This window comes from Nonomuraea dietziae, assembly GCF_014195505.1.
GTDB lineage: Bacteria > Actinomycetota > Actinomycetes > Streptosporangiales > Streptosporangiaceae > Nonomuraea > Nonomuraea roseola.
Genome location: NZ_JACIBV010000001.1, coordinates 1049049 through 1510421 on the forward strand (window position 1 = coordinate 1049049; position 461373 = coordinate 1510421).

Annotated in this window: 397 protein-coding genes, 1 tRNA gene and 9 pseudogenes (2 of these 407 running past the window's edge); 185 read left to right on the forward strand and 222 right to left on the reverse strand. The window is 71.6% G+C overall.

The features are described 5' to 3' along the window. The 4 genes and pseudogenes from FHR33_RS05350 to FHR33_RS05365 all read left to right on the forward strand — a co-directional run. On the forward strand, positions 1-362 hold the end of the coding sequence (locus FHR33_RS05350) for a type I polyketide synthase (RefSeq protein ID WP_183644324.1). 4342 nt of this gene lie to the left of the window's left edge; only the last 362 of its 4704 coding nucleotides appear in the window; its start codon lies off the left edge, out of view; its stop codon occupies positions 360-362. Next, positions 359-1078: pseudogene (locus tag FHR33_RS49820) on the forward strand (beta-ketoacyl synthase N-terminal-like domain-containing protein); the annotation flags it as partial. The gene FHR33_RS05350 and the pseudogene FHR33_RS49820, both read left to right, overlap by 4 nt. A 37-nt stretch (positions 1079-1115) precedes the next feature. Then, entirely contained in the window at positions 1116-4235 is a 3120-nt protein-coding gene (locus FHR33_RS48970; RefSeq protein WP_221240947.1) for an SDR family NAD(P)-dependent oxidoreductase, read from the forward strand. 7 nt (positions 4236-4242) lie between these two features. After that, positions 4243-5403 (forward strand): acyl-CoA dehydrogenase family protein, encoded by a 1161-nt coding sequence (locus tag FHR33_RS05365; protein WP_183644327.1) that lies wholly within the window; start codon positions 4243-4245, stop codon positions 5401-5403. Here FHR33_RS05365 and FHR33_RS52445 read toward each other — a convergent pair. From FHR33_RS52445 to FHR33_RS49865, 11 genes are read right to left on the reverse strand one after another with little or no spacing between them, the layout of a single operon-like run. Then, positions 5366-6121, reverse strand: a complete 756-nt coding sequence (locus FHR33_RS52445) for a 4'-phosphopantetheinyl transferase family protein (RefSeq protein WP_183644330.1) — start codon at positions 6119-6121, stop codon at positions 5366-5368. The two genes, FHR33_RS05365 and FHR33_RS52445, sit on opposite strands and share 38 nt — an antisense overlap. After that, on the reverse strand, positions 6112-6906 hold the full coding sequence (locus tag FHR33_RS05375; protein WP_183644332.1) for a thioesterase II family protein: 795 nt from the start codon (positions 6904-6906) through the stop codon (positions 6112-6114). Before FHR33_RS05375 ends, FHR33_RS52445 begins: the two co-directional genes overlap by 10 nt. Positions 6907-6916: 10 nt before the next feature. Continuing rightward, a complete protein-coding gene (locus tag FHR33_RS05380; RefSeq protein ID WP_183644335.1) occupies positions 6917-7990 on the reverse strand; it encodes an HAD-IIIC family phosphatase in 1074 nt (357 codons plus the stop codon). Beyond that, positions 7987-9147, reverse strand: coding sequence for an acyl-CoA dehydrogenase family protein (locus tag FHR33_RS52450; RefSeq protein ID WP_312895374.1), 1161 nt, complete (start codon positions 9145-9147; stop codon positions 7987-7989). The genes FHR33_RS05380 and FHR33_RS52450 overlap by 4 nt, the downstream gene beginning before the upstream one ends. Next, on the reverse strand, positions 9144-9398 hold the full coding sequence (locus tag FHR33_RS05390; protein ID WP_183644338.1) for an acyl carrier protein: 255 nt from the start codon (positions 9396-9398) through the stop codon (positions 9144-9146). Before FHR33_RS05390 ends, FHR33_RS52450 begins: the two co-directional genes overlap by 4 nt. An 11-nt stretch (positions 9399-9409) precedes the next feature. Next, entirely contained in the window at positions 9410-10261 is an 852-nt protein-coding gene (locus FHR33_RS05395) for a 3-hydroxyacyl-CoA dehydrogenase family protein (protein ID WP_183644341.1), read from the reverse strand. Between the two features lie 45 nt (positions 10262-10306). Further along, positions 10307-19657 (reverse strand): type I polyketide synthase, encoded by a 9351-nt coding sequence (locus FHR33_RS05400; protein ID WP_183644344.1) that lies wholly within the window; start codon positions 19655-19657, stop codon positions 10307-10309. 8 nt (positions 19658-19665) lie between these two features. Further along, a complete protein-coding gene (locus FHR33_RS05405) occupies positions 19666-24435 on the reverse strand; it encodes a type I polyketide synthase (protein ID WP_183644347.1) in 4770 nt (1589 codons plus the stop codon). A 4-nt stretch (positions 24436-24439) separates the two neighbouring features. After that, positions 24440-29743 carry a type I polyketide synthase gene (locus FHR33_RS05410; protein ID WP_183644350.1) on the reverse strand — a complete coding sequence of 1768 codons (5304 nt, stop codon included), beginning with the start codon at positions 29741-29743 and terminating at the stop codon, positions 24440-24442. A gap of 31 nt (positions 29744-29774) precedes the next feature. After that, a complete protein-coding gene (locus FHR33_RS51575) occupies positions 29775-35198 on the reverse strand; it encodes a type I polyketide synthase (RefSeq protein ID WP_183644353.1) in 5424 nt (1807 codons plus the stop codon). After that, entirely contained in the window at positions 35188-43797 is an 8610-nt protein-coding gene (locus FHR33_RS49865) for a type I polyketide synthase (protein ID WP_281388145.1), read from the reverse strand. Before FHR33_RS49865 ends, FHR33_RS51575 begins: the two co-directional genes overlap by 11 nt. Positions 43798-44060: 263 nt before the next feature. Here FHR33_RS49865 and FHR33_RS05425 point away from each other — a divergent pair, with 263 nt between their 5' ends. Beyond that, positions 44061-45419 carry a condensation domain-containing protein gene (locus FHR33_RS05425; RefSeq protein ID WP_183644359.1) on the forward strand — a complete coding sequence of 453 codons (1359 nt, stop codon included), beginning with the start codon at positions 44061-44063 and terminating at the stop codon, positions 45417-45419. A gap of 27 nt (positions 45420-45446) precedes the next feature. After that, positions 45447-47114, forward strand: coding sequence for an amino acid adenylation domain-containing protein (locus FHR33_RS05430; RefSeq protein ID WP_183644361.1), 1668 nt, complete (start codon positions 45447-45449; stop codon positions 47112-47114). On the opposite strand, the pseudogene FHR33_RS52455 reads toward FHR33_RS05430, so the two are convergent. Further along, positions 47111-47263 (reverse strand): annotated as a pseudogene (locus tag FHR33_RS52455) (phosphopantetheine-binding protein); the annotation flags it as partial. The gene FHR33_RS05430 and the pseudogene FHR33_RS52455 overlap by 4 nt on opposite strands. 206 nt (positions 47264-47469) lie before the next feature. Between FHR33_RS52455 and FHR33_RS05435 the strand changes: the two are divergent. Genes FHR33_RS05435 through FHR33_RS05445 form a run of 3 tightly spaced genes read left to right on the forward strand, consistent with a single transcriptional unit; the run spans position 47470 to position 51189 of the window. After that, positions 47470-49116 carry a condensation domain-containing protein gene (locus tag FHR33_RS05435; protein WP_183644364.1) on the forward strand — a complete coding sequence of 549 codons (1647 nt, stop codon included), beginning with the start codon at positions 47470-47472 and terminating at the stop codon, positions 49114-49116. After that, on the forward strand, positions 49113-50003 hold the full coding sequence (locus FHR33_RS05440; RefSeq protein ID WP_183644367.1) for an LPD16 domain-containing protein: 891 nt from the start codon (positions 49113-49115) through the stop codon (positions 50001-50003). The genes FHR33_RS05435 and FHR33_RS05440 overlap by 4 nt, the downstream gene beginning before the upstream one ends. Before the next feature lie 4 nt (positions 50004-50007). After that, positions 50008-51189, forward strand: a complete 1182-nt coding sequence (locus FHR33_RS05445) for a cysteine desulfurase family protein (protein WP_183644370.1) — start codon at positions 50008-50010, stop codon at positions 51187-51189. On the opposite strand, the gene FHR33_RS05450 is transcribed toward FHR33_RS05445, so the two are convergent. From FHR33_RS05450 to fabG, 19 genes are read right to left on the reverse strand one after another with little or no spacing between them, the layout of a single operon-like run. Then, on the reverse strand, positions 51176-52177 hold the full coding sequence (locus FHR33_RS05450; protein WP_183644372.1) for a helix-turn-helix domain-containing protein: 1002 nt from the start codon (positions 52175-52177) through the stop codon (positions 51176-51178). The two genes, FHR33_RS05445 and FHR33_RS05450, sit on opposite strands and share 14 nt — an antisense overlap. 16 nt (positions 52178-52193) lie before the next feature. Then, positions 52194-53072 (reverse strand): glucose-1-phosphate thymidylyltransferase RfbA, encoded by an 879-nt coding sequence (gene rfbA / locus FHR33_RS05455; protein ID WP_183644375.1) that lies wholly within the window; start codon positions 53070-53072, stop codon positions 52194-52196. Positions 53073-53098: 26 nt separating this feature from the next. Beyond that, a complete protein-coding gene (locus tag FHR33_RS05460) occupies positions 53099-54250 on the reverse strand; it encodes an ABC transporter permease (RefSeq protein ID WP_183644378.1) in 1152 nt (383 codons plus the stop codon). Next, positions 54247-55413: an ABC transporter permease gene (locus FHR33_RS05465; protein ID WP_183644381.1), complete on the reverse strand. Its 1167-nt coding sequence runs from the start codon at positions 55411-55413 to the stop codon at positions 54247-54249. The genes FHR33_RS05460 and FHR33_RS05465 overlap by 4 nt, the downstream gene beginning before the upstream one ends. 14 nt (positions 55414-55427) lie before the next feature. Then, complete coding sequence (locus FHR33_RS05470) at positions 55428-56366, reverse strand: ABC transporter ATP-binding protein (protein ID WP_183644384.1); 939 nt, start codon at positions 56364-56366, stop codon at positions 55428-55430. Beyond that, positions 56363-57379, reverse strand: a complete 1017-nt coding sequence (locus tag FHR33_RS05475) for a right-handed parallel beta-helix repeat-containing protein (RefSeq protein ID WP_183644387.1) — start codon at positions 57377-57379, stop codon at positions 56363-56365. Before FHR33_RS05475 ends, FHR33_RS05470 begins: the two co-directional genes overlap by 4 nt. Continuing rightward, positions 57379-57858, reverse strand: coding sequence for a 4'-phosphopantetheinyl transferase superfamily protein (locus tag FHR33_RS05480; RefSeq protein WP_183644390.1), 480 nt, complete (start codon positions 57856-57858; stop codon positions 57379-57381). Before FHR33_RS05480 ends, FHR33_RS05475 begins: the two co-directional genes overlap by 1 nt. After that, positions 57855-58634: an alpha/beta fold hydrolase gene (locus tag FHR33_RS05485; protein ID WP_183644393.1), complete on the reverse strand. Its 780-nt coding sequence runs from the start codon at positions 58632-58634 to the stop codon at positions 57855-57857. The genes FHR33_RS05480 and FHR33_RS05485 overlap by 4 nt, the downstream gene beginning before the upstream one ends. 19 nt (positions 58635-58653) lie before the next feature. After that, complete coding sequence (locus FHR33_RS05490) at positions 58654-59496, reverse strand: ester cyclase (RefSeq protein ID WP_183644396.1); 843 nt, start codon at positions 59494-59496, stop codon at positions 58654-58656. Further along, entirely contained in the window at positions 59496-59948 is a 453-nt protein-coding gene (locus FHR33_RS05495; RefSeq protein ID WP_183644398.1) for a holo-ACP synthase, read from the reverse strand. The genes FHR33_RS05490 and FHR33_RS05495 overlap by 1 nt, the downstream gene beginning before the upstream one ends. Further along, entirely contained in the window at positions 59945-60886 is a 942-nt protein-coding gene (locus FHR33_RS05500) for an ACP S-malonyltransferase (protein WP_183644401.1), read from the reverse strand. The genes FHR33_RS05495 and FHR33_RS05500 overlap by 4 nt, the downstream gene beginning before the upstream one ends. Before the next feature lie 18 nt (positions 60887-60904). Further along, complete coding sequence (locus FHR33_RS05505) at positions 60905-61774, reverse strand: alpha/beta fold hydrolase (RefSeq protein ID WP_183644404.1); 870 nt, start codon at positions 61772-61774, stop codon at positions 60905-60907. Beyond that, positions 61771-63015 (reverse strand): FAD-dependent oxidoreductase, encoded by a 1245-nt coding sequence (locus FHR33_RS05510; protein ID WP_312895375.1) that lies wholly within the window; start codon positions 63013-63015, stop codon positions 61771-61773. Before FHR33_RS05510 ends, FHR33_RS05505 begins: the two co-directional genes overlap by 4 nt. Beyond that, entirely contained in the window at positions 63012-63731 is a 720-nt protein-coding gene (locus tag FHR33_RS05515) for a nitroreductase family protein (RefSeq protein ID WP_183659889.1), read from the reverse strand. The genes FHR33_RS05510 and FHR33_RS05515 overlap by 4 nt, the downstream gene beginning before the upstream one ends. A 5-nt stretch (positions 63732-63736) precedes the next feature. Next, positions 63737-66028 carry a beta-ketoacyl-[acyl-carrier-protein] synthase family protein gene (locus tag FHR33_RS05520; RefSeq protein ID WP_183644410.1) on the reverse strand — a complete coding sequence of 764 codons (2292 nt, stop codon included), beginning with the start codon at positions 66026-66028 and terminating at the stop codon, positions 63737-63739. A 31-nt stretch (positions 66029-66059) separates the two neighbouring features. Further along, positions 66060-67124, reverse strand: coding sequence for an aminomethyl transferase family protein (locus tag FHR33_RS05525; RefSeq protein ID WP_183644414.1), 1065 nt, complete (start codon positions 67122-67124; stop codon positions 66060-66062). Between the two features lie 3 nt (positions 67125-67127). Beyond that, positions 67128-67604, reverse strand: coding sequence for a 3-hydroxyacyl-ACP dehydratase FabZ (gene fabZ / locus FHR33_RS05530; RefSeq protein ID WP_183644416.1), 477 nt, complete (start codon positions 67602-67604; stop codon positions 67128-67130). After that, positions 67601-67891 (reverse strand): acyl carrier protein, encoded by a 291-nt coding sequence (locus FHR33_RS05535; protein WP_183644419.1) that lies wholly within the window; start codon positions 67889-67891, stop codon positions 67601-67603. Before FHR33_RS05535 ends, fabZ begins: the two co-directional genes overlap by 4 nt. A gap of 38 nt (positions 67892-67929) precedes the next feature. Beyond that, entirely contained in the window at positions 67930-68682 is a 753-nt protein-coding gene (gene fabG / locus FHR33_RS05540) for a 3-oxoacyl-ACP reductase FabG (RefSeq protein WP_246451681.1), read from the reverse strand. 137 nt (positions 68683-68819) lie between these two features. On the opposite strand from fabG, the gene FHR33_RS05545 reads away from it, so the two are divergent. Continuing rightward, positions 68820-70514 carry an FAD-dependent oxidoreductase gene (locus FHR33_RS05545; RefSeq protein WP_183644422.1) on the forward strand — a complete coding sequence of 565 codons (1695 nt, stop codon included), beginning with the start codon at positions 68820-68822 and terminating at the stop codon, positions 70512-70514. A 51-nt stretch (positions 70515-70565) separates the two neighbouring features. Here the strand turns inward: FHR33_RS05545 and FHR33_RS05550 are convergent, their stop codons facing one another. Together FHR33_RS05550 and FHR33_RS05555 are read right to left on the reverse strand one after the other, a co-directional pair. Continuing rightward, positions 70566-72002 carry an AfsR/SARP family transcriptional regulator gene (locus FHR33_RS05550; protein ID WP_183644423.1) on the reverse strand — a complete coding sequence of 479 codons (1437 nt, stop codon included), beginning with the start codon at positions 72000-72002 and terminating at the stop codon, positions 70566-70568. Beyond that, positions 72002-73183, reverse strand: coding sequence for a macrolide family glycosyltransferase (locus tag FHR33_RS05555; RefSeq protein WP_183644426.1), 1182 nt, complete (start codon positions 73181-73183; stop codon positions 72002-72004). The genes FHR33_RS05550 and FHR33_RS05555 overlap by 1 nt, the downstream gene beginning before the upstream one ends. Positions 73184-73352: 169 nt before the next feature. On the opposite strand from FHR33_RS05555, the gene FHR33_RS05560 reads away from it, so the two are divergent. After that, positions 73353-74453 carry a DegT/DnrJ/EryC1/StrS family aminotransferase gene (locus FHR33_RS05560; RefSeq protein WP_183644429.1) on the forward strand — a complete coding sequence of 367 codons (1101 nt, stop codon included), beginning with the start codon at positions 73353-73355 and terminating at the stop codon, positions 74451-74453. Here the strand turns inward: FHR33_RS05560 and FHR33_RS05565 are convergent. Genes FHR33_RS05565 through FHR33_RS05575 form a run of 3 tightly spaced genes read right to left on the reverse strand, consistent with a single transcriptional unit; the run spans position 74428 to position 76856 of the window. Next, positions 74428-75024 (reverse strand): dTDP-4-dehydrorhamnose 3,5-epimerase family protein, encoded by a 597-nt coding sequence (locus FHR33_RS05565; protein WP_183644431.1) that lies wholly within the window; start codon positions 75022-75024, stop codon positions 74428-74430. The two genes, FHR33_RS05560 and FHR33_RS05565, sit on opposite strands and share 26 nt — an antisense overlap. A gap of 4 nt (positions 75025-75028) precedes the next feature. Beyond that, entirely contained in the window at positions 75029-76249 is a 1221-nt protein-coding gene (locus FHR33_RS05570) for a class I SAM-dependent methyltransferase (protein WP_183644434.1), read from the reverse strand. 10 nt (positions 76250-76259) lie between these two features. Next, entirely contained in the window at positions 76260-76856 is a 597-nt protein-coding gene (locus FHR33_RS05575) for a DUF1707 SHOCT-like domain-containing protein (protein WP_183644437.1), read from the reverse strand. Positions 76857-77016: 160 nt separating this feature from the next. On the opposite strand from FHR33_RS05575, the gene FHR33_RS52460 reads away from it, so the two are divergent. Then, a complete protein-coding gene (locus FHR33_RS52460) occupies positions 77017-78372 on the forward strand; it encodes an NDP-hexose 2,3-dehydratase family protein (protein ID WP_312895998.1) in 1356 nt (451 codons plus the stop codon). Here the strand turns inward: FHR33_RS52460 and FHR33_RS05585 are convergent. Further along, positions 78353-79192 (reverse strand): TIGR03621 family F420-dependent LLM class oxidoreductase, encoded by an 840-nt coding sequence (locus tag FHR33_RS05585; protein ID WP_183644442.1) that lies wholly within the window; start codon positions 79190-79192, stop codon positions 78353-78355. The genes FHR33_RS52460 and FHR33_RS05585 overlap by 20 nt on opposite strands. After that, positions 79189-79887: a 4'-phosphopantetheinyl transferase family protein gene (locus FHR33_RS05590; RefSeq protein ID WP_183644445.1), complete on the reverse strand. Its 699-nt coding sequence runs from the start codon at positions 79885-79887 to the stop codon at positions 79189-79191. The genes FHR33_RS05585 and FHR33_RS05590 overlap by 4 nt, the downstream gene beginning before the upstream one ends. A gap of 277 nt (positions 79888-80164) precedes the next feature. Between FHR33_RS05590 and FHR33_RS05595 the strand changes: the two genes are divergently transcribed. After that, on the forward strand, positions 80165-81127 hold the full coding sequence (locus FHR33_RS05595; protein WP_183644448.1) for an aldo/keto reductase: 963 nt from the start codon (positions 80165-80167) through the stop codon (positions 81125-81127). On the opposite strand, the gene FHR33_RS52465 is transcribed toward FHR33_RS05595, so the two are convergent. The 3 genes from FHR33_RS52465 to FHR33_RS05610 form a co-directional block, all read right to left on the reverse strand. Continuing rightward, on the reverse strand, positions 81103-81771 hold the full coding sequence (locus tag FHR33_RS52465) for a response regulator transcription factor (RefSeq protein WP_183644451.1): 669 nt from the start codon (positions 81769-81771) through the stop codon (positions 81103-81105). The genes FHR33_RS05595 and FHR33_RS52465 overlap by 25 nt on opposite strands. Beyond that, positions 81761-82588, reverse strand: coding sequence for a sensor histidine kinase (locus FHR33_RS05605; RefSeq protein WP_183644454.1), 828 nt, complete (start codon positions 82586-82588; stop codon positions 81761-81763). Before FHR33_RS05605 ends, FHR33_RS52465 begins: the two co-directional genes overlap by 11 nt. A 339-nt stretch (positions 82589-82927) precedes the next feature. Beyond that, positions 82928-83830 carry a UbiA family prenyltransferase gene (locus FHR33_RS05610; protein WP_183644457.1) on the reverse strand — a complete coding sequence of 301 codons (903 nt, stop codon included), beginning with the start codon at positions 83828-83830 and terminating at the stop codon, positions 82928-82930. A gap of 283 nt (positions 83831-84113) precedes the next feature. Here FHR33_RS05610 and FHR33_RS05615 point away from each other — a divergent pair, with 283 nt between their 5' ends. Beyond that, positions 84114-85862 carry a 2-isopropylmalate synthase gene (locus FHR33_RS05615; protein ID WP_183644460.1) on the forward strand — a complete coding sequence of 583 codons (1749 nt, stop codon included), beginning with the start codon at positions 84114-84116 and terminating at the stop codon, positions 85860-85862. 131 nt (positions 85863-85993) lie between these two features. After that, entirely contained in the window at positions 85994-88705 is a 2712-nt protein-coding gene (locus FHR33_RS05620; protein ID WP_183644463.1) for an AAA family ATPase, read from the forward strand. 72 nt (positions 88706-88777) lie between these two features. Here FHR33_RS05620 and FHR33_RS05625 read toward each other — a convergent pair whose 3' ends face one another. After that, positions 88778-90208, reverse strand: a complete 1431-nt coding sequence (locus FHR33_RS05625) for an acyl-CoA carboxylase subunit beta (RefSeq protein WP_183644465.1) — start codon at positions 90206-90208, stop codon at positions 88778-88780. A gap of 184 nt (positions 90209-90392) precedes the next feature. Between FHR33_RS05625 and FHR33_RS05630 the strand changes: the two genes are divergently transcribed. Next, positions 90393-93584: a GH92 family glycosyl hydrolase gene (locus tag FHR33_RS05630; protein ID WP_312895376.1), complete on the forward strand. Its 3192-nt coding sequence runs from the start codon at positions 90393-90395 to the stop codon at positions 93582-93584. Here the strand turns inward: FHR33_RS05630 and FHR33_RS05635 are convergent. Together FHR33_RS05635 and FHR33_RS05640 are read right to left on the reverse strand one after the other, a co-directional pair. Further along, a complete protein-coding gene (locus FHR33_RS05635) occupies positions 93581-94489 on the reverse strand; it encodes an SMP-30/gluconolactonase/LRE family protein (RefSeq protein WP_183644468.1) in 909 nt (302 codons plus the stop codon). The genes FHR33_RS05630 and FHR33_RS05635 overlap by 4 nt on opposite strands. Before the next feature lie 111 nt (positions 94490-94600). After that, complete coding sequence (locus FHR33_RS05640) at positions 94601-97945, reverse strand: serine/threonine-protein kinase (RefSeq protein WP_183644471.1); 3345 nt, start codon at positions 97943-97945, stop codon at positions 94601-94603. Between the two features lie 164 nt (positions 97946-98109). Here FHR33_RS05640 and FHR33_RS05645 point away from each other — a divergent pair, with 164 nt between their 5' ends. Both FHR33_RS05645 and FHR33_RS05650 read left to right on the forward strand, forming a co-directional pair. Further along, positions 98110-98451, forward strand: a complete 342-nt coding sequence (locus FHR33_RS05645; RefSeq protein ID WP_183644474.1) for a DUF5713 family protein — start codon at positions 98110-98112, stop codon at positions 98449-98451. Positions 98452-98518: 67 nt separating this feature from the next. After that, positions 98519-99163, forward strand: a complete 645-nt coding sequence (locus FHR33_RS05650; RefSeq protein ID WP_183644477.1) for a hypothetical protein — start codon at positions 98519-98521, stop codon at positions 99161-99163. Between the two features lie 59 nt (positions 99164-99222). Here FHR33_RS05650 and FHR33_RS05655 read toward each other — a convergent pair whose 3' ends face one another. The 4 genes from FHR33_RS05655 to FHR33_RS05670 all read right to left on the reverse strand — a co-directional run bounded on the left by FHR33_RS05655 (position 99223) and on the right by FHR33_RS05670 (position 103608). Continuing rightward, positions 99223-99744, reverse strand: a complete 522-nt coding sequence (locus tag FHR33_RS05655) for a snapalysin family zinc-dependent metalloprotease (RefSeq protein WP_183644480.1) — start codon at positions 99742-99744, stop codon at positions 99223-99225. A 103-nt stretch (positions 99745-99847) separates the two neighbouring features. Further along, positions 99848-99985 (reverse strand): hypothetical protein, encoded by a 138-nt coding sequence (locus tag FHR33_RS05660; protein ID WP_183644483.1) that lies wholly within the window; start codon positions 99983-99985, stop codon positions 99848-99850. 116 nt (positions 99986-100101) lie between these two features. Further along, positions 100102-102864, reverse strand: coding sequence for a glycoside hydrolase family 2 TIM barrel-domain containing protein (locus FHR33_RS05665; RefSeq protein WP_312895377.1), 2763 nt, complete (start codon positions 102862-102864; stop codon positions 100102-100104). Positions 102865-102963: 99 nt separating this feature from the next. Further along, positions 102964-103608, reverse strand: a complete 645-nt coding sequence (locus tag FHR33_RS05670) for a Type 1 glutamine amidotransferase-like domain-containing protein (RefSeq protein ID WP_246452503.1) — start codon at positions 103606-103608, stop codon at positions 102964-102966. A 151-nt stretch (positions 103609-103759) separates the two neighbouring features. Between FHR33_RS05670 and FHR33_RS05675 the strand changes: the two genes are divergently transcribed. Continuing rightward, positions 103760-104521 (forward strand): class I SAM-dependent methyltransferase, encoded by a 762-nt coding sequence (locus FHR33_RS05675; RefSeq protein ID WP_183644489.1) that lies wholly within the window; start codon positions 103760-103762, stop codon positions 104519-104521. Between the two features lie 109 nt (positions 104522-104630). On the opposite strand, the gene FHR33_RS05680 is transcribed toward FHR33_RS05675, so the two are convergent. Further along, the gene (locus tag FHR33_RS05680; protein ID WP_183644492.1) at positions 104631-106043 is read right to left on the reverse strand and encodes an aminotransferase-like domain-containing protein; all 1413 of its coding nucleotides are present in this window, start codon (positions 106041-106043) and stop codon (positions 104631-104633) included. On the opposite strand from FHR33_RS05680, the gene FHR33_RS05685 reads away from it, so the two are divergent. Both FHR33_RS05685 and FHR33_RS05690 read left to right on the forward strand, forming a co-directional pair. Continuing rightward, on the forward strand, positions 106042-107289 hold the full coding sequence (locus tag FHR33_RS05685) for an aminotransferase class V-fold PLP-dependent enzyme (RefSeq protein ID WP_183644495.1): 1248 nt from the start codon (positions 106042-106044) through the stop codon (positions 107287-107289). The genes FHR33_RS05680 and FHR33_RS05685 overlap by 2 nt on opposite strands. Next, the gene (locus FHR33_RS05690) at positions 107276-108577 is read left to right on the forward strand and encodes an MFS transporter (RefSeq protein WP_183644497.1); all 1302 of its coding nucleotides are present in this window, start codon (positions 107276-107278) and stop codon (positions 108575-108577) included. Before FHR33_RS05685 ends, FHR33_RS05690 begins: the two co-directional genes overlap by 14 nt. A gap of 34 nt (positions 108578-108611) precedes the next feature. Here FHR33_RS05690 and FHR33_RS05695 read toward each other — a convergent pair whose 3' ends face one another. Beyond that, positions 108612-109211 carry a hypothetical protein gene (locus FHR33_RS05695; RefSeq protein WP_183644500.1) on the reverse strand — a complete coding sequence of 200 codons (600 nt, stop codon included), beginning with the start codon at positions 109209-109211 and terminating at the stop codon, positions 108612-108614. A 347-nt stretch (positions 109212-109558) separates the two neighbouring features. Between FHR33_RS05695 and FHR33_RS05700 the strand changes: the two genes are divergently transcribed. Continuing rightward, on the forward strand, positions 109559-109834 hold the full coding sequence (locus FHR33_RS05700) for a hypothetical protein (protein ID WP_183644503.1): 276 nt from the start codon (positions 109559-109561) through the stop codon (positions 109832-109834). A 26-nt stretch (positions 109835-109860) separates the two neighbouring features. Further along, entirely contained in the window at positions 109861-110358 is a 498-nt protein-coding gene (locus tag FHR33_RS05705) for a hypothetical protein (RefSeq protein ID WP_183644505.1), read from the forward strand. A gap of 108 nt (positions 110359-110466) precedes the next feature. On the opposite strand, the gene FHR33_RS05710 is transcribed toward FHR33_RS05705, so the two are convergent. Beyond that, on the reverse strand, positions 110467-111993 hold the full coding sequence (locus tag FHR33_RS05710) for a DUF1349 domain-containing protein (protein ID WP_183644508.1): 1527 nt from the start codon (positions 111991-111993) through the stop codon (positions 110467-110469). A 151-nt stretch (positions 111994-112144) separates the two neighbouring features. On the opposite strand from FHR33_RS05710, the gene FHR33_RS05715 reads away from it, so the two are divergent. Together FHR33_RS05715 and FHR33_RS05720 are read left to right on the forward strand one after the other, a co-directional pair. Next, positions 112145-112807 (forward strand): response regulator transcription factor, encoded by a 663-nt coding sequence (locus tag FHR33_RS05715; RefSeq protein WP_183644511.1) that lies wholly within the window; start codon positions 112145-112147, stop codon positions 112805-112807. Next, positions 112804-113916: a sensor histidine kinase gene (locus FHR33_RS05720; RefSeq protein WP_183644514.1), complete on the forward strand. Its 1113-nt coding sequence runs from the start codon at positions 112804-112806 to the stop codon at positions 113914-113916. The genes FHR33_RS05715 and FHR33_RS05720 overlap by 4 nt, the downstream gene beginning before the upstream one ends. Positions 113917-114080: 164 nt before the next feature. Here FHR33_RS05720 and FHR33_RS05725 read toward each other — a convergent pair whose 3' ends face one another. The 3 genes from FHR33_RS05725 to FHR33_RS51600 all read right to left on the reverse strand — a co-directional run bounded on the left by FHR33_RS05725 (position 114081) and on the right by FHR33_RS51600 (position 115938). Then, the gene (locus FHR33_RS05725) at positions 114081-114986 is read right to left on the reverse strand and encodes a DnaJ C-terminal domain-containing protein (RefSeq protein ID WP_183644517.1); all 906 of its coding nucleotides are present in this window, start codon (positions 114984-114986) and stop codon (positions 114081-114083) included. A 276-nt stretch (positions 114987-115262) separates the two neighbouring features. Continuing rightward, positions 115263-115697, reverse strand: coding sequence for an Hsp20/alpha crystallin family protein (locus tag FHR33_RS05730; RefSeq protein ID WP_183644520.1), 435 nt, complete (start codon positions 115695-115697; stop codon positions 115263-115265). 106 nt (positions 115698-115803) lie between these two features. Next, positions 115804-115938, reverse strand: coding sequence for a hypothetical protein (locus FHR33_RS51600; RefSeq protein ID WP_281388146.1), 135 nt, complete (start codon positions 115936-115938; stop codon positions 115804-115806). A gap of 136 nt (positions 115939-116074) precedes the next feature. On the opposite strand from FHR33_RS51600, the gene FHR33_RS05735 reads away from it, so the two are divergent. Then, positions 116075-116350, forward strand: coding sequence for a hypothetical protein (locus FHR33_RS05735; protein WP_183644523.1), 276 nt, complete (start codon positions 116075-116077; stop codon positions 116348-116350). 267 nt (positions 116351-116617) lie between these two features. Here FHR33_RS05735 and FHR33_RS05740 read toward each other — a convergent pair whose 3' ends face one another. The 3 genes from FHR33_RS05740 to FHR33_RS05750 all read right to left on the reverse strand — a co-directional run bounded on the left by FHR33_RS05740 (position 116618) and on the right by FHR33_RS05750 (position 118555). Further along, the gene (locus FHR33_RS05740; RefSeq protein WP_183644526.1) at positions 116618-116809 is read right to left on the reverse strand and encodes a hypothetical protein; all 192 of its coding nucleotides are present in this window, start codon (positions 116807-116809) and stop codon (positions 116618-116620) included. A gap of 230 nt (positions 116810-117039) precedes the next feature. Beyond that, positions 117040-117336, reverse strand: a complete 297-nt coding sequence (locus FHR33_RS05745; protein WP_183644528.1) for a hypothetical protein — start codon at positions 117334-117336, stop codon at positions 117040-117042. Positions 117337-118015: 679 nt separating this feature from the next. Continuing rightward, complete coding sequence (locus FHR33_RS05750; protein WP_221240948.1) at positions 118016-118555, reverse strand: Lrp/AsnC family transcriptional regulator; 540 nt, start codon at positions 118553-118555, stop codon at positions 118016-118018. An 86-nt stretch (positions 118556-118641) separates the two neighbouring features. Here FHR33_RS05750 and FHR33_RS05755 point away from each other — a divergent pair, with 86 nt between their 5' ends. Then, positions 118642-119421: an aspartate/glutamate racemase family protein gene (locus FHR33_RS05755; protein WP_183644531.1), complete on the forward strand. Its 780-nt coding sequence runs from the start codon at positions 118642-118644 to the stop codon at positions 119419-119421. 157 nt (positions 119422-119578) lie between these two features. Here the strand turns inward: FHR33_RS05755 and qcrB are convergent, their stop codons facing one another. Both qcrB and FHR33_RS05765 read right to left on the reverse strand, forming a co-directional pair. Further along, positions 119579-121279: a cytochrome bc1 complex cytochrome b subunit gene (gene qcrB, locus FHR33_RS05760; RefSeq protein ID WP_183644534.1), complete on the reverse strand. Its 1701-nt coding sequence runs from the start codon at positions 121277-121279 to the stop codon at positions 119579-119581. Continuing rightward, entirely contained in the window at positions 121276-121827 is a 552-nt protein-coding gene (locus FHR33_RS05765) for a hypothetical protein (RefSeq protein WP_183644537.1), read from the reverse strand. The genes qcrB and FHR33_RS05765 overlap by 4 nt, the downstream gene beginning before the upstream one ends. A 222-nt stretch (positions 121828-122049) precedes the next feature. Here FHR33_RS05765 and FHR33_RS05770 point away from each other — a divergent pair, with 222 nt between their 5' ends. The 3 genes from FHR33_RS05770 to FHR33_RS05780 are packed head-to-tail and all read left to right on the forward strand — an operon-like array spanning position 122050 to position 125344. Then, positions 122050-122790: a carotenoid biosynthesis protein gene (locus tag FHR33_RS05770; protein WP_312895378.1), complete on the forward strand. Its 741-nt coding sequence runs from the start codon at positions 122050-122052 to the stop codon at positions 122788-122790. After that, the gene (locus FHR33_RS05775) at positions 122778-124223 is read left to right on the forward strand and encodes a phytoene desaturase family protein (protein ID WP_183644540.1); all 1446 of its coding nucleotides are present in this window, start codon (positions 122778-122780) and stop codon (positions 124221-124223) included. The genes FHR33_RS05770 and FHR33_RS05775 overlap by 13 nt, the downstream gene beginning before the upstream one ends. After that, entirely contained in the window at positions 124220-125344 is a 1125-nt protein-coding gene (locus FHR33_RS05780; RefSeq protein WP_183644543.1) for a glycosyltransferase family 2 protein, read from the forward strand. The genes FHR33_RS05775 and FHR33_RS05780 overlap by 4 nt, the downstream gene beginning before the upstream one ends. Here the strand turns inward: FHR33_RS05780 and FHR33_RS05785 are convergent. After that, a complete protein-coding gene (locus FHR33_RS05785) occupies positions 125295-125870 on the reverse strand; it encodes a glycerol-3-phosphate acyltransferase (RefSeq protein ID WP_183644546.1) in 576 nt (191 codons plus the stop codon). The two genes, FHR33_RS05780 and FHR33_RS05785, sit on opposite strands and share 50 nt — an antisense overlap. A gap of 49 nt (positions 125871-125919) precedes the next feature. On the opposite strand from FHR33_RS05785, the gene FHR33_RS05790 reads away from it, so the two are divergent. Further along, positions 125920-126552 (forward strand): spheroidene monooxygenase, encoded by a 633-nt coding sequence (locus FHR33_RS05790; RefSeq protein ID WP_246451684.1) that lies wholly within the window; start codon positions 125920-125922, stop codon positions 126550-126552. A 5-nt stretch (positions 126553-126557) separates the two neighbouring features. On the opposite strand, the gene plsX is transcribed toward FHR33_RS05790, so the two are convergent. From plsX to FHR33_RS05825, 7 genes are all read right to left on the reverse strand, one after another. Continuing rightward, positions 126558-127499, reverse strand: a complete 942-nt coding sequence (gene plsX / locus FHR33_RS05795; RefSeq protein ID WP_183644548.1) for a phosphate acyltransferase PlsX — start codon at positions 127497-127499, stop codon at positions 126558-126560. Continuing rightward, positions 127496-128398, reverse strand: coding sequence for a phytoene/squalene synthase family protein (locus FHR33_RS05800; protein ID WP_183644551.1), 903 nt, complete (start codon positions 128396-128398; stop codon positions 127496-127498). The genes plsX and FHR33_RS05800 overlap by 4 nt, the downstream gene beginning before the upstream one ends. Continuing rightward, positions 128395-129807 (reverse strand): phytoene desaturase family protein, encoded by a 1413-nt coding sequence (locus tag FHR33_RS05805; protein ID WP_183644554.1) that lies wholly within the window; start codon positions 129805-129807, stop codon positions 128395-128397. The genes FHR33_RS05800 and FHR33_RS05805 overlap by 4 nt, the downstream gene beginning before the upstream one ends. Continuing rightward, complete coding sequence (locus tag FHR33_RS05810) at positions 129807-130853, reverse strand: polyprenyl synthetase family protein (RefSeq protein WP_221240950.1); 1047 nt, start codon at positions 130851-130853, stop codon at positions 129807-129809. The genes FHR33_RS05805 and FHR33_RS05810 overlap by 1 nt, the downstream gene beginning before the upstream one ends. A 183-nt stretch (positions 130854-131036) precedes the next feature. After that, a complete protein-coding gene (locus FHR33_RS05815; protein ID WP_183644555.1) occupies positions 131037-131921 on the reverse strand; it encodes a DUF2382 domain-containing protein in 885 nt (294 codons plus the stop codon). 263 nt (positions 131922-132184) lie between these two features. Continuing rightward, positions 132185-134347, reverse strand: coding sequence for an MMPL family transporter (locus FHR33_RS05820; protein WP_183644558.1), 2163 nt, complete (start codon positions 134345-134347; stop codon positions 132185-132187). Positions 134348-134372: 25 nt separating this feature from the next. Next, on the reverse strand, positions 134373-134921 hold the full coding sequence (locus tag FHR33_RS05825; RefSeq protein WP_183644560.1) for a TetR/AcrR family transcriptional regulator: 549 nt from the start codon (positions 134919-134921) through the stop codon (positions 134373-134375). Between the two features lie 99 nt (positions 134922-135020). On the opposite strand from FHR33_RS05825, the gene FHR33_RS05830 reads away from it, so the two are divergent. The 3 genes from FHR33_RS05830 to FHR33_RS05840 all read left to right on the forward strand — a co-directional run bounded on the left by FHR33_RS05830 (position 135021) and on the right by FHR33_RS05840 (position 137392). Then, on the forward strand, positions 135021-135815 hold the full coding sequence (locus FHR33_RS05830) for an SDR family NAD(P)-dependent oxidoreductase (RefSeq protein WP_183644562.1): 795 nt from the start codon (positions 135021-135023) through the stop codon (positions 135813-135815). Next, positions 135812-136390: a TetR/AcrR family transcriptional regulator gene (locus FHR33_RS05835; RefSeq protein WP_312895379.1), complete on the forward strand. Its 579-nt coding sequence runs from the start codon at positions 135812-135814 to the stop codon at positions 136388-136390. Before FHR33_RS05830 ends, FHR33_RS05835 begins: the two co-directional genes overlap by 4 nt. A 141-nt stretch (positions 136391-136531) precedes the next feature. Next, on the forward strand, positions 136532-137392 hold the full coding sequence (locus FHR33_RS05840) for an aminoglycoside adenylyltransferase family protein (protein WP_183644565.1): 861 nt from the start codon (positions 136532-136534) through the stop codon (positions 137390-137392). 192 nt (positions 137393-137584) lie between these two features. Here the strand turns inward: FHR33_RS05840 and FHR33_RS05845 are convergent, their stop codons facing one another. The 10 genes from FHR33_RS05845 to FHR33_RS05895 all read right to left on the reverse strand — a co-directional run bounded on the left by FHR33_RS05845 (position 137585) and on the right by FHR33_RS05895 (position 147649). After that, complete coding sequence (locus FHR33_RS05845; protein WP_183644567.1) at positions 137585-138088, reverse strand: SRPBCC family protein; 504 nt, start codon at positions 138086-138088, stop codon at positions 137585-137587. After that, entirely contained in the window at positions 138085-138447 is a 363-nt protein-coding gene (locus tag FHR33_RS05850; protein WP_183644569.1) for an ArsR/SmtB family transcription factor, read from the reverse strand. The genes FHR33_RS05845 and FHR33_RS05850 overlap by 4 nt, the downstream gene beginning before the upstream one ends. A 52-nt stretch (positions 138448-138499) precedes the next feature. Further along, entirely contained in the window at positions 138500-139954 is a 1455-nt protein-coding gene (locus FHR33_RS05855; RefSeq protein ID WP_183644573.1) for a serine hydrolase domain-containing protein, read from the reverse strand. A 564-nt stretch (positions 139955-140518) separates the two neighbouring features. Beyond that, positions 140519-141523 (reverse strand): aldo/keto reductase, encoded by a 1005-nt coding sequence (locus tag FHR33_RS05865; protein WP_312895380.1) that lies wholly within the window; start codon positions 141521-141523, stop codon positions 140519-140521. Next, complete coding sequence (gene solA / locus FHR33_RS05870; protein WP_183644575.1) at positions 141520-142674, reverse strand: N-methyl-L-tryptophan oxidase; 1155 nt, start codon at positions 142672-142674, stop codon at positions 141520-141522. The genes FHR33_RS05865 and solA overlap by 4 nt, the downstream gene beginning before the upstream one ends. An 18-nt stretch (positions 142675-142692) precedes the next feature. Then, positions 142693-143454 carry an amino acid ABC transporter ATP-binding protein gene (locus FHR33_RS05875; RefSeq protein ID WP_221240952.1) on the reverse strand — a complete coding sequence of 254 codons (762 nt, stop codon included), beginning with the start codon at positions 143452-143454 and terminating at the stop codon, positions 142693-142695. Beyond that, positions 143454-144386, reverse strand: a complete 933-nt coding sequence (locus FHR33_RS05880; protein ID WP_183644578.1) for an amino acid ABC transporter permease — start codon at positions 144384-144386, stop codon at positions 143454-143456. Before FHR33_RS05880 ends, FHR33_RS05875 begins: the two co-directional genes overlap by 1 nt. A gap of 2 nt (positions 144387-144388) precedes the next feature. Further along, the gene (locus FHR33_RS05885; protein ID WP_221240953.1) at positions 144389-145363 is read right to left on the reverse strand and encodes an ABC transporter substrate-binding protein; all 975 of its coding nucleotides are present in this window, start codon (positions 145361-145363) and stop codon (positions 144389-144391) included. A 25-nt stretch (positions 145364-145388) separates the two neighbouring features. Then, a complete protein-coding gene (locus FHR33_RS05890; RefSeq protein WP_183644581.1) occupies positions 145389-146357 on the reverse strand; it encodes a glycoside hydrolase family protein in 969 nt (322 codons plus the stop codon). Further along, positions 146354-147649, reverse strand: coding sequence for a lyase family protein (locus tag FHR33_RS05895; protein WP_183644584.1), 1296 nt, complete (start codon positions 147647-147649; stop codon positions 146354-146356). The genes FHR33_RS05890 and FHR33_RS05895 overlap by 4 nt, the downstream gene beginning before the upstream one ends. Positions 147650-148059: 410 nt before the next feature. On the opposite strand from FHR33_RS05895, the gene FHR33_RS05900 reads away from it, so the two are divergent. Continuing rightward, a complete protein-coding gene (locus tag FHR33_RS05900; protein WP_183644587.1) occupies positions 148060-148947 on the forward strand; it encodes an aminotransferase class I/II-fold pyridoxal phosphate-dependent enzyme in 888 nt (295 codons plus the stop codon). After that, positions 148947-149330: an ACT domain-containing protein gene (locus FHR33_RS05905; protein ID WP_183644589.1), complete on the forward strand. Its 384-nt coding sequence runs from the start codon at positions 148947-148949 to the stop codon at positions 149328-149330. Before FHR33_RS05900 ends, FHR33_RS05905 begins: the two co-directional genes overlap by 1 nt. An 8-nt stretch (positions 149331-149338) precedes the next feature. Here the strand turns inward: FHR33_RS05905 and FHR33_RS05910 are convergent, their stop codons facing one another. The 3 genes from FHR33_RS05910 to FHR33_RS05920 are packed head-to-tail and all read right to left on the reverse strand — an operon-like array spanning position 149339 to position 151154. Further along, complete coding sequence (locus FHR33_RS05910; RefSeq protein ID WP_221240954.1) at positions 149339-150088, reverse strand: FadR/GntR family transcriptional regulator; 750 nt, start codon at positions 150086-150088, stop codon at positions 149339-149341. 38 nt (positions 150089-150126) lie between these two features. Further along, positions 150127-150573, reverse strand: a complete 447-nt coding sequence (locus FHR33_RS05915; RefSeq protein ID WP_183644592.1) for a phosphatase domain-containing protein — start codon at positions 150571-150573, stop codon at positions 150127-150129. After that, positions 150570-151154, reverse strand: coding sequence for a CGNR zinc finger domain-containing protein (locus FHR33_RS05920; protein ID WP_183644595.1), 585 nt, complete (start codon positions 151152-151154; stop codon positions 150570-150572). The genes FHR33_RS05915 and FHR33_RS05920 overlap by 4 nt, the downstream gene beginning before the upstream one ends. 152 nt (positions 151155-151306) lie before the next feature. Between FHR33_RS05920 and FHR33_RS05925 the strand changes: the two genes are divergently transcribed. Together FHR33_RS05925 and FHR33_RS05930 are read left to right on the forward strand one after the other, a co-directional pair. Beyond that, the gene (locus tag FHR33_RS05925) at positions 151307-151462 is read left to right on the forward strand and encodes a hypothetical protein (protein WP_183644598.1); all 156 of its coding nucleotides are present in this window, start codon (positions 151307-151309) and stop codon (positions 151460-151462) included. A gap of 129 nt (positions 151463-151591) precedes the next feature. Next, complete coding sequence (locus FHR33_RS05930; RefSeq protein WP_183644601.1) at positions 151592-152611, forward strand: fatty acid desaturase family protein; 1020 nt, start codon at positions 151592-151594, stop codon at positions 152609-152611. Positions 152612-152670: 59 nt separating this feature from the next. Here the strand turns inward: FHR33_RS05930 and FHR33_RS05935 are convergent, their stop codons facing one another. From FHR33_RS05935 to FHR33_RS05955, 5 genes are all read right to left on the reverse strand, one after another. Continuing rightward, positions 152671-154758 carry a xanthine dehydrogenase family protein molybdopterin-binding subunit gene (locus FHR33_RS05935; RefSeq protein ID WP_183644604.1) on the reverse strand — a complete coding sequence of 696 codons (2088 nt, stop codon included), beginning with the start codon at positions 154756-154758 and terminating at the stop codon, positions 152671-152673. After that, positions 154755-155735, reverse strand: coding sequence for an FAD binding domain-containing protein (locus tag FHR33_RS05940; RefSeq protein ID WP_183644607.1), 981 nt, complete (start codon positions 155733-155735; stop codon positions 154755-154757). The genes FHR33_RS05935 and FHR33_RS05940 overlap by 4 nt, the downstream gene beginning before the upstream one ends. Continuing rightward, entirely contained in the window at positions 155732-156232 is a 501-nt protein-coding gene (locus FHR33_RS05945; RefSeq protein ID WP_183644610.1) for a (2Fe-2S)-binding protein, read from the reverse strand. The genes FHR33_RS05940 and FHR33_RS05945 overlap by 4 nt, the downstream gene beginning before the upstream one ends. A 160-nt stretch (positions 156233-156392) precedes the next feature. Further along, positions 156393-156818, reverse strand: a complete 426-nt coding sequence (locus FHR33_RS05950; RefSeq protein WP_183644613.1) for a nucleoside deaminase — start codon at positions 156816-156818, stop codon at positions 156393-156395. Next, entirely contained in the window at positions 156815-157669 is an 855-nt protein-coding gene (locus FHR33_RS05955; RefSeq protein WP_183644616.1) for an LLM class flavin-dependent oxidoreductase, read from the reverse strand. The genes FHR33_RS05950 and FHR33_RS05955 overlap by 4 nt, the downstream gene beginning before the upstream one ends. A 93-nt stretch (positions 157670-157762) precedes the next feature. Here FHR33_RS05955 and FHR33_RS05960 point away from each other — a divergent pair, with 93 nt between their 5' ends. Then, positions 157763-158218, forward strand: a complete 456-nt coding sequence (locus FHR33_RS05960) for an Lrp/AsnC family transcriptional regulator (RefSeq protein ID WP_183644619.1) — start codon at positions 157763-157765, stop codon at positions 158216-158218. Positions 158219-158300: 82 nt separating this feature from the next. Here the strand turns inward: FHR33_RS05960 and FHR33_RS05965 are convergent, their stop codons facing one another. The 12 genes from FHR33_RS05965 to FHR33_RS06020 form a co-directional block, all read right to left on the reverse strand. Further along, complete coding sequence (locus FHR33_RS05965) at positions 158301-159581, reverse strand: hypothetical protein (protein ID WP_183644621.1); 1281 nt, start codon at positions 159579-159581, stop codon at positions 158301-158303. A gap of 13 nt (positions 159582-159594) precedes the next feature. Next, positions 159595-160560 (reverse strand): LacI family DNA-binding transcriptional regulator, encoded by a 966-nt coding sequence (locus FHR33_RS05970; protein ID WP_221240955.1) that lies wholly within the window; start codon positions 160558-160560, stop codon positions 159595-159597. A gap of 64 nt (positions 160561-160624) precedes the next feature. Further along, positions 160625-162331: a glycoside hydrolase family 36 protein gene (locus tag FHR33_RS05975; RefSeq protein WP_183644624.1), complete on the reverse strand. Its 1707-nt coding sequence runs from the start codon at positions 162329-162331 to the stop codon at positions 160625-160627. A 2-nt stretch (positions 162332-162333) separates the two neighbouring features. Further along, entirely contained in the window at positions 162334-163143 is an 810-nt protein-coding gene (locus FHR33_RS05980; protein ID WP_183644628.1) for a carbohydrate ABC transporter permease, read from the reverse strand. Then, positions 163140-164042 (reverse strand): carbohydrate ABC transporter permease, encoded by a 903-nt coding sequence (locus FHR33_RS05985; RefSeq protein WP_183644631.1) that lies wholly within the window; start codon positions 164040-164042, stop codon positions 163140-163142. Before FHR33_RS05985 ends, FHR33_RS05980 begins: the two co-directional genes overlap by 4 nt. Next, positions 164039-165343, reverse strand: a complete 1305-nt coding sequence (locus FHR33_RS05990) for an ABC transporter substrate-binding protein (RefSeq protein ID WP_183644634.1) — start codon at positions 165341-165343, stop codon at positions 164039-164041. Before FHR33_RS05990 ends, FHR33_RS05985 begins: the two co-directional genes overlap by 4 nt. Before the next feature lie 18 nt (positions 165344-165361). Beyond that, positions 165362-166489: an aminotransferase class V-fold PLP-dependent enzyme gene (locus FHR33_RS05995; protein WP_246451691.1), complete on the reverse strand. Its 1128-nt coding sequence runs from the start codon at positions 166487-166489 to the stop codon at positions 165362-165364. A 109-nt stretch (positions 166490-166598) separates the two neighbouring features. Continuing rightward, on the reverse strand, positions 166599-169028 hold the full coding sequence (locus FHR33_RS06000; protein ID WP_221240956.1) for a M9 family metallopeptidase: 2430 nt from the start codon (positions 169026-169028) through the stop codon (positions 166599-166601). 188 nt (positions 169029-169216) lie between these two features. Continuing rightward, positions 169217-169639: a VOC family protein gene (locus FHR33_RS06005; protein WP_183644641.1), complete on the reverse strand. Its 423-nt coding sequence runs from the start codon at positions 169637-169639 to the stop codon at positions 169217-169219. Further along, on the reverse strand, positions 169636-170406 hold the full coding sequence (locus tag FHR33_RS06010; RefSeq protein ID WP_312895382.1) for an arsenate reductase/protein-tyrosine-phosphatase family protein: 771 nt from the start codon (positions 170404-170406) through the stop codon (positions 169636-169638). Before FHR33_RS06010 ends, FHR33_RS06005 begins: the two co-directional genes overlap by 4 nt. Before the next feature lie 54 nt (positions 170407-170460). Next, the gene (locus tag FHR33_RS06015) at positions 170461-171123 is read right to left on the reverse strand and encodes a response regulator (RefSeq protein WP_183644647.1); all 663 of its coding nucleotides are present in this window, start codon (positions 171121-171123) and stop codon (positions 170461-170463) included. Next, complete coding sequence (locus tag FHR33_RS06020) at positions 171120-172247, reverse strand: sensor histidine kinase (RefSeq protein WP_183644649.1); 1128 nt, start codon at positions 172245-172247, stop codon at positions 171120-171122. Before FHR33_RS06020 ends, FHR33_RS06015 begins: the two co-directional genes overlap by 4 nt. 215 nt (positions 172248-172462) lie before the next feature. Between FHR33_RS06020 and FHR33_RS06025 the strand changes: the two genes are divergently transcribed. Next, a complete protein-coding gene (locus tag FHR33_RS06025; RefSeq protein WP_183644652.1) occupies positions 172463-172885 on the forward strand; it encodes a DUF6223 family protein in 423 nt (140 codons plus the stop codon). A 130-nt stretch (positions 172886-173015) separates the two neighbouring features. Here FHR33_RS06025 and FHR33_RS06030 read toward each other — a convergent pair whose 3' ends face one another. Continuing rightward, positions 173016-173954, reverse strand: a complete 939-nt coding sequence (locus FHR33_RS06030) for a helix-turn-helix domain-containing protein (protein ID WP_246452517.1) — start codon at positions 173952-173954, stop codon at positions 173016-173018. Positions 173955-174036: 82 nt separating this feature from the next. On the opposite strand from FHR33_RS06030, the gene FHR33_RS06035 reads away from it, so the two are divergent. The 3 genes from FHR33_RS06035 to FHR33_RS06045 all read left to right on the forward strand — a co-directional run bounded on the left by FHR33_RS06035 (position 174037) and on the right by FHR33_RS06045 (position 177110). Further along, on the forward strand, positions 174037-174450 hold the full coding sequence (locus FHR33_RS06035) for a cupin domain-containing protein (RefSeq protein WP_183644658.1): 414 nt from the start codon (positions 174037-174039) through the stop codon (positions 174448-174450). A gap of 1029 nt (positions 174451-175479) precedes the next feature. Continuing rightward, positions 175480-176064 (forward strand): RNA polymerase sigma factor, encoded by a 585-nt coding sequence (locus tag FHR33_RS06040; RefSeq protein ID WP_183644661.1) that lies wholly within the window; start codon positions 175480-175482, stop codon positions 176062-176064. Further along, positions 176061-177110 carry a CU044_5270 family protein gene (locus FHR33_RS06045; RefSeq protein WP_183644664.1) on the forward strand — a complete coding sequence of 350 codons (1050 nt, stop codon included), beginning with the start codon at positions 176061-176063 and terminating at the stop codon, positions 177108-177110. Before FHR33_RS06040 ends, FHR33_RS06045 begins: the two co-directional genes overlap by 4 nt. 411 nt (positions 177111-177521) lie before the next feature. Here FHR33_RS06045 and FHR33_RS06050 read toward each other — a convergent pair whose 3' ends face one another. Continuing rightward, on the reverse strand, positions 177522-177698 hold the full coding sequence (locus tag FHR33_RS06050) for a hypothetical protein (protein ID WP_183644667.1): 177 nt from the start codon (positions 177696-177698) through the stop codon (positions 177522-177524). 51 nt (positions 177699-177749) lie between these two features. After that, positions 177750-178391 (reverse strand): hypothetical protein, encoded by a 642-nt coding sequence (locus FHR33_RS06055; protein WP_183644670.1) that lies wholly within the window; start codon positions 178389-178391, stop codon positions 177750-177752. A 142-nt stretch (positions 178392-178533) separates the two neighbouring features. On the opposite strand from FHR33_RS06055, the gene FHR33_RS06060 reads away from it, so the two are divergent. Continuing rightward, entirely contained in the window at positions 178534-178935 is a 402-nt protein-coding gene (locus FHR33_RS06060) for a DUF2975 domain-containing protein (RefSeq protein ID WP_183644673.1), read from the forward strand. Further along, entirely contained in the window at positions 178935-179156 is a 222-nt protein-coding gene (locus FHR33_RS06065) for a helix-turn-helix domain-containing protein (protein ID WP_183644675.1), read from the forward strand. The genes FHR33_RS06060 and FHR33_RS06065 overlap by 1 nt, the downstream gene beginning before the upstream one ends. A gap of 22 nt (positions 179157-179178) precedes the next feature. On the opposite strand, the pseudogene FHR33_RS06070 reads toward FHR33_RS06065, so the two are convergent. Beyond that, positions 179179-179558: pseudogene (locus tag FHR33_RS06070) on the reverse strand (AIR carboxylase family protein). A 149-nt stretch (positions 179559-179707) separates the two neighbouring features. Here FHR33_RS06070 and FHR33_RS06075 point away from each other — a divergent pair. After that, entirely contained in the window at positions 179708-181102 is a 1395-nt protein-coding gene (locus tag FHR33_RS06075) for a hypothetical protein (protein WP_183644678.1), read from the forward strand. A gap of 153 nt (positions 181103-181255) precedes the next feature. Here the strand turns inward: FHR33_RS06075 and FHR33_RS06080 are convergent, their stop codons facing one another. Next, positions 181256-182308, reverse strand: a complete 1053-nt coding sequence (locus tag FHR33_RS06080) for a LacI family DNA-binding transcriptional regulator (protein WP_183644680.1) — start codon at positions 182306-182308, stop codon at positions 181256-181258. Positions 182309-182549: 241 nt separating this feature from the next. Here FHR33_RS06080 and FHR33_RS51605 point away from each other — a divergent pair, with 241 nt between their 5' ends. The 4 genes from FHR33_RS51605 to FHR33_RS06100 all read left to right on the forward strand — a co-directional run bounded on the left by FHR33_RS51605 (position 182550) and on the right by FHR33_RS06100 (position 186936). Further along, positions 182550-183434 carry a carbohydrate ABC transporter permease gene (locus tag FHR33_RS51605; RefSeq protein WP_221240957.1) on the forward strand — a complete coding sequence of 295 codons (885 nt, stop codon included), beginning with the start codon at positions 182550-182552 and terminating at the stop codon, positions 183432-183434. After that, complete coding sequence (locus tag FHR33_RS06090; protein WP_183644686.1) at positions 183434-184258, forward strand: carbohydrate ABC transporter permease; 825 nt, start codon at positions 183434-183436, stop codon at positions 184256-184258. The genes FHR33_RS51605 and FHR33_RS06090 overlap by 1 nt, the downstream gene beginning before the upstream one ends. Positions 184259-184280: 22 nt before the next feature. Continuing rightward, positions 184281-185543, forward strand: a complete 1263-nt coding sequence (locus FHR33_RS06095) for an ABC transporter substrate-binding protein (protein WP_183644690.1) — start codon at positions 184281-184283, stop codon at positions 185541-185543. Between the two features lie 163 nt (positions 185544-185706). Then, a complete protein-coding gene (locus FHR33_RS06100) occupies positions 185707-186936 on the forward strand; it encodes a hypothetical protein (protein WP_183644693.1) in 1230 nt (409 codons plus the stop codon). 57 nt (positions 186937-186993) lie between these two features. Here the strand turns inward: FHR33_RS06100 and FHR33_RS06105 are convergent, their stop codons facing one another. After that, on the reverse strand, positions 186994-187428 hold the full coding sequence (locus FHR33_RS06105) for a hypothetical protein (protein WP_183644696.1): 435 nt from the start codon (positions 187426-187428) through the stop codon (positions 186994-186996). Positions 187429-187484: 56 nt separating this feature from the next. Between FHR33_RS06105 and FHR33_RS06110 the strand changes: the two genes are divergently transcribed. After that, positions 187485-188105, forward strand: a complete 621-nt coding sequence (locus tag FHR33_RS06110; protein ID WP_183644699.1) for a TetR/AcrR family transcriptional regulator — start codon at positions 187485-187487, stop codon at positions 188103-188105. A gap of 46 nt (positions 188106-188151) precedes the next feature. Here the strand turns inward: FHR33_RS06110 and FHR33_RS06115 are convergent, their stop codons facing one another. Continuing rightward, positions 188152-189399: a PP2C family protein-serine/threonine phosphatase gene (locus FHR33_RS06115; protein WP_312895383.1), complete on the reverse strand. Its 1248-nt coding sequence runs from the start codon at positions 189397-189399 to the stop codon at positions 188152-188154. Between the two features lie 48 nt (positions 189400-189447). Then, on the reverse strand, positions 189448-190236 hold the full coding sequence (locus FHR33_RS06120; protein ID WP_183644702.1) for a helix-turn-helix transcriptional regulator: 789 nt from the start codon (positions 190234-190236) through the stop codon (positions 189448-189450). A gap of 54 nt (positions 190237-190290) precedes the next feature. Here FHR33_RS06120 and FHR33_RS06125 point away from each other — a divergent pair, with 54 nt between their 5' ends. Then, positions 190291-191508 carry an MFS transporter gene (locus tag FHR33_RS06125; protein ID WP_312895384.1) on the forward strand — a complete coding sequence of 406 codons (1218 nt, stop codon included), beginning with the start codon at positions 190291-190293 and terminating at the stop codon, positions 191506-191508. 121 nt (positions 191509-191629) lie between these two features. Here the strand turns inward: FHR33_RS06125 and FHR33_RS06130 are convergent, their stop codons facing one another. Continuing rightward, the gene (locus FHR33_RS06130; RefSeq protein WP_183644705.1) at positions 191630-192133 is read right to left on the reverse strand and encodes a MarR family winged helix-turn-helix transcriptional regulator; all 504 of its coding nucleotides are present in this window, start codon (positions 192131-192133) and stop codon (positions 191630-191632) included. 109 nt (positions 192134-192242) lie between these two features. Here FHR33_RS06130 and FHR33_RS06135 point away from each other — a divergent pair, with 109 nt between their 5' ends. Together FHR33_RS06135 and FHR33_RS06140 are read left to right on the forward strand one after the other, a co-directional pair. Next, positions 192243-193040, forward strand: a complete 798-nt coding sequence (locus FHR33_RS06135; RefSeq protein WP_183644708.1) for an alpha/beta fold hydrolase — start codon at positions 192243-192245, stop codon at positions 193038-193040. A gap of 21 nt (positions 193041-193061) precedes the next feature. Next, positions 193062-193571, forward strand: a complete 510-nt coding sequence (locus FHR33_RS06140) for a cupin domain-containing protein (RefSeq protein WP_183644711.1) — start codon at positions 193062-193064, stop codon at positions 193569-193571. Positions 193572-193632: 61 nt separating this feature from the next. On the opposite strand, the gene FHR33_RS06145 is transcribed toward FHR33_RS06140, so the two are convergent. Both FHR33_RS06145 and FHR33_RS06150 read right to left on the reverse strand, forming a co-directional pair. Further along, positions 193633-195255 (reverse strand): amidohydrolase, encoded by a 1623-nt coding sequence (locus tag FHR33_RS06145; protein ID WP_183644714.1) that lies wholly within the window; start codon positions 195253-195255, stop codon positions 193633-193635. A 30-nt stretch (positions 195256-195285) separates the two neighbouring features. Then, on the reverse strand, positions 195286-195918 hold the full coding sequence (locus FHR33_RS06150) for a TetR/AcrR family transcriptional regulator (RefSeq protein WP_183644717.1): 633 nt from the start codon (positions 195916-195918) through the stop codon (positions 195286-195288). Between the two features lie 68 nt (positions 195919-195986). Here FHR33_RS06150 and FHR33_RS06155 point away from each other — a divergent pair, with 68 nt between their 5' ends. The 4 genes from FHR33_RS06155 to FHR33_RS06170 all read left to right on the forward strand — a co-directional run bounded on the left by FHR33_RS06155 (position 195987) and on the right by FHR33_RS06170 (position 200293). Continuing rightward, positions 195987-197441: a purine-cytosine permease family protein gene (locus FHR33_RS06155; RefSeq protein WP_183644719.1), complete on the forward strand. Its 1455-nt coding sequence runs from the start codon at positions 195987-195989 to the stop codon at positions 197439-197441. Then, positions 197438-198520: a C45 family autoproteolytic acyltransferase/hydrolase gene (locus tag FHR33_RS06160; protein ID WP_183644722.1), complete on the forward strand. Its 1083-nt coding sequence runs from the start codon at positions 197438-197440 to the stop codon at positions 198518-198520. Before FHR33_RS06155 ends, FHR33_RS06160 begins: the two co-directional genes overlap by 4 nt. A gap of 59 nt (positions 198521-198579) precedes the next feature. Then, entirely contained in the window at positions 198580-199077 is a 498-nt protein-coding gene (locus tag FHR33_RS06165) for a MarR family winged helix-turn-helix transcriptional regulator (RefSeq protein WP_183644724.1), read from the forward strand. A gap of 145 nt (positions 199078-199222) precedes the next feature. Beyond that, the gene (locus tag FHR33_RS06170) at positions 199223-200293 is read left to right on the forward strand and encodes a glycerophosphodiester phosphodiesterase (protein WP_183644727.1); all 1071 of its coding nucleotides are present in this window, start codon (positions 199223-199225) and stop codon (positions 200291-200293) included. Positions 200294-200455: 162 nt separating this feature from the next. Here FHR33_RS06170 and FHR33_RS06175 read toward each other — a convergent pair whose 3' ends face one another. After that, complete coding sequence (locus tag FHR33_RS06175) at positions 200456-201346, reverse strand: diacylglycerol/lipid kinase family protein (RefSeq protein ID WP_183644730.1); 891 nt, start codon at positions 201344-201346, stop codon at positions 200456-200458. Positions 201347-201444: 98 nt separating this feature from the next. On the opposite strand from FHR33_RS06175, the gene FHR33_RS06180 reads away from it, so the two are divergent. Together FHR33_RS06180 and FHR33_RS06185 are read left to right on the forward strand one after the other, a co-directional pair. Further along, positions 201445-202191, forward strand: a complete 747-nt coding sequence (locus tag FHR33_RS06180; RefSeq protein ID WP_312895385.1) for a phosphatase PAP2 family protein — start codon at positions 201445-201447, stop codon at positions 202189-202191. Positions 202192-202228: 37 nt separating this feature from the next. Further along, entirely contained in the window at positions 202229-202855 is a 627-nt protein-coding gene (locus FHR33_RS06185) for a phosphatase PAP2 family protein (protein WP_183644733.1), read from the forward strand. 46 nt (positions 202856-202901) lie between these two features. Here FHR33_RS06185 and FHR33_RS06190 read toward each other — a convergent pair whose 3' ends face one another. Further along, the gene (locus tag FHR33_RS06190) at positions 202902-203693 is read right to left on the reverse strand and encodes a DUF1206 domain-containing protein (RefSeq protein ID WP_183644736.1); all 792 of its coding nucleotides are present in this window, start codon (positions 203691-203693) and stop codon (positions 202902-202904) included. A gap of 183 nt (positions 203694-203876) precedes the next feature. On the opposite strand from FHR33_RS06190, the gene FHR33_RS06195 reads away from it, so the two are divergent. After that, positions 203877-204764 (forward strand): IS5 family transposase, encoded by an 888-nt coding sequence (locus FHR33_RS06195; protein WP_312895991.1) that lies wholly within the window; start codon positions 203877-203879, stop codon positions 204762-204764. Positions 204765-204783: 19 nt separating this feature from the next. On the opposite strand, the gene FHR33_RS06200 is transcribed toward FHR33_RS06195, so the two are convergent. From FHR33_RS06200 to FHR33_RS51610, 4 genes are all read right to left on the reverse strand, one after another. Next, the gene (locus tag FHR33_RS06200) at positions 204784-205683 is read right to left on the reverse strand and encodes a DNA-3-methyladenine glycosylase family protein (protein ID WP_183644739.1); all 900 of its coding nucleotides are present in this window, start codon (positions 205681-205683) and stop codon (positions 204784-204786) included. A gap of 39 nt (positions 205684-205722) precedes the next feature. After that, the gene (locus tag FHR33_RS06205; RefSeq protein WP_221240958.1) at positions 205723-206046 is read right to left on the reverse strand and encodes a hypothetical protein; all 324 of its coding nucleotides are present in this window, start codon (positions 206044-206046) and stop codon (positions 205723-205725) included. A gap of 62 nt (positions 206047-206108) precedes the next feature. Then, a complete protein-coding gene (locus FHR33_RS06210; RefSeq protein ID WP_183644742.1) occupies positions 206109-206768 on the reverse strand; it encodes a TetR/AcrR family transcriptional regulator in 660 nt (219 codons plus the stop codon). Continuing rightward, complete coding sequence (locus tag FHR33_RS51610; protein WP_183644745.1) at positions 206765-208300, reverse strand: N-acyl homoserine lactonase family protein; 1536 nt, start codon at positions 208298-208300, stop codon at positions 206765-206767. Before FHR33_RS51610 ends, FHR33_RS06210 begins: the two co-directional genes overlap by 4 nt. Before the next feature lie 111 nt (positions 208301-208411). On the opposite strand from FHR33_RS51610, the gene FHR33_RS06220 reads away from it, so the two are divergent. Next, positions 208412-209731, forward strand: coding sequence for an acyltransferase family protein (locus FHR33_RS06220; protein ID WP_183644747.1), 1320 nt, complete (start codon positions 208412-208414; stop codon positions 209729-209731). 40 nt (positions 209732-209771) lie between these two features. Here FHR33_RS06220 and FHR33_RS06225 read toward each other — a convergent pair whose 3' ends face one another. Next, on the reverse strand, positions 209772-210626 hold the full coding sequence (locus FHR33_RS06225) for a TIGR03619 family F420-dependent LLM class oxidoreductase (RefSeq protein ID WP_183644751.1): 855 nt from the start codon (positions 210624-210626) through the stop codon (positions 209772-209774). A 199-nt stretch (positions 210627-210825) separates the two neighbouring features. On the opposite strand from FHR33_RS06225, the gene FHR33_RS06230 reads away from it, so the two are divergent. Together FHR33_RS06230 and FHR33_RS06235 are read left to right on the forward strand one after the other, a co-directional pair. Beyond that, complete coding sequence (locus FHR33_RS06230; protein ID WP_246451693.1) at positions 210826-212202, forward strand: YibE/F family protein; 1377 nt, start codon at positions 210826-210828, stop codon at positions 212200-212202. Between the two features lie 155 nt (positions 212203-212357). Then, a complete protein-coding gene (locus tag FHR33_RS06235) occupies positions 212358-213197 on the forward strand; it encodes an alpha/beta fold hydrolase (RefSeq protein WP_183644754.1) in 840 nt (279 codons plus the stop codon). 25 nt (positions 213198-213222) lie between these two features. Here FHR33_RS06235 and FHR33_RS06240 read toward each other — a convergent pair whose 3' ends face one another. Together FHR33_RS06240 and FHR33_RS06245 are read right to left on the reverse strand one after the other, a co-directional pair. Then, positions 213223-213432, reverse strand: a complete 210-nt coding sequence (locus FHR33_RS06240; protein ID WP_183644756.1) for a heavy-metal-associated domain-containing protein — start codon at positions 213430-213432, stop codon at positions 213223-213225. Beyond that, positions 213429-213863 (reverse strand): nuclear transport factor 2 family protein, encoded by a 435-nt coding sequence (locus FHR33_RS06245; protein ID WP_183644759.1) that lies wholly within the window; start codon positions 213861-213863, stop codon positions 213429-213431. Before FHR33_RS06245 ends, FHR33_RS06240 begins: the two co-directional genes overlap by 4 nt. 83 nt (positions 213864-213946) lie before the next feature. Here FHR33_RS06245 and FHR33_RS06250 point away from each other — a divergent pair, with 83 nt between their 5' ends. After that, positions 213947-214540, forward strand: coding sequence for a TetR/AcrR family transcriptional regulator (locus FHR33_RS06250; RefSeq protein WP_246451695.1), 594 nt, complete (start codon positions 213947-213949; stop codon positions 214538-214540). A gap of 81 nt (positions 214541-214621) precedes the next feature. Next, on the forward strand, positions 214622-214963 hold the full coding sequence (locus tag FHR33_RS06255; RefSeq protein WP_183644765.1) for an ArsR/SmtB family transcription factor: 342 nt from the start codon (positions 214622-214624) through the stop codon (positions 214961-214963). 102 nt (positions 214964-215065) lie between these two features. Here FHR33_RS06255 and FHR33_RS06260 read toward each other — a convergent pair whose 3' ends face one another. Next, positions 215066-215698 (reverse strand): TetR/AcrR family transcriptional regulator, encoded by a 633-nt coding sequence (locus FHR33_RS06260; protein ID WP_183644768.1) that lies wholly within the window; start codon positions 215696-215698, stop codon positions 215066-215068. A 73-nt stretch (positions 215699-215771) separates the two neighbouring features. On the opposite strand from FHR33_RS06260, the gene FHR33_RS06265 reads away from it, so the two are divergent. Continuing rightward, the gene (locus tag FHR33_RS06265; RefSeq protein ID WP_183644771.1) at positions 215772-216179 is read left to right on the forward strand and encodes a RidA family protein; all 408 of its coding nucleotides are present in this window, start codon (positions 215772-215774) and stop codon (positions 216177-216179) included. Here FHR33_RS06265 and FHR33_RS06270 read toward each other — a convergent pair whose 3' ends face one another. Next, positions 216180-216902: an NIPSNAP family protein gene (locus FHR33_RS06270; RefSeq protein ID WP_312895386.1), complete on the reverse strand. Its 723-nt coding sequence runs from the start codon at positions 216900-216902 to the stop codon at positions 216180-216182. Between the two features lie 122 nt (positions 216903-217024). On the opposite strand from FHR33_RS06270, the gene FHR33_RS06275 reads away from it, so the two are divergent. After that, entirely contained in the window at positions 217025-217972 is a 948-nt protein-coding gene (locus FHR33_RS06275; protein WP_183659908.1) for a helix-turn-helix domain-containing protein, read from the forward strand. Between the two features lie 82 nt (positions 217973-218054). Here FHR33_RS06275 and FHR33_RS06280 read toward each other — a convergent pair whose 3' ends face one another. Both FHR33_RS06280 and FHR33_RS06285 read right to left on the reverse strand, forming a co-directional pair. After that, a complete protein-coding gene (locus FHR33_RS06280) occupies positions 218055-218699 on the reverse strand; it encodes a LysE family translocator (RefSeq protein WP_183644773.1) in 645 nt (214 codons plus the stop codon). A 40-nt stretch (positions 218700-218739) separates the two neighbouring features. Beyond that, positions 218740-218940: a hypothetical protein gene (locus tag FHR33_RS06285; RefSeq protein ID WP_183644775.1), complete on the reverse strand. Its 201-nt coding sequence runs from the start codon at positions 218938-218940 to the stop codon at positions 218740-218742. Between the two features lie 61 nt (positions 218941-219001). Here FHR33_RS06285 and FHR33_RS06290 point away from each other — a divergent pair, with 61 nt between their 5' ends. The 4 genes from FHR33_RS06290 to FHR33_RS06305 all read left to right on the forward strand — a co-directional run bounded on the left by FHR33_RS06290 (position 219002) and on the right by FHR33_RS06305 (position 223198). Further along, a complete protein-coding gene (locus FHR33_RS06290) occupies positions 219002-220060 on the forward strand; it encodes a LacI family DNA-binding transcriptional regulator (RefSeq protein WP_183644778.1) in 1059 nt (352 codons plus the stop codon). Between the two features lie 178 nt (positions 220061-220238). After that, entirely contained in the window at positions 220239-220967 is a 729-nt protein-coding gene (locus FHR33_RS06295) for a DUF3558 domain-containing protein (RefSeq protein ID WP_183644781.1), read from the forward strand. Positions 220968-221132: 165 nt separating this feature from the next. Further along, on the forward strand, positions 221133-221723 hold the full coding sequence (locus FHR33_RS06300; protein ID WP_312895388.1) for a TetR/AcrR family transcriptional regulator: 591 nt from the start codon (positions 221133-221135) through the stop codon (positions 221721-221723). A gap of 194 nt (positions 221724-221917) precedes the next feature. Then, the gene (locus FHR33_RS06305) at positions 221918-223198 is read left to right on the forward strand and encodes an MFS transporter (protein WP_183644784.1); all 1281 of its coding nucleotides are present in this window, start codon (positions 221918-221920) and stop codon (positions 223196-223198) included. A gap of 115 nt (positions 223199-223313) precedes the next feature. On the opposite strand, the gene FHR33_RS06310 is transcribed toward FHR33_RS06305, so the two are convergent. Continuing rightward, on the reverse strand, positions 223314-224279 hold the full coding sequence (locus FHR33_RS06310; RefSeq protein WP_183644787.1) for a helix-turn-helix transcriptional regulator: 966 nt from the start codon (positions 224277-224279) through the stop codon (positions 223314-223316). Between the two features lie 78 nt (positions 224280-224357). On the opposite strand from FHR33_RS06310, the gene FHR33_RS06315 reads away from it, so the two are divergent. After that, positions 224358-225731 carry an FAD-binding oxidoreductase gene (locus FHR33_RS06315; RefSeq protein WP_312895389.1) on the forward strand — a complete coding sequence of 458 codons (1374 nt, stop codon included), beginning with the start codon at positions 224358-224360 and terminating at the stop codon, positions 225729-225731. Here the strand turns inward: FHR33_RS06315 and FHR33_RS06320 are convergent. The 3 genes from FHR33_RS06320 to FHR33_RS06330 form a co-directional block, all read right to left on the reverse strand. Continuing rightward, complete coding sequence (locus FHR33_RS06320; RefSeq protein ID WP_221240960.1) at positions 225707-227086, reverse strand: MFS transporter; 1380 nt, start codon at positions 227084-227086, stop codon at positions 225707-225709. The genes FHR33_RS06315 and FHR33_RS06320 overlap by 25 nt on opposite strands. After that, a complete protein-coding gene (locus FHR33_RS06325) occupies positions 227083-227622 on the reverse strand; it encodes an ArsR/SmtB family transcription factor (protein WP_183644792.1) in 540 nt (179 codons plus the stop codon). The genes FHR33_RS06320 and FHR33_RS06325 overlap by 4 nt, the downstream gene beginning before the upstream one ends. Positions 227623-227854: 232 nt before the next feature. Continuing rightward, the gene (locus FHR33_RS06330) at positions 227855-228127 is read right to left on the reverse strand and encodes a DUF2795 domain-containing protein (RefSeq protein ID WP_183644795.1); all 273 of its coding nucleotides are present in this window, start codon (positions 228125-228127) and stop codon (positions 227855-227857) included. A 370-nt stretch (positions 228128-228497) separates the two neighbouring features. Here FHR33_RS06330 and FHR33_RS06335 point away from each other — a divergent pair, with 370 nt between their 5' ends. Both FHR33_RS06335 and FHR33_RS06340 read left to right on the forward strand, forming a co-directional pair. After that, a complete protein-coding gene (locus FHR33_RS06335; protein WP_246451696.1) occupies positions 228498-229532 on the forward strand; it encodes a TerC family protein in 1035 nt (344 codons plus the stop codon). Positions 229533-229720: 188 nt separating this feature from the next. Beyond that, positions 229721-230959, forward strand: coding sequence for an NAD(P)/FAD-dependent oxidoreductase (locus FHR33_RS06340; protein WP_183644798.1), 1239 nt, complete (start codon positions 229721-229723; stop codon positions 230957-230959). A 134-nt stretch (positions 230960-231093) separates the two neighbouring features. On the opposite strand, the gene FHR33_RS06345 is transcribed toward FHR33_RS06340, so the two are convergent. Further along, entirely contained in the window at positions 231094-231576 is a 483-nt protein-coding gene (locus FHR33_RS06345; protein WP_183644801.1) for a hypothetical protein, read from the reverse strand. A gap of 264 nt (positions 231577-231840) precedes the next feature. On the opposite strand from FHR33_RS06345, the gene FHR33_RS06350 reads away from it, so the two are divergent. Continuing rightward, positions 231841-232389, forward strand: a complete 549-nt coding sequence (locus FHR33_RS06350) for a DUF4142 domain-containing protein (protein ID WP_183644803.1) — start codon at positions 231841-231843, stop codon at positions 232387-232389. Positions 232390-232413: 24 nt separating this feature from the next. Here the strand turns inward: FHR33_RS06350 and FHR33_RS06355 are convergent, their stop codons facing one another. Together FHR33_RS06355 and FHR33_RS06360 are read right to left on the reverse strand one after the other, a co-directional pair. Then, complete coding sequence (locus tag FHR33_RS06355) at positions 232414-233061, reverse strand: response regulator (RefSeq protein WP_376773280.1); 648 nt, start codon at positions 233059-233061, stop codon at positions 232414-232416. A 124-nt stretch (positions 233062-233185) separates the two neighbouring features. After that, positions 233186-234289: a sensor histidine kinase gene (locus tag FHR33_RS06360; protein ID WP_183644806.1), complete on the reverse strand. Its 1104-nt coding sequence runs from the start codon at positions 234287-234289 to the stop codon at positions 233186-233188. Between the two features lie 86 nt (positions 234290-234375). Here FHR33_RS06360 and FHR33_RS06365 point away from each other — a divergent pair. Beyond that, positions 234376-235020 (forward strand): annotated as a pseudogene (locus FHR33_RS06365) (ABC transporter ATP-binding protein); the annotation flags it as partial. A 408-nt stretch (positions 235021-235428) separates the two neighbouring features. After that, entirely contained in the window at positions 235429-235824 is a 396-nt protein-coding gene (locus FHR33_RS06370) for a hypothetical protein (protein WP_183644812.1), read from the forward strand. Here the strand turns inward: FHR33_RS06370 and FHR33_RS06375 are convergent. Continuing rightward, positions 235811-236449, reverse strand: coding sequence for a TetR/AcrR family transcriptional regulator (locus FHR33_RS06375; protein WP_183644815.1), 639 nt, complete (start codon positions 236447-236449; stop codon positions 235811-235813). The genes FHR33_RS06370 and FHR33_RS06375 overlap by 14 nt on opposite strands. 74 nt (positions 236450-236523) lie before the next feature. Between FHR33_RS06375 and FHR33_RS06380 the strand changes: the two genes are divergently transcribed. After that, positions 236524-237372, forward strand: coding sequence for an alpha/beta fold hydrolase (locus tag FHR33_RS06380; protein ID WP_221240961.1), 849 nt, complete (start codon positions 236524-236526; stop codon positions 237370-237372). Between the two features lie 192 nt (positions 237373-237564). Continuing rightward, the gene (locus FHR33_RS06385) at positions 237565-238149 is read left to right on the forward strand and encodes a hypothetical protein (protein WP_183644821.1); all 585 of its coding nucleotides are present in this window, start codon (positions 237565-237567) and stop codon (positions 238147-238149) included. A gap of 44 nt (positions 238150-238193) precedes the next feature. Here the strand turns inward: FHR33_RS06385 and FHR33_RS06390 are convergent, their stop codons facing one another. Both FHR33_RS06390 and FHR33_RS06395 read right to left on the reverse strand, forming a co-directional pair. After that, positions 238194-239240 carry a hypothetical protein gene (locus tag FHR33_RS06390; protein WP_183644824.1) on the reverse strand — a complete coding sequence of 349 codons (1047 nt, stop codon included), beginning with the start codon at positions 239238-239240 and terminating at the stop codon, positions 238194-238196. A gap of 32 nt (positions 239241-239272) precedes the next feature. Further along, positions 239273-239737, reverse strand: a complete 465-nt coding sequence (locus FHR33_RS06395; protein ID WP_183644827.1) for a MarR family winged helix-turn-helix transcriptional regulator — start codon at positions 239735-239737, stop codon at positions 239273-239275. An 87-nt stretch (positions 239738-239824) separates the two neighbouring features. Between FHR33_RS06395 and FHR33_RS06400 the strand changes: the two genes are divergently transcribed. The 3 genes from FHR33_RS06400 to FHR33_RS06410 all read left to right on the forward strand — a co-directional run bounded on the left by FHR33_RS06400 (position 239825) and on the right by FHR33_RS06410 (position 241915). Continuing rightward, positions 239825-240391 carry an NADPH-dependent FMN reductase gene (locus FHR33_RS06400; protein ID WP_183644830.1) on the forward strand — a complete coding sequence of 189 codons (567 nt, stop codon included), beginning with the start codon at positions 239825-239827 and terminating at the stop codon, positions 240389-240391. A 69-nt stretch (positions 240392-240460) separates the two neighbouring features. Next, positions 240461-241051: a redoxin domain-containing protein gene (locus FHR33_RS06405; protein ID WP_183644833.1), complete on the forward strand. Its 591-nt coding sequence runs from the start codon at positions 240461-240463 to the stop codon at positions 241049-241051. 9 nt (positions 241052-241060) lie between these two features. Further along, positions 241061-241915, forward strand: coding sequence for a cytochrome c biogenesis CcdA family protein (locus tag FHR33_RS06410; RefSeq protein WP_183644836.1), 855 nt, complete (start codon positions 241061-241063; stop codon positions 241913-241915). Between the two features lie 30 nt (positions 241916-241945). Here the strand turns inward: FHR33_RS06410 and FHR33_RS06415 are convergent, their stop codons facing one another. Continuing rightward, positions 241946-242812 carry an exodeoxyribonuclease III gene (locus FHR33_RS06415; RefSeq protein WP_183644839.1) on the reverse strand — a complete coding sequence of 289 codons (867 nt, stop codon included), beginning with the start codon at positions 242810-242812 and terminating at the stop codon, positions 241946-241948. A 167-nt stretch (positions 242813-242979) separates the two neighbouring features. Here FHR33_RS06415 and FHR33_RS06420 point away from each other — a divergent pair, with 167 nt between their 5' ends. Continuing rightward, positions 242980-243546 carry a hypothetical protein gene (locus FHR33_RS06420; protein ID WP_183644842.1) on the forward strand — a complete coding sequence of 189 codons (567 nt, stop codon included), beginning with the start codon at positions 242980-242982 and terminating at the stop codon, positions 243544-243546. Positions 243547-243640: 94 nt separating this feature from the next. On the opposite strand, the gene FHR33_RS06425 is transcribed toward FHR33_RS06420, so the two are convergent. Then, positions 243641-244243, reverse strand: coding sequence for a CGNR zinc finger domain-containing protein (locus tag FHR33_RS06425; RefSeq protein WP_183644845.1), 603 nt, complete (start codon positions 244241-244243; stop codon positions 243641-243643). Positions 244244-244309: 66 nt separating this feature from the next. Here FHR33_RS06425 and FHR33_RS06430 point away from each other — a divergent pair, with 66 nt between their 5' ends. The 6 genes and pseudogenes from FHR33_RS06430 (at position 244310) to FHR33_RS51615 (ending at position 247936) form a co-directional block, all read left to right on the forward strand. Then, positions 244310-244702 carry a RidA family protein gene (locus FHR33_RS06430; RefSeq protein ID WP_183644848.1) on the forward strand — a complete coding sequence of 131 codons (393 nt, stop codon included), beginning with the start codon at positions 244310-244312 and terminating at the stop codon, positions 244700-244702. A gap of 154 nt (positions 244703-244856) precedes the next feature. Beyond that, positions 244857-245216, forward strand: a complete 360-nt coding sequence (locus FHR33_RS06435; protein ID WP_183644851.1) for a 5-carboxymethyl-2-hydroxymuconate Delta-isomerase — start codon at positions 244857-244859, stop codon at positions 245214-245216. An 86-nt stretch (positions 245217-245302) separates the two neighbouring features. Then, on the forward strand, positions 245303-245902 hold the full coding sequence (locus tag FHR33_RS06440) for an RNA polymerase sigma factor (protein ID WP_183644854.1): 600 nt from the start codon (positions 245303-245305) through the stop codon (positions 245900-245902). Beyond that, entirely contained in the window at positions 245895-246926 is a 1032-nt protein-coding gene (locus tag FHR33_RS06445) for a CU044_5270 family protein (protein ID WP_246451697.1), read from the forward strand. The genes FHR33_RS06440 and FHR33_RS06445 overlap by 8 nt, the downstream gene beginning before the upstream one ends. 211 nt (positions 246927-247137) lie before the next feature. After that, positions 247138-247392: pseudogene (locus FHR33_RS53190) on the forward strand (alpha/beta hydrolase); the annotation flags it as partial. 82 nt (positions 247393-247474) lie between these two features. Then, positions 247475-247936: an alpha/beta hydrolase fold domain-containing protein gene (locus FHR33_RS51615; RefSeq protein ID WP_312895391.1), complete on the forward strand. Its 462-nt coding sequence runs from the start codon at positions 247475-247477 to the stop codon at positions 247934-247936. Positions 247937-248119: 183 nt separating this feature from the next. On the opposite strand, the gene FHR33_RS06455 is transcribed toward FHR33_RS51615, so the two are convergent. Beyond that, positions 248120-249718 carry an AbfB domain-containing protein gene (locus FHR33_RS06455; RefSeq protein ID WP_183644857.1) on the reverse strand — a complete coding sequence of 533 codons (1599 nt, stop codon included), beginning with the start codon at positions 249716-249718 and terminating at the stop codon, positions 248120-248122. Between the two features lie 73 nt (positions 249719-249791). Continuing rightward, positions 249792-251486, reverse strand: coding sequence for an RNA polymerase sigma factor (locus tag FHR33_RS06460; protein WP_183644859.1), 1695 nt, complete (start codon positions 251484-251486; stop codon positions 249792-249794). Between the two features lie 206 nt (positions 251487-251692). Between FHR33_RS06460 and FHR33_RS06465 the strand changes: the two genes are divergently transcribed. After that, complete coding sequence (locus FHR33_RS06465; RefSeq protein ID WP_221240962.1) at positions 251693-251983, forward strand: hypothetical protein; 291 nt, start codon at positions 251693-251695, stop codon at positions 251981-251983. Between the two features lie 238 nt (positions 251984-252221). Then, positions 252222-252644, forward strand: coding sequence for a hypothetical protein (locus tag FHR33_RS06470; RefSeq protein ID WP_183644862.1), 423 nt, complete (start codon positions 252222-252224; stop codon positions 252642-252644). Between the two features lie 144 nt (positions 252645-252788). Here the strand turns inward: FHR33_RS06470 and FHR33_RS06475 are convergent, their stop codons facing one another. The 4 genes from FHR33_RS06475 to FHR33_RS06490 all read right to left on the reverse strand — a co-directional run bounded on the left by FHR33_RS06475 (position 252789) and on the right by FHR33_RS06490 (position 256276). Further along, complete coding sequence (locus FHR33_RS06475) at positions 252789-254573, reverse strand: ABC transporter permease (protein WP_183644865.1); 1785 nt, start codon at positions 254571-254573, stop codon at positions 252789-252791. Positions 254574-254578: 5 nt separating this feature from the next. Next, positions 254579-255340, reverse strand: coding sequence for an ABC transporter ATP-binding protein (locus FHR33_RS06480; RefSeq protein WP_183644868.1), 762 nt, complete (start codon positions 255338-255340; stop codon positions 254579-254581). After that, complete coding sequence (locus FHR33_RS06485; protein ID WP_183644872.1) at positions 255337-255870, reverse strand: PadR family transcriptional regulator; 534 nt, start codon at positions 255868-255870, stop codon at positions 255337-255339. The genes FHR33_RS06480 and FHR33_RS06485 overlap by 4 nt, the downstream gene beginning before the upstream one ends. Positions 255871-256090: 220 nt before the next feature. Beyond that, entirely contained in the window at positions 256091-256276 is a 186-nt protein-coding gene (locus tag FHR33_RS06490) for a hypothetical protein (protein ID WP_183644875.1), read from the reverse strand. 127 nt (positions 256277-256403) lie between these two features. Here FHR33_RS06490 and FHR33_RS06495 point away from each other — a divergent pair, with 127 nt between their 5' ends. Next, positions 256404-257171, forward strand: coding sequence for a phosphotransferase (locus FHR33_RS06495; RefSeq protein ID WP_183644878.1), 768 nt, complete (start codon positions 256404-256406; stop codon positions 257169-257171). A 9-nt stretch (positions 257172-257180) separates the two neighbouring features. On the opposite strand, the gene FHR33_RS06500 is transcribed toward FHR33_RS06495, so the two are convergent. Further along, on the reverse strand, positions 257181-257366 hold the full coding sequence (locus tag FHR33_RS06500) for a hypothetical protein (RefSeq protein WP_183644881.1): 186 nt from the start codon (positions 257364-257366) through the stop codon (positions 257181-257183). Between the two features lie 83 nt (positions 257367-257449). Continuing rightward, a complete protein-coding gene (locus FHR33_RS06505; RefSeq protein ID WP_183644884.1) occupies positions 257450-258274 on the reverse strand; it encodes a helix-turn-helix domain-containing protein in 825 nt (274 codons plus the stop codon). 80 nt (positions 258275-258354) lie between these two features. Between FHR33_RS06505 and FHR33_RS06510 the strand changes: the two genes are divergently transcribed. Further along, positions 258355-258771 carry a VOC family protein gene (locus tag FHR33_RS06510; protein ID WP_221240963.1) on the forward strand — a complete coding sequence of 139 codons (417 nt, stop codon included), beginning with the start codon at positions 258355-258357 and terminating at the stop codon, positions 258769-258771. A gap of 290 nt (positions 258772-259061) precedes the next feature. On the opposite strand, the gene FHR33_RS06515 is transcribed toward FHR33_RS06510, so the two are convergent. Next, complete coding sequence (locus tag FHR33_RS06515) at positions 259062-259583, reverse strand: hypothetical protein (protein WP_183644890.1); 522 nt, start codon at positions 259581-259583, stop codon at positions 259062-259064. After that, entirely contained in the window at positions 259580-259942 is a 363-nt protein-coding gene (locus FHR33_RS06520) for a PadR family transcriptional regulator (protein WP_183644892.1), read from the reverse strand. The genes FHR33_RS06515 and FHR33_RS06520 overlap by 4 nt, the downstream gene beginning before the upstream one ends. 457 nt (positions 259943-260399) lie before the next feature. Here FHR33_RS06520 and FHR33_RS06525 point away from each other — a divergent pair, with 457 nt between their 5' ends. Continuing rightward, on the forward strand, positions 260400-260960 hold the full coding sequence (locus tag FHR33_RS06525) for an RNA polymerase sigma factor (protein ID WP_183644894.1): 561 nt from the start codon (positions 260400-260402) through the stop codon (positions 260958-260960). Beyond that, positions 260953-261228, forward strand: a complete 276-nt coding sequence (locus FHR33_RS06530; RefSeq protein ID WP_183644895.1) for a hypothetical protein — start codon at positions 260953-260955, stop codon at positions 261226-261228. Before FHR33_RS06525 ends, FHR33_RS06530 begins: the two co-directional genes overlap by 8 nt. Positions 261229-261233: 5 nt before the next feature. On the opposite strand, the gene FHR33_RS06535 is transcribed toward FHR33_RS06530, so the two are convergent. The 3 genes from FHR33_RS06535 to FHR33_RS06545 form a co-directional block, all read right to left on the reverse strand. After that, a complete protein-coding gene (locus tag FHR33_RS06535; protein WP_183644897.1) occupies positions 261234-262907 on the reverse strand; it encodes a hypothetical protein in 1674 nt (557 codons plus the stop codon). 250 nt (positions 262908-263157) lie between these two features. Beyond that, a complete protein-coding gene (locus tag FHR33_RS06540; RefSeq protein WP_183644899.1) occupies positions 263158-263466 on the reverse strand; it encodes a hypothetical protein in 309 nt (102 codons plus the stop codon). Positions 263467-264123: 657 nt separating this feature from the next. Continuing rightward, entirely contained in the window at positions 264124-267330 is a 3207-nt protein-coding gene (locus tag FHR33_RS06545; protein ID WP_183644902.1) for an AfsR/SARP family transcriptional regulator, read from the reverse strand. A gap of 125 nt (positions 267331-267455) precedes the next feature. Here FHR33_RS06545 and FHR33_RS06550 point away from each other — a divergent pair, with 125 nt between their 5' ends. Next, positions 267456-269003, forward strand: coding sequence for an MFS transporter (locus FHR33_RS06550; RefSeq protein WP_183644905.1), 1548 nt, complete (start codon positions 267456-267458; stop codon positions 269001-269003). Here the strand turns inward: FHR33_RS06550 and FHR33_RS06555 are convergent. Next, a complete protein-coding gene (locus FHR33_RS06555; protein ID WP_183644907.1) occupies positions 268981-271587 on the reverse strand; it encodes an ATP-binding protein in 2607 nt (868 codons plus the stop codon). The genes FHR33_RS06550 and FHR33_RS06555 overlap by 23 nt on opposite strands. 74 nt (positions 271588-271661) lie before the next feature. Between FHR33_RS06555 and FHR33_RS06560 the strand changes: the two genes are divergently transcribed. The 4 genes and pseudogenes from FHR33_RS06560 (at position 271662) to FHR33_RS06575 (ending at position 275765) form a co-directional block, all read left to right on the forward strand. Continuing rightward, positions 271662-272738 (forward strand): alkene reductase, encoded by a 1077-nt coding sequence (locus FHR33_RS06560; RefSeq protein WP_183644910.1) that lies wholly within the window; start codon positions 271662-271664, stop codon positions 272736-272738. Next, entirely contained in the window at positions 272735-273916 is a 1182-nt protein-coding gene (locus tag FHR33_RS06565) for an MFS transporter (RefSeq protein WP_183644913.1), read from the forward strand. Before FHR33_RS06560 ends, FHR33_RS06565 begins: the two co-directional genes overlap by 4 nt. A gap of 17 nt (positions 273917-273933) precedes the next feature. Beyond that, positions 273934-275014 (forward strand): annotated as a pseudogene (locus FHR33_RS06570) (LLM class flavin-dependent oxidoreductase). A gap of 232 nt (positions 275015-275246) precedes the next feature. Next, complete coding sequence (locus FHR33_RS06575) at positions 275247-275765, forward strand: hypothetical protein (protein ID WP_183644916.1); 519 nt, start codon at positions 275247-275249, stop codon at positions 275763-275765. 170 nt (positions 275766-275935) lie between these two features. Here the strand turns inward: FHR33_RS06575 and FHR33_RS06580 are convergent, their stop codons facing one another. Further along, positions 275936-277498: a DUF1349 domain-containing protein gene (locus tag FHR33_RS06580; RefSeq protein ID WP_183644920.1), complete on the reverse strand. Its 1563-nt coding sequence runs from the start codon at positions 277496-277498 to the stop codon at positions 275936-275938. Positions 277499-277610: 112 nt separating this feature from the next. On the opposite strand from FHR33_RS06580, the gene FHR33_RS06585 reads away from it, so the two are divergent. Both FHR33_RS06585 and FHR33_RS06590 read left to right on the forward strand, forming a co-directional pair. Next, a complete protein-coding gene (locus FHR33_RS06585) occupies positions 277611-278795 on the forward strand; it encodes a HAMP domain-containing sensor histidine kinase (protein WP_183644923.1) in 1185 nt (394 codons plus the stop codon). Continuing rightward, a complete protein-coding gene (locus tag FHR33_RS06590) occupies positions 278792-279460 on the forward strand; it encodes a response regulator transcription factor (protein WP_183644925.1) in 669 nt (222 codons plus the stop codon). The genes FHR33_RS06585 and FHR33_RS06590 overlap by 4 nt, the downstream gene beginning before the upstream one ends. 93 nt (positions 279461-279553) lie before the next feature. Here FHR33_RS06590 and FHR33_RS06595 read toward each other — a convergent pair whose 3' ends face one another. From FHR33_RS06595 to FHR33_RS06605, 3 genes and pseudogenes are all read right to left on the reverse strand, one after another. Continuing rightward, positions 279554-280000 (reverse strand): hypothetical protein, encoded by a 447-nt coding sequence (locus tag FHR33_RS06595; RefSeq protein WP_221240966.1) that lies wholly within the window; start codon positions 279998-280000, stop codon positions 279554-279556. Beyond that, positions 279991-280161: pseudogene (locus tag FHR33_RS06600) on the reverse strand (IS5/IS1182 family transposase); the annotation flags it as partial. The pseudogene FHR33_RS06600 and the gene FHR33_RS06595, both read right to left, overlap by 10 nt. 158 nt (positions 280162-280319) lie before the next feature. Then, positions 280320-280934 carry a TetR/AcrR family transcriptional regulator C-terminal domain-containing protein gene (locus FHR33_RS06605; protein ID WP_312895392.1) on the reverse strand — a complete coding sequence of 205 codons (615 nt, stop codon included), beginning with the start codon at positions 280932-280934 and terminating at the stop codon, positions 280320-280322. Positions 280935-281372: 438 nt separating this feature from the next. On the opposite strand from FHR33_RS06605, the gene FHR33_RS06610 reads away from it, so the two are divergent. The 3 genes and pseudogenes from FHR33_RS06610 to FHR33_RS06620 all read left to right on the forward strand — a co-directional run bounded on the left by FHR33_RS06610 (position 281373) and on the right by FHR33_RS06620 (position 283927). Next, positions 281373-281861 (forward strand): DUF6326 family protein, encoded by a 489-nt coding sequence (locus FHR33_RS06610; protein WP_183644931.1) that lies wholly within the window; start codon positions 281373-281375, stop codon positions 281859-281861. A 313-nt stretch (positions 281862-282174) separates the two neighbouring features. Next, positions 282175-282877, forward strand: a pseudogene (locus FHR33_RS49890) (IS5 family transposase); the annotation flags it as partial. A 369-nt stretch (positions 282878-283246) separates the two neighbouring features. Further along, on the forward strand, positions 283247-283927 hold the full coding sequence (locus FHR33_RS06620; RefSeq protein WP_183644934.1) for a hypothetical protein: 681 nt from the start codon (positions 283247-283249) through the stop codon (positions 283925-283927). 256 nt (positions 283928-284183) lie between these two features. Here FHR33_RS06620 and FHR33_RS06625 read toward each other — a convergent pair whose 3' ends face one another. Both FHR33_RS06625 and FHR33_RS06630 read right to left on the reverse strand, forming a co-directional pair. Next, positions 284184-285296 carry a hypothetical protein gene (locus tag FHR33_RS06625; RefSeq protein ID WP_221240968.1) on the reverse strand — a complete coding sequence of 371 codons (1113 nt, stop codon included), beginning with the start codon at positions 285294-285296 and terminating at the stop codon, positions 284184-284186. Positions 285297-285490: 194 nt separating this feature from the next. After that, positions 285491-285958: a winged helix-turn-helix transcriptional regulator gene (locus tag FHR33_RS06630; RefSeq protein WP_183644937.1), complete on the reverse strand. Its 468-nt coding sequence runs from the start codon at positions 285956-285958 to the stop codon at positions 285491-285493. 62 nt (positions 285959-286020) lie between these two features. On the opposite strand from FHR33_RS06630, the gene FHR33_RS06635 reads away from it, so the two are divergent. Next, on the forward strand, positions 286021-286929 hold the full coding sequence (locus tag FHR33_RS06635; RefSeq protein ID WP_312895393.1) for a diacylglycerol/lipid kinase family protein: 909 nt from the start codon (positions 286021-286023) through the stop codon (positions 286927-286929). Here FHR33_RS06635 and FHR33_RS06640 read toward each other — a convergent pair. Beyond that, positions 286919-287269, reverse strand: a complete 351-nt coding sequence (locus FHR33_RS06640) for an ArsR/SmtB family transcription factor (RefSeq protein WP_183644940.1) — start codon at positions 287267-287269, stop codon at positions 286919-286921. The genes FHR33_RS06635 and FHR33_RS06640 overlap by 11 nt on opposite strands. A gap of 106 nt (positions 287270-287375) precedes the next feature. Between FHR33_RS06640 and FHR33_RS06645 the strand changes: the two genes are divergently transcribed. From FHR33_RS06645 to FHR33_RS06655, 3 genes are all read left to right on the forward strand, one after another. Continuing rightward, the gene (locus FHR33_RS06645; RefSeq protein WP_246451698.1) at positions 287376-288842 is read left to right on the forward strand and encodes an MFS transporter; all 1467 of its coding nucleotides are present in this window, start codon (positions 287376-287378) and stop codon (positions 288840-288842) included. Between the two features lie 259 nt (positions 288843-289101). Continuing rightward, complete coding sequence (locus tag FHR33_RS06650; protein WP_183644947.1) at positions 289102-289395, forward strand: hypothetical protein; 294 nt, start codon at positions 289102-289104, stop codon at positions 289393-289395. Positions 289396-289532: 137 nt separating this feature from the next. Further along, positions 289533-289847, forward strand: coding sequence for a TraR/DksA family transcriptional regulator (locus FHR33_RS06655; protein WP_183644950.1), 315 nt, complete (start codon positions 289533-289535; stop codon positions 289845-289847). A gap of 104 nt (positions 289848-289951) precedes the next feature. Here FHR33_RS06655 and FHR33_RS06660 read toward each other — a convergent pair whose 3' ends face one another. Then, positions 289952-290785 (reverse strand): PhzF family protein, encoded by an 834-nt coding sequence (locus FHR33_RS06660; protein WP_183644953.1) that lies wholly within the window; start codon positions 290783-290785, stop codon positions 289952-289954. 504 nt (positions 290786-291289) lie between these two features. On the opposite strand from FHR33_RS06660, the gene FHR33_RS06670 reads away from it, so the two are divergent. Next, complete coding sequence (locus FHR33_RS06670) at positions 291290-292960, forward strand: glycosyl hydrolase family 18 protein (protein ID WP_221240969.1); 1671 nt, start codon at positions 291290-291292, stop codon at positions 292958-292960. Between the two features lie 53 nt (positions 292961-293013). Here FHR33_RS06670 and FHR33_RS06675 read toward each other — a convergent pair whose 3' ends face one another. From FHR33_RS06675 to FHR33_RS06685, 3 genes are all read right to left on the reverse strand, one after another. Continuing rightward, a complete protein-coding gene (locus tag FHR33_RS06675; protein WP_183644956.1) occupies positions 293014-293943 on the reverse strand; it encodes a discoidin domain-containing protein in 930 nt (309 codons plus the stop codon). Positions 293944-293958: 15 nt separating this feature from the next. Continuing rightward, positions 293959-295524 carry an alkaline phosphatase D family protein gene (locus FHR33_RS06680; RefSeq protein WP_221240970.1) on the reverse strand — a complete coding sequence of 522 codons (1566 nt, stop codon included), beginning with the start codon at positions 295522-295524 and terminating at the stop codon, positions 293959-293961. An 89-nt stretch (positions 295525-295613) separates the two neighbouring features. Then, positions 295614-296399 (reverse strand): DeoR/GlpR family DNA-binding transcription regulator, encoded by a 786-nt coding sequence (locus FHR33_RS06685; protein ID WP_312895394.1) that lies wholly within the window; start codon positions 296397-296399, stop codon positions 295614-295616. A 166-nt stretch (positions 296400-296565) separates the two neighbouring features. On the opposite strand from FHR33_RS06685, the gene FHR33_RS06690 reads away from it, so the two are divergent. From FHR33_RS06690 to FHR33_RS06715, 6 genes are read left to right on the forward strand one after another with little or no spacing between them, the layout of a single operon-like run. After that, positions 296566-299094, forward strand: a complete 2529-nt coding sequence (locus tag FHR33_RS06690; protein ID WP_183644962.1) for a glycoside hydrolase family 78 protein — start codon at positions 296566-296568, stop codon at positions 299092-299094. Then, entirely contained in the window at positions 299091-300401 is a 1311-nt protein-coding gene (locus FHR33_RS06695) for an extracellular solute-binding protein (protein WP_183644967.1), read from the forward strand. Before FHR33_RS06690 ends, FHR33_RS06695 begins: the two co-directional genes overlap by 4 nt. After that, the gene (locus tag FHR33_RS06700; RefSeq protein ID WP_183644970.1) at positions 300398-301267 is read left to right on the forward strand and encodes a carbohydrate ABC transporter permease; all 870 of its coding nucleotides are present in this window, start codon (positions 300398-300400) and stop codon (positions 301265-301267) included. The genes FHR33_RS06695 and FHR33_RS06700 overlap by 4 nt, the downstream gene beginning before the upstream one ends. Further along, positions 301264-302076, forward strand: a complete 813-nt coding sequence (locus FHR33_RS06705; RefSeq protein ID WP_312895395.1) for a carbohydrate ABC transporter permease — start codon at positions 301264-301266, stop codon at positions 302074-302076. Before FHR33_RS06700 ends, FHR33_RS06705 begins: the two co-directional genes overlap by 4 nt. Further along, positions 302073-305621 carry a type 1 glutamine amidotransferase family protein gene (locus tag FHR33_RS06710; protein WP_183644973.1) on the forward strand — a complete coding sequence of 1183 codons (3549 nt, stop codon included), beginning with the start codon at positions 302073-302075 and terminating at the stop codon, positions 305619-305621. The genes FHR33_RS06705 and FHR33_RS06710 overlap by 4 nt, the downstream gene beginning before the upstream one ends. Beyond that, entirely contained in the window at positions 305618-307009 is a 1392-nt protein-coding gene (locus FHR33_RS06715; protein ID WP_183644976.1) for an L-fucose/L-arabinose isomerase family protein, read from the forward strand. The genes FHR33_RS06710 and FHR33_RS06715 overlap by 4 nt, the downstream gene beginning before the upstream one ends. Before the next feature lie 60 nt (positions 307010-307069). Here FHR33_RS06715 and FHR33_RS06720 read toward each other — a convergent pair whose 3' ends face one another. Next, positions 307070-310081, reverse strand: coding sequence for a phosphodiester glycosidase family protein (locus FHR33_RS06720; protein WP_312895396.1), 3012 nt, complete (start codon positions 310079-310081; stop codon positions 307070-307072). 74 nt (positions 310082-310155) lie between these two features. On the opposite strand from FHR33_RS06720, the gene FHR33_RS49895 reads away from it, so the two are divergent. Together FHR33_RS49895 and FHR33_RS06725 are read left to right on the forward strand one after the other, a co-directional pair. After that, a complete protein-coding gene (locus FHR33_RS49895; protein WP_246451699.1) occupies positions 310156-310329 on the forward strand; it encodes a hypothetical protein in 174 nt (57 codons plus the stop codon). A 283-nt stretch (positions 310330-310612) separates the two neighbouring features. Beyond that, on the forward strand, positions 310613-311305 hold the full coding sequence (locus FHR33_RS06725; protein WP_183644979.1) for a hypothetical protein: 693 nt from the start codon (positions 310613-310615) through the stop codon (positions 311303-311305). A 37-nt stretch (positions 311306-311342) separates the two neighbouring features. On the opposite strand, the gene FHR33_RS06730 is transcribed toward FHR33_RS06725, so the two are convergent. Genes FHR33_RS06730 through FHR33_RS06740 form a run of 3 tightly spaced genes read right to left on the reverse strand, consistent with a single transcriptional unit; the run spans position 311343 to position 314426 of the window. After that, a complete protein-coding gene (locus tag FHR33_RS06730; RefSeq protein ID WP_221240971.1) occupies positions 311343-311975 on the reverse strand; it encodes a LysE family translocator in 633 nt (210 codons plus the stop codon). Then, a complete protein-coding gene (locus tag FHR33_RS06735) occupies positions 311972-312322 on the reverse strand; it encodes a spore germination protein GerW family protein (protein WP_183644983.1) in 351 nt (116 codons plus the stop codon). The genes FHR33_RS06730 and FHR33_RS06735 overlap by 4 nt, the downstream gene beginning before the upstream one ends. Before the next feature lie 10 nt (positions 312323-312332). After that, a complete protein-coding gene (locus FHR33_RS06740) occupies positions 312333-314426 on the reverse strand; it encodes an alpha-galactosidase (RefSeq protein ID WP_221240972.1) in 2094 nt (697 codons plus the stop codon). A gap of 81 nt (positions 314427-314507) precedes the next feature. Here FHR33_RS06740 and FHR33_RS06745 point away from each other — a divergent pair, with 81 nt between their 5' ends. Further along, complete coding sequence (locus FHR33_RS06745) at positions 314508-315626, forward strand: ROK family transcriptional regulator (RefSeq protein ID WP_183644986.1); 1119 nt, start codon at positions 314508-314510, stop codon at positions 315624-315626. A gap of 7 nt (positions 315627-315633) precedes the next feature. Here the strand turns inward: FHR33_RS06745 and FHR33_RS06750 are convergent, their stop codons facing one another. Beyond that, positions 315634-316803, reverse strand: a complete 1170-nt coding sequence (locus tag FHR33_RS06750; RefSeq protein ID WP_183644989.1) for an MFS transporter — start codon at positions 316801-316803, stop codon at positions 315634-315636. Between the two features lie 72 nt (positions 316804-316875). Between FHR33_RS06750 and FHR33_RS06755 the strand changes: the two genes are divergently transcribed. Together FHR33_RS06755 and FHR33_RS06760 are read left to right on the forward strand one after the other, a co-directional pair. Then, the gene (locus FHR33_RS06755) at positions 316876-317907 is read left to right on the forward strand and encodes an ROK family transcriptional regulator (protein ID WP_221240973.1); all 1032 of its coding nucleotides are present in this window, start codon (positions 316876-316878) and stop codon (positions 317905-317907) included. 3 nt (positions 317908-317910) lie between these two features. After that, positions 317911-318597: a phosphotransferase gene (locus tag FHR33_RS06760; protein ID WP_183644992.1), complete on the forward strand. Its 687-nt coding sequence runs from the start codon at positions 317911-317913 to the stop codon at positions 318595-318597. Positions 318598-318610: 13 nt separating this feature from the next. Here FHR33_RS06760 and zwf read toward each other — a convergent pair whose 3' ends face one another. From zwf to FHR33_RS06785, 5 genes are all read right to left on the reverse strand, one after another. Further along, on the reverse strand, positions 318611-319945 hold the full coding sequence (gene zwf, locus FHR33_RS06765; protein ID WP_183644995.1) for a glucose-6-phosphate dehydrogenase: 1335 nt from the start codon (positions 319943-319945) through the stop codon (positions 318611-318613). Between the two features lie 3 nt (positions 319946-319948). Continuing rightward, complete coding sequence (pgi, locus tag FHR33_RS06770; protein WP_183644998.1) at positions 319949-321574, reverse strand: glucose-6-phosphate isomerase; 1626 nt, start codon at positions 321572-321574, stop codon at positions 319949-319951. 69 nt (positions 321575-321643) lie between these two features. Beyond that, complete coding sequence (locus FHR33_RS06775; RefSeq protein ID WP_221240974.1) at positions 321644-322600, reverse strand: acetylxylan esterase; 957 nt, start codon at positions 322598-322600, stop codon at positions 321644-321646. 24 nt (positions 322601-322624) lie between these two features. Further along, positions 322625-323344 (reverse strand): PDC sensor domain-containing protein, encoded by a 720-nt coding sequence (locus tag FHR33_RS06780; RefSeq protein WP_183645001.1) that lies wholly within the window; start codon positions 323342-323344, stop codon positions 322625-322627. Further along, entirely contained in the window at positions 323341-324096 is a 756-nt protein-coding gene (locus FHR33_RS06785) for an FCD domain-containing protein (RefSeq protein ID WP_183645004.1), read from the reverse strand. The genes FHR33_RS06780 and FHR33_RS06785 overlap by 4 nt, the downstream gene beginning before the upstream one ends. A 73-nt stretch (positions 324097-324169) precedes the next feature. On the opposite strand from FHR33_RS06785, the gene FHR33_RS06790 reads away from it, so the two are divergent. From FHR33_RS06790 to FHR33_RS06815, 6 genes are all read left to right on the forward strand, one after another. After that, complete coding sequence (locus tag FHR33_RS06790) at positions 324170-325354, forward strand: (Fe-S)-binding protein (protein ID WP_183645007.1); 1185 nt, start codon at positions 324170-324172, stop codon at positions 325352-325354. Then, a complete protein-coding gene (locus FHR33_RS06795) occupies positions 325351-326859 on the forward strand; it encodes an FAD-binding oxidoreductase (protein ID WP_183645010.1) in 1509 nt (502 codons plus the stop codon). The genes FHR33_RS06790 and FHR33_RS06795 overlap by 4 nt, the downstream gene beginning before the upstream one ends. 85 nt (positions 326860-326944) lie before the next feature. Then, complete coding sequence (locus tag FHR33_RS06800) at positions 326945-327199, forward strand: hypothetical protein (protein ID WP_312895397.1); 255 nt, start codon at positions 326945-326947, stop codon at positions 327197-327199. Then, entirely contained in the window at positions 327183-328637 is a 1455-nt protein-coding gene (locus tag FHR33_RS06805; protein ID WP_183645013.1) for an APC family permease, read from the forward strand. The genes FHR33_RS06800 and FHR33_RS06805 overlap by 17 nt, the downstream gene beginning before the upstream one ends. Then, the gene (locus tag FHR33_RS06810) at positions 328634-329683 is read left to right on the forward strand and encodes an LLM class flavin-dependent oxidoreductase (protein WP_183645016.1); all 1050 of its coding nucleotides are present in this window, start codon (positions 328634-328636) and stop codon (positions 329681-329683) included. Before FHR33_RS06805 ends, FHR33_RS06810 begins: the two co-directional genes overlap by 4 nt. A gap of 295 nt (positions 329684-329978) precedes the next feature. Then, positions 329979-330254, forward strand: coding sequence for an iron-sulfur cluster biosynthesis family protein (locus tag FHR33_RS06815; RefSeq protein ID WP_183645019.1), 276 nt, complete (start codon positions 329979-329981; stop codon positions 330252-330254). Between the two features lie 190 nt (positions 330255-330444). On the opposite strand, the gene FHR33_RS06820 is transcribed toward FHR33_RS06815, so the two are convergent. Then, the gene (locus FHR33_RS06820) at positions 330445-331410 is read right to left on the reverse strand and encodes a sugar kinase (RefSeq protein ID WP_183645022.1); all 966 of its coding nucleotides are present in this window, start codon (positions 331408-331410) and stop codon (positions 330445-330447) included. Positions 331411-331534: 124 nt separating this feature from the next. Here FHR33_RS06820 and FHR33_RS06825 point away from each other — a divergent pair, with 124 nt between their 5' ends. Continuing rightward, positions 331535-332152, forward strand: a complete 618-nt coding sequence (locus FHR33_RS06825) for a bifunctional 4-hydroxy-2-oxoglutarate aldolase/2-dehydro-3-deoxy-phosphogluconate aldolase (protein WP_221240975.1) — start codon at positions 331535-331537, stop codon at positions 332150-332152. 154 nt (positions 332153-332306) lie between these two features. On the opposite strand, the gene FHR33_RS06830 is transcribed toward FHR33_RS06825, so the two are convergent. From FHR33_RS06830 to FHR33_RS06840, 3 genes are all read right to left on the reverse strand, one after another. Continuing rightward, positions 332307-333281: an acetylxylan esterase gene (locus tag FHR33_RS06830; protein ID WP_183645028.1), complete on the reverse strand. Its 975-nt coding sequence runs from the start codon at positions 333279-333281 to the stop codon at positions 332307-332309. A 196-nt stretch (positions 333282-333477) separates the two neighbouring features. Continuing rightward, a complete protein-coding gene (locus FHR33_RS06835) occupies positions 333478-334296 on the reverse strand; it encodes an SAM-dependent methyltransferase (RefSeq protein ID WP_312895398.1) in 819 nt (272 codons plus the stop codon). Between the two features lie 83 nt (positions 334297-334379). Further along, on the reverse strand, positions 334380-335228 hold the full coding sequence (locus tag FHR33_RS06840; protein ID WP_183645034.1) for a LysR family transcriptional regulator: 849 nt from the start codon (positions 335226-335228) through the stop codon (positions 334380-334382). Positions 335229-335290: 62 nt separating this feature from the next. On the opposite strand from FHR33_RS06840, the gene FHR33_RS06845 reads away from it, so the two are divergent. Beyond that, on the forward strand, positions 335291-336265 hold the full coding sequence (locus tag FHR33_RS06845; RefSeq protein WP_183645037.1) for an aldo/keto reductase: 975 nt from the start codon (positions 335291-335293) through the stop codon (positions 336263-336265). A 126-nt stretch (positions 336266-336391) separates the two neighbouring features. Further along, the gene (locus FHR33_RS06850; protein WP_183645040.1) at positions 336392-337684 is read left to right on the forward strand and encodes an alpha/beta fold hydrolase; all 1293 of its coding nucleotides are present in this window, start codon (positions 336392-336394) and stop codon (positions 337682-337684) included. A 152-nt stretch (positions 337685-337836) separates the two neighbouring features. Here the strand turns inward: FHR33_RS06850 and FHR33_RS06855 are convergent, their stop codons facing one another. Then, complete coding sequence (locus FHR33_RS06855; RefSeq protein ID WP_183645043.1) at positions 337837-338193, reverse strand: hypothetical protein; 357 nt, start codon at positions 338191-338193, stop codon at positions 337837-337839. 239 nt (positions 338194-338432) lie between these two features. Here FHR33_RS06855 and FHR33_RS06860 point away from each other — a divergent pair, with 239 nt between their 5' ends. The 9 genes from FHR33_RS06860 (at position 338433) to menC (ending at position 350044) form a co-directional block, all read left to right on the forward strand. Next, positions 338433-339905, forward strand: coding sequence for a serine hydrolase domain-containing protein (locus FHR33_RS06860; RefSeq protein ID WP_183645046.1), 1473 nt, complete (start codon positions 338433-338435; stop codon positions 339903-339905). 115 nt (positions 339906-340020) lie between these two features. Then, positions 340021-341568 (forward strand): ABC transporter substrate-binding protein, encoded by a 1548-nt coding sequence (locus FHR33_RS06865; protein ID WP_183645049.1) that lies wholly within the window; start codon positions 340021-340023, stop codon positions 341566-341568. A gap of 1 nt (position 341569) precedes the next feature. Beyond that, complete coding sequence (locus FHR33_RS06870) at positions 341570-342514, forward strand: ABC transporter permease (RefSeq protein ID WP_183645052.1); 945 nt, start codon at positions 341570-341572, stop codon at positions 342512-342514. After that, positions 342511-343305, forward strand: coding sequence for an ABC transporter permease (locus FHR33_RS06875; protein WP_183645055.1), 795 nt, complete (start codon positions 342511-342513; stop codon positions 343303-343305). Before FHR33_RS06870 ends, FHR33_RS06875 begins: the two co-directional genes overlap by 4 nt. Next, positions 343302-344966 carry an ABC transporter ATP-binding protein gene (locus tag FHR33_RS06880; protein WP_183645059.1) on the forward strand — a complete coding sequence of 555 codons (1665 nt, stop codon included), beginning with the start codon at positions 343302-343304 and terminating at the stop codon, positions 344964-344966. Before FHR33_RS06875 ends, FHR33_RS06880 begins: the two co-directional genes overlap by 4 nt. 55 nt (positions 344967-345021) lie before the next feature. Next, complete coding sequence (locus tag FHR33_RS06885; protein ID WP_183645061.1) at positions 345022-346557, forward strand: N-acyl-D-amino-acid deacylase family protein; 1536 nt, start codon at positions 345022-345024, stop codon at positions 346555-346557. Then, on the forward strand, positions 346554-348122 hold the full coding sequence (locus FHR33_RS06890; protein WP_183645064.1) for a PucR family transcriptional regulator: 1569 nt from the start codon (positions 346554-346556) through the stop codon (positions 348120-348122). Before FHR33_RS06885 ends, FHR33_RS06890 begins: the two co-directional genes overlap by 4 nt. A gap of 54 nt (positions 348123-348176) precedes the next feature. Continuing rightward, the gene (locus tag FHR33_RS06895; protein ID WP_246451700.1) at positions 348177-348938 is read left to right on the forward strand and encodes a GNAT family N-acetyltransferase; all 762 of its coding nucleotides are present in this window, start codon (positions 348177-348179) and stop codon (positions 348936-348938) included. Continuing rightward, positions 348935-350044, forward strand: a complete 1110-nt coding sequence (menC, locus tag FHR33_RS06900) for an o-succinylbenzoate synthase (protein ID WP_183645071.1) — start codon at positions 348935-348937, stop codon at positions 350042-350044. The genes FHR33_RS06895 and menC overlap by 4 nt, the downstream gene beginning before the upstream one ends. A gap of 93 nt (positions 350045-350137) precedes the next feature. On the opposite strand, the gene FHR33_RS06905 is transcribed toward menC, so the two are convergent. The 3 genes from FHR33_RS06905 to FHR33_RS06915 all read right to left on the reverse strand — a co-directional run bounded on the left by FHR33_RS06905 (position 350138) and on the right by FHR33_RS06915 (position 353125). Continuing rightward, positions 350138-351022 (reverse strand): M55 family metallopeptidase, encoded by an 885-nt coding sequence (locus FHR33_RS06905; protein ID WP_312895399.1) that lies wholly within the window; start codon positions 351020-351022, stop codon positions 350138-350140. Continuing rightward, the gene (locus FHR33_RS06910) at positions 351019-352452 is read right to left on the reverse strand and encodes an MFS transporter (protein ID WP_183645073.1); all 1434 of its coding nucleotides are present in this window, start codon (positions 352450-352452) and stop codon (positions 351019-351021) included. Before FHR33_RS06910 ends, FHR33_RS06905 begins: the two co-directional genes overlap by 4 nt. Positions 352453-352513: 61 nt before the next feature. Continuing rightward, on the reverse strand, positions 352514-353125 hold the full coding sequence (locus tag FHR33_RS06915) for a TetR/AcrR family transcriptional regulator (RefSeq protein ID WP_221240977.1): 612 nt from the start codon (positions 353123-353125) through the stop codon (positions 352514-352516). A 78-nt stretch (positions 353126-353203) separates the two neighbouring features. Between FHR33_RS06915 and FHR33_RS06920 the strand changes: the two genes are divergently transcribed. From FHR33_RS06920 to FHR33_RS06930, 3 genes are all read left to right on the forward strand, one after another. Further along, a complete protein-coding gene (locus FHR33_RS06920; RefSeq protein WP_183645076.1) occupies positions 353204-354613 on the forward strand; it encodes a M14 family zinc carboxypeptidase in 1410 nt (469 codons plus the stop codon). 198 nt (positions 354614-354811) lie between these two features. After that, positions 354812-355687 carry an MEDS and STAS domain-containing protein gene (locus FHR33_RS06925; RefSeq protein WP_183645080.1) on the forward strand — a complete coding sequence of 292 codons (876 nt, stop codon included), beginning with the start codon at positions 354812-354814 and terminating at the stop codon, positions 355685-355687. Next, complete coding sequence (locus FHR33_RS06930) at positions 355684-356646, forward strand: anti-sigma factor RsbA family regulatory protein (protein ID WP_183645083.1); 963 nt, start codon at positions 355684-355686, stop codon at positions 356644-356646. Before FHR33_RS06925 ends, FHR33_RS06930 begins: the two co-directional genes overlap by 4 nt. 146 nt (positions 356647-356792) lie before the next feature. Here the strand turns inward: FHR33_RS06930 and FHR33_RS06935 are convergent, their stop codons facing one another. Beyond that, positions 356793-357254 carry a MarR family winged helix-turn-helix transcriptional regulator gene (locus tag FHR33_RS06935; RefSeq protein ID WP_183645086.1) on the reverse strand — a complete coding sequence of 154 codons (462 nt, stop codon included), beginning with the start codon at positions 357252-357254 and terminating at the stop codon, positions 356793-356795. A gap of 84 nt (positions 357255-357338) precedes the next feature. Here FHR33_RS06935 and FHR33_RS06940 point away from each other — a divergent pair, with 84 nt between their 5' ends. Further along, entirely contained in the window at positions 357339-357710 is a 372-nt protein-coding gene (locus FHR33_RS06940) for a VOC family protein (RefSeq protein WP_183645089.1), read from the forward strand. Between the two features lie 76 nt (positions 357711-357786). On the opposite strand, the gene FHR33_RS06945 is transcribed toward FHR33_RS06940, so the two are convergent. The 3 genes from FHR33_RS06945 to FHR33_RS06955 all read right to left on the reverse strand — a co-directional run bounded on the left by FHR33_RS06945 (position 357787) and on the right by FHR33_RS06955 (position 360194). Next, positions 357787-358932 (reverse strand): Dyp-type peroxidase, encoded by a 1146-nt coding sequence (locus FHR33_RS06945; protein WP_183645092.1) that lies wholly within the window; start codon positions 358930-358932, stop codon positions 357787-357789. Beyond that, complete coding sequence (locus FHR33_RS06950) at positions 358932-359483, reverse strand: copper chaperone PCu(A)C (protein ID WP_183645095.1); 552 nt, start codon at positions 359481-359483, stop codon at positions 358932-358934. The genes FHR33_RS06945 and FHR33_RS06950 overlap by 1 nt, the downstream gene beginning before the upstream one ends. A gap of 156 nt (positions 359484-359639) precedes the next feature. Further along, complete coding sequence (locus FHR33_RS06955) at positions 359640-360194, reverse strand: MFS transporter (RefSeq protein ID WP_183645098.1); 555 nt, start codon at positions 360192-360194, stop codon at positions 359640-359642. Between the two features lie 225 nt (positions 360195-360419). Between FHR33_RS06955 and FHR33_RS06960 the strand changes: the two genes are divergently transcribed. Further along, on the forward strand, positions 360420-361178 hold the full coding sequence (locus FHR33_RS06960) for a dienelactone hydrolase family protein (RefSeq protein ID WP_183645101.1): 759 nt from the start codon (positions 360420-360422) through the stop codon (positions 361176-361178). Positions 361179-361512: 334 nt separating this feature from the next. Further along, positions 361513-363558, forward strand: a complete 2046-nt coding sequence (locus FHR33_RS06965; protein ID WP_183645103.1) for a serine hydrolase — start codon at positions 361513-361515, stop codon at positions 363556-363558. A gap of 61 nt (positions 363559-363619) precedes the next feature. Here FHR33_RS06965 and FHR33_RS06970 read toward each other — a convergent pair whose 3' ends face one another. Together FHR33_RS06970 and FHR33_RS06975 are read right to left on the reverse strand one after the other, a co-directional pair. Then, positions 363620-364426, reverse strand: coding sequence for an SGNH/GDSL hydrolase family protein (locus FHR33_RS06970; RefSeq protein ID WP_183645106.1), 807 nt, complete (start codon positions 364424-364426; stop codon positions 363620-363622). After that, entirely contained in the window at positions 364423-364998 is a 576-nt protein-coding gene (locus FHR33_RS06975; RefSeq protein WP_183645109.1) for a PadR family transcriptional regulator, read from the reverse strand. Before FHR33_RS06975 ends, FHR33_RS06970 begins: the two co-directional genes overlap by 4 nt. A 179-nt stretch (positions 364999-365177) precedes the next feature. Between FHR33_RS06975 and FHR33_RS06980 the strand changes: the two genes are divergently transcribed. From FHR33_RS06980 to FHR33_RS06995, 4 genes are all read left to right on the forward strand, one after another. Further along, entirely contained in the window at positions 365178-368024 is a 2847-nt protein-coding gene (locus tag FHR33_RS06980; RefSeq protein ID WP_183645112.1) for a DUF11 domain-containing protein, read from the forward strand. Positions 368025-368230: 206 nt separating this feature from the next. Next, positions 368231-369334 (forward strand): glycerophosphodiester phosphodiesterase, encoded by a 1104-nt coding sequence (locus tag FHR33_RS06985; protein ID WP_183645114.1) that lies wholly within the window; start codon positions 368231-368233, stop codon positions 369332-369334. A gap of 251 nt (positions 369335-369585) precedes the next feature. Then, positions 369586-372849, forward strand: a complete 3264-nt coding sequence (locus FHR33_RS06990; protein ID WP_183645117.1) for a LamG-like jellyroll fold domain-containing protein — start codon at positions 369586-369588, stop codon at positions 372847-372849. A 33-nt stretch (positions 372850-372882) separates the two neighbouring features. Then, complete coding sequence (locus FHR33_RS06995; protein ID WP_183645120.1) at positions 372883-379134, forward strand: RHS repeat-associated core domain-containing protein; 6252 nt, start codon at positions 372883-372885, stop codon at positions 379132-379134. Between the two features lie 201 nt (positions 379135-379335). On the opposite strand, the gene FHR33_RS07000 is transcribed toward FHR33_RS06995, so the two are convergent. After that, on the reverse strand, positions 379336-380895 hold the full coding sequence (locus FHR33_RS07000) for a hypothetical protein (RefSeq protein ID WP_183645123.1): 1560 nt from the start codon (positions 380893-380895) through the stop codon (positions 379336-379338). Between the two features lie 310 nt (positions 380896-381205). On the opposite strand from FHR33_RS07000, the gene FHR33_RS49905 reads away from it, so the two are divergent. Together FHR33_RS49905 and FHR33_RS07010 are read left to right on the forward strand one after the other, a co-directional pair. After that, the gene (locus tag FHR33_RS49905; RefSeq protein WP_312895400.1) at positions 381206-381730 is read left to right on the forward strand and encodes an anthrone oxygenase family protein; all 525 of its coding nucleotides are present in this window, start codon (positions 381206-381208) and stop codon (positions 381728-381730) included. A 34-nt stretch (positions 381731-381764) separates the two neighbouring features. Further along, a complete protein-coding gene (locus FHR33_RS07010; RefSeq protein WP_183645129.1) occupies positions 381765-383036 on the forward strand; it encodes an SGNH/GDSL hydrolase family protein in 1272 nt (423 codons plus the stop codon). Here the strand turns inward: FHR33_RS07010 and FHR33_RS51625 are convergent. After that, positions 383033-383167 (reverse strand): hypothetical protein, encoded by a 135-nt coding sequence (locus tag FHR33_RS51625; protein ID WP_281388148.1) that lies wholly within the window; start codon positions 383165-383167, stop codon positions 383033-383035. The genes FHR33_RS07010 and FHR33_RS51625 overlap by 4 nt on opposite strands. A gap of 27 nt (positions 383168-383194) precedes the next feature. Then, on the reverse strand, positions 383195-384301 hold the full coding sequence (locus FHR33_RS07015; RefSeq protein WP_221240978.1) for a S1 family peptidase: 1107 nt from the start codon (positions 384299-384301) through the stop codon (positions 383195-383197). Positions 384302-384593: 292 nt separating this feature from the next. Here FHR33_RS07015 and FHR33_RS49910 point away from each other — a divergent pair. Both FHR33_RS49910 and FHR33_RS49915 read left to right on the forward strand, forming a co-directional pair. Beyond that, positions 384594-385040 (forward strand): annotated as a pseudogene (locus FHR33_RS49910) (MBL fold metallo-hydrolase); the annotation flags it as partial. 646 nt (positions 385041-385686) lie between these two features. Then, complete coding sequence (locus FHR33_RS49915; RefSeq protein WP_246451701.1) at positions 385687-385968, forward strand: rhodanese-like domain-containing protein; 282 nt, start codon at positions 385687-385689, stop codon at positions 385966-385968. A 41-nt stretch (positions 385969-386009) separates the two neighbouring features. On the opposite strand, the gene FHR33_RS07025 is transcribed toward FHR33_RS49915, so the two are convergent. From FHR33_RS07025 to FHR33_RS07040, 4 genes are read right to left on the reverse strand one after another with little or no spacing between them, the layout of a single operon-like run. After that, a complete protein-coding gene (locus FHR33_RS07025; protein ID WP_183645131.1) occupies positions 386010-387239 on the reverse strand; it encodes an alpha-L-fucosidase in 1230 nt (409 codons plus the stop codon). Between the two features lie 6 nt (positions 387240-387245). After that, a complete protein-coding gene (locus FHR33_RS07030; RefSeq protein ID WP_183645133.1) occupies positions 387246-388112 on the reverse strand; it encodes a carbohydrate ABC transporter permease in 867 nt (288 codons plus the stop codon). Further along, positions 388109-389041: a carbohydrate ABC transporter permease gene (locus FHR33_RS07035; protein ID WP_183645134.1), complete on the reverse strand. Its 933-nt coding sequence runs from the start codon at positions 389039-389041 to the stop codon at positions 388109-388111. Before FHR33_RS07035 ends, FHR33_RS07030 begins: the two co-directional genes overlap by 4 nt. Then, positions 389038-390336: a sugar ABC transporter substrate-binding protein gene (locus FHR33_RS07040; protein ID WP_221240979.1), complete on the reverse strand. Its 1299-nt coding sequence runs from the start codon at positions 390334-390336 to the stop codon at positions 389038-389040. The genes FHR33_RS07035 and FHR33_RS07040 overlap by 4 nt, the downstream gene beginning before the upstream one ends. A 197-nt stretch (positions 390337-390533) precedes the next feature. Here FHR33_RS07040 and FHR33_RS07045 point away from each other — a divergent pair, with 197 nt between their 5' ends. The 3 genes from FHR33_RS07045 (at position 390534) to FHR33_RS07055 (ending at position 393811) form a co-directional block, all read left to right on the forward strand. Further along, on the forward strand, positions 390534-391526 hold the full coding sequence (locus FHR33_RS07045; protein WP_183645136.1) for a hydroxyacid dehydrogenase: 993 nt from the start codon (positions 390534-390536) through the stop codon (positions 391524-391526). A gap of 4 nt (positions 391527-391530) precedes the next feature. Next, positions 391531-392343: a helix-turn-helix domain-containing protein gene (locus tag FHR33_RS07050; RefSeq protein ID WP_183645137.1), complete on the forward strand. Its 813-nt coding sequence runs from the start codon at positions 391531-391533 to the stop codon at positions 392341-392343. Positions 392344-392410: 67 nt separating this feature from the next. Continuing rightward, positions 392411-393811 (forward strand): polysaccharide lyase 6 family protein, encoded by a 1401-nt coding sequence (locus FHR33_RS07055; RefSeq protein WP_183645138.1) that lies wholly within the window; start codon positions 392411-392413, stop codon positions 393809-393811. Between the two features lie 80 nt (positions 393812-393891). On the opposite strand, the gene FHR33_RS07060 is transcribed toward FHR33_RS07055, so the two are convergent. After that, positions 393892-394644 carry a class I SAM-dependent methyltransferase gene (locus FHR33_RS07060; protein ID WP_221241635.1) on the reverse strand — a complete coding sequence of 251 codons (753 nt, stop codon included), beginning with the start codon at positions 394642-394644 and terminating at the stop codon, positions 393892-393894. Between the two features lie 203 nt (positions 394645-394847). Here FHR33_RS07060 and FHR33_RS49010 point away from each other — a divergent pair, with 203 nt between their 5' ends. After that, positions 394848-395030 carry a hypothetical protein gene (locus FHR33_RS49010; protein ID WP_221240980.1) on the forward strand — a complete coding sequence of 61 codons (183 nt, stop codon included), beginning with the start codon at positions 394848-394850 and terminating at the stop codon, positions 395028-395030. Between the two features lie 21 nt (positions 395031-395051). On the opposite strand, the gene FHR33_RS07070 is transcribed toward FHR33_RS49010, so the two are convergent. Beyond that, positions 395052-395852, reverse strand: coding sequence for a dihydrofolate reductase family protein (locus tag FHR33_RS07070; protein WP_246451702.1), 801 nt, complete (start codon positions 395850-395852; stop codon positions 395052-395054). Positions 395853-396145: 293 nt separating this feature from the next. Between FHR33_RS07070 and FHR33_RS07075 the strand changes: the two genes are divergently transcribed. After that, positions 396146-396583: a hypothetical protein gene (locus FHR33_RS07075; protein ID WP_183645139.1), complete on the forward strand. Its 438-nt coding sequence runs from the start codon at positions 396146-396148 to the stop codon at positions 396581-396583. Here the strand turns inward: FHR33_RS07075 and FHR33_RS49015 are convergent. Then, positions 396531-396776: a hypothetical protein gene (locus FHR33_RS49015; RefSeq protein WP_221240981.1), complete on the reverse strand. Its 246-nt coding sequence runs from the start codon at positions 396774-396776 to the stop codon at positions 396531-396533. The two genes, FHR33_RS07075 and FHR33_RS49015, sit on opposite strands and share 53 nt — an antisense overlap. Positions 396777-396893: 117 nt before the next feature. Here FHR33_RS49015 and FHR33_RS49020 point away from each other — a divergent pair, with 117 nt between their 5' ends. After that, positions 396894-397319, forward strand: a complete 426-nt coding sequence (locus FHR33_RS49020; protein ID WP_221240982.1) for an FtsX-like permease family protein — start codon at positions 396894-396896, stop codon at positions 397317-397319. A 104-nt stretch (positions 397320-397423) separates the two neighbouring features. Here FHR33_RS49020 and FHR33_RS07090 read toward each other — a convergent pair whose 3' ends face one another. Together FHR33_RS07090 and FHR33_RS07095 are read right to left on the reverse strand one after the other, a co-directional pair. Next, positions 397424-397681, reverse strand: coding sequence for a hypothetical protein (locus tag FHR33_RS07090; protein WP_183645144.1), 258 nt, complete (start codon positions 397679-397681; stop codon positions 397424-397426). A 298-nt stretch (positions 397682-397979) separates the two neighbouring features. Next, positions 397980-398675, reverse strand: coding sequence for a TetR/AcrR family transcriptional regulator (locus FHR33_RS07095; protein ID WP_183645146.1), 696 nt, complete (start codon positions 398673-398675; stop codon positions 397980-397982). A 99-nt stretch (positions 398676-398774) separates the two neighbouring features. Between FHR33_RS07095 and FHR33_RS07100 the strand changes: the two genes are divergently transcribed. Then, positions 398775-399512 carry an SDR family oxidoreductase gene (locus FHR33_RS07100; RefSeq protein ID WP_183645148.1) on the forward strand — a complete coding sequence of 246 codons (738 nt, stop codon included), beginning with the start codon at positions 398775-398777 and terminating at the stop codon, positions 399510-399512. 223 nt (positions 399513-399735) lie between these two features. Further along, the gene (locus FHR33_RS07110; RefSeq protein ID WP_183645150.1) at positions 399736-400311 is read left to right on the forward strand and encodes a hypothetical protein; all 576 of its coding nucleotides are present in this window, start codon (positions 399736-399738) and stop codon (positions 400309-400311) included. A gap of 192 nt (positions 400312-400503) precedes the next feature. On the opposite strand, the gene FHR33_RS07115 is transcribed toward FHR33_RS07110, so the two are convergent. The 3 genes from FHR33_RS07115 to FHR33_RS07125 all read right to left on the reverse strand — a co-directional run bounded on the left by FHR33_RS07115 (position 400504) and on the right by FHR33_RS07125 (position 403512). Then, positions 400504-401184 carry a hypothetical protein gene (locus FHR33_RS07115; protein WP_183645152.1) on the reverse strand — a complete coding sequence of 227 codons (681 nt, stop codon included), beginning with the start codon at positions 401182-401184 and terminating at the stop codon, positions 400504-400506. After that, complete coding sequence (locus FHR33_RS07120) at positions 401184-401693, reverse strand: SigE family RNA polymerase sigma factor (protein ID WP_183645154.1); 510 nt, start codon at positions 401691-401693, stop codon at positions 401184-401186. Before FHR33_RS07120 ends, FHR33_RS07115 begins: the two co-directional genes overlap by 1 nt. Positions 401694-402600: 907 nt before the next feature. Next, entirely contained in the window at positions 402601-403512 is a 912-nt protein-coding gene (locus FHR33_RS07125; RefSeq protein ID WP_183645156.1) for an SGNH/GDSL hydrolase family protein, read from the reverse strand. Between the two features lie 530 nt (positions 403513-404042). Here FHR33_RS07125 and FHR33_RS07130 point away from each other — a divergent pair. The 4 genes from FHR33_RS07130 to FHR33_RS07145 all read left to right on the forward strand — a co-directional run bounded on the left by FHR33_RS07130 (position 404043) and on the right by FHR33_RS07145 (position 407203). Beyond that, on the forward strand, positions 404043-404318 hold the full coding sequence (locus FHR33_RS07130) for an FmdB family zinc ribbon protein (protein WP_183645157.1): 276 nt from the start codon (positions 404043-404045) through the stop codon (positions 404316-404318). A 145-nt stretch (positions 404319-404463) separates the two neighbouring features. After that, positions 404464-405129: an AmiS/UreI family transporter gene (locus FHR33_RS07135; RefSeq protein ID WP_183645159.1), complete on the forward strand. Its 666-nt coding sequence runs from the start codon at positions 404464-404466 to the stop codon at positions 405127-405129. 84 nt (positions 405130-405213) lie between these two features. Continuing rightward, positions 405214-406461, forward strand: coding sequence for a formamidase (gene fmdA, locus FHR33_RS07140; RefSeq protein ID WP_183645161.1), 1248 nt, complete (start codon positions 405214-405216; stop codon positions 406459-406461). A gap of 313 nt (positions 406462-406774) precedes the next feature. Then, a complete protein-coding gene (locus tag FHR33_RS07145) occupies positions 406775-407203 on the forward strand; it encodes a hypothetical protein (protein WP_183645163.1) in 429 nt (142 codons plus the stop codon). A 63-nt stretch (positions 407204-407266) separates the two neighbouring features. Here FHR33_RS07145 and FHR33_RS07150 read toward each other — a convergent pair whose 3' ends face one another. From FHR33_RS07150 to FHR33_RS07160, 3 genes are all read right to left on the reverse strand, one after another. Beyond that, on the reverse strand, positions 407267-409090 hold the full coding sequence (locus FHR33_RS07150) for a selenocysteine-specific translation elongation factor (protein ID WP_183645165.1): 1824 nt from the start codon (positions 409088-409090) through the stop codon (positions 407267-407269). Further along, positions 409090-410361 carry an L-seryl-tRNA(Sec) selenium transferase gene (gene selA / locus FHR33_RS07155; protein ID WP_312895401.1) on the reverse strand — a complete coding sequence of 424 codons (1272 nt, stop codon included), beginning with the start codon at positions 410359-410361 and terminating at the stop codon, positions 409090-409092. Before selA ends, FHR33_RS07150 begins: the two co-directional genes overlap by 1 nt. Positions 410362-410394: 33 nt before the next feature. After that, a tRNA-Sec gene (locus FHR33_RS07160) sits at positions 410395-410487 on the reverse strand. A gap of 71 nt (positions 410488-410558) precedes the next feature. Here FHR33_RS07160 and selD point away from each other — a divergent pair. Then, on the forward strand, positions 410559-411578 hold the full coding sequence (selD, locus tag FHR33_RS07165) for a selenide, water dikinase SelD (RefSeq protein ID WP_183645169.1): 1020 nt from the start codon (positions 410559-410561) through the stop codon (positions 411576-411578). Positions 411579-411595: 17 nt separating this feature from the next. Here the strand turns inward: selD and nrfD are convergent, their stop codons facing one another. Genes nrfD through FHR33_RS07185 form a run of 4 tightly spaced genes read right to left on the reverse strand, consistent with a single transcriptional unit; the run spans position 411596 to position 417180 of the window. Beyond that, the gene (gene nrfD, locus FHR33_RS07170) at positions 411596-412495 is read right to left on the reverse strand and encodes an NrfD/PsrC family molybdoenzyme membrane anchor subunit (RefSeq protein WP_183659927.1); all 900 of its coding nucleotides are present in this window, start codon (positions 412493-412495) and stop codon (positions 411596-411598) included. Between the two features lie 14 nt (positions 412496-412509). Beyond that, on the reverse strand, positions 412510-413325 hold the full coding sequence (locus tag FHR33_RS07175; protein ID WP_183645171.1) for a 4Fe-4S dicluster domain-containing protein: 816 nt from the start codon (positions 413323-413325) through the stop codon (positions 412510-412512). Further along, the gene (gene fdh, locus FHR33_RS07180) at positions 413318-416506 is read right to left on the reverse strand and encodes a formate dehydrogenase (protein ID WP_183645173.1); all 3189 of its coding nucleotides are present in this window, start codon (positions 416504-416506) and stop codon (positions 413318-413320) included. The genes FHR33_RS07175 and fdh overlap by 8 nt, the downstream gene beginning before the upstream one ends. 53 nt (positions 416507-416559) lie before the next feature. Continuing rightward, entirely contained in the window at positions 416560-417180 is a 621-nt protein-coding gene (locus FHR33_RS07185) for a CGNR zinc finger domain-containing protein (protein WP_183645175.1), read from the reverse strand. A 316-nt stretch (positions 417181-417496) separates the two neighbouring features. On the opposite strand from FHR33_RS07185, the gene FHR33_RS07190 reads away from it, so the two are divergent. Next, the gene (locus tag FHR33_RS07190) at positions 417497-418792 is read left to right on the forward strand and encodes a GlnX family signal transduction membrane protein (protein ID WP_183645177.1); all 1296 of its coding nucleotides are present in this window, start codon (positions 417497-417499) and stop codon (positions 418790-418792) included. Next, positions 418789-419589 (forward strand): substrate-binding periplasmic protein, encoded by an 801-nt coding sequence (locus FHR33_RS07195; protein ID WP_183645179.1) that lies wholly within the window; start codon positions 418789-418791, stop codon positions 419587-419589. The genes FHR33_RS07190 and FHR33_RS07195 overlap by 4 nt, the downstream gene beginning before the upstream one ends. On the opposite strand, the gene FHR33_RS07200 is transcribed toward FHR33_RS07195, so the two are convergent. The 7 genes from FHR33_RS07200 to FHR33_RS07230 form a co-directional block, all read right to left on the reverse strand. Beyond that, positions 419586-420596 (reverse strand): ABC transporter substrate-binding protein, encoded by a 1011-nt coding sequence (locus tag FHR33_RS07200; RefSeq protein WP_183645181.1) that lies wholly within the window; start codon positions 420594-420596, stop codon positions 419586-419588. The two genes, FHR33_RS07195 and FHR33_RS07200, sit on opposite strands and share 4 nt — an antisense overlap. A gap of 239 nt (positions 420597-420835) precedes the next feature. Beyond that, positions 420836-422539, reverse strand: coding sequence for a virginiamycin B lyase family protein (locus FHR33_RS52470; protein ID WP_312895402.1), 1704 nt, complete (start codon positions 422537-422539; stop codon positions 420836-420838). A 62-nt stretch (positions 422540-422601) separates the two neighbouring features. Continuing rightward, positions 422602-423198, reverse strand: a complete 597-nt coding sequence (locus FHR33_RS07210; RefSeq protein ID WP_183659928.1) for a GNAT family N-acetyltransferase — start codon at positions 423196-423198, stop codon at positions 422602-422604. 148 nt (positions 423199-423346) lie between these two features. After that, on the reverse strand, positions 423347-426046 hold the full coding sequence (locus FHR33_RS07215) for an ATP-binding protein (protein ID WP_183645185.1): 2700 nt from the start codon (positions 426044-426046) through the stop codon (positions 423347-423349). Positions 426047-426086: 40 nt separating this feature from the next. Next, the gene (locus FHR33_RS07220) at positions 426087-426890 is read right to left on the reverse strand and encodes a hypothetical protein (protein ID WP_183645187.1); all 804 of its coding nucleotides are present in this window, start codon (positions 426888-426890) and stop codon (positions 426087-426089) included. A gap of 112 nt (positions 426891-427002) precedes the next feature. Then, on the reverse strand, positions 427003-427734 hold the full coding sequence (locus FHR33_RS07225) for a hypothetical protein (RefSeq protein ID WP_183645189.1): 732 nt from the start codon (positions 427732-427734) through the stop codon (positions 427003-427005). A gap of 6 nt (positions 427735-427740) precedes the next feature. Continuing rightward, entirely contained in the window at positions 427741-429963 is a 2223-nt protein-coding gene (locus tag FHR33_RS07230) for a hypothetical protein (protein WP_183645191.1), read from the reverse strand. Between the two features lie 234 nt (positions 429964-430197). Here FHR33_RS07230 and FHR33_RS07235 point away from each other — a divergent pair, with 234 nt between their 5' ends. Both FHR33_RS07235 and FHR33_RS07240 read left to right on the forward strand, forming a co-directional pair. Further along, positions 430198-434055, forward strand: coding sequence for an nSTAND1 domain-containing NTPase (locus tag FHR33_RS07235; protein ID WP_183645193.1), 3858 nt, complete (start codon positions 430198-430200; stop codon positions 434053-434055). 111 nt (positions 434056-434166) lie between these two features. After that, positions 434167-434574: a hypothetical protein gene (locus FHR33_RS07240; protein ID WP_183645195.1), complete on the forward strand. Its 408-nt coding sequence runs from the start codon at positions 434167-434169 to the stop codon at positions 434572-434574. A 201-nt stretch (positions 434575-434775) separates the two neighbouring features. On the opposite strand, the gene FHR33_RS07245 is transcribed toward FHR33_RS07240, so the two are convergent. Together FHR33_RS07245 and FHR33_RS07250 are read right to left on the reverse strand one after the other, a co-directional pair. Further along, on the reverse strand, positions 434776-436707 hold the full coding sequence (locus tag FHR33_RS07245; protein WP_183645197.1) for a S9 family peptidase: 1932 nt from the start codon (positions 436705-436707) through the stop codon (positions 434776-434778). Positions 436708-436809: 102 nt separating this feature from the next. After that, the gene (locus FHR33_RS07250; RefSeq protein ID WP_183645199.1) at positions 436810-437748 is read right to left on the reverse strand and encodes an RNA polymerase sigma-70 factor; all 939 of its coding nucleotides are present in this window, start codon (positions 437746-437748) and stop codon (positions 436810-436812) included. A 214-nt stretch (positions 437749-437962) separates the two neighbouring features. Between FHR33_RS07250 and FHR33_RS07255 the strand changes: the two genes are divergently transcribed. The 5 genes from FHR33_RS07255 to FHR33_RS07275 all read left to right on the forward strand — a co-directional run bounded on the left by FHR33_RS07255 (position 437963) and on the right by FHR33_RS07275 (position 441208). After that, positions 437963-438460 (forward strand): carboxymuconolactone decarboxylase family protein, encoded by a 498-nt coding sequence (locus tag FHR33_RS07255; protein ID WP_183645201.1) that lies wholly within the window; start codon positions 437963-437965, stop codon positions 438458-438460. Positions 438461-438636: 176 nt separating this feature from the next. Next, the gene (locus FHR33_RS07260) at positions 438637-439404 is read left to right on the forward strand and encodes an SDR family oxidoreductase (protein ID WP_183645203.1); all 768 of its coding nucleotides are present in this window, start codon (positions 438637-438639) and stop codon (positions 439402-439404) included. 134 nt (positions 439405-439538) lie between these two features. Continuing rightward, complete coding sequence (locus FHR33_RS07265) at positions 439539-439703, forward strand: hypothetical protein (protein ID WP_183645205.1); 165 nt, start codon at positions 439539-439541, stop codon at positions 439701-439703. 89 nt (positions 439704-439792) lie between these two features. Then, positions 439793-440281 carry a hypothetical protein gene (locus FHR33_RS07270; RefSeq protein WP_246451704.1) on the forward strand — a complete coding sequence of 163 codons (489 nt, stop codon included), beginning with the start codon at positions 439793-439795 and terminating at the stop codon, positions 440279-440281. Between the two features lie 606 nt (positions 440282-440887). Further along, positions 440888-441208, forward strand: coding sequence for a hypothetical protein (locus tag FHR33_RS07275; protein WP_183645207.1), 321 nt, complete (start codon positions 440888-440890; stop codon positions 441206-441208). Positions 441209-441213: 5 nt separating this feature from the next. On the opposite strand, the gene FHR33_RS07280 is transcribed toward FHR33_RS07275, so the two are convergent. The 6 genes from FHR33_RS07280 to FHR33_RS07305 all read right to left on the reverse strand — a co-directional run bounded on the left by FHR33_RS07280 (position 441214) and on the right by FHR33_RS07305 (position 446973). Next, positions 441214-442116, reverse strand: coding sequence for an aminoglycoside phosphotransferase family protein (locus FHR33_RS07280; protein WP_183645209.1), 903 nt, complete (start codon positions 442114-442116; stop codon positions 441214-441216). Positions 442117-442705: 589 nt separating this feature from the next. Continuing rightward, a complete protein-coding gene (locus tag FHR33_RS07285) occupies positions 442706-442882 on the reverse strand; it encodes a hypothetical protein (RefSeq protein ID WP_183645211.1) in 177 nt (58 codons plus the stop codon). Positions 442883-443161: 279 nt separating this feature from the next. Continuing rightward, positions 443162-444178: a LacI family DNA-binding transcriptional regulator gene (locus FHR33_RS07290; protein WP_183645213.1), complete on the reverse strand. Its 1017-nt coding sequence runs from the start codon at positions 444176-444178 to the stop codon at positions 443162-443164. Between the two features lie 35 nt (positions 444179-444213). Then, the gene (locus tag FHR33_RS07295; RefSeq protein WP_183645215.1) at positions 444214-445026 is read right to left on the reverse strand and encodes an ATP-binding cassette domain-containing protein; all 813 of its coding nucleotides are present in this window, start codon (positions 445024-445026) and stop codon (positions 444214-444216) included. Continuing rightward, the gene (locus FHR33_RS07300) at positions 445023-445988 is read right to left on the reverse strand and encodes an ABC transporter permease (RefSeq protein ID WP_183645217.1); all 966 of its coding nucleotides are present in this window, start codon (positions 445986-445988) and stop codon (positions 445023-445025) included. Before FHR33_RS07300 ends, FHR33_RS07295 begins: the two co-directional genes overlap by 4 nt. Position 445989: 1 nt before the next feature. Next, positions 445990-446973 carry a sugar ABC transporter substrate-binding protein gene (locus FHR33_RS07305; RefSeq protein ID WP_183645219.1) on the reverse strand — a complete coding sequence of 328 codons (984 nt, stop codon included), beginning with the start codon at positions 446971-446973 and terminating at the stop codon, positions 445990-445992. Between the two features lie 153 nt (positions 446974-447126). Between FHR33_RS07305 and FHR33_RS07310 the strand changes: the two genes are divergently transcribed. Then, positions 447127-448056 carry a carbohydrate kinase family protein gene (locus FHR33_RS07310; protein ID WP_183645220.1) on the forward strand — a complete coding sequence of 310 codons (930 nt, stop codon included), beginning with the start codon at positions 447127-447129 and terminating at the stop codon, positions 448054-448056. Between the two features lie 454 nt (positions 448057-448510). Here FHR33_RS07310 and FHR33_RS07315 read toward each other — a convergent pair whose 3' ends face one another. Further along, positions 448511-449080 (reverse strand): hypothetical protein, encoded by a 570-nt coding sequence (locus FHR33_RS07315; RefSeq protein ID WP_183645222.1) that lies wholly within the window; start codon positions 449078-449080, stop codon positions 448511-448513. 236 nt (positions 449081-449316) lie between these two features. Between FHR33_RS07315 and FHR33_RS07320 the strand changes: the two genes are divergently transcribed. Further along, a complete protein-coding gene (locus FHR33_RS07320; RefSeq protein WP_183645224.1) occupies positions 449317-449634 on the forward strand; it encodes a hypothetical protein in 318 nt (105 codons plus the stop codon). Positions 449635-449867: 233 nt separating this feature from the next. Here FHR33_RS07320 and FHR33_RS07325 read toward each other — a convergent pair whose 3' ends face one another. Beyond that, a complete protein-coding gene (locus tag FHR33_RS07325) occupies positions 449868-450551 on the reverse strand; it encodes a TetR/AcrR family transcriptional regulator (protein WP_183645225.1) in 684 nt (227 codons plus the stop codon). A gap of 82 nt (positions 450552-450633) precedes the next feature. On the opposite strand from FHR33_RS07325, the gene FHR33_RS07330 reads away from it, so the two are divergent. The 6 genes from FHR33_RS07330 to helR all read left to right on the forward strand — a co-directional run bounded on the left by FHR33_RS07330 (position 450634) and on the right by helR (position 459065). Continuing rightward, a complete protein-coding gene (locus FHR33_RS07330; RefSeq protein ID WP_183645226.1) occupies positions 450634-451617 on the forward strand; it encodes a zinc-binding dehydrogenase in 984 nt (327 codons plus the stop codon). Next, positions 451604-453142, forward strand: a complete 1539-nt coding sequence (locus FHR33_RS07335) for an MFS transporter (RefSeq protein WP_183645227.1) — start codon at positions 451604-451606, stop codon at positions 453140-453142. Before FHR33_RS07330 ends, FHR33_RS07335 begins: the two co-directional genes overlap by 14 nt. Positions 453143-453182: 40 nt before the next feature. After that, entirely contained in the window at positions 453183-453995 is an 813-nt protein-coding gene (locus tag FHR33_RS49920) for a low affinity iron permease family protein (protein ID WP_312895403.1), read from the forward strand. Positions 453996-454185: 190 nt separating this feature from the next. Then, the gene (locus FHR33_RS07350) at positions 454186-454716 is read left to right on the forward strand and encodes a pyridoxamine 5'-phosphate oxidase family protein (protein ID WP_183645228.1); all 531 of its coding nucleotides are present in this window, start codon (positions 454186-454188) and stop codon (positions 454714-454716) included. Between the two features lie 787 nt (positions 454717-455503). After that, positions 455504-456736 (forward strand): glycosyltransferase, encoded by a 1233-nt coding sequence (locus tag FHR33_RS07355; protein ID WP_312896000.1) that lies wholly within the window; start codon positions 455504-455506, stop codon positions 456734-456736. A gap of 172 nt (positions 456737-456908) precedes the next feature. Then, a complete protein-coding gene (gene helR / locus FHR33_RS07360) occupies positions 456909-459065 on the forward strand; it encodes an RNA polymerase recycling motor ATPase HelR (protein WP_221240985.1) in 2157 nt (718 codons plus the stop codon). 192 nt (positions 459066-459257) lie between these two features. Here helR and FHR33_RS07365 read toward each other — a convergent pair whose 3' ends face one another. Next, positions 459258-460817, reverse strand: coding sequence for an FAD-dependent monooxygenase (locus tag FHR33_RS07365; protein ID WP_221240986.1), 1560 nt, complete (start codon positions 460815-460817; stop codon positions 459258-459260). Positions 460818-460901: 84 nt separating this feature from the next. On the opposite strand from FHR33_RS07365, the gene FHR33_RS07370 reads away from it, so the two are divergent. Next, positions 460902-461373: the 5' portion of a TetR/AcrR family transcriptional regulator gene (locus FHR33_RS07370; RefSeq protein ID WP_183645231.1), read on the forward strand. It continues 104 nt past the right edge of the window; only the first 472 of its 576 coding nucleotides appear in the window; it begins with the start codon at positions 460902-460904; its stop codon lies off the right edge, out of view.

Here is a 461373-nt window from a genome sequence, read left to right on the forward strand (position 1 = left end):
GCAGGCACCCGAGACCCGAGCTGTCGACCGCCTACGTCGAGCCGCAGTCACCCGCCGAGGAGGCCATCGCCGGGGTGTGGACCGAGGCGCTCGGCCTGGAGCAGGTCGGCGTGCACGACAACTTCTTCGAACTCGGCGGCAACTCGCTGCTCGGCATGGAGATCATCGCCGAGGTCAGGAAGGCGCTGGAGCTGTCCTACCTGCCGCCGCACATCCTCTACCAGGCCCCGACCATCGCCTCGCTGGCCGAGGCGGCCAAGGCGGGCCAGGAGGCGGGCGAACAGCCTGCCGAGGCCCGCGAGCAGCAGCGGTCCAGGATCGCGCAGCGGCGCAACATGCTCAGGAGCGGAAGGACGTCATGACCGGAACCGACTACGAGTCCGCGGTCGCGCTGATCGGCATGTCCGGGCGATTCCCGGGCGCCGCCGGCGTCGCTGAGCTGTGGGACAACCTGCTGGCGGGTGTCAAGGGCCTGCGTACGATCACCGAGGAGGAGCTGCGCGAGGCCGGGGTGAACCCCGGTGAGCTGGCCGATCCGCGCTACGTCCGCGTCGGCGGCCCGCTGGACGGTCTCGACCGGTTCGACGCCGGCGTGTTCGGCATCAATCCGCGCGAGGCCGAGACGATGGACCCGCAGCACCGGCTGTTCCTGGAGTGCTCGTGGGAGGCGCTGGAGGGCGCCGGCTACTGCCCGACGGACGTGCCCGGCCAGGTCGCCGTGTTCGGCGGCTGCGGCTTCCCCGACTACGTCGTGCAGAACATCCAGCACCTCACCTCCCAGCCGGGCGGCGCCATGCTGATGGCCATCGGCAACGAGCGCGACTCCCTGGCCTCCCTGGTCTCCTACAAGCTCGGGCTGCGCGGTCCCGCCGTCTCGGTGCAGACCTTCTGCTCGACCTCGCTGGTCGCCGTCCACCTGGCCTGCCAGAGCCTGCTCACCTACGAGTGCGACCTGGCCGTGGCCGGCGGCGCCTTCACCCCGCTCCCCCAGCCGTCCGGCTACCTGTACGAGCAGGGCGGCATCATGTCGCCGGACGGACGGGTGCGCAGCTTCGACGCCGAGGCGGGCGGCACGGTGATGGGCAGCGGGGGCCGGCGCGGTGGCGCTCAAGCGCATGTCCGACGCGATCGCCGACGGGGACGTCATCCACGCGGTCATCCTGGGATCGGCGGCCAACAACGACGGCCGCCTGCGCGCCGGCTACACCGCGCCCGGTGTCGACGGTCAGGCCGAGGTGATCGAGTCGGCGCTGGGCGTGGCCGGGGTCAAGCCCGAGACCGTCGGCTACGTCGAATGCCACGCGACCGGCACCATGCTGGGAGACTCGATCGAGCTGGCGGCGATGAGCCGGGTGTTCACCCAGGCCACGGAGACGCCGTGCGTGCTGGGATCGGTCAAGCCGAGCCTCGGGCACCTCGACCGCGCCTCCGGCGTCACGGGGCTGATGCGCGCCGCGCTCGTCCTCAAGCACGAGCTGCTGCCGGGCACGCCCGGCTACGCGACGCCCAACCCGGCGCTGGCGACGGCGCGTGACCGGTTCACCGTGCTGAGCGAGGACCGGCCGTGGCCTGCGGGCCCGCACCCGCGGCGGGCCGGGGTGAGCTCCTTCGGGCTCGGCGGCACCAACGCGCACGTGGTGATGGAGCAGGCGCCGCCCCGGCCGGTGCGGCCCGCCAGGCCCGGCCCGCACCTGCTGGTGTTCTCGGCAGCCGACGAGCAGGCCCTGTCCGACCTCACCGAGCGGCTCCGCCGGCACCTGGAGGAGGAGCGAGGCGCCGATCTCGCTGACGTGGCGTTCACCCTGCAGATGTCGCGGGGCGCCTTCGCGCTGCGCCGCGCGGTCGTCTGCAGGGACCGCGACGACGCGGTGGCCGCGCTGGCCGACCCGTCGCGCTGGATCGACGGCAAGACCCAGCGGCGCAACCCCAAGGTACGGCTGGCCGTGCCGGCGAACCTCCCGCCCGCCGGCGAGACCCGCGCTGACGGAGTGGCCGCCGCTGGTCCGCCGGACTCCTGGTGGGCGGAGCTGCACGCGGCGGTCGAGGCGGTGCTGCGTCCCGGCACGGCGACGGCTGGGGGTGCGGGCAGGGAGCAGGCGCTGAGCGCGCTGGCCGAGGGCCTGGCCGGGCTGGGCGTCCACCTGGTGGGCGAGGGTGACGCCGCGCAGGCCGAGGAGGTGCCGGTCGCGCCCGAGGAGGGCGCCGACGCCGCCACATGGCTGCTGTCCACCCTGGCCAGGCTCTGGCTGGCGGGCAGCGTCCTGGACTGGGCGAAGCTGCACGGCGGCGCGGGACTCCGCGTCGAGCTGCCGACCTACCCGTTCCAGCGGCGCAGGTTCTGGGTCAAGGCCACCGCCGGCCAGGCGCGCCCGCCGGCCGGGGAGGGCAAGAACTTCGACCGGTCGCAGTGGACCCACCTGCCGTCCTGGAGGCAGCGCCCGCTGCCCCTCGCCGACCTGGACGAGCGGCTGCGCGAGGCCGGCCCCTGGCTGGTGTTCACCGCGGACGAACGCGGCGAGGCGCTGGTCGAGCGGCTGAACCTGGCCGGCGCCGAGGTGACCGCGGTACGGGACGGTGACCGGTTCGAGCAGCACGACGACGGAGACTTCACCATCCGCTCGGGCAAGCCGGGCGACCTGGCCGAGCTGCTCTACTCGCTGGTGGTCAGCCCGCGCGCGATCGTGCACGGCTTCAGCCTCGCATCCGCCGAGCCGGCGCCCGGCGGCGACCCGGTGGCGCACTTCGCCGCGGAACAGGACCGCGGCTTCTACTCGGCGCTCGAGCTGGCCCGCGAGCTGGTCGACAACACCGGCTCGGCGCCCAGGGCCGAGCTGGTCCTGCTCACCTCCCTCGCGGTGAACGTCGCGGGGGCCGAGCTGCGCCACCCCGAGCACGCCACGCTGGCGGCGCTCGCGCCCAGCCTCCAGCAGGAGAACCCGCGGCTGCGCTGCCGCCACGTCGACCTCGACGCCACGGGCGCCACGGGCCCCGGCATGGCGGCGCTGGCGGAGGCGGTGCTGGCCGCGTCGGTCTGCGCGCACGAGGGCCCGATGGCCGTCCGCGCGGGTGAGACGTGGCTGCGCCGCTACGAGCCGTACCCCGTGGCCGAGCCTGACCCCGAGCGGCGGCCGTTCCGCGACGGCGACACGGTCCTCATCACCGGCGGGCTCGGCGACGTCGGGCTGGTGCTGGCACGCCACCTGGCCGACGCGTACGGCTGCCGCCTGGTGCTGACCGGCCGCTCCCCCCTGCCGCCCAGGGAGGGATGGGAGGCCTACCTGGCCGACGTGCCGCCCGGCGGGGAGCGGACCGCCCGGCACATCCGCAACATCCTCGACCTGGAGCGCCGGGGCGCCACCGTGCTCGCCCTGTCGGCCGACGTGGCCGACGAGGAGCGGATGCGCGCCGTCGTGTCGGAGGCGGTGGCCCGCTTCGGCGACATCGACGTGGTGGTGCACGGAGCGGGCGTGCAGGACGGCGCCTACTTCAACTTCGCCCACCTGATGGACCGGCCCCAGTGCGACGCCCACCTGGCCGCCAAGGTGACCGGCTTCCACGTCCTGCAGAAGGTGCTCGGCGACCGCTGCCCGGACCGCCGCATCACGCTGTCGTCCATCGCGGCCGTGCTCGGCGGCATGACGCTGGGGCCGTACGCGGCCGCCAACGCCGCCCTGGACGCCTACGTCCGCGTCGCCCGCACGCGCGGCGCCGGGCGGTGGGTCACGGTGGACTGGGACACCTGGAACATCGACCCTGACCGGGTCGCCGGCCACAGCGGCGCCGTCGTCGACTTCGCGATGACCCCGGGCGAGGGCGTGGACGTGTTCGAGCGGGCGCTGTCGGCCGCCGACCGCGCCGGCCACCTCGTCATCTCGACGGGCTCGCTCGACGCCCGGATCGCGCAGTGGGTCACCGGCGACATCCACGAGGCCGGCGACGACGATGACGACCGGGAGCGGCACCCTCGTCCCGAGCTGAACAACGCCTACGTGGAGCCGCGCGAAGGCACCGAGGCGACGCTGGCCGCGATCTGGTCCCGGGTGCTCGGCATCGATCCGATCGGCGCCCTGGACAACTTCTTCGAGCTCGGCGGCCACTCGCTGCTCGCGATCGAGCTCACCACCCGGATCCGCAGGGCGCTGGACGCGTCGGTGCCGGTGACCGGCCTGCTGGAGTGCCCGACGGTCCGCCAGCTCGCCGAGTTGCTCGACGTCCGCGACGACGAGGAGGAGTGAACCGCCGATGAAGCAGCCCGCGTACCTGAGGGCCGTGCAGGGGTTCGCCCGCCGCGAGCTGGCGGGCAAGGACGCCTATCTCGACTCGCTCGCCGACGCGCCGCTCCCCCTCTACGAGCGCTTCGCCGCCACCGGTCTGGCCAACTGGTGGCTGCCCAAGGAGATCGGCGGGCTCGGCCTCGGGCTCGAGGAGAGCGTGCGCATCACCGCCGAGCTGGCCTACGCCGACGCCGGGGTGGCGTTCACCCTGTTCATCCCGGTGCTGACCACGAGCATGGTGACGTGGTACGGCAGCGACGAGCTCAAGGAGCGCCACCTGGGCGAGCTCGTGTCCGGCAACGGCTTCTGCGCCACGCTGGGCAGCGAGCACGCCGCCGGCAGCGAGCTGGCCAGGATCACGACCACCGCCCGTCATGAGGGCGACACGATCGTCCTCGACGGGCAGAAGGCCTTCTCCACCAACACCGACTTCGCCCGCTTCCTCGTGGTGGTGGCCCGGGCGCAGGACGACCCGTCCGGGTACCTGGCCGTGCTGGTGCCGCGCGACACGCCGGGCGTCACCGTGGACAAGCGGTGGGACGTCATCGGGCTGCGCTCGTCGGCGACCTACCAGGTGTCGCTGTCCGGCGTGCGCGTCCCGAAGGGCAACGTGCTGCGCGGCAACGGGCTGCGCCTGCTGGAGGTGGGGCTGAACGCCAGCCGCATCCTCATCGCCGCCACGGCGCTCGGCGTCGCCCGCCGCGTGCGCGACGTGTGCATGGAGTACGGCGCGACCAAGACGGTGAAGGGCGCCCCGCTGACCGGCAACGCGGTGTTCGCCGGCCGGCTCGGCCAGTTCGAGATGGAGATCGAGGTCATGGCCAACCAGTGCACGGCCGCGGCGCGCGCCTACGACGCGATCGCCGCCCGGCCGGACGCGGGCGAGGAGTTCCTGCGCGTGGGGACGCTGAAGCAGGCGCTGACGGCCAAGATGTTCTGCGGCCAGACGGGGTGGCGCATCGCCTCGGCGGCCTCGGAGATGTTCGGCGGGCTCGGCTACACGCACGAGTCCGTCATCGGCAAGCTGCTGCGCGACATGCGCTACGTCTCGATCGTCGAGGGCGGTGACGACGTGCTGCGCGAGCTGGTGTTCAGCCGGTACGTGGTGCCGGTGTCGAAGCGGTCGTGACCAGGGCGGTCATGACCAGGGCAGTCGTGACCAGGGCGGCGGCGTAGCCGGGCGCGACGTCCAGCCAGCGGACGCGGCACTCGGGGAAGCGCGCGGAGCGCGACAGCACGGTGGCGTGCGTCGCGCTCCCTTCGCGTACGAGGACGTCACTCATCCCGGCCAGGCCCACGCCTGACGCCTTGACGTAGGCCTCCTTGGCGGTCCAGAGCCGGAAGAACCCCTCCGGTCCCGTGGCCCGCAGCCGGGCGACCTCCTCGGGCTGGTAGAAGCGCCGGGCCAGCGCCAGGTGGTCGAAGCGGGCGCGGACCTGCTCGACGTCCACCCCCACGCGGGCGCCCGGCGGCGCGGTCGCCACCAGGGCCCACGCACCGGAGTGCGACAGGTTGAAATCGGGCACCGGCCGCCGGCCCAGGGGCAGCAGGCACGGACGGCCTGAGCCGTCGCGGCCGAAGCCGAGCCGGTCCGCGGGCACGCCGCACAGCCCGCCGAGCACCGTGCGCAGGGCGGCGTGCGCCACCACGTAGCGGCGCCGTTCGACCGGGTCGGCGAAGGCCAGCGCCCGCTCGCGCTCGGCGCAGGACAGCAGGCGCCACCCGCGGCGGGCGCCCGCCCTGTCCAGGTCCACCCGCCACACCCGCACACCCGCGGCGTCCGCCGGATCCGGCCGGACGCGTGAGACCCGCGACGCGAAGAGCGCCCGCCGGTGCCTCACACCCACGGGAGCAGCGCCTGGGCGAGCAGCCGCTGGGTGCGCGCCGCCTGCTCGAACACCGCGAAGTGCCCGCCGTCGAACGGGTGCAGCGCGAAGGGTGCCGTGGTCTGGTCACGCCAGCGGGCCACCTTCGCGGGCGCGACGCGCGGGTCCGAGGCGCTCGGGAGCGCGGAGATCGGCACGTCGAGCGGCGGCTCCTCCCGGTAGAGGTAGGTCTCCTTGACGGTGAAGTCGGCCTGCACGGCGGGCAGGATCATCTCCAGCGCGTCCGGATCGGCCAGCAGCCACTCGGGGGTGCCGCCGAGCCGCCGCAGCAGGGCGACCACCTCCGCCCTGGTCATACCCGACACCGGCGGTCCAGGCTCGTAGGTGACGTGCGGGGCGTCGGCTCCCGAGACGAACAGGTGCACAGGCTCGGGCCCGCCCCGCCGCCGGACCTCCCGGACCAGCTCGAAGGCCACCAGCGCGCCCAGGCTGTGCCCGTACAGGGCGTAGCGGCGGCCGGCCGACGACAGCTCCACGTCGGCGAGCACCACGTCGGCCAGGTCCGAGGCCAGCTCGGACATGTGCAGGTAGGGCGGTTCCTTGTGCCGGCCCTCCCTGCCGGGCGGCTGCACGGGCTGGACGGCGACGCCCGGTAGCTTGCGCTGCCACATGCGGAACGCGGAGGCGGCGCCGCCGGCGTGCGGCAGGCAGTAGAGCGGCAGCGCCCCCGGCTCGGCGCCGGTCAGGGTCCTGAACGGCAGCCACCGGACGAGGACGTCGTCGTCGGTCAGGTCATGGACGGTCATGGTCGGTCCCTCATTCGGCGATGTCGAGCTTCACGTAGGAGGGCGGCGGCTGGACGGCGCTCAGGTCGGCCTCCAGCACCACGTGGGCGCCGTCCCTGCTCACCTCCCTGAACCCGGCGAAGGCGTAGGTGATCTGCATCATGCGGTTGCGGCCCGTCTCCACGAAGTCGGCCCGCACGGCGACGCCCGCCTCGGCGGCCAGCCGCATGATGTGGTTGAGCAGCACCATCCCCACGCCGCGCGACATCACCCTGCACGACATCAGCATCATGCACAGCCGCCAGGCGTCCTCGCCCTTCTCCACCAGCGCCAGCCCGATCTTGCCGTAGCTGCCGAACATGTCGGTGAGGGAGGCGACGAGAAGCAGGTGATCGGGCGACTCGCGCAGCGCGTCGAGCTCGTCGTAGGAGTAGGTGCGGCCGGTGGAGTTGAGCTGGTTGGTGCGGACCGTGAGCTCCTCGGCCCGCTGCAGGTCCTCCCTGCGGGCGGGCGCGATGGTGAAGGTCATGCCGAGGCCGGCCAGGAACTCCTCGTTGGTGCCGACGAACTCCTGCTCCAGCTCCTCCCTGGCGATCTGGCCGCGGTACATGGCGCGCCGCTGCGCCGACTCGTCGGTGACGAACCTGGGCCGGAACTCGGGCCTGGTCAGCGCCTCCTCCAGCTCCAGGATGTCGACGCAGGTCACCTCCGGAGCCTGGTGGGCCACCTCGGCCCGCTCGAACTCCTGGTCGTCGACGAAGGCTAAGGCGTCCAGGCCGAGGTTGAGCGCCTTGGCGATGGTCCTGATCGAGTCGGACTTGGCGTTCCAGTTGATCTGCGGGTGCAGGAACATCTCCTCCAGCCCGAGCTCGCGCAGCTTCTCCATGGCCGCGTCGCGATCGTTCTTGCTGGCGATGGAGTGGAGCACGCCCTTGCGGTCCAGCTCGTGGATGCGCTCCACGACGTCGGGCCGCACGCTGACCTCGCCGTCCTCCAGCAGCACCCCGTTCCACAGCGTGTTGTCGAGGTCCCACACGATGCACTTGATGCGGCCGCGCGCGGGCTTGGCGGGAAGCGCGTCGGGCCGCTCGGTGGTCACGGTCATCTGGTCGTCTCCCGTTCTGCCTGGCCCGCGATGGTGATCCGCTGGACCTCGTTGCTGCCTTCGATGATCTCCATCACCTTGGCGTCGCGGTAGAAGCGCGCCACCGGGGAGCCCGGCGCGCAGCCGTTCGCGCCGTGGATCTGAACAGCCTCGGAGGCGTGCCTGGCCGCCGCGGTGGAGGCGAAGTACTTCGCCACCCAGGTCGCCATGATCGTGGCGGACTCCCCTGCGTCCTTGAGCCGGCCCGCCTGCGCGACCAGCAGCCGGGCCGCGCGCGCGTCGGTCACCATGTCGGAGAGCTTGGCCTGGATCAGCGGCAGCTCCGCCAGCGGGCGGCCGCCCACCTCCCGGCGAGCGGCGTAGCTCGCGGACGCCTCCAGGCACGCCTGGAGGATGCCGAGGGAGCCGGCCGCCACGCTGTAGCGGCCGAGGTCGAGGGTGCCGGTCAGGACCATGCCGGCGGTGAAGCCGCTCGGTCCGAGCAGCGCGTCGGGGCCGAGGGCCACGTCCGTGAAGGAGATCTCCGCCAGCATGGAGGCGCGGGTGCCGAGCATGTCGTCGATCGGCAGGACCTCCACCCCGGGAGTGTCCTTCGGCACGAGGAACGCGCCGATGCTGGTGGGGGTACGGGCGAAGACGAGGAACACGTCGGCCCGCTGGCCGCCGGTCGTCCACTTCTTCACGCCGTTGATCACCCAGCCGGCGCCCGTCGGGGTGGCGGTGGTGGTGATGCCTGCGGCGTCGCTGCCGGCGCCGGGCTCCGACAGGCAGAACGCGCCGAGCGTGTCTCCTCGCCCGAGCGCCGCCGTCCATCGCTCGCGCTGCTCGGGGGTGCCCCAGCGCTGCACGGTCCACGAGACCATGGTGTGCACGGTGAGCAGGCTGCGCAGCGACGAGCAGCCGCGGCCCACCTCCTCGTGGATCTCGCCGAGGGTGACCATGTCCATCCCCGCGCCGCCCGAGTCCGGCGGCAGGAACGGCGCCCACAGCCCGGCCTCGGCGACCCGCCGCAGCAGTTCCTCGGGAACGCGGCCGCTCCTGTCGTAGGCGTCGGCGTACGGCACGACGTGGGTGTCGACGAAGGCGCGGGCCGAGCGCCGGTCGGTGACGGGTCCGGTGCCCGCCGCGGTGGCGGGCACCGTGCCGGTGAGGGTCACGCGACGGCCAGGTCGGGCGCGAGCCTGGACACCAGCCCGGACATGGCGTCGGCGGTGCGGAAGTTGTCGATGCGCAGCTCCTCGTTGGGGATGGTGACCTCGAACGTCTTCTCGACGAACATCACCAGCTCCATGGCGAACAGCGAGTTGACGAAGCCGAGCGCGAAGATGTCCTGCGACTCGTCGATCTCAGCCTGCGGGTACCTGCCGCGGATGAAGTCGAGGATCTGGCCCTTGGCGGTGGTGGACATGCGTGACTCCTTCAGTTCTGCGTGTCGTAGGTGTAGAAGCCGCGCCCGGACTTGCGTCCGTGCAGCCCTGCGTCGGTCATCTGCTTCAGCAGCGGGCAGGGGCGGTACTTGCTGTCGGCGTAGTGCTCGTAGAGCACCTCGACGCTGTAGAGGATGGTGTCGACACCGATCAGGTCGGCGGTCTCCAGCGGGCCCATCGGATGGCCGAAGCAGCTGCGGAAGACCTCGTCCACCGACTCGGCGTCGGCCACGCCCTCGTGCACCAGGTAGGCGGCCTCGTTGACGGTCAGCATCAGCACCCGGTTGGAGACGAAGCCGCACGAGTCCTTGACGTCGATGGCCTTCTTGCCCATGGCGGCCAGCAGGTCCCTGGTGCGCTGGACGGTGTCCTGTGAGGTGTGGAAGCCGGGGATCAGCTCCACGGCGGGCTTGGCGGGGACGGGGTTCATGAAGTGCACGCCGATCACCTTGTCGGGCCGCCGGGTGACGGCCGCGACCTTGGTGATGGGGATGGCGGAGGTGTTGACGACGAAGACGGTGCCGGGGCCGCACTCGGCGTCGAGCGTCTCGTACACCTCCCGCTTGACGTCCCAGTTCTCCGTCACGTTCTCGATGACGAGGTCGGCCTTGGCCGCGCCGGCGGCGCCGACCGCGGTGGTGATCCTGGACAGCACCTCGTCGGGGTCCAGGGCCGGGCCGCCCATGAGGCGGCTCATCCTGGCGTTGCGGCCGATCGTGGCCAGCGCCTCCCGCAGGACACGCTCGTCCTTGTCGACCAGGACCACGTCGTGGCCGGTCTGGGCGAGGTTCTGGGCAACGCCGACGCCCATCACGCCGGCGCCGATTACGCCGATCACGGTCATGTGCGCTCCGTTCCGCTCATCGTGGTTCCTTCTGTGGATGTGGTGTCACCGGCCGCGTCTGCGGGCGGCGGAGGCTTCGAGCCCGGATCTGCGCAGCTGGGCGCGTACCTGGCTGCCGCCTGGGTCGGCGGCCGCGGGCGTCGCGCCGGAGGCGAGCGCCTCGGCGGTGCGGGCGAGCGCGGCCACGGTCGGGGCCTCGTAGAGGATGTGCGGCGGCAGCTCGTCCAGCTCGAACGCGCGGCGCACCGCGGCCACGATCGTGACGCCGAGCAGGGAGTTGCCGCCGAGTTCGAAGAAGTTGTCGAGCACGCCGACGCGCTCAAGGCGCAGCGACTCCCCCCAGATCGCGGCGATGGCCTCCTCGGTGGGGCCGGCCGGTTCCTGGTAGGGGGTGAGCAGTTCGGGACGGGGGTGCCGCTCGCCGCCGCCGCCTCCCAGCCCCGGCGAGGTCACCGCCTCCAGCGTGAACCGGGCGCTGCCGGCCACCAGGGTGGGGAAGTCCTGGGTGGAGACGACGACGCGCGGCTCTCCGGTGGCCAGGGCGCGCAGCAGAGAGCGCCAGCCGTCGTCGAACCCGATGCCGATGCGAGCCCGGTTGTCGCGGAAGAAGTCGCGCAGCGCCTCCTCGTACCCCTCGAGCCCGGCCTCCCAGGCGTTCCAGGTCCACTCGCCCCAGCCGACGGCGACCACGCGGCGGCCGGTGGCCGCGAGCCGGCAGGCGTAGGCGTCGAGGTAGGCGTTGGCGGCGCAGTAGTCGACCTGGCCTGGGCCGCCGCCGGTGGCGGAGGTGATCGAGGAGAACAGGGCGAGGAAGTCGAGCTCGATCTCGTCGGGGCGGCCGAGGCGCAGCGCCTCGGCGATCGCGAGCGTGCCGCCGACCTTGGGGGCGAGCACCTCGTCGAGCTCCTCGGCACGCTTGAACTGCATGAGCCCCATGGCGGGCACCCCGGCGGCGTGCAGGACGCCGTGCAGCGCGCCGAAGCGGTCCAGGGCCGCCTCCACGGCGCGGCGCACGTCCGCGGCCCGTGCCGTGTCGCCGGTGACGATCTCGACCTCGGCGCCCAGCTCGATCAGTCCTGCGACCTGGGCCACGCGCCGCCTGGTCGTCTCCGTGGCCGCCTGCCGGCCGTCCAGGATGGCGGCCCACTCCGCGCGGGGCGGCAGGCCGTTCCTGGCCAGCAGCACGAGCCGGGCACGGCGCTCGCGCGCCAGATGCTCGGCCAGGCCGAGGGCGATGCCGCCGAGCCCGCCGGTGATCAGATACACGCCGCCGTCCCGCAGCGGCTCCGGGGTGGCGGGGACGGGCATCGGGTCGTAGCCGGGCAGCCAGCGCCGGCCGCGGCGCAGCGCCACCGTGCGGTCGCCATGCGGACGGGCCAGCTCGGCGGCCAGCGCGTCCAGGTCCGCGGCGGCCGGCTCGCCCGGCAGGTCGATGAGGCGGGTGGTCACACCCGGGTACTCCAGCGGGATCACCAGGCAGGGGCCGGTCAGTGTGGCACCGGAGGGGTCGGTCACCTCCTCGCCCAGCACCTGCTGGGTGCCGGAGACGGCCACGTCGAGCGACCAGCCGCCGATGCCCGACTCGCCGGCGGCGCGGGCGAGCGCGACGAGCGTGTGCAGGCCGCGGGCGACGGTGAGGTCGTGCGGCCCAGGCTCCAGCGTCCACAGGTGGACGACCCGCTCCAGGGGGCGGCCGGCGGCGCGCAGGTCGCGCAGCAGGGCGAGCGCGTCGGCGACGCTGCCCGGCCTGATGGTGTGGCCGTGGGGGGTGACGGTGTAGGCGTCGCCCGGCCGTACCAGGGTGACGGCGGCACCGGTGGCGCTCAGCCGCCGCGCGGCCTCGTCGGCGAGGCCGTCGCGGGTGAGGACCAGCCAGGAGCCGGGCTGCCCCGCGGCGGGCGCGGGGGCCGCGGTCTGCCGCCACACGGGCAGGTAGAGCCACTCGTCCTCGGGCAGCTTGGGCAGGCCGGCGACGGCCTCGAACAGGTCCTCGGGCTCGGCTGCGGCCTGCGCGCGGCGGGCGGGCGGGTCGATCCAGTGGCGCTGTCGCTGGAAGGGGTAGGTGGGCAGCGGGATGCGGCCGGGCAGCCCGCCGGCGGCGGCGTCCGGGGCCCTGCCGTGGTAGGCGTCCCAGTCGAGGGTGACGCCGGACAGCCAGAGCCGCGCCAGGCAGCCGGCCAGCGCCTCGTCCCCGGGGGTGGCGTCGCTCGCGGCGGGCATCGTGTGCGTGATCAGCGGCCACCGCTCCGGCGGGCAGCCGGCGCCGCGCACCAGCGCGCCGAGCGACTGGCCCGGCCCGATCTCCACGACGGCCAGCTCGGGGTCGGTCAGCAGCCGGTCGGCGCCGTCGGCGAACCGCACGGTCGCGCACATGTGCCGGGCCCAGTAGCCGGGGTCGCACACCAGCTCGGCGTCCGCGACGCCGCCGGTGACGTTGGAGATGTACGGCATGGCGGGCGGGTTGAGCGTGACGTTGGCCTTGATCCACTGGGTGAGGTCGTGGGCCGCGGGCTCCAGCATGCGGGAGTGGAAGGCGTGGGTGGTCTCCAGGGGCCGGCAGGGGATCTCGGCGGCGCGCAGCTCGGCGGCCAGGGCGGCGACGGGCTCGGCGGGACCGGCGACGACGGTGATCTGGGGGCCGTTGACCGCGGCGACGTCGAGGCCGCGCTCCTCCAGCCGGAAGCGGCGGCTCAGCGCGGCGGCGGGCATCGAGACGGCGAGCATCGACCCTGCGGGCAGGCCCGCGATGAGCCGCGCCCGGTAGGCGACCAGGGCGACGGCGTCCTCGAGGGAGAGCACGCCCGCCAGGCAGGCCGCGACGTACTCGCCGAGGCTGTACCCGAGCATGATCTCCGGCCGCGCGCCCCACGCCATGAGGGTGCGTGCCAGCGCGTACTCCACGGCGAACATCGCGGGCTGCGCGACCTCGGTCCGCGCCAGGGCCGCGGCCCGCTCGTCGCGGGTGCCGTCGCGGCCCAGCAGGGCGGCCAGGCCGGGGCCGGCGGCGCGGGCTCTGGTCAGCAGGGCGGCGACGTCCTCGAGGTCCACGACCTCCTCCAGCAGGTGCAGGCATTCATCGAGCGCCTGGCGGAAGGCCGGTTCGTGCCGGTGCAGGTCGGCGGCGAGCCCGGGGTACTGCTCGCCGACCCCGGCGAGCAGGAAGGCGACCTTGCGGCCCTGGACGGTGTCCACCCGGCTGAGCAGGCCGGTGCCGCCGTCCAGCGCGGCGGCGGCTGCGCCGGTGTCGGCGGCAACCAGCGCGCGCCGGTGCTCGAACGTCTTCCGTCCGGCCTGCAGGGTGTAGGCCACGTCCGCGAGCCGCGTGTCCGGCTCGGCGGCCAGGTGGCGGCCGAGGCGGCGGCACGCCTCGTCCGCGGCGGCGGCGCCGCGGGCCGAGATCGGCAGCACCTGGTGGCGGCGGACGGGTGGCGGCGCGTCGGGGCGGGCGGGCGGCTCCTCGATCACCATGTGCACGTTGGTGCCGCCCATGCCGAGCGAGTTGAGTCCCGCGATGCGCGGACGGCCGTCGCGGGTCCGCCACGGCGACAGCTCGGTGTTGACGTAGAAGGGGCCGGACTCGAAGTCGATCTCCGGGTTGGGGCTGGTGTAGTGCAGGCTGGCCGGGATCACGCCCTCGCGCAGCGCGAACGCGGTCTTGATCAGGCCGCTCGCCCCCGCCGCGCGGTCGAGGTGGCCGACGTTGGTCTTGACCGAGCCGATCGCGCAGTACCGGTTGTCGCGGGTGGGCCCGAAGGCGCGGGTGAGCGCCGCCACCTCGATCGGGTCGCCCAGCTCGGTGGCGGTGCCGTGCGCCTCGACGTAGCTGATGTCCTCGCCGGTGACGCCGGCGTCGGCCATCGCGTCGGCGATCACCCGGGACTGGCCGACGACGCTCGGCGCGGTGTAGCCGACCTTCATGGCGCCGTCGTTGTTCATGGCCGAGCCGCGGATCACCCCCCAGATGTGGTCGCCGTCGCGCAGCGCGTCGGGCAGGCGCTTGAGCAGGACGGCGGCGGCGCCGTCGCCGAACATGCTGCCCTTGGCCCGGGCGTCGAAGGTGCGCACGTGCCCGTCGGGCGACTCCTGCCCGCCCGGCCCGTACAGGTGGCCCACGCGGTCAGGCACGCGGATGGAGACGCCGCCGGCCAGGGCGAGCTCGCACTCCCCGTTGCGCAGGCTCTGCACCGCCAGGTGCGCGGCGACCAGCGAGGTGGAGCAGAACGTCTGCACCGCGACGCTGGGCCCGTGCAGGTCGAGCAGGTAGGAGACGGTGGTGGGCAGGGCGTCCTTGTCATTGCCCATGATCACTTCGAAGTCGGTGAAGCCCTTCTGGCCCCCGCCGAGCAGGTGGTCGGTCATCCTGAGCAGGTAGGTGCTGATGTTGGCGCCGCCGAACACGCCGACCCGGCCCCGGTGCTCGGGTGCCGCGTAGCCGGCCTGCTCCAGGGCCTCCCAGCAGACCTCCAGGAAGGCCCGCTGCTGCGGGTCGGTGATCGCGGCCATGCGCGGGCTCATGCCGAAGAACGTGGCGTCGAAGCCGCCGACGTCGTCGAGCACCGGCCTGGCGGGCACGTAGGCGGGGTCGCGCACCTGCGCGGGGTCCGCCCCGGCGGCGATCAGCTCCTCCTCGGAGAAGAACGTGATCGACTCGACGCCGTCCCGGAGGTTCCGCCAGAACGCGGACACGTCGGGGGCGCCGGGAAAACGGCCGGCCATGCCGACGATCGCGATCCGCCGGTCGTCGTCGGCGCGCTCGGTGACATGGACGGGCGCCGCCCTGACGGGCTGCCGGACGGGCTGCCTGACGGGCTGGGGGGCGCTTTCGCCGCGCCGCTCGTCGAGGGCGGCGGCCAGCGTCTGCACGGTGGGCGCCTCGAACAGGGTCACGGTCGGCACCGCGATGCCGTGGCGCTTCTTCACCAGCGCCAGCATCTGCAGCGCCACCAGGGAGTTGCCGCCCAGGTCGAAGAAGTTGTCACGGGTGCCGACCGGCTCGACGCCGAGCACCTCCGACCAGAGCCCGGCGAGGTCGCGCTCGGACTGCGAGGTCGGCGCCGCGTAGGGCTGGGGCAGCTCGGGCCGCGGAAACCGGTCGGCGCCTCCCGCTGCGGACCCCGCTGCGGCCTGCCCGCCCGGCAGCGCGAGCATCGCCCTGGGGAGGCGGTCGTCCAGGCCGCCCGCGGCCACGACGACGTGGGGGCGGCCTGCGGCCCGCAGCCGGTCGAAGGCGGCCAGCGCCTCGTCGGCGGTCATGGAGTGGGCGGCCATGGCCGCGCCGAACCCGCCCTCGATGCGGTCGAGCGTCACCGACCAGGTGTCCCAGCTCGCGGCCGTCCACGGGGCGGGCCCTTCGTGGTGGCGGTGGGCGAGCGCGGTCAGCGCCGCGTTGGCGGCGGCGTAGCTGCCGAAGGTGATGCCGCCGAGCAACGCGGAGGTGGAGGAGAACAGCACGCAGAAGTCGGGCGCGAGGTCCGTCTCGGCGAGGGCCCGCTCCAGCGTCAGGGCGCCGGTGACCTTGGCGTCGAAGTGCCTGGCGACGCCATCCCCTTCGAGGTCGCGCAGCGGGCTGAAGGTGTCGGGAGTGGTCACGGCGGCGGCGTGCACGACGCCGTCCAGGCGGCTCTCCCCTGCGAGCAGCGCGCGTACGGCTGCGGCGTCCGTGACGTCCACCCTGGGCGTGCTGACCTCGACGCCCAGCTCGCGCAGCGCGTCCACGGCCACGCGGCGCGGATGCCCCTCGTCGTCGGGCACGCCGCCCCTGCTCAGCAGGATCAGGCGGCCTGCGCCCTTCCTGGCCAGGTGCCCGGCCAGCAGCAGGCCGACGTCCCCGAGCCCGCCGGTGACGAGATACGTCCCGCCAGCCCGGACCGGCGCCCCGCCTGGCCCGGACGCGGGCTCGGCGGGGGTGTAGGCGCGGATCAGGCGGGATCCTTCGCGGTAGGCGACGAAGACGTCACCGGACGGGTGGCGCACCTCCGCGGCGAGCGCGCCTGCCACCTCGGCGGCGTCCGCGCCGGGTGCCACGTCGACGGTGGCGCAGTCGAGGTTCAGGTACTCCTGGTTGGCGACCATGGGGAGCGTGGCGGCGGCGGCCTGCCCGGGATCGGGGCGCTCGCCGGCGGAGACGGCCTGGCCGCCCCGCGTGACGAGGAGGACGCGGGCGGAGTCGGCGCCCGCCTCGCCCCAGGCGGCGAGCAGCCGCGCCACGGGAGGCAGCGTGTCCCTGCCGTCACCGTCTTCCGGACGGTCGAGCAGGCGCAGGTCGACCACGGTGACGCCCGCGGAGGTGGTGAGGCGCTCTGCCAGGGCGGCGTGGTCGGCGGGTGAGGCGGGGTCGATGGTGAAGCCGCCCGGTGTCTCGGTGAAGGCGTTCCCGCCGGTGACGGTGATGACCTCGGTGCCCGCGGCGCGCAACGCCCGGGCCAGCGCCTCACCGGCCCCCGCGTCGTCGGGCAGGATGACGCAGCGCGCGATCTGCCGTCCGGCGTCCGCGGGCGCGCCGGGTGTCCACCGGGGGGCCATCAGCGTCACGTGAGCGGCCCGCGAAGCGCCGTCTCCGGCCCCGCCCCTGGCGGACGCGTCCTCCCCCGCCCGCCCGTTCGAGGGGATGGGCTCGCCGACGGAGGGAGCGGTGTCGCGGGCGAGCGCGCCGCCGGGGAGGGCGGCTGCGCCGCCTCCTGGGGGGTTCACCCAGAAGCGCTCGCGCTGGAAGGGATACGTGGGCAGGCCGACCTTGGCGACGGGGCGGTCCTGGCGGTAGCCGGTCCAGTCGATGGGGACGCCCGCCAGCCAGAGCCGCCCCGCCGCCTCGGCGAGCACGGCCTGGGCGGGGCGGGGGTCGCTCGCGCCGGGCATGGACGCCACGATGAGCGGCCAGCGCTCCGGCGGGCAGTCGGCGTGGCCGCGCGCCATCGCGCCCAGCGACTGGCCGGGCCCGATCTCCAGGAGCGCGGGCTCGCCCTCCTGCCGCAGGAGGGTGCGCAGCACGTCGTGGAAGCGGACGGGCGCGCACATGTGCTCGGCCCAGTAGGCCGGGTCGGTGACCTGCTCGGCGACGGCCGGCTCGCCCGTGACGTTGGACACGTACGGCACGCGCGGCGCGTGCAGCGGCACGTTGGCGGCGATCCACGAGGTGAGCCTTTCGCGGAGCGGCTCCATCATGGCGGAGTGGAAGGCGTGCGTGGTGGCCAGCGGCCGGCACGGCACCGCCTCGGCCTCCAGGAGCGCCCTGACGGCGGCGATGCCCTGCGGCTCGCCGGACAGCACGGTGAGCTCGGGCCCGCTGATCGCGCCGACGCCGACACCGGTGATGCCGGCGCGTTCGATGCGCTCCAGCACGTCCGCGGCGGCCAGCGGCACCGCGGCCATGGCCCCCGCGGGCAGCTCGTCGATGAGGCGGGCGCGGTGGGTGACGAGGGCGAGCGCCGATTCCAGGGAGAGCACGCCGGCCAGGCAGGCGGCCACGTACTCGCCGAGGCTGTATCCGGCCAGCATCGCCGGCTGGATCCCCCAGGACTGGACGAGCCTGGCGAGCGCGTACTCGACCGCGAACAGGGCGGGCTGCAGCACGCCGGTCGGGGTCGCGGCGGCGGGCTCGGGCGCGCGGCCGAACAGCGCGCCGAGCGTGCCGTCCGCCGGGGGCGTCCTGGGGGCGAGCATCTCGGCGAGCGGGTCGGCGCCGCCCATGAGCCTGCGCAGCTGCGCGCGGCAGTCGTCGAGCACCTCGCGGTAGACCGGCTCGCTGACGTACAGGTCGGCGGCCATGCCGGGGTACTGCTCGCCGGTGCCCGCGATGAGGAAGGCGACGGGCCGGTCGGTGCGGCTCTCGGCGCGGCCGAGCACGGTCGCGCCCGCCAGCCCCACGGCGGCCTCGGCGGTGGAGGAGGCGACCAGCAGCCTGCGGTGTCCGAACTGCTGCCGCCCGGCCTGCAGCGTGTGGGCCACATCGGCCAGCCGGTGCTCGCGCCCGTCGCCCGCGAGGTGGCCGGCGAGCCGGGCGGCCATCTCGTCGGCGGCCGCGGCCGTGCGCGCCGACCAGATCAGCGGTTCCGGGCGCGGTCTCTCCTCGGTCCTGGGCACCAGCGGCGCCTCCTCCAGCACCACGTGGGCGTTGGTGCCGCCGATGCCGAACGCGCTCACCCCTGCCCTGCGGATGCGGCCGGCCTCGCGCGGCCAGCTTCGCAGCCTGGTGACCACGTCGAGCCTGGCCTCACCGGTGCCGAGCTGCGGGTTCGGCTCCGACAGGTTGAGCGTGGGCGGGATCTCGTCGTGGCGCAGGGCGAGCGCGGCCTTGATCAGGTTGGTCACGCCCGCGGCCCGGTCCAGGTGGCCGACGTTGGGTTTGACGGAGCCGATCAGCAGCGACTGACCGCCGTAGACCTGCTGGAGCGCGGCCAGCTCGGCGGCGTCGCCGAGCGCGGTGCCCGTGCCGTGCGCCTCGATGTAGTCGATGTCGGCGGGCGAGAGGTCGGCGCTGGCCAGCGCCTCGGCCATGACGGCGGCCTGCCCCTGCACGCCTGGCGCGGTGAAGCCGACCTTGCGCCCGCCGTCGTTGTTGACCGCCCAGCCGCGGATGACCGCGTAGATCTGGTCGCCGTCGGCGAGCGCGTCCTCCAGCCGCCGCAGGGCGACGACGCCGACGCCGCTGCCGAGCGGGCTGCCGAGGCCGCGCGCGTCGAAGGCGCGGCACCTGCCGTCCGGCGGCGCGATGCCGCCCTGCTGGTACAGGTAGCCGACCCGCTGCGGCACGTTGACCGCGACGCCGCCGGCCAGGGCCAGGTCGCACTCGTAGCCCGCCAGGCTCGAGGCGCCGGCGCACACGGCGACGAGCGAGGTGGAGCAGTAGCTCTGCACGCCGTAGCTGGGGCCCGACAGGCCGATCGTGTGCGCCACCCGGGTGGTGAGCGAGTCCTTGTCGTTGGCCAGGCCGACGGCGAGGTCGCCCATGACGGCGGTGATGCCGCTGGGCAGCAGGTTGTTCTGCATGTAGGAGCTGTGGGCGCAACCGCCGAACACGCCGATGGCGCCGTCGAAGCGCTTGGGGTCGCAGCCCGCGTCCTCCAGCGCCGCCCAGCTGTGCTCCAGGAACAGCCGGTGCTGCGGGTCGAGGATCTGGGCCTCCTTGGGGCTGAAGCCGAAGAAGGCCGCGTCGAACTCCTCGACGCCGTCGATGACCGGCGCGGCCTTCACGTACGCGGGGTCGTCCACGAGTTCGGCGGGGACGCCCGCGGCCCGCAGTTCCTCGTCGGTGAAACGGGTGATCCCTGAGGCACCCGCGCGGATGGCCGACCAGAGCTCGGCGACGCCTGACGCCCCGGGGAAGCGGCCGGACATGCCGACGATCGCGATGTCGGTGCCAGGGCCGTCGATGTCGTCGATCACGTCTACCGTCCTCATGTCCGGCCTCATTTGCGATTGCCTGAACGGGCCCGGCGCCGCCGCTGCCCCCGTGCGGAACTGGTGGAGAGCGCCTCCTGCGCGCCGGGGTCGCCGCCGCCGTCCAGGGCGGCCGCGAAGGCGGCGACGGTGGGGTGCTCGAACAACACCGCGGGCGCGATGGGACGGCCGAGGTCCTTCTCGATGGCGAGCACCATGGCCATGCCGGTCAGGGAGTTGCCGCCGAGGTCGAAGAACGGGTCGTGCACGCCGACCTGGTCGATGCCGAGGTAGGCGCCCCACAGGTCGGCCATCCTGGCCTCGGCCTCGGTCCTCGGTGCGGCGAAGTCGGTGCGCAGGCGGGGCCGGGGGAAGCGCTCGCCCTGCGGCGCGGCCGTGGCCGCCTGGAGGAGGCCGTCCAGGTCGAGCATGTTCGTCCAGGCGTCGAGCACCTCGCGCAGCGGCTGCCTGACGGCCATGACCGAGCCGTGGCCACCGGCGAGGATGCGGTCCAGGAGGGCGCATCCGGCGTCGTCGGCGAAGCCGTAGCGGGCGCGGTAGGCGGCGACCCTGTCGGCGAGGCCGCCGGTGGTCCCGAGCCGTTCCGACTGCCAGACGTCGTGCTGCCAGGGCCCCCAGGCGACGGAGACGACCCGGGTGGAGGGCGCGGCGCCGGCCAGGGCCTGGCCGTAGGCGTCGAGCACGGTGTTGGCGGCGCAGTAGTCGCCCTCGCCGATGCCGCCGAAGGCGGTGACGGCGGAGGAGTAGAGGACGAGCAGTTCGAGCCGCTCGTTCTCGGGGGTGTCCGGGCCGACCAGCTCGGCGAGCGGGCCCATGGCGTACACCTTGGGGGCGAGCACCTGGGCGGCCTCGGCGGGGGTGCGCCGCACCAGCAGCCCGCCGGCGGGCAGTCCTGCGGCGTGGATCACGCCGTGCAGCGCGCCGAAGTGCTTCCGCGCTCGTCTGAGGGCGGCGCGCAGCTGCTCGGGGACCCCCGCGTCGGCGGTCAGCAGCAGCACCTCGGCGCCCGCGGCCTCCAGCCGCGCGACCTCTTCGTCGCCCTCGGGCAGAGGGGTCCTGGCGAGGAGGGCGAGGCGGCGGACGCCCGCGCGGACGAGGTGCCGGGCCAGAGCCATGCCGAGGCCGCGGGTGCCGCCGGTGATGAGGTAGGTGCCGTCGGGGCGCCAGGGGGGCAGGTCCGGCTCGGCGTGGCGGGGGACGGGGGTCCAGCCGCGTACCCAGCGCCGGCCGCGCCGCCAGCCGGTGAGCGGGTCGGGCGAGTCGGGGGCGTCGCCCGCGCCGGGCTCGGTGAGCAGCTCGGTGAGGAGCTGCGGGGCGGCGCCGTCGAGCGGGGCGCCGGGGTCGAGGTCGGCGCCTGACCAGGTGAGGCCGGGGTACTCGTGCCGCGCCGCGCGGCCCAGCCCGTGGGCCAGCGCCTGGTGGGGCGCGGTGGCGTCGCCGCCGAGGATGTCCGCCGCGCCCCGTGTCACGGTGAGCAACCGGGCGGGCCGCTCCCCCAGGGCCTGCACGGCGAGCATGAGGCTGTGGAAGCCGTGCTCCACGGCGGCGCGCAGGTCGTCGTCGCCGGGCGGGGCCGCTCCCTTCGCGCCGGGGACGGCCAGGCTCCACAGATGGGCCACGTGCACGGGCCCGTCGCCCAGCCCGGCGAACGCCTCGGCGTACTGCGCGGGGTCGGCGGGGTCGATGGTGAGGCGGCGTCCTTCGCGGCGCGGCCCGGTGCCTGGCACCACCTCGACGACGTGGGTGCCGGACCCGGCGGCCAGGTCGGCGAGGGCCGTCCCTGTCCCCTCGGGGTCGGCGAAGACGACGAGCGGGCCGGGCAGCGGGCGGCCGGCCGGTGAGGTGGCGCGGGCGGCGGGGTCGCGCCGCCAGGTGGGGGCGAAGGTGTGATCGGCGGGTTCGGCCGTCCCTGTCCCGGCGGTCCCGGGGAGGGGCTGGGTCGGCTCGGGCCAGAAGCGGACGCGCTGGAAGGGGTAGGTGGGCAGGTCGAGGACCCGGCCGCGGCCCGGCCTGGCGAGGTCCCAGGTGACGTCCACGCCGAGTTCCCACAGCGTGGCGCAGGTGGCGACGAGGTCGCCATGGGGCTGCCCGCTCTCCGCCGCGTTCCAGCGCGGGGTGAGCGTGCCGAGGACGGCGGCGGCGCCGCCGGTGCCGCCGGTCAGGTTCTGGCGGACCAGCCCGCCGAGTGTCTGGCCGGGGCCGAGTTCGACGAACGCGGACACCTCCTGCTCCAGGCAGTGCCGGACGCCGTCGGCGAAGCGGACGGTGCCGACGAGCTGGTCGGCCCAGTAGGAGGTGCTGGTGGCCTGGTCGGCGGTGAGCTGCCGCCCGGTGAGGTTGGACACGATGGCGATGGCGGGAGGACGCCGGGTCACGCCCTCCAGCACGGCGGCGAGCTTCTCCCTGGCAGGCTGCAGCAGCGTGGAGTGGAAGGCGTGCGCCGAGCGCAGGGGACGGCAGGCGAGGCCGTCCGCCGTGAGCGCGGCGGTCACGGCGTCGATCTCGGCGGGCAGGCCGCTGAGCACGGTCATCGCGGGCCCGTTGCGGGCGGCGACGTCCACTTCGGCGCCGCTTCCCGCGAGGGCGGCGCGGATCCGGTCCTCGGGGGCGGCGACCGCGACCATGCGTCCCGCGGGCACGGCGCTGATCAGGTGGGCCCGCTCGACGACCACGTGCAGGGCGTCTTCGAGGGTGAACACGCCGGCCAGGCACGCGGCGACGTACTCGCCGAGGCTGTAGCCGACGAGCAGGTCGGGCGTGACGCCCCAGTGGCCGAGGAGCCTGGCGAGCGCGTACTCGACGGTGAACAGGAAGGGGTGGGCGATCGCGGCCTGGTCGAGCGGGTCGTGGGAGTCGCCGGACTCCTCGCGCGCCCGGCCGAGGAGGGCGGCCAGGTCGGCGGGGCGGCCGGCGGGGGTGTCGCCTTCGGGGAAGAACAGGGGGTGAAGGTCCACGCCTGAGCGTCGACGCACGAGCTCGACGCACCGGTCGACGGTCTCGGCGTAGACGGGTTCGGCGGCGTACAGCTCCCTGCCGAGGCCGGCGTACTGGTCGCCGACGCCGGGGAGCAGGAAGGCGATGCGGGGGCGGCGCTTGACGCGGTGACCGCCGGCGGCGGCGGAGCGCAGCTGCCGCAGGGCCTCGCCGGTGTCGGCGCAGACGAGGGCGCGACGGTGGTCCAGTTCGGCGCGGCCGGTCTGGAGCGTGTGGGCGACGTCGGCCAGGCCGGAACCCGGCCGCTCTTCGAGCCAGCCGGCCAGGCGGTCGGCCTGCTCCCGCAGCGCCGCCTCGCTGCCCGCCGACAGCGGCAGCACGTACGGCGCGGCCGGAACCTCCCCCGCCGGACGGTCGGGGCTCGCGGGGGACGGGGGCGCCTGCAGGACGAGGTGCGCGTTGGTGCCCGACAGCCCGAAGGAGCTGACGCCGGCGAGCCTCGGGGTGTCCTGGCGGGGCAAGGGAAGCGCTCCGGTGACGGGCTGCACGGTGCCGTCGCCGGGGATGGCGGCGGCAGGGGTGCTGAGGTTGAGGCTGGGCGGGATCAGCTCGTTCTCCAGGATGAGCACCGTCTTGATCAGGCCGGCGACCCCGGCGGCGGCCTGGGTGTGGCCGATGTTGGTCTTGACGGCGCCGACCAGGAGGGGGCGGCTCGCGGGGCGTCCGCCGAAGACGTCGTGCAGCGCGGACAGCTCGATGGCGTCGCCGAGGTGGGTGCCTGAGCCGTGCGCCTCGACGTAGTCGATCTCGTCGGGCGTGACGTGCGCGGCGGCGAGCGCGCGGGTGATCACGTCGGCCTGGGCCCTGCGGCTGGGGGCGGTGAGCCCGTTGCTGCGGCCGTCCTGGTTGACGGCCGAGCCGCGCAGCACGGCGCGGATGCGGCGGCCGTTGGCCAGGGCCTTGGACAGCGGTTCGAGCACGACGAGGCCGCCGCCCTCGCCCATGACGTAGCCGTCGGCGTTCTCGTCGAAGGTCTTGCACCTGCCGTCGGGGCACATCATGAGCCCGGCGCACGCCTGGATGTAGAGCGTGGGGTGCAGCGACAGGGACGCCCCGGCCGCCAGCGCGAGGTCGCACTCTCCTCTGCGCAGGCTCTCGGCGGCCAGGTGGACGGCGATGAGCGAGGAGGAGCAGGCGGTGTCGACCGTGAGGGTGGGGCCGATCAGGTCGAGTTGGTAGGCGATGCGCCCGGCCGCGACGCTGGGGATGGCGCCCTGGCCGAGGTAGGGGTCGGACAGGGCGTCGCGGCCCTGCCACTCGATCTGGAGCCTGCCGTACTGGAGGGTGTCCATGAAGCCGACCATGACGCCGGTGCGGCTGCCTCTGAGCCGTGACGGTGACAGGCCGGCGTTCTCCAGGCCCTCCCATGCGAGCTCCAGGAGCATGCGCTGCTGGGGATCCATGCGCAGGGCCTCGCGGGGTGACAGGCCGAAGAACTCGGCGTCCCAGCCGGCGATGTCGTCGAGGAAGGTGCCGTAGCGGGTGTAGATGCCGCCGGGGACCCGCGGGTCGGGGTCGTAGTACTCGTCGATGTCCCACCGGGTGGAGGGCACTTCGCGGACCGCGTGCCGGCCGTCCCTGAGCAGGTCCCAGAAGCCCTCGGCGGTGTCCGCGCCGCCGGGGTAACGGCAGGCCATGCCGATGACGGCGATGGGCTCGTCGCGTCGCTCCTCCACCTCGGCGAGGAGGCGGCGGGTCTGGGCCAGTTCGACGGTCACGCGTTTGAGGTAGGCGCGGAGCTTGTCCTCGGTCCCCATCGGTGGAGCCTTTCCTGTCGCGGTCATGTCGTCACAGTTCGTTGTCGATGAGGGCGAAGATCTCCTCGTCGGAGGCGGTGTCGATCTTGTCCATCACGCCGCCGGCGTCCGCGGGGGCGGCTCCGAGCTTGGTGAGCGCGCCCTGCAGGATCGGCACGAGCCGGGCGCGGACGACGTCTCCCTCCCCGTTGGCGTTGAGGAGCAGGTCGTCGATCTGCTCCAGCGCCCTGCGCAGCGTGTCCTCGGCTGAGGGCGGCGCGGGGGCGAGGACTTCGGCCAGGTAGGCGGCCAGCGCGGTGACGGTGGGGTGGTCGAAGACGAGCGTGGGCGGCAGGCGCAGGCCGGTGTCGGCGTTGAGCCGGTTGCGCAGCTCGACGGCGGTGAGAGAGTCGAAGCCGAGCTGGTTGAAGGGGCGGTCGAGTTGGACGCTGTCGGGGCTGCCGTGGGCGAGGACGGCGGCGACCTGGGCGCGGACGGTGTCGACGAGGAGGCGGAGCGCGTCCTGGCGGGGCAGCGTGGCCAGGCGTCCTGCGAGCGCGCCAGGTCCGGCTCCTGCGCCGGTTCCGGCGGTGCGTCGGGGTGCGCGGACGAGCCCGCGGAGCATGACCGGCAGCTCGCCCGCCTCGGCTCTGGCCCGCAGCCCCGCCATGTCCCACCGCGCCGCCACCACCAACGGATCAGCACTCGACACCGCCGCGTCGAACAGCTCCAACCCCTGCTCCACACTCAGCGGCGCGACACCCGCCCGCGCCAGCCTGGCCACATCCGCCTGCGACAGGCCACCGGTCATCCCCGACTCGGTGTCCCACAACCCCCACGCCACCGACACACCCGCCAGCCCCAACCGCCTGCGATGCGCCGCCAACGCGTCCAAGAACGCGTTCGCCGCCGCGTAGTTGCCCTGCCCCGCATTGCCCAGCACCCCGGCCAGCGAGGAGAACAACACGAACAACGACAACGGCCGCTCCGCCGTCAGCTCGTGCAGATACCAGGCCGCATCCGCCTTCGGCGCCAGCACCGTGTCCATCCGTTCCGCGCTCAACCCCTCCACCAGCGCGTCGTCCAGCACCCCCGCGGTGTGCACCACCCCCGCCAGCGCCACCCGCTCCAGTAGAGCGGCCAGCGCCTCACGATCGGAGACGTCACAGGCGGCCACCGCCACCCGCGCGCCCAGCCCCTCCAGCTCCGCCACCAGCTCGGCCGCACCCGGCGCGCCCGGCCCGCGACGCGAGACCAGCAACAGATCCCGCACCCCGTGACGCGACACCAACCGCCGCGCCACCAACGCGCCCAGACCACCCGTGCCACCGGTCACCAGCACCGTCCCCGCCACCTCGGGCAACGGCTCGGCGGCGACCTCACGCCGGGTCAGACGCGGGACGAGGGGCTTGCCGTGCACGACCCTGACCTGGGGTTCGCCGGTCGCCGTGACGAGAGACCAGTCGGCGTGGCCGTCCTCGACCTCGGCCAGGACGAACCTGCCAGGCTGCTCCGACTGCGCCGAGCGCACCAGCCCCCACACGGCCGCGCCCGCGGGGTCGCCCGCCCGGGTGGCGAAGACGACGGTGGCGTCGCCGGGGGTGAGGTCGTCGGGCTGTGCGGCGATGGCGTCCAGGACCCGGCCGGTCAGCTCGCGGACGCGGGCGGGCATGTCGGGCTGGTCGCTCACGCACGAGATCACCACGGGCTCGGCCGCTCCGGCCGCGGCGGCGGGCGCTTCGACCCAGTCCACGCCGTGCGCCGCCGTGCCGGCGAGGGCGGCCTGGCGGGGGGCGGCGGCCCGCACGCGGAGCGCGTCGATCGACAGGACCGGCGCGCCGGCGGGGTCGGCCGCCTCGACCAGGGTGTCCTCGCCGGTGGTGGTCAGCCGTACGCGCAGCTCGGGGGCTCCGGAGGCGTGCAGCAGCACGCCGCCGAACGCGAACGGCAGCCGCAGCTCCTCATCGCCGCCGGTCAGGACGAGGGGGTGGAGGGCCGCGTCGAGCAGGGCGGGGTGGATGCCGTATCCGGCAGAGTCCACCTCCTCGGGCAACGCCACCTCGGCGAACAGCTCCTCCCCCCGCCGCCACACCGCGCGCAACCCCTGGAAGGCGGGCCCGTACTCGTAACCCCGCTCGGCCAGCCGCTCGTAACCGCCCTCCACCTCCACCGGCTCGGCACCGGACGGCGGCCACACCGACGCCCACGGGTACGGCGCGCCGGCGGGGGCGCCGGCGGTGAGGGCGCCGGAGGCGTGCCTTCGCCAGCCGTCGGGGGTGCGGGAGTGGATGGCGACGGCGCGGCGCTGCTCGTCGTCGGGCGGGTCCACGGTGACCTGGATGGTGACGGAGCCGTTCTCGGCAAGCAGCAGCGGCGTCTCGATGACGAGTTCGTCCAGGCGTCCGCAGCCGGCGTGGGCGCCGCCCTCGAGGGCGAGCTCGGCGAAGGCGGCACCGGGCAGCAGGACGCCGCCCTCCACGGCGTGGTCTCCGAGCCAGGGCGCGCTCCTGGCCGACAGCTGGCCGGACAGGACGTAGGCGTCGCCGGCCACGGGGACGACGGCGGAGAGCAGCGGGTGCCGGGAGCCTTCGACGCCCGCGCCGGTGGGGCGGCCGGGAGCCTCGTGGTCCCCGAGCCAGTAGCGGCGCCGCTCGAAGGCGTAGGTGGGCGGATCGGCCATCGGATGCGGGGCAGGGCCGAGCGCGGTGAGCCAGTCGACGCCCGCGCCGAGCACCCAGGCGTGGGCGAGCGCGGTGAGGAAGCGCGGCCAGTCGCCCGCGCCGCGGCGCAGTGACGCGCAGACCCCGGCGGTGATGCCCGCGGCGTGGCAGCTGTCGTCGGCGTCGGCGCCCAGCACGGGGTGCGGGCTGACCTCGACGAACAGCGGGGTGCCCGGTCCTGCGCACGCTCTGATCGCCTCGTCGAAGAGCACCGGGTTGCGCAGGTTGTCGTACCAGTAGCCGGCGGTCAGCCGGGCCGGCTCGACGAACTGCCCGGCGAGGGAGGAGCAGAAGGCGATGCCGGTGTCCTGCGGCCGCACCCCGTCGAGGGCGGCGGCGAGCTCGTCGGCGATGGGCTCGACGAGCGGGGTGTGGGAGGCGTAGTCGACGGCGATGCGGCGCACGCGGACGCTCTCTCCGCAGGCGGCGGTGAACTCCTCCAGCGCGCCGGCCTCGCCGGCGACGACGCAGGAGGCGGGGCCGCTGTGGACGGCCACCCAGAGGCGGCCCTCCCAGGGTCCGAGCCGCGCCTGGGTCTCGGCCGCGGGCAGGGCCACGGCGAGCATGCCGCCGGTGCCGCTGAGCCGGATCAGCGCCCTGGAGCGCAGGGCGACGACCTTGGCGGCGTCCTCCAGGGTGAGCGCTCCTGCCACGCACGCGGCGGCGATCTCGCCCTGGGAGTGGCCGATGACGGCCGTGGGGTGGACGCCGTGGGAGCGCCAGAGCTCGGCGAGGGAGACCATGACGGCGAACAGGACGGGCTGGATGACGTCGGTGCCCTCCAGGGCCGGGGCGCCGTCCCTGCCGTGCAGCACGTCGACGACCGACCAGCCGGTGTGCGGGCGCAGCGCCTCGTCGCAGCCCAGCAGCCGGGTGCGGAAGACCTCGCTGGTGCCCATGAGGTCGACAGCCATGCCCGCCCACTGGGAGCCCTGGCCGGGGAAGACGAACACGGGCCTGGCGGCGGGGAGCGCCTCCCCTATGACGGCGGCGGCGTGGGGGGTTCCTTCGGCGACGGCGGCGAGCGCGGCGAGCAGTTCGGCGCGGTCCTCGGCCACCACGACGGCGCGGTGCGCGAATCCGGCTCTCGTGGCCAGGGCGCGGCCGGCGGCGCGCAGGTCGTCGTCGGGGACGCCGGCGGCGTACCGGCGCAGCCTGCCGGCCTGGGCGCGCAGGGCGGTCTCGGTCTTGGCCGACACGATCCAGACGAGCGGCTCGCCTGCCGCGGCGGGCCGCTCCTCCGGGGCGGTCGCGGGGACGCCTTCCAGGACGACGTGGGCGTTGGTGCCGCTGACGCCGAAGCTGGAGATGCCGGCGCGGGCCGGCCGGTCGGTGGGGAAGTCCACCGCGCGGGTGGCCACGCGGACGCCTCCGGAGTCCCAGTCGACGTGCGGGGTCGGCTCGGTGACGTGCAACGTCGGCGGCAACACCCCATGCCGCATCGCCTGCACCATCTTGATCACCCCCGCCACCCCCGCCGCCGCCTGCGTGTGACCGATGTTCGACTTCACCGACCCCACCCACACCGGCCGACCCTCCGCCCGGCCCCGCCCATACGTCGCCAGCAACGCCCCCGCCTCGATCGGATCACCCAACCGCGTCCCCGTCCCATGCGCCTCCACCGCGTCCACATCCCGCGTGTCCAGCAACGCGTCCGCCAACGCCTGCTGAATCACCCGCTCCTGCGCAGGACCACTCGGCGCCGTCAACCCGTTGCTCGCCCCGTCCTGGTTCACCGCCGACCCCCGGATCACCGCCAGCACCCGCCGCCCATGACGGACCGCCTGCGACAACCGCTCCAGCACCAGCACCCCCACCCCCTCAGCCCACGCCGCACCGTCAGCCGAAGCCGAGAACGACTTGCACCGCCCGTCGGCCGACAGCGCCCGCTGCCGGGAGAACTCCACGAACGGAACCGGCGAGGCCATGACGGACACGCCTCCGGACAGGGCGAGCGAGCACTCTCCGCGCCGGAGCGCCTGCACGGCCAGGTGCATGGCGACCAGCGAGGAGGAGCAGGCGGTGTCGATCGTGATGGACGGCCCTTCGAGGCCGAGGGTGTAGGAGACGCGCCCGGACAGCACGCTGGAGGCGCTGGAGGTGAACAGGGTCCCCTCGACGGAGCCGGGGGCGAGTTCCAGGAAGCGGGTGGAGTAGTGCTCGTACATGCATCCGGCGTAGACGCCGGTACGGCTGCCGCGTAACGACCCCGGATCGATCCCGGCCCGCTCCAGCGCCTCCCAGCACGACTCCAGGAACAGCCGATGCTGCGGATCGGTCGCCAGCGCGCTACGCGGGCTCATCCCGAAGAACCCCGCGTCGAACTCCCCCGCGTCATGCACGAACCCGCCGTGCCGCACATACGACTTGCCCGACGCCTCCGGATCAGGATCGAACAACCCCTCCAGATCCCACCCGCGATCGGCCGGGAACCCACTGATCGCGTCCCCGCCCGACGCCACCAGGTCCCACAGCTCCTCAGGACCCGTCACCCCACCGGGGAAACGGCAGGCCATCCCGACGATCGCCACCGGTTCGTGCCTGCGGCCCTCCTCCTCGGCGAGGCGCTGGCGGGTCTCCGCCAGTTCGACGGTCGCACGCTTGAGGTAGGCGCGGAGCTTGTCCTCGGTTCCCATCGGTCGGGCCTTTCCTGTCGCGGTCATGGCGTCACAGTTCGTTGTCGATGAGGGCGAAGATCTCCTCGTCGGAGGCGGAGTCGATCTTGTCCACCATCGTGTCGGGACGGTCTGTGCCGTCCGGTGCGGCGCCGAATCTGGCCAGGCCGCTCTGCAGCACGGCGACGAGCTTGCTGCGGATGGCCTCGCCGTCGTCCTTGGCGCCGGTGAGCATGGATCCCACGCGTTCGAGCGCGCCGCGCAGTGTCTCCTCGGGAGACGGCGGCGCCGGTGCGAGGGTGCTGAACAGGAACTCGGCGAGTGAGCTGATCGTGGGGTGGTCGAAGACGAGGGTAGGCGGCAGGCGCAGGCCGGTGTCGGCGTTGAGCCGGTTGCGCAGCTCGACGGCGGTGAGGGAGTCGAAGCCGAGCTGGTTGAAGGCGCGGTCCACGCTGACCTTGTCGGGACTGCCGTGGGCGAGGACGGCTGCGACGTGGCCGCGGACTCTCTCGGTGAGCAGCCGCAGCGCCTCGTCCCTGGTGAGGGCGGCGAGGCGGATCATCAGTTCGGCCACGCCCCCGGAGTTCGTGGAGCGTCGGGGTGCGCGGACGAGTCCGCGGAGCATGACCGGCAGGTCACCCGCCTCGGCCCTGGCCCGCAACCCCGCCATGTCCCACCGCGCCGCCACCACCAACGGATCAGGACTCGACACCGCCGCGTCGAACAGCTCCAACCCCTGCTCCACACTCAGCGGCGCGACACCCGCCCGCGCCAGCCTGGCCACATCCGCCTGCGACAGGCCACCGGTCATCCCCGACTCGGTGTCCCACAACCCCCACGCCACCGACACACCCGCCAGACCCAGCCGCCTGCGATGCGCCGCCAACGCGTCCAGGAACGCGTTCGCCGCCGCGTAGTTGCCCTGCCCCGCATTACCCAGCACCCCGGCCAGCGAGGAGAACAACACGAACAACGACAACGGCCGCCCCGCCGTCAGCTCGTGCAGATACCACGCCGCATCCGCCTTCGGCGCCAGCACCGTGTCCATCCGTTCCGCGCTCAACCCCTCCACCAGCGCGTCGTCCAGCACCCCCGCGGTGTGCACCACACCCGCCAACGCCACCCGCTCCAGCAGACCGGCCAGCGCCTCACGATCGGAGACGTCACAGGCGGCCACCGCCACCCGCGCGCCCAACCCCTCCAGCTCCGCCACCAACTCGGACGCACCAGGCGCGCCAGGACCGCGACGCGAGACCAGCAACAGATCACGCACCCCATGACGCGCCACCAACCGCCGCGCCACCAACGCGCCCAGACCACCCGTGCCACCGGTCACCAGCACCGTCCCCGCCACCTCGGGCAACGGTTGTGCCTCAAGCCTGCGGCGGGCCAGCCTGGGGGCCAGCATCCTGCCGTCGCGTACGCGTACCTGCGGCTCGGCGACCGCCGCCAGCCGCCCCCAGTCGGCGTGGCCGTCCTCCACTTCGGCCAGGACGAACCTGCCAGGCTGCTCCGACTGCGCCGAGCGCACCAGCCCCCACACGGCGGCGCCCGCGGGGTCGCCCGCCCGGGTGACGAACGTCAGCCGGGACTCGGCCAGCCGCTCGTCCCTGATGGCCTCCAGCACCTGCGTGGTCAGCTGCCGCACCGCGGAGGGGACGTCGGGCCGGTCGCTCACGCACGGGATCACCACGGCCTCCGCCACTCCGTCCCCGGCCTGCGTCTCGACCCAGTCCACTCCGTAGACGGCCTGGGCGGAGCCGGCCAGCGTCCCGGACGGGACCGGCCGTACCCGGAGCGAGGCGAGGGAGAGCACGGGCCTTCCGGCCGTGTCGGCGGCCTCGACGGCGCACGCGTCCGCCTCCGCGCCGGTCAGGCGGACCCGCAGGGTGCCCGTCCCGGGCTGGAGCAGCCGCAGGCCGCGCAGCTCGAACGGCAGCCGCACCGTCGCGCTGTCCCCTGCGACGAGCAGCGGGTGGAAGGCGGCGTCGAGCAGGGCGGGGTGGATGCCGTATCCGGCGGCATCCACCTCCTCGGGCAACGCCACCTCGGCGAACAGCTCCTCCCCCCGCCGCCACACCGCGCGCAACCCCTGGAAGGCGGGCCCGTACTCGTAGCCCCGCTCGGCCAGCCGCTCGTAACCGCCCTCCACCTCCACCGGCTGGGCACCGGACGGCGGCCACACCGACGCCCACGAACCCGATCCGTCGGCAGTGCCGACGACCGGCACGGGGCCGTCCTCGCCGTCGGGGATGACCGTGGCCGACACGTGGCGGGTCCAGGCGGCGTCCTGGTCGTCGGCGGGGCGCGAGTACACGCGCACCGGCCTGGCGCCGGAGGCGTCGGCGCGCTCCACGACGACCTGGATCGCCACGCCGCCGCCGGCCGGCAGCGTGAGCGGGGCCTCGAACACCAGCTCTTCGACCAGGTCGCAGCCCGCCCGGCCGCCGGCCTCCAGGACCAGCTCGGCGAGCGCGGCCCCGGGCAGGACGACCGTGCCGGACACCGCGTGGCCGGCCAGCCATGGCGCGGCGGCGACCGACAGCCGGCCTGTCAGCACGGCCTGGCCGTCCTCGGGCAGGTCGACGGCCGCACTGAGCAGCGGATGGCCGGCCTCGCGCAGGCCCGCCGAGGCCAGGTCGGCGGCGGGTGCGGGCGGGTCGAGCCAGAAGCGCTCGCGGTCGAAGGCGTAGGTGGGCAGGTCCACGTGCCTGCCCCCGCCCGCCAGCGCGGTCCAGTCCACCTCCGCCCCCGCCGTCCACGCGCGGGCGAGGCAGTCGGCCAGCGCGTCGGGTTCGGTACGGTCGCGGCGGTGCAGGGAGACGATCGCGGCGCCCTCGCGGGTGACGCAGTCGTGCGCCATGCCGGACAGCACCGCCTGCGGCCCCACCTCCAGGAAGACGCCGACGCCCTCGTCCTCGAGCCGGGAGATCGCCGTCTGGAACAGGACGGGCCTGGTGATCTGGTCGAGCCAGTAGCGGGCGGAGGTCCACGTTCCCTCGATGCCGGTGACGGTGGCCGTGTGGGGGCGGTCGAACGTCACGCGCGCCAGCTCGGCGGCGAACGCGGACAGCATCGGCTCCATGAGCGGGGAGTGGAAGGCGTGGCTGACGGACAGCCGCCTGGTGCGCCGGCCGCGCGCCCGCCACTGCTCGGCCAGCGCCAGGCACTCCTGCTCGGCGCCGGACACGACCACGCCGGTGGGACCGTTGACGGCGGCGACGCCGACGCGCGACTCCAGCCCGGTCAGCGTCGCGGCGACCTCCTCGGCCGTCGCCTCCACCGCGACCATGGCGCCGGGTTCGCGCAGCTCCTGCATGAGGCGGCCGCGGGCGGCGATGAGGCGGGCCGCGTCCGCCAGGGACCAGACGCCGGCGGCGTACGCGGCCGCGTACTCGCCCACCGAGTGCCCTGCGACGATGTCAGGTCTCACCCCGTACGACTCCAGCAGCCGGAAGGCGGCCACCTCGAAGGCGAACAGCGCCGGTTGCGTGTAGGCGGTCTGGTTCAGCAGCTCGGCGTCGGGGCTGCCGGGCTCGGCCCACATCACCTCGCGCAGCGGTCTGTCGAGGTGGGGGTCCAGGGCGGCGCACACCTCTTCGAGGGCGGCGGCGAACGCCGGCGCGGCGGCCGCGAGCTGCCTGCCCATCCCTGCGCGCTGCCCGCCCTGTCCGGTGAACAGGAACGCGGTCCGCGGCTGCTCGGCTGCCACACCCTCGACCACCGCCGCCAGTGGCCGCGCGCCGGCGGTCGCGGCCTCCCCGTCCAGGCGGGAAGCCGCCCGGCCGTCGCCGCCGGGCGGGGGCGCCGCCGTGGGCTGGTTCGCGTACGCCGCGAGGGTGGCGGTGAGGGTGGTGTGATCGCGGGCGAGCACGACGGCGCGGTGGGGGAAGGCGGCGCGTCCTGCGAGTGTGTGCGCCACGTCGGCGGGGTCGGGCTGCTCACCCGAGGTGACGGCCGCGTGCAGCCGGGCGGCCTGGGCCCGCAGGGACCGGTCGCTGCGCGCGCTGATCGGCCAGGCGATCGGCCCCGCGAGCGGAGGCGGCGGCTCCTCGCCGAGATCGGTCGCCCTGCCCGCTTCCTGTGGGGCGGGGGGCTCCTCGAGGATGAGGTGGGCGTTGGTGCCGCTGATGCCGAACGAGGAGACGCCCGCGCGACGGGGCCGCTCACCGGCCGGCCAGGCGCGGGCTCCGGTCAGCAGCTCGGCCCGCCCCGCCGACCAGTCGACGTGCGGGGTCGGCTCGGTGACGTGCAACGTCGGCGGCAACACCCCGTGCCGCATCGCCTGCACCATCTTGATCACCCCCGCCACCCCCGCCGCCGCCTGCGTGTGACCGATGTTCGACTTCACCGACCCCACCCACACCGGCCGACCCTCCGCCCGGCCCCGCCCATACGTCGCCAGCAACGCCCCCGCCTCGATCGGATCACCCAACCGCGTCCCCGTCCCATGCGCCTCCACCGCGTCCACATCCCGCGTGTCCAGCAACGCGTCCGCCAACGCCTGCTGAATCACCCGCTCCTGCGCAGGACCACTCGGCGCCGTCAACCCGTTGCTCGCCCCGTCCTGGTTCACCGCCGACCCCCGGATCACCGCCAGCACCCGCCGCCCATGACGGACCGCCTGCGACAACCGCTCCAGCACCAGCACCCCCACCCCCTCAGCCCACGCCGCACCGTCAGCCGAAGCCGAGAACGACTTGCACCGCCCGTCGGCCGACAGCGCCCGCTGCCGGGAGAACTCCACGAAGACGTCGGGGGCGGCGATCACGGTGACGCCGCCGGCCAGCGCGAGCGTGCACTCCTGCTGGCGCAGCGCCCTGGTCGCCAGGTGGAGCGCCACCAGGGAGGAGGAGCAGGCGGTGTCGACCGTGATGGACGGCCCTTCCAGGCCGAGGGTGTAGGAGACGCGCCCGGACAGCACGCTCGGCGTGCTGGAGGTGAGCAGCGTGCCCTCGACCGACTCGGGCACCCGGTCGAGGAACCGGGTCGAGTAGAGCTCGTACATGCATCCGGCGTAGACGCCGGTACGGCTGCCGCGTAACGACCCCGGATCGATCCCCGCCCGCTCCAGCGCCTCCCAGCACGACTCCAGGAACAGCCGATGCTGCGGATCGGTCGCCAGCGCGCTACGCGGGCTCATCCCGAAGAACCCCGCGTCGAACTCCCCCGCGTCATGCACGAACCCGCCGTGCCGCACATACGACTTGCCCGACGCCTCCGGATCAGGATCGAACAACCCCTCCAGATCCCACCCACGATCGGCCGGGAACCCAGAGATCGCGTCCCCGCCCGACGCCACCAGATCCCACAACTCCTCAGGACCCGTCACCCCACCGGGGAAACGGCAGGCCATCCCGACGATCGCCACCGGCTCGTGCCAGCGGCCCTCCTCCTCGGCGAGGCGTCGGCGGGTCTCGGCCAGCTCGACGGTCACACGCTTGAGGTAGGCGCGGAGCTTCTCGTCATTCGCCACGTTCGGGCCTTTCCATAGACAGGGGGGACGTCATCGCCCGGTTGTCGATGAGGGCGAAGATCTCCTCGTCCGAAGCGGAACCGATCTCCTCGGCCCCGCTGGAGCCGGTGGGGGCGGTGGAGGGGGCGGCGGCGGCGCCGCCGATCCTGGTGAGCGCGCTCTGCAGGATGGCGACGAGCTGACCGCGGACGGCCTCCGACTCGCCGTTGGCCGCCCGCAGCGTCGACTCGGCCTGGTCCACCGCGGCGCGCAGGGCGTCCTCGGCCGACGGCGCCTCGGGCGCCAGCGCGTTGAACAGGTAGCCGGCGAGCGCGGTGACGGTCGGGTGGTCGAAGACGAGCGTGGCCGGCAGGCGGAGCCCGGCGGCGGCGTTGAGCCGGTTGCGCAGCTCGACGGCGGTGAGGGAGTCGAAGCCGAGTTCGTTGAAGGCGCGGTCCACGTCCACCTGGTCGGGGCGGCCGTGCGCGAGGACGGCGGCGACGTGTGAGCGGACCAGCTCGGTCAGGTGGGCGCGGCCGTCGGCCTCGCTCAGCCCGGCCAGCCGGTCGGTCAGCCCGCCGAGGCCTGCGGCGGCGGTCCCGGCCGCCGCCGTCGCGCGTCGGGGTGCGCGGACGAGCCCGCGGAGCATGACCGGCAGGTCACCCGCCTCGGCCCTGGCCCGCAACCCCGCCATGTCCCACCGCGCCGCCACCACCAACGGATCAGGACTCGACACCGCCGCGTCGAACAGCTCCAACCCCTGCTCCACACTCAGCGGCGCGACACCCGCCCGCGCCAGCCTGGCCACATCCGCCTGCGACAGGCCACCGGTCATCCCCGACTCGGTGTCCCACAACCCCCACGCCACCGACACACCCGCCAGACCCAGCCGCCTGCGATGCGCCGCCAACGCGTCCAGGAACGCGTTCGCCGCCGCGTAGTTGCCCTGCCCCGCATTACCCAGCACCCCGGCCAGCGAGGAGAACAACACGAACAACGACAACGGCCGCCCCGCCGTCAGCTCGTGCAGATACCACGCCGCATCCGCCTTCGGCGCCAGCACCGCGTCGAGCCGGGAGGCGGAGAGCCCTTCGAGGACGGCGTCGTCGAGCACGGCGGCGGTGTGCACCACACCGCCCAGCGGCACCCCCTCCAGCAGACCTGCCAGCGCCTCACGATCGGAGACGTCACACGCCGCCACCACCACCCGCGCGCCCAACCCCTCCAGCTCCGCCACCAACTCGGACGCACCAGGCGCGCCAGAACCGCGACGCGAGACCAGCAACAGATCCCGCACCCCATGACGCGCCACCAACCGCCGCGCCACCAACGCACCCAGACCACCCGTGCCACCGGTCACCAACACCGTCCCCGCCACCTCGGGCAACGGCTCGGCGGCGACCTCACGCCGGGTCAGGCGCGGCGCCAGCAGGTCCTGTCCCGCGGCGGTGAGCTGGGTCTCGCCGGCGGCGATCGCGGCGGCCAGCCGCTCCCAGCCGGAGAAGCCCGGGGCGATCTCAGCGAGGACGAACCGGCCAGGGTGCTCCGACTGCGCCGAGCGCACCAGCCCCCACACCGCCGCCGCCTCGGGCCCGCCGGGGCGGGTGGCGAACACCAGCCGGGACTCGGCGAACCGCTCGTCGGCCAGCCAGCCCTGTGCCAGGTCGAGCACCTCACGCAGGGCGTCGTGCGCGGCGTAGGGGAGATCGTCGGCGTCGGCGTGGACGGGAGCCAGCACCACGCCCGGGACCCGGCCTGCGCTCATGCCGGCCAGCGAGGCGAGGTCGTAGTGGCGTGGCGCCGCGATGCCCGCCCGCTCCAGGTCGGCGCCCAGTTCGTCGGCCGCCTCGTCGTAGCCGACCAGCGCCCAGTCCCCTTCACCCGTCCCGGCGCCGAGCACGGGCGGTTCAGCCCATTCGACGGTGTAGCGGGCGGCGGCGGAGGCGGGGCGGGCGGCGCTTCTCGGCAGGCGGCGCAGCGCCAGCAGGTCGACGGCGGCGATCCGGTCTCCCGCCCCGTCGAACAGGCTCAGCGCGATCCGGTCGTCTCCGAGATCCGTCACACGAGCGCGCAGCGCCTCCGCGCCGAGCGCGGCCACTCGCACCCCGCTCCAGGAGAACGGCAGCAGCAGCGCGGCAGGGTCGTCGGCCGACTCCAGCACCACCAGGTGCAGCACCGCGTCCAGCAGGGCGGGGTGCAGGACGAACCGCCCGGCGTCGGCGCGTACCTGGTCGGGCGGCGCCACCTCGACGAAGGCGTCGTCGCCCGCGCGCCAGGCGGCGCGCAGCCCCTGGAACGCGGGACCGTAGGCGTACCCCCGCTCGGCGAGCAGGTCGTAGAGCCCGTCCAGGCCGATCGGGACGCCATCGGGCGGCCAGGAAGGCAGGCGCTCGGGCGGGTCCTCGGGGGCAGGGCCGAGCAGGCCGGTGGCGTGGCGGGTCCAGGGGGCGTCGGCGTCGCCGGCAGGGCGGGCGTGGACGCCCACGGTACGGCGGCCCTGTTCGTCCTGGCCGCCCACGGTGACCTGGACGTGGACGCCACCGGCCGCGGGCAGCGGCAGCGGGGCCTCCAAGGTCAGCTCCTCGACGGCGTCGCAGCCCGCCGTGACGGCGGCCTGCAGCGCCAGCTCGACGAAGGCGGTGCCGGGCAGCAGGACGGTGCCGTCCACCGCGTGGTCGGCCAGCCACGGATCGGTACCGGCGGACAGCCGGCCGGCCAGCAGGAAGCCGCCGTCGGCCGCGAGCGGCAGCGCGGTGCCGAGCAGCGGATGGCCGGAGCCGCCGGGGCCGCCGCCAGGGCCGCCGGAGCGGCCGGGGGCGAGCCAGTGCCTGTGCCGCTCGAAGGGGTAGGCGGGCAGGCTGTCGTGGTGGCGGCCGGCGGGGCCGAGCGCGGCCGCCCAGTCCACGTCGGCGCCGAGCACCCACGCCTGGCCGAGCGCCTTGAACAGCCTCGGCAGGCCGCCGTCGTCGCGCCGCAGCGTGCCGGTGGCGCCTCCGGCGACGCCTGCGGCCGCCAGCGTGTCCACGACGTGGCCGGTGAGCACCGGGTGCGGGCTGGCCTCGACGAACACCGGCGTTCCTGCGGCCGCGACCGCCTCGATCGCCTGCTGGAAGCGGACCGGGTTGCGCAGGCTCGTGAACCAGTAGCCGGCCGTCAGCAGGCCGGTGTCGATGAACTCTCCCGCGTAGGAGGAGCAGAACGCCACCTCGGTGTCGCGGGGCCGTACTCCGTCGAGGCTGCGCAGGATCTCCTCGCGCAGGGCCTCGATGTGCGGGGTGTGGGCGGCGTAGCCGATCGCGACCCGGCGGGCCTGGACGTCGTCGCCGCAGGCGGCGGCGCACTCCTCCAGTGCGTCGGTGTCGCCCGCCACCACCGTGCTGGAAGGGCCGCTGTACACGGCCGGCCACAGGCGGCCGGCCCAGGGCCGCAGCAGTTCCTCGGCCCTGGCGGCGGGCAGCGACACGGCCAGCATGCCGCCCTTGTCGCCGAGCCTGGTCAGGGCCCGGCTGCGCAGCGCGACCACGCGCGCGGCGTCCTCCAGGGAGAGCGCCCCTGCCACGCACGCCGCGGCGATCTCGCCCTGGGAGTGGCCGACGACGGCCGCGGGGTGGACGCCGAGCGAGCGCCACAGCCCGGCCAGCGCGATCATGACGGCGAACAGCGCAGGCTGGATGACGTCCGAGCCCTCCAGCGGGGGCGCGCCGTTCCTGCCGCGCAGCACGTCCACGACCGACCATCCGGTGTACGGCCGCAGCGCGCGGTCGCACCGGCCGACCTGGTCGCGGAAGGCGGGGCTGGCGTCGAGGAGGTCCACGGCCATGCCGGCCCACTGGGAGCCCTGTCCTGGGAAGACGAACACCGGCCTGGCCTCGGCGGGCGCGGTCCCGCTGGTGACGGTGGCGTGCGGGGTCCCCGCGGCCACGGCCTCGAGCCCGGCGAGCAGCTCGTCGCGGCCGGCGGCCACCACCACGGCGCGATGCGCGAACGCGGCTCGCCTGGCCAGCGTCCGCCCGGCGTCGGCCAGCTCGGCGTCCGCGAGCCCGCCGGCGTACGCGTGCAGCCTGGCCGCCTGGGCGCGCAGCGCGGGCTCGCTCCTGGCCGACACCACCCACACCATCGGCTCTTCCGCCGGGTCGAGGACCTGCGGCGCCTGGTCAGGGCGCGCGGCGGGCGGCGGCGGGGCGGCTTCCACGATGAGGTGGGCGTTGGTGCCGCTGATGCCGAAGCTGGACACCCCTGCCCGCGGCGGCCGGTCCTGCGCCAGCTCGACCTTCCCGGTGAGCAGCCGGACCCCGGCCGAGGCCCAGTCCACGTGCGGCGTGGGGTCGGCGGCGTGCAGGGTGGGCGGCAGGGTGCGGTGTTCCAGCGCCTTCACCATCTTGATCACCCCGGCCACCCCGGCCGCCGCCTGGGTGTGGCCGATGTTGGACTTGAGCGAGCCGAGCCAGACCGGTCGTCCCGGGTCCCTGCCCTCGCCGTACACGGCGATGATCGAGTCCGCCTCGATGGGGTCGCCCAGGCGGGTGCCCGTGCCGTGCGCCTCCACGGCGTCGACCTCGGCGGCGGTGAGCCGGGCGTCGGCCAGCGCCTGCCTGATGACCTCACGTTGCGCCTGGCCGCTCGGCGCGGTGAGGCCGTTGCTGGCGCCGTCCTGGTTGACCGCGCCGCCCCGCAGCACGGCGAGGACCGGATGACCGTTGCGGCGCGCGTCGGAGAGCCGCTCCAGCACGAGCATGCCCGCGCCCTCGGCCCACCCCGTGCCGTCGGCCAGGGCGGAGAAGGCCTTGCACCGTCCGTCGGGGGCCAGGCCGCCCTGCCTGCTGAACTCCACGAACATGCCGGGCGTGGACATGACGGTCACGCCGCCCGCGAGCGCCAGCGCGCATTCCCCGCGGCGCAGCGCCCGCAGCGCCAGGATGATCGAGACGAGCGAGGACGAGCAGGCCGTGTCCGTGGTGATCGCCGGTCCGCGCAGGCCGAGCGCGTACGCGACGCGGCCGGAGACGACGCTGAGCGCGGTGCCGGTCAGCAGGTGACCGTCGGAGGCGCCGTCCGGCTGGTGCAGCCGGGGTCCGTAGTCGGGGGCCATGGCGCCGACGTAGACGCCGGTGGCCGAGCCCCGCAGGGTGGCCGGGTCGATGCCGGCGCGCTCCACGGCTTCCCAGCAGGTCTCCAGGAGCACTCGCTGCTGCGGGTCCATGGCCGTGGCCTCGCGCGGGCTGATTCCGAAGAACGCGGCGTCGAACCGGTCGGCGTCATGCAGGAACCCGCCGTACCGGGTGTCGCTGGTGCCCGAGGCGCCGGGGGCGAAGAGCGTGTCGAGGTCCCATCCGCGGTTGGCGGGGAACTCGGTGATCGCGTCGGTGCCGGTGCTGACCAGCCGCCAGAGGTCCTCGGGCGAGACGACCTCGCCGGGGTAGCGGCAGCCCATGCCGACCACCGCGATCGGGTCGTCGTCCGCCCGCTCCCGCGCGCCGCCGCCGTCCGCTTCCTCCGGCCCGCCGCCGGTGAGCAGCGCGTGCAGGTGGCCGGCCAGCCGGTCGGGCGTGGGGTGGTCGTACAGCAGTCCGGCGGGCAGCCGCAGCCCGGTGGCCGAACGCAGCCTGTCCCGCAGCTCGACGGCGGTGGCCGACTCCAGTCCGAGGTCCTTGAACGTGCGCTCAGGCTCCACGGCGGTCGCGTCGCCGTATCCGAGCAGCCGCGCCGTGGCCGCCAGCACCAGCTCGCGCAGCTCCTTCCTGGACCCGGCCGCCGGCGCGTCCGGCGTCCCCGACGGCTCCGGCGTGCCCGCCGCGTCCGCCGCTCGCGGCCGTGCGGTACGGGGCGGAGGGGCGGCCGTGGTGTGGCGGCGGCGCTGGAACGGGTAGGTGGGCAGGTCCACCAGCCGCCCGCCGGGGCAGAGCAGGGACCAGTCCACCGGCGCGCCCTGGGCGTACGCCTGGGCGAGTGACCGGGTCAGCCGCTGCGCGCCGCCCTCGCCGCGGCGCAGCGTGGCGACCACGGCCACCTCCCGGCCGGCGTCCTCCGCGCTCTCCTCCACGCCCGTGACCAGGACGGGGTGCGGGCTGCACTCCACGAACAGGGCGCAGCTCTCCAGGGCGGCCCGTACGGCCTGGCCGAAGCGGACCGGGCGGCGCAGGCTGCGATACCAGTAGGCGGCGTCGAGCCCTGCCGTGTCCATGGGCTCGCCCGTGAGCGTGGAGACGAACGCCGTCGCGCTGCTCACCGGCCGGATCGGGGCCAGCGCCGCCAGCACCTCCTCGCGCACCGCCTCGACCTCGGGCGAGTGGGAGGCGTAGTCCACAGTAATGATCTTGGTTCGGTGGCCGGGCAGCCGGGCGGCGAGCTCGGCCAGCGCCTGTCTCGGGCCGGAGACCACCAGAGAGCGTGGGCCGTTGAAGGCGGCCACGGACACGCCTTCGGGCAGGACCGGCTCGACCACGTCCAGGGGGGCGGCGACCGACATCATGCCGCCCCTGCCGGTGATGCCGGCGATGGCGCGGCTGCGCAGCGCGACGACCCTGGCGGCGTCGGGCAGGGTGAGCGCGCCGGCGACGGTGGCGGCGGCGATCTCGCCCTGGGAGTGGCCGACGACCACGTCGGGCCGCACGCCGTGCGCCCGCCACGTCTCGGCGAGCGAGACCATGACGGCCCACAGGGCGGGCTGCACCACGTCCACCCGGTCCAGGCCCGGGGCGCCGGGACGCTCCTGGAGCACGTCCATCAGGGCGTAGCCGGTGAAGGGTTCGAGCGCGCCTGCGCACTCGGCCAGCCGCGCGCCGAAGATCGGCGAGGCGGCGATCAGCTCGCGCGCCATCCCCGGCCACTGCGAGCCCTGCCCGGGGAAGACGAAGGCGTACCCGCCGCCGACGGCGCCGCCGGTGACGACGGCGTCGTGGAGTCGGCCCGCGGCCAGTGCGCGCAGCGCTTCCTGACGCGTGGCGGAGTCGGGAGCGAGCACGACGGCACGGCGCTCGAAGGCCGTCCTGCTCACGGAGAGGCTCATCGCCACGTCCACAGGGCGCGCGCCGTCGATGTCCACGCCGGCGGCAGCGTCGTGGGGCGCGGCGTGGGCGGCGGCGTGGGCGGCGGCGTGGGCGGCGGCGATCGTGGCCAGCCGGGCCGCCTGCTCGCGCACCGCCTCCTCCGTCCGCCCGGACACCACCCAGGGCGCCTCCGCCCCCGGCCCCCCGGAGTCGTGTCCCGCGGTGCCGTGTCCCGCGGTGCCGTGTCCCGCGGTGCCGTGTCCCGCGGTGCCGTGTCCCGCGGTGCCGTGTCTCGCGACGTCGTGTTCAGCGACGTCGTGTTGCGCGGTGCCGGGCGTTTCGCCTGGGGCGACCGTGGCGGTGGGAGGGGGCTCGGCGACGATCAGGTGGCAGTTCGTGCCGCCCATGCCGAAGGAGCTGACGCCCGCCACCAGACGGCCGCCCTCCGGCCAGGGGCGGGTCTCCTGCACCACCCGCAGGCGCAGGGCGTCCAGGGGAATCCGCGCGGGAGGGGTCTGGAAGTGCAGGCTGGCGGGCAGCCGGCGGTGCTTGACCGCGAGCACCACCTTGAGCAGCCCGGCGATGCCCGCCGCGCCCTCCAGGTGGCCGATGTTCGTCTTGACGGACCCGACCAGGAGCGGCTCCGTACGCCCGGCTCCGTAGGCGGCGCCGAGCGCGGCAGCCTCCACCGGGTCGCCGACCTTGGTGCCCGTGCCGTGCAGCTCGACGTAGCCCACGTCGCCCGGCGTGACCCCGGCTTCGGCGCAGGCGAGCCTGATGACCTCCTCCTGCGCCCGTGCGCTGGGCACGGTCAGCCCCTCGCCGCCGCCGTCGTTGTTGACGGCCCCGCCGAGGATCACCGCGTGCACCTGGTCGCCGTCGGCCAGCGCGTCGGCCAGCCGCTTGAGCACCACGATCGCGCCGCCCTCGCCGCGCACGTACCCGTTGGCCCGCTCGTCGAAGACGTGGCAGCGCCCGTCGGGCGACAGCGCGCCGAAGGCGCCGATGGCGGCGGTGGTCTCGGCGAGCAGGTTCAGGTTCACCCCGCCGGCCAGCGCCAGGTCGCTCTCGCCGCGCCGCAGGCTCGCCCCGGCCATCTGGACCGCGACGAGCGACGACGACTGGCCCGTGTCGAGGGTGAGGCTGGGCCCGCGCAGCCCGAGCACGTACGAGATCCGGTTGGCGATCAGCGCCCGGTTGACGCCGGTGTAGGCGTGCCGGCCGGGGCTCGCGGTCCTGTCACTCAGCGCGGCGTAGTCCTGGGAGATGGCGCCGAGGAAGACGCCGGCGGCGCTGCCGCGCAGGGCGGCGGGCAGGACGCGGGCGTTCTCCAGCGCCTCCCAGCCGAGTTCGAGCGCCAGCCGCTGGTGCGGGTCCATCGCCGCCGCCTCGTTCGGCGAGATGCCGAAGAAGGCCGCGTCGAAGCCGTCCACGTCGGCCAGGAATCCGCCCCTGCGGTACTCGGCGGCCTCCGGCCACCGGCCGGCGGGCGCGTCGGCGACCGCGTCCACGCCCTCGCGCAGCAGCCTCCAGAAACCCGCCGGATCGGCGGCCTGAGGGAGCCTGCACGCCATGCCGATGACGGCGATCGCGTCCGGCCCGCCCGTCCCGGGTCGCTGTCTCGACTCAGCCATCAATACGCCACCCCAAGCCTCGGGCGTCCATAAGACGCCGTTTATCCGAACGGCTGTGATGCATTTACCGACAGCCGGACGAGTTCGCGGCTATTGCATAGTGAATGAGACCCTAATTGCCGGTCCTCATGCGGCACACGGTCTGCGGGCGGCACCTTGTTGCCGCCATTTATTGCCATCGCCTCCGACCGGGCCGAGCCTTGACCCGGACGTCCGGGTCGGGGATGAATGACGGACGGAGAAATCCGCGGGAGGAGGGGCGCATGCCCGTCGAGTCTCCGCTCAGCCACGGCCAGCTCTTCAGCTGGCGCGAGATCGAGCGGTATCCGGAGGACTGGCTGGCCGAGGCGAACCTGCCGGCCACCTGGGATCTGCGTGGCCTGTCCACCGGGCAGGTGACGGCCGCGCTGGAGCGGCTCGTCGAGCGGCACGAGGCCCTGCGGACCACCTACCACCTGGGCGGCGACGGCCCGGTCCAGCACGTGCACGAGGTCGTGGCGCCGCCGATCGAGCGGGTCGACCGGATCGTCACCGACCCCTCGGAGCACGAGCGGACCAAGGCCGAGCTGGTGGCGCTGCCGTTCTCGATGGCGGGAGACCTCAACTGGCGCGGCCGGATGGTCAGCTCGCGGGGCGCCCCGGTGTACCTGTCGCTGACCTTCTCCCATCTGATCGTCGACCTGTGGTCGATCCACCACCTGCAGGATGAGTTCAAGGCGCTGACGTCCGGCGCGGGCGGGGTGGCGCCGGCCGGACCGCCGCCGCGCGAGCTGGCGCGGCGGCAGCGCGGGGCGGCCTGGCGGCCCCGGCAGGAGAGCGCGGAGCGTTACTGGCGGGGGGTGCTGGCCGAGGGGCTCACGGACGAGCTGCCGACGCTGCCCGCACGGGTCAAGCGGGAGCGGCTGGAGCTGACCCTGCACTCGCGGCGCCTGGGCGGCCTGGCGGCGGAGACGGCCCGCAGGCACGGCGTCACCGCCCCCGCGGTGGTGATGGCCTTCGTGGCCGCCGGTCTGGCCAGGCATCTCGGCACCGACCGGGTCACGATGAGCCTGATGTCGTCCAACCGGTTCGCCCCCGAGGATCAGCACCTCATCGGCACGATGAACCAGCTCATCCCCGTCGTCACGGAGGTGGACCGGCGGGCCACGCTCGCCGAGCACATCAGGCGCCTGCACTGGGCGGGCGCCCGGGCCTACCGTCACGGCTCCTACGACGTCGACCGGATCGCCGAGGTGGCCGGGGCCGCCGGGCGGGCGCCGGGGCACGGCTGCTGGATCAACCACCTCTTCCGGGCCTGGTTCAACTACATCCAGGTCGACAGGCGGCCGTGCGACCCGGCCGACCAGACGCCCGCCGAGCTGGCCTGGACGCCTCTGGCCCAGCCGTACGGCCAGGCCTTCCGGGTCCGGATCGAGGTGCGGGGCGGGCGCACCAGCGTGCTCATGCTGGCCGACCCCGAGGTGCTGCCGGCCCCTGCGATGATCGACATCATGCGGACGATCCCGCTGGGGATGCAGCTCGCGCTGACCGACCCCGGCCGGGCGTTGAAGGACCTGTGGAGCGCGGGCGAGGAGCTGCCGCCGGCGCTGTTCCCCTCCCACCCGCCCGAGCCGCCCGGGTAGCGGCCGGGCCATCACCGTGGAGAGCCCATGGCACGCACCCTCTACCAGTGGTTCGCCGGTTCTGCGGCACGGTTCGGCGATCGGGTCGCCCTGGAGGTCGGCGGCGAGCGGTACACCTACGCCGAGCTGGAGACGATGTCCGGGGTTCTCGCGGCGCGGATCGCGGCCACCTGCGACCGGCCTCCGGCGCGGGTGGGGCTGCACGCCGGCCGCGGCGTGCTGGCCTACGCCGGGTATCTGGCGATCCAGCGGCTGGGCGCGGCGGCGGTCCCGCTGAACCCGGCCGCGCCGGCCGCGCGCAACCGCCTGGTGGCCGCCTCCGCCCACCTCGACCTCGTGCTGTCCGACGCCTCTCATGAGCCGCCGGATCTCGCCGAGCCGTCAGGGCGCGGCCCACGCACCGTGCGGGTGGACCAGAGCGCCCTGCGGACCGGCCCGCGCACCGCCGCAGCCCTTCGGGAGGCGGGCGCCGACGACCTGGCCTATGTGCTGTTCACGTCGGGATCCACCGGCGTCCCGAAGGGGGTGCCGGTGCGCCATCGCGGCGTGGACGCCTACCTGCGGCACGTGATCCCCCGGTACGAGCTCGGCCCAGGCAGCCGCGTCTCCCAGACCTTCGACCTGACCTTCGACCTGTCGGTGTTCGACCTGTTCGCCACCTGGGGCAGCGGTGCGACGCTCGTCGTGCCCGGCCGCTACGACCTGCTCAAGCCCGTCGCGTTCGCCGCTCGGGAACGGCTGACCCACTGGTTCTCGGTGCCGTCGGTGGTGTCGGTGGCCATGCGGCTGCGTCGGCTGACGCCCGCGGCGATGCCGTCACTGCGGTGGAGCCTGTTCTGCGGGGAGCCCCTCACCCTGCGGCAGGCCGACGCCTGGCGGGTGGCCGCGCCAGGCAGCGTCCTGGAGAACCTGTACGGTCCGACGGAGCTGACGCTCAGCTGCACCGAGTACCGCCTGCCTGCCGACCGGTCCCGCTGGCCGGAGACGGTCAACGGCACGGTGCCGATCGGCCTGCCCTACCCCGGCGTCGAGCATCTGGTGCTCGACGGGGACGGGCGGCCCGCCGAGGAGGGCGAGCTGTGCCTGCGCGGCGTGCAGCGCTTCCCCGGTTACACCGATCCGGCGGCGAACGCGGGCCGGTTCGCCGCCTTCGACGGCGGCTCCGCCGTCCCCGCCGCGACGGGCGACACGGCCGCGCCCGAGCTGTGGTACCGCACCGGGGACCGGGTGGCGTGGCGCGACGGGCTCCTGGTGCACCTGGGCCGGTTGGACCAGCAGGTGAAGATCTCGGGTCACCGGGTGGAGCTGGGTGAGGTCGAGTGCGCCCTGCGCGGGCAGCCGGGGGTGCGGGAGGCGATCGTGCTGGCGGTGCCAGGGCCCGACGGCGAGGCGGAGCTGGTCGCCGCCTGCACAGGCGCGGGCCTGGACGCGATGGCGCTGGTCAAGGGCGTCACGCAGGCGCTGCCCGGATACATGGTGCCCCGCTCGGTCACGGTGCTGGCTGAGCTGCCGCTCAACGCCAACGGCAAGGTGGACCGGCGGGCTCTGGTGGGCCTGCTGGCAGGTGATCCGCGTCAGAACGATCGGGAGCTGTCCGATCCTGTCGTCATCAGCGTGGACAGCGCCCGCCACAACGAGCCGACGGTCGCGAACGTGGCCTCGTCCAGGATCTCGTCGGGCAGTTCTACCGCGTAATCGTTCTCGATGTCGACGAGCAGGCGCACCACGCCCATCGAGTCGAGGCCGAGCGCGGACAGCTCGTCGCGGGCGGTCAGTCCGCCCGCCTCGGCGTACGGCAGATGCGCGCGCAGAATGCTCTGGAACCGGTCCGGTATTTCCAGCATCGCGTTACCTCGAATCCAGCGGAGAATACTCGCCGATATCGAGGCTGCCGAATGGCCGGGCGCCGGTCAAGGCGGCGGGGAAAGGCGCACGTGGCAGCTTATCCCGGGCCGGAACCTGCCATTGAGCAGTGGTTGTGCCAGGTGCCGGAAAAGCTGATCCTCGAACGTGTCCGGGATTATGCGACAACCGCTGGGGGTGGGAACCGGTGAAATCCGCGAACCTGGGCTGGGGACAGCGCTACATGTGGCTGCGGTTCCATCAGCTGCCGCCCCGCCACCAGCGCGAGACGCACGTGGTCCTGCGCTTCGATCTGCCCGCGGGGCTCACGGTAGCCGCCTGCAGGGCGATGCTCACCTACCTCGTGCGCCGGCACGAGATCCTGCGCACCACCTTCGAGCTCGGCCCTGAGCCGGCGCAGCGGGTGCATCCGGCCGCGCCGCTACCGGTCACGGTGGCCACGACCGAGCGGGACGGCACCGCCGCGCCCGCCGACGTGGTCGAGGAGCTCACCGGCAGGCCGTTCGACCTCGCCGCCGAGTGGCCGATCCGGGCCTGCCTGATCACCTCGGGCGGCGTGCCGAGGCACTGCGTGCTGGTGTTCAACCACCTGGCCGTGGACGTGTGGACGCTCGGCGAGATCAAGAGGGAGCTGCGCGCGCAGAGCGCAGGCGCCGCCGCCCGCCGTCCCGCGGCCCTGCTCCCGGTGCGCCGTCAGCCCGCCGACCTGGCCCGTTACGAGGCGTCGGCCGACGCCGCCATCCTGGCGTCGCGGGCGATGGCGTACTGGCAGGACGAGGTGGCAGGGTTGCCCGCCGACCCGTTCGCGGCGCGGCGCGGCGCGAACGGGTCGGAGCCGCCCGCCCGGCACGCGACGCTGGTCTCACCGGCGATGTTGGGGGCCTCGCGGCGCCTGGCAGGCCGGCACGGCGTGTGGCCGTCGCTGGTGCACGTGGCCGCCTACACCGCGATGATGGCCGCCTACACCGGCCGGGACAGCGTCGCGCACCTGGCGTTCGTCAGCAACCGCGGGTCCCACCCCTGCCCGGATGTGCTGACGTGCATGTTCTCGCCGATGCTGGTGCGGGTCGGCTGCGCGGGCGACCCGTCGTTCGGCGAGCTGCTGCGCCGGGTGGCGGGCGCGTACGAGCGGGCGGGGGAGCACGCGTACGTCCCCTACGACAAGGTCGTCGAGATGGTGTCGCGGGAGGGCTCCCTTCGCGGCACGGCCGTACGGCTGGGCTCGGAGATCAACTTCATCAAGCAGCGCACCAAGGAGTACGGCGGCCGGCGCACCGCCTTCACCTGGAAGCCGGTCCCGGTGGCCTGGGCGCACCACGGCTCCGACACCTACCTGCGCGTGGACGAGTGGCGTGACGCCGTCGCCGTGGCGCTCCACGCCGCCTCGCCGGTCATGGACGCCGTCGCCGTGGAACGCTTCCTGCGCGGCATGGAGGCGCTGGTGCTCGCGCACGACGACCCCGCCACCGACCTGCCGCTGAGTGAGGCGGCCCGGCTGGCCGGGTTCGAACCGCCCCGCGGCGCGCCCGCCGCCGCCCCGATCGAGGTCTGGGACGGCGAGGCGGGCCCCCGCCGCCCGCGCGCTGGTCGACGCCGTGCGGCAGGCGCACGGCCTCGGCGACCTCGAGCTGTCCGACAGCTACACCCTCGCCGGAGGTCAGGCCCTGCGCATCCCGCAGGTGCTGGCCGAGCTCACCAGGCGCGGCTGGGAGGGCCTGACCCTCAACCAGCTCGCCGGTCCTGCGCCGCTGGGCGCGCTGGCCTCCCGGCTGGCCCCAAACCCGCGGACCGCCCCTGCCCAGAACCCCGTGAATTCGGAGTGACACCATCATGAACCACGTATCCACCGGCCCGGTGTCCAGGTCACGCCGGCTGGTCGCCTCCGAGCAGGAGCTCCGCGACGCCATAGCCCGGGAACTGCCAGGCCAGGACCTCGGCGGCCTGGTCGTCATGGGCGGCCACTTCATGCTGTTCGAGGACGAGGCGTCGGGGCGGCTGGTCCCCGGCGTCATCGAGGAGCAGGCGGACGAGACCATGCGCCGCCGCATCGCCGGTCGCGTCGGCGTCTTCCCCGGCTACACCTGGGAGCTGTCGGCCGGCCTGCTGCGCGACTACGCCGCGGCGGGGGTGGAGTCCCGGCTGCTCCTGCTCGTCAACGACTGGCAGTACGTGCCGTCGGCGGACCGGCCCGCCGGCGAGCTGCGCGCGGAGTTCTTCGAAGGGTTCACCGCGCTGCCCGCGGCCTACGAGAAGATCCTCTGCGAGGCCGGGCTGTCGGCCGCGGACGTGCTGCCGAGCAGGAAGCATCCGCTGGCCTTCCCCGAGACCTGGCTGAAGTACCGCTTCCAGAAGTCCGCCGACCGGCTGGTCAAGCAGGGCCGTCTGGAGAAGCGTTACCTCGACGGCGGGAGCGGGGACAGCGAGGTGGCCTTCCTCGACGCCGCCGGCGACTACCGCACGCTGATCAGCTGCGGCATCACCGGCTGCGCCGGCGAGATCACCGAGATGGTCGCCGAGGTGTACCGGGCCGGATACCGGGCGATCCTGATCTTCGCGCCGGGCGAGTGCCTGATGCCCGTGCAGACCGGCGTGGACATCGCCCTGAGCCTGTACGACCTTCCGGGCATGCGGGTGGTGATCGCCGACCCCGGCGGCAGCGGCGAGATGTCGCCCGAGGAGATCTACGGCAAGCTCGTCACCGTCAGCACGTTCCGGAGCTGACGTCGTGAAGAAGCTCATCTATCTGGACGGCTGCGCGACGACGCGGGTGGACGACGAGGTGTTCGAGGCGATGCTGCCGTTCCTCCGCGAGGAGTACGGCAACCCCTCCTCCCCGCACGTGCTCGGCAAGCGAGCGAGGCGGGCCGTGGACGAGGCGGCCGCCTCGGTGGCCGCCCTCATGGGGGCCGACCCCGCCGACGTGGTGTTCACCTCCGGCGCGACAGAGGGCAACAATCTGGCGCTGCTCGGCATGTTCGGCCACGACGACCGGGCGCCGGTCGGCGGGCTGTTCTGCCCGACCGACCACAAGTCGTCGCTGGCGATCGGCAGGGCGCTGGCCGCCCGCGGCGTGGACGTCAGGACGATGCGGGTCGGACCGGACGGCAGGATCGACCTGCAGCACCTGGCCGGCCTGCTCGACCTGCACTCCAGGGTGGCGACCACGGCCTGGGTCAACAGCGAGATCGGCACCGTGCAGCCGGTGGCGGCGATGGCCGCGCTCTGCCACGAGGTGGGGACCATGCTGCACGTGGACGCCGCCCAGGCGGCCGGGCGGGTCCCGCTGCGAGTGCGGGAGGCCGAGATCGACACGATGTCGCTGTCCGGGCACAAGATCCGCGGCCCCAAGGGCGTCGGCGCGCTGTACGTCCGGCCGGAGATCCGCCATCGGCTGCGGCCGGTCATGTTCGGCGGCGGGCAGTACGAGCTGCGCAGCGGGACGATCCCGACGCACCTGGTGGTCGGGCTGGGCAAGGCGTGCGAGCTGGCGCTGGCCCGGCTCGACGCCGAGCGGCGGCGGGCCGTCGAGCTGCGCGCCACCGCGCTGGACATGCTGCGCGCGGGACTGCCGGGCGTGCGCGTCAACGGCGACCCGCGCCACGGCGTGCCGCACGTGCTCAACGTGGTCCTGCCCGGCGTGCGCGGGGAGAGCCTGGTCTCCAGCCTGTCGACGGTGGCGCTGGCCACCGGGTCGGCGTGCAACTCCGGCTCGCAGGAGCCCTCGCACGTCCTGACCGCCATCGGCCTGAGCGCACAGGACGCCAACAGCTCGGTCCGGATCTGCCTGGACGCCAGCATGCCGTTCGAAGATCTGGTGCTCGGCCTCGACCTGATCGTCGAACGGGCCCGCGACCTGGCGGGCGTGGTCGTCGCCATGGGCGGCCACGCCCCCTTCAGCCCGTCTTGAGGAACTTCCTTGCCGCTTCCACCCCGGCCTGGAAGCGGCTGGTGGCGTCGAGGTCGCGCATGAGGGTGGCGATGTGCCGGCGGCAGCTGCGCACCGACATGCCGAGCTTCCTGGCCACCACCTCGTCGGTGTAGCCCTTGGCCATGAGCGTGGCGATGGACTGCTGGAGGTCGTCGGCGACGGTGGCGTAGCCGAACTCGACACCCTCCAGCGGCGTCGCCGTCTCCCACAGATGGTTGAACATGTCGAGGAAGAACTGGGCGATCCCCTGGTTGCGCACCCGGGCGAGGCTGACGTCGCCACCTTCCCCACCCTCGCCGTCGCCGAACAGGACGACGAGTGAGCGGTCGAAGACGATCGCCGAGCGCGGCACGTGGCTGACGGTGTAGACCTCCACGCCTGCGTCGGTCAGCCGCTTCATCGCCAGCCGCGTGGCCACGTCGGCCCTGCTGCGGTGCTGGCAGATGACCCGCACGGTCACGCCCCTGGCGACCAGCACCAGGAACATCTGCGACAGGTCGCCGGCCTCGCCCACGCCGCCCTGCAGGACGAGCAGCTCGTCGCGGCAGGCGTCGCCGGCCGTCTTCAGGAAGCCGCGCACCTCCATGGCTCCCACCAGGTACTCCACGGTGCTGGGCGGAGGATCGCCGCCGGTCCTGGCGCCGAAGACGCCGACCCGCTCGCGGATCTGGTCGATGAGCTCGCGCCGCCGGTAGATCTCCCGCTCGACGGAGGACACCAGCGAGGCGACCGCGAGATCGGGATCGACGGGCACGAACCGTCCGCCCGTGCCGTCGTCGGCGCGCAGCAGGCGGCTCTCCATCAGGTGCCGCACGGCCTCGCTCACCAGGTGGACGTCGATCCCCAGGTCGGCTGCGGCCACTTCGACCGCCTCGATCGCCCCCTTGCGGGCGGCATAGTGGTACACGTCGGTCACATGCTCGCCACCGGAGGGCGACCTGCCGGTGAACAGCGCCGTCATGGACATGATGGTCACTCCTTACTCACCTGTTCGCGAACCGCTCGGCCACCGAGATGACGTACTGGCCGTAGGCGGACGTGCCGAGTTCGACGCCGAGCCGGTGGCACGTCTCGGCGTCGATGTAGCCCATGCGCAGGGCGATCTCCTCCAGGCAGGCGATCCGCACGCCCTGCCGCTGCTCCATGAGCTGGACGTACTGGCCCGCCTGCAGCAGCGACTCGGGGGTTCCCGCGTCCAGCCACGCGAAGCCGCGACCGAGGTCGACCAGCTTCGCCTTGCCTCTTTCGAGGTAGACGCGGTTGAGGTCGGTGATCTCCAGCTCGCCCCGCGCCGACGGGGTGAGGTTCTTGGCGATGTCGACCGCGTCGCCGTCGTACAGGTAGAGACCGACGATCGCGCGGTTGGAGCGGGGCGCCGCCGGCTTCTCCACGATGGACAGCAGCCGGCCGTCCGCGGCCGTCTCGCCGATGCCGTACCGGTGGGGGTCGCCGACGGGGTAGCCGAACAGCACGCAGCCGTCCAGGCTGCGGCACTCCTGACGGAGCAGTTCCTGGAAGGAGTGGCCGTGGAAGACGTTGTCGCCGAGGACGAGCGCGACCGGGTCGCCGCCGATGTGCCCGGCCCCGATCAGCAGGGCCTCGGCGATGCCGTTGGGCTCGGGCTGTTCGGCGTAGTCGAGGTGGAGTCCGAGGTGGGAGCCGTCGCCGAGCAGGCGGTGCAGCTGCGACAGGTCCCTGGGCGTGGTGATGATCAGGATGTCCCTGATCCCGGCCAGCATGAGCACCGACAGCGGGAAGTACACCAGCGGCTTGTCGTTGACCGGCAGGAGCTGCTTGGAGACCGCCAGCGTGGTGGGCAGCAGGCGGGTGCCCCGCCCTCCGGCGAGCAGGATGCCCTTCATCGCGTTCCCTCCTTCCTGCCCGGCGCTCACGTGCGGGCCGGGGTACGGCGGCTGAACAGGACCAGGGAGGTGACCAGCAGGAGGGCGGCCATCCCTGCGAGCACGCCGAGCTGCGGCAGCACCGCGTCCAGGCCGGTGCCGGGCTCGGCGAGCGTCAGCAGCGCGTCCATCCCCCAGGCGTGCGGGAAGAGGTGGCCGATGGCGTTGAGCACCTCTCCCGAGGACTCGCGCGGCCACAGGCAGCCGCCGAGCATGCCGAGGACCACGCCGAGCGGCGGGCCGATCGCCGGAGCCTGGTCGGGCGATCGCAGCAGCGTGCCGACGAGGAGCGCGGCTCCGGTCGCGACGAGCGCGAACACGCCCACGACAGCCGCCACGCCGAGCGGGTCGCCCCACGAGACGCCGAACGCCAGCGCACTGACCACCACGATGAGCGCGGCCTGCGCGAGCGCGACGAACAGGCGGCTCAGCGCCTCGCCGAGCAGCACCGACCTGCGCCGCACGGGAGCGGTGAGCGCGCGCTGCAGCATGCCCAGCCGGCGGCTCTCCACCAGGGCGGCCGCCACGGCCATCGAGTTGATAAAGGTGAACAGCAGCAGGTTGGCCGGGGCCGTGTACGCGAAGCCGCGCGGATCGCCGCCGCCCGTGGCCGAGCCGGTCACGCCGACGCGGCCAGACTCGGCCTGCGCCCTGCGCACGTACCCGGCGGCCTGCTCGGGAGTGGCGCCGGCGGCCACGACGGCCCTGGTGGCCTCGAGGACGGCGGCGACCTTGGCGACCGCGCCGTCGATGGCGCCGCGGGCGGCCAGGCCGCTGCCGTTGGTCTGGGTCACGACGAGGTCCAGGCGGCCGGCGCCTGGCGAGATGACCAGGCCGGCGGCCAGCGAGCCGGCCCGCACGCCGGACCGTACGTCCTCGGCCGCCTCCAAGGGCCGCACCTCCAGGTCGGGATGCTCGCGCAGCTCGGCGAGCAGGGCGGCGGTGACGGCGTCGGAGCCGGGGGCGACGACGCCGACGGGGAGCCGGGAGGAGCCCGCGCCGCCGCCGAACGCCATGCCGACGAACAGGATGGACACGAACGGCATGACGACCATGAAGAACAGGCCGGTGCGGTCGCGGGTGTGCCTGCGCAGGTTGGCGGCCACCAGCGCGGCCACCGGCCTCGGGCGGAGGGTCACAGCAGCATCCCCTTCCTGAGGCCGAGGACGGCCAGGCCGCCCGCGCCGAGCGCGATCGCCAGCAGGACGCCGATCGGCCCCATGACGGCGGCCACGCTCGCGCCGGACCCGGCCAGCTCCGCCAGCGCCGTGGCGGTCCAGCCGTTCGGCGTCAGCAGCGCCACCGCCTGGAGCACGCCGGGCAGGCTGTGCAGCGGTACGAGGCTGCCGCCGAGGAACGCCATCACGAACGAGATGACCATGATCACCCCGTCGGCCTGGGCGTCGGTCTTGACCCTGGCGGCCACCAGCATGGTGATCGCGGCGGCGGCCAGCACGTGGGCGGTCAGCACGGCGAGCACCGCGAGCGGGTCGCCCCAGCTGGAGCCGAAGATCAGCGTGCCGGAGACCCAGGTGGCGCACACGCTGACCATGGCCAGCGCGAACCCGACCACGGCCTTGCCCGCGACCGGGACCCAGGCGGCGAGCGGCCCGGCCCGCATCCGGTCGAGGGTGCCGAGCTTGCGCTCGGTGAGCAGGCTCCTGAACGACGCGCCGACGACGAAGAAGGCGAACAGCGCCGCCATGCCGGAGCCGTAGTAGACCGCGAGGTCCACCTTGCCGCCGGCCAGCGGGTCTCCGGTGAGCGTGAGCGCGGGCCCTGCCGCGCCGTTGCGCTCCACCAGCTCCTTGACGCGCTCTCCTGGCACCCCTGCGAGCAGGGCGGCGCGCACCGCCAGCGTCCTGGCGTCCACGACCGCCGAGATGCGGTCCACGACGGCTCCCGCGACCACTCCGGCCAGCGGCGAGCGGGGCGAGGTCAGGACGGTGACGTCGCCGCCCTCCCCCGCGCCGACGCTGCGGGTGAACCCGGCGGGGAAGATGATGGCCGCGCCGATCTCGTCGGCGTCGAGCGCCCGCCTCGCCTCCCCGCCGCTCGGCAGGTCGCGCAGCGTCACGCTGCCCTTCAGCTCCTCTGCCGCCGTCACCTCGCGCCGCACGCTGGCGGGGAACTCTCCGCCGTCCAGGTCCACGAAGCCGACCGTGGCGCGCAGCGGCGGGTCGTCGCCGCCCAGGGCCAGCCCGAACAGCGTGGCCAGGGTCACCGGCACGACGAGCGCGATGACGATCGCGGTGCCGTCGCGCAGGCGGGTGCGCAGTTCGAGTGCGCTCACCGTGAGCATGGCTCGCCACATGATCAGTCCCGCAGGGTGGTGCCGGTGAGGTGCAGGAAGGTCGCTTCCAGGTCGGGTTCGATGACCTGGGTGGCCGTCACGGTGGCATGCCCCTCCACGGCGGTGATGAGCGACGGCAGCAGGTACCTGCCGCCGTCGGCCATCAGGCGGACCGACGCGGCCCCGGTCCTGACGGCCTCGGCCACGCCCTCGACGGCGCGCAGCTTGGCGCAGGCGGCTTCGACGTCGCCGTCGAGCACCAGCTCGACGGTGTCTGCGCCGCCGACCAGGGAGACCAGCTCGCGGCGGGTGCCGTCGGCGACGATGCGGCCGTGGTCGATGATCGCCACCCGGTCGCAGACCCGCTCGACCTCCTCCATGTAGTGGGAGGTGTACAGCAGCGCCATGCCGTCGCCGACCAGGCGTTCCAGGCCTTCGAGGATGGCCTTGCGGCTCTGCGGGTCCACGCCCACGGTGGGCTCGTCGAGGATGAGCACCTCGGGGCGGTGCAGCAGGGCGGCCCCGATGTTGATGCGCCGCTTCATGCCGCCCGAGTAGGTGCCGAGCTTGGTGTCGGCCCGGTCGGCGAGGCCGATCAGGTCGAGCACCTCGGCGATGCGCGTGGCCAGGGCGCGGCGGGGAAGGCCGAAGAGCCGGCCGAAGAAGCGCAGGTTCTCCCGGCCGGTCAGCTCCGGGTAGAGGGCGATCTCCTGCGGCACGTAGCCGATCCTGGACTTGGCGCGCAGCGGCTCGCGGGCCAGGTCGACGCCGCCGACCAGGACGGTGCCCGTGTCCGGCCGCAGCAGACCCACCAGCATGGAGATCGTGGTGGTCTTGCCCGCGCCGTTGGGGCCGAGCAGGCCGTACGCCTGGCCTGGGGCGATGGAGAAGCCGACGTCGTGCACGGCGACCAGGTCGCCGTAGCGCTTGCCGAGTCCCCCGCAGGACAGGGCGGCCGTCATCGCCGCCACCCCTGCACGTCCTGCGGGTCGCCCTTGGCGGCGGTGTTGGCGGCGAACACCTGCCGGGCGGGGTCGGCGCCGAGCTGATAGTCCAGCGGGGTGTTGCCGGTGACCCGGTTCCACAGCACGTGGCAGTCGAGGACGTCGTCGCCGCCGAAGTCCTTGGAGGAGCCCATGACGAACCCCGCGCCCATGACCGACTCGCCGCCGGGATGGTTGTCGTGGATGTGGTTGTCCACGACGGTGACCCGGTGCGTGCCGATCAGGGCGAGGCCGACGCCCGAGATCGGCGGGCCGGCCGCGCCCAGGCCGTCCTGCTCGGCGCCCGCGGCCAGCACGTTGCCGTACAGGTCGTTGCCGGCCACCAGGCAGTCTCGTACGCCGCCCTCGGGCTCGCCCTCGTACACCTGGTTGAGCAGCAGGATGCCGATCGCGTTGCCGTGGCAGGCGTTGCCCAGCACCCTGGCCTCGGAGGAGTTGTCCACGAAGACGCCGAAGGCGTTGGCGGTGCACTCGTTGCCGGCGATCTCCGCGCCGGAGCGCGGGCAGAAGCTCAGGGCGACGCCGCCGTACTGGCTGCCCGAGGCCCTGCAGCGCACGACCCGGCAACCGGTGGACTCGCGCAGGTAGATCCCCCAGACGGCGTTGTCGCGCACCTCCACCTCGTGCACGGTCACGCCGGCGGCCGAGTGGGCGTAGACGCCGGCGCCGGAGAAGCCCCGCACGGTCAGCGCCTCCACGCGCACGTCGCCCGCGAGCTCGCCGTGCACGGTGAGGCCGCTGACCACGTCCTCGGCCGCGTCGTGCAGCCGGGGGACGTCGGGCGGCCCGCCGCCGCCCGGCACCAGCACCGTGCGCCCTGCCCCTGCGCCGGTCAGCGTCACGCCGGGCTGCCTGATCCACACACTCTGCGCGTACGTCCCCTCCTCCAGCAGGATCCGGGCGCCGGGTCCGCTCTCGTCCAGCGCCCGCTGGATCGACTCCCCCGGTGAGACCGTTCTCGTCACGGACATCAGCTTTCCTTCCCCTGCGCGACCGGCGCGCCGGCGTAGACGATCGCCAGCGACACGAGCACTCCGCCGCCCTCGCCCCAGCGGGCGGCGGCCTCGACCGTTCCCTGCGCGCCGGGACCCAGCCGCAGCAGCGCCGCGCCGGCGCTGGCGCCGCGGACCGCGTACGCCGTCCCTGCGGTCAGCGGCAGCCCGGTGGAGGCGGTCAGCTCGTCGGCGGCCTCGTCCAGCAGCGGCATGGTCCACGCGGCCGCAGGCGCGGCCACGGCCTCGAAGTCGTGCCAGGTGAAGCCGGGCGGCCTGCCTCCGACCGCCTTGATGAGGCTCTCCTTGACCGAGAAGGCGACGCGGCCCGCTTCCGTGCGCCGCTCGGCCGCGGTGGCGACGTGGCGGGCGAGGAGCTCCCCGCCCCGGTGCGCGGCCCTGGCCAGCCGGCCGGACTCCACGATGTCCACGCCCACGAGGACGGCGGGCGGGTTCACGCGAGGGCTCCCGCGCATCGGGCGACGAACGGCTCCAGCGCCGCGGTGTACTCCTCGGCGCACTCCACCATCGGGATGTGGCCGCTCTCCTCGACCACGAGCGTCTCGTGCCCGTCCCGCCCTTCGAGGGCCTCCAGCCAGGGGGTCACCGGCGTCATCCGGTCGTGCCGTCCCCATACGTACAGGGCGGGGCAGGCCACCTTGTCCAGGGCGGGGGCGACGCGGTAGGCGCGGGTGGCCTTGAGGCTGCGGGCCATGGACACCATCGAGTCGGGGCGGCTGATCAGCTCGCCCGCCTCCGCCATGCGCTCGGCGGAGAAGTGGCAGCCGCGGTGGAAGAGCGCCGCCACCATGCGGCGGCCGAAGTCGTCGCCGGTCGGCCGCACGCTGCCCCGCCGGTCGAAGCTCAGCCCGACGTCCGGGTCGGCGGTGAGGCCTGGCGCGCCGCTCACCACGATGCCACGGACCCGGTCGGGGCGGCGGCCCGCCAGGTCGATGGCGACCAGGCCGCCGAGCGAGTTGGCGCAGACGACGATCTCGCCCAGGCCCGCGGCGTCGCAGGCGCTGAGCAGCGCGTCGCCGAGCCGCTCGATGGAGCCCGCCACCTGGCGGTCCATCGCGCAGATGGCCTCGTTCGTGCGCAGCACAGGGCGGCCGGCCCGCGCCAGGCTGTGGTACGGGTGGTCCCAGATCCAGCCGCCGGCGAACAGCGCGGACATGAACACCACAGCCGGCGCTCGGTCACCGGGCCGGTGCTCGGTGGTGAATTCCCTCATCAAGGCTCCAGTCACTCGGTCACAGCGTCGAGGCGTCGTCGGGGGTCCATCCGCAGCCGCAGGCCGAGCCGGCCGCCACGACCTGCGCGCAGCCGGGGCAGCGGGCGTAGTCGCGCACGGTGGCGGGATACCAGACGCTGGTGTGGACGCGGGTGCACAGCCCTCCCTTGAAGAAGCGGCGCATGGCCCGCTGGTGCGGCCGGGCGTGGATCGCGCGCAGCGACTCGGGCCTGTCGAAGGCGCTGAGCGTGAACTTGCGCCCGCCGACGTCGAACGTGCTCACGCCGAGGAAGCCGCGCGAGGCGCGCAGCGACTTGACGATCTCCACGCTGAGCAGGTCCACCTCGGCGGATTCGGCGTCGTCGCGGATCTCCAGCCAGGTCAGGACGAGCGCGCCGGGGCGCTCGGTGCGGCCGGTGGCGGCTCTGGCGCTCACGCCGAACTCGCGGGTCGCGTCGGCGGCGGGCACGAACCGCGCCGTGTAGCCGAGCGCCTCGGCGAGCGCGAGCCGGTCGAAGACGCGTTGGACGTGCACGCCGCCGGCGCCTGCGGTCACCAGGTCGAGGCCGGACACGGTGGCGGCGCCGCCTGCCGCCGGCATGCCCAGGTACGCCTCGCGGTGATCGGCCGTCAGCCGCCAGGACACGGCGGCGGCGTCCCCGTCCCCCGTGACGCGGTCCACCTCGAAGCTCAGGTTCCTGAAGCGGGCCAGCGTGGCGGCGGCGTGCGCGGCCAGCGCCTCGCCGGTCAGCGGCCCCGGGCAGTCGGGGTCGGCGTAGGTGCCGGCGCAGGCCGCGACCGCCGCGGCGTCGCCGGCCTGCCACGCCTCCAGGTGCGCCTCGGCCGTCTTCCTGGCGTCCATCAGCCGCCCCCGTCTTCCGGCAACCGCCGCGTACGCACCGCCAGGGCCATCGCCCGGACATCGGTGTGGCTGATCGACACCCGGATCCACCCGGCACCGCCGTCGGGCGCCGCGGGCCCGGCGGGGCGGGACGGAAGCGCCGCCAGGTCGCCGTGCAGGCGTACGGCGGGCGGGTGCCCGTCGAGGCAGGCCCTGCTCGCCCGGCAGGCCGTGGTGGGGAGCGGCAGGATCTCGACCTGGCCGAGGTGCTCGGGGGTGGGCGGCAGGCCGAGCAGGCGCAGGACGGCGCGCTTGGCGGCCAGACGTCCCGCCCAGTGCTGCAGCGTGCGCCCGCCCGCCGACCTGAGCCGTTCGGCGCGCGTGTAGACGACCTCCAGCGGCATGTCGCCGACGAGCTCGCGGGGGCTGGTGAGCCCCGCGTGGCCGACGATCGCGCTGCCCCACCGTTTCACGCCGCCACCGCCTTCGCCAGCCGCCTGAGGGTCGCGGGGTCGGTCATGCTCAGGCAGCGCACCCCGGTGCGGCGGGCCAGCCCGGTGAGCACCTTGCTGTCGCCCACCTCGACGACGGACACCGGCGCGAGCGCCGTCTCCCGCATGCCGGCCGACGGGGTGGGCGCGATCGCCTCCATCGTGCGGGTCCAGCGGACGCGGCCCGTGAGCTGGGCGACCAGTGCGCGGCGCAGAACGGCGAGCTCCGTGGTGGGCTCGCCGGTGACGTTGGGGACGACGGGAACGCGGGGCTCGCGCATGGGGGCCGCCTCGACCGCCGCCGCCCAGGCGCGTTCGGCGCCGGCCATCAGCGGCGAGTGGAAGGCGTTGCCCACCCGCAAGGCAACGATCTTGTCGGCGTCGGCGGCGAGCTCCGCGAGCCGGTCCAGCGCGGGCGGCGAGCCCGACACCACCACGTGCCCTGGCGCGTTCTCCAGCCCCACCACGACGGGCTCCCCGGGCGCGGACGCGGCCTCGGCGAGCTGCTCGACCCGCTCCACCGGCAGGCCCATCACCGCCCGCATACCGCCGCGGACGTCCACGCCGGCCATGAGCCCGGCGCGCAGCTCCACCAGCCGGACCGTGCCGGCCAGGTCCAGCACGCCGGCCGCGTGCAGCGCGCTCAGCTCGCCCACGCTGTGCCCGGCCACGACGGCGGGCTCGTACCCCTCCTCGTCGAGGACGGCCAGCGCCGCCAGGTTGCAGGCCGTGACCGCGATCTGGGCGTGCTCGGTGGCGACCAGCCGGTCGAGCGGCCCCCTGGCGCACAGCGGCGAGATCGGCCGGGTGAGCATCGCGTCGACCTGCTCGAGGCGTCGCCTGGCCGCCGGGCTGCGACGCAGCCATGCGCCCATGCCGATACGGACCGTTCCCTGTCCGGGGAAGAGATAGCCCAGCATGTCGTCTCCCTTCGCCGACTAGAGCCGGCGCCTGGGGCGCCGCTCCTGGTGCGCGGGCCGTTCGGTGCCGAGGAAGCCGAGCAGCAGCTTGTTGACCTCGTCGGGGGCGTCCAGAGGGAGCCAGTGGCCGGCGTCCTCGATCCGCTCGTAGCGCCACGGACCCTTGACGTACTTGCCGGAGGCGGCCATGCCCTCCTCCAGGAGCGCCTTGTCGCCCGCCCCCCAGATGCCGAGCGTCGGCGCGTACACCGGCGGGAACGGCCGGGCGGGGCGCAGCTCGGCCTCGGGCGAGCGGTTGGCCCTGTACCAGTTGAGCCCGGCGGTGAGCGCGCCGGGTCTGGCCAGGTCGCGCAGGTAGCGGTCGTGGTCGCCTTCGCGGCCCATGATCTCCTTGAACAGCCGCCAGCCGTTGCGCCGCAGCAGTTCCTCGCTCACTCCGGGGAACTGGTAGAAGAGCATGTACCAGGAGGCGGCCCGCTGCTCCAGCGAGGGCGTGGCGAAGACGCCGGGGTGGCCGACCGACATGACCACCAGGTGGTCGAGCCTGCGCGGCATCAGGAAGGCGTACATCCAGGCGATCGCCGCCCCCCAGTCGTGGCCGACCAGATGCGGGCGTTTGACGCCCAGGTGGAGCGTGAGGGCCACGACGTCGTTGACGATGGTCTGCATGCCGTAGGCGGCGGCCTCCTGCGGCTTGCCGGAGTCGCCGAAGCCGCGCAGGTCGGGCGCGATGACCCGGAAACCGCCCTCGACGAGCGCCGGGATCTGATGACGCCACAGGTAGGAGGAGTCGGGGAAGCCGTGCAGCAGGATCACGGGCTCGCCCTCGCCCTCGTCCAGGTAGGCGAGTTCCACGTCGTTGACGCGTACGGTTCTCTTCTCGGTCATGCCGTCTCCCTGAACAGCCGTTCAGCGAAGAACTCGCTGAAGCCGAACTCCGGTACGTCCTCCGGGGCGACCATGTTGAGCAGCCCGGTCACCTGCGCAGCGAAGTTGCGCGCCATGAGCTTGCGGACCCTGCGCCTGCGCTCGACGGCGGCGGGCCCGAACTCCACGTGCAGCCTGCTGATGATGGAGGCGCCGAAGTCCAGGCGCTCCAGGCGGAAGTCACGCTCCTCCACGTACGGCGCGAACGCCGAGGGCGACCAGTCGGAGGAGGCCAGCAGGATGTCGCAGACCGTGCGGGAGTCGCGCATGGCGCAGGACAGGCCGGTGCCGAGCACGGTGTCGGCGTTGCCCGCCTCGTCGCCGATCAGCACGACGCCCTCGGTCAGCGGCGGCCCCTCGGGGACGCTGGACACCGACGGCCACACCGACAGCGGGCCCGCGGGCGTCGCCTCGGTCACCGCCTTGCCCCGGTCCGGCAGGCACTCCAGCTCGAAGGCGGCCATGAACCGCTCGACGCCGCCAGGTCCCCTGTAGCGGTGCTTGTTGGCGGTGGGGAAGTTGAGGTAGAGGCGGGCCCGGCCGTAGCCCTGGGGGAAGACCATGAACATGACGTCGCCCTCGGTGCCCATGGCCTGCACGTCGGGCGGCCAGCCGGCCATGTCCTCGACCATCATGCCGCCGCCCCAGTGGTGCATGGAGTTGCGCATGGTGATGCCGACCTGGCGGCCGACCGTGCAGCCGCGGCCGGTGGCGCCGAGCACGAGGCGGGGCCGCAGCTCGAACGCGCCCTCCGGGGTCCGGTAGGTGACGACGGGCCGCTCACCGGGAACCACGACGATCTTGGAGGCGTTCATCACCAGGCGGGCGCCGGAGGCGGCGGCCTGCTCCGCCATCAGCGCGCACACGGCGTGGTGCGGGAAGGACATGGGGCCGCCGACGCCGGGGATGAACCTGGTCATGTCCACCGCCTCGACCTCGTCGTCCGTGACGGCTTCGTCCCAGGTCATCCACTCGCGGATCTCCCAGGCGCCGCCGGCCGAGAAACAGTCGTAGACGCCCAGGCGCTGCGCCTCCCTGATCCCCCATGGCGCGAGCCACTCTCCGCGGACCAGATCCTGGTAGGTGTCCTGCTTCTCCAGCAGCACCACGGAAAGCCCGCCGGCGGTCAGCTTGCAGGCGGCCGACGCGCCGGCGATGCCGCCGCCGACGATGACGACGTCGGGCGGCTCGGGTCGGGTCACTGCCCCCACCTCTCCCAGTAGGTGCGTTCCTTGGCTCGGTAACGGTCGGCCGGGCGGAAGCCGGCGCCCAGCGTGTAGGCGACGGGGATCATGCAGACCTGCGTGACCCCTGTGGGTATGCCGAGCAGGCGCCCGGTCTCGCGTTCGTGCGGCACGTGCAGGCACGTGATCGTGCTGCCTAACCCCCTGCTGCGCAGGGCGAGCTGGAAGGACCAGATGGCGGGGAAGATGGAGCCGTAGAAGATGCTGGCCCGCGTCTCGCCGTGCTGGACGAGGTGGCCGGGGTCGTCGGCGATCTTGTCCGCCATCCGCGCGCGCCAGCGGGCGTTGATGGCGGCGATGTCCGGCGGCCTGCCCAACACGCAGGGGATGACCAGCACCGGCACCGCCGCGATCGTCTCGGTGAGCGCCTGCGCGGAGTCGTAGTTGCGGCGGGCCTGCGCGTCGTTGCGCCGCCGGCCCGCGTTGGTCCACATGTCGTTGCGGTGGAAGGCCCAGGACGAGCGGATCATCTCGGCGAGCTTCTCCTTGACGCCCGCCTCGGTGATCACCAGCCAGCGCCAGTTCTGGTGGTTGTTGGCGGTGGGCGCCTGGACGGCGACCTCCAGGGCCTGCTCCACGATCTCCCGGGGTACGGGCCGGTCCAGGTCCAGCCTGCGGCGCACGGACCGGGTGGTGGTCAGCAGCCGGTCGGTCTCGGCCACGTCGAAGGGCATCCGGCTCACACCGCCTCCAGCAGGACGGCGCCGCGGACCGAGTCGTGCGCCGCGGTCAGCGCCAGCGCGCTCGCCATCGGACCCGCGAGTTCGGGGCGGGTCACGTACGAGCCCCTGTCGCCGGCGAGCGGCGCGGTGAGCCCGGTCAGCGCGGGGGCGAGACCGTCGCGGACCGCGAGTGCGGCCAGGGCGATGTTCATCGCGCCGGTGGCCGCCTGGCAGTCGCCGATGAGCGCCGCCGAGGCGGTGAGCAGCGCGCCCGGCATGCGGGCCAGGACCGCCGCCGCCTCCTCGCCGTCGCGGGGCAGCCCGGTGGCCGCGCCCACGACCAGGCCTGGTGCCGCTCCGGGCAGCGCGAGGCTGCGCGCCACCGGCTCGGCTCCCTCTCCTGCCGCGTGCCTGGTGCCTGCCACGCGGGCGTACGGCCTGCCGCCGCGCGCCGCGCAGTGGTCGGCGGACTCGACCACGAAGGCCACGGCCCCCGATCCGGTCACCGGCTCCACCGCCTCCGCCCCGTACGGCACCGGCCCGTCGTCCTCGAACGGCGCGGAGGCGCCGCCGGGGGCGGGCCTGGCGGGCGTCTCGTCGGCGGCGACGACCAGGACCACCTCGGCCTTGCCCGCGTCGATCATCTCCAGCGCGCAGTCCAGGGCGATGGACGCCGACGCCGCGCCGTTGCAGAGGGTCGTGGTGGGGCCGCGCAGCCCGAGCGTCTGGCAGACCGCGCCGCCGGTGGCGTTCAGCACGACGTTGGAGAAGCTCAGCACGGCCGGCTTGTTCGGGTTGAGCGCGATGCTGTCGTCGAAGCCGCCGGTGCTCTCGGCCGATCCCGCCCCTGTGGCGAAGACCAGCGCGACGTCGTCCAGCGCTTTGCGCGGCAGCTTGAGCTCGGCGTCCTCCCAGGCCAGGCGGGAAGCCGCGATCGCCAGGCGGGACAGGCGGTTCATGTGCCGCCACAGTGAGCGCGGCGCGAACGTCCGGCCTTCGAGCGACGGGGCCTGCCCGGCCGCGCGGCGACCTGCGGCGATCGCCGCGGCCGTCTCGGCGATGCCGGTGCCGGCGCCGGTGACCGGCCCCAGCCCGCTGATCACCGCCTGCCTGCGGGGCGCCGGCTCGTACGGAACCGGGTCCCTGGGCCTGGCCAGCACGAGCGAGACGTTGTTGCCGCCGAAGGCGTAGTTGTTGGAGACCACGGTGTCGATGGGCATCGCCCTGGCCTGGTTCGGCACGTAGTCCAGGTCGGCCTGCGCGCCGTCGTCGAAGCCGATCGTGGGCGGCGCCACGCCGTGGCGCAGGGCCAGCACGCTGGCCACGGCCTCGACCGCACCGGCGGCGCCGAGGGTGTGGCCGACGAAGGACTTGATGCTGCTGGTGGGTACCCGGGCGGCCCGCTCGCCGAAGACCAGGCGCATGACCTTGGCCTCCATGGCGTCGTTGGCCGGGGTGCCGGTGCCGTGCCCGCTGACGTAGTGGACGTCGCCGGGTGTGAGCCCGGCTTCGGCCAGTGCGCGGCGCACGGCGCTGGCCCCGCCGCGCCCGGTGGGGTCGGGGGCGGTGGCGTGGTAGGCGTCGGCGGACAGCCCGTAGCCGGCGACCTCCGCCAGCGGCGTCACCCCTCTGGCGAGCGCCAGGTCCAGCGGCTCCAGCAGCAGGAACGCGGCGCCCTCGCCGAGGTTGAGCCCGTCGGAGCGGCTGTAGGGCCGGCACGGGCCGGTGCTCAGTGCCTGCAGCCCGGCGAAGCCCGCGTAGGTGCCGAACAGCAGCGGGTCGACGCCGCCTGCCAGGACCGCGTCGGCCTCGCCGGTGAGGATCTTGTCCCTGGCCAGGCCGACCGCGTTGCCGCCGGCGGCGCAGGCGGTCGAGACGAGGATCCGCGGCCCGCGCAGGCCGAGCCGCTCCGCGACCACGTCGGCGGTGTGGTGCATGGGCTGGTAGCGCCCGGCGGGCCCTGGGGTGGCCTGGCACTTGCCGAGGATGATGCCGAACCGGTCGGGGGCGGGGGCCGCCCGTGCCGGCCCCGCCTGCTCGACCCCTGCCTGCTCGACCGCCTGGCGGGCGGCGACGAGCGCGAGCCGCGCGGTGCGGTCCCCTGCCTGCTCGCCTGCGGGCAGCTGGGCGTCGATCCACTCGTCGGGCACCTGACCCGCGTGCCTGGCCGTGAACACGGCGAACGCCTCGTCCTCGATCGGGGCGAGCCCGCCCCTGGCCGTGGTGAGCCGCGTCCAGAACTCCTCGGGGTTCCTGCCGGCCGCGCAGATGATGCCCAGGCCGGTGACGACGACGGGCCGCAGCGCCATGCTCTGCCTCCTTCTCAGCGTGACCTGCCGATCAGATGATCGGGATGCTCCAGCTCTTGGGCACGATGTACGGGCTGGTCAGCGTGGTGACGTCGACGCCGCCGACGGTCAGGCCGAGACCTGCCGCCGCCAGTTCGGGGTCCACGCGGGCCAGGCCGAGGGTGGCGCCGAGGCCGGCGCTCTGCACGGCGTAGACGACCTCGCCCACGTCCTGGCCGCCGGCGAGCACGCGGGTGCCAGGCGCAGGGACGCCCTCGCAGCCGGTGAAGCCGACCGTGCGTAGCCCGCCTCCGGTCTCGAAAGCCTCCAGCACGGCGGCGCGGCCGACGAAGTCGTCCTTGGTGATGTCGACCAGCCAGTTGGCGCCGATCTCGATCACCGAGGCGCCCGGGGTGGCCTCGTGGCGTGGGATCGGCTGGCGCACCTCCAGCATCGCCAGCTCCAGCGCCTCCTGCCCCGCGGCCTGCGCGTGCTCCAGCGCGCCCGCCCACAGGCCGGGCGCGGCCTGCCTGGGGACGATCATCTGATAGCCGTACTCGCCGGTGTAGCCGGTCCTGGCGAAGACGATGTCCACGCCGTTCCAGGTGGTGTCCACCACGGACTCGAACGGCAGGGAGGCGAGTTCGCCGTCGATCAGCCGACCGACCACGCCCCACGCGTACGGGCCCTCCAGTCCGATGACCGTCAGGTCGGCGGAGCGGTCGGCGATCTCGGCGCCCTCCTCGGCGTGCGCCAGCAGATGGTCCAGCAGGCGGGCGCCGGCGCCGCAGGAGCTCTCCAGGAGCAGCCCCTCCTCCCGGCCGAAGGCGACGACCTGGTCCACGACCTGGCCGGACTCGTCGAGAACGAGGCTCATCATGCAGCGGTCGGAGGTGAGGTACTCCACGTCGCGGGCCAGCACCCGCTGGGCGAAGTCCACGGCGGCGGGGCCGGTGATCTCGATGAGCCGGTGCCCGCCGAGGTCGAGCACGGCCGCGCGCTCCCTGAGCACCTGGTACTCCTGCGGGAAGGAGGAGAAGCGCAGCGGGACGGTGGCGTCGCCCACGTCGCCGTAGACGGTGTCCTCCGGATGCAGGGACGCGAGGACGCTAGCCATGGTTCACACCTTTCGCACAGAACGTTGGGTCGCCGGATCGGCGATCGTGAGGTTTCCTTCGGCGGCGACCTGGCCGTCCACCCGGGCCGAGACCCGGTACTCGGCGAACCCCGAGCCGCCGGCGGTCTGCTCGGCCGTCAGCACGAGCTGGTCGCCGGGCACGACCGGGCGGCGGAAGCGCATCGACCTGACGCCCGCCAGGTAGCTGATCTCGCTGGCGCCCGCCAGGGCGAAGACCACGCCGGCGAGCTGGGCCATGGCCTCGACCACGACGACCCCGGGCAGCACCGCCTGGCCGGGGAAGTGTCCCTGGAACCACAGCTCGGTGCCGGTGACGTTCTTGGTCGCCGTTCCCTTGACGCCGGGCACCACCTTGACGACCCGGTCGAGCAGCAGCATCGGCCAGCGGTGCGGCAGGACGGCGCGGACCTGGTCGTGGGTCAGCCCGGAGACGGGCGGCGCCTGCTGTGCCACCGTCATGCCGGCGCCCTCAGCGTGGGGTCGACCTCGTCGGCCAGTCGCGACACCGAGCCGAACACCGCCATGTCGCTGTCGTAGAGCGCGACGCCGAACTCGGCCTCGATGGCGACGTAGAGCTCCAGCACGTCGAGGCTGTCCAGCTCGAGGCCGCGGCCGAACAGCGGCTGGTCGTCGGTGATCCAGCCGGGCTCGATCTCCAGATCGAGCCGCGACACGATCATCTTCTTGATCTGGCTGCAGGTCTGCTGCCGCTGGGCGGCCTTCGCCCGCAGTTCGTCGATGGTCATGGGTTCTCCTTGTGCGCCAGGCTGATGGTGGGGGCCGGTCACTGGAGGCCACCGCCGTGCGCGACGACCACCGAGCCGGACATGTACGAGGCCTTGTCCGAGGCGAGGAAGCTGACGATGGAGGCGATCTCCTCCGGCCGGCCCATCCGGCCCAGGCGGATGCGCGACTCGTAGCGCTTCTTGATGTCGGCGGGCACCTTGCGGGTCATGTCGGTGGCGACGAAGCCGGGGGCGACCACGTTGGCCCGCACCCCGTGCGGGGCCGCCTCGTTCGACAGCGCGTGGGTGAAGGCGATGATCGCGCCCTTGGACGCCACGTAGTTGGTCTGGCCGGGAAAGCCGCCGTCGAGCCCGCTGGAGGAGGAGATGGTCACGATCGATCCGCTCCGCTGGTGCTGCATCACCTTCAGCGCCTCCCGGCAGGCGAGGAAGGTGCCGACGAGGTTGGTGTCCACGGGGGCGCGGAACTGCTCCAGGCTCATCGCGATGAGGTAGCGGTCCCTGGTGACGCCGGCGCTGGTCACCAGCACGTCGAGCCGCCCGTGCTCGGCCCGCACGGTGCGGAAGAGGCGCTTGACCGCCTCCTCGTCGGTGACGTCGGCCTGCACGGCGCTCGCGCTGCCGCCCTCCTGCGCGATCTGGTCGGCCACTTCCTTGGCGTCGCGCTCGGACTGGGCGTAGTTGACGATGACGTGGGCGCCCTCCCTGGCCAGGTCGAGCGCGACGGCCCGGCCGATCCCGCGGGACCCGCCCGTCACCACGGCCACAGAGCCGGGGGCAAAGAGCATCATCTCTCCAGGAATTCGATAATCACCGCATCGATCAATCTGGATCTTTACGCATAAGCTACTAAGCCGCGATATCACGCCTGCATCACCCAGATATCTCGGCATTGACCTGAATATTCGCGATATATGACTCTTGGCCCATGAATGAGCTCGATGTAGAAGTTCTGGTCGTCGGAGGTGGGCCTGTCGGGCTCTGCGCCGCCATTGAGCTCGCCCGCCACGGAATATCGGTGCTGCTGGTGGAAAGGCGGGCGGACACGTCGATTTTCCCGAAGGCGCGTTTGATCACCACCAGGACGATGGAGCTGCTGCGCGGCTGGGGCATCCAGGAGGAGGTGGAGCGCGCAGGCATGCCCAGGGAGGAGTACCTCGCGGTGGGCGTCGGCAGCTCCCTGACCGCCGCCGACTTTCTCAGGTCCGCCGCGGAGCTGGACCGGGACGCGCCGCAGAGCCCCACCTACACCTTCCTGTGCGCGCAGGACCGCCTGGAGGTGATCCTCCGGCGGCTGGCCGAGTCCCGGCCTGAGACCGAGGTGTGGTTCGGCGCCACCATGACCGGCATGCGCCCCACCGCCGGCGGCGTGACGGCGACCGTGAACCGCGCGGACGGCGAGACGCTGGTGCGCTGCCGCTACCTGGTGGCCGCCGACGGCAGCCGCAGCGGCGTGCGCGAGGGCCTCGGCATCGCGGCCGAGGGTCCGCCGCCGCTCGGCCACATGATCAGCATCATGTTCGAGGCGGACCTCGGCTTCCTGCCCCCCGACCGGCGGGCCGCGCTGTCCTTCCTACGCGACCCGCCCTGTGCCGTGGAGGCGGTCGACCACGAGCGGCGCTGGATGGTGCAGACCGGCTACGAGCCAGAGCTCGGCGGCAGCCCTGCGGACTTCACCGAGGAGGCCTGCCTGGCGGCCGTGCGCGCCGCCGTGGGCATGCCCGGCCTGCCTGTCACCATCCTCGGCGTGATGCCGTGGCTGCAGCAGGCCATGGTGGCCGCCGCCTTCAGGGCAGGCCCGGTCTTCCTGGCGGGCGACGCCGCGCACGTGGCGACGCCGCAGGGCGGGTTCGGCATGAACTGCGGCATCCAGGACGCGCACAACCTGGCCTGGAAGCTGGCCGCCGTGCTGCGCGGCACGGCGGGCGAGGAGCTGCTGGACACCTACGAGGCGGAACGCCGGCCCGTCGCCGCCCGCACGGTGGACGAGAGCCTGAACAACGCGCTGATCACCTTCGACATGATGGAGGGCAGGCTGTCGATGCGGGAGGCGATCGAGCGGCAGGCAGGGCGGCGCAGCTGCGAGGGGCTGGTGCTGGGGTTCGGCTACGACTCCCGCGCCGTGGTGTCCGACGGCACCGCGCCCCCCGCGCCCGCCGACCCCTACCGGACGTACGTCCCCACCGCCCGGCCCGGGCATCGGGCCCCGCACGTGTGGCTCCATGGCCCCGACGGGCGTGTCTCCACCCTGGACCTACTCGGCCCGCGCTTCACGCTGCTCGCTCCCGCCGGCGCCGGCTGGCCGGGGCAGGCCGCGGAGGCGGCCCGCCGCACCGGCGTCCCGCTCACCGCCGTGGAGATCGCCGCCGAGGAGATCTCCGCCGAGGACCCGCCCACGCTTGGAGAGTCCTCCCCGCACATCCCCGGGGACCCGTTCACCGTCGCGGGCCGCTGTCCCTCCGGCCCGCTCCTCTCGCCTACCTGGGCCAAGGAGTACGGGCTCGGTCCTGAGGGCGCGGTCCTCATCCGTCCTGACGGTCACGTCGCCTGGCGCTCCCCGGACGGCCCCGCCTCGGCGCTGGCGCTCACGAAGGCCGTCGACCGGGTGCTGTCCAGGCGCTGACACGGCGGAGCCGGGAGGTGGGCCGCCCGGCCAGGAACGCCGGCTGCGATGTCAGGCGGCGGGCTGACCCGCGCGGGAGTGCAGGCGGGCGGCGCCGAGCCGCAGCGAGAGCGGGTTGCCGCGTGAGGTGACCACGAGGTCGGCCACCGCCTGGGGGCCGAGCGCCCCGCCGACCAGCAGGTCCGCCAGGTGTCTGGCCGCGTCGTCGGCCAGGGGCTGCAGGAACGCCCGGTTGGCCCCCTGCCGGGCCACCAGGTCGTCGAGCGGGTTCGCGCTAGTGACGATGACGCGGCAGTCCGGTCCGCCCGGCAGCAGCGGCAGCACCTGGTCGCTGTCCTCAGCGCCGTCCAGCACGACCAGCAGCCGGATGCGCGCCGTGCAACTCCTGTAGAGGGCGAGCTTCTCGGCGGGGTCGGCAGGTATCTCCTGCACACCGAGCGCGCGCAGGAACCGGTCCATCACGGGTGCGGGCCCGGTGGCGCTCATGTCGGCGTAGAGCTGGCCGTCGGGGAAACGGTCCGCCTGGCGGTGCGCCCAGTGCACCGCCAGCGTGGTCTTGCCGACGCCCGCCGCCCCGCACAGCACCATGGCGCCCGGCGCCCTGGCGGAGCCCAGGATGGTGTCGAGCGTGGCCAGCTCCCTGTCGCGGCCCACGAACGGCAGGACCTGCGGCGGAAGCTGGGAGGGCACGGGCCGGCCGGCGGCCGGACGTGGGGCGGGCGGGCGCATGAGCGCCGACTCGTCCCGCAGGATCTGCTCGTGCAGCCGCCGTAGGGCAGGGCCGGGTTCGAGACCGATCTGCTCCAGAAGGTAGCGGCGGGTCTCCTGGTAGGTGCGCAGCGCGTCGGCGCGGCGGCCCGCTCGGTACTGCGCCAGCATGAGCTGCGCCCGCACCCGCTCCCTGAAGGGAGACTCGGCCACGAGGGCGAGCAGCTCGGGGATCACCTGGTGGTGGCGGCCGAGCTCGATCTCCAGCTCCAGGCAGGTCTCCAGGGCCTCAAGCCGTGACTCGGCCATCCGCGCCGCGTCGAAGCGCAGCCCGCGGATGTCCTCGAACGGCTGGCCGCGCCAGAGCGCGAGCGCGTCGCGCAGCAGGAGGACGGCGTCCTCCCGCTCGCCGGCGGCGGCCTGGCCGCGCGAGCGCGCCACCAATTCCCTGAACCGGAGCCAGTCGATGCTGGCAGGGGAGGCGCGCAGCAGGTAGCCGGGGCTGGAGGTCTCGATCAGGCCCGCGCCGAGCGTGCGGCGCAGCCGTGACACGCAGATGGCCACCTGCCGCCAGGCGCTCCGGGGCGCCGAGCCCGCCCACACCGCTTCGACCAGCCGTTCCACGCTCATCACCCGGTTGGCGTTGAGCAGCAGGCTGGCCAGGATGACCAGCTCCCTGTTGGCGCTCATGGCCAGTTCGGCACCGTCCTTGACCACGGTGAGCGGGCCCAGCACATGGAACTCGAAGGCGGGCGCCCGGCCGGGCGCGACCCGCTCCATCAGGCGGCCAGACGGCGTTCGAGCACGTCGGCGGCGCGGACCGTGCCGCCCGCCGACTCGATCTCGCGCCGCATCTCGCCCGCGGCCCGCCGTACGCGCTCGTCGGAGGCGACGGCGAGCACCGCCTCCACCAGACGATCGGGGGTGAGCCCCGCGGGGTCGAGCGCCCGGCCGAGCGCGAGCTCCTCGATGCGGCGGGCGTTGAGCCTGTCGATGGCGGTGGCGGGAAGCACGACCGCGGGACAGCCCCAGTAGAGCGCCTCCATGGCGGTGCCCATGCCACCGTGGGTGACCGCCACCGACGCGTGGCGCAGCACGCTCAGGTGCGACACCCACCGGCGGGCCTCGACGGTGGGCGGCAGCGGGCCGAGGTCGGCAGCGTCCATGCCGTCGCCGAGCGTCACCACGGCCCGCCACGGCAGCTCGGCGAAGGCCTGCACGCAGGTGCGGACCAGATCAGGGCGGCTGGTGAGCACGGTGCCGAAGGACAGCAGCGCGATCGGCAGCCCGTCCCCCGGCGGCTCCCACCCGGTGAGGAAGCGGCGCTCCCCCAGGCAGGGGCCGACGAAGGCGAACCGCTCGTCGAAGGTGTCCCCGGCGAACTGGAAGGCACGCGGCAGGGCGACCAGGTTGGAGTCCTGCACCTCCCACCAGAGCTCGGCGGGGTCGGCGCTCACTCCATGGGCCTCGGCCAGCTCCCGGGTCCTGGCGAGCATGCCGTCCACCCAGCCCGGCAGCTCGGGGGACTCGCCGCCCTCCTCGGCGTAGACCGCGGAGAGGAAGGAGAAGTGGGCGTTGGCGGCGAAGACCGGGATGAGCTGCGTGGCGGGCAGCCCCCACTTCCTGGCCAGGATGCGCCCGGCGTGCAGGACGGAGACGTCGTAGACGATCACGTCCGGCCGGTGCTCAGGGCCGGCCGCGGCGAGCATCGCCGCGCTCTCGTCGAGAAAGAGCGAGAGCAGGCCGAGCGGATCGTCCTCCAGCTTCCGCAGGTCCACGTGCTGGTAGATCGAGTCGTACGGGAGCACGGTGGCGCCGGCTCCCGTCACCAGCCCGGCCATCGCGGGCGAAGTGAGGTAGGTGACCTGATGTCCCCTGCGGACCAGTTCAGCGACCACGGCGAGACTGGGAATGACGTGACCGTGGTCGGGCTGGCACATGAAAAGAAAACGCCCTGTCATGTGGAGCCTCCCGGCAATTTTTTCGCATTACGTGCGGTGCCCAATCTAGGGACGGCGGCGAGAAACGGTCACCCCTACCGTGCCCCTCATATTCGCCCCCTCCTTTAGGGGTTCCCCCGCTCCCGCTCGGGGTGTTTATCCTGGGGCCGCCGGAGCCCGAGGAGGACGAATGGCCACGCGCGTATGGGATTATCTGCCCGAATACGAATCCGAACGAGCCGACATCCTGGACGCCGTCGAGACCGTGTTCCGCTCCGGACAGCTCGTCCTGGGCGAGAGCGTCCGCTCCTTCGAGGAGGAGTTCGCCGCCTACCACGGCGTGCGCCACTGCGTCGGCGTCGACAACGGAACCAACGCCGTCAAGCTGGGCCTGCAGGCGCTGGGCGTCGGCCGGGGCGACGAGGTGATCACGGTGTCCAACACGGCCGCGCCGACGGTGGTGGCCATCGACGCCGTGGGCGCCACCCCGGTCTTCACCGACGTACGCGCGGACACCTACCTGATGAACGTGGAGCTGGTGGAGGCGGCGATCACGCCGCGCACCCGCTGCCTGCTGCCGGTCCACCTGTACGGGCAGTGCGTGGACATGGCGCCGCTGGAGCGGCTGGCCGCCGCGCACGGGCTGGTGATCCTGGAAGACTGCGCGCAGGCCCACGGCGCCCGCCACCACGGCAGGACGGCAGGCTCGATGGGCCACGCCGCCGCCTTCTCCTTCTACCCGACGAAGGTGCTGGGGGCATACGGCGACGGGGGCGCGACGATCACTTCCGACGGGGACGTGGAGCGCGCGCTGCGGCGGCTGCGCTACTACGGGATGGAACAGACGTACTACGTGGTCCAGACACCTGGCCACAACGCGCGGCTGGACGAGGTGCAGGCGGAGATCCTGCGCCGCAAGCTGAGCAGGCTCGACCGCTACATCGCCGGCCGCAGGGCGGTGGCCGCCCGCTACGCCGAGGGCCTGGCCGGCACCGACCTGGTGCTGCCGGAGACCGCCGCGGGCAACGAGCACGTCTACTACCTGTACGTGGTGCGCCACCCGCGCCGGGACGAGATCATCCAGGCGCTGCACGCCTTCGACATCCATCTCAACGTCAGCTATCCGTGGCCGGTGCACACCATGTCGGGCTTCGCCCATCTGGGATACGCGCCGGGCAGCCTGCCGGTGACCGAGGCGCTGGCCGGGGAGATCTTCTCCCTGCCGATGTACCCGTCGCTGCCGGTGGAATCGCAGGAACGGATCATCACCGCGCTGCTGAAGGTGCTGTAGCGGGCGCGTAGCTCGGGAGCAGCCCGCGCGCCGCCGCCTCGGCCAGTGTGGGCGCGGCGGCGTCGCGCTCAGACAGCGCCGGCGACGTGCCGCCCGGCAGCGGCAGCCCGAGATCCTCGTCGAGGACCGACAGGGTGAGGTCGTCCTCCTTGCGGTACTCGGAGGACAGCAGGTAACACATCACGGTGTCGTCCTCGAGCGCGGCGAACGCGTGGCCGGCGCCCGGCGGGAGGTAGACCGCGCGGCCGTTGCCTGCCGTCAGCTCCACAGCCTCCCAGCGGCCGAACGTCGGCGAGCCCACCCGCAGGTCGACGACCATGTCGAGGGCCCGGCCCCCGGCGCAGAAGACGTACTTGGCGGTGCCGGGCGGGACCAGGGTGTAGTGCACGCCGCGCACCACCCCGCGCCGGGAGACGTTCCTGCTGGCCTGCGCGACGGGGAAGAGCGGGCGCCCCACCGCGGCGGCGAACACGCTCTCCTGGTAGGGCGAGGCGAAGCTGCCGCGCCGGTCGGGGTGGACCTCGGGGTCGAACACGAAGGCGCCGGCCACGGCCAGCTCGCGGTGTTCCACCTGCTCAGCCCCGCACCAGGTGGACGTCGGGGACGTACAGGATCCACGTGCCTCCCGCGTCGCGGAACGCCGTCTCCTTGGCCATGATCTCCTCCGCGTGGTTCCACGCGAACAGCAGCGCGTAGTCCGGGTACGGGGCCGCGAACGCCTCGGGGCCGCGGACCGGGATGTGCGAGCCGGGCGTGAGTCTGCCCTGCTTGGCCGGGGTGGTGTCGCAGATGTGCGAGACGAGGCCGGGGCCGATGCGGCAGTAGTTGAGCACGGTGGCGCTCTTGGCCGTCGCGCCGTAGCCGTACACCGTGGCCCCTCGCGCGCGCAGGCCGGTGAGCAGGTCCACGAGGCTGTCGCGGATGCCCGCCACGCGGCCGGCGAAGTCCCGCAGCGTCTGCGGGCCGGTCAGGGCGCCGGCCTCCTCGGCGGCCAGGAGCTCGGCCACCGCCGGGCTCGGCGTCCTGGCGCCGCGCCTGGCCAGCGTGTAGCGGACCTCTCCGCCGTGCACGGGCAGCCGCTCCACGTCCACCAGGTCGAACCCGTGGCGGCGGGCCAGCTCCCGCACGGAGGTGGCGGAGAAGAGGTAGAAGTGCTCGTCGTAGATCTGGTCGAAGGAGGCGCGCTCCAGGATGTCGCCCAGGTAGGGGTCCTCGAAGACGAAGACGCCGCCCGGCCGCAGCAGCGTGGCGACGCCCTTCATGATCGAGTCCAGGTAGGGGATGTGGCACAGGGTGTTGGCGGCGTAGACGACGTCGGCGGGCCCGTCGAAGGCCAGGATGCTCGCCGCGGTGGCGGCCTCGAAGAAGTCCTTGCGCACCCGCACGCCCCGGGCCTCGGCCAGGTCGGCCACCCCGCCCGACGGCTCGACGCCGAGGTGCCTGACGCCCGCGGCGGCGATCGTCGCCAGCATGGTGCCGTCGTTGCACCCCAGCTCGACGACGAACGGGTCGGGCCCGGCCAGCTCGGTGGCGAGCAGCCGCCCGGCCAGCGAGCGGAAGTGCTCGCGCATCACCGCCGAGCCTGACGACAGGTACGGGTATCCCTCGTGGAACATGCGCTCCCTGGGCACTTCCTGCAGGAGCTGCACCATCGCGCAGCTCTCGCACACCCCCACGGCCAGATCGAAGAAGAACTCCTCGCCCGTGTCGCCGGGCAGGACGAAGGCGTCGGAGACCGGCTGACGGCCGAAGTCGGCGAAAGGGTGGAGACGGCCCGAACAGATCCGGCACGCCATGCGATCCTCCTCAGCTAGTGGCCCTGCGGTACCTCACCCAGACGTCGCCGGTCTGGACGTAGCCGGTGAGCCGCACGGTGACGCCGTCGGGCGCGAGCGGGACCGGCGGGCGGTTGTACACGGCGCCCATCCACCGCCGGACGACCTCCTCGTCGCGGACCACCCAGCCGCGCGGCACCACCACGACGATGTCGCCGAACCAGGAGGTGATCTCGATGTCGAGCAGGACCTCCCGGTGCGGGCAGTCGGCCGAGGTGAAGTCGATCCGCACCTTGCCCCACCTGCCTGCCTTGGCGCTCAGGTACGGGGGCACGCTCCAGCGGCCCACCTGGCCGACCCTGCCGCTGGTGGTGTGCAGCAGGAGCGTGTCGCCGCCCACCGGGACGGGCAGCGGCGTGGCGCGCGTGGGCTCGGACAGCGCTCCTGGCCCCGGCAGGTCGGCCACGACCTCGTCCAGCTCGCCCAGCGTGCGGGCCGAGTAGGTGCGGTCGACGCGCTCGTTGAACTCCTCCAGGGTGATGCGCCCCTCGCCGACGGCCACGCGGAGCACCTCGGCGACCCTGTCGCGGTCGTGGTCACTGGCCCGCACTTCCCGGTGATCGGTCATGGCGTCCACCCTAGAAGAGTAGGAATGCCGCGGCCCAGAGCAGAACCCCTATCCTCCCGGCCCGCACGGGACAGGGGTCGGGCGCGGGAGCAGGGGTTGAGCGGCCGCGGCGGCCCGTGGCAGCGTCGCCGGTGACGGACCGCGCGGTAAGGAGCTTGCCATCACCGACGTACAGGAGTGGCTGCGCGAGATGGCCGGGCACACGTTCATGAGCGTGACCCGGCTGCCCCTGGAGGAGCTGGCCGGCTGGCACGAGGACCCGGAGACGGGCAACATCCACCACCGTAGCGGCCGGTTCTTCACAGTCGAGGGTCTCGACGTGCGCCGGCCGGGGTGGGCGGTGGAGGCCTGGACCCAGCCGATCATCAACCAGCCCGAGGCGGGCATCCTCGGCATCCTGCTCAAGCGCGTCGGCGGCGTGCCGCACCTGCTGATGCAGGCCAAGAACGAGCCGGGCAACGTCGACGGGCCGCAGCTCTCCCCCACCGTGCAGGCGACCAGGAGCAACTACACCGGGGTGCACAGGGGCCGGCAGGTGCCGTACCTGGACTTCTTCAGGGAGCCGCGCGGGCGGGTGCTGGCCGACGTGCGCCAGTCGGAGCAGGGCGCCTGGTTCTATCGCAAGCGCAACCGCAACATGGTCGTGGAGGTCGGCGAGGAGGTGGCGGCGGCCGAGGGGTTCCGGTGGCTGCCGCTGCGCCGGGTGCGGGAGCTGCTGTCGGTGGACGATCTGGTCAACATGGACGCCCGGACGGTGCTGGCGTGCCTGCCGCTTCGGGACGGGGCGGTGGGCGGTGACGAGTTCGGCGCCATGCTGGCGCGCTCGCGCGACCCGCGCGCGGACGCCGCGCACGGCGTGCACGAGATCCTGAGCTGGCTCAGCGGCGTCCGCTCCACGGTCGACATCCAGGCCAGGCCGCTGCCGCTCAACCGGCTGCGCCGCTGGCACCGCTCCGCCGGCCGGATCTCTCACGAGAGCGGCAGGTTCTTCGACGTCGTCGGCGTGCGGGTGGAGGCGCACGGCCGCGAGGTGAACCGGTGGACGCAGCCGATGATCGAGCCGGTGGGCACAGGGCTCGTCGCCTTCCTGGTCAGGCCGATCCGCGGGGTGCTGCACGCGCTGGTGCACGCCCGCGTCGAGCCCGGCTACACCGACGTGGTGGAGCTGGCCCCGACCGTGCAGTGCACGCCGGGCAACTACGACCACCTGCCGGCGCCGGCTCGGCCGCCGCTGCTGGCGCAGGTGCTGAACGCCCCGCCGGAGCGGATTCGCTTCGACACCGTCCTGTCGGAGGAGGGCGGCCGCTTCTACCACGCGCGCAACCGCTACCTCGTCGTCGAGACCGACGAGGATCCGCTGCCCGGCCATCCGGCCTTCCGCTGGCTCGCCCTGCACCAGCTCGACGCGCTGCTGCGGCACAGCTACTACCTGAACGTGCAGGCCCGAAGCCTCAACGCCTGCCTGCACAGCCTGGCGGGCGCGCTCGACCGGCCCGTCAGCGGAGGTGTTCGATGACCTTCCCGAAGTCCTCCATGGCGGAGTCCATCACGGTGACGTACGTGAACCCGTACCGTTCCCGATCCCTGCGGATCTGTTCGGCGATCTGCGCCGGGGTGCCCGCGAAGATCGTCGGCACCTCCAGGAGCTGCTCCGTGGTGAGGTCAGGGGCGTAGCGGCGCAGGCTCCGCACGCCCGCACGGCGGTCGCGCGTCAGGACGGTGGCCTTGGACAGCACGTTGAGCTCCGGCTGCGAGGACCGTGCGCCCGCCGCCGCGCGCACGTGCGCGACGCGCGCGAGCAGCGTGCCCGCGTCGACGAGCGCGGTCCTGCCGTACTCGGGGCGGAACGGCGCGCCGGTGAAGCTGACGATCTCGGCGTTGCGGGCGGCGAGGCTCAACACCCGGTCGCCGTGCCCGCCGATCATGAGGGGTGGACGCTTGTGCTCCAGGAGGCGGTCGAGCTCGGCGACGAGCCTTTCCAGCGTGCGGGTACGGGTTCCCGCGCCGAAGGGCAGCCCTGCCGCCTCGAACTCGGCCCGCACGTAGCCGGTGCCGAGCCCCAGCTCCAGGCGTCCGTCCATGAGCCGGTTGAGGGTGACGACGTCCCTGGCGAGCAGGGCAGGCCGGTGGAAGGCGGCGTTGAGCACGTAGGTGCCGATCAGCGCCCGCTCGGTGACCTCCGCGGCCAGCAGCGCGGTGGGGAACGGTGCGAGCAGGTTCAGGTGGTCGGGCACGGCGATCACGTCGTAGCCGAGCGCCTCGGCGCGCCGGCACCTGGCTGCCCACTCGTTCCTTGAGCAGTCCTCGGCGATGAGCACGACCCCGAATCTGGTCATCTGAGGTTTCCTTCCGGCCGGCGGGCGGGCGGGACGGCGTGCGGGGCCGCCACCGCGGCGACGGCGGTGACGATCAGGCCCGCGCCGGTTCGCCACCGGCCGCTGAAGCCGGTCAGCGGCCTGCCCATCCAGCGCGGCCCCGGCACGAGCAGTTCGGCCCTGAACGTGCCGCGCTCAGGGTCGAGGCTGACCGCCGCGTCCTGGAAGTCGAGCCAGCGCCCGGCCAGGGGGAACCACGCCTTGTAGACCGACTCCTTGGCGCTGAACAGGAGCCGGTCCCAGCTCGTGCGGGGATACAGGGCGGCCAGCCCGAGCAGCATCTCGCGCTCGCGGGGAAGGGAGACGACCTCCAGCACTCCGGGGGGCAGCGGGGCGTCGGGCTCGGCGTCGATCCCGACGGCGCCCGGCTGCACGCTGACGGCGGCGGCGCGGTAGCCGGCGCAGTGGGTGATGCTGCCGATGACGCCCGGGGGCCAGAGCGGCTCGCCGTAAGGGCCGCTCAGGATCGGGACGGGGTCGACGCCGAGCCGGCGCATGGCCCGGTGGGCGCAGTCGCGGGCGGTGGTGAACTCCGCGCGCCGCTTGCCGGCCACCAGGCGCACCAGGGCGGCCTCCTCGGGGAAGAGGACGACGTCGGACGGGTCGGTGAAGGTGTCGAAAGCCTTGACCGTCACGGGCAGGATCTCCTCGATCACCTAAACCTCCTCGCACCCCGCATAACCGGCACATTAGCCACCGTCCACGACCCCCGAAAGGAAGCGCAATCATCTTTATGGGTGTCATCGGTATTTCAGGGGTACGGATAGGGGTTCCGGCGTGGCCGCGTACATGGGTGGCCCCCTATCATGCGCAGGGGGCCGCCGGGGTTAACGACCGAATCCCGTTATTTGTGAAGTGGGGGCTTGCCATGGGATTTGGCGCTCCTTTTCACTGGAGAGGCGCACCGGAAATCGGCGGAATGAAAGGGGATTCGTGCGGTACACGAGGCTCGGCCCGTCGGGGCCGGTTATCTCCAGCGTGGGGCTCGGGTCGCTCGCCCTGACGGGCGTCTACGGCCATACCGGGGCCGCCGACGCAGACCGGCTGATCCGATCGGCGCTCGACGCCGGTGTGACCCTGCTCGACACGGCCGGCTTCTACGCCGGGGGCCAGGTGGAGAGCCTGATCGGCAGGGCCGTCGCCGGGCGCGAGGAGGTGGTGGTGACCACGCGCGGCGGGGTGCGCCGCCACGGCCCACGGGGGACGGAGGAGTTCGACGGGCGGCCCGGCTCGCTGGACCGGGACTGCGACGCCTCACTCCGTCGCCTGCGCACCGGCCGCATCGACCTGTTCTATCTCGACTGCCAGGACGAGCGCCTGGCCGTCGAGCCGAGCGTGGCGCGCCTGTCGGAGCTGGTGGCGGCAGGGAAGATCGGCCACCTGGGGCTGACCGGCGGCACGCCTCAGCAGGTGCGCAGGGCGCACGCCGTGCACCCGATCACGGCGCTCGCCGTGGAGTACTCCCTGTGGGGCCGCAGGCCCGCGCCCGGCCTGCTGGCCACGGTGCGCGAGCTGGGCATCGCCGTGGTCGCCGCCCGCCCACTGGGCCGGGGGTTCCTCACCGGCCGGATGGGGCCGCACCCCGGCTTCGAGCCCGGCGACTGGCGGCACGCCGATCCCCGTTTCGGTCCTGCGGAGCGGAACTCGGGCGCCCCCCGGCTGAAGGCGCTGGAGGCCATGGCCGCACGGCTCGACGTGGGCGCGGGGCGGCTCGCGCTGAGCTGGCTCCTGGCCCAGGACGACGGCGTCGTGCCGGTCCCCAGCACGCGTGACCCGATCCACCTGGAGATGAACCTCGCCGCCTCGTCGGTCGAGCTGCCGGCCGAGACCCGCGAGGCGCTGTCCGAGCTCTTCCCCGCCTGCCCCGCGGGTCAGTCCTCGCCGCCCCTGCTCTGAGGCGGGATCAGCGAGGCGGCCAGAGCCTTGTTGACGGCGTCGATCCTGGAGGCGGCGTTGAGCTTGACGAAGATGTTGCGCATGTGGCGCTTGACCGTCGCCTCCGCCAGCCCGAGGCGTCGAGCGATCTGGTTGTTGCTCAGCGCCTGCGCCGCCAGCTGCAGCACCTCCAGCTCCTTTTCCGACAGCACCCCCGCCGAGGGCGCCTCCACCCGGGCCAGGCTGCTGCGGGAGACGGCGAGCACCAGGCGGGAGGGCTCCTCGTGGACGCTGCGCACCGCCGAGATCAGCTCGTGCCGGTGCACGCTCTTGAGCAGGTAGCCGCGGATGCCCGCCGACAGCAGCCGCGTGAGCAGGTGGGGCCCGTCGTACATGCTGAGGATGATGATCCCGCTGTGCGGTGAGAGCTCGCGGATGCGGCCGACGGTCTCGGTGACCTCGTCGCCCGGGATCTCCACGTCGAGCAGCACCACGTCCGGCCGGGTCTCGGCCACCACGCGCACGGCGGTGGCGGAGTCGCCGGCCTCGCCCGCCACGCTGATGCCGCCGGCCGACTCCAGGATCTCCCGCAGGCCCTCCCTGAACAGGGCGTGATCGTCCACGAGGACCACGGAGATCTCGGCGCTGGTCGCCCTACTGTTCACCGGCCCGCCTCTTGAGGGGGACGAAGAGCTCGACCAGGCACCCGCTCCCGGGCTCGCTGGAGATGAGCACCCGGCCGCCCAGCAGCTCGGCCCGCTCGCGCATGGACGTGAGGCCCACGCCGCCGCGCTCGCGCGCCCGTGAGGGGTCGAAGCCGCGTCCGTTGTCCTGGATGGACGCCGACAGCTCGTGCGGCGCGATGTCCACCCGGACCAGGACGATCTTCGGCCGGCCGTGTCCGAGCGCGTTGCGCACGGCCTCGCGGACGATGAGGAACGCCTCGTCGAGCACGCGCGGCCTGGCCCACGACTCGTCGCCGCTCACCTCCAGCCTGACGGAGCCCACGTCGTCCTCGACGGTCTCGAGGAAACCGATCAGTGACTTCTCCAGGCTCTTGACGGGGACCTGTGGGTGCAGCTCGGAGGTGATCTGCCGGAGGTTCTCCATGGTCTCCTGAATCGCCTGCTGGGCGAGGCTGATCTTGGCGGCGGCGCGGGCGGCGTCGACGGGCCGGTAGACCTCGGACAGCGCGAGCTGCTGGTGGGCGACGCTGACGCCGTGCCCGATGCGATCGTGCAGTTCGCGGGCGATGCGGCGGCGCTCGTCCTCCTGCGCCTCGTGGACCTGGTTGAGCAGGAAGCTGTGGTAGCCGTCGGCGGACTCCCTGACCCGCTGGGACAGGCTCTCCTCCAGGCCGCCGATGGCCAGCGCGATGACGTCGGCGGGCGATTCGTACGCGGCCGCGATCCGGCGGGTCAGATGGCGCAGCGCCGAGCGAAAGAAAAGTGAGCCCGCCTCAAGTGAAGACTTGGGATGCACCCCTCCGGCCGCACGCACGTTTCCCAGCTCTCGTGCCTGGAATTGATAGAGCTCACCTATCTGTACCTTTCCAGCGCGTAGCGTAGCGGTGACGTCGTCCAGCACGTGGCGGGCGGTGCGCAGTGCCTGCTCACGAGCGCTCTGATCTGCGAAGACGGCGTTTCCGGCGGACTGCAGGGCCGATTCGAATTCGTTGAGGATTTCATCACGACACGATTCGACTAATTCCGCAGGGTCCCCCGTGGCCCCGTGTGCGGCCTCCAATGTCCCCCCTCCGCCGTCGAGCGTTTAGCGTTCCCCAAACTATCGCGCGACCAGGAGACGCATGCAACATTTCGGTCAGATCCAGGACAAAAACGCGGTCAGATGAAGCGCATGTTGCGTCCCCATGAACGCCCCATACGGGCGGCGGGTGCGGCGGCGGTCCTCGCCCCCGGGTCGCGGGGCCGCCAGCAGGCCCGCGACCGCCACCGCGACGACCCCCGCCGCCAGGACCAGCACGACGCCACCCAGCCGCACCCGCAGGAGCGAGACAGCCACGCCGAACCCCGCCAGGAGCACGACCGCCGCGCCCACCATGACCTGCCTCGACATCCGCTCCCCGAGCAGCACGCCGAGGGTGCGCCGGCCCGCCGCCGCGTCCCCCGCGATGTCGGACAGATCCTTGGCGGGCACGCCGACGAACACCATCCAGCAGATGGCGACGCCCGCGAACAGCACGAGCGCGGTCGGCGCGGCCACGCCCCCGCCCGCCGTCGCGACGGTGAAGCCCGCCAGATAGGACAGCAGGCCCGACAGGCACAGCACCGCCACCGTGCCGCCCGAACTGGACTTCAGCGGCAATGGCGGGCCTGAGTACAGGTAGCCCAGCACCAGGTTGGCCGCGACGATCCAGAACATCGGCGCCGGCAGGCCCGACGTCGCGACGAGCGCCAGGCAGCCCGCGCCCGCGGCCACGGCGGCGGCCACCCGCGCGTCCAGGTCGCCCCTCGCGATGGGCCGGCCGGAACCGTTGATCCGGTCCTCCATGACGTCGGTGACACCGTTGTAGAGGTAGACCGCGAAGATGGACAGCACCCAGGCGACCGCCCCCTGGGAGATCTGCGGGAGGGAGGCGGCGGCTGTGGCGGCGGGCAGTGCGAGCGCGACGCCGGTCAGGTAGCGCATGGCCGAGATGGCCAGCACCATGGGACGAGCCTCGGCGACGCAGAAGGCGAGGGCGCGCGGGTGGAAGGCTGCCATGACTCGCATTGTGATCGGGGGCGGCGCCACTGATAAGGAGCGATCCGAAGGTTGTAGCGGGCCCTGCTCCTTTCGATACGCGGCAGGCTTCCACGGGTTATTCCCACCGAACTCCTGATGCCCGTATTGCTCGGCCGCCGGAGCCCCTATAACGTCCGGCCATAACACCGGTACATGAACGCGGGGTGGGGATCCTCCACCTTAGAAACGTCGCTGCGGATTTCCAACCCCTGTTCCGAGCACTTCAGGAAAACGAGGGTCACCCACGAAAGGAAAATCCACCATGCAGGGTGCCGGACGTTACACCGCATTCACGCCCCTCGATCTGACCGATCGCACCTGGCCGGGCAGGCGCATCCGTTCGGCTCCCCGGTGGCTCTCCACCGACCTGCGGGACGGCAACCAGTCGCTGCCCCGCCCGATGTCCCCCGAACGCAAGCTCATGATGTTCGACCTGCTGGTGAACACGGGCTTCAAGGAGATCGAGGTCGGTTTCCCCGTCGCCAGCCAGGACGACCACGACTTCGTCCGGCTGCTCATCGAACGGGACCTCATCCCCGACGACGTGCGCATCACCGTGCTCACCCAGGCCCGCGACGAACTCGTCAGGGCCACCGTGGACTGCCTCAGGGGCGCGCCCCGCGCGATGATCCACATCTACAACGCCACGTCGCCGCTCTTCAGGGAGTTGGTGTTCGGCCTCGACCGCGCCGGCTGCCGCGACATGGCGGTGCGGGCCACACAGGTGATGATGGACCGTGCCGAGCGCGTGCTCGGCGGCTGCGACCTGAGCTACCAGTACTCCCCTGAGCTGTTCAACGAGACCGAGCCGGACTTCGCCCTGGAGGTGTGCGAGGCCGTCATGGACGTCTGGCAGCCGGAGGCGGGCCGGGGGATCATCCTCAACTTCCCGACCACCGTCGAGCGGTCGCTGCCCAACGTCTTCGCCGACCAGATCGAGTGGCTCGACCGCCATCTGTCCCGCCGCGAGCACGTGTGCCTGTCCGTCCACCCGCACAACGACCGCGGAACCGGAGTCGCCGCGGCCGAGCTGGCCCTCCTGGCCGGGGCCGAGCGGATCGAGGGCTGCCTGTTCGGCAACGGCGAGCGGGCCGGCAACGTCTGCCTGGTGACGCTCTGCATGAACCTGTTCGTCCACGGCATCGACCCTGGCGTCGACCTGTCCGACATCAACGCCGTCCGGCGCACCGTGGAGGAGTGCAACCAGATGCCCGTCCACCCGCGGCACCCGTACGCGGGCGACCTGGTGTACACCGCCTTCTCGGGATCGCACCAGGACGCGATCAAGAAGGGGTTCGACGAGCGCGAACGGCTCGCGGCCCTTGCCGGGGTGCCTGCAGGGGAGCTCCCGTGGCGGACGCCGTACCTGCCGGTGGACCCCAAGGACGTGGGGCGGACCTACGAGGCGGTCGTGCGGGTCAACAGTCAGTCAGGCAAGGGCGGGGTCGCGTACGTGATGAGCGCCTGGCACGGGCTCGACCTGCCCCGCGGTCTCCAGGCCGACCTGGCGGCCCGGGTGCAGGCGCAGGCCGACGCGGAAGGCGGCGAGCTGTCCCCGAGCCGGATCGGCGAGCTGTTCCGCAAGGAGTACGTGTATAACGGCGCGCCGGGCGAGCACGGGGTCGAGCCGGTCACCGTCACGCTCTGGGTCGACGGCGCCTGCGCCCTCGAAGGGCCGCGCGACCTTCGCGCGGCGCTCGGCCCGTGGGGGATCGACGTGCGCGCCGTGCACAGGACCGCTCCCTCGCTGGACGAGCCGGCGATGACGCCGGAACGCGCCGCCCTCCCCCAGCGCTCCCCGCGCGACGTCGTGGTCTATGCCGAATGCGCCACAGGCGGACCCGGCGGAACCGGCATGGAGGGAGTCGCGTGGGGCGTGGGCATCGGCGCCGACGCGGTCGCGGCCGCGTTCTCCGCCGTGCGCGCGGGAGGCGCCCGGCTCGCGGGCCACCCGCGGCTGCGCCCGTCCCGCCCCCTGCCCGAGCCGCGCCGTCTGGCGGCGGCGGGCTGACCTCCGGGAGGAGACCGAGATGACCCGCGTCACGAGAAGGAGGCCGCGGCCGAACCGCCGCCCCGGCCCTGACCCCGACCTGCGCACTCCATCAGGTCGACCGCTCCCCTACTGAACGAAGGAGGGCCGTCATGGCCGAGGACGTCCAGCGGCACGAGATGGCCACGCTGCGGGAACTCCTGGACGAGGCGGTGGCAGGCAGGGGCCGCGTCGCGATGGTGACCGGCACGATCGCCACCGGCAAGAGCGCGCTCCTGTACGGCCTCGCCGAGCACACCTTCGACCATGGCGCCCTCCCGCTCACCGCCACCGGCTCGCGGGCCGAGAGCGCGCTTCCGCTCGGCGTGCTCTCGCAGCTTGTGCTCGGCGCGCCGATGACCGAGCGGAACCGCGCCACGGCCGTCGGTCTGCTCCGCGAAGGGGCCCGCGGGCACCTGCCGACAGGCCAGGCGGGCGTGTCCGCCGGCGAGCAGGTGGACGTGCTGATCGTGGACGCGCTCTGCACCGTGCTGCTGGAGCTGTCGGAGCGGTGCCCGCTGCTCATCGTCGTGGACGACCTGCACCACGCCGACCGCGCCTCGCAGCAGTGCCTGTCGCACCTGGCGCGGCGGATCGCGTACGCCAAGGTCATGCTGGCCTTCAGCGTGCCGGACCCGCGCGCCCTCGGGAGCCTGCACGCCGAGATGCTGCGGCAACCGCACTGCCGCTCGGTCCGCCTCGAGCACCTGTCCCCTGGAGAGGTGTCGCGGCTGGCCTCCGGGGACACCGGCGCCGCGCCGGCGCGCTGGCATGCGCTGACCGGCGGCAACCGGCTGCTGGTGGACGCGCTGATCGAGGACCACAGGGCGGGGGACGGCCGGGGCGAGCGGTACGCCGAGGCCGTGCTCGCCTGCCTGCACCGCGCGGGGGACGGCACCTCCCGGGTGGCGCGGGCGCTGGCCGTGCTCGGCGAGGCCGCGCCGGTCTCCCGGCTGCTCGGCCAGAACGACACGGCCACCGCCCAGGCGATCCAGGAGCTGACCCGTGCCGGGCTGCTGGAGGGCGGCCGGTTCCGCGACGAGGCCGCCAGGTCCGCCGTGCTGGCCGGGCTGGAGGAGCATGAGCGCGTCGAGCTGTATCGCCGGGCCGCCGAGCTGACCTACCGCGACGGCGCGCCCGCCCCGCTGGTGGCAGGGCACCTGCTGAGAGCCGGTCAGGCGAGCGAACCGTGGGCGCTGCCGGTCCTGGAGGAGGCGGCGGCGCGGGCGTTGCGGCACGACGGCGTGGAGTCCGCGATCGAGTACCTCATGCTGGCCCTGCGATCCTGCCCGGACGAGCGGCGGCGCGCCAGGATCGCCACCACCCTGGTGCGGGCCAAGTGGCGGATCGACCCCGGCACGCCCGCAGGGCATCTGGCCGACCTGACCGAGGCGCTGCGCCAGGGCCACCTGACCGGCGGCGACGCCGTGGTGCTGGCCAAGGCGCTGCTGTGGCACGGCCACGCCGAGGACGCCAGGGACGTCCTCGGTCACCTGAGGAAGCTGGACGAGCTGGACCGGGACGCGGTGGCGGAGCTGGCCGTGGCGCACGCCTGGTTCCGCAGCAGCTGCCCCTCGTTCCTGCGGCACCTGCCGGAGCTGACCGACGAGCAGACGGGCGGCGCCGCCCACTCCCTCAGCGCGGACCGCCGGACGGAGTCGGCGGACGCGCTGGTGCGCGCGCTGACGCAGGGCCCGCTCCCGGAGACGGCGGCGACGGCCGAGCGCATCCTGCGCGGCTCGCGGCTGGACGAGATGTCGATGGACACGGTGGAGAGCGCGCTGCTGGCCCTGACGTACACCGGCAGGGCCGACCTGGCCGCGCCCTGGTGCGACTCCTTCATCGCCGAGGCGGCCTCGCGCAGGGCCCCGAGCCGGCAGGCCCGCCTGTCGGCCATCCGCGCCGAGATCGGCCTGCGCCGGGGCGACCCCGCCGCGGCGGCGGCCGACGCCCGGCGCGCTCTGGAGCTCATCCCGCCGGACAGCTGGGGGGTGGCCGTCGGCGGGCCGCTGGGCAGCCTGCTGCTGGCCGGCGCGGCGATGGGCCGGCACGAGGAGTTCCTGCCGCCGGCCACCCGGCCGGTGCCGGAGGCCATGCTGGAGACCCGGTTCGGGCTGCAGTACCTCTACGGCAAGGGCCGCTTCCATCTGGCGGCCGGTCAGGCCCGGCAGGCGCTGCGCGATCTGCGGCTGTGCGGCGAGCTCATGGGCGCCTGGGAGCTCGACAGCGCCGAGTTCATCGCCTGGCGGCTGGACGCGGCGCAGGCCCTGATCGCCCTCGGCGAGGCGGAGGAGGCCCGCCTGCTCGTGGAGGAGCAGCTGGCGCGCTCCTGCGGGTCCAGGCGGGTGCAGGGCATGGCGCTGCGCGTGCTGGCCGCCACCGCCGAGAAGCGCCACCGCGTGATGCTGCTGCGCCAGTCGGCCGAGCTGCTGCAGGAGGGCGGCGACAAGTACGAGCTGGCCAGGTCGCTGACCGGCCTCACCGAGGCCTACCACGAGGTCGGCGAGTTCCGCAGGGCCGCGGTGCTGAGCCGCAGGGCCCGCGCCCTGGCCCAGGAGTGCCAGGCCGGCGTGCTGAGCCGGGCGCTGCCTGACGGCGGTGACGGCGCGTGGTCGGGCGAGGAGCCCGGCGCGCGGCCGGTGCTCAGCGACGCCGAGCGGCGGGTGGCGGCGCTGGCGGCCGACGGCTACTCCAACAGGGAGATCGCCGCCAAGCTGTTCATCACGGTGAGCACGGTGGAGCAGCACCTGACCCGCGTCTACCGCAAGCTCAGCGTGACACGCCGCGCCGACCTGCCCGAAAGCCTGACCGGAGAGCGGCGCTGACCCCGGGCCCTTCGTACCCCCCGGCCGGCCTTCGTACCCGCCCCGGCCGGGAGGGGGTTCTGACGGAGTCGCTCACAGGGGGATGTTCGTGTGACCGCCGCGTGCGCGCGGCGCGCGGGCCAGCGCGTCGGCGAGCCTGAACCGGGTGGTCTCGGGGGCGATGACCTCGTCCACGACGCCGAGGGCCACGGCCCGCCGCAGGCCCCCGGCCGTGCGCCGGTGCTCCTCGGCGAGGCGGGCGCGCAGTTCCTGGCGCTCCTCCTCCGGGGCCGCGGCCAGAGCCTTGCGGTGCAGGACGCCGACGGCGGACTCCGCGCCCATGACCGCCACCTCGGCTCCCGGCCAGGCGAACGTCGTGGTGGCGCCGAGCGAGCGGGAGTTCATCGCGATGTAGGCGCCGCCATAGGCCTTGCGGGTGATCAGCGTGACCCGGGGGACGACCGACTCGGCGAAGGCGTGCAGCAGCTTGGCGCCGCGCCGCACCACTCCGCCCCACTCCTGGCCGACGCCGGGCAGGTAACCGGGGACGTCCACGAGCACGACGAGCGGGATGCCCTGCGAGTCGCACATGCGGACGAACCGGGCGGCCTTCTCGGCGGAGAGCGAGTCGAGGCAGCCGCCCTTGTGGATCGGGTTGTTGGCCAGCACGCCGACGGTGCCCCCGCCGAGCCGGCCGAGCGCGACGAGCATGTTGGCGGCCCAGCGTGGCTGGAGCTCCTCCATCCGGCCGTCGCCGTCCAGGAGGGCGCGCACCAGGGGCCGAACGTCGTAGGCGCGCCGGGACGAGGAGGGCAGCAGGGCGCGCGGGTCCCCGGAACCGCGCAGCGCGGCGGGGTCGCAGGCGCCGTGCCGGGCGAAGAGCCCGGTGAGGCGGCGCGTCCTGGCGAAGGCGTCGGCCTCGTCGGCGGCCAGGACGTGCGCCACCCCCGACTTCCTGCCGTGCGCCTCGGGCCCGCCCAGCCCCACCATGTCGATCCGCTCGCCGGTGACGCTCCGCACGATCTCAGGGCCGGTCACGAACACGCGACCGGCGTCGGACATGACGACCACGTCGGTGAGCGCGGGCCCGTACGCGGCCGCCCCCGCTGCGGGGCCGAGGATGACCGAGATCTGCGGCACGACGCCGGACGCCCTGGTCATGGCCGCGAACATGCGTCCCACGCCGTCCATGGACTCCACGCCGTCGGCGAGCCTGGCGCCGCCCGAGTGCCACAGGCCGATGACCGGGCAGTCCATGCGCACGGCGGCCTCGATGGCCTGGACGATCCGGCCCGCGCCCGCCGCGCCCAGCGCGCCGCCCATCAGCCTCGCGTCGGTGCAGAAGGCGACGGCCTGAGCTCCGTCGACCAGGCCGCGCACGGCCGACACGCCGCTGTCGTCGTCCTCGTGGAGCGGCACGGCGGAGCCGGGATCGAGCAGGCGCGAGAACCGGACGGCCGGCGCGCGGGGATCGGCGACGGGGGCCGCGGAGCTTTCGATCGGAACCGTGGACACGACGGTCATCGCTGGCATCCCTCACATGCTCGTCACGGAGACGGGGTCACGGCGAATGTGTCAACGCCCCCGCCACCTGCCAACCCCTGTTCACCGGCGGGGCCGGTGGCCGGTTGTGGCCGTGGTTTCCGTCCGTTGACCGGCCGTGCGGGGCCGGGGTTCGATACGGCGATCCCACCTCTGGAGGACGGTCGTGTCTCACTGGTCCCTGCCGATCGTCACCGCCCTGCTCGCGGCGACGGCCTTCCCGTACGGCGCCCCACCTGACGCGGCCGTGGAGCGCGACCCCGTTTCCCTCGTCAACGTCTTCCACGGCACCAAGGAGGCGGCGCCCGACTTCGACCACGGCGGAGGGGGAGGCATGACCTTCCCCGGGGCCGTCCTGCCGTTCGGGATGATGCAGTGGAGCCCCGACACGGTGGCCAACGCCGGCGGCGGCTACCGGTGGGAGGACGACCGGCTGCGCGGCTTCTCCATGACGCACATCTCCGGGCCCGGGTGCACGGGCGCACAGGACTTCCCTGTGATCCCGTACTCGGGAGCGATCGGCCGCTCGCCCGCCACCCACGGCGAGGACTACGTCCAGACGTTCAAGCACGACAACGAGCGGGCCTCCCCCGGCTTCTACGGCACCACGCTCGACAGCGGGGTCAAGGCGGAGCTCTCCGCCAGCATGCGGGCGGGCGTCGCCCGCTTCACCTTCCCGCAGGGCAAGCCCGGCACGGTGCTGCTGAACACCAGCGGCTCGGTCAACGGCGTCGACGACGGCGAGACCAGGGTCAGCGGGAACACCGTCGAGGGCTGGGTGCAGACCGGCGGGTTCTGCGGCCCGCCGACCCGATACAAGATCTACTTCCACGCCACGTTCGACCAGCCGGTCACCGCGTTCGGCACCTGGAAGGACGGCGAGGTGCGCCCCGGCGCGAGCACGGTCGCCAACGCCGCCCCCGCGAAGGTCAGGGGCGACCTGGTCACGCCGGGAGACGTGACCGTCAACGGGCCCGGCTCGGGGGCCTACCTGCAGTTCGACCCGGCACGGCCGGTGCAGATGCGGGTCGGGCTGTCGTACGTCGGCATCGACGGCGCCCGGCGCAACCTCCAGGCCGAGATCGCCGCCAAGGGCCTGGACGAGGTGGCCCGCGAGGCGAGCGGCGTGTGGCGCGAGCGCCTGGGCCGGGTGCGGATCGGCGGCGGCACCGAGGACCAGCGGCGCACCTTCTACAGCAACCTCTACCACACGATGCTGCAGCCGCACGTCTCGGAGGACGTGGACGGCACGTACACCGGGTTCGACCACAAACCGCACCAGGTGCGGCCGGGCCGCCACCACTACGCGACCTTCTCCGGGTGGGACATCTACCGCAGCCAGGTGCAGCTCCTCGCCCTGCTGGCGCCGGACGTGGGCGCCGACATCGCGCAGTCGATGTACGACAACGCGCAGGCCGTCGGCAACGTGTGGGACCGGTGGTCGCACCAGACGGCGGTCACCGGCGTCATGGTCGGCGACCCGTACCACGCGATCGTGTCCACCATGTACGCCTTCGGCGCGCGCGGCTTCGACGCGAAGGCGGCGCTGCGGGCGATGGCCGAGGCGGCCAGGCGGACCGGCCCACGGGACATCGGCCATCCGCTGCTCGGCTACGACGAGCGGCCGGGAAACGCCGCGTTCATGCGTGAGGGGCACGTGCCCAACGATCCGTCGGCGACGCTGGAGTACGGCGTGGCCGACTTCGGGATCGCGCAGCTCGCCTCCCGGCTCGGCGACCGGGCGACGGCCGCGGAGTTCATGCGGCGCGCGCAGGCCTGGCAGCACATCTACAACCCGGGCACCGGATGGATCCAGCCGCGCCAGGGCGACGGCGCGTTCACCTCGCCCTTCGATCCGGCAAGCCCCGATGTGTACATGGAGGGCAACGGGGCGCAGTACCACTGGATGGTGCCGCACAACCCGGCAGGGCTGTTCACCGCGATGGGTGGCCCTCGTGAGGTCGTCCCCCGGCTCGACACGTACTTCGCCAAGCTCAACGCCGGGCCCGCCGAGGCACACGCCTATCTCGGCAACGAGGTGGCGCTGCCGTCGCCGTGGCTGTACGCGTGGACCGGCCAGCCGTACAAGACGCAGGCGCTGGTGCGCCGGGTGCAGCAGGAGCTGTTCAAGCCGGGACCGGACGGGCTGGTCGGCAACGACGACCTGGGCGCGATGGGGTCGTGGTACGTGTGGTCGGCCATGGGGCTCTTCCCCGCCATCCCCGGCCGTGCCGAGCTGCTGGTGAACACGCCGTTGTTCGAGCGGATCACGATCGACCGGCCGGGCGGGGACATCGTCGTGGACGCCCGGGGCGCAGGGCCGTACATCAGGTCGCTCCGGGTGAACGGCGCGGCGACGGACCGGGCGTGGCTGCCGGAGTCGTTCGCGACGGGCGGCGGGCGGCTGGACTTCGTCCGCGGCACCTCCCCTGACCGCGACTTCGGCGCCGACCCCGAGGACGCGCCGCCGTCGTTCGGTGGCGGGACGAAGCCGTACCTGGCAGGGTTCAGCCGCGGCAGCGGCCCGGTCGAGCCGGGCGGCGCGCTCGCGACGGAGCTCGCGGTCCGGTCGCTCGGCCAGGCCGCCACGGTCACCTGGGAGGCCAGGCCGCCGGCCGGCGTGACCGTGTCACCCGCACGCGGCACGCTCAGCCTGGCCGCCGGAGGCCAGGCCCGCCAGGCGGTCGAGATCTCCGTGTCCGGCGACGTGCCGCGCGGCGTGCTGACCGTGCCGGTCGTCGTGGGCGAGCTCACCGCCTCGGTGCGGCTCAACGTGGCCGCGCGCGGCACCCCGGAGTGGCACCACAACAACGCCGGCATCGGCGACGCGGACGCTCCCGGCGAGGCCAACATCGACGGGCCGGGCTTCAGCCTCTCGGCGCAGGCCCTGGCCGAGGCGGGACTCACCCCGGGCGCCCGGGTCAAGTGGCGGGACTTCACCTTCACCTGGCCGGACAGGAAGCGCGGCGAATGGGACAACGTTCGCACCGGCGAGGAACCGCTGGAGGTGGCCGCGCCGGACGGCGCCACCCGCCTGTCCTTCCTGGGAACGGGCGTGAACGGCTGGCCGGAGGCGGACGTCACCGTCACCTACACCGACGGCACGACCAGCTCGGGCAAGCTCGGCTTCAGCGACTGGATCCTGGACTTCGGGTCGGCCGAACCGCGGTTCGGCAACGAGGTCGTGGCCAGGACCCCGCACCGGTTGTTCTGGGGCTCATGGGCCTTCCAGCCCGTGCCCGCCCACGTCTACGCCTCGCAGCCCATCGCCCTGGACCCGGGCAAGAAGGTGCGGAGCCTGACGTTCTCCACCCCGCGTGACGGCCGGCTGCACCTGTTCACCTGGGCGTTCGCCTAGCGTGCCCACACCGGCTCGGCGCCCCGGATGCTCAGCATCACCGAGTACAGGGACGTGGTCGCGGTGATGAAGACGCGGTTGCGCTTGGGACCGCCGAAGACGAGGTTCGAGGCGCTCTCCGGCAGGCGCAGCCTGCCGAGGAGCGTCCCGTCCTGGTGGTAGGCGTGGATCGCCTGGCCGACGGCGGCCCAGATGCGGCCGGTCTCGTCCAGGCGCATGCCGTCGAAGCCTCCCTCGCCCTCGTGCTCGGCGAACACCTTGCCGCCCGCGAGCGCGCCGTCGCCGGTGACCTCGAAGACCCGCAGGTGGCCGTGCTCGGTGTCGGCGACGTAGAGCAGGCGCTCGTCCGGGGAGAAGGCCAGGCCGTTGGGCCGGGCGAAGTCGTCGGCCACCACGCGGACCTCGCCGGTGCCGGGGTCGGCCCGGTAGACGTGGCAGCCGTCGATCTCCTGCTCGGCCCGGTGTCCCTCGTAGTCGCTCTCGATGCCGTACGGCGGGTCGGTGAACCAGACGGACCCGTCGGACCTCACCACCACGTCGTTGGGGCTGTTGAGCCGCCTGCCGCGCCACCGGTCGGCGAGCACGGTGAGCGAGCCGTCGTGCTCGGTCCTGGTCACCCGGCGCGCGCCGTGCTCGCACGAGACGAGCCTGCCCTCGCGGTCGAGGGTGTTGCCGTTGACGTAGCCGGCGGGCTGCCGGAAGGGCCCCACCTGGCCGGTCATCTCGTCCCATCGCAGCATGCGGTCGTTCGGGATGTCGCTCCAGGCCAGGTAGCGGCCCGCGGGGACGTAGACGGGCCCTTCGGCCCAGCGCGTGCCCCGGTGGAGCCGCTCGATGTGACGGTCGCCCGCGACCCCCGCGATGCGGCGGTCGAACGCTTCGAACTCCACGGGGATCAGATGCACCGGGCACCTCCTTGGTGCCCACCTTCCTACCAAGATCTGCCCCGCCGGGCTAGGGCCCCGTCCCTGCTCCGGTCCGCCCGTGACCGTCGCCTCCGCCCCGCCCCGTGCCGGTCATGGCATTGTCGCGCAGACCTCCCTGTACGGCAGGCCCGGCACGTACGCCGCCCACTCCGCCGCGCTCAACGAGCGTCCCGCCCTCTCGCACGCCCGCGCCGTCACCAGGGCGGCATCGATCGGGTACTCGGTCAGCCGCCCGCCGGCGAGGGCCAGCAGCCGGCCCCCCGAGAAGCCGACGTGGGCGATCGACGGGTCCTCGACGGCGGCGATCACGACGCCGGAGGCGACGTCGTAGACCCACATGCCCTCGAAGTTGACGGCCGCGACGAGGGAGCCGTCGGGCGAGAACGTCAGCTTCCGGTCGGCGGGCAGGTCGCGCAGCGGCGCGGAGGACGGCCGCGCCGCTCCCCGTCGCCAGAAGGCCATCCTGGCCGAGCCCTCGGGCCAGCCGAAGACGGTGCCGTCGGTGGAGAAGCCCAGCCCTCGCACCTCCGCCCCGAGAGGACGGGCGACGGCCGGCCGTCCGGTCGTCGCGTCCAGGAAGCGCTCACCGATGGACAGGTGGCGCCCGTCGGGCGTGAAGGCGAGCTCGTTGGCCATGTCGGCCGGCGCCCGCCAGACCTGCCTGCCGCCGGGCAGCTCGACCATGCTGACGAAGGTCTGGCCCGAGACGGCCAGGCGCGCGCCGTCGGGGCTGAAGGCCAGGCCCTGGGGCGACTCGTCGCTCATCGGCAGCTCGGTCGTTCGCCTGCCCGTCATCGTGTCGAGGACGTGGACGGCGGTGTCGCCGCCCACGGCGACGGCCGCGCCGTCCCCGCTGAAGACGCGCGGGTACTGGGGCTCCTCCTGCAGGGTGATCGTCGCGCCCGTGGTGAGGTGGTGGAGCTTGCCGCCGCTCAGCAGGAGGCGGCCGTCGGGGCTGAGCAGGTCGCCGCTCGCGCCTCGGCGCGGCTGGAGGTCGAGCCGCACGCTGACCACGGTGTCTCCCGCGAGATAGCGCAGGGTGTGACCGTCGGGGTCGAACGCGAGGCCGTCCGCGCCGGAAGCGACGGGCTCGTCGAGCACCGGCGTGGCGTCGTGGGCCCACCACACCTGCAGTCCCCTGTCGTCCAGCGCGGCGATGAACCTGCCGTCGGGGCTCCAGGAGATGGCGCCGCCCTTCCAGTCGTGCATGCTCTTGTCCGACTCCTTGCCCGTCCGGACGGTGAGGATCTGGATGCTCTGGTCGGGCCCGGGGACGGCCAGCTTCGTGCCGTCCGGGCTCAGCGCGTACGTCTGGCACCGCCACGGGCAGTGCCACCACGTCTTCGCTCGTCCATCGGGCAACGGCTGGCGGCGCAGAGCGGAGCCCAGCAGCGTGTACACGGCCGTCTTGCCGTCGGCGGTCACCTCCACGTCCCCGCCGAGCGTGGGCACCCCTGTCTTCTCTCCCGTGCGGGGGTTCCAGTAGGTGGCGCCCTGTCCCCCGTGCACCACCAGAACATCCTCCGACATGCTGTACGACACGTCGAAGTCGTACTGACCCGCGCCCTCGGCCACCGGGTAGCGGGGTTCGAGAACGGCGCGCTTCGCCGTGTCCCACAGCCGGATCCCGCCCCCTTCGGTGGCGATCGCGAGCGTGCGGCCGGACGGGCTCGGCGCCATCCCGAGCAGCTTGCCCCGCTGGTGGCGGAAGGCGGCCGTCCTGCGTCCCGTGTGCGTGTCCCACACCCTCACCTCGCCGTCGGACGCGCTGAACAGCCGGCGGCCGTCCTTGCTGAGCGCCCTGACGGCGACGGCGGCGGGATCGGTGAACGACCTGGTGGCCGCCGAGGTGAGAGCGCGGTACATCGCCGCCATGGCCTGGGGGGTGGCGGCGATGTCGTGCGCCGCGACGCCGAGCAGCATGCCCAGCACCGGGTCCTTGGCGCGGACGGAGTCGGCCAGCGCCGCCAGCCGTCCCGACTCGGCGACGTCGCGCTGCTCGGCCACCTGCCTGCTCTGCTGGACGGCGAAGCCACCCGCGGCCAGCGCGAGCGCCAGCATGGCGGCCAGCGCGACCGAGATCGCCCGCACCCTGCGGCCCCTCCGCCTGACCAGGGCGACGCCGGCCTCGAGGAAGTCGCGCTCGGCGGGGGTGAGCGTGATGTTCCTGCGGCCCGTGGCCGCCCAGCGCTGGGCGGCGTCGAGCGTGCTGCCCTGGAAGAGGTCGCTCTCCCTGCGCCCGCCTGAGGCCCAGCTGGTGGCGGCGGCGGCGATTCGCCGGTGCACGGCCAGGCCGTCCCTCTCCGCCTGGATCCAGGCGCGCAGTCGCGGCCAGGCCATCGGAAGGGCGGGACGCAGCAGCCTGACCGGGTCACCGCCGGAGACCAGGTAGGCGAACGCCTCGAGGACGGGCTCGATGCCGGAGGGCAGCTCGGCGCGGGCGGCCTGGCGTACGGTGAGGTCGCCCTGGTCGGTGACGGTCACCAGACGCAGGAACAGCTCGGGCACCAGCTCGCGCTCGGCAGGGCCGAGCGCGGCGTAGGCGTCCTCGGCGAGAGTGCCGAGTGCGGGGTCGCGGGCCTGCTCACCGGCGCCGGACGCCATGGCGGCGGCCGAACCCGCGCCCTGGGCCAGCAGCCTGGCGGTGTCGAGACCGTCGCCGCTGACCAGCGCGAGCAGCAGCTCCCTCGAGGTGGGCCGCTGCCTCGGGTCCTTGGCGAGCGCGGCGGCCACCAGCTCCTTGACCTGGCCGGGCAGCGGCGACAGGTCGGGCTCGTGGGACAGCACGCGGTGCATGACCGCGCCCAGCGAGTCGGCCCTGAACGGGTCCGTCCCCGTGGCGGCGAACAGCACGGTGGCGCCCCAGGCGAACACATCGGCGGGCGCGCCCGCCCGCTCCCCCGAGAAGACCTCGGGCGCCATGTAGCTGGGTGTGCCCGCCACCAGCCCCGCCGAGGTGAGCGACATCTCCATCGTGCGGGCCACCCCGAAGTCGATGACCCTCGGACCGTCAGGGCCGAGCAGCACGTTGTCCGGTTTGAGGTCGCGATGGACGACGCCCGCGTCGTGGATCGCCGTCAGCGCGGTGGCCATGGCGGTGGCCAGCCGGTGCAGCTCGTCTCCGCGGAACACCTTGGCCACCTGCCGCAGGCTGGGCCCCTCGACGTACTCGGAGACGATGTAGGGCCGCGGTCCCTCCAGGTCGGCGTCGAGCACCCTGGCGGTGCAGAAGGCCGGGACGCGGCGGGCCGCGGCGGCCTCCTTGGCCAGGCGCGGCTGGACCGAGGGGTCGCCGCGCAACACCTTGATCGCGACGCGCACGCCCTCGGCGTCGTAGCCCTCGTAGACGACCCCCTGGCCGCCCTCTCCGACCCGGCCCGCCAGCCAGTACCCGCCGAGCCGCTGCGGGTCTCCGTCGATCAGCGCATCCCCCATGGCGTGTTGGATGCCCTCCGGAGCCGGAAAGTTGGCGATGGCGCACCGTTTCTGATCGGCCGGCCCTCGACCGCCCGCCGCCGGGCGGCGATCAGGGGCCCGCGTTGTCGGTGGGGCAGTGCAGGATCGGGAGACGACCTGATGGCGAGAACCGAAGGACTGCGATGTCATCCACACACGAACACGTGGCCGATCATGCGTTTCTCAGCGACATGTACGAGGACGGGTACTTCCCTGATCACCTCGTCGACAAGGGTAGAGCGATCCTGGTGAGGCTGTGCGAGCGGATCGAGGCGGGGCAGCCGTCGGATCTGGCGGCGCTGTACCAGCTCACGGAGGCTGCGACGGAGGAGTTCAACGCGCTGGGGGCCGAGTTCGAGGCGGCAGGCAGTGAGATCGAGACCGTGGCCCGGGAGGCGATCGCCGAGGACTTCTGGTTCGTGGCGTCGGCCTACGGGTTCGCGGAGGCCGACAGGGAGGAGTTGATCGCCGCCCGGGACTGGTGACCCGATCTTCACACAATCTCCACACGACGCGGGCCGGCCCTGCACCCGGAGCTCCTACGGTGTGCCCGTGACGACCTGCCGGCGACGCCTCCCCACGACGATCCTCCTGTCGGTCATGGGCGCGGTGACGGTCGCGATGCTGGCCGTGGGACTGCACATCGGCCAGTTGGTGACCGCGCTCTGGCTGCTGGCCCCCCTGGCCGAGGGGCTCGCCTACCTGGTGGCGCTCGCCGTCTACCTGCCCGTGATGACGGTCCTCCTCCGGCGGCGCCGGGTCGCCGCCTGTGCCGCCGGTCTGGTGCTGACGGTCACCGGCCTCGCCGCGCCCGTCACCCTCCAGTTCACCCCCGAGCTGCGCGTCCCTCTCCGCTTCCACCTGGAACGCTTCGCCTTCACCCAGGTGGCGGAGCTGGCGCGCGAGGGGAAGCTGCCCGCCGAGCGGCTCCACAGCTACCTGGGCGCCGAACTGCCGTCGCACCTGTGCTTCGTCTCGGCCAACTGCCGCGTCTCCGCCCTCGGCACCAGCGGCGGCCGGCCGGTCCTGTTCCTGCCCGACTGGCTCGGCATCCCCGACGACGCCCTCGGCTACGCGCACTTCACCGGCGAGGCCACCGGGAGCTTCGACGCGTACGGCATGCGCGTCTGCCCCACCACGCACCTGGGCGAGGGCTGGTGGTGGATGGACAGGTGCCGAGGACCTCGCCGGAGCTGATCTCCATGGTTCCCGCCCATGACGCCGCGGCCCGGACTCCGGGCCGCGTGCGCCTGGTCTCAGCGGTCCACGTGCAGCCGGCCGAACTCGACCAGCGGGGTGCTGCCAGCGAAGTTGCGGTCCACCTCGGCCCGCTCGGCCGCGCTCGGGTAGGCGTTCGTGCAGCTCACGGGGGCGCTGGAGCCAGACATCAGGTCGGAGCAGAGGCCGGTGCGACGGTCGGGCAGACCTAGGATGTGGCCGATCTCGTGGGCGGCGATGCGCACCGGGTGGTAGCCCTGTGAGGTGGCTTGCCTGCCCATCCAGATGGTGCCCCTGCCCAGGCTGGTGGGCAGGGCGCGGGGCCAGCCGTTGTCGGCGACGACGACGAAGTGGGCGGGGGTGCCGGCGACGAGGCGGACGTTCGTGACGCTGGCGTTCCAGATCTGCGCGGCCTGGTCCACCGCGCCGCGGAACTCGGCAGCCCTGCCGGCGTCGTACCGGAGGACCCTGACCAGGGAGGCGGCCTGTGCGGGCGAGGTGGCCAGCAGGAACGCGAGGGTGAGGACGAGAGAGAGCGCGAGACGGAGGGGTCGGGGCATCGTGTCTCCTCGGACAGTGGGGGTGCTGTCACGGTAGGCGCGACAGCTCCGTCCGGGGATAAGCCAGTTTGCCCCTATTACGGTGGTATGGATGGGTCGATGTTCACCGACCCAACGAGGCCCGCGCCCGCCTGTTGCGGACGCGCTCGGTCAGGACGTAGCCCGCCACCAGCACGGCGACCACGGGCAGGACGGCGAGCTCGTGCAGGGCCTGCAGCCCGAAGGCCACGGCGACGAGCACGCCGACGACGGGGAAGAACCAGCCGGGAATCGGGGTGTACCCGGCGGCGCGCGCCTGCTGGGCCGCCTCCAGCGCGGCGGCGGCCTCAGCGGGTTCCGCTATGGAAACAGTGGGCGCTACACCGCGGTGAAGCGGAAGGCGAAGCGCGCCTCCCCCGCCCTCAGCTCGTAGCGCGGCAGCACGCCAGGACCGCAGGCCGCGGTGCCGACGCCGTGCTGGGCGTGGTCGAGGTGGACGTGCACCCGCTCCCCCTTCCGCAGGTCGGTCAGGTGGCCGGCGGCGGCCAGCTCCTCCGTGCTCCATCTGCGCACGGTCAGGCCGAACACCGGCTCGCCCTCGATCCGCAGCCCCGGCCCTTCACCTCCGGTCAGCCGCGCCCACCTGACGTCGGCGCGCTGCCCGTTCTCCTGCGGATAGACGTACGGCGTCTGCAGTTCCTCGATCGAGGCGCCCCAGCCGCCCACCGCGGCAGCCATCCCCGTGTCGGGATAGGCCTCGCCAGGCCCGCGTCCGAACCAGACGACCTCCTCGAAGCTCGCCGGCAGCGTCATGGACAGGCCGAGCCTGGGCAGCGGCAGCGTCCACTCCCCTTCGGGCACCACGTGCACGTCGAGGCCGATCCCCTCCCCCACGTCGCTCCACCGGTAGGTGACGCTCATGCCGAGGTCGGTGGCGGCGGGCGCGACGCGCGACCTGACGGTCAGCACGCCGTCCTCGCGGGAGACGGAGTCGATCCTGTGGGTGAGGCGGTGCAGGCCGAGCGTGCGCCAGTTCCACTCCAGGCCGCCGAAGCGCTCGTTGTCGACGGGCGCGCGCCACAACTCGAGCCTCGGCCCCTCGACGTCGAGCCCGAACAGCCCGGTCAGCCTGCCCGTCCTGGAGTCGAAGGTGGCGCCGGCGAGGTCGGCGCCCGCCCTGCCGCGGGTCACGACCGGCTCCCGCCGTCCCTCGCCGACCTTCGTCTGGCCCCAGGCCACCTCGTGCCCCGCCTCGGCCCACGGCAGGTCGGCGGCCAGGACCGCACGCACGGTCAGCCACAGCTCGCCCGGCTCCGCCACCTCGGGCAGTGTAGGCAGCTTCACCTCGGCGCCGGGGCTCTCGGGCACCTCCAGGACGCCCTCCGCCACCACCGTGCCGTCCGCCGTCAGCGCCCAGGGGAACGACAGCGGGTACGGCACCGCCCGCGTCACCGTCACCGTCCCCTCGTCGAAGGCGAACCTGACCGGTTCGAAGACCTTCTTCAGGTCCAGCAGTCCGGGCGAGGGCGTCCTGTCGGGGAAGACCAGCCCGTCGACCACGAAGTTCGCGTCGTGCAGCGGCTCACCGAAGTCGCCGCCGTAGGCGTAGCCGTACTCCTGGTGGGTCAGGCCGTGGTCGATCCACTCCCAGATGAACCCGCCCGCCAGCCTCGGGTAGGTCTCGAACAGCTCCTGGTACTCCGCCAGGCCGCCGGGCCCGTTGCCCATCGCGTGCGCGTACTCGCACTGCACGAACGGCATCGCCCTGCGCCGCGCGTCCAGCTCGGGGTCGTCGAGGGGATCCTCCTCGCCTCTGCCGATGGCCTCCACCTCGGCGTGCGAGGCGTACATCCTGCTGTAGACGTCGACGTTCGCGCACGACAGGTCGCCCTCGTAGTGGATCGGCCGCGAGGGGTCCCTCTCACGCGTCCAGTCCGCCATGACCTTCAGGTTGGAGCCGACGCCGGCCTCGTTGCCGAGCGACCACATGACCACGCTCGGGTGGTTCTTGTCGCGCTCGACCATGCGCCTCATCCGGTCGAGCAGCGCCTGCGTCCAGCGCGGGTCGTCGGTGGGGTTGCCGCGCCAGGCCGTCTGGCCGAACCCGTGGGTCTCCAGGTCGCACTCGTCGACCACCCACAGGCCGTACTCGTCGCACAGGTCAAGGAAGGCCGGATGCGGCGGGTAGTGGCTGGTGCGGACGGCGTTCACGTTGTGCCGCTTCATCAGCAGCACGTCCTCGACCATCGTCTCGTACGGCACGGCCCGCCCGTGGTCGGGGTGGAACTCGTGCCTGTTGACGCCCTTGAAGACCAGCGGCACGCCGTTGGCCCTGAGCACGCCGTCCTCGACGGTGATCGTGCGGAAGCCCACGCGCAGCCGTACGGTCTCCTCCGCGGTGACGAAGCTCGCCTCGTACAGCCGGGGATGCTCGGCCGACCACGGCTCGGCAGCCACCTGCACCTCGGTGCCCGGAGCCAGATCGGCGACGCCCAGTTCGGGGATGGACAGCAGCCCTTCGCCCTCGAAGCTGAGCGTCCCGTCGGCCGCGGCGCGCACGAACAGGTCGGCGCTCGACCGGGTCAGCTCCACCTCTCGGAAGATGCCGGGCAGCCACCACATGTCCTGGTCCTCGAGGTAGCTGGCGGCCGACCACTGGTGCACCCGTACCGCGAGGACGTTCGCGCCCTCCACGAGGTACGGCCCGGCGTCGAACTCGGCGGGGAGCCTGCTGCCCGTGGAGAAGCCCAGCTCGTGGCCGTTCAGCCAGACCTTGAACGTGGAGTCCACGCCCTCGAAGCGCAGCCGCCCACCGCTCCAGCCCTCGGGCAGGTCGAAGACGCACCGGTAGTCGCCCGTCGGGTTCTCGTCGGGAACGCGCGGCGGGTCCACAGGGAAGGGGTAGACGACGTTGGTGTAGGCGGGCGCGCCGTGACCGTGGAGCGGCCAGTGGGACGGCACCGCCAGCACGTCCCAGGCCGAGTCGTCGAAGGAGGGGGCGGCGAAGTCGTCGGGCAGGTCGGCGACGGATGACAGGCGGAAGCGCCAGTCGCCTGTGAGGTCGAGGGAGGGGGCGTCGGAGCGAAGCGCGGCGCGCGGTTCGAGGCGTCCGGCACCGGGGGGGAAATCAGCGAAGTACACAGAAACCGATGTTTTCCCAATAAACCGAACATGTCCATGGGTTCGCCGCTGCCCATGGGTTCGCCGCTGTCCATGGCGCTCGGGAGCCACCCGCGTCGGTCAACAGATGTGCGTGTCCTCGCCGTTGATGATGAGTGCCTGCCCGTCGCGCAGGGTGCGGTGCGCGACGCCGTCCGCATCGTAGGTGGCCGCGACGACACCCAGAGCCTGCGACTCAGGGTGACCATCAGAGTCGATGTGTGGCACCACCGCGTAGTCGAGGATGCCCAGCCCGTCCCAGATCGCCGGCTCGCCGTAGGTCGCGGGGACGACCTGCGGGTCGTCGCAGCGCTCCAGTCCGCGCAGGCTCGGCGCAAGCACACAGGGGCCGGCGCTGTATCCGGCGTAGACCACTGCGTCCCGTCGGATCAAGGCCGTCAGTGCGATGTCGGCGCCACTGCGGGCGAGCGCGTAACGCAGCATGAACACATTTCCGCCGCGCACCCACACCATGGGAAAGCGGCCCAGCACGGCCGCGACGGCCTGGTGGGGCCGGTCGAAGAACGTGCGCAGGTCAAGCTCGGTCGGCTGCAGCCCCAGCGCGGTGAGCGCGCTCGTCTCACGCTCGACCCCCGCTGTGCGTTCGTCCTCGGGCTGGGCGTCCATGGCGTTGGCGATCACGGCGACTTCGGCCGAACCCTGCCTGTCCAGCAGTGCAAGCAACTGGTCCGGACGATCGCCCATGCGGAAGGAGGAGAGATACATGCGCACCGAAGAACCCTAGCTCTCACCTTGGGGTGCGGCGGGAGCGCGTCGATGCGGTCCCTTGCGGCATGACGCGACAGTGCCTATCGTCCCGATATATCAGGTCGATATATCTGGGCCGATGGTTCGTCCGGCGAACACGGGAGCTGTGATGAGGCGGATCGACTACGACACGGAGCAGTACCAGGACTACGCGCGTGGCCGGGCGCTCACCGAGCAGCAGCTGCGGGCATGGATCAGCGCGTTCGGAGCGGTGCTGCCCGAGCGGCGCCCTCTGGCGGGGCTGGACGTCGGCTCGGGGACGGGCAGGTTCACCCCCGCGCTGGCGCGGGCGTTCGGGCCGGTGACCGGCGTCGAGCCGTCGGTCCGCATGCGCGAGATAGCGCAGACGCAGTCCCCGCACGCCGATGTCCGGTATCTGGCAGGCTCCGCCGAGGACATGCCGGTGCCGTCCGGCAGCGCCGACTACGCGCTCATGTTCTTGTCCTGGCACCACGTCCAGGACAAGCCGCGGGCGGCCCGGGAGCTGGCCAGGGTGCTCAGGCCAGGCGGGCGGCTGCTCCTGCGCGCCAATTTCAGCGACCACCATCCCATGCCGTGGTGGCTGGAGCACTTCCCCCGCGGCCTGGAGGTCGATGCCTCGCTGTTTCAGCCGCTGCACGAGGTCATCGCGATGTTCACATCGGACGGCTGGCGCGTCACCGGTTTCGGCACGGTCCTCCAGCCGTCCTCCGGCACCCGCGCTGACATGCTCGAACGGCTGCGCCTGCGCACCCTTTCGTTCTTCGCTCAGCTCAGTCCCGACGAGCTGGAGGCCGGCTTCCGCCGACTGGAGCAGGCTGTCGCCGCGGATCCCGGCGCACCGGCGCCCGCGTTCTCCGAGCCGCTGCTCACACTCGAACGGTGCCGGTGACGCCGACGGCGCCTCGTTGACCTGCGCCGCGACGAGCTCCCCTGCACAGGCGAAGCGTGCGCGTCCGGAGCAGCGGGGTCACGGCGCCGAGCCGGCGGGACCGCTTCGATCAGCGCGTGCCGGCGGCGTGCTCGTGGACGGATGCGAGGCGGCGTGTGGCCTCGATCAGCTCGGTGCGGTCGGCGGTGGCGGCGAAGCCGAGGCGGAGGTAGGCCGCCGGGAGTTCGGTGGCGAAGTAGCGGTTGCCGGCGCTGACGGCGACCCCGTGCTGCCGGGCCGTGTCGGCGATCACGGTGTCGTCCGTGCCGTACGGCAGGCGGACCCACAGGTGCAGCCCGCCCGTGGGGATGCGGGTGAGCGTCCAGTGGGGAAGTTCGTGCGCGACGGCGGCCGCCAGCGCTCCGCACCGCTCCCGCAGGGCTGCGGCCAGAGAACGGACATGCCGTTCCCATGTGGGAGAGCTGAGGAGTTCGAGCGCTGTTTCCTGGAGCGGGCGGGTGACGAAGAAGTCGTCTACCAGGCGGGTGGCGCGCAGGCGTTCCATCACCGGGCCACGGGCCACCAGGGCGCCGATGCGCAGGCTCGGCGCCGCCGGTTTGGTGAGCGAGGTCAGGTAGACCACGGTGCCGTCGCGATCGTCGGCCAGCAGAGGCGGCGGCACCGGCGTGCCGTGGCCGAGGTGCCGCGCGAAGTCGTCCTCGATGACGAACGCGCCCGCCGCCCTGGCCGCATCGATGATCTGGCGGCGGCGTTGTGGCGCGAGCACGGTGCCGGTGGGGTTGTGACAGGCCGGCTGGCAGTACAGCAGGCGTGCGCGGGTCATGGCGAAGGCGTCGGCCAGGAGGTCGGGTTGCAGGCCGTCGGCGTCCATCGGCACCGGTACCGGGCGCAGGCCGGCCGCCCTGGCGGCGGCTATCGCTCCCGGATAGGTGGGCGACTCCATCAGGACGGGGTCCCCCGGCGCCGCGATGGCCCGGAACGCCATGGACAGCGCGCTCTGCCCACCGGCCGTGATCAGGATGTCGTCCGCGCTCACGCCGCCGCCGGCCATGGTGGCGAACACGCTGCGCAGGGACGTCAGGCCGCTGGCGGGGGCGCGGTCCCACGCGTCGGGGCGGCGCGCGGCGCGGGCCAGCGCCGCGGTCAGGATCTGGGTGGGCTGGAGCGATCGATGCAGGTAGCCGCCGTCCAGCATGATCGTGCCCGCGGGTGGCGAACCGACGGCGCCGGTGAGGATGCGGGTGTCCACGGTCCGGTCGGCGAGGGTGACGGTCTGCCAGGCGGTGTCGGCCACTTCGGCGCGCCGCTGGGCGCGTGCCGCCACGTACGTGCCGCTGCCCGGACGGGTGACCACCAGGCCCTCGGCGGCGAGCGTGGCGATCGCCTGTGACACGGTGGCGGGGCCGACCTGGTAGCGCCTGATCAGCTCGCGGCTGCTGGGCAGACGGTCGCCCGGTGCCAGCCGGTCGATCATCGCGCGCATCCTGGTCGTCAACTCCGCAGAACTGCTACTGTCTGACATGAGAAACGATAATAGCGCTTCCCGGATTTCCGCAGAATCGCTTCTGGACGTCGCGGCCCTGCGCGCGGACACCCCCGGCGCCGGCGACGTCGTGCACTTCAACAACGCCGGTTGCGGTCTGCTGGCCGCGCCCGTGCTGGCCGCGATGGTCGACCACCTGCGGCTGGAGGCGAGCATCGGTGGCTACGAGGCCTCGGCCGCCCGCGCCGAGCAGGTCCGCGAGTTCTACGCCGAGACCGCCGCCCTGATCAACTGCGCTCCCGAGAACATCGCGTTCGCCGGTAGCGCCACCCACGCCTTCTCCACCGCCCTGTCGGCGATCCCGTTCGAGGCGGGTGATGTGATCCTCACGACCCGCAACGACTTCATCTCCAACCAGATCGCCTTCCTGTCGCTGGGTAAGAGGTTCGGCGTGCGGGCCGTGCACGCGCCCGACCTGCCAGAGGGCGGGGTGGACGTGGAGGCGATGGCGAGACTGATGAGGGAGCACCGCCCGCGGCTGGTGGCCGCCACCCACATCCCCACCAACTCCGGCCTGGTCCAGCCGGTGGCCGAGATCGGGCGGCACTGCCGCGAGCTCGATCTGCTCTACCTGGTCGACGCCTGCCAGTCGGTCGGTCAGTACCCGATCGACGTCGCGGAGATCGGCTGCGACCTGCTCACCGCCACCTGCCGCAAGTTCCTGCGCGGCCCCCGCGGCTCTGGCTTCCTGTACGTGTCCGACCGCGTCCTGCGCGCCGGTTACGAGCCGCTGTTCATCGACATGTACGGCGCGCGCTGGGTCGAGCCCGGCCGCTACCAGCCCGTCGAGACGGCGGCCAGGTTCGAGGACTGGGAGTTTCCCTACGCCATCGTCCTCGGCTGCGCCGCCGCCGCGCGCTACGCCCGCCAGGTCGGCATGGACGCCATCGCCCGCCGTACCCCCGCCCTGGCCGCAGGGCTGCGCGACAGGCTCGCCGATCTGCCGGGGGTGCGCGTGCTCGACCACGGCCGGCAGCTGGGCGCCCTGGTCACCTTCGCCATCGACGGCTGGCAGCCGGAGCCGTTCAAGGCCGCCATGGACGCACGCCGTATCAACTCGGCGCTCAGCTACCGCCACTTCGCGCAGTTCGACTTCGGCGACAAGGACATCGACTGGTGCCTGCGCCTGTCGCCGCACTACTACAACACCGAACAGGAAGTGGACCAGGTCGTCGCGGCGGTCGCCGACCTCAGCCTCGTGGGCGGCAGCCGTGACGACCGCTGAACCTCTCACCGAGCCGGGTGCCGCCTCCGCGCGGGAAGGGCTGTGGCGCAACAGCGACTTCCTGAAGTTCTGGCTCGGCGAGACCCTGTCGCTGCTCGGCACCCAGATCACCAACCTCGCGCTGCCGCTGACCGCGATCTACGCCTTCCAGGCCACCGACGAGCAGGTCGGCCTCCTGCGGTTCCTGCAGCTCGCGCCCTACCTCGGGCTCGCTCTGCTGTTCGGGGTCTGGGTCGACCGGGTCAGGCGGCGGCCTGTCATGGTGTGGGCCAACCTCACCAGAATGGTCCTGCTCGCCCTGATCCCGGTCCTGTCCTGGCTGGACGTCCTCAGCATGGCGCCGCTCCTGGTCATCGCCTGCGTCATCGGCGTCGCTTCGGTGCTGTTCGACGTGAGCTGGATGTCCTTCGTGCCCACCCTCGTGAAGGACCCCCAGCACTACGTCGAAGCCGGCGCCAAGATGGGGATCAGCTCGTCGGCGGCCGACGTGGCCGGTCCCGGGCTCGCCGGTGCCCTGATCAGTGCGCTCACGGCGCCGGTGGCGTTGGTCGTGGACGCGTTCTCCTACCTGGTGTCGCTGGCGTCGCTGCTGCTGATCCGCACGCGTGAGCCACGTCCAGAACCACCCGCGGCGAAGAGACGTCTGCTGACCGAACTGCGCGAGGGTCTGCACTGGGTCTTCGGCAACCCGATCCTGCGCGCGCTGGCCCTCGTCGGGTTCTGCTGCAACTTCTCCATGGTCACCGTCTGGACCATGTTCCTGCTGTACGGCACGCGTGACCTGCAGCTGGACTCCACGACCCTGGGCGGCGTCTTCGCGACGGCCTCCGTGGGCGGCTTGATCGGCGCGGCGATCTCCCGGAAGATCATCGCGCGATTCCGGCTCGGGCGGGTCTATCTCGTGGCTCAGACGGCTCTCCTGCTGGGCCCGGCACTGCTCGTCGTGGCGGGCGGCCCGAGGCCGGTGATGGTGGGGATGTTCGTCCTGTCCTTCTTCGCCACCTACCTGGGCCTCGGCGTCGCCAATGTCATCATCGTCAGCCTGCGCCAGACCAGCACGCCGCAGGCGATGATGGGCCGCATGACCGCGGTCTTCCGCACCTTGCTGTTCGGTGGCGGCGCGCTCGGCGGTCTGTCCGCAGGCCTCCTCACGGGTGCGGTCGGCGCCAGGGGCGCGCTCACCATGGCGGCCATCGGCTCGGCCGTCGTGGTGATCGGGCTCGTCGTCTCCCCGGTGAGCCGACTCCACACCCTGCCGGCGCCGCCAGCAGAACCCGCCGCTGCCTGACACGGCCGAGCACGACCCGGCGTCGACGGATCACCTAGCTGATGCTGTTGATCCAGATCCCGATGGGGATGGACGTCGCCGTAGAGGCGAGATAGCCGAGCAGGAAGAACGTCCACTGCTGGCGCCGTTCGGCATGGATGGTGGCTTTGGTCTCGGAGAAGAGAAGGTGCCGGATCTTCTCGGCCTGCTCCTCGTTGATCTCCAGGAGGCGTTGCTGCTCCGCGGCCTGGGTGACGAGCGCTTCACGCGCGGCTTGCTGAGCTTCGACGTCACGCTGGAGTTCATCCATGAGCGCGGCGGCTTCCGCGAACGCGGTGTTGACACGTTCGACGCGCCGCTGGAGAAGCTCCCCGGGGTCCTCGGCCGCCTGGTCGAGCCGTTGCCGGTCTGACTTCCTTCGCAGCCAGTCGATGGCCATCGCGATGGCGGCCGGGGCGACGAAGACGGCACCCGTCAAGATCACTATGGGATGGAGCGGGTCTGGCCACTGAACCCTGAGCAAGGCGGAGACAATGGTGGCGGAGACAAGCACCACGCCGACATACGTCACCGTCTTCTTCGCGAATACCCGTAGCGCCCGCGTGGTCATTCGCGACGCTGGGCGGCGAGGCGGGTCGGCAGTCTCGTTACCCATGACAGCTATTGGACCGCGCGACCGTGTGCGCCGTGAGTCTCGTGATCGAATCGCGACGTCAAGGGGTTCGGCGCACGACCATCATCGGCCGACATCAGCGGGAGGGCGCGTTCCGTTCCGGTGGTCGCACCGCCGGGATCTTGATTGTGCTTGCAGGGCTGTCGCCATTGTTTCGGCCAGTGCGCGACCCTCCGGCTGGTCCTCGCCTTACTTCTCGCCGCGGCCGCCTGCTCCACCCAGAACACGGGCGCGGCGAGAACCCCTCCTCGGCTCCGTCCCCACCACCTTCCCCGGCCCCGTCCGCGCTGCCCACGTGCGCGACCACAACCGAGCCCACGTGGACTCCCGTGCCGCTGCCACGCCGGACCGCCAGGGACGGCTGGCGGGTGGTCACCGCCCTCGCCGGGGGCCTGCCGACGGATGTGGTCGCGCTCAAGGACGGGACGGTCTGGGTGGCGGGCGATCACCCTGTCACCCGGCCCACCACGCCCCGACGAGAAGGAAGGTGCGTCGCCGTCACTCGTGACGGCAGCATCCCGGTGGTCTGGCGCAAGAAGGGCAGCGAGAACGACAGGCACTGGACGCTGCGGGACCGCGATGCGCCGAGCAACTCACGAAAGTGACCGCGTCCGCCGGCGGGAGCGTGTGGGTGTTCGGTACGAATCCGCTTCCACAGGGCAATGAGCTGAGACTGGCCCGCTGGGACGGCAGGCGATGGCACAAGATCCCCTCCCCCGAACCGCCTCTCCCGGAGTGGGAAGACCCGAGGGTCATCGTCACCGACCTGGTCGCGACCGGCCCGAGTGACGTATGGGTGGCGGCCAACATAGAGGTCGCCGACGAGGAACCGGGCTATCTGCTCCTGCTGCACTGGAACGGCGCCGCATGGTCATGGCAGCGCGGCTCGAAGGAGAGCGGAAGCGGTCAGCTGGTACCGGACGGCCGTGGAGGGTTCTGGCTCACCCGGGTGGAGAAGGACGACCTGCAACACATGGCGGGCCGTCGTCGGACACCCGTTCGGCTCCCCCTGGCCGGAGATCACGGCGTGAACCTGGTGATCTCCCAGGTCCCCGGCTCCACCCGCGTCTGGGGAGTGGGAGTGGAGTCGGAAACAGAGTACGGCAACCTGATCTGGAGCAGCGGATGAGGAGGTCCTCACCCCACCGGCATCTCCTGATCACCCAACGCGAGGCGCCCGCCGCCGACAACGGCCCGGAACCTGTCGCCGAACGTGCCGGCCGGGTTTCTGCGGGACCTAACACGGCACTTTCCTGCGGTGTACGGCGATCGCCACCCCGAGGGCGAGGGCGGCATATCCACAGGTCACGGCCAACCCTGCCCATGGCGGGAGCGGGTAGTAGCCACCGAGCAGTGAATGGTCCACGTCCACATGCGCGAAGGTGGGGACGCTCTGCGTGATCGCGAACCCGGCGGCAGGGGTGATCATCAGCAGCCATGGCACCAGACCCGCGGTCGCCAGCAGGTAGGGCACGACGACCAGCGCGATGGCCAGCCCGATGGCGACGACGCCCCGCATGACCAGCCCGGCGAGGCCCAGAGCCAGCACGGCGGCGGCCGCGGTCAGCGCCGCGTAGCCGACGATCACCCGGAGCCCGGTGCCCAGAGTGATCGGCTGAATCGGGTTCTGATTGGCGTGCAACAGCGCCAGGCCGGCAGGAACCACGATGCCCGAGGTCGCCAGCCCGGCCACGAACGCGACCGCACCGACGACCATGGCCTTGGCCGCCAGTAGTCGCGCTGGATGCGGCTCGGCCAGCAGGCTCGTCCTGATCTGCCCGCGCCGGTCTTCCGCCGTGAAGAACGTGACCGCCACCACGAGCACCAGGATCAGCCCCACAGCTCCGCCGATCAGCGTGAAGTCAGCGCGCAGACCGCCCGTCACCGTGGCGGGCCCGATGTCACCGCCCCCTGTCACGAGGAGCTGGTCGCCGGACTCGACGACCCGGCCCGGGTGATGCGGGGTCCTGCCGTCGGGCTTCATGACGACGCCGACGTCGTCGTGCCGCCACGAACCGTTCGCGCCCTGCAGCTTGATCTGGTCGAAGGTGGCGGTGGCCTGGGCGAAGCGTGACGCCATCTCCCGCAGAGCGCCTGGCGAGGTGGCGAACAGCCCGATCTGGACCGTCTCCGGCAGGCCGGTCAGCTTGACCGTGCCGACCTCGGTCCATGTCTTGCCGTCGCCCGACTCGTAGCCGGTGAGAGTGTCACCCGACCTGGTCAGCCGCAGCCACCGGGGCGTCTGCACAGGACCGCCGGCCACGTCGTGGGTGAAGTTGTGTTGCATCCTCACACCGTGCCTGCCAGTGATCATGACAGCGGCATACGGTGTGCCCTGCTTGAGGCTCTGCCTGACGAGAAGCCCGGCCTTCGCCCATGGCATCACTCCCTCCTCATAGCCGGGGTGCACTCCGGGTATGGCGTCCGGCGGCCGGAACTGCCCGGTCATGTCCGACACGCGGGCGGTGATGCTGCCGTCCCCCTTGAGTGGCTGGTGAACGAAGTAGTACTTGTCGTTCACCGCCGTGCCATCGGGTCCCAGCAGAGGCGCGGGACAGGGGCCCTCGCCCTTCCCTGTTACGCAGGTACTGCGGGCGCCTCCGGCGATCAGTAGTCCGAGCGACACGGTGACCAGCACGGAGGCCACCATGAGGAGCACCCAACCGCGCCCGGTGCGGAACCTGGTCCACTCCGCGCGCAGCAACTGAGGGAAGCCGTCCCGCCCGACCCGTTGGCTGGATCGGTATGGCGTAGATGAACTCATGCCGACGGTTGTACGCGGCACCCGGTTCCAGCCGGGTCGCAGCCGCTGCGACCCGGCTGCGACCCGGGATCTGGCAAGGTTGGCCCATGGCACCTCGACCCGGCGGCCGGTTCGGTCGCCCTGCCCGCACGACGACCGGCGGTGACCGGCGGTGAGGGTCCTCGTCGTCGAGGACTTCGAGGTCCTCGCCCGCTCCATCGGGACCGGGCTGCGCCGCGAGGGCATGGCCGTCGACGTCGTCCTGGATGGAACCGCCGCCCTCGACCGTCTGGCCGTCACCCGCTACGACGTGGTGATCCTCGACCGCGACCTGCCCGGCGTCCACGGGGACGAGATCTGCAGGCGACTGGCCCACGGCCGCTGTGAGACCCGCGTGCTGATGCTCACCGCCTCCGGCACGATCGAGGACCGTGTCGACGGGCTCAGCCTCGGCGCCGACGACTACCTGCCCAAGCCGTTCGCGTTCGCCGAACTGGTCGCCCGCGTCCGGGCCCTGGCCCGGCGCGCCACCCCGCCGCTACCACCCACCCTGGCGTGCGGTGACATCACCCTCGATCCGGCCCGCCGTACCGCGTCCCGGGCCGGCCGGCGCCTTGAGCTGAGCCCCAGGGAGTTCGCCCTCCTCGAGTGCCTGCTCGCCGTACCCGGCCTGGTCCTCTCCGCTGAGGAACTGCTCGAACGTGTCTGGGACGAGGCCGCCGACCCCTTCAGCAGTGCCGTCAAACACACCATGCACCGGTTACGGGTCAAGCTCGGCGAACCGCCCGTGATCGAGACCATCCGCGAAGGCGGCTACCGCATCGGGCCGTCATGACCTCCCGGCAGCTCGCCAGAAGGTCCCTGCAGACGCGGCTCGCGCTCGCCTACGCGGCGGGCATCTACGCCGCCGGAGTCTTGGTGCTGGTATTCGTCGACGTCCCGCTCGCCACCATCCACGCGGCCATCCCCGCAGGCCATCCCCCATCGAGCGGGATCGCCGCCGGGCCAGGGATCAGCCTGCCCCAACTCCTCATGGGATCCGCCGTCGCCCTGGTCATTCTGGTTCCCGTCGCCCTGACTCTCGGCTGGTACGTCGCCGGCCGGTTCCTGCACCCGCTGCGCGCCATCACCGCCACCGCCAGAATCATCTCCGCCGGAAACCTCCACCGACGCCTCGACCTCGGCGAGCCAACGGACGAGCTGACCGAACTCGGCCACACCCTCGACGACCTGTTCACCCGCCTGCAAGCCTCCTTCGACGCCCAACGCCACTTCGTCGCCAACGCCTCCCACGAGCTGCGCACCCCTCTCGCCGGCCTGCGCACCCTCCTTGAAGTCGCTCTCGCCGACCCCGATGCCGACGCCGACACCCTGCGCTCGGTTTGCCAGGAGGCCCTCGCCCTGGGCGGACACCAGGAGCGGCTCGTCCAGGCACTGCTCGCGCTGGCCACCAGTGAGCGGGGCGTCACCCGCTGGGACCGCCTCGACCTCGCCCACGTCGTCGAAGGAGTGCTCGCCTCCCGCCGCGACCAAGCCACAAAGAGGGGCATCGACCTCGCCGAACGCCTGAAGCCCGCAGTGACAGCCGGGGACCCGAGACTGATCGAGAGCCTCGTCGCCAACCTCATCGACAACGCCATCCGCCACAACCACGAACACGGGCACGTCCAGATCATCACGCGGAGCTCCGGCACACAGGTGGCCCTTACGGTCGCCAACAGCGGGCCGGCCATCCCCGACGACCAGATCCAGCGCCTCTTTCAACCCTTCCAGAGACTGGCGCCTGATCGTCACGGCCGTCACGACGGCTACGGCCTCGGCCTCGCCATCGTCAATGCCGTCACCCAAGCTCACCACGCCACCCTCACCGCCGACGCACGCCCCGAAGGGGGTCTGTCCATCACCGTGCGGTTCGCGCAGGGATCTCATCCGAACCTTCCCTGACATCAGGGGACGACTACGCAGGGGCTCGCGGCGGCGCCGGAGCGCCCCGAGGCGAACGGGCCGTGGTCCTTCGGGGCAGATCCGTCCTCACGCCCGCCCGGCTGGGGACAGCCGGAGACCGTGGAGCGCTCGCAACCGGATGGCCGGCAGCCGCGGGGCGGCGGTCACGGCTGCCTTCTCGGGTCGAATCCGGTGGTGTCCGCCAGCCGCTGGAACAGGCGGCGCTCGTCCTCGCTGAGCGGGGCGGGGACCACGATCCTGGTCTCGGCGTACAGGTCGCCGGGCTCTGCCTGGGGGTTGGGCAGGCCACGGCCGTGGAGCCGGAGACGGTCACCGCTCGAGGTGCCCGGCGGCACCTTGATCAGTTCCGGGCCGGCGGGTGTGTCCACCGGCACGGCGGCTCCCAGCGCGGCCTCCCACGGAGCCAGACGAAGCTCTACGTGGATGTCGCGCCCCCGGACCCGGTACTTCGGGTGGTCGGCGATGCGTACCACGAGGAAGAGATCGCCGTCAGGCGCTCCCGCCCTGCCGCGCCCGCCCTGCCCGGGGATCCGGAGGCGCTGGCCCGCGACGAATCCGGGAGGGATCACGATCTCCATCCGGTGGCGGCCGTCGAGGGTGAGGACGCGGCGGGCGCCGTGGTAGGCCTCCTCGACGGTGATCTCGAGCTCGGCCTCCTGGTGGGCGCCCGCGGCGGAGGCCCATCCCTGGTACGTCCGCTCGCCGTACAGGTCGCCGAACAGGTCACCGAACCCGGGAGCCGCCGTCCAGGCCGGGGCGGGCCCCGGTGTCGGCGCTCCTCTCCGGACCCGTACGTGCGGCTGCATGTCGAAGTCCCAGCCTGCCGAAGCCCGCTGGACGCCCTGCGCGGCCGCGTCGTAGCGCCTGCGCGCCGCAGGGTCACCCAGGACGCGGTAGGCCTCGGTGATCTCTTTGAAGCGCTCCTCGGCGCCGGGCTCACGATTGACGTCAGGGTGGTAGAGGCGGGCCAGCCTGCGGTAGGCGCGCTGGATCTCCTCCTGGCTCGCAGTCCTGGCGACCTCCAGCGCCTGGTAGAAATCCTTCGCCATCGCCCGACCCCTTGGTCACTGCGTGAAGCTCGGGAAGGCCGGCCGTCTCGGGTCAGTCCGGCTCGGCGTTTCCACGGTTCCTTTTGCCCGCCCGCCCGGTGACCGGCTCGGGGGTCGCCGCGTGCCGTCGGCCCGGCCGGCGGACCACTGCGTGGCCGACCTGGAGCAGGTCGGCGACCTGCCGAACGCGGAGGGTGACGAGCGGCCTCCCGGCCGGGGGCGGGCCACGGGACCATGCGCGACGGTGCCGCGCCATGGCCCGCCCCCCGGAGCGGGTCAGGCGTTGATGGCCTTGCTGTCGCCGCGGCTGATCTCCACCTTGCGCGGCTTGGCCTTCTCCATCACGGGGATGTGCACGGTGAGGACACCGTTGGCGTATTCGGCGTCGATCCTGTCGCTGTCGAGGTGCTCGGACAGGTAGACGCGGCGGGTGAAGGCTCCCATCACCCGTTCGCGGACGAAGACGCGCTCGTCCTGGCCGAACTCCTCCTCGCGGCGGGCGCTCACCGACAGCACCCCGCGGTCGACGGTGACCTCGATGGAGTCGGGGTCGATACCGGGCAGATCGAACCGCAGCACCACGTCGCCGGCGCGGCGGATTCCGTCCATCGGCATGATCGCGCCGGCGCCCTCGGCGGCGGCCTGGCGGGTCAGCCGATCGAACTGACGCTCGAACTCCTGCACGAACGGGTCGATCGACGTCAGCAGCATCGTGCCTCACCTCCGAAGATCTCCCGGGGCCGACGGCACCCGGGATGCCTGTTCTGCCAAGAGGAAACCTCTAATCCAGATTGTAGATAACCTCGGTGCCCAATTGTCAACTCCTTCGAGGGCGATCCTCTGCGGGATCCGGCGCCACCGCTTCGGACACCGCCTCCAGGCCGAGCACCTGGGCGGCCTGGCCGGTGGTGTAGGCGGGATAGTCCAGATGGTGGAGCCGTTCGACCGACATGAAGTACGGCGGTCACTCGCCCGGTACGCGAAGAAGGAAGAAGGGGGTTGACAGATTCTTGCAGCACTGGCTATAGAAAATGTGTATCGGTCGATGACCTGGCGGCGCTGTCAGAGGTTTCCGGGGAGGGATCGACATGCAGGATCTGGCCACGCGGCGCGTGGACGGTGAGTTCGCGGAGCTGATCTGCGCCGACGATCAGTGGCTGCGAGAAACGTTCGACGCCCTGATCGCGGCAAGTTATGGGCCGCCACCTGCCGGTCCCTGGCCGCCTGCCCCTCCTCGGACGCCGCCGACCGGGCCGTCGCACCGGCGGCTTCACCTCCGGCGCGACGGTCGGATGCTGGAAGGCGTCCTGGTGGCGAAGCCGTCAGGCCTCCGGCTCGGCCGCTCACCGCCGAACCCGTCGTGATCCGGCCGTGCGTCCTCAGACGTCGACCGGCGACCCGGTCGGCACCTCCATCACACGGCGCAGGAAGGGGGAAGTGAACACATCCGAGAACACGTACTCATACCTCGCTCCAAGCTCATGTCATCGGGCCGGCGGGACTCTTCCCCGCCGGCCCTTTCCAATCAGCCGGCCTGAGACCCTGCGCTTCCGTCTCCGAGCGTGGTCGTCGCAGTCCGCCACCCACCTCGGCGTGGGTCAGGCGATCCGCGCGAGCGTCTCGCCTCGCCGTCAAGGAGCGAAGACGCCGCCGCGGCGGCCGAAGGGCGCGGTGGCGAACCGGAAGGCGATCTTGGCGGGAGTCAGCCAGCGGACGCGTGCACCGTTGCGCGTTCGGCTGATCACCTTGTCGGCCAGGATCGACAGCACCTGGCCGTCGCGGTTGGAAAACAGCACGCGCGTCTGCTCGGGGATGACGGCCATCTCCCACGCGCCCGGTCTGCTCGTCGCGTTTCCAGGCGATGCCGTAGCGCAGGGTGAGCACGAAACCCGTGATGAGTGCCCGGCTGACCACCGGGCGATCCAGTGAGGCGACTGGTCGCCCAGCCCCGCGTTCGCCCCCCCGTACGTCAGGTCGATCAACAAGTGCGGCGCGTCGTCAACGGGGCGAACATGGCTTGATGCGGCGGCGGTACGCCTGCAGGGCTCGTCCGCTACTGGATGACCTCATAGATCTCCTTGTAGCCGGATTTTGCGTTGTTGTTCATGGCGTCGATCATTGCCTGCGTGTTCTCGTCTGGATTCACGAAGGCCTGGCGCTCCATGGCGAAGTACTGGTCCAGACTGTCGAACTCCCATTGACAGACGACCGTATCCATAGGGCCCGCATAATCCACGTAGATTCGCAGATTCGTGTACCCCGCCTCTTCAAACACACTGGTGAGGGTCTTGAACGCTGCCACGATCTCCGGCGCCTTCCCACGTTCGGCTTGGAAGACCTCGCGCATCATGTACATGGTCTGGCTTCACTTTCCCGCCTGCGCAGTAATTAATTGATCAGTCTCACGCTAGATCACCTAACGCGCCCCGCGGCGGAGACACGCAGGCGGAGACGGACCGCCAAACGCGGCCAACAGTAGGCTGAGCCGCCCGCCCTGCGGAATGAGGTACTCGCCCGCCTGCACCTGCGGTTTTCCGCACCTCGGGGACGGCCATGCGCCTCATTCCTGACCCCTCCCCGCCCTTCGTAGCTGGGGGGCATGACACTCCGGCTGGTTGAGACCGTGCTGCGCGAACTCGTGGCCGGCGCGGTGTCCCGCCGGCGAAAGGCGCTCCTTGGCATGCTTTCACTGCGCTCTGCGCCCACGTGCATGGCCTGTTCTCACCGATTCTCGGCCGGACCCTCGTTGCCGCCGTGCTGCTCTACTTCTCGGCTACATCTGCCCGCGCAGCCAAGGCGTCCGCGAGGGAGCCTTAGTGGCAGTTCACGACAAGAGGTGCGGCCCGTTTCTGCCGTATCCCGGTAGCACCCCTTCGTGGCGCGTGAGGCCAGTCGTAGGGTCGGCACAAATCGTGCCGACCCATTGCGGTGAGACGATGGGTGTGCCCCCAGGTGGGGGCACTGGTGCAACCGAAGTCCCAGGTGAGTTGTACGCGGCGATCCGCCGTCATTCCCGCGCAGGCTCGCCGTCAGCGGCCTGCGTGAGGATGCGCAGCCAACTGCCTGCGAATCAGCGGGGCGGTGCGGTAGGCGACGATCTCGCGGGTGACTAATGACGTCGTGGTGCGTTCGACGCCCGGGATGGCGAGTATCATCCCGGCGATGCGGTACAGGTCGTCGCCGTCGGCAGCCACGGCCTGTACCAGCAGGTCGGTCGGACCGCTGACGCTGTAGACCTGGAGCACTTCGGGGATTCCGGCCAAGGCCTCTGCGACCTCGTCGAGCATGCGCTGAACCACCTGCACCGCAGCGAAGACGGTCAGCGGGCAACCGAGCCGCCGCGGGCTGACCCGGCGTTCGAAGGACTCAAGCCCGCCCCCCTCTTCCAGCTTCGCAAGCCTGGCCTGCACGGTGTTGCGGGACAGGCCGATCTGGTCCGCCAGGGCGACGGTGGTGGAGCGCGGATGGTCGATCAGGGCCAGAAGCAGGCGGGCATCCGTTTCATCGATCCGATCACCACTGGGCATTCCGCTCTTCTCCTCACCCTGCACATCCTGGGCTTTGCGCATAATGCTGAAATATCAAAGCACAACTTGTGCATATTCGCGCCCCATGCTGTGATCTGCAGGCATTACGCACGGATCGAGGGAGTTACGTGAAGCATCTCGGCATCATTGCGCACAGCGTCGAAGGCGCAGCGCTCTGCTTTCAGACGTTCTGTCAGGAAGGGTTCCGTCAGCTCGGCCCACACGAGCATCCCGACGTCAGCCTCGACTGCATCGCCATGGGACGCAGCATGCCCCACTGGGACAGGGGGGAGTACGGGCCGATCCGCTCGATACTCGCCGAGAGTGCGCGGCGGCTCGCCGGTGCGGGCGCGGACTTCTTCGTCTGTCCGGACAATACCGCGCACATGGCCCTCGAACTACCGGGAGACGATCTGGCCATTCCTGGCCTGCACATCGCCGACGTCGTCGCCGACCGTGCGGCAAGCGAAGGCCATAGGCGCGTCGGCGTCCTCGGGACCAGGTATCTCATGGACGGTCCCGTGTACGGCAGGGCGCTCGCGGAGCGGGGCATCGCGTCTCAGGTCCCTCCCGCCGCCGACCGCGAGAGGATCAACACGATCATCTTCGACGAGCTCGTCAACGGCGTGTTCACCGAGAGCTCACGGCAGGAATACGCGCGTGTCATCGCGGACCTCGCCGACAGCGGCTGCGACGCCGTGGCCCTGGTGTGCACTGAGATCCCGCTCCTGGTGACGCCGGACGTCTCCTCGCTGCCCACCCTCGATTCCACTCGCCTCCTGGCAGGCGCCGCGTTCGACACCGCCATCGGCCGGCGCGCCCTTCCCTCATGGCGCGGCGGCCCCGTTCGCGGTCGCGACCTCCCGGCTCAGCCGACGGGCGGAGCAGCGCGGACCCGTACATCTTGAGGGCGGATCCCTCGCGATCGCGTATCAGGCAGAGCGCGGCTCAGCCCAGGCCTGCGCCGAGGCCGCGGGTCCCGCCGGTGATCACGATCGCCTTAGCGACGCGCGGAGCGCGCTCAACGGTCGCAGGCGCATGGTGATCGGCCATGCAAACCCTAGCTCAGGTCGGCGGGGAGTGGTCGCCCTGGCTCGGGCGATCGGGCTTGCGGGAGGCGAGTGGCGAGGCCTCGTCCCCAGGTGCGATCTCGGCGTGTTCCTCGCCGTGACCGCGTCCGTGGCCGTCGTCCAGCGGGATCTTCTCCCCGCCGTACGCCTTCGACATCCGCCCGCGCAGCTTGCCCAGCGGACCGCGCACACCCCTCGGCGGGATCCCCTCGGCGTCGGAACCGATCTCCACCTGCCTGATCGCCTCCTTGCCCCGCACGTGTGCCTCGATGTCCTCCGCCGCGGGCGTGTGGATCTCGATGAACTCACCGTGCGGCAGCCGCTTGATCACACCCGACTCCACGCCGTGACCGATGACCGCGGCGTCGGAGCGCTGCAGTCCCAGACAGATGCGGTAGGTGATGATGTAGGCGATCACCGGGCCTGCCAGCACCAGCACCCGGCCGATGTAGGTCGTCCAGTTCAGGCTGATCTGGAAGAAGGCCGAGATCTCGTCGTTGGCGCCCAGCAGCCACAGCACGCCGTAGAACGTGATGGCCGCCATGCCGATCGAGGTGCGGTGCGGGTTGTTGCGGGGACGGTCGGCGATGTGGTGCTCGCGGTTGTCGCCGGTCACCCACCGTTCCATGAACGGATACAGCGCCAGGCCGGTCATCACGATGCCCATCGGCACCAAGGCCGGGATGATGACGCTCAGCGGCAGCGTGCCGAACTCGCTGGTGCCGAACAGGTTGATCTCCCAGGCCGGCATCAGCCGCAGCGAGCCCTCCAGGAAGCCCATGTAGAAGTCGGGCTGCGAGCCCGCCGAGATGTCGGCAGGCGTGTAGGGGCCGAACGCCCAGATCGGGTTGATCTGCGCGAAGGTCGCCATGCCCGCGATCACGGCGAAGGTGAACATGAAGTAGGCGCCGGCTTTCAGCATGAACGCAGGGTAGAACGGCGCGCCGACCACGTTGTGGTTGTTGCGCCCCTTGCCCGGCATCTGCGTGTGCTTCTGCACCCACATCAGCACCAGGTGGGCCGAGATCAACGCCAGCAGGATGCCCGGGATCAGCAGGATGTGCAGCGAGTAGAACCTCGCGATGACATCCTCACCCGGGTACTCCCCGCCGAACAGGAAGAAGGTGATGTACGTGCCCACCAGCGGCAGCGAGATCGCCACACCCTCGGTGATCCGCAGACCCGCACCCGACAGCAGGTCGTCGGGCAGCGAGTAGCCGGTCAGGCCTTCGACCAGTGCCAGCGTCAGCAGCAGCACGCCGATCAGCCAGTTCAGCTCGCGCGGCTTGCGGTATGCACCCGTGAAGAAGACGCGGAGCATGTGCACCATCATGCCGGCCACGAACAGCAGAGCCGCCCAGTGGTGGATCTGCCGCATCAGCAGACCGCCGCGCACCTCGAAGCTGATCTCCAGAGTCGAGGCGTAGGCCTCGGACATCATCACGCCCTTGAGCGGGTCGTAGGGACCGTCGTAGATCACGTGCATCATGCTGGGCTTGAAGAAGAACGTCAGGAACGTCCCGCTCAGCAGCAGGATGATGAAGGAGTAGAGCGCGATCTCACCCAGCAGGAACGACCAGTGGTCGGGAAAGATCTTGCGCAGGTTCCGCTTGAGGAAGGTGCCCGCGCCGATGCGATCATCCAGAAACTTCGAAGGACCCGCGATGGCCTTGGGAACAGCCGTCATGTCGCTCATTCCTGGCCCTCTTCCTTTCCATCCGGTCTGTCCCCTGTCTGCCCGTCTCCCGAAGCGCGCCACGAGCGCCGGACGACCCAGACGCCCACAGCCGCGCCGCACACGGCCGCCAGCGCGTTGATCGTCGCGCGAACCGTGTCCGAGCCGTAGCCGTAGCCGTTGCCGAGCACGAGGACGGCCAGCACGACGGCGGCGAGCACGGCGGCTCCCAGCGCCGCGGCCAGGCCCAGTCCCCCGGCGCGGAGGACCCGCGCCCGTCGGGAGCGCGGCTTCGAGGCGCGTGCGGGGAAGGAGAGGCGCTCGACGACGGCCTGCGGTTGCTCGTCCACCGAGCCCAGGGCGCGCTGCAGGGTCACATCCGACGCTGTCTCGCTGAGGCAGATCCACTCGCCGTCCTGGATGAACACCGTCGCCCGCGCGGTGCCCGGCACGTTGAGCTGGAGGAAGTCCTCTCCCTCTGGGAACCTGCGGACCTGGTAGCGCACGTAGGGCAGCCGCGCGTCGAGCGCGTCGAGAAACTCGTTCAGCCGCCTGTCGGACTGCCCCATACCACATTCCCCCTTCCTGCATATTCGCATAAGGGACAAAAGCGGTTGCATGGCAGCCCCCCGCTCAGCGGGATCCGGTGGAGCCCCCGCGCGTCCGCTTCCACCACGGCGGCCTCGCGACGCATGCTGGATTCTCCGCTCGGCAAGGAGCACGGCAGCGTCAGGACGAGGCCTGAGCCAGACGGATGCATCTGATCGACGTCCTCGCTCGAAGGAAGAGCTGTGACCGATGTCCTCACGCGACGACGTACCGGCTCCGTGGCCGGTGCGCTGCTGCTGTCCGCGATGGTCGCCGCCCAGGTGGCCACCGGGCTGCAGCCCAGGCCGATCGGCCTGACCAGCCTGGTCGTCATCCTGCTCGCCCTGTCGTCGGTCGCCTTCGCGGCGGCGGCCTGCGGCCTGCGGCGGGCGGTCTCGGCCTTCGCCTCGGCGGCGGCGCTGGGCTACGGGTCCGAGCTGCTCGGTGTCACCACAGGCGTGCCGTTCGGCGACTACGCCTACACCGCCGTCCTGCAGCCCCAGCTGTTCGGGGTGCCGGTGATCGTGCCGCTGGCCTGGGCGGGCATGGGGCTGGCCGCGTACGCGGTCGCACGAGGAACCGGTCTGACCCGCATCGGACTCGGGGCGGTGGCGCTGACCGCGTGGGACCTCTTCCTGGACCCGCAGATGATCAGGCTGGGTCTGTGGGCGTGGGAGCACGACGGCCCCTACCGCGGTGTCCCGCTCACCAACTTCGCGGGCTGGCTGGTGGTCTCGTTCCTGATGATGGCGCTGATCCATGCCCTAGCGCGCGACACGGCAGACGACACGGGGCTGGTGACGGTGTACACGGTGATGGCGGTCATGGAGACTCTCGGCTTCGCGCTGGTGTTCCAGCCGCCCGACCCGCTGGTGGCGGCGTGCGGAGGGCTGGCCATGGGGGCGTTCGCCGTGCTGGCGTGGAGGCGTCGATGGCAGAGGTGAGCGTGATCGGCGGCGGGGTGGGCGGCATGGTGAGCGCCTTGCTCCTGGCCAGGTCGGGCCACGAGGTGCGGCTGTTCGAGCAGCTGCCTCGGCTGGGGGGCAAGCTCGCCGAGCATCGGCGCGACGGTTTCACCTTCTCCCTCGGGCCCTCCCTCCTGACCCTTCCCGGTGTCTTCCGCGAGCTGGGCGTGCGGCGGGAGCTGGTGGAGTTGAGAGAGCTGTGCCGCTACCGGTTCGCCGACGGCTCGCGGCTGAGCGCCCATCGCGATCCTGAGCGGATGGCGGCGGAGGTGGAGCGGCTGGCGCCGGGCCAGGGCGCGCGCTGGCGGGCCTTCCACGCCTGGGCGCGCGGCTGCCTGGAGGCATCGACCCGCACCTTCTTCGCGGGACCGCTGACCAGGCCGCCGTCGGAGGCGCGACTGTCGGACCTGACGGCGGTGGCGCCCGGCCGTACGCTGGCGGGGCTCGCGTGCCGTGCCTTCACCGATCGCCGCCTGCGGCAGTACGTCGCCCGCTACGCCACCTACGCCGGCTCCAACCCCTACCGGGCGCCCGCCGCGCTCGGCTGCATCCCGGCCATCGAACACGACCATGGCGGCTGGTACGTCCCAGGCGGGCTGCCGACCCTCGCCGACGACCTGGCCAGGCTGCTGGAGGAGGCCCAGGTGGAGGTGCGCCTCTCGGCACGGGTCTGCGAGGTGGTGGCCGGCGGAGGGCGGGTCAGGGCGGTACGGCTCGCCGACGGCGGCGAGGTCGGCTGCGACGTGGCGATCGCCAACACGGACGCGGCCGAGCTGTACGGGCACCTGCTCCCTGATCGGCGCAGGCTGCGGCGCATCGCCGCGCTCGGGCCTTCGTCGTCGGCCTTCCTGCTGCTGGCAGGGGTGGAGGGCCGCACCGAAGGGCTCGCCCATCACTCGATCCTGTTCTCGGCCGACTACCGAGCCGAGTTCGGTGACCTCTTCGAGCGCCGCAGGCCGCCGCGGGACCCCACCGTCTACGTCGGCTGCGCCTCGGTGGACGACCCCTCCCAGGCCCCTGAGGGCGCGGAGGCCTGGACGATGCTGGTCAACGTTCCCGCCCGTGACCCCTCCCGCTGGCCGCTCTCGCCGCAGGCCTATCGAGACCTGGTGCTGGAGCGGCTGGCAGAGCGCGGCCACGACCTGTCGGGCCGGCTCCGGTTCGTGGACCTGTTCACCCCTGCCGACCTGCGGGAGCGGTACGGCGCGTGGGGCGGGGCCATCTACGGCGGCGCCTACTCCGGCCCTCTGGCCCCCTTCCGCCGCCCCGGCAACAGGGGGCCGAGGCGCGGCCTGTACCTGGTCGGCGGCTCGGTCCACCCTGGCGGCGGGCTGCCGCTGGTCGCGATGGGCGGCAGGATCGTCGCCGACCTCGTCAACCGCGACTTCCCGGTCGGAAAGGCCACCTCGTGAAGTGGACCACCGCGCTCGGCCTCGCCCAGGCCGCCGCCGCCGTCACCGTGGGTGCCAGGCTGGCCAGAGGACGGCGGCGCAGACCGCCGCTTGCTCCCGTGCACCACGTCACGGGCGCGGTCTCGGTCGTCGTGCCGGCGAGGAACGAGGAGCTTCGCATCGCGCCCTGCCTGAGCGTCGCGCTGGCCGACCCTGCCGTCGCCGAGGTGATCGTGGTGGATGACGAGTCCACCGACGCGACCGCACGCGTGGCGGCGGGGCTGGGCGCGAAGGTCGTCAGGGCAGAGCCGCTCCCCCCTGGCTGGGTGGGCAAGCAATGGGCGCTGCGGCAGGGCCTGGCAGCGGCAGGCGGCCAGGTGATAGTCACGCTGGACGCCGACGCCAGGCCCAGGCCCGGCCTGTTCGGCGCGCTGGTCGCGGCTCTGGACGAGTTCGATCTCGTCTCGGCCGGGCCCCGGTTCGTCTGCGACGGTACGGCCGAGCAGGCGCTGCACGCCTCCTTCCTGGCCACCCTGGTCTACCGCTTCGGGCCGATCGGCCCGGCCTGCCCGCCCTCGCCCCGGCGGGCCCTGGCCAACGGCCAGTGCATGGCCTTCCGCCGGGCCCCGATGCTCGAGGCGGACGCCTTCAGCCGCGTGCGCGGCCACATGACCGACGACGTCGCGCTGGCCAGGACGCTGGCGGCCGACGGCTGGCGGACGGCCTTGCTCGACGCGGGGGACCTGCTCCACGTGGACATGCACGAGTCGTTCGGCGAGGTGTGGCGGGAGTGGGGCCGCTCGCTTCCGCTGGCCGACGTGACCGGCCCCGCGTGGAAGGCGGCGGACCTGAGCGTGGTGTGGCTGACGACAGCGCTGCCCGTGCTGCGGCTGCTGACCGGCCGTCCCACCAGGCTGGACCTGGGCCTGCTGGCGATGCGCCTGCTGCTGACCTGCGCGTTGCGGGGCAGCTACGTCCGTCCCGGCCCCGGGCTGGCGCTGTCACCCTTGCTCGACCTCGCGACCGCCGTACGCCTGACGCAGGGCACCCTGCGGCCGGTGCGGACCTGGCGCGGCAGGACCTACCCGCGGCTCACCTCCGGCGCTCGGCCAGCGCCGCCTGACCGAAGCGCAGGCCGATGAGGCACATCAGCGCGCCCGTGGCCGCCACCTGCTCCACCGAGGTGAAGATCAGCTGCAGCAGAGGCAGGCCGAAGACCCCTGCGCGCGCCCCCCTCGCGAACGACCTGGTCAGGAGTCCGACGATGGCCAGCACCGCCACGCCCAGCAGGAAGGCGGGCCAGCAGATCACCGCGAACCCGCCTGCGAAGGTGAGAATCGAGCGTCCTCCGCCCATGCGCGCGAACACGGGCCACGCGTGGCCGGCCATCGCCGCCGCCACCGCCGCGTACACAGGACCCCAGCCGCCGCCCGCCCACAGAGCGCCCGCCCACAGGCCGACCAACGCCGCCAGGGTGCCCTTCAGCGCGTCACCGGCGAACACCGGTGCCGCGGCGCGCCAGCCCAGCTGTTCCTTCATGTTCCAGAAGCCGGGATTGCGGTCGCCGACCTCGCGCGGGTCGAAGCCGTGCGCGCGCGCCACCAGGACCGCGACGGGGATCGAGCCGAGAAGGTAACCACCGATGACAGCGGCGAACCAGGCAGGCATCGCTTCATTCCACCTTGTCAGGTATGCGGACCTGAGCGCCATGCGCTCCATGGCCTTCGACCGGCCGCTGCTGCGGCGCACCGGCGGACTGCTGTTCCACCGCCTGCTCGGCACCGGCCGGGCGGCGTCCATGAGCCTCGGCGCGGACCTGCGCCGCTGGGCGCTGTTCGCGGTGTGGCGCGAGGAGGCCGCGCTGGAGGCGTTCCTGTGCCGCTCCCCCATCGCCGAGCGGTGGCGCGGCCAGGCGCGGGAGTCCTGGCACGTACGGCTGGCGCCCCTGGCCTGGCGCGGGCGGTGGGGCGGCCGAGACCCCTTCGCAGGGACGGCCAGGCCACCGCGTGGAGCGCACGAAGGCCCCGTGGCCGTGCTCACCAGGGCGTCGATCAGGCCGTCCAGGCTGGCCGCCTTCTACCGCTCGGTCCCCCGGGTGGACCGCCTCCTGGCGGAGCAGCGCGGATGTCTGGCCTCCGTCGGCGTCGGCGAGTGGCCACTGGCACGCCAGGCCACCTTCTCCTTGTGGCGCGGCGTGGACGAGGTGAACGGCTTCGCCTACGGTGACGCCGCGCACCGGACGGTGATCGACAGGGTACGGTCCGAGGACTGGTACGCCGAGGAGCTGTTCGCCCGCTTCATCCCCTATGCCAGCCAGGGCAGCTGGAACGGCGCCGACCCGTTGGCCTGACCCGTTCACGGCGTCGTCCTCGGCCGGCCGCCTGCCAGATCGCGTGCCACCTGGCAGGCCCGGGCGATCGTCGCCGCTCCCGAGGAGCCGTGCGCGACGATCAGCGTCCCCCGCAGGCCCAGCAGCGCGGCGCCGCCGTGAGTCTCGGGGTCGTAACGGCGGGCCACCACCGCGAGGTCCTCGGGCGCGGCGATCCCTGCCGCGGCCGTCATCGACAGGGCGGTCCGCACACATCCCTCGACGCTCTTCAGCACGATGTTGCCAGTGAACCCGTCGGTGACGATCACGTCGACCCGCCCTGCGAGCACGTCGTGCCCCTCGACGTTGCCGTGGAAGCGCACCGGCAGCTCGTGGAGCAGCCGGCCCGCGCCCCTGATCAGCCGGTTGCCCTTGTCCGGCTCCGATCCGATCGACAGCAGCCCCACCAGCGGATCGGGCACGCCGAACACCAGGCGGGCGTAGGTAGTGCCGAGAACGCCGAACTGGGCGACCATCTCCGGAGTCGGATCGGCGGTGGCGCCCGCGTCGACGAGGACGGTCGACCCGCCTGGCAGCGTCGGCAGCGCCACCGCCAGCGCCGGGCGCAGCACCCCTTCGGCCCTGCCGATCAGGCGGACCGCGCAGGAGACCACCGCGCCGGTGGAGCCCGCCGAGACGAACGCCGCGCCCTCGCCGCGCCGTACCAGCTCGCAGCCCACGGCCAGGCTCGTCGAAGCGCCGGCCGTGGCCGGCGCGCCGCGCTCGGACATGGGAACCGCCTCGTCGGCGTGGACGACGGGGATCTCGGTGGCGTCGTGCCGTTCCAGTTCTTCGCGTACCTCGCGTTCGCGGCCGACCAGCACGACGGGCACGCCGTGCGTCCGCCATGCGGCCACCGCGCCCCTGACGATCTCGGACGGGCCATGATCACCGCCCATGGCGTCGAGGACGACTGGAGCGGCGCTCATGGCAGCTCCACGCTGACGCGCCGTTCCTGCCTGCCCGCGCTCGACGCGGCCAGCAGGTGGCGGGTGAAGATGGCCAGCTTGCGCCGCCGCGGCACCCGCGCCCGCCGCCCCAGCACCTCGAACCCGGCGCGTTCGATCTCGGCGAGGATGCCGCCGTACAGGTGGTAGGCGGCCTGTACGCAGGGCCGCGAGGAGGGCGTGAGCAGGTCGACGCCCTCCAGGGCCAGGCGGTAGTGGCGGTGGGCGCGTTCGGCCTCGAAGGCCAGCAGCCGCCGTACGGCGGGGGTGACCGTGTGCCCGCGCAGGTCCTCCTCGGTGACACCGAACGCGGACAGGTCGGCCGCCGGCAGGTAGATGCGCCCTCTGTCGAGGTCCTCGGTGACGTCGCGGAGGAAGTTGGTGAGCTGGAAGGCGAGGCCGAGCTGGCGCGCCGGCTCCCTGGCCGCCGCCTCGGCGCCGGGCAGCGGCTCCAGGATCGGCAGCATCATGGTGCCGATGACCGCCGCCGAGCCCTCCATGTACTCCAGCAGCTCGTCGTAGGTGGCGTAGCGGGTCACCGTGAGGTCCGCGCGCATCGAACGCAGGAAGGCGGCCAGCTCACGCTGGTCGATGCCGAACGAGCGCACGGTGTGGGCCAGAGCGGGCAGCACCGGATCCTCGACGGGCGCGCCCGACAGGGCCGCGCTCAGACGGGCGGACAGGGCGTCGAGCGCCTCCGCCCTGTCCGAGCGCATCTCGAAGGAGTCGACGATCTCGTCGGCGTAGCGGGCGAAACCGTACAGGGCGTGGACGTGACGCCGCTTCCACGAGGGAAGCAGCCGCGTCGCGAGGTAGTACGAGCGGCCGTATCGGGCGTGCAGCCGGCGGCACCGTTCGTAGCTCGCGGTCAGGCTGCTCATCGGGCGGCCTCCAGGATGCGCAGGGCGGCCAGCCGCCCGGAGATCAGCACGGGTGGGACGCCGACGCCCGGCGCGGTGTGCATCCCCGCGAAGTGCAGCCCGGGGATGCGGCGGGCGACGCCCGAGGGGCGCAACCACGCGGTCTGGGTGAAGCGGTGGTCCAGCGCGAAGGGGGTGCCCGCGGAGTGTCCATCCGCCGCCCATCGGCGTGGGTCCCAGGTCAGACGCGGTCGTGTCGACAGATCGCTGTAGCCCAGATCGGTCAGGCGGGCCAGCGTGCGGTCCGCCAGTCCGTCCCAGCCGTGACCCAGCAGATTGGGCGCGGGTTCCAGCACGGTCAGGGTGTCAGGCGTGGGGTGGGTGACCAGGATGCTGGGGTCCGGCTGTGGCCTGCCCGCCTCCAGGGCGGTGAAGATGGACGCCCACTGCTTCCCGAAGTGCAGCGTGTGGTGTGCCTGGCCGGTGAGAGGTCGCTCCAGCCCGATGTGCAGCACGACGCACGAGGGCGAGAAGCGCGGACGGCGCAGCCGCCAGTCGGCGGCGGCCTCGGGGAGCAGCCCCGCATGCGCGTTCACCAGGTCGCAGGCGACCACGACGGTGCGGGCGGCGAGCCGTTCGCCGCTGTCCAGGAGCACCGCCGTGACACCGTCGGAGTCGGTCCGCACCCGGGTGGCTCGCGTGCCGTACCTGAAGGTGGTCCCGAGCTTCTCCGCCAGCGCGGCCAGGGCGAGCGGGATCGAGTGCATCCCTCCTGCGCGGGGGAAGTAGACGCCTCCCACGGTGTCCATGTGCGAGATCACCGCGTAGATGCCCAGCGCCCGCCGCGGCGACAGGCCCGCGTAGAGCGCCTGGAAGGTGTGCGCCCTGATGAGCCGATCGTCGGTCAGGTGGGCGGCCACCAGCCGGTCGAGACGGCGGAAGCCGCCCATCGCCGCGAGCCGGGCCAGCGCCAGTGGCCTGGCCATGGCCCGCAGGCGGGTCATGTCGGCGTCGATGAACGCGGGCCACTCCGCCTCGAACATCCGGCCCAGCAGCGCGCGGAAGCGACGGTACCGCTCGGCCTCGGCCGGACCGCACAGCTCGCGCACCTGCCTGACCATCGCCTCGGCCTCGGGCGTCACGTCCAGGCGGGAGCCGTCGGCGAACAACAGGCGATAGGCGGGGTCCAGCCGCCGCAGCGGCAGCCAGGCCTCCAGCTCCTCCCCCGCTGCGCCGAAGATCTCGGCCAGAACCCCCGGCATGGTCAGCACCGAGGGCCCGGTGTCGAAACGGTGAGGGCCGAGCTCCGCCGTGCCGCAGCAGCCGCCGGGCTCCTTTCGCGCCTCGATCACGGTCACCTCCCGTCCGGCCGCGGCCAGGTGAACCGCCGCGGACAGGCCGGCCAGCCCCGCCCCGATCACCACGTCCATCAAGCTCTCCTGTCCGTGACCTGGCGGGCCAGCTCCGCCAGCGCCGCCGAGGCCTCCTCCGGCAGCCCCGCCCTCTCCAGCGCCGCCGTCGCCTTCCTGGTCAGCAGGTCGATGCGCCGCTCCACGGCCTCCAGGGCGCCGCACGCGACGATCAGCTCCCGCGCCGCCGCGACCTCGGCCTCGTCGCGCACGTCGTCCACCGGCGTGTGGCCGTGCCCCCCTGTGCGCCGCCTGGCCTCGGCCAGCAGATAGGTCTGCTTGCCGAGGAACAGGTCGGCGCCGGCGGGCTTGCCGGTGAGCGCGGGATCGCCGAACACGCCGAGCACGTCATCACGCAGCTGGAACGCCTCGCCCAGCGGAAGGGCGTAGGCGCTCAGCGCCGCGCGCACTCCGGGAAGGCCTCGGGCGAGGGCGTGCCCGAGGAGCAAAGGGCCTTCGACGGTGTACTTGCCCGACTTGTACGCGCCGGTGAGCAGCGCCTGGCTCCTCGTGCCCGCGCCACGGGCGGCGTGGGCCAGGTCCATGTACTGGCCGCCGATCAGCTCCACGCGAAGCTGGGTGAAGACCTCCCACGAGCGCGCCGAGCCCGTCGCGACCATGGCGGTGTCGGCCCAGGTGTAGGCGAGCAGGCCGAGCAGCGTGGCCACCGACTCCCCGTAACGCCGTGGGTCGCCCCGCCAGCCCTCCTGCCGATGCTCGTCGAGAAGGGCGAGATGGGCGGTGGTCCGTCCTCGCCTGGTGTCGGACTCGTCCATGATGTCGTCGAGGATCAGGGCGCAGCTGTGCACGAGCTCCACCGCGCAGCCCGCCGACAGCACGGCGTCCCGTTCCTCGGCGGAGCCCCCGGCGGCGCTGTGGCCCCAGAACACGAACGACGGGCGCAGCCGCTTGCCCCCGTCGATGACGAAGCGGGCCAGCAGGTGCCGTACCGCTTCACGCTCCTGCCCGCCCAGGAAGCCGAGCCGGCCCATCTCCCGCTCGACGACAGCGATCAGGCGTTGATCGACCAGCTCCCGCACGGAGCCGGTCACTGCGGTCACGGTCACGAAAGCCCCTTCGCTCGTTTCAGGTGCATTCGCGAACCGAAGGGCTGTCGGATGCATCCGGGGAACGCCGGTTGCCTCAGGCACCGCTCCTCGCCTCGCGTGCCGTCATGTGGCCCGCCTGGAGCCGGACCGTCGAGCGCCCCGGCCGCCGCGGCCGGGGCACCCTCTTCGGCGGCGTCGCCGTCAGCGGTCGCGGCGGCCTCGGCGCTCGCGCTCGTCACGCACGTCGCCGTCGGTCTCCACACGCTCCTTGCGCACCTGGCCCGAGACGGTCTCCTGGTCGGTCACCTGCTCCTTGGCCAGCCGCACCCGCTCGACGGGGACGGCCTCGGTGTCCACGACAGCGCGCTCCTCGTAGAGGGTCTCGTCGTACTCGGCCTCGGAGATGTCCTCCCCGCGCATCGCGGCGCCCCTGTTGGCGTCGGTGATCGGCTCCCGCTCCAGCCGTACCTCCTCGCGGGTGACCGGTACGGTCACCTGCTCGGTCTCGGTCACCACGTACTTGCGCAGCCGCGCCCTCCCGCTCTCGCGACGCTCCTTGCCGACGCGCAGGTGCTCCTCCGAGCGCGTCATCGCCTCGTCGGACCTGCCCGCCTGGGTGGGAAGGCCGGCGCCGGACGTCCCTCGGTCGCCGGACCGCCCGGTCTTCCTGCCGGCGCCCTGACCGGGGACGGCGCCCTGACCGGGGACGGCGCCCTGGCCGGGGACCGGGCCGCGGCCGTCGCCGCTCTGCCTGCCCGATGCCGCGCTCCAGTCGAGCCCGTAGTAGCGGTAGAGCTCCCGCTCCTCGTCCAGCGAGAGGTGCCCGCCGGACTCGACGTCGACGCGCGGCGCGTCCTTGATCATGGCCTTGTCGTAGGTGACGTCGACCCGATCACCGTCCACCCGCGCGGCGCGCAGCGGGAGGAAGGACTCGTGCATGCCGAACAGCCCGGTCCTGACAGTCAGCCACTCGGGCTCATTGGTGTGGTCGTCGAGGTAGACGTTCTTCACCTCGCCCACCTTGGCCCCGTCGCGGTCGTAGACCGTCCGCCCGATGACCGTCTGGATCTGCTCCTGCGTGATCACGTACAACTCCCCCTTGTGTGGTTCTCCGAGGGAATTGCCCCCGCCCGTCAGGCGGTTATCGCGGTTTGCCGGAGTGTGGACACAATGCGTACCTCGCCGAGGGAGAGCTTGGAACGGCGGCGACGGTGGCAAAGGATCGCCGCGTCCGGACAGGCGGTCTCTGTGCCGGTTGTTTACGTCCCCTCACGCTTGGACGCGCCGCTCCGCTCCACTCCGCGTCGCGGCCACCCCCCGGCGAGGTCCCACCGGCGCACGGCCGACGCTCAGACCTTGAGGGGGTCCCTGGCGTCGTCGAGCCGGTCGGCGCTCAGGTTCCTGGTCAGGCTCTCTCCCTCGATGTCGAGATCGGGCAGGATGCGGTCGATGGGGCGGGGCAGCCACCAGGCAGCGCGGCCGAGGAAGGACATCACGGCCGGCACCAGGGTCAGCCGGACGACGAACGCGTCGACGAGCACGCCGACGGCCAGCGCGAAGCCGATGGACTTGATGATCGGGTCGTCCATGAACACGAACCCTCCGAAGACCGCCGTCATGATCAGCGCGGCGGCGGTGACGACGCGGGCGTTGTGGCCCAGGCCGTTGACGGCGGCCTGCTGCGGGCTGTCGCCGTGGACGAAGTCCTCGCGCATGCGGGAGACGAGAAAGACCTCGTAGTCCATGGCGAGGCCGAACAGGATGCCGATGAGCAGGATCGGCAGGAAGCTCACCAGCGGTCCCGGCACGTCGACGCCGACCAGGCCGGCCAGATGGCCCTGCTGGAAGATGGCCACGGTGATGCCGAACGTGGCGCCGACGGTGAGCAGGAAGCCCAGCGCCGCCTTGATCGGCACCAGCAGGGAGCGGAAGACCAGCATGAGCAGCAGGATCGACAGTCCGGCGACGAGCCCCAGGTAGACGGGCATCGCCGCGGCGAGCTTCGCCGACACGTCGATGCCGATGGCGGTGGCGCCGGTCAGGGCGATGTCGGCGCCCCGGATGCCCGCCACGCGCTCCCTGATGGCGTGGACGGCCTGCTCGGTGGCGGCGTCGGCGGGACCAGCCTCGGGGATGACGGTCATCAGCACGGTGGTGCCCTGCGGGTTCGGCTGCGGCCGGGAGACGTGCAGCACCCCGTCCGTGGCGTCGATCAGCTGCGCGGCCTGCGTGGCGGCCGCGCCGGTGGCCGCGGCGCTGTCGCCGGTGACGACGGCGATCAGCCGTCCGTTGAAGCCGGGCCCGAAGCCCTCGCTGATCAGGTCGTAGGCCTCGCGGGCCGGCGAGCCAGGGGCGGCGGTGCCCGCGTCGGGCAGTGCCAGGCGCATGTCCTGGGCGGGCAGGGTCAGCGCGCCGAGCCCCACGACGCCGGCCAGCAGGATCGGGACGCGCAGCCGGGTGACGATCCTGCCCCAGCGGAAGCCGAATCCCTCGCGACCCCGGTTGTGCGCCTGTCCGTCGCGCTGCCTGCGGGGCAGGACGCGGGAGCCCGCGAAGCCCAGCATGGCGGGGAGCAGGGTGAGGGCGACCAGCACGGCCAGCGCGACGGTGCCGGCCGCGGCCAGGCCCATCACGGTCAGGAAGGGAACGCCGACCACGAAGAGGCCGGCCAGCGCGATGACGACGGTGGCGCCGGCGAAGACCACAGCCGAGCCCGCGGTCCCGGTCGCGCGCCCCGCGGCCTCCTCCTGCGCCATGCCCTCGGTGAGGTACTGACGGTAGCGGGAGGTGATGAACAGCGAGTAGTCGATGCCGACGGCCAGTCCCAGCATCAACGCGAGGATGGGCGCGGTGCCGGTCAGCTCCAGCACGCCGCTGAGGGCGAACAGCCCCGCCATCCCAGCCGCGACGCCGATCAGCGCGTTGAGCAGCGTCATGCCCGCGGCGACCAGGGAGCCGAAGGTGACGACGAGCACCACAGCGGCGACCAGAACGCCGAGCGCCTCGGTGGAGCCGATCTCCACCTCGGCCCTCATGAACTCGCCGCCGTGCTCCACTCGAATACCTCGTGCGGAGGCGCCGACCCGCTCGTACGCCGTGCGCTGGGATGCGGCGACCTCGTCGACGGCGGTGGCGAACTGGACCTGGACCAGCGCGTAGCGGCCGTCCGGCGTGACCGACCCGGCCATGAAGGGGTCGATGGCGGCGATCACGCCCGGAACCCGGCCCGCCTCCCCCACGACGGCCGCGACCGCGGCCTTGTCGAGCTTCCCTCCCTCGGGCGCGGCGATGACGATGGTGCCCGTCGCGCCACCCGCCTGCGGGAACTTCTCGCGCAGGGAGTCGAGCGCCCGCTGGGACTCCGTGCCGGGCATCGTGAAGTTGTCGCTGGTGGGGCCCATGAAGGCGGCCGCGGCCCCACCCAGCAAGGCGAGCGCGAGCAGCCAGACGGCGAGCACGCGCCCCCGGCGGCGGAAGGAGAACCGGCCGAGCCGGTACAGCACAGAAGCCATGAAAGTGGACGTCTTTCCTCGAAGTTCAGCGGGATTGGCGGCCGAGGGTGCGCAGAGCGCCCTTGATCAGCTCGGCACGCAGGTCGTCGTCCTCCACCGGCACGTCCGCCGCGCAGGTGACGGCGACGGCGCCGACGACCATGTACGCGGTGACCAGGGCCTTCGGCTCGGTCGAGCCCTCCACCATCGCGGCCATCAGGCGGTCCACAACGGCGGGCACGGCGCCCAGCGCGGGGTGGCCTGCCAGCACGGGGATGTCCTGGAACAGCACCTTGACCTCGCGCCGGAAGCGCATGGCCAGATCGACGAAGCCGGTGACGGCCGCCTCGGCCGCCTCCTCGCCTTCCAGACCGGACAGCCGGGCGTCGAGCGCGGCCAGCCCTTCGCCCGCGGGGGTCAGCAGTTCGGCGAGGATCGCCTCCTTGCTGACGAAGTGGTACAGCAGGGACGCCTTCGAGCAGCCCGCCACCTGAGCGATGTCATGGAGCGACGCGCCCTTGTAGCCCTGCGTGGCGAACAGCTGCAGCGCGGAGTCAAGGATGTGGCCACGGAGCGCGGAGGGAGGACGTGCCATACCCCCACAATAGCTGTCCGATCGGTCAGCTCTGACCGATCGGACAGGACTGAGCGGACGGCTTGTTATTAGATCAATTCTCTAGAAAAATGCTCTACTATGGCATCCACAGCGGTAGTGACCGGCGGCAACAGGGGCATCGGGTACGCGGTGTGCGAGCGGCTGGCCGGCGAGGGGTTCAAGGTGCTGCTGGTCGCGAGGGATCCCGCGGGTGGCGCCCGGGCGGCGGCGGGCATCAGGGGCGACGTGGAGCTCGTGACCGGCGACCTCAGCACGATCGCGGCCGTCAGGCGGCTGGCCGGGGAACTGCGCGACAGATACCCTCGCGTGGACGTGTTCGTGCACAACGCGGGGCTGTGGCCGGGCCGCCGCACCCTGACCGAGGACGGTCTTGAGGAGTCCTTCGCCGTCAACCACCTGGCTCCGTTCCTGCTCAACCATCTGCTCGAGGACAGGCTCGGCCGCGTGGTGCAGGTCAGCGCCGGGCTCTACGTCAAGGGCAGGGTCGAGGTGGGCAGGACCGCCGTGGGCGCGGACTTCCACCAGATGCGGACATATGCGGATACCAAGCTGTGCAACCTGCTGACCGTGCCGCTGTTCGCCGAGCGCTGGCGAGCCTCGGGCGTCACGATCGACGCCGTGCACCCCGGCGTGATCCGCACCGGCCTCGGCGACCGGAGCGGACCCGTCGGGTGGCTGCTCAAGCTCGTCAAGCGCAGGTGGGCCGCTCCCGAGGAGGGCGCGGGCCCCGTCGTGGGGCTGGTCCACGACGGCACGGGCACGGGCAGGTACTTCCACCTGACCGAGGAGGTCCCCCTGAAGGGACCCGCGCAGGACGGTGAGCTGGCCGGGCGCGTGTGGAAAGAGGCCGAGGCGCTAACGTCGGCCAGGTGACCAGGCACAAGCGCAGCGAGGAGACCATGAGGCGGCTGCTCGACACCGCACTCGAGGTCCACCCCGGCGATTTCACCCTGAGGGCCATGACCACGCGCAGCGGCGTGAGCATGGGCAGCCTGTACCACCACTTCGGCAGCCTCGAGGGACTGGCGGCGACGCTCTACAGCCGGTGCATGGGCGATCTCCTCGACACCCTGCTCGCCGCCGTCGAGGACGCCCCGAGCGCGCGTGACGGTGTACGGCGGGCGGTGCTCGCCTATCTCGGGTTCACCGCCGACCACCCGGACAAGGCCCGCTTCATCCACGCGGCGCCGTACGCCATCGACCTCGGCCCGCACGCCGAGCGGATCGCGGCGGACAAGGCGCCGCGCCTGGAGCGGCTGACCGCCTGGATCCGGCCGCACATGGACGAGGGCACGGTCGCGAGCCTGCCGATGGCGCAGGTGGAGATGCTCCTGATCGGGCCGGTCGCCGAGGTGACCAGACGGTGGCTGGCAGGCGCTCCGGAGATCGACCTGGCCGAGTCCGCGCGCGTGCTGCCGGACCGGATCTGGCAGTCGCTGCGAGGGTGACCCGTCAGCCGGTCCGGGGTCCAGGGTCTTCGCGCTGAGGTGCATTCGTGATCAAGCTGGGGAAACTCGGTGGCTGCCGGGTGGCCGGGTCTCTAGAATCCGGGCTGTGATCAAGGGTGGGGTGGCGCGAGGTGGGGGCCGGTGACGCAGGCCGAGGACGTCGCGCGCCTGGTTCGGGAGGTGTTCGGCGCGGATGTCGTCGGGGCCTACCTGCACGGGTCGGCCGTGCTCGGCGGTCTGCGGCCGTGGAGCGATGTCGACGTGCTCGTCGTCGTGCGAAGGCCCCCGACGCCGGACGAGCGCAGGGCGCTCGTCCGCGAGCTGCTCGAGATCTCCGGCGAGAGGGCTCGGCGCGGGCCCGCCCGTCCCGTCGAGCTGACGATCGTCGTGCAGTCCGAGGTCCGCCCCTGGCGCTACCCGCCGACCTGCGCGTTCCTGTACGGCGAGTGGCTGCGGGACGACTACGAGCGCGGCGAGGTGCCGTCGCCGTCACCGAGCCCTGATCTCGCGCCGTTGATCACGATGGTGCTGCTCGGGAACGCCCCGCTGTCCGGGCCGCCGCCCGCCGAGGTGCTCGACCCCATCCCGCCCGGGGACCTCGTCCGCGGCATCGTCGCGGGGATGCCCGCGCTTCTGGAGGAGCTCGAGTCGGACACGCGCAACGTCCTTCTCACGCTCGCCCGCATCTGGACGACCGTCGCGACCGGGGTCATCAGGTCGAAGGACGCGGCGGCGGACTGGGCGCTCGCCCGGCTGCCCGCCGAGCACCGGCCCGTGCTCGCCCGCGCGCGGGCCGTCTACCTCGGAGCCGAGCACGAGCGTTGGGACGACCTCCTGCCGCGCCTGCGACCACACGCCGACCACGTCGTGGGCGCGATCGAGCGCCTGACCGCGCCCGGCGGCCCGGCTGACCCCGTGGACCCGGCGGACCCCGTGGACCCGGCGGACTCGGGGGACCCGGCGGAGCACGGCGACGCCCCGGCCGGTGACCGCGCCCCATAGCGCCATCACGCCGCCCACGACCACGTTTCTGGCCGCCTCCTGCGCCTGCGGGCCGAAGCCGCCCACCGACGAGGCGCCGCGCGACGACACCACGGCGTTCGGCCGGGCCGTCCACCGTTCGCGCGGGGATCACCTCGCTTCCAGCCGGGATCGGGCGCCCGTGGAGCCGTGGACAGGCGATCGTCGCGAGCCCTACGCCGTCCCGGCGGCCAGATCGTCGAAGTAGGGCTTCATCGCAGGGAAGTAGTCGTCGAAGTCCGGCGTGGGCGAGCCGTCGCGGGCGGCCACGAGCAGGTCGAGGTAGTACTCCCACCCGGGCCCCACCTCGCCGAGGCCCTCCTCGCTGTCGAGATGGTGCACGAAGCGCAGCTCCGTCGAACCGTCGTTCTCCGACAGCAGCAGCTCGATCCGCCACCTCCCCCACTCGTCGGTGGCCGACACGGCCAGCCGCCGCGGCGGGTCGCACTCCTCGACGAGCAGGTCCATCCACGGAGCCTGCTCCTCGAACACCAACTGCACCTTGATCGTCCGGCCGGGGCCCGCTTCGCCCTCCCACGGCCCGTACCAGCGGGCCGTGCGTTCGGGCTCGGTGAGGCTGGCCCACACGTCCTCGGCGGGGGCGCGGAAGGTGCGGGTGAGGACCAGATCGCTTCCCTCACCGGTGCGGAAGAGGCGGCCTGTGGGTCTGGGACTCATGCGGTGTTCTCCTGGGCTCGGGCCGCCGGTCCACGCGTACGGCGTTCACGGCGGGTGCGGTAGACCTCTGTCTCCAGCGCGTCGAGACGGTGTTCGAGGCCGGAGGGCTGGACGAAGGGGGTGAGCCATTCGACGAGTTCGGCGAACCGCTCGGGGGCGAGCACGTAGAACCGCCTCCTGCCGACGAGCTCGTCGCGAACCAGCCCACTCTCCCTGAGGACGCGCAGGTGGCGGCTCACGGCGGGCCTGCTGATCTGGAAGCGGTCGGCGATCTCCCCTGCGGGGAGCCGCGAGTCGCGCAGCATCGTCAGGATGGCCCGTCGTACGGGATCGGCGATCGCGCCTGCCACCTCGTCCATGCCCGGAAGCGTAACCTACAAGTTACGCTTTCGGAAGAGGTCCCGATGCTCCTCAGCCGACCTTGGGCGTGGCCCGCATGCCGACGTAGCAGACCTGGGAGCCGTCGGCCAGGGTGGAGAAGACCACGGGCATGTAGTCCTCGCTGAAGGAGGGGCCGGCGCCCGAGGCGGCGAACACCGTCTCCGACACCGGAGTCAGCTCCATGTCCAGCGGCGGCGAGAGGTCCTTCATCCCGTCGACGAACTCGTACAGCATGCGCGCGCCGCCGTCCTCCCCCTGGGTGACGGTGATGATGACGCCCTCACGCCGGTAGGCGCCGACCAGCTGGGACAGGTCCACCACGGGCGGCTCGGCCGCCGGCCCGAAGGCCTCCGGCATGCGCACCCCCGCCAGCTCCTGCAGCAGCTCCCTGAACAGGTCGGCGTACAGCTGGCGGGCGCCGCCGCCGTTGGTGAGCAGGACCACGGCCACGCCCGCGTGCGGGACGACCCGCAGGTAGCCGTACTGGCCGATGGCCGCGCCGTCGTGACCGTAGCCCGCGATGCCGTTCCAGTCGTAGAGCGTCCAGCCCAGTCCCCAGGCGTCGGCGCTGACGGTCCACTTGTCGGGGACCTCGACCTCGCGCCGCTGCATGGCCGCGACGGCTTCGGCCGACATCAGGCGGGTGCCGTCGGGGGCCAGCCCGCCGTCCAGGTGCATCCGGGCGAAGCGGGCGACGTCGCCCGCCGAGACGATGACCCTGCCGTACGGCCCCGCCGAGCGCGGCATCAGGTCCCAGGCGGGGGCGGGGTCGGGGCGCCGGCCGGGTTCGCCCAGGTGGCTCATCGCCACCCGGTGGCGCAGCGCCTCCTCGGGCAGCGTCATCGAGCGCTCGAGGCCGAGCGGCGTGAACAGCAGCTCCTTCAGCGCCTGGTCCCAGGTGACACCGGTCAGCACCTCGACGATGCGCCCCAGCACGACGTAGCCGAGGCTGCCGTAGGAGACCGCCGTGCCAGGCGGGCAGTCGAGCGCCACCCCCTTGGCGGCCTCCACATAGGCGGCCAGGCAGTCGTCGCCGCGGCCCGAGTCGAAGGTGAAGTCGTTGGTCACCCCGCCGGTGTGGCTGAGCAGCTGCCGCACCGTGATCGAGGCCGTGGCCTCGGCGTCGGGGGTGGCGAACTCGGGCAGCACGCTCACGACCGGCGCGTCGAGATCGAGCTTGCCGGAGTCGACCAGCCGCATGATGAGCGTGGCGGTGTAGACCTTGGCGATCGACCCGGACAGGAACACCGAGTCGGTCGTCGCCTCCACCCCGGTCTCGGTGTTCAGCACCCCGCTGGCCAGCTCGTGGATCTCGCCGTCGACCAGCACGGCCAGCGTCGCCCCCGGCACGTGGTGGGCGGCACGCAACTCGTCGAGCCTGGCCTGCCAGCGCCCGCGGGAGAAGCCACGGCCCTCAGCGTCCAGCGATCCCCAGCCCCCCGCGGCCTTCCAGTTGCCGGCGGTGTCCCAGTTCAGCTTCGTCATGATCTCTCCCAAACCTTCCGCGTCGCGTACAACGTCCTCGCTATGCGAACACTGTACGCACACGGGTAGCATGTACGCAAGGCGCGGGTGTGGGATGGTCAGTCGCGCTCGGCCCACGCGCCCGCCAGGCCGGTGACCGCCTGATCGAGCAGTTCGGGGGGAAGGGCGAAAGCCGCCGCCAGCCAGCCCAGCCCCAGGCCGCCCCACAGCACCTTGGACAGCGACCCGACCGTGACCGTGCGTGTCGAGCAGGTAGGTGCCTCTGCCGTGACGGCGCGCGCCGCGGCCCTCCTCGCACAGCTGGTTGAGGGCCGCGGCGACCGTGCTGCGGCTGAGCACGACGGCTTGGGCGAGCTCGCGCTCCGACGGCAGTCTGGCGCCCGGGGTCAGCGCCCCGATCTCGGCCAGAGATCGGTCAGCGCTCCCGCGAGCCTGCGGCTGGGGCTCTGCCTGCCCCGGCGTAGCCTGAGCCGGTCGCGGACGAGGACGGCCGGTCGATCCAGATCTTGGCTGGCCACCTGGTCATTGTCCCGCAGCAGCCGCCGACGACCGGCCGCCCGCCGCCTACCAGGCGTACGCCTCGGGAGCCGGACCTCCAGGGCCGGGGAAGAGGTCGTCGAACAGCGCCAGCCGCTCCTCGTCCAGCTCGATCTCCAGCGCCCGCAGCGCCGTCGCCAGTTGCTCCGCCGTACGTGCGCCCACGATCGGCGCCGTCACCCCTGGCTGGTGCAGCAGCCACGCGAGCCCGACGGCGGACGGGGACTCGCCGAGGTCGTCGCACACCTTCTCATAGCGCTCCACCCGCTCCCTGTCGCTGCGCAGTGCCGTCGCCGCGCGGCCCGCCCTGCCCCGCTCGACCTCTTGCTTGCGCAGGATGCCGCTGAGCAGGCCGCCGTGCAGCGGGCTGTACGGCAGGAAGCCGATCCCCATGTCGCGGCAGGCGGGCAGCACCTCCAGCTCGACCGTCCGCTGCATCAGGCTGTAGATGCTCTGCTCGACGACGAAGCCGAACTCACCGAGCCGCTCGGCCGTCGCCTGCCCGCGCGTGATGTGCCACGCCGCGTGGTTGCTGGTGCCGAAGTACAGGACCTTGCCCTGCTGCCTCAGCAGCGACAGCGCCCCCCAGATCTCCTCCCACGGGGTGGACCTGTCGACGTGGTGCAGCATGTAGACGTCGAGGTGGTCGGTGCCCAGGCGGCGCAGCGACTCCTCGCAGGCCCGCCTGATGCGCCTGGCCGACAGCCTGATGTCGTTGACCCCAGGGCCCATTGCGCCGTAGACCTTGGTGGTCAGCACGATCTGGTCGCGGCGCGAGGGTGTCTTCGTCAGCCAGGTGCCGATGATCTCCTCGGTCCTGCCCTTCTCCGGCTCCAGCCCGTAGACCTGCCTGTTGGCGTCGGCGCCGTAGACGTCGGCGGTGTCGACGAGGTTGATGCCGCTGTCCACGGCCGCGTCGAGGATGCGGTGGGAGTCCGCCTCGCCGGTCAGCGGCCCGAAGTTCATGGTGCCGAGGGCCAGTCTGCCGACCTTGAGGCCGGAGCGTCCGAGGCTGGTGTATCGCATGGTCATCGGGGCTCCTCGAAGCGGGTGGGAGAGAAGGCGGTGAGGTCGAACTCCGACCCTCCGTCGAGCGCGAGCTGGGCGCAGGCCAGGCCGACGGCGGCCGCGTGCTTGAACCCGTGACCGGAGAAGCCGCCGGCGAAGACCACCCTGCCGCCCGTGGCGACGGGGCCGATCACGAAGTCGCCGTCGGGGCTCTTGGAGTTCATGCAGGCCGACGCCTTCGCCACGCGGGGGTCGAGCCCGGGGAAGGCCCTGCGGCAGAAGTCCTCGACAGGCGCCAGATCCTCGGGAGAGGGGTCGTGCCAGTTGTCCTCCGGCCGCTCCAGCCATCGTTTGCCGGCCGCCGCGCCGCCGACGCCGACCTTGACGCCCTGCCCGTCGATGTCGGGGATTCCCCACCCCTCCAAGTCGTGGCTCTCGCGGACGAAGGTGGGGAACCGCCCGGGTCCGTACGCCCCCCCGTCGCCCCTCGCCGTGAACCACGACAGGCATGAGCGCTGCGTGCGCAGCGGCAGCGACACCTCGGGCAGCAGATCGAGGGTCCACGACCCGGAGGCGAGCACGACCTTGCCTGCGAGGAAGCGCTCCTCCCCCACCGTGACGTCGACGTGGCCGTCCTCCACGCGCAGCGCCGAGACCGGGGACCCGGTGCGGATGTCTGCGCCCGCCCGCCCGGCGGCCTCCACCGCGGCGCTGACACACACCTCAGGCCGCAGCACTCCGGCGCCGGGCTCGAAGACGGCCACGTCGTCGTCGAAGACGGCGTGCTGCGGATAGCGGCGCCGCAGGTCGTCGGCCTCCAGCCACTCGTGGGCGACCTCGCCCGCGGCGGCGCTGGCCAGCGCGTCCTGGATGAGCGGGCCGCCCTCGGTGCCGATCACCAGCCCGCCCGAGGGGGTGAACAGCGTCTGGCCGCTGCCGCGTTCGAGGGCTCTGATCAGATCGAGGGAGCGGCGGGCCAGCGGCACGTACTCCTTGCCCTCGAAGAGGATCTGCCGGTAGATGCGCGACCCTCCGTGGGAGGACCCTCTCGCGTGGCCGATGGTGAACTGCTCGACGCCGATGACCGAGGCGCCCATCGAGGCGGCCTGCCACGCGGCCATCGACCCCATGGCGCCCAGGCCGATCACGACGACGTCGGCGCGGATGGTTCTCATGGATGGTGCTCCCATGTGTTACAGCACTTTGGACAGGAATGCTTGGGTGCGCTGGTGCCGAGGGCGGGCCAGGACCTCGCGTGGATCACCGGACTCGACGATCACGCCGTCGTCCATGAAGACCAGCGTGTCGCCGACCTCGCGGGCGAAGGCCATCTCGTGCGTCACGACGATCATGGTCATGCCGTCGCCGGCGAGCCCGCGCATCACGTCGAGGACCTCACCGACCAGTTCCGGGTCGAGGGCGGAGGTGGGCTCGTCGAAGAGCATCAGCCTGGGGCGCATGGCCAGCGCCCTGGCGATGGCGACGCGTTGCTGCTGGCCGCCCGAGAGCCTGGCGGGGTAGCTGTGCAGCTTGTCGCCGAGCCCCACCCTACGCAGCAGTTCCTCGGCGTGGGCGGTGGCGGCGGCCCTGCTCTCCTTCTTGACCAGACTGGGGCCGAGCGCCACGTTCTCCAGCGCGGTGTAGTGGGGGAAGAGGTTGAAGCTCTGGAAGACCATGCCGATGCGCTCGCGCTGCCTGCACACCTCCTTGTCGCCCAGCTCGTGCAGCGCCTCGGCGCTCTGCCGGTAACCGATCAGCTCGCCGTCCACCCAGAGCCTGCCCCTGTTGATGGCCTCCAGGTGGTTGACGCAGCGCAGGAACGTGCTCTTGCCCGACCCCGACGGGCCGACCAGGCACATCACCTGCCCCTCCTCCAGCGACAGGTCGATGCCCTTGAGCACGTGGTTGCGCCCGTAGTGCTTGTGCACCCCCTCGGCGCGGACCAATGCCGACATCAGCGCTCCTCCTTGACGTTGGCGCGGCGGGAGGTGAGGTTGCGGCGCAGGCGGGCGCCGTACGACTCGCCGGGGTCTCGGTCGGGTGAGAAGTGCCGCTCGATCCTGGTCTGCGCGGCGGTCAGGATCGAGGTCGCCAGTAGGTACCAGATGCTGGCCACCAGCAGCAGGGGGATGGTCTGGAAGTTGCGGCCGTAGATGATCTGGACGCTGTAGAGCAGCTCGGGGATGGCGAGCACGCTGATCAGCGAGCTGGTCTTCAGCATGGCGATGGCGTTGTTTCCCGTGGGCGGGATGATCACGCGCATCGCCTGCGGGAGCACGATCTTGCGCATGGTCATGCTCTTGGACATGCCGAGCGAACTGGCCGCCTCCAGCTGGCCCTTGGGCACGGACACGATGCCCGCCCTGACGATCTCGGCCATGTAGGCGCCCTCGTTGAGCGCAAGGCCGAGCACGCCCGCGATGAACGGAGTGATGAGGGTGTTGGCGTCCAGCGTCGCGAAGACCGGCCCGAACGGCAGGCCGAGCTCGATCGTCGGGTACAGCGCGCTGAGGTTGAACCAGAAGACCAGCTGCACCAGCAGCGGCGTGCCGCGGAAGAACCAGATGTAGCCCGCGGCCGTCCACGACAGCACCCGGTTGGACGAGCCGCGCATCACCGCGAACAGCACGCCGAGCGAGATGCCGAGCACCATGGCGATCGCGGTGAACTCCAGCGTGAGCAGCAGCCCGTTGAGCACGCTGCCGTCGAGCAGATACCTGGCCACGATCTCCCACCGGTAGCGGGGGTTGGTGACCATGGACGTCAGCAGCATGGCGAGCAGGACCAGGACGAGCGCCGTGGCCGCCCACCGCCACGGGCGCCTGATGGGGATCGCCTTGATGTCGGCGTCGGGGCGCAGGCCCTGCCGGGCGGTGCCTGTCGCCATGGCTAGGCACACCCTTCCTTGATCGGCTGCGGGAAGATCTCGTCACCGTCCTGGACCTGGGCGGGCTCGGTGAAGATCTCCGACTTCTCGATCGCGCCGTCGACGACGCCCCACTTGCCGGCGATGCGGGTGTAGTGCCCCTCCTGCAGCAGCTTGGTCATCGCCGCCTGCAGCACGCTGTTCAGCGCCGCGTTGCGCTTGGGGACGGCGATGCCCGACAGGCTGTGCGGGGTGCGGTAGGTGCCGGTGACGCACAGCGCGCCCTCGGACTGCTTGGCCGCCCACTCCACGGCGGGCTTGTCGGCGGTCACCACGTCGGCGCGGCCGCTGGACAGGGTGAGCACGGCCTGGTTCTGGTCGGGGATGCGGATGATCTGGACCGGCTGTCTGCCCGCGCCCTTGCAGTAGGCGTCGGCCTTCTCCAGGCGCTCCACCTGGGTCGTGCCGCTCTGAACGCCGACGCGCAGGCCGCAGATGGTGTCCTTGAAGTCGTTGACCTTGACGCCGCTGCCCTTCTTCACCAGGAAGCCGCCACCGCTGAGGTAGTTGGAGACGAAGTCGACGACGCCGAGGCGTTCCTTCTCGATGCCGAAGCCGGCGATCCCGATGTCGTACCTGCCGGCCTCCAGTCCGGGGATGATGTTGTCGAAGGAGGTGTTCTTCCACTCCACCTTCAGTCCGAGGACCCGCCCGAGTGCGTCGCCCGTGTCGATGTCGAAGCCGACCAGGGTCTTGTTGTCCTCGGCGAAGAACTCCAGCGGGGCGTAGGGCGCGTTCGTGCCGATGACGAGCGTGCCGCGGGCGCGGATCTCCTGAGGCACGGCCGCGGCCAGCTTCTCGTCCTTGGCGATCGCGGCGGAGGGCGGGGGCGCGGAGGGCGCCGCGGAAGGTGCCGCTGAGGGCACGGCCGCGGTGCCGGCGCAGGCCGACAGGGGGAGCAGGGTAACCAGGGCGACCAGGACAGTGCGGTAGTTCATGGTGTCACCAGCTTGCGTGCGAGGTTCAGGGGCTCGGCGTGCTCGCCGCGGGCGGCCGCCGGGTGGCGGAGGCTCCGCCGGTCAGTGTCAGCGCGCTCGCCGTACGACACTCAAGGTCGCCCCCGACCAGGGCCAGCTGCGCCGCGCGGATGTCCGAGGCCTGTCCGGCCGTCGGCACCTCCTCGCCGAAGCTGTCCCTTCCGGTCTGCGCGTAGTAGAGAAGGTGGGCCCGCTCTTCGGAGAAGGGCTGGACGTACGGCTGTCGCGGCACGTCGCCGGGTACGGTCAGGCCGCCCCTGTGCCGCCACTCGCGCATGTCGTCCGAGCGGTAGACGGCCAGGCCGGTGCGGCTCTCGGCGAGCATCCACGCGTAGCCGCCCAGCGTGAAGACGGCCGGTCCCTCGTGCCATTCGGCGAGTGCCTGCCCTTCGACCTTCCATTCGTCGAGGTCCGGGCTGACGGCCCGCCAGATGGAGCCGCCGCGCGCCTCGTCCTTGAACCAGAGGCCGAAGCCGCCCTCCGGCAGCGGGTGGACGTAGGGATCGACGGCGTGGTCGGTGCCGAGATCGAGGCGTGAGCCGTGCGTCCAGTTCCACAGGTCGGCGCTGGTCAGATGGTGCACCTGCCGGTGCCATGGACTCGGCCTGCCGTGGGTGTCCCACCCCGGGTCGTCGGGCACGCCTCTGATGAAGGTCACGAACAGGTGGTAGACGCCGTCGTGGTGGAGCACGTCCGGGCCCCAGAAGGTGTTGAGCCCCCGCTCGACCGGCAGGTCGAGGGTGCCGCGGTAGAGCCAGCTCCCGCCGCCGTCGGCCGAGCTCGCCACGGCGACCTGGCTGCCGTGGCAGCGGCCGATGCGCGCCGGGCCGCCGATCTTGGTGTTGGCCCGCCTGTGCACGAACAGGCACCACCACGTGGCCTCCTCCCTGTTCCAGACGAGCACGGGATCCGTGGCGCCGTCGTGGACGGGGTCGGTGATGAGCGCCCGGTTCATGTCCTGCCCTCCGCCGGTTCGAGGGGGAAGTGGTTGACCGCGTAGGTGTGGCCGTGCTCGACCGCCGACTCCACCGCCTCCTGCAGGGAGCCGCGCAGGTTGGCGCGGACCGCCTCCTCGTTCCACGTCAGCCCGTCGACGCACCGGGTGGCGAACAGGCCGGCGACGAGGTCGAGGCGGCGCAGTCCGCGCAGCAGCTCGGCGGTGACCACCGGACCCATTGGCGTGACCTCGAGCTCTCCCGCCGAGCACGCCAGGTGCACGATGTGGGCACCGCCTTCGAGCTGGAAGGAGACCTGCATGACCAGCTCGGGGATGACCGGGTTCACCTTGCCCGGCATGATCGAGGAGCCCGCCTGCACGGGCGGCAGGCGAACCTCGCCGAAGCCGCCGATCGGGCCGGAGGCCAGGATGCGCAGATCGCTGGCGATGCGGGCCAGCACACGTCCTGCCCTGGCCATGGCGTCGGCGACCGAGGCCAGGCCCTCCAGCGAGGAGATCCCCTCCGACAGGTTGGCGACAGGCTCGAGGTCGAGCTCGGTCTCCTCGGCCAGCCGCCGCAGCGCCAGCTCCCTGTATCCGGGCGGGGCGCCGAGCCCGGTGCCGATCGCGGTGGCCCCGAGGGGCATCCTGCGCAGCTCGCCGGCGGCCGACTCCAGAACCCTGGCGGCCGACAGCACCGAGGCGGCCTGCCCCTGGTGCACCAGCGCGGCAGGCACGGGCACCGCGTCCTGCAGGCAGGTACGGCCCAGCCGCTCCAACGACCGGTACTGCCCTGCCTTGCGCTCCAGCGACTCGGCCAGCCCCCGCAGCGACCGCACCGTCTCGCGCGCCGTGGTGAGGACGGCGAGGTTGAGCGCCGTCGGCATCACGTCGTTGGTGGACTGGGACCTGTTGACATGGTCGTGCGGGTCCACCCTGACGGCCCCCTCGAGCAGGGCGGTCGCGCGGCTGGCGAGGACCTCGTTCATGTTCATGTTGGTCGAGGTGCCGCCGCCGCCCTGCACGAGCTCGAGCGGGAAGTGCTCGTGCAGGCCGCCGCCCGCCACCTCGCGGGCCGCGGTCATGACGGCGTGCCCGATCTCGGCGGGCAGCACGCCGAGCTTCACGTTCGTCCACGCCGCCGCGCTCTTGACCAGCGCCAGGGCGGTCAGCAGCGCGGGGAACTGGCGCAGCGACTCTCCACCGAGGCGGAAGTTCTCGCTGGCCCTGGCCGTATGGATGCCGAACAGGTCCTTTGAGGACAACATGATCTCGCCCAGGAGGTCATGTTCGACACGGATCTGATCCATAGCATCACCCCTCACCTGAAAGGTTGCCTGGTAGGTTGACAGCCAGACTCCATGGGCCCGGATGCCCTGTCAAGCCCCGATTTCCTGGAGAAGCTCGCCACTACGTTCGCCCTTGACAGGGTTCCGGGCATCAGGCAACCTGCCAGGCAACCTGACCGTTCGCCTCAAGGGAGTGTCCGTGGCCTTCCAGACGTTCGAGCTCGAGAACTGGCAGTCGGACTACGAGCAGACCGTGCGCTTCAACCTCGCCGACTCGACCGTGGACCCTGTCACCGTCACCGACCTCATCGAGGGCGGGCAGGACGTCGAGCGGATCATGTCCCTGCCGCTGTACTACCCGGAGGTCAACGGCGAGCGCGCCCTGCGCGGGCCTCGTCGCCGGGCTCTACGACGGCATCGGCTCCGACGACGTGCTGGTCACCGTGGGCGCCTCCGAGGCCAACGCGGCGATCGTCGACGCGCTCTGCCGTCCCGGCGACCGCGTGGTGGTGATGGAGCCCGGCTACCGGCAGGTGTGGGGGCTGGCGCTCAACCGGGGCTGCGAGGTCGTCGCGTTCGAGCTCGACGCCGAGCGCGGCTGGGCGCCCGACCTCGAACAGCTCAGGCGGGTCGCCACGCCGGGCACCAGGCTCATCTACGTGTGCAATCCGAACAACCCGACCGGCTACATCCTCACCGAGGAGGAGATGGCCGAGATCGTCGGCATCGCCGAGGACTGCGGCGCGTGGCTGGTCGCCGACGAGGTCTACAGGGGAAGCGAGCGCCTGACCGACAGGGAGACGCCCTCGTTCGTCGGCATGACCGACAGGGTCATCGGCGTGGGCAGTCTGTCGAAGTCCTACGGCCTGTCGGGGCTGCGCATCGGGTGGGCGGTGTGCCGGCATCCCGAACTGGCGCACCTGTGGCGCCGCCACGAGTACTTCGCCATCGCGACGGGCAGGCTGGACAACCACCTGGCCGAGTGCGCCCTGCGCGCCTCGACGAGGGAGCGGCTGTTCGAGCGCAACCGCACGTGCGTGCGAAGGGGCTACGAGCTGTTCTCCTCATGGCTTGAAGGCCAGGACGGCAGGCTCACCGCGCTCGCGCCGATGGCCTCCGCGCTGGCCTTCGTGCGCTACGAGTGCGACCTGCCCTCCGTCGAGGTCGGCGACCTGTTCAGGAGGAAGGCGAGCGTTCTGGTCGCACCCGGCGTGTTCTTCGGGCGCGAGGGATGGTTCAGGATCAACATCGGAATGGACACCGGCTATCTGTCCCAGGCGCTCGACGCCCTGTCGCCCGTCGTGGCCGAACTGAGGTGATGAACGTGGAGCTGCGCCTGCTCTCCCGCGCGTACTCCGTCTGCAGGCTGCCCGCAGGCTCGGCGTTGCCCGCACCACCGCGCACGGCCGAGCTGTACGGACTGACCGTCACGGCCGAGGAGGTCTCGGTCGTGTGCGCCATGGGCGAGGAGCCGCGGGGCGCCAGGATCGAGAGCGGATGGAGTGCGCTGCGGGTGGCGGGCGAGCTGGACTTCTCCCTCGTCGGCATCCTGTCCTCGCTGACCGCGCCGCTGGCCGAGGCGGGCGTCTCGGTGTTCGCGCTGTCCACGTTCGACACCGACTACCTGCTGGTCAGGTCGGCCGAGCTGACTCCGGCGCTGGAGGCGCTGCGGGCGCGAGGGCACCTGATATCAAAGGGCTGACGCTCGGCTCACGCGCCGCCGATGATCTCACTGCGGTAGTGAAGGAGATGCTGGCGCCAGACCTGCGCCGCCTCCTCAGCCCTGCCCGCCCTGATGTGCTTGATCACCGTGCGTGACTCCTCCATGTGGCCCCCCCGCACGTTCGGCTCGGCCAGCGCCCGGCGGCGCAGCTCCGACCACAGGGGGCCGCCCACGTGCCGCAACGCCTCCTCGAGGGACTGCTCCAGTATGGGGTTGCGGGCGGCGCGGGCGATGGCCCGGTGCAGGGGCAGGTCGCTGCCGTAGGCGCCGGTCTCGGCGAACTCCGCCTCCAGCTTGGCGAGCGTCGCCTCCAGCATGTCGAGATCTTCCGGGTAGCGCTTCTCGGCGGCCAGCGCGGCCAGCGACGGCTCGATCGCCAGGCGCGCCTCGAAGACTTGGGGAGGCAGCACCTCCACGCCCCAGGTGGCGACGGCGGCCGACGAGCCCGTGACGATCGTGCCCCTGCCCTTGTGCGACTTGGCCAGCCCCGCGAGCTCGAGAGCGGCCAGCGCCTCCCGAATCGTCGGCCTGCTGACGTCGAAGTTCTGAGCGAGCTCGCGCTCGGAGGGCAGTTTGTCGCCGGCCTTGAGGTGTTCGTCGCGGATGGCGGCCACCAGTTGGTCGGCGACCTGGACCGCCGCGCTCTTCTTGACCACCGGGGTCACCGCGAACTTCGAGCCGCCCGTCGTCATCGCCGTGAACTCCGCATCCGTGTGGCTGGTGCCGTCGATGACCATCGTAACAATCGGCTAGGCAACCTGACACGTTCCGGTGCTCAGCGCTCGGCGGCGAACCTCGCGATCCAGCGGCGTTGCCATGGCGTCTCGACGGCGCGGTGGTGATGGTGCTCGCGGGTCCAGGCGACGGCGTCAGCGGGGTCCACCCCTGACAGCACCGCCAGGCAGGCGATGACGGTGCCCGTCCTTCCGACGCCGCCACCGCAGGCGACCTCGACCGCCGCACCGGCCCTGGCCCGCTCGTGCAGCGCGCGGATGCGCAGGACCGCCACGTCATGGCTGCGCGGCAGCAGGAAGTCCGGCCACTCGATCCACTCGCGCGGCCAGCGCAGATCCCCTTCGTGGCGGCGGCGGAGCCGCTCGGAGCCGAGGTAGAGGCCGAAGTCGGGCACGGGCCCCTCGGGCAGCGGACGGCGCAGCCCACGACCGCGAACCCAGAGGCCGTCCGGCAGCCGGATGGCGCCGACGAGCGAAGGCCCGCTCATGGTGCCACGCTCCCCAGCCGCCGCCTGGCGCGGTGGTTGGCGACGTTGAGGCGGTTGCCGCACAGGTCGCCGCAGTAGCGGCGGCGGCCTGGCCTGCTGGTGTCGACGAACACGCCGCGGCACCCGGGAGCGTCGCAGGGGCGGAAGCGCTCGTGACCGAGGGCCCTGACGACGCCGAGCAGTCCGATGCCGACGAGCGCCGCCAGCTCGTCGGCGAGCGACGCGCCCCGCGCGGTCGGGACGTACCACTGCCACCGGCCGTCGGGCTCACGCTGGAGGATCGGGCTGAGACCTGCGCGCATGGCCAGCACGGTCCCTCCCGCGACGGCGTGCTCCTCCGTGGCGGTCTCCAGGACGCCCCGGACCTCCCTGCGAAACAGATGCACCTCTCGGAGGTCGTCCTCGGTCGGCGGCCGCTCCGCGAGCGCGTCGAGCCGGAGATCGCGGTCGGCCAGGAAGCCCGCGAGCGCTTCCGGGTCGGGCAGGGCCTCGCCCATGGTGGAGCGCACGGTGGGCGAGGTGTTGACCAGGTCGCCGGCCACCGCCGCCCCCACCGTGTAGTCGCTGACGGAAATCCGCACGCCTCCCCCTCAGTCGGTAACCGATTAAACGCAACTATAACCCTTACAGCGGCATTCTGTGTCGAGCCACTTAGGGCGGCGAGCTCGGCATCGCCGCCTGGGCGTGGGGTGCGCTGCTGGGCGAGGAGGGGCTGCGGCCGGCGGCGGGTATCGTGCCCGTGCAGTCGGTCGACAACCGCGAACTCGGCGCGGCGGGGCCGGTGACCGCCCAGCTCACGGCGGCCTACGAGGCCGCCGTCCACGGCAGGGACGAGCGTTACCGCCACTGGCTGACCCCTGTGGCGGCGGCCTCCCGCGCGACCCGTTGAGAGGTGGCGGCCCGGCTGGTGCGGCGACCCTAGCGTGCCGTCCGCCGTCCGCGCAGTAGGGTCCACCCCCCAGCCGTCGTGGGTGCCAGCTGGATTTCCGGTGGAGGGCGGCTCCAACAGACTCCTTCCATGACGATTGATCAGACCGTGCGGCCGGCCACCGGCAGCGACTACGCCAGGCTCCTCCAGCGCGTCACGGCCGCTGGACTGATGCGGCGCAGGCCCGGGTACTACGTGGCCAGGGCGGCCGTGGTCGGCGGCCTGTACGCCGGTGGGCTCGCCGCCTTTCTCGCGCTGGGCGACTCCTGGTGGCAGCTGCTGGTCGCGGCGTTCTTCGCGGTCGTGTTCGCCCAGGTGGCGCTCATGGGGCACGACATCGCGCACCGTCAGATCTTCCGTACCGAGCGGCCGAGCAGGATCGCCGGGTGGTTCGCCGGCAACCTGCTCGTGGGCATGGGCTACGGGTGGTGGATGGACAAGCACACCCGCCACCACGCCAACCCCAACCACGAGGAGCTCGATCCCGACGTCGCCCCCGACGTCCTGGTCTGGTCGACCGACCAGGCCAGGGCGAGCAGGGGTCTGCCGCGGTTCATCGGCCGGCGGCAGGCGGCGCTGTTCTACCCGCTGCTCCTGCTCGAAGGCCTCAACCTGCACCTGTCGGGCTTCCGGTCGCTGCGCGACCCGAGGACGAAGCACCGCCTGGTGGAGGGGACGCTGCTGAGCGTCCACGTCGCCGGCTACCTCGCCGCGCTGTTCCTGGTGCTGTCGCCCGGCAAGGCGCTGGTCTTCTTCGCCGTCCACCAGGGCCTCTGGGGCTTGTACATGGGCTCGGTGTTCGCGCCTGGACACAAGGGCATGCCCACGCTGAAGCCCGGCGAGAAACTCGACTTCCTGCGCAAGCAGGTCCTGACCACGCGCGGGGTGCGCGGCGGCTGGTTCGTCGACGCCGCCATGGGCGGGCTCAACTACCAGATCGAGCACCACCTGTTCCCGAACATGCCGACGCCGCACCTGCGCCACGCCCAGTCCATCGTCCGCGCGCACTGCGCCGAGATCGACGTGCCCTACTACGAGACGGGGCTGATCGAGTCGTACCGGCAGATGCTCAGGCACCTGCACGCGGTGGGCGCGCCCCTTCGCGCCTGAACACGCGCTCCCCGATGGACGCTGACCGCCCGCCGCCCGCTCCCCGGGGAGGAGGGCGGTCAGCGCAGCAGCTTGTCGAGGCGGATGGGCAGGTCGCGGATGCGGATGCCGGTGGCGTGGTGCACCGCGTTGGCGATGGCCGCCGCGGTGCCGACGATGCCGATCTCGCCGATGCCCTTGGTGCCCATCGGGTTGAGGTGCGGATCGTCCTCCTCGATCCAGACCGCCTCGATGTCGCGCACGTCCGCGCACGCCGCCACGTGGTACTGGGCGAGGTCGCGGTTGAGATAGTCGCCGAACTCCCTGTCCATGAGGCTCTCCTCGAACAACGCCGTCGACAGGCCCATGGTCATACCGCCGATGAACTGTGAGCGCGCGGTCTTCGGGTTGACGATCCTTCCCGCGGCGAACACGCCGAGCAGCCGCAGGACCCTGGCCTCCCCCGTGTCGACGTCCACGCCGACCTCGGCGAACTGGGCGCCGAACGCGTGCCGTGAGAAGCGCTCCTGCGCGCCGATCTCCTCCTTGGTGTCGGCGGCGGCCTCCAGACCGGCCGAGGGCAGGTCGCCGCTCCTGGAGACCTGTTCCCTCAGCGCCTCACAGGCCCGTACGACGGCCGTGCCCCAGGAGGCGGTGCCCATCGACCCGCCCGCGAGAGTGGCGGGGGGCAGCGCGCTGTCGCCGATCTCCACCGTGACCCTGTCGGGTGAGGTGCGCAGGGCGTCGGCGGCGATCTGGGTGAGCACCGTGCGGGCGCCCGTGCCGATGTCCGTGGCGGCGATCCTGACGGTGTAGCGGCCGTCGGGCTCCAGCCGGGCGCTCGCCTGGGAGGGGCTGCGATAGGCCGGGTAGGTGGAGGCGGCCACCCCGGTCCCGATCAGGGTCCGTCCCACGAGCCTGGCGCCCGGCGTGGGATCGCGGTCGGCCCAGCCGAACCTCCGTGCCCCCTCGCGCAGGCAGGCCACCAGGTTCCTGGAGCTGAACGGCTCGCCGCTCTCCGGATCGGCGTCGGGCTCGTTGCGTACGCGCAGCTCGACGGGGTCGATCCCGCAGGCGATCGCCAGCTCGTCCATGGCCGACTCCAGCGCGAACATGCCGGGGGCCTCTCCCGGCGCGCGCATCCAGCTCGGGGTGGGGACGTCGAGCTTGACCACCCTGTGGGTGGTTCTCCGGTTGGGGGCGGCGTACATGATCCGGGTGGGCGTGGTGGTCTGCTCGGCGAACTCGCGGATGGTGGAGCACTGCTCGATCGCCTCGTGCACGATCGCGGTCAGCCGGCCGTCCACGTCGGCGCCGAGCCGTACGCGCTGGATCGTCGGGGTGCGGTAGCCGGTCACCGCGAACATCTGCTGGCGGGGTACGGCGAGCTTGACCGGGCGGGTGACGTGCTTGGCGGCCAGCGCCGCGAGCACCACGGGGGCGAGGGGCTGCCCCTTGGACCCGAACCCGCCTCCCACGTGGGAGGCGATGACCCTGACGTTCGCCGGCGGCATGGTGAACAGCGCCGCCAGGGTGGCGCGGACAGCCGACGCCCCCTGGGTGGAGTCGTACAAGGTCAGCCCGTCGGCGTCCCACCTGGCGACGGTGGCGTGCGGTTCCATCGGGTTGTTGTGCTCGGCGGGCGTGCTGTAGGTCGCGTCGACCCGGATCGGCGCCGCCTCCATGGCCGCGTCGGGATCGCCGTGCTCGCTGTCGGTGGGGTAGCCGGCGTTGACCTTCTCCGGCCGGTACAGCCCCGGATGGTCGGCGCGCAGCTCGGTGTCGTGCGGTTCGCCCGCGTAGTCGACCGACAACGACCTGGCCGCCTCCCCCGCCGCCTGCAGGGTCTCGGCCACCGCGACGGCGATGTACTGGCCCCGGTAGGCGACCCGCGCGGACTGCAGCACCGACAGCTCGGCGTTGTCGGCGGGCGCCAGCCTGGGCGCGTTGCGGTGCCAGATGATCGCGATCACGCCGGGGATGGTGAGCGCCGCCTGCACGTCTATCGCGCGCACCTCGCCGCGGGCTATGGACGCCTGCACGGGCACCGCGTAGGCCAGCTCGTCGGGAGAGTGCTCGTAGGCGTAGCGGGCGCGGCCCGTCACCTTCTCCATGCCCTCGACCCTGTCGAGCGCCGTGCCGACGTACGGCCTGGCCGTGGTGGTCATGACGCCAGCTCGCTGAGGACGCGGACGAGGACGTTGCGGACGAGCGGCACCTTGAAGGCGTTGTCCGGCAGCGGGCGGGCGCCGGCCAGCTCGAGGTCGGCCGCTCTGGTGAACTCCTCGGCGGTGGCGGGCGCGCCGCGCAGCGCCGACTCGGCCAGCGTGGCCCGCCATGGCACGTGGGCGACCCCGCCCAGCGCGATGCGGCAGTCGCGGACGACGCCGTCGGCCTCGTCGAGCGCCACCGCGACCGACACCACCGCGAACGCGAACGACGCCCGGTCGCGCACCTTGCGGTAGCGCGAACGGGAGGCGTACGGCAACGCGGGCAGCTCGACCGCGGTGATCAGGTCACCGGGTTCCAGCACGGTGTCGCGCTCGGGCTCGTCGCCCGGCAGCCGGTGCAGCCCTGGCATCGGCACGGTACGCGTCCCTTCGACGCCCTCGACGTGCACGCTCGCGCCGAGCGCGGCCAGGGCGACGGCCATGTCCGAAGGATGGGTGGCCACGCAGCTGCTGGAGTGCCCGATGATCGCCAGGTTGCGGTGGTCGCCCTCGCGGGCGGGGCAGCCCGAGCCTGGCCGGTGCTTGTTGCACGGCTTGGCGATGTCCTGGAAGTAGGAGCAGCGGGTGCGCTGCAGGAGGTTGCCGCCGACGGTGGCCATGTTGCGGATCTGGCCGGAGGCGCCCGCCAGCACCGCCTGCGCGAGCATCGGGTAGCGGTGGCGCACCACGGGATGGGCGGCGAGGTCGCTGTTGCGCGCCGCCGCACCGATCAGCAGGCCGCCGCCTGAGCTCTCCTCGATGGCCTCCGACGTGGCTCGGGTGACGTCCACCAGCACGGCCGGTGTGGCCACGCCCAGCCGCATCAGATCCACCAGGTTCGTGCCGCCGCCGAGGTACATGGCCTCGGGCTGCCTGCTCAGCGCGGCGACCGCCGACCGCGTGTCGGCCGCCCGCTGGTAGTCGAAGGGTTTCACCGTGCCACCTCCCCTATCGCGGCGACGATGTTGACGTAGGCGCCGCAGCGGCACAGGTTCCCGCTCATCCGCTCGCGGATCTCCTCCTCGTCGAGGACGGGCTCGGCGCACACGTCCTCCGTGACCACGCTCGGCCAGCCCGCGGCGGCCTCGGCCAGCATGCCGACCGCCGAGCACAGCTGTCCCGGCGTGCAGTAGCCGCACTGGAAGGCGTCGTGCGCGATGAAGGCGGCCTGGAGCGGATGCGGCCTGTCCCCGTCGGCCAGCCCCTCGACCGTGGTGATCTCCCGATCGTCCAGGGTCACCGTGAGCGTCAGGCACGACTTGACGCGCCTGCCGTCCACCAGCACCGTGCACGCCCCGCACTGACCGTGGTCGCAGCCCTTCTTCGCGCCGGTCAGGTCGAGGCGTTCCCTGAGCGTGTCGAGCAACGTCTCGCGGGTGTCCACGACCACCGGGTACTCGTCGCCGTTGATCGACAGCAGCATGTCCGTCATGACCGGAACGTCGGACCCTGAAACAATCACGGGCGCTTCCTACCCGCCCGTCCTCGGCGCGCATCCCGACTCGCCGACGATTTCCACGGAGCGGACCCATTCATGGCCCGCAGGTGAGACAACGCTCCTGGCGAAGCGATCTCATGGGAGGACGGCGGGCTCAGACGTAGTAGCCCTCGACCGGCACGCGGGCCTCCTCGAACAGGGCGGGCCCCTCGAGCCGCGCCCCCGCGACGGCGGCGGGCGGCTTGAGCGTGCCGAGCTGCTCGCTCGACAGGGCGAAGACCACCCTGCCCAGCCCCGACCGCTCGATGGCGCCCGCGCACATGCCGCAGGGCTGGCAGCTGGTGTACATCGTGGTGCGCGCCGCGCTCTCGGCATCCAGTTCGCGACCCGCCCATCGGGCCAGTTTCAGCTCCGGATGCGCGGTGATGTCGGCGTCGGAGAGGCTGCTGTTGCGCTCCTCGACGAGCACCTCGCCGTCCGCGCCGACCAGGAGCGAGCCGAACGGCGGGTTGCCGCCCTCGCGCGCCTCGGCCGCGAGCTCGATGGCCCTGCGCAGGAAGAGTTCGTCGGCGTTCGTCATGGTCGCTCCGTTGATCGGGGTCGGTGGGCGGCGAGCGCGGCGAGGGCCTGCCAGGCCGTCTCGGGGTGGCAGGTCTCACGCGGGTCGCCGTTGAAGGGGTCGAGCACGACGGTGTCGGCGCCGAGGCGGCTCAGTTCGTCGAGGTCGCCGAGGATCTGGTCGATCGTGCCCTCTCCGGCGAGCCTGTCCGCTCCGGTGACCGGCTTCTCGGTGAGCCTCAGGGCGATGCGCGGGACCATGCCGGGGCTGGGCCGTCCCTGCTCGTCGGCGAGGTCCCGCAGCCGCGGCGCCGCCTCGCGCAGCCAGCCGAGGGTGTTGCGCAGGGGGTGCCATGGCTCACCGAGGCGTATCGCCCTGCGCATGCCCTGGTCGCTGTTGCCGCCGATCCAGATCGGGATCCGGCCGGGGCCGTAGTCCTCCTCGTCGGCCCATGCCGTACGCAGGGTCCGCACGTACTCGTCGGTCAGCGCGCCGCGCCGGTGGAAGTCGACGCCGAGCGCCTCGAACTCCTGCCGGGCCCACCCGATGCCGACGCCCAGGACCAGCCGCCCGCCACTGAGCTGGTTGAGGTTGGCCGCCATGCGGGCGACCAACAGCGGGTGACGGTAGGGCATGATCAGCACGGTGGTGCCGAGCCGGATCCTGGGCACCACACCGGCCAGCCAGGACAGCGTGGTGAAGGGCTCGTAGAAGGGCGCCGGGTACTGCTCGGCCACGTCGGGCGTCACCACGAGATGGTCGGACAGCAGCAGCAGGTCGTAGCCGAGCCCCTCCACGTTCTGCGCCCATCGGCGCAGCACGGCGGGGTCGGTCCCTGGCCCGAAGTTCGGTACGTTCACTCCCAGAAGCACCCGACCAGGCTATTGCCGACGTCCGGGGCGCCGGAAGTGCGAGCTACCGGTACAAGACGGCTCTCGCCGGGAATCTGCCGGTAATCTGGCCCAATGGCCGAGAGTCTCGATAGCACTGACTGGTCGATCCTCGCCGAGCTCCAGCGCGACGGCCGCCTTCCGCTCACCGAACTGGGCCGGCGGGTCAACCTCAGCTCCTCGGCCGCGACGGAGCGGGTCAGACGGCTGGAGGCCGAAGGCGTCATCACCGGTTACCGGGCCGAGGTGGACCTGACGAAGGCCGGCTTCGCCGTCCTGGCGGTGGTGCGGCTGAAGTACCCCGGCAGCCGTCACGAGCCGCTGCACCGGCTCCTCGAGGAACGCTCAGAGATCCTGGAGTGCCTGCGCGTCACCGGCGAGGACTGCTACACGCTCAAGATCGCCGCCACCACCATGAGACATCTGGAGCGGCTCGTGGACGAGCTGGCGCAGTTCGGCAGCACCACCACCAGCATCGTCTACAACCAGACCCTGCCCTACCGAGGCCCCCAGCGGGTCACCCCCGCGTGAGCGGGTCACGCGTTCCGCGACGGCGAACCGGGTCCGGACCTCGGTGCGCCCCGCCCCAGGCCTGCCGCCTTCAGCCCCGGGCTCAAGCAGTTCCTGTCCGACGGGCCGTGAGCGTGGTGCCGGGCGGCACCCGCTGGGTGAGGCCGCAGGCCGTCCAGGTGTAGGTGAGGTGCTCCGACAGGTTGGTGAGCGTGGTCGTGCCGCCCTCGTGGCGGACCGCCACGCTGCCGCCGCCGACCGGGATGCCGGAGACGGCCAGCCAGTCGACGCCGGCGGGCAGTGAGGGCTCCGTGGTGATCGCGCCGCCGTGCGGCCGCACCCCCAGCAGGCCCTCGACCACCTGGCTGACCAGCGTGAACGACACCTCCGGATAGTCGCCGTTGCGCCCGCCCGCCACGTGCCCGCCTTCGCGGGAGGCGTAGATCTCCCTCATCCACCGCCAGGCCGCCTCCGGTCTGCCGTGCCGGAAGAACGTGTCGGGCAGGTACGTCCACGCCTCCACGTTGTGCGGCCTGCCGGGACCGCCGGCCTGGGCGTCGATGTGGTCCAGCAGGTCGTCGTCGGCGGTGAGCCGCTTCAGCGCGGGGAACCAGCTGCTCTCCATGCCCCAGCCCGTGACCGGCGTGCCGTCCCGGGTGAAGCCGCGCACGCCCTTCCACTCGGAGGCGTAGTGCCGGCGCAGGTCGAGAGCTCGCCGCTCGTAGTCGTCGCCGTCCATGCCGCGCGCCCTGCACAGCTCGGCCATCGCCAGGAAGGCGGCGTACCGCGCGGCGACGCCGTCACCTGCCACCGCCAGCGGCTCGCCGTCCTGCTCGTTGTAGGTGGCGGTGCCGTCGAAGATGCCCGCCCCCAGGGCGGTAGGGGGCAGCTCGACCGCCCGCCGGTAGTAGTCCCACAGCACGGGGTCGTCGACGTAGGCGCGGTCGCCGGTCCACCGGTAGGCCACGGCGCCGGCCTCCACCAGCTCGTACACCGCGGGCGCCTCCCTGACGAACGCGCCGGGACCGCGGTAGTCGATCGCGAGGTAGGAGCCGTCGAAGTTGAACGCCCACACGGGGCGGTGGCCGTGTTCCTCGGTGGCGGAGGCGGCGAAGCAGCGCAGCATCGTCAGGTTGGCCTCGTCGAGGCCGAGCAGGTGGGCGCCGGGGAGCTGGTGGACGAAGTCGCGCAGGTAGAAGCCGCTGCGGTGGGCGTACCCCGCCCAGTACGAGGGCAGGTAGACGCCCTCGCCCGTGCCGGACGGCTGCCGCTCGTCGACGTCGAGCGGGCCGCGCGAGCCTGCGGGGTGCGCCCAGCGCAGTGCCCTGTCGCACGCCCACTCGAACATCGCCACCAGCTCCTCGTTGGAGGAGTCGATACGCATGAGAACCTTCCGATCAGGGGCCGAGGCTCGGGCGGACCACCAGCTCGCCTGGGAGCAGGAGGCCGGCCTGGGGGGTGACGCCGTCCTCGACGATCCGCAGCAGCCGGCTGACCAGCGCCTCGGCGATACGGCGGAGCGGCAGCCGTACGGTGGTCAGGGCGGGTTGCAGGAACGCGGTGACGGGAAGGTCGTCGAAGGCGACCAGGGCCAGGTCGGCGCCGATCTCCACGCCCTCGGCCCTGGCGGCGGCGTAGACGCCGAGGGCGAGCCAGTCGCCCCCTGCCACGATCGCGGTCGGGCGGGCGCGGCCCGCGAGCAGCTCACGGGTGGCCGCGACGATCTCGCCCGGGTCGTCGCCCGGCACGGAGAACTCCTGCCCCGCCATGCCGTGGCGGCGCACCCCCGCGAGGAACCCGTCGCGCCGGTCGTCCATCCACGGCTGCCCGGAGGAGGAGCCGAGGAAGGCCACCTTGCGGTGCCCTCTGGCCGCCAGCAGGCCTACCAGCTCGATCACCGCCTGGACGCTGTCGACGTCCACCCACGACTGCGGATGCCCTGGCTCCGTGCGGCCGAAGGCGGCGAAGGGGAAGCCCTCCGCCGCCAGATGGGCCACACGGGGGTCGTCGCGCAGTATGTCGGACAGCAGGAAGCCGTCCACCGTGCGCCCGGCGATCAGCTCGTCGAGCGCCTGCTCCTGGCTCTGCCCAGGGCGCGGCCTCACCAGCAGGATCCGGTAGCCGGCCTCGCCCGCCGCGGACACGACCGCCTCGAGGAAGCCGCCCATCAGCGGGTTAGGGTTGGCCGGATCGTCCACCGGTGTCGGGTAGGCGATGATCCGCCTGGTGCCGGACTTCAGGGCGCGCGCCGACTGGTCGGGCCGGTAGCCGAGCTCCTCGATCAGCGCCGTCACCCGCTCCAGTGTCTCGGCTCTCAGCCGGTGCGGGGCGTTGAGCGCGTTGGAGATCGTCTGACGTGACACGCCGGCCCGCGCGCGCGACGTCCTCGATGGTGACCCCGCGCTCGCGTGGCCGACGTGTCGTCACCTAGTCTCTCCTCAGCTTGAGCAGGCCGCCCATGGGCACCTCGACCAGGCACGCTCCCGCGTCGAACCGCAACCTGTCGGCCCTGACGAGCGATCCTCCGCAGTCGAAGACCTCGGCTCGCGCCTCGCCCTCGCCGTAGAGGACCACGCGGGGGTCGGGGTCGGCGTTGGCGACGAGCACCTCGCCCGTGCCCGGAACGTCCACGGCGAGGGGAGCGTAACGGGCGATGATCGTGGTCTCCCCATCGTAGGCCCGCACGAGCGGGTAGCCGTGCTCAGGCTGCGCCGGCTCCAGCACGCCCAGCTGCAGCGCGTCGAGATGGCGGCGGAAGACCCCCAGCCAGAACCCGACGGCGGCGAGCTGGTCGGGCCGCTGCGCCGCCAGGTCGACCGACAGCTGGGGCACCGAGAACAGCGCGTTGATCAGGTGCACCGCCACCTGCTCGGCGGGCTCGTCCGGGTGCCAGAGGATCATGTCCGAGTGCACGGCGACCGGGCCGGCGGTCAGCCGCAGGTCGATCGTGCGCTGCCGGTTCTCCTGCGGGCTGAGCGGGCAGTCGGTCGCCCGCACCATGTTCGCGTACGGCCACAGCCCGGGGCTCGTGTACGGCTGGCGGTGCTCGATCAGCACCTGCGGCCTGGTACGGCGCAGCCGCGCGTCGAGGTCGTGCAGCAGCCGCCGCACCCCCTCGTCGACCTCCGCGCAGTCGGCGCCGTCGGCGGGCGCCGGATCGCCGCCGGGTGTGGCGAACCGGTCCACGAAGTCGATCTTCAGACCGTCCATGCCCCACAGCTCGACCGCCTGGGCGAGCCTGCCGACGAGGAACGCGCGCACCTCGGGGTGGCGTGGGTCGAGCACCGCCGCGTCCATGTGGTCGAGGTAGCGCAGGAACCTGCCGTCGAAGCGCTCGAAGGCCGCGTTGTGCTTGCCGACGAACGGCAGCGCGTACCACAGCATGTAGGCCATGCCGTCGCTCTGGACCCTGCGCACGTGGCTCGCGATGTCGGGGAACGCCTCCTTGTTGGGCTCCCAGTCGCCGCAGAAGGCGTAGCCACGGGCCCGGTCGGCGGTCTGCCAGCCGTCGTCCACGATGATCGTCTCGCACCCGAGCCGCTTCGACAGCCTCGCCTGCAGCTCCACCGCCTCCTCGGTGATCTCCTGGTGCATGCTGTACCAGGTGGAGTAGACCGGCAGCCTGGCCTGACGCGGCGTCGGCGGCAGGTCGCGGCCCTGCTGCCACCACTCCGCCACGCCGGCCAGGGCCGCGGAGTACAGCCGGTCCGACAGGTCGATCCTGACGCGCAACCCGTCGCCCTGCAGGGTGAAGACGAACTCGCCGGTCTCCTCGATCAGCCCTCCGGTGAAGCTCACCGGCGCCACCGACTCCGCCAGCGCCGCCGTGCACACGTTGGCTCCCGCCGTACCGACCAGGCTCACCACGGGCGCGCCGACGGTCAGCCTGGCCGACATCGGCGCGTTCCAGATCGGCGGCACCCAGCGGGTGCCGCTGCCCGGCGTCCAGAAGGCGACGGTGTTCACGCACGGCACCTTCCACTGCACCCCCGTCGCGTCGGGGGCGTCGATCAGCCAGACGCCCTCGGCGACCGGCGTCACCGTGACGTCGGTGGTCCCCGCGACCGCCACCTCGACCCCGCCCGCGTGAACCACGGTCGTCTCGCCGAGCGCGTGCGGCTCCCAGATCTGCATGTCTATCCCTTCGTGGCACCGGCCAGCAGGCCGGAGATGAACTGTCGCTGGAGAACGAGGAAGAGGATCATCATGGGCAGCGAGGAGATCGCCGTGCCCACCATGACCTGGCCGAAGTCGGTCCTGGCCAGCCCCTGCAGGGTGGCCAGCGCGACGGGCAGGGTGTACATCTCGGGCGTGCGCAGCGCGATCAGCGGCCACAGGAAGTCGTTCCACGCGCCGAGGAAGAGGAAGACCGCCAGCGCCGCCAGCACGGGCCGCATCACCGGGACCACCACCCGCCACAGCACCCGCAGCTCACCCGCGCCGTCCACCCGCGCCGCGTCCAGCAGCTCGTCGGGTATGGCCAGCAGCGACTGCCGCATCAGGAAGATGCCGAACGGCACCGACAGGCTCGGCAGGATCAGCGCCGGATAGCTGTCGATCAGCCCGAGATCGTTCATCATCTCGAAGATCGGGATGATGGTCACGCCGCCGGGGATGACGAGCGTCGACAGCAGCAGCACGAAGAACAGGTCGCGGCCTTCGAAGGAGAACTTGGCGAAGGCGTAGCCCGCCAGCAGCGACACCACGATCGCCCCCGCGGTCTGCACGACAGCGACGTACAGCGTGTTGCCCAGCACCCGCACGAGACCGATCGACTCCTCCAGCTGGGCCGTGTTCGCGGCCAGCTGGTCGCCGGGGTAGAACTTCGGCGGCCAGGAGAAGATGTCGGCCGTGCTGTGCGTGGCGGCCATGGCCAGCCAGTAGAACGGGCCGACGCACAGCCCGAACACCACGGCCAGCGTGAAAGTGAGCGTCCAGCCCTTCATTTCTTCTGCAACCTCATCTGTGCGATGCCGAACACGGCCACGATCAACGTCAGGGCGTAGGCGATCGCCGCCGCGTATCCGAAGTCGAAGTAGCGGAAGCCGTTCTGGTACAGGTAGAGCGAGATCGTCAGCGTGGAGTTGTCAGGGCCGCCGCCGGTCAGCACGAACGGCTCGTCGAACAGCTGCAGCGTCCCGATCGTCGACAGCACCACCGTCAGCGCCAGGATCGGCCGCAGCTGGGGCACCGTGATCGACCAGAACCTGCGGGCCGCGCCCGCGCCGTCCACCATGGCCGCCTCGTAGAGCTCTTTGGGGATGCTCTGGAGGCCTGCCAGGTAGATGACCGCGTTGTAGCCGGTGTAGTGCCAGGTCAGCGCGATGACGATGGAGATGCGGGCCCAGAACGGGCTGCCCAGCCAGTCGATCGGCGTCACGCCGAAGAGACCGAGCAGCCAGTTGAGCAAGCCGGCGTCCTTGCGCAGGATCACCGAGAACATCACGCCGTAGGCGACCAGGCCCGTCAGGCTCGGCATGAACACCCCGAGCCGCCACAGGCCGCGCAGCCGTACGAGGGGGGAGTTGAGCCCGAGCGACAGCAGCAGCGCGAACAGCAGCATGATCGGCACCTGGACGACCAGGATCAGTCCGGTGTTCCAGAGGGAGGTCCAGAACAAGGGGTCGTTCACCAGCCGGACGTAGTTGTCGAGCCCGACGAAGCTGCGGGCCGCGCCCGCGCCGGTGGTCAGGCTGATGTACATCGCGGCGATGATCGGATAGGCCTTGAAGACCAGGAAGCCGAGCAGCGCGGGCATGATCAGCAGGTAGGGGATGTTCCGCCTGGTCACGTACGACTGCCTGGTCCGTGCCCGCTCCCGCGGCCTGGACAGCGTGAACGTCATCCGGCCAGCTTCCTGTTCGTCTGCTGGGCCAGCAGCGTGGCGGCCTCGGTCAGCGCGGCGGCCGGATCGGCGCCCTTGAGCAGCACCTTCGTCTGCGCGTCACTGGCGATCTTCAGCGCCCTCGCGTAGTCGCCCGAGTAGTAGGTCGCGTCGGCGCCCTCGGTGAGCGCGTCGACGAACGGCTTGAGCGCGGGCTGGTCACCGTAGTACGGCTGGGGCTCGGTGTACCTCGGGTCGGAGTAGGCCGCGGTCAGCGCGGGGAAGACGCCGCCCTCCTTGAACACCTTGTTGATCACTTCGGGCCTGGTCAGCGCGTATTCGACGAACGTGTACGCCTCCTTCTGGTGCGGGCTGGTGCCCGACACCGCCAGGTGCGTGGAGTTGACGATCGCGGTGCGCTTGCCGCCGGGCGTCACGGCGGGCGGCTGCATCACGCGCCACAGGCCCTTCTGTTCCGGGCGCATGTCGGGGATGTAGCTGACCGCCCACGCCGCCCACGGCAGCACGGCCAGCTTGCCGCCGCTGATGAGCTGCTTGGCCGTGCCCTCGCCGGAGGTGTCGGCGACGATGCCCGCGTCGTTCATCTTCTTGAGCAGCGTCATGGCCTGGACGGCGGGCGCCGAGCTCAGCGTCACCTCGCCCTGCCCGTTGAAGTAGAACGCACCCTGCTGCTGGAGCAGCGACTGGTAGAAGTCCATGTCGACGCTGCCCGCCGCGGACTTGTTCAGGCCGACGAGGAAGGCGCCGGTCTTCTCCTTGAGCTTCTTGCCCGCCTCGATCGCCTCGTCCCAGGTGGTGATCTTCTCCACCTCGACGCCCGCCTTGTCGAACAGGTCCTTGCGGTAGAAGAAGCCGACCGGGTTGACCTCCCACGGCATCGCGTAGACGCCGCCGTCCTTGCCCGTCACGGTCGGCCACAGGCCCTTGGCGAAGGCGTCCTTGTGTGAGTCGGCGCCGAGCTTTCGCAGGTCGGCCAGGCCGCCGGGGAACTTGTCCATGTAGCCGGGCAGGTAGTCGATGCCGATGTGCAGCACGTCGCCCAGGCCCTTGCCGCCCGCGGCCATGTCGATGGTGATCTTGTCCCAGATGGCGGGGTTGCCGACGGCCTGGACGGTGACCTTGATGTTCGGGTTGGCCTTCTCGAAGTCCTTGGCGACGGCGGCCAGGCCGTCGGAGGCGGGCTTCCACGACCAGACGGTGATCTTGACGGGGCCTGCCTGCCCGGGGTCCTCTGTGGTGCCGCAGGCCGCGGTGAGAGCGCCGGTGAGGAGGACGGCGAGGGCCGCGCGACGGTCGATCATTTCGTTCCTTTCGGGGGGTCAGGGCCTGCGTGCGGTACGCAGTCCCTCGGCCAGGCGGTCCACGGCCTGGCTCGGGGTGGTGGCGTGGGGGGACAGCCGGATCCAGCGGCCGCGCAGCGTGGTGGTGAGCCCCGCTCTGGTGAGGGCGGCGTGGACGTCCTCCGGATCGCGTCCAGGGAGGTGGAGGCAGGCGATGCCGCCGCGCTCGCCGGGGGGAAGGCCGTCGTGCTGGATCTCCGCGCCGGCGGCTCTGGCGGTGTCAAGGAGGGCGCCGAGACTGTCGGCCAGCCTGGCGGCGATGGCCTGGACACCCACGGTGGCGACGAGATCGAGGGCGGCGCCGAGCGCGGAGACGGCCGGATAGTCGGGGTTGGTCAAGGTGTGCGCGGCAGCCCCCCGCAGTGGCTCGCGGGGGTGACTCTCCGATGCCAGCGGGTCGTGGACGCCCGACCAGCCGCCGAGGCCCGGCGAGAGGTGGCGGGCGACCCGGTCGCGGACCATGAGGAGGGCCGCGCCCCACCCCGCCCTGAGCCACTTCTGGCCGCCGGAGGCGAGCACGTCGGCCGCCTCGACCTCCAGCGGGACCGCGCCGAGGCCCTGGATGGCGTCCACGACCAGGACCCGGTCCGGTCCGAGGAGCTCCTTGAGCGCGCCCAGGGGCGCCCTGTGGCCGGTCAGCGCGTCCACCGCGCTGACCGTGAGCGCCCTGACGTCGGGAGTCAGATGCGCGGCCACGACCTCGGGGGTCACCCGAGGAGCGTCGATCCACCGCACCCTTGGGCCTCCGCGATCCTGGAACCGCAGCCACGGGTAGACGTTCGAGGGGAACTCGCCGCGCCGCACCAGCACCACCCCCTCGTCCGTGGTGCCGCGGCCGAGGGCGGCGGCGGCCGCGAACAGCGCGTGGCTGGTGGAGGTGGCGAAGGCGACCTCGTGCGGCGCGGCCCGCAGGAACAGGGCCGCGCTCGCGCAAACCTCCTCGGCCCGCGCCGCAAGCACGTCCACCGCCTGCTCGCCCGTGCTCAGCCGCGTTGCCTCGACGAGCGTCATGGCCACGTCGTGCGAGAGGGGGCCCACCCTGGCGAAGTCCAGATAGCCGGGGAGGTGGTCGAATCGCTGCAGGTAGCGCGCGAGTTGAACGTTCATATCAACACGGCGCTGCATGGGGGCTCCAGACCAGAGAGGGGGATATGAACGTTCAATATAGGGCAGACCGGGCGCGCCGGGAAGACCCCGGGCGCGCCGTTCGTGCGGCTCAGTACTCGGTGGTCAGCGTGACGCCGCCGAAGTCCGTCACGCCGTACAGGCTGACGTAGTTCCAGCTGTTGGGCTGGACGTCGGCCACCAGGCTCTCCGCGGTGCCGGGACCCGTGGACCGGGCGTCATGGGAGGTGACGGTCGCCCATCCCGCCCTCTTGACGTACAGGTCGGCGTTGCCCGTGCCGCCGGAGGAGGTGACCTTGAGCCTGGACACGCCCGGAGGGATCCACAGGTAGAAGTAGGCGTGGTTCCGGTTGCTGTGCCCGATCCCGGTACGCCTGCAGTCCTCGCCCATGAGGCGCGGGTCATCGCCAGGGCAGTCGGGAAGGGCGGGCGGCTCGGCGCAGGCGCCCGCCGCGCACGCGGTCAGCCAGGTCCGCCAGTCGGCCTCGTGGTCGAGCGAGCGCAGCAGGCCGCCCGCGGCGCTCCAGTCGCCTGTCCTGTAGTGGCCGAGCAGCGTGGCGACCTCGGCGCGCTGACGCTCGAACATGTACCGGACGGCGAGGTAGCCCCAGACGTAGATCCGGTTCTGGCCCTGGCCGTAGGCGGTGTCGAAGAGTTCGCGCAGCGTGTGGCTGTGCTTGGCGGCCTCCGTGTGGGCGGTGGTGTTGGGCAGGCCGCGGTAGGACCACGAGACGTACTCGGCCAGCCCCTCGCTCCACCACACGACGGGCGTGGTCGGGGAGCCGAAGTTCCCGTACAGGTCGAAGCGGCCGTCGAGGTAGTGCGTGTACTCGTGGTTGAGATTCCACACCGCGAAGTCGGGCCGCTCCCACGTCGCCTCGTAGGCGATGAAGCGCGCCTGGTTGCCCGCCGCGGCGGGGTCGCCTTCCAGGTACATGCCGCCGTTGTTGGTGTCGATGCCGTAGATCGGGCCCGCGTAGGTCCGGTAGTCGGCGCTGGAGTCGAAGACGACCACCTCCAGCGTGGCGTTGCCGTCATCGGCGACGGGCCTGCCGCCGGAGGCGACCAGGCCGTGGAAGAAGGCGTCCTGGTTCGCCAGGCTCGCGCAGGTGGTCGCGAACTGCGCCGCGGTCATGTCCTGCGCCAGGATGCGCAGGGCCGGGCCACAGGAATGGGTGTACGGCAGGGCGACGGCCTTCAGCCTGGCGGGCAGGTCGCACACGTCGTAGTACGCGCAGTCGGCGGGGACGCTGTCGAAGGTCACGTCCGCGATGCCGATCCAGAGGGGAGCGGTCCTGCCGGTGATCGAGTACTCCTCCAACATGGCCTTCACCATGGGTTTGACGGTCGGGACCAGGTCGGAGTGGCTCAGGAACCTGGCCAGCTCCCGCCCGGCGTTGACGGTCATGAACGCGGAGTCGGTGCCGAGCAGGTCCAGATGGTTCTCGGCGAAGGCCTTCAGGGAGTGCAGCAGGCCGTGGTCGGCGGCGACGGCGGCGACGAAGTCGGGCCTCCAGTGGCCGCGGAAGATCGTGTTGAAGGCCTCGTAGACGGCGTTGCGCATCCACCACGAGGCGTTGTGGGCGCTGTCGTAGGAGTCGAGCAGGCGCTTCATGACCGGGATGTAGCGGGCGTTCTCTCCGGAGCTCGCGGTCAGGATGACCGCCTCGGTGAGCACCTCTCCGTTGGCGTCGGAGACCGCCCTGGAGGCGGGCGCGGCGAAGAACGCGTCGAGCCCCGCGCGCACGGCCACCTGCAGGCTCTCGGTGTACGGCCCGACCGCGTCCCTGTTGTACCACTGCACGTAGTAGCCGGCGCGCAGGTAGAGCAGGAGCTGTCCCACCGAGGTGGAGTTGTCACCGGGATAGGAGGGGGCTGCGCTCCGGAGGGCGTTCGCCACGGGGATCATCTGCGATTCGCGGAAGGCCCCACGGGCGTCGTCGCCGGTCAGCGCGAACAGCGTGTTGACGCACGAGACCTGCGCCGCCTTGATCGCGGCCACCAGCGCGTCGCCCGTCCTGGTGGTGAAGACGGTGATGTCGCAGGCCGTCGCCTTGGTGGAGCGGGCGGAGGGACGCGGGCGGGTCGGCTGCGCGGCGGGGTCGTCGTAGTCGCGCCTGCTCTCCTTGCGGGGCTCGGCGAGCGGCGGCAGTTCGGTGGCGGGCAGCGGCTCGGCCTGCCGGTGCGGGGTGGCGGCCGAGGCGTCCCCGGCGGGCGGCGGCTCGGCGCCCGGCGGGGCCGCCGCCCCTGGCGCCGTCACGGCGGCCTCGGCGCGCCCGGCGACCGCGGGAGCTTCGGAGCTCCCGGCGACCGCAGGGACCTCGGCGTGCGCGGCGACCGGGGAGGCTGCGGAGCGCCTGGCGACCGAAGAGGGCTCGGCGTGCGCGGCGGCCGCGGAGGGTGGGGCCGCCGCGGATAACTCGTTGGATTCGGCGTGGGAGGCGGGGGCGAGGCCCCCCGCTCCGAGACCGAGCGTCAGGGCGACCACGGCCGCCTTCAGCATGGATTGCGCGATTCTCATCACCACTCCTGGGGGATGGAGCGCGGGAGGGCCGGGCCCCCGAACCTCCGGCCGGCCGCGATGGGCTACGTGATGCGTAACATGTCACACCGTTCAAGGGGAATCAAGGCCGAATTTTATGAACGTTCATAGGGCATCGTCGCCGTCTTCCCTCTGCACTGCCGTCATCTCGCCACGCCGGGTACTGGTCAGGCTTGGGCAGGTCGGGTTCGGCGCGGTGGGGCGACTGGAGCGTGCGCGGGCTCGAACAGTTCGATGAGGTTGCCGGCGGGATCGGTGAGCAGGATCTGGCGTCCGCCGGGGCCGGCGACCACGTCGCTGGAGAAGGACGACACGCCGGCGCCGCGGAGCCGGTCGATCTCGGCGTCGAGATCGTCGACGAGGAGGTGGATGCGGTTGCGCCCGGCGGTGGTGCCCTGAGGGGTGGCGCGGGCGCCGGAGCTGGCCGGTCCGGACAGCAGCAGCCGCAGCGGTCCGCGCACCACGTCGGCGAAGGCGGGCGCGGCGTCGGTGTTCAGGGCGAAGCCGAGGTGGGTGGTGTAGAAGTCGACAGCGGCGGCCACGTCGTCGACGAGGTAGCGGACACTGGCGAGCTGATCGGGCACGGTCATGACGGGACCTCCTGTGGCGCGAGGACAGGCAACAGGTAACGGATGCGGGTGTCGATCTCGGCCACGGTGCGGGCGAAGGCCGGGTGACCCGCCCCCTCGGTGCGGCCGGCCGTGGCCGGGTCGGGGATGCTCCAGTGCAGGCGCCGGGGGTGGCCGCCGAAGTCGGGGACGACCTCGCGGACCTTGTCGCACATGCTGATCACGTAGTCGAACCGACGGCCGGCCACGGTGTCCAGGTGCCGCGGACGCCGGCCGGCCAAGTCGATGCCGTAGCGCTCGCGCAGGGTCCGTACGGCGTCGGGATGCAGCTCCTGCCGTGGGTGACTGCCCGCGCTGGTCACCTCGACACGGCCGCCGGTGCGATGGCGGAGCAGGGCTTCGGCGATCGGTGAACGGGCGCTGTTGCCCGTACAGGTGAACAACACGGCGGTCCCGCGCACGGACGACGGCGGTGGCGTCGGCGGGGCCGGATCGAGGCGGAGCGCGGGGTGCAGAGCGGCACCGGTCGCGGCCAGCGCGTGGGCACAGCCTTCCAGTTCCAGATGGTAGTAGCTGTCGCGGGCGTCGAAGCTGCTGCGCCGCGAGGTGATCAGCCCGCCGCCCCGCAGCAGCCGCAGATGGTAGGAGACCAGATTCTGCGGCTGGCCGACCAGCTCGACCAGCTCGCGAACGCGGTAGTCGCCCGCGGCCAGCTCGGTCAGCAGTCGCCACCGCAGGGGATGGGCGGCCAGTCGCAGGAAGGCCGGAGCGCCTTGGGCCGAGGACACCACGCCATAATACATCAAGCCAGTTTGATGCATCTGTGACCCCGGGCCGAGATGTCAGGAGCCGCCCGGGGCCACCAGGCCTGATTCGTAGGCGAGGACGACGAGCTGAGCGCGGTCGCGGGCGTGGAGCTTGGCCATGGCTCGGTTGATGTGAGTTTTCGCGGTCATCGGGCTGATCACCATGCGGTCCGCGATCTGGTCGTTGGACAGGCCGTGCGCGACCAGGGCGACGGCCTCACGTTCGCGGCTGGTCAGGTCTTTCAGCCCCGTGCCGGCGCCGGCGATGAGCGGCTGGGTGATGTACCTGTTGATGAGCTTGCGGGTGATCGAAGGGGCGAGCAGCGCGTCACCGCGCGCCGCCACGCGCACGGCGTGAAGGAGGTCTTCGGGCACGATGTCTTTGACGAGGAATCCGGCCGCGCCGGCGCGCAGCGCGTGGAAGACGTACTCGTCGAAGCCGTAGTTGGTCAGGATGACGACGTGCACCCCGGCCAGCGCCGGGTCGGCGGCGATGCGCCGGGTCGCCTCGATGCCGTCGGCGACCGGCATCTGGATGTCGATGAGAGCCACGTCGGGCAGATGCTCCTTCGCCAGAGCCACGCCCTCTGCCCCGTCGCCGGCCTCGGCCACCACCTCGATGTCGTCTTCCAGGTCGAGGAGCGCGCGAAATCCGCTGCGGATGAGTGGCTGGTCGTCGACCAGCAGGACACGGATCACGGCGTCTGCCCCACAGGAAGTTCAGCCTGGACGGTGAAACCGCCCTCGCTGCGCGGCTCGGCGCGCAGCCGGCCGCCGAGTGCCGTGACTCGTTCGCGCATCCCGAGCAGCCCGACGCCGGGCACAGGGGCGGCGTCCGGTGTGGCCCTGCCGTCGTCGTCGATGCGTATCGCGAGGCCGTCCGGACGGCAGTCGATCCGGATCGACGCGGAAGCGGCGGTGGCATGGCGGGCGATGTTGGTGAGCGACTCCTGCACGATCCGGTAGACGGTCCGGCTCACCGCGGCCGGCACGTCATGTCGTTGCCCTTCGATCGTCAGCGTCGCGTCCAGGCCGATGCTACGGGCCCGTTCCACCAGCTCAGGAACGTCGTCGAGCCCACGCGGCGGGGTCGTGTCGTCATCGCGCAGCGCCTGCAGGGTGGCGCGCAGTTCCCGCGCCGCCTCACGTCCGGCCTCCTGGATCGCCAGCAGGGAATCCGGCACCTGTTCACCACGCCTGCGGGCGACGTGGACGGCGACTTCGGCCTGCACCTTGATGATCGAGATCTGGTGGGTGAGCGAATCGTGCAGCTCCCGCGCGATGTGCAGCCGCTCCTCGTCGGCGCGGTGCTGCGCGATCTCCTCCCTGGTGCGCTCGGCTTCCTCCGCCCGTCGCTCGGCCTGCCGCACCGCTTCACCCGCGGCGCCGGCCGCGACCAGCCAGGCCAGCTCGAGCGCGCCCCTGGCCTGCGCGAACGCCTCACCCGTGTCGTGCAGGCCCGAGGCCAGGGCCGCGAGAGGGAGGAGGGCGAGCACGATCACGCTCGCCGCCACCGTGATCGCGCGGTGTCCCGCCCGCACGGCGGCGTACACCGCGAACAGGTAGGCGACGGCAGGCACGTCGAAACCGGCCGCGTGATGACCCACCGCGCACAGCCCGGTGACGGCCAGGACGGGAACAGGGGCCCGGCGGCGCGCGACCAGCGCCAGGCCGCCCGCCGTCAGCAGCGCGTAGCCGAACAGGTCGAGGTTCGTGGTGGAGTGCTGCCCGGACAGCCCGGTGACCAGCAACGCCGCCGCCACGCAGATGGCGATCGTCCAGTCTGTGACCCAGGCCCTGACACCGGACCGTCCTATGCGCATGCGCGCACTGTAGCCGGACGTCCGCGCGGGTGACTCCTGCGCGCGGATGATCGGCCGGCTACCGCACACGCGGTACTTTCGCGGCTCCTGCGGCGTCCGCGGTAGCCGGCTGCGGCATCGGCGTCAGCGCACATTGCCCGCGTTCGCTGGACGACCGGCGGCCGGTCCGGCGGACATGATCAGACGACACCCAGTCGCAGGAGAGGAAGCACCTCATGCCAGTTCGATTCTTGCTCGTCGTAGCCGGAGCCGCCCTGATCGGTGGTTTCGGGCTTGCCGCGCCGGCGGCCGCGCAGGTCTTGGTCCAGCCGGACCCCGCCGGCGCTTACGCCATGACCTCCGGCCGCCTCTGGTCCCTGGTGGCCGCGCTGCTGGGGCTGGCCGGCGCGGTCATCGGCGGGCTGGCTCTGGCCCGCCCCGCCAGTCGTCTCGGCATCGGCACCGGACGAGGCGGGGCCATGATGGCGCTGGCGGCGGGGCTGGCCGGCGCGGTCGTCGGCGGGCTGGTCGTCGCCGCCGCCGAGGGTGGTCCCGGCACCGGCTACGGAATAGTCGGGGGCTACCTGGCCCTGGCAGTAGGGCTGATCGCCATGGCCCTCGGCGGGCTGGCCCTGACCCGCGTCCGCCGCACCGGCTGACCCGGATGCGGGCCGGCCGCATGGGGCGGGGTCTCGAACGGCCCGGCGGCGCTCCGGTGGAGCAGCCGGACTCCCCCACTGCTCGGGTCGAGGTCACCGGGATGGCAGCCGGCCTGGAGAGGGTCGGCCGTCAGAGCATGCAGGAGCGCGCGAACCGCTCGCGGTAGGCCGAGGGGGTGAGGCCGGTCTGGCGGCGCAGCTGCGTCCGCAGGTTGGCGGTCGTGCCGAGTCCGGTGGCCCTGGCTACCACGTCGAGACTGGGCTCGCCGCGTTCGATGAGCCTGCAGGCCAGCGCGACGCGCTCGCTCGTGAGCCAGGCGAGCGGGGTGGTGCCGACTTCCGTGTGGAAGCGCCGGTGCAGGGTCGCGGGGCTGACGGCGGCGCGGGCGGCCAGGTCGGCGACGGTCAACGGGCGGTCCAGACGCTCCTGGGCCCAGGCCAGCACCGGCGCCAGCGAGGTGTTCCTGATCTCGGGCACGGGCCGTTCGACGAACTGGCGCTGGCCGCCGTCGCGGTGCACGGCGAACACCAGGCGGCGGCTCACCGCGTTCGCGACCTCGGCGCCGTGGTCGCGGCGGATGAGATGCAGGCCGAGGTCGAGAGCCGCGGCGCTGCCTGCCGCGGTCAGCACGTCGCCGTCGTCCACGAACAGCACGTCGGGCTGGAGCCGTACGGACGGGAAGCTGACGCGGAACAGCTCCGCCCAGCGCCAGTGGGTGGTCGCTCTGCGGCCGTCGAGCACGCCCGCCGCGGCCAGGGTGAACGCGCCGGTGCAGAAGCTGACCAGGCGGGCGCCGCGGCCGGCGGCGCGCCTGATGGCCTCCAGCACCGCAGGGGCAGGCGGCGTCTCAGGATCGGGCCTGTTGGGCGCGATGACGGTGTCCGCGCGCTCCACCGCCTCCAGGCCCGCGATGCCCGACATCCTGAACAGTCCCGCGTGCATGACGACCTCGCCGGGGGCGCACAGCGTGAAGTCGTACCACGGCCTGCCCAGCTCGGGACGGCGCAGGCCGAACAGCTCGGTGGCCACCCCCAGCTCGAAGGGGTTCGAGCCGTCATCGACGATCATCACGACCCGATGCGAGGATTCTTGCGGCATGTGCGATTCCTAGCACTCACTGCCCCGCCAGGCCAACCGCCAGAGTGGCGGCATGAGCAACCAACCGATCGACCTGCAGGCCGCGCTGGCCTCCTTCACCGCACTCTGGAGCCCGCGGATCGTCGCTCGAGTGAACGACTACGACGTCAGGATCGCCAAGGTCGAGGGCGAGCACCTCTGGCACGCCCACGACGACACCGACGAGTTCTTCCTGGTGCTGGACGGCGAGCTGGCCATCGCGCTGCGCGACGACTCGAGAACGGAACGGACCGTCACCCTGCCCAAGGGCGCCGTCTTCGTCGTGCCGCGCGGGGTCGAGCACAAGCCGTCCTCGCCCGCGGGGGCCTCGATCCTGATGTTCGAGCCGACCGGCACCCTGAGCGTGGGCGATCGCCACGAGGCCGTGCCCTCCCATGTCGACGCCACCACCGGCCATGCCCTCACCGGATCCGCCCCTGCCAGGTGAGGACCTGGCAGGCGCGCGACCGGCGGAGGCCTTGATCTCGGCGCCCCGGAGCTCGACCCGGAGCGTCGTCGCACCCGTGCGATGCCCCGTCGCGATGACGCCGGTCCCGGCCTCGACCATCCCGTTGGGACGGAGATAGATCAGGTAACCGGAGTGCGTGTAGGCGTCTCCGGGCTTCGCCGTCAGTACCTGAACGCCGCCGAAGGCCGTGGAGGTCGCGAGCGCACGGAAGGCGAGGGTGGCCTCCACGAGGCCGTCGACGATCACCAGATCGTCGGCGACGGCCTTCCATCCGGTACGCGTGGTGTCCTGCTGGCCGTACACGCCGTAGGTGACGACCCAGCTGCCGTGGACGGCGCTCCACGCCTCGCACGTCTCCGCCGAGGAGGAGAAGCTGTCGCGGAAGACGACGCCCCGGGCCCCGTGTAGCCGTGGTCGGTGGCACTGTCGTCCCGCCCAGCAGCAGGGCGGCGACGATAACAACGGTCACCCGCTCGCGGGCATCTCGTATCCAATGAGCACCAGCTGCGCTTTTGGGCCATGGATTGGTGGGTCGCGATCAGACGTTGCTCGGTGGCGTTCTAGGTGTCGGCGCCACGCTGGCAGGCGATGTCGTGCGGACTCGACGCGCTCGCGTCGACAGGATGGACGATCTCCGCAGGGAGATCTACGTGGGGTACCTGACCGCTCGACCACGACAGAACATGCATCCGCCAGCTGGCCCAGGACGCTTCGTCGTGCGATGCGCAGCGACATCCGATAGCTCGCCGACGATGTCAGGGGTCTGAGGAACAACCGTCACCGACACCCTGGCGCCTGGTTCGGCCCATGCGATCCGGATCGGCTACGCCCGCGTCGCTACCCGAGGACAGGACCACGCACGCGCGGCATGAACGTGGAGATCCTGCCCGGCATGCCAGAGGAAGCCGAGTGCGGAGAATCAGGTCTAGGGATGATCTGCTGGGCGTGAACACGAATCAGGGGAACGGCGAAGGAGGCGTGTCCATGGTTCTTCTCTGAAGGGCAGGCATGCCAGCTCCCCCTCCGCAGTCGGCTCCGCCAACCGCTGAGACCGACGCACAGCTCATCGAGGTGTCACTGCGCCGCCCCGAACGGTTCGGCGCGCTGTTCGACCGGCATCACGAGGCCATTCACCGCTACGTGCACCTCCGTCTCGGGGAATCTGCGGCGGACGACATCGCCGCGGAGACGTTCCTGCGGGCCTTTCGCAGCCGTACGCGCTACGACCTGTCCCGCCCCGATGCCCGTCCCTGGCTGTACGGCATCGCCTCCAATCTGGTCGACGGCCACCGGCGCGCCGAGGCCCGCAGGTATCGCGCCCTGACCAGGAGTGCCGAGGTCTCCAATGTCGTGAGCCACGACGAGCGTGTGGTCCAGCGGGTGTCCGCCGCCGTCATGCAGCCGCGACTGGCCGCCGGTCTGGCCGCGCTCTCGCCGGGTGACCGGACCGTGCTGCTGCTGGTGGCCTGCGCCCAGCTCACCTACGAGGAGATCGCCGAGGCACTCGGCGTCCCGCGTGGCACCGTCGGCTCGCGGCTCAACCGGGCCCGCAGGAAACTCCGCCCGTTCATCACCATCGAGGAGTCGTCATGACCGATGACCTGCAGGAGATCAAGACGTCCCACGACGCGCTGCCCGGTCCCTCCGCCACGGCCATCGTCAAGGCGAAGGACTTGCTCGCAGCAGAGGCGCTGGCGGAACGAACGCCTCATACCGGCCCTGGCAAGCACCGCCTCCTGCTCAGGACGGCCGCGGTCGGCCTGGCGGCAGCCGTCGCCGCAGTCGCCTTCCTGACCGGTGCCGACGGTGGTGCGACCCCGGCCAACGCGGCGGAACTGCTCCAGGAAGCGGCCACGGCCGCCGCCCGGCAACAAGCGCCACAGCCGGGCCAGATCCTCTACGTCAACCGCACGGACCAGATCAGGATGACCGTATGGGGTCACGGGCGCGGCCGTTCGGAGGTTACTCAGGAAATCCGCCGTGAGTACTGGATTCCCGCCGCCGACCCCGGCGGCGCGCTGACCCGCCTCACCTACGGCAAGCTGCGCACCCACACCGGCCCGGTTCCGACCAGTATGGAGACCCCGGGCACAGTCGAGTTCCAGCGCGCCGGGCCGTGCACCGTGCACGTGCTCTCGCCGACCGGTGGCGGCGACCTGCCCGCTGACCCGGACCAGTTGCTCACCCGGATTCGCGCGGACGCCGAGGCCTCGGTCAGGAACGAACAGCCCGAGCCCGGCACGGCACCACCCAGCAAGGATCAGATCGAGCGGCTCATCGAGCGCACGGTGACAAGCCGTCTCGTCACCCTGGCCCAAAACCCCTTCCCCGGTCCCGCCCTCCGGGCGGCGGTGCTCGACGCGCTGTCCCAGATGCCCACCGCCACCATGCGCACCGACCTCGCCGACCTGGCCGGGCGACAGGGCATCGGCGCCTCGATCAGATATCAGGGACCAGACGGATGGGAGCGCGCCGAATTGATCTTCGAACCCGGCACCTACCGCTTTCTCGGCTGGCGACACCTGTCCGAGCCACCCGGCGCTGGGGTGCAAAGCAATGCCAGCGCCGTACTGGAAACCAAGATGGTCAACGCCATGCCGAACATCCCGGCCGGGGCTTCCGAAGCCGTGACCTGCTGAAGTCCCGGAACCGGTACGAACCGTAGCGACAGAGATCACCAGCCGTCCCGAGAACCCGAAGGGGGATTGTCCGCGATGGCTACGTGCACCCCAACCACCCTCTCGCTTCTTGAGTTCCGGGACCGTTTCCGGATCGATAGCGGCCGCATCGAGCGCTGTGAGCGGGGGCTCGGTACTGTCGCTGCCAGCCCTGGTCCCGCGCCACCGTCTTTCACTGCGTGTGATCGTCTCAATGTCTCCCTGTCTCGCGCGCCTGCACGCGTAGGGCACAAGCACGGATGAGACGAGACATTGAGACGATCACGCTTCGTGATGGCGGGTAACGTCCCTACCAGCCGCCGCTGTCGCGCCGGAGGTAGCCGTCCATCATGCTCGCGCTCGGCACCCCTGCTGCGCGACCGTGCTGCCCGGCTACTGGATGGCCTGCCAGGCTGCGGCCTCTGCTGCTTGTTGTGCCGCCGCTGCTTCTCGTGCTCTTTGCTGGCGCTCCTGCTCAAGCTGGAGTTCCAGGTCCTGCTGACGCCTGCCTTCGTCCTTGCGGCGCTCCTTCTCACCCACCTGCTTCACCCCTTCCTGATGCTGTGCCATGTTCACCGGTCCGTTACCGGATCGCGAAGCTGACCTTGACCGAGCCCTTGGTCAGCTCAGGTCGTCGTAGACGTCCCTGGTGATGGCCTTGAGGGCTTTCAGCACCTGCTGCTCGCTGAGTCCGTCGTCGGAGGCGGCGGCCTGGTAGTGCCAGTAGAAGACCCGCAAGGAGACGTTGCCCCAGCGGGACACGAGGATTCCCCTGGCGAGGTTGCCGTTGTGGCCCTGCTTGTCGCCGACTCCGTAGTAGAGGCTGGCTTCGTCGCCGATCCCCGCGATCGGGCGTTCGTTGCCGACGGCGGAGCCGGATATCGACCGCTGCGCGGATTCCTGGTCCTCAGCGTAGGTGTCCAAGCCGAGTGTCAGGTTGACCTCGACGGTGGCATGGAACTTGCCCTGTTGGGCGGTGTGGGCGGGCTCCCAGCGTGGCCCCCGCCGGATGATGGGCTCCTGCTTGTCGTTGACGGTCTGCCGGTCGTCCTCGGCCCCGGGCCTGCAGGACGCTTCGGGGGCGTACTTGGTGAGGGTCTCCCGTTCGAGGAGCTCACACGCGTCGGGGACGGTGGTGAACTTCGTGGTTGACTTGGGGGTCGCCGGAGGAGGGCTGCTTGAGACTTCCGCGCTGGGGGCCGAGCAGGCGCCCCCACCGATCATGACCACAGCTGCGGCTGCCGCCAGTGTCACCTTGTTCATAACCAGCAGACGTTAGTTCCGCCAAGATTGTCCGGCAAAAGATCAACAGCCCAGGGAGGTTCGGTGACGAGCCACTAGCAGGCGACGCCGACGGCCGGTGGCACCTGTACGGCCCAGACGGCGAGATCGGAGTCGGCGGCTGGTGACGCCCAACTTCGACAAAACCATCATGGTCGCCCAGCCCACCCTCTACCAGCGCTTCCTGCTCCAGGTACCCGACCTGCTGACCACCCTGCCGCTGGGGGCGGTGGCACTGGTGTTCCTGCGCGTGGTCACGCTGCGTGCCGGTGACCCCTTCATCCCGCCGAACGCGCGCAGGTTCGCGGTGATCGGCGGGCTGCTGATCGGGCTCGCCGTCCTGGTGCCGTGGGTGGAGCAGCTCGCCATGGGCGGGCTGGTGTCCGGCACGCCGCTGGAGGGCACCTCGATCACCGGCAGGGACGACTTCAGGTGGGCGGGGCTGGTGGGCCTGGGCGTCCTGGCGCTGGCCGAGGTGTTCAGGCACGGCGCCAGGCTGCGCGCGGACACCGAAGGGCTGGTCTGATGCCGCCCGAGCAGGAGCACCGCATCAGCGTGCGCCTGGACAAACTCCTGGCCGACAGGGGCATGACGCTCACCGAGCTGGCCGACAGGGTCGGGGTGACGATCGTGAACCTGTCGATCCTGAAGAACGGCAAGGCCAAGGCCATCCGCTTCAGCACGCTGAGCGCGATCCGCCGCGAGCTGGAGTGCCAGCCGGGCGACCTGCTCGGCTACGACGGCTGAGTCATCGCGGCCGCCTCGGCCCTCAGCTTCTCGCCCTTGGCGTGGCCTGGTCGCGCAGCGACTCCTGGAAGGCGTCCAGCCTGCCGCGCAGCCCCTCGTCGGAGGCGGCCAGCATGCGGACGGCCGGCAGACCAGCGTTGCGCGCCCCGCCCGACCGCGACGGTGCCGCGGGGATCCCCGCGGGCATCTGGAGATCGACAGCAGGGAGTCGAGCCCGTCGAAATACTTCAGCGGCACCGGCACCCCGATGACGGGCAGCGTCGTCACGGAGGCCAGCATGCCCGGCAGGTGCGCGGCCCCGCCGGCTCCCGCGTTGATCACCTTGAGTTGGGAGGCGGCCTGCCTGCCGTACTCGATCGCGATTTGATGGAGGCGGGTGAGCAGGTCGTGGCGCAGGGACATGCGGCGACGGCATCGACGCCGAGCCACACCGCGTCATCACGTGCGGCGGACATCGCGCGTCCGGGGCGGCGCGTCACGCCATACCGGCGACATACCGGTGTTCCCTATGCTGACGAACCCTCGTCCACGGATCATGCTGAAGGAACGTCGTGCCCCGTCCCGTGCTCGTCATGGTCGTCGCCCTGCTGCTGTCGCTGCTTCCCGGTGTGTCCCACGCCGCGGGCCCTGGCGTGGTGGGGACGGCGGGGAATCTCATCCGGGAGGTGGAGCCGCGGGCCGACGGCATCAGGCACATGGACTCCAGGGCGATGATCACAGCGTTGAAGGCACTCAACGTGAACACCTACGTCTATCCTCTGGCCGGTGGCTACGATCACTGGGACGACCTGCGTAACGAGTTCCTTCTGGCCGCCGCGGACGCCGGGATCAACGTGTGGGTCATGGTCTACGCGCCGAGCCAGTCGGCCGTCTCCCGGCCGCACGGGCACGACTACGTGAAATGGTCCAGCGAGCTCGCCACTCTCTCGAAGAGCCATCCGAACCTGATCGGCTGGACGGTGGACGACTACGGCTTCGACCTCAAGACGTTCACCCCGGCGTACGTCGAGCAGATGCGTGCGGCGGCCAAGGCGATCAACCCGTCGTTCAAGTTCATCCCGACCGTCTACTACAGCCAGTTCACCGATACGTTCGCCGCCGAGCAGGCCCCGCTGCTGGATGGGGTGATCTTCCCCTTCCGCGACGAGCCGGTCCGGGACACGTCGTGGACGTGGAGCCTGTCCTACCAGGTCAAGCAGGTCGCGCAGCGCCTCCCCGACACCGACATCTACCTGATGCCCTACGTCCACCCGCTGAGCCGTACGGCCCTGAAACCGACCGTGGCCTACGTCGAGGCGATCACCAAGAAGGCGCTCGAGCACGTCGCCGCGGGAGAACTCGCCGGGATCCTGCAGTACAAGCTCCCGTACATGTCCCGTGACCCCGGGTGGACGCGCCCGGCGACCGACAACCTCGCCCGGACCGGCAACGGACGGCTCAGCTTCGTCGTACAAGCCGACACTCCCACCAGCCCCGGGATGTGGTGCAGCGCCACGCGGACGGTCCAGCTCACGCCCGGCGCGACCAAGCGCGCGGTGAGCTTCTGGCATCGGGACAACCGCGGGTCCGGGAGCCCGGCCGGCTACCACATGAAGCAGCTTCTCCTCAACGGCAAGGTGGTGTGGGAGCGGGACGTCGCCGCCGATGAGTACGCCTGGCAGCAGACCACGATCGACCTGACGGCCAAGCTGACCGGGGCGACGAGCGCGACACTGCAATGGCGGCTGTACGAGCGCAAGGGCGTGGGCGACAACGTCGTCGACGTGCGCGTGGATGACATCGCCGTCACCGGCCTGCAGATGAGCGACCCCGGCGTGGAGAACGCCGCCACCTGGACGGCCGGCCTGGCCCGGCAGGGCGGCCCTGTCTACTGCTCCGCCCAGGTCTACCACCAGAACTACGGCGCCGATCTCGGCACGCGCATCGCCAAACTGTACGCCGGATAGTCCCGAAGTCCTCGGCGTCGCCGCGGCCGCCTGGCCCGCTGATGTCAGCGCCAGCGCGGCCCTCACGACAACGCGATGGTACGGCTGCCGCCCCGCGCCGTGGCAGGCCCAGGGCGGCTCGGCGGTCACAGGCGCGCCGGGCCGAGGGCGTCGCTACGCGTGGCCGTCGTCCCCCACGGGGAGCGAGGTCGCGCGAACCACGAGCTGAGGATCGAAACGACCCCGCGTGTCCTCCTCGTCCTCGATGCCGAGCAGGATCCGGACCGCGCTGGCGCCGAGCGCCGCGGAGGGATGCCGGATGGAGGTGAGCGGCACGATCGCGAAGTCGGCGAACTCTATGTCGTCGTAGCCGACGAGCGAGAGATCCTCTGGTACCCGGACCCCCGCCACGATGAGCCCGTGCAGGAGCCCGAGCGCGAGCAGGTCGTTGCCCGCCAGGATCCCGTCGGGGAGGCCGGACCTCGGGCGCTCGAGCAGCGTCCGCGCGACCGTCTCGCCGACCTTCGCGGTCTGGACCTGGACGCGGACGACCTCGAGCGAGGCCGGTGCCATGGACTCGGCGACCGCCCGCCTGGCCCCCGCCAGGCGCAGGTCGATGTGGGGGTGCGTGCCGCCCACGAACAGCAGGCGCCGCCGGCCCTGGGCGAGCAGGTGGGAGGCGGCGAGGTAGCCGCCCCGCTCGTTGTCGCCCGAGATGGCCGGATAGCTGTGCGGGCCCGGGGCGATGCCGACCAGCACGAACGGTGTCCCCCGCCTGCTCAGCCCGAGCAGTTCCGCCGGAACGTCGCCCACCGGAGCGGCCACGACACCGCTCACTTGCTGGGACTCGAAGAAGTTGATGTAGGCGCGCTCGCGCTCGGGGCTCTCGTCGCTGTTGGCGACCAGGATGAAGCGGCCGTGCGCGGCGGCCTCCGCCTCCGCGCCCGCCGCGATCTCCGCGTAGACGGGGTTGCTCGTGCTGGAGACGAGCAGCCCGAGCGCGAGGCTGTGGCCGACGCGCAGCCGCCGCGCCGCGTCGTTGCCGACGTAACCGAGCTCGTCGGCGGCCGCGAGGACGCGCCTGCGCAGTTCGGGCGAGACCCGGTTGGGCTGGGTGAAGGCGTAGGAGACGGTCGCTCGCGAGACTCCGGCACGCGCCGCGACGTCGCCCACCGTGGGGGCGGTACCGTCCGCCTTCGACCGCCGTGGCACCGGTTCAGAGGTCATCGGACTCCTTGTCGTCCATGGTCGACTGCAAGCCTAGCGCAGTCGTGAATCGATTCACGCCGCGCCATTGACACCCGATCGGGCGACGCGTAATCTGCCCGAAACGCTGTGAATCGATTCACAGCATGTCATGGAGTTGGCCTCTCGACGGCCGTACCCCCGCCATGGACATCTGCGAGAGGAGCCACACGTGGCCTTGCCGCATGCGACGACGACACCGTCTGGGATACGGGAGCCCTCCGTGGCCGGCCGGAGCCGCCGCAAGGTGGGCGTTCGCGCCCCGTGGTGGTTCGTTGTCCCGGCGATCGCGGTCTACCTCTTCATCGTCGTCGTCCCCAGCGTTAACGGCGCGCTGTTCTCCTTCACCGACTGGAACGGGCTGCGACCCGACTGGTCGGTGGTCGGCCTGGACAACTACGCCAGGGTCTTCGCGGACCGGACCGCCCGCGACGCCCTCGTCAACACGCTGGTCCTGGCCGCGGCCGCGACGGTGGTGCAGAACGTCGTCGGGCTGCTGCTGGCCCTCGGCGTCAACAGCATGGTCAAGAGCCGCTACGTACTCCGCGTGATCTTCTTCGCCCCGGTGGTGCTCACGCCGCTGGTCGCGGGGTACGTGTGGAGCTTCCTGCTCTCGCCCAACGGCGCGGTCAACGACGCGCTGCGCGCCGTCGGCCTGGGCTCTCTGGCGCACGACTGGCTGGGTGACCCGGACACCGCGCTGTACGCGATCGTCGCCGAGATCGTCTGGCAGTTCTCCGGCTACTCGATGGTGATCTACCTGGCGGGACTGCAGGCGATCCCCTCGGAGGTGCTGGAGGCGGCCACGATCGACGGGGCGGGCGCGTGGAGCAAGTTCCGCCGCGTCGTGCTGCCCCTCCTCAACGGCGCGGTCGTGATCAACGTGATGCTCTGCCTGATCGGCGGGCTCAAACAGTTCGACCAGGTGATGGCCATGACCGGCGGCGGGCCCGGCACCGCGACGGAGACGATCTCCACGACGATCTACAAGAGCGCCTTTTCGCTGGGCGACTTCCCGTTCTCGATCGCGCTCGCGGTCGTCATGACCGTGGTCATCGCGGTGCTGGCCGGGATCCAGTTCCGCCTGACGCAGAGGAAGAGCTCCTGATGCACGCGCGATACACCTGGCGGACGCTCACCCGCGAGGCCACGCTGGTCCTGCTGGCCCTGGTGTTCCTCATCCCGCTGGTCGGCCTGCTCAACGTGTCGCTGAAGTCGCAGGACAGCCAGACCAGCGCGCTGGCCTTCGACTTCCCGCCCACCCTCGACAACTACGCGCAGGCCTGGGACCAGGCCAGCCTGGGCGCGGCGCTGGCCAACAGCTTCGCCATCACGGCCGTCAGCGTCGTCCTCATCATCGCCTTCTCCGCTCTGGCCGCCTACCCGCTGGCCAGGGTGACCCGCGGCTGGTCGCGCTACACCTTCTCCTTCGTCATCGGCGGGCTGCTCATCCCCGGTCAGCTCGCGCTGCTCCCGCTGTACGCGACCATGCGGGACCTGGACCTGCTCGGCTCCGTCTGGTCGGTGATCCTGATCAACGTCGGGCAGCAGATGCCGTTCTCGGTCTTCCTCTACACGATGTTCCTGCGCGAGCTGCCGCTCGACTACGAGGAGGCGGCCCTGCTCGACGGGTGCGGCCCGGTGCGCTCGTTCGTCACCGTCGTCTTCCCGCTGCTGCGGCCCGTCACCGGCACCGTGGTGATCCTCAACACCGTCGGCATCTGGAACGAGTTCTTCACACCGCTGCTCTACCTGGGCGGCAGCGACAACACCACCGCTCCGGTGGCCATCTACGGCTTCGTCAGCCAGTACGTCTCCCAGTGGCCGCTCATCTTCGCCGGCCTGGTGATCAGCGTCATCCCGATCCTGGTCGTCTACTTCGCGCTGCAGAAGCACATCATCAAGGGCTTCGCCGGCGGACTCAAAGGCTAGCCCCCACCCTCAGGAGTCTGACATGAAGATGATCACAACGTTGGCCTGCCTCGCTCTGGCGGCCACCGCGTGCTCCACCTCGACCGGCGACACCACCGGCGCCTCCTCCTCCGACCAGATCCTGACACTGGCCGCGGCGGGTCAGGGTCCGGCCAAGGCCGCGGTCGAGGCGTTCGAGAAGGCCAACCCCGGCGTCACCGTGAAGACCACCTTCACCGAGGACGACGCCTCCTACCAGCAGCAGCTGCGCACCCAGCTCGCCTCGGGTACCGCGCCCGACGTGTTCCGCATGTGGCCGGGCGGCGGCAACACGATGGCCGTGCGCGACCTGGGCGAGGACGGCATGCTCATGGACCTGTCGGGCGAGAGCTGGGCGGGCGGGCTGAGCAGCGACCTCAAGTCCGTGACCAGCGACCCGTCGGGCAAGGTGGTGGCCGTCCCTGTGACGATCGGCGCCATCGGCGCGGTGTGGAACGACCAGGCCATGCAGAAGAGCGGGCTGAGCAAGCCGACCACGTGGCCCGAGGTCCTACGGTTCTGCAAGGACGCCAAGGCCAAGGGCGTCGTGCCGTTCGCGCTCGGCCTGAAGTCGGCGTGGGTGACCCAGCTCGTGCCGTACGCGCTGACCGCCTCCCTCGTCTACGGCCCCAACGCCGGCTTCACCCAGCAGCAGAAGGACGGCAAGACGACCTTCTCCGCCTCGCAGTGGAAGCAGGCGCTGGAGAAGTACCTGCAGATGCGTGAGGAGGGCTGCTTCAACGACAGTCCCAACGGCGTCGGCTACGACGAGCAGATGCAGATGTTCGGCCAGGGCAAGGCGCTGGGCGTGGTGCACGTGCTGTCGGCGGTGCAGTCGGCGGTCGAGTTCGCCCCGCAGGGCACCACCTTCTCGATGACCCCGTTCCCCGCGACCGACAGCGCCGACGGCACCTACGTGCCGGTGTCGGTGGGCATCGTCTACGGCGTCAACGCCAAGGCCAAGAACGCGGACCTGGCCAAGAAGTTCATGCGCTTCCTCGCCTCCCCCGAGGGTCAGGCGCTGTACGCCACGGCCTCGGGCAGCAGCCCGGCGCTGAGCAGCCCCTCCTTCAAGGCCGACGCGCTGCAGCAGCCGGTGCTCGACGCGGTCGAGTCGGGAAGGTCCACGCTCTACCCGGACCAGGGCTGGCCCAACCCGAAGGTCCAGCAGGAGCACCTGACCTCCATCCAGGAGCTGTTCAACGGGACCGTGGACGTGCCCACGGTGCTCACCCGCATGGACGAGGCGTTCGCCTCCGCCAACTAGCTCCCGCTCCCCCATCTTCGAAGGAGACCATGACGTTGGGCACCGCCTCGCTCGAGACCATCCCGCCGAACGCGGAGCGTTCCGGCCGCAGCACGCGCCCCGCGCAGTCCGGCGCGCGGCTCGATCCCCCGGCCGCGCGGTGACGGCCGCGGTGGAGACGGGCATGGAGGCCTGTCTGTGGATCACGCCCAAGATCTTCGACGACCTGCGTGACCCGGGGCCCGGGATGGCGGCGTTCTTCGACCACCACGCCGCCTGGCTGAGCGACCGGCCCGTCACGGTGGTGTTCTGCGCGGGCAACGGCGATCACGTGCTCAACTACGCGGGCGGCCACGCCTGGGGCGACCGCTTCGACTGGGCCCGCTACAACTGCTTCGCCCTCGGGCCCGGCGGGCCCGCCGCCATCGCCAGGGCGCACAACCGCGACTGGCTGGCCCGGGTGCGCGACGGCGGCGAGCGCTCGGCCAACCCGTACTCGGCGGGGCCGATGTTCACCCTCTCCGACCAGCCCATGGACTACCGCACGCTGGCGGGGATCTACGCGGCCGTGCGGGCGGAGGCGGGCAGGCGCGGGCTCCGGGTGAACCTGCTGGAGTATCTGGAGCCGGGCCCGGAGTTCTGCCGCAGCGAATGGAAGACCGTCAGGCACCCGGAGGCGGCGGCAGGCTCCGCCGACGCGGGAGGCCACCTGGTCCCCGGGGTCATCGACGTGACGGCCCCGCTCTCGGCCGACCCTCGGCCGTATGCCGCCTTCCCCTCCGGCATCCCGTCCGGGCTGCCTGCCGGAGACTTCGTCGCCGCGCAGACGGCGGCGTTCGCGGCCGACTTCGGGCTGGACGGCGTCATGCTCGGCAACCAGTTCGGCCTGGTCGGGTTCTGGCACCCGGACAACGCGCCACCGCTCACCCCCGAGCGGTCGGCCGGGATCGAGCGGTTCTTCCTGCGGCTGCGCGAGGCCATGGGCGAGCGCCTCGTCTACTGGATGGACACCTACTGGCGGGCCGAGGTCGAACGGGCGGCGTGGGGCATGACCGACACCGCCTACCAGACCCTCGACGCGATCCTGGTCAGCACGTTCGCCGTGCTGGTCGAGCGGACCGAGATCGTGCCCAACCTGCTGAGCAAGGCCGCGCTGGGTCGGCCCCGCCCGCTGCTCGGCCTGGACTTCGTCGACCCCTGGTACTGGTACCGCACCTACCTCGACGACCGGCGCACCTACCTCTACCAGCGGGAGGTTCTGGCCGCGCACGCCGCCTCCGTGGCCGGTGTCTCCTTCTTCGCCAACGACACCTTCGGCCACTTCGTGCCCGAAGCCGAGCTGAAGGCCACGCTCGAGGTGGTCAGGAAAGGGGAGTTCAGGAAAGGGGAGATCGGCGCGGCGACCCGGCTCTGACACCGGGACGGCGCGGCGGCCCACATCGCGAAGGCGGCGTAGGCCGCCGCGCCGTCCCTACGTGGTGCGGAGGAGCAGCGACCACAGGCACTGCTTCCTGCGGCCCGCGAGCGGCTCCGTGAGCGAGGCGGGGCTCAGAACGAGCCCGGTCGCGGCGTGGAGGCGGCGCCTGTGCTGCTCGTCGGCCCCGACGAGCGCGGGGTGATCGGCGTTCGCGTCCAGCATGCGCCTGGCCGCGGGCATCGTCAGAGCGAGGTCCTGCCACTGCCTGACCAGCGCGTCGTGGAGGTCGCGCGGCCATTCCTCCAGCACCGCGTCGAGCCTGGCGTCGAACGCCCGGTACCAGCGCCGCTGCACCTCCTGGAGGAAGCCGCCGAAGCCGCCGAACTCGGCGTCGACCTCCACGGCCAGGCCGGGCGGAACGGTCGTCAGCCCGGAGGCCAGCACGGCATGGACCAGCTCATGGCGGCGATGCACCCGATCCCACGACATCGTGGACACCTACTCTGTGTCGGAAACATACACACTGTATGTCGTATACTTCCCGCATGCCACCTGTCAAGAGTCGTCGTGAGCAGTATTCGCAGGCGACCAAGGCCGCGCTGCTCGAAGCGGCCACCCGTCGTTTCGCCGAACACGGCTTCGCCGGCACGGCGCTCGAGGATGTCGCGGCCGACATCCAGGCCAGCCGTGGCGCGGTCTATCACCACTTCGCCAGCAAGACCGCGCTGTTCGAGGCGGTGGTCGAGGCGCTGGAGACCGAGATGATCCGCGAGGTCGTCGAGGCGGTCGCGACGACGCCCGACACCTGGCAGGCGGCGATGACGGCGATGGAGATGTTCCTCGACCACTGCTGCGACCCCGACTACGGACGCGTGGTCTGGCAGGAGGCGCCCATCGCGCTGGGGTGGAAGCGCTGGAAGGAGTGCGAGGAGAAGTTCGCCTACGGCCTCATCGAGCAGCTCATCAAGGCGCTCGTCGACAGCGGGGAGGTGCCGCCGCTGCCGCTGGAGCCGATGGCCCGCATCACCTTCCACATTCTCGGATCCGCGGGGATGGCGCTGGCCGAAGCCCCCGCACAGGACAAGCGCAGGGTCAGGGACGAGTACTCCGTGGCGATCAGGCACCTGCTGAACGGAGCGCGCAGGCGGGCGGACAGCCCTTCCTGACGCGTTGCGCGGGGGGCGCCGCACCCTGCGGAGGCGGGGTCGGCCGTCATCCCAGGATGAGCTGATACTGCCGGTGGGCGCGCCATTCGACCGTCAGCACGGTGGCGTCGTCCTGCAGCCGTTCGTGCTGGTGCTCGAGGATGGTCTGGATCAGCCGGCGCAGGGTCTCGGGGGCCGGCACGCCGTCGGCTTCGCGGCGGATGACGAAGTCGATGAAGCGCTCGATGCCGAACCGCTCCCCCTCCGGGCTCTGGGCCTCGATGATGCCGTCGGTGTAGAACAGCAACCGGTCGCCGGGCTGCAGCCGATAGTGGAGCACGCCGGTGGAGGTCTCCATGCGAAAGCCCATCGGGGGGTCGGGGAGGCTGGCCAGGGTGGCGACCAGGCGGCCCTCACGGATCACCAGCGGGGGGTGGTGTCCCCGGTTGACCCAGCTCAGCAGGCCGCTCTGAAGGTCCAGGGAGGCCAGGATGCCGGTGGCGAAACGGCCGGTGAACTGCTCGGCGATCTCCGCGTCGATGGTCTCGCTGGTCGCGAACAGATCCGCGCCCTGACGGCGGCTGTTACGGCAGGCGCCCACGGCGAGGGTGGCGGTCAGCCCCGCGGCGGTGTCGTGCCCCATGGCGTCGAAGATCGACAGATGCAACGTGTCGCCGTCGATGGCGTAGTCGTAGGCGTCGCCGCCGACGGCGTAGGCAGGCTCGAGAGCGGCGCTGACCACCACGTCGTTGTTGGCGAAGGTCCCCGGCGGCAGCAGGTTCCACAGCACCTCGGCCGACAGTGCCATGGGGCTGGTGCGCACCAGCTGCGCGTAGGAGTCGCTGTGGGGACGCTTGCTGACGACCAGCACCGAGATCAGGGCCGCCAGCTGGCTGACCCGCCACTGGATGATCTCCCCGCCCTCCGGGACGGTCACCCCGAGCACGCCGACCCGTTCGGTTCCGTCCAGCAACGGCGCCCACAACCGCATCGGGCCCTCGCCCGCGGGCGCGTGGGCCCTGTCGGCCGCGTGCGGATCGGAGACGGAGCGCGCCTGGACGATCTCCACCTGCCGAAAGGCCCGCCCTGCCATGGTGACGTCGACGCGGATGGGTTCGAGCGGCTTGCCGAACGCGTCGTGCTGGCCCGGCAGCGGCACGAGCAACTGCTGCTGCAGGTCGGCCACGTAGATCAGGGTCTGGGAGAAGCCGACCAGCTTCGCGTGCTCGGCTACCAGGGCCGGGAGGTCCTCCATCGCGGCCAGGTGGTGGGCCTGCAACAGGCCGCCCAGCATCCGCTCACCGTCGTTTCCCACATGCCTGCCCTTCTGGCCGGCGGTCCCCTCCGCCTGCAGTGGCTGTCCCTACAGTGGCTCTCCTACCCTTCTGGCGGCCATCGGCTCATCCCGCCCCGGGCGGTTGTGGACGCCAGGGGTGTAGCCGAAGGCGCGGCGGAAGACGTCGATGAAGGCGCTGGTGGACGACCAACCGCAGCGATGGGCGACCGTGGTCACCGGCAGGTCGTCGGCCAGCATGCGCAGGGCGTGATAGAGGCGTAGCTGGGTGCGCCACTGGGGGAAGGTCATGCCCAGTTCTCGGCGGAAGAGACGACTGAGGGTGCGCTCGCCTGCTCCTGCGGTGACCGCCAGGGCGGCCAGGCCGCGCGGGTCCGCGGGGTCACGACGCAGGAGGTCGCAGACGGCCGCGAGCCGAGGGTCGGTGGGGGCGGGCAGTTGGACGGCCTGCTGGGGCGAGGCGCGCAGCTGGTCGAGCAGGACCGCCCGCAGGCGCAGCTGTTCGGGGGTGTCGTCGTGCGGGCCGCGGGTGCAGGCGAGGATCAGTTCGCGCAGCAGGGGGCTGACGGCCAGGACGGTGGGAGCGTCGAGGCCGAGGGGATTGGTGTCGGCGGGCAGGCCGAGCAGGTGCAGGTCGAGGTGGCCGTGGGCGCGGTGGGCGTGGACGCATCCTGCCGGGACCCAGATGGCCCTGGTGCCCGGGGCGAACCAGGTGCCCGCGTCGGTGGTGACGGCCAGCACGCCGGAGCCCGCGTAGACGATCTGGTGGTCGTCGTGACGGTGTGCGGCGATGCTCTCTCCCGGAGCCAGCGCCTGGGTGCGGGTGGGCGCCTCGGGAGTGTGGCGGATTTCCGGCATACATTGGCATTTTATCGGAAGAGCGCGAGCCTGTTCCGCGGCCACGATGGGCAGGTGTCGACGAACCAGATCTCCCGGATCCGTCCCATCACGCTGCTCTCGTCGGGGCACGCCTGCGTGGACGTCTACCAGGGCGCGGTGGCCGCCCTTGTGCCGTTCTTCGTCTCCGAGCGGGCCTACACCTATGCGGCGGCCTCCGGGATCGTACTGGCCGCCTCCCTGCTGTCCTCGGTGGTACAGCCGCTGTTCGGGGCGCTGACCGACAGGTGGGCGCTGCCGTGGCTGCTGCCGGTGAGCACGCTGGTGGGCGGCGCGGGCGTCGCGCTCGCCGGTGTCGGCGACTCCTACGCCCTCACCCTGCTCGCGGTCGCCGTCTCGGGGCTCGGCGTCGCCGCCTACCATCCTGAGGCCGCCCGCGTCGCACGCGAGGTCAGCCGCGGCAGTCATACCGCGATGGGCTGGTTCTCCCTCGGCGGCAATCTCGGCTTCGCCGCCGCCCCGTTGCTGGTCTCCGCCGTCATCGTCACCGGCGGCCTGCGCGCCTCACCGCTGCTGGCCGTCCCCGCCCTCGCCGGGGCGGCGCTGTGCGCGGCGGCGCTGCGGGCGGCCAGGAGGCCCACGCCGGCGACGGCCGCCGCCCGCGCGAGCCTGGCCACCGGCAGGGACGACTGGGCCTCCTTCCTCAGGCTGTCTGGGGCCGTCGGCTGCCGCTCGATCGTCTTCGTCGGCCTCAGCGCGTTCATCTCGCTGTACGCGCGCCAGCGCACCGGCGGAGGAGAGCTCTCGGGTACGGCAGCGCTGTTCGTGCTCTATCTCGGCGGCGCCGTGGGCACCGTGGCCGGCGGGAGACTCGCCACCCGCTTCGGCCGCCTCCCCGTGGTGCGGTGGTCCTACGCCCTGACCGTGCTCGCCGTCGCCGGCGTCGTCTACGCCCCCGGCCCTTCGCTCCACCTGTTCGTGGCGCTCGCCTCGGCGGGGCTGTACGTGCCCTTCTCCCTGCACATCACCCTCGGACAGGACTACCTGCCCCGGCGCGTGGGCACCGCGAGCGGCGTCACCCTGGGCCTGGCCGTCAGCGTGGGGGGCCTGGCCGGCCCGCTGGTCGGCGCCGTCGCGGACGCCACCTCCCTGCAGACCGCCCTCGCCCCGCTGATCGCCCTGCCCGCCCTCGGCTGGCTCCTCCTGCGCACCCTGCGCGAGCCCGGCCTGCCGCACGCAGCCACCGACAGGCCGGGCTCCGGCGCGGGCGCCGCCAGGGCGGGTCACGAGTAGAGCCGTCCCTCCTCGCCGGAGTCGGCGTCGCGCTGCCCGCGCCCGGTCCATGGCCCCCGTCGCCGTGGCGCGGCACGGCGACGCCACACCCTCTCGACTCCGGGGAGGCACGCCGCCTGGATCACCTCGGAGGCGGTGTGTCGCCGTACGACTCCAGCAGGGCGGCCAGCGTGGCGGCCAGGTGCTCGCGCTCCTCCTGTCCGAGGGCCTCGAGGAGACGGCCCTCGTTGGCCACGTGCAGAGGCAGGACCCTGTCGATCACCTCGAGCCCGAGATCGGTGAGACGGATCTTGACCGAGCGTCGGTCGGCGGTGTCGCGCACCCGTGTGACCAGGCCCTTGTCCTCCATCCGGTCCACGCGCAGGGTGATCGCGCCCGTGGTGACGAGCGAGGTCTTGAGGAACGTGCCGGCGGTCAGCTCGTACGGCTCGCCCGAGCGCCGCAGCGTGGACAGCACGTCGAACTCGCCGGGCTCGAGGCCGTGTCCGGCCAGGAAGTCCTTGATCTCCTTGTCCCACATGCGGGAGATCCGCATGATCCGGCCGACGACCCCGATCGGCCGGACGTCGATGTCGGGACGCTCGCGGCGCCACTGCTCCAGCACCGCCGCCACCGCGTCGGCCATGAACCCTCCCACAAAATTAAGCGAGCACTAATCTAATTGACACTCACGCAACCACTGATTATCTTAGCGCTCATCTTACCAGGAACGACCTTACAAGTGGGGACCGACCATGCCTTTCCTCCCAGTCCGCGACACCGACGTCCACTACGAGGCCGAAGGCCAGGGGCCCGGCCTGGTGCTGGTCCACGGCACCGGCGGCGACGCCGACAAGGTCTTCGGCAACGTGGTGCACCACTTCAGCGCCACCAGGACCGTCGTGCGGCCCAACTTCAGCGGCAGCGGGCAGACCACCGACGACGGCACGGAGCTGACCGTCGACCTGATCACCGACCAGGTGGCCGCGGTCACGCGGCAGGCGGTGCGCGGCCCCGTGGACCTGCTCGGCTTCTCCCTCGGCGCGGTCGCCGCCGCGGCCGTCGCCGCCACCCATCCCGAACTGGTGCGCAGGCTCATCCTGGTCGGCGGCTGGGCGCACTCGACCGCCCCCCGCGACCGGTTCTACTTCGAGACCTGGCGCAAGCTCCTCGACACCGACCGCGAACTGTTCAAGCGGTTCTCCACCCTGACCGGCTTCGGCCCGGCCACCCTGAACGCCTTCGGCCACCAGGGCCTCGCCCACTCCCTGGCCGACGAGTGGCCCCCGCCCGGCATCGGCCGCCAGATCGACCTGGGCGCCAAGGTCGACATCCGCGACCTGCTGCCCAAGATCACTGCACCGACCCTGGTCATCGGCCTCGCCGGCGACAACATGATCCCGGTGGACGGCTCGCGGCAGCTGCACGCCGCGATCCCCGGCAGCCGCCTGGTCGAGATCGAGGACGAAGGTCACATGGACTGGTTCGCCGACCCCACCCGGCTGATCGACCTCACCCGCGCATTCATCGACGCGCCCGACGCGACCGTCTAGACCTCACCTCAGGAGTCAGAGATGTCCTATCCGGATCCCCGCTACCTCGGCGAAGACGGCGAAGTCAACGCGCTCTTCCGTCCCGCCACCACCGCTCCCGACTTCGTCTCGGCGCCCGTGACGTCCTCAGGTCCCCGCGTCAGCGGCGGAACCGCCTACCACTACCTGTCCACCACCGCTTCAACCGGCGGGGAGTACGGCCTGTACCGCGTGGACATGGGCCCGGAGTTCGGCGGCCCGAGCACCCACTTCCACCGGTCGATGTCGGAGTCGTTCTTCATCCTGTCGGGCACGATGCGACTGTTCGACGGCGAGCGCTGGGTCGACGCCACCGCGGGCGACTACCTGTACGTCCCGGTCGGAGGGCTGCACGCCTTCCGCAACGAGTCGGGCGAGCCGGCCTCCATGCTGATGCTCTTCGCCCCCGGCGCTCCCCGCGAAGAGTACTTCGAAGGGATCACCCGGCTCGCCGGCCTCGGCCCTGAAGAGCGGGCCGAGTTCTTCCTCCGCCACGACAGCTTCTTCGTCTGACCACCGACCTGCCGACCACCGACCTGCCGCGCCTGTGCCCCGCCGCGGCCCCGCTCAAGCGTCACAGGCTCGCGTCGCGGTGGGTGGGGCGGCCGTCGAGGACCGTGAGGAGCACGGGCAGGTCGGGCAGATCGGTGGAGGCGGTGGTGAGCGGGTCGTCGGCCAGAACCGTGAGGTCGGCGCGGTGGCCGACGGCGAGCCGGCCGGCCTCGTGCTCCTCGCCCGCCGCGTAGGCGGCGTTGACGGTCATGCCCTGGAGGGCCTCAAGGGCGGTGAGCGCCTGCTCGGGACCGTGCGGCGGCAGGCTCAGATCGCGGCTCGGCCGCCGGTGCCGGGCCCCGGCCATGACGCCCAGCGGAGGGAAGGGGGCGATGGGCCAGTCGGAGCCCAGGACGACCCTGGCGCCGGAGTCCCACAGGTCGCGGCAGCGCCAGGCGCGCGAGGCCCGCTCCTCGCCGAGGCGGCGCGACCAGTTGTCGGTGTGGTCGGCCCTGGTGTAGTCGCAGCAGTGGGTGGGCTGCATGGACGCGATGACGCCGAGCCGGGCGAAACGGCGCAGGGTGTCGTCGGGCACGGTCTCGATGTGCTCGACGCGGTGCCGCACCCGGCGCTCCCCCGTGGCCATGGCCCTCTCGACGGAGTCGAGGACGTGCCGTACGGCCGCGTCACCGATGGCGTGGGTGGCCGTGGGCACCCCCGCCCTGTGCAGTTCGCCGACGATGTGGGTGTAGGCCGCGGGGTCGGGCCAGAAGGAGTGCGTGGACTCGCCGTGACAGTCGGGGCGCTCCAGCCAGGCGGTGCCGTTGTCGACGGTGCCGTCCATGAAGAGCTTGACGCCCTCCGTCCGCCACAGCGCCCCGCCCGCGCCCTGCTGCTCGATGAGGGCGCGCAGCGCGGCGGCGTCGGCGCCCGGCTGGCACCAGGGCGAGACGCGCAGCCGCACCGGCAGCTCTCCGGCGGCGTCGAGTTCGGCGTAGAGAGCGAGGCTGTCGCCGTTGGCGTCCATGGCGTGGCCGCCGGTGAGCCCCGCTGCGGCCATGTCACGCAGGGCGGCGGCGAGCCTGGCGCGGCGCTCGACGTGCGTGGGCCGCGGGGCGGCACGCTCGACGAGTTCGCAGGCGGCGTCCTCCAGGAGCAGCCCGGTGGGCCGGCCCGCGTCGTCGCAGACGACCTCGGCCGCCTGGGCGAAGGTCCGCGGCCCGTCGACGCCCGCGAGCTCGAGCGCGCGCGGGCTGGCCAGCATGGAGTGGGCGTCGAAGAGCAGGAGGAGGGCCGGGACGTCGTCGAGCACAGGCGCGAGGGCTGCGGCCTCGACGGGCCGCTCCCCGAACACGTTCGGGTCCAGGCCCCAGGCGTGCAGCCAGGCGCCGGGCGCGAGGGTGCGGACCTCGCCTGCCAGCGCCTCGCGCACCGCGTCGAGGTCGGCGCAGCCCGAAAGGTCCAGCCCGTGGGTCAGCTCGGCGCCCGAGACGGGGTGAAGGTGCCCGTCGACCAGGCCGGGGGTCACCACGGCGCCCCTGAGGTCGATCACCGTCGTCGAAGGGTCCGCGAGGGCGCGTATCCGGCGGTCGTCGCCCAGGGCGGAGATCCGCCCTCCGGACACGGCCAGAGCGGTCTGCGGAAGGAACTCGCCGGTGAGGGGGTCGAGCAGGCGGGCGGAGAGCAGGACGAGACTGGTGCGCACAGGGTTCCTCGAAGCACGGGTAGGAGAGAATCAGAGGGAGGCGGCGAGCGTGCCGCTCGTCAGGCCGAGCTCACGCTCGGCGGTGGTGACGGCCATGCGCGTCACCGCCTCGGGGCGATTGCCGGTGTCGGTGTTGGCGTGGGCGCCGAGGCCGTCGAGCACGACCAGGATCTGAACGGTCGTCACACCGGGGTCGTCCGTATGGAACTCGCCCCGCTCGACGCCCTGCCTGATGAGATCGCCCAGCCGCCCACGCCAGGCGGCCTCCTGCTCGGCGACCCTGTCGCGCAGGACGGACCGGTAGCGGCTGAGGTGCCGCGCGTTGATCCAGAGCCTGCTGATGTCGTCGTAGGCCTCCCCCTCCGCGTGCGCGAAGAAGCGCGCCAGGTGCTGCGTGGCTGTCGCCCCGGACCGCTCGGCCGGCAGGAGCGCGTCGAGCTCGGCGCTCGCCGCGCTGCCGAACGCCTCGGCCACCAGATCCTCCGCCGAGGGAAAGTAGTGGCTGATCAGCCCAGGCCGTACGCCGAGGGCCTCGCCGATCCGCCGCAGGGTGACGCACTCGAGCCCCTCGGTCAGGGCGACGGTGGCGGCCGCGTCGACGATCTCCGCCCGCCTGGCGGCAGGAGATTTCCGAATTCGCTTGCCCTGGACGCTTGACGACATACCCCGGATGTTATTGAGTGTGCGACCAATAAGCAAGCACGTGGGTACGACCAGCACCGGAGGGCTCCATGGCGGCCACGATCCCCGACCCGCGTCCAGGTACGCACACCGCGCACGAGAGCCCGCCGCTATCGAACCGGCCTGGCCGCGTCGAGGTCCACGGCATCGACCACATCGCCGAACACGAGCGGCACGGCCGCGCCCGCGACCTGTTCACCGTCTGGGCTGCGGCGAACGTCAACTACCTGAGCCTGGTGGTCGGCGGCGCCCTCATCCTCATGGGCCTGAGCCTGTGGCAGGCCCTCGCGGTGATCGTCGTGGGCAACCTGTTCTGGCTGGCGGTCGGCCTGCTCGCCGTCTCCGGCCCCGCCTCGGGCACGCCGAGCGAGGTGGTCATGCGGGCGATGTTCGGCATCCGAGGCAACCGCGTGAACATCGCGATCACCGGCTGGGTGATCTGCATCTGTTACATCGCGCTCAACATGGCCGCGGCCGCGCTGGCCGCCTTCTCCCTCGTCGAGAAGGCCGGCATCGAGCCGACCACCGGCGTCAAGATCGCCGTCGTGGCGGTCATCGCCGCTCTCACCCTGGCCATCAGCGTCTACGGGCACGCCACGATCGTGAAGCTCTACCTCCCGATCACCGTGGTGCTCACCGCCGCGTTCGCCGTCGTGGCCTTCAGCGTGCTCGGAAACACCGACTTCGGCTACCAGCCCGCCGAGCCGCTGACGGGCGGCGCCCTGTGGGCGACGCTCGTCGCGGGCGTCACCCTCATCGCCTCGGGCCCGCTCTCCTACACCAACAGCGCCGACTTCTCCCGCTACCTGCCCCGCACGACCTCCCCGAGGGCGATCGCGGGCTGGACCGCGCTCGGCGGCTTCCTGCCCAGCGTCGTCGTCACCTCCCTGGGCGCGTTCGCCGCGACCGCGGTCGACATGACCGACCCGCAGACCGCGCTGGAGACGATCCTGCCTCGCTGGTTCATCCCCTTCTTCCTGCTGGCCCTGGTGCTCGGCACCATCTCCATCAACGCCATGACGGCCTACAGCTCCGGCCTGGCCCTGCAGGCCGTAGGCGTCCGCATCCGCCGCTCCCTCAGCGTGATCGTCGACGGAGTCCTCGCCGTCGCCCTCACCCTGTACGCGCTGCTCGTGTCCAACTTCCTCGACACCGTCAGCAACGTCCTGCAGTTGACCGTCGTCCTGCTCGGACCCAGCATGGCCATCTACGCCACCGACATCCTGCTGCGCCGCAACCAATACGACGGCCTCGCGCTCACGGACGAGAGCCCCGGCAGTCCCTTCTGGTTCACCGCGGGAGTCAATCGGGCCGGCGCCCTGGCGCTCACGCTGGGCACCACCGCTGCCGCGCTCTGCGTCAACACCCTGTACACCGGCCCTCTCGCCCACGCCATGGGCGGGATGGACCTCGCCCTGCCCGTCGGCGTCGTCGTCGCCTCGGCCGTCTACGCGACCCTGACGCGACGCTCCCGCGCCGGCCTCGGCACGGCGGTGCGCGCGTGAGCCGCCGGACGGTCCTGCGCGTCGCGGGAGACAGCCCGAAGCGGCGCGGCCACGACCGGGGCCGTCAGGCCCGCGACGGGATCGCCCGCACATGGCGCGTCTACGACGACCTCTTCACGACCGTCGCGGCGGCGGGCGGCGTGACGCTCGACGTCCCCGCGCTCGCCCTGCGCACGGTCGCCGCGGCCCGTGCGTGGGCGCCGGAGCTGGCCGAGGAGATGGAGGGGGTCGCCGAGGGCGCCGGCGTGCCGTTCTGGGTGGTGGCCGCGCTCAACGCACGGACCGAGATCCTCGCCGAGGCGGGCGCGTCCCGCGCGGGCGAGTGCTCCACGCTGGTCCACAGCGGCGCCCGCACCATTGGCGGCCAGTGCTGGGACTGGCACGAGGAACTGGCCGGCTCCTGGCACGTCCAGACGGTGCGCGGCGACACATGGGGGTTCGCGGGGATCACCGAGTACGGCATCCTCGCGAAGATCGGCGTCAACGAGGCCGGCGTGGGCGTGCTGTTCAACATCCTCGGCCACACCGACGACGCGGCCACCGGCGTGCCTCTCCACCTCGTCGCCCGTCACGTGCTCGGTACCGCTGGGTCGTTCGCCGAGGCGATCGGCGTCCTGACCGGCGCCCCGGTCTCCGCCTCCACCGTCATGAGCGTCGTGACCGCCGACCGGGCTGCGTCCGTCGAGACGAGCCCAGCGGGCTCCGCCGTGATCACACCGGACGACGAGGGGTGGCTGGTGCGCACCAACCACTTCCTCGACCCGGTCCTCGCCGCCGGCGAACTGCGAGGACGGCGGGAGCCTGAGACCTACGATCGACGCCGCCTGCTCACCGCACGCGTCCACGGAGGCCCTGGCCCGGACGGCCCCTGCGACCTCGCCGGCCTGCTCAGCGCACACGACGACGACGGCGCCGAGGTGTGCTGCCACGCCCCGCCCGAAGGCGCGCTGGGCACCCGATGGGCCACGCTGGCCACGGTGGCGGTCGAGCCGGAGGAACGGCGCCTCATGGTGCACCAGGGCGGTCCTTGCTCGGCCCGGCCCTCGACGTGGACCACCGTGACCGCACCACCGCGCTGAGCTGCTTGTATGCGAGCATACATATATGTTCGGGCCAGCACATGCCTTACGATGAGGGCATGACGAACGAGCCGACCTCAGCCGACGAGCTGCTGGACGCCGTGGGCCCGGCGTTCTCCAAGCTGCGCCGTACGTCATTGCTGGAGGTCGAGAACCCGATCTCGGCCAAGGACCTGAGCAGGACCCTCGTCCTCAACTTCGTCGAGGAACTGACCAAGGACCCCGGCAGGGAGATCACCGTGGGTTCGGTAGCGGAGTTCCTCGCCGTGGACCCCTCGGTCGCCAGCCGCATGGTCAGCGACAACATCAAGGCCGGTTACCTCATCAGGGCCGCCTCCCAGCAGGACGGCCGCCGCACCGTCCTGCGTCTCAGCCCGCAGGGCGCCGAGCTCATGGCGCGCTTCAGGCGGCACCAGCGCTCGGCGTTCGAGTACATCACCGCCGACTGGCCCGAACACGACCGCCTGGAGTTCGCCCGGCTGATGCTCAGATACGTCGACTCCCTGGCCGCCCTCAGCCACCGAGGCCCGTCCGCCGAGCCGCCCCGCAGCCCGTAGCGCCACCTCGGGTCGAGGAGCCGGAGCAGCCCTGCTCGGAGATCTCACGCACCTTTCGCCTCATGCTCAACTTCCGTACGCTCGTCGGCCTCGCCCCCGATGGATCTTCGAGGGAACGCACGGCCCTTCAACGGACGGATCACACATGAGCAAATGGCGCGCGCTGCCCGCGTTCGCAGTTCTCGGCGCCACACTGGCGGCCACCGCAGGTACGGCAGGCGCCGCCGAGACCGGCGGCCGCCACGGCTTCGACCTGCAGGCGCACAGGGGCGGAATGGGCCTGGTCGTCGAGAGCACGCTCCCCGGCTTCGCCAACGCGCTGGAGCTGGGGGTCAGCACGCTGGAGCTCGACATCCAGATCACCGAGGACGGCCAGGCGGTCGTCACCCACGACCGGCGGATCAGCGGCAGGGTGTGCCGCGACACCGCACCGGCCGTACCGGATGATCCGGAGTTCCCCTACGTCGGCAGGTACATCAACACGCTGACCCTCGCCCAGGTGAGAACGATGGACTGCGGCTCGGCGACCAAGGCGGAGTTCCCCGGGCAGCGGCCGGTGCCCGGGGCCAGGATGGCGCTGCTTCGCGAGGTGTTCGACCTGGTCAACCGCTATCGCGCACACCGGGTCGCGCTGAACGTCGAGACCAAGGTCGAGGCGGGCGCGCCGCACGAGACGGCGCCGAGGGAGCAGTTCGTGCAGGTCGCCGCGGAGGAGATCCGGCGCGCAGGGCTGCTGCGGCAGGTCACCGTCCAGAGCTTCGACTGGGGCGCCCTCATGCGGATGCGGGAGGTCGAGCCCCGCCTGCCGATCGTCGCCCTGACCAACCGCGACTTCCTGCAGACCGGACGGCCAGGCGCCTCACCCTGGCTCGGCGGCATCGACATCGACGACTTCGGCGGCGACCCGCTCAAGGCCGTCAAGTCCTTCGGCGCCGACGCGTTCTCGCCGGTGCACGGCTTCCCCCAGAACGGGAAGGTCACCGACCCCGGCTACCAGCCGTACGTGACCAGGGAGATGGTCGAGCAGGCGCACGGGCTGGGGATCAAGGTCATCCCGTGGACGATCGACGACGAGCCGACGATGAACAAGCTGATCGACGACGGGGTGGACGGCATCATCACCGACTACCCCGACCGGCTGCGGCAGGTGCTGGCCGAGCGAGGGTTCAAGCTGCCCAAGCAGTACCGGCTCAGGGGGCACCACCTGGAGCCGTGACCGGCGGGTCCGCGTCACGCGTCGTCCGGGCCGTGCGCCGGGACGAGGCTGCGTCGCGGACCCACCTTTGCGGACCGCCCTTCGCGGACCCACCTTCGCGGCCTGGCGGGCAGGGCCTGGCGGGCGCGGCCAGGCCGGCGGGGCCTGGCGGGCGGGCCTGGCTCAGGGCTGCTCGACCGGTGGGAGGCAGACGGTGAGAGCGCCGGGGACGACCTTGGCCTCGAGCTCGGTGGTGGCCTCGCGGTCCCCGCCGTCCAGCTCGTACGTCAGCGGGGCTCCGAACGTGGCTGACACCTTCCTGGCGCGGGTGATCCGGACGAACGGGGAGTCGTCGGAGCGCCCCGTGGCCATCCTGCCGATCACCCTGGCCCACTGGATCGGCCCCTTGGCGGTGGAGACGCCGACCTCCAGCCAGCCGTCGTCGGGCCTGGCGTCGTCGAAGGCCTCGATGCCGGCGGCGATCGTGCTCACGTTGCCCAGGAGCAGACAGCTGGCCTCCCCGTCGAACCACGTCGTCCCATCGATCTTGATCTTCATCGGCACCAGCGGGCCGCCGACGTGCCGTACGGCCGCCTTGACGTAGCTCAGCTTGCCGAGCCGCTCCTTGGCCTGCCCGTCGGCGTCGGCGATCATCTCGGCCTCGAACCCGGCGCCCGCCATCACCGCGAAGTGCTCGCCGTTGAGCACGCCCAGGTCGAGCTTGTCCCGCCGTCCGTGGAAGCCGATCCGCACCGCCTCCTCCAGGTCGATGGGGATGCCGAGGTTGTTGGCGAACAGGTTCGCGGTCCCGGCGGGGAGGATGGCCATCGGCACGCCCGAGGTGGCCAGTTCGTCGGCGCACCGTTGCACCATGCCGTCGCCACCCCAGACGAAGACCAGGTCGGCGCCCTTCTTGAGCGCCTTGCGAACCTTCTTCGGCGCCTTCTTGCTCTTGGGCACCTCGAACCAGAGAAGGTCTCCGACGTCCTGTTCGGTGATGAGCGTGCGCAGCCTGTCCAGGCCTGCGCCGAGAGTCTTCTTGCGATGCGCGACAACCGCCACAGTGGGGGACATGTCCTTCTGGCTACCCTCAGCGCCGCCTTTCAGGCAGGAATCAATTCTGCCTGCCGGGGTAGCCGAGCGCGAATGCGCATCGAGGAAAGGCCGAAACTGTGAGGCGGCAATGGCTCAGGGCTCGCGTCGACCGGGACCGCAGTCTGGGGCTGCGGCTGACGATCGCGAGCTTCGCGGCGGCGCTCGTCATGATCCCCTTCAGTCTGCTGCTCGTCGTGGCCAAGATGCCCGTCAACGGGCTGGACGCCCAGGTCGCCAGGGAACTGCACGCGTACGCGCTCGCCCATCCCGACGTGACCAGGCTGCTCATCGTATGGTCGGAGCTGTTCGGGCCGTGGCCCTGGCGTGTCGCGGTCATCGCCTACGCCGCCTGGCTGCTGTACAGGGGCGCGCCGAGACTGGCGATCTGGGCGGTCACCACCATGGTCGTGGGCGGGCTGATCGGCCTCGCCCTCAAGATCGTCGTTGCCCGCGCCAGGCCGCACCTGCCGGATCCCGTCGCGCTCGCCCCGGGCGACTCCTTCCCCTCGGGCCACACGGTCCACGTGACGCTCGGCGCGGGAGTGATCGTCCTTCTCCTCCTGCCCGTGCTGTCACGGGCGGGACGGATCGCGGCCTGGGCCGTGGCGGGGTTCCTGGTGCTGTCGGTCGGATACACCAGGATCGCGCTCGGCGTGCACTGGGTGAGCGACGTGGCCGGAGGGATCGTGCTGGGCGCGGCCGTCATCGCCGCCACCGCGGCGGCATTCGAGACCTGGCGAAGGGAGCAGGGCCGCAGGCCCGCCTCGCCATTGGCTGAAGGAGTGGAACCCGAGTCGGTGAAGGTGATGCATGACCAGAACTGAGCACGTGAAGTACTACGCTCTGACGATTTTACTCCCCATGATCCTGATGGCCGCGGCGACGTTCGGCGTGGGCAAGCTGATCCTCGCCCTGCCCACCGGTGAGGCGGCCGTGAGCCGGGGCCTGGCCGCCGACCGCACCTCGTTGTGGAACGCGCTCACCGACGTCGGCAGCAGCCTGTCGGACACCCCGTACATCGTGGCGGCCACCGCGATATTCGCGATCATCTTCAGGCTCGTGTACAAACGCTGGCGCGAATCCGTCTTTCTCATCGCGGCCGTCTGGAGCCAGTCGCTCGTCTTCCTGGCCACCACCATGATCGTCGGACGGCACCGGCCGCCGGTGCGCCACCTCGACGAGGCCCCACCCACCAGCAGCTTCCCCTCCGGGCATGTCAGCGCCGCCGTCGCCTTCTACTGCGGGGTCGCGCTCATCCTGAGCTCGCATGTCCGCAACAGGGGGCTCCAGGTGGTGATCTGGGTGCTCGGGATCGCCGCCCCGCTGGCGGTCGGCTTCTCCCGTGTCTACCGTGGCATGCACTTCGTCACCGACGTCCTCTGGGGCCTGCTGCTCGGCGTGGGCTGCGTCGTGATGGCCGCTCGCGCGATCCTGTACCGGCGTGAGAGGCAACGCCGTCGGGCCTCGGAGCTGGTCCGCCCCGCCTAGCCTGCGGCGACTGGTTCCTCGAAGGCGAGGAACCAGTCGCCGATCCTCAGGTCCTGCGCCAGCGCGCCTCTCCCAGGCAGTACCCGGCGAACAGCAGCACCCCGAGCGCCACCACGACCAGCAGCCACGGCCCCGCAGGGGTGTCGGCGAACGCCCTCAGCGTCGCGTCGATGCCGCCGGCCTTGTCCGAGTCGAAGGTGATGGCCGCCTGGATCACGAAGACCCCGGCCAGCCCGGCGATCACCCCGCGCGCGACGTAACCGGCGAGCCCGAGCCGATCCATCACCGAGCCGGCCCGCGGCGGCATCGGCCTGAGCTGTTTGCGGAACTCCTTCTTGACTCCGTAGCGCACCCAGTAGACGCCGAGCGCGAGGATGCCGAGCCCGATCGCCCCCACGATGATCTGTCCCGCGGGCAGTGCGAGCAGCTTGCCCGTCAGGTCCTGGGAGGCCTTGTCGTCCGACGTGCTCTCGCCGGACAGCAGCATGGTCAGCAACGCGACGCAGATGAACGCGTAGACCACGACCCGGCTGACCGACTCGATCCTGTCCTTGGCCCTGCGGGACCCGAAGATCGCCTCACAGGCCTGCCACACGGTCAGCGCGGCGAACCCCACGACCATGATCCACAGGATCACCGCCCCGAACGGCAGCTCGGCGACCGTGCTGATCGCGCCGTTCTTGTCGGCCTCCCGGCCGCCCTCGCCGAACGCGATCTGGAGCGCCAGCACCCCGATCAGCCCGTAGAGCACGCCCCGGCACACCAGCCCGACCCGCGCTAACTTGTCCATCGCCGGGCTGTCCGCCGCCCGGCGGGCCATGGCCTCAGCTTCACTCATGAATTCTCCCGAGAGTCGTCAAAGACCCTCGAACTGCCCTCGATCGCGCGTTCTAGGCCGTGTTTCCAAAAGGGTCTTTGAGGGCTTGCGGCGTGGCGGTCATCGATAAACGACGAGGCCTCCGGTAGTTGGTTCAACGACCAAGAAGAGCCAAGTACCGGAGACCTCGTGGCCAGCGTAGCGGTGACGAGGCGGCACGACCTGACCGACGGGCAATGGGCAGCGCTGGAACCGCTGTTACCCGCCCCTTCGGGCCGCGGTCGTCCGCCGAAATGGAGCAGGCGGCAGTTGATCGACGGGATCCGCTGGCGGATTCGGACCGGCGCGCCGTGGCGGGACGTCCCTGAGCTTTATGCGCCCTGGTCAACGGTGTATGGCCGGTTCCGCCGCTGGCAGCGTGATGGCACCTGGTCGAAGATCCTGGCAGCGTTGCAGGCGCACGCGGACGCCGCCGGGAAGATCGGCTGGACGGCGAGTGTGGACTCCACGATCAGCCGGGCCCACCAGCATGCCGCTGGGGCACGCCGGGACGGTCACCTGCAGAAGGAACCGCCTGGTGGGGTGCACAGCGAACCGGACGGTCATGCGTTGGGCCGTTCACGCGGTGGGCTGACCACCAAGACACACCTGGTCTGCGAGCAGGGCCGCAAACCCCTGGCCCTGCTGGTGACGGCCGGTCAGCGGGGTGACAGCCCGCAGTTCATCCCAGTGCTGAACAAGATCCGCATCAGCCGTCTTGGTGGTGGCCGGCCCCGGACTCGTCCCGATCGGGTCCTGGCCGACAAGGCCTACACCAGCAAGGCCAACCGCGATCATTTGCGCCGGCGTGGGATCAAGGCATGCATCCCGAGTAAGGCCGACCAGGACGCTCACCGGCGCGCGAAGGGTTCCAAGGGCGGGCGACCTCCAGCCTTCGACGCCACCCTCTATCGTCAGCGTCATGCCGTGGAATGTGGCATCAACCAGCTTAAACAGAACCGTGCCATGGCTACGCGGTACGACAAGCTCGCTGTCCGCTTCGAGGCCACACTCACCATCGCTGCGATCAACGAGTGGCTCCGCGGCTTATGAAACACGCCCTAGGCCCTGTTCAGCTCCGCGCTCCCTCCCGATCGTCCATGACGCCGAAGGTGGAGGCCCGGAACAGGAAGGACGCCCACGAGCGGTAGGGCCGCCAGGTATCGGCCAGCCTGCGGTAGGCGGCCGGTGGCGCGTCGTGCGGCAGGCCGTACACCTCGCGCAGGGTCGCGAACAGGCGTGGCTCGTCGCCGGGGAACGCGTCCGGCGCGCCCGCGCCGCGGATGAGGATCAGGCCCGCGGAGAACGGGCCCACGCCCGGCAGGGCGCGCAGTTCGGCCAGTGCCTCCTCCGGCTCGAGCGCGCGCAGGTGCTCGGCGGTGAGCACGCCGTCGAGCGCCGCGCGGGCCAGCCCGTGCACCCACTCCTCCTTCTGCGCGGGCAGGCCGAGGCCGCCGGCCTCCAGCAGCGTGACGGGCGGGGGGAAGGCGGCGTACACCTGCCCGTCCACGGTGACCTTCGCGCCGAACCGCTCCGCGATGCGCTGCTTGATCCTGGAGGCGATGAGCATGGAGGAGCGCTGCACGATCACCGCCCAGCACGCCGCCTCCCACGGGCTCCAGAAGCACACGGGCCGCAGGCCTGGACGGCGCTGCTGCAGGTCGCCGAGCACTGGGTCGGCCTCCCCCAGCTCGGCGAAGCCCGTGCCGTCCACGTCGAGGGACAGGATGCGCGCCACCTCGCCCCTGATCCCCGGACCCGCCGCCCTCGTCGTGGCGACGGCGACCCCGCCGGGGGCGGCGGTCACCGTCACGCCGATCGGCAGCCAGTCCGACTCCGCGCAGTAGGCGAAGCGCAGCGACCGCCCGTCGGAGGGCAGCGCGCTGGTGGCCGGCCAGTCCTCGACGAAGCGCAGCGAGGCGCCGAAGTCGAAAGGGCCCTCGGCGGTGAGCGTGAATCCGTGCGTGGTCATGCGCGTATGGTAGGAGGCCCTCCGACCGGCCGGGACGTGCTAGGCGCGGTTGGCCGCCCGCATGACGGAGGCCACCAGACGGCGGTTCTCCGGGGCTCCGCCTCCCCCGCCGAAGGAGAAGCGGCGGCGGGTGCAGGCGTAGGCGATGCCGCTGCGGGGGTCGGCGAAGGACTGCGCGCCGACCGCGCCGCTGTGGCCGAAGGCGTCCGCGCCCAGCTCGGGATAAGCGGACGGCCTGCGCCTCGAAGCCCAGCAGGAAGTGGTCGCGCTCCCCCGTGACCAGGTCGGGGCCCGTGGAGTGCGGCCTGGTGAACTCCGCGAGGGTGCCGGGCTCGAGGAGCGGCGGCCTGCCGTCGATCTCACTGATGGCGGCGGCGTACATTCCGGTTCCTTCGTCCCGCCCGCCCTCAGGGTGGCCCTGAGGTTCAGCTCTGCTCCTCTTCGCCGGATGGGGCGGCCGTGCGGTGTTCCGTGCGCCGGAGCAGCCGCTCGGCCTGACCGACGACGTCAGCCAGGCCGCAGCCTGTCGCGTCGGGGTCGCCGGAGGAGTCCGGGTCGATGAGCATGCGGTACATCGCCGCGCCCACGACCATGTCGATCACGGCGTCGATGTCGGCCTCCTCGGCCAGCCGCCCTTCCCGCCTGGCGCGCTCGAGCGCGGCGTGGATCACTCGGCGCCGGGGCAGGATGTAGTGCTCGCGGTAGGCGGCGAGCAGTGACGGGTAACCGATGCTGGAGCCGATGAGCTGGGCGAGCACGGCGCGGAAGCGCGTGTCGCCGAACGTCCGTTCCCACGAGTCCATGAGCCGCTCGTCGAGCGGTGGACCCTGCGCGTCCGCGGCCGCCCAGATCTCCTCCTCGGGCACGAGGGTGCGGGCCTGCTCGATCGCCTGGATCAGCAGCTCCTCCTTCGAGGACCAGCGCCGGTAGATCGTCACCTTGGCCACGCCCGCGCGCTTGGCGATCTGCTCGACGTTCGCCCCTTCCACGCCGCGCTCCACGAACAGTTCCAGCGCCGCTCTCATGATCTGCTCGTCGGCCTCGGGGTCGCGCGGCCGTCCTCTGGTGCGCCGGGTGGAGGTCATCGGAAGGCCACCTCCCCGACGCCCGCGCCGGAGGAGGATGGCACGAAGTGGGGCGCCTGGCCCGGCCGCAGACGCCAGTCGGGCGTGAGAACGGTGTCCATGTGCCGGCGAAGGGCCAGCAACTCCGCCGCGTCGGGCCGCCCCTGGGAGAACGCGGATGCGACCGCGTGCCGGTAGCGGGTGTTGTCGTGGGCGAACAGCGGCACGGTGTCGGTGGCCGAGGCCAGCAGCCGTTGGACGCGGCGGGCGGCCTCGACCTGACGGGCGGTGTCCGCGCCGCCGATCGTCATCTGGCGTACCTCGTCGACGGCCAGATGGGGCAGCGTGTAGAGGGTGTCGCCCATGAACAGCGCGCTTGCGCCGTCCATGCGCACCAGCACGCACATGTGGCCGGGTGAGTGCCCCGGCGTGGGCAGGAGCACCACGCTGCCGTCGCCGAAGTGGTCCTGGCTGTGAGGGAAGGCGAGAAGGGGGCCCGAGTCGAAGGCGGGGAAGGACAGACGCTCCTTCACCAGGTCGAAGGAGTAGGGATAGAGGACGCCTTCGTTCCAGTCGCGGCGGTCCATCACCACCGTCGCCCGGGGCAGGGAGCGGAGACCTCCCGCGTGATCGTCATGGACGTGGGTGAGGAACACGGTCGAGATCTCCTTGACGTCGTAGCCGAGCCTGGCCACCTGGACCCGCAGGTCCTGGTCGGCGGTCAGCCTGTACTCGTGGCGCTCGGTCAGCAGGCGCGAGGCCATGCCGCCGTGGCCGTAGTACCCATCATGATCGTTCGCCTGCTCCCAGCTGACGCCGGTGTCGACCATCATCAGCCCGTGCAGGGGGTGGTCGATGAGATAGGCGTAGACCGGCACCGCGATCTGCGCCTTGTCCAGCAGGGTACGCGTGTAGCCGGTCAGCCCCTCCCAGCCGTCGAGGCCACCGTAGAACTGGCCGTACGTGACGACGGTGTCGCCGGTGTGCAGGGGGAAGACCCGTACCGAGCCGACGGCGCCGCGCCGTCTCGCGCCCGGGGCTCGCACCGCCTCCTTCAGGTCCTTCGCGCCCTGTGCCAGCACATCGCGGCGATGGCGGTCGACCCGGCTGACGGACAGCCCGCTCAGCGCGCCGAGCGCCAGACCGGCGCCGCCCAGCAGCAGGGCCCTTCTGGAGCGCCCTGCGGCCGCGCCGGCCCTGCCCCGCCTCCCCCGCAGGCCGGCGACCAGCGCCGCCGCCAGGGCCGCCGCGCAGGCGAGGCCGAGCAGGACGGGCACGTCGGTGACGTAGAAGACGACCGCGAAGTAGAGGCCCAGCGTGGACAGGGCGGCGGGAGCGCCGAGGAGCGCGAGCACACGGGTGCGCGTGGAGCGCCGCCCCAGCGTGTGAGGCCACAGCAGCCCGATCGCGAGGCCGAGCAACAGGAGGCCGTAGGCCACGAGCAGCGGCGCCGCCACGTCCTTGAGTCGCAGGACGACCAGCCAGGCGGCGCTCACCGCAAGGGCCAGCGCGAGTAACGCGATCTTGCAGAGGGTCTTCATCGATCGGCTCACCACTTCATTATGTATACGCAAACGAAAGCGTTTACATAATAGGGTCCGCCGAGAGCTGCTCAATTCACAGCAAACCCAGAGATTGCGGACATTGATCGTTAGCATGTCCGGATGCTAAGCACCCGAGCGCCCGAGCAGACCCGGCAGCGCCTGGCATGGCTCGACGCCCTGCGCGGCATCGCCGCTCTCCTGGTGGTCTTCGAGCACGCGCTCAAACCGCTGCTGCCTGAGGCCAGGGAGCCTGTCAAGGCGCTCTTCGAGCCCGGCTGGTACGGCGTGATCGTGTTCTTCCTGGTCAGCGGCTACATCGTGCCCGCGTCGCTGGAGCGGCGAGGCAGCGTGCGGGCCTTCTGGATCTCTCGCCTGTTCCGGCTGTATCCACTGCTCGGTGTGTGCGTGGCCGGCATGGCGCTGCTGGTGGCCGTTGGCTGGGACGGCCTGCACATCTGGTGGAGCGACCGACCGGCCTCCATGGTGCTGGGTCATCTGACGATGCTGCAGAACCTGCTGTACGTGCCGAACCTGGTCAACGTGCTGTGGACGCTGTCGTACGAGATGGCCTTCTACCTGTTGTTGACCGCGATGTTCACGCTCGGGGTGCACCGCAGGAGCGTCACCGGCGCGCTGGGCTTCGCCGTGGTGGCCGTGCTGGGCGCGGCCGCGTTACCCGTCAAGCTGTTGTCGGCCGGCGGTGCCGGCCGGATGCTGACGGTCGTGCTGGTGGTGACCGCGCTGGTGGGGGGCGGCCTGACCGCCGTGCTGAAGGGCTCGGCCCCGGTACGGCGCGCGGGTGCGACCGTCCTCGGGGTGACCGTGCTCGGCCTTCTGGCGGTCAATCAGAGCTATCCGGACCCATGGCAGGGGCTGCTGATCCTGGCCACCATGTTCGCGGGCACGGCGCTGTATCGGGCCGAGCAGGGCGAGATCACCTGGACGGCGGCCGGATGGGTGGCTCTGGTGCCGCTGGCATGGACAGGGCTGGCGTGGGGAGAGCTCGGCCTGCAGACGGCCATGGCCGCCGCCTGGCTCACCTTCGCCGTGGGGATGAGGCTGCGGCACAGGCAGGTGCCGCGGCCTCTGGCGTGGCTGGGGCTGGTCAGCTACTCGATCTACCTGCTCCATCCCCTGCTGCTGGAAAGCATCGAGCGGTTCTGGCCCGAACCGCTGGTCGTGCCGCTGAACCTGCGGCTGGTCGCGCTGGCGTGCGTGGTGGGCGTGCTGCTGGCACTCAGCGCTCTGACCTGGCGCTTGGTGGAAGCCCCGGCCCAACGGCTAGGCAGGCGCCTAGCCTCCGCCTCTCCGCGACCCGGGAGCCCGCTGCCGGGCAGCGAGGACGAAAACCCGCGCCGGTCTCGACCGGAACTCTCAGGTCCTGACCTACTTCGGGGCGAAGACGACGGCCACGCCCCGCGCCGAGCAGCTTCTTCATGACGACGGTACCCCCACTTGAGTGCCGCCGGGCGGGAGAGGTTCAGCTGAGGGAGAACCGCTCGGCGAACGCGGACATCTCCTCCCGCTGCCGGTTGGCTTCCGCGGAGGTGGCGCTCACGACGATGCGCGTCACACCCTGGGCGGCGAGCGCCTCGACCTGTTCGACGGTCATGTCGATCGAGCCCGGTCGCGTGTACTCCAGCGCCTGCGCGCTGCGACCCGCTTCGGCGGCGGCCGCCCTGGCCAGGTCCATCTGGAGGGCGCGCTCGTCCGGGTGGAGCGCGCCGCCGGGGTAGTAGCCGTCGCCGCGTCGCCCTGCGCGGCGGGCGGCCGCCCTGCTCGATCCGCCGACGTGGATCGGCAGGCTCGTGCCCCCGTGGGGCTTGGGGTACTGGCACAGATTCTCGAAGGCGAAGAACTCCCCTTCGAAGCTGACGCCCTCCTCACCACCGGCCCAGAGCAGCCGCATCACGTCGATCGCCTCGTCGGCGCGACGGCCGCGGGTGGCGAAGTCCACGCCCATCGCGCGAGCCTCCCCCGGCAGGGCGCCGAGCCCCACGGTCAGCAGCCGCATCCGCCCCTTGGACAGCACGTCGATGGTCGCCAGTCGCTTGGCCAGCACCACCGGGTGGTGGTACGGCAGCAGCAGCACGCCCGTACCGAGCAGGATCCGCCGCGTGGCCGCGGCCACGAAGCTCAGGCAGTCGAGCGGATCGACGTACGGCAGCGAAGGCGGCAGCTCGTACGGCCCGACCGTCGCACCGGGATACAGCGCGATGTGCTCGGGCAGGTACAGCGACTCGAAGCCGCAGTCCTCGGCGTGGCGGGCATAGGCCACGATCCTGTCAGGGTCTACACCGTAGTAAGGCGTGCTGTAGCTGATCCCGAACTTCATCGCATTCCTCCGGTCGGCGGCGCGCGACCGTCTCCGCCGCAGCGGACCCCGGCATCGGAACCGGACGGCGCGCGCGCTCACGGTAGAGCCCTGTCACCGGTGTCAAGGCAAGTGGCGTGAGCGGCCCGGCCGTGTCCTGGCCGTCGAGACGGGGTGGTCCGGGCGCGGCGGTAATGTACTGTCCTCCATCGTTGAGGGCTTGAGGAGATCTTTCGTCATGGGCGCGAACCACGCGCACGGTCCCGCCATCCCCGCCTCACGCCGCACCGTGTGGTTGACCCTGGCCGTGATCATCCCCCTGGCCCTGGGCACCGTCATCGGGCTGATCGCGCTCTGGCCTTCGGACAAGCCCGGAGCCGGAGCCGCCCCCGGGCTGGAACGACTCACCGGCACGATCACCTCGATCACCCTCAAGCCGTGCCCCGAGCTTCCCCCCGAAGAGGGCGTCGCCGCGGGCGCCGAGCAGCCGCCTCCGGATCCGGCCTCCTGCGGCGACGCCGAGATCAGGCTGACCAGCGGCGCCAACGCGGGACAGCGCATCACCACCGACCTTCCCAGCGGCCCCGGAGCGCAGCGGTTCGCCGAGGGCGACGACGTCGTGCTCGTTCACACCCCTGACAGCACGCTCGACGCGTCGCCGTACCTGCTCTCGGACCACGACCGGTCGACGTCACTGTGGATCATGGGCGCGGCCTTCGCGCTCGCGGTGGTCGCGTTCGGCCGATGGCGCGGCGTGACGGCGCTCGTGGGCCTCGGCGTGACCTTCACCCTGTTGCTGCTGTTCGTGATCCCCGCCATCCTCGCGGGCGAGCCGCCACTGGCGATCGCCATCGTCGGCTCCGCGGCGATCATGCTCGCGGTGCTCTATCTCACCCACGGGTTCACGCTGACCACCTCGATGGCGGTCCTGGGCACCCTCAGCAGCCTGACCCTCACCGGGCTGCTGTCCTACGGCGCGATCGGACTCGCCCAGCTCAACGGCATCACCGACGAGAGCTCGCTCTACCTGGACATGAGCTACCGCATCGACGCCCAGGGACTCCTGCTCGCGAGCATCCTCATCGGCTCTCTCGGCGTGCTCGACGACGTCACCGTCACCCAGGCCGTCACCGTCACCGAGCTCGCCCACGCAAACCCGTCCTACGGCTTCCTGCAGCTGTACAGGGCCGCCGCGAGGGTCGGCCGCGCGCACATCGCGTCGGTGATCAACACGATCATCCTCGCCTACTCCGGCGCCTCCCTGCCGCTGTTGCTGCTCATCAGCGTCGCGAAGCAGCCGCTCGGTGAAGTGCTGACCAACCCGCTCATCGCCCAGGAGATCGTCCGCAGCGTCGTCGGGACGCTCGGCCTCATCGCCGCCGTCCCGCTCACCACCGCCCTGACCGCGCTCGTCAACTCCCGGCGGCCCGGCCTCGACCACCACGGCGACGCCTCGCCGGCGTCGCGGCACCGGCGACGCGCGAACGACCTGCCGGAGACGTCCGCGCCGTCTCCAGGCGTGCTCGAGCCCGCTCATGACAGGCCCCGGCCTGTACGGCACGACCACGGCTTCTGGGACGATCCCCGCGATCAATGAGCAGCCCGGCACCACCTGGCGGGCAGCTCGCTCGCGGGTACGGCGTCACCGACCTGGGCGGCTCACAGCCCGGCTGCCGGCGATACGTGGTCGGCCGGGGAGCGGTCACGAGAGCCGGTTGCCGTGGTCCGGGCGCCGCTGACAGGATCCTCGCCATGCCTGTCTTCTCCGCACACGACGGAACCCGTCTCGCCTACCACGTGTTCGGAGCGGGCGCCCCGCTGATCTGCCTGCCCGGCGGCCCGATGCAGGACAGCGACTACCTCGGCGAACTGGGCGGCCTGTCGGCGCAACGGCAGTTGATCATGGTGGACCCTCGGGGCACCGGCGGGTCGGCGATCCCCGAGGACGCGGCCTCCTACCGCTGCGACCGGCTCGTCGACGATGTCGACGCCCTGCGCGAGCACCTCGGCCTTGACCGGGTGGAGCTGCTCGCCCACTCCGCCGGCGCGAACCTCGCGGCGCTGTACGTCGCCCGGCACCCGGAACGCGTCGGCAGGCTCGCTCTGATCACTCCGAGCACCATGGCCGTCGGCATCGCGGCCACCGGCCGATCCCGGCTTGAGACGGCCGGGCTCCGCGAGAACGAGCCCTGGTTCGCCGCGGCCTTCACCGCTCTGGAGTCCATCGTGGCAGGCAACGCCACCGACGACGGCTGGAAGGCCATCGACCCCTTCTTCTACGGCCGATGGGACGCGCAGGCCCGAGCCCACCAGGCGGCTCAGGAGGGCCACAGGAACAGGGAGGCAGCAGCCGCTTTCGGCGCCGAGGGCGTGTTCGACCCGGACGCCACGCGCGCGGCGCTCGCCGCCTTCCACGCGCCGGTGCTGCTGCTTGCCGGAGAGGTCGACCTGAACACGCCGCCGAGCGTCGCGGCCGAGTTCGCCGAGCTGTTCCCGAACGCCGAGTTCGTCGTCCAGCCACAAGCGGGCCATTTCCCGTGGCTCGACGACGCCCGCAGGTTCGCGGCGACGACGGCGGCCTTCCTCGGGTGAAGCACGCTCGCGCCGGACGGGCCCCTCATGCCCGCACGAGCTCGTAGCCGGCCTCCTCGACGGCGGCGCGGACGTCCTCGGCGTCGAGGTCCCGATCGCTGGTGACGGTGACCACGCCGCTCTCGACGTCCACCGCCACGGCGGTGACGCCGGCGACGCGCTCGATCTCCTCGGTGACGAAGCCCGCGCAGTGTCCGCAGACCATGCCGCTGACGGTGTAGGTGCTCTGGCTCACGCCTCCTCCTTACCGGGTGCCGGCTGCCCGCCCTGGCCGCCCTGGCCGGTGGGCAGCGCGCGGGTGAGCTGGTGGGCCCTGCTCATCCGTCCGTCAGCAGCCAGCTCCCCGAAGAAGTGCACCTCGGTGGCCACCGCCTTCTTCCGCATCTGCCCGTGGAGGGTGAACCTGGCGGCGATGCGATTGCCGCTGGCCAGGGCCTCGTGCACCTCGAGGCGGTAGTGGGTGAGGTTCTTGCGCACCGGGCGGATGTGCGCGATGAGCTTGTCGCGGTCGATCCGGACGCCGTCGGCGATCTGGATCATGTCGGGCGTGTAGTAGCGGTCCACGATCGGCCCCGGATCCTCCTCGCCTCGAACGATCTCGTCGGTGAAGGAGGTCATGAAGTCGGCGATGAACTGCTCCGGGCTGACGCCGTCGAATGGGCTCATGGTGCTCCTGTCGCACTCTCCCGTACTATCTCTTACAGGCTGTAAGATATGTGTCGGCACACAACTTTGACAAGGTGTATGAGTTGACTTCTCCTCCGGCCCCCCAGCGTCGCCGTGCCGACGCGCGGCGCAGCAGGGCGGCGATCCTGGACGCGGCGGTCCAGCTGCTGAACGAGCGACCCGACGTCAGCGTCGAAGTCATCGCCTCGGCCGCGGGAGTGACCCGCCAGACCGTCTACGCGCACTTCCCCTCACGCGAGGAGCTGCTGGAGGCCGCCGTCGACCGGGTCACCGAGGAGACCGTCGGGGCGATGGACGCCGCAGGGCTCGACGAAGAATCCGCGGCGGAGGCGCTGTGCCGGCTGATCGAGGTCAGCCGCCGGATGAGCGAGCGGTACCCCGTGCTGCTCCAGCAGATCAGCGCGATGCCCGTGAGCCCGCAGGCGGACCAGGAGCGACACGCGCCGGTCGCCGATCGCCTGAGGCGGATCATCCTGCGCGGCCAGGAAAGCGGAGAGTTCGACCACAGGCTCTCGACCGACTGGCTGGTGGCGGCCACCATCGCCCTCGGACACGCCGCGGGCGACGAGGCCGGCTCCGGGCGCATGTCCGGCGAGCAGGCGGACGCGGCGCTCCGCCTCAGCCTGCTCCGGCTCTACGGCGCGGCGGTCGAGTGAATGGCCGCACCGTGTACGCGGTGCGACACATAGATATATGTCAATATAGAACGCCGACGAACATCTACTCTGGAGGGGTCGATGGAGCTGCTGGAGATCCTGGAGTGCAGCCCGCCGCTCACCCGCGAGCCACTGGACACCCAGCAGGCGGCCGGGGTCGCACAGGTGTTCAAGGCGCTGGGTGATCCGGTACGGCTGCGCATCCTGTCGATCGTGGCCAGCCACGCGGGCGGCGAGGTCTGCGTGTGCGACATCACCGGCGCCTTCGAGCTGTCGCAGCCGACCATCAGCCACCACCTCAAGGTGCTGAAGGAGGTCGGCCTGCTCACCTCCGAGCGCCGCGCCCCATGGGTCTACTACCGCCTCGTCCCCGAGACCCTGGCGGAGCTGTCCGCCCTGCTGAACACCCCGTCCACCGTCTGACCGCGCACCCTCGAAGAAGTTCCGTCTTCTCGGGCCCATCTTCCCTGGCATCCCGCTGCCGTCGGGCTGCCTGCCGCGTGAGCCCGGCGAGCGGGCCAGGGGTCACGGGAGCTCGTCCGTGGCCGGGAGCACCGCCTTCCACGCCTGCTCGATCGAGCGGCGGCATCGGCCTGGATCGTCTCCCGCGCTCACGAACAGCGCGGTCAGCAACGGGACGCCGTGCGCGAGCGCCTGGCGCGGCAGAGGGCCTGTGGCGACGAGCGAGGCGAGCCCGTGGCCGATCGCCCAGCTCTGCGTCGCCAGTTCCACCGGGTCGACGTCGTCACGGAAGCGACCGGTCTCCCTGGCCCGTTCGGCGGCGCGGACGAGGCAGTACAACGTTTCGTCCGCGGCCGCCGCGTCCTCGAGTTCGAAGCCCGCGTCGAACATGACGCGGTAGAGGTCGGGGCTCTCCAGGGCGTTGGACAGGTAGGCGGCGCCGAGGGCGGCGAGGTCTCGCACCGGATCAGCGGACATCGCGACCGCCGCGAGCTTGGCCGCCAGGCGGCTGAAGCCCTCCTGCCGCAGCGCCTTCCACAGACCGTCCATGCCGCCGAAGTAGGTGTAGACGGCCATCGTCGAGACGCCGGTGCCGGCCACGAGCGAGCGGAGCGTGACCGGCTCACGGGTGCGAAGCATCTGCGCGGCCCGATCGATCAGCAGGGAGCGGACGACAGGATCCTTCGTTCTGGCCATGGCGCCACAATACATAGCATTGCTATGTTTTGGTGGAGGCCGCATCCGCGGACTCGGACGAGAAGGAGAAGTCATGGCCGTGACCCTGGTCAATCCCAAGGGACTGCCCCAACCCGAGGTCTACCGGCAGCTGTCGATCGCCACCGGGTCGAGGCTGGTGTTCCTCGCCGGTCAGGTCGCCCGCGACGCCGACGGCCGCAAGGTCGGCGAAGGAGACCTCGCCGCCCAGGTCGAGCAGGCCTATCTCAACATCGGCACCGCGCTGGCCGAGGTCGGTGGATCCTTCGACGACGTGGCGAAGCTGACCGTCTACGTCGTCGACTGGAGCCCCGAGAAACTGCCCCTGCTGGGCGAGGGCGTGGCCAGGGCGGCCGCGAAGCTGGGGGTCGACCCCGTCAAGCCGATCACCCTGTTGGGCGTCGCCGCGCTGGGCGAGCCCGACCTGCTGGTCGAGGTCGAAGCCACCGCGGTCCTCGACTGATCAGCGCAGCTGCGACCTGGCCGTCGGGGCCAGCCTCAGGTGCAGGGGTGGAGCGCTCAACCGTGCCGTCAGCTCGGGCAGCACCTTCTCGTGCCACTCCTGCGAGCGCTCCAGCCGTTCGACATGCTCACGACGCCGATCGGAGTCGGCGAACGAGGCGAACCAGATGAAGAGGTTCTCCCCCTCTCTGACGGGCAGGCGGGGGAAGGTGTTCTCGGCGTGCTCGGTGCGCAGGCGGGCCAATGGCGGCGCCCCCGTCTCAGCCATCAACGGGGCCACGCGGTCGTCGAAGAACCGGCTGAAGTCATCATCGGCCTGCTCGTCCACTGCGTAGATCGTCGCCATGACCCGGGAGTCCGGCACGGTCGTGGCGTCCGCGGGAGGCCGAGGCGTCTCCGGTTCGGGGAATCCTGAGTCCGGGCCCGCGGGACGCAGCAGGAGGGCGTTCGAGGAGTCCACCATCGTGGCGTTGGCGGCGGGCCCGTGCCTCCTCCACGCCTCTCCCTCGACGTAGAACGCGGTCAGTGCCTCGCGCCGGGCCCGCATGGTGGGGAAGCCGCGCAGCCACACGAACCGGTCGGGGTCGTCCTCGTCGCGGAACTGCCCGACGACGCGCATCCCCAAGGCCTCCTGGCTCTCCACGAACTCCCTGTCGAACAGGTCGATGAGAAGGTCACGCTGCCCTGGACGCAGGGTGTACTGCCTGAGTTCGATGATGTTCACCCCTGAACGATGCCAACGCGCGGAAGGAGCCGCGAGTGGCAGGAGTGCCACTGTTCGCAAAATTCCTGCCGTACGCTGGGGACGTGAGCGCCGGTTCCGTCGCCCTGGCTCTGGTCGACGACATGCCCCTGTTCGAGGTCGCGATCGCCTGCGAGGTGTTCGGCCCAGAACGGACCGACCTGGCCGACCCGTGGTACGACTTCCGGCTCTGCGCGGAGAAACCGGCGGGCACCAGGAGTGAGTTCGGCTTCCTCCAGCACACGCGCCATGGCCTCGACGCGCTGGCCAAGGCGCGGACGGTGATCGTGCCCGCGCTGCCGTACGCGTGCGTGCAGTCGGGCCTGCCCGTTCCCCCGGCGCTGGTCGAAGCCCTCAGGGCGGCGGCGTCAGCCGGCGCACGTGTCATCTCCCTGTGCACCGGCGCCTTCGCCCTGGCCGCCGCGGGGCTGCTCGACGGCAGGCGGGCTGCCACGCACTGGCTGTACGCGGGCACGCTGTCCATGCTGCATCCGCAGGTGCGGGTGGACGCGTCGGTGCTGTACGTCGACGACGGCGACGTGATGACCAGCGCGGGCAGAGGCGCGGCGCTGGACCTGTGCCTGCACGTGGTGCGGAAAGACCTCGGCGCCGAGGTCTCCAACCAGGTCGCCCGCCGTATGGTGATGCCCGCGCACCGCACCGGCGGCCAGGCGCAGTACGTCGACCTGTCCATACCTGACACCGACGACGACAGTCTCGGGCCGTTGCTGCAATGGGCGGGCACCCGTCTCGACCAGCCGCTGACCGTCGACGCGCTGGCTCGCAGGGCAGGGATGAGCCCGCGGACGTTCGCGCGCCGTTTCCAATCCGCGGTCGGCACCACGCCGCTGCAGTGGCTGCTCAGCCAGCGCCTCATCCGCGCGCGACGCCTGCTCGAGTCGACAGATCTGCCGATCGACCAGGTCGCGGAGCACAGCGGGCTGGGCTCGGCGGCCAACCTGCGCCGGCACTTCAGCCTCCACCTCGGCGTGACGCCCACCGGCTACCGGCACACCTTCCGCCGGGACACGCGGGGGGCGACGCCGGCCTGACCACACGACCAAGGCGTGATCAGGCCGGCGGTCACGGCCCCGACCGTGGGCCTGGACACGCAGGTCGGTCCGGGCCGCCGGTCTATCTGCTGTCGGTGGCCAGGCGGACGGCGAGCGCGGCGAAGATGGTGCCCGACACGCGGTGCATCCATCGCTGGACGGATGGCCGGCCGCGGACGAAGTCGGCCAGCCGTCCTGCCAGGAGGCCCGCACTCGCGTCGACGCACAGGCCGACGACGATGAACAGCGCTCCGAACAGGAAGAACTGCGCTGTCACGCTCCCCCGGGCCGGGTCGATGAACTGCGGGAAGAAGGCCAGGTAGAAGGCGATCACCTTGGGGTTGGCGAGGTTGGTCAGCAGCGCCCTGCCGAAGACGCGGCGAGCCGAGCTCCTGCGCTCGGCCGCCGCGTGAGCCGGATCGAGGCCGTCCGCCCGCGCCGCGGCCCTGAAGGAGCTGACGGCCAGGTAGACGAGATAGCAGGCGCCGACCACCCGCAGCACGTGGAAGGCCGTGGGGAAGGCCTGGAAGAGGGTGCCGAGCCCGAGGGCGGCGGCGACGGTGTGCACGGCGAGCCCCGCGGACATGCCGACGGCCGCGAGGACCCCTGCCCGCGGCCCTGAGGCCAGACCGGTGGCGGTGATGAAGAGCAGGTCCGGCCCCGGGACCAAAGAGATGATCAACGCTGCGAGACAGAAGGCGGCGACGACGCCCGGGTCGATGAGCATGCCGGAATGCTACGCCGGACAGGTGCTCACGTGTCCGGCGCTAGCAGTGCTGTCCGGCCGGGCGGCGGTTTCCCGCAGGGTCGAGGCGATCGGCTGCCTGCCGGAGCGCGCGAGCCAGCCGCACCCTGGACTGCGTCGTCTTCGGACGGTCCGGCCGTCTCGGCGCGCCGGGCAGCGCCGAGTGGAGGCCGTCCTCGTAGCCCATCGCCGTCTGGTGGGCGAGTACCTGCATGGCGTCCATGGTTCCTCCTTAATCAATTAAGACCTTAATGGATTAAGAAGACGAACGCTAGGGTTGGGGTATGGCCGAGCGAGTGACCCTGCAGACGATCGCGGACCGGGTCGGGGTGTCCCGCGCGACCGTCTCCTATGCCTTCTCCCGTCCCGACCAGCTCAGCGAGGAGCTACGCGCACGGATCCTGCGGGTGGCCGGCGAGCTCGGCTACGCGGGCCCCAACCCGACCGCGCGCTCGTTGCGCCTGGGCAGGGCGGGGGCGCTCGGGCTGATCTTCACCGAGACGCTGCCGTACGCCTTCGCCGATCCCTACTCGATCGGCTTCCTTCAGGGCCTGGCCGTGGCCGCGGAGGAGGCCGCGGTCGGTCTGCTGATCCTCCAGCAGCCGCCAGGGGTGCAGCGCCCCGAGATCGTGCGCAACGCCGTGGTGGACGCCTTCTGCGTCTTCTCCCTGCCCGACGGGCACGCCACGCTGGACGCGGTGCTGGCGCGCAGGCTGCCCACCGTGTTCGTCGACGAGCCGTACGTCCCGGGGCTGCCCTTCATCGGCATCGACGAGCTGGCCGCAGCGGGCGAGGTCGTACGGCATGTGGTGGATCTAGGGCATCGCAGGCTCGGGCTCGCGCTGGTGGGCCTGCACCAGGACGGCCGGCACGGCTGGGCCGACCTGCGCCGCCAGCGGAGCGCGGAGTACGAGGCGATGCGGACCAGGGTCGAGGGCTACCGGGTGGCGGGCGAGCAGGCGGGGGTGGACTGGGCGAGCGTGCCGGTCTACGAGGTGGCGGGCAACGCCAGGGAGTCCGGTCGTGAGGCGGGACGGGCCCTGCTGGCACGCGACCCCCGGCCGACCGCCATCCTGTGCAACACCGACGTGATGGCGCTCGGCGTGCTCGACGCGGCGGCGGAGGCGGGGTTGAAGGTCCCCGAGGACCTGTCGGTGGTCGGCTTCTCCGACAGCGGCGCCGAGGAGGCCGATCTCACGACGATCAGGCAGCCCAAGCAGCTCATCGGCCAGACGGCGGGCCGCATGCTGCTGTCCGGCCTGCCGCCCGAGCCCGAACGGCTGATCCTGCCGCACGAGCTGATCGTACGCGGGAGCACCGCCCGCGCCCCCCTTCCCTCCTGAACCGTCGCCCGCCGAGGTGCTCGGGCGGGGACGACGAGGTCATCTGGCGGTTTTGAGGCGGTTGTTGGCAGGGATCCCGGTCGCCATCGCGCAGGGTGACCTGCCAAGCTGTCTAGTCGCCGTGGCGCGGTGAACGCCGCACGGTACGGCGGTGGCGGATCAGCTCATGGGGGCGGGTATGGCGAAGAGGTTGCGCGTAGCGCTGGGCGCGATGGTCGTGGCGGGGATGGCCGCAGGATGCGGCGCCCTCCCCCTGGCTCAGCCCGCGCCCGCCGGCTCCCCGCCGCAGGCCTCGCCGTCGCCCGCGAAGGCCGCGCCGAGCCGGAAGGCCGTGCCGTCCGAGAAGGCCGTCGAGGCCGCCGCCTTCGAGGTGCCCGCCGATCCCTGCCGGGTGCTGACCGCACGGACCCGGTCGAGGCTCGGGATGGCGAAGTCGGTCAAGGACAAGTACGACGTGGCGTGCAAGTGGGCCAACGATCCCGGCGACGCGCCGCCGTTCAGGTTCAGGGATCTGAAGGTCACCTACGACGCCGGCTTCAAGGGCATGACCTCCACCGAGCAGGACGCCAGGAGAAGCTTCGCGAGCAAGAGGCGCAACGACTACCGCCAGCCGAGCGTGTTCGGCGGCGCGCCCTCGGTGAAGGGGACGATCGGGCAGGTGGGGTCGGCGAAGGCGGGCGAGCACTTCGACGAGGGCTACTACGTGTACTACGTCTACCAGGTTGGCGGGGCCAAGCGGGGCGAGGGCAGGGCCGTCCTGCGTAAGGGCAACGTGGTCGTCACGATCAACGCCAGCGGCGCCGACGTGCCGGGGCGCAGGGTCCGCGACGGCAGGCCGCTCGGCAACTATGCCGTCCAGGCGATGATCGACGCGGTGGCGGGCCAGGTCATCGCGGCCGTACGGTGACGCAGGCAGGGCGCGGCGAACTCCGGCGTCGGTGATGAGGCGCCGCGCGGCCGGCTGCTCCGCCTTCGCCGCGCGCAGCGCGGGGGGCTGGGCCGCCCCCACCGCGGTAGCAACACATCACGCCGCACTATGCTTAGTCAGGTGACTGACTTGACAGGATCCCGGGTGAGGACCGCGACCGCCAAGCGGCAGCGGCTGATGGAAGCCGCCGCCAGGGTCGTCCACCAGCAGGGCGCCGAGCGCACCACCATCGCCGACATCGCCCGTGCGGCCGACGTCCCCGTGGGCAATGTGTACTACTACTACAAGACCAAGGACGAGCTCGTGGCGGCCGCCCTGGGCGAGCACGCCCGGCAGCTGGGGATGCTCACGGGCGGCCTGGACCTCCTCGCCGACCCGAGGGAGCGGCTCAAGGGTCTGGTGAAGGCGTGGGTCAGCCAGCGTGACATCGCGGCCCGCTACGGCTGCCCGACGGGAACGCTCGCCGTCGAGCTGGACAAGCGCGCCGAGGGCGGTCTCGACGCCGAGGCCGGCAGGGTCATCCGGCTGCTGCTGGACTGGACCGAGCGCCAGTTCCGCGAGCTCGGGCTGCCCGACCCCGACGGGCTCGCCCTGACGCTGGTGGGCGCGTACCAGGGCATGTCGCTCCTGGCCAACGCCCTGCGCGACCCCTCCGTCATGACGCGGCAGGGCGACCGGCTGATCGGCTGGCTGGACTCCCTGCCCGAGGGCGATCGGACACCGGCCGCCGGCTGACCCGGTCGAACCGGCCCAGGCGCGCCATAGGCCCCAGTGCGAGGTCCGATTGCCGCCGTCATCGTGGCGCCGGCGGCGGAAGGATGGGCCGACGTGTTCACCCATCCCCACGGTCATCACCAAGAGCGTCAAGAGCGCCGAAGGCACGCGGCATCGCCCGCGGGCTCCGGCGCGATCCGGCGGGAGTCCGCCTCATGACGACCAGCATCGGCACTCCGCCGTCCGGCGGTCCTCCCCCAGACCCGAACCCGCCGTCGGTGCGCCGCGACTTCGGCCTGCTCTGGGCCGGCCAGTCGCTCTCCCTCTTCGGTGACCAGTTCATGACCCTCGCGCTGCCCCTCGTGGCCGTGACCCTGCTCGGCTCCTCCCCCGCGCAGGCGGCGCTGCTGCCGTTCGCGCTGTTCGTGCCGTTCCTGCCGCTGGGCCTGCCGGCCGGCGCCATCGTCGACAGACTGCCCCGCAGGACCGTCATGCTGGTGTGCGACGGCGTGCAGGCGGTCGCGTTCGCCGCGATCTGCGTGCTGGCGGCCACCGGCGCGCTGACCTTCTCTCTGCTGTTCGGGCTGATCCTGATCAGCGGGTGCGCGGTGGTGTTCTTCCAGGTCGCCTACACCTCCTACCTGCCCAGCCTGTACGGCGACGCCCACGAGCTGCACCGCGGCAACACCCGTCTCGCGCTGTCGGAGTCGACCTCCAAGGCGCTGGGCCCCATGGCGGCCGGGCCGCTCATCGGCGCGCTCGGCCTGGTCGGCGCGCTCGCGGCCAACGCGCTCAGCTTCGCCGCCTCCTTCGTCTCGCTGGCCCTGATCCGGCACAGGGAGCCGAGGAGGGCCGCCGCCGTCAGGCAGCCAGGCTGGCTGCGCCGCGACATCGCCGTCGGCCTGCGTTTCGCCCTCCGTCACCCGATCCTCGAGCCCATCCTGGCGTGCGGCACCGTCTACGTGCTGTTCCTGTCCATGGTGGAGACGAGCCTGGTGCTCTACTGCCGCGACGTCCTGGGCCTGTCGCCCGGCTGGATCGGCGTCGTGATAGGCGCGGCGGCGGCCGGCTACCCGGTCGGCAACCTGCTGTCGGCCCGCCTGATCCGCCGCCTCGGCGCGCCCAGGACGCTGACGGCCGCCGCCACGGTCTCCGTGCTCGGCATCGTGAGCATGCCCGCGCTCGGCGCGCTCGGTGGCGTCGCGGGCGCGATCGGCCTGGTGGCGGGCAGCGTCGTCCACTGCGTCGGCGAGGGCGCCTTCAGCCCGACCTCGATCACCCTGCGCCAGACGGAGGCCCCCGCGGAGCTGCTGGGCAGGGTCGGTTCGGTGCAAAGGTTCCTGCTCTGGGGCGCGATCGCGTTGGGCAGCCTCGCGGCGGCCGGCATGACGGCTCTGGCGGGCCTGTCCGCCTCGGTGTGGGTGGGCGCCCTCGGCACCGTCCTGTGCCTGCCCGCCCTGCTCAGACGGGGCATCCGAGCAGCGGTGCTCGCCTGAGGGCCCCGGCTGCTCGACCGGCTCGGTCGTCGCTCAGGCCGCCGGCACGATCTCGGCCGGATTCTTCGCCGTGTGGCCGAGGCCTACGACGCCGCGCTGGGAGGCCGCGTGCGGATCAGGCTACGCCGTACATCTCGGCGATCTCGGCGGAGGCGCGCAGGAGCTCCGCGCGGGCCTCGGGAGGGCCGGTCACCTCGACGGAGGCGCCGAACTGCAGCAGGTGACGAATGGCTTCGAGGACGGGATAGGTGAGGTGGACGCTCATCCACTCGGGCTCGTCCTCCAGTGGTTCGGGCGGCCCCGCGAAGTAGGCGCCGGCGATCCGCGTCACCATGTCGAGCCGCTCCCTGCGCACGCGCACGGCGATCCTGACGCCCTCGCTCCGGTCCTCCACCTGGCGGCGCAGCTCCTTCCACACCTGCTCCAGCTCCACGCCCTGGCGGCGGCGCGCCTCGGCCGGCATGACGCTGACGCCTGACAGCCGGTCGGTGCGGAACAGGCGCGGCCTGCCCCTGTGGTCGGCCACCAGGTACCAGGTGCCGGCCTTGGCGACCAGCCCGTACGGGTCGACGGTGTAGGTGCGCAGCGTGGCCTGGTCGCTGTGGCGGTAGCGGATGCGCAGCCGCCTGTCGGTGAAGACGGCGGCGCGAAGGGTCTCCAGGTCGGCCTCGGGGCGAGGTCCCGCCAGCCAGCGGTCGGGATCGACCAGGATGCGGCGGCTGGTCAGCTCCGCCGCGGGCCGGTGCGGGGCGGGCAGATCGGCCATCACCTTGCGCAGCGCCGTTCCGTGCGCGTGGTCCAGCCCGAGCGCCGAGTGCGCGCCCTGCGACGCCAGGACGAACAGCGCGCGCGCCTCGTCGGTGGTGAGTCCGGTGACGTCGGTGCGGAAGCCGGCCAGCAGCCCGATGCCGCCGTGCTTGCCGCGTTCGGCGTAGACGGGGACGCCCGCCGCCGACAGCGCCTCGACGTCGCGGTAGATGGTGCGCGGCGACACCTCCAGGCGCTCGGCCAGCTCCCTGGCCTGGATCAGGTCACGGTGCTGGAGCAGCAGCATGATCGAGAGCAGCCGGTCGAATTTCACCGCCTCAGAATATGACGGCGGATGTCAGGTTATGCCGACAAGCTCGCTCCGTTCGAGTCGAATGAACAGGAGAGAGACGTGGAGCGCAACGCCGTGAAGGATCTGGCGGCCCGAGTCGAAGGGCCGGTCCTGCTGCCCGGCCAGGAGGGGTTCGACGAGGAACGGACCGGCTTCAACCTGGCCGTACGGCACCGGCCCGACGTGATCGTCGGAGCCGCGCGGGCTGAGGACGTGGCGGCGGCGGTGCGGTTCGCGGCGGCCCGCGCGCTGCCTGTGGCCGTGCAGAACACCGGGCACGGCTACTCGGCGACCGCCGAGGGCGGGTTGCTGATCTCCACGCGGCGCATGAAGGAGGTCAGCGTGGATCCGCGGGCCCGCACGGCTCGGGTCCAGGCCGGGGCCCGCTTCGAGCAGGTGATCGAGCGGGCCGCGCCGCATGGCCTGGCCCCGCTGAACGGCTCGGCGCCTCATGTGGGCGTCGTCTCCTTCACCCTGGGCGGCGGGCTGCCCCTGCTGGGGCGCAGCCACGGGTGGGCCGCCGACCGGGTGCGCGCCATGGACGTGGTCAGCGCCGACGGAGTCCTGCGCCACGTCACCCCGGACGGCGAGCCCGATCTGTACTGGGCGTTGCTCGGCGGGCGGGACAACTTCGGCATCGTGACCGGCATGGAGTTCGGCCTGGTCGCTGTGTCCGGGCTGTACGGCGGCGGCCTCTTCTTCGACGCCGAGCAAAGCCCAGGACTCCTGGAGGCCTACCGGCGGTGGACCGCCGCCGTCCCGGTCGAGATGAACTCCTCGGTGGCGCTGATCCCGTTCCCCGACGACCCGCAGGTGCCCGCGCCGATGCGCGGCCGCCACGTCTACCACGTCCGGATCGCCTTCACCGGCGACCCGGAGGAGGGCGAGCGGCTGGTCGGGCCGCTGCGCGCGATCGGTCAACCGCTGATGGAGGCGCTGCGCGAGATGCCCTACCACGAGAGCGCCTCCATCCACGACGACCCGCCCTTCCCCATCCCGTGGGCCGCCGACAACGCCCTGCTGACCACGCTGGACGGCAAGGCGGTCGAGGTCGTCCTGCGCCACGTCGGTCCGGCGGCACCTCTGCCGGCCATCATGGAACTACGCCACCTGGGCGGCGCGCTGGCCGAACCTCCCGTCCACGCCAACGCCGTCGGGCACAGGAACGCGCAGTTCATGCTCGCGGTGCTCAACCCGCTGACGGGCGCCGGCGCCCAGGAGGCCCACGCGTTCCTCGACCGCCTGTTCCAGGATCTCGCCCCCTGGACGGCAGGACGGTTCCTGAACTTCATGGGCCACGGCGACCACGCCGCCCCTGAGCGGGTCCGCACCGCCTACCGCGCCCCGGACCACGAACGGCTGACCGCGCTCAAGGCCGTCCACGACCCGCACAACACCTTCCGCGCCAACTACAACATCCCGCCCGCGCGCTGAGTGGGGGCTTGAGCAGCGGCTGGAGGTGTTGTGACCTGCAAGCGACGACCGTCAGCGGATGTGGCTTGCACAGCGATCTGTTCGGCGGGGTCCTGGTCGGCCGGGTCGGCTTGCGGGCGCGCGCTGCGCAGCGCGGTCTCGACGCGGCGGTTGCTGGTCATGGTCGCGGTGACGGCGGTCATGGTGAGGAGGAGGCCGGCGGCGGCGTAGAGCGGGGTGCGCAGGTCGTAGGTGGTGGCCAGCCACCCGCCGAGGAAGGCGCCGAGCGGGGCGGCGCACATGGCGAGCATGCGGGAGGTGGAGGCGACGCGGCCCATCAGGTGGGCCGGGACGATGGCCTGCCGGAGGGAGGGGCCGAGCACCATCGTGGCGCCCATGCCCGCCCCGCAGACGGCGAGCGCGAGCCCGGCCACGTACGGGTTCGGGGCGGAGGCGAGCCCCAGGATGGCGAGGCCCTCGATTGTGGCGGTGCAGGTCAGCGCGGTGCCGGTGCCCAGACGCCGGCCGAGGAAGGAGGCGATGCCCGCGCCGAGCAGGCCGCCGGTGGCCTCGGCGGTGAGGAGCAGGCCGAAGCCGAAGGCGCCGATGCCGAGGCGTTCGTGTGCGAAGAGGGCGAGTACGGTCTCCACGGCGAGGAAGGCGACGTTCCCGACCGCCGGACGGAGCGCGAGTCCGAGCAGCAGCCGGTCCTGGAAGACGTAGGAGGCCCCGGCCCGCGCCTGCCGGAGCAGCGACTCGCGTGCGCTCGCGGCCGGACGCGGCACGGCGGGCAGCGACCGGACGAGCAGTGCGGACAGCGCGAACGACACCGCGTCGGCGAGCAGCGGAACCGAACGTCCGAGCGCGAGCAGCGCACTGCCCGCGGGTGGTCCGGCGAAGCCGGACGCCGCGGTCTGGGCGCCGCGCAGGCGAGCGTTGGCGCGTTCCAGCTGGGCGGGGTCGCGGCCGAGCAGATCCGGCAGGTACGCCGTGGCGGCCGTGTCGAAGAACAGCCCGCCGAGGGCGAGCAGGAACGCGACGGCCGCCAGCAGCGGGACGCTCAGCACGTCGAGCGCCGCCGCCGCAGCGGGTATGGCGAGCAGCGCCGCACGCGCCGTGTCCGTGACCCACATCGTGCGGCGGCGGTCCCAGCGGTCCACCAGCGCACCGCCGAGCACTCCGAACAGCAGCCAGGGCAGCGTCCCTGCGGCCGTGACGACGGCCAGCGCCATCGGATCCCGCGTCAACGTCAATGCCAGCAGCGGCAGCGCGGCATGCGTCACTCCGTCACCGAGCGAGGACACCGTCTGCGCGGTCCACAGTCGCCCGAACCCGGTGGGCAGCTTCGCCACCTCTTTTGTCAGATTCGGGGTCACTGGGCGTCCCCCTCGACCTGCCGGCGCGGAGCCGGCCGGAACAGCGCGAAGACCAGCGACACGTCTGGAAGCAATGGATCAGACAGCGTCCGGTACTCATCCGCCAGTGCCTGCAGCCGCGCCCCCAGCTCCGTGAACTGCTCCTCGGTGAGTCGCAGATGTGCCATCCGTACGTGCCGCTCACCATCCACCGGCGACGCCTCCAGGTCCGCCACCGCATTCCGCAGCAGCACGTCCGGCTGCCCCGGCCCTGGATCCGGCAGCTCGATCGACCGCGCGGCCATCGCGTAGTACCGCTCGGTGACCCCTCTCACCTTCCGCGTCCGCACCACCTTCACCAGGCCGGCCCGCTCCAGTAGCCGCACGTGATAGCTGGAACTCCCCTTCGCGAGGCCCACCCGCTGGGCGATCTGCGTGATCGTCGCCGGCTCGAAGCGGAGCACGGCCATGATCCGGTGACGCGTGAGATTGGAGACGGCGCGTAACTGCTCGTCAGTGGTGACGTGAAAGGTCTCGGGGAGATCATCGGTAGGCATGCGGACAATGGTCAACGATCCTTGACCATTGCGCAAGAGGGCAGATCATCACCGGTCGCTGTCCTCGCCCGCATCGGAACGGCCAGTGGCGTCAGTGCGAGCCCGACGGCTCCTTTACGCCACTGGCCGTTCGGTTGCCACTCAAGCCCCGAGTGCTGACCGGTCTTCGGAGCCCCACTTCCCCCGCACGTCCTCCATGTCGCCAGGGTGCTGGAGCAGGGCCGGACCGCTCCTAGTCGTGCTGCTCCCCGCCGGAGAGTCCGAGCTGTTCGGCGACGGCCTCCATGTTGTCGTAGACGCGATCGGGCAGTGACCGGATCGCCGCGAGCACTCCGTCGGGCGCCGACTGGGAGCGCGCGCGTTCCAGCAAGGTGTCGCGGTCGGCGGGGAAGGCGTGCGTTCCGCTGATCCACCGGGACAGCTCACTGCGACCGTCCACCTGCCGCGAGCTCATCCCCTCGGGCGAACCGGGCTCGTGCTGAGGGTCGGCGTGGTTCGGCTCCATGTCGTCCTTTCCATTCCTTCGTCCGAGCCCTCGCCATACCCCCCTCGGAGTGCGCAAACACGCCAAGGGTCGGTCCGCTGTCCGTCCTTGGGGCCGTTGTCAGCCCGCTCGACGACGGCGCGTTGCTCGCCCGCTCCGTCCGGGGTGACGGCGAGCGGCGCCCGGCCCTTGCTTCGGAGTCAGGACGGGCGGGGGGATAGGGGCCACCGCATTCGGTATGTATGATCGCAGGCGAAGTGGAGGGGAGTACTCCTTCGCGGCCGCGTCGTCATCACGGACCCACCCTCGGGGCCCGGTGCGGTCGGTCCGCGACGCCGCGGGCGGAGAAGACCTCCGACGGACGTGTCAACGCCAAGTCGGAGGAGCGCTCATGCCCCCACCTATGTCCGTGCCCGCCTGGCTGTGGGCGGCCACCCTCGCCGCCCTGCTCGGACTCATCCTCCTCGATCTGATCATCGTCAACAGAAGACCCCACAAGGTCACGATCGCCGAGTCGGCGCGGTGGATCGCCCTGTACATCGGCTGTGCCGTCGCTTTCGGCGCAGGCGTGTGGATCTTCGCCGGCGATGACCAGGCGGCCTCCTACCTCACCGGCTACATCACCGAGTACACGCTGAGCGTCGACAACCTGTTCATCTTCATGCTCATCATGGCGAACTTCGCCGTGCCCGCGATCCACCAGCACCGCGTGCTGCTCATCGGGATCGTGATGGCGCTGGTCATGCGCGGGATCTTCATCGGCGTGGGCGCGCAGGCCGTCCAGCGCTTCAGCTGGGTGTTCTGGCTCTTCGGCGGCATCCTCATCTACACCGCGTGGAAATTCGCCTTCAACAGCAAGGAAGACGAGGAGTACGACCCCAACGGCGGCGTCGTACGGCTGGTGCGCAGGCTGTTCCCGGTCACCGACGACTACCACGGCTCACGGCTGACCATCAAACAGGACGGCCGCCGCCTGCTGACCCCGATGTTCATCGTCATCATCGCCATCGGCGGCGCGGATCTGGTCTTCGCGGTCGACTCGATCCCCGCGATCTTCGGCATCACCCAGGACGCCTACCTGGTCTTCGCGGCCAACGCGTTCGCGCTGATGGGACTGAGACAGCTGTATTTCCTGCTCGGCGGGCTGGTGGAGAAACTCGTCTACCTCACCTACGGCCTGGCGGTCATCCTCGGCTTCATCGGCGTGAAGCTCGTCCTGCACGCCCTGCACGAGAACGAGCTGCCGTTCATCAACGGCGGCGAGCACGTCACCTGGGTCCCTGAGATCAACAACTGGATCTCGCTGGCCGTCATCGTCACCGTGCTGGCCGTCACGACGGTGGCCAGCCTGCTCAGGTCCAGGCGCGACACCCGCCAGGCCGTCGAGCCGTCCGTGTCCGAGCCCGCCGACCAGGCGCGCAACTGACCAGGAGGCAGGCTCGCCGACCGGCGGCGAGCCTGCCTCGGACATACGACAGGCACGCCGTGGTCGTCTCGCGCGGCTACCCCGGACTTCCCAAAGACGCTTCGAGCCCCGGACAGGAGATGCGGGTTTAGACGGCTCCCTGTGTGCCATATGCACCTGAAGCAGCACTCGCAGCGGAGGGACAGCCTGTGACCGTCACGCACTCGCGCTCCACCGGCCCGCACGTCGTCGTGGTCGGGGCCGGCTTCGCCGGCCTCGCCGCCACCCGGCAACTCGCTCGCGCGGGGGCCAGGGTCACCCTGATCGACCGTAACCCCTACACCACCTTCCAGCCCCTGCTCTACCAGGTGGCGACGGCGGGGCTCGGTCCCGGTGACGTGTCGTTCCCCATGCGCGCCTTCGCCGCCAGGTACCGGACGGTACGCACCCGGCGAGCCGCGGTGACCGGGATCCGGGCCGGCGAGCGGTGGGTGGAGCTGGACGACGGCACCGGCGTCGACTACGACTACCTGGTGCTGACCAGCGGCGTCACGACGAACTGGCTGAACATCGAGGGGGCGGAGCAGAACGCGCTGCCCATCTACTCGGTCCACGACGCGGTGACGCTGCGCAAGCTGCTGCAGCGCCGTCTTGAGGAGGCGGCTACCGGCGAGCGCGACAGCGTCCACGTCGTGGTGGTCGGCGGCGGAGCCACCGGCGTGGAGATGGCCGGCACGCTGGCCGAGCTGCGCCGCCGCACGATCCCGCTCACCTTTCCTGAGCTGTCGCTCAAACAGACGAGCGTCACCCTGGTCGAGCGGTTCGACTACGTGCTCTCGCCGTACAAGCCAAGGCTGCGCGACCAGGCCGCGCGCGCTCTGCGCAAGCGCGGGGTGCACCTGCGGCTCGGCGCCACGGTGGCCGAAGTGCAGCCCGACGCGGTCGTGCTGGCCGACGGCACCCGCCTGCCCAGCGACGTCACCGTCTGGGCACTGGGAGTCACCGCTCCAAGGTCGGTCGCCCAGTGGGGCCTGCCGCAGGGCCGAGGGGGCAGAATCTCGGTCACGCAGGCGCTCAACCTCGAGGACCATCCCGAGATCTTCGTCGCCGGTGACCTCGCGGGCCCGCCGGACGCGCCACCGCAGCTCGCGCAGCCCGCCCTCCAGATGGGCGCGCACGTGGGCCGTCAGATCGTCGCGGCGGCGCTGGGCCGCCGGGTCGAGCCCTTCAAGTACCGCGACCCCGGCATCATGGCGACGGTCGGCCGCGGCGAGGCCGTGCTGCAGTTGCAGAACGGCTGGACCTTCCACGGCCTGGTGGCCTGGCTGGCCTGGATCGGCCTGCACGTGGCCTATCTCCTGGGCGGGCGCAACCGGCTCGCGGTGCTGACCAGCTTCCTGTGGCGATACATCGGCCCCCGCCGCAGCGCCGCGTCCGTCATCGAGTGAGCCCGCACGTCAGGACGACCACCTCGAGCCTGCGGTCGGCCCCCGTGCCCCGCCGTCGCCTGCCCCTGCACGAGCAGGGGCAGGCGACGGCCGTGTGAGCGGCGGGCCTCAGTGGTGCGAGGCCCGGCCTCTCGTCACAGGGGCCTGACCTCGTGGCACCACGGCAGCCCGGGGATGGGCTCATAGTCGCCCGTCGAGGAGGAGACCCGGTTGGCGGGGAACTCGCCCCAGCCGCGCTGGGTGCCCTCGTAGGCGCGGTCGGCCTGCGTGTAGAGCCAGATGTTGTTGCGGTAGCCCTCGGGAACGGGCGGGTTCTCGTTGTTGCGCACCTGGCAGACGAACCAGTTCGTGCCCGCGTTGAGGTAGCCGACGGGGACGGTGAAGGAACCGTACTGTGCCTTGTAGACGTCGCCGCCACGGAAGTTGTGGCAGTACTTCGCCGCTCCGTAGCTGTAGCCGTGCGGGTTGGGGCCGACGGTTCCCGCGTCGCCCCAGCAGCCCGAGACGGCCGCGACGGCGTCCGGCTGCTCGGGGTCGGCCGAGGCGGGCGCGGAGGTGGTCACGATCGTGGTGGCGGCCAGGACGAGCACGCCACCGAGCAGTGACAGACGAGGCAAGGAGCATCTCCTTCTGGATCTTGAATGCGACAGCGGCACCGTAAGGACGCGCACTTGACGCTTTCTTGAATCACGCTGTCAGAGTGCTGGCATGGCGAAGTCCTGGACCTGGCATCACCAGCGGCCGCGATCGCACCCCCTCGCCGGCGATCACCAGCAGCTCGCCGCCATCGTCGGGGACGCCACGTCCTTGTTAACGAGCCTGGGTGCCGGGTAGTGGTCGACCCCTGGAGCCGATTTCGGCCATGACCAATCGGGGGAATCATGACGAATCTGCTATCACGGCTGGCGGTCGGGTGGCTGGCGGCGCTGGCCGCCGTCCTGGTACTGCTGCCGGCGGCGAGCGCGGCCGCTGTTCGGGGGCCGCAGGACGAGGAGTATCTCCGGATGGCGCACCAGGGCAACCTGGCTGAGATCGCGTCCGGCCGTGCCGCGCAGGAGAAGGCGTCCAGCGAGGACGTCCGGATGATGGGTGAACAGCTCGTCACCGACCACACCAAGCTGGACACGGACCTGAAGAAGGTGGCCGAACAGCTGGACATCAGCCTGCCCGACGAGCCCGATCCTCAGATGGCCGCCGAGCTGCGCAAGGTGTCGGAGCTGTCTGGCCAGGCTTTCGACGCGGCCTGGGTCGACATGCAGATCAAGGGCCACGAGAAGACGCTGCGACTCGGCCAGGACGAGCAGAGCACCGGCACCGAGACGGCGGTCAAGCAACTGGCCGTAGACGCCGCCCCGGTGATCGAGAAGCATCTGCGGATGATGCAGGAGCTCCACCGCACCATGTCCCCCGGCAACGCACCCACCGGCTGAGCCGGCTCGCTGTTCGCCGCCCCGCTAGCGGACGATCCCCGCCTCGTAGGCGGCGATGACCAGGTGGACGCGGGTGCGGGCGTCGAGCTTGGTCAGCAGATGGCTGACGTGCGTCTTCACCGTGCCGAGGCTGACGTACAGCCGCTCGGCGATCTCCGCGTTGGACAGGCCCCTGGCCACCAGGACGAGCACCTCGCGCTCGCGCTCCGTGATGGGCGGGGCGGTGGCCGGGGGCGCCGGGCTCACGTACCGCTCGATCAGCCGCCGCGTGACGGTGGGCGCCAGGAGCGACTCGCCTGAGGCGACCACCTCGACGGCTCTGAGCAAGTCGGCCGGCGGGGTGTCCTTGAGCAGGAAGCCCGCGGCGCCCGCCTGCAGCGCTCCGTAGACGTACTCGTCGAGGTCGAACGTGGTCACGATGAGCACGCGCGTGCCCGGGCGGCCCGCGCAGATGTGGCGCGTGGCCTCGATGCCGTTCATCACCGGCATGCGCACGTCCATGAGGACCAGGTCGGGACGGTCGCGAGCGGCCAGTCGCACCGCCTCCTCGCCCGTGGCGGCCTCTCCGACCGTGACGAATCCCGGCGCGCTGTCGACCAGCAGGCGGAAGCTCTCCCTGATGAGCGGCTGGTCGTCGGCCACCAGCACCCTGGTCACAGCGCCATCGGTGATCACCGCGCCACCCCGGTCACAGCGCCCATCCCGACCCCGGCGCCATCCGTGATCACGGCGCCCAGCCCGATCCCGGCGCCCAGTCCGATCACAGCGTTCAGTGTGGTCACAGCGTTCAGTCTGGTCACAGCGGCAGCCTTGCCTTGACGCGGAAGCCGCGCAGAGGGCGCGCGCCCGCCTCGAACTGGCCGCCGAAGGCGCGCACCCGCTCGCGCAGCCCCGTCAGTCCGTGCCCGTACGGCCGCTCCTGTCCGCGGGTGCCGTCATCGGTCACCTCCACGACCAGCCCGTCCCGCTGCCGCTCGACCCGCACGCGGACGTGGCGGGCTCCCGCGTGCTTGAGCACGTTGGTCAGCGCCTCCTGCACGATCCTGTAGACGGTCAGCTCCAGCTCCTCCCCCACGTCGGCGTCGATCGCCAGTTCCACCTCCAGGCCCGCCGCCCTGGTCCGCTCGACCAGCGCGGCGAGATCGGCCAGCCCCGGAGCCGGGGCGAACTCGGCCTCGCCGTCATCTCGCAGCACGCCGAGCAGCCGCCTGGTCTCGCGCAGCGCCGACCTGCTGGTCTCCTCGATCGAGGCGAGCGTGCGGCTCATCTGCTCCGCCCTGCCCACGTGGCCCGCCACCCCCGCCTGCACGGCGATCGTGCTGAGGCTGTGGCCGATGACGTCGTGAAGCTCCCTGGCGATGCGCAGCCGCTCCTCCGCGGCCTCCGCCCGCGCCCGTTCCTCCGCGTGGACGGCGAGCCGCTCGGTGTAGAGCCTGCGCTGCCGCACCGCCGTACCGACCGCCCATGCGGCGACCAGGATCGCCAGCACCAGCCCGAGCCGCTCGCGCACGATCCCCGTGAAGGGCGACTCCACCACGCCCTGCGCCCCCACCGCGGCCGCCGCGAGCAGCGCGACGACGGTGCTCCTGCGGGTGGCCAGCGTGTACAGCGCGAGGGGCAGGCAGAGCAAGTCGGCATGAGGGAGGAGGAACTCCCGCATGCCAAGCCCGCCGATCAGGACGATCACGAACACGGCGCGCGGCCAGAACCGCCTGACCGCGATGGGAAGACTCGTGGCCAGAGCCGCGGCGTAGTCGAGCAGATCGGGAGGCACGTCGTTCCTCGTGGTGGCGAGCCCGACGAAAGCCGCCGCCAAGAAGGCGGCGATCCCGACGTCGACCGTCACCCAGGCCCAGGTCGGCACCCGGCTCAGCAGCGGGGGACGGATCTGTTCGCGCACGCCTCGAACCTAACCGCGCGCCCTGTCGCCCGCATCTGTCCCAGGACTGATGCGGGAGGGGCCGTGTCCCGCCGATCGTGGAACGCATGATCGAAGTAACCGGGCTCACCAAACGTTTCGGACCGGCCGCCGCCGTGGACGATCTCTCCTTCCAGGTGCCGCCTGGCAGGATCACCGGCTTCCTCGGACCGAACGGCGCGGGCAAGACCACGACCATGCGGCTGATCCTCGGCCTCGACCGGCCCACCGCGGGACACGCCCTCGTCGGCGGCGTGCCGTACCGGAGCATGAGACGGCCGCTCACCCACGTCGGCGCGCTGCTGGACGCGACCGCGGTGCAGGGCGGCCGCCGCGCCGAGCAGCATCTGCGGTGGCTGGCGCGCTCCAACGGCATCTCGCCGCGCTCCATCGGCTCGCTGCTCGAACTCGTCGGGCTCGGCGACGTCGGCCGCAAGCGGATCGGCGGCTTCTCGCTCGGCATGAAGCAACGGCTGGGAATGGCCGCGGCGCTGCTCGGCGATCCCGAGGTGCTCCTGCTCGACGAGCCGACCAACGGGCTGGATCCCGAGGGCATCCGCTGGACGCGCGGCCTGCTGAAGTCGCTGGCCGCCGAGGGGCGGACGGTCCTGGTGTCGAGCCATCTGATGAGCGAGATGGCCCTCACGGCCGACCACCTGATCATCCTCGCGCGAGGCAGGCTGCTGGCCGACGCGGGCGTCGCCGACCTGGTGAGGCCAGGCGTCTCGCTGGAGGACGTCTTCATGCGGGTCATCGCGGGCGGTGAGCGGTGAACGCGATCGCGGCCGAGTGGATCAAGCTCCGGACGCTGCGGTCGACCTGGTGGGCGCTGGGCGCCGGAGTGGTCGTCTCGCTGACGCTCACCGTGTTCGGCGCCGCCACGGTCATCTCACGCTGGGATCCGGGCCGCACGCCCGACCAGGCCGCCATGGGGATCGTCGTCGCCGTCTATGTGGGGGTGATCCTGGCTCAGCTCCCCCTCGGGATGCTGGGCACGATGACGATCACCGGCGAGCACGCGTCGGGCATGCTCGACACGACCTTCGTGGCCACCCCGTCAAGGACGCGGGTCCTGCTGGCCAAGGCGGTGGTGCTGAGCGGGGGCCGCGCTCGTCTGCTCGGTGCTCATCGCGGTACCCGGCTATCTCTACGGGCGTCTGGTGGCCGCGCGGTTCCACCCGTCGGCGCTGCCCGCGGAGGCCTGGCAGGTGATCGCCGGAGGAACGCTCATGATCGTGACCACCACGCTGCTCGGGCTGGCGCTCGGCGCGATCCTGCGCAACGGGGCCGTGGCGACCGCCGCGCTGGTCGCGATCGTGCTCCTGCTGCCGTTCGTCGCCCGCGTGCTGCCATGGGGTGAGGCGATCAACCTGTTCCTGCCGACCTATCCCGCGCTCCAGTTGATCGAGCAGGCGCCCGACATCATGCCGGCCTGGACGGCGTTCGCGGTGCTCGCGGGCTGGGCGGTGCTCCCCCTGGCGGCCGGGGTGGCCTGCGCAGGGGTCAGGTCGTCGTAGGAGCGTCACGCTCTGCCAGGTCAGAGGCCGCGAGTGCGCCTGGTCCCTGGCCCGGCCGTTCGCCGTCGAGCAGGCGGGCGAGGAAGTCCTCGACCGCCCTCTCCGCCTGTTCCGTCTGCCCTGTCCTCGCCACCAGCAGGGCGATCTCGTTGATCGCCGCCAGCAGCATGTGGGCGTGGATCTCCAGGTACTCCTCCCGCACGGCTCGTGTGGCCCTGAGCGTGCGCTTGAGCATGCCGAAGGCATGCCGCGCCTCCAGCTCGCGCCACTTCTCCCAGCCGAGCACCGAGGGGGCGTCGATCAGCACGATCCGCTGGATGACCTTGTCGCCCGCCAGCCTGATCCAGGCCAGGCTGCCCTCACGCAGCGCCTGTTCGGCGCTGGCCCCGCTCGTCACGGTCGCGGCGATCTCGCGGCCGATCCTCGTCTCCACGGCCTCGAAGACCGCCTCGAACAGCGCGTCCTTGCCCGCGAAGTGGTGGTAGAGCGCGCCTCTGCTCAGGGCCGACTCGTGCAGGACCATCTCGATCGAGGTGCCGTCGTAGCCGTGCTCGGAGAACAGGCGGGTGGCGATGCCGAGGACCCTGTCGCGAGTGGCGGCGCCCCGCTCTGCCTTGAGGTTCATGCGACCACTCTAGACATACCGACTATCAGTCGGTAATTTTCTAGACCGACAGTCGGTTTGTAATGGAGGCAGCGATGAGAACGCACCACGGCATCTCCTACCTCGACGAGGGGAACGGGCCCGTCGCCCTGTTCGTGCACGGCGCGGGCACCGGCTCGGGCCTGTGGGCCAACGTCATCGCCGCGCTTCGGGAGGAGCGCAGGTGCGTCGCCCTCGACCTGCCGGTCCACGGGCAGAGCGAGGTCAGGGAGGACCTCTCGCTCCCCGCGCTCGCCGAGGTGATCGAGGAGTTCTGCGCCGACCTCGGCCTCGACCGCGTGGACCTGGTCGCCAACGACAGCGGCGGCGCCATCGCGCAGGTCTTCGCGGTCAGGCACCCCGAGCGGCTGCGCACGCTCACCCTGACCAACTGCGACGTGCACGACAACCTGCCGCCCGAGCCGTTCAGGCCCACGGTCGAGCTCGCGGCGCGGGGCGGGCTCGCGCCGCTCACCGCGACGCTGCTCGATCAGCCCTCGCTGCTGGTGCAGGGCGTGTTCGCGGCGAGCTACGAGCGCATCGACGACCCCGAAGGGCTGGTCGAGCGGTTCGTCAGGCCGATCTTCGGCGACCCTGAACGCGGACGCGCCTTCGAGCGCTTCCTGGTCGGCCTGCGGGCCGAGCACCTCGTCGCGATCGAGCGGGAACTGGCCGAGCTGGCCGTGCCCACGCTGGTGGCATGGGGCACCGGCGACCCGTTCTTCGAGCTTCACTGGGCAGGGTGGCTGCGCGACACCATTCCGGGCGTGCGCAAGGTCGTCGAGATCGAGGGCGGCAGGCTGTTCTTCGTGGACGAGCGCGCAGGCGAGCTCGTGCCGCACCTGCGCGAGCACTTCGCCTTCGGCCTGGCGGCGTCCGCGACCGGCGGCGGTGGCCGACCTTGAGCCGAGGTCAGGCGAGGGCAGGCGGCCGTGCCTGAGCACCCGCTTCGCGACAGGGGCTGTGAGACCAGGACCATGCCGCCGAGGTCGAGCCTGGCGTTCGAGAGGCGGAACTCCGGCAGGAACCTGGGCAGCAGGTCGTCTTCGCCACCGGTCGGGGACCGGCCCGGTGAGCTCCTCGGATAGGGTCCACGGGTGAACGACGCCCCTGTCATCCTGCTCGGCGGCGCTTCGGGGACCGGCAAGAGCCAGGTGTCCTATCCCCTGGCGCGCCGCCTGGCATCACCGATCGTCGAGATCGACGACATCGTCGAGGCGCTGCAGGCCATGACCACGCCCGAGCAGCTGCCCGCGCTGCACTACTGGCGGGCCAACCCTGAGGCCGCCCACCTGCCGCCCGAACGGATCGTGGAGATGCAGATCTCCGTGGCGCGCGCCCTCGTCCCGGCGGTGCGGGCGGTGGTCGCCAACCATCTCGAGACCATGACGCCCGTGATCGTCGAAGGCGACTACCTCTTGCCGTCCACGGCCGCGGAGCTGGACGGCGTGCGAGCGGTCTTCCTGCACGAGGGCGACGAGGAGCAGATCGCCGAGAACTACCTGCTTCGCGAACCCGCGGCGGGGGCGCAGCACGGGCGGGCCATGGTGAGCCGCCTGTACGGCGACTGGCTGGCCGCACAGGCCGAAGCGGCCGGGGTGCCTGTCGTTCCCGCCCGCCCCTGGGACGACGTCCTCGAACGGGTGGCACGGGCGCTCGACCTCGCGCCGCCCTCCGCCTGATCCTGCCGCCGGGTCGGACCGACACGGGGCGCGCGCTGATCCGTTCACCTGTACGTCCAGCGGAAGAGGGTGTCGCCCTCGGCGGTGAGCCAGGTGCCGTCCCCGAGCGGGTACGCGGATTCGTGCGGGGGCATCGGGTAGCGCACCTCTCCGCGCACCTGGCCGCTGACAGCGTCGATCAGGATGTGCCTGGCGTCCTGCGGCGATTCGGCGTAGAGCGTCGCGGTAGCGATCACGGTGTCCGCGTCAACGTAGCCGGCGCCGTCCCAGTAGGCCTCGCCCGTGGCCGGACGCCATGCGTCAGCGGCGTCGAGCCTGCGCATGATGAGCCCGCCGGGGAAGGAGTGCCAGGCGATCTCGTCCGGCGGGGCGTAACTGAGATAGGACAGCCCGCTGGGATGGACGTCGAGCAGGATGCGGTAGTCGTCCTCGTGCTTCCACACGCGCAGGCCGTCCTCCTCCAGCCGGCCCCAGTACACGTGCAGGCCGTCCTGGCCCTCCCCGACTCCCAGGCCCATGTGCCGCCCGTCGGCGTGCGGCAGGTGCCCGCCGCCGACGGCGGCGCAGCCCAGAGTCTCCCGCGCCACGACCCGTCCGGTGTCGGCCGCCAGCACGAGCCACTCGTCGCCCCGGTAGGGGGTGCCGTCGAACGCGCCGTCGTCGCGCCACACCCCCGAGCTCGGCGGGCCCGGCAGCATCGCCCAGACGTGCCGGCCGTCGTCGCTGACCCGGCACGAGGAGCGGTTCTCCTTGCGGGAGTGGCGCCGGTGACCGCGGTGCTCCCACAGCACCGCGCCGGTGGGGGTGACGGCTCGGACGGCCTCGTCGTTGCAGAACACGCCGACGTCGCCGTCGGGGCTGACCGCCGCCTCCCACGACTCCTCGTCCGGCCACGGCACCGCGAAGGCGCTGATCAACGAGGGTTGCGCGCCGAAGAACGCGTCCAGGTCGTGCAACTCGAGACTCGTGCCCTCTCTGAGCAGCATCCTCGGCGGCCCCGCCCGCCCGACCTCGACCGCCCACAGCGGGCCCACGACACGGGCCGCGTTCCTGAGGTGTGCCCGGCCGGCGGGCACCGCCTTGATCTCCATGGCCCGAGTGTGCCAGCGCGCCCGCTCCCCGGTCAGGCGTCGTCGCTCGCGAGGTTGCTCAGCACGATGTCGGAGATGTCGCCCAGGGCGTCGAGCTGCTCGTCGGTCAGCAGGTCGATCAGGTGCCGGCGCACGGATTCGACATGTGGAGGGGCGGCCTCCTGGATGGCGCGCCAGCCGCCCTCGCTCAGGACGATGACCGCGCCCCTGCCGTCGGTCGCGCACTCCTCCCTGGAGACCAGGCCGCGCTCCTCCATCCGGCTGATGTGCCTGGACAGGCGGCTCTTGGACCACAGCATGCGATCGGCCAGCTCCTGCAGCCTCCAGCGCCTGTCCTGCCTGGCGGTCAGGGCGGACAGGACGTCGTAGTCGGCGTCCGACAGCCCGGAGTCGCGGTGGAGGTCGCGGGAGATCTGGGCATCGAGCAGCAGGCGCATCCGCCGGTAGCCGAGCCAGGCCCGGGACTGTCGATCGTCGAGCCAGCGTGGTTCGGCCATGGCGCCCATCCTAGCGCTCGTTGACATGTAAACCAAGTTCGTGACAGTGTGGTTTACACGTAAACCAAGCATGGAGGAGCGCAGGTCATGCCTACCCTGAAGATCATCGTCGCCAGCACCAGGCCGACCCGCATCGGACGCGCCATCGGCGACTGGGTCGACGCCCACGCCGTCCGTCACGGCGGCTTCGACGTCGAGCTCCTCGATCTGGCGGAGGTCGGGCTGCCGTTCCTCGACGAGCCCGAGGACGCCACCACCGGGCGGTACGTGCACCGGCACACCAAGCTGTGGAGCGCGGCGATCGACGCCGCCGACGCGTTCGTGTTCGTGATGCCCGAGTACAACTACTGCTTCAACGCGCCGCTGAAGAACGCCCTGGACTTCCTCTACAGGGAGTGGGCGTACAAGCCCGTGGGCTTCGTCAGCTACGGAGGCATGTCGGGCGGCATGCGCGCGGTCGAGATGATCAAGCCGGTGGTGGTCAAGCTGCGCATGGTCCCCGCGGGCAACGCCGTGACCATCTTCCGTCGCACGATGCTGGACGCCGAGGGTCGCGTGACCGCCCACGACGAGCTGGCGGCCGCGGCCGACGGCATGCTGGACGAGCTCGGACGGCTCACCGAAGCGCTCTCGACGATGCGCGTCCCCGCATGACCGGCCGGCCTGGCACGCCGTCACGAGCTCGTAAGAATTGGCCGGGCGGAACGCTTCTACGCTGAACACATGATCACAGTGCGAGCGGCAGCCGTTCTGATCGCGGGCACCCTGCTGGTGACCGCCTGCGGCACCATGGCTCCAGGTGAGGCCGCAGCCCCCATGCGCGACGACGCGCCGTCGGCGGCCGCCCCGGCCTCCACCCCTCCCTCCACGCCGGCCGTTTCGGACGCCCCTGTGGCGACGGCGGCCGTCCCCTCAGCCCTCGACTTCTCGGCAACGACGCTGAAAGGGCAGCGCTTCGACGGCGCGAGCCTGGCGGGCAAGCCCGTGGTCTTCTGGTTCTGGGCGCCGTGGTGCCCCAAGTGCCGTTCGGAGGCGCCCGCCGTCAAGGCCGCCGCCGCCGACTACGACCAGGTCGCGTTCGTCGGCGTGGCCGGGTTGGACACCGAGGCGGCCATGCGGGAGTTCGTCCAGGGCACCGGCACAGGCGAGGTCACCCACCTGGCGGACGCCAAGGGCGCGGTGTGGACGAAGCTCGGCGTCAGCGAGCAGTCCACCTTCGTGTTCATGAAGCCTGACGGCTCCACGACGAAGGCCACGGGCCCCCTCAGCCAGGGCGACCTGGACGGCCACGTGCAGCGACTCCTCGGCCGTTAGGCGCGCGACATGCAGGCATCCGAGCTTCCGCTGGCCCTGGCGTTCGCCGCCGGCACGGTGGCCGCCTTCAACCCGTGCGGTTTCGCGATGCTGCCGGCCTATCTCGCCCTGCTGGTCGCCGACGGCGGAACGGCGCGCGGCGGGCCCTTCACCAGGGCGCTGAGCCTGTCGGCCGCCATGACCGCAGGGTTCGTCACGGTCTTCGGCCTGTTCGGGCTGCTGATCACGGCGCTGGCGGTGTCGGTCGGCCGCTACCTGCCCTGGGTGACGCTCGCCGTCGGAGCGCTCCTGATCGGGCTGGGCCTCTGGTTGCTGACAGGGCGCGAGCTGCTGCTGCGCCTGCCCGGCCTGGGCACGGGCCGCCCCACCACCTCACCCCTGTCCCTGTACGTCTATGGCGTGTCGTACGCGGTCGCCTCCCTGTCATGCACGGTCGGGCCGTTCCTCGCGGTCACCTCGGCCTCCCTGTCGGGGGCCGGGGTGCCGGGCGGCGTGGCGGCCTTCGTCGCCTACGCGCTGGGCATGGGCGTGGTGGTCGGCGTGCTGTCCATGGCGGTGGCGCTGGCCAGGGCGGCCGCGGTGGCCAGACTTCGGCGGCTGCTGCCGTACGTGTCGAGAGCGAGCGGCGCCCTGCTCGTGGCGGCCGGGCTGTACGTCATGTACTACGGCTGGTACGAGCGGCGCGTCTTCGCCGGGGGAACGGCAGACGACCCGGTCGTCGGCGCCGCGACAGCCGTCCAGGGGGTGCTCGCGGGGTGGGTGGCGGCTCTCGGCGCCGGCTGGGTCGCGGTCGGCGTCGCCCTGCTCGCCGTCGGTGCGCTCGCGCTGCGCGGGGTACGGCGGCGCGCCCGTTCCACCCGCTGAGCCCCGGCTTCTAGGGCGCTCAGGCGGGGATCACGGCGACTGCGGCAGCTTCCTGCCGGAGCCTCTCCTGCCGGCGGGCGCGGACGGCGGCGGCACGACGGGCCCGATGTCCCCGTCGGGCGCCACGTCGAGATCGACGATGACGGGGGCGTGGTCGCTGGGCCCCGTGCCCTTGCGCGCGTGCCGATCGACCCATGCCGCCCGCACCCTGTCGGCCACCGGGCCCGAGGCCAGCACCAGGTCGATCCGCATGCCGAGGTCCTTGTGGAACATGCCGGCCCGGTAGTCCCAGTAGGTGAACACCCGCTCGGCCGGCCAGCGCTCCCTCACGACGTCGCGCAGGCCGAGCGCCTCCAGCTCGGCCAGGGCCGCCCGCTCCCTCGGGGTCACGTGGGTCTGGCCGATGTAGGCGTCGGGATCGAAGACGTCCGCGTCGGCGGGGGCGATGTTCACGTCCCCGCACACGAGCGCGCTCTCCGGACCCGCGCTCACCACGTCACGCAGCGCGGCCAGCCAGGCGAGCTTGTAGTGGTAGTGGTCGGAGTCGGGCGTGCGCCCGTTCGGCACGTACACCGAGTGGACCCTGACCCCGCCGCACGTCGCGGCCACCGCCCGCGCCTCGGGATGGGGGAACCCCGGCGCGTCCGCGAGCCCCTTCACCACGTCGTCGAGCCCGACCCTGGAAAGGAGCGCCACCCCGTTCCACTGCACCTCGCCGTGGAGGGCGACCTCGTAGCCCCTGCGCCCGAGCTCCTGTCCGAGCAGCTCGGTGAACGCCTGGTCGGCCAGCTTGGTCTCCTGCAGGCACAGGACGTCGGGCTGCCGCTCGTCGAGCCACGGCAGCAGCCGCGGCATCCGCTGCTTGACCGAGTTCACGTTCCAGGTCGCTACCCGCACCAGCCCCACAATAGCCGCAGGCCGATCGGAGCGGTGGAGCCACGGCCCAGGCCGACCGAGACCTCCCGGGGGCTCCGGTCGCTCCCGAGTGGCCGGGACCGCCGTCCCCTCCCGGGCATACGATCACTGACGCACCCACCACGGCTCTCCAGACGGAATGCGGTCACATGAGGCGCGTCAGAGCAAGGCCCGCGGCGATCGTCGCGGGAGTCGTGGCGATCGCCGCGTTCGTGGGCTGGCAGGAGTCGTGGCGGTTCTGGCCACGGCCGCCCCACGTCGACGGCGCGCTCGCCGCGACGGCCCTCCCGAGCATCGACAGGCACCTGGAGACCTCGCCGGAGCTCACCTGGAAGACCATCCCCGGCGAACTGGGGCCACGCTGGTTCTGCACCGAGAGCGTGATCGAGACCACGCGGGCCGGCTCCTCCACGCGGATCGGCCTCGTGGCCGCCTGCGGGGAGTACGCCAGGCGCGGCGGCGACCTGCTGATGGGCGGCGGCCGATCGGGCCCCCTCGTCGTGACGCTCGACGGCGGAAAGGTGACCGGCGTCGAGCAGCCCGCCGACGGCGCGGCTTTCGCGCCCTCGGTGGGCCGGATGCTCTCCGAGAGGGGCGCCGCCGAGTACTGGCGCCGTTCTCGTCTGCGCAGCGACGACCTGGCCTCCCCTGAGGACGAGGCCCGCCGCACGTTCGGCCTGCCGTCGGGCACCCGGGCCGGGCCCTTTACAATGTAGATCAGCTACCGTCCCCCTCTTCCCGAGGGGGCCCTTCGCCTTCACCCCCGCGCCAGGCGCGGGAACGGGCGGGGTCGGCCGCGCCGAGGAGGCGTCACGGATCGGCTGCCTGCCGGGCGCGGAGAGCCCGGAGCTTGTGGCGGTTGCCGCAGCGCTCCATCGCGCACCAGCGCCGGGCGCCGGGACGGGACGTGTCGGCGAACACCAACGGGCAGTCGTCGCTCGCGCACTCGCGGATGCGCGCGGCGAACGGCCCGGACAGCAGCTCGATCATCTCCCGCGCCAGCGTCGACAACGCCTGCGTCGCCCGCACCGGCGACGCCCAGCCCGCGGCCGTGCCGTCGGCGGCCAGCTCGGGGACCAGCGGCGCCACGGCCGCGGCCCTGTTGATGGTCGCGACCGCTTCGGCGGGGAGGGTGCGACGCGCGGCCTGGGCGTGCGCCGCGTCCCAGATCGCCTGGCGGAGGGCCTTGGCCGCGGTCAGCTCGCGGGCCGTCACGGGGGTCGTCATGACCGCGGCCAGCGGTGGCTGGGCCAGCCATTCGCCGAGGTCGGCAGGCTCGTGGAGGGTCTCGAACACCGCGTACCTGCCCTCGCCGCCCGTGTGGGCGAAGTCCAGGCAGACGGCGCCGGCGTCGAACCTGAACGACCCGCCCCTGGGATCGCGCAGCACCCGTCCGATTGCGCTCGCTCGCATGAAACCACTATAACTGGTGTCAGACGAAACCGCTTTAAATGGTTTCACCGTCGAAGGAGGCAGCACATGGGTGTACGGCACATCAACCCCGAGGGGCTCCATCGCAGCCCGGCTTTCAGCCAGGCCGTCGTGGTCGAACAGCCGACGAAGACGATCTACATCGGCGGGCAGAACGGCGTCGGCGCCGACGGTAAGGTCGTCGGTCCCACGGTCGGCGAGCAGGCCAGGCAGGCGTTCCGCAACCTCGCGGCCATCCTGGACAGCGAGGGGGCCGGCCTGGCGAACATCGTGCACTGGCGCATCGCCGTGGTCGACGGCACCACCTTCGACGAGGGTGTGGCCGCCTTCCAGGAGGTGTGGAACCGGGCCGACCCGCCCCCGGCCATCACGGTCCACGTCGTGGCCGGCTTGGCCGGCCCCGAGGTCCTCGTCGAGATCGACGCCGTCGCCGTCGTGTGACTCCCCTACCCGGTTGTCCTGTCAGGTCGCACCCGGCGTCAAGGCGGCCGGCATGGCGGCGACAATCGCCGGGGCGGGCCCATGCGACGCCCGCCCGAGCCTCCGCGTCCGCTACGGTGCCGAGCATCCGCTCACCACCTGACGAGGAATGCCCATGCCCCAGATCACCGTCGAGTACTCCGCGGCGCTGGACGACGCGTTCGAGCGCCGCGCCTTCGCGCTCGCCGTCCACACGACTGCCGGCGCGCTCATCGACTCCGACCTCGACAGCTTCAAGACGCGCTTCCACCGGATCGACGAGGGCGTCATCGGTGACGGGGCGGCCTCCCATGCCATGATCCACGTGGAGGTGGCGATCCTGCCCGGCCGCAGCGAGGAGACCAGGAGGCTGCTGGGCCAGACCGTTCTCGACCTGGCCGTCCGGCATCGCAAGGACGTCGCGGAGACCGTCCAGACGACGGTGGAGGTCCGCGAGCTCACCGCCGGCCACTATCACAAGCACGTCTCTCCCTGAGGCGGGCCGCTCCCTGAGGTGGAGGGAACCGCTCGCGCCCGGATCGGCAACAACGGGTGACCCGATCCAGAGCCGAGAGGCCGAGAATGAGTGAAACGAGCGGGCCCGAGGGCGATGACGCCTCAGTCATCGCCAGGTCCCTGCACGAGCCAGAGGCCTTCGCCGAGGTCTTCCGCCGGCACGCGCCGGACATCACCCGCTATGTCACCCGCAGGCTGGGCGAGGACGCTGCCGACGACGTGGCGGCGGAGACCTTCCTCGCGGCCTTCAGGCAGCGGAACTCCTACGACCTGGCGCGCCCGAACGCGCGGCCGTGGCTGTACGGGATCGCGACCAACCTGATGAGCCGGCACGTGCGCGCCGAGGTGCGCCAGCTGCGCGTGGTGGAGCGCACCGGCGCCGACCCGGTGACGGCCTCGTTCGCCGAGCGCAGCGACGAGCGGGTCAGCGCGGAGGCCGCCCGCCGCAGTCTGGCGGGCGCGCTGGCGGCCCTGCCCGAAGGGCAGCGCGACACGTTGCTGCTGGTGGCGTGGGCGGGCCTGAGCTATCCCGAGACGGCCGAGGCCCTGGGCGTCCGCCTCGGTACGGTGCGCTCGCGCGTCAACCGCGCCCGACTCAGACTCCGCAAGGCGCTCGGCGCGTACGACCCGATGGCCACCGTCAGTGAGGAGCCGGTCTATGAATGAGATGACCCAGCTGGAGAGGTTCCGCTCGGAGATCCCGCGTCCCGGCCTGGACGACCTCCGTGGTCAGCAGGACCGGTTGCTGGCGGCCATCGCCGATCCGACCCCGAAGGGCCCCGCGCGGAGACCGCGCGTCCCCGGCAGGCTCAGGCTCGGACTCGCGGCGGGGCTGGTCGCCGTCGCGGCGAGCGCGGCGGCCGTGGCCGTCCTCACGCCCGGAGCGAGCGCGCCAACGGTGATCCACACCATGCCCGCGAGCGCGGAGGAGGTGCTCACCACGGCCGCGAGGCGGGTGGAGGAGTTTCCCGAGCTGCGCCCGAGGCCCGGGCAGTTCCTGGTCTTCGAGTCGCGGACGATGGATCCCGCCGAGGTCAACGACGCCGCCGGCCATCACCGGTACCTGTCCCGCTCCGAGCGCAAGGTGTGGCTTCCCGTGGAGGGCGACTCGACGGGCGGCTTCATCGAGAGCCAGGCCCTCGATCCCCGGCCCTACCCCGGCTGGCCGATCCCCTCGCACGCCGTGGCGAGCCCGGGCCGCAGCGGGCCCGAGAAGCTCGCCGACTTCGACCAGCGCGCCGAGCACCTGCGCACCGACTACGCCTACCTGAGCCGCCTTCCCACGCAGCCCGAGCGGATGTACCGGCACCTCTACACCGGGCTCGGCAGCGGCCCCGAGGCCGACGCCGAAGCGTGGAACCGGGTCGGCGGCATGCTCGCGGAGGCGTACCTGCCCAGGGCGCAGCGCGCCGCGCTGTTCAGGGCGGCGGCGGCCATCCGGGGGGTCACCACCGTCGACAGCGCCGTCGACGCGGCGGGCCGCACGGGGGTCGCGGCGGCGAGGGCCAACCCGGGGCGCGGCATCCAGGAGGAATACATCTTCGACCCCTCGACCTACCGTTACCTCGGCAGGCGCAGCGTCGTCTCGGACGCCGCCGCGGCCCAGGCGCCACTGGGCACCGTGCTGACCTCCTCCGCGCTGCTGAAGGTCACGGTCGCCGACCAGCCCCCGGAGGTGGCGGGACAATGAGCCCGGGGAGGGCCGCGCGGACCGGACGGCTCGCTGGCGATCCCTTCGGATACCGCATCGAGAGAGGACGGACATGTCGGTTCTCGGCACGCCCTGGGTCGCCGCCGCTGTGGCGCGGGTGATGCAGGGCCTGGCCGCCGTCACCCTCGACATGGTCGCCCGGCGCAGGGGGATGACGGTGCCGGAGTTCGCGGGGAACACGGACGACATCATGATCCCGACGTCGATCGCGCCGGCGCGTGCGGTCGTCTACCGCCCTGCCGGCCAGGGCCCGTGCCCGCCGGTGCACGTCAACTTCCACGGCGGCGGGTTCGTCATGCGGGGGGTGCGGCTGGACGACCCGCTGTGCCGGTATCTGGCCGCCGAGGCCGAGGTGGTGGTGGTCAACGTCGACTACGTGGTCGCGCCGCAGCATCCGTTTCCCGCACCGCCGTGCCAGGCCTTCGAGGTCGTCCGGTGGGTGGCCGAGCACGGCGCGGAGCACGGGTGGGACGGCGGGCGGTTGACGGTCGGGGGTCAGAGCGCCCGGCGGCGGGCTCGCCGCGGCGGTGGCGCGCCAGGCACTGGAGCAGGGCGGGCCGCCGATCGCCCTGCAGGTGCTGCACTACCCGCCCCTGGATCTGGCCACGCCGGCCGGGGACAAGCGCTCGACCATCGACAAACCGATGCTGCGCCCGTGGATGGGCGAGGTCTTCGACAGCGCCTACGTGCCGCACCGGGATGCGCGCGCCGACCGCCTGGTCTCGCCCGCCAACCCGGCGGACACGGCCGACCTCACAGGGATCGCGCCCGCTCTGGTCCTCACCGCCGCATTCGACCGCCTCCGTGCGGAGGGCGAGCGGTACGCGCGGCGCCTGCGGCAGGCCGGCGCGCTGGTCGAGCACCGTGACGTGCCGCAGGCCGACCACGGCTACGACCTGAACGACGCCGACAAGGCCCGCCAGACGTACGCGGTGATCGCCCGCCGCGTCAGGCAGGCCACGCAGCCCTCGACACCGGTCCCTGACTAGTGCGAACCGCCGAGGACCGCACCAGGGCCTCCGGCTCTCGGACACCTCAGGTGCCGAGAGCCTTGTCTCGGGCCCGGGGGGTGGAAGTCTCACCGGGCGTCGGTGAGGCGTCCGCCGACCGCGTCGCCGACCACGCCACGCGGCCCGTACGGCCACCGGCTGGGCGGTCTTCGGCAGGCGTCGCTACGGCACGGCGGTGAAGGAGCTGTCGGCGCGGAAGGCCGGCGTGTCCTGACGCTGATCCAGCCAGAGCTGGCGATGGCGGTGGCGGACGACCCGGTCCGGGTAGTTGACCGACTCCAGCGTGACGGAGCCGCTCGTGGAGCCTGCCCTGGCCAGGAAGGTCGCGTCGCGCTCGAAGAGGTCGGTCCCGTTCGGAGCGTCGAAACGGATCCTGTAGTTCCTGTGCCTGAGGTAACGGCCGTCGGGGGCGACGAAGGAGTAGCCTTCACCGGCGAGTCCAGGCACGATCGTGAACGCGATGGCCGTGCTGTCGAGATGGCCCAGGCCGTCGCGCTCGCCGACCGACGCGCCGGTGAGGTTGACCGGCCGCAGCTTTCTGGCCGCCCCGATCGGCAGTGCGCCCGCAGGACGGTTCCTGGTGAAGGTCAGCGTGCCGAATCCGAGGTGGTCGTACTTGCTGCCTCCGTAGTCTCCGCCGCCGCCCTCCGGCGCCAGCCGCTCGGCGTACGCGCTGATGTGGGGCGCGTCCAGGCCCCTGCGCACGACGTAGTGGTTGTACACCAGGGCCCATACCGGGTCGTTCATGCCCCTGCCCGCCGCCGAGACGGTCGTCTGCTGCTGCGGCGCGCAGTTCCTGCCGTTTTCCCACCTGTAGGTGGTGAACGGTACGTCGTGGCCGAGGTTGTACTTGGCCACGTACTCGGCGCCCTTCATGAAGCGGTTGTCGGCGTAGCCGTACAGATCCACGCCCTGGTTCCAGGCCATCTCGCAGATCACGCCCATGAGGCCGACGCCGAGGCTGCTGTGCCCCTGGTCGCGACCGCTCTCCTGCCACTGCCCGAGCCCGCCGGGGTGCAGGAAGGGCACCGCGCGCATGATCGAGCCGTTGCCCGCGCCGTGCTTGAAATACTCCACCGCCCGGCTGACCTTGGCGCCGTCGTCGGTGAGGACGCCGATGGCCAGGACAGAGGCCATGGCGCACAGGTCCCAGTTGGCCCAGTAGTTGGAGACGCAGGCGTCGTTGTGCCTGGTCAGGAACTGCTCGTTCAGCGGGTAGAAGACCTTCACCAGCATCGAGGCGAAGCGCTCGAAGTCGAAGCCCGGGTAGCCCCGCATGATCTCGGCGACGTTCGCCCACTGCCACCCTTGGATCCCCGCGGCAAGGAAGCGGTCGGCGTTGCCTGTGAGCGTCCGCAGGCTGCCTGACCAGGCGTTGAGGATCCTCGTCGCGGCGTCGCCGTGTGCCTTCTCGCCGCTGATCCTCCACCGCAGCGCGTTCTGGTAGGCGGCGGCCACGTCGACGCACATCTGGCCGACGTTCTGCCCTGTCCCCCCGCGGATGACGGTGGCGAGCGGGCGAGGCGTCCACGTGCTCCTGGAGCGCCCGTTGGCGACCAGCTTGTCCCATCCCGCCTTCCACGGCTGCGCGCCGGCGTTGACCTGAGCGGCCATCCGGTCGAAGTCGGCCTGGGTGTGCAGCAGTCCTGGATGCCGGAAGCCCGCGGCCTCGGCGCGGGCCGCGGGCGGCAGCACAACGGCGGCTCCGGCGCCGATCAGGGCCGCCTTGAGCAGGCTGCGCCGGCTGGTCTGCGTGATCATCTCAGTCCTTTCGTCACGGTCACTTCGGCACAGGAGACGAGAGAACCGGTTGCGGATAACACAAAATCGGGATTCATACCTGACTGCGTTGGGGGACGCGGTGGGGATCGGCCGGCCGGGCCCTGGTGACGTACTGGGGGACGGGGGCGCGGTCGTCACCGGTGTCACGGGTCAGGCCGTAGCGGACGATGCCCTTGGCCGGATCGGGCCTGGCGGTGAGGTCCGCCCAGACCTCGCGCCAGGTCCTGGGCGCCACCGACAGGTCGACGTCGGTGCCGCCCTCGTTGTTGTGCAGGGTGACGCTGCCGTCGAGGTAGTAGAACTCGTTCTGCCACATCTGCTGGTGGCCCTTGGGCAGCCTGACGACGCCGGTGTCGGGAGCGCCCATCCAGGTGACGCCTGGCGCCTGCTCGTCGTCCATGCGCCGGCCGCCGCCCGAGGCGACGTGGAACAGCCTGCCCTTGAGCCCTGTCCAGGTGGCGGGCGGGAAGTGGCCGATCCTGTTGCGGTAGAGGATGCCCCACCTCACCCCGATATAGCCCTTGCCGCTGATCGTGATGAAGTCCCCGCGGTGCGTCATGTGGGGGGCGCCGCCGTGCCGCGAATAGCCGTGTTTCCCGCTGATTCTCAGCGTTCCGGCGGCGCGTTCGGGCAGCGGGGCGGGCGGGCGGTTCCTGGGCGGAGCGTTGTCGACGACGTCGACCACGCTCCCGTAGCGGCTGCGCGTGCGGGTCCTGGCAGGGGTCGGCGTGGGCGAGGCGGCAGGCGGGGGCGAGGACGGAACGGCAGCGGTCGGCGAGGCTCGCGCCGGCGTGGGCGCAGGAGAGGAGGCTACGGCTCGCGGCCTGGGCGCCTGGTCAGGCGGGAGGGTCTGGACGACCGCCGCGCCGCCCGCGATGACCGTGACTCCGATCGCGGCCACCGCGATCGGCTTGGTGGCCAGCGACGTGCCCGCCAACCCGGCGGCGGTCGCCGCCTTGCCCTTGACCAGCAGGCCCAGCGAGAGTCCTGCGGGGAGCGCCACCAGGCCGAGCCCGGCGAGCAGGCCCTCGACGGGCACGAGGTCGGCTCGCTGGTCGGCGCAGGTGCCGCACTCTCGCACATGCTTGGAGATCCGCTTGCGCCACAAAGAGCTCGGCGCGCCGTCCCAGCCGATCGTCACCTCGGCGAGCGCCCCGCAACGTGGTGACGCCGACACCGCCCGCACCACCGCGCGCGAGCCCTCCAGACGACGCTTCATCCGCTGGACGCGCACGGCCGCGTGCTGCTCGCTCACCCCCAGCCCCGCGGCGAGCTCGGCCCTGCTCAGCCGGCCCGCCACCTCCAGCCACCACAGGGAGAGCACCTGCCTGTCGTCGGGATCGAGCCAGCGCGTCGCCTCAGCGGTCTCCTTGCGCTGCCCTGACAGGCCCAACTGGATGACCGTCACCCCGACGAAGTCGGCACCCGCGTCGGCCATGCCGCGCACCTCGTCGAGGACGGAGTCGGCGGGCGTACGGGCGCGCTGCCAGTCCCGCACCTGGCTCATGGTGATGGCGACCAGCCACGACCTGAAGCTCTCCGGATCACGCAGACCCGGCAGCCCGCCCACGACCCTGGCCATGGTCTCCTGGACCACGTCGTCCACGTCGGGATGCCCGTCGAGCGCGCGGCCCGCGATGTTGTAGACGAGCGGCAGATGGTCCCTGACCAGCTCATCGACGGCCGCGCCGTCACCACTCCTCGCCGCGAGAACCGTGTCGACCTCGTACGTCGGCTGCGTGTACACCCATCCCCTCCGTCACTTCACACACAGGAGACGTAGCAGCATCCTCTAAATACCAGGAAATGTCAGATTGGGCGTTTGTCGCGTGCGCCTGCTCGCACGGTTCAGCTGCCGGGTCGCCCGATCTCGGATGCCTCCGACATGCGGTTCCTGGGAGAGCTCGCCGCATCGCTCAGCGCACTCACGGTGTGCCCGCCGGCGTGCGAGTCGTGACGTTGCCGGTCAACGAAGGCATCCCGCAAGGCCGCAACGCCGGCGCCGATGCACTGGCCGGCGCCCGCGAGCCGCATGAGGGCGGGACGTGGATCTGCCGACGTGACGAGGGGCTGCGGCTGCCCTACGACGCGATCATCGAGAGGACGGCAGACGGGATCCCGTACCTGGTGCCGGAGGTGGTGCTGCTGTTCAAGGCGAAGGCGTCGCGGCCCAAGGATCAGGCGGACTTCGACGGGGTGTTGCCGCTGCTGGGCCGGGCACGGCGGGACCTCCTTGGTGAGTAGCTGGAGCGCGTGCACCCCGGGCATCCGTGGCTGGCGGAGCTGGCGGGTTGAGTGCGCGGGCCGTGCCTGGATCGTACGGTTACCTCCCTGCCCCACGGCGGCCGTGTGCTTCCGGGATGCGGCCGAACCCGATGGCCCGTCTCGAAAGTGCGACCCGTCACATTGAGCACGACTCGTGGGTGGGGGCCGACAGCCGGTGGTAGTCATGATCACACCAATGGCCATCGAAAGGACATTCGTGCGCACACGTAAGCTGGCGACCCTCCTGGCCGGCGCGGCCCTTGCCGTCTCTACCACGCTGGTGGTGGGCGCCGCTCCGGCCAGCGCCGCCGGCCCCTGTGGCAGCAGCTACTCCAGGGTCGGCGTTTACCCCATCTCCAGAGGAGACGGGACCCGCACGGGCACGCTGGAGGTGTACTACAGCTCCAGCGCCCGAAAGAACTGCGCCCTGACCTACGGCTACGGCCCCTACGCCAACACCAGGAGCTGGAAGCGAGTCACGATCTCGAGAGGCGACGGCAGCGGGGAACAGACCAATGCCGGGGAGTTCACCTACTACGCGGGCCCGGTGTACGTCTCGGCGCCCGGGCAGTGCATTGACGTTGCGGGAACGGTACCGGCCTGGGTGACCCGCGAGCTCGACAACGTGCACTGCGGCTGATCTCCCGCCATGACGAAGGCCCGCCGCGCGGCGGGCCTTCGTGCTGCTACCGGCCTTCGGCTGGGCCTGCTCGGCGGCGTCTGCGGCCTCCTGGAGGACCGCCTTCACCGCTCCGCCGGTACGCCGCCCTCCGGAAAGGGCCGATCACGCTGTTTCCGCGCTGAGGGCCTGCGCCACGGGCCGGCGGGCCGCCAGGCGGGCGGGCAGGGCGGTGAGCGCCGCCGTCGCCAGGACAGTCGCGAGCGCGGCGCCGAGCAGCCAGAAGGCGGGGGGTTCCACCGCGTTCCTGGCGGCGAAGAGCGAGAGCAGGCCGATGCCCAGAGGGACGCCGATGATGGCGCCGGGCAGGCTGGGCAGGAGCTGGGCGGTGGACAGTCCCGCGGAGACCTGTCCCGGGGTGGCGCCGAGCGTACGTGCGACGGCCATGTTCGCCCGGGCCTCCATGGCAGTGGTCCAGGTGAAGGTGATGGTGTTCACGACGGCCAGTGTGATCAGCAGGATGGTGACGGCGAGCATCAGCCGGCGGTCGTGCTCGCCGCGCAGGTTGGGCAGGGCGGAGGAGCCGTCCAGGCCGTAGCCCCTCTCCGGCTGGGCGTAGAGGGTCAGCAGGGCGACGATCGCGATCACTGTGGTGGCGGTGGAACACGCCTGCAGCACGGCGCGGCCCGGCCGGCGGGCGGTCAGCCGCAGCCCGAGCAGCAGCGGCGTGGGCAGCAGCGCGGACAGCGCGGTGAGCCAGGGCCGGTGGCGGGGCTGGTGCGCCGTGGCGGACAGCGCCGTGACGGTCGCCGTACGCATGGACCATAGCGTGGGACGCAGGGTGGACAGCATCGCCACCGCCACGGCGAGGACGGTCGCCGCGGCAACGATGGCGCCGCCGAGCCCGACCGCGTCGCCGATCCGGCTGGCGGTGGGGCTGGCGATCGCGGGCACGGTCAGGCGGGCGATCACCAGCCCCAGCGCGTCTGCGACCAGCGCCAGCGCCAGGTACTCGGTGAGCAGGACGGCGGCGATCAGACCAGGGGCGGCGCCGACGGCCTTGAGCAGCCCGGCCCGGCGCGTCTGCTCGACGGCGCGTCCCGCGGCCAGCGCCGCCACTCCGGTGATGGCCAGGAAGCTGAGCAGCCAGCTGCCGACGACCAGGATCGGCTGGCTGTCTCTGAGGATGACCAGGTCCTGGTTGGCGTTGAACTGCCAGGAGTGGAAGGTCATGGCGGAGTCGTGGTGGGCGTCGAGGAAGGCCTGCGTGGCCTCGGGGTCGCGCAGCCTGAGGTCCATGGCCGAGGTCACCGGGAGATCGTGGGACGACGCCAGTGTCCGGGCATCTGATCGGGTCATCCAGGCCAGGCCGCTGTAGTCGCTGGGGCCGCCGCCCGGGCCGATCTGCGCCGCCCACGGGTAGATGGAGGTGGCCGCGGTCACGGCGATCCCGACGACGGGGTACGACCGGCCGGCGATGGTGACCCGGTCGCCGACGCCGACGCCCAGCGCTGTGGCGAAGCCGCGTTCGAGGACCGTGCCGCCGGAGCGTACCCACTGCCCCGAGGTCACCAGCGGCCGGTTGACCGTGCCGGGCCTCTCGGCGAAGCCGTGCACCACCACCGGGGACGCGGTGGAATCGCGCGTGGTGAGGTCGGCGTAGACGATGCGATAGGGGCCATGGTGGGCGATGACTTCTGGCTCGTTCGCCAGCGAGGTCAGGGCTGAGGTCACGGCGGGGCCCGTGTCGCCGGAGAGCGCCACCACGTCCGGCCCGGCGGTGGCCGCGCGGGTCTGCTCGTACAGCGCGTCGCTCACGCCGCGCAGGGACAGGCCCAGTGCCAGGGTGGCGGTGGCCACGGTGACGGCGAGCAGGAGCATCACGGCCTGGACCTTGTGCCGCCGCACGTCAGCCAGCACCAGACGCACGACGAGCACGATGGAGCCCATGACGTTCAGCCCCCCAGCCCGATCAGCCCGCCGAGGCCGCCCGTGTGGGAGCCGTCCAGCCTGGTGTCGTCGACGAACATCCCGTCGCGCATGGAGACCAGCCGATCCGCCGTGGCCGCCACCCGCTCGTCATGCGTGACGATCACGAAGGTCTGTCCAGCCGCACGCAGCTCCTGGAAGATCCTCAGCACGTCGAGGGTCGCCGCGGTGTCGAGGTTGCCGGTCGGCTCGTCGGCCAGGACGACCAGCGGGTCGTTGACCAGCGCGCGAGCGACGGCGACCCGCTGACGCTGCCCACCCGACAGTTGCGAGGGCAGGTGCCGGGCGCGCGCGGCGAGCCCGACCCGTTCCAGCAGCAGGCCCGCGCGTCGCCTGGCCTGGCGGCGCGAGCGTCCGGCCTGGCGGCGCGAGCGTCCGGCCAGCAGCGCGGGCAGCTCCACGTTCTCGGTCGCCGACAACTCCTCCACCAGATGGAAGGCCTGGAAGACGAACCCCACCGACCGGCGCCGCATGCGCGCCAGAGCTCGCTCGCTCATCGTGTCGATGCGTCGCCCGGCCACCCACACCTCTCCATCGGTGGGCCGCTCCAGGCCACCCAGCAGGTGCAGCAGAGTGGATTTCCCGCAGCCGCTGGGGCCCATCACCGCCAGCATCTGTCCCTGAGGCACCTCCAGGTCGACCTCGTCCACCGCGCGGACCCGGCTCTGCCCCTGACCATGCGTCTTCACCAGGCCGCAGGCCCGGATCGCGGCACTCGACACGTTCATCCACCCTCAACGTCGTCATCGACCTCGGACCAGGCCCGCTCACAGGCGTCCAGCCAGCGCAGGTCTGCCTGCAACCGCAGCACGACCCCTTCCAGCAGCAGGCCGGCGGGCTGCCCCGCCGGCTCGGCCAGCACCGCCTGCTGCACCTCGCGCAAGCGGCGCAGCAGCTCACGGCGCTGCGCCGCCACCAGCTCCACCGGGTCGGCCAGCCGGGCCGCGGCGGCGGCGGCGAGCTTGAGATGAAACTCCGCCAGGTCCGGTTTCGGCCAGCCCACCTCGGCCAGCCAGGCGGCCACCCGTTGCTGCCCGGCCGGCGTCAGCGCGTAGACCTTGCGCTCCGGCCGCTCGGGCAGGCCGTCCGCCCGCTCACAGACAACGAGTCCCGCTCGCTCCAACCGGGCCAACGTCACATAGATCTGACCACGGTTCATCGCCTCGCCCAGCGGGCCGAGACTCCGCCGCAGTCGGTCGTGCAAGTGGTACCCGTGCGACGGCTCCTTGGCGAGCATCGCGAGCACTGCGTCCTGCACTCCAGCCCCCTAACGGTTGGCTAATAGATAGCGGTTATCCGTAGGAGGTGTCAAAACGCCTACCCTGGCGATCTCCTGGGCCGGCGCGCCGCCGCCGAAGGGCTGGAGGGAAAGTGCGGCTGGCGCGAGGTGTGCGACGCCGCCGGAGCCGGGGCGGCCTCGGTCGACGGGTGAGCGGCCGGACGACCCGGAGCCCCGACGGGGGGCTCCGGGTCATCGATCACAGGTAGTGGCCGCACTGGCCGAAGAAGCCGTCCTCCCAGTCGAAACACCACTCCCAGACGATGTAGCCGTCGTTGGGCTGCGCGTGGGCAGGGGCGGCGCTGGCGCCGCTGATCACGACAGCGGCGACGGCGCCGAGCATGACGGCCACGGCCCGCCTACCCGCCCTGGAGAAACGCGACATCGATGACTCCTCCTCATTCGTCGGAACGTTGATGAGTCCATCGCGACGGACCTGTGTATCACCTGGAGCCCGGCTGTAGGTCAGTTGCAGGTGGACATGACCCGAGGTGGGCCAGGATGGAACCGTGATGGAAGAACAACGCCTCCCCGGCGGGAACACGGGCGGCGCGGTTCGGGCGGGCGACACCGTCCGCCGCGCCCGTGGCCCGTGGACGTCCTCGGTGCATGCGCTTCTCCAGCACCTGGAGGACGTCGGGTTCGACGGAGCTCCACGTGCGCTGGGGTTCGACGACCAGGACCGAGAGGTGCTCTCGTTCCTGCCAGGCGACGTGGTCGGGACCGCGCGGCCATGGCCCACGTGGGTACACAGCGAGGACGCGCTGTGCCAGGTGGCTCGCTGGCTGCGCGACTTCCACGCCGCCGTGGCGAGCTTCGTCCCGCCTGCGGACGCGGTGTGGCGCGAGGGCGGGACCTGGCGACCCGGCCTCATCGTCGGCCACAATGATGCCGCCCCCTACAACGCGGCCTGGGCCGACGGACGCCTCGTCGGCTTCTTCGACTGGGACTTCGCCGCTCCGGTCACCCCGGAGTGGGACCTCGCCTTCACCGCCTTCGCCTGGGTGCCGCTGCACGCTCGCCACGTCGTGGCGGCGGAAGGCTTCACCGCGCTCGCCGACCGACCCGAAAGGCTGCGGCTGTTCCTCGAGACCTACGGCTGGAGCGGCCCTGCCGGGCAGTTCGTCGAGATCGTCCGCCAACGTGTCAGCGCCTCGGCCGAGGGCATCAGGCGCACAGCGGCGGCAGGCGACCCGGCCTATCAGACCATGGTCGAACGCGGCGTCGACGCGGCACTGGAGACGGCCGTGGACGAGCTGGCCGACTTCCCTCAGTGGTGAACCGATCCGTCAAGGGGCCGCCAGGCGGGCCGTCCCGGCGGACGTGCCCGCGTGCCCTGTCGTGTGACCACCGGTGATCTGTACCTCGACACCGGGGAAGACCTCCTGGCCGCCGGTCACCGTACGGACAGGACTCACCGCTGGCCGGGATGGACCCCCGATCAGCAGGCTGCCCTTCAGGACCTGCTCGAGCAAGCCATCACCCGACGCTGAGGCCAACGGGAGCGGCGACGGGACGAGATGGCCGCCGATTCACCCCCCGATCCCACCCGGCAGGATCAGCCGATGAGCGCGGCGAGCGCCTCTCGGCTCCGCTCGTCGGCGGGAGTGTGCGCGAAGACGTAGAGGCCGTGCTCGGCGACGGGCCGCAGCAGGGAGAAGGTCAGCCGCAGGCCCGCCCGTGCCCCCTCGACGGCGGCGGTGATCGGCGCGAAGTCCTGCACCGCCCTGCACTCCCACCAGTGCGCCGCGTCCGGGCGCTCCTTGGTGAGCAGGGCGACGATCTCGGCGGCGCGCCCGTCGTCGGGCCAGTGCGCGGTGTCGGCGCGGAACTGCTCGTACAGCCCGCGCAGCAGCGGCTCCTCCGCCACCACCCGGTACGGCCCGCCGCCGACGTGTGGCGCGGCGAGCAGCAGCAGGGCGTTGCGCCATCCGGCGGGCGCCGCATCGGGATCGCCCCAGACGAGACGGTAGGCCCGGTTGGCGGCCAGGACGTCGAACCGCTCGTCCAGGACGGCCGCCGGAGTCGTCGCCCAGCCGTCGACCAGCGCCCGCGTCGCCTCCCCCACCACGATCGGCGTCCGGCCCGCTCTCGGCGCCGGCGGCAGGAACCCCGCCAGCGACAGCGTGTGCCGGTGGGCCGCCGCGTCCATGCCGAGCACGCGGCAGATCGCGTCGAGCACCTGCCTGGTCGTGCGCGCCCTGCCCTGCTCCAGCCACGTGTACCAGGCCACGCTCACCCCCGCCAGCGCCGCGACCTCCTCGCGGCGCAGCCCGGGCGTGCGCCGCCTGCCGCCGCCGTCCAGCCCGGCCTGTGCGGGGGTGACCTGCTCTCTGGCCGCGCGCAGGTGCGCGCCCAGCTCGCGGCGCAGTGAGGCGTCCATGGGCACGAATCCTATGAGTACGGCTACCACCATCAATCCTCACCTGCCTGCGCCCGAGCTTCTCCGCGATGCTCGATCACATGACACGGCTATGGCGAAAGCAGACCGACTCCTCCACCCTCACCGAGCCCCGCGTGCTGATCCGCGTGTTCGTCCCGCAGGGGAGGCTGGAGGCGAGCGTCGAGTTCTACCAGCGGTTGCAGCGCGTCGAGGCCGACGCGCGCTTCGACTTCCCCGAGGCGGGCCTGCGCCTGGCGACGGTCGGGGCGTTCCTGGTCATCGAGGGCGACGCCGAGGCGCTGGCCCCCTTCCGCAGCACCACGGGCACGCTACTGGTCGACGATGTCGTGCCGTACCACGACAGGCTGGTGGCGGAGGGCGCCGAGATCATCTTCCCGTTGCAGCAGGTGCCCACAGGCGCGGGCTTCAACGCACGCCACCCGGACGGGACGGTCGTGGAGTACGTGCACCACCGTCCCACCTCCGAAGGCCGTTGACGGGCGGCGCCGATCATGACGGCGTTAGTGATCCTCCCTCCACCGGCGACCCACCGGCGACGGGCACTCCCCTGGCGCGCTCACGACTCGTGGGCTCGTCGATCCCTGAGGCGGGACGACATCGCGCTTCGGTGAGAACGAGAACGCGCGCCGCAAGGTCGTCGGACGGGGCGGTCCGGCGGCACACTGGTTGCCGCCGATCGCCCACGGGTGGTCTTCGCGGTCGGCCGCCGCCAGCGACAGCCCTCTGACAGGCGAGGGTCGGCGGATGCGCCCTCCGGTGGACATCGTCACATGACGGATTGGCGCTTGGACTTGCGGATGATGCGCCAAAGCGTGGGCGCCGTCCAGTAAATGACTGCGATCATGCTGGAGAGTACGAGGAATCGTACGTCGATGGCTGTCGGGCCAGCGGTGTCCACCGCGTGGGCGATGTTCTTGTTCGTAGGGGTCGTCTGTGCCACCGCCACCACCGGAACCAGGCGGACCGGCCGACGTCGCCCCTTCGCGACGGCCGGTTTTCCATGATCTCTTGGTGGGGAGAAGATCCAAAGAACGAAACGACGGCGCACCGAAGTCGCCGAGGCGCTGGCAGCGAACGCCATGGCAGTGGCGAGTTTCAACAGCTTGCCGGGACGTTCATTGATCAATGCCGTCAGCTCTTCGCCACGCGCTTCGGCCCGCTCCGGATCCGTGTACTGGCAGCGCGCCGCCCACCGCACCAACTTGCGTGCCAGCCAAGGAGAGAGTTCGAATGCCTCGTTGGCCAGCAGGCCGAGGACGACGGCAAGGACGATCTCGAGACTGGTCAACGGGCACCATCCAGCAAGTGGGACAGTCCACCCAACGGCGAGACCCCGGGAGCCGGACGGAGCTTGAGCGCTGTGGGGCGGCGTTCGGTAAGCAGGACGCGGGCAGCCCGCGCACCCTCTCCAGTGAGCCGGTAGAAGCGCCGTCGCGGACCGGACTGGTCTGGCCTCTGGGCTTCCCACTCGCCCGTGATCCACTGGGCGTCTTCGAGCCGGTCGAGCACTTTGTAGACGGTTGGACCAGCCCGCTTGGTGACTTTCATGATCGCCCAGCCGTGGATCTGTTCGTCCTCGTCGAAGGCATGGATGAGGACTTCGAGTACGTCCAGAGTCGGCTGCGTGATGCGTTCGAGACCCGCCATGGCCTTATCGTAGCTAGGTGAAATAGGGATCGCGCGCGTTCGGCGCAGCTGCGTCTTCGGCGTGACCTTCACCTGACCGCCATGGCCGAGCACATGGCCGAGCACATGGCCTGGTGCCGCGGATGGAGGGCACGCAGGCGTTCAGGAAGGCGCGTCGAGCCTGCCCCGGGCGCTGCCCACCTCGCCGATCCGCCTGTCGATGCCGCCTGCGGTGACAGCGAGCACCGGTACCCCAGGAATGCACCAGCGGAGGGTGGGGCGACCGACGTGCTGGATGGCGACGGTCCATCACCTTGATGCCGGTGAATCCTTTGGGGCTGTTCGCGCCTCTTATACGTGTCGGCGACAATGCCGGCACAGGATCCGGAGGTTGTCATGATCGTTGGTGCCGTGGTCATCGTCGCGGCCGCGCTCGTCTGCACGTGCGCTGTCGTGCTGCGCCGGCGGAGGCGCTCGCGTGGCTGAGACGACCTGGCCGGGAAGACAGCTGATCGTCGCCGCGCAAGGCGGTGACGTCGAGTCGATCGCCGCGCTGGTGTCGGGCGCGCACCCGCACGTACGGCGGTTCGCGCACGCGCTGTGCGCCTCGCCGGAGGACGCGGAGGACGCCGCGCAGGAAGCGATGATCATCCTCTATCGCAAGATCGGGATGTTGCGGGCCTCGGGCGCGCTGGCCTCGTGGATGTTCCGCATCGTCCGCAACGAGTGCCTGCGCAGGTCGCGGCTCGTGATGCACCACCACGTCCCGGTGGAGGACACGCCCACGCTGTCGGCCGAGGACGAGGTGGTGCGACGGCTGGAGGCCGGGAGGGTGGCGACGGCGATCGCCGCTCTGCCCGCCGACCAGCGGCACGTGCTGATCATGCGGGACGTCCAGGGGTACAGCGGGCGGATGGTCGCCGACGCGCTCGGCCTCAGCGTCCCCGCGATGAAGTCGCGCTTGCACCGCGCCCGCGCGACGGTCAACCGCGCCCTGCACGGCGCACACGACCAGGCCGTGGGAGGCGACGATGTCTGAGAATCGAAGCAGTTTCGCCAGCGCCTCGCTCCCCCGGCACCTGGTACGGGGCGTGGTGGGGTTCGGCGCGCTGATCGCCTCGGTGGCCCTGCTGCCCGTGCTGGGGCTCGTGAGTCTGGTGCTCGCCCCTGTCGGCCTGCTCGCCCTGCGCGGGTGCCCCACCTGCTGGGCGATCGGGCTGGTGGAGACCATCTCGATGGGCAGGCTGCGGCGTTCGTGCGTGGACGGCCGGTGCGAGCTGACCGACGGCCGTGCGACGAAGGCCTGACAGGATCAGGTGGCGGGCGAGGGCGAACGGCGCCACGCCACCCAGTTCCCCGCGTGGTTCTGGTTGCTGATCACCGGCCACCAGCCCTTGGGCGCCGCGGGCCAGGTGCTCTGGCTCGGCGTTCCCGCCCGCCACGGGACCACGACGAGGGTCACGTCGGGCGGGAGCCCCTCGGGCCTGCGCAGGTCGACGGGGACCAGCCTGGTCGGCACCTGGACCGCGTGCGACACCCAGATGCGCCAGTGCAGCCCCTCGTAGCTGATGCCCACCCTGTCCTGCGGACGTAGGCCGGCGGGGGTGAGGTCGGTGGCGAAGCTCAACGCGTTGCCCCACGGCGCGGAGACCTTCACCACGGTCACTCCCGCGATCGCGCACTCGGCCGCCACGCACGCCGCGGCGATGACGGCCAGCCCGGTCCCGCGCGGCGCCGTGGCCCTCACCAGCGCGGCCAGCGTGAGCGCGAGCACAGCGGTCAGTGTGGCCAGGCCGAGGTTGAGTGACCCCCAGTTCCAGGTGAGAAAGGAGATCTCGGGGAAGTCGAACACGCCGAAGAAGTCGCGGGTCAGTCGCTCGCCCGCGTGCAGACTGACGATCGCCATCGTCACCAGGGTGAGGGCCGCGGCCGCGAGCACCGCCCTGAGCGCCACGGCGCGGCGGGCGCGGGTCAGCACCGTCAGCCCCACGGCGAGGAGCACGGGCGTCAGGCAGGCCAGATACCTGCCGTAGGCGAGGTTGGCGACGGTGCCCTCGCTCGGCAGGGCGGCCGCCGTGGCCAGGGCGACACCGGCCACGGCGGCCACCGTGGCGCCCGCCACCAGCCGGTCCGCCGAAGGCGCGTCCCGCCGCAGCACGAGGGCGGCCAGCGCGACCAGGCCGACGCCCGCCAGTCCCCAGGTGGCGACGATCGCGTGCCAGAGCTGGCCCGTGGCCACCGACAGCGTCCACGCCAGGCCGTCCCAGCTGGTCAGCCGGATGGTGAGCCAGTCCCCGAGCGGCGCGACGCCGCTCGGGTAGATCTGGTGCCGCACCCACGTGTTCAGCGCCCAGCCGAGGCCGGCTCCGGCCGCCGCGACGGCGGCCGCGGGCCAGAGGTCACGTCGGGCCGTACGGCCACGCAGGGCGGCCACAAGGGCGAGCAGGCAGGCGTGCACCCCGAGGAGGATGAGCCCGCGCGCGTGCGTGCTGTAGGCGAAGGCGACCGTGGCGCTCGCCGCGACGGCGTAAGACCTGCCGCCGCCGTCCAGCCAGGTGTGCAGCAGCAGCAGCCAGCCGAGGACGATCACCGGCAGCACGGCGTCGGTGAGCGCGAACTGGGAGTAGTACACCGCGGAGGGAATGAGCGCGGTGACGTGGGCGAGCACATAGGCCTTGCCCTTCGGCAACCCCATCCGGCGGAGCGCCAGACAGGCCAGGACCAGCAGCCCCGCGCCGACCATCGCGTTGATGACGATGACCAGGCGATAGACGGTCGCGGGGTCGTCGCTGAGCCAGTACGCCGGGGCGATGAGCAGCGGATAGCCGCCCTGGTAGAACGTCCGCCAGGACAGGTCGCTCGCCGCGCCGCCCGACAGCAGCCGCGCGGCCAGTAGATATCCGGACTCATCGGGAATCAGCAGGGGCACCGCGTGCTGGAATCCGAGGATGACACGAAGAGCGGCCTGGGCCAGCCAACCCGCCACGAGGGCGGAGATCCACGACCGCTCTTTGACGGGCGAAGAAGTGAGAATGGACGGGATACTGACGCTCGCTGGTCCCACGATGGCCCCTGAGGAAAAGACACGACTGGGTGGTGACGGCCGCACCATATCTCCGGAGATTCACTCTGACGGCGCCGCAACATCCGGGTCGCGTATTCACGTGGCAATGAGTGAGTGAGCGGGCGTGCCCGGGATGTCCCGGACACGGTGCCGCGACTACTCCTGCCGTCCCTCAGTCGACCGGCGGCGTGTTTCTGACGAAGGGCCTGCAGTTCGTGGGCCAGGTGTAGGTGCCCGCGATGACGCACGAGGTCTGGTAGACGTCCCCGTCCGCGGTGAGGATGGAGATGTGGATGTCGTTGCTGGGCGGCTCGCCCTGGTCCACGATCGTGGCCGCGACGACCGTCTCACCTCCCGGAACGAGCGGCGTCAGATCCTGCCAGGTCGGCATCTTGCTCGAGTCCCTGACGAACAGGCCTCCGGAGGCCGGGACGAGCAGGGTGAAGTACTTGTTGTTGGCCTGCGCGCTGTCGAGGCTCACGCCTGGCCCCTGCGCTCCGGTCTCACCCGCGGGACCTGTCGGGCCGATCGGGCCGGTCGGACCGGTGACGCCTGTGGAAGGTCCGGCGGGGCCGGTCGGGCCCATTGGGCCGGTCGGACCGGTGCTGCCCGTGGAAGGCCCGGCGGGGCCGGTCGGGCCGGTCGCACCTGCGGGTCCTCGCGGCCCCTCGGGGCCCCTCGGTCCCGGCGGGCACTTACAGCCGCGGATGTGGCAGCGCCTCTTGCAGGGATCGGGAAAAGACTCCGAAGAGGCGGTTCCGACACCCGAGGACGACGCGCCACCGAGCCACTCCGAGCGGAAGGTGTCGGCCGAGGCGCCCCCGGACGTACTGAGGGATGAAGCGAGGACGATCGTCGCCGTGGCCCACGCCAAAGCTCGACCACCGAAGCGGAGATGATTCGCCCGCTTGGCACTAATTATGGACATCTTGCTTCCATCTGACGTCGAGGTTTCCGAAGAATCCAATTCACTACCGCGCCACAACGGCAGCGGCACGCAGGAGATACCCCTCGACTCGATAGAAAACCCGTGGTTTCTCGCCATTTGCAGGCAAAGGTACTTCAAGTCCGAATTAGCCGCCCGCGACGCCGTCTTTCCATGTCAGCCCTACCATTATTCACATATTGTCCTATTTCATCACTTAATAGCGTCGGCGGGGAGGAGTCCGCCACCGACGGCGAACTCCGCGGCGAACCGCGTCTCGCCGATGGCCTCGACGGCTCCGGCGGCGATCCTGTCGACGTCCACCCGCTCACCCTGTGGCAGTGGCACGCCCACCGACCGCCTGGCCGCCGCGGCGGCCCCCAGCAGCCTGGCGGCGTGGCCGGGATGGCCCGCCAGCAGCCGGGCCCCCGCCAGCCCCTCCAGCGCCAGCGCGACCGCCCGCGGATCGCCCGTCGCCTCGGCGGCGGCGAAGCCGTCCAGCTGCAGGGCCGTGGCGGTGTCGGCCTGGCCCCTGTGCTCGGCGATGAAACCCAGCTCGGCCAGGATCAGCGCGGGCAGACCCGGCTCGTAGCCCATCCGGCGGTGCAGGTCGAGGACGCTGCGCAGATGCGCCTGCGCGGTGTCGAGGTCGCCCTCTCTACGCGCCCCCATGCCGAGCCCGATCTCGGCGAACTGCTCGCCGAAGGTGTCCGACTGCTCGACGGCCAGCCGCCGCGCGCGCTCGTGGAACTGCCTGGCCTTCGGGTAGTCCCGCGTCAGCAGGGCGATCCTGCCCAGCCCCGCCAGCTTGAAGGACACCTCCCGCCAGAGACCGAGGTCCTCGGCCATCCGCAGTCCGTCGCGGTGGAGCCTCGCGGCGCGCTCGTAGTCGCCCAGGACCTCGGCCTCGGTGGCCAGCGGCGTCATGGCCTGAATCTGGCCCCACTGGTCGCCGAGGTCCCTGAACAGCTCGAGGCTGCGCTCGCTGTCCTGCCGTACCGCGCCGAAGTCGCCGCGCAGCTTGGCGTGGAAGCTCCTGCTGCTCAGGGCGGCGGCGGTGCCCCAGCGGTCGCCGAGCGAGCCGAAGGTCGCCAGCGCGCGGTCGATGAGGTCCGCGCTCCTGGACGGGTCGCCGATGCCGTAGGTGTGCGATCCGAGGAACCACTCCATCCTGGCGCGCCCGCCGGGATCGTCCACCTCCTCATACGGCTGCAGCGCGGCGAAGTGGGCGGCGCCCCCGCCGAGCAGCAGCCTGATGCCGCCCAGCCAGGCCGTGGCCTTGGCCACCTCGGTGTCCGAGCCGCCCTGCCCAGCCGACAGTGCCATGGCGAGCAACCGCTCGGCCTCGCTGATCCTGCCGCGCAGGTACCAGTACCAGGTCAGCGCGTTGACCAGGCGCAGAGCCAGATCGGCCGCGCCGGAGCGCGCCGCGCTCTCCAGGGCGGCGCGCAGGTTGGCGCTCTCGAGGTCCAGCCGCCGCAGCCACTGCCGCTGGCCGTGGCCCCTCAGGTGCGGCTCCGCGCGTTCGGCCATGCGCGTGTAGTACTCGCGGTGCCCTCGCCTGAGAGCTTCGAGCTCGCCCGCCTCGCTGAGGCGTTCGACGCAGTAGGCCGTGACCGACTCGAGCAGCCGGTAGCGGGGACCGTCCTGGTCGTCGGAGACGACGACCAGCGAGCAGTCGACCAGGCGGGCGAGCAGGTCGACGACCGTCGCGGGATCCAGGTCGCCCGCGGCGCAGACCTCCTCGGCGGCGGCCAGCGTGCAGCCGCCGGCGTGCACGGCCAGCCGTCTCAGCACCGCGCGCTCGTGGTCGCCGAGCAGCGACCAGGACCAGTCGATCACCGCGCGCAGGGTCCGCTGCCGTTCAGGGGCCCCGCGCGCTCCCGCGGCCAGCAGGCGGAACCGGTCGTCGAGGCGGGCCGCCACCTCGTGCACGCCCAGCGCCCTGACCCTGGTGGCGGCCATCTCCAGCGCGAGGGGGATGCCGTCCAGGCGTTCGCAGATCGACACGACCGCCTCGACGGTGCTCTCGTCGAGGGTGAAGGAGGGGGCCGCGGCGCTCGCCCTCGCCACGAACAGCTCCACGGCGCTGAAGCGGCGCGCCTCCTCGGGGCCGAGGCCGGCCCCGGGGGCGGGCAGCATCAGGGGAGGCACCGGTCGCACGTGCTCTCCCGTGATGCCGAGATGCTCCTGGCCCGTCGCGAGGATCTTCAGCAGGGGCGCCGCCTTGAGCAGGTGCTCGGCCAGCTCGGCGACCGGTTCGACCACGTGCTCGCAGTTGTCGAAGACCAGCAGGGCGGGCCTGTCGCCCAGCGCGTGGACGATCCGGTCGACCGGCGACAGCGGCCCGCTCACGTCGTCGCGCACGCCGAGGACGCCGCCGACCGCCTGGTACACCTCGGCGCAGGCGCGTGAGCCTCGAGACGGGGGCAGCGCGGCGAACTCGACCAGCCGTACTCCGCCGGGAAAGGCGTCGCCGGCCCGCGCGGCGACCGCAAGGGCGAGCCGGGTCTTGCCGACCCCTCCCGCGCCGGTGAGGGTGACCAGTCTGGCGCTCTCCAGCAGGGCGCGCAGCTCGCCGACCGCCTCGGCCCTGCCGATCAGGTCGGTGAGCGGGCTCGGCACGTTCGTCAACGGGCGGACGGAGGTCGTGACGGGAGCGGGCGCGGCGGTCAGCGCGGGGTCCTGGGTCAGGATCGCCTGGTGCAGCGCGGCCAGCTCGGGGGTGGGATCCAGGCCGAGGCTCTCGGCCAGCAGCTCGCGCAGCTCGGCGTAGCTGCTCAGGGCGGCGCTCTGCCGTCCCGCGAGGTAGAGCGCGCGCACGTGCGCGGCGCGCAGCCGCTCGCGCAGCGGATGGACGGCGACCAGGTCGCCGAGCTCGTCGGCCAGCAGCGCGTGCTCGCCCAGCCGCAGCCGCGCCTCGGCCTGCTCCTCCAGCGCGGTCAGCCGCTGCTCCTCCAGCCGCGCTGTCGCCGCCCTGGTGAACTCCTCGTCGGCGAAGTCGGCGAAGGCGGGGCCGCGCCACACCGCGAGGGCGTCGGCCAGCAGGGCGGCGCGCTCTTCCTGATGCTCGCTCGCCCGCGCCCGAGCCGTCAGCTCCTGGAAGCGGGCCTCGTCGACCGCGCCGGGCTCGACGCGCAGCTGGTATCCGGCCGGGCGGGAGACGATCAGCTGCCTGCCGCCGGGCTCGGCCTCCTCCAGCACCCGGCGCAGCTGCCAGATCTTGCTCTGCAGCGCGCCTGTCGGGTTGTTCGGCGGCTTCGCGCCCCACACGTCGTCGATCAGCCTGTCGGCCGGCACCGGCCGTCCCCTGTGCACGAGCAGGTCGGCCAGCAGGGCGCGGACCTTGAGCTCGGGAACCCTGACCGCTCGCCCGTCCTCCGTCCACACCCCCAGCGGGCCGAGCACCCCGAAACGCATGCGGTCACGGTAGCCCATCGCGCACCTCAGACCAGGGCCGGGTGGGCGGCAGAGGACCGGGAGAAGTCCGGGAGAACATCCACAGCGCTCCCGGCGACGCTGGAGCCCTCTACGGAAGGAGCCCCATGTCATCGAAGAGAGCGGGAAGCAGGGAGTGGACCGGGCTGGCCGTGCTGGCCCTGCCCACCCTGCTGCTGTCCCTCGACCAGAGCGTGCTGTTCCTGGCGCTGCCGCCCCTGGCCGAGACGCTGCGGCCCAGCGGCACGCAGACCTTGTGGATCATGGACGTCTACGGGTTCATGATGGCCGGCTTCCTGGTCACCATGGGCACGCTCGGAGACAGGATCGGCCGCAGGAGACTGCTGATGATCGGCGCCGTCGGGGTCGGCGTCACCTCCTTGCTGGCCGCCTACTCCACGAGCGCCGAGATGCTCATCGTCAGCCGGGCGCTGCTCGGGGTCGCCGCGGCCACGCTCATGCCGTCCACGCTGGCCCTGATCAGCAACATGTTCCAGGACCCCGGGCAGCGCGGCAGGGCCATCGCGCTGTGGGCAGGCTGCTTCATGGCCGGCACCGCGCTCGGCCCGGTGGTCGGCGGGGTGCTGCTCGAGTTCTTCTGGTGGGGCTCGGTGTTCCTCCTGGGCGTGCCCGTGATGCTGGTCCTGCTGGTGACAGCACCTTTCCTGCTGCCTGAGTACCGCGACCCGACGGCCGGCAGGCTCGACCTGTTCAGCGTGGCCCTCTCGCTGGCCGCCGTCCTGCCGTTCGTCTACGGGCTCAAGGAGATCACCCGGTACGGCTGGCAGCCGCTGCCGATCCTGACCGCGCTGGCCGGGCTGGCCGTCGGCGCGGTGTTCGTGGCCAGGCAGCGCGGGCTGGCCCATCCGGTGCTGGACGTCCGCCTGTTCCGCTCCCCCGCCTTCACCGCCTCGCTGCTGATCTCCACGCTCATCATGGTCGCCATGTCGGGCAGCTACCTGTTCGTCACCGGCTTCCTCCAGATGGTCGAAGGGCTCTCCCCCGCGCGGGCCGGCCTGTGGATGGTGCCGTCGGCGATCGCCTCCATCGTCTCGGCGCAGCTGGCGCCCACCCTGGCCAGGCGCTTCTCGATGGGGACGGTCATCGGCGCGGGACTGGCCGTCGCGGCGGCCGGTTACGTGGTGATCGCCTTCGCCGGTCCCGTCGGCGGGCTGCCGTTGCTGGTCACCGGATTCGTGGTCAGCTTCTTCGGCACCGGCCCCATCGGGGCGCTGGGCACCCACCTGGTGGTCAGCTCGGCCCCTCCCGAGCAGGGCGGGTCGGCGGCCTCGCTGCAGGAGACCAGCGGCCACCTCGGTGTCGCGGCAGGCATCGCCGCCCTCGGCAGCCTCGGCGCCGCCGTCTACCGCGAGAAGGTCGTCATCCCCGCCGGAGCCTCCTTCGACGCCGCCCGCGACAACCTCGAGGGCGCGCTGGCGCTGGCGGGGCTGCTTCCCGCGGAGGTCCTGGCCGCCGCCAGGGCCGCCTACACCAGCGGGCTGAACACCGTCGCGGTCGTGTGCGCGGTGTTCGCCGCCGCCGCCGCGCTCGTCGCGATCACCGCCCTGCGGCGGGTCGGCGCCGGCGGGGTGGCGCTGGAGAGGGAGCGGCCGCTCGAGCCCTCGGGCGCCGTCAGGCGAGGTTCAGCCGGCTGAGCTCGCGCCGGGAGCTGACGCCCAGCTTGGGATAGGCCTTGTACAGGTGGTACTCGACCGTGCGGGGGCTGAGGAAGAGCTGGGCGGCGATCTCGCGGCTGCTGTGTCCCGTGGCGGCCAGCCGTACGACGTGCAGCTCCTGCGGAGTGAGCTCCGCGACGGGAGCGGGGTGGGCGGTCCTCGGCGTCTCCCCCGTGGCGTGCAGCTCGGATCTGGCGCGCTCGACCCACGGGGCGGCGCCCAGCCGGGCGAAGGTCTCCATGGCCGCGTGCAGCGGGGCTCGGGCGTCGCCGGGACGGCGGGCACGGCGCAGCCACTCGCCGTGGAGCAGCTGGGTGCGGGCGTGCTCGAAGGGACGGCCGCCCTGGGCGTGCAGGCGGAGCGCCTCCAGGTAGAGGCTCTCGTCGTCGCTCGTCAGCGCCCGGCAGCGCAGGGCCACGGCCTGGGCCCATGGCTGCCGGGAGGCGTCCGCCCAGGCCACCAGGCGGCGCAGCGGCTCCTGCGCCCTGTGCGGCTGCGCCAGCCGTACGGCGGCCTCGATCTGGTCGGGGGCGGAGGACAGCAGCACCGCGGCGTTGCGCCCCGGCCCCGACCAGGCGGCCTCCAGACGGTCCAGAGCGGACTCGTGGTCACCCAGCGACAGCTCCAGCAGGCCCAGCACCGCCTCGCCCGTCGCCCGGTAGGCGGCGGGCGCCTCGCCTACCAGCCGGCGGCAGCGGTCCTCGTCCCCCTCGATCGCGGCGATCCTGGCGCTGACCCCGTTGATCCACGCGATGCGCTGCTGCAGGCCGCCGTCGCAGGCGATCCCGACGGCCTCGGCGACCGAGGCCTCGGCGTCGCGGTGCAGGCCCGCCCACACCTGGGTCTGGGCCAGGACCTGCAGGACCTGGGGCAGCGCGCCGATGAGGCCGTTCTCGCGGCAGCGCGCCACCTCGGCCGCGGCCAGCGCCATGGTGGTGGCGTCGTCCCCGATGATCATTCCGGTGTAGAGGGCGCGTTCGGTGTCGGAGGAGGTGGACAGGAACTCCACCAGCAGCGGCAGGCCGCGCGCGTAGTCGGCGCGCATGAGGTGGGACAGGCCCTCGGCCATGGGGTCGGGCGTGCCGAGCGCGGCCAGCTTCCTGGCCGCGGCTGAGACCGCGCCCTCGTCTCCGGTGAACCAGGCGTAGGTGGCGCCGGTACGCAGCATGGCGGCGCCCTGACACGGATCGGCCAGGTCGGCGCGTTCCTGGAGCAGGTGGACGGCCTGCTTCTCCTGGCCGAGCTCGAACATCGCCGCCGCGCGCGCCATGGTGAGCTCCGCGTCGGGAAGGCCGGGCTCGACCAGGCTCTCGGCCCTCTCGGCGAGGACGGCCGCCTGGTCGGGATGCCCGCCCGACAGCGCGCAGGCCGCCGCTCTGGACAGCCAGCCGACCTGCTGCCGCACGTCGGGGCCGAGCCTGGCGGCCTGCTCGTACAGACGGGCGGCGGCGGCGTAGGCGGTTCGGGAGGCCGTTCGCTCGGCCGCGGCGGCCAGCTCGGCCGCCACACCGGCGTCGGGCTCCATCGTCGCGGCGGGCAGGTGGTGCGCCCTGCAGTCGGGGGTCTTGGCGACCTCGGCCAGAGCCCTGTGCACGGCCACGCGCCTGGCCAGCGCCGCGCCCTGGTAGGCGGCGGTGGCGACCAGCGGGTGCCTGAAGGCCACCCCCGACTCGCTCACCTGCATCAGCCCGGCCCTTTCGGCCTCCTCGAGGTCGTCGAGGCCGACGCCGAGCGTCTGTGCCGCCTCCAACTGGAGCGGCAGGTCTCCCCTGCCCTCGGCGGCCGCGATCAGCGCCATCAGCCTGGTCCGCTCGGGCAGGCGGCCGATCTGCGCCCTGAACGACGAGAGCACCCTGTCGGCCACCTGCAGGTGCGGCTGCCGCCCCGCCTGGCCGCGCCTGGCCGCGGCGAACTCGATCAGCGCGAGCGGGTTGCCCCCCGACTCGGCGATGACCTCCTCGCGCAGGACCGGCGCGACCTCGAGCTCGGCCAGCAGGCTGGTCGCGCTCCCGCCGTCGAGCCTGGAGGGGCGCAGCTCGGTCAGGCCTGGCGCGGCGAAGCCGTCCTCCCTCGTGGCGAAGACCATCGCCACGCCCTCGGCGGCCAGCCGTCTCGCCGCGAACAGCAGGGGCTCGGCGCTGGCGTCGTCGAGCCACTGGGCGTCGTCGACCAGGCACAGCACGGGACCCTCCTCCGCCAGGTCGGCCAGGAGGGTGAGGACGGCGAGCCCGGTGAGGAAGCGGTCCTGCCCGCGTGCGAGGTCGGCTCCGAGCACCGCCTTGAGCGCGGCGGCCTGCGGGCCCGGCAGCGCGTCGAGGCGGTCCTGCAGCGGCCACAGCAGCTGCGTCAGCGCGCCGAAGGCGAGGTCGGCCTCGGGCTCGATGCCCGTCACGCGCAGCACGCGCAGGCCGAGCGCTGCCGCGCCGCCCGCCGCCCAGTCGAGCAGCGCGGTCTTGCCGATGCCCGCCTCGCCGCGCACCACGAGGGCGCCGCTGTGCCCCTGCCGCGCAGAGGTGATCAGGCCTTCGAGCTCGGCCTGTTCAGTGGACCGCCCGTAGAGCACGACACCTCCAAGTACCTGTGACCAGTAGATCCTACTGATGCGCCGAAACATTCCCCGCTCGTACGTTCGTCGGCATGAACGAACTATTCGAGCAGGTCACCCTGGGCAAACTGGACCTTCCCAACCGCCTGGTGATGGCGCCGATGACGCGCAGCCGCGCCGTCGGCGGACTGGTGACGGATCTGACGGCCGAGTACTACGCGCAGCGGGCCGGCGCCGGGTTGATCATCACGGAGGGCACCCAGCCCTCGGTGATCGGCCAGGGTTACATCGACACCCCCGGGTTGCACGCGCGCGAGCAGGCCGAGGCGTGGCGCAGGGTCACCGACGCCGTCCACGAGCGCGGCGGCCGGATCTTCGTCCAGTTGATGCACTCGGGACGGGTCGGCCACCCCTGCCTCTACCCTGACGGCGCGCTGCCGGTGGCTCCCTCGGCGATCGCCTCCGGCGGTCAGATCTACACCCATGACGGCATGCTCGACCATCCCACGCCCCGCCCGATGACGCTCGACGACATCGCCTCGACGGTGGAGGACTTCGTCACGGCGGCCACGTACGCGATGGAGGCCGGGTTCGACGGGGTGGAGCTGCACGCCGCCAACGGCTACCTGCTCCACCAGTTCCTGTGCGGCAGCGCCAACGCCCGCTCCGACGCCTACGGCGGCTCGGTCGAGAACAGGATCCGCTTCGCGGTGGAGGTCGCGCAGGCGGTCTCCGACGCGATCGGGCCCGAGCGGGTCGGCATGCGCATCTCCCCCGCCAACGGCAACAACGGGATCGACGAGCGGGACTCCGCCGACGTCTACCCTGCCCTGATGCGCGCCCTGGCGCCGTACGAGCTGGCCTACGTGCACGTCATGGAGTTCGGCAGCAGGGAGATCACCAAGCTGGTCAGGGCCGCCTGGCCCGGCACCCTCATCCTCAACCCGCACGCGACGGGCCAGGAGGCGAAGGTCACGCCTGAGGCCGCGACCGCGGTGCTGCGCGAGGGCCTGTGCGACGCGGTCAGCCTCGCCACCCTGTGGCTGGCCAATCCCGACCTGCCCGAGCGCATCAGGGCGGGGGGTCCGTACAACGAGGCCGATCCCTCCACCTTCTACGGCGGCGGCCACCGCGGCTACACCGACTACCCGACGGTGGCCGCCCGATGAGCCTCCACGTACGGCAGGCCAGGCTCTCGGCGCTCTCGCTGGCCGTGCTGGCAGGGCCGATGTCGTTCGGCATCGCCGGCCCCGCGCTCATCCTGGGCGAGGTCGCCGACGGCCTCGGCGTCTCGCCCGCGACGGCGACCTGGCTGGTGACGGTGTTCGGCTGGGGCATCGCGGTGGGAACGCCGCTCATGTCGGGGCTGGTCGGCCACCGCGGGGTGCGCGCCACGGCGGCGCTGTGCGGTCTGCTCGTCCTGGTGGGATCGGCTCTCGCGCTCGTCGCGCCCTCCTTCCCCTTCCTGCTGGCCGGCAGCGCCGCGCAGGCGCTCGGCGCCGCCGGTCTGACAGGGCTGGCCATGCACCTGGCCGACTCCCCTCGCAGGATGGGCGTGGCCACGGCCTCGCTCGCCGTGGTCGGCTCGGTGTCGCCACTCGTGGGGTCGCTGGTCAGTGATCTGCTGTCGTGGCGCGTCGTGCTCGCGCTGCCGGTGGTGGCCGTGCTGGCGGTGCCCGCCGTCCTCGGTCATGCGCGCCAGGAGCCTTCGCCCGGCCGGTTCGACGCGACGGGCGCCGTGGTCCTGACCGCGCTGGTCACCGCGCTGGTGTTCGTCCCCCACCAGCCCATGGTGGCGGGGATCGCCGCGGTCGTCGTGGCGGCGGCGTTCGCGCTGCACCTGCGGCGCAGGCCTGACGGCTTCGTGCCCGCCGTCCTGGTGCGCTCGCCCGCGTTCCTCGGCGCGGCGGGGCTCGCCTTCGCCCTGGCCGTCGGCAACTTCGCGCTGATCTACGCCCTTCCCGCCCGGCTGACGGAGCTGACGAGCTGGACGTCCGCGCAGATCGGCGTGGCCATGGTGTGGCCGCTGCTGTTCGGCGGCGGCCTGTCGTGGTTCGTCGTGGCGGCCTCCGCCAGGATGCGACCGCGCCCGGTCATCGCGGCGCTGGTCGTCGCGGGTGTCGCGGCCGCGCTGACCGCGGCCTTCACCGGGTGGGCGTTCGGCCTGCTGGCCGCGCAGGCGGCGGCCTCGATCGCGGCCGCCTCGGGACAGGGGGTGCTGGCGGTCCGCGCCACCTCCGCGGCCCCCGAGGAGCACAGGGCGGCCGCGATCGGCCTGTTCAACCTGTGCTACCTGCTGGGAACCGCCTTCGGCCCCGCCATCGTGGCGCTGCTCGTTTCCGCCTGACAGAAGGGACGACCACCATGCAGTTCGGAGTCTTCACCGTCGGCGACGTGGCGGCCGATCCGGTCACCGGGCGCACGCCGACCGAGTACGAGCGCATCAAGGCGATGACCACCATCGCGATCAAGGCCGAGGAGGTGGGCATGGACATCTTCGCGACCGGCGAGCACCACAACCCGCCGTTCGTGCCGTCGTCGCCGACGACCCTGCTCGGCTACGTCGCCGCCAGGACCGAGCGGCTGATCCTGTCCACCTCCACGACGCTGATCACCACCAACGATCCCGTGAAGATCGCCGAGGACTACGCGATGCTGCAGCACCTGGCCGACGGCCGGGTGGACCTGATGATGGGCAGGGGCAACACCGGCCCCGTCTACCCGTGGTTCGGCAAGGACATCCGCGACGGCATCCCCCTGGCCATCGAGAACTACGCCCTGCTGCGCAGGCTGTGGCGTGAGGAGGCGGTCGACTGGACGGGGCCGCTTCCGCACGCCGCTGCAGGGCTTCACCTCCACGCCGCGCCCGCTCGACGGGGTGCCGCCGTTCGTGTGGCACGGCTCCATCCGCTCGCCCGAGATCGCCGAGCAGGCGGCCTACTACGGCGACGGGTTCTTCGCCAACCACATCTACTGGCCGAAGGACCACTTCCAGCGCCTGATCGGCATCTACCGCGAGCGGTACGCCCACTACGGGCACGGCACCCCCGAACAGGCGATCGTCGGCCTCGGCGGCCAGGTCTACCTGCACAGGAACTCGCAGGAGGCGGTGCGGGAGTTCCGCCCCTACTTCGACAACTCCTCCGTGTACGGCCACGGCCCCTCGCTGGAGGAGATGACCGAGCAGACGCCGCTGACGGTCGGCAGCCCGCAGGAGGTCATCGACAGGACCCTGACCTTCCGCGAGCACTTCGGCGACTACCAGCGCCAGCTGTTCTTCATGGACGGCGCGGGGCTGCCGCTGAAGACCGTTCTCGAGCAGCTCGACATCCTGGGCGAGGAGGTGGTGCCCGTACTCCGCAAGGAGTTCTCCGCCCGCCGTGCAGCAGGCGTGCCCGACGCCCCCGTCCACCCGGCCCTGGGTGTCACCGGCGCCTCTGCGTGACCACCACCGGTGGCGGCATCCGGTCCCTGTGCCGGCTCGACCGAATCGCCCGCAAGCCGGCCGAGCGGGGTTCGCGCCCGACCACGCGAACGTGCTCGCCTACCAGCTGGTGTCGGCGCCATCCTTCGCGCATCGCTAGATGATCTACTCTTAAGCCCCGACACATGAGATAAAGGATCATCCATGCCAGGCAGGGCGGGACGGTCCGATGTCGGGTCATGGAGGACAGAGAGTGAAGAAGAAGACGAGCGTTGTCGCGGGGGTCACCGCGGCGGCGGCCGCGGCTGTGACGCTCGCCATGCCGGCCCAGGCTGACGCCGGTTCCACGCAGGGACCGAACCCGTACAAGCCCCACGCGGTGTGCGGGAGCGGCTACAAGATCGTCAATCATTTCGACATCAGGACCGCGGACGTCTACCTCATGCGGAACAGGCAGAAGAACACCAACTGCGTCGTCACGCTGAAGAAGAAGGACCTCGGAAGAGCCACCCCCGTCACCGCCTCGCTCCATCGGGCGGTGGACGGCAGGCCGGCGACAGGGGCCGGCCTGGGCGGCATCGAGCGGGGCTCCTTCAAGTACTACGCGGGCCCCGTCTATGTCCAGGCGACAGGGGCGCTGCGGCTCGGCAATGCCAGGCGCATGGAGTCGTGCGTGTTCTGGGCCGGAAGCACCAGCCGTGACGTCGACCCGGGCAAGTGGACGCACTGCAACTCCGCCCGAGGCGACGACGACGCGGCTCGGAGGTCGTAGGCGATGAGTACCTCAGAGCTGTTTCTTGGATCGGGTACGGAGCCAGATGGCTAGGGCAGCCAGGGGTGAGGGTGCGAGGAAGATGTAGGCGCGTTTGCCATATCGCGTCAGCCCCACGAACCGTGGATGATCGGCCCATGCACCCCATCTCAGGTTCGGCAGCGGGGCTGCTACCTCCACGGTGCTTGCGGCTGCGATGCTGTGCTCCGGCGGTGCACGCTGTAGAGGGCGAGGCCGAGCACCACCGTGGCGTAGCCGCAGAACACGGCCAATCCGGCCCACCCCGGCAGGGGGAAGTAGCCGCCCGAGGGCGCGTAGTGGGCGATGACTTGGGGGTATTGGCGGACGGTCTGCTGGACGGCGAAGGCAGCGGCCGGAGTGGGGCGCAGCAACCACCGCGATACGTCGTCGGGTAGAAGCGGCAGGGCGGCAACAACATAGGGCAGAACGGTCACCGAGATCGCGACAGTGATCGCCACCCAGGCCCGCGGCACCAGCGTGCCGAGGGCGAGCGCGAAGACGCCGGCGACGGCAAGCAACGCGGCGACACCGACGACGAGCCGCAGGTCGGTGAGCGTGGGCACGGCTAGAACGCTGATGTCGCGTGCCCGCAGGATCGCCGAGCCGAGGGGCACGACGACGCCGGCGCCGACCAGACCAGTGAGGAAGGCCGCCGTGCCGATCACGACGGCCTTCGCCGTCAGGATCCGGCCGCTGACCCCCGCGTCGTCGGCTTGACGAGAGCGGTTCCCTGCGGCCGCGAACCGAACGGCTATCACGATCACGATGATCATGGCGATGGCCAGGCCGATGAGGGTGCTGTGTGCGGTGCGCCCGCCCTCGGCGACCGGCCCGATGTCGCCGGTTCCGGTGACGCTGAACGTCCCGCTCGACCGGACAAGCCCGGGCGCCCGGTGGTATCGCTCCCAGTCGGTGCGGCCCATCTGCCCTACCGGGGCCGCGCTCCAGTCGGCGGCGGGCGCGCCGTCGAGGCTGATGTTGTCGAAATCGGCGGTGACCTGGGTGAAGCGCGATTCCGGCAGGCTCGCTCCCAGTGGCGTGCGCTTGAGCGTCAGGTCTCCTGGAGAGGCGGCGAACAGCCCCACCCGCACGGTGGCGGGAAGACCGGGCAGATACGCGGCGCCGACCTTCGTCCAGCGCGCACCGTCGGTCGATTCGTAGCCGGTGATGGTCTCGCCGGAACGGGTCAGGCGCAGCCAGCGTGGTGAGTCAGCGCTGACGCCGTTTGGACTGCCGGCCACATCGTGCACGTATTCGTACTGCATACGAACGCCGTGACCGCCGGTGGCCATGAGCGCCGCATAGGAGGAACCTGGTGCGGTGCCGTCCTTGACGATGAGGCCGGCCTTCGCCCAGGGCACGAGGCCCGGGACGATCTCGTCGTGATCGGGCGGTGGGTAGGTGATGATGCCGGTCATCGAGGTCAAGCGCGCGGTGATGCTGCCGTTCTCGCCTAAGGGCCGATGAACGAGGTAGAACGTGTCGCTCACCGAATGTCCGTGCGGTCCCACGGGATCGGTGGAGCAGGCGACCTCGACGGGTCCCTCGCTGCAGGAACTGGTGGGGATGGCCGCGAAGACGACGCCGAGCAGGATGATGGTCAGCATCGCGGCGGCCATCGCGATCTGTCGGCCACGGCTGCGGAATTTCGTCCACTCGCGGCGCACCAGTGCGGTCAGTGGCTGGACGGTGGCTTCGTTGGCTGCGTGCATGCGTCCGGTTCTACGCGTCGGGCCATAACACGGTCTGCACGGCCGCTGTTATGCCGCTGTTAAGTCCGGCGCGGCATCCTGGAGGCTGGCATGCAACGGGGAGCAGAGACGGATGAGCAAACCGGGACGCATAGCGCTGCGAGGTCACACGGTACGGCTGCGCTTCACCGTGCTGTACACCGCTGTGTTCCTCGGGTCCGCAGTGGCCCTGCTGGCCCTCACCAACCTGCTGGTCGGCGCGAACGATACCCAAGTCGCCCCCGGTCAGACCCCTGCTGCCCAGCAGTCCAGCCTCGCCGCAGCGCAGCAACGCATCCACAGCCTGGAGACCCAGCTGTCGGAGACGCAGGCGGCACAGTCGAGTCGGCTCTTGATGGGCTCGCTGGTCGCGCTGGCCGTGATGGCGGCGGTCTCGGTCTTGCTGGGCAACGCCGTCGCCAGTCGGGTGCTACGCCCGCTGCGGACGATCACCGCCGCGACGCGCCGGATCTCCGCCGAGAACCTGCACGAACGGCTGGCCGTGCCGGGCCCCGCCGATGAGGTCAAGAACCTCGCCGACACCATCGACGGACTACTGGAGCGCCTGGAAGCGTCCTTCACCGCCCAGCGCAGGTTCGTCGCGAACGCCTCCCACGAACTGCGCACACCACTGGCCACCATGCGGGCATCGGTCGACGTAGCCCTGGCCAAACCGAACCCGGCGCCACCCCAGACGGTCACGCTGGCCAACCGGCTGCGCACCCAACTCGACCGGGTCGACCGCCTCCTGGAGGGCTTGCTCGTACTCGCCCGCGCACAGCACGGCGAACTTGCCGACCGCACCCCGCTCTCGCTGGGCAACCTGGTAACGCAGGCCCTGACCGCCCGCGCCGCCGACATCGCAGCGAAGAACCTGACGGTCGAAGACAGCGGCCTTGACAAATCGGCGTGGACCCAGGGCAGCCTGACACTGCTGTCGCGGATGGCCGACAACGTGACCGATAACGCCATCGTCCACAATCAGAACAGCGGTTGGATCCGGGTTGCGACCACAGCGGACGGCGCGACGGTGCGGCTGACCGTGGAGACCGGCGGACCGGTTCTCAATTCGGAGCACGTCGCCCGGCTCGGCCGGCCCTTCCAACGACTCGCCGACCGGACCGGCCCGGGTACCGGCTCCGGCCTCGGCCTGTCGATCGTCGCGGCGATCGTCGGCGCGCACGACGGCCGCCTGGACCTGCACCCCCGACGCGAAGGCGGCTTATGCGTCACCATCTCATTGCCGGTGGCGGCCACACCCGAAGGCGGCGCGGCGTGAGGATCCTGGTGGTCGAAGACGAGCCCTCGCTCGCCGAGGTTCTGACCGAGGGGCTACGCGATCAGGCCATGGCGGTCGACGTTGCCCACGACGGCCTGACCGCCGCCACCAAGCTCGACCTCAACGGCTATGATGTGGTCGTCCTCGACCGGGACCTGCCCGGTATCCACGGCGACACCCTCTGCCAGATGATCACTGAGCGCGACGACCGCGCCATGGTCTTGATGCTCACCGCGGCAGGCTCTCCGGGAGACCGGGTCAGTGGACTGACGCTGGGCGCCGACGACTACCTCGCCAAGCCGTTCCACTTCCCGGAACTGGTGCTGCGGATCCGGGCGCTTGCCCGCCGGCGACCCTCGGCCCGCGCACGGACGCTGCGGGCGGCCGGCGTCGAGCTCGACCCCGCACGGCGCACGGCGACCCGCGACGGTCGACAGCTCGATCTCTCGGTCAAGGAGTTCGCACTCCTGGAAGCCCTCCTGCGTGCCAGCCCCTCCTCTCTCAGCGCCGAGGAGCTCCTCGAACAGGTCTGGGACGAGAACGTCGACCCGTTCACCAACACCGTTCCCGTGACTGTCGGCCGGCTGCGCCGCAAACTGGGCAGCCCACCGATCATCACCACCACGCCGGGTGTGGGCTACCGCATCGCCGCTCCGGCCGACTAAGAGCACTAAGAGTGCGTTAGGTGAGCTGACGCCCTTTTCGTCGTTGCGGTTGGATGAGGTCTGCTGGTCGATGGGTCGCCGCTCGGTCTGTCGTCACGGCTGAGTGAACAAGCCGGGCTCGGTTTCGATGAGGATGCCGCGGCTGGTCAGGCGTTTGAGCTTGGCGCGGACGTTTTGGATGCCGTTGGGCGTCAGGGGCAGGTCCATCGCCAGAGCCAGGTCGCGGGCGCGCAGCGAGCCGCCGGTCTCGCTGAAGACGGTGAGGATCTGCTGGTAGTCGGGATGATCGAAGCCGACCAGCGGCGGCGCATCCGGTTCGGCCGGAGCGAGGTCCGCTTCAGCGAGGGACAGGAGCGTCTTGCGGCTGATCCGTAGATGCTCGGCCTCCTGGCTGAGTTCACTGAGCCGCGCGGTCAGGGAGTCGATGTCGGTCTGGGTCTGCTCGATGTGCGGGTCAGGGCCTGTTCGCGGGTATCGAGGCGGTCCAGAAGCCAGGTTCCGGGCTCGGGCGGGGCGGGCATCGGGCCTGGTCAGGTCCACCGCCAGGACGGCGTCGAAGGGGTCAGACGCCGGGACATCACGTCCGTCATCGCCCAGTACACCCGTGATTCGGAACTCGATGGGAGATGTTCATAGTCGCGGACCAGGCGCCGGTGGAACATCAAGATCCCGTAGGTCCGCTCGACGACCCATCGTTTCGGCTGGGGCACGAAGCCTTTGTCGGCGGGGTTGCGAGATCTCCCGCAGCGCATAGTTGCCTTCGTGGCCGCTGACCGAGGGGTGCGCGGCCTTCCATGCGTCAGACTGGCGGTAACACCACAAATCCACACGATCACATAACGACATCACGGATGGAGGCTCACGTAGGCACTCTCAGGGGCTCGAGAGCGGCTAGGACGAGGTTGAGGCCGAAAATGAACTCCTCCGCCGGGTCGAAGCCGGCAGCGACGAGCACCGCGGCGGACTCGTTGAGGTAGGGGAACTCGTCAGGAGGAAGCTGGGACAGGAAGACATCCTCGGCCATGTCCGCGAACTCATCGGCGGTGTCGAACGGCAGGCTGGCTTCCTGCAGGGCGAAACCATAGACGTAGCTGTCGAGCAACCAGTTGGCGTGCGTCGCCATCAAGACCGGGAAGCCAGCCCTCCGCAGGCAGGCGGTGACCGCTTCGCGGTGGCGGAGGTTCGCGGGCCCCGGCGATGTCCGCGACTCCATCAGGCCGATCGCCCACGGGTGACGTGCGAGAACCTGTCGGGCGGATACCGCCCGACGTCGCATCGCTGACTGCCAGTCGGTCTCTTCAGGCGGAAGCTCGATCTCCTCGAACACGACGTCGATCATGGCGTCCAGCAACTCCTCCTTGCTCGCCACGTAGTAGTAGAGCGACATCGCGCCCGCGCCGAGCGCGCGAGCCAGCCGGCGCATGCTCAGCTCGCCGACCCCCTCGCGGTCGGCAAGCCGGACCGCCTCGACCACCACCCGCTTCTTGCTCAGCCCCGCATCTGACGCGACCTGGCGTCGTTCCCTCGCAGACAACGGGTCTCCTCGCTCCCTCGAACGGCTTGACAATCGTCCAGCGTACGGTCATGGTACAGCGTACGACCGTGGTACAGCGTACGACGTACGATGTACGAACCAGCGAGAGTCGCAGCTCGGACGTGAGGAGGCTTCTGTGGGAATCGAACAGCGATCGAGTGCCGGAGCACGCCTGGTGCCGGGGGCGAGTCCGGCCGGGGCGACAACGATGCGGGCCGCCGACCAGCACCGCTACGGCCCGCCCTCAGCGCTCGAGTCGTCCGAGGTCCGGGCTACCGCTGCCCGGTCGAGGCGATGTGCTCGTCCAGGTGGGCGAGGCCTCGGTACATCCCTGCCGCCACTCCGGCGAAGGGACCGCTCCTCTCGGAAGAAGAACCGATGACCATCCGAACGAAAACCCCGAACCTGCTCGACAACCCGCCGGTCCCCGTGCAGGCCAAGCTCGCCGCCGCGTGGACCAGCTTCATGTTCCTCTACATCTACGTCGACTACTTCCACCTCCACAAGCCCGGCGTCATCGACAACCTCCGCGCCGGCGTCGTCTTTGAGTTCGACATCAGCTCGACGTTGTTGACCATGATGCTCGCGTCCGTGGCGATCCCGGCCCTGATGGTGATGCTCTCCATGACGCTGCCCGCCCGGGTGAACCGCGCCACGAACCTCGTCGTTGCATTGCTCTACATCCCCTACTCGGCGGTCAACGCGGCGGGGGAGTCCTGGGACTGGGCCCCCTTCTACGGCCTCTCCATCGGAGTCGAGGTGCTGCTCCTGGCCTTCATCCTGCGCTCGGCCTGGACCTGGCCTCGAACCCCCGCCGTCCCAGCCGGTCCCGCGACGACCGACCTTCGACAGGACCTCCGACAGTAGGTATCCGTGTAAAGCCCTACGGCGTGAAGCCCGCCGCCGCGGACACCGGGCCGACCGTGGCCAGCTCAGTCGCGGTATACGCAGAGAACCTGCTCACGAGCGGTCCGGTGTCCGCGCCAGCCGCGCCCGTAGGCCGAACGGCGGCTGACCGACCAGCAGACCTCATCCAACCAACCGAAACGACGAAAGGGGCATTGCTTAACGCACTCTAAGAGCTGCTTCTAGATTTGCTGACTAATTGTTGCTGGGTTGCCACGATTAGTGCATGGGTCGTGGTGATCTGACGAACGCGGACCGGGAGCGGCTCGAGCCGCTGCTGACCGCGATCCAGGCCGAGCAGGACGCCGAGGGCCGGGTGGACTGGGACATTTCCGTGGGCTCCACTACTGTCCGGGCGCACCAGCACGCCGCGGGCGCGCCCCGTACACCGCCGCCTCCCGTGCCGGGGCACCAAAGGGGGATGCTGCGAGGGACAAGCCGGGGCGATCAGGTGCTGGCCGCGCTGCCGCCCGGCTGGCGGAGGTGGTCAGACTGGGGAATGCCCAGGCCGTTCCCGCGGCGGGTTCACCACCAAGATCCGCCTGTCGGCCGACGGCCGCTGCCGGGTGCTGTCACCGGTCCTGACACCGGGCCAGTACGGCGACCAGCCCGCAGTTCCAGCGGGCGCTGGGCAACATCCGGGTTCCTCGGCCGGGGCCGGGACGTCCGCACACCCGGTCGGACAGTTTGGCCGCGGACAAGGCCTACTCCTCCCGCGCCAACCGCACGTACCTGTGCCGGCGACACATCCGCCACACCATCCCCGAACCACGCGATCAACGTGCCGCCGGCGCGGCTCAGCCGGGGGACGGCCCACCGGCTTCGACGCCGAACGCCACACGCCACGCAACGTCGTCGAACGGGCGATCAACCGTCTGAAGAACTTCCGGGCCGTGGCCGCTCGATACGACAAGCGCACCTACATCTTCCTCGGCACCGTCACGCTGGCCGCCCTGGCCATCTGGCTCCGAACCTGATCCAGGAAACAGCTCTTAGCCGACAAAGAAATGGACAGTGGCTCATCATGCCTGACGGAAGGGCTGAGCGGCCCGTCGAGCGTCGTCGATTCACCGCGGAGAGGCTGCCCCCATCATGTGCGTGTTCACCGCGCGAAATTCCACTTGTCGGCGCATCATTGGAAATAGCGGTTTCACATAATGCCCTCATCGCCGCCATTGAGACCGTTTTCAGCGCCATGCCCCCCTTTCTGTTCGAGCAACAACTCTTGGCCTTTCCGTGGACGGCGGGCGGGCCTGCCCATTTCTTTCCCTGGGTACATCGCCGACTGTCGCGGCCTGTCGCGAATTCACAGCTTCTTCAGATCGACCGACAGAAAACGGAAAGAAATGACGACAGAGACCACCCTTTCCCGACACGGCGGACGTGTTCGCATTCTGGCACTCGCCACCCTCTTCACCAGCGCCCTCCTCGTGCCCGCCGGACAGGCGGTGAGCGAGGTCGGCTCGCAGGCCATGGCCGGTCAGCCCGCTGCCGCCGTCGCCGTCACCGTCGGGGACAAGTCGCTGCTGAGCTGCCGCCACGGGCGCGACTGCCGCCACGCCCGCCACCACGGCGGCCACAAGCGCTCGTGCAACTGCCCTGCCGGCCCTCGTGGACCGCAGGGCCCGCGGGGCGAGAAGGGCGAAAAGGGCGAGAAGGGTGAGAAGGGCGACAGGGGTCCCGCGGGTTCCTCGAGCGGCTCCGCGGCGAGCATCGACTCGGCCTTCCACAAGAACTACAAGTACGTCGTGACCGCGCCGGGCGACGGAAGCACGCTCGTCCGCGACCCGCGCACCACGCCCAGGTGGCATGACCTGTCGGATGTGGCGGGCTACCCCGGCGAGGTGGTGGCGGTGTCGGCCGCGGTCATGAGCATGGGCGGCGACCTGCACGTGACCGTGCGCAACCAGACCGGGGAGATCGCACAGACCTCCTGCAAGATCAACCCCGTACCGGGCCAGTACGCCGCCAACCCCGCGTGGCCGGACAACTGCGCCCCGTTCGAGAACCTGACTCCGCCGAAATAGCTCCCGCGCGGCTCATCCTGCGCGGGTGAACGCAGGGCCACCGCGTGATCGCCGGCAGGAGCCGGAGGTCACGCGCTGGCCGCCGCCGTGATGTGGCGGCAGCACGCACAGCCAGTGGCCCGTGCCCTCTGGCGAACACGTCGATCGTCCACTCGTCGGCGTCGAAGCGTCGGCCCAGGTGGTGCGCGGTCTTAATGATCCGTCGTGAAGAGCGCCGTGTCGCCGTCGGAGCTCGTGTCGTGGTCCATCGCCCGATTCACCGGGCGGCCGTCCAGCGGTTCCGCTCGCCCGCGACGGCGCAGGCGGGGTGGGTGCGGGAGGCGTAGGAGCGGGCGGCGACCACGAGACCGAGGCCCAGCCCGGCGAAGGCCAGCCCGCCGAAGGCGATCATCCAGGTCAGTCCCGCACGGGTGAAGCCGCCCGACGGCTCGATCGCCGGCAGCACGCCGACGGCGGTGAGCGGGGCGTAGACCGTGAGCCCGATCCCGTACACCGAGAGGCTGGCGGCGGTCAGCCAGGCGGGGACCAGCGGCAGCAGCCTGGGGACGCGCCGGCCCGAGAGGAACAGCGTCCAGCGGGGGAAGACCATGCCCCACCGGTGCATCAGGCCGAGGAGCAGGAAGATCGCCAGCAGCGCGGCCAGCACGGTGATGTCGATCCCCACCGAGGCCAGCGCCCTGGCCGAGGCCGGCGCGGCGGCGTTGGCCCGATCCCACTCCTCGGCGGTGACTCCGAGCGCGTCGCCGCCCAGCGTCCAGACGGTCTTGACCCCCGCCCACGGCACGATGCCGCACATCAGCGCGTAGACCGCCACCCGCGTCCGCCGCGACGCGGTGGAGGCGGCGGGATGGAGCAGCGGACCGGCTCCCACGCCCCTGTGGGCCTGCCCGCAGCGGACGCACCGTCCGCGCAGGCGGCGACGATGGCCTACCGCGGTCAGGACCAGCAGACCCGCGCCCGCCGTGTCGAGCAGGACATGGGCCAGGCCCGTGGCGCTCTCCACCCCCGATCCCGACACCAGGGTCACGAACTGGAGGGGCAGGCTGATCATCCCCGCCACGAAGACCGGGACGGCCACCGCCAGCACGGTCGTCACCGCCGTCGCGCCGGCACGGGTCAGCGGCCTGGCGGTGGCCAGACAGGCGGCCGCCGCGACGACGGCGAGCAGGGCCAGCAGGAGCTGGGCCACAGGGGCGTAGGGCGTGCCGGGAGTCCATGGCACGGTGGTGCCCGTCACCGCCCACGTGAGCTGCACGGTCGCGTACAGCGCGCCCCACGTCGCGGCGGCGGATGGCGCCCAACTCGGCCAGCTCTGCGCCCAGGACTCCGGTCCCGGCTGCCCGCCGGCAGGTGCTTCACTGACGCTCATGAGAGGTCCTTCGGTGTCGAGGTCATGCCGATGCCCGGCCTCCACCGAAGATCGCAGCCGCCTCGCCCCCCGCTCCTCCCCCACCGAAGGGAGCCCGCTCCCCCTGAGGGGGGAACCGTCCCACTCAGGGGAACACGCCGTCTGAGGGGCGCGGGCCGGCTGCAGGGAGTGGGCCGCCTACGGGAAACGGGCCGCTACGCCTTGTCCGTCGCGGCGGCGGCGCCCGCCGCCGTCCAGCCCGGATCGCGGAAGCGGGCGGTGAGGCTGCCCTCCGTCGGTTCCTCGCCGCACGCGCGGCAGACGACCCTGGGTTCGAGGTCGGCCCCGCACGCGTGCTCGAACACCACAGGAGGAACGTCGGCCAGGTGGCGGTCGCCCCACTGCATCAGGGTGAGAAGAACAGGGCGCAGTTCCCGTCCCGCGTCGGTGAGGTGGTACTCGAAGCGAGGGGGATGCTCCTGGTAGGGCACCTTCTCCAGGACGCCCGCCTCGACCAGCCGTCGCAGCCGGGCGGCGAGGATGTCACGCGGGGCGCCGATGTTGGCCACGAGGCCGTCGAACCTGCGCACGCCGTAGAACACCTCGCGCAGCACCAGCAAGGAGTGCTTCTCGCCGATGACGGCGAGCGCGTCGGCGATCGAGCACGGGCGTGGTCTCTTCATGACCTCCACCCTATGCGCGTCAGTTGGATTATCTGACTCACTCGGGGGCAGGGAGGAGCGTTGTGAAGCTGCTGGTGATCTGCAACTCGTCCGCCGGTGGGGCCGATGACGACGCCCTCCGCACGGTGCTGCGCACCCTCGAGGAGGGAGCCGACGTCCTGACCTACGAGGATCCTGACGACCTCGCGAGCGTGCTGGCGGCGCACCCCGATCGCGTCCCGGTGGCGGTGGGCGGCGACGGCAGCCTGCACGCGCTGGTGGCGGCGCTGGCCGCGCGAGGCGAGCTGGGCGACAGGACGGTCGGGCTGGTGCCGCTCGGCACCGGCAACGACCTGGCCAGAGGGCTGGGCATCCCCCTCGACCCGCGCGAGGCGGCGCGCGTGGTCCTGGACGGGCACACGCGCGCGCTGGACCTGCTTACCGACGACAGGGGCGGCATCGTGGTCAACGCCGTGCACGTCGGGGTGGGCGCTCAGGCCTCCGAGCAGGCCGCGCCGCTCAAGCCGTTCCTGCGCAGGACGGCCTACGCCGTCGGCGCGGTGCTCGCGGGGCTGCGGGCGCGCGGGTGGCGGCTGCGGATCACCGTGGACGGCACGCCGGTGGCCGACGGCCGCCGCAGGGTCCTGATGGCCGGCATCGGCAACGGCACCACGATCGGCGGTGGCACCCCGCTGACCCCCGCCGCCCGGCCCGACGACGGCCTGGCCGACGTGGTCGTCTCCTTCGCCGTCAGCCTGCCGGCCCGCCTGGGCTTCGCCCTCCTGCTGCGCAGGGGCGAGCACCGCTCACGCGCTGACGTGCGCACCTACCGGGGCGGCGAGATCACGATCGCGGGCGAGGCCGTGCCGGTCAACGCCGACGGGGAGCTGGGCGCGGCGGTCACCCGCCGCACCTGGACGGTCCTGCCCGGAGCCTGGCGCATCCTGGCCCCCGAAGCGGACGCGGCCGGCCAGGCAGGCGTCACGCGTTGAGCGGGGAGGGCTCGTCCGCGTCGGATCCGTCGCGGACGGCGCCCGCCAGTATCGCGTCGAGCAGGCCGGGATAGCGCGCGTCGAGGTCGTCCCTGCGTAGCGTCAGCAGGTTCTCCCTGCCCGAGGGCTGCTGCCAGATCACGCCGCTGTCGCGCAGCACCCGCCAGTGGTGCGTCATCGTCGACTTCGAGGTCACCCCCAGCAGGTTCAGCACCCCGCCACAGTTGTGCTCCCCTCCGGCGTCGAGCACCCGGACGACGGCGAGCCGCAGCGGGTTCCCCAGCGCCGACAGGACGTTCTCGATCCGGATCTGATCGCGGTCGGGGTGGCGGAAGCTCATGGTCCCACTGTACCGCGACAGTCGAACATTGCGGCTTGCCTCACGGTACGAATGTACGTAAGGATACGTACGATCCCGAACCTGAGAGAGGCCTTCTCGTATGCCCATGTCATCCGCGCCTGCCAGGCGACGGCACGGCTGGATCCTCGCGCTCCTGGCTCTCGCGCAGCTCGTCTACGCGCTCGACCTCAACATCGTCTTCGTCGCCCTCCCCGAGATCGGCTCGGAGCTGGGCTTCCCCGGCCAGACCCAGCAACTGGTCGTGAGCGCGTACGTCGTCTTCGCGGGCGGCTTCCTGCTGTTCGGCGGGCGCGCGGCCGATCTGCTCGGCCGCCGCCGCGTCTTCGTGCTCGCCCTCGTGCTCTACGCCGTCTCCTCCCTGGCGGGAGGACTGGCGCCCAACGCGGCGGTCATCATCGTCGCCCGCGCCGTCCAGGGCATCGGCGGCGCGCTGCTGCTGCCCGCCACCCTGTCGCTGATCAACACCATCTTCGAGGAGGGGCCCAGGCGGAACAGGGCGCTGGCGGTCTGGGGCGGCGCGGGCGCCAGCGGCCTGACCATCGGCGCGCTGCTCGGCGGCGTCCTCACGGAGAACTTCGGCTGGCCCGCCGTGTTCTTCGTCAACGTCCCGCTGGCCGGGCTCGTCGCGCTGGCCTCGCTGTTCGTCATCCCGCGCGACAGCGCGCAGGGGGTGCGCCGCAGGTTCGACCTGCCCGGCGCGCTCAGCGTCACGGCCGGAGCCACGCTGCTGGTCTTCGGCCTGGTCGAGGGGCCCGAGCTGGGCTGGGACAGCCCGCCGGTGATCGGCGCCTTCGTCCTGGCCGTGGCGCTGCTGGCGCTCTTCGCGCTCGTCGAGGCCCGCAGCGCCGACCCGCTGATGCCGTTCAGGCTGTTCCGCAACCGCAGCCTCACCGTCGGCATGACCGTCACCTTCGTCTACATGGCGACCTTCGGCGTCCTGCCGTACTTCCTCACCGTCCTCATGCAGAGCGTGCACGGCTACAGCGCCCTGCAGACCGGGCTCGCCTTCCTCCTCCCCTCGATCGCCATCGCCATCGGCACGCAGCTCGGCGAGCGCTTCGCCACCCGCGTCGGCACCAGGAGCACGCTGCTGACCGGCTTCGCCGTCGGCGTCCTGGGCACGGCCGTCCTCGCCTTCGGCTTCGACTCCGAGGCAGGGTACGGCCTGCTCGTGCCGGGGCTCGTGGTCTCGGGCGTCGGGCAGGGCATCGTCTGGACCTCCATGTGGATCGCCGCCGCCACCGGCACCCCCGCCCACGAGCAGGGCATCGCCAACGGCATCGCCTCCACCACCCTCAACATCGGCAACGCCATCGGCCTCGCGGTGTTCACCGCGCTCGCCGACCTCGGCACGGAGGGGCTGACCGGTGAGGCCCTGCGCGCGGCCACCGCCGAAGGCGAGTTCCTGGTGGTGCTGCTGACGGCGGCGGGCATGGTCGCCGGTCTGCTCGTCACGCTCACCCTGCGCCGTCGTCCCGCCCCTCCCGCCGGACCGGACGACGACGCGCCCGCCGGGCCGGGCGACGGCGAGGAGGCCCTCGCCGCGCGCTGAGCGCGGGTTCGAGACCTTCCCAGCACCCCGCTCGCCCCACGAAGGCGAGCGGGGTGCTCGTCGTGCGAGTGGGCGGGGTCCTCTCCCGAGTTCTGGGTGCGTGCGGCGTGGGCTATGGTCGGCTGCATGGTCACGTGGCGGGTTCCGCGCGGGTCCACCGCCTTCTCCCTGGTGGTGGGCCTGGTGCTGCTCGCCTTCATGCTGGTCGGCTCGACGCCGGCCCTGGTACGGCAGCGACCCCGCGCAGCGGGCGAGCGCCGTGTCCGACGAGGCATGGGCGCCCGGCGCGTGGATCGCGCAGTCGTCGAACCTGCCGCCGGCCGCCGCGGGAGTGCGCGAGCACGTGCTGCCCCTGTGGCCGCCACCGCGTCACGCCGCTCAGGGCAGTGACGCCGATCCCCCGCCTTCTCAGCGGGCCGGCTGGCCGGAGCCGAATCCCGCGCGCAGCCCACGGCAGAGCGCGCACGGCACGGCGGGGCCGCGAAGCCCGCCGGCGATCCAGCCGATCCGCATGTCACCCCGGCCGCCCGAGTCTCTCCTCGCGGCCGGCTGAGCCGTACCCCGGCTCTCTTTCTCCACGTCACGGAGTCGATGCCGCCATGTCCGGCGTCGACGGGGCCTTCGCGCCCTGCGGCGGCGCGGGAGCCGTACGCCCGGCGCCGCCCGCCCCCATTCGGAAGGACCGACCACATGACCACAGGACTCAGCTCCGTGCAGCTCCAGATTCTGCGCGAGGAGCTCGAAGACCACCTGCGCTGGCGCGTCGCCCAGCTCGCCGACCTCAAGGCGGCCTCGGACGGCGACGTGGACCTGCGGGACCTGCTCGCCTCCGTCGCCGCCGCCGACCACGCGATCGCCGAGGCCAGGGAGTGCCTGGACCGCCTGGCCGAGGGGAGCTACGGCACGTGCGGCGGCTGCGGGGCGTCCATCCCGTTCGAGCGGCTGAAGGTGCGCCCGCTGGCGCGGTACTGCATGACCTGCCAGCGCCGCCGCGAGGCCGCCTGACCCGCGGGGCCGCCTGACCCGCGGGGCCGCCTGACCCGCGGGGCCGGCCGCCTGAAGGCGGCCGGCCCTCGCCGGGCGGCCTCACGACGATCGGCCGGCGAGGGTCAGCTGATCGGAACGGCGGCGCCCGAGACCTTCACGCGGGTGTCGCCGGGGACGGGCGTCGTGGTCAGGAGGCTGGGGCGGCCCATGTCGGCGCCCTGATGGATGGTGACCACCTCCCCGTCGTCGAGACGGCCCAGGTGGCGGAGGTAGCCGGTGAAGGCGGCCGCCGCCGCGCCGGTGGCCGGGTCCTCCACGACGCCGCCCGGAGGGAAGGGATCGCGGGCGTGGAAGACGGTGCGCGACTCGGCCCAGAACAGGTGGACCGTGGTCCAGCCGCCCTCGGCCATCAGCTCGGCGAGAGCGTCGAAGTCGTAGTCGAGGTCGGCCAGGCGCTCGCGGGTGGCAGCGGCCAGTACGAGGTGGTCGTTGCCCGCGTTGGCCACGTGCGGGGGGTAGGCGGGGTCGAGGTCGTCGGCGGACCAGCGCAGCGCCTCGAGCGCCCGTCGCAGTTCCTCACCGGTGGCCGGGCGGGTCGAGGAGGGCGGGCTGGTCAGCGTGGCGGTGATGCCGTCCCCCTTGGTGATCTCCACCTGGACCGGGCCGGCCTGGGTGAACAGGTCCACGACAGCGGGGCCGATGCGTTCGCCGAGGGCGACGGCGGCCGCGATGGTGGCGTGGCCGCAGAAGGCGACCTCGGCCAGGGGGCTGAAGTAGCGGATCCGGTAGGCGTGGCCCCCCTCGGGGAAGAGGAAGGCGCTCTCGGAGTAGCCGAGGTCCGCGGCGATGGCGAGCATCTGGCCGTCGGACAGGCCGTGGGCGTCCAGGACCACTCCGGCGGCGTTGCCGCCGGAAGCCGTGCTGGTGAAGGCGACATATTTCAGGACGTCATGCACCCGGCCATCATGACGCACGCGCCCGGCCACGGCCCATGGAGGCCACCCGCCAGTGGCCGCCCGAATTCACGTATTGACGCTGTAGCGGTCAGAGGTTAACGTCAACTCAAATTAAAAGGAAACCTTACTAATAGTTTCCTCGCTGACCTCCCCTCCCACCCCCTACACCCCCTACCGGATGGCGGAGCATCATGAAGAACACCCTCCCGAGCAAGGCCCTCGCGGTGCTGGCGGCATTACTCCTGCCGCTCACCGCGGCGGTCGTCACCCCACCCGGCGCGTACGGCGCCGCCCTCTCCGGCGCCCCGGCATCCAGCGCCTCGGCGGCCTTCGCCGACTGGGGCCCCGTGGACCGCCTACGCCGCGGGCGCCCGCGTCACCTACAACGGTGTCGAGTACGAGTGCCGCCAGAGCCACACCTCCCAGCCCGGCTGGGAGCCGCCCAACGTCCCGGCGCTGTGGAAGACCACGGGCGGCGGGGGCGGCGACACCACCGCACCGTCGGTGCCGGGCAACCTGCGCTCCACCGGCGTCACCTCCAGCACCGTCGCCCTGGCCTGGAACGCCTCCACCGACAACGTCGCCGTCACCGGCTACGAGGTCTACCGCGGCACCACCCTCATCACCACCGTCACCGGCACCACCCACACCGACACCGGCCTGAGCGCAAACACCGCCTACACCTACACCGTCCGCGCCAAAGACGCCGCAGGCAACCGCTCGGCCGCCAGCGCCGCCGTCACCGCCACCACCACAGGCGGCGGGGGCGGCGACACCACCGCACCGTCGGTGCCGGGCAACCTGCGCTCCACCGGCGTCACCTCCAGCACCGTCGCCCTGGCCTGGAACGCCTCCACCGACAACGTCGCCGTCACCGGCTACGAGGTCTACCGCGGCACCACCCTCATCACCACCGTCACCGGCACCACCCACACCGACACCGGCCTGAGCGCAAACACCGCCTACACCTACACCGTCCGCGCCAAAGACGCCGCAGGCAACCGCTCGGCCGCCAGCGCCGCCGTCACCGCCACCACCACGGGCGGCGGCGGAGGCGGGGGCGACAAGGTGCTCGGCTACTTCGTGCAGTGGGGCGTCTACCAGCGCGGCTACCACGTCAAGAACATCGACACCAGCGGCTCGGCCGCCAAGCTGACCCACATCAACTACGCCTTCGGCAACGTGCAGAACGGCCAGTGCACCATCGGTGACAGCTACGCCGACTACGACCGCTTCTACCAGGCGGGCGAGAGCGTGGACGGCGTCGCCGACACCTGGGACGCCGGCGCCCTGCGCGGCAACTTCAACCAGTTGCGCAAGCTCAAGAAGAAGTACCCTCACATCAAGGTGCTCTTCTCCTTCGGCGGCTGGACCTGGTCGGGCGGTTTCGGCCAGGCCGCGCAGAACCCCGCGGCCTTCGCCGAGTCGTGCTACCGCCTGGTGGAGGACCCGCGCTGGGCGGACGTCTTCGACGGCATCGACATCGACTGGGAGTACCCGAACGCCTGCGGCCTCACCTGCGACACCAGCGGGCCCGCCGCGTTCAGGAACATGATGTCGGCCCTGCGCACCCGCTTCGGCTCGGGCAACCTGGTCACCGCGGCCATCACCGCCGACGGCACCGACGGCGGCAAGATCGACGCGGCCGACTACGGAGGCGCCGCCCAGTACGTCGACTGGTACAACGTCATGACCTACGACTTCTTCGGCGCGTGGGCGGCGCAGGGACCGACCGCCCCGCACTCCCCCCTCACCTCCTACTCCGGCATCCCGATCGCGGGCTTCCACTCCGACGCCGCCATCCAGAAGCTCAAGAGCAAGGGCATCCCGGCGAGCAAGCTGCTGCTCGGCATCGGCTTCTACGGCAGGGGCTGGACCGGCGTCACCCAGGCCGCGCCGGGCGGCACGGCCACGGGCCCCGCGCCCGGCACCTACGAACAGGGCATCGAGGACTACAAGGTGCTCAAGACCCGCTGCCCCGCCACGGGCACCGTCGCGGGCACGGCCTACGCCCACTGCGGCAACCAGTGGTGGAGCTACGACACGCCGAGCACGATCGGCGGCAAGATGGGCTACTCGAAGAGCCAGGGCCTCGGCGGCGCGTTCTTCTGGGAGCTCAGCGGCGACACCACCAACGGTGAGCTGATCACCGCGATGAGGAACGGCCTGGGCTGACCCCCGGCTGCCCGGCAGGGCCGGTCCCGCGCCAGGGCCGGCCCTGACGGGTGTCAGAAGATCTCCACCTCGATGATGCGCGTGTAGTCGTTGGCGCCGTTGGAGGCCAGCGCCGAGACGCGGATCGCGTCGGTGGTGACGGCGGCGAAGTCGGAGCGCGCGCTGCCCTTGGTGTTGCCGCGCACCTGGGCGACCGTCCGCCACTGGCCCTCCACCCTGGCCTGGACGTCCCAGTCGCGCAGGCCCACCGAGGAGGCCGGATAGCGTTCGGTGTCGAGAGTGTGGAGGTGGACGCGCGTCACGCTCCTGGCGCCGCCCAGCGCGATGTCGACCGTGTCGGGCCAGAGCCTGCCTGTGGCGTCGTTCCAGCCGTTGCCGCCGGCCCAGCCGTTGGAGCTGCGGTCGCCGTCGACGACGCTGCAGGCGGGATAGTTGGCGTTGGTGTGCTGCGAGGAGGCGGTGACGGGCCGCCTGAGCGCGAGGTTGCCGCCGTTGTCGAGCTCGTCCACGCCGACCACCCGCACGGGTACGGCCAGCCGCTCCTTGCCCGCTTCGAGCCGCAGGCCGTACTCACCCTTGGGGGTGGAGGGCGGGACGGCGACCAGCAGTTTCGCGCCGAGTTCGTAGCCGGGCGGCAGGTAGCTGGACAGCATCGAGCGCGAAGCGGTCAGCGGCGCGTCGATCTCGACGGACATGTCGGCGTAGCGGGGCTTGCCCGCGTCGCTGCGCATGCCGATCTCGATCTTGGCGGGGCAGGCGGCGTCCACGCCCAGGGGCGCGACGAGCAGGCCGGCCCCCGCGATCGGGATCAGCCTGCCCGTCCCCTTGCTGGTGCCGGGGGTGACCTTCAGCGAGGAGACCGACGGCAGATCCTGCTCGGGCGCCTGGACGGCCGGCTCGGGATCGTCCCTGTCGGCCAGGGCGGCGGCGCCCGTGGTGAGCGTGAGGGCGGCGACGGTCAGCGCCGCGGCGAGATGTCTCATGTGCCTGGCTCCTTCCTAGAGCGCGTGCAGGCCGGGCACGCCGTCGAGCGCCACCAGGCTGGCCCTGGTCGAGACGGGTGCGCCCGGCCTGGTGACGTAGGGGACCACCTTGTAGTCCGACCTCCACTGGCTCCTGGTGACCGAGCAGGAGACGTAGCCGCGCTGGTAGCTGGAGAACCTGATGTGCGGGTTGACCGGGTCGGAGCCGCCAGGGGGCAGGCCCGTCGCCGGATTGCCGTTGCCGCCGCTGCTGATGGAGGTGCCGACGAACTCCACGCCGACGGCGGGGGCGGAGGGGTCGTCGAAGTCGGTCTTCAGCTCGCCCGCGAGGTTGTAGTGGATGTCGCCGGTGAGCACGACGGGGTTGCGCACCTTCCGCTCGACCATGCCGGTGAGCACGCGGTCCTTGGCCGCCTTGTAGCCGTCCCAGAGGTCCATGCTGAGCCGCCGCGCGGGGGCAGGGTCGTAGTCGAGCTGACACATGGCGATCTGCTGGGCCAGCACGTTCCATCTGGCCCTCGACTCTCCCAGGCCGTCGAGCAGCCACTTCTCCTGCTCGGCGCCGAGCATCTGGCGCGAGGGGTCGAGCCTTTCGGCGCAGTCGTACTGCTGGCCGTCGCCGCAGACCTGGTCGTCACGGTACTGACGGGTGTCGAGCACGTTGAACTCGGCCAGGTCGCCGAAGGTGAACCTGCGGTGGACGCGGGCGTCGGGGCCCCGGACGACCGGCACCCTGATGGGCAGGTTCTCCCAGTAGGCGCGGAAGGCGTTGGCCCTGATGACCAGGTAGTCCTGCTCGGTGACCTCACCACCGGGGCCGTGGACCCCCGCCCAGTTGTCGAGCACCTCGTGGTCGTCCCACGTGACGATCCACGGCGCCGCCGCGTGGGCGGCCATCAGGTCGGGATCGCTCTTGTAGAGGCCGTACTGGATGCGGTAGCGGTCGAGGGTGTCGCACTGCACCCTGAACTGGTCGGGCACGGGCGTCGCGCGGTTGCCTCCGCTCGCGACGATCCCGTACTCGTAGATGTAGTCGCCGAGATGGATGACGACGTCGGGCCGTTCGGCGGCCAGGTGGCCGTAGGCGGTGTAGAAGCCGTCCTGCCACGAGGCGCAGGAGGCGAAGGCCAGCGTCAGCGCCTCGGGGCTGCTGCCCAGGGCGGGTGCGGTCCTGGTCCTGCCGACCGGGCTGAGCTCGCCGCCTGTCCTGAACCGGTAGAAGTAGTCGCGGCCCGGCCGCAGGCCCTTCACGTCGACGTGGACGGAGTGGCCGTACTCGGGAAGCGCCCACGCGGCGCCGTGCTTGGCGCGCCGGGTGAACCCCTCGTCCTCGGCGAGCTCCCACTCGACTCTGATCTTGCGGTGCGGCATGCCGCCCAGCGGTTCGAGCGGTCTGGAGGCCAGCCTGGTCCAGAGGATCACGCTGTCGGGCAGGGGGTCGCCTGACGCGACGCCGAGCTGGAAGGGGTAGTCGGCCGATCGGGCGGCGGCCGACTCGGCCGTCCAGGGATCGGCCAGGTTCGTGGTGAAGGCCAGGGCCATGGCGGCCCCGCCTAATCCGAAGAAGGAGCGGCGGTCCATGGGTCTCCCAGGGGGAGGGGACGGGAGCCCACACTTTGTAGCAAGAGTCATGTTGATTTAACAAGACCTAAGTTAAATTCACAGCCTCTTCACACCTGCGCCACCTCGACGTTGTGGTGGCGTTCGCGCAGGCGCCGCACGGCGTCGTCAGGCGTGCGCGAGTCGACGACGACGAGGTCGAAGTCGTCGAGGGGGGCCACCCTGTGCAGCGCCACCCGTTCGAGCTTGGAGTGGTCGACGGCGAGGATGCTGCGGGAGGCCGAGCGCAGCATCGCCCGCTTCACCAGCACGATCTCCTGCTCCTGGTGGAAGGCGTAGCTGTCGGAGATCGCCGAGGTCGACACCACGAGCAGGTCGGTGCTCATCGCCTCGACCGCGTCGACGCAGGCCACGCCGAGGAAGGAGTCGTGGGAGGCGTGGTACTCGCCGCCGAGCGCCATGAGCCTGATGCCGGGAGCGCCCGCCAGCAGCCTGATGGCCTCGAGGAAGTTCGTCACGACGGTCAGCGGGGCCGCCTCGCCGAGGTGACGGGCCACGGCCAGCGCGGTCGTGGAGTCGTCGATCATGACCGAGCTGCCGGGCTCGATCAGTCCGGCGACGTGCCTGCCGATCGCCTCCTTCTCGGCCAGGTGGGCGGTGAGCCGGTAGGCGATGTTGCTCTCGAAGACGTTCGAGGCCTGCGCCGTCACCCCGCCCCGGAACTTGCGCACCATCCCCTGCCGCTCCAGCTCGTCGAGGTCGCGGTGGACGGTCATCACGCTCACCCCGAAGCTCTCGGCGAGTTCGGCCACCGACGCCGTCCCCCTGCGCACCACGAGCTCGGCCATCGCCTGCCGTCTGGCCGCGCCCGCGTTGACGCGCTGACGTGAACTCACCTGTGCACTCTCCCGTCCGCCGCCTGTCCGCTGCGAATATCCCAGACCATCGAGCGTCTCGCGCGAAAGGGACTCTTGACACCCGTGGAGGCGACTCGTAGCCTCCCGGTAATCACAACATCACAAGAACTCAAGTTAGATTTAACACACTTGAGAGGAGGTGGCCATGGGATCAGCTCTGCCTCACGACCTGCGATGCGACCACCGCACCACGCCGCTCGGCGTGGCGGGCGCACCGCTGCTGGCCTGGCGGCTCGAAGGGGCCGACCCCGTCGCGTACCAGGTCGAGATCGACGATCTGTGGTCGACAGGGCGCGTCGACGACCCCGCCGCGATCAGCCACCTCTACGACGGCCCACGGCTGCGCCCCAGGACACGCCACACCTGGCGGGTCACGCTCTGGGACGCCGCCGGCTCCACCAGCTCGGCCGAGTCCTGGTTCGAGACCGCCCACGACGCATGGACCGCCTCCTGGATCGCGCCGGACCCCGACGCGGTCGAGCACGTGGACCCGCCCACCGAGGGCGACAGGGCGCTGAGCGCGCACGGGCTGCTCCCCTGCCCGCAGCTGCGCAGGAGCTTCCAGGTGCCCTCCGCCGTCACCGCGGCCCGCCTCTACGTCAGCGCCAAGGGCCTCTACGACGCCAGGATCAACGGCGAGCGGGCGGCCGACGCCGAACTCGCCCCCGGCTGGACCGACTACCGGCGGCGCATCCCGTACCAGGTCCACGACGTGACGCGGCTGGTCGGCGAGGGCGAGAACGTGCTGGCCTTCACGATCGCCGACGGCTGGTGGAGCGGCTTCACCGGCTTCGACCCGCGCAGGCCCGGCTACCACTACGGCCGCTTCCCCGAGCTCATCGCCGAGCTGCACCTGACCCTCGCCAACGGCTCGGCCAGGGTCGTGATGACCGACGGGACCTGGCGCACGGCGCAGGGGCACATCCGCCACGGCGACCTGCTGAAGGGCGAGTGCCACGACCTGCGCGCCGCCACGCCGGGCTGGGACTCCCCCGGCTTCGACGACTCCTCATGGACTCCCGTCACCGTGCGGGGAGCCGATCACCACCTGCTCGTGCCCTCGTGCGACGAGCCGGTCAGGGCGCTGCGCGAGCTGGCGCCCCTCTCGATCACCAGGACGGGCCCCCGCACGCACCTGGTGGACTTCGGACAGAACCTCGCCGGCAGGGTCCGCCTGGCCGTACCCGCCCAGGATCCGGGCACCCGCGTCACCGTCAGGCACGGGGAGAGGCTCGAGGACGACGGCGGCCTGCACACCGCGAACCTGCGCACCGCCGACGCCACCGACGTGCTGATCACGGCAGGCGGCGAGGCGCTGTTCGAGCCGCGCTTCACCTACCACGGCTTCCGCTACGCCGAGATCGACGGGCTGGAGAGCCTGGGCGAGGTCAGAGCGGTGGTCCTGCACAGCGACACCCGGTGGACGGGCGCGTTCGAGTGCTCGGACCCCGAGATCAACCAGTTGCAGAGCAACATCGAGTGGGGCCAGCGCGGCAACTTCGTCAGCGTCCCCACCGACTGCCCCCAGCGCGACGAGCGGCTCGGCTGGATGGCCGACGCGCAGGTGTTCCTACCGACGGCCTGCCTCAACGCCGACGTCGCCGCCTTCTTCACCAAGTGGCTGCACGACGTGCGCGACGCGCAGACCCCCGAGGGCGGCTTCCCCAACGTCGCGCCCCGGCTGACAGGGGTCGCCGAGGAGGGCGCGCCGGGCTGGGCGGACGCCGGTGTGCTCGTCCCATGGCACCTGTACGAGGTGTACGGCGACGCCAGGTTCCTCGACGTCGACTCGATGGGCGCCTGGGTCGACTTCGTGCTGCGCCACAACCCCGATCTGATCTGGAGGCAGCGGACAGGACCGCACTACGCCGACTGGCTGGCCCCCGGCCCCGCCACGCCTCGCGAGGTCGTGGCCACCGCGTTCTTCCACCGCAGCGCCGACCTGACCGCCAGGGCGGCGCGGGTACGAGGCAGGCATGCCGACGCGGAGCGCTTCGAGCGACTCGCCGCCGACATTCGCACAGCCTTTATTAAAACGTTCGCACACCCCGACGGCACGGTCTCGGGCGACACCCAGACCGGCTACCTGCTCGCACTCGCCTTCGGCCTGCTGCCCTCGTCGCTCGCCCCCGGGGCGGCGCGGCGGCTGGCCGAACTGGTGCACGAGCACGGCCCTCAGGCCGGCTTCCTCGGGGTCAACCTGCTGTGCCCCGTCCTGTCGGCGACCGGCAGGCCGGACCTGGCGCACGCGCTGCTACGCCGTACGGACCCGCCGTCCTGGCTCTACCAGGTACGCCACGGGGCCACGACGGTGTGGGAGCGATGGGACGGCGAAGGAGCGCCCTCGATGAACTCCTTCAACCACTACGCGTTCGGATCGGTCGGCGAGTGGCTCTACTCCGGCGTGGCGGGGATCGGCCAGGCGCGGGGCTCGGTGGCCTATCGCGACCTGGTGATCCGTCCTCTTCCCGGCGACCTGACCTGGGCGCGGGCCTCCTACGAATCCGTGCGGGGACGGATCGCCGTCTCATGGGAGCGCACGAGCCAGGGCTTCCTCCTGGACGTGAGCGTCCCGCCCGGCGCCTCGGCGACCGTGCACCTGCCCGATGGCCAGACCCATCGGGTGCCCTCGGGGGACCACCATTTCGCATCAGTCCGAGGAGACACACCATGACCGACCTCCAGCGCGCCAGGATGAGCCGCGGCCAGTTCTTCCGCATGATGGGCGGGCTCGCGGTGGCCGCCGCGGCGACCGCCTGCTCGACCAGGCCGCAGACCACCACGCCGACCAGCGGCGGCACCGGCGCCGCCGCCGCCGTCGACCTGAAGTTCGTGGGAGTGGCCGACCAGAAGGCGCCGATGGACGCGCTGCTGGCGGCCTACCAGAAGGTGAAGCCCGGCGTGCGCCTCACCGCGTCGTACGCCCCGACCGACCAGGTGCAGACCTCGCTGCGCACCCAGCTCGGCGCGGGCAACGCGCCCGACCTGCACGTCGTCTACCCCGGCAACGGCAGCGCGATGTCGATGTCGCAGATCGCCGGAGCCGGGCTGCTGGCCGACCTGTCGGCCCAGTCGTGGACCGGCACGATCCCCACCGGCTTCAAGCCCGCCCTCCAGATGGACGGCAAGACCATGATGTACTCGGCCGGCTCGTCGGTCATCGGCGCGATCTACAACAAGAAGGTCTTCGAGAAGGCCGGAGTCGAGGCGCCCCCGACCACCTGGACGGAGTTCCTGGCGCTCTGCGACAAGCTGAGGAAGGCGGGGGTCACACCCATCGCGCTGGGCGCCCAGACCCCGTGGGTCACCCAGCTCATCACCTACGCGCTGGTCCCCTCGACCGTCTACGCCAAGGACCCCGCCTTCGACGACAAGCAGCTGGCGGGGCAGACCAGCTTCGCCCAGTCCGGCTGGCGGCAGGCCATGGAGATGTACCTGGAGCTGAGCGAGCGGGGCTTCTTCAACGACAAGCCGAACGGGACCACCTTCGAGCAGCAGATCTCCATGGTGGCGACGGGCAGGGCCGCCATGGCCGTCCAGGTGTCGGCCGTGCTGCCCGACTTCCGCAAGTCGGCCTCCAGCCCTGATGACCTGTCGATGTTCCCCGTGCCCGGCGCCGACAGCGCCGACCAGGTGTGGATCCCCGCGGGTGTCGTGGTCGGCCTCGGCGCCGCCGCGAAGGGCAGGAACGTCGAGGAGGCCAAGGCCTTCATCGACTTCCTCGGCAGGCAGGAGAGCATCAACAGCTGGGCCAAGACGATCTCGGCCATCCCGCTCACCCAGGACGCGGGCTCGACGATCGACCCCGCGGTGGAGTCCTTCCTGCCGTTCACCAAGGACAGGGCGGTGCCGTTCATGGACCAGCGGTGGCCCAACGCCGAGGTGCAGCCCGTCCACTTCGCGGTCGTCCAGGAACTGCTGGCCGGCAAGGCGACGATCGACGAGGCGCTGAAGAAGATGGACGAGGCGTACCAGAAGTGATCAAGCGATTCTCCGCGCTGTCGCCCTCCTGGCTGTTCGCCGCGCCCGCGCTGCTGGTCTACGCGGTGGTCGTGCTCTATCCGAGCGTCGCGGGCGTGCTCTACGCCTTCACCGACTGGAGCGGCATCGGCGAGGGCATGTCCTTCGTCGGGGCGGCGAACTTCCGGGCCATCCTGAACGACGAGCAGGCCATGGGCTCGCTCGGCAACACGCTCCTGCTGACGCTGGCGATCGTGGTCGTGCAGAACGGCCTGGGCCTGCTCCTGGCGCTCGGCGTGCACGCGAAGCTGAGGAGCCGCGCGCTGCTCAGGGTGATCTTCTTCGCGCCCGTCGTCGTCAGCCCCGTCATGGTCGCCTTCCTGTGGAAATACGTCTACAACCCCGACCCGTCGGCAGGCCTCAACGGCCTGCTCGGCCTGGAGGTCGACTGGCTGGGCGACCCGTCGGTCGCGCTGTGGTCGATCGCGGGGATGGTCGTGTGGCAGTACGCCGGCTACTCGATGGTCATCTTCCTCGCCGGCCTCGAAGGCATCCCCGCCGAACTGCACGAGGCGGCCATGATCGACGGCGCGGGCACGCTCCAGCGCTTCAGGTACGTGACCTGGCCGCTGCTCGCCCCCGCGCTCACGATCAACCTGATGCTCTCCACGATCGGCGGCCTCAAGCTGTTCGACCAGGTCTTCGCCGCCACGAACGGCGGTCCTGGCTACGCGACGGAGACCCTGTCGACCGTGCTGTACAAGCAGGCGTTCGTGTTCGGCAAGTTCGGCTACAGCACGGCGATCGCGCTGGTGCTGGCGCTGTTCGTGGCCGCGGTCTCGCTCGTCCAGATCTACTACCTGCGCTCCAGGGAGGTGGCCCAGTGAGGAGGACCTTCCTGCTGGAGGTCGTGATGATCGCGGCGGCCGTGGCGTTCATGTTCCCCGTCTACGCGCTGGTCACGCTGTCGCTGAAGGATCCGGCCCAGCTCTCGCAGACGCCGCTGGCGCTGCCGAATCCGCCGACGGGCGACAACTTCGCCAAGGCCTGGTCGGCCGCGGCCCTCGCCCCCTCGCTGGTGAACAGCACCGTGATCACTGTGGTCAGCCTGGTCGCGCTGATCGGGCTCGGCTCGTTCGCCGCCTACTTCCTGGCCCGCGCGCACACCCGCCTGGGCTACGGGCTCTACGTGCTGTTCCTGCTCGGCATCGTGCTGCCGTTCCAGCTGGGCATGATCCCGCTCTACCGGCTGGTCACCGACCTCGGCCTGATCGGCACGCACGCAGGGATGATCCTCTTCTACACCGGCGTGCAGCTGCCGTTCACGGTCTTCCTCTACACCGGGTTCATCCGCGCGCTCCCCCGTGAGTACGCCAGCGCCGCCCAGATCGACGGCGCCTCCCATCTGACCGCGTTCACCAGGGTCGTCTTCCCCCTGCTGCGGCCGATCACCGGCACCGTGCTGATCCTCAACGCGGTATTCATCTGGAACGACTTCTTCACTCCCCTGCTGTATCTCGGCGGCTCGGGCTTCGAGACCGTTCCCGTCAGCGTCTTCTCCTTCGTCGGGCAGTACGTCTCCGACTACGGCCTCGTCTTCGCGGGACTGGTCATGGGCGCGCTGCCGATCGTGCTGGTCTTCCTCGTGCTCCAGCGCTACGTGATCAAGGGCTTCTCGTCGGGGCTCAAGGGATGAGCCTCTTCGACGTGCTGGCCGAGCCGCCGCGCAGCCACTCCCCTGCCGCCATCTGGTGGTGGAGCGGCGAGCCGCTGCGCCGCGACCGGCTGCGCTGGCAGATGGAGCGCCTGGTGGGCGGCGGGGTGCACAACCTGGTCGTCCTGAACCTCGCCCCCTCAGGCCCGCTGTTCGGCGCGGACGCCGACGACCCGCCGTTCCTGTCGGAGGCGTGGTGGGAGCTGTTCGACGGCGTCTGCGAGGACGCCTCGGAGCTCGGCGCCTACCTGTGGTTCTACGACCAGCTTGGCTTCTCGGGCGCGGACCTGCAGGCCCGCCTGGTGCAGGAGCGTCCCGAGTTCGCCGGTCAGTGGCTGGCCGGCGACGGCACGGTGAGCACCCGCGGCTTCGACTACCTGTCCCGTACGGCCTGCGCCGTCCTGCTCGACCGGGTGCACGGTGAGTTCGAGCGACGTCTCGGCCACTGGTTCGGCCGTGTGATCGTCGGCTCGTTCCAGGACGAGCTGCCGTCGATGCCGACCTGGTCGGCCTCCTTCGCCGAGGAGTTCAGGGCCCGCAGGGGGCACGAGTTCCGCCTGGAGGAGCCCGACTGGCACGGCTACCACAGGACCAGGGCCGAGCTGGCCGAGGAGGCCTTCTTCAGGCCGCTGGCCGAGTGGCACGAAAGGCACGGGCTGCTCAGCGGCTGCGACCAGCAGGACCCTGCCAGGGCAGGGCACCCGCTCGAGGGCGTCGAGCTCTACGCCGACTACACCCGCACGCACCGCTGGTTCAGCGCCCCGGGCTCCGACCACCACGGCGACGCGCGCCTGCACTCCTCCCTCGCCCACCTGTACGGCAGGCCGCGCACGTGGATCGAGGCGTTCCACTCCAGCGGATGGGGCGGCACCCTCGAGGAGAGCCTCGACTGGCTGCTGCCATGGCTGCGGGCGGGGGCCAACCTGTACAACCCGCACGCCGTCTACTACACGACCAGGGCCGGCTGGTGGGAGTGGGCACCGCCCTCGACGGACTGGCGGCAGCCGTACTGGCGGCATCACAGGGTCTTCGCCGACGCGGTGACCCGCATGTGCGCGGCGCTGTCCCTGGGCCGTCACGTGTGCGACATCGCGGTGCTGTTCCCGACGACCACCGTCCAGCGGGGTGTGTCGCTCGGCGGGGCCACGCGGGAGGCGGAGCGGGCGCAGCGGGTCTACAGGGACCTCGTCGGGGACATGGCCTGGTTCCAGACGGTGCCCGGCGCTCTGGACCTGCTCGGCCTGGACGCCGACGTGATCGACGAGGACTCCGTCGAGCGCGCCGTCGTGGAGGACGGACGGCTGAAGGTGTCGACGGAGTCGTACGGCGTGATCATCCTGCCCGCGCTCACCGCCCTGGACGAGGAGTGCGCCGCGCGTCTGGAGGCCTTCGCCGAGGACGGCGGCCTGCTGATCGCCGTCGGTGAGCCCTTCGGCAAGGCGCGGTTCGTGGCCTCCGCCGACGGGCTGGGCGAGGCGCTGGCCGGATTCGAACCCAGAGTGGAGGCGCCGGTCCCTCCGCTGGTGCGCGAGGTGGACGGCACGACGCTCGTCTTCCTGACCGCCGCCTTCCCCAGGGCGAGCGAGATCGGGGTGGGACGGCCTCAGGAGCGCGGCGTCGAGCTGGGCTGGCTGGACGCCACCGTCGACTTCGACCACGACCGCTACCGCAGGCACATGCGGGTCAGGGTCAGGGACGTCACCGGCACGCCGCTGCTGGCGAGCCCGTTCGGCGGGACGCCGCGGCCGCTGCCGCACACCGTCGTGGACGGCGTCGTGGAGGTGGTCGTCCCGTTCGACGAGGGCCCCGCCGCGATGCTGCTGTTCACCGGCGAGGACGTGCCCGTCGAGCGGGCGCGCGAGACGTACCCGCACGAGGTGGACCTCGGCGCCGAGTGGGCCGTCGAGCTGGTGCCGACCATGGACGACACGTGGGGCGACTTCGCCACCAGCGCGGCCGTCGAACGCTGGACGCTGGCGACGCCCGAGGGTGAGCCGGTGCACGCGACGTTCGGCCCGCGCGGCGAGCAGCGGATCGGCGCCGGCGCGTGGCGGCCGTCGGTCTGGTCGGACTCCAGAGGGCTGCGCAAGGATCGCGTCCACCGCGACACGCTGGGCCCGAAGGGGCACGTGCCCGAGGAGTTCCTCGACTTCGGCCGCGTGGAAGCGGGCACGGACTGCCGCTTCCGCGCGCTGGTCACCACGCCGGGCGAGGCGTGGCTGGTCGTGGGCGCGGCGGCGGCGAAGGCGGTCCTGCTGGACGGAGTGAAGCTGCCCCTCGACGACGCCGGCTACCTCGCCGTGAGCGCACTGCCCGTCGGGGCGGGTGAGCACCTCCTGGAGGTGCGCCTCGTGCCCGACGAGGAGCTCACCCTGCGCGCCCACGTCTCCTTCACCGCCGACCCCGCCCTTGTCCGCAGGCCCGAGTGGATCGCGGGCCCCGTGGTGGAGACGGTCGTGGACGGCGAGAGCGGCGGCGGCGTCCTCCAGGTCGCCTCCACCTCGCCCTGCCTGGTGCTGGTGAACGGGCGGGAGGCGGGCCGCCAGGGCGGCTTCGACCCCTACGCCGAGGCCGACATCCCGCGGGTGCGCCGCTACGACCTCACCCCCCTGCTGCGCCCTGGGCCGAACACCGTCAGGCTGGAGTGCCAGGGCGAGGTCCTGGTGGACGGCCTGGCCGTGTCAGGTCCCGGCTGGAGAAGACCGGAGGGCGGCCGAGGCCCGCTCGTACGGCGGCGCCAGCACGGCGACCCGGCCGCGCTGCACCTGTCGCCCCGGCCGCATCCGCTGCCCGGCGCGGGCTGGATCGACGGCCGCGACACCGCGCTGCCCGCCGGTTTCACCCGCCCGCGCGCGGCCGAGCCCCGGACGGATGCTCGGACGGATGCCCTGTCGGACGCGCGGGCGGCTCCAGCTGCCGAGGGGCCCGCCGCCGAAGGGCCCGGGCCCGTGCGGCGCTTCCTGCTGGACCTGCCGCCGGGAGCCGTCCGCGTGGACGCCGACACCCACGGCCCCGCCCAGCTCGTCGTCGACGGCGTGGCCCACGACCTGCCCGCCGTCCTGGACGGCCTGGCCACCCGGGCCGAGCTCACCGTCGCGGCGAGGCCGGGCCTCGAGGGCGGCGCCGCGCTGGCGGGGCCCGTCAGGTTCGCGTGCGGACCAGGCCGGATGCCGCTGGGCGACTGGGAGTCGCACGGCCTGTCCGGCTACAGCGGAGGCGTCCGCTACACCACCACCGTCCACGCGCCCGCCGCCACGCCGGCCGTTCTCGACCTCGGCCGGGTACGGGGCACCACGGAGGTCACCGTCAACGGCGCCACGGTGGGCGTGCGGATCTGCGCGCCGTACTCCTTCGAGTTCGGCCTCGGCGAGGGCGCGAACACGATCGAGATCCTCGTGCTCGGCACCCTGGCCCCCTACCTCGACTCCGTCAGCCCCACGCACTTCGTCTTCCCCGGTCAGCGGGCGACGGGCCTGTTCGGCCCCGTCCGCCTGCGCACCGTCCATCCTCTGGAGGAATCGTCATGAGAATCGGACTCGTCGCGGGCGGACTCGGCGCCTACTGGCCCCAGTTCCCCGACCTGCTCCCCCAGCTCCAGCGTTCGGCCGCGCGCGTGTCCGAACGGATGCGCACGTTCGGGTGCGAGGTCGTCGACGTCGGCTTCATCTCCGACGCGCAGGAGGGCGCGGCCGCCGCCGAGCGGCTGCGCGCGGCGGGATGCGACCTGATCGTGGGGTTCCTGACCACCTACATGACCGCCACGATGCTGCTGCCGGTGGCCCAGCGCAGTGGCGCGCCGGTGCTGCTGATCAACCTGCAGCCCACCGAGGCGATGGATCACGACAGCTTCGACACCGGCCAGTGGCTGGCCTACTGCGGAGCCTGCCCGCTGCCCGAGATGGCCAACACGTTCACCCGCGCGGGCATCCCCTTCCGCTCGGTCTCCGGATACCTGGAGGACGAGCGCGCGTGGGCGCGCATCGAGCGCTGGGTGAAGGCGGCGGGGGTGCGCGCGGCGCTGCGCCACGGCAGGCACGGCCTGATGGGACACCTCTACCCCGGCATGCTGGACGTCTCGACCGACCTGACGCTGGTGCCCGCCAACTTCGGCGGGCATGTCGAGGTGCTGGAATTCGACGACCTGCGGGTACGGGTGGAGAAGGTCACCGAGGCCGAGACGGCGGCGAGGGCGCGTGAGGCGGCGGAGATCTTCGACGTGGACGCCTCGGTCGTGGACGAGGACTTCAACTGGGCGGCGAAGGTCTCCGTCGGCCTCGACCGCCTGGTGGCCGACTTCGAGCTGGATAGCCTGGCCTACTACCACCGCGGGCTGGAGGGCGAGGTCCACGAGCGGCTGGGCGCGGGCATGATCCTCGGCGCCTCGCTGCTGACGGCGCGCGGGGTGCCCGCGGCGGGCGAGTACGAGCTGCGCACCTCGCTGGCCATGCTGATCATGGACAGGCTGGGCGCCGGCGGGTCGTTCACGGAGCTGCAGGCGCTGGACTTCCTGCGCGGTCATGTGGAGATGGGGCACGACGGCCCCGCCCACCTGGCGATCAGCGCCAAGCGGCCGCTGCTGCGCGGCCTCGGCGTCTACCACGGCAAGCGCGGCTGGGGCGTGTCGGTGGAGTTCGACGTCGCGCACGGCCCCGTGACCGCCTTCGGCCTGCTGCAGCGGCGCGACGGCAGGTTCGGGTTCGTCGCCTCCGAGGGCGTCACCGTGGACGGCCCGCACCTGAAGATCGGCAACACCACCTCCAGGGTGGACTTCGGCCGCGACCCCGGCGAGTGGACCGACGCGTGGAGCGCGACCGGCATCTCGCATCACTGGGCGCTCGGCACCGGGCACCGCGTCGCCGAGCTGCGTGCCCTGGCCGACCTGCTCGACGTCGAACTCGTCGAGGTCACCGCGTAGCGACGCGCCGAGGGGGCCGTGAGGAGCGGCCCTCTCGGCGCGTCGGCCGAAGCGAGGGGGTCAGGCGGCGGCGCGGGCCGCTGTGGCGACCGTCGCCTCGTTCTTCACCCCGTTCACCGTCACCGCGACCACGACCTGCCCGTCGCGCAGCGCCGTGAGCGTCCCCTTGGCGGGGTCGAGCACCGCGACGTGCCACGGCTTGGCGCTTCTCACCGAGCCGATGTGCAGGTTCGGCGAGCCGGACCACTCGGCGGAGACCGGGTAGGCGACGGGCACCGTCCGCTCGCCCTGCTGGAGCGTGGCCGTCACCTTGCCGGGCGAGCCGGCGGCCACCGACGAGGGAGCGGTCAGCGTCAGCGTGTCCACGTGCGGCCGCACCTGGGCGCCGATCCAGTCCGGCGCGTCCACGAACCAGTTGCGCCGCACGTGCTCGGCCTCCTTCGGCGTCACGGGGTCCACGCCCCACAGCGACCACCCCGTGAAGCCGCCGTCGTCGGCGGCCGTGGCCGGGTTCTTGCCCGAGTTGCCGTTGATGAAGTACGGCACCGCGTCCACGCGGGAGGCGTTGAACGTGCCCACGTGCGCGCCGAGGTAGGCCGCGCCCTTGCCCGTGGTGCGCTGGAAGTCGGCCAGCCACCCTTCGACGAGGGCCGCCTCCTTCCTGTCACCGAGCTGGCTGCCCTTGCCGGGGGTCGGGTCGCGCGGCGGCACGTGGAAGACCACCACCACCGAGCCCACCGAGCTGTCCTGCGCCGCGGCGCTCAGCTGGTCGCGCAGCATGGCGATCTGGTCGAAGCCGCCGCCTCGCAGGTTCAGCCGCGAGGTGTCGAGGGTGACGAACCTCGTGCCCTTGTGGTCGAAGACCCTGGTGGTGTCGCCGAAGACCGCCTTGAAGTTGTCGATCTTGCCGCCCATCACCTCGTGGTTGCCGGGCACGTAGTAGTAGGGCAGGGAGCCGCCGAGCTCCTCGTCCAGGATCCGCTTGGCCAGCGCGAAGTCCTCGGGCGAGGCCTCGTCCACGAGGTCGCCGTTGATCAGCAGGAAGTCCGGGCCTGCGGCCTTCAGCTCGCGCAGCGTCCTGCGGGCGTTCTTGACGATGTCGCTGTCGGGCTGCCTGGCGACGAACTGGGCGTCGGACATCACCGCGAACCGCCACGGCATCGCCCCGACGGCCGCCTTGACCACCGGGTCGGCGAGCTTCGCGACAGGGGGCGCCTGCACCGACGGCGGCACCCTGGCCACCAGCCCGTCGATGGTGATCTGACTGGTGTACTTGGCGTCGCCGCGCGTCTCGGCGACGTAGAAGCGGCGCAGCTTCAGCGGGTAGCTCACCCCTGGCGGCACCGCGAACTCGACGTACTTCCAGCCCGTCCAGGTCAGGTGGGGGCCGCGCAGGATCTGCGACTGCCCGTTGGCGTCGTAGAACTCCAGGCTGGGCCACTCCCCCTTGCCGGAGGAGTTGATCCACAGCCCGAAGGCCTGCGGCTGCCCCGGCACGACGAGCTGCTGCGGCGGCGAGGCGTAGGCGGCCCTGGTCGCGGTCGACTGGGTGAAGTCGTAGGAGAGCCTGAGCCCGCCGCCGCTCTGCCCGGGGCCCGCCGCGAGCGAGCCCGTCGCGCGGGCGGCCGCGAAGGTCCACGACGCCGCGTTCTCGAAGTCGGCAACCGCGACGTCCTCGAAGCCGACCGTCACCGGCACGGCCACGCTCAGCGCGCCCACGCGGGCGGTGACCAGTCCCGAGCCCACGCCCTTGAGCGCCTTGACGGTGAAGTAGCCGTGCTGGGCGGGGGTGACCGACAGCAGCGAGGCGTCGTAGTCGAGCTTGAGGTCACCCGGCTCGATGGGGGCCGAGTTGCCGTTGCGGTCGTAGCCGACGACGCCGAAGGTGCCCGTCGCGTCGGCGCCGGCGAGCCCGACCCTGTCGGAGGTGGCGCCCAGGCGGGTCAGCGGCTGGAGCACGGTCAGCTCGATGCCGCCCTTCGCCCCGCCCCTGGTGGCCTTGACCGTGGTCCGGCCGGGCAGGAGGGCGCGGAAGACGCCGTCCTTGCCGATGAACCCGTGGTCGGCGTGCCAGACGGGTTTGCCCTCCGCCGGGCCGTACGTCTCGTCGTAGCCGGCGGCGGTCAGCCGCCGCGTCAGGCCGGGGAAGACGCGTTCGGGACGGCCACCGGCGACGGGGCCGACGCCCGGCGCCTTGGCCGGGTCGCTGGCGGTCTCGACCCAGAAGCCCTTCAGCGTGCCGCTGCCCTGCGGGGCGTAGAGGGCCAGGCCGTTGGGGACGTGCCGCTCCCCTCCGTCGGAGGGGCTGTTCTCGACCTGCACCTCGGGCGCGCCGGGCTCGCGCGCCAGCATCGTGGAGGAGCCGCCGCCGTCGAGTTCGAGCGCGCTGTGGGCGCCGAGCTCGACCATCAGCGCGGCCATCTCGCCGAGCGTGAGCCCGCGGCTGTCGGCCTGCCGGCCGTCCACCGTGAGCAGGTACATCTTCCTGCCGTCGGCGGAGAAGCCGACAGAGGTGCGTGGGTGGCTGTCGGTGTCGGTGAACGGCTGCGCCTTGCCCTCCTTGACCAGGACGTTCCTGCCGCCGAGCGCGGTCTGGACGGCGCCGCCGTCCGACGGCTTGGGCAGGTACTTAACCTCGACGCGGTCGCCCTGCTTCAGCGCGGCCAGCGCGTCGGCGCCCGCCTCCCTGCCGACGAGGATCGTGGTGCCCGCGGGGATGACGCCCTGGCCCGCGGTGGTGCGGACCTCGGTGACCGCTCCGTCGACGAGCACCACCTCGGTGACCTTGGCGGCGTCCGAGCGCCGGTAGGAGCCCCACAGCGGGGTGAACAGGCCGACGCCGCCCGCCTGCACGTTCTGATTGAACTGCGTGATCGTGACCGGCGCGCCGCCCGAGGGGGTGACGGTGCCCTCGAAGTGCATCTGCAGGACGCGGCCCACGCCCTCGTTCAGCGCGATGGCGTTGTTCCAGCCCTGGACGGGCGACTGGACGAGCTCGCCGTCCTTGACGCCGACGCCGAGGGCGGCGCCCGAGCGGTTGATGTCGAAGTAGTCGCCGTTGACGGCGGCCACGGCGCGCGCCCGCCTGGCGGGCCCCCGACAGCGCCTCGGTCTTCGACACCTCGCCCGAGTTGAGGTAGCCGGTGGTGACGCCGCCCGACAGGTCGGCCGACAGCGCGTCGGCGCGCAGCCATCCCGCGGAGTCGAAGCGGTCGAAGGAGGTGAGCGTGATGCCCGGCGCGACGGGCCTGACCTTCTTGGCCGTCTCCAGCGTCCGCCCCGCGGGGGCGTTGAGCAGCAGCGTGGAGTCGGACCTGTAGGACGACGCGGCGGGCGCGTCCTCTGCGGGAACGGGCGGATCAGCCTGCGCGGGGCTGGCGAGAAGAGCTAAGGCGAGCGCGGCGGAGGCCATGTAGCGGAGGGTTTGCACGACCGAACTCAATCGCGCAATGGTGACAAGTTTCAAGACTTTGCAATGAACTAAAAGATAATTTCAGATCGGCGCCGAGGGTATCTACCGTGGTCAGGTCTTAACCTCTGGCTTTCGGGTAGACGGGAACGCAGACTGAAAGGGCAGATCAACGCAGAACGCGTGGAGCAGCCGTGGACACTCTGTACGATCACATGCCGATCCTGTCGCGAGGCAGGCACCGCAACCCGCGCAAGGGCGCCTGCTTCATGGAGCTGGCCTCCTATCTGGCGGGCGAACGGTGGAGCGACCATCCCGCGTGCACACACCCGCTCCTCGCGGGCCTGGCCCGCCTGGTCAACGACCACACCACCGACGAGGGCAGAGGCAGGCTCGTCCCACTGGTCCCGTCGATCATCGGGCTACGGGGTGACGACCTGCGGATCGACGCCAGGCTCGCCCTGCGCGCCGTGACCACCGCACTGCCCGTCGCCGCCGCCGACCGACAGCTCGCGCTGGCGGTGTCGGTGCTGGCCGCCGAGGAGATGCTGGCCAGGCTGGACGGCAGGCCCGCCGCGCTCGAGGAGCGCAGCGGGTGGGCCTTCGCCCAGGCTCCGCACGCCGCCGAGGCGGCCAGACGCTTCAGCCGCGCCTCGAAGATCACCGAAAAGGGCTTCCGCAGGTACGCGGCGCCCAACGCGGTGCAGCTGTCCGTGGTCGGCATCGCGCAGGCGTGCGTGCCCGACCCCGACGGGATGCTGCACGATCTCCTGGTCGCCGCGATCGCCGAGTGCGAAGCGCTGATCCCACGGGCCCGTCCGGGGGCCGACGCCGCGACGGCTCCCCGCGGCACCGTGAACGCCGGCGCGTCCGGCCGACCCGCCTGACGCGCCGGGCCATCGGCGAGCCCGCCGGGCAAGAGAGCTAGGGTCTGGCCGAGGTGGCCAGCCGGACGCCGAGGGCGATCAACGCCGCGCCGGTCAGACCGTCGATCGTCCTGCGCACCGCGGGCCTGGTGAAAAGCCCGCGCAGCGCGCCCACCAGGTTGGCCACCACGACGAACCACACCGCCGTGCCCGCCAGCGCGACGGCCGCCAGCGTCACCGTGTCGGCGAGCGCGGCGCCCTCGCTCAGGAACTGCGGCACCAGAGCGACGAAGAACAGCGCCGCCTTCGGGTTGAGCAGGTTGGTGAACGCCCCCTCGGAGAAGGCGGCCCACGAGCTGCTCCTGCCCGGGTCGGGGAGGTCGAGGTCGGGCGCCCCGCCTTTCGCCGCCGCCCGCAGCGCCTTGGCGCCGAGGTAGAACAGGTAGGCCGCCCCGACGACCTTCACCACCGTGAAGGCCGTCGCCGAGGCGGCCAGCAGCGCCGCCACGCCGGTGGCCGCGGCGACCACCCACGCGGCGACACCGACGGCGATGCCGGCGGCGGCCGCCATGCCGTACGCGCGGCCCGAGAGCGCCGACCTGCGTACCACGACCGCGAAGTCGGGCCCCGGCGACATCGCGCCCAGCATGACGACGCCGCCGAAGGCGGCGATCTGGGTGAGGGTGCTCAACGCCGTCCCTTGCGCCAGCGCTTGACGACGGCCCTGACGGTGAGCAGCAGGACGACGGCCACGACCTGGCCGCCGAGGACGATGCGGGTGACGTCGACCGCGGGCTGCCAGCGGACCTCGCCGTCCTTGATGACGAAGACGCCCGCGGGGGTCGCGCCGAGGCCGTAGCCGCCGCCCGACCCCTGGCCGCCGTGGTCGCCCTCCGACGCGCCTGATCCACCGCCACCGCCCTGGGCGACCCTCGCGACGGGGATGACCGTGACGTCACCCCGTGTGATCGGCTCGCCGAAGACGCGCTGGACCGTGGCGCCGTCCTTGGTCTTCTCCACCAGTTCCATGATGTCCATACCGTCATCTCTATCCGCTGACGCGGCGCAGCACCACCATCTCGCTGCGATAGTCGGGTCCGGTGATGAACCAGGTCGGCAGTTCGAGGCCGTGCGACATGAGCGTCTGCCCGTGCCAGCGCTCGCCCTCGGCGCTCTCGTAGAGCGCGGAAGGGTCGAGGCCGGCCAGCCGTACCCTGCGAGGGGGCCGCTTGGCCAGGGCGAAGGGGTTGTAGGCGAGCACGACCACGCGGTCCTCGTGGCTGTACTGCACGGCCGAGGCGGTGACGCCGGGGTCGCCGGCCAGGCGGTGCAGGCGGCCGTGCTGGATGACCGGCCGTACCGCCTTGTAGGCGGCGACGAGCGAGCGGGCCTGCTCCAGCTCCTCCGCCGACCATCTGGTCAGGTCGCCGCCGATGCCCAGCACGCCGGCCATGGCCACGTGGAAACGGTAGGCGAGCGGCACCTCGCGGCGGGTGTGCGGGTTGGGGCTGTCGGTGACCCACGCCGACATCGCGCAGGCCGGATAGAGGTAGGAGTAGCCCTCCTGGATGGCCTGCCGGTCGCGGGCGTCGGTGTTGTCGGAGGTCCACACCTCGTCGGTGCGGCGCAGGATGCCGAAGTCGACGCGTCCGCCGCCACCCGAGCACGACTCGATGCGCAGGCCGGGGTGGCGCTCGCGCAGGGTGTCGAGGACGGCGTAGACGCCGCGGGTGTGCTCGATCCAGAGCAGGTCGGCCCGCTCCCCGGCGTCCGGCCAGCCCGCCTGGGTGAAGCTGCGGTTCATGTCCCACTTGAAGTAGTCGAGCCCGTACTCCGACACCAGCCCCGACAGCCAGCCGATCGCCCATTCGCGCACGTCGGCGCGGCCGTAGTTGAGCACGAGCTGGTGGCGCAGCGTGTCGCGACGGCGGCCCGGATAGTGCAGCACCCAGTCGGGGTGCTCGCGGTAGAGGTCGCTGTCGGGGTTGACCATCTCGGGCTCGACCCAGAGGCCGGCCCGCATGCCCAGCTCGCGGACGGTGTCGAAGAGCTTGGACAGGCCGCGGGGGAAGCGGTCGGGGTTGGGCCACCAGTCGCCGAGGCCGCGCCTGTCGTCGACGCGCCCGCCGAACCAGCCGTCATCCACCACGAACAGCTCCACGCCCAGGTCGGCGGCGCGGCGGGCGAGCTCGATCTGGCCCTCCTCGTGGACGTCGAACCAGGTCGCCTCCCACGAGTTGTAGAGGACGGGCCGCTCCTCGAACGGCGTGGGGAGCACGTGGTGGCGGGCGTAGTCGTGCCAGGCCCTGCTGGCCGCGCCGTACCCGCCGCAGGTGCGCAGGCCGAGGACGGGCGGGGTGAGCAGGCTCTCCCCCGGGGCGAGATGCCAGGTGGGGCCGTCGTGACCGAATCCGGCGGTGACGGCGACGTCACCCTCGGGACGGCGCTGCGCGGTCAGCCGCCACGAGCCGCTCCAGGCCAGCGCGACGGACCAGACCTCGCCGAGCTCCTCGGTGGCGTCACCGGCGTCGATCATGATCCAGGGGTTGGCGCGGTGCGAGGTGGTGCCCGTCCTGCTGGTGAAGGTGGTCTCACCCACCGCCAGCTCGGCCCTGTGCAGCTGCGTCTCCTGCGCCCACGCGCCCGCCACTCCGGTGTAGCGGTAGCCGGCCCGCTCGGGGATCACCCAGCTGCCCGAGTCGACCCTGCCCAGCCGGACGGCGTGCTCGCCCTCGTTGGTCAGGCTGACCCAGCGCTCGACGACCTCGGAGGCGACCCTGACGTGCAGGCCCACCCTCAGCCCCAGCGGGTCCCGCAGCACCAGCTCGATCTCCGAGTCGGCGACCACGGCCTCGGCGAAGGTCAGCTCGACCGAGCGGACCCCGCCCTCGTAGGTGACCTGCAGCGACGGCACGCCCCATCGCGCGCCGCCCTCGACGGGCAGCAGCTCGTCCACGTCACGCGGGTCGTGGAAGCCGGAGTGGATGCGCCTGGGCGCCTGCCGTACGACCTCGGCCAGCGCCTCGTCCGGCAGTCTCGGACCCCAGTACCACTGCATGACGCGGCTGTCCTCGCCGGCGGCCTCGAGGCCGAAGACGAACGCGGAGCTCTGCGTGACAGCGGCCCACGCGCTGTCACCCACCCGGAGTATATTCACGCTAGACACAAACTCCATGAGATCAGATCCCACCGTCCATCGCCAGAGGGGAAGTTTGTTCACCTCATGAATCTTTCTCCCGCTGCGCGCGCGGTCTTCGTGGAGCTGCTGGTGCACGGCCCGCTGTCCAGGGCCGAGGTGGCCAGGCGGCTGGAGCTGTCGCCCTCGGTGCTGACCAAGTTGACCAGACCGCTGCTGGCGGAGGGCTTCCTGGTCGAGGAGCCCGGCCCGGCGGGGGTGCCGGGGCGCCCCTCGGTGCCGCTGCGGGTCGAGCCCGCCCGAAGGGCCTACGCGGGGGTCAAGCTGACCGACTCGGAGCTGTTCGCGGTCCGCACCGACCTGGGCGGCGCGGTCACCGCCGAGGTACGGCTGCCGCTCGAAGGCCACGAGGTCGGGCGGGTCGTCGGCAGGATCGCCGAGGCCGTGGCGCTGCTGCCGGGAGACGAGCCGCCCGCCGCGGTGGGGGTGAGCCTGGCCGGGCCCGTCTCGCGCGCCGACGCCCTCGTGCGCCACTCGCCTTTCCTCGGCTGGCGCGAGGTTCCCCTGGCCGGCCTGGTGACGGCGGCGACCGGGCTGCCCGCCGTCCTGGAGAACGACGTGCGGGCGCTGACGGCGGCGGTGCACTGGTTCGGCGCGGCGGCGGGCCGCGGGACCTTCGCCCTGGTCACCATCGGAGAGGGGCTCGGCTGCGGGATCGTGGTCGACGACCGCCTCCTCGTGGGCACGGCGGGGGTGAGCGGGCAGATCGGGCACCTGGCGATCGACGACAGGGGTCCGATCTGCGAGCGCGGCCACCGCGGCTGCGCCCGCGCCTACCTGGCCTCTCCCTCGATCAGGCGGACGGCCAGGGCCGCGCTCGACCGTCCCTCGCTCACCTTCGAGCAGGCGCTCGACCTGGCCAGGCGGGGCGACCCGGTGGCCAGGCGGATCTTCGACGAGGCCGGCCTGGCGCTGGGCAGGATCGTGGCGACGATCGCCAACCTGATCGGGCCCGAGGTGGTGGTGCTGTCGGGAGAGGCGGTGCACATGCACGAGGTGTGCGAGGCGGCGTTCGAGGCGGCGCTGGGCGAGCACACCCACTGGACCAGCGAGCCCGTGGAGGTGCGGGTGCAGCCTTTCGCCTTCACCGAATGGGCGCGGGGCGCGGCCGTGGTGGCGCTCCGCCACGACCTCGGGGTCGCCTGACGGCCGCTCACCCGGCCACCCGCTCGAGCCGCCTCCCCTCCTCGGCGCCTGCCCGCGACCGGGGACGCAGCGCCCCCGCGAGCAGCGTCATCACCGCAACGATCGCCGTGATCATCGCGAACGCGGCCGGGTACGACAGCGCTCCCGCCGCCCACCCCGTCACCGCGGGCGCGATCAGCCCCGACAGGTACGTGATGGTCGCCACCCCCGCGATGCCCTCGCCCGGCGTGTCGCCCACGTCGCCTGCGGCGGCGAACACGAGCGGCACCACGACCGCCACCCCCACGCCGACCAGGGCGAAGCCCGCCATGCACAGCCACGGCGTCCGGCCCGCCACCACCAGCACGCCACCGGCGGCGGCCACGATCCCGCCCACTCTGACGACGGCGACGGCGCCCATCCTGCGCACGAACCGATCTCCGATCAGCCGGGTCGCGGCCATGCAGAGCATGAAGACGGTGTAGGTCGCCGCCGCGACGCCGGGGCCCGCCGAGGCGACCGCCGTCACGTAGACGGCCGCCCAGTTGGCCGAGGCCCCTTCGGCGAACGTGCCGCAGAAGCCGACCAGGCCGACGGCGAGGATGGCGCGCGAGGGCAGGGCGAACCTGCGCGGCGCCGGGACGCCCTCGGACGACTGGTTCGCCAGGAGGCCTCGTCCGGCGAGGCCGCCCAGTCCGAGCAGGACCACCGAGACGACCGCCAGGTGCATCCTGGCGTCGATGCCCAGGTGCGCGGCGAGCACGCCCACGCCTCCCGCGGCGAGGCTGCCGACGCACCACATGCCGTGCAGCCCGGCGATGATGGAGCGGCCGAGGCGGCGTTCCAGCACCAGCGCCTGGGAGTTCATGACCACGTCACAGGTGCCCGCGGCCATGCCGAACACCAGGAAGACCCCGGCCAGCCACACCGGCGAGGGCGCCAGGGCGGGCAGCGCGAGACAGGCGCACCAGAGGGCGAGCAGGAGCCGCGTGGCGGTGCGCCCGCCGAGACGGTGGGCCATGCGGGTGGCCATGGGCATGGCCACGAAGGCGCCCACCGGCTGACACAGCAGGATCAGTCCGAGCACGGCGGGGGTGAGGTCGAGGTGCCCCTGCAACCAGGGGATGCGGGTCGACAGGCTGCCCGCGACCGCTCCGTGGAGGGCGAAGACAAGTGCGATGGCGCGATGGTTCGTCACGCCCTAGAAATTAACAGGCAGGCTTCCTGATGAAAAGAGGTATCAGGCAGGCTTCCTGATTAATATGGGGGCGTGAAGACCGCGACCCCTGCCATGGCCCGTGCCATCAACGACCGGCTCGCCCTCGACCTGCTCCTCGAACAGGGCCCGCTCACCGCTCCGCAGCTGCGCGAACTCACCGGCCTGTCCAGGCCGACGGTCGCCGACCTGATCGAGCGGCTGCGCGCGGCGGGGCTGATCGAGGCGGCGGGTGAGTACGGCGAGGACCGCAGAGGTCCGAACGCCAGGTTGTACGCAGTGGTCGCCGACCGCGCCCATGTCGCGGGGGTGGACATCCGGCGCACAGGGATCGCCGTCACGGTCGCCGACCTCGCGGGGCGCACGGTAGGCTCCGCCGTCCGCGCCCTTCCTGGGCCGCTGCCCGAGCTCATCGTCCAGGCGGTGGCCGAGGCGGCGGGCGGGCGTCCGATCGAGGCGGTCACGCTGGGCGCGCCCGGCCTGGTGCACCCGCACACCAGCGGCCTGACCGGCGACAACGGAGTGCCGGGGTGGCGGCCCGACCTGCTTGAAGAGGTACGGCGAGGGCTCGGCGTCCAGGTGGTGCTGGAGAACGAGGTCAACCTCGCCGCGATCGCCGAGCACCGGCTCGGCGCGGCCGTGGGCCACGCCGACTTCGTGCTGCTCTGGCTCGACGACGGCGTCGGCGGAGCGGTCGTGCTGGGCGGGCAGCTGCGCCGCGGCAGGTCGGGCGGCGCGGGAGAGGTCGGCCTTCTGGAGATGGCGGGCACCTCGTTCTGCTGCGCGGTCGAGCCGGCGGTGGCGCGGCGACTGTCCAGGGCCGAGCTGGTCGAGCGCATCGCGGCAGGCGCCTTCACGGTCGCGGCCGTCCTCGACCCGGGGCTGATCGTGCTGGGCGGCATGATGGGCAGGGAGGGCGGCGCCGAACTGGCCGCCGAGGTCGAGGAGCGGGTCGCCGCCAGGTCCTTCGCGCCGACGGAGATCAGGGCGAGCACGGTCGAGGGCAACGCCATCCTGCAGGGCGCCGTCCTGACCGCCCTCGACCTGGCCCGCGACGCCGTCTTCGGCGAACCGAGCATGGCCTGAGCCATGAGGATCGGCCGGCTGCTGGGGTCGGGACGCAGCGCGGACGTGTTCGCGCTCGACGACGGGCGCGTACTGCGCCGCTACCGCGACGGGCACGACGCGACCGAGGAGGCGGCGCTGATGAGCTATCTGGCCGACAGGGGCTTCCCCGTCCCCGTCGTGCATCCGGTTCCTGCCGCGCCGGCGCGCGGTGATCTGGTGATGCAACGGCTCTCGGGCCCGACGATGCTCCAGGCACTGGCCTGCGGCGCGTTGACGCCGCGACAGGCCGGGCGGGTCCTCGCGCGGCTGCTCCACCGCCTGCACGGGATCCCGGCCAGGATCTCACGCGCGGCCGACCAGCGCGTCCTCCATCTCGACCTGCACCCGGACAACGTCGTGCTGACGCCGCGGGGGCCGGTGGTGATCGACTGGTGCAACGCCGTCGAGGGAGCGCCGGGGCTGGACTGGGCCATGTCGGCCCTGATCCTGGCGCAGGTGGCCGTCGACCCCGACGGCGGCCCTGCGCCGCTCGCCCACTCGACGCTGTCCTCGTTGCTGAAGGGCCTTGGAGGGAGCGTGGATCTCGGTGACGAGAAGGCGGGATTCCTCCGGCAGGCCCGTGAGAGGCGAGCGGGCGACCGGGGGCTGAGCCGGCGGGAGGTGGGCCTGCTCGACGCGGCGACGGCGCTGGTGCTGGGACGGTTGTAGGAAGCCGTTCCGGTCAGCCGACCGGGTGCCAGCCGCCGGGGGCGATGCGGGCCGCGCTCGGCGGACCGAACTCGCCCTTCCCGTACGGCTCGGGCCGCTCGTCGTACTCCAGGATGTCCTGGACGATCCGCCACGACTCCTCGACCAGGTCGAAGCGGACGAAATGTCGGGGGTCGCCCGCCAGCGCGTCCTGCAGCACCTGCTCGTAGGCCGCGTCCATCGGCCCCAGGACCTTGGCGAAGTCGACCGACACCGGCACCGGTCTGGTCCTGTCCAGGACGTCGGGCTCCTTGGCCAGCAGGTCGAACGTCACGCCCGCGTCGGGGTCGAGCCTGAGCCTGACCAGGTTGGGCGCCGCCTCGCCGCCGCCGGCGGAGCGGAAGTACTCGACCGGCGGCCTGCGCAGCTCGGCGACGACCTCCAGCGCGTTCACCGGCAGGTCCTTGCCGGTGCGGACGCAGAACGGCACGCCCGCCCACCGCCAGTTGTCGATGTGGAGGCGCATCGCCACGAACGTCTCCGTGCGGGAGCCCTCCGCCACCCCCTCGGTGTCGAGGTAGCCCTCGTACTGCCCGCGCACCACCTCGCCCGGGTCGATCGTGCGGACCGCGCGCAGCGCCCGCCACTTCTCGTCGAGCACCGCCCTGGCCTCGCCCGAGGGCGGGGCGTCCATGGCGACGTGCGCCAGCAGCTGCAGCAGGTGGTTCTGCACCACGTCGCGCAGCGCGCCGACCTCGTCGTAGAAGGCGCCCCTGCCCGACACGTCGAAGTTCTCCGCCAGGGTGATCTGCACGCTGTGCACGTACGTGCGGTTCCAGATCGGTTCCAGCAGCGTGTTGGCGAAGCGGAAGACCATCAGGTCCTCGACCGGCTCGAGGCCGAGGAAGTGGTCGACGCGGAACAGGTGTTCCTCGTCGAAGTAGCCGAGCAGCTCGGCGTTGAGCCGCCTCGCCGACTCCAGGTCGTGCCCGAACGGCTTCTCCACCACCAGCCGCGCGCCGGAGTCGAGCCCGGCCCCGGCCAGGCCCCTGGCGACCGTGGCGAACAGGCTCGGCGGCACGGCGAGGTAGTGGGTGAGGTCGCCGAGGTCCTTCACCTCTTCACGCAGGCGCGCGTAGGTGTCCCCTTCGGTCAGGTCGCCGGTGACCAGCCGCAGGTCGAGCCGGTCGGACAGCTCTGCGCCCACGGCCTCGCGGCCCAGCGCGCGCACGCCTTCGAGGTCGAGGTGGGTCCTGGCCACCCCGACGACCGGCACCTCGAGCCTGCCGGTCGCCGCGAGCGTGTTCAGCGCGGGCAGCAGCATCTTCCTCGCCAGATCGCCCGTGACGCCGAACAGGACCAGAGCCATGGATCAGACCTTTCTTCCGCGCATCTCCCTGTACTTGCGCACCAGCGCCGCGGTGGAGGCGTCGGGCGCCTGCGCGGGGGGCTGCTCCGAGGTGAGCGCGGGCGCCAGGTCCATCGCCATCTTCTTGCCGAGCTCGACGCCCCACTGGTCGAAGGAGTCGACGCCCCAGATCGTGCCCTCGACGAAGACGATGTGCTCGTAGAGGGCGACGAGCTGACCGAGCGTGGAGGGCGTCAGCCTGGGAGCCAGAAGGGTGGAGGTGGGCCTGTTGCCCGGCATCACCTTGTGCGGCACGACCTCGGCGGCAGTGCCCTCGGCCGCGATCTCCTCGGCGGTCTTGCCGAACGCCAGGGCCGAGGTCTGGGCGAGCAGGTTGGCGGTGAGCAGGTCGTGCATGCCCTCGGCGTCCTCGAGGGGCTCGCCGAAGCCGAGGAAGTCGGCGGGCACCAGCCTGGTGCCCTGGTGCAGCAGCTGGTAGAAGGCGTGCTGACCGTTGGTGCCCGGCTCGCCCCAGAAGATCTCACCGGTCGGCACGGTCACCGGCGTGCCGTCCGCCTGGACGGACTTGCCGTTCGACTCCATGGTCAGCTGCTGCAGATAGGCGGGGAAGCGGTGCAACCGCTGGCTGTACGGCAGGACCGCGCGGGTCTGGGCGTCGAAGAAGTCGGTGTACCAGATGCCGAGCAGCCCCATCAGCACCGGCATGTTGGCCTCGAAGGGCGCGGTGCGGAAGTGCTCGTCGACGGTGTGGAAGCCGTCGAGCATCTCGCGGAAGCGCTCGGGCCCGATGGCGATCATCAGCGACAGCCCGATGGCGCCGTCGTAGGAGTAGCGGCCGCCGACCCAGTCCCAGAAGCCGAACATGTTGGCCGTGTCGATGCCGAACTCGGCGACCTTCTCGGCGTTGGTGGAGACGGCCACGAAGTGCTTGGCCACGGCCTCCTCGCCGAGCGCCCCGACCAGCCACGCGCGCGCCACCTTGGCGTTGGTGAGTGTCTCGAGCGTGGTGAAGGTCTTGGAGCTGACGATGACCAGCGTGGTGGCGGGGTCGAGGTCCTTGAGCGCGCCGTGGATGTCGGCGGGGTCGATGTTGGAGACGAACCTGGCGGTGATGCCAGCGTCGGCGTAGTCGCGCAGCGCCTCGTAGGCCATGGCGGGTCCGAGGTCGGAGCCGCCGATGCCGATGTTGACCACGGTCTTGATGGCCTGGCCCGTCTGGCCCTTCCACTCACCAGAGCGCACCCTGCCGCTGAAGTCGCTCATCTTGTCCAGCACGGCGTGCACGTCGGCGACGACGTCCTGACCGTCCACGACCAGCTTGGCGTCGGCGGGCATGCGCAGCGCCACGTGCAGGACGGCGCGGTCCTCGCTCACGTTGATGTGCTCGCCGGAGAACATCGCCTCGATCCGCTCCCGCAGGCCCGCCTTCCGCGCGAGCGCGAGCAGCAGCTCCATCGTCTCGGCGGTGGCGCGGTGCTTGGAGTAGTCGAGGTAGAGGTCACCGGCGGTGAGGCTCATCCGCTCCGCCCTGCCGGGGTCCTCGGCGAACAGCTCACGCAGGTGCTTTCCCGCCACCGCCTCGTGGTTGGCCTTCAGCGCCGCCCACTCGCCGCTCCGACTGATGTCCACGTCTCCTCCTCGCACTCTCAACCCGTCCACGTACCCGCGATGAACGATCCACCGCACCGCGGGAGGTTATCAAGCGGTCATGAACCCGTATTGCGCCTGGGTCAACGCCTCTTCCTGCGCCGCTTCTTCCGGGTGGGCGAAGTGTCCGGTTTCCATGACGAACAGCTCCTTCGGCCCGCCGAGCGCGTTGTACACAGCGAACTGGCCGGGCGGCGGCACCGAGGGGTCGAACAGCGCGGCGCCGACGTGCACGGGTCGGCGCACGAACGTGGCCGCGGTGGCCGAGTCGAAGTAGGCCAGCACGTCGAGCACCTCGGGCCGCCTGGCGTGCAGGTCGCGGACCGCCGCGCCGCTGCCCGTGCACGGCAGCGTGACCCGCAGCGGGTGGTTGCCGAAGCTCGGCACGACCAGCGCGCCGCTGGTGAACCTGTCGTCGAAGGCGAGCACGAACGGGCCGATGCCGCCGCCGAAGCTGGAGCCGACGTAGTCGAGCCTGACGCCGGTGCTCTCGGGCACGAGTTCGCCCAGCGCGGTCGCCGCGCACCACATGTCGGCGACGCAGCCGCGGTGGATGTAGGTCTCGCGCGAGCCAATGCCGTGCAGGACGTGCTCCTGCGCGTCGGAGGGCAGGTCGGGGTGGAGGCTGCGGGTGGGCAGGCCGCGCGCGCACGGCCAGATCGTCGCCGTGCCGGGGATGCCGACCCGCACCTCGGGCCTGTCCCTGCCGCCGTAGCCGTGGGCGACCACGCGGGCCCTGGTGATCTCGCCGTCGATCGGCAGGCTCAGCCAGCCGCCGATCCTGAACCCGTCGGTCGAGGTGAAGCTCACGCCGTGGAAGCGCAGGCCGTCGGCCTCCCACTCCACCGGGCCGAGCTTGGGCGCGACGCTGACCGCGCTGGCTCGCGCGTGCGTCTCCCGCCAGAACCGCTCGAAGTCCGCCGGCGCTTCGGGCGCGGGTACGGCCAGCAGCGCGTCGAGGTCGTAACCATAGGTCGGGTCGAAGGCGAAGTCGTGCCGCGGTATCAAAGCCAGCCCCTTTGTGCAAGATCGTCAGGCCAGCTTAACCGCCCTCTCCCTCGACGAGGAAACGATGCGCCACGGCGGGTCAGGCAGCCGCGCGGCGACCGCTCGCGCCTGCGCCTCGTACTCCGGCAGCAGCGCGCCGGCCGGCAGTCGCGGGGAGTTGGCCGCCACCACCCTGCCCTCGGCGTTGACCAGCGTCACCTGCGTCGGGCACGCGGCCAGCACGCCCAGCAGCAGCGCCTCGAACCTGGCCGCCCGCACGTCGGCGCCGACCACGCCCAGGAAGCGCCCGTCCACCTGAGCGGGGGCGGTGAAGGTGAGCACGTAGGTGTCGGTGCCGCCGTAGTCGACGTAGGGCCCGACCACGTGGCGGCAGCGGGTGCGCTGCGGCGCGGCGAACCACTCGGCGGCGGTGTAGTCGTAGAAGTCGAGGCTGTCGGGGTCGAGGTCGACGTCGAGGAAGACCGGGTCGTCCTCCGGAGGGGCCTGCCACCAGTCGAGCCAGCGCGGCCGGTCGGCCAGCACCCCTGGCGCGACGATCACACCGGTGCCCGCCGCCACGCCGCGCAGGCGGCGCAGGCAGCCGAAGATCTGTGGCCGGACCCCGGCCAGGTCCGCGGAGGTGAAGGAGGGCGAGGAGCGGTAGCACTCCTCCATGCCCACCCTGATCTCCTCCAGCGCGCCGAAGACGTCCTCGACGATCGCGTGAACCCGCTCGGCCACGTGGGCCACATGTGGATCGCTCATCGCCACTCCCGTCGGCCCTGGGTGACAAGTCGCCAATGGAACTCCATCAGACGCTCCGTGCCCCTGTCGAGGTGCTCCTCTGTCAAGGTCCGCGCCCGGTCGGCCTGCCTGGCGGTGATGGCCTCGATGACCTGGCGGTGGCTGCGCACGACCTCGCCGGGGTCGACGGCCTCGCCGTAGGGCAGCCAGAGCAGTTCGCCCACCTCGGACTGGATGTCGATCTCCGCGCGGGTCAGCCTGACCGACTGGGCGGCGGCGGCGACCTCGATGTGGAAGCGGCCGTCGGCGCGGCGGCGCTCGCCGACGGTGCCGGCCGCTTCGAGGCGGTCGACGACGTGATGGAGCCTGGCGACCTGGTCGGCCGAGGCGCGCAGGGCGGCGAGGCGGGCGGCCGTGCCGGCGATGGCGGCGCGGTAGTCGCCGATCTCGCGCAGCTCGGAGGTGCTCAGCTCGCGCAGCCTGGTGCGCAGCCTGGCCGTGGAGGGGTCGGCGGGGCCGCGCACGAACGTGCCGCCGCCCCTGCCCCGCCTGGTCTCGACCAGGCCGCGTTCGCGCAGCGCGGCGAGGGCGGCCCGCAGGGTGACGGTGGAGACGTTGAGGGAGGCGGCCAGCTCGAGCTCGGCGGGCAGCTGGTCGCCGTCGGCGACGAGGCCCAGCGCGATCGCCTCGGCCAGGCGCCGGACCACGACCTCGACCCTGCCCGAGCCGTCGTCGACGGGGGCGAAGACAGCGGCGCCGGGGAGCTGATGCACAGCAGACAGCTTATTGCCTTTTGAAATATGAACTCATAGTTTTAATTGCAACCCGATCTGAGGGAGGCCTCCCGTGCCCGATCCCGAGAAGAGGTTCGCCGAGGAGTGGCGTGACGCCGCCTACAACTGTTTCTCCTCAGGCCACAAGTTCTGCCGCGAGGTCTGCCCCGTCATGCAGGTCACGGGGAACGAGTCGTGGAGCCCCACCGCCTTCCACGCCAACGTGGTGGCGATGGAGCAGGGCTCGCTCGAGGTGGCGGACGTCGCGGCCGACTACGTCAACTGCACCGGGTGCGGGGCCTGCGAGCTGCGCTGCCCGAACTCCCTGTTCACCGGCGACTTCTACCGCTTCCGCACCAGGACGGTCGACCTGGTCAAGGGTGTGCGTTCGCTGGCCGTACGGCAGGAGGTGCACCAGCCGGCCTGGCGGCGATGGAACGAGTTGACGGCCGAGCGGACCCACGAGCCCGTGGCCGACGGGGTCTCGCAGGAGCGGGTGCGCGACTGGGCGCAGGGCCTCGACCTGACGGTGGGCGGCGAGACGATCCTGTTCGTCGACTGCGAGGCCGCCTTCTACCGCCCGTCGGTGCCGAGGTCGGTGGCGTGCGTCCTGGGACTGGCCGGATACGGCTTCGGGCTGATGAACGAGCAGTGGTGCTGCGGAGGGCCCGCCGCCGAGATGGGCTACGAGGAGCAGGCGCGGCGCTTCGCCGAGCACAACCTGGCCGACTGGCGGGCCTCGGGGGTGCGTCGGGTGCTCGTGCTCGACCCGCACGACTACATCACCTTCACCGAGGACTATCCGAAGTACTTCGGCGAGGCCTTCGACATCGAGGTGGTGCTGGTGGTGGAGCTGCTGGCGGCGCTGATCAGGGAGGGACGGCTGGCCCCCCACGTGCCGGTCGAACGGACGGTCACCTACCACGACCCGTGCAGGCTCAACAAGCGCAAGGGGATCTGGCAGGAGCCGCGCGAGATCCTGCGGGCGATCCCCGGCCTGACCTTCCACGACGTCGACAGGGTCAGCCAGTGGTCGTACTGCTCGGGCGCGGGCGGCGGGCTGGCGGTGGAGAAGCCCGAGCTGACCGCCAAGATCAGCGAGATGCGCATGGGCAAGGCCGCCGAGCTGGGCGTGGACACCCTCGTCACCGCCTGCCCGTGGGCCGAGCGCCCGCTGACAGCGGCGGGCGAGGCCCGCTCGATCGGCGTCGTCGACCTGCACGAGCTGCTCGCCGAGTCGCTGGGAGTGGCGCCGTGACCGTCACGCTCGGCGATCCCGTGGTGGAGGAGCTGCGGCGGATCCTCGGCCACGACCACGTGCTCACCGGCAAGGCCGACCGCCTCAACAGGACGCGCGTGCCCGCGCCCTTCCCCGTGCACCGCTGGGCCGAGCGGATGCCCGACCTGATCGTCATGCCCGGCTCGACCGGCGAGGTCGCCGAGGTGCTGAGGCTCGCGCACGCCCACCGCATCCCTGTCGTGCCGCGTGACGGCGGGACGGGTCTCACCGACGGCGCGGTGCCGCTGCGCGGCGGCATCGTCGTGGATGTGAAACGGCTCAACCAGATCAAGGAGATCGATCTCGACAACAGGACCTGTACGGTTGGCACCGGCATCAACGCGCTGAAGCTCAACGAGGTGCTTTCACGGCACGGCCTGCTCTATCCGGACGACCCCGCGTCGTATCCGTGCTCGCTCGTCGGCGGCCGCATCGGCACCAGCGGCTGGTCGCTGATCGGCTCGCGGTACGGCCACACCCGCGACCTGGTGCTGAGCTTCGACCACGTGCTGCCCACGGGGCGGGTCATCCACGTCGGCGACGGCATCGGCAGGAAGATCACCAAATCCTCGAGCGGCTACCAGCTGAAGCACCTGTTCATGGGGCACCAGGGCACGCTCGGCATCGCCACCGAGGCCACGCTGAAGCTCTTCCCCAAGCCCGAGGCCGAGTTCTCGCCGTTCTGGGCCTTCGACGACTACGACAGCGCCTACCGGACCGTGGGTCAGCTGGCCAGGGCGGGCGTGGCGACGTTCGCCGGCGCGGTGCTGTTCGACGAGTGGAAGGTCGCCTACCTGCGGCGCGACGACGAGGCCTACATCCCGCAGCCCGCCTCGGTGAAGGCGCTGGTCTGCGCGGCGCTGTACGGCTACGAGGACGAGGTGCGCGCGGGCGGCTCCCGCCTGATGCGCATCGCCCGCTCGATGGGGGCGCGCTACCTCGGCGACGAGATCTCGCAGGGCGACTGGGCCGCCCGCCACGACCGCTACGCCACCCCGCTGCACGGACGCACCCGCTCGGGCCAGGTCGTGCCGATGAGCTGGCACTGCGAGGACGCCTCGATCAACTACACGAACCTGCCGGCCGTACGGCTGGCCTGGCACGAGATCGCCGACCGGCTGCGGCGCGCCTCCGACGTCTTCGACGACTGGGGGATGTTCGCCTACACCAACGGCGCCACGGGCGCGGACTACCTGACCGAGATCGACATCGGCATCTGGGAGCAGCGCCTCGACGACGCCGCCTGGGCGGCGTGGGTGTCGGCCAAGCGCGACCTGGCGGCGGTGGCGCTGGCCCACGGCGGCTCGATCAGCGCCTGCCACGGCTCGTGCCGCGAGGGCGAGGTGGACCTGGTGCCCGAGGAACTGGGCGGCGGGTTCGACGTGATGCTCGCGATCAAGCGGGCGCTCGACCCGCACAACATCATGAACCCCGGCAAGTACCTCCTCGACCGCGCCTACCCCGACCAGGACGGCAGCCCATGACCCCCTCACCGGGGCCCGCCGAGGTCCCTCCGCTGTGCCATGCCGAAACCGCAGCGATCGACGAGCCGTCAGGCGAGGAGGAGTCGTGAGCTACCGCTACAGGGACGAGATGACCCCGCCGCCGCCCGAGCGCGCCTCCGAGGTGGCGGTGACCCGCTTCGAGCACGTCTACGAGGTGGATCCCGCGCTCATGACCGAGCACGTGACCCAGCAGACCTTCCCCAATTGGGACACCCTGCGCCTGGTCCGCTCCCGCGCCGGCCACCTGGCCTGGATGCACGCCCACTTCGCCGACAAGGTCGTCTCCGGCGAGGAGTTGCTCGATGACCTCGACCGATGACGGCAGACTGGCCGACCTCGGCTACACCTCCGAGTTCCGCAGGGACATGAGCCTGTGGGCGAACTTCTCCCTCGGCTTCACCTACCTGTCCCCCGTCGTCTGGATCTACACGCTGTTCGCCGTCTCGCTGGCCACCGGTGGGCCACCGATGATCTGGAGCCTGCTGATCGTCGGCGCGGGCCAGTTCCTGGTGGCGCTGGTGTTCGGGGAGATCGTCTCGCAGTACCCGCTGACCGGCGGCATCTACCCGTGGGCGCGGCGCCTGTGGGGGCGCAGGTGGGCGTGGATGACGGGCTGGGTCTACCTCGTCGCGCTGCTGGTGACCATCGCCAGCGTCGCGTACGGCGCCGGCCCCTACCTGTCGGCCTTCCTGGGCATCGAGGCGAGCACGACCAACACGATCATGTGCGCGCTGGTCATCCTGGCGGTCGCGGTGGCCGTCAACCTGGCGGGGACCAGGGTGCTGGCGATGGCGGCGATCATCGGGTTCACCGCCGAGCTGGTGGGGGCGCTGGCGGTCGGCGGCTGGCTGCTGCTGACCCAACGGCACCACGGGCTCGGCGTGCTGTTCGACTCGTTCGGGGCGGGCTCGGAGTCGGGCTACTTCGCCGCCTTCCTGGCCGCCGGACTGATCGGGATCTTCCAGTACTACGGCTTCGAGGCCTGCGGGGACGTCGCCGAGGAGGTGCCCGACCCGACGCGGCGCATCCCGAAGGCCATGCGCATGACGATCTACGTGGGCGGGGCGGCCGCGACGTTCGTCTGCCTTGCGCTGCTGCTGGCCGTACCGGACTTCGGCGCGGTGATCTCCGGAGCCAGCGCCGACCCCGTCTCCGAGGTGCTCACCACCGCCTTCGGGCCCACCGGGCTGCGGGTGGTGCTCGGGGTGGTGCTGCTGTCGTTCCTGTCGTGCGCGCTGAGCCTGCAGGCGGCCGCCAGCCGGCTGCTCTACTCCTACGCGCGCGACGGCATGATCGTCGGCAGCGAGCCGCTGAGCAGGTTCTCGGCCGTACGGCACGTCCCGCCGTACGCGCTGCTGGTGGCCGCGGTCGTGCCCGCGCTCGTGGTCATGGGCTCCATCGTCTCGGAGGACGCCCTCGTGAAGATCATCTCGTTCGCGACGCTCGGCATCTACCTCGGCTTCCAGATGGTCGTGCTGGCCGCGCTACGGGCGCGGCTGCGCGGCTGGCGCCCTTCGGGGCCCTTCACGCTGGGCGCCGCGGGCCTGGCGGTCAACGTCGGAGCGCTGGTGTACGGCGTGCTGGCCATCGTGAACATGATCTGGCCGAGGACCCCCGACGCTCCCTGGTACGACAACTGGCTGGTGGCGCTGTCCGGCCTGGTCGTCGTGGGCCTGGGAGCGCTGTACCTGTTCGCCGCCAGGCCCCACGAGCACGGCGTGGCCCCCGCGGGCGACGCCATCCAGGAGGAGCGATGAAGTTCAGTTACGTGATGCTGCCGGACTATCCGCTGCAGGACTCCCTGTCGGCGATCAGGCTGGCCGACGAGCTCGGCTTCCACGCCTGCTACGCGGCGGACGAGACCTGGCACAAGGACCTGTGGCTGCTGTTCGCCGCGGCCTCGCAGCAGACCAGCAGGATCAGGTTCGGCCCGAGCGTCTCCTCCGTCGTGCTGCGCGAGCCCACGCTCATCGCGCAGGCCGCCGCCACCCTCGACGAGCTCAGCGGAGGACGCGCCGAGGTGGTCCTGTCGAGCGGCAACTTCGGGCTGCTGGCCCAGTACGGCATCGACTGGACGGTCACCAGGCCGCTGTCGCGCGTGAAGGAGGCCGCGCACGTCGTCCGCACGCTCCTGGACGAGGGCGCGATCACCTTCGAGGGCGAGTTCTTCAGGTACAACGGCCTGTTCACCTTCGCCAGGCCGGTGCAGGAGCGCGTCCCCGTGAAGCTCGGCGCCATGCGCGGGCCCCGCTCCTTCCGCGCGGCCGGTGAGCTGTCGGACGGCGTCCACCACGCGCTCAGCTACACCCGCGAGGCCTACGACTACCTGGTCACGGAGTTCAGGGCGGGGGCGGAGAAGGCGGGCAAGGACTGGTCGTCGATGGACATCGGCGCCTGGGTCGTCTTCGCCACCGGGCCCGACTCGGCGGTGGCGAAGGAGGCGGCCCGCAGCATGGTCGGGCTGTACGCCTCCTCGATGCCGGACGAGCAGCTGGAGCGCAACGGGGTGGACCCGAGCGCGATGAAGCCGATCGTCGACGCGCTGGGGGCGGGCGATCTGGCGCGGGCGATCGAACTGACCACGCCCGAGCTGGGCGACCGCCTGTCGATCGCGGGCACCCCCGAGGAGTGCGTGGAGAAGATCAAGAGGGAGATCGAGCCTTCGGGGGTCAACCACATGATCCTGGCGGTGACGGACGCGACGCTGGTCAAGCAGTTCATGGGACGCGACCTGCCGGAGGTCTCCTCGGTGGAGACGCAGCTCCAGCTCATCCACGACCGCATCATGCCGTCGTTCACCTGAGGCCACGCGCTAGCGGGATCCCGAGGAGGTCTGCGGTCTTCGGGGTCCCCTGCGCGTGCGGCCCGCTGTCTGGCCCGGCATCCAGGACGAACAGGTGGACGGGCCTCGGCTTGGGCCAGGCCGTCGGAGGCGCCTGCCGTACGCGTGGAAGCTGGACCGAGGTGTGCGGCTCGAACGCCTTCTGTGGCGGGGCTTACAGCGCCTGCCTCGACGAAATCGGCTGGCCATCTGTGTAGGGCCGCGCTGAGGGGGCAAGGACTCCGGATCCCGCAACCGAGAACGAGGAGGAGCCGTCGTGCTCACCTTGACACCCAATGCAGCTCAGGTCATCAAGGACCTGACCGCCCAGCAGGATGTGGAGGCCGCCGGCATCCGCATCTCCTCGCAGGGAGACGACCAGGGAGCCCTGGTGCTCAGCATGGCCACGGCGCCCGAGCCCACCGACGCGGTGGTGGAGACCGAGGGAGCGAGGGTCTACCTCGACCCCGTGGCGGCCAGCGTGCTGGACGACAAGTCTCTCGACGCCGACACGGATGGGCAGGGTGGTGTCGCCTTCCACGTCACCGACTGACGCGCCCGCGAAAGAGTGCCCTCCTCGATGGGAGAGGCACTCTTTCCCTGCGCTTCGTTCCTGCGAGCCGATGATCCACCCCGCGCCGCTCCCTGCGCGGGACGGCGTCGCCCTCCCCGCTGCCGCCCTGGACACATGGTGCCGTGGACGGCGGGCGGCTGGGCGGCTGGCGGCCAGACGATCGGGTGGGTCAGCGGTGGAGGAGGGCGGCGGCCTCGGCGGGCGACGGCAGGCCCTCGACATCGCCGTACACCTCGACGATGCGGCCCGCCAGCTGGCTTCCCACCCACGCGGCGTGCTCAGGACCCGCTCCGGCGAGACGAGCGGCCAGATAGCCGCCCAGGAGCGCGTCGCCCGCGCCGACGGGGTCGCGCACCACGCGCGCCGCACTCGGCAGGTGGACGGGCGCCCCGTCCTCGCCCCGGCAGTGGACCCCCTCGGCCCCCGCCTTCACCACCACCTCGATCTCCCGCCCGGTCCCCGCCCCGGACCCCGTTCCGCCGGCCTGGGCGGCGGCGAAGACGGCGGCAGGGTCGGTGGCGCCGAAGAGGGGTTCGGCCTCGTCCTGTCCGAGAACCAGCAGATCGGTCAGCGGCAGCAGCTCGCGGACCGTCTCCAGCACCCGGGACTGGCGGCCGAGAGCAGGGCGGAGGTTTGGGTCGACGACCAGCATGGCCCCGGCCTCGCGCGCCCCCTCCGCCAGCGCCCGCACCAGCCGCTCGGGCCCCTCACCCAGCGCGATCGTGATGCCGCTGACCACGATCGCTCGCGGGCGGGCGGCCAGGATGGCGGCCGCGTCACCCTCGTCCATTCCCGCCGCCGCCGAACCGCTCCTGTAGTAGTGGACGCGCCTGGCACCGTCCGGCCGTACCTCCTTGAAGAACACGCCCGTCGGACGTCCGGCGTCGCGGCCGACCAGGGAGGTGCCGACGCCGAGGGCGCGTGCGGCGTTCAGCACTCGCTCGCCGAACGGGTCGGCGCCCACGCGGGAGGCGAACCAGGCGGTGCCGCCGAGCCTGGCGACGGCCGCGCACACGTTCAGCTCGGCGCCGCCGACGTGCACGTCCATCCGCGCGGCGGTCGTCAGGTCCTCACCTTGGGCGGGCTGGAGCAGCACCATCGCCTCGCCGACCCCGACCACGTCCGGACGAATCACCAGGTTCTCCTTAGTTCACGCTGACTTGATCGGCGACGATACCGCCTGCGTTTCCAATTGACAGCCTTGCAATATGTGCGAAAGCATTCCATATAGAGCAATCAAATCCCACGGAGGTGGCCCGGTGCGGGAGTTCAGGTGGCGGCTGGCAGAGCGCGTGGTGGCCGACCGGGTGATCGGCATCATCCGCGCGCCGTCGGCCGGCACAGCCGTCTCGTACGGCGAGCGGCTCGTCTCCGCCGGGCTCGGGGCTATCGAGGTCTCCCTCTCGACGCCCGGCGCGCTGGGCGCCATTCGTACGCTCTCCTCCCAGGAGAGCCGTGCCCTGATCGGGGCGGGCACGGTGATCGACGCCCACCAGGCGGTGCTGGCCATCGAGGCGGGGGCGCGTTTCCTGGTGTGTCCCATTCTCAGCACCGAGGTGATCCGCGCGGGCAGCCGCCACGGAGTCCCCGTGGTGGCGGGCGCCGCGACCCCGACCGAGATCGTCGTCGCCCTGGAGGCAGGGGCCGACCTGGTGAAGCTGTTCCCGGCCTCTCAGAGCTCACCCAAGGCGCTGCGCGACCTGCTGCAGGCCCTTCCCCATGCCCCGGTCGTGCCCACGGGCGGGGTCACCGCCGCCACCGCGCCCGAGTGGATCGCGGCGGGGGCGGTGGCCGTGGGCATGGGCGGCGAGCTGACCAGGGGCGAGCCCGAGGACACCGAACCGCGCGTGCGGGCCCTGCTGGACTCACTCAAGTGACGAGGCGACGCCCCCGTCACCACCACCGAAGCCCTGCCCCGCAGGACGCCCACTGGCATCTGCATGAGCGGCGCCCGTGGAAGCTGCGCGGCCCCGTGGTAGATCTGCGCCCGGAAGGTGGCCGGTACGGCGGGCCGTACCGGCCTGACGCTTGCTAGCCGAACAGCTTGCTGACGTAACGCAGCTGCTCCTCACGCTGGAAGCCGCCGCCGCCCTCGTGGCTGTTCCACGGCCAGACGGTGATCTCCTTCGGCCCCTGCCAGTGGTTGTAGGCGGCGAACACCGTCGAGGGCGGGCACACGTCGTCCATCAACGCCACCGAGTACAGCGCGGACGTCTGCCCTCTGGCGGCGAAGTTCAGCCCGTCGAAGTACGACAGCGTGCGGAAGACGGACTCCGCGCTGGGCCGCTGGCTGGCGAGGAAGCGGACGATCTCCTGGTAGGGGTCGCGTCCGGTGATCTCGACCGCCCTGCGGAAGTGGGTGAGGAACGGCACGTCGATCAGCGCGCCCTTCACCGAGGGACGCAGCGCCGCCACCGCCTGGGCGATGCCGCCGCCCTGGCTGCCGCCCGAGACCACGATTCTGTCGCCGTCGACGGCGGGGTGCCCCGCTGCGACCTCCACGGCCCTCACCGCGTCGGTGAAGACCCGGCGGTAGTAGTAGTCGTCGGGGTCGAGGATGCCCCTGGTCATCATGCCCGGCGCCTGCGGGGAGGCGCCGCCGTGCGGGTCGGCGGTGGCACCGGGGCTGTGCAGGCTGTGGCCTCCCTGCCCGCGCGTGTCGACGACCAGCACCGCCAGGCCCGCCGACGGCCAGACCAGGTGATCGTGGACGAAACCCCTGCCGCCCGAGTAACCGATGTACTGCACCACGCACGGCACGGGGCCCTCGGCCGCACGTGGCACGAGCAGCCAGCCGTTGATCCGGTGGCCGCCCCATCCCGCGAAGGAGGTGTCATAGACGTCCACGGTGGCCAGCGGGATGTCGTGGGGCGTGAAGACAGGAGCGAGGTCGTGCTCGGCGGCCTCGGCCAGGGTGCGGCTCCAGAAGGCGTCGAAGTCGGCGGGCTCGTCCCTCTCGGGGCGGTACTCCCGAAGCTGGTCGAGGGGGAGGTCGAACAGGGGCACAGGGTCTCCCAAAGGTCATATGGCGGGCCCTGACATTTCACCCCATCCACCCGTGAAAGCGCTATCCCTCGCTTCCAGGATCCCGCCGTACGAGACAGTCGAAGCGCCACCCCGAGGTCAGGCGCCGCGCCCCGGAGACGACGACCTGCGCACACGACGTCATCCGGTCATCCTCGCCCGCCGCCCCGCGATGACGTCAGAGAATCCGGCCCACGGCTCCGTCGACGCGCAGCTTGGGCGCCTCGTCCAGCAGCGGCACCTGCGCTTCGTCCTCGTCGCCGAGGCGCCACTCCTGGACGGGCACGAGTCCTGGGCCGATCAGGTCGAAGCCCTCGAACAGCCTCTCCACCTGATCCCGCGTCCGGAAGGTGGCCTGGGCGGGCGAGTTGGCCGTGGCCATCGTGAGCTGCGCGACCGCCTCGGGCGCGCTCTCGGCCATCGTGTGCGACAGCACCAGATGGCTGCCCGGCGCCATCCGCTCCCTGAAGCTCGCCACGATCCCGGCGGGGTCCTCGCTGTCCAGGATGAAGTGCAGCACCGCCACCATCAGCACGCCGACCGGCTGGTCGAAGTCGATGAGACCGGTGACGTGCGGATCGTTCAGCACCTCGTGAGGCTTGCGCACATCGGCCTGGATGCTCGCCACGCCGGGTGTCCTGGCCAGCAGCACGTCGGCGTGCATCCGCACCACGGGGTCGTAGTCCACGTAGATCACCCGGCACGCGGGGCTCACCTGCCGGGCGACCTCATGAACGCTCGGCGAGGTCGGTATACCGGTGCCCAGGTCGATGAACTGCCGCACCCCCTGCTCGGCCAGATGGCGCACCGCCCTGACCATGAAGGCCCTGTTGGCCCTGGCGACCAGCCTGGTGTCGGGGGCGACGGAAAGGAGCCGGTCGGCGACGGCCCTGTCGACGGCGAGGTGGTCCTTGCCGCCGAGGAGATAGTCGTACACCCGGGCGGAACTCGGCACCTTGGGATCAACACCTGGAGGAACACGGTCCAGCTCGCTCACGAGCGTCTCCTTCACCTCATCCGACGTGATCGTCATGCTACCGGGGCAGGTCCGGCGACCAGTCGGAGCCGCGGGCCGTACGGCTAGCCGAAGGAGTGTACGAACGCGGTGACGGCCGGACGGCGGTCGGCGGCGCGCCAGGCGAGGGCCAGCCTGGCAGGCGACAGGCCTGAGACCGGACGGGCGACCAGCCCAGGGCGCCGGTACAGCTCCGCGTTGCCCTCCGAGAGCAGCACCAGCCCGAGCCCGGCCAGTACCGCCTCGAAGACGCCGTCGGGTGAGGCCGCCTCCGCCCCGATGATCGTTCCAGGACCGCCCAGCCAGAAGTCCCGCAGCGGCCCTGCCGTCTCGGGCAGCGCCACGAACGGCTCGCCGCGCAACTCGGCGAAGTCGATCTCCTCCCTGGCGGCCAGCCGGTGGTTCTCCGGCATCGCGACGAAGCGCCGTTCGGTCGCCAGCACCCTGGTGGCCACCCCCTCGGGTGCGGGCAGCCACACGAAGGCGACGTCGGAGCTGCCGTCGGACAGCCCGGCGCTCGGGTCCTCCCAGCCGACCACGCGCAGCGACACCATCCAGCCCGGCATCCGCTCCCTGAAGCGCCGCAGCGCCTCGGCCTGGATCCCTCGGCCGACGGCGGTCTGCAGGCCGATCACCAGGGTGCCGCTGGGGGCGGCCTGCCGTACCAGATCGAGGCCCTCGTCCCAGCGGGCCAGCAGGTCGCGGGCGACAGGCAGCAGCGCCGTGCCCTGCCGGGTGAGCGCGAGGCCGCTCGGCACGCGGTCGAAGAGGGTGAACCCGAGCTGCCGTTCCAGCGCTCTCAGCTGCTTGGACAGGGCGGGCTGCGACACGAAGAGCCGCTCGGCCGCCCTGGTGACGTTGAGCTCCTCGGCGGCCGCGACGAAGTACCGCAGTTCGCGCAGGTGAATCTCCATAACCACCGGTTATACCGGCATGTCTTGGACGTGGCCACCGGGGAGCGCGCAGGATCGGGGGCATGAGAACTCTTGGCAAACTCACCGTCCCCCCGATCGGATACGGGGCGATGGTGCTCTCTCCCGGCATCTACGGCGAGATCGACGACGACTGGGCGCTGGCCGCGCTGCGTCACGCTCTCGACGAGGGCGGCACCCACATCGACACCAGCGACGCCTACGGGCCGGACGGGCACAACGAGCGCCTGGTCGGCAGGGCGATCAAGGGCAGGAGGGACGAGGTCGTCGTGGCGACCAAGTTCGGCCTGGCCGTCCCTGAGGGGGTGGAGACCAGGTCCATCCCCGTGGGGTATGCCTTCGGTGAGCTGCGCGGCAACGCCGACCCCGCCCTGGTGCGCGGTTACGCCGAGCGCAGCCTGCGCAACCTCGGCACCGACGTGATCGACCTGTACTACCTGCACTACCCCGACCCCGGCGTGCCGGTCGAGGACACCATGGGCGCGGTGGCCGATCTGGTGCGGGCGGGGTTGGTACGGCATGCGGGCCTGTCGAACGTGACCGCCGAGCAGTTGCGTAGCGCCCACGCCGTGCTGCCGATCGCGGCTGTGCAGGTGGAGTGGTCGATGTGGCGGCCGATCGACCCCGAGTTGCTGGCGGCGACGCGGGAGCTCGGTGTCGGTGTGGTGGCGTGGAGCCCGCTGGGCTCGGGCTTCCTCACGGGGAGCGTCTCGAAGCTGGAGGAGGGCGACTTCCGGCGCCACGCGCCGCGCTTCGACGCCGCCAACCTGGCCGTGAACAACGACAGGTACGCGCCGATCAGGCGGCTGGCCACCGAGCTGGGCATCACCCCAGCCCAGCTGGCGCTGGGCTGGCTGCTGCACCAGGACGAGCACGTGGTGCCGATCCCCGGCAGCAGGACGCCCTCGCACATCACCGAGAACCTGCAGACCGCGGGCATCGCTCTGCACCCCGACACGCTGAGGCGGCTGGACGAGGCGCTGTCCTCCTTCAAGGTGGAGGGAGGGACGCTGCTGTAGGGGCCACGCCCGCAGGCTCAGCCCTGCGGGCGGCGCCCATACATATGCGGCAAATCATCACAAGTCGGATGGTGCGCACCTGAACCTGGGCGTCATATCCCACAAAAAGTGTCTTCGAGTAGGTTCGTGCGTGTGCTGTGGCCCGTGTGGCGTCGCCTCGCCCGGCGCGGCCTGCGCCTGGCGGGCCGCGCGCTGGCAGGCGTGGCCGTCCTGGTGCTCGCCCCCGTGCTGGCCCTGGCCACCCTGGGGGGCCTCGCCGGCCTCACCGCCACGCCCGCCGTCCTGCTGGGCGCGGCCCTCGGCGTCTTCGCCTCGATCTTCTTCCTCGGGCTCCTGCTGCTCCTGCCCCGTCCCGCCTCCCGGCTCCCCCGCTGGCTGCGCGCGCTCGCCATCCTCGGCGTCGAGGCCCTGGTCGTCTGGCAGGTGGCCGCGGCCACCCTCGCCCCTCTGCGGGACGCCCTGCCACCACCGCCCGTCGCCGGCCAGCGGATCTGGGAGCTGTCCACGGGCTCCAGGCTCGCGTACGTCGTCAGGAAGCCGAAGCGGTCGCGAGGGCTGCCGCCCGTGGTGGTCCTGCACGGCGGCCCCGGCCGGGCCGACCTGGGCGGCGACTCGGCCTTCTTCGGCGCCCTGGCCGCCGACGGCCGCCCTGTCTACGTCTACGACCAGGTGGGGGCGGGCCGCTCGTCCCGGCTGGCCGACCCTGGCGGATACAGCCTGACCAGGGACCTCGACGACCTCGAGGCGATCCGCCTGCGGCTGGGGGCCGACCGGCTCGTCCTGGTCGGCCACGCGGAGGGCGCCCTGCTGGCCGCCGCCTACCTGGCCCGCCACCCCGGCAACGTCGACAGGCTCGTCCTGTCGTCACCCGCGGGGCTGCGGCCAGCTCCGTCGGGCGCGGCGCTGGCCCGCCTTGACGCCGCCCAGAACCGCCGCCTGGCGCTGAGCCTGCTGCATCCGCGCGTCCTGGCGGCCTCGGCGCTCCTTCAGGCGAACCCCGCCGCCGCCCACTCCGTCGTGGGCGACGCCGAGCTCGACGCCCGCCTGGCCGCCTACCACCGGCTGCTGCTCCCCGCCCGGCGCTGCGGCTCGGGCGCCGCGCCCGCCGCCGTCACCGGCGCGTACGCCAACCTGGTGCGGCGCCCGATCCCCTCCTGGATCGGTGAGGGCATCAGCGGCAGCCCGGCTCCCACCCTGATCGTCAAGGGCTCCTGCGACTACCAGAGCTGGTCGTCGGCCGCCGGCTACCGGGCGATCATGCCGGCCTCGCAGCTCGTCTACCTGCGCGGGGCCGGGCACGACGCCTACCGCGACAGGCCTGGGCCGTACCTGGAGGCCGTCCGCGCCTTCCTGGCCGGCCGTCCCCTCAGCCCCCACACCGGCGAGCTCCCCCCTCCCGACTTCCAGGGCCCGCCCTGAGCCCCCGCCGGCGACCACGGATCCGAGCCGGACGCACGGGGTCGCTCAGGTCATCCATCGCTCGGCTCCTCCTCGGGTACGGCTGACGCCTGGCCGAACCGGGTTCGAACCGGTGACATCTCGGTTGGAGGGCGACCGATGGAACCTGGACGCTACGCGTCTTGCACCGACCCCCAGCCGTTGTTCCAGATGTTGTCCCAGTCGGCCTTGACGATGATCTTGTACCGGTGAGTCAGCCCGCTGATGGTCTTCACGCAAGGCCTGGTCGTCCGGTCGCAGGAGAAGGAGCCGACCGACACATTGTTGATCGTGTCCCATACCGTGCCCTTAACATCCCCCGCGAGCTTGGCGATGATGTACCCCTTGGTGGCAGGGACGGACCCGCTCGTGCAGGTGGCATCGCCGTTGAGCCAGCAGGTGGAGCTTCCGGCGCTGGCCGGAGTCGCGGAGGCGGTCACGAGCGCCAGGGCGATGGCTGCTGATGCGGCCGCGAAGTGTCTGAGCTTCATCGGATCTCCTCACTCGGATGCGGCCAGTGGTGGCCGCATGGAAGTGAGCGCCAGGCTAGGAGCCGGCCGTTGGGTGACCGTTGGGCGATCGAGTGACGCCCCATCGGGAAGACGTGGACGACCAAGACCCACGAAGGCGAGTGCGCGGGCGTCCGGTTGGGCCCGAGGACAAAGAAGGGCGCGCATCCGTCGTCCCGCAGGCCAAAGGGCGCCGCGGGTCGCCTGGTGATACTGGCAGCATGGATCTCGAACGAGTCAAGCGCGAGGTATTCTCGCTGGTCAGCCCGCATACCCCCGGCCTGGCCGTCGGCGTGTACGTCGACGGCGCCGCGGTGCTGACGGTCGCCCAGGGGGCGGCGTGCGTGGAGTTCGGCGTGCCGGTCGACGAGCACACGCGGTTCGACATCGCCAGTGCGAGCAAGCAGTTCACGGCGGCGTGCGTGCTGCTGCTGGAGCGCGAAGGGAAGCTGGGGCTCGACGACGACGTGCGGACGCACGTGCCTGAGCTGAGCCTGGAGACGCCGGTGACGCTGCGGCAGTGCCTGCAGCACACCGGCGGCCTGCCGGAGTGGTACGCGCTGCAGGCGCTGACGGGCGTGCCGCTGGCGGAGATGACCGAGCAGCGGCTGCTGGAGGTGCTCACGGGCATCCGCAGGACGACGTTCGAGCCGGGCACGGCGTTCTCCTACTCCAACACCGGCTACGTGCTCGCGGCGGTCGTGATCAACCGCGTCACGAACTCGTCGCTGGCGGAGTTCGCGCGCAAGCGGCTCTTCGAGCCGCTGGGGATGGCCGATTCCCTGTTCCGTGACGACGCGTCGCTTCCGCTGGACAGGCTGGCGTACGGCTACGCCAACGCGCAGGGCGAGCCGCGCAGGGCCGACACCCAGGAGAGCGCGGTCGGCGACGGCGGACTGGTGACGAGCGTGGCGGGGCTGGCGCCGTGGTTCGGGTTCCTGGCCGACGGGCGGGTGCTCGGCACCGACCTGCGCGACCGGCTGCTGGAGCGAGGGGTGCTGGCCGACGGCACGGTCCAGGCGTACGCGATGGGGATCTATCACGGCGATGGCTGGTTCGCCCACGCGGGCGGCATGCACGGGTACCTGTCGAACCTGCTGTACCTGCCCGATCCGGGTGTCGGCATCGCGGTGCTGTCCAACCAGACGGCGATCAACCCGGTGAGGGTGTCGCACCGGCTGGCGCGGCTGCTGCTCGGCCAGGAGGAGCCGCCGAAGCCCGAGCCGAAGAGGCTGGCCGTGCCGGAGCGGCTGCACTGGCACGATCCGGCCGGGGACGGGACGCTCACCCTCGCACCCGCCGACGAGGGCCTCGTGATCGCCGGCGTGGGCGTGTTCACCGGCGGCGCCGACGGACGCTGGCACGGGACTGGAGAGGCCGAGGGCGGCTGGGTGGAGATCGACGGCGACCGGCTGCTGCTCAACGTCGGCCCACTCTCGCGCCCCCCTGTCGTCTTCGACGCGGCCGAGCCGCCCTCGGATGCGCCGCTGCCCGACGGTGTCTACCGCAGCTGGGAGTTCGGCGTCGACGCCGTCGTGAGCGACGGCGAGGTGCGTATCGGCCGCGAGCTCAAACTGCCGGTGTCCGCCGCCCCTGGCGGCGCGTGGAAGGCCGGGCCGTTCACGCTCCGTATCCAGGAGGGCGACCTGCTGGTGAGCGGCGGCGGCCTGCGCCGGACGCGCTTCGAAGGCTGATTGGCCCACAGGACGAGGCGGGGGCCGCCGGTTTTGGCTGCCGGGTCAGTGAACGGCGGCTGTCCTGCTCCTAGCGTCCGACTGTCCCCGCCCGAACCCTTTCCGAGGTGGTCCCATGACATCCGCGAAGGCCGCGACCGCCGCCGTCGTACTCGCGCTCACCACCGCCTGCTCCTCAGGAGGAGCCGCGCCACAGGCCCGCGACTCCCTTGTCTGGGCCACCGCCCACCCGCCCAACAGCCTGGACATCGCGCACGGTTTCAACACTGCCTCGACCCTCATCCAGACAGCGGTCCTCGACACGATGGTCACCCTGGACACTCGCGGCGCGCCCGCGCCCCGGCTGGCGACGGAGTGGACGCAGCCGGACCCTGCCACCTATCTGTTCACGCTGCGCAAGGGCGTGCGCTTCTCCGACGGCACCCCGCTGACGGCCGACGACGCCGCTTTCTCGCTGCGCCGTCACCTGGACCCGAAGGTCGCCTCGCAGGCGGCCAGCTACTTCACGACGGTCAAGCAGGTCGAGGCGGTCGGCGACGGCCAGGTCAAGGTCACGCTGAAGCGGCCGAACCCCGCCTTCCTCGCCATGTCGGCGATCGCCTGGCAGGTGACGCCGCGCAAGCTGGCCGAGGCGCACCCCCAGGACCTGGGCAGCCCCGAGGTGGGCACGATGGGCACCGGCCCCTTCAAGGTGGCGAAGTTCTCGCTCACCTCGGGCGTGGTCCTGGAGCGCAACGAGTCGTACTGGGGCAGCAGGCCCGCGCTGCGCAGGGTGGAGTTCAAGACCATCGCCGACCCCGAGACGCTGCGGCTGGCGGTCAGGTCGGGTGAGGTGGACGCCACAGACGGCGTCAGCGTCCGCGACGCGCGCAAGTGGACCGGCCTGCCCGGCGTCAAGACGATCTTCTACCCGGGCAACAACATCGGCTACCTGTCGCTGGCGGTCAACAACGGCCCGCTGAAGGACCCGCACGTACGGCGGGCCATCGCGCACGCGGTCAACCGCAGGGCGGTGTCGGACCTGATGACCGCCGGTCACGGCGCTCCGGCGGTGGCCATGCTGCCGAGCCCGCAGCTGGCGGCGCTGTACGGCGACAGCCTCCCGGCCCTGCCTGCCCATCCCTACGACGTGGAGGCGGCCAGGGCCGAACTGGCCAGGTCCGCCTACCCCCGGGGGTTCGAGCTGGAGGCGCCGTACGCCAGTACCGGCGACAGCGGCACGGTCATGCAGACCGTCGCCGCCGACCTGGCCAAGATCGGCATCAGGCTCACCCTGCAGCCGAGCCCCGCCGACCAGTACCGCGCCCGGGTGATGCAGCACGACCGCCTGTCGATCCAGTACGTCAACCTGGCCTACGGCACGCCCGACCCGCTCGAGGTCCTGCCCGACATGGTCAGCCGCGCCGCCGCCGAGCCTGAGGGCTTCAACTTCTCCGGTTACGGCAGCGCCGCCACCGACAAGCAGCTGGACACGCTGGCCTCGGCGACCGGTCAGGACAGGAAGGAGCAGGTCACCGCGTTGCTGACGGAGATCGCCGAACAGGTGCCCTACATCCCGCTGTTCCATACCGACTACGCCGTCGCGCTGAACGAGAGGTTCACGGGCACGTTCTCCACCTGGTCCACGGACGCCATCGCCTCGCTGCGCCCGGCGGGCCGCTGACATGGCGGTCGTCAAGCGCCTGTGCGCCGCCGTTCTCCTGCTGGGGATATTGTCCGTGCTGACCTACGGGCTGCTCGCGGCCGCGCCGGGCGGTCCCGAGCAGGTGCTGCTCGGCGGGCGCCCGTCCACGCCCGAGACCAGGGCGGCGATCCGCGCGCAGTACCACCTGGACGATCCCTTCCCTGTCCGCTACGCGCGCTGGCTGGGCGACGCGCTGCGGGGCGACTTCGGCACCTCGATCTCCTCACGCGAGCCGGTCACCACGGTGATCGCCGACCGGCTGCCGGTGACGGCGGGGCTGGCGGGCTACGCGCTGGTGCTCACGGTCGTGGTGGGCGTGCCCGCCGGGCTGGCCGCGGCGATGCGCCGCGGCGGCAGGCTGGATCAGGGCATCACGCTGGCGTCGCTGGTCGCGCTGTCCATCCCGTCGTTCGCACTGAGCATCCTGCTGCTGTACGGCTTCGCGGTCGCGCTGGGCTGGTTCCCCGTCTTCGGCGCGGGCGACACCCCGATGGACCGCCTCGTGCATCTCACTCTGCCCGCGATCGCACTGGCCGCGGCGCAGGCGGCGATCGTCGTCAGGCAGATGCGCGCCGCCGCGCTCGATCTGGCCGCGCAGGACTTCCTGACCTTCGCCAGGGCGCGCGGCCTGCCCAGGTGGCGGGTGTGGGTCAGCTACGCGCTGCGCAACGCGGCGCTGCCCGTGCTGACGGTGGGCGGCCTGCTGCTGGCGGCCAACCTGACCGGCTCGGTCTTCGTCGAGCAGGCCTTCGGGCTGCACGGGCTGGGGGCGCTGCTGATCAGCGCGGTCGGCGAGAAGGACATCCCGGTGGTGCAGGCGCTGGTGCTGTTCGGCGGCGCGATCGTGATCCTCGTGAACCTGCTGATCGACCTGGCCTACGTGGCCGTCGATCCCAGGGTCAGGCACAAGGCGGCCACGGCATGAGGGCGATCCTGGTGGCCGTGCTGGGCCTGGCTGCGGTGGCGGCCGTGGCCGGTTCGTGGCTGGCGCCGTACGATCCCGCCGCCCAGGATCTCGCGCTCGGCGCGGCGGAGCCGAGCGCCGCGCACTGGCTCGGCACCGACGACCTGGGCCGCGACGTGCTGTCGCGGCTGCTGGCCGGTGCGGGCTCCGCGCTGATGTGGCCGGTGCTCGTCGCCGCCTGCACGACGGTGCTGAGCACGACGCTCGGGCTGCTGGCGGGCTACCGGCTGGGCTGGGTGGACGCGCTGATGATGCGCACGGTCGACCTCGCGATCGCGATGCCGGGCATGCTCGTGCTGATCGTGGTGGTGGGCGTGATCGGCGGCGGGTACGGCTGGGCGGTGCTGGCCATGGCACTGCTGTTCACGCCCGGCGACATCCGGGTGATCCGCAGCCTCACCCTCGCCCAGAGGGAGCTGGCCTACGCCGAGGCCGCCCGCACGCTGGGCCTGCCCGCGTCGCGGATCATGTTCAGGCACCTGCTGCCGAACCTCGCGCCCACGGTGGTGGCCAGCTCGCTGCTGAGCTTCGTGGCGGCGCTGGTCGCGCTGGCGGGCCTGTCGTTCCTGGGGATCGGGCTGCCTGCCGGCACGCCCGACTGGGGCCTCATGGTCCAGGAGAACCGCGGTCTGCTCGACCTGAACCCGTGGGCCTCGATCGCGCCCGCGGCCCTGATCACCGTGGTCGCGTGCGCGGCCACCCTGCTGGGCGACCGCGCGTTCGAGTCGCTGTCGAAGGGAGGCCTGCGGTGAGGATCTCCGAGCTGCGCATCTCCGGGTCCGGGCTCATCGTCGACGGCGTGGACCTGGAGGTCTCCAGCGGCGAGACCGTGGGACTGGTCGGCGAGTCGGGCAGCGGCAAGTCGCTCACCGCGCGGGCCGCCACGGGACTGCTGCCCAAGGGGCTGCGCGCCACCGGCTCTGTCACGCTCGACGGCCGGGAGCTCCTCGGCGCGCGCGAGCGGGTGTGGCGCTCGGTGCGCGGCACCCGGGTGAGCCTGCTCATGCAGGACCCGTTCGCCATGCTGAACCCCCTGCGTACGGCGGGCGCCCACGTCGCCGAATCGCTGCGAGGGCGCAGGGACAGGGCGGAGGTGCTGCGCCGGCTGGCCGAGGTGGGCATCGACGATCCGGACGTGGCCGGGCGCCATCCGTTCCAGCTGTCGGGCGGCATGCGACAGCGGGTGGCGCTGGCCGCCGCGCTGGCGGCCGACCCGGGGCTGCTGATCGCCGACGAGCCCACCACGGCGCTGGACGCCACGACGCAGCACGAGATCCTCATGCTGATCAGGGGCCTCCAGCGGGCCCGTGGCATGGGCGTGCTGCTGATCACCCACGACCTGCGGGTGGCGTTCGAGCTGTGTGACCGGGTGGCGGTCATGTACGCGGGGCGCATCGTCGAGCAGGGGCCGCCCGCCGAGATGGCCAAGGCGCCCGCGCATCCGTACACGGCGGGTCTGCTGGCCGCCGTGCCCACCGTCGAGCGGCGGCTGCCCCGGCTCATCGGCATCAGGGGCAGCGTGCCGTCGGCGGCGCAGGTGAGTGCGACGTGCGCGTTCGCCGCCCGCTGCGACCAGGCGACATCGGAGTGCGCGCACGCCCGGCCGCCGCTGCGCGAGCTGCGCCCTGAGCGGCTCACGGCCTGCCTGCACGAGGTGCGCCCCAGGACCCGCGTCGAGGAGGGCGGGCAGGAGCGCCGCCAGGTGACAGGCGACGAGGTGCTGCGCGTCACCGGCCTGCGCAGGACGTACGGCTCGCACGTCGCGCTGGGCGGCGTCTCCCTGCACGTCAACCGCGGTGAGAGCGTCGGTGTCGTCGGCGGCTCCGGCTCGGGCAAGACCACGCTCGCCCGCTGCGTTCTGGGCCTGGTCAGGCCGGACTCCGGCACGATCGAGCTGGCCGACCCTGTTCGGCCACGCCACCAGCTGGTGCAGTGCGTCTTCCAGGACCCCTCGACCTCGCTCAACCCGGCCCTGACGGTCGGCGCCACGCTGACCGAGGCGGCGGCGCAGGGCCCGGCGAAGGACAGGCTCACACCGGCGGAGCTGCTCGAGCTGGTGGGGCTGCCCGTCGCCTACGCCCGCAGGCGGCCGGCCGGACTGTCGGGTGGGGAGCGGCAGCGGGTGGCCATCGCCAGGGCGTTGTCCGTCCGGCCGGCGCTGCTGATCTGCGACGAGCCGGTGGCCTCGCTGGACGTCTCGGTCCAGGCGCACGTCCTGGAGCTGTTGCGGGAGGTCGGCACCAGCATGCTGTTCATCACCCACGACCTGGCGGTCGTCAGGCAGATGGCCGACCGGCTGGTGGTGCTCGCGCGCGGCGAGGTGGTGGAGAGCGGTGACACGGCGGAGGTGCTCGACGCCCCCGCGCACGCCTACACGCGCAGGCTTGTGGCCTCCGTACCGGCCGCGCCCTGAAATTTCATACTTCTGTACCTAGCGCCCGCGATGGCGGGCAAGGGAGCCTAGCGCCATGCATGACCTGCTGCTTCGCGACGGGACCGTCCATGACGGGCTCGGAGGAGCGCCCCGGCACGCCGACGTCGCGATCGCCGACGGGCGCGTGGCCGCCGTCGGGCGCGACCTCGGCCCTGCCCGTCGCGTGATCGACGTCTCCGGCCTGCTCGTCAGCCCTGGCTTCGTCGACCCGCACAGCCACTCCGACACCGTTCCCTTCCTGGAGGAGCCGCAGCCGTTCAAGCTCCTGCAGGGCGTGACCACCGAGATCGTGGGCAACTGCGGTTTCTCGTGCGGCCCTGTCGATCCGGAGTCAAGGAGCTTCCTGCCGGCCGAACTGGCCGGGGCGGCCTTCGCCACCCTCGGCGACTACCTGGACGCGGCCGAGGCGGCCGGGCCGAGCAACAACCTGGCCGTGATGGCAGGGCACAACACGCTTCGCCTGGCCGCGGCCGGGATGAGCGCCGCGATCACGCCGGACCGGCTGGCGCGCATGTGCGAGCTGGCCGCCCAGTCCTTCGAGGCGGGCGCGGTGGGGCTGTCGAGCGGCCTGGAGTACGTGCCCGGAGCCTACGCCGACCTGGAGGAGCTGGTCGCGCTCGCGCTGGTGGCCAAGCGCTGGGACCTGCCGTACGCCACCCACATGCGCAGCGAGAGCGAGGGCCTGGGCGACGCGCTCGACGAGGCGATCGCGGTGGCGAAGCGGGCGGGCGTCCGGCTGCAGGTCTCGCACTGCAAGGCCTCGGGGCGAGCGGTGCACGGCGCCTCCGCGATGATGCTGGACAAGCTCGCCCAGGCCCGCCGCGTGGGCGTGGACGTGCGCGCGGACGTCTATCCCTACCTCGCCTTCGGCACCATGCTGGTCGCGGTGCTGCCCCCGATCGCGTGCGAGGGCGGCGAGCAGGCGCTGCTGGAGCGGCTGGGCGACCCGGCCGAGCGTGCGGCGCTGCGCGCGCTCGCGGAGGACCCTGCCACCGGCACCGGCGTCGGTTTCTGGCGCGAGCTGCACCCCTCCGACGTGCAGATCCTCGTCCACAACGACCCTGGCATCGAGGGCAGGCGGCTGTCCGACCTCGGCGGCGACCCGTGGGAGGCGCTGTGCGACCTGGTCAGGCTGGACCCTCAGTCCTCGGGCGTCTTCCACACCATGCACGAGCGGGACCTGGCCGCCTTCCTGGCCGACCCGCTGATCTCCATCGGCTCCGACAACGGGCCTCCTGTCGGCCCCAACCATCCGCGTACGTTCGGGACCTTCCCCACCTATCTCGGCACCTACGTCGAGAAGGAGGACATGCCTGAGGCGATCCGCAAGCTCGGCTCCGCCGTCGCCGCCCAGTTCGGTCTGGCCGGGCGCGGCTGGCTGGGTCCGGGGGCGATCGCCGACCTGTGTGTCTTCGACCCTGTCACGATCGGCCACGCGGGCACCTACGAGAGCCCCGACGTGCGGCCCACCGGGGTCGAGCACGTCTTCATGGCAGGGCGCCAGGTGGTCGCCGACGGCGAGTTCACCGGCGGCAGGCACGGCCGGATGCTCAGGCGGGGCGCCCGGTGACGGCCCGCGGGCGGGTGACGCTCGGCGTGCTGATCGACAGTCTCGGCCCCGGCCTGGCGCGCCCGCTGGCGCTGCCGCACGGCAGGGAGCCGCTGGTGGGCACCCCGGTCATCTACGACCCCGAAGAGCCGCAGGCGGGGCTCGACGGCGCGGTCCTGCTGGTGACCGGCCGCCCGTCGGCCGAGATCCTGGCCCGCGCGGGCGAGAGCGGCGTGGCCGTCGTCGTGGTCAAGCCGGGCACCTGCGACGAGCAGGCGCTGGCCACCGCGGCCAAGGCGGCGGGCACGGCGCTGCTCGCCGCGCCGCCCGAACTGTCCTGGGGACAGCTCTACACGCTCATCGAGGCCCTGCTCGCGATGGTCGCCCCGGCAGAGGACCCGCGCGGCACCCGGGCGGCCGACCTGTTCGTGCTGGCCAACGAGGTGGCGGTCCGGGTGGGCGGCGCGGTGGCGATCGAGGATCTGGCGATGCGGGTGCTGGCCTACTCCACGGTCGAGGGCCAGCGCATCGACGAGCTGCGACGGGAGGGCATCCTGGGCCGCCGGGTGCCCGAGCACCCGACCAACGCCGAGGAGTACGCGGCCGTGCTGCGCGCCGACGGGGTGGTCTGGAGCCACGAGCCGCGCGAGTTCTATCCCCGTCTGGCCATCGCGGTCCGGGCGCACGGCGAGGTGCTCGGCACGATCTGGGCGGTGCAGGCGGAGGAGCCGCTGGCCCACGACGCCGCCGCGGTCCTCGAGGAGGCGGCCACCGCCGCGGCGCCGCACCTGGCGCGCATCAACCTGGCCGCCGACGAGGCGCGGCGCAGGCGCGACGAGTGCCTGGGCTGGCTGCTACGCGGCATCGGCGCGGTCGACGAGCTGGCCACCTCCTTCGGCCTGCTGCCGCGCGAGCCGGTGACGGTCGTGACGCTGGGCCCCTACGCGGGCTCGGCCGACGCCTTCGCCGCGACGCACGCCGCCGACCTGCTGCGCACCGCGTTCGTGGCCTACCGGATCAGGGCCGCGACCGGCGTGGTCGACGGCCGTGCCCATGCGATCGTCGCGGCCGAGGCGTCCGCGACGTTGCTGCGCCGCATCATCGTGGACACGCTGACCAGGGTGAGCGAGCGGCTGGGCGGCGGCTGGCGGGCCGGCATCGGCCGTACCGCCGCCTCCGTCGCCGCCGTGCCCGCCGGCGCGCGCCAGGCCGAAGAGGCGCTGCGCGCGGTCTGCGGGCCGTTCACCCAGGAGCTGGCCGGGTCGCACGAGGAGCTGTCGGCGGCGCTGTTCCTCATGGACGTGGAGGCCGCCCTGCGACCGAAACCCTCCCTGTCCGGCGAGCCTCTGGCGCTGGTCGCCGCGCACGACGCCAGGCACGGCACCCACTACGTGCACAGCCTGACCGTCTGGATCGGCGCCCACTACGACGTGCCCCGCGCGGCCGAGCTGCTGTCGCTGCACCCCAACACGCTGCGGTACCGGCTGCGCAGGATCGGCGAGCTGATCGCGCTGGACGATCCGGACACGCGGCTGGTGCTCGCCCTCCAGCTCAGGCTGAACGCCGCCACAAAGCGGAGCCGATGAAGTTCGGCGTGGACGCCAACGCCCCGGACGGCGCGCGCCGCGATGCTGATGCCCATGGCCGAACACCTCACCATCCGTTCCCTCCACGGCACCGTGGCGCTGCGGCGTGCCGACCGACTGCTCCGCGAGATCTGGGGAACCAGACGCGGTGACGACCCGCCGATAGCCCTCGACCTGTTGTGCGCGTTCGCCCACACCGGCGGGTACGTGGGCGGCGCCTTCCTCGACGACGAGCTCGTCGGGGTGGCGACGGGGTTCCTGGCGGCCGGCCACAGCCTGCACTCGCATGTCGCGGGCGTCGCCGAGAAGGCGCGCGGACGTGGCGTGGGCCGGGGGCTCAAGGAACACCAGCGGGACTGGGCGGCCGAGCACGGGCTCGTGGCCGTCTCCTGGACGTTCGACCCGCTGGTCCGGCGCAACGCCTTCTTCAACCTGACCCGCCTGGGCGCCGAGGTCGGCGCCTACCTGCCCGATTTCTACGGGCCGATGAGCGACGGCATCAACGACGGCGGGCCCTCCGACCGGCTCTTCGTCACCTGGCCGGTCGAGCAGGCCGCTCCCCCGCCGGTTCCCGAGCGCGAGGGCGTGGTCGTGGTGGACGAGACGGGGGCCGTGAGGGACGCCGAGGGAGCGCCGCTGCTGCGGTGCGCCACCCCGGCGGACGTCGAGGCGCTGCGCACGACGGACCCCGCCGCGGCCAGGAGGTGGCGGGCGGCGCTGGCGAGCGGGCTCGGCGGCGCACTCGGCCAGGGTTACCGGGTCACCGGGTTCACCCGCTCCGGCTGGTACCTGCTCGCCCGCGGGGGTGCCGCGTGAAGCTCGACGCCGTCGAACTGCGCCAGGTCGCGCTGCCGCTGGTCAGCCCGTTCCGCACCTCGCTCGGCACGCAGACGGTTCGCACCGCGCTGCTCGTGCGGGTGCTCACCGACGAGGGCGAGGGCTGGGGCGAGTGCGCGGCCGAGGACGAGCCGACCTACAGCCCCGAACACCTCGCAGGGGCCGCCGACGCGATCAGGCGGTTCATGCTCCCCGCGCTGGCCCCGCTCGAGCTGGATCCGGCGGCGGTCGGTCCCGCGCTGCGGCACCTGCGCGGGCACCCGATGGCCAAGGCGGCCGTGGAGATGGCGGTGCTGGACTGCTGGCTGCGGGCCCGCCGCACGAGCCTGGCCGCCCACCTGGGAGGGGTACGGCAGCGCGTGCGCGTGGGCGTCTCCGTCGGCATCGCCGAGACCGTCGACGCGCTGCTGGACACGGTCGACCGGCACCTGAGCGCCGGTTACGCCAGGATCAAGCTGAAGATCGAGCCCGGCTGGGACCTCGAGCCGGTCAGGGCGGTGCGCGAGACGTTCGGCGCCGAGGTGATGCTCACCGTCGACGCCAACACCGCCTACGAGCCGGGTGACCTCAGGCATCTGGCGAAACTCGACGCCTTCGGGCTCGCGCTGGTCGAGCAGCCCTTCGCCCCTGACGACCTGCACGCGCACGCGGCGCTCGCCGCCCGCATGGACACGCCGGTCTGCCTGGACGAGAGCATCACCAGCGCGCGCGACGCGGCCGAGGCCATCAGAAGGAGCGCCTGCTCGATCATCAACATCAAGCCCGGCCGCGTGGGCGGCTACCTGGAGGCGCGCCGCATCCATGACCTCGCCCAGGCGAACGGCGTGCCGGTCTGGTGCGGCGGCATGCTGGAGACAGGCCTGGGCCGGGCCGCCAACCTCGCGCTGGCCAGCCTTCCCGGATTCACGCTGCCGGGCGACATCTCCGCCACCGAGCGGTACTACCACCGCGACATCACCCGCCCGTTCGTGCTCGACGGCGGCGAACTGGCGGTTCCCGCCGAGCCAGGCCTCGGCGTGCTGCCCGAGGAAGCCGGCCTGGAGGCCTGCACGACGGTGGTGGAGACGGTGAGCTGCGCCGTCTGAACGTCCCCTCGGCAGGCGGCGTGCTGATCGAAGGAGGGCGGGACCCGCACGGCGGCCGAGGTCGCCGTGCGGGTCCCGCGCTGTTCGCGGGAGCTAACGGCGGCCGTACAGGGCCATCCGGCTGATCATGGCGTCGGCGGCGAGGTGGTAGCAGACCGTCACGCAGCCCAACACCTCCGTGGGCGTGGCGAAGGTGGCGGCGAGCGTCTTGTCAGCGATCCTGCGCACGCCGGGGATCTGCGCGCCCAGCTCGGCCGCGGGCGTGCTCGGCATGTCGATCTCCAGCTCGAGCACCTCGGGCAGCTGGAGCGGCGCCAGCTCCCCCGCCCCCCGTACGGTCTCCGCCGCCGCCTCCCGGATCAGCCGCCTGGCCTCGGCCGGCGAGAGGCTGTCCGCGGCGGTGTGCCCGTGCGCGACCTTGACGGCGACCGTGCGCACGCCGGGGAAGGCCTTCTCCGCGACGCCGCAGATGACGTCGTCGCCGGTCAGCAACCCCACCGGGACGCCTACCGCGGCGGCCCGCAGCGCGTTGACCTCGGCCTCCGACACCGGACGCCCGTTGAGCCGCACCTCGTAGAAGTGCGAGGAGTAGGTGTGGGCGAGCACGCCTGGCGAGCCGGCCGCGGCGTGGTAGCCGAGGAACATGGCCACGTCGTGCTCGGCCGCGATGCCCTCGGCCATGCAGTCAAGCTTGGGGGTGCCGAAGATCAGCCGGGCGCGTGGGTCGAGCTCCTCGTGCAGCAGGTTGTCCATGGTGCCGTGGCTGTCGTTGACCAGGACGCTGTCGGCTCCGGCCGCGAAGGCGCCCTCGATGGCGGCGTTGGCCTCGGCGGTCATCAGCCGTTGCGATCGCGGATACCCGTGACCGCCGCGGACGACCTGGTCCATGGTGGCGATGCCCGTGACGCCCTCCATGTCGATGGAGATGTAGACCCGCACCGGCTGCTCCCTTCCTTGGCTTTCCTTGGTCGCCGTCACAGGGTGTCACCCTGAGGGACGGCGGGCTTTGTCGTGGGGGCCGAAGCTGGGCGGCCGCCTTGGGCGTCCCGTACAGCGGAGGGGATCACGAAGGCGGCGCCGACGGCGAGCAGGCCGAGCAGCGCGGAGAGCAGGTAGGTGTCGACGAAGCTGCTCTCCGCGGGGACCCCCGCCACGGTGCCGGCTGCCAGCGCCATGCCGCCGATCTGCGCCCCGAAGGTGCCGCCGATGCTCTTGGCGACGAAGACCACGCCGCTGACCCCTGCCGCCCGGTCGCCGGGGACGTCGGCGGCCACGACGTTGAGGGCGGAGGTGAGGCCGATGGAGCCGCCCAGCCCCAGGATCGTCACCCCGACCAGGATCTGCCACGGTGAGGAGTGCCAGAAGGCGAGCACGGCGGTGCCTGCCGAGACGAGCGCACTGCCGAGCACCAGCACGGCGCGCCGTCCGAGCAGCCTGGTCATCGGCCCGACCAGCGGCGCGACCAGGGTGCCCGCGATGCCGAGCGGGAACATGTAGATCCCGATCCACAGGGTGTCGGCGCCCAGGCCGTACCCGGTCTCCACGGGCAGCGACAACATCATGGGCAGCGCAACCACCAGCCCGAAGGAGGCGAAGCCGAACAGGAACCCCATCGCGGTCACTCCCGCGGGTGAGCGCCCCGCCAGCAGCCGCAGGTCCACGAGCGGGTCGGCGGTGCGGAGCTCGACGACCGTCCAGAGGCCCAGCGTCAGCGCCGCGCTCACGAACAGGGCGAGGGTGGCGGGAGCCGTCCAGCCCGCGCTCGAGGAGGTGGTCAGGCCCAGCATGAGCAGGGTGAGCCCGACGCCGAGCAGCAGGCCGCCGGCCCAGTCGACGCGCCCCGAGGCCGCTCTGGGCGTGTGGGGCACCGCCCGCCAGGCCCAGAGCGCGGCCACCAGCGCGCCGGCCAGGGTCAGGAAGAACAGCCACCGGTAGCCGAGCGCCGAGGTGAGCGGCCCCGCGAGGACGAGGCCGAGCGCGCTGGCCAGGGCCGCGACGCCGATGACCAGGCCGTTTCCGGTGGCGCCGCGCTCGGGTTCGAGGGTGTCGCGGAACAGCCCGACGGTCAGCGGCAGCATGCCCAGCCAGACGCCCTGCACCGCCTGGCCTGCGATCAGCACGAGCACGTTGGGCGCCAGGCCGGAGACGAGGGCTCCGGCGCTGGTGATCGCCATCAGGGTGAGCAGCAGGGTGCGCTTGTCGTACATGTCGGCCAGGCGGCCGATGATCGGGGTGCTGATCGCCGAGCTGATCAGCCCGCCGGTGAAGATCCACGCGAGCTCGCCTGGCGAGGCGGAAAGCTCCCGCTGGATGAGCGGGAGCGCTGGCGACAGCATCATCTCCAGCAGCTGGAAGACGCCGATGAACAACACGGGCGCGCCGATGACGCCAAAGCCGGATCTGGGCATGGTGGGGCCTTTCGGGTGGGGGTGGTGTACGGTCGCGCGTTCCCCCGAACCCGCGACCTGGCTATGCCGGGCCGAGCACCCCGGGCGTGATCAGGGCCCGCGCGACGTCGGCGAAGTACTCCTCGGAGCTGCCGTGGACGCCGAGCACGACGGCCTGCCCGAGCCCGGACAGCATCGCCTTGAGCGCGCGGGCCAGGCGCACGGCCTGCTCGCGCGTGACGGGCACGCCCGCGTGCTCCCGGCCGGCGAGGTGCTCGGCCAGCTGGGCCTGCGAGGCGTTGATCGCCGTGTTGAGCTTGGTCAGCAACTCGGCGTCGTTCAGCACGAGGTCCATCACGCGGATCTCGAACAGCAGCAGCGTGGCGGCCTCGGGGTCGGCCGACATCCGCCAGTACTGCCTGGCGATGGTGACGACGACCTCCTCCAGTGGCCGGCCAGGTGCGATCTCCTCGACCGGTCCGAGGTCGAGCGGGCCCGTGTAGTCGTCGATCATCGCGACCATCAGGCCGCTCTTGCCGCCGAACAGCGAGTAGACGGCCCCCGTGGTCAACCCGGCCAGCTCGGCGATGTCCTCCAGCTTCGCGTTCGCGCCCTCCCTTCCGACGACCTCGCGGGCCGCGTCGATCAGCGCGCGCCTGTTGGCGGCCTTGCTTTCCGCCCTGGTCAGTCGCATGGCGTTGGGGTCTCCCTGTTCGAGGTCGGCGCCACGATAATCTAGATTATTAGAATAATCCAGATTATCTTTCCGGGCATGGATGTCGACCAGCACATGAACCGGGTCCCCGACTACGCCGCGTTCCCGACCGTGGACCAGATGCACGGCGAGCTCGACGAGCTCGCCGCCGCCCATCCGCACCTGGTACGGCTGCGCCGCATCGGCACCTCGCGCCTCGGCGAACCGCTGCGCGTGGCCACGATCGGCGCAGGCCCCCACGACGCGGTGATCATCGGCGGCCCCCACCCCAACGAGCCGATCGGCGCGCTCACCGTGAGCAGCCTGCTACGCCGGCTGATCGACGATGCCTGGCTCCGCGAGGAGTTCGGCTACCGATGGCACCTCATCCCCTGCGTCGACCCCGACGGAGCCCGCCTCAACGAGGGCTGGTACGTCCGGCCGGGTGACCGCCGCGCCTACGCCGAGCACTTCTACCGCCCGTGCGAGGCCGACCAGGTCGAGTGGACCTTCCCGCTGACCGGCGAGGGCTACACCTTCGACCGCACGCTTCCTGAGACCGAGGCGCTGATGGGGCTGATGGACGAGGTCAGGCCCTCCTTCGTCTATTCGCTGCACAACGGCGAGCTCCAGGGCGCCTTCTACTACCTCAGCAGGAACGAGCCCGGCCTCGCCGCCGCCCTGACCGCCATCGCGGCAGGCCAGGGCCTGCCGCTGCACATGGGCCCGCCGGAGGTCCCGAGCGCGACCCGGATCGCCCCTGCGGCGTACGTGACACCGCGCGGCGCCGAGCTCGGAGAGATCTACGGCATCGGCGGCGGCAGCGTCGACTACGCCGACCGCTTCGGCGCCCTGCACCTGGTGACCGAGCTCCCCTACTGGGCCGATCCCCGCGTCTCCGACGAGACCCCCACAGGCCAGACGTACGGTGAGGTGATCTCGACCTATCTCACCGGCCAGCGCGACCTGATCGCCGAGCTGAGGCAGTCCCTGGCGAAGGCCGACTCCGAGCTGACCGTGCGCTCACCCTTCCGCCGCGCCCTGGAGGACTTCCTCGGCGCCCATGACGACTACATCTCCGAATGGGAGGACTACCCCGGCGCCGACCAGCCCGCCACGGTAGCCGAGGTCGTCGGCAAGGAGCAGCTCAAGCACAGCATGCGGCTGAGGTACGGCGGGATGTGCCTGCGCCTGCTGGACGCCGAGCTCGCCGCGGGCAACCCGGCCCCGGCCATCCGGGCCGAACGCGCCCGGGTGAAGGCGCTCTTCGACGCCTGGTTCACCGAAGCCGAGAGCGACTTCTCCGCCACGCCGATCCCGATCCGCACCCTGGTCGCCGTCCAGCTCGGCGCCGCCCTGCTGGCAGCGGAGGCGGCGAAGGCGTCGGCGCCGTCGCGCGGAGCGATCCCCTCCCCGCCCGGCGACTCGGCGCGATCCGGTGACCGGATGCTCTCGACCGCCCCCGCGTCCCACGAGATCGCTCCTTAGCAGTCCCGCATCCGACGCAGCGCGACAGCAGCGAGGCGCCGAACGAGTGACCGCGTGCCCCGTCGTTTCGACAGGGAAGCTCTTGGACGGCCCCATCGAGCGTCGTTCCGCACGGCGGGTGAGCGTGGTCCGCACTATGGTGGACGGCTACATTTGTCCCGGGCTGTCGAGACGGGTCGAGCCAACGTTGGTGGGGTTGTGCGCCAGATCAAGGACGTGAAGCTGGGTGATCACGTGTGCTTGGCGTTCGCCCACGAGGCCGAGCAGCGTGCGGTGGTGACCGCCTTCCTGGCCGGCGGCCTGGAGAGCCGGGAGCGCGTGCTGTACTTCAGCGACGCGCCCGGCTCGGATCGGGTGCGGTCGTGGCTGGAGGAGGCCGGTGTGGACGTGGCCTCGGCCGGCGCCGCGCGCCGCCTGGAGTTCAGAACGGCTCAGGAGAGCTATCTCTCAGGGGGCCGTTTCGACCCGGACACGATGATCGAGATACTGCGCCGTGAGGTCGACGCCAGCCTGGCGGCGGGCTGGGCAGGGCTGCGGGTCAGCGGGGAGATGAGCTGGGCGCTGGCCGGACAGCCGGGCACCGATCAGCTGGAGGACTTCGAGCGACGCGTCACCGGTGTCTACGCCGTGGGCCGCGCCGTGGGCTTGTGCCAGTACGACGCACGGCTGTTCCCGGCCGAGCGGCTGACCGGGCTGACCGACTGCCATCCCGAGCAGGCGCAGATGAACGCCCTGTTCGAGACCGGCACGCTCAGCATCACGCCGACCTTCGACGCCGACGGCGCGCGCGTCCTGCGCGTGGCCGGCACCGTGGACCACAGCACCACCCCCACCTGGAGTGCCGCGCTGCAGCAGGCCGCCCGCGCGGGCGGCGACGTGCGAGTGGACATGGCCGAGCTGGAGTTCATCGACGTGGCGGGTATCCGCGAACTGGCCTCGGCGGCCTCGGCGCTGACCGAGGGAAGCAGCCTGCGCATCCGCCACCTGGCACCCCGGCTGAGACAGATCATCACCCTGGTGGGCTGGGACGCGGTCCCCGGCCTGGTCATCGAGCAGGAGGCGGTGCGCGCATGAGCACCACCATCAACCCCGACGCGCGCACTCCCTCAGCAGGGCTGATCCACCATGCGCTGATCTACGGCAGCGACCAGGAGTTCCTGGCCGCCACCATCCCCTTCTGCCTGGACGGCCTGGCCGCCGGAGACAGGGTGCTGGCGGTGACCACCCCTGCCAACATCGACCTGCTGACCGGCGCCCTGGACACCGCCGCGGCCGAGGTGGACTTCGTCGAGGCCGGTAACTGGTACCACGCCCCCGGCCGCACGCTGGCCGCCTACGGCCACTACGTCGACGACCACAAGCGGCGGCATCCGCGTGTGCGCGTCATCGGCGAGCCGCTCTGGCACGGCCGGACCCCGGCGCAACAAGCCGAATGGACGCGGTACGAGTCGGTGATCAACGCCGCGTTCGCCACGAGCCCGGCCTGGATCGTCTGCCCCTACGACGAGCGGGCGCTGCCCGAGCAGATCGTCTCCGACGCCCGCCGTACCCACCCCGACCTCATGTCGGGCCCCGCCTGGCAGGCCAGCCCCGCCTACACCGACCCCGTGGCCTTCACCTACGCCACCGACCACCTGCCGCTGTCGCCCGCGCCCGCCGGCACCGCCACGGACTTCGGCTTCGACGCCGACCTGCACCGCATGCGGCAGCGGCTCGCGAGCCTGGCCGCCGGCCTCGGCCTGGGAGCCGACCAGACCGACCGGCTCATGCTGGCGGTCAACGAGGTCGCCACCAACGCCGTCGAGCACGGCGGCGGGCACGGCCGCATCCGGATGTGGATCGACGGCGACGTCCTCGTCTGCGACGTCACTGATCCCGGGCACCTCGACACCCCGATCCCCGGCTACCTGCCCCCCGACCCCGCCGCCCCTCGCGGACACGGTCTGTGGGTGGTACGCCAGCTGTGCGAGCTCCTGGAAATCCGCACCGGCCGGCCCGGCACCCAGATCCGCCTGCACCTCGCGCGCATCTGAACCCAGCGCTCCGCACGGTGCCGCCGCGACCTGCCACGGCGGCACCGCCCCCTCGTCCGGCGTTCGGGGTGGCCGGCCGCTGCGCCCTCGCCGCACGGGACGACCTACCGACATAGGGTTCCGCGCTCCACGCTCACGGGGCGTTCTCACCCCTCGAGCGCCGCCGCCATGTGGTCGAGGTCGGCGAGGAGATCGGCCAGCCGTCGCTCGGGGACGGCGCCGGTCATGCGCTGGTCGATGGCGTAGACGACGGATCGTGCCGCCGCCAGGCGACGGTGACCCTCCTCGGTGAGGTGGGCGGGTAGAGCGCGACCGCGGTCGGTGGTGGCCGGCCGGGTGATGAGACCGGCGTCCTGCAGTCCGCGAAGGACCACGTTCATGGACTGCCGCGTGACGAAGGCGCCCCTGGCCAACTCGGCGTTGGACAGGCCGGGGCGCTGGTCGAGGAGTTCGAGGCAGGCATACTGCGGCACCGTCAGGCCGCGCTCCCGCAGCGCTCCGTCCATCGCGCCGCGCAGCGCCGCGGCGGCGCGCTTCAGGCGGTATCCCAGGCGCTCGGTCACGTCGTCGGGCGGCGCTGCCTGGCTGGAGGGACTCCCATCATGCATGTCAGGAGTTTGACATGCAAGACCGACGCCGTCTACTTTCGAGGCATGTCAAAGTCCTGACATCATATCGATCGAGGAGTACTCATGACCGTCACCGTCAGCGGGCCGGACTTCGTCGCTCTGCAGGTGCGCGACGTCGAAGCGGCAGCCGTCTTCTACGAGAAGCACCTCGGGCTGCGCAGAGCGCCTGCCTCGCCGCCAGGGGCCGTGGTCTTCGCCACCGAGCCGGTTCCTTTCGCCGTCCGCGAGCCGCTGCCGGGGGTGGATCTCGACACCGTCGAGCGGCCCGGCCTCGGGGTCGCCCTGTGGTTCCGCACCACTGACGCGCAGGCCCTGCACGACCGGCTCCACGCCGCAGGGACCACCATCGTCAAGGCGCCCGAGAATGGCCCGTTCGGCAGGATGTTCACGTTCGTCGGCCCTGAGGGCTACGCCATCACCGCCCACGAGGGCTGACAACGAGGCCCTTCCCTGCCGTGTCCGTCCGGTGGTGGGGGCAGGCTCCCTCTGAACGGGACCCGCCCCCACGGCGTCAGGACAGCAGGCTGTCGCCGATCCATCCGCTCGGCGAACAGCCCGGCGGAATGGCGAACACGGCGGAGCCGATCGGAGTGATCCATTCGTTGAGCAGGTCGGCCTCGGCGAGGTTGCGCTGGACGGGCACGAACTGATGGTCGATGTCCGCCTGGTAGGAGGCGAACAGCAGCCCCGAGTCGGATCTCCCGTCGGGAGCGAGTCCGTCGTCGTAGTTGTAGGGGCGGCGCAGGATCCGCATCCCCGGGTCGCTGACGTGGGCGCGCCTGATGTGGGCGTACTCGGAGATGACGGGGAAGCCGAGCGCGTTGACCTTCTCGAAGTCGGGCTCGTCCCGCTCGGCCCTGCCGGTCAGCGGCGCCCCGTCCGCCAGGCGACGGCCGATGGTGAACTCCCTGGCCACCCGGTCGGCGGCGTCCCAGGTCTCGAGCTCCATCCTGATCCTGCGCAGCACCAGCGTGGTGCCGCCGCGCAGGGGCCCGTCGCTGATCCACACCGCCCGGTCCAGGTCGGCCGGGTTGACGGTGCCGTCCACCTGGCCCATCAGGTTGCGGTTGACCGTCCCCGAGGACTGCCGGAAGCCCCGCTGGGTCCAGCGGACCCGGGTGAAAGAGCGCGCGTCCTTGACGATCATGCGGAGGGCGTGGGACACGGTGAGGTTGTCGTCGGCGCAGATCTGCACGAGCAGGTCACCGCCGCTCCATCGCTTCTGGAGCCGGTCGGTGGTGAAGGCGGGCAGCGCCTTCACCGGCGAGTCCAGCCCCGCCGCCCTGAACAGGCCGGGCCCGAACCCGAAGGTGACGGTCAGCCGAGCGGGCGTGAGCGCCAGCTCCGGCTCGGTGTCGGCCAGCGCGGGACGCCCCTGGGTGAGACGGCGGGCGTCGTCGGTGAGCAGCCGCAACAGCCGGACGATCGCCTCCTTGCGGGTCGTCTCAAGCAGGTCGAATCCCACGAAGACGGCGTGCGTCTGCGGCGTCGTGGCGATCCCGGCCTGGTGGAGCCCGTCGAACGGTTCGATGAGCGGGGTGAGGGTGGCCGCTCCACCAGAGGCCTGCTCGGAGGGCACGCCGCCGGCGAGGGCGCCGACCGCGGTGGCGGCTCCCCCCGCGAGCAGGCCCCGGCGGCTGATCCGGGGTGCGACCATCAGCCGTTGCCCTCGCCCATCTTCATGCCGGGCTGGTAGTCCTCCTTGCCGCCGGCGAAGTCCTTGCCGACCGCGGTGAACTCCAGAGTGCCGCCGTCCTTGAGGGTGAGGGTGAAGGCGATCTCCGCGCCCGGCTTCACCTCCTGGGCGAGGTCCATCAGCATGATGTGGTCACCGCCCGGCTGGAGCTCGTGGGTGCCGCGCGGGGGGATCACGAAGCCGCCCTCCTTGGGGCGCATGACCATCTTCCCGCCGGACTCGACGACCTCGTGCAGTTCGATCTTCGGCGACAGCGGGGAGGAGCCGGAGACCACGGTCACCTCGGCGTCGGAGTTGTTGACCAGGGTGCCGAACGCGGCGCTCATGCCCTTCTTCGCGGTCTTCACCCAGGGGTCGGTGATCGACACCGCGCCGGTCGCGGCGCTCGTGGCAGGCGCGGCCGCGCTGGCCGGAGCGGCCGCCGGCGCAGCGGACGGCTGCTGGCCACCACAACCGGCGAGCGTCAACGCGGCCAGGAGGACGGCGGAAGGAACGATACGGCGAGGGAACACAGGAATGCCTTTCTTCGCCCGTACGGCATGCCGAGGGCAGCCGCGACGGCACGGAGGTTGTCACGGGAGTTCGACCACCGGGCGGCGTCAGGCCGGCCCGATGCAGGCCCGCGCGCGAGCCAGGAAAAGAGAACGGCGCCGTCCGAGACCAGAGGGTCAGGCGGCGGTGACAACCTGAGGCGGGCCGCGCCTGCTGACCGCGTGGCGCAGGACGGCCGGGCGCAGCTGACGCGGCTCGTCGGCGAAGACGACGGCGACGGCGGCCGAAGAAGGCGTGAGGTACAGGACGAGGACCCGGCACACACCGGCCGCCAGGCGCCGGAGCAGCCCCCACAACGCGGCCTCGCCGCGCGCCAGCCAGAGAGCGGTCAGCCCGACCGCCCAGCCGTGGACGACGAGCATGCCGATCCCCGGCACCAGGCCAGGGTGCAGGTGCAGGGGCCCTGCGGGGGCGGAGGAGATCGGGGAGCTCAGGGAGAACAGCAGATGCAGGACGGCCTGCAGGGCCCCGAGGAGCGGAAGGATCACGCCGAGGGCGCGTTCGCGTCCTGACAGCGGCCACGCCGCCGCGAATGCCAGCCCCAGCCCACCCGCCGCGGCGGGCACGGACAGCGTGCCCCCGCCGAGCAGGTGAGCGAGCACGCCCAGCCCGAGACACGCCACGGCGAAGCTCGAGGCACGAGTCAGGCGGAAGGGCAGGCCGGCGGACATGATGGGGATCATCATTCCAGATCGCCGCGGCGGTCGCCGGACGAGGTCCGCAGGGACCGGCTCCGGTGGGATCTGATAGCGTCCGCCGTGCACGTGACCGACCGAGGAGGTGAGACCCATTACCGCTGTATCAGGCTGGGTACTCCCCTCCCCCATGGTTGTACGGTCCATCTGACACAGGTGGCCCCGGGAGTGCCCGCAGGCATCCCGAAAGGCAACACACCTGTGCGCATCACTTCGCAGACGACCTCCGACGGCGTCTCGGAACGTCTTTTCGCCCTCGACGACATCCCCGGCGTGATCTGGTCGCCCTCCGAGGGCACCGCCGGCCGTCCCCTGGTGCTGCTGGGCCATGGCGGCGGCCAGCACAAGAAGGCAGAGGGTCTCGTGGCCCGCGCCCACCGCTACGTGAAGGACTGCGGCTTCGCCGTGGCGGCCATCGACGCGCCAGGGCACGGTGACCGGCCGAAAGTCGAGCGGCACGAGCGGCTCGTGGCCGACATCAGGCAACGAGTGGCGCGGGGCGAGGCCCTCGGCTCTCACATCGCCCGCTACAACGTCGTGCTGGCCGAGCAGGCGGTTCCCGAGTGGCGGGCCACCCTGGACGCGCTCCGGGAGCTCGACCACGTCGGGCCCGTGGGGTACTGGGGAGCCTCGATGGGTGGCGCGATCGGCGTGCCGCTCGTCGCCGCCGAACCGAGGATCACCGCCGCCGTGCTCGGCCTCACCGGCCACGAGAGCCTGACCGAGGCGGCGAGGGGGATCACCGTCCCCGTCGAGTTCCTGCTCCAGTGGGACGACGAGATGGTTCCGCGCGAGGCGGGCCTCGCGCTGTTCGACGCCTTCGCCTCCCCCGAGAAGACGCTGCACGCCAACCCCGGCCGCCACGCGGGCGTACCCGCCTTCGAGCTGGACAGCTCAGCGCGCTTCTTCACCCGCCACCTCCTGGAGGCCGGCGGTCCCGCGGAGGTTGAGGGGTCCTGACGCCAGGGGGTGGGAATCGAACGATTCTCGACCCCCGTCCGGCCCGTGCAGGGCGGCCGCACAGCCGCCCTGCACTTCACCGCAAACCGGACATACCGCCGGGCTCTCAGCCAATGCCTTGACCAGAAGTGAGCATTCCCGCAGGTCAGCGCCGTAATCGCGACACCGTTCATTCACCCCTTCGGCACCCGTAAGGCGCACAGGGGTCACTCCATACACAAGGGATAAACTGGACAAACGACGGCACACAGGACGAATGAGCCCGTCTTCTTCCTGGGCGACGCGGCAGTCAGTCCAGCGCCCCGGGTATCACCGGACAGGCGAGGTGAGGGCCATGACCGATCCATCGGGAAGACCAGAGCGCCCAGCACACCACGAAGAGCCCTGGATACCGACGCGCCGCGACTTCCTCGTGCGAGCAGCGGGTCTGGGCGCGTTCGCAGGACTGGCCTTCGACCTCCCGCTCGGTCCCTACGCGGCACGCGCGTCCGTGGCAGGGAGCGCCGGCGCGCACGCGCGGCCCCCCGTAGCCCTCTGGAATCTCACCGAGCCGGAGTACCGGGCCGCCTTCGACGGGTACTTCGGGCGGTGGGGTTACCGGATGGCGGACGTCTGCGGCTACGAGGCCGGCGGCCAGGCGCGTTATGCCGCGATCTGGGAGCCGGCTCATCCTTCAGGGCCTGACACGCAGCGGTGCTACCACGTGATCCCGTTCAGCGACTACCCCGGACACTTCGACCGGCTCAAGGGCGACGGCTACCGGCCTGTCCGCGTCAACGGCTACAGCGTCGCAGGCCAGACGTTCTTCGCCACCATCTGGGAGAAGGACAGGCCGATCCCCCTGTGGCAGGCGCATCATGCGGTCAAACTCGACGAGCTCTACGCGCATGTCTCCAAGATCCGCAAGGAGGGCTACGTCCTCGTCGACCTCTGCGGGTACTCGGGACCGGGCCTGACCGAGACGCTCTGCGACACCGTCTGGGAGGGCTGGCCGGGATACGACACGAGCTGGTGGTGGATCCAGCCGCAGGTCAGCGAGATCAACTACCAGGCGCAGTTCGACCGGATGGACAAGGTCCACGACCGTCCGACCCGGGTCATCGGCTTCACTCACCTCTCCCACAAACATCGGATGTACGCCTCGACGTGGGTGAAGTCGGACGGACGCTTGTGGGCCACGCGCCACGGGATCGACTCCGGGACGATGGACAACGAGGTTCAGCAGAAGAGAAGCGCGGGGTATCGGCTGGTATCCCTCGGAGGATTCTCGGCCGGCCTCGGCAAGGACGCCGTGCCGGCGTTCTGCCCGATCTGGGAGAAGCGCGAGGCGGGTCCCGTCATAACCAGCCTGGTGGCCAGATTCATGCGGTACCACGAGGTGCCGGGGTTGTCCTTGGCGATAGCCAAGGATGGGCGGTTGGTCCACGCCCAGGGCTTCGGCCTGGCGGACAAGGCGAGTGGCGAGAGGGTGACGACCTCCACCCTGTTCAGGACCGCCAGCATCGCCAAGACGATCACCGCGGCCGCCGTCATGAAACTGGCGTCAGAGGGCAAGCTGTCTCCCATAGATTTGGTCTTCGGGAGCAGTGGACATCTCAAGGACCTGGGTACGCCCGAGGATGCGAGAGCCGAGAAGATCATCGTTCTGCATCTCCTGCAGCACCTGGCCGGCGGCTGGGCGAACGACGCGAACGATCCCATGTACACCAACCCCTCGCTCGGCCAGAACGAGCTCATCTCCTGGGTGCTCAAGAACCGGTCGCTGGACAATGCTCCCGGCACGACCTTCGCCTACTCCAACTTCGGATACTGCGTGCTCGGCAGGGTCATCGAGAAGGCGACAGGCAAGCCGTACGACGCGTACGTCAAGGAGAACATCCTGGCCCCGAGTGGGGTCACCGGCATGCAGATCGCCGGAAACACCCAGGCCGACCGGCGCCAGGGAGAGGCGGTCTACTACGGCCAGGCCGGGGAGAACCCGTACGACGCGCAGGTGGCGCGGATGGACGCGCACGGGGGCTGGCTGGCCACGGCCGTCGACCTGCTGCGCTTCGCCGTGCGCGTGGACGGCCTGCCCACCAGGCCCGACATCCTGGATCGCGACTGGATCGCCTACATGACCAAGCCGTCCGGCCTCTTCGGTTCGAACGGCTGCGCCAGCGGGTGGTTCACGAACACCGCCGGAACATGGTGGCACCTCGGCAATCTGGTGGGAACCGAAGCCGTCCTGGTACGCACCGCGGACGGCTTCTGCTGGGCGGCACTGATCAACACCAGACGGCGGGATCCCGTCCATCAGAACACCGAGACAGGCCTCGACAACCTGATGTGGGCCATCCGCGACCAGGTGGACCTCTGGCCCCAGGGACAGGACCTGTGACCCGGCCGGCAGGTGGGTCGGTGTGTCGTCCGAGCGGTCGCCGGCGTACCGGACCTGGGCCTCACTCCTCGGCGTAGAGCAGCACCGGGGCGAGGTCGGGGCGCTTGGCGCTGCGGCCGTCCCCTGAGGACCTGCCGCGGATGCGGCGGTAGATCCACGGGCCTGCGAAGCCGGCGACCCAGCGGACCTCGGTCCCCGCGGTGCGCAGGCGGCCGCGCGGAGCGACCGGTACGAGCGGGGCCGACCAGGTGTCGTCGCTGCCGGGCAGCCCGAGGGCGTGCGCGAAGGCCGCGGCGATCCTGGCGTGGCCCAGCGGGCTGGCGTGCAGGCGGTCGGCGCTCCACATCCTGACGTCGGTGGCGAAGGCGTGCGGGAAGGTGTCGACCACCGTGACGTCATGGCGGGCGGCGGCCTCGCGGACGCGTTCGTTCAGCGCGAGCACGCGAGGCAGCAGCGGCCGGGCCAGCGGCGCGATCTTGCCGATGTCGGGAAAGGTCACCGTCAGGACGTGCGCGCCCGAGGCGGTGAGAGCGGCGAACATCTCCTCCAGGCTCGCGGCCACCGTGTCGGCGTCGAAGCCTGGCCTGATCAGGTCGTTCATCCCGGCTATCACCGTGGCCAGGTCGGGCCGCAACGCCAGTGCGGCGGGCAGCTGCTCGGCCAGGACCTGCGAGGCGAGGCGTCCCCGCACGCTCAGGTTGGCGTAGTGGAGGTCGGGGAAGGCCGCGGCGAGATGTTCGGCGAGCCGGTCGGCCAGGCCGCGGTAGCCGCGGATCTCGTCGCCGTCGCCGAGCCCCTCGGTCTGGCTGTCGCCGAGCGCGACGTACCGCGTGAAGGTCCTGGGCGGGGGCTCGGCGTTGTGGGTCATCGCTCCTCCTCGGAGTGGCTCACCATGCGGGAGCGGAGCAGGGCGGCGGTGGACAGGCACCAGTCGCGCATCTCCCGCTCCAGGCGGCATCCGGCCAGGTAGGTCAGGTACGGGCCGACCCGTGGCGACGTGCGGAGGAACTCCTCCTCGTCCAGGCCGCCGCGCAGCCGCCGCATGCCCTGCTCGAACAGGGCCAGCTTGGCGGCGGCCTCGACGGCCCGCTCGTCGAGCTGGGCCAGTACGGGGGCGGGGTCGAGATGGTCGACGGCCTGGACCTTCACCGCCAGGTCGTCGCGCATGGACAGCGGCTTGGACGTAGCCGCGGCGAAGGCGGCCAGCTCCTCCAGCCCCGCCTCGGTGACCGTGAAGACCCGCTTGTTCGGCCTGTCGAGCTGGATGACCTGTTGCCCGGAGATCATCCCGGCCTTCTCCAGCTTCGCCAGCTCGGTGTAGAGCTGCTGCGGCGAGGCGTACCAGAAATTGGACACGCCCACGTCGAAGATCTTCGCGAGCTGGTAGCCGGTGAACTCGCCGTCCAGCATCGCCGCCAGCACCGCATGTCGTAATGCCATGGAGCAGAACTATCTACTCAATTCCATGACTAGTCAACAAATGGCCCCTGGCATTGACACATAGGTAGGGCCTACTCACGACAAGTCACCGATCCGCGGCCATGGTGGGGTCCACAGTTTCCGGCTCCGTTCCATGGGGGGTACGCGGCATGCGATGGGTTCGACTGTTAGTTGCGTCAATGCTGGCGCTGGCCGGGGCGACACTCTCGGGTGTCGCGCCGGCCCAGGCGGAGACCGTGGAGGTCACCGTCCACCTCTACCGGGTGGTGGAGTTGTCGTGCGACGAGGGCGCCGGCGAGGCGTGCGGCAACGACTACTACCCGAAATTCGAGATCGATCATCAAGGGCTGTTCGATGGCAGGGACACGTACTGCTGCGCCCATGGCGGCGACTTCAGGACCAACTGGGTCTACAAGAAGACGATCGACACCAGCCACAATCCGGTCCGGATCCAGATGCAGCTGTGGGATCAGGATGACCTCACCCAGGACGGGCCCATCAGGTGGACGAAGGGCGGCAGCGCCTCCCTGGATCTCGACTTCAACCTGGACACCTGCGTGTTCACCGGCGGCGGGCTGACCACTCAGCAGGGCGCCAACCATCCGACGCTCGCGGGAGAGAGTGAGGGGACAGGGGAGGACTCGGCCCGCGGCTTCTTCACGATCACCACTCCTGACTGCATGGCGCCCTCCCGCGACGCCGACAGCGACGGCGACGGCCTGATGAACAGCTGGGAGACCCAGGGGCGGGGCCTCGACGTCAACAACGACGACCCGGTCGATCTGGCTCTGGGTGACGCGCCGTTCAACGCCGTGCCGTATCGCAAGGACCTGTTCGTCGAGGCCGACTATATGGAGGGGCACAAGCCGCAGGACGGCGTGCTCAAGGAAGTGGTGGAGGCCTTCGCCAACGCTCCGGTCGATCCCTACCCCGACCCCGCGGATCCGACGAAGACGAGGTTCCGCGGGATCGCGCTGCACGCCATGGAGGGCGAGCAGCTGCCGGAGGTGAAGAAGATCAAATTCTCGAACCCGATCGACGGTGACCAGAACGACTTCAACGACTTCAAGAACGGCAACCCGGTCGTCAAGGAGCCCGGCAGGTGCTCGGGCCGCTTCGGCGCCCCGGCCGACCGGTCCAGCCAGAACTGCGTCCACATCCTGGAGGCCCGGAAGCAGGCCTTCCGCTACATGATCTTCGCGCACTCCTACGAGGAGAGCCCGAAGTCATCCGGCAGGGCGGAGATCGATGTGAACACCCTCGTGGGCGGCAACGACTTCATCGTCACCGTCGGCTCATGGTCGGACTTCACCGACGTGGGCGGACGCAAGAGCGCGGAGGCCGCCACGTTCATGCACGAGCTGGGGCACACGCTCGGCCTGGGGCACGGCGGCGACGACTCCGTCAACTGCAAGCCCAACTACCTCAGCGTGATGAACTACACCCTCCAGTTTGACACGCAGTACACCTCGAGGCCGCTCGACTACGCCAACGTGGCCAAGGGCACTGTCCTGCGCACCGAGCTGGACGAGGCGCACCTCAACGAGAACGACGGTGTGCACGGCAAGCCCGACCCGGATCGCACCCTCGTGTACGGCGTCGGCGGCAAGATCAGAACCGCGACCGCGACCGACGGGCCCACCGACTGGAACGGCGTCAACGGCGACAAGGAGGATGACGTCTCCGCCGACATCAACCTCATCGAGGTCATCAAACCAGGCTGCGACGCGGGCACAGGGGACACACTGCGCGGTCACGACGACTGGTCGCACCTGCAGTACAACCCCCGCCTGCACACCGTCTTCTTCGGCGACGGTCCCCGGCTCAACCTGCCGGAGGAGCTGACGGAGGACAACATCAAAGCGATGTTCCAGAAGGCCGACCTGAAGGTCACTAAGACGGCCGACCAGGCCGAGGCGGTCGGCGGGGACACGATCGGCTACACGGTGGCGGTGACCAACCTCGGTCCCGGCACTGCCACCAAGCTCTCACTCACCGACACGCTGCCCGACGGCACCAAGCAGCAGCGCTCGCTGCCCGACCTGGGCAACGGCGCCGTCAACACGATCACGCCGAAGTTCACCTACGAGGTGCCCTGCGACACGAGCGACGGCACCGTGCTCACCAACAGCGTGACGGTGACGGGAACCGACACCGACGGCGTGCCGGACCCCACGCTCAGCGACAACACCGCTCAGGCCAAGACCATGGTGCGGGCCCCGGTGCTGACCGTGAGCCAGAAGGCCACAGCCACCGTCAACGCGGGCGAGGCCATCACCTACACCATCACCTACGCCAACACCGGCGGAGGCGCCGCCTCGAAGGTCGCCGTCACCGCCACGCTGCCCCCGGGCGTCTACTACAGCGCCGCCCTCGACCTGGGCGCCGGGCCGGAACCGAGCTCGGTGACGCTCAACGCGGACGGCACCAGGACGCTGGTCTGGAACCAGGCGGCGCTTCCCGCGCAGTCGGGTGATAAGACCATATCCTTCACGGCCAGGCCGACTCTGCTGGCGCTCGCCGGCACCAGCTACGCGGGCCAGATCTCGGTGAGCTACACGAACAGCACCGGCGCCTGCACCTTCGAGCCCGTCACGAGCTCGGCCACGACCACGGTGACGGTCGTGCCGCCCACGCGCGACCCGAAGTCCAAGGGGTTCTGGAAGAACCACGAGGACCTGTGGACGAGCGAGTTCCTCGCCCGGATCCAGGCCACCGACCAGCGCTACGACACCGACAGGAGCGGGGGGATCTCCGCCTCCGAGGTCACCACGGCCTTCGGGGGGGACAACGCTCCCAAGTCCGTGCTCCTGGAGCATCTTCTGGGCACGTACTTCAACCTGGGCACGCGGCGGATCAACGCGGGCACGGGCATCACCTCGCCCGTGGGAGGCACCGTGCGGGAGGCCGTCCTGTACGCGCACGGCACCCTGCTGCTGCCGGTCGACTCCGGCACGGCGGCGCGCTACAGCCAGACCATCGGTGTGCTGGACGACATCAACGCGAACAAGATCGAAGCGTACTGACCGGGCCGGCGCGTCCCACGATGCGTGGGACGCGCCCTCCGGGCAGCCATGACCGGTCGGCGCCACGCGGCGACGGCGTCGGACGTGTTCCGGCCGTCGCCGCTCAGCGTGATCTCGGGCCTCCCCGACCCGCCGGCCGACGACCGGGCACCCCCTGACCATCCTGCCGTCATCTCCGTGCCACCCAGGCGGTCTACCGTGCGCGCATGATGATCCGCAGGCTACTCGTGGGCGCGCTGGCCGTCCTGACGAGCGGTACCGTCGCCGTTGTGCTGTTCCAGTCCGACCCCGCCACGGCCGAGCGCCGTGCACAGGCTCCCATCGTGATCGGCCATCGTGGCGCCAGCGCCCACCGCCCCGAGCACACACTGTTGTCGTACGAGGCCGCCATCGCCATGGGCGCCGACTACATCGAGCCCGACCTGGTCTCCACCAAGGACCACGTCCTGGTGGCCCGTCACGAGAACGAGATCTCCGGCACCACCGACGTGGCCTCCCGGCCCGAGTTCGCCGATCGGCGCACCACCAAGACGATCGACGGCAGGGCGGTCACCGGCTGGTTCACCGAGGACTTCACCCTCGCCGAGCTCAAGACGCTGCGCGCCAAGGAACGCGTGCCCGACCTGCGCCCCGACAACGCCGCCTTCGACGGGCTGGCGGAGATCCCCACGTTCGAGGAGGTCGTCCGCCTCGCACAGCGCCACGGCGTGGGCGTCTACCCCGAGACCAAGCACCCGACCTACTTCGACTCCATCGGCCTGTCGCTGGAGGAGCCGCTGCTGGAGGTGCTGAACACCCACAGGGTGCGCAAGGCCTTCATCCAGTCGTTCGAGACCGCCAACCTGCGCGACCTGCGCGCCAAGACCAGACTGCCGCTGATCCAGCTGATCACCTGGGGCGGCGCGCCGTACGACTGGACGGCCGCCGGCGATCCGCGCACCTATGACGACATGGTCAAGCCGGAAGGTCTGCGCGAGGTGGCCGCGTACGCCGACGGGATCGGCGTGGACACCCGCAGGGTCGTGCCCGTCGGCCCGGACGGCAGGCTGCAGCAGCCGACCACGCTGATCGCCGACGCCCATCGGAGGCGACTGCTGGTGCACGTCTGGACGGTGCGCAACGAGAACTCCCAGCTGCCCCTCGACCACCGGCTCGGCGACCCGGCCAGCCCGGTCTTCTCCAGGGCCACGGGTGACGTGATGGGCTGGCTGCGCAGGCTCGTGGAGCTCGGCATCGACGGGGCGTTCTGCGACGACCCCGGCATGGGCAGGGCCGTGATCACCCGGCAGGCCGCACGCCCTGGCGGGTGAGCCCCCGGGCTGCCCGCACCAGCCCTCGCCGGCCTCTGGCCGGCGAGGGCACCCGATACCCGGCGCCGCAAGAACGCGGCGGATATCTTCACGCCTCCCCGACGCCTGAAGAAATCTTTGAACAGAATGATCAAAAGTATGGACAGACAGGTGAGGCCGGGTGAAAATCCGATCGTCAATCGAAGATCGCGGAAACGCCGGGCGGGTGCTCCGTCCCGCGCGTAACCCCTGCTCACCATGGGCGAGGATGTATGCGGGTACTGCGTGGGCTGTTCACGGCGACACTGATCTTAGCGATCTCTCCGGCGGTGCCCGCCCAGGCGGGCGCAGTGCCGGAGCCACCTCCGAGAGCGGTGGAGGAGCAGTCGACGACCGAGGCGTCCGCGGTCGCGGCGGCGCGCCACACCGGTCAGCCTGTCGAGATCGAGTCCATGCGCACCGAGACCCGCCAGGTCTTCGCCAAGCCGGACGGCACCCTCGTCCTGGAGCACAACGTACGCCCTGTCCGCGTACGCCGGTCAGGCGGCTGGGTCCCCGTCGACACCACTCTGCGCCTCAACCCCGACGGCACGGTCAGCCCGGCCGCGGCGGCGGTCGGGCTCACGTTCTCCGGCGGCGGCAGCGCCCCGCTGGCCAGGCTGTCGCGCGGCGCCAAGTCCCTGGAACTCGGCTGGCGGGGCGCGCTGCCCAAGCCCACGCTGAAGGGCGACACCGCCACCTACGCCGAGGTCATGCCGGGCGTCGACCTCCAGGTCACCGCGGACGTGGACGGCTTCTCCCACGTCCTGGTGGTCAAGTCGCGAGCCGCCGCGGCGAGCATGACGGAGCTGACCTTCCCGCTGTCCGCCTCCGGCCTGTCGGTGAAGGCCGACAGGGCGGGCAACCTCGAGGCCACCGACAGGAACGAGGGCACGATCTTCATCGCGCCCACCCCGAAGATGTGGGACTCCGAGGGAATCACGAGCCCGCAGGCGCTCAAGGAAGGCCGCTCCCCCGAGGCCCGCGAGGCCGCGATGGGTGTGGAGCTGACGGGCAGGCAGCTGCGGCTCAAGCCGGACAGGAAGATGATGACGGACCCGAAGACCCGGTTCCCCGTCTACCTGGATCCCTACTTCTCCGCCGCGCGCAACGCCTGGACGGCGGTCTGGAGCAACTGGCCCAACTCCAACTACCTCAACTCCAGCGACGTCGCCAGGGTCGGCCACGTCGAGTCGCAGAAGAACCGCTCGTTCTACCAGATGAACACCGGCTCGACCATCCACGGCAAGCAGATCATCAAGGCGACGCTGCGCACGTACGAGACGTGGTCGTACTCGTGCAGCGCTCGCAAGGTCGAGGCCTGGGCGACCAACCCCATCGGCAAGAGCACCACCTGGAACAACCAGCCCACCTGGGTCAGGCTGCTCTCCACGGTGAACGTGGCCAAGGGCTGGGGCCCTGCCTGCCTGCCAGGCGGCGTCGAGTTCGACGTCACCTCGCAGGTCGTGGACGCCGCCGCCAAGAAGTGGCCCAACGTCACCATCGGCCTGCGCGCCACCAGCGAGACCGACGTGTACGCCTGGAAGAAGTTCAAGAACAACCCCAGCCTGGTCATCGAGTACAACTCGCTGCCCAGCGCCCCGGTGGCGGCCGACGTCTGGTCGGACCCCGGCGGCCCCTGCGTCTCCGGCGACGACCGGCCGATCATCAGCACCGCCGCACCGAAGCTGTGGGCCAAGCTGAGGGACACCGACAACTCCGTCCGCGGCCGCTTCGAGTGGTACAACGCGGCCGGGGTGAAGACGGGCGAGCACCTCACCCCCTTGGGGTCGTCGGGCGCCGCCTACTACGCGACGATCCCGGTGAGCCTGTACGCCGACGGCGCGCTGATCCGCTGGCGGGCCCGCGCCGAGGACGGCAAGGCCACCAGCGCGTGGAGCCCCTGGTGCGAGGCCACCGTGGACGCCACGGCCCCCAGCAGGGAGCCGGCGGTCTCCTCGCCGCAGTACACGGAGAACGGCTGGAGCGACGGGGTCGGTCTGCCCGGCACGTTCACGTTCGCCCCGAACGGCGTCTCCGACGTCGCCGCCTACGTCTGGGGCCTCGACTCCACGCCCAGGACGGAGGTCGCCCCCGGCCAGGACGGCAGCGCCACCATCGCGCTGACACCGCGCCACGACGGCCCCAACGTCCTGTCGGTCCGCAGCAAGGACCGCGCGGGCCAGCTCGGGCCCATCCGCACCTACGTCTTCAACGTCAACGCGGGCAAGGGCCCCAGCGGGCACTGGTCGCTGGACGAGGGTCAGGGCAGCGTGGCGGCCGACACCGCGCAGGCCCACCCCGCGACGCTGTACGGAGCGGCGTGGACCTCCGGCAGGACCGGCACGGCGCTCAGACTGGCCAACGCCTACGCCCAGACCTCCGGCCCCGTCATCGACACCAGCCGCAACTTCACCGTCAGCGCCTGGGCCCGCCTGACCGGCACGGCCGCCTCCGCCACCGCCGTCACCCAGGAGGGCGGCAGGACGGGCGCGTTCTCGCTGCAGTACGCCAAGGCCGACGACCGCTGGGCGCTGACCGTGGCGGGCTCGGACGCGGACGGCGCGCCTGCGGTGCGCGCCCTGTCCACGGCCGCGCCGAGGCTGAACGAGTGGACCCACCTGACCGGCGTCTACGACTCGGCGGCCGGCCAGATCTCGCTCTACGTGAACGGCAGACTGGAGGCCACGGTCGCCGTCACGCCGCCGTGGAGCGCCGCAGGCCCTCTGACGATCGGCAGGGGGAAGGTCAACGGGGCGGCTTCGGAGTACTGGCCAGGCGACGTCGACGAGGTGCGGGTCTACGGCCGCGCCATGTTCGCCGACGAGATCGCCGACCTGGTCAACAGCGCTGCCACGCTGGTCGGCCACTGGAGGCTGGATGAGGAGTCCGGCTTGTCGGCGGCCGACGCCTCGGGCCGGGCGACGGCCGCGACGCTCGCCGGAGCCGCCTCGTGGACGTCGGGCTGGCTGGACGGCGCGCTCGCGCTCGACGGCGTCAACGGTTACGCGCAGACGACCGCGCCCGTGGTCAACACCAGGACCGGGTTCACCGTGGCCGCCTGGGCCCAGCTCGACTACCTGCCCACCCGTGACACGACGGCCGTGGCCCAGCCGGGCAGCAGGGCCGCCGGATTCCAGCTCGGCTTCGACAAGGAACAGGGACGGTGGACCCTCGGCATGGCCGCCGCCGACACCGACACCGCCGCTCTCGTCCGCACCCGCTCCGACGACATCCCCAACCCGCTGGAGTGGGCCCACATCGCCGGCGTGTACGACCCGCTGGCCGGTCAGCTCCGCGTCTACGTCAACGGCCGCCTGTCCACCACCACCGTCACCGACCACCTGAGCGCGTGGAACGCCACCGGCCCGCTGCAACTGGGCCGGACCAAGACCGCGGGCACCTTCACCGGCTTCTGGCCGGGGGCGGTGGACGACGTCCGCGCCTATGACGGCGTCCTGAGCGCCGAGCACATCGCACAGCTAGCCGCCCAGTAACTCCCGCACCGCACCCCCGACTGGGAGAGGTTCATGGACCTGCCGGATGAGTTAGAGCTGCCCGAATCCCGCTGGAATCGCACTCCTCCGCCCGAAGAACCCGAGCTTCCCGACCCCTCGTGGAACCGTTTCCAGGAGCCCAGGCGCGAGTCGCCCTGGCCCCGCAGGATCGCCACCACGCTCTCCGTCCTCCTCGTCGTGCAGCTGGTGCAGACCTTGCCCGCCTCGGCCGCCTCTCGCCCCGCCCCGTCCGTGCAGAAGGAGAAGCCGGTCAAGGGACAGGCGGTCCCCGTCCTTGCGCCGATGGCCGATCCCGTCCAGAAACAGGTGTGGAAAGCGCCGCCAAGGGTCGCCTGGCCCAAACCCCAGAAGGCCGAGCTGGGCGGCGGCGCCGCCACCCTGGCGGCCGGCTTCCCCGTCAAGCTGGCTCCCGCGCGGGGGGAGGCCAGAGCCGCGGCCGCCGCCGAGCCGGTGAGCGTGGAACTGCTCGACACCGAGCTGCTCGGCCTGGCGATGCGCGTCTCCCCCGGCCAGGGCGTCGCGGCCGCCGGGGCGGCGAAGAAGACCCGCCTGCAGATCGACTACTCCGGCTTCCGTCACGCCTACGGCGGCGACTACGGCGCCAGGCTGCGGATGGTCAAGGTGGACGAATGCGCGCTCGACGCGGCCGCCGCGAACTGCGCGGCGCCCGAGCCGGTGAAGAGCGAGAACGACGCCAAGGCCGGCACCCTGACCGCCGAGGTCGAGACAGGCGCGGTGTACGCGCTCACGGCCGCCGCCTCCGGGCAGTCGGGCGACCATTCGGCCACCTCCCTGTCCCCCTCCGCCGACTGGAGCGTCGGCACCCAGACCGGCGACTTCACCTGGGGCTACGACATGCGCACGCCGCCCGCGCTGGGTGGCGACGAGCCGGAGATCTCCCTGGGCTACTCCTCGCAGAGCGTGGACGGCCGCACCGCCTCCACCAACAACCAGGCGTCGTGGGCCGGTGACGGCTTCGAGCTCAACCCGGGCGGCTACATCGAGCGCCGCTACAAGTCCTGCATGATCGACGGCAAGAAGACCGGCGACCTGTGCTGGGACCAGGACAACGCCACCCTGTCGCTCGGCGGCTCCGCCGTGGAGCTGGTCAAGGACGCCACCACCAAGCAGTGGCGGCCCAAGCGCGACGACGGCACCCGCATCGAGTACCTCACAGGGGCCGCCAACGGCGACAACAACGGCGAGTACTGGCGCGTCACCACCTCCGACGGCACCCAGTACACCTTCGGACTCAACCGCCTGCCCGGCTGGGTGACCGGCAAGCCGGAGACCAAATCGGTCCAGACGGTGCCGGTGTTCGGCAACAACAGCGGCGAGCCCTGCTACTCCAGCACCCCTGCCAACGCCTGGTGCCAGCAGGCCTACCGGTGGAACCTCGACTACGCCGTGGACCCCCACGGGAACGCGACCACGTACTGGTACGAGCGCGAGACCAACCACTACGGCCGCAACTCCAAGCCTGAGCTGGGCACGCCGTACGTCCGAAACGCCTACCTCGCCCGCATCGACTACGGCTACCTGCAGGGCGAGCTGTTCACCAAGGCCCCTGCCTCCCGCGTGCTGTTCGAGGTGGCCGAGCGCTGCCTGCCCAGCGGCACCGTCACCTGCGCCGCCGACCAGCTCAAGAAGGAGACCGCCAGTCACTGGCCGGACGTCCCGTTCGACCAGATCTGCGACGCCGGAGTGAAGTGCGTCGACCGCACGACGCCGACGTTCTTCACCCGCAAGCGGCTGACCAAGGTCACCACCCAGGTCCGCAACGCCGCCGGCCAGTACTACGCGGTGGACTCCTGGGCGCTGACCCACCAGTTCCCCGCCACGGGCGACGGCCTCAGCCCGTCGCTGTGGCTGGCCTCTGTCCAGCAGACCGGCCACGTGGGCGGCACGATCACGCTGCCCAAGACCACCTTCATCGGCGTCCAGCTCCCCAACAGGGTGGACGCCACCGAGGGCCGCGCCCCGCTGGTCAAGTGGCGCGTCCAGTCGGTCGACAACGGGACCGGCGGCGAGCTGCGGGTCAACTACGCCCCCGCCGACTGCGCGCCGGGCGCGCTGCCGGCACCTGACAAGAACACCAGGCGGTGCTTCCCGCAGCGCTGGACGCCGCAGAACGAGACCGAGGTCACCGACTGGTTCCACAAGTACGTGGTGTCGCAGACGATCGAGGTGGACCGCGTCGCGGCCTCGCCCAACGTGGTCACCAGCTACGAGTACCTGGACGGCGCCGCCTGGCACTACGCCGACAACATCCTCGTCAAGCCCGAGCACCGCACGTGGTCGGACTTCCGGGGGTTCGGCCGGGTACGGGTGCGTGAGGGCGACGGGCAGGACACCAAGCGCACGCTGACCGAGTTCCGGTACTTCCGCGGCATGCACGGCGACAAGCAGGCCGACGGCTCCAGGCGCAGCGTGCAGATCGAGGACTCCGAGGGCGGCAAGCTGGACGACCTCGACCAGTACTCCGGCTTCGAGCGCGAGGAGATCCTCTACGACGGCGACGGCGGGGCCGTCCTGAAGGCGTCCGCCGAGCAGCCGTGGTCGGTGAAGACCGCCGAGTCGACGCAGGGCGGCGTCACCAAGACCGCGCACGTGGTCGAGGCCAAGTCCATGGTCACCCGTACCGCGCTGCCGGGCGGTAGCTGGCGGCGGACCGGCGAGGAGCGCTCCTACGACACCAGGGGCCTGCTCACCCAGGTGGAGGAGAAGGGCGACCTGGCCTCGCCCGACGACGACCAGTGCACGAGCTACACCTACGCCCGCAACGACGCGAGCTGGATGCTCGACTATCCCAGCCGCGTCCAGAAGATCGCCGCGAGCTGCGGCACCCCCGTGTCCACGCTGGCCGCCGGTGAGCTGATCTCCGACGAGAAGGTCCAGTACGACGGCAAGGCGTACGGCCAGGCACCGAGCAAGGGCGATGTGACCTCGGTCCAGCAGATCGTCTCAGGGGACGGCGCGACGATCACCGGCAGCGCCCACACCTACGACGTGTACGGCCGCGAGACCAGCGAGACCGACGCCATCGGCACCAAGGCCGTGACCACCTACAGCCCGGCCACGGGGGCCCTTCCGACCGAGATCACCGAGACCAACCAGCTCGGCCACGTCGAGCGCACGATCCTCGAACCGGCCTGGGGCGAGCCCGTGGCCGAGGTCGACGCGAACAACCGCCGCACCGACCTGGAGTACGACGCGCTCGGCCGCCTGACCAAGGTCTGGCAGGCCGACCGCAACAAGGCGGCGGGACAGTCGCCCAGCACCGAGTACTCCTACGTCATGCGCGCCGACGGCCCCAGCATCGTCACCACCAAGACGCTGCGCGCCGACGGCGGCTACACCGCCAGCCACGAGCTGTACGACGGCCTGACGCGCGAGCGCCAGACCCAGGAACCCGCGCCCAGGGACGACCAGACGCAGGATCCCGCGCTGCGTGACGGCCGCACGATCACCGACACCTTCTACAACTCCCTGGGCGAGCAGTCCAAGACCAACACCGGCTACTTCGCCACCGGGACGCCCTCCACCGACCTGCTGGCGGTGGCCGACACCGACGTGCCCACGCAGGTCGTGTCCGTCTTCGACGGGACGGGCGACGTCAACGCGCAGATCCTCAAGGCGAAGGGCGTGGAGAAATACCGGGTCTCCTCCAAGCAGGAGGGCGACCGGGTCCACATGACGCCGCCGCCCGGCGGCACGGCGACCACCCGCATCGGTGACGCCGAGGACCGCCTGATCGAGCTGCGCCAGTACAAGGGCGCGACCCCGACCGGCGAGTACGAGTCCACCAAGTACGGCTACGACCACGCCGGACGACTGTCCACGGTGACCGACTCCGCAGGCAACGTGTGGCGCCACCACTACGACCTGCGCGGCCGGGAGATCAAGACCGAGGACCCCGACAAGGGCGTCACGACGATGACGTACAACGACGCCGACGAGATCGTCAGCACCACCGACGCCCGCGGCAAGACGCTGTGGTACGTCTACGACGAACTGGGCCGCAAGAAGGAGATGCGCGAGGGCACCGCGACCGGTCCGCTGCTCGCGGAGTGGAAGTACGACGCCCTGGCCAAGGGCCACATGAACGCCAGCATCCGGTACGTGGGCGGGCAGGCGTACAAGGCGGAGATCAACGCCGTCGACGCCGACTACCGGCCGCTGCGCGAGACCGTCACCATCCCCGAGCGGGAGGGCAAGCTGGCGGGCTCGTACGTGCTCAACACCCGCTACACGCTCGACAACCAGGTCCAGTCCGTCAGCTTCCCCGCCGCGGGCGGCCTGGCGGAGGAGTCGGTCGTCTACAGCTACGACGAGCTGGGCCAGCCGACCAAGGTCACCGGCCTGTCGTCGTACGTGACCGCGACCCGCTACTCCAAGCTGGGCGAGACCCTGCAGTACGAGCTGGGCACCGGAGGCAAGAAGAGCTGGCTCACCTACACCCACGACGAGTCCACCCGCAGGCTGACCGGCATGCGACTGGACAGGGAGAGCGCCGCCGCGACCGACCTGGACCTCAGCTACACCTACGACGCGGTCGGCAACATCACCAAGATCGCCGACAAGGGCGCGAGCGGTCAGGACACGCAGTGCTTCTCCTATGACCATCTGCGCCGCCTGACCTCGGCCTGGACGGGCACCGACGACTGCGCCGGCGGCAGCCCCCAGCCGGACAAGATCGGCGGTGTGGCCCCGTACGCGGTCAGCTACGCCTACGACTCCACCGGCAACCGGATCAAGGAGACCAAGCACGGATGGGGCGGCGCGGGCGACGCGGTCCGCTCCTACACCTACCCGCAGGCGGGCGGAAAGCAGCCGCACGCGCTGCAGGCCGTCGGCGCCGACCTCTTCGAGTACGACGCCGCGGGCAACACCACCAGGCGCAAGGTCGCCGCCTCGGACCAGACCCTGGCCTGGGACGCCGAAGGCAACCTGGAGTCGGTGACGGAGGCGGGCAAGACGACGTCGTTCGTGTACGACGCCGACGGCAACCGGCTGCTCCGCAAGACGCCGACCGACGCCACGCTCTACGTCGACGACATGGAGCTGCGCTTCGACTTCGCCAAGGACGTCGTCGAGCAGACCCGCTTCTACACCATCAACGACCACCCCATCGCCGTACGCACGAACGACAACCAGGTCTACCTGCTGGCCAACGACCACCAGGGCACCGCGCAGGCCGCGGTGAACGCCGGCAACGGCGAGCTGGCCGTACGGAGGACGACGCCGTTCGGCGAGAACCGGGGCTCGCCCCCGCCATGGTGGCCGGGGCAGCGCGGATTCGTCGGAGGCACGCAGGATGCGACGACCGGGCTCGTCCACCTCGGCGCCCGCGAGTACGACCCCGGTAACGGCCGCTTCCTGTCGGTGGACCCGGTCATCGACGATGTGGATCCGCAGCAGCTCAACGCCTACGCCTACGCCAACAACAGCCCCGTCACGATGAGCGACCCCGACGGGCAGCTGGTCTGGTTCGTGGTCGGCATCGGCGTCCGTATCGGGGCCCGTTACCTGGCCAAGAAGCTGGCCCAGCGCGCCATCAGGCGAGAGGCGCTTCGCCGTGCCAGGGAGGCTGCCAGGAAGCGGGCCCTGGCGGAGGCGAGGAAGCGAGCCTTGGAGGAGGCCAAGAAGCGGGCCAGGGAGGAGGCCAAGAAACGGGCGCTCGCCGAGGCGAAGAAGCGGCGGCTGGCGGCCGCCAGGAAGAAGGCGGCCGAGGCCGCCAGGAAGGCGCGGGAGGCGGCGGCGAAGCGACGGGCCGCGATGGCGGCCAGGAGAGAGGCGAGGAAGGCGGCTCGCGAGGCGGCGGCCAAGCGGCGGATGGCGCTGGCCTCTCAGCGACGCAACCACCGGGCCGGCCGGATTCCCAGGGGAATCCAGCACGCGCGCTCGCGTCCGGCGAGCCGTCCCACCAGCCACAGGGCGACGCAGCGGCAGTCGCCGCCCAAGGCGAACCGGCAGCCGGCGCAGCCACGGCCGAGTCAGGTCTACCGCAACGACGGCTCGGTTCAGCCGACCCAGTCCTACACCGTCTACGGCAACGGCCGGATGTATCCGCAGGGCAGGCCACCGTCGAACCTGCCGCAGCGCGGCGGCTCCGGCCAGGGCCAGAAGCAGATCTTCAAGCCGGAGAAGTACGAGATCGAGACGAACAGGAGGGGCGCCGCGACCGCCGAGCTCGGCGCCCGAGGTCAGAAGATCGCGGACAACTTCGTCGATCTGTTCGACATCTGGTTCGGCGGACTCTGACAGCACCTCCATCCGCTGAGCGCTGACCGGCGCGGGACCCTCGAGGTCCCGCGCCGGCGGCGTCTCGCCGTCCGAGGAGGATCGGCTTCCGGATCAGGAGGGCGCCGACGGTACCTCGCTCACCGCCCCGGCGGTGTCATCGGGTCGGCCCGGCACAGGTCTCCCGAACGGCTCGCCGGCCACGCTCCTGACCCGGGTCTTTCATTCGGCCGGCACGTCGATCCACCGCAGGAAGCTCATGACGTTGAGCGGCGGTTGCTGCATGAGCCGCTCACGGAGTTCGGCCGCCGGTCCCTCCTCCACTGTGGGCTCCTGGGCCCGTTGCACGATCTTGAGGACCTTCAGCATGACGGCGACGGCGTGCTCGTCCCCGTGACCGTGGTCACCGTGATGATCGTGCTCGCTCTCCGGCCAGTCGAAGGGCTCGGCCACGGCGACCCACTTGCCAGGCTTGAACCAGGCCACGCCCTTGTGGTCGATGCGCTCGATCTCCCCGGGGGCGACGGCTTCGTGGGCGTCGAACCAGTCCTGGATGCGGTTGTCCACCCAGCCGTGCAGGCGCCAGAACAGCGGGTTGAGGTGGGATGAGTAGAAGTCCCCGAGATAGTCGTAGCTCGGGTCGTCCCACTTCTCGTCGAAGTCGAAGTCACCGCGCAGCGCGACCTTGCCCTGGGCGTCCCGCGGAATGGAGGCCCAGCGCATGTGCATCTGGTTGTGGATGGTGAACTCCAGAAGGTTGCCGAGGGCTCCCAGGGACAGGCGGGACAACTCCAGCGGTGAGGTGTAGGTGCGTTCCAACGCCCTCATCGCGAAGCTGAGATAGTTCGGAGACTTCAGCAGCTTCATCGTCGGCCGGCTCGCTTCGGGGAAGGTGGCCAGCAGTTCCGCGTCGGCCGGTGGGACCATGAATCCGGAGCGGGCGGCGTCGTACTGCATGATCTTCTCGCCTGGGCGGGCGGGATCGTCCTTCTCCAGGTACACGTACTGCGGCGCGTCAGCGCCGGGAATGGCTGCCCAGCCTCGGATGACGGGCACGCCGGAGCGCTCGTAGATCTCGTTCACCATCCGGATCATCCGCCGGTGCATGAACAGGAAGTCCTCACCGGCGCCGTTGGCCAGATCGAGCCCCTTGTGGTTGAACGGCGGGCGGTCGATCCCCCAGCCCAGTTCGGCGATCTCCTTGCGGTCGACATCGGTGAGCGGGCCCCGCCAGACCGACCGGAGAAGGTGCCAGGTGGTGTGCCGCAGCCGGTGGACCCGCGTGGTCAGCATCGACAGCGCCTCCGGCAGCAGCGCCACCCCCGGCACCTCGCGGGGAGCGGGGAAATTGCGTTTGACCGCCGCGAAGCTGGCCGTGACGCCCGCTCTGGCCAGGTTGGAGCCGCTTCCGTGATTCTTGGCGCGCAGAACCGTGCCGGTGAGCGAGTGACGCTGCTCGACGCCCATTTCCCAGGTGCGTGAGAGCACGCCGTCGTACTCGTAGTGGAAGTCCGCGATACCGGTCTTCGGACGTCCTTTTCCCGTCAGCCTGAACCGCGCGGTCGACCAGTCGAGGATCTCTCCCGTGATGTCCATGACATCCTTGCGATCCGCGCCGGGAGCGGCCGGGAAGGACAACGTGCCGGTGATGCTCCTGTCCTGCTGCACCGAGAGATAGAGCTCGGCCTCCCCGAACCGGAGCTTGTTGAAGTCGTCAACAGGCGCCGGGTGGTTCAGGAAACTTCTGTAGGTGTAATACCCAGTGAGGTCTTCAGCCTGCACGACCGCTCCTTGTCGATGGTCCGTCTCGGCGCCTCGGCGCTCGGAAAGAGCCGTCGGCAGCGCACCGAAGCGGGGAATGCCCGGCCCGTTCCTTCGCCTAACTCCGGCTACGGTCAAGCTCGTAACAGAGTGTCACCGCTCCCGCGATCGGCCCCCGAACGCGGTCGTCGCAGGGTCGGTCGGGACCGGCGCTACTTCCGCGGTGGTAGTCGCGCGGAATCTGCTCCCCCTGGCGTACGGGAAGGAGAGACCCACGGTGGACGATCAGCGAGCGTCGAGCGGCGACGATTCCCCCGTACCCGCTCATTCCGTGAAGACCATCACCACAGGAGACCTCACCGTGCTGCGGCCATCCATCCAAGCGTTCGCGCTGCTGTCCACGGGCTTGCTCTCGGGAGCGTTCGGCTACGGAGCCGTGAACGTCGCCTACGCGTTCAGGGTCGTGCCCCTCGACGTGCGCTTCACCTTCCATACGGCGCTGATGCAGGTCAACGGGGTCGTCATGCAGACCACGATGGCACTGGCGATCCTCTCCTCCATCGTGCTCGCCGTCGTCTCGCGTCGGCTTCCACGGCTTCTGGCCGCGGGCGCCGCGGTGCTCGCGCTGACCTCGTTCCTGGTCACCCGGTTCGGCAACGTCCCCATCAACGGCCTGATCAAGCGGTGGGCCGTCGGCCCCGTTCCCGCGGACCACGCGGCGATCCTTCAGCGGTGGGAGACGTTCCACGTCGTGCGGACCAGCGCCGCCTTCGTCGCGTTCCTCCTCGTCATCGTGGTGGTCGTCGCGGGTGACCGGCTCATGAAGTCCAGGACTGGCCCCGTCCCCGCCGTTTGAGATCCACACCGACCCCACCCCCAGGAGACACCTCATGAACGCCGTACCACGACGACTGTCGTCCCTTCTTGCCATCTCGCTGGCCACGCTGCTGGCCGGCTCCGGCATGGCGTCCGCGCAAACCCCCGCGCGAACCCCCGCGACAGCGGGGGGCTGGACCGCCACCTGGACCGCCTCCCCCCAGCGCCCTGGCACGAACTTCACCCCGAACTGGTCCGAACAGGGCTTCACGAACCAGACGATCCGCCAGGTGGTCCGCATCAGCGCCGGAGGAGCGCGGGCCAGGATCCGGCTGTCCAACGCCTACGGCACCGCCCCGCTGAAGGTCTCCGGCGCCACCGTCGCCCGTACCGCGAGTGGCGCCGCCGTACAGCCCGCATCGCTGCGGCAGCTCACCGTCAAGCGGGCCAGGGCGTTCACCATCCCCGCCGGAGCCGAACTCGCCACCGACCCGGTGACACTGGGCCTGTCCGATCTGGACTCCGTGACGGTCACGCTCTACCTCGCCGCGCCGACCGGCCCCGCGACCTACCACGCCCAGGCCATGGCGACCAGCTACCGGGCCGCGGGCGACCACCGCGCCGACAGCGGCGCCGGCGCCTTCGACCAGACCTCACTGTCCTGGTACTACCTGAGCGGGGTGGACGTCATCGGCCGCGCCTCCCGCCAGGGCGCCGTGGTCGCCTTCGGCGACTCCCTCACCGACGGGTACGGCTCCAGCCCCGGCGCGGACAACCGCTACCCCGACGAGCTGGCCGAGCGACTGGCCGCCATGGGCAGGCCGCGCGCCGTCCTGAACCAGGGCATCGGCGGCAACCGGGTGACGGTCGACTCCGCGTGGCTCGGCGACAGGGCGACCTCCCGCTTCCGGCGAGACGCCCTGGGCCAGCCCGGCGTGCGATCGGTCATCATCCTGGAGGGCATCAACGACATCGGGATGAGCGAGGCCCCCTCCCCCATCGGCGCGCCGCCCACCGAGGTCTCCGCCGACGAGATCATCGCCGGTCACCGCGCGTTGATCAGGCAGGCCCACGCCAGGGGCGTGCGAGCCATCGGCGCCACCCTGCCCCCGATGAAGGGCTCGCGGTACCACACCGCCCGCAGCGAGGCCAAGCGAGACGCGGTCAACACCTGGATCCGCACGTCGGGCGCGTACGACGCGGTGGTCGACCTCGACCGCGCGCTCGCCTCACCGCAGGATGAGGACCTGCTCGATCCCGCCTATGACTCCGGCGACCATCTGCACCTGAACGACGCCGGCTACCGCGCGGCCGCACATGCCGTCAACCCCACCGACCTGGGCTAGGAGAGCTTCCTGACCCGCCGAGCCAGGTCGTACCTCACCTTCGGCCACGGGGTCACGCTGCCGGTGAGGTGAGGATTCGTCATGCCGTCTCGCGGCGCGGGGTCGGCGTGGCCGAGGAGCACCCAGGCCACGCCGGGTCCGCAACCTCCGATGAGCGACTAGTAGACGTTCGCTCCAGCCGCGTTGAGCGCCTCGATCACCGGCTGGAAGAAGGTGGTGCCGCCGGTCGAGCAGTTGCCGCTGCCGCCCGAGGTCAGGCCGAGAGCGGTGGAGCCGGCGAACAGGGAGCCTCCGCTGTCACCTGGCTGGGCGCAGACGGTCGTCCTGATCATCTGGCGGACGGTGCCCTGCGGGTAGTTGACGGTGGCGTTCAGCGCGGTCACGGTGCCGCTCCGGACGCCTGTGGTGCTCCCGCTGCGCTGCACGGACTGGCCGACGTAGGCGTTGCCCGCGGTCGTGATGTCACGGGAGGAGGAGTTGTAGAGGTTGACACCTCCCGGCTTGGCGATGCTCGTGTTGGTGTAGCGCACGACGCCGTAGTCGTTGCCGGGGAAGCTGCTGATGGTTCTGGTGCCCAGGACCACGGTACGGGCGGAGTTGGCGTACCAGGTGGCGCCGATGTTGGTGCAGTGACCCGCGGTCACGAAGTACGTCGTCGTTCCGCTGCGGACGTTGAAGCCGAGCGAGCAGCGTGACGAGCCGGTGTAGATGGCGTCGCCGCCCTGGATGAAGAGGTTGAACGTGCCCGCCTCGCTCTCGGTCCGCACGGCCGGCCCGGTCGCGGCCCGCTCGGGGCTGGCGGCCGCCTCCTCGTCGTTGATCTGCTTGACGATGGACTCGATGCGCTGGCGCTGCCCTTGGTTGACCGATTCGTCGAACCAGACGACGACCTGGTTGCTCGCCGGGTCGACGGCCCACGCGGTGCCGGTGACCCTGGCCGCCCTGTCGAGCCTGCGCATGATCTTGTCGAGGTCGTCGGCGCTGCGGGCGACCTTCTTGGGGATCGCGCCCGCGGCCACGACGGCCTGCGCGTCGGCGTCATCGGTGATCGTGACGACCAGCTTGCCCTGGGCGGGGTCGAAGTAGGAGCCGGCGTCACGGGCGCCTAACGCCTCGTCGAGGGTGGTGGCCGCGACGGCCGCCGAATCAACGGCCTCCGGGGTCGGCGGGGTGGCCTGCGCGGCCATGGGGCTGATGAGGGTGGTGCCTGTGAGCAGGATCGCAGCGGTGACGATCAGTCCTGCGCGCCGGGGATGGATGCTCATGTGGGGAGCCTCCTGGGGGATGCCGGCCAGCCCCGTTGGCTGGCCTAGGGGCTGTCGAGAGGGGGGTTCTCCTCTCGGCAAACGCCAATATGAAGAACCCCGATCAACTACACAAGGCCCATTTACAAGATTTATCTGCGCGTGTCATGAAACCGGAGCAGAAAACGATTGCTGCCATTACGGCGAACAGGCGAGGCCCTCGGGATGAGTTTCCACTGTCGCGATCCATACCCGCCGGGGGTATTTTCTGCGTACACGAAGGCGATGTGGGGAGATGATGATGATGGGCACCATGGTGAGCGTGACAGTCATCGAGACGTCGTCGCTGGGTGACCGCAGCTACGTGGCCACAGACGGTGACGTGGCGGTGGTCGTCGATCCGCAGAGGGACGTGGACCGGGTCCTCGTCCTGGCGGGCCGCCTCGGTGTGCGGATCACGCACGTGGTGGAGACGCACCTGCACAACGACTATGTCTCTGGAGGCCTGGAACTGTCGAGGCTCACCGGAGCCCGCTACGGGGTGGCGGCGGCCGATCGGCCCGCGTTCGAGCACGTGCCGCTGGCCGACGGGGACGTGGTCGAGGTCTCACCGGGGCTGCGGCTGCGCGCGCTGGCCACGCCCGGACACACCTTCCACCACCTGTCATACGTGCTGGAGAGCCACTCAGGGGTCGAGGGCGTGTTCACTGGTGGATCGCTGCTGTTCGGCACGACCGGCCGTACCGACCTGCTCGGGGAGGAGCACGCGGACTCGCTGGCCCGCCGGCAGCACACCTCCGTGCGCAAGCTCGCCGACTCCCTGCCGGGGGGCGCCGTCATCTGGCCGACTCACGGATTCGGCAGTTTCTGCTCGGCCACGCAGTCCTCGGGTGACAGCTCGACCCTGGATCACGAGCGGCAGGTCAACCCGGCGCTGCGGCTGGCCGAGGACGAGTTCGTCACCCAGACTCTCGCCGGACTCGACGCCTACCCTGCCTACTACGCCCACATGGGCGCGATCAACCTCGCGGGACCCGCCCCGGTGGACCTGCGTCCGCCGTCCCTGGCCGACGCGAAGGAGCTGCGTGCCCGGCTGGAGGCCGGGGAGTGGGTGGTCGATCTGCGGCACCGCACCGCCTTCGCCACCGCCCACCTGGCCGGGACGATCAGTCTCGGCCTCGACGGGTCGATGGCGACCTGGCTCGGCTGGCTCGTCGACAGGGGCGCGCCCCTGTCACTCGTCGGGGAGAGCCTCGAGCAGGTATCGCATGCCCAGCGCGAGCTGGCCCGCATCGGGATCGACCGGGTGGCGGCCGCCGCGGGCCGGCACGCCCGACGAACTCGTGACCGACTCCTCCCAGACGCGCTCGATGACGACCGCCTCTTTCGTCGACCTGGCAGCCGCGATGCGCGACGATCGGCGCGCTCCCGACGTGATCCTCGATGTACGGCTGGGCAACGAGTGGCGCGACTCCCACGTCGAAGGCGCGGTCCACGTGCCGCTGCCCGAGCTGGCCCACAGGGTGGAGGACATTCCGCCCGGAACGATCTGGGTCCATTGCGGCAGCGGCTACCGTGCCGCTGCGGCGGCGTCCCTGCTGGCAAGGGCGGGGCGGGAGGCGGTGCTCATCGATGACGCGTTCGCCGCCGCCGAGGGCGCAGGCGTCCCGTTGGCCACGCGAGCTTGACCGCGGCGTACGGAGGTGGGCGGGCCTGAGTGCCCGCCCACTCAGGACAGGAAGAGCTCGATGACCGGCACCGGCGTGCCGGGCGGGCGCACCGGCAGCTGGAGGGTGAGGGTGCCGGACGGTTGCCCGCCCATCCGGGTGTTGTGGGCGGTCTGACCCGGGTCGGTCGTGACCTGCCTGATCTCCGAGGCGTCGTTGAGCAGTTGGGCGTATCGGACCTTGCCCGCCAGGCCGGGCAGATGGACGTGGCGCAGTGGCCAGCTGAACAGATGCAGGTAGAGCCGGTCACCGTTCTGGGTGAGGCGGCAGTCGGACGGGGCGGTGAACTCCGACGGCCCGCACCCGCGGATCGCGCGCTCGTGCAGGTCCATCCACGACCCGATCTCCGCCAGTACGGCCGCGGCGTGGGGGTCGATCTCCCCGCGCCCGTTGGGGCCGACGTTGAGCAGCAGGTTGCCGCCCTTGGACACCCCGTCGACGAGCATCCTGATCAGCAGGTCAGCGCTCTTGTAGTCGAGGTTGTCCCGGTCGTAGCCCCAGCTGCCGTTCAGCGTCTGGCACGCCTCCCAGAGCTCGGCCAGCGGCCCCGACGGCTGGTACTGCTCGGGTGTGACGAAGTCACCGGGGATGCCCAGCCTGTCGTTCACCAGGATGCCCGGCTGCAGCTCGCGCACCGTCGCGAGCAGCTCCTTCGACCCCCAGTCCTCGGGGCCCTTGCCGCCCCACCACTCGGTGCGCGTGGAGTAGGAGAAGTCGAAGAACAGGTAGTCGATCGTGCCGTAACGGGTGAGCAGCTCCCTGACCTGGCCGTGCAGGTAGCGCCGGTATTGGGCGATGTCCCCTGCGGGGACGGGCTGGGAGTCGCGCTGCGGATGGGTCCCGTCCACGGGGAAGGCGGGGTGGTGCCAGTCGATCAGTGAGTGGTAGAACCCGACCTTGAGCCCTTCGGCGCGACACGCCTCGACGAAGGGCTCGACCAGGTCGCGCCCGTAGGGGGTGTTCGTCACCTTGTAGTCGGTCAGATCGCTGTCCCACAGGCAGAAGCCGTCGTGGTGCTTGGTCGTCAGCACGACGTAGCGCATGCCCGCGGCCTTGGCGGTCCTGGCCCAGGCGGCAGGGTCGTAGCGGTCGGGATCGAAGTGGTCGAAGTACGGCCGGTACTCCTCGTCGGTCATCCGCTCGCGCGTCTTGACCCACTCGTGCCGGGCGGCCAGCGAGTACAGGCCCCAGTGCACGAACATGCCGAAACGATCATTGGTGAACCAGGTCATGAGGAATCATCCCTTGAGGGCGCCGGACGACAGCCCGTGCACGAAGGAGCGCTGGAAGAACAGAAAGACGATCACCGAGGGCAGCAGCGCGAGCAACGACGCCGCCATCACCACGCCGGGCGTGACGATCGGGTCGATCCGCAGGGTCCGCAGGGCCAAGGGCAGGGTGTAGGTCGAGGAGTCGCTGGCCACCAGCATCGGCAGCAGGTACTGGTCCCAGATCATGGTGAAGCCGAAGACCCCGATGACGCCCAGGGCCGGTCTGCACATCGGCAGGATGATCTGGGCGAAGATCCGGAACTCGCCGGCGCCGTCGATGCGCGCCGCCTCCTCGAGTTCGCGCGGCACGTCCTTCATGAACTCCGTCATGACCAGGATGGAGAACGCCCAGGCGCCCAGCGGCACGATCATGCCGGCCAGGGTGCCGATGAGGTTGATGTGGAGCAGCGGCAGGTCGGACAGGATCAGCGACAGCGGGATCGCCAGGATCTCCTCCGGCAGCATGAGGGTGGCCAGGATGGCGACGAACACCAGCGTCATGAACGGGAACTTCTTGCGCGCCAGCGCGTAGGAGGCCAGCGTCGAGACCACCACCTGCAGCAGCAGTCCGAACCCCACCACGAAGAAGGAGTTCAGCAGGTATTTCAGCACGCCCTGGTCGACGGCGACCGTGAAGTTGTCCAGGGTCGGGCTCGAGGGCACGACGCTCAGCTGCGTCGGGTCCGACACGTGGTTGAAGGCGCTGACCAGCAGCGCCAGCAGCGGCCCCGCGAACACCACCAGGACCAGCGCGTGGATCACGAGCTTCACCAGCCGCCCTGCGGGTGTCGTGCTCTCCTTGAGGCCGAGGGCGGTCTCGCTGGCGGCGCTCATTCTCGCTCCCTTCGCCTGAGGATGGACACGACCACGGTCAGCAGCAGCGTGGCGAGGAACAGCAGGACCGCTCCCGCCGACGCGACGCCCAGCCGGTTCTGCTCCAGGCCCAGCTTGGTGATCAGGGTCATGACGACCTCGGTGGAACCGTTCGGGCCGCCGTTGGTCAGCAGGAACACCTCGGTGAAGACCCGCAGACCGCGGATCGCGGCCAGGATGAACAGGATGGAGAAGACCGACCTCAGGCCGGGCAGGGTCACGTGCAGCAGCCTGCGCGCCCGCGAGGCGCCGTCGACGGTCGCGGCCTCGTACAGATCCCTGTTCACGCCCGCGAGCCCGGCCAGAAAGATCATCATGTCGTACGGCGCGCCGCGCCAGATGCCGGTCACGATGACCGAGGCCATCGAGGTGTGGGGGTCGTTGATGAAGCCTGAGGGGCCGAGTCCCACCAGGCCGATGAGGGAGTTCAGCATGCCGTCGCCGGTCGGGTGGTACATGATCCGCCACAGCTCGGCGACGACCGCCATCGGCACGACGACCGGCAGGAAGGCGGCGGAACGGATGAAGCTCAGCCGGTGGCTCTGCCCCTCCATCAGCAGTGCCAGGATCAGGCCGAGCAGCATCGAACCGGCCGTCTGACACAGCGCCAGCAGCACGGTGTGCCAGGCGGCCTGCTGGAAGCCGTCAGAGGCGATGACCTTGGCGTAGTTGTCCCCGCCCACCCACTGGTTGCCCAGGAACGGCTGCACGTTCTGGAAGGACATCACCAGGGCGCTGCCCATCGGGACGAACTTGAAGTACAGGAACAGGACGAGCGCGGGGGCCAGGAACAACCACGGCACCCACCAGCGCCCGCCCCGCCCGGAGAACCTGGGCGGGGTCGGATCAGGAGAGCCGGTGTCGACCGGCTTCAGCTGAGTGACAGTCATGACGCGGCGACGCCCTGCTCCGCCAGGATCTCGGCGAGCTTGGTGTCGAGCTTCTGCAGCTCCGCCTTCAGATCCAGGCTGCAGTCCGCGACCAGGGCGTTGACGGTCTCCGCCGTGGTCTGCCGCACCGGCGTCCAGTTGGGCAGCGACGGGGCGTAGTGGCCGGAGGCCTGGTAGATCTCGGCGAAGGTCTTCCAGCGGGGATCGGGGCGCACCTGGCTGATGTCGACGGACTTGTTGACGGGCAGCTGGACGATGTAGGCGGTGTCACCCTCCATGCCGACCTTCTGGCCCTCCGCCGAGGTCGCGAAGGCGGCGAAGGCGTCCTGCGCGGCGTTGTTGGGCGAGCCGGCCATCAGGTAGATCGCGCCGCCCTCGGCGAGCACGTCGGCGTTCTTGGCGCCCTTGGGCATGGGCACGACCTCGTACTTGTCCTTGCCGAGCGACTTGTCGTAACGGGGAAGCAGGTAGGGACCGACGACGTACATGCCGGTCTTGCCGGCTTCGAACGTCTCGTTGGTCGGCGGGGTGTCCATCGTGACGGCGCCGGGCTGGATGACCTTGTCCTTGCAGCCGAGGTCGCGGAACCACTGCATGGCCGCGGTGGACTCGGGGGTGGACATGGCCGGCTTGAACGTGCCGCCGCCCGCGTCGGCGACGAAGTCGCCACCGGCGGCCCAGAGGAAGTTGGAGAAGTACCACGACGCGTAGCCGCGCTTGGTCGACAGCGGCGCCGCCAGCCCGTAGGTGTCGTCCTTGCCGTTGCCGTCGGGGTCCTTCTCGGTGAACGCCTTGGCCATCGCCGTGAGATCGGCCCAGCTCTGCGGCGCCTGCAGGCCCAGCTTCTCCCGCCAGTCCTTGCGGATGAGCAGGGCGGTGGCCTGGGCGGAGTACGGGACGCTGTACTGCTTGCCGTCGATGGCCTTGCCTGAGGCCAGCCCGCGCTCGGTGAGGTCCTTGGCGCTGGCGAGCTTGCTGAGGTCGATCTCCCTCAGCAGGCCCTGGCTCTGCATGGTGCCGAGCTGGGTGACGTCGTTCATGACGATGTCGGGCAGGTCCTTCTGGGCGGCCCGCTGCTGCATCTTCGTCTCGAAGTCGTCGAAGATCGCCGTCACCTTGACCTTGTACCCGGTCGCCTTCTCGAACGCGGCCGCCAGCCTGACCGTGCCCTGTTCACCCGGCCCGCCGGGCGTGGTCCTTGTCCAGAGCTCGAGCGGAGCCTTGGCGTCCTGCTCAACGTTCGTTCCCGCTGTGCCTGACGAACACCCGGACAGCACCATCATGGAAACCAGCATCCATCGTGTCCTGTGTGTGGAAACTGTTCTCATATGTGGACGACTCCCTCTTCTTGGACGACGTTTTCCGGACCGTAACGGTGCGTACGTTCACAGGTCAATGCTCCGATGACTAGAAGCTCACTATTGATACCGATCGATCGTGCGGCAGGATGTCTGGCCATACATCCGATGAAAATGCGATCATGGAGTGAGAGATGACCACAGCCTTGCTGGTCATGGAGGAACGCCGCCGGTCCGACGTCTACCCGGACGAGGTGCTCAGGGCGCTGGCTGACCTGGTCCGATGGCAGCGTCCGCCGCTGACGCGGGAGCAGCTGGCGGCCGAGCCCGGCGTCCTGAACGAGGTGGAGCTTCTGCTCACGGGGTGGGGCGCGCCCGTCCTCGACGCCGGCCTGCTGCGCCACGCGCCGCGGCTGCGCGCGGTGCTGGTGGCCGCGGGCTCCGTGCGCCCGCTGACCACGCCGGAGTTCTGGGCACGGCGGATCCCGATCGTCTCCGCCGCGTCGGCCAACGCGATCCCGGTGGCGGAGTTCACGCTGGCCCAGATCCTGCTGGCGCTCAAGCAGTTCCACCGGATCTCCCGCGAGATCAAGGAGCGGGGGCGCTATCCGGACGCGGTGCGGGTCGCCGGGGCGTACGGGTCGAGGGTGGGGCTGCTCGGCCTCGGCGAGATCGGCCGCCTGGTGGCCTCCCACCTGCGCCGCTTCGACCTCGACGTGGTCGCCACCGACCCGGTGGCCGATCCCGCGGTCGCGGCGGGGCTCGGCGTGCGCCTGGTTCCGCTCGCAGAGCTCTTCGACAGCTGCGAGGTCGTCAGCCTCCACGCACCCCTCGTCGAGCAGACCGAGGGGCTGGTCGACGGTGAGCTGCTGGCCAGGCTCCGCACCGGGGCGACGCTCGTCAACACCGCCAGGGGAGCCGTGGTCGACGAGCCGTCCGTCATCGACGTCCTGCGGCGGCGGCCCGACCTCACCGCGGTTCTCGACGTCACCTGGCCGGAGCCGCCGCCATCGGGATCCCCGCTGTACGGCCTGCCCAACGTCGTGCTGACGCCGCATCTGGCAGGGGCGATGGGCGCCGAACGCGCCCGGATGGGCGAACTGGTGCTGGAGGAGGTCCGCCGCCTGCTGGCGGGAGCGCCGCTGCGCCACGCCGTGGACCCCGCCGTGGCGAGCCTGCGAGCGTGACGGCGTGGACCCGGCGCTCAGGGAGCATCTCCGGCGGCTGGACCTCGACCTGCTCATGGCAGGGCATGCCGACCCCGTCCCCGCCGACTGGGGGCGGTCGGCGCGCAGTGACGGCTACAACCGCTTTTACCTCATCCTCGACGGCGTCGGGTCGATCTCCTCGGACGGGGTCGAGTACCAGCCGCGGCCCGGCCAGCTCTACTTCCTGCCCGCCGGGTCCGCCCTGGGCTTCTCCACCTCGCGGGAGCGTCCGCTGCGCAAGTACTGGGCGCACTTCACGGCCACCGTGGGCGAGCACGACCTGGCCACGCTCGTCACGCTGCCCCGCGTGGTGGAGGTGGCCGAGCTGCCTGCCGTCCAGGAGATGTTCGTGAGGTTGCTGGCGGCGGGCAAGGGGGCCGCGCAGGTGACCGGGCCCCTGCGGCAGCGCGCGGTCCTCATGGAACTGACCGCCTACCTCGTGGAGCACGCCCCCCTGGGTTCGCTGCGGCCCCTGAGCGAGGGGCCGGGGCGCATTCTCGAATACATCGACGCGCATCTGGACGAGGTGCTCACCGTCGGGCGGCTGGCGGAGGTCTTTCACTACAACCCGACCTACTTCATCACCTACTTCGCCCAGCTCTTCGGGGTCTCCCCCAACCAGTACATCCGGCAGCTGCGGGTCGAGCGGGTCAAGCAGGCGCTGATCCACTCGGAGCTGCGGATCGAGGAGATCGCGGGGACGGTCGGATGGGAGGCCTCCTACCTTTCGCGCGTTTTCCGGCAGGTGACGTCGCTGACGCCGACTCAGTACCGGGCCTTGCACCGAGCCTCCTGAGGATCGTCCTAGGAGTGCCCGAGTTTTGGCCATGCCCAACGGAATGCGCTTTCCATACCTTGCCGGTATGAAGCGATTAGCTGCTCTTCTCACCGCGGCCGTCCTGCTGCTTCCCGCCGGCCCCGCCTTCGCGGATCGGGACGTGCTCGTCTCGAACCTGGCCGAGCTGAACCAGGCGCTCGGCGCGGCCGTTTCCGGCGACACCATCGTGATGGCCGACGGCACCTGGCAGGACGCCGTCATCGGCCTCACCGCCCCCGGCCCCCTCACCCTCAGGGCGCAGACCCCCGGCAAGGTCCTGCTCACCGGCAGGTCCTCGCTGTCGCTGAACAGCCCCCACCTGACGGTGAGCGGCCTGACCTTCACCGGCGGCCAGGCACCCGACGGCGCCCAGTCGGTGATCACGTTCAACAGCGACCACGGCAGGGTCACCGACACCGCCGTCGTCGACTTCAACCCCGCCGAGCCGCAGACCGCCTACTACTGGGTCTACTTCAAGGGCGGGCACAACCGGCTCGACCACAGCCTGCTGCGGGGCAAGAACCATCAGGAGCCTGTCGTCGGCAACGACAGAGGCCTTGCGGCCAAGTACAACGCGGTCGACCACACCCGGTTCGCCGACGTCCCCAACGTCGGCCGCAACGGCATGGAAGCGCTGCGCATCTGGGGCTACGGGCAGTGGGGTGAGCTCGGCACGCAGGAGGGCGCCTACTTCACCATCGAGCACAACCTCTTCGAGCACGTCGACGGCGACGACGAGATCATCTCGCTGAAGTCCAACCACAACACCGTCCGCTTCAACACGATCAGGCAGTCGAGCGGTGGCCTCGTGCTGCGCTACGGCAACCACAACACGGTGGAGAACAACGTCATCCTGGGTGAGCGCTACCCGGCCAGCGAGGGCATCCGGGTCAGCGGGAACAGCCACACCGTGCGCGGCAACTACGTGGCCGGGGTCTCCGGCTACGGGCTCAAGGTCACCAGCGGCGAGCACATGTTCGACGAGAACAACCAGCTCGACTACCTGACGCCCGGCTTCGTGCCGCAGAGGAACCCGCTCGCGCCGTACGGCTATCTCTTCCACTACGGCCAGGTGACCGACAGCGAGTTCACCGCCAACGTGTTCGTCGACAACGCCAAGAGCGACATGCACCTCGGCTGGTTCTACAAGAACCACTGGCCCGCTTACCAGATGGTGCTCCTGCCCGAGCGCAACACCTTCACCGGCAACCTCGTACACAGGCCGAAGGGCGGGGTGGCCGTCGTCACCTCCCCGCAGGAGACCGCGCCGCCGCTGGAGAAGTTCACCTTCGAGCCCAACACCTTCCGGGGCAACGTCGTCCACGGCGGCACCCTCGACGTCCACGCCCCGAACAGCTCCCAAGGCATCATCGTCCTGCCCCGCAGCCGCCAGGCCCCTCCCCCGCCACCCCAGACCGCCGAGACCGGCCCCACCTGGTCACGCTGAGCCGCCATGCCGACTCGCCACCCGCCCAGGCCAGCGACTCTGACGGTATATCGGCTGGGGCGGCTTGGCGTTCGGTGAGGCTAAACGGCTTCCAGGACGAAGAACAGGAAGCACAGCATGGTCGAGTCGGCTTCTTTGAGGAGGTCGGGGAACAGCTCGTGTGCCCCTGGCGCCGGGCGCGGTTCGCTGATGACGGCGATCCGGAAGCCTGCCGCGGTGAAGGCGTCGGTCATCGCGTGCAGCGGCCGGTGCCAGTACGTCAGCACGGCGCTCTGGCCGCTGAAGGTGTAGTCCTCGGAGTACTCGCGGATCGCGAAGTAGCCGGCATCGGGATAGAGCAACTTGTAGACCAAGGGGTGATTGACCGCCACGATGAGTCGGCCGCCGGGAGCCAGCACGCGCCGCAGGTCGGCGAGCGGCGCCTTCCAGTCCTCCAGGTAGTGCAGGACCAGGCACACGATGGCGTCGTCGAACGCGCCGTCAGGAAACGGCAGAGGAGCGCCGCCCAGACCGGCCTGATGCAGGGCCGCGCCCTCGCCGAGCCGCTGCCGGGCCAGGTCCAGCATCTTGACGCTGGGGTCGACGCCGGTCACGATGGCGCCCTTCTCGCGCAGCGCCGCGAGCAGAGGACCGGCGCCGCAGCCGACATCGAGGATCCGCCGCCCGGCCACGTCTCCGGCCAGGTCCAGGATGGCGGGCCGCGTGTAGTAGCCGTTGATGAGGTTGGCCTCGGTCTCGGCCGCGTACGCCTCGGCGAAGCCGTCGTAGTCGTTGGCCACGGCCTGGCCGGCGGGCACGGCGGAGTTCTCGATCGCGGGAGACATGCGGCCCATCCTGGCATAGTCGATCACCACGGGCGTGTCCAGATCCGATCGACGCAGGGGACGTTTCGTTGCCGCGTCCAGTGAGAGCGGATGGGCATGTGAGCGAGTACTTCTGGCCAGAGGACGGCGTCGAAGTCGCTGGAAGGGCCAGGGCCGCCTGGCCTGCCTCGTGTCAGGCTCTCCCGATCGGCACCTTGGTGACGGGGAGGGTCATGGGTCGACAGCCCTTCGGGGTGTTTCTGCGTATCGATGGCGTCCCGGATGCCATCGGCCTTGCTGAAATCACGGCGATGCCTGCCGGCTTCGAATTACCTGGCATGGGTGCGGAGGTGGCGGGTGAGGTCATCTGGCATGTCGAGCACAATCATCAAGTGAAGATCAGAATCACTTCCTAGGCGCAGGCGGGCTGGGTCCTCTCAGACATGCAGGGTGGGCCGGTAGATGAGCTCCTGGGTGTGGCCGTCGAGCGTCCGGCTCTCGATCAGCTCCAGGTCGAAGTCGGCCGCACCCTGGAAGATCGGGTCCAGTCCGGTCTGACCGGTGATCACAGGAAAGAGCGTGACGTGGACACGGTCGACCAGGCCGGCGGCCATCAGCGCCCGGTTCATCGACAGGCTGCCGTGCGAGCGCAGGGGCACCTCGGACTCCTCCTTGAGCCGGGCGACGACATCGACGGCGTCACCGCTCACGACGGTGGCGTCCGGCCAGTCGAGGGGGCCTTCCAGTGTGGTCGACACCACCGTTGCCGGCAGGCTCCTCATCCGGGTGACCCATGGGTCACGTACCTCGGACTCCTCGGCGTTCGAGGCCAGCATCCGCGCGAACGCCCGATACGTGTTGGCCCCGAAGACCATCCGCTGCTCCTCGCCATACAAGGCGAGACGGTGGTCGAGCAGCTCGGGGCCTTGTTTGCCCCAGTAGCCAGTCCAGTTGCCGCTGGCGGCGCCGAAGCCGTCGAGGCTGGAAAAGACATCGAAGGTGTAGGTAGCGGTCATGATGCTCTCCTCGAGTGCGGTTGAATCGGGCGTGGATACGGACCGGAAACCTCGGCGAAACTCATCGCCGTTGGACTCCTGGAGTCTGGCCGCGCCGGACGCGGCCCCCACCGTCCGGCGCGAAACGGAATACCTGCGCGCCAAGGCCCGCTGCGACAAGCCCTCCATCCGGGAGACCCGCCTGATCGCCGCGCGCTTCTCCACCTTGGTCACCCGCGCCATCAGCGCCCCCTCATGACGCCAGGCGCATCGAGCATCCCACCACCATGCTTCGAGTGGCACTAAGACTGGCTGAACCGTCACCATCCGGCTACCCAGCGGCACCCGAACTCACTCGCAACTGGCACCAGAACTCAGGCGTAGACCCAGTCCGCCTCGTCCGGCTCGCCCCACGTGCGTGAGGCGCGCTCCGGCTCAGCGACCCCGTGGAGGTGCGCCGCGACCGCCCTGCTGACCCCGATCGGCGAGGGGAGTACTCCCCCACAGGCCGCACCGCAGCCGGGAGGGACGTGCTCATGGATGTCCTGCTGACCATGGCGATACCTACGGGAGAAGCTGCGGCGCAAGGAGATCTGGTGGTCGGCGCCAAGTGGCGCAACCCCGACGACGACCTGCCCAAGGACTTCGAGGCCAACCGCGCCGAGAACTACGCCAAGCTCCGCAAACCACTCGACCCCAAGCGCTTCACCGCCGAACTGATGGAGGCACTGGACGCCGAGCTGTCAGCGCTGAACGACGCGCTCGGCGGTAAGGGCCTGCCCTGGCTGAAGATCGAAGAACGGCGATCTCATCGCCCTTTCTCGGTCAACGATCACGCGATCTGTCGATCTGCCGGGCCTCCGCGTCCTCGACCGGACGGACGGCCTGTCCCCCGCCGGGGAGCTGACAAGGGCACGTCGATCAGCGGGATCCGACGAACTGCTTGGCCGTCGGCGCATGTTCGGGGTCGGTGATCCATTGCGCGGCGAGCCCGACGAGCAGCGCGAAGTAGCGCGAGCCGGCCGCCCGAACCTCGTCCGGATCACTGCCGGGGCCGAGGCCGGCGAACGCCCGCGCCAGCGAGGCCCGCGCCACCTCCTGACCACTCGCGATCATCCCGCGGATCTCGCCGTCCTGCCGGGATGACGCGACGGACTCGAAGTTCACGAACCAGAGCGATCGGTTGGCCTGGATCGAGTCGATGATCCGGCCCCACAGGGCCTCCTCGTCATCGGGCTCACCTTCCTCACCCTCTTCGTCGGCATCGCCGCCGGAACGCTCAGCATGCAGGGCATCGAGAACTCCGTCGGCACGGCGGACAGCGCCGGCCAGGTCCTCGCCTCGGTCAACTACCTCGTCGTCGCCCTGATCGCGGCGTTCATGGCCATCGCCCTCACCAACAATCTCGTCGCCTCCATCACCCAGCGGCGCACCGAGTTCGCGACCATGTCCCTCATCGGCTCGACTGGGGCGCAGACGCATCGCATGCTGGTACGGGAGATGGTCGCGGCCACGGCCGTCAGCATCGTGGCCGGGAGCCTGGGCGCGTTCGCCGGCGTCCTACCCTTCGCCATCGTCAAGACGGGCAGCCCCCTGCCGGCGGCCGCGCCCCTCCCCTACGTGGTCCCGGTCATCGTCGGGATCGCCGTCACCCTCGGCGTCTCATCTCTCGTGGGAAGGCGCGTCATCCGTACGGCCCTTGCCGGTTAGGAGCTGTTCGGAGTTCGGATCATGTGGCTGAGGTGAGGAGCTTCAACCACATGATCGAGAGCGGGTACGAGGCCTGCCGACCGGGCCGGGGATACGGATTTTGTTCAGGACGGTGATGAACTGCGGGCAGTCAGCGGCCGCGCCGGGTGTGACCTGCGGCGCATCACGCGCAGCACCGGCGGCTGCTCCGGCAGTGGAGCCCCTTTTTCCTCGGTCAGCGCCTGCTCCAGCGCATCCAAGGCCTCGCCTGCGACCGCCAGTCCAGCCGACTCCCGATGTGCCCGCACGATCGTGGAGTCCACGCTGACCAGCTCCAACCCGACCTGCCCGCGCGATGCGGCCTCGGCGATCAGCGCGTCCATCAGCCCTTGGAACACGCCGGCTTTGGCCCAGCCGCTGAACCGGGAGTAGAGCGTGGACCAAGGCCCTTAGCGGTCTGGGACGTCACGCCAGCCGGATCCGGTGCGGAACCGCCACAAGATCCCGTTGAACTGATCACGCACCCGCCGGGGCAGCGGCCCCGGTAGCCGCCACCGGCAGATGCGGCTCGATCAACGCCCACTCGGCATCCGTCACATCGAAGCGCGCCACATCCGAGTTCTACCAGCCACGGCCAGGCCACCACTGGGCCTCACCTAGATCCGAACCCCAAAACAGTTCCTAGTTGCCTGCGGTGGCGATCCGGTCGAGCCACTCGGCGAGCAGCGCGCGTTCGGCGTCGGTCAGTACGGTCACCTGGGGCAGAAGCACCCGCAGCGCGACAGCCCTGTTGACCTGCTGCGCATCCGCCGGGGCCGACTGCGTGGCGTCGGTGGTGACCGCCGCGATGACCGCCTCGCGTGACATCGCTGACAGGTCGGTATCCCGCCGTTCCTCGGGGATGGCGATGAGGGTGAGGGTGGTGCCGCAGCCGGCCGAGTGGATCATGTGTGCGGCTCGCTCCTCGCTGACCCGCAGCCGGCCCGCCTCGGCGATGCGCCGGACCTGCTTGGCGAGCACCTCCGCGGCGGCGCGGGCGGCAGGTGACTCGACGCCGGGGCGCGGTTCGCCGTAGATGAGCGTGTAGAGGGCCGGGTTGGCCAGTCCGAAGCCGACGTGGAGATCCCAGCCGTGCCGTAGGTCCTCGACGGGATCGTCGGTCTCGCCCAGCGACGTCTTGCTCCGCAGGTACTCGGCGAAGCCGTGGCTGGCGACCGCGCTGAGCAGGCCGCTCTTGTCACCGAAGATCCGGTAGATGGTCGGGGCCTGGACGTTCGCCGCGGCGGAGACCGCCCGAGTGGAGACCGCCTCGCGACCACCCTCCGCGAGCAGGGCGGAGGCGGCGGCGATGATGCGGTCCCTGGTGGTCTCAGCCATGCTATCGACGATAACAGATTGGAGTTAGCGACTTGACGTTAGCGTTGATGTCATGTTTATGTTAGCGGCGTAAGCACAACGACTTTTCGAGGAGTTCCCATGGTCGGCATCCAGCGCCGCGTCGCCATCGTCACCGGCGGATCCCGAGGCATCGGCCGTGCCGCGGCCGAGCGGCTCGCCCACGACGGCCAAGCCGTCGTCATCGCCTACGCCGGCAACGACGTCGAGGCCAAGGCAGCGGTCGAGGCCATCCAGGCCCGTGGCGGCAGTGCCATCGCGGTCAAGGCGGACGTCGCCGACGAGGCAGCCGTCGCTCACCTCTTCGACACGGCCGAGACCACTTATGGCGGCGTCGACGTCGTCGTCAACGCCGCCGGCGTCATGGTGCTGTCGCCGGTCGCCGAGATCGCTCTCGACGCGCTCGACCGCATGCACCGCACCAACATCCGCGGCACGTTCGTCGTCAACCAGCAGGCCGCCCGCCGCGTTCGGGATGGCGGCGCGGTCATCAACTTCTCCACCTCGGTGACCAGGCTGGCCCTGCCCACCTACGCCGCCTACGCGGCCAGCAAGGCGGCCGTCGAGGCGATCAGCCTGGTGCTCGCCAAGGAACTGCGCGGCCGCGACATCACCGTCAACGCCGTCGCCCCCGGGCCGACCGCCACCGCCCTGTTCCTGGACGGCAAGGACGAGGCGACCATCGAGCGGATGGCCAAGATGAACCCTCTCGAGCGGCTCGGCACTCCCGCCGACATCGCCGAGGTCGTCTCCTTCCTCGCCGGACCGGCGCGCTGGATCAACGGCCAGACCCTCTACGCCAACGGCGGTGCCGCCTGAGACGTCCCGACCACACCCCCCATTGAGGAGCCCGTCATCGTGAGCGGCACCGTCATCATCACCGGAGCCTCCAGCGGATTCGGCGCACTGACCGCCCGCGCGCCCGCCCGCGCCGGCCACACCGTCTACGCGTGACTTGAGAGAACTTGTCTTTTCGGTGTATGCGATCTCACTGCATGTACTTGATCAGCTTTGTTGACGACAGGCCGTGTTGGATGGGCGCATGACTCCGACTGCTCTCACACGACTTCGTCAGGCCGTCTCCCGAACGGAAGAAACCACTCGTGACCGTACCGCCACGGGACGGCGCCCACAGGACGCCGACGACCTCGTCGGCACCTTCGCCACGGACGGGGCACTCGGCTTCGATCCGTTCCCCTTCCTCCATGCCCTGCACCAGGCAGGCTCACATGCCGTCGTCATTGGCCAGGTCGCCGGCATCATGCACGGCTCCACCGAACTGACCGGCGACCTCGACCTTCTGTGGGACGGCACGCCCGCGCAGGCCCGCGCCCTGCGCGAGGCCCTTGTCATCGCCGGGTGCGCCGAGCCGCCCGACCTCGACCACCCCCAGGTGGCCTATCAGGTGACCGGTGCCGGCGGAGACCTGTGTACGCCCGCCCTGGCCTGGGGCGGCCTCGATGTCACCGCCAGCCTGACCCGAGCCGTGCATGCGGACGACCCTTCCGGCTTCACGGTTCGCTACGCCGCACTCGACGACCTCGTCCGCATGCGGCGGGCCCTCGGCCGGCCGAAGGACCACCGCCGCGCCGACGAACTCGAACGCCTGCGCACCTGACCGTCCTGCCACGCGGGTGGGCGCGTAGGGGCGTGGGCACGCGTGCTGACACCAACACGGTGATCAAGGCGTCACGACCACACCCCGCTTCGGACCGGGCCATCTTGCCGGCGAGCCGTTCCGGCACCGCCGACGTTGACCAGCGGTCCGCCGAGTGGCCAGGCCCTCAACGGTGTGAGAGAGCAAGCCACGTCACAGGGCGATCCGCTGCAGGGTTTCCCCCTTCGCGCCGGTGAAGACGAGGCTCCGCACGTCAGGGGGATACTCGACGGCCCAAAGCCCGAGCCCTGGACTGACACCCCGTCTGAGGGCGCCTGGGACCTTCCGCCCGTCCCTGGCGACAGCCGTCACTCCGTGGACGTCGTCCTTGGCGACGCCGAACCAGACGGGCACGCGGCGGAGCTTGCCCTGCCTGCGGGCGAACTCCTTGGCGGCGAGGGGTGGAAATCCGCTGCAGGAGCTACCGTTCGGCCCGCTCTCGCACAGGAAAAGCTCGTTCTTGCGGGGCGCGTCGCTCACCCACATCAGCAGCGGCGGCACGGAGGCGACCTTCCCCTTGGGGGGATACCTCTTCTTCAATTCCGCGAATCCCTTGTAGGTGGGCCGTGGCGTGGCCGTGACGGAGGGCGTGGCGGAGGGTGTGGCGGGCACGGCGACAGCGACGCCGTCCTGCCGCGGCCACGGGTCAACCGTCCCGACCGCGAGGACGGCCGCGACCGCCACCGCTACCGCCACCGAGGCCGTGGCCCCGGCGACGGCAGCACGACGACGTCTGCGCACGGCACGTCCCGCTGCCATGGCCCGGTTCGCGTCAACCGTGGTAGGCGGCTGCTCGTGCGTCGCCAGCGAGTCGAACATCTGCTTGACATCCATCAGTGGTCCTCCGTACGTGCGAGACGGGACTCCGGCGCGCCGAGCATCGAGCGCAGGGTGGCGAGGCCGCGGGCGGTCTGGCTCTTGACGGTTCCGGTGGAGCAGCCGAGCGCGTGAGCGGTCTGTTCCACGCTCAGATCGCAGTGAAAGCGGAGTACGAGGGTGGCGCGTTGGCGCGGAGGGACGGCGGCGAGGGCTCGGGTGATGTCCATGGCCATGTCCCGGTCGCCGGTTTCGAACGGCTGGTGGGATATCGCGGACGTCAGCCGTACCCGGGAGAACCAGCCCCCTCGCTGTTCGGCGAGGAAGACCCGGATCAGCATCACCCGTACGTAGGCGTCGAGGTCATCGGCGGCTCGCGCCTGGCGCCATTTGACGTAGAGCCGCGTGATCGCCGTCTGCACCAGGTCGTCGGCTCGGTGCCAGTCCTGGCACAGCGGGTAAGCGATCTTCCGCAACCAGGACAGCCGGCCGCTCACGTAGGCGGTGTACTCCTCGTCAAGGCTCATGGGTCTCCCAGATTGATGGCTTCACATCCCAGAAGATGCTTCCGGCCCGGGCGCCGGTTGCATGGGACGGGCAGGCTCGGATCGTCGGGTGGCGTTCGGCGGCAGGTGCGGCGTCGGGCCAACCGCTCCTGCAGGGCGGTCGCGGGCTGTGCCGGATCGCCTGGGCCGTCGCGTCGCCCGCATGCGGCCGGCGAGGGTGAGCGCCATGACGTGGGCGGGAGCAGCGTGGGAAGCCTGCCGAGGAGTTGCTCGCGGGGCACCGGGCCCGCGTGGAGCGTCGAGCCACAAGCGCCGAGCCACAAGCGGCGAACCGGTCGGCGGTGTGGGCCCGCTCATACAGGCCGGTGTCGATCACGGCCCCGACGCCAGCGTGAACGGGCCCTCCGCGATCGTGGGGGAGGGCCGGGCGCGCAGCTCGGCGCAGAACCGCCGTGGGCGCGTCGCCGGCGGGATGGTCCGGGAGATCCTCATCCAGCGGACCTCCCGCGCCTGGTCGAGGGCGGCCTGCCGGGCGAGGGCCGGCAGGCGCTGCCGGTGCGCCCGGCAGCGCCTTCGTCCGCGTCGTCGCCGCGGCGCTGGTCTGACGGGTCAGGAGAACCGCGGCGCTGGTGTCCGCGGGTCAGGAGAACCGCGGCGCTGGTGTCCGCGGGTCAGGAGAACCGCGGCGCTGGTCTGCGGGTCAGGAGAACCGCGGCGCTGGTCTGCGGGTCAGGAGATGCGAGCAGGTCGTGGACCGCGCTCAGCTCTGCCTCTGAAGGTGCTGAGGGAGCCGAACCCGCTTCCAGCGGCTCTGCGGTTCGGGTGACACGGCTCGCGGTGTGGAGCTGTCCGCCCGCCATGTGGGCGGGCGGACCGTGGGCACGGCAGTCGGACGGAGATCGACGGCAGGCAGGACCCGGCCCGGAGATCAGGCCAGGGTACGGTTGATCGCGTTCACCACGCTGGTGGCCATGGCCTGGTGGCCCGCGGCGTTGGGGTGCAGGCCCGCCGAGTCCACGCCCTCCATCGGCTCCATCCACCGGACTCCGATGGGCTTGCACAGGTCGTGCCCTATCGAGCCGGTGTAGGTGTCGACGAAGCCGGCGCCGTTGGCCGCCGCGCGGCCGGCGAGCATGGTGTTGAGGCGTTTCTCCACATCCCGCAGCCAGGGCGCGTCGCCCCTGGCGATGGGGACGGTCGCGTAACAGTTGCTCCCGTCGTCCGGCATGATGACGGGATATCCCACGACGAGGACGCGCGCGTTCGGCGAGCGCCGCCTGATGTCCTGGAGCACGGTGTCGATCTTGGCCGCGGTGGTCTTGAGGCGCTGGTCGAGCTGGTCGATGCCGGCGATCGTGTAGCTGGCCTTGCAGGGCGAACCGCTGGGGTTGAGCTTACCGAGGAGGACGCAGCGGGCGATGATGCCGCTGACGTTGATGTCGTTGCCGCCGATGCCGAGGGTGACCAGGTCGGTCGTCGGCCGCAGGGCGTCGAGCTGGGGCGGCGCCGTGCCCTGCGAGCTGGTCATGTGCGCCGTGGTCGCGCCCGCGCAGCTCACGTCGCCCAAGGCGGGCACGGCGATCGCGGCCGCTGTCAGCGTGGGGTAGTTCCGGTCGGAACGGCCGCAGTTGGCGTCCGTCTCGTCGGGGATTCCCGGCCCCGCGGTGTAGGAGTCGCCGAGCGCCACGTAGTGGGCGACGGAGATATCGCGGACGGATGTGTCACGGACGGAGGTATCACGGACGGAGGCTTGAGCGGCCGGCGCCGCGGTGGTCGCCAAAGCGACCACCGCGGCCACCGCGACGAGTGTCTTCCTGTGCCGTTGACTGACTGCGGGCATGGCCACCTCACTGAACCCTGTCGAGGACGAAGAGCAGGGACGCACGCGGCGCGGAGCCGGTGCGTGAGCGAAACGAACGCCGTGCGCACAGCGTGAACGGCGGGCTACGCCGCCGTTTACCTACCAAGTGGTAAGAATGGCTCCGGGAGTGCCTCACGTCAAGATCTCCGGACCGGCCGGCTGCGGAGAGTGCGGGGGGCGAAAGGAAGCGGGCGTCGCCACCCGGGTCGACGATCAGTGACGTCAACGCCTCAAACGTCCGGCAAAATCTCAGGGGTTTCCAGGGCAGCGCGGTGCCCTGTCCTCAAAAACCCGACCATATTGGCGGCACCTGCGGCCGTCCTCCTGCTAAAGTCCCCCGATTTTCAGCTCAGAGGGGGTCTCCTCGACGGCCTCACCGGCCGTTTCCGCGACGTTGACACGTGGTCAAGGCCGGAGGTTACCTGGGGTTGACAGCCCAGATCGCCGTGGACCGGCGACGGGTCGCGGTGCTGCCGGGAAACGAGGCTTGATCTCCGGTGGGGGTGCCTATGGCAACCTACGAGTACCGTTGCGCCGATTGCGGGCGGTTCGAGGTGCACCTGCCGATCGGCAGTGCTCCGACGGTCTGCGACTGCCCCGAGTGCCACCGCGCGGCCCGTCGTGTCTTCTCCTCGCCCCATCTGACCAGGGTGCCCTCGACGCTGTCTGCCGCGCTCAGCCGGGAGGAGCAGAGCCAGGAAGCCCCCGAGGTCGTCACGAGCCTGCCTCCCAGGCAGCGCCGGCGGCCGCCGCATCCGGCGGTGTCACGCCTGCCCCGCCCTTGATCAACACAACAGTGTGTCCACGTGTGCTCGGACCAGCCGCGCACGGAGATCCGCAGAATCTGGACGCCGCCTCGGATGGACGAGCCCGTGGACGATGCCGCCAATAGGAAACCACCCATCACAGGCACTAGGAGGCGCGTCGCTGATGGGAGCTGTCGGACTGCTTTACGTCGGCGCGGTGCTCTTCCTCAACGGGATGATGCTCCTGGGGAAGGTCGAACCACGCGCGACGGCTATCTTCAATCTCTTCGTCGGAGCCCTGCAGGTGGTCACGCCCACCGTGCTGATCATCGCCAATCTGAGCAGGCCCGCCGAGATCCTCGGCGCGTCGGGCATCTACCTCTTCGGCTTCACCTACCTTTACGTCGGGATCAATCTGCTCGGCGGTTTCGACTCCACGGGAGTTGGCTACTTCTCCCTGTTCGTGGCCGTCATGGCGCTCGGATACGCGTACGCGAACTTCCAGATTCTCGGCGACCCCGCGTTCGGCGTCATCTGGCTCTACTGGTCCTTCCTGTGGTTCCTCTTCTTCGTGTTGCTGGGCTTGAAACACGAACAGATCACCAGGTACACGGGCTGGGTCACCGCGATCCAGGGATGGGTCACGGCGGCGATCCCGGCGTTCATGATCCTGACCGGCTACTGGCGGAACACCAACCTCATCGCGGTCATCCTCGCCGTGTTCGGCCTGGTGGTGTTCATCGGGCTGTGGCCGTTGACACGAGGACGGGAACCCGCGGCAGCGGCACCGAGCCCGGGTGACGAGGCGGTGGGTGCCCGGGAGCACAGGCACCGCCCCCGCTGGACCTGACACGGAGACCCGAAGAGCTGGAGAGGCGGTGATGCGACGCGGTCATGCCTGAGATTCAGCACGCATCCACGAAGGACATTCATCATGCCGAACGTCGTATTCAGCATCGATCAGTCAATGTCGATGCGAGATCAGAAAATACCAGGGCATAACCGATGGCACCCAGACATTCCTGTGGCCGACATGGTGCGCCCTGGGGACGAGTTCCGGGTCGAATGCAGGGAATGGACCGACGCCCAGATCGGCAACAACGACTCCGCGAACGACGTACGGGACGTCGACCTCAGTGTCGCGCACGTCCTGAGCGGGCCCATCGGTGTGGACGGAGCCGAGCCTGGCGACCTCCTGGTCGTCGACATCCTTGATCTCGGTCCTGTTCCACAGCAGGTCGGCGGAGCGCCAGGCCAGGGGTGGGGGTACACCGGCGTGTTCGCCAAGGCCAACGGCGGTGGATTCCTGACCGACTACTTCCCTGACGCCTACAAGGCGATCTGGGACTTCCACGGCCAGGTCGCCACGTCCCGCCACCTGCCGGGCGTGCGCTACACCGGCATCACCCACCCCGGGCTGTTCGGCACCGCGCCGTCAGCGGACCTGCTCGCGACCTGGAACCGCAGGGAGCAGGCTCTCATCGACACGGATCCGCAGAGGGTGCCGCCGCTCGGCCTGCCACCGCTGGCCGAGAACGTCATCTCCGGCACCGCAAGCGGCGAGGTGGCGCAGCGGATCGCCGCCGAGGGAGCCCGCACGGTTCCCGCGCGGGAGAACGGCGGCAACCACGACATCAAGAACTTCACCCGAGGAGCCAGGGTCTTCTACCCGGTTCACGTGAAGGACGCCAAGCTTTCCGGAGGTGACCTGCACTTCAGCCAGGGTGACGGAGAGATCACCTTCTGCGGCGCGATCGAGATGGGCGGTTTCATCGACTTCCACGTCGACCTCATCAAGGGCGGCATGGAGAAGTACGGTGTCACCACCAACCCGATCTTCATGCCAGGCAACGTCGAGCCGCGTTACTCCGAGTTCCTCTCCTTCATCGGGATCTCGGTCGACCCCGACACCGACACCAACTACTACCTCGACGCGACGGTGGCCTACCGCAGGGCCTGCCTCAACGCCGTCGAGTACCTCAAGAAGTGGGGCTACACCGGCGAACAGGCCTACCTGCTCCTCGGCTCGGCCCCGATCGAAGGGCGTGTCAGCGGGATCGTCGACATCCCCAACGCATGCTGCTCGCTCTACCTGCCCACCGCGATCTTCGACTTCGACGTACGGCCGACCATGGAGGGGCCGGTCAAGAAGGAGCGCGGGCAGTGCGCGGTGACGAGCTGATCGCCGCCGCACGACGGACCCGGTCACCGTGCCCGAAGCGGTGGCCGGGCTCGCCTGCTTAAAATCTCGGCCTGTTTCTCGTCAAGGTTCTCCGTACGCCGCGATCGTGGTGTCGCGACGTGCGCCCCTCTCGCCACGGGCGAAGCGGGCCGTCAAGCGTGCCGCCGCGCCTTCGCCTACGGTCAAGAACAAGACACCGAGTACGAAAAAGGCGCAAAACTTCGGTTACCCTTCGCGTATCTGTAAAACCCGCCATGCCCCCTGGGCAACTCCCGAACAGGTGCGCGAGCCTGCCACTTCGAAGGGTTGATCGATGACAAACGACGCCGTGTGGGTCCGAAACGTGACGGGCATCCAACTGCACCACACCACGGACCTCCAGGACGCCAGCCGATTCCTCGGCAATGCGGTGATGGCGCTGCGGGCCGCGCACGTACGAACCGGCGACGACCGGTACTCCGACCTCGCCGCCCAGCTCAAGGCCATGGTGGCGGAGACGCGGACGTTGGAGACCCAGGCCAGGGCGCGCATGCACGGTCTCCACTCCGAGGACCCTGACCAGTTCGTCCGCTGCCGTGAAGGCGAAGAGCCGTGGCCCGACGAGATCCAGGCGGGTTTCGTTCCACGCCACACCTGCAACGACCGGTGCCTGTATCACGACCACGACGTCCTCGACGCCATCATGCAGTGCATCTGCGGGCGTCCCCCGTGCCGGGCGTGCGCCATCGCCGGTACACCGTGAGGTGAACCGGCGCCGGGCGTCCCCGTCCGGGGCTCCGAGCAGGTGATCGGCCGGAGGCTCCGGTCAACGGCAGCGGCGGTGGACCTCGTCCACCCGCTCGGTGATCCCGCTCCGATCGAGGTGTTCCAGCAGCGGCACCGCGACCCTCCTGCTGGTGTCGAGGGCGCGCCTTGCCTCGCTGACGGTGAAGGGCTGCGGCAGCCGCCTCAGCAGCTCCGCCGCCCTGGCGTCCGCGCCGGGCAGCAGCACGACGCCTTCGGCCACGCGCAGCAGGCTCCCCGCCCGTACGGCCGCCGCCACCTCCCGGACGCCCAGCCCCAGCTGGGTCAGCCGCCAGGCCTCCGGCGCCTGGAAGGGATGGGCGGACAGCTCCGCCCTCAGCCGCTCGACAGCCCTGGCCACCGGCGTGGGCAGCCCGGAAGGCCGGGTGAGGATCCGGCCCTCGGCGACCGTGAACGGCGGCCGTACCAGCGCGGCGACCAGCCTCCGGTCGGGCAGGGCGAGCTCGTGCCTGGCCGCTTCGAGCGGCATGCCGGGATCCAGCGGGTGCTCGGCCGCGTACCGCAGGGCCACCTCGGTCAGTCGCCTGGCCAGCTCCTCCCAATGCTCAGGGCTGGCGTACCAGTCGTCGCAGACCGGGCGGCGACCGCCCAGCTCCCCCACCATGGCGATCAGGTCGGCCGCTCGCAGCAGCCGATGGAGGCGCAGGGCGGAGGCCGCGTCCGGCGTGGCCGGCTCCAGCCTCGCGGCGCGCGCCCGCGCCGCGCCCCTGCGGCCGAGCGCCGGCGGGCGCACGTCGAGCACGCTGGCCCCTGCCAGCACCCGCACCTCGCTCCGGTCGCGGCCAGGGTCGCGCAGCAGCAGCACGTCTCCGAGGTGGAGCGGGAGCGGGGCGGCCAGGCGCAGCCGCACGATGCCGGCGCCGAGCGGCCGGACCTCGCACGCCACCGCCGCCGACCCGATGTGCGCGGTGAGCCGCCCGGGCAGGCGCCGCTCCTCGCCGCCGTCGCTCCGCTCGCCAGGGCCGCGGCCGGAGTCCCGGAGCGCCCCGACAGGTGAGATCCGGACGTCGACCAGGTCGGTGGAGGTCCATCTGCCAGGTGTGACCAGGGCCAGGCCGCGTTCGGGAAAGCTGCGGCCCCGCAGGTTCACCGCGACCCTGGCGACGCCGGTCACCGCGGGCAGTGGCTCCTTGAGGGACTCCAGCGCCCGCACCCGTACCGGCTCGCCGCCGAGCGATAGCTCGTCACCCACCGAGATCGTGCCCTCGGGCAGGGTTCCGGTCACGACCGTGCCGCTGCCCGTCACGGTGAACACCCTGTCGATCCACAGCCGGACCGGCGCCTCGGGATCGGGCGCGGGCAGCCCTGCGACCAGCCGGTCCAGCGCCTCCCTCAGCTCGCCGAGCCCCTGGCCGGTACGCCCGCTCACTCCCACCGCCTCGACGCCGCCCGCCCCGGCCGCCTCCCCCGCTCCACCCAGCCCGGCGGCGGCCAGGCGGTTCCTTGCCTGCTCGATCGCCGGGGCGGGGTCGGCGAGGTCGGCGCGCGTCACCGCGAGCAGGCAGTGCCGTACGCCGAGGGCCTCCAGCGCCACCAGGTGCTCCTCGGACTGCGGCATCCAGCCCTCGTCTGCGGCCACCACGAACATGACGGCCGGCACGGGGCCCACCCCGGCCAGCATCGTGGCGAGAAACCGCTCGTGGCCGGGAACGTCCACGAAGGCGAGGCGCCGCCCCGAGGGCGAAGTCGTCCAGGCGTAGCCCAGCTCGATCGTCAGCCCCCGCCGCCGCTCCTCCTCCAGCCGGTCGGGCTCCATCCCGGTGAGCGCCCGCACCAGCGTGGACTTGCCGTGATCGACGTGACCCGCCGTGGCGACGACGTGCATCAGCCGCTCGCCTCGAGGATCGCGCGGGCCACATCGCCGTCCCGGTCGCCGGGAACGGTGCGCAGGTCGAGCAGCAGCCGCCCGCCCTCGATCCGGCCGACGACCGGTGGCTCGCCGGTTCGCAGCGCTACGGCGAGCCGCTCGGGCAGGCTCACGGCGGCGCTCGGCAGCCTGACGCCGGGCGCTCCCCCGCCCCCCACGGCGGCCTCGCTCGGCACGGCTCGCGCGTCGACTCCCGCACCGGCCAGCGCGCCGGCGAGCGCCGCGGCCCGGTCGCCGAGCGCCGCCGGATCGGCGTACAACGCCTGTCGGACAGGGACGGCGGGGCCCCTGAGAGTGGCCTCCAGCGCCGCCAGCGTCAGCTTGTCGACGCGCAGCGCGCGGGCGAGCGGATGCCGTCTGCACCGTTCGACCAGGTCACGGCGGCCGAGGAGGAGCCCCGCCTGCGGACCGCCGAGCAGCTTGTCGCCGCTGGCGGTCACGAGATCCGCCCCGGCCTCGAGCACGGTCGTCGCGTCCGGCTCGGCGGGCAGCAGCGGCTCGCGGGTGAGCAGGCCGGAGCCGATGTCGGCCACGACGGGCACGCCGAGCGCGGTCAGCTCCGACACCTCGGCGGAGCCGGTGAAACCCTCGATCAGGAAGTTCGACGGGTGCACCTTGAGCACGCATCCGGTCTCCGGTCCCACGGCCGCCGCGTAGTCGCGGTAGGAGGTGCGGTTGGTGGTGCCCACTTCGCGCAGCCGCGCCCCTGTGGAGACGAGCAGGTCGGGGATGCGGAACCCGTCGCCGATCTCCACCAGCTCGCCGCGGCTGATCACGATCTCCCGGCCCGCGGCGAGCACGGTGGCCGCCAGGACGAGCGCGGCGGCGTTGTTGTTGACGACGTGCACGTCCTCGGCGGCCGGCACGGCGCGCGTGAGCGCGTCCAGCGCGCCCCGCCCGCGACGGGCCCTGGCGCCGGTCTGCAGGTCGAACTCCACGTCGGCGGCGCCGGCCGCGGCCGCCATCGACTCGACCGCCGCGGGCGACAGCGGCGCCCTGCCGAGGTTGGTGTGGATCAGCACGCCGGTCGCGTTGATCACCGCGCGCAGGCTCGCGGTTTGTGACGGGAGCGCCGCCACGGCCGCGTCCGCGACCTGCTCGGGGCCGATCTCGCCGAGTCGCGCGCGCTGCTGGGCCCGCGCCACCGCGTCCTTGACGACCGACCTGCCCAGCCGCCCGCCCGCCGCGACCAGCCGCGGGTCGGCGAGCACGGCGTCGGTACGTGGCACGTGCCTTCGTGGATCCACTCTTCGAAAATAGAGCGGAGGCGGACGGGAATCGAACCCGCCAGGCCGAGGACCTCGGCCTCGTCGGTTTTGAAGACCGCGGGGGCCACCAGGCGCCCACACGCCTCCAAGGGAGAACATACTCGCAGGTGGGTAGGGGCTGAAGCGGCACACACCGTCGCGATCCACCTGAGGACGCCATGACATTCAGCACCCGGCAGGGGCAGGGCCCGATCCGGCTGACGCAGTACGCGCACGGGGGCGGCTGCGCCTGCAAGATCCCGCCCGGCGAGCTGGAGGCCGTCGTGGCGGGGCTGGTCGGCCGGCCCTTGGCCTCCCCCGCCGGCGAGTTGCTCATCGGTCTCGACGACGGGGACGACGCCGCGGTGGTCCGCGTCGACGGCGGCCGGGCGATCGTGGCCACCGCCGACTTCTTCACGCCCGTGGTGGACGACCCCTACGACTGGGGCCGCATCGCGGGGGCCAATGCCCTGTCGGACGTCTACGCGGTGGGCGGGGAGCCGCTGGTGGCGGTCAACCTGCTCGGCTGGCCCAGGCAGAGGCTGCCGCTGGAGCTGGCGAAGGAGGTGCTGCGCGGCGGCCTGGACGCGGCGCGGGCCGCGGGCTGCCACGTCGCGGGGGGCCACAGCGTCGACGACCCGGAGCCGAAGTACGGCATGGCCGTCACCGGCCTGGCCGATCCCGAGCGGCTGCTGCGCATCGGCGGCGGCAGGCCCGGGCTGCCGATCAGCCTCACCAAGCCGCTGGGCATCGGGGTGCTCAACACCCGGCACAAGGCGACCGGCGAGGTGTTCCCGCAGGCGGTCGCCGCGATGACCGCGCTGAACCGCGACGCCTCCAGGGCCGCGCTGGCCGCCGGAGCGGTGTGCGCCACGGACGTGACCGGGTTCGGCCTGCTGGGCCACCTCTACAAGCTGGCCAGGGCGAGCGGGGTCACGGCCGTGGTCGACGTGGCGGCCGTGCCGTACCTGGAAGGGGCCCGTGAGGCGGCGCGCGACGGCCACGTCAGCGGCGGCACCCGACGCAACCTCGACTGGGTGCGTCCCTGCCTCGACCCCGGCGGCTTCGGCGAGGAGGACCTGCTGCTGCTCGCCGACGCCCAGACCTCCGGCGGCCTCCTGGTGGCAGGCGAGATCCCCGGCGCGCCGGTCATCGGAGAGCTCGTCCCGCTCTCCGGCTCTCACCTGCGACTGCGCTGAACGCCGGAGGCGGAGGGTCAGGCGGGTCGCTCGCCGTCGAGGCGCTGTCTCTGGGGCACGACCGTGTACTTCGGGTCGGCGGCCGAGGCTCGGCCCGCCGCCAGGATGCCGAAGCGGGTGCACAGGGCGCCTGCCGTGAGGGCGAGACCGGACAGCGCGGTGACCGTACGGCTGCGCCCGGCGACCGCGGCGAGCAGGCCGCCGCCGGCCGTCAGCGCGCGGGCCGAGCGCATCAGGCGGCCCGCCCTCCCCTGCCGGTACGGCTCGGCTGCCTGCCCCAGCCTGCGCTCCATCACCACGCCCGACACGGTCTCCATGGCGGCCCCGAGCACCGCCACCGCACGGGCGGGCCCCGCCTCCGCACGGGGCGTCGCCAGCATGCCCAACGCCCCCGCGCTGGCCAGCGCGCTCCCCGCGAACAGGAACGGCAGCTCCCTGTACGCCTCGTGCCAGGCGGGCACGGCGGTGTCAGCGACCAGGACGGCGGTGTAGGTGGCGGTCAGCGGCCCTGTCACACCCGTGGCGAGGACCGCCGCGTCACCCACGACGGGCAGGCTCCCGGTCAGCTCGGAGGAGGCGGCGACCGCCGACAGCCCGCCCTGGGCGGCCAGGATCCATGAGCCGACACTCATCGGCGAGGTCGGTTTGAACACCCGCAGCATGTTGAGGAACCGTTCGGGCCTGCCCAGCTCGGCGGCGAGGAGGCCGGCGCCGGCGGCCGCCCCGAGCGCCGCCGCGACCCGCGTGGTGCGCGCGAGCCGGTGGTGCCCGGTGAACCCCGCCACCACGGCCATCATCGACGAAACCCCGGACAGACCTCCCAGGTAGAGATATGTCGGCATGTGGGGTTCGTGCCAGATCGGAGCCTTGATCACCGGCCGCCCGTAGTATGAGCGGAACTCGGCCTCCGGCACCATCGACCGCTCCCGCGTCACCGCCGCCCCCCGTCACGGAATCCCGCGAAGCCTCCCGCGAAGGCCACCGCCACCGCCCCCGCCACGGACAGCGCCGCGGCCCCCGCCCAGCGCCACATGGACGGCAGGTCGCGGGTGGTCACGACCGGATCGGGGGGCAGGCCGTACACCTCGGGCTCGTCCAGCAGCAGGAAGAAGGCCCCCGCGCCGCCCACCCCGTCGTCCGGGCTCTCTCCGTACAGCCGGGCCTCCGAGCGCCCGTCGGCGTGCAGGCGCTCCAGCCGGTCCTCGGCCCGCTCCCTGAGCTCGTCGAGCGGGCCGAACTGGATCGAGTCGGTCGGGCAGGCCTTGGCGCACGCCGGTTCGAGGCCCCCGCGCTGCCGGTCGTAGCACATCGTGCACTTCCAGGCCCGCCCGTCGCCCTCCCTGCGGTCGATCACCCCGAACGGGCAGGCCGGCACGCAGTAGCCGCAGCCGTTGCAGATGTCCTCCTGCACCACCACCGTGCCGAACTCGGTCCGGAACAGCGCACCGGTCGGGCACACGTCCAGGCACGCGGCGTGCGTGCAGTGCTTGCACACGTCCGACGACATCAGCCAGCGATCCACGCCGCTGTCGCCCTCGTCCTCCTTCATCCGCACGGTGCGCGTCTGCTCGATGAAGGCCACGTGTCGCCAGGTGCTCGCCCCGAGCTGCCCGGTGTTGTCGTAGGAGGTCGCCTCGAACACGAACCCGTCGTCGGGCAGCTGGTTCCACTCCTTGCAGGCCACCTCGCAGGCCTTGCAGCCGATGCAGACGCTGGTGTCGGTGAAGAAGCCCATCCGCTCAGTCATGGCGGTACACCTCCAGCAGGTCGAGCGCCGCCCGGCCCCTCGGCCGCCTTCCGGGACGTACGTCGCAGGTCACGGCCTTGCTCTCCTGGATGTAGACGTTCGGGTCGAGCACCAGCGGCAGCAGGTCGTTGGTGACGTCGCCGGTCACCAGGCCGCCGCCGCCCCACCCCCAGTGGTAGGGCAGGCCGACCTGATGGACCGTCCTGCCCTGGATCCGCAGCGGCCGGACCCTGCCGGTGACCAGCACCCTGGCCTCGATCACGGTACGGCTGGTCACGATCGTGGCCCAGCCGCCGTTGACCAGCCCCAGCTCGGCGGCGAGCTCGGGGGACACCTCGCAGAACAGCTCGGGCTGCAGCTCGGCGAGGTAGGCCAGCGGCCGGCTCATGGCGCCCGCCGTGTGGTGCTCGGTGAGCCTGTAGGTGGTCAGCACGTACGGGAAGCGCGGCGACCCAGGCGGGTTGTAGGGGCTTTCCCGACGCGCGTAGATCCGGCGCGCGGGGTTGGACTGCCGGCCGTACAGCGGGTTGCGGACCGGCGACTCGTGCGGCTCGTAGTGGGCGGGCAGCGGCCCGTCGGCCAGACCCGCCGGCACGTACAGCCAGCCCTTCCCGTCGGACTGCATGATGAACGGGTCGGTCCCAGCCAGCGCGGCCTCGGCCCTGGCGCCTTCGGGCGGCACGTAGTCCGGCGGCTTGTTCCGCTCGAAGTCGGGCACGTCGTGCCCGGTCCACTCGCCGCGCTCCGCGTCCCACCAGACGTAGGCCTTGCGCTCGCTCCACGGGCGGCCCTCGGGGTCGGCGGAGGCCCTGTTGTAGAGAATCCGTCTGTTGGCCGGCCAGGCCCAGCCCCATTCGGGCGCCACGGGCGTCTGCTCCCTCCCTGGCCTGCGCCGGGCGGCGTGGTTGACCTCGCCCGCGTAGACGCCGCAGTAGATCCAGCAGCCGCACGCGGTGGACCCGTCGGGCCTGAGCTGGGTGGAGGAAGACAGCGCCCGCCCGTCGGGGCCCACACCGTTGATCTCGCGGAGCACGGCCGCCGCCGAGGGGTCCCGGTGCTCGCCCTCCTCCGGGTAGTCCCATGTCAGCTCGCGCAGCGGCCGGTCGATCTCGTCCCCGGTCAGCCGCTCGCGCAGGAGCCTGCCGAGGTGGTAGTAGAACCACAGGTCGCTGCGGCAGTCGCCGACCGGGTCGAGCGCCTTCTCCCGCCACTGCAGGAGCCGCTGCGTGTTGGTGAAGGTGCCCTCCTTCTCCACGTGGCTCGCGGCGGGAAGGAAGAACACCTCGGTGGCGATGTCCTCCGTGCGCATCTCCCCGGTCTCGAGCTCGGGACCGTCCTTCCAGAACGTGGCCGTCTCCACCAGCGTCAGGTCGCGCACCACCAGCCAGTCGAGGTTGGCCAGGCCGAGGCGCTGGGCGCGGCCGCCCGAGGAGCCGACCGCGGGGTTCTCCCCCACCACGAAGTAGCCCTTCACCGTCCCGTCGATCTGGCCCATCACGGTGGTGTAGTGGCCGTGGTCGCCGGTCAGGCGCGGCAGGTGGCCGAAGCAGAAGTCGTTCTCCTCGGTGGCCGCCTCTCCCCACCAGGCCTTGAGCAGGCTCACCAGGTAGGAGCGCCGGTTGCCCCAGAAGCCGGTCTCGCCGCCCTCGCGTTCCAGATAGTCGTCCAGGTTCTCGTGCCGGTGGGCGTGGGGCATGGCCAGGTAGCCCGGCAGGATGTTGAACAGCGTCGGGATGTCGGTCGAGCCCTGAATGCTCGCGTGCCCGCGCAGCGCCAGGATGCCGCCGCCGGGACGGCCCATGTTGCCCAGCAGCAGCTGGAGGATCGCGGCGGTGCGGATGTACTGCGCGCCCACCGTGTGCTGGGTCCAGCCGACGGAGTACACCCACGCGGTGGTGCGCTCCCTGCCGGAGTTGGCGGTGATCGCGTCGGCGAGTTCGGCGAAGTCCTCGGGCGGGATGCCGCAGAGCCGCTCCACCAGCTCCGGGGTGTAGCGGGCGAAGTGCCGCCTGAGGATCTGGTAGACGCAGCGCGGGTGGCGCAGCGTCGGGTCCTTCGGCGGGCTGGGGTGCGCGGCGGCGCCGCCGGAGCCGTAGCGGTCCGCCCCCGCGGCCTTGGCGTGGTGCAGGCCGCCCTCCAGTGTCTCGCCCGGTGCCTGCTCGCCCGTGCTCTCGTACGACCAGCTGCTCGGGTCGTACGTACGCGTCTCGGGATCGAAGCCGGAGAACAGCCCGTCGAGGTCCTCGGTGTCCCTGAAGTCCTCGGAGACGAGGGCGGCGGCGTTGGTGTAGGCCAGCACGTACTCGCGGAAGTCCAGCTCGTTGGCGAGGACGTGGTTGATCAGGGCGCCGAGCAGCACGATGTCGCTACCGGCGCGGATCGGCAGGTGGCGGTCGGCCAGCGCGCTGGTCCTGGTGAAGCGCGGGTCCACATGGAAGACCTTCGCTCCCCGCGCCCTGGCCTCCACCACCCACTGGAAGCCCACCGGATGACATTCGGCCATGTTGGAGCCCTGGATGACGATGCAGTCCGCACCCGCCAGGTCCTGCTGGAAGGTCGTCGCGCCGCCACGCCCGAAGCTGGTCCCCAGACCGGGGACGGTGGAGGAGTGTCAAATACGCGCCTGGTTCTCCACCTGGATCGCGCCCAGGGCGGTGTACAGCTTCTTCATCAGGTAGTTCTCTTCGTTGTCGAGCGTCGCCCCGCCCAGGCCGGCGATGCCCAGCGTGCGGCGCACGACCTTGCCCTCATGGGTCTGCTGCCAGGTGTCCTTTCGCGTCCTCAGCACCCGCTCGGCGATCATCTCCATCGCGGCGCCGAGGTCGAGCCGCTCCCACTCCGTGCCGTACGGCCTGCGGTACAGCACGTGGGTCTGGCGGCCCGGATGGGTGACGAGCTGTTTGCTGGCCGAGCCCTTGGGGCACAGCCGGCCACGTGAGATGGGCGAGTCGGGGTCGCCCTCGATCTGGCTGACCCGGCCGTCCTTGACGTAGACGAGCTGGCCGCAGCCGACCGCGCAGTAGGGGCAGACCGAGCGGGCGACGCTGTCGGCCTCTTCGGTGCGCGGCCTCAGGGCGTCGGTACGCGCCGAGCGCGCGGCGTCGCTCCTGCCGTCCTCTCCCTTGAGCTGCCGGAGCACCGGCCACCGGGAGAACCACCTCCCACCTGCCACAATGCGCATCCTGCCCCGGTCTGTCCGGCTTAACCGTAGGCGCGCGGCCGGAGGCTGTGGTGTCAGGCGGGTGGGCGGCGGTGGCGCCGGTAGTGACGCGCGCCCCTGGCCCGGTTGCCGCAGGCCGCTGAGCACCATTCCCTGCGGGGATGGTTCTTGAGGAAGTACAGGACGCATCCGGGGCCCTGGCAGGCGCGCAGCCGTAGCCGGTCGTCCTGTCCGAACAGGACGACGGCCTCCTCGGCGATCGCCGAGACAATGGCGGCAGCCGCCTGGCCGCTGGTGCGGGTCTGCAGGGTGGGCGGGCCACCGGGTGTCCAGACCAGCGCCGACCAGCGCGGCAGCGCGCCGGCGGCCTCGTTGACCGCGGTGACGGCGGCCTGCAGGTCGCTCGTCGCCGAAGCCGCCGAGGAGCGCGGATCACCGGTGGCCTCGGCGGCCAGCCTGCGCAGCGCATCGCGCAGGCGGACCAGCCGCCGGGTCAGCTGGTCGAGGTCGCCGGGCGGCAGGGCGTCGAGGTCGGCGAGGCTCACGTGGTCGAGGCCAGGGGCGACGGCGCGCAGCCAGGCCAGGACGGCGGCGGGCTCGTCCAGCGCGTCGTGGACGCCGTCGCGGTCGGCCCAGACCGTGTTCATCAGCTCCACCGGCAAGGGCTCGCCCAGGAGCGGCGCGCGTGTTCGCATGTCGCCACCCTACCCATCCCTCTAACGGTTGAAGTCGCCTGCATCCGTTGGCCTCTTCGCCGGCGTCGGCCCTCCCGGTCCATGAGCCCGGATGGCCTCAGCTCGTGGGACGCCGGTGGGCACGGCGTGAACCCGCGCAGCACGTTGATCTTTTCGGCAACGCCGGCGGCGGCCCTCTTGCGGACCTGCCGCGCCCGTGGTCATGCTCGGTTTCCCAGCACGAGTCGATCTCCGGAGGCGCGGTGCCCACCAACGACCCCGGTGTCTCCCGCCGGAGCGGGCCGTGACGGTGACAGCGATGCCTCCGGTGCGGCGCGTGAAGTCGGTCTCCGGGCGGGTGCGCACGCTGGCCGGGCTGTCCCTGTTGACGCTGACACTGCTGCTGGCCGCGATCCTGGGCGGCGCGGCGAGTACGGGCTCCGGCCTGCGCACCATCGGGCACGACGCCGGGCCGCAGGTGCTCGCCACGACGGGCCTGCATCGGCAGATGTCGGAGATGGACGCGCTGGTGGCCGAGACCCTGCTGCTGGGCAGGGAGTACGGCCCGCAACAGCAGGCCGACCTGACCGGCTACGACCAGCGGCGGCTGGAGATCTCCGAGAGCCTGCTCAAGGCCTACCGGCTGGCCCTGGACGACCCCGTCGAGCAGCGCACGGTCGAGTCGCTGATCGAGGGGCTGGGCCGCTACGAACGGCTGGCGGCCCAGGCCCGGCTGCTGGACGTGCAGTCCGAGCACACCGCGGGACAGCCGCCCGACCACGTCGTCGAGGCCTATCAGAGGGCCACCGACCTCATGCACCGCGAACTGCTCCCCCAGGCCTACAACCTGACCCTGGAGACCGGGACGATCGTCAGGCGCGCGCACGACGCCGAGCGCTCGGCCACCTCGCTGGCCCGCACCGCCGTCATCGTCACCGGGCTGCTCGCGCTGGCCTGCCTGCTGGGCCTGCAGACCTACCTGACCAGCAGGTTCCGCAGGGTCTTCGCGCCGGCCCTGGTGGTCGCCACCGTGCTCACCGCGGCCGGCCTGGTGACCGGCACGGTTCTGCTCAACCGGCAGGGCCAGGCGCTGGAGGAGGCCAAGCGCCGCGGTTTCGACTCGGTGCTCACCCTGACCAGAGCACGGGCGATCAGCAGGAGCATGCACGGGGACCAGAGCCGCTACCTGCTCGACCGCTTCCGCAAGGACACCTACGAACACACCTTCCTGGACAAGTCCAGGACGATCGCAGCCGTGGAGTCCACCAGCCTGCCCGACTACCAGAGCAAGCTGCGCGCGAACTTCCAGGGACTGCTCGGCGGCCTGACGGGCCAGGACCGCGAGCGGCTCTTCGCCGTCTACCAGAGGTTCCAGCAGGCCGACGCGCGGATGCGGACCATGCGGGCCGAAGCGGCGATCAAGTTCTGGGACGGCGAGCTCACCCAGGCCTACGAGAGCTACGACAGGGTGCTGGAGGAGCTGGTCCGGCGGCACGAGTCCGACTTCGAGCGCGCCATCGACAGCGGCGACGGGGCTCTGGAGACGCTGTGGCGGTCGGTCCCCGCCGGGCTGGCCGCCGGCGCCCTGCTCGTGCTGGTCGGTGTCTGGCCACGGCTCAGGGAGTACCGGTGAGAAGACTGCTGATCTGCCTGATGCTGCTGCTCACCGCCTGCGGCGCCGCGCGGCGGGAATCCCTCGTGGACGACGACGAGCTCGTCGTCGCCATCCGCTCCGACGTCCCGCTGATCAGTTTCAGGGGGCAGGACGGCGCCTACGACGGCTTCAACATCGACGTGGCCGAGGACCTCGTCTCCCGGCTGGGCAAGCGGATCCGCTGGCTGGAGATCAAGGCAGGCGACCAGCTCACCGTGCTCACGGACGGGCGTGCCGACCTGGTCTTCGCCCACATGTCGGTCACCCCTGAACGCAAGAAGGTGATCGACTTCGCCGGGCCGTACCACGTCGACTTCCAGGACATCGCGGTACGGCCGGCCGACAGGGGCTCCATCCGCGACGTCCGCGATCTGAAGGGCCGCAGGATCTGCTGGGTGCGCGGCACGAACATCGCTCAGCGGATCGTCGACGAGCGCCGGGTCGAGGCGATCGTCGTCCCGGCACCCGACTACAACGTCTGCCTCGAGATGATCAAAGACGGCAGGATCGACGCCATCTCCACCAACAGCCAGATCCTGGCGGGGCTGCTCACCAGGCCGGGCGTCGACCTGCACCTGGTCGGCGCGACCTTCAACGAGCAGCGCACGTCGATCGGCGTGCGCAAGGGCGACGTCGAAGGCTGCGAGGAGCTCAACAGGGCCATCACCCAGATGTACCAGGACGGCACGGCCCACATGTTGCTGGACAAGTGGTTCGGCAGGTCGGGCATCGACCTGTCGGTGATCTCGGTTCCGCAGTTCGAGGGCTGCTCCTAGGCGGGCGGCCCGGCGATCTCCGCGCTGAACCTGTCGACGAGCGCCTGCTTGGCGCGCCCGGCGACCTCCACATCGTAGGAGACCAGCTTGACCGTCGCGGGGTCGGCCGCCTTGGAGTGCGCGGGCACCTGGGTGTTGGTGGGCAGGGCGTAGAACTTCACCAACGGCCCCAGCCGCTGGGACGCCCCGCTCAGCGCCCAGTCGACGTACCTGCGCGCGCTGTCGGGGTTGTGCGCCCCGGCGAGCACGGCAAGGCCGCCGAGCTCGTAACCGGTGCCCTCCTGCGGGAAGGTCACCTCCAGGTTCGGATAGCCCTGTTCCTGGGCGGCGACGCAGTCGTGGGAGAAGACGACGCCGACCGCCGCCTCCTCCTTGGCCGCCTGCAGGGCGGCCGCGCTGCCGGAAGAGTTGTATCTCAGCACGTTCGGGTGGAGGCCGCGCAGGTAGCCCAGCGCCGCGTCCTGATCGCCGCCGCTGAGCTCCACGTGCGTCCACAGGGCGGTGTAAGCGGTTCCCGAGGTGGCCGGATGGGCGATGGCGACGCTCCCTCGCAGCCGCTTGTCCAGCAGGTCCCGCCAGGAGCGGATCGGCTTCATGCCTCGCTTGGCCAGCTCCTTGGTGTTGTTGCAGAAGGCCAGCACGCCGGCGTAGATGCCGCTCCAGGCGTGCTCAGGATCAGCCCACTGCTGCCGGATCTCACCGGATCTCTCGGATCTGTACGGCTCCAGCAGCCCCTGACTCTTGGCGGCCACGTAGGAGTCGGCCGGACCGCCGTGCCAGACGTCGAACTCCTGCCGCGCCCTGGCCGTCTTGATCCGCTCCAGCGCCTCCCCGCTCGACAGCCGGACGAAGTCGGCCTCCACACCGGTGGAGTCGGAGAACCTCTTGACCATCATCGCGCACCACCGCTCGCTCGCGCCGCACGCGACCGTGATCTTGTCCCGTCTCGGCGTCGAACATCCCGCGGCCAGCAGGACCGCTACCAGTGCGATGGCCAACGGTCTCATTGACTCTCCAAGGGGTTGGCCGACGTCCCGCCCGTGTGCCCGATCCCATTCGACACTCCGTCACGAGAGTCGCGCAACCGATCTCCGCCTGGCCGACCTCCCGTAGGAGGCCGGCTTCCGGCGGGGCCGGTGATCAGAGAGGGGACACCACTCGGGTGGACACCCACCTCCCCGGCCGGTCCGTCGTGATCGCGGGTCCGCGCGAGTCGCCCGGCGCTGCGCGCATTCGACGGAGATCGTCAGCTGTTCGCGGATGCGCCACGTCCGGGTCGGGGACGGTCATGCGGAACCTCGATCCTGGCCAGCGTGCCGATCTCCAGGGCGCACCAGAGGGCCCCGCCGTGGCTGGCGATGCCATGGGGCTCCGATCCGGGCGTGGGCAGATCGTGGGAGCTGATCCGGCCGTCGACGGTGATGCGGCCGACGCGGTTGCCGCCCCACTCGGTGAACCACAGCGCGCCGTCAGGGCCCGTGGCGATGGCGTGCGGACGCGATCCGGGGTCGGGCAGCGGGTATTCGGTGATCGCGCCGTCCACGGTGATGCGCCCGATCTGTCCCGCGCCGATCTCGACGAACCACAGGGCTCCGTCGGGGCCCGCGGTGATGCCCACCGGCGCGGCCGCCTCGGTCGGCAGGGGGTAGGCGGTCGTGTCGCCGTCCATGGTGATGCGGCCGATCGCGTTGGCCTGGTTCAGCGTGAACCACATCGCCCCGTCGGGCCCCGCGGTGATCGAGGAGGGGAAGCCGCCCTGCGCGGGATGGTCGGTGACCTTCCCCTCGACGGTGATCCGGCCGATGCGGCCCGCGTTGGTCTGCGTGAACCACAGCGCGCCGTCGGGGCCCGCGGCGATGCCGAACGGCCCGGCCTCGGGGGTGGGCAGCTCGAAGGAGTCGACCTGCCCTTCGAGGGTGATCCGCCCGATGCGATGGGCCTGATACTCGGTGAACCACAGGGCGTCGTCGGGGCCGGGGACGATCACGGTCGGGCCCGCCCCGGCCGGGTAGGTGCTCAGCTCGCCATCCGGGGACCTGCGGCCGATCGCGGCCTGGTGGACGAGGGTGAACCACAGCGCGCCGTCGGCCCCCTCGGCCAGCGCGTACGGCCCCGCCTCGCGCCCTGAGACGGTGAACTCCCTCACCGGGTCGGCGAGCCACCGCCCGACACGGGCGAACAGCGCCTCGCCCGCCTCCGACAGGTGGAAGGCGTGCGGCATGCCCTCGTAGATCTCCAGGCGCACACTCACTCCCGCCGCGTCGGCCGCCTCGGCGAACCTGCGGGCGTCGTCGAGCAGCACCTCGTCGGCGCCCACCGCTATCAGCAGCGGCGGCAGTCCGCGCGGCCGGCCGTGCAGGGGCGACTGCGGCGCCTCGTCCGCCGGCGCGCCCGCCAGGTACTGGGCGCGGACCGTCTCGAGCACGGCGCGGCTCAGCAGGTCCTTGCCGTCGTTGGCGGACAGGGAAGGACTGCCCAGGGCGAGGTCGGTGAGCGGCGAGATCGCGACCGCGGCCCCCGGCGACGACCTGCCCGTCCTGGCGAGCTCCAACAGCGCCGACAGCACCAGCGTGCCGCCCGCCGACTCGCCGAACATGACGATCTCGGAGGCGGGAACGCCCCTGTCCAGCACGCTCTGGTAGGCGGCCAGCACGTCCTGCATCGCCCCGGGGTAGGGGTGGGCGGGGGCGAGCCGGTAGTCCACCCGCAGCACCGGCCGTCCGGTCGCCCTCGACAGCCGGTAGGCCACCAGGCGCTCGGCCTCGGGGTTGGTGTGGGCGAATCCCCCGCCGTGCACGTAGACGACGGCGCCCTGTCCCGCTCCCGGCGCGCTGACCCAGTCGCCCGAGACCTCGGCCTCGGCGGGGAGCGGCGTCGCGGCCCCCGCCGTGAGCTGCCCTCGAACCGCGGCGACCTGCTCGGGGGTGGAGGGAATGGTGGTGACGTTCAAGGATGGTCTCCTTCCGTGGCCGCGGTGCGGCCCCGTTCGACGGTCGGTGGGCTGGCTGATCCTCATGGGGTCACGTCCAGCCGGTATTCGTGCGTGCGGCGGTAGGGCAGGAAACCCAGGCGCCGGTTGACGGCGAGCACGCGCGCGTCGTCCTCGGCGTTGACGGACTCGATCTCGGCGATCCGCTCGTAGCCGGGGTGGCTCGCGTCGGCGGCGCTGTCGTCGGCTCCCGCCAAATCGAGCAGCACGTGGCTGAGCGTCAGGTGGCGCAGGAAGCCGCGCGCGGCGCAGAAGGCGTCGCCGGGCCCGTCCGCCACCGCCGACGTCAGCAGGCCGCGCCGCCGCTCCACCTGGACGGCGAAGATCGCCGTCGTCAGCAGGTGCGAGCCCACCCCGCGCCGCCTGCGGTCCGGGTGTACGTGCAGCTCCAGCTCGGCCAGGTGGTCCCTGCCCTGCTCGGTGAACAGCCGCAGCCCCGCCACGCCCACCACGGCGCCGTCGTCCTCGGCGGCCAGCCAGAACAGCCTCCTGCCGTCCGGCGCCGCCGTGGTGAGCCGCGCGTGGACCTGCTCGGGCGTCGGCGCGGACTCGCCGGGCAGATCGTGCCCGATCGAGGCGGCGACGACCGCGTGCCAGGCGGCGGCCTGCTCCGCCGACATCCAGGACACAGGCGCGACATGACTCTTGTACGGCAAGCGGGACCCCCTCCTCGTGGCGTTCACCACGGTAGGCGGCGTCCCCGATCCGCCGAATCGGCAGCCATGACTTAATCGCCGGCCAGTCGCGCGAGCCGGTATCAGTCGTGCCCTACTGCTCGGAGAGCAGGAGAGCGGCCAGTTCCTGACGCGAGCCCACGCCCAGCTTGGGGAAGGCCCTGTACAGGTGGTGGCCCACCGTGCGCGGGCTGAGGAACAGCTGGGCGGCGATGTCGCGGTTGGCGAGCCCCTGCGCGGCCAGCCGTACGATCTGCAGCTCCTGCGGGGTGAGCAGCGCCAGCACACCGGGGCTCCTGCGCTGGGTCAGCCCGGCGCCGCCGGCCTCCAGCTCGGCCTGCGCCCGGTCCGCCCACGGTCTGGCGCCGATCCGGTCGAAGCCCTCCAGTGCGGCGGCGAGCTGCCGCCTGGCCTCGGCCTTCCTGCGGGTCCTGCGCAGATACTCGCCGTACAGCAGCCGGGTGCGGGCGTGGTCGAAGGGGCGGCTGTCCTGTTCGTGCAGGCGCAGGGCGCGGGCGAAGGTGTCGTCGTCCGGGGTGAGCAGCGCCCGGCCGCGGTGTAGCAGCGCCTCGATCCACGGCTGCGGCGCCCTTCGCGCCACCACGTCGAAGCGGGCCAGCGCCTCGGCGGCCAGGCCGTTCTCGCCCAGCCGTACCGCCGCCTCGACCAGGTCGGGCAGGCTGCGCTCGGCGGGCAGCTGGTGGGCGGCGGGACCGCGGTAGAGGACCATCAGGTGCTCCAGCGCGTCCTGCGCCCGTCCGTGCCCGAGTTCGAGCAGGCCCAGCGCCCACCTGGCCCGATGCCCGAGGGCGCGCTCCCCCTGGTCGTCCAGGGCCAGACCGGCCAGCTCCTGGCAGCTCTCCCTGTCACCGGTGACGGCCGACAGATAGGCCAGGACGCCGCGGGCGTGGCCGGCCCAGTGCGGCTGACCGGTGTCCGTGGCGATGTCGCACGCCTCGGAGGCGCTGGTCGTCGCGTCGCGATATCGGCCGAGAAAGGTCTGCGCGACCGCCAGGTAGCACAGTGCGGACGGCAGCACGCCGACCTTGCCCTCCTCACGCGAGCGGGCGACGATGCCGCCCACCAGCTCGAGCGCCTGCGTCTCCAGCCCGCCCAGCAGGCCGGCCTGGCAGATCAGCAGCAGGTCGCGCGCGCTGTGCCGGTGGAGCGCCGCGGCCTGGTCGACGACGTCCGCCAGGTGCTCCAGCCGTCCTGTGGCCTGTCCGGTGCCGAGGGAGGCGAGCCAGCGCTGGAGCCTGAGCACCGGCCATGCGGCATCGCCGTCGGGCAGGGTGAGCGCCTCCAACTGGGCGGCGGTGGCGGCGGTCAGCTCCTGATCTCCGGCGAACCAGGCGGTGTGCAGCGCGTCCATCATCATCTCGACCGCCTGGCGCGGGTCGGCGCCGGCCAGCCTGGCGGCCTCCTCCGACTGCAGGCGGTGGGCCTGCCGCAGGAAGCCGCGTCCGGCGGCCGCGTTGGCCAGGATCCTGAGCAGCGCGGCGCGCTGCTCAGGATCGCGCGCCCGCGCCACCGCCCGCTCGGCCAGCGTCTGCGCCCTGACGAGCTCCCCCGCCTCGGCCGCGGTGTCGGCCGCGCGGGCCAGTAGCAGCGTTGCCTCGTCGGCGTCCTGCGCGAGCTGCGCCGCCCGCTCATAGGCCGCCGCCGCTGCCGCGTACCCCTTGCGCGCCGCCGCCAGCCGGGCGGTGCGGGCCAGCTCGGCCGCGACCTGACCGTCGGGACCCGTCGCCGCCGAGGCCAGGTGCCAGGCCCGCCGGTCGGCCTGCTCCGGCTCCGTCAGCGCCTCGGCCAGCGCCCGATGCGCGCGCAGCCGCCGGTCGAGTGGGGCGCCCTGGTAGACGGCGGCGCGAACGAGAGGATGGCGGAACGACACGTTCCTGCCCTCGACGCGCAGGAGCCCGGCCTTCTCCGCCACGGGCAGATCCTCGACCCCGGCACCGAGCGCGGCCGCCGCACGGAGCAGCACGCTCAGATCTCCCGTGTCGTCGGCCGCCGCCACCAGCAGCAGGTCCCTGCTCGGTGTCGGCAGCCGGACGGCCTGGGCGTGGAAGGCCCGCAACAGGCGGCTGGTCAGCGGCAGCTCGCCGGTCGGCGGAAGGGAGCGCAGCGCCGCCGGCAGCTCGATCAACGCCAGCGGATTGCCGCCGGCCTCGGCGAGCACGCGCCGCCGTACCTCGGGGCTGAGATCGCGCTCTCGCTCGTCGACCAGTGCGGCGGCGGCCTCGGCAGACAGCCCGCCGAGCCGCAGCTCGGCCAGCCCCTGCGCGGGAAAGGGCGCTTCGCCGTCACGGACCGCGAAGATCATGGCCACGTCCTCGGCGCTCAGTCGCCTGGCCGCGAACAGCAGCGCCTCGGCCGAGGGACGATCCAGCCACTGCGCGTCGTCGATCACGCACAGGACGGGAGAGCTCTCCCCCAGCTCCGACAGGAGCGTGAGAACGGCCAGCCCGACCAGCATGCGGTCGGCCGGCGGCCCCTGCGCCAGCCCGAACGCCCCCTCCAGCGCCTGCCGCTGCGGGCCCGGCAGGCCGGGCAGGTGGCGCGACAGGACCGGATGCAGCAGCAGGTGCAGTCCGCTGAAGGAGAGCTCGGCCTCCGACTCGATCCCCACTCCGCGCAGCACCTGCATGTCGTCCTGCGTCGCGATGGACTCCAGCAGCGCGGTCTTGCCGATCCCCGGCTCGCCACGGATCACCAGGGCGCCGCTCATGCCCGCGCGGGCACCCGCGAGAAGCTCGACGACGAGCGTTCGCTCGGCCTGCCTCCCGTGCAACATGGCCGACAGGCTACCGACAAACGGCCACCGCGGCCGCGGGTCAACGCCGCCAGACGATGTAGGAGAGGACGATGCCCTCGTCCCGCGTGGGCATCTCGACGACCCGCACGGCCCCGATGTTCTCCTCGGTGGTCTCCAGGCAGAACCAGGCGTTCTTCTCGGCGCCGACGCTGCCGTAGTGGCGACGCCGAAGCTGCTCGTCGCACGCGGTCATCGTCGGGGTCCCGGCGAACGGTGTGATCCACAGCTCGCCGCCGCCCTTGGTCCAAATGTCGGTGTAGGGGGCGTCGTAGAGGATGTCCACCGTGGCGTTCACCTCGCTGACGACGCCGCTCTCGAGGTCGAGGTAGTCGTGGTCGGCCAGTGTGACCTCCCCCTTGTTGATGACGCCGCCACCGGACACCGTAGGGGTCGGGGTCGAGGTGGAGGCCGGGGTCGTCCCCGAGGGCGACGCCGCCGCCGGGGAGGTGGCATCGTCACCGGGGGTGACGCCGTCCGCGGCCTGGCTCGGCGTGACGGAGACCGCGCCGTTCACCGGGGCGGCCGCCACGCCGGAGGCGGGAGTCGTCAAGAGCCGGTCCATGGCCGCGCCCGCGGTCCCGGACCCGATGGCGATCAGCAGGGCCAGGAGCAGGTCTCCTGCGCGCAGCGGCTCGCCGAGCCGCCGGAGCAGCAGGACGAACCCCAGCAGGGCGGCCAGCAGGCCGGTGACGAGAATGCCCGTCACCGATCCGCTGGTGACGAGTTGCGCCACGGCCGCCGTGTCCGCGATCACCCCGAGACCGGTGAACAGCACGGTCTCGCGCGTGCGCGGAGGCGGGTCAGCCGTTTGCGAGCCGGTCAACAGGTGTTCCTTCCATGGTCGTCATCGTGCTGGTCGCCCGCCCCGGGGTACGGGCGCGGGCCGCGGCCGGTCTTCACGGCCGCGGCCCACGCTGCGGGAAGCGAGCCCCCTGCTAGGGGGCCCTGACGTAGGCGATTCCGAAGCGGGCGTCGGCTCCGGTGCCCGCCGCCGAGTGGCAGTAGACGTCCACCAGGAGCCTGGGCGGAGCGGAGTAGGAGTTGATGTTGCCCAGATGGCAGTACCGGCCCGGGCTCAGGGACGACACCTGGGCGCTGTCGCCGAGCTTGCCGATCCCGGTGTAGGCGACCCGGTACCAGCCCGCCCCGAGACGGCTGACGGTCGGGGTCTCGCCGTCGGCGCTGTAGGAGCGGCGGGTGTCGACCTGCGGGTTGCCCACGTCACCCGTGGTCGTGACGTAGGCGGCGGGCGCCGACGCGTCACGGTGCAGCCCGGCCCCCTCCACGTAGGACAGCACCCACGGAGAGTTGATCCTGCGTGGAGTGGTGTCCTCGCCGATCGCGTAGCAGCCGACGGTCACCTCGAGGGCGTCGCCGCCGGCGGCCGCGGTCCCCTCCTGGTGGCAGCGCGCGGGCGTTCCCGAGCCGTACGCGGTCACCTGGACGTATCCCTTGTCGGCGGCGTACGGCGCGCCCTTGAGCACCGCCGTGTACCGGCCCGTCCCCTCGTGACGGACGTGGTTGACGCCGCCTGCGGAGTTGAACGTCCCGTCGTTCCGCACGGGGGTGAGGTCGCCCGCGCCTCCTGGCGGGTTGTAGCGGACGGTGGCGTAGGGGGCCTCGCCGTCGGCGGGCGCGGCGAAGAACACGGTGAACCACCAGTCCACGGGTGCTCAGGTGTGGTCGAAGCAGGCCACCCGGATCACCTCGTCAGGGCCGGAGGGCTCCTGTCCGACCACCGAGCACGTCCGGCCCCTGTACAGCGTCCGGTAGGCGGTGGTGTGCGCGACGCCGGTCGGTGAGGCGACGTCCGGCAGGCGGACCTCGTAGGCGCCGGTCCCCGTGCGCCGCACCGTCGCCCGGTGACCCGCGGTCGAGGCGTCGAGCCTGCCCGTGGTCCACTGGAACGTCGGGTTCAGGGCCGTCTCCACGTTCAGCGGTGCCGTCGCCTGGTCCATGTAGGCATAGCCCCAGCGCGGAGAGGGTGAGGCCGCCGGCGCGACGGACGCGACGAGCGCGTCGACGAGGTCCGAGACGATGCGTTCGCCTTCCTCCTCGGTCAGCTCAGGCTCGTGCGTCTCGGGAGCCGGAGCGCCCGCGTCGGGAGAGACCCCGATGGGGAAGCTGATGGCCTCCCAGTCGTCGAACCCGCTCAACGTCTGGTCCTTGCCCGGGTAGCGGAACCCGGGTGGCTGCACCTGGGTGTCGCCGTCCAGGGCCGGGGTCGAGCACTGGTCGTCGGGACCGGTGACGATCTGGTTGCCGAACGGCATGTCCTCAGAGTGCCGCGGGGAGTCCAGGCCGTCCTGCGAGCCTGCGGGATCCTCGGGAGAGACGCACACCTGCGTCCAGCTCATGAGGCTGACCCCCACCTCGTGGGACGGATCGGGATCGGGGACGCCGCGGGAGCTCCAGTTCCAGTCGATGCCTTTGGACGCGTCGCCCACCCGCTGGACCAGCTTCTCGTCCCGCCACGCCGCCAGCAGGTCGGTGCCGGCTCCGACGCCCCTGCTCTCGACGAGCCGCGCCAGGCGGAGGTCCGCCAGCTTCTCCCGCGAGTAGTCGATCGAACTCACCGACCGGACCGTGTCACTCCAGATGTCGGCGTCCACGTCGTCGCCCACGCGCCCGACGGCCGCCTCCCACGCGCTCATGTCGGGCACCCCGATGAGCTGGTAGGTGTAGCTCATGACGGACAGGTAGTTCGGCTTGTGGTTGACGCCGTCGCCGCCGCCGTGGTCCAGCCCCAGCGCGTGACCCAGCTCGTGGACGAACGTCCCGCTCTGCACGCGGTCGGAGGTGTCGCCCCACGATCCCAGTGTGACGATGAAGTCGGTGCTGCGCCCGCCGGCGTGCGAGTGGCCGCTGCTTCCCGAGTCGCTGTACTGGTAGCCCCACAGGGAGTAGAAGAAGAGGCCGTTCCGGGCGTCGGGGAAGTTGCCGGCCCTGTAGCGATCGAAGTCGGTCCGCCCGTCCGCCCCCTCGGTGAACAGGTACCGCCTGCGCTCGGCGGGGGTCACCCTGATGGCGGTCGACTCGTCGGTCAGCAGCTGGATGCCCGGCCTGGGGGTGGGACCGTACGGGCAGAGCCCTGCCGGGTTGACCGGCGCGCTGTCGAACATGTGCCGAGCCTCCGCCATGGCGCCGGCCGACGGCCGGTCGGAGTCCTGCCCGTCGTCGAGCCAGTCGATCTCGACGGCGATCGTCTTCCTGCAGGGATCCGCGCCGTGCTCGGGCAGCCAGGTGTCGCGGGTGCCGTCAGGACGGGGGATGCCGCGCAACTCGATGCGGTCGGTCAGACCGTCGCCGTCGGTGTCCGTGTCGGGCCGCCCCTCGTTGGTGTTCCACGTCTGGTCGGAGTTCTTGTAGAAGCGGTGGAGCAGCGCCCCCGAGGGAGGGCGGTCGACGTAGACGAAACCGCTGTCGCGATCGACGATCCTGAGCGCCTTCAGGTCCCAGTTGTCCGCCTGCCAGTCGGGCACCGTCGTGAGGTGGTGGAAGGTGAAGCCGTCGAGCAGCGCGGTAGCAGGCACGCACGGCGACAGGTGGGCGTTCCAGGTGAAGGTGGTGTGCGGTCTGTCGCCGGTGCCTCCCTGGTGGAAGGGCTTGGGGGGTGTGTCGTCGGCGCCGTCGCCGTTCCAGTCCTCGAACAGGAACGCCGCGCCGCCCAGCGTCACGGTCTCGAGGGAGTCGTCGCGCAGTCCGTCTCCACCGGTGGTGACGGTGAAGGCGACCCTGCAGACCTGGCCTGCGTCGGCGTGTGCGGGGGCGGCGGGGGCGACGGGGGACAGGCCCGACAGCACGGCGGCCACCAGCACGGCGGCCACGAGCACGGCGGCCGCCCGTGAGCGCCCGCGCGGGCTGCGGGTGCGGGCGGCTCCTGGTGGTAATCGCATGTGGATGCTCCTTGCGCGTGGAGGGTGATCGCCGCCGGGGGCGCGCCGAACGCGGACGCCCCGGCCGGCTGTTCGGTCGCTGCCGTGTCGACGATCAGGGAGTTTCGGGCCCTTGAACAGCGCTACGGGATTGTCCGTACAAGGCCGTACAGGACTTTCGGGACATCCGTTCCTGTAACCCTCCGCCGTCCCCCGGCGACGTACTGATGTGCCGACCCGTGAAGGAGACCGAAATTGCCCCACTCCCCCGCCCCAGGACCCGAGACGCCCGACCCCGGCCGGGTGCGGGATCGGCGGGACTTCGCCCGCGAGCTCTCGCTGCTGCGCGAGCAGGCGGGCCTGACGGTCCGGCAGGTGGCGGCGAAGGCCGGCGGCCAGGGCGCGCACAGCACCGTCGGCGACTGGTTCTCCGGCCGGGGCCTTCCCTCCGCGGCGTCGCGCGACCTGCTGGCGCGGGTGCTGAAGGCGTGCGGGGTCGCCGAAGGCGAGCCGCTGGAGGAGTGGATGCGCGCCTGGCTCAGGACGCGGCGTTCACCGGGACGCCAGTCGGTCGGACCGGAGCCGTATCGGGGCCTGGCGACCTTCCAGGTCGATGACGCCGGGTGGTTCTTCGGAAGGCGCGAGCTGACCGCCCGGCTGGTCGCCCGTCTGGCCGGGCTGCGGGAGGCGGGCGGAGGCCTGCAGGTCGTGGTGGGGCCGTCGGGGTCCGGCAAGTCGTCCCTGCTGCGCGCCGGCCTGATCGCGGCGCTGCGCGCGGGCGAGCTGCCCGGCGCGGAGGACTGGCCCGTGGCGCTCTGCGTCCCCGGCGCGCGTCCGGTGGACGAACTGGCCGCCAGGCTGGCGGCGCTCACCGGCACCCCGCAGGAGGAGGTCGCCGCAGCGATCCGGACGGATCCCCTGCGCTGCCGCGCCCACGCGCGCGAAGCCGCCGCGTCCGGCGCTCCCCTCGTCCTCGTGGTCGACCAGTTCGAGGAGGTGTTCACCATGTGCGGCGACGAGGACGAGCGGCGGGCCCTCGTCGACGCGCTGTGCGCTCTGGCCTCGGGCGGGGCGCTGGTGGTCCTCGGGCTGCGGGCCGACTTCTACGCCCCCGTGCTGCGCTACCCCGAGCTGGTCGCCGCGGTGCAGGAGGGGCAGCTGGCCGTCGGGCCCATGAACGAGGCGGAGCTGCGCGAGGCGATCACGGAACCCGCGCGGATGGCGAAGATCGACATCGAGGACGGGCTCGTCGAGCTGCTGGTCAAGGAGGTCGCCCCCCGCGGCGGGGGCGAGGCCGCCCACAGCGCGGGCGTGCTGCCGCTGCTGTCCCACGTGTTGTACGCCGCATGGCGGCAGGGGCGCGGAAGGAGTCTCACCGTCGCCGGATATCACGAGGTCGGCGGCCTCGACGGCGCCGTGGCGGCCAGCGCGAGCGAGGTCTACGACGGGCTGACCGAACCTGGGCGCGAGCTGGCGCGCCGCCTTCTGCTCGATCTGGTGCACGTCGCCCCCGACACCGCCGACACCCGCCGCCGGGTCGCCACCGCCGAACTGCTGGCCGGCTACGGCGACGCGCGGGCGGCCGAGGCGGAGGACGTGCTCGATCGCTTCATCGCGCAGCGCCTCGTCACCGCCGACACCGACAGCGTCGAGATCAGCCATGAGGCCCTGCTCACGGCATGGCCGGCGCTGCGGGCATGGCTGAGCGTCGACCGCGCAGGCCTCCTCGCCGGCCGTCAGCTGGCCGCCACCGCCGCCGCGTGGCAACGTGACCACCGCGACCCCGACGCTCTCTACCGCGGCGCCCGCCTGCTGGCGGCCCAGGAGTGGGCCGCCGGCCGTGACCTGCCGCCGCCGGTGCGCGCGTTCCTGGACGCCAGCGCGCACCACGCCCGGCGCCGCACGCGGCGCATGTACCAGACGATCGTCGCCCTGGGCGTCCTGCTCGCCATCGCCCTCGGGGCCTCCGGCTTCGCCTTCCACGCCCAGCGAACGGCCACCGGGCAACGCGATGCGGCGCTGTCACTCAAGCTGAGCGCCGAGACCGGGGCGCTGCGGACCACCGACCCGGCGCTGGCCGCCCAGCTCAGCCTGGCCGCCTACCGCCTCGTCCCCGGCCCTGAGGCGCGCGGCAGCCTGCTCAGCGCCCTGGCCGGTCCCTACGCGACCCGGCTGAACGGTCACACCAACGCCGTCTACGCCGCCGCGTTCAGCCCTGACGGGCGGCTGCTCGCCACCGGCAGCACCGATCGGACGCTGCGCCTGTGGGACATGGCCGACCCCCGCCGCCCCGCCGTCCTGGCCACGATCGGCGACAGCACGGGGGGCGTCCTTTCCGTGGCGTTCAGCCCCGACAGCAGGGTGCTGGCGACCGGCGGAGAGGATGACACGGCGCGCCTGTGGGACCTCACCGTCCCGGGGCGGCCCCGGCAGGCGGCCACCCTGCCCGGCCACACCGGCGATGTCCGGCGGGTGGCGTTCGGCTCCGACGGGCGGACGCTCGTCACGGCCGGCCACGACCGGCTGGTGCGGTTGTGGGACGTCGCGGACCCGAACCGTCCTGAACCGCTGGCCGAACTGGACGGAGGGCAGGACGCCTCGCCCACGGTCGCGCTCGGCCCGCGCGGGCGCACGCTGGCCACCGCCGGGTCCGACGGCCTCATACGCCTGTGGGACCTCACCGACAGGCGGCGCCCCGTCGCGCTTCCCACGCTCCGCGGCCACACCGGCCCCGTCCTGTCAGCCGTCTTCAGCCCCGACGGCCGCACCCTGGCCACCGGGAGCTTCGACGACACCCTGCGCGTGTGGGACGTCGCAGACCCACGGCGCCCGAAACCGCTCGCCACGCTCACCGAGGAGGGCGGCGGGATCGCCGCGGCGGCCTTCAGCCCCGACGGCCGGACCCTGGCCACCGGCGGCTACGACTTCACCGTCCGGTTGTGGGATGTCACCGACGTGCGCGACGCCGGGGATCCGATCGTGCTGCGCGGACACGCCGACACCGTCTTCGCGGTGGCGTTCGGCCCGGACGGCCGCACGCTGGTCTCCGCCGCCAGGGACGCCACCGCCCGGCTCTGGGACGTCCCTGGCCCGCTGCTCGGCGGGAACAGTGGCACGGTGTACGCCGTGGGGTTCAGCCCGGACGGCCGTACCCTCGCCACCGGCAGCCACCGGACGGCGCGGCTGTGGGACGTCGGCGTCCCCGGCGAGCCCAGGCCGCTGGCCGACCTGCCGGGCCACACCGACGGCGTCGTCGGGCTGGCGTTCGGACCCGGCGGCAGGACGCTGGCCAGCGCGAGCCTCGACCGGACGGTGCGGCTGTGGGACGTCGGCGGGCCGGGCAGGCCCGCACCGCTGTCCACGTTGACCGGCCATGCGGACAACGTCTACTCCGTGGCGTTCACCTCTGACGGCGACACGCTCGCCACCGCCGGAGCCGACAGGACGGTGCGGCTCTGGGACGTCACCGACCCCCGCCGCCCGCTCCCCCTCGCCACACTGACCGGCCATGCGGACACCGTCTACTCCGTGGCGTTCGCCCCTGACGGCGACACGCTCGCCACCGCCGGAGCCGACAGGACGGTGCGGCTGTGGAACGTCACCGATCCCCGCGGTCCTCTTCCGCTCGCCACCCTGACGGGCCATTCCAACGCCGTCAACAACGTGACGTTCGCTCCCCGGGGAGACATCCTGGCCTCCGCCGGCTTCGACGGCACGGCGCGGCTGTGGAAGGTCACCGACCCCCGCCGTCCCCTCCCCCTCGCCACCCTGACCGGCCACACCAACGCCGTCGCCGACCTCTCGTTCGCCCCGGACGGCCGGACGCTCGCCTCTGGCAGCTTCGACGGCACCGTACGGCTGTGGCAGGTCGCGGGCCCCCGCCCGACGGGCGCCCCGGCCGTGCTGAGCGGTCACACCGACCGCGTCTACGCGGTGGCGTTCGGCCAGGACGGCGCGCTCGCCTCGGGGAGCGTCGACGCCACGGTACGGCTGTGGGACACCGACCCCGAGCGTGTCGCCGGGCGGGTCTGCGCGCTCGCCCACCCCAGGATCACCCGGGAGCAGTGGGCCAGGCACATTCCCGGCGTGCCCTACCGGCCGCCCTGCGGATGACGGGCCCCGCGTATCTCCGGCCCGGCCATGACCCAGCCGTTGCCTGTGGTCTCGCTTGGCATCGGAACAGGCCGGGCATCGGGGACGCAGATCGAGAGAATGGGGGTTCGCATGCTGGGCGATCTTCTGGGACAGCATCAGGGGCAGATCACGGGAAGGCGGGTCCTGCCCTTCGAGGAGGGGGGCACGCCGGCCGTCGAGGTCACGTACGAGGCCAAGGGCCGGCTCCTCGCTGCCGACATCACAGAAACGGGCACCTACGTGGCCATGCCGCGTCCCGGCGGGACGTTGGCCGGCGAGGGGCAGGGTGTCCTGATGACCGCGGACGGCGACATGGTCACCTGGAAGGGGCAGGGCGTCGGCCGCTTCATGGAAGGGGGCAGGACCGTCTGGCGGGGCGCGATCTTCTACCGCACGGACTCCCAGCGCCTCGTCCAGGTCAACGGCGCCATCGGCCTCTTCGAGTACGAAGTGGACGACAGCGGGAAGACCAGCGCCCAGGTATGGGAATGGAAATAGCGACACCACGAGGGCCGGTCGCCGTGACGGCGACCGGTCTCGGTCGTGGCCTGCAGCAGGTCCGAGATCCTTCGCCTGCCACATCGGTGTGGCCCGGACCGGACGGCACACGGGCTCTGCCACAGGTGGTGGCCGGCGCGACAACGACGTGGCGGCCGCTGCACCACGCGCGCTCGCCCGCGTGCGAGCGCGCCGAGGTGGTCACACAGCAGGCGTGCTCAGCCAGCGATCGAACCACGCGCGGGTACGCCGCAGCACGTCGAGTTGGTGGTTGCGTTCCAGGATCGAGTGGCCTTCCCTCGGGTAGACGACGAACTCGTGCTCGACCCCGAAGCGCCGTAGCGCACGATGGAAGTACGTGGACTGGCCGACGGGCACATTCGTATCGTCCTCACCGTGCAGGATCAGCACCGGAGTGCTGATCTTCGAGGCGTAGGAGATGGGGCTGAGCTGGTCGTGGCGGTGCGGGCCGGCCGCCTCCCAGCCGCAACTGCCGCCGAGCCCCGCGTCCCAGATGCCCCACTCGCCCGTGGCGACGAGCATTCCCCAGTGGCTGATGCCCGCGCCCATCACCGCGGCCTTGAACCGGCTCGTCTGCCCGACGGCCCAGGCGGCCATGAACCCGCCGTGGCTCCACCCGCCGATCCCGAGCCGGTCAGGGTCGGCGATGCCGTCGGCGATCAGCAGGTCGATGCCGCTGGTGATGTCCGTCCACTCCTGCGTGCCGACCGCTCCCGCGACGGCCGCCGCGAAGGCGTGCCCGTGGCCCTCGCCGCCTCGCGGATTGGGCAGGAAGATCGCGTATCCCGCGGTCGCGAGCCACTGCGCCGACGGGCTCGTGCCGAGCAGGAACTGGTCGGCGTACCTGGCGTACGGGCCGCCATGCACCAGCGTGATGAGCGGAAACGGGCCGTCCTCGCGACTCCTGCCGACGGGCAGGATCAGCAACCCGTCGAGGTCGAGCCCGTCGCGCGCGTGGTAGGAGAGGCGTTCCTGCGTTCCCCACCTGATCTCGCGCAACTCAGGCCTGGTGTCGCTGAGCCGGGCGAGCCGACCGGCGGGCGGGCCCGCGTGGACGTTCCTCGGCTCGTAGGCCGTGCTCGCCAGTACGGCGACGGCCTCGCCCGAGCGGCCGGCCGTCAGGGAGGCCGCATAGCCCTTCAGGCGCGACATCGGCTGGAATCGCCGGGTGCCGGGATCGAGCCGGTGGATCGCGGTGTCGAGCCCGTCGGCGAACAGCGCCAGCGGCGGCCCGTCCGCGACCTGGGCCAGGCCGGAGGGGCACATGGCCATGCCGCTGGTCAGGTTGTGATGTTCCTGGGCGGCGTCGTTCTCGGGCACCGCCAGGTCGAAGACGGCGCGGCCCCCGACCGGGCCGGGCGGGGTCGTCGCCAGGTAGCACAGGTGCCAGCTGCCGTCCGTGCTCCACCAGGTCGGCGAGGAGGCCTCCAGCGCGCCCTGGCCGAGATTCTGGATCTTCATGGTCTCCGGGTCGACCACGTGCAGCTCGAAGGTAGGGCTGACGGGGTCGAGTTCCGGGGTGGGCCGGCTGAGCACCGCGAGCGGCCCGCCGTCCGGGCGCTGCGTCACTTCGACGACGTGCCTGTCGCCGAGTCCGTCCACCACGCGCGACCGGCCGGTGTCCAGCTCGAGCAGCCGTAACCGGCCGTAGGGCACCTGCTGTCCCCACACCTTGGCGTCGTCGCGCTCGGCCTTCCTGCGCTCGTCCTCGTCGCTCGGCGGGTCCTCGGCCATCACCGCGACCCGCCGGCCGTCGGCAAGCGGAAGATGGTCACGGATTCCGCTCCGCCAGGTGGTCAGCGCCCGCGCCTGCCCGCCGTCGACCGGGATCCGGTGCAGCTGGGCGGTGCCTCGCGTCAGCCGATCGGATTCGAAGAAGAGCGAGGCCGAGTCCGGCGCCCAGCGGGGGTTGGAGTCTCTTGCCCTGCCCTCGGTCAGTTTCCTGGGCGGTGAGCTCCCGTCCGTGGCGGCGACCCAGAGGGCGCTGCTCGGATGCTGCTCTTCGCGCGTGATCGCGGCGACCGTGTAGGCGACCCAGCGGCCGTCGGGAGAGATCACCGAATGCAGCGGCACGGCGCCGTCCACGATCAGCTGTGGCGTGAGCTCGTTCATCAGACTCCTCCGGCATCAAAGATGACGCCTTTCTTGGCATGGGTCCGTGGCAGTGGGCGCGTGCGATCTCCAGGGCGCAGCGGGCCGCAGGTCGTTCCGGCCTCAGCGGCTCACGGCGGTCTGCCGTTCAATACGCGACAGCTTCTCGGGATTGCGCACGTGGTAGGCGCCGGTGACGTAGCCGTTCTCCACTCGCACCGCCAGCACACCGTCGATCTCACCGTTGACTCGGACGAGCAGCCCCGGGCCGCCATTGATCTGCACCAGCTCGACCGACCTTTCCGCGTCGCGCTTCCACCAGCCGACGGCCAGCAAGCGAGCAACGTTGCCGGCCCCCACAACGGGCCGCAGCAGGGCATGTTTGACTCCGCCGCCGTCGCTCAGGGCGACGACGTCCGGCGCGAGGATGTCGAGCAGGCCCTGCAGTTCGCCGGTTTCGACCGCTCGTTGGAAAGCCTGGAGGGCGGCTCGATGCTCGGCCGGCGAGCCGGTGCCGCGTGGCCGGCGCGCGGCCACGTGTGCCCGAGCCCGATAGGCGATCTGACGGACCGCGGCCGGGCTCTTGTCGACGGCCTCGGCGATCTCGTCGTAATCCAGATCGAAGACCTCGCGCAGCACGAACACCGCCCGCTCAATCGGCTGGAGCGTCTCCAGCACCAGCAGCATCGCCATCGAGACGCTGTCGGCCAACTCCACGTCCTCGGCCACGTCAGGCGCGGTCAGCAACGGCTCGGGCAGCCACGGTCCGACGTAGGACTCCTTACGCCGGCCGAGCGCACGCAGCCGGTCCAGCGCCTGCCGTGTGACGATCCGCACCAGGTAGGCACGCTCCTCCCGCACGGTGTCAAGGTCGACGTCGACCCATCGCAGCCAGGTCTCCTGAAGGATGTCTTCGGCGTCGGCGGCCGAACCGAGCATCTCGTAGGCGACGGTGAACAGCAGGTTGCGATGGGCGACGAACGCCTCGGTAGCGGAGTCGACGCGATCGGCACGGTCGAGCGGTCCCGGTGTGTCCGTCGTTCGCTCGCTGCGCTCGCTCATGCCTGGCTCCTGCCTGTCCGCACTTAGCTCTACCACACGCACGAGACGCCGTTTCCGACCGTTTTGTAACACCTGCGATCGGTGGTCCACGTCACACGACAGCGCTGTTACGGGGGGCGGGTGGCCGGCGTCTCGTGTTCGTCAGGACGCCGCGCGAACGATCCGTACGGCAGGCAACGCCACGAGTCGAGTTTTGAGAAGGAAAGCCCTCGCCATGTCCACACCCACGACGACCGACCTCCGGTCGCGCATGCCCAACCCCCTCCCGTTCGTCCCCGAGATGGCGATAGTCGCCGAAGGCCTGCACAAGGTCATGAAGAACGGCTCGATTCCGCAGGTCACCATCCACCTGCTGCAGCTGCGCGCCGGGCAGATGCTCGGCAGCACGTACTTCACCATCAGGGAAACCGGCAACCTCCGCCAGGCCGGCGAATCAGAGGAGCGCATCACCGCCGTGGCGACCTGGCGGGACGCCACCTACTTCACCGACGCCGAACGGGTCGCACTGGAGCTGGTGGAGGCCGTCCTGTCCCCCAACCCGTCCGGGGAGCGCGTCCCGGACGAGCTGTACGCCAAAGCGTCCGCGCACTACGACGACAAGGCACTCTGGACGCTCATCATGGCGATCGCCCACATCGGCTTCTTCACCCCCGCCGCTCTCATCGCCAAGCCGATCCCCGGCATGCCGCCCGGCCAGAACTACAGCGAGTAACACGGAACAGGCTCGGGGTGAGGACACGCCGAGCGTTCCTCACCCCTGAGGTGCGGCTGGTGGCAGCATCACGCCCTGCCCGTTCGACGAGACGTCTCCACGAACGGCGAGTTCGGCGCATCGCCCCGTCGTCGTACCACTAGAACACCATTCGGCACCCAAGAAAGGCATGGAACATGAGCATCCGTAAGGTCGCGGTGGCAGGAGCAACCGGGCGGCTGGGACGTCACGTCGTCGACGTCCTCTCTGAACGGGGGCACCAGGTCGTTCCGATGTCCCGAGCCACCGGCGTGGACATCATCACCGCTGAGGGCCTCGCGGAGGCCCTCAGCGGGGTCGACGTCATCATCGACGTCGCGTCGTGGCACTCCTCCGACCAGCAGGCGGCGACGGAGTTCTTCCGCACGGCGACCCGCAACCTGTACGAGTTCGGCCAGGAGGCAGGAGTCGGCCAGATCGTCGCCGTGTCCATCATCGGCGCCGACAAGGCCACCGCCGGTTTCATCGCGGCCCAGCAGGTGCACGAGGCGGCCAACCTGTCCGGCCCGCTGCCCGCCCGCCTCCTGCGGGCCGCGCAGTTCCACGAGTTCGTCGGTCAACTCCTGGACTGGCAGCAGGGCGACGTCGCCTACATCCCGGCCCTGCCCACCCAGCTCGTGGCCTGCCGTACCGTGGCCGAGGAACTGGTGGACCTGGCCACCGACCCCGACGCGCCCGCCCAGCCCGCTCCCGGAACACCGATCCCCGAGATCGCCGGGCCCCGCAAGGAGATCATGGCCGAGGCGGCCACCCTCCTCGGCGCCCGCCGGGGCATCAAGGTCGTCGGCGTCGACGGCTCCGGCATGCCCGATGCCGAGACCGCCGCCAGCGGCGGGTTCCTGCCCAGCCCTCACGCCAAGCTCGCCGGCCCCACCTTCCAGGAGTGGCTCGACACCCAACCCTGACACGGTCGTCGGCACGACGCCGCACACCCCGCCCGGCACCTCGCTCCGGCCACCCCTCCCGCTACTGCGGAAAGCAGCCCTGCCGCCAAGCCGCCCACCGAGCCCGCCGCCGCGCCGCCGCCCACACGCCATGGTTGGGCGGCCGCCTGGCCGCCGACCTGGCCGCCGACCTGGCCGCCACGTTGCCCGTCATCCCGGCCGTAGTCGACGGCGAGGACCAGGCCGCCGAGGCCGAGCCGCCGAGGCCGAGCCGCCGGCCGGCTGGGAAGGCGAGCTCGGCGAGCCGGCCCACCGCCTGATCAGGCCCGCCGCTCGGGTCGGCGTCAACAGAGGAAAAGTAGCTCTACTCACAACCTTTACCGGCGATTCGCAGTCAAAGCAGAGCATGATGAAGACGATGATCGGAGCCTCGCTCCTCGCCGGCTCGCTGCTGGTCTCCGGCGCCACCGCGGCGGACGCCCAGACGAAGCCGACGCTGGGTCCCGACGGTTATGGCGCCGTCAAGCTCGGCATGACCGTCAAGCAGGCCAAGACGACGGGGGACGTCGTCAAGAAAAGGCCGGGCCACGGCGGCTGCTCCGGCTGGGACCTGAAGAAGTTCCCGACCCCCAAAGACTCGGTCGGCATCTACATCTCGCCGAACGTGGGACTGGCCGCCATCTTCGCCGCGAAGGGCATGAGAACCCCGGAAGGCATCAAGATCGGCTCCACCGTCAAGCAGGTGAAGGCGGCCTACCCGCGCATCAAGAGAGACTTCCACGGCTTTTATGTGATCACGGTTCCCGGCAACAAGAAGGCTTACTACACCTTCGGCGTCACGCACGGCAAGGTCACCGAGTACGGCATCGCGCTCACCAAGCAGGACTGTTTCAACTAGTGGAGCAAGTCTCCTGAATCAGGTCCTTTTCTCGGGTAGGCGCGATGGGGCGCAAGATGGACTCGTTTCCTGAGGTCAAGCGCCGCGGAAGCATCTGTCGAGTTCCTTCGCCGAGCTGTTTGTCGACGTTGATTCTCGACTCGGGTTCTCGCTCACCACCTGCGACCTGTGGTCTTCCGACGCGGTCGCGACACCGAAGCGAGCGGTTCACAGAGAACTACCTTGCCCCGGGTGGCACGGACCCGAGTGGAGGGCCGATCAGGCTCGCCAGCGTGATCGCCACCAACGCTCGTGACCGCCGGGCCGTCGCCGCCGACTGGAGACACGCCGCCCTCACCACCGGGCTTCGTCGCTCGCCGTCGCCCACCGCGGTGGGCGACGGAAGCCTCGTGCCTTGATCTCACGGTGAGATCTCACGGTGAGATCTCACCGTGAGTTTCCGGACTCTCTGGAGCTGCACGCCGCCCGCATCGCCGGCACGCATCCCGGGGGGGACGCGCCCTGCTGCGCGCGCGGCCACGCGGGTGGGCGCGTAGGTGTGCGGGCGCGAAGCAGACCGACGAGGAGTGGCAGGAGTTCCTCGGACACTTCGAGAGGCGCAAGCTGGTGAGCAGTGCGGCCGAGCATACGGAAGCAGCTGTTTCCTCGAGCACGCCTGTGTTCGATCCCGGTACTGATCGTGGGGCCAGCCGAACGGCCCCGCGCCTGGAAGAGATCCGGGGGAACCTCCATGCCAGGATCGCCGAAGCCGAACGTGAAGGATGGCTAGGCGACGTCGAGCAACTGGCCGTCAGCCTCGCCACCGATGCCAAGATCAGCCAGATTGACGCCAGGGAGCGGCGGAAGGACTCGCCGGTGTTCATCGGCATGCCACCGATCGGCCAGCTCGTAGGTCGGGAAGCTGAGAACCGGGATAAGACGGGCTGACTGCATCAAACGCCCTTCAGAACACGATCAAGTGCCGCCCGGCCTGCAGGTCCCCAGTTCGGCTTCCCGCCGGGAATGCCCCGATCCCCGTTCTGCCCCATGAGCATCAGGAAGAGGCTCTTCATAGCGGCCAGCCCGCGGGCGCGCCGGATCGCCGCCTCGTCCGCGTGCCCGTACGCGTCGAAGAACCGTGCGGCCGCGCCCGCGGGGAGCAGCACCCACGCGGCGCCGAGGTCCCACGCCGGATCGCCGGCGAACAAGGCACCGAAATCGATCACGCCCGAGAGCGTCCCGTCCGAGACGACGACATTCGCGGGATGGAGGTCACCGTGTACCCACACCGACGGGCCCTCCCACTCGGGGGCCGCGACGGCATCGGCCCAGACGGCCCGGACGGCGGGGACATCGCCGACGGCGTCGGGGTCAATGGCCTGCAAGAACTGCTCGAAGCCGCCCGTGCACCTCTTCGGGTGAGCGCCGAAGTCCGAACCGGCCGGGGCCTCGGCGGGCGCCTCCACATGGAGCGCCCTGAGGAAGCCCGCCAGGATGTCGGCCGCGTGGGCGCCGCGGCTGATCGAGCCGTGGTCCAGCGGCTCGCCGGGAACCCACGTCATCACGGTCCAGTGCTTGGGGAAGCGCTCGGACGGTTCTCCGAACCGCACCGGGGTCGGTACCGGGAGCGGCAGGCGCGGGGCCAGCACGGGTAGCCACCGCCGCTCCTTGAGCTGGAGCTCCGGGGTGGGGTCCATGCGCTGCATGCGCACGGCCAACTCGTCCCCGAGGCGCCACATGTGGTTGCCCCAGCCGCCCGCCACCTCGCGGATGGCCAGCCCTGCAAGGTCTGGATGTTGCTCCTGCAGCAGGTCGCGGACCAGGTCTGCGGTGATCTCGATCTCGGTGTCGGTCATGCGGGGTCACAGTACTGAGGCGGCAGGCGGAACGGCTCTCGCTCTCCGGAGCATCTCGTTGTGACTCCTCTGGCATCACCGATTCGCTTTCAGAGCGCTGCAGATCAGAGGCTTTGGGACGAACGGCCCTGTAGTTCAGAGAATCCTGCATTCGGTGCCCACTCTTGCGCATCGACGCCAGCGTCGGCTCCAGGAGATCCGCGACAACCTGCTCCCCGCATCACCGAAGCCGAGCGCGAGGGCTGGACCGGCGAAGCCGAAGGGCTCCACGTCAGCCTCGCCGCCGCCCAAGCCAGACTCGCCCAGGTCGACGGGCTCATCGCCCGCCGCAACGCCGCCGTCGATCTGGGCATGCCCACCTATCGCGACCTGGCCAGACCTCACCTCCTCTCAGGAGACCGCGCGCTGCAGCGGCTCGTCATCGCGTCGCGTGGCCTTGGCCGGCATCCGCACCGGGCCGATGCGGTCGGTCCGGGACCGGCAGACCGGCTTGGCCCGGGGTACCAGCGGAACCGGCATGCGATCTCGGCCGGCTCGGGCGATGTCCGCCTCACGGTGGTGCCCTCCTGTCATATGGCGAGCGTGGGGTTCACCAGGTCACGATCAGCCGGGCTCCCGGCCGGTCGATGAGGTAGCCGGCTGAGAGCGCCTCATCGGGGGTCCGGGCCGGGTAGGCGGTGATGGTCGGCAGGGACGGGCGTGCCCGGTCCCACTCGTGCAGCAGGCCGCCCAGGTGGGTGCTCGCGCCGGGGCCGTGGGATATCACCCCGAGCTGGGGATCAGCTCCTCGAACTCGGTGCGCGTCAGGCCCCTCGCGGTCGTGCCGCGCACGTGGTGATCGACCAGGTCTGCGTGTGGATCTCCAGGCAGCCGCCCACGCCCTGAACGACTCTAGGCCGATCGCCTTCCGTTGGGGCGGCCGGCCACGCGCGCTCGGTGACGCGTATCCCTGGACAGAGCCCGGCCCCGCGCCCAGGGTGGCGGCCGGGTGGGGCGTGCCGTACAGCAGGGGAGGACACAACGCCGCCGTGCCGGATGCGGAGACTCAGCGCGGCCGGAGTTCGCCCGAGCCTCGGGGGATCAGCCGGGTCGGCACCAGCGTCTTCGTCATGCGCGATCGGTCGCCGTCCAGACGGGACAGCACCAGCGCCGCCGCCGCCGCACCGATCCCCGCCGGGTCCTGGGCGACCACGGTCAGCGGCGGGTCGAGGACCTCGGCCAGCGGCAGGTCGTCGTACCCGACGAGGGCCACATCCTTGCGTCCCGCCTTGGCCAACCCGACCACCGCGCCCGTCGCGGCGAAGTTGTTGGCGGCGAACAGCGCGGTCGGCGGGTCCGGCAGCGCCAGCAGCCGCTCGGCCGCCGCGGCGGCGGCCTCGGCGGAGTGGCCGGTCTCCACCAGTCCTTTGTCGAACGGCAGGCCCGCCTGCGCCAGCGCGTCCCGATAGCCCTGGAATCGTTCGCGCCTGGTGTAGAGCGTCGCGGGCAGGTCACCGATGAAGCCGATCCGGCGATGGCCGTGCGCGATGAGGTGCGCGGTGCCCTCGCGCGCCCCCTCCCGGTTGGAGCTGACCACGCAGTCGGCCGCCAGCCCCATCGCGGGCCGGTCGAGGAAGACGATGGGCAGCCCGGCCTCACGTTCGGCGCGCAGATAGCGGTGGTCGCCCGTGGCCGACGGCACCACGAGCAGCGCGCTCACCCTGCGCGCGAGGAACGTGGCGACCAGGGAGCGTTCGAGCTCCTTCGTCTCGCTGGAGGAGCCCACGATCACGGTCAGGCCGCGCTCGCGCACCGCGCTCTCGATGCCGCCCGCGACGGTGCCGAAGAAGGGATTGCCCATGTCGGGGATGACCAGGCCGATCGCCGCGTCCCTCGCGCCGACCCGCATGTTGCGGGCCATCAGGTTGGGTTGGTAGCCGAGCCTGCGCACGACCTCCATGACACGCGCCCTGGTCTCGGGGGCGACGGGGCCCTCCTCGTTGAGGACCCTGGAGACGGTCTTGGCGGTGACGCCGACCTCACGGGCGACGTCGGTCATCGTCGGGCGCCGTGCGCTCGCCATCGAACCTCCCCGTTGTCGGGAACAGGGTAGCGGGATCACGAAAGGCCGATCGCCTCCGCGGCCCCCTTGTCGGCGATGACGGCCTTGCCGTCCGCCACGTCCATGGCGCCCGTCATGATCGCCACCACCTCGGCCATGCTGTGGTCGCCCGGCTTGATCTGCGCGACCCTGCGGCCCAGCCGCTGGACGTGGATCCGGTCGGCGATCTCGAAGACGTGCGGCATGTTGTGGCTGATCAGCACCACGGGCAGGCCGCGGTCGCGGACCCTGCGGATCAGGTCGAGCACCTGCCCGGACTCCTTCACCCCGAGCGCGGCCGTGGGCTCGTCCATGACGACCACGTGGGAGGCCCACGCCACCGCCCTGGCGACCGCGACGCCCTGCCGCTGCCCGCCCGACAGCGACTCCACGGGTACGGAGAGCGAGCGCAGCCCGATCTTCAGCGCGGCCATGTGCTCGGCGGACTCCGCCCGCATGCGGTGCTTGTCCAGCATCCTGAACACCTTGCCGAGCAGTCCGGGCTTGCGCAGCTCCCTTCCGAGGAACATGTTGGTGGCGATGTCGAGCGAGGCGGCGATCGCCAGGTCCTGGTAGACCGTCTCGATCCCGGCCCTGCGCGCCTCCAGCGGGTCGCCGAAGCGCACCCGTTTCCCGTCGAGCAGGATCTCGCCCGAGTCGGGCTGGATGGCGCCGGTCAGCGCCTTGATCAGGGTGGTCTTGCCGGCGCCGTTGTCGCCGATGACGGCGAGGACCTCGCCGGGCAGCAGGTCGAAGTCGGCGCCGTCGAGGGCGGTGACGTGTCCGTAGCGCTTGACCAGGCCCCGCGCCTGGAGAACTGGCGTGGTCATCGGGTCCTCCTGCGGGAGAGCTGGTCGACGGTGACCGCGAGGATCACCAGGATGCCGGTGATGAGCGTCTGGTAGATCGACGGGACGCCCATCAGCTGCAGGCCGTTGCGGAACACGCCCACGATGAGCGCGCCGATGAGCGTGCCCATGACCAGGCCGCGACCGCCGAACAGGCTCGTTCCGCCGAGGACGACGGCGGTGATGCTGTCGAGGTTGTCGGTCTGGCCCGCCTGCGGGTCGCCCACACCGGTGCGGGAGACCAGCAGGAGGGCGGCGATGCCGTACACCAGGCCGGCAAGGGTGTAGACGCCGACGGTCAGCCGCGAGGTGCGGATGCCGGTGAGCCTGGCGACCTCGGGGCTGTTGCCGAGGGCGTAGACGTGCCTGCCCCATGCGGTCTGGCCGAGCAGGTAGGCGAACAGCAGGAAGAGCGCGATCGTGAGCACGGAACCGTAGGTGACGCGGGTGCCGCCCAGCTGGAAGGTCTGGCCGAGGAAGGTCAGCTCGTCGGGCAGGCCCGTGACCGTCTGGTCCTGGGAGTAGATGTGGGTGAGGGCGAAGACCACGTTCAGCATGCCCAGCGTGACGATGAACGGCGGCAGCGAGATCCGCGTCGCCAGCGTCCCGTTGACCAGACCGAACAGGGCGCACACCGCCAGGCCGGCGGCGATCGCGAGCAGTGGCGTCATGGACAGGGCCAGCTTGGCCATCACGATGCCGCCGAAGGCCATGATCGCGCCGTTCGACAGGTCGATGCCGCCCGTGAGGATGATCAGTGTCTGGCCGATCGCGAGCGTGCCGACGACCATGACCTGCTGGATGATGAGGGAGAAGTTGCCGCCGGTCAGGAACTGCGGGCTGTTCAGTGAGAAGAACGCGCAGGCGATCACGAGCGCGGCCAGCGGGCCGGCCGTCGGCGTGGTCAGGATCCTGCGCGGCAGGGTCGCTTCGATGACGGCCATGTCAGCCCCAGCAGTTGGCCAGGCCGAAGGCGGTGTCCTTGGCGGCCACTCCGGCGACGGGCTTGTCGGTGATGAGCGTGACCCCAGTGTCGGTGTACCCGGTGGCCTTCTTGCCGCCCTTCGCGAAGTCGGTGACGGCCTTGACGCCGCTCTCCGCCATCTTCAGCGGGTACTGCTGGGAGGTGGCGGCGATCTGACCGCTCTTGACGGCCTTGGTGCCGGTGCAGCCGCCGTCGACGGAGACCACGAGCACGTCCTTGTCGATGCCCTTGGCCTTCAGCGCGGTGTGGGCGCCGAGGGCGGCCGGCTCGTTGATGGTGTAGACGAGGTTGATGTCGGGCGCCTTCTGCAGGCAGTTCTCCATGGCGGTCTGGCCCTTGGACTGGTCGCCCTGCGTGTCTTGCGAGCACACGATCGACGGGTCGCCCTCGGCGACGCCGAAGCCCTTGAGGAAGCCGTCGTGGCGGAGCTTGCCGACGGTGATGCCGGGAGCCAGGTCCAGGGTGGCGATCTTGGCGGGCTTGCCGGCCATCGCGGCTTTGGCGTACTGGCCGATCAGCTCGCCCGCCTTGAAGTTGTCGGTCGCGAACAGCGCGTCGGTGGCGTCCTGCGGTTCCGTCGGGGTGTCCAGGGCGATCACCAGCACGCCCGCGTCCCTGGCCTTCTTGATGGCGGGCACGATGGCCTTGGTGTCGCTCGGTGTGATCAGGATGCCCTTCACTCCCGCGGCGACCATGTTCTCGATGGCGGTGATCTGGCTGGCGTTGTCGCCGTCGAACTTGCCCGCCGCGCTCATGAGCTCGGCGCCCTGCGCCTTGGCGGCGGCGGTCGCGCCCTCCTTCATCTTCACGAAGAACGGGTTGGTCTCTGTTTTCGTGATGAGGCCGACCTTGACGGTGTCCGAACCTGAGCCGGACGGGGTGCCGCCGCCGCATCCGGCGGCCATAAGCGCTGCGGCCCCGAGGCCTGCGATGAGTCGTTTCATGGCGGGTTTTCCTCACATGAGCTGGACAGACCCGGTGTCATCGTTGACATATGTCAACGTTGACATCCGCTGTGCTGCGATGATGAACTCCGTTTCGGGAAACGTCAATGCCCTGGGCCCGTAACAAAAGGGCAACAACGGAAAGGCAGGCAGATGATCGCCGTCCTTGGTGAGTGCGTCGCCGACGCCTTCGCCGACAGGCGCCCGGGCGAGCTGGCGATGCGGGTACTGCCAGGCGGCGGGCCCAGCAACACCGCGGTCGCCCTGGCCCGCCTCGGCACCGCCGCCAGATTCCTCGGGCGTCTATCGGACGACGTGTTCGGCGAGCTGTTCCGCGAGCGCATGGCCGCCTCCGGGGTCGACCTGTCGGCGTGCGTGCGGGCCCGCGAGCCGAGCACGCTGGCCGTCGCCACCCTGGACGCCGAGGGGCAGGCCCGCTACTCCTTCCACGCCGAGGGCACGGCCGACTGGGGTTGGAGCGCCGCCGAGCTGTCGGATGACCGGCTCAGCGGCGCGTCCTGCCTGCACACGGGGTCGCTGGCACTGGTCAGGGAGCCAGGAGCGAGCGCGGTGGCGGAGTTCGCGGCGCGGGCCGCGGCGACCGTCTCCATCGATCCCAACGTACGGCCCAGCCTCGCCTCGCGAGAGGACTATCTGTCGCGGATGCCGCAGTGGTGCGCGCTGGCCGACATCCTGAAACTCAGCGCCGACGACCTGGCGTTCCTGATGCCGGACGTCTCGATGGTCAGGGCGTGCGAGCTCTGGCACACGGCGGGGGCGCGGCTGATCGTGGTGACGATGGGGGCCGCGGGGGCGCTGGTCTCGCTGGACGGGGCTGTGGTGACGGTGCCAGCGGAGCCGGTGGAGGTGGTGGACACGGTCGGCGCGGGAGACTCCTTCACGGCGGGGCTGCTGCACCGGCTCGAGTCCAGGGGACTGCTGGGCGGGCGGCTGGACGGGCTGGACCTCGCCTCGGCCGCCGAGGCCGCCGCCTTCGGGGCCACGGTGGCGGCGCTGACCTGCGCGGTGGCGGGCGCCGACCCACCCTGGGCCGACCAGCTCACCTCCCAGCCCACGCCCTGACCCACGCTCCCGCCCTCGGCCAGCCATGGCGACGAGAAGGCGCCCGTCGCCCGGTGGGGAGGCGGGTGCTCCGAGGTGCGAGGGTCAGGCGGCGCGCTGGACGCGGTGACGACCGTGGCCTCCTTCTTGATCCCGTTCACTGTCACCGCGACCAGCACCTGACCGCGCCGTAGCGCCGTCAGCGTCCCCGTCGCGGGGTCGAGCGCCGCGACGTGCCACGACTCCATGTGACTGAGCGCTTCAGTTGGCGGATCTGCGCTTGAGTTGGCGGGCTCTGCGCGCACTGAGGGCGGGCGAGAGACCAGACCACATCTCGGCTCGTTTCTCGGGCGACCTCGCTGACGTGCTCGTGGTGCGAGAGCTGGGGCTGGAGACGTGGGCGCGTCTCTCAGTCGATCTACGTGTCGGCAAGGTGATCGGCGCTGCAATAGCGCCCGTATCGACGCTCGCCTATTCACGCGACGTCTCTCCGGAGGACGAGCGGCTCTTTGGCGTGTTTGCGGCGCATCGCCGAGACAGGAGCTCGGCGTTGTCGGCCATGTCGGGAGCAGACGCCGGCTGGATGGAGGAGAATCATCCGCTCGAGCTCCGCGATCCCGCGGCGCTTGGTCTCGAACGCGTCGATCAAGACCCGCGGTCGATCGTTACGTCGCCCGTGCGGTACGTCGGGCTCGGCCTCACCGCCGGTGCACATGCACCGTCGTGGCCAGGATTCGCGGAGCCGGATGCCCTCTCCCAGCTTTGGGAGACGAGCGACCAGCTGATGCGGCACCGCACCGTGCTCGGCGGCCGTTTGGAGGCTCAGGTCGGCGGCCGCCACGGTCGCGCCAGCGGCGAGCAGAAGGTGGTAAGAGAGAGACGGTGTGATCATCGCCTCCTGCAAGCGCGTGAGGGACTGCATGCACCAGCCGCACGAACCAGTGGAGACAAAGGTGTTGGACGAGGACATCACAGAGCAGCAGGCCAGCATCGTCGCCCTGCTGCTCCACCATGCGCACACCCCACTCACCGGCTCCGTGTACATCCGCGGAATTCTTCCGGCACCGGCATCCGCGCCATCGGTGTGCGTGGTCCTCGGCCCCTCGAACGGATCAGTCGACGAACCGGACCAGATGGTCGGCTATGACATCCCCTTACACGTCGACGATCACTACCTGACCGGCATGGACATCGCCGGGATCCTCCGCACCATCTGCACAGGCGGCGGCCCTCGACCCCAGCAGCCGCGTCGGCGACCTGATGGGGATCCCCCTCATCACAGTGGATCCCCGGTCGGTCGTTCCCTCCGCGCGCACACCCGAGGACAACGCCTACACGATCCTGCGCACCCTTGTGTGTCCCTGGACAGAAGACCGGCTTGATCCGCTCCTGCTCGGCTTCCTCTTCCACGCCGCAGACACACTCCGGCTCTACCTGGCCTCCAGCGAAGTCCCTGACGGCGTCGTCGCGGTGGACACGCGCCCATCAGGAGCCCTCACGGCTCTCCTGGCCGCGCTTCCCTCCCTCATCACCGAGAGCTACCGCTACGCCGAACCCGATCCTCACTCCATCCGCCTGGTCGACCTCACCGACTGGTAGGAGCCGCCTTCTCTGCTGCGGATCCAGACACCCGCTGAACCGGGAGGACGGGTTGCTCCGCATGCCCCACCGATCTTCGCGAGCACTACGAGCGGCTCGAACGGTCGGTGGAGTGGAGCGAGAGGGCTCGAGCTGTCGGCTCGGCTGAGCGGGCCACCTCGACGCCCGAGGCTGGCGCGGACGGCGGGGTCGCGGCTGCGCTGCCGCGCGGGTTCGTCTCCCGCCGCTCCGTCCTACGGCCGCTCGGGTGGCCTCGCCGAGTCCGTAGGGGTGTGCTCCCAGCGTTCGGCCAACAGGGCGGGAGCGGGTGCGGTGCCTGGCAGCGGCGGATGGCCCGGGCGCAGGCCGTCGAGAGCGATGGCGATCATGCGCCTGCGGGCATTGCGGGCCGCGTCGGCCAGGTCGGTACGGCCCTGCCGGTCGAGCTGCTCGATCAGGGGGGACTTGCCGAGCTGCTCGATCAGCAGCGAGATGTCCATGGCCGTGACGTCCTGCCTGAGCACTCCGGCGACGTGCGCGCGCTCGACCAGCTCTCGCATCAGCTGGTCGGACCTTGTGAACCTGGTCGCCATGTCGTCGGTGACGGCGATCGTGCCGGCCAGCGGCCCGAGTGAGCCGCCGCTGAACTCGACGCCGGCATTGACGTAATGGACGAGCCCCTCCCAGGGGTCGTCGTGCTCAAGACCGCGTTCGGCGGCCTCGATCCATTGGTCGAGCGAGAGCGCGCACAGGTGTTGAAAGAGCTCGTCCTTGGAGCGGTAGCGGCGGTAGAGGCTGGCGACACCGACTCCCGCACGCGCGGCGATGGTCGCCACCGACGCGTGGGCTCCATCCACGGCCAGGACCTTCTTGGTGGCATCGAGCAGTGCGTAGTCGTTGCGCTCTGCTTCGGCGTGCCGGGGCGCTTTGCGGGCCATGCCTCCACCGTACCGCTTTGCGAAGCGATTCACTCCGTTATAGATTTCAAACGAAGCGAATCGATCCGTTTGGGGTGGCGTCATGCGAGCCGTGGTGATGGAAGAGTTCGGGGGGCCCGAGGTCCTGCGGGTGCGACAGGTCGACGACCCTGCGCCGGGCCCGGGGCAGGTGCTCGTGGCGGTGGCCTACGCGAGCATCACCTTCGTCGAGACGCAGGTGCGCTCGGGCAAGGGGCCCTTCGGCAGGCCGCCGCTGCCGCGCGTACCGGGCAACGGCGTGGGCGGCAGCATCCTCGCCGTCGGGCCCGAGGTGGACCCGGCTCTGGTGGGAACCGTCGTGGTCACCACCACCGGCGGCGAGGGCGGCTACGCCGAGTTGGCGCTGGCGCGGGCACAGGACGTGGTCCCTGTCCCCGCGGGGCTGGAGCTGAAGGACGCGGTCGCCCTGCTGGCAGACGGACGTACGGCGCTGCTGCTGCACCGGCAGGCGGAGGTCAGGCCGCGACAGCGGGTCCTCGTGGAGGCCGCGGCGGGAGGCGTGGGCAGCCTGCTCGTGCAGCTCGCCGCCGCCGAGGGGGCCCAGGTGATCGGCGCCGCCCGAGGAGCGGGGAAGGCGGGGCTGGTCACCTCGCTGGGCGCGGCCGCCTACGTCGACTACTCTCTGCCCGGCTGGCTGGACCAGGTCATGGAGGCGACCGGGGGCGCGGGAGTCGATCTGGTCTTCGACGGCGTCGGCGGCCGGATCGGCACAGTGGCGGTCGGCGCGCTGCGCGAAGGCGGACGCGTGAGCATCTACGGAGTGGCGAGTGGCGTGGAGGCCGACCTGGACGAGGAGGAGCTCCGCAGGCGCTCCATCGCCGTCATCGGCCTCACGTCCGCGCCGAGCCCGGCGATGACGCGCGCTCTCATCGCCGACGCGCTCGATCTGGCGGCAGGCGGGAGGCTGCGGCCTGTCATCGGCCAGACCTTCCCGCTCGACGAGGCCGCGGCCGCGCACCGGGCGATCGAAGCGCGGGCCACGACGGGCAAGACCCTACTCGTCCCAGGCGCCCATGTCCGCGGCTGAAGCGCCGGAGCTCCCGGTCAGAGCCGGAGCGCGGGAGTGGGCCGCTCTGGCGGTCCTGGGCGTCCCCGCCGTCCTGGTGATGATGAACATGTCGGTGCTCTACCTCGCGCTGCCCAGCCTGAGCGCCGAGCTGAGGCCCGGCGGCGCCCAGCTGCTGTGGATCACCGACATCTACGGCTTCATGGTCGCGGGAGCGCTCGTCACCATGGGGACGCTCGGCGACCGTCTCGGGCACCGCAGGATCCTGCTGATCGGGGCCGTCCTCTTCGCCTGCGCCTCCGTTCTCGCCGCCTGCTCCACCAGCGCGGGCATGCTCATCGCGGCGCGGGCGGTCCAGGGCATCGCCGCGGCCTGCCTGGCGCCGTCCTCGCTGGCGCTGATCCGCGCCCTGTTCCCCGACTCCAGGCAGCGCACCCTGGCCATCACGATCTGGATGATGGGCTTCATGGGCGGCGGCGCCCTCGGCCCGCTGGTCGGGGGCGTGTTGCTGCACTTCTCTTGGTGGGGGGCGGTGTTCCTGCTCGCGGTTCCCGCCATGGCGCTGTTGCTGGTGACAGGGCCGTTCCTGATCCCCGAGTCGCGCGCCACGGCCGCAGGGCGGCTGGACGCGGTCAGTGTGGTCCTGTCGCTCCTGACTCCTCTGGCGATCGTGTTCGGCATCAAGGATCTCGCGGTTCACGGCTTCGCGCTGCCGTCCGCCGGGGTCCTGGCCGCCGGCCTGGCGATCGGAACGATCTTCGTGCGCCGCCAGCGGCGGCTTGCCCACCCGCTGCTGGATCTGACGCTGTTCCGCATCCCCGCCTTCGCCGTGCCGATCGCGGGAATGGCGCTGGTCGGCATCCTGCTGTTCGGCACCAGCCTGCTCACCTCGCAGTACCTGCAGCTGGTCCTCGGCTTCTCGCCGCTGGAGGCGGGCCTGTGGCAGCTGCCCACGGCGGTCACGGGCACCGTCGTGGCACTGGTGGTCTCCGCCCTCACCGACCGGATCCGCCCTGCCGTCCTCATGACGGCAGGAGCGACCCTCGCCGTCGCGGGTCCTGTCCTGCTCACCCAGGCGGACGACAACCCCTTCGTCCTGGTGTGCGGCTCCGTCGCGCTCTTCGCAGGGCTGACCCCGTTCATGGCCCTGGGCACCAGCCTGGTGGTGGACGCGGCGCCGTCCGAACGCGCGGGAAGCGCCTCGGCGATCTCCGAGACCGGCACCGAACTCGGCGGCGCGCTGGGCATCGCCGTCATGGGCAGCGTCGCCACCGGCGTCTACGGCGGCTACCTGACCGACCACCTGCCCCCAGGGGTTCCGCCCGAGGTCGCCAGGGCCGCCCGCGAGACGTTGCCCGCTGCGCTCGAGGCCGCCCGGCGGCTTCCCGAGAGCATCGGCGTCCCGTTGGCCGAGGCCGCCAGAGAGGCGTTCACCCACAGCCTCCACGTCCACGCGCTCATCACGATCCCCCTGCTCGCCGCGCTGGCCCTGCTGACCCTGACCCTGCGGCGCACGACATCGCGTTCGGCTGAAAGGACCAGATGATCATGGAGGTCGAGGCCTACTTCGACGTCCTGTACCCCTGGTGCCACATCGGCAAGAGGCGACCAGCCTCGGCGTCGAGGCCGGACTCGAGCTTGCCCAGGTGCTCGAGCTCCTGAACGACGACGCGTTCGCCGCCGACGTGCGGGTCGAGGAGCGCCCCGCCGTCCTGAGCGGGATCAGCGGCGTCCCCGCGCTCGTCATCGGCGGAGGCCCACCGGTCTCCGCCGTTCAGGAACCCGCCGCGCTGGTCCGCCTCCTGGAGCGCGCGACAGCGTCCTGCGGCGCCTGTCTCCTCGACCGGCCCCGGCAAGGCATTCCCTTCTCCGGCTGCGGCGGGGGTAAGCCTCGGGCCCCCGCCGGCCGTCCGGGTTTCGCCTGGCCACGCCAGGTTAGTGATCAGGTCGACGGGTCGTGGCGGATCGAGGAGGCACCGATGACGGCAGACCAGCGCAAGGGCGGCGCGACCATGCCGTCGGAGGTCAGCTCGCGGCTGTCATTCTTCGATCGCTTCGCCACCAAAGCGGCCGGCTTCGTCTCCGGCGCGTGGTTCTTCGCGATGTGCGTGCTGCTGGTGCTGATCTGGGCGCCGTCCTACTTCGCGTTCGGCAGCGTCGACACCTGGCAGCTGGTCATCAACACCGCCACCACCATCGTGACCTTCCTGCTGGTCGCGCTTCTGCAGAACACCCAGAGCCGCGCCAACGACGCCGTCCAGCACAAGCTCAACGCCATCGCGGACGGCCTGGCCGACCTGATGAGCCAGATGGCCGAGAGCCAGGACGCCCAACGCCTGCGCGATGACACCAGAGAGCTGAGGGAGGCGGTCGGCCTGGAGAACAAGGAGAGCGCCTGACCCGTCGAAGGCCGCCCGCACGCGGACCCCGGGCGCAGTGACGACAGGCTCGCTCAGTACTCGGCTCCGGCTCCGAGGTGGGTGAAGAAAGAGGACACAAGGTGTCGGGTTTGGGGTCGAGCATGGTTGGCAACCGGTCGACGGTCGATGGCGCCCGTGAGTCGGGCAGTACGAATAGACAAGGACCTCCATGCGTGAAACGGCAGAAGATCTCAAACAGCTCCAGGCTCTCCTCGACACCTCCCTCTCCCGCTCCACCTCGCACCTGCGCTCGATCATCAACACCGAGCGCACGCTGACCGCAGAGCAGCTCACCCAGGTCCTTACCGGCATGTGCACCCTCGCCCTGTCCACCGTGACGGCGAAGGGCGAGCCCCGGATCAGCGGTGTGGACGGGCACTTCCTGCACGGGAAGTGGCACTTCGGCACGGCGCGTGGCGCCGCCAAGGCCCGCCACCTCGCCGCCCGCCCCGCCGCCAGCGTCGCGCACATGCGCGGGGAGGACCTGGGCGTGTTCACGCACGGCACGGTGGAGATCCTCAACCCCCAGGACGGCGAGCCGGCCCCGGACTGGTCAAACCTGCTCGCCTACTTCAAGGACTTCTACGGCGACGACTCCTTCGACTGGGACAACGACGTGGTCTACTACCGGCTGCATCCGCACTGGATGACCGTCTACGCCCCCGATTTCGCGAAGCTCACTGCGGCATCCCCGTCCTGATCAGTCGATGACGAGCGGCCGCGCTACGCATGCGGGCGCGGCCGCCGTCCACTGTGGTCCGGACCCGACCGCGACGCCGCCGCCGGGCTCCAGGCCGAGAGCCGCCACCAGCACCTCGCGAGCCTCGGCGCACGTCCGCCTCGTGAACAGACCTTCGCGAAGGTCGCAGCCCGGCACTGCCCCCGCCACCCGTCGACGTATCTCACGTCGCGCCTGGCCCCCACGCGCCAGAACGCGCCGGGGTCGGGGGTGTCGATTCCGCTGATCACCGCGGCCGGGGTCGGCCCCCCATCGCGTTGACTCGGTGGCTCCAACGGCCCCACTGCCCCGAGCGGACGGAAGCCGGGGGGATGCCGCCGGGTCCGCCGGGCTGCCGGCGCCGCCACGGGGGCGGCTTCGGGCGTAGGTGTAGGCGCGGGGGTGGCGGTCCGGTAGGTTCGGCGCGTCCCCTCGGTGCGCGGCAACGCTGAAGACCAGGTCGGCGTCCTGCCGGAGCATCTTCAACGTCTTGGCGACAGTCGACTCATCCAGGCACGCCGGAAGCGCCCGGTGAGGGCGGCCGAAGGAGCCCTGAGCACCCGCCGCCGCTTGGAGAAGGGCCTGTTCGTCCATCACGGACAACGGCAGGGATCCGTCCATCGCGGACAACAAAAAGGGAAAGGAGAGCGCCCGCTCCTTTCCACTCTCAACGTATAGCGCACCGGGGGGCTTGCGGCAAGACCCCTGTCGTGCTGCAGAATCGCCGACCGAGGCCAGAACCTGCGGAAATGAGGAACGCGGAGTGCGTGTGTTGTTGTCGGCGTATGGGTCGCGCGGAAGTGTTGAACCGATGGCGGGGCTCGCGGTGGGGTTGCGGGCACTCGGCGCGGAGGTGCGGATGTGCGCGCCGCCGGACGAGGAGTTCGTGGAGCTGCTGGCCGGAGTCGGTGTGCCGCTGGTGCCGACCGGCCGGCCGGTGCGCCCGCTGGTGACCACGGTGACGCCGGGCTCGGCGGTGGGCCTGCCGCAGCGTGCGGCCGAGTTGATGGCCGCGCAGTTCGACACGGTCGCCGCGGCGGCCGAGGGATGTGATGCGCTGGTGGCGACCGGCCCGTTGCCGGCCACGGCCGGCGCGCGCTCGGTGGCCGAGAAACTGGGCATCCGCTACGTGCATGTGAGCCACCAGCCGGTCATCCTGCCGTCGCCGTACCGTCGACCGCCCGCGCGGCGGGGCCGGCCGTTGCCACCGGACGTGACCGACAACCGGGCGCTGTGGGACCTGGACGCCGAGATCGCGCAGGCGATGTTCGGCGAGGTGCTCAACACCCACCGGGCGTCGATCGGCCTGCCGCCGGTGGACAACGTCCGCGACTACGCCTTCACCGACCGCCCGTGGCTGGCGACGGACCCGATCCTGTCCCCGTGGCAGCCGACGGGCCTCGACGTGGTGCAGACCGGCGCGTGGATCCTGACCGACGAGCGCCCGCTCCCGGCCGGGTTGGCGGCGTTCCTGGACGGCGGCACACCCCCGGTGTACGTGGGCTTCGGCAGTACGCCCATGAGCGCCCCGAAGGAGTTCGCCCGGGTGGCCGTCGAGGCGATCCGCGCGCAGGGGCGCCGCGTACTCGTCGGCCACGGCTGGGCCGGCCTGGACCTGATCGACGACGGGGGCGACTGTCTCGCCGTCGGCGAGGTCAACCATCAGGTGTTGTTCCGCCGAGTGGCCGCCGTCGTGCACCACGGCAGCGCGGGCACCACGACGACCGCCGCCAGAGCCGGCGCTCCTCAGGTGGTGGTACCCCAGGGGGCGGACCAGCCGTACTGGGCGGGCCGGGTGGCCGAGCTGGGCATCGGCGCGGCGCACGACGGTCCGACGCCGACCTCCGAGTCCCTGTCAGCCGCGCTGGAGGCGGCCCTGGCCCCCGAGACCCGCGCGCGAGCGGCCGCCGTGGCCGGCACCATCCGCGCCGACGGGGCGACGGTGGCCGCGAGGCTGCTGCTGAACGCGGTCAGCCGCGAAAGGCCGCCCGTCTCCGCCTGAACCACACATAGACCGTCAGAACACGAGTAACCGCCACCCCTGGCGGCTGGAACCGGGAACGGCCATGGCGGCCACGTCAGACAGCGCGTCGCTCGTCATGGCCGCCAGATTCGTCACCCCGGTCCGGACGCCCCGCCGCACGCGAGGGCGCCGGCGACCCTGTATCGGAGCCATGAACGTGAATTACCTGACCACCAGCGCTTTTGACCTTCCCGACCACCTCGCCCCGAAGGCCGACCCGGCGTTGATCGCCGGTGACGAGCAGCACTTCGCGGCCATCGCGCAGACCCTGACCGAGTCGATCGCCGACCTGTCGGACCGGCTGGAGGCCGAGCGCAAGGCGCCCGGCGGCGCGGGCCGCGCCGCGATGGACCGGGACCTGCAGATCCACCGGCTGACCGCCCGGCTGCGCACCCTGCGTCGCTTCGGGCTGGACCTGTGCCTGGGACACATGGTCAGCGCGGACGGCGGCGAGCCGGTCTACATCGGACGGCTGGGCCTGACCGACAGCACCGGACGCCGGCTGCTGCTCGACTGGCGCTCGCCCGCGGCCGAGCCGTTCTTCGGAGCCACCCACGCCAACGCGATGGGGCTGGCCAGCCGCCGCAGATACCGCTGGACCCGCGGCCGGATCAGCGACTACTGGGATGAGGTGTTCACCCCCGACGGGCTCGTCGGGCACGCCGCGCTCGATGACCAGTCGGCCTTCATCGCCAGCCTGGGCAGCAACCGGTCGGCCCGGATGCGTGACGTGCTCGGAACCATCCAGGCCGACCAGGACGCCATCATCCGCGCGGGGTCCGCCGGCGCGCTGGTCGTCGACGGCGGCCCTGGCACCGGCAAGACGGTCGTGGCGCTGCACCGCTCGGCCTACCTGCTCTACTCCGACCCCCGCCTGGGTCATCACCGCGGCGGCGTGTTGTTCGTCGGTCCGCACCAGCCCTACCTGGCCTACGTCGCCGACGTCCTGCCCAGCCTCGGCGAGGAGGGCGTGCAGACCTGCACCCTGCGCGACCTGGTCGCCGAAGGAGCCGCGGCGGCGATCGAGACCGACCCGGAGGTGGAGCGTCTGAAGTCGTCGGCGCGCATGGTGCAGGCGATCGAGCCGGCCGTCCGGTTCTATGAGAACCCGCCCACCCAGCCGATGACGGTCACCACTCCCTGGTCCGACATCCGGTTGAGCGCCGAGGACTGGGCCGAGGCGTTCGCGGCGCCGGATCCCGGCACGCCGCACAACGACGCGCGCGACGTGATCTGGGAGGAACTGCTCACGATCTTGCTGGACAAGCACGACGAGGACGAGGCGCCGCCGCAGCTGCTGCGCAAGTCGCTGCTGCGCAACAGGGAGCTGCTCACGATCTTCAACCGGGCGTGGCCGCTGCTCGAAGCGGCCGACCTGGTCGGCGACCTGTGGACGGTGCCGGCCTACCTGCGGTTGTGCGCTCCCTGGCTGACCCCTGAGGAGATCCGGGTGTTGCAGCGTGAGGACGCCCAGGCCTGGACGGTGTCGGACCTGCCGCTCCTTGACGCGGCCCGCCAGCGGCTCGGCGACCCTGAGGTGGCCCGGCTCAAGCGCCGCCAGGACGCGGCTGTCGCCGCCGAACGCGAGCGCATGGCACAGGTCGTCGACCGCCTGCTGGATGCCGATGACGACGGTGAAGGGGTGGTGACGATGCTGCGCGGGCAGGACCTTCGAGACGCCCTGGTCGACGAGACGGCGGTGCCGGGCATCGAGCCGGACCTGCTGGCCGGCCCGTTCGCGCACATCGTCGTGGACGAGGCGCAGGAACTGACCGACGCGCAGTGGCAGATGCTGCTGCTGCGCTGCCCGTCTCGCAGTTTCACCATCGTCGGCGACCGCGCCCAGGCCAGGCACGGGTTCACCGAGTCGTGGCAGGACCGGCTGGAGCGGGTCGGGCTCGACCGGATCACCCTGGCCTCGCTGACGGTCAACTACCGGACGCCGGAGGAGATCATGGCCGAAGCCGAGCCGGTCATCCGGGCCGCGCTGCCGGACGCCAACGTGCCGACCTCCATCCGCAGCAACGGCGTGCCCGTCACCCGTGGATCCGTCGCGGAGCTGGGCTCGATCCTGGAGGCGTGGCTGGCCGCGCACGCCGACGGGACGGCCTGCGTGATCGGCGATCCGGCGTTCCCTGCGACCTCCCGCGTCCGGTCGCTGACTCCGGAGCTGGCCAAGGGGCTCGAGTTCGACCTGGTCGTCCTCATCGATCCGGAGTCCTTCGGCGAGGGCATCGAGGGGGCGGTCGACCGCTATGTCGCGATGACCCGGGCGACCCAGCAACTCGTCATCCTCACGAGCTCCTGACCTCGGCCGGACGCACGCCGGCTCCCGGCCGAGCCGGCGGCGTTCCTGGACACCGGCACACGTCGACGGTGTCGTCATGGCGGTTCGGGTTCGGCACGTCGGCCCGGCGCCCGCGGGGGCGCTGCCACAGATGCGTGGAGCTGCCCTCCGTCGTCGCCGGGTGCCCAGGGTCGCGGGGCGGCGGCTCCGCACTCATGCGGGCAGGATGCCGGCAAGGTGGCCGGTGATGATCTGAGGGTCGGTGGTGCGCGCGGCGATGTAGCCGTCGGGGCGGATCAGGATCAGGGTGCCGGGGCGGGCGCGGAACACCCGCGCGGCCTCGGCCCCGATCAGACAGTTGCCGACGCCTGCCGCGTCGGGGCCGACGACCAGGCAGCTTCGCAGGTCGGCGTGGTGCAGGCCGGCGACGGTGGCGGCGGTCCTGGCGCCGAAGCCCAGCAGCGTCCAGTGCGTGCCGCGCAGGAGATCGAACAACCGGATCGGCGTGCCGTCGGCGGCGGTGCCGCGGGCGTCGGGGGCGCGCTCGCCCGGACGCGGGCCACGAGCGGTGTCGCTGGGCACGGTGAGGGGCGAGTCGGGGTAGGAGATGTCGAGCTGGTTGGTCCTGGCGAGCAGGCGGCTCATGATGGCGGGCCGCTTGACCAGCGGGAAGATCAGGTGGTCGCGCAGGAGCCGGCGCACGCCCTTGAGAGCGAAGACCGACTCGAAGCCGCGGGAGCTGCTGGCCAGGACCTGGGCAGCGACCGGCATCCGCTCGGTGCCGTAGCTGTCCAGCAGCGCGTCGGAGGCGCCCGCCAGTACGGCGGCCAGCTTCCAGCCGAGGTTGTAGGCGTCCTGGATTCCGGTGTTCATGCCCTGGCCGCCGGCCGGGGAGTGCACGTGCGCGGCGTCCCCTGCCAGGAAGACCCGACCGTGGCGGTAGCCGTCCACCATCCGGGCGTTGAAGCGGTAGCGCGACAGCCAGGTCGCCTCGCTGAGCCGCACGTCCGCGCGTCCGGACCGCTGCAGGAACAGCTCACGGAAGATCTCCAAGGTAGGCTCGGGCACCGATCCGCCGGGGCCGGGCAGCACGTTGGCCTGGTACTGCCACGCTCCGTCGGCGTTCGGGAGCGGCGCCAAGGCCAGGTAGGTGCCGCCCTCGCCGAACCAGACGTGGGAGGCGTCGTCGGTCAGGCCATCGACCCGCACGTCGCCGACCAGGAAGTACTGGTCGGCGTGGGTGCGCCCGTCCATCGTCGCGCCCAGCAGCCGCCGTACGGTGCTGTGCCCGCCGTCGCAGCCGATCAGGTAGCGGGCCAGGACCTTCTCGCCGTTTCCCAGCGTGGCGATCACGCCCTCCTCGTCCTGCTCGAAGGCGACCAGCTCGGCGCCGTGGACGACCTTGCCGCCGAGCTGCCCCAGCCGGTCGCGCAGCACCTGCTCCACCCGCCACTCGGGCAGCACCACCAGGTCGGGGTAGGGCACGCCGGGCCGAGGGCCCGCGGCGGTCGCGGTGGACAGCTCCACGGTGGGCCGGTGTCCCTGGTGGATCCGCAACGAGAGGCCGACCTGGCCGTTGGCGAGGATCTCCTCGATGACACCCAGGTCGTCCAGCACCTCCAGGCTGCGCGGCTGCAGCCCCTTGCCCCGCGACCCGGTCGCGGGGCCGTCGTTCAGGTCGATCACCAGGTGCGCCACGCCCCGGCGGGCGAGCTCGACCGCCAGGGTCAGGCCGGTCGGGCCCGCACCCACCACGAGGACCTCTGTGTTCATCGGACTCCCCTCCCGCTGCACCCCAGCCATTCACTACGGTGTAGTGATTACTGTGTAGTACTACGTTGTAGTACTGTCAAGGGCATGCCGAGGAAGAGTGACCGACGTGACCTGCTCGCCGACACCGCGCTGCGGTTGATCGACGACTCCGGCCTGGCCCAGGTGACGCACCGGGCGATCGACAAGGCCGCCGGAGTCCCCGACGGCACCACCTCGAACTACTTCCGCACCAGATCGGCTCTGTACGAGGCGATCGTGCGGCGCCTGCTCGATCTCCAGCTCGCCGACCTGGACCGCCTCGCCGTCACGCCCCTGCCCGGTTCCCCCGCCGAACTGCTCGACCTGCTCGCCGCGACGGTCGAGGCAGGTGACGGCACGGCCCGCAACCGCTACCTGGCCAGAGTCGAGCTGTCGCTGGAAGCCGCGCGGAATCCCGAGCTGGCCGCTCTCATGCGCGAGATGCGCGCCGGCGCGTTCCAGGTGATCGCCCGCAAGGCCCGAGCCGTGCACCCGGACGCGACCGACGAGCAGCTCGACGCCCTCGGTTCGGTGCTGA

Bases quoted from the DNA above. Each gene is read 5' to 3' on its own strand.
- FHR33_RS05725 (WP_183644517.1), bottom strand. From the start codon at position 114,986: ATGGCGAAGGATTTCTACCAGGCGCTGGAGGTCGCCAGGACTGCGAGC.
- FHR33_RS06405 (WP_183644833.1), top strand. From the start codon at position 240,461: ATGATCACAGTGCGAGCGGCAGCCGTTCTGATCGCGGGCACCCTGCTG.
- FHR33_RS06695 (WP_183644967.1), top strand. From the start codon at position 299,091: ATGACCGACCTCCAGCGCGCCAGGATGAGCCGCGGCCAGTTCTTCCGC.
- FHR33_RS06990 (WP_183645117.1), top strand. From the start codon at position 369,586: ATGCGGGTACTGCGTGGGCTGTTCACGGCGACACTGATCTTAGCGATC.
- FHR33_RS07070 (WP_246451702.1), bottom strand. From the start codon at position 395,852: ATGGCGCGGGTGACCAAGGTGGAGAAGCGCGCGGCGATCAGGCGGGTC.
- FHR33_RS06050 (WP_183644667.1), bottom strand. From the start codon at position 177,698: ATGGCACAGCATCAGGAAGGGGTGAAGCAGGTGGGTGAGAAGGAGCGC.
- FHR33_RS06305 (WP_183644784.1), top strand. From the start codon at position 221,918: ATGACGACCAGCATCGGCACTCCGCCGTCCGGCGGTCCTCCCCCAGAC.
- FHR33_RS05855 (WP_183644573.1), bottom strand. From the start codon at position 139,954: ATGACGAAGCTGAACTGGGACACCGCCGGCAACTGGAAGGCCGCGGGG.
- FHR33_RS06285 (WP_183644775.1), bottom strand. From the start codon at position 218,940: ATGGACGCCATGCAGGTACTCGCCCACCAGACGGCGATGGGCTACGAG.
- FHR33_RS05945 (WP_183644610.1), bottom strand. From the start codon at position 156,232: ATGACGGACATGCTGCTGTCGATCAACGGCGACGAGTACCCGGTGGTC.
- FHR33_RS07290 (WP_183645213.1), bottom strand. From the start codon at position 444,178: ATGGCGAGCGCACGGCGCCCGACGATGACCGACGTCGCCCGTGAGGTC.
- FHR33_RS06200 (WP_183644739.1), bottom strand. From the start codon at position 205,683: ATGACCACGCACGGATTCACGCTCACCGCCGAGGGCCCTTTCGACTTC.
- FHR33_RS07255 (WP_183645201.1), top strand. From the start codon at position 437,963: ATGTCCACACCCACGACGACCGACCTCCGGTCGCGCATGCCCAACCCC.
- FHR33_RS07315 (WP_183645222.1), bottom strand. From the start codon at position 449,080: ATGTACACGGAGCCGGTGAGTGGGGTGTGCGCATGGTGGAGCAGCAGG.
- FHR33_RS06425 (WP_183644845.1), bottom strand. From the start codon at position 244,243: ATGCGAGCGAGCGCAATCGGACGGGTGCTGCGCGATCCCAGGGGCGGG.
- FHR33_RS49865 (WP_281388145.1), bottom strand. From the start codon at position 43,797: ATGGCTGAGTCGAGACAGCGACCCGGGACGGGCGGGCCGGACGCGATC.
- FHR33_RS06065 (WP_183644675.1), top strand. From the start codon at position 178,935: ATGCCGCCCGAGCAGGAGCACCGCATCAGCGTGCGCCTGGACAAACTC.
- FHR33_RS06610 (WP_183644931.1), top strand. From the start codon at position 281,373: ATGACCATCCGAACGAAAACCCCGAACCTGCTCGACAACCCGCCGGTC.
- FHR33_RS05425 (WP_183644359.1), top strand. From the start codon at position 44,061: ATGCCCGTCGAGTCTCCGCTCAGCCACGGCCAGCTCTTCAGCTGGCGC.
- FHR33_RS06080 (WP_183644680.1), bottom strand. From the start codon at position 182,308: ATGACCTCTGAACCGGTGCCACGGCGGTCGAAGGCGGACGGTACCGCC.
- FHR33_RS05710 (WP_183644508.1), bottom strand. From the start codon at position 111,993: ATGAGTTCATCTACGCCATACCGATCCAGCCAACGGGTCGGGCGGGAC.
- FHR33_RS06480 (WP_183644868.1), bottom strand. From the start codon at position 255,340: ATGAACGTGTCGAGTGCCGCGATCCGGGCCTGCGGCCTGGTGAAGACG.
- FHR33_RS05885 (WP_221240953.1), bottom strand. From the start codon at position 145,363: ATGAACTACCGCACTGTCCTGGTCGCCCTGGTTACCCTGCTCCCCCTG.
- FHR33_RS06000 (WP_221240956.1), bottom strand. From the start codon at position 169,028: ATGAGAATCGCGCAATCCATGCTGAAGGCGGCCGTGGTCGCCCTGACG.
- FHR33_RS05560 (WP_183644429.1), top strand. From the start codon at position 73,353: ATGGCCACGCGCGTATGGGATTATCTGCCCGAATACGAATCCGAACGA.
- FHR33_RS05785 (WP_183644546.1), bottom strand. From the start codon at position 125,870: ATGCCTGCCTGGTTCGCCGCTGTCATCGGTGGTTACCTTCTCGGCTCG.
- FHR33_RS06275 (WP_183659908.1), top strand. From the start codon at position 217,025: ATGCCCCTGTTCGAGGTCGCGATCGCCTGCGAGGTGTTCGGCCCAGAA.
- FHR33_RS49020 (WP_221240982.1), top strand. From the start codon at position 396,894: ATGCAGGGCATCGAGAACTCCGTCGGCACGGCGGACAGCGCCGGCCAG.
- FHR33_RS05750 (WP_221240948.1), bottom strand. From the start codon at position 118,555: ATGCGCAAAGCCCAGGATGTGCAGGGTGAGGAGAAGAGCGGAATGCCC.
- FHR33_RS51600 (WP_281388146.1), bottom strand. From the start codon at position 115,938: ATGTCGGTCGAACGGCTCCACCATCTGGACTATCCCGCCTACACCACC.
- FHR33_RS05745 (WP_183644528.1), bottom strand. From the start codon at position 117,336: ATGATGCGCGAGGTCTTCCAAGCCGAACGTGGGAAGGCGCCGGAGATC.
- FHR33_RS07040 (WP_221240979.1), bottom strand. From the start codon at position 390,336: ATGCTGGTTTCCATGATGGTGCTGTCCGGGTGTTCGTCAGGCACAGCG.
- FHR33_RS06945 (WP_183645092.1), bottom strand. From the start codon at position 358,932: ATGGTCGCACCCCGGATCAGCCGCCGGGGCCTGCTCGCGGGGGGAGCC.
- FHR33_RS05585 (WP_183644442.1), bottom strand. From the start codon at position 79,192: ATGACCAGATTCGGGGTCGTGCTCATCGCCGAGGACTGCTCAAGGAAC.
- FHR33_RS06975 (WP_183645109.1), bottom strand. From the start codon at position 364,998: ATGGCATTACGACATGCGGTGCTGGCGGCGATGCTGGACGGCGAGTTC.
- FHR33_RS07350 (WP_183645228.1), top strand. From the start codon at position 454,186: ATGCGTGAAACGGCAGAAGATCTCAAACAGCTCCAGGCTCTCCTCGAC.
- FHR33_RS06455 (WP_183644857.1), bottom strand. From the start codon at position 249,718: ATGATCACGCAGACCAGCCGGCGCAGCCTGCTCAAGGCGGCCCTGATC.
- FHR33_RS07330 (WP_183645226.1), top strand. From the start codon at position 450,634: ATGCGAGCCGTGGTGATGGAAGAGTTCGGGGGGCCCGAGGTCCTGCGG.
- FHR33_RS07295 (WP_183645215.1), bottom strand. From the start codon at position 445,026: ATGACCACGCCAGTTCTCCAGGCGCGGGGCCTGGTCAAGCGCTACGGA.
- zwf (WP_183644995.1), bottom strand. From the start codon at position 319,945: ATGGCTCTGGTCCTGTTCGGCGTCACGGGCGATCTGGCGAGGAAGATG.
- FHR33_RS06005 (WP_183644641.1), bottom strand. From the start codon at position 169,639: ATGACCGTGCCCGATCAGCTCGCCAGTGTCCGCTACCTCGTCGACGAC.
- FHR33_RS06350 (WP_183644803.1), top strand. From the start codon at position 231,841: ATGACGAATCTGCTATCACGGCTGGCGGTCGGGTGGCTGGCGGCGCTG.
- FHR33_RS06420 (WP_183644842.1), top strand. From the start codon at position 242,980: ATGAGGCGCGTCAGAGCAAGGCCCGCGGCGATCGTCGCGGGAGTCGTG.
- FHR33_RS06935 (WP_183645086.1), bottom strand. From the start codon at position 357,254: ATGCATGATGGGAGTCCCTCCAGCCAGGCAGCGCCGCCCGACGACGTG.
- FHR33_RS07115 (WP_183645152.1), bottom strand. From the start codon at position 401,184: ATGGATGTCAAGCAGATGTTCGACTCGCTGGCGACGCACGAGCAGCCG.
- FHR33_RS06985 (WP_183645114.1), top strand. From the start codon at position 368,231: ATGATGATCCGCAGGCTACTCGTGGGCGCGCTGGCCGTCCTGACGAGC.
- FHR33_RS05400 (WP_183644344.1), bottom strand. From the start codon at position 19,657: ATGAGGACGGTAGACGTGATCGACGACATCGACGGCCCTGGCACCGAC.
- qcrB (WP_183644534.1), bottom strand. From the start codon at position 121,279: ATGAGCGACATGACGGCTGTTCCCAAGGCCATCGCGGGTCCTTCGAAG.
- FHR33_RS06690 (WP_183644962.1), top strand. From the start codon at position 296,566: ATGGGATCAGCTCTGCCTCACGACCTGCGATGCGACCACCGCACCACG.
- FHR33_RS05680 (WP_183644492.1), bottom strand. From the start codon at position 106,043: ATGTCAGACAGTAGCAGTTCTGCGGAGTTGACGACCAGGATGCGCGCG.
- FHR33_RS06620 (WP_183644934.1), top strand. From the start codon at position 283,247: ATGACGACAGAGACCACCCTTTCCCGACACGGCGGACGTGTTCGCATT.
- FHR33_RS05535 (WP_183644419.1), bottom strand. From the start codon at position 67,891: ATGACCATCGACGAACTGCGGGCGAAGGCCGCCCAGCGGCAGCAGACC.
- FHR33_RS06410 (WP_183644836.1), top strand. From the start codon at position 241,061: ATGCAGGCATCCGAGCTTCCGCTGGCCCTGGCGTTCGCCGCCGGCACG.
- FHR33_RS05525 (WP_183644414.1), bottom strand. From the start codon at position 67,124: ATGGCTAGCGTCCTCGCGTCCCTGCATCCGGAGGACACCGTCTACGGC.
- FHR33_RS05930 (WP_183644601.1), top strand. From the start codon at position 151,592: ATGACGATTGATCAGACCGTGCGGCCGGCCACCGGCAGCGACTACGCC.
- FHR33_RS06265 (WP_183644771.1), top strand. From the start codon at position 215,772: ATGGCCGTGACCCTGGTCAATCCCAAGGGACTGCCCCAACCCGAGGTC.
- FHR33_RS06895 (WP_246451700.1), top strand. From the start codon at position 348,177: ATGGCCGAACACCTCACCATCCGTTCCCTCCACGGCACCGTGGCGCTG.
- FHR33_RS05880 (WP_183644578.1), bottom strand. From the start codon at position 144,386: ATGGCGACAGGCACCGCCCGGCAGGGCCTGCGCCCCGACGCCGACATC.
- FHR33_RS06260 (WP_183644768.1), bottom strand. From the start codon at position 215,698: ATGGCCAGAACGAAGGATCCTGTCGTCCGCTCCCTGCTGATCGATCGG.
- FHR33_RS06295 (WP_183644781.1), top strand. From the start codon at position 220,239: ATGGCGAAGAGGTTGCGCGTAGCGCTGGGCGCGATGGTCGTGGCGGGG.
- FHR33_RS06380 (WP_221240961.1), top strand. From the start codon at position 236,524: ATGAGAACGCACCACGGCATCTCCTACCTCGACGAGGGGAACGGGCCC.
- fmdA (WP_183645161.1), top strand. From the start codon at position 405,214: ATGCCGAACGTCGTATTCAGCATCGATCAGTCAATGTCGATGCGAGAT.
- FHR33_RS06045 (WP_183644664.1), top strand. From the start codon at position 176,061: ATGACCGATGACCTGCAGGAGATCAAGACGTCCCACGACGCGCTGCCC.
- FHR33_RS06105 (WP_183644696.1), bottom strand. From the start codon at position 187,428: ATGTCGTGGGATCGGGTGCATCGCCGCCATGAGCTGGTCCATGCCGTG.
- FHR33_RS06810 (WP_183645016.1), top strand. From the start codon at position 328,634: ATGAAGTTCAGTTACGTGATGCTGCCGGACTATCCGCTGCAGGACTCC.
- FHR33_RS05905 (WP_183644589.1), top strand. From the start codon at position 148,947: ATGAACGTGGAGCTGCGCCTGCTCTCCCGCGCGTACTCCGTCTGCAGG.
- FHR33_RS06910 (WP_183645073.1), bottom strand. From the start codon at position 352,452: ATGCCCAGATCCGGCTTTGGCGTCATCGGCGCGCCCGTGTTGTTCATC.
- fabG (WP_246451681.1), bottom strand. From the start codon at position 68,682: ATGATGCTCTTTGCCCCCGGCTCTGTGGCCGTGGTGACGGGCGGGTCC.
- FHR33_RS05410 (WP_183644350.1), bottom strand. From the start codon at position 29,743: ATGGGAACCGAGGACAAGCTCCGCGCCTACCTCAAGCGTGCGACCGTC.
- FHR33_RS06625 (WP_221240968.1), bottom strand. From the start codon at position 285,296: ATGAGCGTCAGTGAAGCACCTGCCGGCGGGCAGCCGGGACCGGAGTCC.
- FHR33_RS06735 (WP_183644983.1), bottom strand. From the start codon at position 312,322: ATGGACATCATGGAACTGGTGGAGAAGACCAAGGACGGCGCCACGGTC.
- FHR33_RS49010 (WP_221240980.1), top strand. From the start codon at position 394,848: ATGGGTCGACAGCCCTTCGGGGTGTTTCTGCGTATCGATGGCGTCCCG.
- FHR33_RS05775 (WP_183644540.1), top strand. From the start codon at position 122,778: ATGGCAGAGGTGAGCGTGATCGGCGGCGGGGTGGGCGGCATGGTGAGC.
- FHR33_RS06920 (WP_183645076.1), top strand. From the start codon at position 353,204: ATGGATGTCGACCAGCACATGAACCGGGTCCCCGACTACGCCGCGTTC.
- FHR33_RS05545 (WP_183644422.1), top strand. From the start codon at position 68,820: ATGAATGAGCTCGATGTAGAAGTTCTGGTCGTCGGAGGTGGGCCTGTC.
- FHR33_RS06840 (WP_183645034.1), bottom strand. From the start codon at position 335,228: ATGGAGATTCACCTGCGCGAACTGCGGTACTTCGTCGCGGCCGCCGAG.
- FHR33_RS05950 (WP_183644613.1), bottom strand. From the start codon at position 156,818: ATGACGAACGCCGACGAACTCTTCCTGCGCAGGGCCATCGAGCTCGCG.
- FHR33_RS06710 (WP_183644973.1), top strand. From the start codon at position 302,073: ATGAGCCTCTTCGACGTGCTGGCCGAGCCGCCGCGCAGCCACTCCCCT.
- FHR33_RS07095 (WP_183645146.1), bottom strand. From the start codon at position 398,675: ATGGCTGAGACCACCAGGGACCGCATCATCGCCGCCGCCTCCGCCCTG.
- FHR33_RS06505 (WP_183644884.1), bottom strand. From the start codon at position 258,274: ATGGACGCCTCACTGCGCCGCGAGCTGGGCGCGCACCTGCGCGCGGCC.
- FHR33_RS06645 (WP_246451698.1), top strand. From the start codon at position 287,376: ATGTCATCCGCGCCTGCCAGGCGACGGCACGGCTGGATCCTCGCGCTC.
- FHR33_RS07250 (WP_183645199.1), bottom strand. From the start codon at position 437,748: ATGAGCGAGCGCAGCGAGCGAACGACGGACACACCGGGACCGCTCGAC.
- FHR33_RS06970 (WP_183645106.1), bottom strand. From the start codon at position 364,426: ATGACCCACAACGCCGAGCCCCCGCCCAGGACCTTCACGCGGTACGTC.
- FHR33_RS06025 (WP_183644652.1), top strand. From the start codon at position 172,463: ATGCCAGTTCGATTCTTGCTCGTCGTAGCCGGAGCCGCCCTGATCGGT.
- FHR33_RS07025 (WP_183645131.1), bottom strand. From the start codon at position 387,239: ATGACCTGGTTCACCAATGATCGTTTCGGCATGTTCGTGCACTGGGGC.
- FHR33_RS06120 (WP_183644702.1), bottom strand. From the start codon at position 190,236: ATGCCGGAAATCCGCCACACTCCCGAGGCGCCCACCCGCACCCAGGCG.
- FHR33_RS05615 (WP_183644460.1), top strand. From the start codon at position 84,114: ATGCAGGGTGCCGGACGTTACACCGCATTCACGCCCCTCGATCTGACC.
- FHR33_RS06875 (WP_183645055.1), top strand. From the start codon at position 342,511: ATGAGGGCGATCCTGGTGGCCGTGCTGGGCCTGGCTGCGGTGGCGGCC.
- FHR33_RS06375 (WP_183644815.1), bottom strand. From the start codon at position 236,449: ATGAACCTCAAGGCAGAGCGGGGCGCCGCCACTCGCGACAGGGTCCTC.
- FHR33_RS05625 (WP_183644465.1), bottom strand. From the start codon at position 90,208: ATGACCGTCGTGTCCACGGTTCCGATCGAAAGCTCCGCGGCCCCCGTC.
- selD (WP_183645169.1), top strand. From the start codon at position 410,559: ATGACATTCAGCACCCGGCAGGGGCAGGGCCCGATCCGGCTGACGCAG.
- FHR33_RS05915 (WP_183644592.1), bottom strand. From the start codon at position 150,573: ATGAGCGGGCCTTCGCTCGTCGGCGCCATCCGGCTGCCGGACGGCCTC.
- FHR33_RS06955 (WP_183645098.1), bottom strand. From the start codon at position 360,194: ATGTCCGCCGGCCTGCCCTTCCGCCTGACTCGTGCCTCGAGCTTCGCC.
- FHR33_RS06440 (WP_183644854.1), top strand. From the start codon at position 245,303: ATGAGTGAAACGAGCGGGCCCGAGGGCGATGACGCCTCAGTCATCGCC.
- FHR33_RS07280 (WP_183645209.1), bottom strand. From the start codon at position 442,116: ATGACCGACACCGAGATCGAGATCACCGCAGACCTGGTCCGCGACCTG.
- FHR33_RS06560 (WP_183644910.1), top strand. From the start codon at position 271,662: ATGAACGAACTATTCGAGCAGGTCACCCTGGGCAAACTGGACCTTCCC.
- FHR33_RS06130 (WP_183644705.1), bottom strand. From the start codon at position 192,133: ATGGCCGACGCGGTGGCGGCGGTGCTGGAGCAGTGGCGCCGCGAGCGT.
- FHR33_RS06235 (WP_183644754.1), top strand. From the start codon at position 212,358: ATGCCTGTCTTCTCCGCACACGACGGAACCCGTCTCGCCTACCACGTG.
- FHR33_RS06885 (WP_183645061.1), top strand. From the start codon at position 345,022: ATGCATGACCTGCTGCTTCGCGACGGGACCGTCCATGACGGGCTCGGA.
- FHR33_RS06530 (WP_183644895.1), top strand. From the start codon at position 260,953: ATGTCTGAGAATCGAAGCAGTTTCGCCAGCGCCTCGCTCCCCCGGCAC.
- FHR33_RS06090 (WP_183644686.1), top strand. From the start codon at position 183,434: ATGCACGCGCGATACACCTGGCGGACGCTCACCCGCGAGGCCACGCTG.
- FHR33_RS48970 (WP_221240947.1), top strand. From the start codon at position 1,116: ATGTCCGACGCGATCGCCGACGGGGACGTCATCCACGCGGTCATCCTG.
- FHR33_RS05640 (WP_183644471.1), bottom strand. From the start codon at position 97,945: ATGGGGGATGCGCTGATCGACGGAGACCCGCAGCGGCTCGGCGGGTAC.
- rfbA (WP_183644375.1), bottom strand. From the start codon at position 53,072: ATGAAGGGCATCCTGCTCGCCGGAGGGCGGGGCACCCGCCTGCTGCCC.
- FHR33_RS05655 (WP_183644480.1), bottom strand. From the start codon at position 99,744: ATGCCCCGACCCCTCCGTCTCGCGCTCTCTCTCGTCCTCACCCTCGCG.
- FHR33_RS06995 (WP_183645120.1), top strand. From the start codon at position 372,883: ATGGACCTGCCGGATGAGTTAGAGCTGCCCGAATCCCGCTGGAATCGC.
- FHR33_RS06805 (WP_183645013.1), top strand. From the start codon at position 327,183: ATGACCTCGACCGATGACGGCAGACTGGCCGACCTCGGCTACACCTCC.
- FHR33_RS05825 (WP_183644560.1), bottom strand. From the start codon at position 134,921: ATGGCACGTCCTCCCTCCGCGCTCCGTGGCCACATCCTTGACTCCGCG.
- FHR33_RS05395 (WP_183644341.1), bottom strand. From the start codon at position 10,261: ATGACCGTGATCGGCGTAATCGGCGCCGGCGTGATGGGCGTCGGCGTT.
- FHR33_RS05475 (WP_183644387.1), bottom strand. From the start codon at position 57,379: ATGTCCGTGACGAGAACGGTCTCACCGGGGGAGTCGATCCAGCGGGCG.
- FHR33_RS06760 (WP_183644992.1), top strand. From the start codon at position 317,911: ATGAGGATCGGCCGGCTGCTGGGGTCGGGACGCAGCGCGGACGTGTTC.
- FHR33_RS06100 (WP_183644693.1), top strand. From the start codon at position 185,707: ATGGAGGCCTGTCTGTGGATCACGCCCAAGATCTTCGACGACCTGCGT.
- FHR33_RS06915 (WP_221240977.1), bottom strand. From the start codon at position 353,125: ATGCGACTGACCAGGGCGGAAAGCAAGGCCGCCAACAGGCGCGCGCTG.
- FHR33_RS05505 (WP_183644404.1), bottom strand. From the start codon at position 61,774: ATGACCGAGAAGAGAACCGTACGCGTCAACGACGTGGAACTCGCCTAC.
- FHR33_RS07060 (WP_221241635.1), bottom strand. From the start codon at position 394,644: ATGGGCCGCATGTCTCCCGCGATCGAGAACTCCGCCGTGCCCGCCGGC.
- FHR33_RS05555 (WP_183644426.1), bottom strand. From the start codon at position 73,183: ATGACAGGGCGTTTTCTTTTCATGTGCCAGCCCGACCACGGTCACGTC.
- FHR33_RS06980 (WP_183645112.1), top strand. From the start codon at position 365,178: ATGCTGGCGCTGGCCGGGGCGACACTCTCGGGTGTCGCGCCGGCCCAG.
- FHR33_RS06035 (WP_183644658.1), top strand. From the start codon at position 174,037: ATGAGCAACCAACCGATCGACCTGCAGGCCGCGCTGGCCTCCTTCACC.
- FHR33_RS06855 (WP_183645043.1), bottom strand. From the start codon at position 338,193: ATGAAGCTCAGACACTTCGCGGCCGCATCAGCAGCCATCGCCCTGGCG.
- FHR33_RS06040 (WP_183644661.1), top strand. From the start codon at position 175,480: ATGCCAGCTCCCCCTCCGCAGTCGGCTCCGCCAACCGCTGAGACCGAC.
- FHR33_RS06870 (WP_183645052.1), top strand. From the start codon at position 341,570: ATGGCGGTCGTCAAGCGCCTGTGCGCCGCCGTTCTCCTGCTGGGGATA.
- helR (WP_221240985.1), top strand. From the start codon at position 456,909: ATGAACGTGAATTACCTGACCACCAGCGCTTTTGACCTTCCCGACCAC.
- FHR33_RS07100 (WP_183645148.1), top strand. From the start codon at position 398,775: ATGGTCGGCATCCAGCGCCGCGTCGCCATCGTCACCGGCGGATCCCGA.
- FHR33_RS06395 (WP_183644827.1), bottom strand. From the start codon at position 239,737: ATGGCCGAACCACGCTGGCTCGACGATCGACAGTCCCGGGCCTGGCTC.
- FHR33_RS06110 (WP_183644699.1), top strand. From the start codon at position 187,485: ATGCCACCTGTCAAGAGTCGTCGTGAGCAGTATTCGCAGGCGACCAAG.
- FHR33_RS06175 (WP_183644730.1), bottom strand. From the start codon at position 201,346: ATGTCCCCCACTGTGGCGGTTGTCGCGCATCGCAAGAAGACTCTCGGC.
- FHR33_RS05975 (WP_183644624.1), bottom strand. From the start codon at position 162,331: ATGCAGATCTGGGAGCCGCACGCGCTCGGCGAGACGACCGTGGTTCAC.
- FHR33_RS06190 (WP_183644736.1), bottom strand. From the start codon at position 203,693: ATGAGTGAAGCTGAGGCCATGGCCCGCCGGGCGGCGGACAGCCCGGCG.
- FHR33_RS06965 (WP_183645103.1), top strand. From the start codon at position 361,513: ATGACCGATCCATCGGGAAGACCAGAGCGCCCAGCACACCACGAAGAG.
- FHR33_RS06150 (WP_183644717.1), bottom strand. From the start codon at position 195,918: ATGTCGTCAAGCGTCCAGGGCAAGCGAATTCGGAAATCTCCTGCCGCC.
- FHR33_RS05610 (WP_183644457.1), bottom strand. From the start codon at position 83,830: ATGGCAGCCTTCCACCCGCGCGCCCTCGCCTTCTGCGTCGCCGAGGCT.
- fabZ (WP_183644416.1), bottom strand. From the start codon at position 67,604: ATGACGGTGGCACAGCAGGCGCCGCCCGTCTCCGGGCTGACCCACGAC.
- FHR33_RS06445 (WP_246451697.1), top strand. From the start codon at position 245,895: ATGAATGAGATGACCCAGCTGGAGAGGTTCCGCTCGGAGATCCCGCGT.
- FHR33_RS06860 (WP_183645046.1), top strand. From the start codon at position 338,433: ATGGATCTCGAACGAGTCAAGCGCGAGGTATTCTCGCTGGTCAGCCCG.
- FHR33_RS06550 (WP_183644905.1), top strand. From the start codon at position 267,456: ATGTCATCGAAGAGAGCGGGAAGCAGGGAGTGGACCGGGCTGGCCGTG.
- FHR33_RS05550 (WP_183644423.1), bottom strand. From the start codon at position 72,002: ATGGAGCGGGTCGCGCCCGGCCGGGCGCCCGCCTTCGAGTTCCATGTG.
- FHR33_RS06565 (WP_183644913.1), top strand. From the start codon at position 272,735: ATGAGCCTCCACGTACGGCAGGCCAGGCTCTCGGCGCTCTCGCTGGCC.
- FHR33_RS07365 (WP_221240986.1), bottom strand. From the start codon at position 460,817: ATGAACACAGAGGTCCTCGTGGTGGGTGCGGGCCCGACCGGCCTGACC.
- FHR33_RS07030 (WP_183645133.1), bottom strand. From the start codon at position 388,112: ATGAGCGCCGCCAGCGAGACCGCCCTCGGCCTCAAGGAGAGCACGACA.
- FHR33_RS06210 (WP_183644742.1), bottom strand. From the start codon at position 206,768: ATGACCTCCACCCGGCGCACCAGAGGACGGCCGCGCGACCCCGAGGCC.
- FHR33_RS06170 (WP_183644727.1), top strand. From the start codon at position 199,223: ATGAGCAAATGGCGCGCGCTGCCCGCGTTCGCAGTTCTCGGCGCCACA.
- FHR33_RS05935 (WP_183644604.1), bottom strand. From the start codon at position 154,758: ATGACCACCACGGCCAGGCCGTACGTCGGCACGGCGCTCGACAGGGTC.
- nrfD (WP_183659927.1), bottom strand. From the start codon at position 412,495: ATGGTGCCGGAGGCCGAGTTCCGCTCATACTACGGGCGGCCGGTGATC.
- FHR33_RS06495 (WP_183644878.1), top strand. From the start codon at position 256,404: ATGGAAGAACAACGCCTCCCCGGCGGGAACACGGGCGGCGCGGTTCGG.
- solA (WP_183644575.1), bottom strand. From the start codon at position 142,674: ATGAGAACCATCCGCGCCGACGTCGTCGTGATCGGCCTGGGCGCCATG.
- FHR33_RS06545 (WP_183644902.1), bottom strand. From the start codon at position 267,330: ATGCGTTTCGGGGTGCTCGGCCCGCTGGGGGTGTGGACGGAGGACGGG.
- FHR33_RS07015 (WP_221240978.1), bottom strand. From the start codon at position 384,301: ATGAGCATCCATCCCCGGCGCGCAGGACTGATCGTCACCGCTGCGATC.
- FHR33_RS05375 (WP_183644332.1), bottom strand. From the start codon at position 6,906: ATGACCGTCCATGACCTGACCGACGACGACGTCCTCGTCCGGTGGCTG.
- FHR33_RS06435 (WP_183644851.1), top strand. From the start codon at position 244,857: ATGCCCCAGATCACCGTCGAGTACTCCGCGGCGCTGGACGACGCGTTC.
- FHR33_RS05500 (WP_183644401.1), bottom strand. From the start codon at position 60,886: ATGCTGGGCTATCTCTTCCCCGGACAGGGAACGGTCCGTATCGGCATG.
- FHR33_RS07145 (WP_183645163.1), top strand. From the start codon at position 406,775: ATGACAAACGACGCCGTGTGGGTCCGAAACGTGACGGGCATCCAACTG.
- FHR33_RS07090 (WP_183645144.1), bottom strand. From the start codon at position 397,681: ATGGACGCGCTGATCGCCGAGGCCGCATCGCGCGGGCAGGTCGGGTTG.
- FHR33_RS07075 (WP_183645139.1), top strand. From the start codon at position 396,146: ATGGATGTCCTGCTGACCATGGCGATACCTACGGGAGAAGCTGCGGCG.
- FHR33_RS06255 (WP_183644765.1), top strand. From the start codon at position 214,622: ATGGAGCTGCTGGAGATCCTGGAGTGCAGCCCGCCGCTCACCCGCGAG.
- FHR33_RS06335 (WP_246451696.1), top strand. From the start codon at position 228,498: ATGCCCCCACCTATGTCCGTGCCCGCCTGGCTGTGGGCGGCCACCCTC.
- FHR33_RS06325 (WP_183644792.1), bottom strand. From the start codon at position 227,622: ATGCCTACCGATGATCTCCCCGAGACCTTTCACGTCACCACTGACGAG.
- FHR33_RS05875 (WP_221240952.1), bottom strand. From the start codon at position 143,454: ATGTCGGCATTGGTCCGCGCCGAGGGGGTGCACAAGCACTACGGGCGC.
- FHR33_RS06865 (WP_183645049.1), top strand. From the start codon at position 340,021: ATGACATCCGCGAAGGCCGCGACCGCCGCCGTCGTACTCGCGCTCACC.
- FHR33_RS05735 (WP_183644523.1), top strand. From the start codon at position 116,075: ATGCAGGATCTGGCCACGCGGCGCGTGGACGGTGAGTTCGCGGAGCTG.
- FHR33_RS06675 (WP_183644956.1), bottom strand. From the start codon at position 293,943: ATGAGACATCTCGCCGCGGCGCTGACCGTCGCCGCCCTCACGCTCACC.
- FHR33_RS06155 (WP_183644719.1), top strand. From the start codon at position 195,987: ATGGCGGCCACGATCCCCGACCCGCGTCCAGGTACGCACACCGCGCAC.
- FHR33_RS05765 (WP_183644537.1), bottom strand. From the start codon at position 121,827: ATGGGGCAGTCCGACAGGCGGCTGAACGAGTTTCTCGACGCGCTCGAC.
- FHR33_RS05985 (WP_183644631.1), bottom strand. From the start codon at position 164,042: ATGACGTTCACGCTGTCCAGGCCGCGGGAGCGGGCACGGACCAGGCAG.
- FHR33_RS06780 (WP_183645001.1), bottom strand. From the start codon at position 323,344: ATGAGCGATCCACATGTGGCCCACGTGGCCGAGCGGGTTCACGCGATC.
- FHR33_RS05890 (WP_183644581.1), bottom strand. From the start codon at position 146,357: ATGAACCGGGCGCTCATCACCGACCCCGTCCACGACGGCGCCACGGAT.
- FHR33_RS06095 (WP_183644690.1), top strand. From the start codon at position 184,281: ATGAAGATGATCACAACGTTGGCCTGCCTCGCTCTGGCGGCCACCGCG.
- FHR33_RS06280 (WP_183644773.1), bottom strand. From the start codon at position 218,699: ATGCTCATCGACCCGGGCGTCGTCGCCGCCTTCTGTCTCGCAGCGTTG.
- FHR33_RS05685 (WP_183644495.1), top strand. From the start codon at position 106,042: ATGAGAAACGATAATAGCGCTTCCCGGATTTCCGCAGAATCGCTTCTG.
- FHR33_RS07200 (WP_183645181.1), bottom strand. From the start codon at position 420,596: ATGAGACCGTTGGCCATCGCACTGGTAGCGGTCCTGCTGGCCGCGGGA.
- FHR33_RS06165 (WP_183644724.1), top strand. From the start codon at position 198,580: ATGACGAACGAGCCGACCTCAGCCGACGAGCTGCTGGACGCCGTGGGC.
- FHR33_RS06745 (WP_183644986.1), top strand. From the start codon at position 314,508: ATGAATCTTTCTCCCGCTGCGCGCGCGGTCTTCGTGGAGCTGCTGGTG.
- FHR33_RS07175 (WP_183645171.1), bottom strand. From the start codon at position 413,325: ATGACTGAGCGGATGGGCTTCTTCACCGACACCAGCGTCTGCATCGGC.
- FHR33_RS06400 (WP_183644830.1), top strand. From the start codon at position 239,825: ATGCCTACCCTGAAGATCATCGTCGCCAGCACCAGGCCGACCCGCATC.
- FHR33_RS07010 (WP_183645129.1), top strand. From the start codon at position 381,765: ATGAACGCCGTACCACGACGACTGTCGTCCCTTCTTGCCATCTCGCTG.
- FHR33_RS06585 (WP_183644923.1), top strand. From the start codon at position 277,611: ATGAGCAAACCGGGACGCATAGCGCTGCGAGGTCACACGGTACGGCTG.
- FHR33_RS07045 (WP_183645136.1), top strand. From the start codon at position 390,534: ATGACCACAGCCTTGCTGGTCATGGAGGAACGCCGCCGGTCCGACGTC.
- FHR33_RS07310 (WP_183645220.1), top strand. From the start codon at position 447,127: ATGATCGCCGTCCTTGGTGAGTGCGTCGCCGACGCCTTCGCCGACAGG.
- FHR33_RS06430 (WP_183644848.1), top strand. From the start codon at position 244,310: ATGGGTGTACGGCACATCAACCCCGAGGGGCTCCATCGCAGCCCGGCT.
- FHR33_RS06715 (WP_183644976.1), top strand. From the start codon at position 305,618: ATGAGAATCGGACTCGTCGCGGGCGGACTCGGCGCCTACTGGCCCCAG.
- FHR33_RS07215 (WP_183645185.1), bottom strand. From the start codon at position 426,046: ATGTTGCACGGGAGGCAGGCCGAGCGAACGCTCGTCGTCGAGCTTCTC.
- FHR33_RS07260 (WP_183645203.1), top strand. From the start codon at position 438,637: ATGAGCATCCGTAAGGTCGCGGTGGCAGGAGCAACCGGGCGGCTGGGA.
- FHR33_RS05740 (WP_183644526.1), bottom strand. From the start codon at position 116,809: ATGGCCGTCATCCCCGAGCAGACGCGCGTGCTGTTTTCCAACCGCGAC.
- FHR33_RS05675 (WP_183644489.1), top strand. From the start codon at position 103,760: ATGAGGCGGATCGACTACGACACGGAGCAGTACCAGGACTACGCGCGT.
- FHR33_RS06055 (WP_183644670.1), bottom strand. From the start codon at position 178,391: ATGAACAAGGTGACACTGGCGGCAGCCGCAGCTGTGGTCATGATCGGT.
- FHR33_RS05850 (WP_183644569.1), bottom strand. From the start codon at position 138,447: ATGGACGAGGTGGCAGGCGCGATCGCCGATCCCGTACGACGGGCCATC.
- FHR33_RS07055 (WP_183645138.1), top strand. From the start codon at position 392,411: ATGAAGCGATTAGCTGCTCTTCTCACCGCGGCCGTCCTGCTGCTTCCC.
- FHR33_RS06490 (WP_183644875.1), bottom strand. From the start codon at position 256,276: ATGTCGCGTTTCTCCAGGGCGGGTAGGCGGGCCGTGGCCGTCATGCTC.
- FHR33_RS05720 (WP_183644514.1), top strand. From the start codon at position 112,804: ATGACCTCCCGGCAGCTCGCCAGAAGGTCCCTGCAGACGCGGCTCGCG.
- FHR33_RS05430 (WP_183644361.1), top strand. From the start codon at position 45,447: ATGGCACGCACCCTCTACCAGTGGTTCGCCGGTTCTGCGGCACGGTTC.
- FHR33_RS05570 (WP_183644434.1), bottom strand. From the start codon at position 76,249: ATGGCGTGCCGGATCTGTTCGGGCCGTCTCCACCCTTTCGCCGACTTC.
- FHR33_RS05450 (WP_183644372.1), bottom strand. From the start codon at position 52,177: ATGTCCATGACGGCGCTGTTCACCGGCAGGTCGCCCTCCGGTGGCGAG.
- FHR33_RS05465 (WP_183644381.1), bottom strand. From the start codon at position 55,413: ATGCTCACGGTGAGCGCACTCGAACTGCGCACCCGCCTGCGCGACGGC.
- FHR33_RS06020 (WP_183644649.1), bottom strand. From the start codon at position 172,247: ATGCGCATAGGACGGTCCGGTGTCAGGGCCTGGGTCACAGACTGGACG.
- FHR33_RS05365 (WP_183644327.1), top strand. From the start codon at position 4,243: ATGAAGCAGCCCGCGTACCTGAGGGCCGTGCAGGGGTTCGCCCGCCGC.
- FHR33_RS06185 (WP_183644733.1), top strand. From the start codon at position 202,229: ATGATCCTGATGGCCGCGGCGACGTTCGGCGTGGGCAAGCTGATCCTC.
- FHR33_RS05830 (WP_183644562.1), top strand. From the start codon at position 135,021: ATGGCATCCACAGCGGTAGTGACCGGCGGCAACAGGGGCATCGGGTAC.
- FHR33_RS05790 (WP_246451684.1), top strand. From the start codon at position 125,920: ATGGCCTTCGACCGGCCGCTGCTGCGGCGCACCGGCGGACTGCTGTTC.
- FHR33_RS07130 (WP_183645157.1), top strand. From the start codon at position 404,043: ATGGCAACCTACGAGTACCGTTGCGCCGATTGCGGGCGGTTCGAGGTG.
- FHR33_RS05670 (WP_246452503.1), bottom strand. From the start codon at position 103,608: ATGTATCTCTCCTCCTTCCGCATGGGCGATCGTCCGGACCAGTTGCTT.
- FHR33_RS05730 (WP_183644520.1), bottom strand. From the start codon at position 115,697: ATGCTGCTGACGTCGATCGACCCGTTCGTGCAGGAGTTCGAGCGTCAG.
- FHR33_RS05575 (WP_183644437.1), bottom strand. From the start codon at position 76,856: ATGACCGATCACCGGGAAGTGCGGGCCAGTGACCACGACCGCGACAGG.
- FHR33_RS06655 (WP_183644950.1), top strand. From the start codon at position 289,533: ATGACCACAGGACTCAGCTCCGTGCAGCTCCAGATTCTGCGCGAGGAG.
- FHR33_RS07300 (WP_183645217.1), bottom strand. From the start codon at position 445,988: ATGGCCGTCATCGAAGCGACCCTGCCGCGCAGGATCCTGACCACGCCG.
- FHR33_RS05470 (WP_183644384.1), bottom strand. From the start codon at position 56,366: ATGACGGCCGCCCTGTCCTGCGGGGGACTCGGCAAGCGCTACGGCGAC.
- FHR33_RS07135 (WP_183645159.1), top strand. From the start codon at position 404,464: ATGGGAGCTGTCGGACTGCTTTACGTCGGCGCGGTGCTCTTCCTCAAC.
- FHR33_RS06640 (WP_183644940.1), bottom strand. From the start codon at position 287,269: ATGAGCTTCCGCCACCCCGACCGCGATCAGATCCGGATCGAGAACGTC.
- FHR33_RS07325 (WP_183645225.1), bottom strand. From the start codon at position 450,551: ATGGCCCGCAAAGCGCCCCGGCACGCCGAAGCAGAGCGCAACGACTAC.
- FHR33_RS07305 (WP_183645219.1), bottom strand. From the start codon at position 446,973: ATGAAACGACTCATCGCAGGCCTCGGGGCCGCAGCGCTTATGGCCGCC.
- FHR33_RS06225 (WP_183644751.1), bottom strand. From the start codon at position 210,626: ATGAAGTTCGGGATCAGCTACAGCACGCCTTACTACGGTGTAGACCCT.
- FHR33_RS06680 (WP_221240970.1), bottom strand. From the start codon at position 295,524: ATGGACCGCCGCTCCTTCTTCGGATTAGGCGGGGCCGCCATGGCCCTG.
- FHR33_RS05805 (WP_183644554.1), bottom strand. From the start codon at position 129,807: ATGGACGTGGTGATCGGGGCGGGGCTGGCCGGCCTGTCCGCGGCGGTT.
- FHR33_RS05865 (WP_312895380.1), bottom strand. From the start codon at position 141,523: ATGACCATGCGATACACCAGCCTCGGACGCTCCGGCCTCAAGGTCGGC.
- FHR33_RS07210 (WP_183659928.1), bottom strand. From the start codon at position 423,198: ATGTCGGCGGAGCAGGCCGCCGCCTGGCACGCGGTCGTCGCCGCCTCG.
- FHR33_RS05440 (WP_183644367.1), top strand. From the start codon at position 49,113: ATGAACCACGTATCCACCGGCCCGGTGTCCAGGTCACGCCGGCTGGTC.
- FHR33_RS07230 (WP_183645191.1), bottom strand. From the start codon at position 429,963: ATGCGATTACCACCAGGAGCCGCCCGCACCCGCAGCCCGCGCGGGCGC.
- FHR33_RS06030 (WP_246452517.1), bottom strand. From the start codon at position 173,954: ATGATCGTCGATGACGGCTCGAACCCCTTCGAGCTGGGGGTGGCCACC.
- FHR33_RS06940 (WP_183645089.1), top strand. From the start codon at position 357,339: ATGACCGTCACCGTCAGCGGGCCGGACTTCGTCGCTCTGCAGGTGCGC.
- FHR33_RS06135 (WP_183644708.1), top strand. From the start codon at position 192,243: ATGCCTTTCCTCCCAGTCCGCGACACCGACGTCCACTACGAGGCCGAA.
- FHR33_RS07335 (WP_183645227.1), top strand. From the start codon at position 451,604: ATGTCCGCGGCTGAAGCGCCGGAGCTCCCGGTCAGAGCCGGAGCGCGG.
- FHR33_RS06580 (WP_183644920.1), bottom strand. From the start codon at position 277,498: ATGCACGCAGCCAACGAAGCCACCGTCCAGCCACTGACCGCACTGGTG.
- FHR33_RS07240 (WP_183645195.1), top strand. From the start codon at position 434,167: ATGCTGGGCGATCTTCTGGGACAGCATCAGGGGCAGATCACGGGAAGG.
- FHR33_RS06290 (WP_183644778.1), top strand. From the start codon at position 219,002: ATGGCCGAGCGAGTGACCCTGCAGACGATCGCGGACCGGGTCGGGGTG.
- FHR33_RS05405 (WP_183644347.1), bottom strand. From the start codon at position 24,435: ATGACCGCGACAGGAAAGGCTCCACCGATGGGGACCGAGGACAAGCTC.
- FHR33_RS05980 (WP_183644628.1), bottom strand. From the start codon at position 163,143: ATGAAGGGCTGGACGCTCACTTTCACGCTGGCCGTGGTGTTCGGGCTG.
- FHR33_RS06245 (WP_183644759.1), bottom strand. From the start codon at position 213,863: ATGAGCCCATTCGACGGCGTCAGCCCGGAGCAGTTCATCGCCGACTTC.
- FHR33_RS05380 (WP_183644335.1), bottom strand. From the start codon at position 7,990: ATGACCGTGACCACCGAGCGGCCCGACGCGCTTCCCGCCAAGCCCGCG.
- FHR33_RS06390 (WP_183644824.1), bottom strand. From the start codon at position 239,240: ATGGAGATCAAGGCGGTGCCCGCCGGCCGGGCACACCTCAGGAACGCG.
- FHR33_RS05800 (WP_183644551.1), bottom strand. From the start codon at position 128,398: ATGAGCAGCCTGACCGCGAGCTACGAACGGTGCCGCCGGCTGCACGCC.
- FHR33_RS06630 (WP_183644937.1), bottom strand. From the start codon at position 285,958: ATGAAGAGACCACGCCCGTGCTCGATCGCCGACGCGCTCGCCGTCATC.
- FHR33_RS05845 (WP_183644567.1), bottom strand. From the start codon at position 138,088: ATGAGTCCCAGACCCACAGGCCGCCTCTTCCGCACCGGTGAGGGAAGC.
- FHR33_RS05990 (WP_183644634.1), bottom strand. From the start codon at position 165,343: ATGATCGACCGTCGCGCGGCCCTCGCCGTCCTCCTCACCGGCGCTCTC.
- FHR33_RS05620 (WP_183644463.1), top strand. From the start codon at position 85,994: ATGGCCGAGGACGTCCAGCGGCACGAGATGGCCACGCTGCGGGAACTC.
- FHR33_RS06330 (WP_183644795.1), bottom strand. From the start codon at position 228,127: ATGGAGCCGAACCACGCCGACCCTCAGCACGAGCCCGGTTCGCCCGAG.
- FHR33_RS05910 (WP_221240954.1), bottom strand. From the start codon at position 150,088: ATGGTCATCGACGGCACCAGCCACACGGATGCGGAGTTCACGGCGATG.
- FHR33_RS06475 (WP_183644865.1), bottom strand. From the start codon at position 254,573: ATGGGCTCCATCGTGCTCGTCGTGCGTCTGGTGCTGGCTGACGTGCGG.
- FHR33_RS05820 (WP_183644558.1), bottom strand. From the start codon at position 134,347: ATGGCTTCTGTGCTGTACCGGCTCGGCCGGTTCTCCTTCCGCCGCCGG.
- FHR33_RS05645 (WP_183644474.1), top strand. From the start codon at position 98,110: ATGTCATCCACACACGAACACGTGGCCGATCATGCGTTTCTCAGCGAC.
- FHR33_RS06220 (WP_183644747.1), top strand. From the start codon at position 208,412: ATGCTAAGCACCCGAGCGCCCGAGCAGACCCGGCAGCGCCTGGCATGG.
- FHR33_RS07245 (WP_183645197.1), bottom strand. From the start codon at position 436,707: ATGAACGAGCTCACGCCACAGCTGATCGTGGACGGCGCCGTGCCGCTG.
- FHR33_RS05390 (WP_183644338.1), bottom strand. From the start codon at position 9,398: ATGTCCACCACCGCCAAGGGCCAGATCCTCGACTTCATCCGCGGCAGG.
- FHR33_RS49915 (WP_246451701.1), top strand. From the start codon at position 385,687: ATGCGCGACGATCGGCGCGCTCCCGACGTGATCCTCGATGTACGGCTG.
- FHR33_RS07035 (WP_183645134.1), bottom strand. From the start codon at position 389,041: ATGACTGTCACTCAGCTGAAGCCGGTCGACACCGGCTCTCCTGATCCG.
- FHR33_RS07150 (WP_183645165.1), bottom strand. From the start codon at position 409,090: ATGCACGTCGTCGCCACGGCGGGTCACGTCGATCACGGCAAGTCCACG.
- plsX (WP_183644548.1), bottom strand. From the start codon at position 127,499: ATGAGCGCCGCTCCAGTCGTCCTCGACGCCATGGGCGGTGATCATGGC.
- FHR33_RS06930 (WP_183645083.1), top strand. From the start codon at position 355,684: ATGAGCACCACCATCAACCCCGACGCGCGCACTCCCTCAGCAGGGCTG.
- FHR33_RS05485 (WP_183644393.1), bottom strand. From the start codon at position 58,634: ATGAGGGAATTCACCACCGAGCACCGGCCCGGTGACCGAGCGCCGGCT.
- FHR33_RS05965 (WP_183644621.1), bottom strand. From the start codon at position 159,581: ATGCGTATCGACTCCTCCAACGAGGAGCTGGTGGCGATGTTCGAGTGG.
- FHR33_RS05960 (WP_183644619.1), top strand. From the start codon at position 157,763: ATGGCCGAGAGTCTCGATAGCACTGACTGGTCGATCCTCGCCGAGCTC.
- FHR33_RS05695 (WP_183644500.1), bottom strand. From the start codon at position 109,211: ATGGGTAACGAGACTGCCGACCCGCCTCGCCGCCCAGCGTCGCGAATG.
- FHR33_RS05490 (WP_183644396.1), bottom strand. From the start codon at position 59,496: ATGGACGCCAGGAAGACGGCCGAGGCGCACCTGGAGGCGTGGCAGGCC.
- FHR33_RS05520 (WP_183644410.1), bottom strand. From the start codon at position 66,028: ATGGCGCTGCGGCCCGTCGTCGTCACCGGCCTGGGCATCATCTGCGCG.
- FHR33_RS07270 (WP_246451704.1), top strand. From the start codon at position 439,793: ATGAAGACGATGATCGGAGCCTCGCTCCTCGCCGGCTCGCTGCTGGTC.
- FHR33_RS07110 (WP_183645150.1), top strand. From the start codon at position 399,736: ATGACTCCGACTGCTCTCACACGACTTCGTCAGGCCGTCTCCCGAACG.
- FHR33_RS05515 (WP_183659889.1), bottom strand. From the start codon at position 63,731: ATGCCCTTCGACGTGGCCGAGACCGACCGGCTGCTGACCACCACCCGG.
- FHR33_RS07125 (WP_183645156.1), bottom strand. From the start codon at position 403,512: ATGCCCGCAGTCAGTCAACGGCACAGGAAGACACTCGTCGCGGTGGCC.
- FHR33_RS07120 (WP_183645154.1), bottom strand. From the start codon at position 401,693: ATGAGCCTTGACGAGGAGTACACCGCCTACGTGAGCGGCCGGCTGTCC.
- FHR33_RS05895 (WP_183644584.1), bottom strand. From the start codon at position 147,649: ATGGATCAGATCCGTGTCGAACATGACCTCCTGGGCGAGATCATGTTG.
- FHR33_RS06140 (WP_183644711.1), top strand. From the start codon at position 193,062: ATGTCCTATCCGGATCCCCGCTACCTCGGCGAAGACGGCGAAGTCAAC.
- FHR33_RS05995 (WP_246451691.1), bottom strand. From the start codon at position 166,489: ATGAACGTTCAACTCGCGCGCTACCTGCAGCGATTCGACCACCTCCCC.
- FHR33_RS06510 (WP_221240963.1), top strand. From the start codon at position 258,355: ATGACACGGCTATGGCGAAAGCAGACCGACTCCTCCACCCTCACCGAG.
- FHR33_RS06520 (WP_183644892.1), bottom strand. From the start codon at position 259,942: ATGGCGGGTCTCGAACGCATCACGCAGCCGACTCTGGACGTACTCGAA.
- FHR33_RS06845 (WP_183645037.1), top strand. From the start codon at position 335,291: ATGAGAACTCTTGGCAAACTCACCGTCCCCCCGATCGGATACGGGGCG.
- FHR33_RS07185 (WP_183645175.1), bottom strand. From the start codon at position 417,180: ATGCGAACACGCGCGCCGCTCCTGGGCGAGCCCTTGCCGGTGGAGCTG.